Annotated in this window: 331 protein-coding genes, 1 tRNA gene and 4 pseudogenes (2 of these 336 running past the window's edge); 156 read left to right on the forward strand and 180 right to left on the reverse strand. The window is 72.0% G+C overall.

Annotated features, from left to right (window positions below):
• From WME98_RS22525 to WME98_RS22550, 6 genes are all read left to right on the forward strand, one after another.
• A protein-coding gene (locus WME98_RS22525) for a serine/threonine-protein kinase (RefSeq protein WP_437953140.1) crosses the window boundary here: on the forward strand, positions 1-362 show its end. Its footprint begins 1,309 nt before the window's first position; 362 of the gene's 1,671 nt are visible here — the last part of the coding sequence; its start codon lies beyond the left edge, outside the window; its stop codon occupies positions 360-362.
• Between the two features lie 337 nt (positions 363-699).
• Positions 700-2,169, forward strand: coding sequence for an adenylate/guanylate cyclase domain-containing protein (locus tag WME98_RS22530; protein ID WP_437953141.1), 1,470 nt, complete (start codon positions 700-702; stop codon positions 2,167-2,169).
• Between the two features lie 129 nt (positions 2,170-2,298).
• Positions 2,299-3,786 (forward strand): ATP-binding protein, encoded by a 1,488-nt coding sequence (locus WME98_RS22535; RefSeq protein WP_437953142.1) that lies wholly within the window; start codon positions 2,299-2,301, stop codon positions 3,784-3,786.
• A gap of 188 nt (positions 3,787-3,974) precedes the next feature.
• Positions 3,975-6,215: an SLC26A/SulP transporter family protein gene (locus tag WME98_RS22540; protein WP_437953143.1), complete on the forward strand. Its 2,241-nt coding sequence runs from the start codon at positions 3,975-3,977 to the stop codon at positions 6,213-6,215.
• A gap of 222 nt (positions 6,216-6,437) precedes the next feature.
• The gene (locus WME98_RS22545) at positions 6,438-7,406 is read left to right on the forward strand and encodes a polyamine ABC transporter substrate-binding protein (RefSeq protein ID WP_437335047.1); all 969 of its coding nucleotides are present in this window, start codon (positions 6,438-6,440) and stop codon (positions 7,404-7,406) included.
• Positions 7,407-7,712: 306 nt separating this feature from the next.
• Complete coding sequence (locus WME98_RS22550) at positions 7,713-8,297, forward strand: GNAT family N-acetyltransferase (protein WP_437335048.1); 585 nt, start codon at positions 7,713-7,715, stop codon at positions 8,295-8,297.
• A gap of 460 nt (positions 8,298-8,757) precedes the next feature.
• On the opposite strand, the gene WME98_RS22555 is transcribed toward WME98_RS22550, so the two are convergent.
• The 4 genes from WME98_RS22555 to WME98_RS22570 all read right to left on the reverse strand — a co-directional run bounded on the left by WME98_RS22555 (position 8,758) and on the right by WME98_RS22570 (position 15,161).
• Entirely contained in the window at positions 8,758-11,694 is a 2,937-nt protein-coding gene (locus WME98_RS22555; protein ID WP_437953144.1) for a TonB-dependent receptor domain-containing protein, read from the reverse strand.
• A gap of 653 nt (positions 11,695-12,347) precedes the next feature.
• Complete coding sequence (locus tag WME98_RS22560) at positions 12,348-13,175, reverse strand: ABC transporter permease (protein WP_437335050.1); 828 nt, start codon at positions 13,173-13,175, stop codon at positions 12,348-12,350.
• Positions 13,172-14,065, reverse strand: a complete 894-nt coding sequence (locus WME98_RS22565) for an ABC transporter permease (protein ID WP_437953145.1) — start codon at positions 14,063-14,065, stop codon at positions 13,172-13,174. Before WME98_RS22565 ends, WME98_RS22560 begins: the two co-directional genes overlap by 4 nt.
• A complete protein-coding gene (locus tag WME98_RS22570) occupies positions 14,058-15,161 on the reverse strand; it encodes an ABC transporter ATP-binding protein (RefSeq protein ID WP_437954017.1) in 1,104 nt (367 codons plus the stop codon). The genes WME98_RS22565 and WME98_RS22570 overlap by 8 nt, the downstream gene beginning before the upstream one ends.
• A gap of 479 nt (positions 15,162-15,640) precedes the next feature.
• Between WME98_RS22570 and WME98_RS22575 the strand changes: the two genes are divergently transcribed.
• Positions 15,641-19,477, forward strand: a complete 3,837-nt coding sequence (locus WME98_RS22575) for a serine/threonine-protein kinase (RefSeq protein ID WP_437953146.1) — start codon at positions 15,641-15,643, stop codon at positions 19,475-19,477.
• 22 nt (positions 19,478-19,499) lie between these two features.
• On the opposite strand, the gene WME98_RS22580 is transcribed toward WME98_RS22575, so the two are convergent.
• From WME98_RS22580 to WME98_RS22590, 3 genes are all read right to left on the reverse strand, one after another.
• A complete protein-coding gene (locus WME98_RS22580) occupies positions 19,500-19,808 on the reverse strand; it encodes a hypothetical protein (protein WP_020742172.1) in 309 nt (102 codons plus the stop codon).
• 147 nt (positions 19,809-19,955) lie between these two features.
• The gene (gcvPB, locus tag WME98_RS22585) at positions 19,956-21,449 is read right to left on the reverse strand and encodes an aminomethyl-transferring glycine dehydrogenase subunit GcvPB (protein WP_437953147.1); all 1,494 of its coding nucleotides are present in this window, start codon (positions 21,447-21,449) and stop codon (positions 19,956-19,958) included.
• Positions 21,450-21,463: 14 nt separating this feature from the next.
• Positions 21,464-22,072 carry a hypothetical protein gene (locus tag WME98_RS22590; RefSeq protein WP_061622642.1) on the reverse strand — a complete coding sequence of 203 codons (609 nt, stop codon included), beginning with the start codon at positions 22,070-22,072 and terminating at the stop codon, positions 21,464-21,466.
• 257 nt (positions 22,073-22,329) lie between these two features.
• Here WME98_RS22590 and WME98_RS22595 point away from each other — a divergent pair, with 257 nt between their 5' ends.
• Complete coding sequence (locus WME98_RS22595; RefSeq protein WP_437953148.1) at positions 22,330-23,994, forward strand: FG-GAP repeat domain-containing protein; 1,665 nt, start codon at positions 22,330-22,332, stop codon at positions 23,992-23,994.
• A 94-nt stretch (positions 23,995-24,088) separates the two neighbouring features.
• Here the strand turns inward: WME98_RS22595 and hemL are convergent, their stop codons facing one another.
• Positions 24,089-25,405 (reverse strand): glutamate-1-semialdehyde 2,1-aminomutase, encoded by a 1,317-nt coding sequence (gene hemL / locus WME98_RS22600; RefSeq protein ID WP_437953149.1) that lies wholly within the window; start codon positions 25,403-25,405, stop codon positions 24,089-24,091.
• A gap of 401 nt (positions 25,406-25,806) precedes the next feature.
• On the opposite strand from hemL, the gene WME98_RS22605 reads away from it, so the two are divergent.
• Positions 25,807-27,216, forward strand: coding sequence for a serine/threonine-protein kinase (locus WME98_RS22605; protein WP_437953150.1), 1,410 nt, complete (start codon positions 25,807-25,809; stop codon positions 27,214-27,216).
• Positions 27,217-27,245: 29 nt separating this feature from the next.
• On the opposite strand, the gene WME98_RS22610 is transcribed toward WME98_RS22605, so the two are convergent.
• Positions 27,246-27,809: a GNAT family N-acetyltransferase gene (locus tag WME98_RS22610; RefSeq protein WP_437953151.1), complete on the reverse strand. Its 564-nt coding sequence runs from the start codon at positions 27,807-27,809 to the stop codon at positions 27,246-27,248.
• A gap of 107 nt (positions 27,810-27,916) precedes the next feature.
• Here WME98_RS22610 and WME98_RS22615 point away from each other — a divergent pair, with 107 nt between their 5' ends.
• Positions 27,917-28,429, forward strand: coding sequence for a hypothetical protein (locus WME98_RS22615; protein ID WP_437953152.1), 513 nt, complete (start codon positions 27,917-27,919; stop codon positions 28,427-28,429).
• Between the two features lie 29 nt (positions 28,430-28,458).
• Here the strand turns inward: WME98_RS22615 and WME98_RS22620 are convergent, their stop codons facing one another.
• Positions 28,459-29,109, reverse strand: coding sequence for a glutathione S-transferase family protein (locus WME98_RS22620; protein WP_437953153.1), 651 nt, complete (start codon positions 29,107-29,109; stop codon positions 28,459-28,461).
• A gap of 328 nt (positions 29,110-29,437) precedes the next feature.
• On the opposite strand from WME98_RS22620, the gene WME98_RS22625 reads away from it, so the two are divergent.
• The 3 genes from WME98_RS22625 (at position 29,438) to WME98_RS22635 (ending at position 33,513) form a co-directional block, all read left to right on the forward strand.
• On the forward strand, positions 29,438-30,937 hold the full coding sequence (locus WME98_RS22625; protein WP_437953154.1) for a ferritin-like domain-containing protein: 1,500 nt from the start codon (positions 29,438-29,440) through the stop codon (positions 30,935-30,937).
• A gap of 295 nt (positions 30,938-31,232) precedes the next feature.
• Positions 31,233-32,366 carry a PAS domain-containing protein gene (locus tag WME98_RS22630; RefSeq protein WP_437953155.1) on the forward strand — a complete coding sequence of 378 codons (1,134 nt, stop codon included), beginning with the start codon at positions 31,233-31,235 and terminating at the stop codon, positions 32,364-32,366.
• 322 nt (positions 32,367-32,688) lie between these two features.
• Positions 32,689-33,513: a DUF4142 domain-containing protein gene (locus tag WME98_RS22635; protein ID WP_437953156.1), complete on the forward strand. Its 825-nt coding sequence runs from the start codon at positions 32,689-32,691 to the stop codon at positions 33,511-33,513.
• 352 nt (positions 33,514-33,865) lie between these two features.
• Here WME98_RS22635 and WME98_RS22640 read toward each other — a convergent pair.
• Together WME98_RS22640 and WME98_RS22645 are read right to left on the reverse strand one after the other, a co-directional pair.
• Positions 33,866-34,033 (reverse strand): annotated as a pseudogene (locus WME98_RS22640) (hypothetical protein); the annotation flags it as partial.
• A gap of 42 nt (positions 34,034-34,075) precedes the next feature.
• Entirely contained in the window at positions 34,076-35,518 is a 1,443-nt protein-coding gene (locus WME98_RS22645; RefSeq protein ID WP_437953157.1) for an aldehyde dehydrogenase family protein, read from the reverse strand.
• Positions 35,519-35,599: 81 nt separating this feature from the next.
• Here WME98_RS22645 and WME98_RS22650 point away from each other — a divergent pair, with 81 nt between their 5' ends.
• The 13 genes from WME98_RS22650 to WME98_RS22710 all read left to right on the forward strand — a co-directional run bounded on the left by WME98_RS22650 (position 35,600) and on the right by WME98_RS22710 (position 51,549).
• Positions 35,600-37,021, forward strand: coding sequence for an aminotransferase class III-fold pyridoxal phosphate-dependent enzyme (locus WME98_RS22650; RefSeq protein ID WP_020742191.1), 1,422 nt, complete (start codon positions 35,600-35,602; stop codon positions 37,019-37,021).
• On the forward strand, positions 37,018-38,001 hold the full coding sequence (locus WME98_RS22655) for a hypothetical protein (RefSeq protein WP_437953158.1): 984 nt from the start codon (positions 37,018-37,020) through the stop codon (positions 37,999-38,001). Before WME98_RS22650 ends, WME98_RS22655 begins: the two co-directional genes overlap by 4 nt.
• Positions 38,002-38,098: 97 nt before the next feature.
• Positions 38,099-38,542 carry a hypothetical protein gene (locus WME98_RS22660; RefSeq protein ID WP_437953159.1) on the forward strand — a complete coding sequence of 148 codons (444 nt, stop codon included), beginning with the start codon at positions 38,099-38,101 and terminating at the stop codon, positions 38,540-38,542.
• A gap of 502 nt (positions 38,543-39,044) precedes the next feature.
• The gene (locus WME98_RS22665; RefSeq protein WP_437953160.1) at positions 39,045-39,326 is read left to right on the forward strand and encodes a hypothetical protein; all 282 of its coding nucleotides are present in this window, start codon (positions 39,045-39,047) and stop codon (positions 39,324-39,326) included.
• Positions 39,327-39,538: 212 nt separating this feature from the next.
• Positions 39,539-40,429, forward strand: coding sequence for a formate dehydrogenase accessory sulfurtransferase FdhD (locus WME98_RS22670; RefSeq protein WP_437953161.1), 891 nt, complete (start codon positions 39,539-39,541; stop codon positions 40,427-40,429).
• Positions 40,426-42,750: an FdhF/YdeP family oxidoreductase gene (locus WME98_RS22675; RefSeq protein ID WP_437953162.1), complete on the forward strand. Its 2,325-nt coding sequence runs from the start codon at positions 40,426-40,428 to the stop codon at positions 42,748-42,750. The genes WME98_RS22670 and WME98_RS22675 overlap by 4 nt, the downstream gene beginning before the upstream one ends.
• Before the next feature lie 34 nt (positions 42,751-42,784).
• Positions 42,785-44,191: an aminotransferase class III-fold pyridoxal phosphate-dependent enzyme gene (locus WME98_RS22680; RefSeq protein ID WP_437953163.1), complete on the forward strand. Its 1,407-nt coding sequence runs from the start codon at positions 42,785-42,787 to the stop codon at positions 44,189-44,191.
• On the forward strand, positions 44,188-45,147 hold the full coding sequence (locus tag WME98_RS22685; protein WP_437953164.1) for a histone deacetylase family protein: 960 nt from the start codon (positions 44,188-44,190) through the stop codon (positions 45,145-45,147). Before WME98_RS22680 ends, WME98_RS22685 begins: the two co-directional genes overlap by 4 nt.
• A 198-nt stretch (positions 45,148-45,345) precedes the next feature.
• A complete protein-coding gene (locus tag WME98_RS22690; protein WP_437953165.1) occupies positions 45,346-46,356 on the forward strand; it encodes a GAF domain-containing protein in 1,011 nt (336 codons plus the stop codon).
• 44 nt (positions 46,357-46,400) lie between these two features.
• Complete coding sequence (locus WME98_RS22695; protein ID WP_437953166.1) at positions 46,401-49,097, forward strand: type VI secretion system Vgr family protein; 2,697 nt, start codon at positions 46,401-46,403, stop codon at positions 49,095-49,097.
• A 63-nt stretch (positions 49,098-49,160) separates the two neighbouring features.
• Entirely contained in the window at positions 49,161-49,595 is a 435-nt protein-coding gene (locus tag WME98_RS22700; RefSeq protein WP_148314644.1) for a DcrB-related protein, read from the forward strand.
• Between the two features lie 14 nt (positions 49,596-49,609).
• Positions 49,610-51,208, forward strand: a complete 1,599-nt coding sequence (locus WME98_RS22705) for a PAAR domain-containing protein (RefSeq protein ID WP_437953167.1) — start codon at positions 49,610-49,612, stop codon at positions 51,206-51,208.
• Positions 51,209-51,219: 11 nt separating this feature from the next.
• Positions 51,220-51,549, forward strand: a complete 330-nt coding sequence (locus WME98_RS22710) for a hypothetical protein (RefSeq protein WP_061623892.1) — start codon at positions 51,220-51,222, stop codon at positions 51,547-51,549.
• 2 nt (positions 51,550-51,551) lie between these two features.
• Here WME98_RS22710 and WME98_RS22715 read toward each other — a convergent pair whose 3' ends face one another.
• Both WME98_RS22715 and WME98_RS22720 read right to left on the reverse strand, forming a co-directional pair.
• A complete protein-coding gene (locus tag WME98_RS22715) occupies positions 51,552-53,813 on the reverse strand; it encodes a DUF2169 family type VI secretion system accessory protein (protein WP_437953168.1) in 2,262 nt (753 codons plus the stop codon).
• A gap of 41 nt (positions 53,814-53,854) precedes the next feature.
• Positions 53,855-55,090 (reverse strand): hypothetical protein, encoded by a 1,236-nt coding sequence (locus WME98_RS22720; RefSeq protein ID WP_437953169.1) that lies wholly within the window; start codon positions 55,088-55,090, stop codon positions 53,855-53,857.
• A gap of 57 nt (positions 55,091-55,147) precedes the next feature.
• Here WME98_RS22720 and WME98_RS22725 point away from each other — a divergent pair, with 57 nt between their 5' ends.
• From WME98_RS22725 to WME98_RS22740, 4 genes are all read left to right on the forward strand, one after another.
• Positions 55,148-56,500, forward strand: coding sequence for an NAD(P)/FAD-dependent oxidoreductase (locus WME98_RS22725; protein WP_437953170.1), 1,353 nt, complete (start codon positions 55,148-55,150; stop codon positions 56,498-56,500).
• 106 nt (positions 56,501-56,606) lie between these two features.
• Positions 56,607-57,692 (forward strand): serine/threonine-protein kinase, encoded by a 1,086-nt coding sequence (locus WME98_RS22730; RefSeq protein ID WP_437953171.1) that lies wholly within the window; start codon positions 56,607-56,609, stop codon positions 57,690-57,692.
• Between the two features lie 54 nt (positions 57,693-57,746).
• Positions 57,747-59,099: a threonine synthase gene (gene thrC / locus WME98_RS22735; protein WP_061623896.1), complete on the forward strand. Its 1,353-nt coding sequence runs from the start codon at positions 57,747-57,749 to the stop codon at positions 59,097-59,099.
• A gap of 186 nt (positions 59,100-59,285) precedes the next feature.
• Positions 59,286-61,217: a sensor histidine kinase gene (locus WME98_RS22740; RefSeq protein ID WP_437953172.1), complete on the forward strand. Its 1,932-nt coding sequence runs from the start codon at positions 59,286-59,288 to the stop codon at positions 61,215-61,217.
• A 27-nt stretch (positions 61,218-61,244) separates the two neighbouring features.
• Here the strand turns inward: WME98_RS22740 and WME98_RS22745 are convergent, their stop codons facing one another.
• The 20 genes from WME98_RS22745 to WME98_RS22840 form a co-directional block, all read right to left on the reverse strand.
• On the reverse strand, positions 61,245-63,089 hold the full coding sequence (locus WME98_RS22745; RefSeq protein WP_437953173.1) for an STAS domain-containing protein: 1,845 nt from the start codon (positions 63,087-63,089) through the stop codon (positions 61,245-61,247).
• 92 nt (positions 63,090-63,181) lie between these two features.
• Positions 63,182-64,480: a type II secretion system protein GspN gene (gspN, locus tag WME98_RS22750; protein ID WP_437953174.1), complete on the reverse strand. Its 1,299-nt coding sequence runs from the start codon at positions 64,478-64,480 to the stop codon at positions 63,182-63,184.
• Positions 64,477-65,079 carry a hypothetical protein gene (locus tag WME98_RS22755; protein WP_437953175.1) on the reverse strand — a complete coding sequence of 201 codons (603 nt, stop codon included), beginning with the start codon at positions 65,077-65,079 and terminating at the stop codon, positions 64,477-64,479. The genes gspN and WME98_RS22755 overlap by 4 nt, the downstream gene beginning before the upstream one ends.
• The gene (pilM, locus tag WME98_RS22760; RefSeq protein ID WP_437953176.1) at positions 65,076-66,590 is read right to left on the reverse strand and encodes a type IV pilus biogenesis protein PilM; all 1,515 of its coding nucleotides are present in this window, start codon (positions 66,588-66,590) and stop codon (positions 65,076-65,078) included. The genes WME98_RS22755 and pilM overlap by 4 nt, the downstream gene beginning before the upstream one ends.
• 27 nt (positions 66,591-66,617) lie before the next feature.
• On the reverse strand, positions 66,618-68,114 hold the full coding sequence (locus WME98_RS22765) for a general secretion pathway protein GspK (RefSeq protein ID WP_437953177.1): 1,497 nt from the start codon (positions 68,112-68,114) through the stop codon (positions 66,618-66,620).
• A gap of 3 nt (positions 68,115-68,117) precedes the next feature.
• On the reverse strand, positions 68,118-68,837 hold the full coding sequence (locus WME98_RS22770) for a type II secretion system protein GspJ (protein WP_437335097.1): 720 nt from the start codon (positions 68,835-68,837) through the stop codon (positions 68,118-68,120).
• Positions 68,834-69,511 (reverse strand): type IV pilus modification PilV family protein, encoded by a 678-nt coding sequence (locus WME98_RS22775; RefSeq protein ID WP_437953178.1) that lies wholly within the window; start codon positions 69,509-69,511, stop codon positions 68,834-68,836. Before WME98_RS22775 ends, WME98_RS22770 begins: the two co-directional genes overlap by 4 nt.
• Positions 69,511-70,212 carry a pilus assembly FimT family protein gene (locus tag WME98_RS22780; RefSeq protein ID WP_437335099.1) on the reverse strand — a complete coding sequence of 234 codons (702 nt, stop codon included), beginning with the start codon at positions 70,210-70,212 and terminating at the stop codon, positions 69,511-69,513. The genes WME98_RS22775 and WME98_RS22780 overlap by 1 nt, the downstream gene beginning before the upstream one ends.
• Before the next feature lie 22 nt (positions 70,213-70,234).
• A complete protein-coding gene (locus tag WME98_RS22785) occupies positions 70,235-70,651 on the reverse strand; it encodes a prepilin-type N-terminal cleavage/methylation domain-containing protein (RefSeq protein WP_437953179.1) in 417 nt (138 codons plus the stop codon).
• A gap of 35 nt (positions 70,652-70,686) precedes the next feature.
• Entirely contained in the window at positions 70,687-71,100 is a 414-nt protein-coding gene (locus WME98_RS22790) for a type II secretion system protein GspG (protein WP_061622493.1), read from the reverse strand.
• A gap of 8 nt (positions 71,101-71,108) precedes the next feature.
• A complete protein-coding gene (gene gspF / locus WME98_RS22795) occupies positions 71,109-72,335 on the reverse strand; it encodes a type II secretion system inner membrane protein GspF (protein WP_437953180.1) in 1,227 nt (408 codons plus the stop codon).
• Between the two features lie 8 nt (positions 72,336-72,343).
• Entirely contained in the window at positions 72,344-74,122 is a 1,779-nt protein-coding gene (gene gspE, locus WME98_RS22800; protein WP_061622494.1) for a type II secretion system ATPase GspE, read from the reverse strand.
• On the reverse strand, positions 74,119-76,758 hold the full coding sequence (gspD, locus tag WME98_RS22805) for a type II secretion system secretin GspD (protein ID WP_437953181.1): 2,640 nt from the start codon (positions 76,756-76,758) through the stop codon (positions 74,119-74,121). Before gspD ends, gspE begins: the two co-directional genes overlap by 4 nt.
• Positions 76,759-76,811: 53 nt before the next feature.
• Complete coding sequence (locus WME98_RS22810) at positions 76,812-77,111, reverse strand: hypothetical protein (RefSeq protein ID WP_437953182.1); 300 nt, start codon at positions 77,109-77,111, stop codon at positions 76,812-76,814.
• A gap of 42 nt (positions 77,112-77,153) precedes the next feature.
• Positions 77,154-78,128: a type II secretion system protein GspC gene (gene gspC, locus WME98_RS22815; protein ID WP_437953183.1), complete on the reverse strand. Its 975-nt coding sequence runs from the start codon at positions 78,126-78,128 to the stop codon at positions 77,154-77,156.
• A gap of 208 nt (positions 78,129-78,336) precedes the next feature.
• Complete coding sequence (locus WME98_RS22820) at positions 78,337-79,749, reverse strand: sigma-54-dependent transcriptional regulator (RefSeq protein WP_437953184.1); 1,413 nt, start codon at positions 79,747-79,749, stop codon at positions 78,337-78,339.
• A gap of 127 nt (positions 79,750-79,876) precedes the next feature.
• Positions 79,877-80,434 (reverse strand): isochorismatase family protein, encoded by a 558-nt coding sequence (locus WME98_RS22825; protein WP_437335104.1) that lies wholly within the window; start codon positions 80,432-80,434, stop codon positions 79,877-79,879.
• Positions 80,435-80,436: 2 nt separating this feature from the next.
• Positions 80,437-80,880, reverse strand: a complete 444-nt coding sequence (locus tag WME98_RS22830; RefSeq protein ID WP_061625806.1) for a hypothetical protein — start codon at positions 80,878-80,880, stop codon at positions 80,437-80,439.
• Positions 80,880-81,260 carry a (2Fe-2S) ferredoxin domain-containing protein gene (locus WME98_RS22835; RefSeq protein WP_061625805.1) on the reverse strand — a complete coding sequence of 127 codons (381 nt, stop codon included), beginning with the start codon at positions 81,258-81,260 and terminating at the stop codon, positions 80,880-80,882. Before WME98_RS22835 ends, WME98_RS22830 begins: the two co-directional genes overlap by 1 nt.
• 100 nt (positions 81,261-81,360) lie before the next feature.
• On the reverse strand, positions 81,361-81,984 hold the full coding sequence (locus WME98_RS22840) for a hypothetical protein (protein ID WP_437953185.1): 624 nt from the start codon (positions 81,982-81,984) through the stop codon (positions 81,361-81,363).
• Positions 81,985-82,099: 115 nt separating this feature from the next.
• On the opposite strand from WME98_RS22840, the gene WME98_RS22845 reads away from it, so the two are divergent.
• On the forward strand, positions 82,100-82,801 hold the full coding sequence (locus tag WME98_RS22845) for a TetR/AcrR family transcriptional regulator (protein ID WP_437953186.1): 702 nt from the start codon (positions 82,100-82,102) through the stop codon (positions 82,799-82,801).
• A 63-nt stretch (positions 82,802-82,864) separates the two neighbouring features.
• Here the strand turns inward: WME98_RS22845 and hisN are convergent, their stop codons facing one another.
• Positions 82,865-83,662, reverse strand: a complete 798-nt coding sequence (hisN, locus tag WME98_RS22850) for a histidinol-phosphatase (protein WP_437335113.1) — start codon at positions 83,660-83,662, stop codon at positions 82,865-82,867.
• Positions 83,663-83,758: 96 nt separating this feature from the next.
• On the reverse strand, positions 83,759-84,787 hold the full coding sequence (locus WME98_RS22855; RefSeq protein WP_437953187.1) for an alpha/beta hydrolase: 1,029 nt from the start codon (positions 84,785-84,787) through the stop codon (positions 83,759-83,761).
• Positions 84,788-84,938: 151 nt separating this feature from the next.
• Between WME98_RS22855 and WME98_RS22860 the strand changes: the two genes are divergently transcribed.
• Positions 84,939-86,831, forward strand: coding sequence for an AraC family transcriptional regulator ligand-binding domain-containing protein (locus WME98_RS22860; protein ID WP_437953188.1), 1,893 nt, complete (start codon positions 84,939-84,941; stop codon positions 86,829-86,831).
• A 467-nt stretch (positions 86,832-87,298) separates the two neighbouring features.
• Here the strand turns inward: WME98_RS22860 and WME98_RS22865 are convergent, their stop codons facing one another.
• From WME98_RS22865 to WME98_RS22880, 4 genes are all read right to left on the reverse strand, one after another.
• A complete protein-coding gene (locus WME98_RS22865) occupies positions 87,299-89,512 on the reverse strand; it encodes a hypothetical protein (RefSeq protein WP_437953189.1) in 2,214 nt (737 codons plus the stop codon).
• The gene (locus tag WME98_RS22870) at positions 89,509-90,963 is read right to left on the reverse strand and encodes a hypothetical protein (RefSeq protein ID WP_437953190.1); all 1,455 of its coding nucleotides are present in this window, start codon (positions 90,961-90,963) and stop codon (positions 89,509-89,511) included. The genes WME98_RS22865 and WME98_RS22870 overlap by 4 nt, the downstream gene beginning before the upstream one ends.
• Positions 90,964-91,544: 581 nt before the next feature.
• Positions 91,545-92,339: a hypothetical protein gene (locus WME98_RS22875; RefSeq protein WP_437953191.1), complete on the reverse strand. Its 795-nt coding sequence runs from the start codon at positions 92,337-92,339 to the stop codon at positions 91,545-91,547.
• A 202-nt stretch (positions 92,340-92,541) separates the two neighbouring features.
• A complete protein-coding gene (locus WME98_RS22880; protein WP_437953192.1) occupies positions 92,542-93,567 on the reverse strand; it encodes a hypothetical protein in 1,026 nt (341 codons plus the stop codon).
• Between the two features lie 471 nt (positions 93,568-94,038).
• Between WME98_RS22880 and htpG the strand changes: the two genes are divergently transcribed.
• Both htpG and WME98_RS22890 read left to right on the forward strand, forming a co-directional pair.
• Positions 94,039-96,027 (forward strand): molecular chaperone HtpG, encoded by a 1,989-nt coding sequence (htpG, locus tag WME98_RS22885; RefSeq protein WP_437953193.1) that lies wholly within the window; start codon positions 94,039-94,041, stop codon positions 96,025-96,027.
• 70 nt (positions 96,028-96,097) lie between these two features.
• Positions 96,098-97,120 carry a hypothetical protein gene (locus WME98_RS22890; protein ID WP_437953194.1) on the forward strand — a complete coding sequence of 341 codons (1,023 nt, stop codon included), beginning with the start codon at positions 96,098-96,100 and terminating at the stop codon, positions 97,118-97,120.
• A 76-nt stretch (positions 97,121-97,196) separates the two neighbouring features.
• Here WME98_RS22890 and WME98_RS22895 read toward each other — a convergent pair whose 3' ends face one another.
• Positions 97,197-98,057 carry a tetratricopeptide repeat protein gene (locus tag WME98_RS22895; RefSeq protein ID WP_020742257.1) on the reverse strand — a complete coding sequence of 287 codons (861 nt, stop codon included), beginning with the start codon at positions 98,055-98,057 and terminating at the stop codon, positions 97,197-97,199.
• A 185-nt stretch (positions 98,058-98,242) separates the two neighbouring features.
• Here WME98_RS22895 and efp point away from each other — a divergent pair, with 185 nt between their 5' ends.
• The gene (gene efp, locus WME98_RS22900) at positions 98,243-98,806 is read left to right on the forward strand and encodes an elongation factor P (protein ID WP_020742258.1); all 564 of its coding nucleotides are present in this window, start codon (positions 98,243-98,245) and stop codon (positions 98,804-98,806) included.
• A 60-nt stretch (positions 98,807-98,866) separates the two neighbouring features.
• Here the strand turns inward: efp and WME98_RS22905 are convergent, their stop codons facing one another.
• The gene (locus WME98_RS22905; RefSeq protein WP_437953195.1) at positions 98,867-100,828 is read right to left on the reverse strand and encodes a hypothetical protein; all 1,962 of its coding nucleotides are present in this window, start codon (positions 100,826-100,828) and stop codon (positions 98,867-98,869) included.
• A gap of 140 nt (positions 100,829-100,968) precedes the next feature.
• Between WME98_RS22905 and WME98_RS22910 the strand changes: the two genes are divergently transcribed.
• The 3 genes from WME98_RS22910 (at position 100,969) to chrA (ending at position 104,891) form a co-directional block, all read left to right on the forward strand.
• The gene (locus tag WME98_RS22910; protein WP_437953196.1) at positions 100,969-101,163 is read left to right on the forward strand and encodes a DUF5522 domain-containing protein; all 195 of its coding nucleotides are present in this window, start codon (positions 100,969-100,971) and stop codon (positions 101,161-101,163) included.
• A gap of 242 nt (positions 101,164-101,405) precedes the next feature.
• Positions 101,406-103,577: a VWA domain-containing protein gene (locus tag WME98_RS22915; protein WP_437953197.1), complete on the forward strand. Its 2,172-nt coding sequence runs from the start codon at positions 101,406-101,408 to the stop codon at positions 103,575-103,577.
• A gap of 126 nt (positions 103,578-103,703) precedes the next feature.
• Positions 103,704-104,891, forward strand: coding sequence for a chromate efflux transporter (gene chrA, locus WME98_RS22920; RefSeq protein WP_437953198.1), 1,188 nt, complete (start codon positions 103,704-103,706; stop codon positions 104,889-104,891).
• Positions 104,892-105,180: 289 nt separating this feature from the next.
• Here the strand turns inward: chrA and WME98_RS22925 are convergent, their stop codons facing one another.
• From WME98_RS22925 to WME98_RS22935, 3 genes are all read right to left on the reverse strand, one after another.
• On the reverse strand, positions 105,181-106,371 hold the full coding sequence (locus WME98_RS22925) for a glycosyltransferase (protein WP_437953199.1): 1,191 nt from the start codon (positions 106,369-106,371) through the stop codon (positions 105,181-105,183).
• Between the two features lie 237 nt (positions 106,372-106,608).
• Positions 106,609-107,772, reverse strand: coding sequence for an acyl-CoA dehydrogenase family protein (locus WME98_RS22930; protein ID WP_437953200.1), 1,164 nt, complete (start codon positions 107,770-107,772; stop codon positions 106,609-106,611).
• 133 nt (positions 107,773-107,905) lie between these two features.
• Positions 107,906-111,409, reverse strand: a complete 3,504-nt coding sequence (locus WME98_RS22935; RefSeq protein ID WP_437953201.1) for a hypothetical protein — start codon at positions 111,407-111,409, stop codon at positions 107,906-107,908.
• Positions 111,410-111,644: 235 nt separating this feature from the next.
• Here WME98_RS22935 and WME98_RS22940 point away from each other — a divergent pair, with 235 nt between their 5' ends.
• The 8 genes from WME98_RS22940 (at position 111,645) to WME98_RS22975 (ending at position 122,696) form a co-directional block, all read left to right on the forward strand.
• A complete protein-coding gene (locus tag WME98_RS22940; protein WP_437953202.1) occupies positions 111,645-112,409 on the forward strand; it encodes a hypothetical protein in 765 nt (254 codons plus the stop codon).
• Positions 112,410-112,514: 105 nt separating this feature from the next.
• Positions 112,515-113,078: a cytochrome c maturation protein CcmE gene (locus WME98_RS22945; protein WP_061621774.1), complete on the forward strand. Its 564-nt coding sequence runs from the start codon at positions 112,515-112,517 to the stop codon at positions 113,076-113,078.
• Between the two features lie 93 nt (positions 113,079-113,171).
• Positions 113,172-114,398, forward strand: coding sequence for a phospholipase D-like domain-containing protein (locus WME98_RS22950; RefSeq protein WP_437953203.1), 1,227 nt, complete (start codon positions 113,172-113,174; stop codon positions 114,396-114,398).
• A gap of 18 nt (positions 114,399-114,416) precedes the next feature.
• The gene (locus WME98_RS22955; protein ID WP_437953204.1) at positions 114,417-115,190 is read left to right on the forward strand and encodes an endonuclease/exonuclease/phosphatase family protein; all 774 of its coding nucleotides are present in this window, start codon (positions 114,417-114,419) and stop codon (positions 115,188-115,190) included.
• A gap of 185 nt (positions 115,191-115,375) precedes the next feature.
• Entirely contained in the window at positions 115,376-116,017 is a 642-nt protein-coding gene (locus WME98_RS22960; protein WP_061621771.1) for an NAD(P)-dependent oxidoreductase, read from the forward strand.
• A 148-nt stretch (positions 116,018-116,165) separates the two neighbouring features.
• Complete coding sequence (locus WME98_RS22965; protein WP_437953205.1) at positions 116,166-119,633, forward strand: DVUA0089 family protein; 3,468 nt, start codon at positions 116,166-116,168, stop codon at positions 119,631-119,633.
• Positions 119,634-120,359: 726 nt separating this feature from the next.
• Positions 120,360-120,857, forward strand: coding sequence for a hypothetical protein (locus tag WME98_RS22970; RefSeq protein WP_437953206.1), 498 nt, complete (start codon positions 120,360-120,362; stop codon positions 120,855-120,857).
• A 249-nt stretch (positions 120,858-121,106) separates the two neighbouring features.
• A complete protein-coding gene (locus WME98_RS22975; RefSeq protein WP_437953207.1) occupies positions 121,107-122,696 on the forward strand; it encodes an MSCRAMM family protein in 1,590 nt (529 codons plus the stop codon).
• 135 nt (positions 122,697-122,831) lie between these two features.
• Here WME98_RS22975 and WME98_RS22980 read toward each other — a convergent pair whose 3' ends face one another.
• On the reverse strand, positions 122,832-124,310 hold the full coding sequence (locus WME98_RS22980; protein ID WP_437953208.1) for a DUF4215 domain-containing protein: 1,479 nt from the start codon (positions 124,308-124,310) through the stop codon (positions 122,832-122,834).
• A gap of 496 nt (positions 124,311-124,806) precedes the next feature.
• Between WME98_RS22980 and WME98_RS22985 the strand changes: the two genes are divergently transcribed.
• The 8 genes from WME98_RS22985 (at position 124,807) to WME98_RS23020 (ending at position 133,378) form a co-directional block, all read left to right on the forward strand.
• Positions 124,807-126,111: a YkgJ family cysteine cluster protein gene (locus WME98_RS22985; protein WP_437953209.1), complete on the forward strand. Its 1,305-nt coding sequence runs from the start codon at positions 124,807-124,809 to the stop codon at positions 126,109-126,111.
• A 96-nt stretch (positions 126,112-126,207) separates the two neighbouring features.
• The gene (locus WME98_RS22990; RefSeq protein WP_437953210.1) at positions 126,208-127,539 is read left to right on the forward strand and encodes an aspartate kinase; all 1,332 of its coding nucleotides are present in this window, start codon (positions 126,208-126,210) and stop codon (positions 127,537-127,539) included.
• A 138-nt stretch (positions 127,540-127,677) separates the two neighbouring features.
• The gene (locus WME98_RS22995) at positions 127,678-128,484 is read left to right on the forward strand and encodes an HAD family hydrolase (protein ID WP_437953211.1); all 807 of its coding nucleotides are present in this window, start codon (positions 127,678-127,680) and stop codon (positions 128,482-128,484) included.
• 9 nt (positions 128,485-128,493) lie between these two features.
• Positions 128,494-129,630, forward strand: coding sequence for an ABC transporter ATP-binding protein (locus tag WME98_RS23000; protein WP_437953212.1), 1,137 nt, complete (start codon positions 128,494-128,496; stop codon positions 129,628-129,630).
• 88 nt (positions 129,631-129,718) lie between these two features.
• Entirely contained in the window at positions 129,719-131,071 is a 1,353-nt protein-coding gene (locus tag WME98_RS23005; RefSeq protein WP_437953213.1) for an ABC transporter substrate-binding protein, read from the forward strand.
• Positions 131,068-131,949: a carbohydrate ABC transporter permease gene (locus tag WME98_RS23010; RefSeq protein ID WP_437953214.1), complete on the forward strand. Its 882-nt coding sequence runs from the start codon at positions 131,068-131,070 to the stop codon at positions 131,947-131,949. Before WME98_RS23005 ends, WME98_RS23010 begins: the two co-directional genes overlap by 4 nt.
• Positions 131,946-132,800, forward strand: coding sequence for a carbohydrate ABC transporter permease (locus tag WME98_RS23015; RefSeq protein ID WP_061621687.1), 855 nt, complete (start codon positions 131,946-131,948; stop codon positions 132,798-132,800). The genes WME98_RS23010 and WME98_RS23015 overlap by 4 nt, the downstream gene beginning before the upstream one ends.
• 314 nt (positions 132,801-133,114) lie before the next feature.
• The gene (locus WME98_RS23020; protein ID WP_437953215.1) at positions 133,115-133,378 is read left to right on the forward strand and encodes a hypothetical protein; all 264 of its coding nucleotides are present in this window, start codon (positions 133,115-133,117) and stop codon (positions 133,376-133,378) included.
• Between the two features lie 709 nt (positions 133,379-134,087).
• On the opposite strand, the gene WME98_RS23025 is transcribed toward WME98_RS23020, so the two are convergent.
• Positions 134,088-134,378, reverse strand: a complete 291-nt coding sequence (locus tag WME98_RS23025) for a DUF3817 domain-containing protein (protein WP_437953216.1) — start codon at positions 134,376-134,378, stop codon at positions 134,088-134,090.
• Positions 134,375-134,743, reverse strand: a complete 369-nt coding sequence (locus tag WME98_RS23030; RefSeq protein WP_437953217.1) for a hypothetical protein — start codon at positions 134,741-134,743, stop codon at positions 134,375-134,377. The genes WME98_RS23025 and WME98_RS23030 overlap by 4 nt, the downstream gene beginning before the upstream one ends.
• Positions 134,744-135,101: 358 nt before the next feature.
• Between WME98_RS23030 and WME98_RS23035 the strand changes: the two genes are divergently transcribed.
• On the forward strand, positions 135,102-136,058 hold the full coding sequence (locus tag WME98_RS23035; RefSeq protein WP_437953218.1) for a GlxA family transcriptional regulator: 957 nt from the start codon (positions 135,102-135,104) through the stop codon (positions 136,056-136,058).
• Positions 136,059-136,190: 132 nt separating this feature from the next.
• Here WME98_RS23035 and WME98_RS23040 read toward each other — a convergent pair whose 3' ends face one another.
• Positions 136,191-137,264 carry a hypothetical protein gene (locus WME98_RS23040; protein WP_437953219.1) on the reverse strand — a complete coding sequence of 358 codons (1,074 nt, stop codon included), beginning with the start codon at positions 137,262-137,264 and terminating at the stop codon, positions 136,191-136,193.
• 1,057 nt (positions 137,265-138,321) lie between these two features.
• Here WME98_RS23040 and WME98_RS23045 point away from each other — a divergent pair.
• The 6 genes and pseudogenes from WME98_RS23045 (at position 138,322) to WME98_RS23070 (ending at position 145,731) form a co-directional block, all read left to right on the forward strand.
• The gene (locus WME98_RS23045; protein WP_437953220.1) at positions 138,322-140,037 is read left to right on the forward strand and encodes a cytochrome-c peroxidase; all 1,716 of its coding nucleotides are present in this window, start codon (positions 138,322-138,324) and stop codon (positions 140,035-140,037) included.
• A gap of 320 nt (positions 140,038-140,357) precedes the next feature.
• Positions 140,358-140,660: pseudogene (locus tag WME98_RS23050) on the forward strand (hypothetical protein); the annotation flags it as partial.
• Positions 140,661-140,997: 337 nt separating this feature from the next.
• Positions 140,998-141,654 carry a hypothetical protein gene (locus WME98_RS23055; RefSeq protein WP_437953221.1) on the forward strand — a complete coding sequence of 219 codons (657 nt, stop codon included), beginning with the start codon at positions 140,998-141,000 and terminating at the stop codon, positions 141,652-141,654.
• A gap of 282 nt (positions 141,655-141,936) precedes the next feature.
• Positions 141,937-143,715, forward strand: coding sequence for a sensor histidine kinase (locus WME98_RS23060; RefSeq protein ID WP_437953222.1), 1,779 nt, complete (start codon positions 141,937-141,939; stop codon positions 143,713-143,715).
• 246 nt (positions 143,716-143,961) lie between these two features.
• Positions 143,962-144,915 (forward strand): diacylglycerol/lipid kinase family protein, encoded by a 954-nt coding sequence (locus WME98_RS23065; protein WP_437953223.1) that lies wholly within the window; start codon positions 143,962-143,964, stop codon positions 144,913-144,915.
• Between the two features lie 6 nt (positions 144,916-144,921).
• The gene (locus WME98_RS23070) at positions 144,922-145,731 is read left to right on the forward strand and encodes a metallophosphoesterase family protein (protein WP_437953224.1); all 810 of its coding nucleotides are present in this window, start codon (positions 144,922-144,924) and stop codon (positions 145,729-145,731) included.
• A gap of 148 nt (positions 145,732-145,879) precedes the next feature.
• Here the strand turns inward: WME98_RS23070 and xylB are convergent, their stop codons facing one another.
• The 7 genes from xylB to WME98_RS23105 all read right to left on the reverse strand — a co-directional run bounded on the left by xylB (position 145,880) and on the right by WME98_RS23105 (position 152,429).
• Positions 145,880-147,436: a xylulokinase gene (gene xylB, locus WME98_RS23075; protein ID WP_061627510.1), complete on the reverse strand. Its 1,557-nt coding sequence runs from the start codon at positions 147,434-147,436 to the stop codon at positions 145,880-145,882.
• Between the two features lie 92 nt (positions 147,437-147,528).
• Positions 147,529-148,539, reverse strand: coding sequence for a zinc-dependent alcohol dehydrogenase family protein (locus tag WME98_RS23080; RefSeq protein WP_061627511.1), 1,011 nt, complete (start codon positions 148,537-148,539; stop codon positions 147,529-147,531).
• A gap of 152 nt (positions 148,540-148,691) precedes the next feature.
• On the reverse strand, positions 148,692-149,678 hold the full coding sequence (locus WME98_RS23085; protein ID WP_437953225.1) for a hypothetical protein: 987 nt from the start codon (positions 149,676-149,678) through the stop codon (positions 148,692-148,694).
• Positions 149,679-149,876: 198 nt separating this feature from the next.
• Positions 149,877-150,542 carry an LON peptidase substrate-binding domain-containing protein gene (locus WME98_RS23090; protein WP_437937908.1) on the reverse strand — a complete coding sequence of 222 codons (666 nt, stop codon included), beginning with the start codon at positions 150,540-150,542 and terminating at the stop codon, positions 149,877-149,879.
• A gap of 165 nt (positions 150,543-150,707) precedes the next feature.
• Positions 150,708-151,394: an SDR family NAD(P)-dependent oxidoreductase gene (locus WME98_RS23095; RefSeq protein WP_437953226.1), complete on the reverse strand. Its 687-nt coding sequence runs from the start codon at positions 151,392-151,394 to the stop codon at positions 150,708-150,710.
• On the reverse strand, positions 151,391-151,969 hold the full coding sequence (gene folE, locus WME98_RS23100; protein ID WP_437953227.1) for a GTP cyclohydrolase I: 579 nt from the start codon (positions 151,967-151,969) through the stop codon (positions 151,391-151,393). Before folE ends, WME98_RS23095 begins: the two co-directional genes overlap by 4 nt.
• A 10-nt stretch (positions 151,970-151,979) precedes the next feature.
• Positions 151,980-152,429: a DUF2203 domain-containing protein gene (locus WME98_RS23105; protein ID WP_061627515.1), complete on the reverse strand. Its 450-nt coding sequence runs from the start codon at positions 152,427-152,429 to the stop codon at positions 151,980-151,982.
• A gap of 381 nt (positions 152,430-152,810) precedes the next feature.
• Between WME98_RS23105 and WME98_RS23110 the strand changes: the two genes are divergently transcribed.
• The 17 genes from WME98_RS23110 to WME98_RS23190 all read left to right on the forward strand — a co-directional run bounded on the left by WME98_RS23110 (position 152,811) and on the right by WME98_RS23190 (position 181,206).
• On the forward strand, positions 152,811-153,656 hold the full coding sequence (locus WME98_RS23110; protein WP_061624081.1) for an ABC transporter permease: 846 nt from the start codon (positions 152,811-152,813) through the stop codon (positions 153,654-153,656).
• A gap of 59 nt (positions 153,657-153,715) precedes the next feature.
• Complete coding sequence (locus WME98_RS23115; protein WP_437953228.1) at positions 153,716-154,807, forward strand: polyamine ABC transporter substrate-binding protein; 1,092 nt, start codon at positions 153,716-153,718, stop codon at positions 154,805-154,807.
• A 13-nt stretch (positions 154,808-154,820) separates the two neighbouring features.
• A complete protein-coding gene (locus tag WME98_RS23120) occupies positions 154,821-155,699 on the forward strand; it encodes an ABC transporter permease (protein ID WP_020742313.1) in 879 nt (292 codons plus the stop codon).
• Between the two features lie 100 nt (positions 155,700-155,799).
• On the forward strand, positions 155,800-156,885 hold the full coding sequence (locus WME98_RS23125) for an ABC transporter ATP-binding protein (protein WP_437335161.1): 1,086 nt from the start codon (positions 155,800-155,802) through the stop codon (positions 156,883-156,885).
• Between the two features lie 106 nt (positions 156,886-156,991).
• Positions 156,992-158,950 (forward strand): DUF2330 domain-containing protein, encoded by a 1,959-nt coding sequence (locus tag WME98_RS23130; RefSeq protein ID WP_437953229.1) that lies wholly within the window; start codon positions 156,992-156,994, stop codon positions 158,948-158,950.
• 84 nt (positions 158,951-159,034) lie between these two features.
• The gene (locus WME98_RS23135; RefSeq protein WP_437953230.1) at positions 159,035-159,619 is read left to right on the forward strand and encodes a Uma2 family endonuclease; all 585 of its coding nucleotides are present in this window, start codon (positions 159,035-159,037) and stop codon (positions 159,617-159,619) included.
• 25 nt (positions 159,620-159,644) lie between these two features.
• Positions 159,645-160,889: a molybdopterin molybdotransferase MoeA gene (locus WME98_RS23140; RefSeq protein WP_437953231.1), complete on the forward strand. Its 1,245-nt coding sequence runs from the start codon at positions 159,645-159,647 to the stop codon at positions 160,887-160,889.
• Between the two features lie 59 nt (positions 160,890-160,948).
• Positions 160,949-162,502, forward strand: a complete 1,554-nt coding sequence (locus tag WME98_RS23145) for a BNR repeat-containing protein (RefSeq protein WP_437953232.1) — start codon at positions 160,949-160,951, stop codon at positions 162,500-162,502.
• A 215-nt stretch (positions 162,503-162,717) separates the two neighbouring features.
• Positions 162,718-163,683, forward strand: coding sequence for a type II secretion system protein GspC (gspC, locus tag WME98_RS23150; protein WP_437953233.1), 966 nt, complete (start codon positions 162,718-162,720; stop codon positions 163,681-163,683).
• Between the two features lie 166 nt (positions 163,684-163,849).
• Positions 163,850-165,271, forward strand: coding sequence for an SPFH domain-containing protein (locus WME98_RS23155; RefSeq protein WP_437953234.1), 1,422 nt, complete (start codon positions 163,850-163,852; stop codon positions 165,269-165,271).
• 112 nt (positions 165,272-165,383) lie between these two features.
• On the forward strand, positions 165,384-167,690 hold the full coding sequence (locus WME98_RS23160; RefSeq protein ID WP_437953235.1) for a Kelch repeat-containing protein: 2,307 nt from the start codon (positions 165,384-165,386) through the stop codon (positions 167,688-167,690).
• Positions 167,690-170,014, forward strand: coding sequence for a kelch repeat-containing protein (locus WME98_RS23165; protein ID WP_437953236.1), 2,325 nt, complete (start codon positions 167,690-167,692; stop codon positions 170,012-170,014). Before WME98_RS23160 ends, WME98_RS23165 begins: the two co-directional genes overlap by 1 nt.
• Positions 170,011-172,299, forward strand: a complete 2,289-nt coding sequence (locus tag WME98_RS23170; protein ID WP_437953237.1) for a Kelch repeat-containing protein — start codon at positions 170,011-170,013, stop codon at positions 172,297-172,299. Before WME98_RS23165 ends, WME98_RS23170 begins: the two co-directional genes overlap by 4 nt.
• Positions 172,299-176,336 carry a kelch repeat-containing protein gene (locus WME98_RS23175; RefSeq protein ID WP_437953238.1) on the forward strand — a complete coding sequence of 1,346 codons (4,038 nt, stop codon included), beginning with the start codon at positions 172,299-172,301 and terminating at the stop codon, positions 176,334-176,336. Before WME98_RS23170 ends, WME98_RS23175 begins: the two co-directional genes overlap by 1 nt.
• A gap of 208 nt (positions 176,337-176,544) precedes the next feature.
• Positions 176,545-178,182, forward strand: a complete 1,638-nt coding sequence (locus WME98_RS23180) for a serine/threonine-protein kinase (protein ID WP_437953239.1) — start codon at positions 176,545-176,547, stop codon at positions 178,180-178,182.
• Between the two features lie 241 nt (positions 178,183-178,423).
• Positions 178,424-180,271, forward strand: a complete 1,848-nt coding sequence (locus WME98_RS23185) for a vWA domain-containing protein (protein ID WP_437953240.1) — start codon at positions 178,424-178,426, stop codon at positions 180,269-180,271.
• Positions 180,272-180,336: 65 nt separating this feature from the next.
• The gene (locus WME98_RS23190; RefSeq protein WP_437953241.1) at positions 180,337-181,206 is read left to right on the forward strand and encodes a hypothetical protein; all 870 of its coding nucleotides are present in this window, start codon (positions 180,337-180,339) and stop codon (positions 181,204-181,206) included.
• Here the strand turns inward: WME98_RS23190 and WME98_RS23195 are convergent.
• From WME98_RS23195 to WME98_RS23215, 5 genes are all read right to left on the reverse strand, one after another.
• Positions 181,195-181,680 carry an SRPBCC family protein gene (locus WME98_RS23195; RefSeq protein WP_437953242.1) on the reverse strand — a complete coding sequence of 162 codons (486 nt, stop codon included), beginning with the start codon at positions 181,678-181,680 and terminating at the stop codon, positions 181,195-181,197. The genes WME98_RS23190 and WME98_RS23195 overlap by 12 nt on opposite strands.
• Positions 181,677-182,297 carry a TetR/AcrR family transcriptional regulator gene (locus tag WME98_RS23200; protein ID WP_061624763.1) on the reverse strand — a complete coding sequence of 207 codons (621 nt, stop codon included), beginning with the start codon at positions 182,295-182,297 and terminating at the stop codon, positions 181,677-181,679. The genes WME98_RS23195 and WME98_RS23200 overlap by 4 nt, the downstream gene beginning before the upstream one ends.
• Before the next feature lie 87 nt (positions 182,298-182,384).
• Positions 182,385-183,545, reverse strand: coding sequence for an epoxide hydrolase family protein (locus WME98_RS23205; RefSeq protein ID WP_437953243.1), 1,161 nt, complete (start codon positions 183,543-183,545; stop codon positions 182,385-182,387).
• Positions 183,546-183,665: 120 nt separating this feature from the next.
• A complete protein-coding gene (locus tag WME98_RS23210) occupies positions 183,666-184,355 on the reverse strand; it encodes a helix-turn-helix domain-containing protein (RefSeq protein ID WP_437953244.1) in 690 nt (229 codons plus the stop codon).
• Between the two features lie 110 nt (positions 184,356-184,465).
• On the reverse strand, positions 184,466-186,025 hold the full coding sequence (locus WME98_RS23215) for a chondroitinase-B domain-containing protein (protein ID WP_437953245.1): 1,560 nt from the start codon (positions 186,023-186,025) through the stop codon (positions 184,466-184,468).
• A gap of 190 nt (positions 186,026-186,215) precedes the next feature.
• Here WME98_RS23215 and WME98_RS23220 point away from each other — a divergent pair, with 190 nt between their 5' ends.
• Positions 186,216-187,124 carry an NAD(P)-dependent alcohol dehydrogenase gene (locus WME98_RS23220; protein WP_437953246.1) on the forward strand — a complete coding sequence of 303 codons (909 nt, stop codon included), beginning with the start codon at positions 186,216-186,218 and terminating at the stop codon, positions 187,122-187,124.
• Positions 187,125-187,231: 107 nt separating this feature from the next.
• Positions 187,232-187,723, forward strand: a complete 492-nt coding sequence (locus tag WME98_RS23225; protein WP_437953247.1) for an N-acetyltransferase family protein — start codon at positions 187,232-187,234, stop codon at positions 187,721-187,723.
• A gap of 78 nt (positions 187,724-187,801) precedes the next feature.
• On the opposite strand, the gene WME98_RS23230 is transcribed toward WME98_RS23225, so the two are convergent.
• Positions 187,802-189,067 carry a CapA family protein gene (locus WME98_RS23230; RefSeq protein WP_437953248.1) on the reverse strand — a complete coding sequence of 422 codons (1,266 nt, stop codon included), beginning with the start codon at positions 189,065-189,067 and terminating at the stop codon, positions 187,802-187,804.
• A gap of 324 nt (positions 189,068-189,391) precedes the next feature.
• Here WME98_RS23230 and mobA point away from each other — a divergent pair, with 324 nt between their 5' ends.
• Positions 189,392-190,087, forward strand: a complete 696-nt coding sequence (gene mobA, locus WME98_RS23235) for a molybdenum cofactor guanylyltransferase (protein ID WP_437954018.1) — start codon at positions 189,392-189,394, stop codon at positions 190,085-190,087.
• A 43-nt stretch (positions 190,088-190,130) separates the two neighbouring features.
• Here the strand turns inward: mobA and WME98_RS23240 are convergent, their stop codons facing one another.
• From WME98_RS23240 to WME98_RS23255, 4 genes are read right to left on the reverse strand one after another with little or no spacing between them, the layout of a single operon-like run.
• Positions 190,131-191,129: an MBL fold metallo-hydrolase gene (locus tag WME98_RS23240; RefSeq protein ID WP_437953249.1), complete on the reverse strand. Its 999-nt coding sequence runs from the start codon at positions 191,127-191,129 to the stop codon at positions 190,131-190,133.
• An 8-nt stretch (positions 191,130-191,137) separates the two neighbouring features.
• Positions 191,138-191,776: a hypothetical protein gene (locus WME98_RS23245; protein WP_437953250.1), complete on the reverse strand. Its 639-nt coding sequence runs from the start codon at positions 191,774-191,776 to the stop codon at positions 191,138-191,140.
• 7 nt (positions 191,777-191,783) lie between these two features.
• Positions 191,784-192,887 (reverse strand): serine/threonine-protein kinase, encoded by a 1,104-nt coding sequence (locus WME98_RS23250; protein WP_437953251.1) that lies wholly within the window; start codon positions 192,885-192,887, stop codon positions 191,784-191,786.
• Positions 192,888-192,945: 58 nt separating this feature from the next.
• On the reverse strand, positions 192,946-195,027 hold the full coding sequence (locus WME98_RS23255; protein WP_437953252.1) for a serine/threonine-protein kinase: 2,082 nt from the start codon (positions 195,025-195,027) through the stop codon (positions 192,946-192,948).
• A gap of 441 nt (positions 195,028-195,468) precedes the next feature.
• Between WME98_RS23255 and WME98_RS23260 the strand changes: the two genes are divergently transcribed.
• Positions 195,469-196,710 carry a sugar phosphate isomerase/epimerase family protein gene (locus tag WME98_RS23260; RefSeq protein WP_437953253.1) on the forward strand — a complete coding sequence of 414 codons (1,242 nt, stop codon included), beginning with the start codon at positions 195,469-195,471 and terminating at the stop codon, positions 196,708-196,710.
• Between the two features lie 160 nt (positions 196,711-196,870).
• On the forward strand, positions 196,871-198,013 hold the full coding sequence (locus WME98_RS23265) for a Gfo/Idh/MocA family protein (RefSeq protein ID WP_437317179.1): 1,143 nt from the start codon (positions 196,871-196,873) through the stop codon (positions 198,011-198,013).
• Positions 198,014-198,151: 138 nt separating this feature from the next.
• On the opposite strand, the gene WME98_RS23270 is transcribed toward WME98_RS23265, so the two are convergent.
• The 3 genes from WME98_RS23270 to WME98_RS23280 form a co-directional block, all read right to left on the reverse strand.
• Positions 198,152-200,560 carry a hypothetical protein gene (locus WME98_RS23270; RefSeq protein WP_437953254.1) on the reverse strand — a complete coding sequence of 803 codons (2,409 nt, stop codon included), beginning with the start codon at positions 200,558-200,560 and terminating at the stop codon, positions 198,152-198,154.
• Between the two features lie 278 nt (positions 200,561-200,838).
• A complete protein-coding gene (locus tag WME98_RS23275) occupies positions 200,839-202,299 on the reverse strand; it encodes a serine/threonine-protein kinase (protein ID WP_437953255.1) in 1,461 nt (486 codons plus the stop codon).
• 163 nt (positions 202,300-202,462) lie between these two features.
• Positions 202,463-208,078 (reverse strand): cellulose synthase, encoded by a 5,616-nt coding sequence (locus WME98_RS23280; protein ID WP_437953256.1) that lies wholly within the window; start codon positions 208,076-208,078, stop codon positions 202,463-202,465.
• Here WME98_RS23280 and WME98_RS23285 point away from each other — a divergent pair.
• The gene (locus tag WME98_RS23285) at positions 208,038-208,997 is read left to right on the forward strand and encodes a hypothetical protein (protein ID WP_437953257.1); all 960 of its coding nucleotides are present in this window, start codon (positions 208,038-208,040) and stop codon (positions 208,995-208,997) included. The two genes, WME98_RS23280 and WME98_RS23285, sit on opposite strands and share 41 nt — an antisense overlap.
• 217 nt (positions 208,998-209,214) lie before the next feature.
• On the opposite strand, the gene WME98_RS23290 is transcribed toward WME98_RS23285, so the two are convergent.
• On the reverse strand, positions 209,215-210,792 hold the full coding sequence (locus tag WME98_RS23290; RefSeq protein WP_437953258.1) for a hypothetical protein: 1,578 nt from the start codon (positions 210,790-210,792) through the stop codon (positions 209,215-209,217).
• A 326-nt stretch (positions 210,793-211,118) separates the two neighbouring features.
• On the opposite strand from WME98_RS23290, the gene WME98_RS23295 reads away from it, so the two are divergent.
• From WME98_RS23295 to WME98_RS23310, 4 genes are all read left to right on the forward strand, one after another.
• A complete protein-coding gene (locus tag WME98_RS23295; RefSeq protein WP_437953259.1) occupies positions 211,119-212,018 on the forward strand; it encodes a penicillin-insensitive murein endopeptidase in 900 nt (299 codons plus the stop codon).
• A complete protein-coding gene (locus tag WME98_RS23300) occupies positions 212,015-212,962 on the forward strand; it encodes a DNA-methyltransferase (RefSeq protein WP_437953260.1) in 948 nt (315 codons plus the stop codon). The genes WME98_RS23295 and WME98_RS23300 overlap by 4 nt, the downstream gene beginning before the upstream one ends.
• 143 nt (positions 212,963-213,105) lie before the next feature.
• Entirely contained in the window at positions 213,106-213,567 is a 462-nt protein-coding gene (locus WME98_RS23305) for a hypothetical protein (protein WP_437937946.1), read from the forward strand.
• Positions 213,564-214,181, forward strand: coding sequence for a hypothetical protein (locus tag WME98_RS23310; protein WP_437953261.1), 618 nt, complete (start codon positions 213,564-213,566; stop codon positions 214,179-214,181). The genes WME98_RS23305 and WME98_RS23310 overlap by 4 nt, the downstream gene beginning before the upstream one ends.
• Before the next feature lie 43 nt (positions 214,182-214,224).
• Here WME98_RS23310 and WME98_RS23315 read toward each other — a convergent pair whose 3' ends face one another.
• From WME98_RS23315 to WME98_RS23365, 11 genes are all read right to left on the reverse strand, one after another.
• Positions 214,225-216,516 carry a tetratricopeptide repeat protein gene (locus WME98_RS23315; protein ID WP_437953262.1) on the reverse strand — a complete coding sequence of 764 codons (2,292 nt, stop codon included), beginning with the start codon at positions 216,514-216,516 and terminating at the stop codon, positions 214,225-214,227.
• A complete protein-coding gene (locus tag WME98_RS23320) occupies positions 216,441-217,811 on the reverse strand; it encodes a hypothetical protein (protein WP_437953263.1) in 1,371 nt (456 codons plus the stop codon). Before WME98_RS23320 ends, WME98_RS23315 begins: the two co-directional genes overlap by 76 nt.
• A 643-nt stretch (positions 217,812-218,454) precedes the next feature.
• Complete coding sequence (locus WME98_RS23325; RefSeq protein ID WP_437953264.1) at positions 218,455-219,060, reverse strand: L-threonylcarbamoyladenylate synthase; 606 nt, start codon at positions 219,058-219,060, stop codon at positions 218,455-218,457.
• Between the two features lie 195 nt (positions 219,061-219,255).
• Positions 219,256-220,224, reverse strand: a complete 969-nt coding sequence (gene atpG / locus WME98_RS23330) for an ATP synthase F1 subunit gamma (RefSeq protein ID WP_437953265.1) — start codon at positions 220,222-220,224, stop codon at positions 219,256-219,258.
• A gap of 6 nt (positions 220,225-220,230) precedes the next feature.
• A complete protein-coding gene (gene atpA, locus WME98_RS23335; RefSeq protein ID WP_437953266.1) occupies positions 220,231-222,123 on the reverse strand; it encodes a F0F1 ATP synthase subunit alpha in 1,893 nt (630 codons plus the stop codon).
• 116 nt (positions 222,124-222,239) lie between these two features.
• Positions 222,240-222,782: an ATP synthase F1 subunit delta gene (gene atpH, locus WME98_RS23340; protein ID WP_061625195.1), complete on the reverse strand. Its 543-nt coding sequence runs from the start codon at positions 222,780-222,782 to the stop codon at positions 222,240-222,242.
• Positions 222,779-223,801, reverse strand: a complete 1,023-nt coding sequence (locus WME98_RS23345; RefSeq protein WP_437953267.1) for a F0F1 ATP synthase subunit B family protein — start codon at positions 223,799-223,801, stop codon at positions 222,779-222,781. Before WME98_RS23345 ends, atpH begins: the two co-directional genes overlap by 4 nt.
• On the reverse strand, positions 223,798-224,280 hold the full coding sequence (locus tag WME98_RS23350) for an ATP synthase F0 subunit B (protein ID WP_236644363.1): 483 nt from the start codon (positions 224,278-224,280) through the stop codon (positions 223,798-223,800). The genes WME98_RS23345 and WME98_RS23350 overlap by 4 nt, the downstream gene beginning before the upstream one ends.
• Positions 224,281-224,530: 250 nt before the next feature.
• Complete coding sequence (locus WME98_RS23355; protein ID WP_437953268.1) at positions 224,531-225,994, reverse strand: hypothetical protein; 1,464 nt, start codon at positions 225,992-225,994, stop codon at positions 224,531-224,533.
• Positions 225,995-226,003: 9 nt separating this feature from the next.
• Positions 226,004-226,558, reverse strand: coding sequence for a tRNA isopentenyl-2-thiomethyl-A-37 hydroxylase MiaE (gene miaE, locus WME98_RS23360; protein ID WP_437953269.1), 555 nt, complete (start codon positions 226,556-226,558; stop codon positions 226,004-226,006).
• 171 nt (positions 226,559-226,729) lie between these two features.
• Positions 226,730-227,755, reverse strand: coding sequence for a hypothetical protein (locus WME98_RS23365; protein ID WP_437953270.1), 1,026 nt, complete (start codon positions 227,753-227,755; stop codon positions 226,730-226,732).
• A gap of 888 nt (positions 227,756-228,643) precedes the next feature.
• Here WME98_RS23365 and dnaA point away from each other — a divergent pair.
• Positions 228,644-230,059 (forward strand): chromosomal replication initiator protein DnaA, encoded by a 1,416-nt coding sequence (gene dnaA / locus WME98_RS23370; protein WP_020464715.1) that lies wholly within the window; start codon positions 228,644-228,646, stop codon positions 230,057-230,059.
• Between the two features lie 106 nt (positions 230,060-230,165).
• Here the strand turns inward: dnaA and WME98_RS23375 are convergent, their stop codons facing one another.
• The 3 genes from WME98_RS23375 to grpE form a co-directional block, all read right to left on the reverse strand.
• The gene (locus WME98_RS23375; RefSeq protein ID WP_437953272.1) at positions 230,166-234,089 is read right to left on the reverse strand and encodes a serine/threonine-protein kinase; all 3,924 of its coding nucleotides are present in this window, start codon (positions 234,087-234,089) and stop codon (positions 230,166-230,168) included.
• 120 nt (positions 234,090-234,209) lie between these two features.
• Positions 234,210-236,072: a molecular chaperone DnaK gene (dnaK, locus tag WME98_RS23380; protein ID WP_437953273.1), complete on the reverse strand. Its 1,863-nt coding sequence runs from the start codon at positions 236,070-236,072 to the stop codon at positions 234,210-234,212.
• A gap of 183 nt (positions 236,073-236,255) precedes the next feature.
• A complete protein-coding gene (gene grpE / locus WME98_RS23385; RefSeq protein WP_020464718.1) occupies positions 236,256-236,840 on the reverse strand; it encodes a nucleotide exchange factor GrpE in 585 nt (194 codons plus the stop codon).
• Between the two features lie 304 nt (positions 236,841-237,144).
• On the opposite strand from grpE, the gene WME98_RS23390 reads away from it, so the two are divergent.
• Together WME98_RS23390 and WME98_RS23395 are read left to right on the forward strand one after the other, a co-directional pair.
• Positions 237,145-238,407, forward strand: a complete 1,263-nt coding sequence (locus tag WME98_RS23390; protein ID WP_437953275.1) for an aspartate aminotransferase family protein — start codon at positions 237,145-237,147, stop codon at positions 238,405-238,407.
• Between the two features lies 1 nt (position 238,408).
• The gene (locus WME98_RS23395; protein WP_437953276.1) at positions 238,409-240,835 is read left to right on the forward strand and encodes an HAD-IC family P-type ATPase; all 2,427 of its coding nucleotides are present in this window, start codon (positions 238,409-238,411) and stop codon (positions 240,833-240,835) included.
• A 31-nt stretch (positions 240,836-240,866) separates the two neighbouring features.
• Here WME98_RS23395 and WME98_RS23400 read toward each other — a convergent pair whose 3' ends face one another.
• The 3 genes from WME98_RS23400 to WME98_RS23410 form a co-directional block, all read right to left on the reverse strand.
• Positions 240,867-241,379, reverse strand: coding sequence for a Fur family transcriptional regulator (locus tag WME98_RS23400; RefSeq protein ID WP_437335206.1), 513 nt, complete (start codon positions 241,377-241,379; stop codon positions 240,867-240,869).
• 101 nt (positions 241,380-241,480) lie between these two features.
• Complete coding sequence (locus tag WME98_RS23405) at positions 241,481-242,551, reverse strand: hypothetical protein (protein WP_437335207.1); 1,071 nt, start codon at positions 242,549-242,551, stop codon at positions 241,481-241,483.
• Between the two features lie 70 nt (positions 242,552-242,621).
• Positions 242,622-243,416 carry an extensin family protein gene (locus tag WME98_RS23410; RefSeq protein WP_437953277.1) on the reverse strand — a complete coding sequence of 265 codons (795 nt, stop codon included), beginning with the start codon at positions 243,414-243,416 and terminating at the stop codon, positions 242,622-242,624.
• 370 nt (positions 243,417-243,786) lie between these two features.
• Between WME98_RS23410 and hrcA the strand changes: the two genes are divergently transcribed.
• Positions 243,787-244,830 (forward strand): heat-inducible transcriptional repressor HrcA, encoded by a 1,044-nt coding sequence (gene hrcA, locus WME98_RS23415; protein ID WP_437335209.1) that lies wholly within the window; start codon positions 243,787-243,789, stop codon positions 244,828-244,830.
• Here hrcA and WME98_RS23420 read toward each other — a convergent pair.
• The gene (locus tag WME98_RS23420) at positions 244,823-245,782 is read right to left on the reverse strand and encodes an RluA family pseudouridine synthase (protein ID WP_437953278.1); all 960 of its coding nucleotides are present in this window, start codon (positions 245,780-245,782) and stop codon (positions 244,823-244,825) included. The genes hrcA and WME98_RS23420 overlap by 8 nt on opposite strands.
• Positions 245,783-246,098: 316 nt before the next feature.
• On the opposite strand from WME98_RS23420, the gene WME98_RS23425 reads away from it, so the two are divergent.
• Both WME98_RS23425 and WME98_RS23430 read left to right on the forward strand, forming a co-directional pair.
• A complete protein-coding gene (locus WME98_RS23425; RefSeq protein WP_437953279.1) occupies positions 246,099-246,974 on the forward strand; it encodes a response regulator transcription factor in 876 nt (291 codons plus the stop codon).
• 224 nt (positions 246,975-247,198) lie between these two features.
• Positions 247,199-250,204, forward strand: coding sequence for an ArnT family glycosyltransferase (locus WME98_RS23430; protein WP_437953280.1), 3,006 nt, complete (start codon positions 247,199-247,201; stop codon positions 250,202-250,204).
• Between the two features lie 337 nt (positions 250,205-250,541).
• On the opposite strand, the gene cobA is transcribed toward WME98_RS23430, so the two are convergent.
• Positions 250,542-252,233 (reverse strand): uroporphyrinogen-III C-methyltransferase, encoded by a 1,692-nt coding sequence (gene cobA / locus WME98_RS23435; protein ID WP_437953281.1) that lies wholly within the window; start codon positions 252,231-252,233, stop codon positions 250,542-250,544.
• A gap of 110 nt (positions 252,234-252,343) precedes the next feature.
• On the opposite strand from cobA, the gene WME98_RS23440 reads away from it, so the two are divergent.
• The 3 genes from WME98_RS23440 (at position 252,344) to WME98_RS23450 (ending at position 254,441) form a co-directional block, all read left to right on the forward strand.
• Positions 252,344-252,727, forward strand: a complete 384-nt coding sequence (locus WME98_RS23440) for a DUF4339 domain-containing protein (protein WP_437953282.1) — start codon at positions 252,344-252,346, stop codon at positions 252,725-252,727.
• Positions 252,728-252,905: 178 nt separating this feature from the next.
• On the forward strand, positions 252,906-253,889 hold the full coding sequence (gene hemB / locus WME98_RS23445; RefSeq protein WP_061624961.1) for a porphobilinogen synthase: 984 nt from the start codon (positions 252,906-252,908) through the stop codon (positions 253,887-253,889).
• Between the two features lie 3 nt (positions 253,890-253,892).
• Positions 253,893-254,441 (forward strand): hypothetical protein, encoded by a 549-nt coding sequence (locus WME98_RS23450; protein ID WP_437953283.1) that lies wholly within the window; start codon positions 253,893-253,895, stop codon positions 254,439-254,441.
• Here WME98_RS23450 and WME98_RS23455 read toward each other — a convergent pair.
• Genes WME98_RS23455 through WME98_RS23465 form a run of 3 tightly spaced genes read right to left on the reverse strand, consistent with a single transcriptional unit; the run spans position 254,438 to position 259,619 of the window.
• On the reverse strand, positions 254,438-256,357 hold the full coding sequence (locus tag WME98_RS23455) for an ABC transporter ATP-binding protein (protein WP_437953284.1): 1,920 nt from the start codon (positions 256,355-256,357) through the stop codon (positions 254,438-254,440). The two genes, WME98_RS23450 and WME98_RS23455, sit on opposite strands and share 4 nt — an antisense overlap.
• A 29-nt stretch (positions 256,358-256,386) precedes the next feature.
• Complete coding sequence (locus tag WME98_RS23460) at positions 256,387-258,183, reverse strand: ABC transporter ATP-binding protein (protein ID WP_437953285.1); 1,797 nt, start codon at positions 258,181-258,183, stop codon at positions 256,387-256,389.
• 26 nt (positions 258,184-258,209) lie between these two features.
• Positions 258,210-259,619 (reverse strand): hypothetical protein, encoded by a 1,410-nt coding sequence (locus WME98_RS23465; RefSeq protein WP_437953286.1) that lies wholly within the window; start codon positions 259,617-259,619, stop codon positions 258,210-258,212.
• Positions 259,620-260,008: 389 nt separating this feature from the next.
• Here WME98_RS23465 and WME98_RS23470 point away from each other — a divergent pair, with 389 nt between their 5' ends.
• Positions 260,009-260,620, forward strand: a complete 612-nt coding sequence (locus WME98_RS23470; RefSeq protein ID WP_437953287.1) for a zinc-ribbon domain containing protein — start codon at positions 260,009-260,011, stop codon at positions 260,618-260,620.
• An 84-nt stretch (positions 260,621-260,704) separates the two neighbouring features.
• On the opposite strand, the gene WME98_RS23475 is transcribed toward WME98_RS23470, so the two are convergent.
• The 3 genes from WME98_RS23475 to WME98_RS23485 form a co-directional block, all read right to left on the reverse strand.
• The gene (locus WME98_RS23475) at positions 260,705-262,600 is read right to left on the reverse strand and encodes a serine/threonine-protein kinase (protein WP_437953288.1); all 1,896 of its coding nucleotides are present in this window, start codon (positions 262,598-262,600) and stop codon (positions 260,705-260,707) included.
• A 181-nt stretch (positions 262,601-262,781) separates the two neighbouring features.
• On the reverse strand, positions 262,782-263,624 hold the full coding sequence (locus tag WME98_RS23480; protein WP_437953289.1) for an HAD hydrolase family protein: 843 nt from the start codon (positions 263,622-263,624) through the stop codon (positions 262,782-262,784).
• Between the two features lie 10 nt (positions 263,625-263,634).
• Positions 263,635-264,834 carry a class I SAM-dependent rRNA methyltransferase gene (locus WME98_RS23485; protein ID WP_187345835.1) on the reverse strand — a complete coding sequence of 400 codons (1,200 nt, stop codon included), beginning with the start codon at positions 264,832-264,834 and terminating at the stop codon, positions 263,635-263,637.
• A gap of 234 nt (positions 264,835-265,068) precedes the next feature.
• Between WME98_RS23485 and WME98_RS23490 the strand changes: the two genes are divergently transcribed.
• Complete coding sequence (locus WME98_RS23490) at positions 265,069-266,004, forward strand: hypothetical protein (RefSeq protein ID WP_437335221.1); 936 nt, start codon at positions 265,069-265,071, stop codon at positions 266,002-266,004.
• Positions 266,005-266,242: 238 nt separating this feature from the next.
• Positions 266,243-268,012 (forward strand): apolipoprotein N-acyltransferase, encoded by a 1,770-nt coding sequence (lnt, locus tag WME98_RS23495; protein WP_437953290.1) that lies wholly within the window; start codon positions 266,243-266,245, stop codon positions 268,010-268,012.
• On the opposite strand, the gene WME98_RS23500 is transcribed toward lnt, so the two are convergent.
• The 5 genes from WME98_RS23500 to WME98_RS23520 all read right to left on the reverse strand — a co-directional run bounded on the left by WME98_RS23500 (position 267,999) and on the right by WME98_RS23520 (position 273,250).
• On the reverse strand, positions 267,999-268,307 hold the full coding sequence (locus WME98_RS23500; protein ID WP_020464737.1) for an HU family DNA-binding protein: 309 nt from the start codon (positions 268,305-268,307) through the stop codon (positions 267,999-268,001). The genes lnt and WME98_RS23500 overlap by 14 nt on opposite strands.
• Positions 268,308-268,371: 64 nt before the next feature.
• Complete coding sequence (gene ybeY / locus WME98_RS23505) at positions 268,372-268,911, reverse strand: rRNA maturation RNase YbeY (RefSeq protein WP_437953291.1); 540 nt, start codon at positions 268,909-268,911, stop codon at positions 268,372-268,374.
• Positions 268,912-268,988: 77 nt separating this feature from the next.
• A complete protein-coding gene (gene fsa / locus WME98_RS23510; RefSeq protein WP_437953292.1) occupies positions 268,989-269,639 on the reverse strand; it encodes a fructose-6-phosphate aldolase in 651 nt (216 codons plus the stop codon).
• Positions 269,640-269,811: 172 nt separating this feature from the next.
• A complete protein-coding gene (gene secA, locus WME98_RS23515) occupies positions 269,812-272,847 on the reverse strand; it encodes a preprotein translocase subunit SecA (protein WP_437953293.1) in 3,036 nt (1,011 codons plus the stop codon).
• A 318-nt stretch (positions 272,848-273,165) separates the two neighbouring features.
• Positions 273,166-273,250: transfer RNA gene (locus WME98_RS23520), tRNA-Leu, on the reverse strand.
• 547 nt (positions 273,251-273,797) lie between these two features.
• On the opposite strand from WME98_RS23520, the gene WME98_RS23525 reads away from it, so the two are divergent.
• Positions 273,798-274,436: a response regulator gene (locus tag WME98_RS23525; RefSeq protein ID WP_437953294.1), complete on the forward strand. Its 639-nt coding sequence runs from the start codon at positions 273,798-273,800 to the stop codon at positions 274,434-274,436.
• Here the strand turns inward: WME98_RS23525 and WME98_RS23530 are convergent.
• Complete coding sequence (locus WME98_RS23530; protein ID WP_437953295.1) at positions 274,390-275,139, reverse strand: Crp/Fnr family transcriptional regulator; 750 nt, start codon at positions 275,137-275,139, stop codon at positions 274,390-274,392. The genes WME98_RS23525 and WME98_RS23530 overlap by 47 nt on opposite strands.
• Positions 275,140-275,484: 345 nt before the next feature.
• On the opposite strand from WME98_RS23530, the gene rpoN reads away from it, so the two are divergent.
• The 3 genes from rpoN (at position 275,485) to WME98_RS23545 (ending at position 279,161) form a co-directional block, all read left to right on the forward strand.
• Complete coding sequence (rpoN, locus tag WME98_RS23535; protein WP_061628984.1) at positions 275,485-277,005, forward strand: RNA polymerase factor sigma-54; 1,521 nt, start codon at positions 275,485-275,487, stop codon at positions 277,003-277,005.
• Between the two features lie 58 nt (positions 277,006-277,063).
• Complete coding sequence (locus WME98_RS23540) at positions 277,064-278,056, forward strand: hypothetical protein (protein ID WP_437953296.1); 993 nt, start codon at positions 277,064-277,066, stop codon at positions 278,054-278,056.
• A 106-nt stretch (positions 278,057-278,162) separates the two neighbouring features.
• Positions 278,163-279,161, forward strand: a complete 999-nt coding sequence (locus tag WME98_RS23545; protein WP_061628982.1) for a hypothetical protein — start codon at positions 278,163-278,165, stop codon at positions 279,159-279,161.
• 30 nt (positions 279,162-279,191) lie between these two features.
• Here WME98_RS23545 and WME98_RS23550 read toward each other — a convergent pair whose 3' ends face one another.
• Both WME98_RS23550 and pgeF read right to left on the reverse strand, forming a co-directional pair.
• On the reverse strand, positions 279,192-280,454 hold the full coding sequence (locus tag WME98_RS23550; protein WP_020464746.1) for a bifunctional nucleoside/nucleotide kinase/histidine phosphatase family protein: 1,263 nt from the start codon (positions 280,452-280,454) through the stop codon (positions 279,192-279,194).
• A 9-nt stretch (positions 280,455-280,463) separates the two neighbouring features.
• Positions 280,464-281,288: a peptidoglycan editing factor PgeF gene (gene pgeF, locus WME98_RS23555; RefSeq protein ID WP_437953297.1), complete on the reverse strand. Its 825-nt coding sequence runs from the start codon at positions 281,286-281,288 to the stop codon at positions 280,464-280,466.
• A gap of 74 nt (positions 281,289-281,362) precedes the next feature.
• On the opposite strand from pgeF, the gene WME98_RS23560 reads away from it, so the two are divergent.
• The gene (locus WME98_RS23560) at positions 281,363-282,556 is read left to right on the forward strand and encodes a serine/threonine-protein kinase (RefSeq protein WP_437953298.1); all 1,194 of its coding nucleotides are present in this window, start codon (positions 281,363-281,365) and stop codon (positions 282,554-282,556) included.
• A 378-nt stretch (positions 282,557-282,934) separates the two neighbouring features.
• The gene (locus WME98_RS23565; RefSeq protein ID WP_437953299.1) at positions 282,935-285,562 is read left to right on the forward strand and encodes a penicillin-binding protein 1A; all 2,628 of its coding nucleotides are present in this window, start codon (positions 282,935-282,937) and stop codon (positions 285,560-285,562) included.
• 54 nt (positions 285,563-285,616) lie between these two features.
• Here the strand turns inward: WME98_RS23565 and WME98_RS23570 are convergent, their stop codons facing one another.
• From WME98_RS23570 to WME98_RS23625, 12 genes are all read right to left on the reverse strand, one after another.
• Complete coding sequence (locus WME98_RS23570) at positions 285,617-286,939, reverse strand: alkaline phosphatase PhoX (protein ID WP_437953300.1); 1,323 nt, start codon at positions 286,937-286,939, stop codon at positions 285,617-285,619.
• Positions 286,940-286,948: 9 nt separating this feature from the next.
• On the reverse strand, positions 286,949-287,803 hold the full coding sequence (locus WME98_RS23575; protein WP_437953302.1) for a hypothetical protein: 855 nt from the start codon (positions 287,801-287,803) through the stop codon (positions 286,949-286,951).
• Between the two features lie 229 nt (positions 287,804-288,032).
• Positions 288,033-289,214, reverse strand: coding sequence for a zinc-dependent alcohol dehydrogenase (locus tag WME98_RS23580; RefSeq protein ID WP_437953303.1), 1,182 nt, complete (start codon positions 289,212-289,214; stop codon positions 288,033-288,035).
• 4 nt (positions 289,215-289,218) lie between these two features.
• Positions 289,219-290,037, reverse strand: a complete 819-nt coding sequence (locus tag WME98_RS23585; RefSeq protein WP_437953304.1) for an SRPBCC family protein — start codon at positions 290,035-290,037, stop codon at positions 289,219-289,221.
• A gap of 73 nt (positions 290,038-290,110) precedes the next feature.
• Positions 290,111-291,124 carry a tetratricopeptide repeat protein gene (locus WME98_RS23590; protein WP_437953305.1) on the reverse strand — a complete coding sequence of 338 codons (1,014 nt, stop codon included), beginning with the start codon at positions 291,122-291,124 and terminating at the stop codon, positions 290,111-290,113.
• Positions 291,111-292,499 (reverse strand): serine/threonine-protein kinase, encoded by a 1,389-nt coding sequence (locus WME98_RS23595; RefSeq protein WP_437953306.1) that lies wholly within the window; start codon positions 292,497-292,499, stop codon positions 291,111-291,113. The genes WME98_RS23590 and WME98_RS23595 overlap by 14 nt, the downstream gene beginning before the upstream one ends.
• A gap of 106 nt (positions 292,500-292,605) precedes the next feature.
• Complete coding sequence (locus WME98_RS23600; protein ID WP_437953307.1) at positions 292,606-293,598, reverse strand: M14 family metallopeptidase; 993 nt, start codon at positions 293,596-293,598, stop codon at positions 292,606-292,608.
• Positions 293,599-293,729: 131 nt separating this feature from the next.
• A complete protein-coding gene (speB, locus tag WME98_RS23605; RefSeq protein ID WP_437953308.1) occupies positions 293,730-294,698 on the reverse strand; it encodes an agmatinase in 969 nt (322 codons plus the stop codon).
• A gap of 8 nt (positions 294,699-294,706) precedes the next feature.
• The gene (locus WME98_RS23610; RefSeq protein ID WP_437953309.1) at positions 294,707-295,486 is read right to left on the reverse strand and encodes a lysophospholipid acyltransferase family protein; all 780 of its coding nucleotides are present in this window, start codon (positions 295,484-295,486) and stop codon (positions 294,707-294,709) included.
• A gap of 14 nt (positions 295,487-295,500) precedes the next feature.
• Positions 295,501-296,058 (reverse strand): GNAT family N-acetyltransferase, encoded by a 558-nt coding sequence (locus WME98_RS23615; RefSeq protein WP_437953310.1) that lies wholly within the window; start codon positions 296,056-296,058, stop codon positions 295,501-295,503.
• Between the two features lie 164 nt (positions 296,059-296,222).
• Complete coding sequence (locus tag WME98_RS23620; RefSeq protein ID WP_437953311.1) at positions 296,223-297,203, reverse strand: SDR family oxidoreductase; 981 nt, start codon at positions 297,201-297,203, stop codon at positions 296,223-296,225.
• Between the two features lie 164 nt (positions 297,204-297,367).
• Positions 297,368-299,629, reverse strand: coding sequence for a DUF2169 family type VI secretion system accessory protein (locus tag WME98_RS23625; RefSeq protein ID WP_437953313.1), 2,262 nt, complete (start codon positions 299,627-299,629; stop codon positions 297,368-297,370).
• 461 nt (positions 299,630-300,090) lie between these two features.
• Between WME98_RS23625 and WME98_RS23630 the strand changes: the two genes are divergently transcribed.
• The 7 genes from WME98_RS23630 (at position 300,091) to WME98_RS23660 (ending at position 312,750) form a co-directional block, all read left to right on the forward strand.
• Positions 300,091-302,337: a type VI secretion system Vgr family protein gene (locus WME98_RS23630; protein WP_437953314.1), complete on the forward strand. Its 2,247-nt coding sequence runs from the start codon at positions 300,091-300,093 to the stop codon at positions 302,335-302,337.
• 23 nt (positions 302,338-302,360) lie between these two features.
• Positions 302,361-303,389 (forward strand): DUF2169 family type VI secretion system accessory protein, encoded by a 1,029-nt coding sequence (locus WME98_RS23635; protein ID WP_437953315.1) that lies wholly within the window; start codon positions 302,361-302,363, stop codon positions 303,387-303,389.
• Positions 303,376-307,998 (forward strand): PAAR-like domain-containing protein, encoded by a 4,623-nt coding sequence (locus tag WME98_RS23640; protein ID WP_437953316.1) that lies wholly within the window; start codon positions 303,376-303,378, stop codon positions 307,996-307,998. Before WME98_RS23635 ends, WME98_RS23640 begins: the two co-directional genes overlap by 14 nt.
• Positions 307,995-308,423, forward strand: a complete 429-nt coding sequence (locus WME98_RS23645; protein WP_437953317.1) for a hypothetical protein — start codon at positions 307,995-307,997, stop codon at positions 308,421-308,423. Before WME98_RS23640 ends, WME98_RS23645 begins: the two co-directional genes overlap by 4 nt.
• Positions 308,424-308,725: 302 nt before the next feature.
• Positions 308,726-309,796, forward strand: a complete 1,071-nt coding sequence (locus WME98_RS23650; protein WP_437953318.1) for a formylglycine-generating enzyme family protein — start codon at positions 308,726-308,728, stop codon at positions 309,794-309,796.
• A 221-nt stretch (positions 309,797-310,017) separates the two neighbouring features.
• On the forward strand, positions 310,018-311,556 hold the full coding sequence (locus WME98_RS23655; protein WP_437953319.1) for a protein kinase domain-containing protein: 1,539 nt from the start codon (positions 310,018-310,020) through the stop codon (positions 311,554-311,556).
• Between the two features lie 189 nt (positions 311,557-311,745).
• A complete protein-coding gene (locus WME98_RS23660; protein WP_437953320.1) occupies positions 311,746-312,750 on the forward strand; it encodes a hypothetical protein in 1,005 nt (334 codons plus the stop codon).
• A gap of 34 nt (positions 312,751-312,784) precedes the next feature.
• On the opposite strand, the gene fadJ is transcribed toward WME98_RS23660, so the two are convergent.
• The 6 genes from fadJ to WME98_RS23690 all read right to left on the reverse strand — a co-directional run bounded on the left by fadJ (position 312,785) and on the right by WME98_RS23690 (position 322,538).
• Positions 312,785-315,013 carry a fatty acid oxidation complex subunit alpha FadJ gene (fadJ, locus tag WME98_RS23665; protein WP_437953321.1) on the reverse strand — a complete coding sequence of 743 codons (2,229 nt, stop codon included), beginning with the start codon at positions 315,011-315,013 and terminating at the stop codon, positions 312,785-312,787.
• Entirely contained in the window at positions 315,010-316,320 is a 1,311-nt protein-coding gene (gene fadI / locus WME98_RS23670; protein ID WP_061625164.1) for an acetyl-CoA C-acyltransferase FadI, read from the reverse strand. Before fadI ends, fadJ begins: the two co-directional genes overlap by 4 nt.
• 522 nt (positions 316,321-316,842) lie before the next feature.
• On the reverse strand, positions 316,843-318,786 hold the full coding sequence (locus tag WME98_RS23675; RefSeq protein WP_437953322.1) for a CBS domain-containing protein: 1,944 nt from the start codon (positions 318,784-318,786) through the stop codon (positions 316,843-316,845).
• A 115-nt stretch (positions 318,787-318,901) separates the two neighbouring features.
• Positions 318,902-319,795: a hypothetical protein gene (locus WME98_RS23680; protein ID WP_061625162.1), complete on the reverse strand. Its 894-nt coding sequence runs from the start codon at positions 319,793-319,795 to the stop codon at positions 318,902-318,904.
• 44 nt (positions 319,796-319,839) lie between these two features.
• Entirely contained in the window at positions 319,840-320,667 is an 828-nt protein-coding gene (locus WME98_RS23685; protein WP_437953323.1) for a hypothetical protein, read from the reverse strand.
• A 170-nt stretch (positions 320,668-320,837) separates the two neighbouring features.
• Positions 320,838-322,538 carry a hypothetical protein gene (locus WME98_RS23690; RefSeq protein ID WP_437953324.1) on the reverse strand — a complete coding sequence of 567 codons (1,701 nt, stop codon included), beginning with the start codon at positions 322,536-322,538 and terminating at the stop codon, positions 320,838-320,840.
• An 80-nt stretch (positions 322,539-322,618) separates the two neighbouring features.
• Here WME98_RS23690 and WME98_RS23695 point away from each other — a divergent pair, with 80 nt between their 5' ends.
• Together WME98_RS23695 and WME98_RS23700 are read left to right on the forward strand one after the other, a co-directional pair.
• The gene (locus tag WME98_RS23695) at positions 322,619-323,938 is read left to right on the forward strand and encodes a hypothetical protein (protein ID WP_437953325.1); all 1,320 of its coding nucleotides are present in this window, start codon (positions 322,619-322,621) and stop codon (positions 323,936-323,938) included.
• Positions 323,939-323,979: 41 nt separating this feature from the next.
• Positions 323,980-327,891 (forward strand): DUF4215 domain-containing protein, encoded by a 3,912-nt coding sequence (locus WME98_RS23700; RefSeq protein WP_437953326.1) that lies wholly within the window; start codon positions 323,980-323,982, stop codon positions 327,889-327,891.
• A 205-nt stretch (positions 327,892-328,096) separates the two neighbouring features.
• Here WME98_RS23700 and WME98_RS23705 read toward each other — a convergent pair whose 3' ends face one another.
• From WME98_RS23705 to WME98_RS23730, 6 genes are all read right to left on the reverse strand, one after another.
• Positions 328,097-328,819: a hypothetical protein gene (locus WME98_RS23705; RefSeq protein WP_437953327.1), complete on the reverse strand. Its 723-nt coding sequence runs from the start codon at positions 328,817-328,819 to the stop codon at positions 328,097-328,099.
• Between the two features lie 543 nt (positions 328,820-329,362).
• Entirely contained in the window at positions 329,363-331,009 is a 1,647-nt protein-coding gene (locus WME98_RS23710) for an SBBP repeat-containing protein (RefSeq protein ID WP_437953328.1), read from the reverse strand.
• The gene (locus tag WME98_RS23715) at positions 331,009-331,995 is read right to left on the reverse strand and encodes a tetratricopeptide repeat protein (protein WP_437953329.1); all 987 of its coding nucleotides are present in this window, start codon (positions 331,993-331,995) and stop codon (positions 331,009-331,011) included. Before WME98_RS23715 ends, WME98_RS23710 begins: the two co-directional genes overlap by 1 nt.
• A gap of 8 nt (positions 331,996-332,003) precedes the next feature.
• Positions 332,004-333,686 (reverse strand): serine/threonine-protein kinase, encoded by a 1,683-nt coding sequence (locus tag WME98_RS23720; RefSeq protein WP_437953330.1) that lies wholly within the window; start codon positions 333,684-333,686, stop codon positions 332,004-332,006.
• Between the two features lie 275 nt (positions 333,687-333,961).
• The gene (locus WME98_RS23725) at positions 333,962-335,317 is read right to left on the reverse strand and encodes a cyclic nucleotide-binding domain-containing protein (protein ID WP_437953331.1); all 1,356 of its coding nucleotides are present in this window, start codon (positions 335,315-335,317) and stop codon (positions 333,962-333,964) included.
• A gap of 143 nt (positions 335,318-335,460) precedes the next feature.
• Positions 335,461-336,135 carry a dienelactone hydrolase family protein gene (locus WME98_RS23730; protein WP_437953332.1) on the reverse strand — a complete coding sequence of 225 codons (675 nt, stop codon included), beginning with the start codon at positions 336,133-336,135 and terminating at the stop codon, positions 335,461-335,463.
• Positions 336,136-336,366: 231 nt separating this feature from the next.
• Between WME98_RS23730 and WME98_RS23735 the strand changes: the two genes are divergently transcribed.
• A complete protein-coding gene (locus tag WME98_RS23735) occupies positions 336,367-337,107 on the forward strand; it encodes a hypothetical protein (RefSeq protein ID WP_437953333.1) in 741 nt (246 codons plus the stop codon).
• Between the two features lie 33 nt (positions 337,108-337,140).
• Here the strand turns inward: WME98_RS23735 and WME98_RS23740 are convergent, their stop codons facing one another.
• The 4 genes from WME98_RS23740 to WME98_RS23755 form a co-directional block, all read right to left on the reverse strand.
• Entirely contained in the window at positions 337,141-337,974 is an 834-nt protein-coding gene (locus WME98_RS23740) for a hypothetical protein (protein WP_437953334.1), read from the reverse strand.
• 164 nt (positions 337,975-338,138) lie between these two features.
• The gene (locus tag WME98_RS23745; RefSeq protein WP_437335265.1) at positions 338,139-339,323 is read right to left on the reverse strand and encodes a PLP-dependent aminotransferase family protein; all 1,185 of its coding nucleotides are present in this window, start codon (positions 339,321-339,323) and stop codon (positions 338,139-338,141) included.
• A gap of 372 nt (positions 339,324-339,695) precedes the next feature.
• A complete protein-coding gene (locus WME98_RS23750; protein WP_437953335.1) occupies positions 339,696-340,646 on the reverse strand; it encodes a cellulose binding domain-containing protein in 951 nt (316 codons plus the stop codon).
• A gap of 443 nt (positions 340,647-341,089) precedes the next feature.
• Positions 341,090-341,893 carry a nucleotidyltransferase domain-containing protein gene (locus WME98_RS23755; RefSeq protein WP_061629859.1) on the reverse strand — a complete coding sequence of 268 codons (804 nt, stop codon included), beginning with the start codon at positions 341,891-341,893 and terminating at the stop codon, positions 341,090-341,092.
• 298 nt (positions 341,894-342,191) lie between these two features.
• On the opposite strand from WME98_RS23755, the pseudogene WME98_RS23760 reads away from it, so the two are divergent.
• Positions 342,192-342,734: pseudogene (locus WME98_RS23760) on the forward strand (substrate-binding domain-containing protein); the annotation flags it as partial.
• A gap of 293 nt (positions 342,735-343,027) precedes the next feature.
• Here WME98_RS23760 and WME98_RS23765 read toward each other — a convergent pair.
• Positions 343,028-343,492: an SRPBCC family protein gene (locus WME98_RS23765; RefSeq protein WP_437953336.1), complete on the reverse strand. Its 465-nt coding sequence runs from the start codon at positions 343,490-343,492 to the stop codon at positions 343,028-343,030.
• Between the two features lie 688 nt (positions 343,493-344,180).
• Here WME98_RS23765 and WME98_RS23770 point away from each other — a divergent pair.
• Positions 344,181-345,806, forward strand: a complete 1,626-nt coding sequence (locus tag WME98_RS23770; protein ID WP_437953337.1) for an FAD-dependent monooxygenase — start codon at positions 344,181-344,183, stop codon at positions 345,804-345,806.
• A gap of 178 nt (positions 345,807-345,984) precedes the next feature.
• Entirely contained in the window at positions 345,985-346,620 is a 636-nt protein-coding gene (locus WME98_RS23775) for a TetR/AcrR family transcriptional regulator (RefSeq protein WP_437335268.1), read from the forward strand.
• A 43-nt stretch (positions 346,621-346,663) separates the two neighbouring features.
• Here the strand turns inward: WME98_RS23775 and WME98_RS23780 are convergent, their stop codons facing one another.
• The 3 genes from WME98_RS23780 to WME98_RS23790 form a co-directional block, all read right to left on the reverse strand.
• Positions 346,664-347,530, reverse strand: coding sequence for an Hsp33 family molecular chaperone HslO (locus tag WME98_RS23780; RefSeq protein ID WP_061629864.1), 867 nt, complete (start codon positions 347,528-347,530; stop codon positions 346,664-346,666).
• Positions 347,531-348,152: 622 nt separating this feature from the next.
• The gene (locus WME98_RS23785) at positions 348,153-352,418 is read right to left on the reverse strand and encodes a hypothetical protein (RefSeq protein ID WP_437953338.1); all 4,266 of its coding nucleotides are present in this window, start codon (positions 352,416-352,418) and stop codon (positions 348,153-348,155) included.
• Positions 352,419-352,432: 14 nt separating this feature from the next.
• Positions 352,433-354,259, reverse strand: coding sequence for an OmpA family protein (locus WME98_RS23790; protein ID WP_437335270.1), 1,827 nt, complete (start codon positions 354,257-354,259; stop codon positions 352,433-352,435).
• A gap of 366 nt (positions 354,260-354,625) precedes the next feature.
• Between WME98_RS23790 and WME98_RS23795 the strand changes: the two genes are divergently transcribed.
• On the forward strand, positions 354,626-355,234 hold the full coding sequence (locus tag WME98_RS23795) for a superoxide dismutase (RefSeq protein WP_061626602.1): 609 nt from the start codon (positions 354,626-354,628) through the stop codon (positions 355,232-355,234).
• Positions 355,235-355,559: 325 nt separating this feature from the next.
• Complete coding sequence (locus WME98_RS23800) at positions 355,560-356,333, forward strand: GNAT family N-acetyltransferase (RefSeq protein WP_437953339.1); 774 nt, start codon at positions 355,560-355,562, stop codon at positions 356,331-356,333.
• Between the two features lie 88 nt (positions 356,334-356,421).
• Here WME98_RS23800 and WME98_RS23805 read toward each other — a convergent pair whose 3' ends face one another.
• Positions 356,422-357,762 (reverse strand): acetylglutamate kinase, encoded by a 1,341-nt coding sequence (locus WME98_RS23805; RefSeq protein ID WP_437335272.1) that lies wholly within the window; start codon positions 357,760-357,762, stop codon positions 356,422-356,424.
• Between the two features lie 5 nt (positions 357,763-357,767).
• Positions 357,768-358,769: an N-acetylornithine carbamoyltransferase gene (locus tag WME98_RS23810; RefSeq protein WP_437953340.1), complete on the reverse strand. Its 1,002-nt coding sequence runs from the start codon at positions 358,767-358,769 to the stop codon at positions 357,768-357,770.
• A 590-nt stretch (positions 358,770-359,359) separates the two neighbouring features.
• Here WME98_RS23810 and WME98_RS23815 point away from each other — a divergent pair.
• On the forward strand, positions 359,360-359,677 hold the full coding sequence (locus WME98_RS23815; protein ID WP_437953341.1) for a hypothetical protein: 318 nt from the start codon (positions 359,360-359,362) through the stop codon (positions 359,675-359,677).
• Between the two features lie 52 nt (positions 359,678-359,729).
• On the opposite strand, the gene WME98_RS23820 is transcribed toward WME98_RS23815, so the two are convergent.
• The 4 genes from WME98_RS23820 to WME98_RS23835 form a co-directional block, all read right to left on the reverse strand.
• Positions 359,730-360,578, reverse strand: coding sequence for a GNAT family N-acetyltransferase (locus tag WME98_RS23820; protein ID WP_437953342.1), 849 nt, complete (start codon positions 360,576-360,578; stop codon positions 359,730-359,732).
• Positions 360,575-361,318: a hypothetical protein gene (locus tag WME98_RS23825; protein WP_437953343.1), complete on the reverse strand. Its 744-nt coding sequence runs from the start codon at positions 361,316-361,318 to the stop codon at positions 360,575-360,577. Before WME98_RS23825 ends, WME98_RS23820 begins: the two co-directional genes overlap by 4 nt.
• A gap of 146 nt (positions 361,319-361,464) precedes the next feature.
• The gene (locus WME98_RS23830; RefSeq protein ID WP_437953344.1) at positions 361,465-362,019 is read right to left on the reverse strand and encodes a hypothetical protein; all 555 of its coding nucleotides are present in this window, start codon (positions 362,017-362,019) and stop codon (positions 361,465-361,467) included.
• A 188-nt stretch (positions 362,020-362,207) separates the two neighbouring features.
• Entirely contained in the window at positions 362,208-362,591 is a 384-nt protein-coding gene (locus WME98_RS23835; protein WP_437953345.1) for a hypothetical protein, read from the reverse strand.
• Between the two features lie 365 nt (positions 362,592-362,956).
• On the opposite strand from WME98_RS23835, the gene WME98_RS23840 reads away from it, so the two are divergent.
• The 3 genes from WME98_RS23840 to WME98_RS23850 all read left to right on the forward strand — a co-directional run bounded on the left by WME98_RS23840 (position 362,957) and on the right by WME98_RS23850 (position 365,897).
• Positions 362,957-363,778 carry an IS630 family transposase gene (locus WME98_RS23840; protein ID WP_437948501.1) on the forward strand — a complete coding sequence of 274 codons (822 nt, stop codon included), beginning with the start codon at positions 362,957-362,959 and terminating at the stop codon, positions 363,776-363,778.
• 158 nt (positions 363,779-363,936) lie between these two features.
• The gene (locus tag WME98_RS23845; protein WP_437945512.1) at positions 363,937-364,482 is read left to right on the forward strand and encodes a hypothetical protein; all 546 of its coding nucleotides are present in this window, start codon (positions 363,937-363,939) and stop codon (positions 364,480-364,482) included.
• Positions 364,483-364,601: 119 nt separating this feature from the next.
• Positions 364,602-365,897 (forward strand): hypothetical protein, encoded by a 1,296-nt coding sequence (locus tag WME98_RS23850; RefSeq protein WP_437945511.1) that lies wholly within the window; start codon positions 364,602-364,604, stop codon positions 365,895-365,897.
• A 109-nt stretch (positions 365,898-366,006) separates the two neighbouring features.
• On the opposite strand, the gene WME98_RS23855 is transcribed toward WME98_RS23850, so the two are convergent.
• The 4 genes from WME98_RS23855 to WME98_RS23870 form a co-directional block, all read right to left on the reverse strand.
• Positions 366,007-367,218 carry an MBL fold metallo-hydrolase gene (locus WME98_RS23855; protein ID WP_437953346.1) on the reverse strand — a complete coding sequence of 404 codons (1,212 nt, stop codon included), beginning with the start codon at positions 367,216-367,218 and terminating at the stop codon, positions 366,007-366,009.
• A 74-nt stretch (positions 367,219-367,292) separates the two neighbouring features.
• A complete protein-coding gene (locus WME98_RS23860) occupies positions 367,293-367,661 on the reverse strand; it encodes a hypothetical protein (protein ID WP_437953347.1) in 369 nt (122 codons plus the stop codon).
• Between the two features lie 128 nt (positions 367,662-367,789).
• Positions 367,790-368,797, reverse strand: coding sequence for a hypothetical protein (locus WME98_RS23865; protein WP_437953348.1), 1,008 nt, complete (start codon positions 368,795-368,797; stop codon positions 367,790-367,792).
• Positions 368,798-368,841: 44 nt separating this feature from the next.
• Entirely contained in the window at positions 368,842-370,845 is a 2,004-nt protein-coding gene (locus WME98_RS23870) for a hypothetical protein (protein ID WP_437953349.1), read from the reverse strand.
• 90 nt (positions 370,846-370,935) lie between these two features.
• On the opposite strand from WME98_RS23870, the gene WME98_RS23875 reads away from it, so the two are divergent.
• The 3 genes from WME98_RS23875 to WME98_RS23885 are packed head-to-tail and all read left to right on the forward strand — an operon-like array spanning position 370,936 to position 374,338.
• The gene (locus tag WME98_RS23875) at positions 370,936-372,195 is read left to right on the forward strand and encodes a GTPase-associated system all-helical protein GASH (RefSeq protein WP_437953350.1); all 1,260 of its coding nucleotides are present in this window, start codon (positions 370,936-370,938) and stop codon (positions 372,193-372,195) included.
• Positions 372,196-372,224: 29 nt separating this feature from the next.
• Positions 372,225-373,322: a TRAFAC clade GTPase domain-containing protein gene (locus WME98_RS23880; protein WP_437953351.1), complete on the forward strand. Its 1,098-nt coding sequence runs from the start codon at positions 372,225-372,227 to the stop codon at positions 373,320-373,322.
• Positions 373,319-374,338 carry a hypothetical protein gene (locus WME98_RS23885; protein ID WP_437953352.1) on the forward strand — a complete coding sequence of 340 codons (1,020 nt, stop codon included), beginning with the start codon at positions 373,319-373,321 and terminating at the stop codon, positions 374,336-374,338. The genes WME98_RS23880 and WME98_RS23885 overlap by 4 nt, the downstream gene beginning before the upstream one ends.
• Here the strand turns inward: WME98_RS23885 and WME98_RS23890 are convergent.
• Positions 374,329-376,935 (reverse strand): hypothetical protein, encoded by a 2,607-nt coding sequence (locus WME98_RS23890; RefSeq protein ID WP_437953353.1) that lies wholly within the window; start codon positions 376,933-376,935, stop codon positions 374,329-374,331. The two genes, WME98_RS23885 and WME98_RS23890, sit on opposite strands and share 10 nt — an antisense overlap.
• 542 nt (positions 376,936-377,477) lie before the next feature.
• Between WME98_RS23890 and WME98_RS23895 the strand changes: the two genes are divergently transcribed.
• Positions 377,478-378,173, forward strand: coding sequence for a hypothetical protein (locus WME98_RS23895; protein ID WP_061624944.1), 696 nt, complete (start codon positions 377,478-377,480; stop codon positions 378,171-378,173).
• Positions 378,174-378,540: 367 nt separating this feature from the next.
• Here the strand turns inward: WME98_RS23895 and WME98_RS23900 are convergent, their stop codons facing one another.
• Entirely contained in the window at positions 378,541-382,278 is a 3,738-nt protein-coding gene (locus WME98_RS23900) for a UvrD-helicase domain-containing protein (protein ID WP_437953354.1), read from the reverse strand.
• A gap of 400 nt (positions 382,279-382,678) precedes the next feature.
• Between WME98_RS23900 and WME98_RS23905 the strand changes: the two genes are divergently transcribed.
• From WME98_RS23905 to WME98_RS23920, 4 genes are read left to right on the forward strand one after another with little or no spacing between them, the layout of a single operon-like run.
• Positions 382,679-383,638, forward strand: a complete 960-nt coding sequence (locus WME98_RS23905) for a UbiA family prenyltransferase (RefSeq protein WP_437953355.1) — start codon at positions 382,679-382,681, stop codon at positions 383,636-383,638.
• Complete coding sequence (locus WME98_RS23910; RefSeq protein WP_437953357.1) at positions 383,635-384,378, forward strand: ferrochelatase; 744 nt, start codon at positions 383,635-383,637, stop codon at positions 384,376-384,378. Before WME98_RS23905 ends, WME98_RS23910 begins: the two co-directional genes overlap by 4 nt.
• Positions 384,375-385,283 (forward strand): prenyltransferase, encoded by a 909-nt coding sequence (locus tag WME98_RS23915; RefSeq protein ID WP_437335282.1) that lies wholly within the window; start codon positions 384,375-384,377, stop codon positions 385,281-385,283. The genes WME98_RS23910 and WME98_RS23915 overlap by 4 nt, the downstream gene beginning before the upstream one ends.
• A gap of 16 nt (positions 385,284-385,299) precedes the next feature.
• On the forward strand, positions 385,300-386,193 hold the full coding sequence (locus tag WME98_RS23920) for a lycopene cyclase domain-containing protein (protein ID WP_437953358.1): 894 nt from the start codon (positions 385,300-385,302) through the stop codon (positions 386,191-386,193).
• Positions 386,194-386,226: 33 nt separating this feature from the next.
• Here WME98_RS23920 and WME98_RS23925 read toward each other — a convergent pair whose 3' ends face one another.
• The 4 genes from WME98_RS23925 to leuC form a co-directional block, all read right to left on the reverse strand.
• Positions 386,227-387,165 (reverse strand): fibro-slime domain-containing protein, encoded by a 939-nt coding sequence (locus WME98_RS23925; RefSeq protein WP_437953359.1) that lies wholly within the window; start codon positions 387,163-387,165, stop codon positions 386,227-386,229.
• Between the two features lie 85 nt (positions 387,166-387,250).
• Entirely contained in the window at positions 387,251-388,495 is a 1,245-nt protein-coding gene (locus WME98_RS23930) for a hypothetical protein (protein ID WP_437953360.1), read from the reverse strand.
• Positions 388,496-389,388: 893 nt separating this feature from the next.
• Complete coding sequence (gene leuD / locus WME98_RS23935) at positions 389,389-390,006, reverse strand: 3-isopropylmalate dehydratase small subunit (protein WP_020464811.1); 618 nt, start codon at positions 390,004-390,006, stop codon at positions 389,389-389,391.
• A gap of 27 nt (positions 390,007-390,033) precedes the next feature.
• Positions 390,034-391,443 carry a 3-isopropylmalate dehydratase large subunit gene (gene leuC / locus WME98_RS23940; RefSeq protein ID WP_061628751.1) on the reverse strand — a complete coding sequence of 470 codons (1,410 nt, stop codon included), beginning with the start codon at positions 391,441-391,443 and terminating at the stop codon, positions 390,034-390,036.
• A 210-nt stretch (positions 391,444-391,653) separates the two neighbouring features.
• On the opposite strand from leuC, the gene WME98_RS23945 reads away from it, so the two are divergent.
• Positions 391,654-392,568, forward strand: a complete 915-nt coding sequence (locus tag WME98_RS23945) for a LysR family transcriptional regulator (RefSeq protein WP_437953361.1) — start codon at positions 391,654-391,656, stop codon at positions 392,566-392,568.
• A 102-nt stretch (positions 392,569-392,670) separates the two neighbouring features.
• On the opposite strand, the gene WME98_RS23950 is transcribed toward WME98_RS23945, so the two are convergent.
• Positions 392,671-394,215, reverse strand: a complete 1,545-nt coding sequence (locus WME98_RS23950) for an IMP dehydrogenase (protein ID WP_437953362.1) — start codon at positions 394,213-394,215, stop codon at positions 392,671-392,673.
• A gap of 201 nt (positions 394,216-394,416) precedes the next feature.
• Positions 394,417-395,382, reverse strand: coding sequence for an AraC family transcriptional regulator (locus tag WME98_RS23955; RefSeq protein ID WP_437335288.1), 966 nt, complete (start codon positions 395,380-395,382; stop codon positions 394,417-394,419).
• 404 nt (positions 395,383-395,786) lie between these two features.
• Here WME98_RS23955 and WME98_RS23960 point away from each other — a divergent pair, with 404 nt between their 5' ends.
• On the forward strand, positions 395,787-396,707 hold the full coding sequence (locus WME98_RS23960) for a transposase (RefSeq protein ID WP_437335532.1): 921 nt from the start codon (positions 395,787-395,789) through the stop codon (positions 396,705-396,707).
• 563 nt (positions 396,708-397,270) lie between these two features.
• On the opposite strand, the gene WME98_RS23965 is transcribed toward WME98_RS23960, so the two are convergent.
• The 3 genes from WME98_RS23965 to WME98_RS23975 form a co-directional block, all read right to left on the reverse strand.
• The gene (locus tag WME98_RS23965; RefSeq protein WP_437953363.1) at positions 397,271-398,392 is read right to left on the reverse strand and encodes a DUF4185 domain-containing protein; all 1,122 of its coding nucleotides are present in this window, start codon (positions 398,390-398,392) and stop codon (positions 397,271-397,273) included.
• Between the two features lie 395 nt (positions 398,393-398,787).
• The gene (locus WME98_RS23970) at positions 398,788-399,126 is read right to left on the reverse strand and encodes a four-helix bundle copper-binding protein (protein WP_044985409.1); all 339 of its coding nucleotides are present in this window, start codon (positions 399,124-399,126) and stop codon (positions 398,788-398,790) included.
• Positions 399,127-399,524: 398 nt separating this feature from the next.
• The gene (locus tag WME98_RS23975; protein ID WP_020464819.1) at positions 399,525-400,181 is read right to left on the reverse strand and encodes a ferritin-like domain-containing protein; all 657 of its coding nucleotides are present in this window, start codon (positions 400,179-400,181) and stop codon (positions 399,525-399,527) included.
• Between the two features lie 79 nt (positions 400,182-400,260).
• Here WME98_RS23975 and WME98_RS23980 point away from each other — a divergent pair, with 79 nt between their 5' ends.
• The 3 genes from WME98_RS23980 to WME98_RS23990 all read left to right on the forward strand — a co-directional run bounded on the left by WME98_RS23980 (position 400,261) and on the right by WME98_RS23990 (position 402,857).
• Positions 400,261-401,244: a hypothetical protein gene (locus WME98_RS23980; RefSeq protein ID WP_437953364.1), complete on the forward strand. Its 984-nt coding sequence runs from the start codon at positions 400,261-400,263 to the stop codon at positions 401,242-401,244.
• Positions 401,245-401,423: 179 nt separating this feature from the next.
• Complete coding sequence (locus WME98_RS23985) at positions 401,424-402,251, forward strand: MOSC domain-containing protein (protein ID WP_437953365.1); 828 nt, start codon at positions 401,424-401,426, stop codon at positions 402,249-402,251.
• A 129-nt stretch (positions 402,252-402,380) separates the two neighbouring features.
• The gene (locus tag WME98_RS23990) at positions 402,381-402,857 is read left to right on the forward strand and encodes a DUF2059 domain-containing protein (RefSeq protein WP_437953366.1); all 477 of its coding nucleotides are present in this window, start codon (positions 402,381-402,383) and stop codon (positions 402,855-402,857) included.
• 30 nt (positions 402,858-402,887) lie between these two features.
• Here WME98_RS23990 and WME98_RS23995 read toward each other — a convergent pair whose 3' ends face one another.
• The 5 genes from WME98_RS23995 to WME98_RS24015 form a co-directional block, all read right to left on the reverse strand.
• Positions 402,888-403,748: an alpha/beta fold hydrolase gene (locus WME98_RS23995; RefSeq protein ID WP_437953367.1), complete on the reverse strand. Its 861-nt coding sequence runs from the start codon at positions 403,746-403,748 to the stop codon at positions 402,888-402,890.
• A gap of 146 nt (positions 403,749-403,894) precedes the next feature.
• Positions 403,895-404,707 carry a dienelactone hydrolase family protein gene (locus tag WME98_RS24000; protein ID WP_437953368.1) on the reverse strand — a complete coding sequence of 271 codons (813 nt, stop codon included), beginning with the start codon at positions 404,705-404,707 and terminating at the stop codon, positions 403,895-403,897.
• Positions 404,708-405,105: 398 nt separating this feature from the next.
• Positions 405,106-405,963 carry a dienelactone hydrolase family protein gene (locus WME98_RS24005; RefSeq protein ID WP_437953369.1) on the reverse strand — a complete coding sequence of 286 codons (858 nt, stop codon included), beginning with the start codon at positions 405,961-405,963 and terminating at the stop codon, positions 405,106-405,108.
• Complete coding sequence (locus WME98_RS24010) at positions 405,960-406,943, reverse strand: TauD/TfdA dioxygenase family protein (RefSeq protein WP_437953370.1); 984 nt, start codon at positions 406,941-406,943, stop codon at positions 405,960-405,962. Before WME98_RS24010 ends, WME98_RS24005 begins: the two co-directional genes overlap by 4 nt.
• Before the next feature lie 222 nt (positions 406,944-407,165).
• Positions 407,166-409,712 (reverse strand): tetratricopeptide repeat protein, encoded by a 2,547-nt coding sequence (locus WME98_RS24015; protein WP_437953371.1) that lies wholly within the window; start codon positions 409,710-409,712, stop codon positions 407,166-407,168.
• Between the two features lie 168 nt (positions 409,713-409,880).
• On the opposite strand from WME98_RS24015, the gene WME98_RS24020 reads away from it, so the two are divergent.
• From WME98_RS24020 to WME98_RS24040, 5 genes are all read left to right on the forward strand, one after another.
• The gene (locus tag WME98_RS24020) at positions 409,881-414,056 is read left to right on the forward strand and encodes a YwqJ-related putative deaminase (protein WP_437953372.1); all 4,176 of its coding nucleotides are present in this window, start codon (positions 409,881-409,883) and stop codon (positions 414,054-414,056) included.
• On the forward strand, positions 414,053-415,348 hold the full coding sequence (locus WME98_RS24025) for a hypothetical protein (protein ID WP_437953373.1): 1,296 nt from the start codon (positions 414,053-414,055) through the stop codon (positions 415,346-415,348). The genes WME98_RS24020 and WME98_RS24025 overlap by 4 nt, the downstream gene beginning before the upstream one ends.
• 105 nt (positions 415,349-415,453) lie before the next feature.
• A complete protein-coding gene (locus WME98_RS24030; protein WP_437953374.1) occupies positions 415,454-416,731 on the forward strand; it encodes a hypothetical protein in 1,278 nt (425 codons plus the stop codon).
• 231 nt (positions 416,732-416,962) lie between these two features.
• Complete coding sequence (locus WME98_RS24035) at positions 416,963-418,624, forward strand: amidase (RefSeq protein ID WP_437953375.1); 1,662 nt, start codon at positions 416,963-416,965, stop codon at positions 418,622-418,624.
• 69 nt (positions 418,625-418,693) lie between these two features.
• Positions 418,694-419,389, forward strand: a complete 696-nt coding sequence (locus tag WME98_RS24040; protein ID WP_437953376.1) for an acetoacetate decarboxylase family protein — start codon at positions 418,694-418,696, stop codon at positions 419,387-419,389.
• A 258-nt stretch (positions 419,390-419,647) separates the two neighbouring features.
• On the opposite strand, the gene WME98_RS24045 is transcribed toward WME98_RS24040, so the two are convergent.
• The 5 genes from WME98_RS24045 to WME98_RS24065 form a co-directional block, all read right to left on the reverse strand.
• Positions 419,648-420,508, reverse strand: a complete 861-nt coding sequence (locus WME98_RS24045; RefSeq protein ID WP_437953377.1) for a class I SAM-dependent methyltransferase — start codon at positions 420,506-420,508, stop codon at positions 419,648-419,650.
• A 188-nt stretch (positions 420,509-420,696) separates the two neighbouring features.
• A complete protein-coding gene (locus WME98_RS24050; protein ID WP_437953378.1) occupies positions 420,697-421,833 on the reverse strand; it encodes a hypothetical protein in 1,137 nt (378 codons plus the stop codon).
• Positions 421,834-422,148: 315 nt separating this feature from the next.
• The gene (locus WME98_RS24055; RefSeq protein WP_061625426.1) at positions 422,149-422,562 is read right to left on the reverse strand and encodes a PilZ domain-containing protein; all 414 of its coding nucleotides are present in this window, start codon (positions 422,560-422,562) and stop codon (positions 422,149-422,151) included.
• Positions 422,563-422,663: 101 nt separating this feature from the next.
• Positions 422,664-426,779, reverse strand: coding sequence for a DUF3344 domain-containing protein (locus WME98_RS24060; RefSeq protein WP_437953379.1), 4,116 nt, complete (start codon positions 426,777-426,779; stop codon positions 422,664-422,666).
• Positions 426,776-428,629: an OmpA family protein gene (locus tag WME98_RS24065; RefSeq protein ID WP_437953380.1), complete on the reverse strand. Its 1,854-nt coding sequence runs from the start codon at positions 428,627-428,629 to the stop codon at positions 426,776-426,778. Before WME98_RS24065 ends, WME98_RS24060 begins: the two co-directional genes overlap by 4 nt.
• Positions 428,630-429,481: 852 nt before the next feature.
• Here WME98_RS24065 and WME98_RS24070 point away from each other — a divergent pair.
• From WME98_RS24070 to WME98_RS24090, 5 genes are all read left to right on the forward strand, one after another.
• Complete coding sequence (locus tag WME98_RS24070; RefSeq protein WP_437953381.1) at positions 429,482-429,604, forward strand: hypothetical protein; 123 nt, start codon at positions 429,482-429,484, stop codon at positions 429,602-429,604.
• A 230-nt stretch (positions 429,605-429,834) separates the two neighbouring features.
• Entirely contained in the window at positions 429,835-430,866 is a 1,032-nt protein-coding gene (locus tag WME98_RS24075; RefSeq protein ID WP_437953382.1) for an alpha/beta hydrolase family esterase, read from the forward strand.
• Positions 430,867-430,914: 48 nt separating this feature from the next.
• Entirely contained in the window at positions 430,915-432,165 is a 1,251-nt protein-coding gene (locus WME98_RS24080) for a DUF3237 domain-containing protein (RefSeq protein ID WP_437953383.1), read from the forward strand.
• Between the two features lie 694 nt (positions 432,166-432,859).
• The gene (locus WME98_RS24085) at positions 432,860-433,885 is read left to right on the forward strand and encodes a hypothetical protein (protein WP_437953384.1); all 1,026 of its coding nucleotides are present in this window, start codon (positions 432,860-432,862) and stop codon (positions 433,883-433,885) included.
• A 65-nt stretch (positions 433,886-433,950) separates the two neighbouring features.
• Positions 433,951-435,531: a hypothetical protein gene (locus tag WME98_RS24090; protein WP_437953385.1), complete on the forward strand. Its 1,581-nt coding sequence runs from the start codon at positions 433,951-433,953 to the stop codon at positions 435,529-435,531.
• A 31-nt stretch (positions 435,532-435,562) separates the two neighbouring features.
• On the opposite strand, the gene WME98_RS24095 is transcribed toward WME98_RS24090, so the two are convergent.
• Positions 435,563-437,395: a tetratricopeptide repeat protein gene (locus WME98_RS24095; RefSeq protein ID WP_437953386.1), complete on the reverse strand. Its 1,833-nt coding sequence runs from the start codon at positions 437,393-437,395 to the stop codon at positions 435,563-435,565.
• Positions 437,396-437,675: 280 nt separating this feature from the next.
• Between WME98_RS24095 and WME98_RS24100 the strand changes: the two genes are divergently transcribed.
• Entirely contained in the window at positions 437,676-438,890 is a 1,215-nt protein-coding gene (locus tag WME98_RS24100; RefSeq protein ID WP_437953387.1) for a cytochrome P450, read from the forward strand.
• 64 nt (positions 438,891-438,954) lie between these two features.
• Here WME98_RS24100 and WME98_RS24105 read toward each other — a convergent pair whose 3' ends face one another.
• From WME98_RS24105 to WME98_RS24125, 5 genes are all read right to left on the reverse strand, one after another.
• Positions 438,955-439,239: a hypothetical protein gene (locus tag WME98_RS24105; protein WP_437953388.1), complete on the reverse strand. Its 285-nt coding sequence runs from the start codon at positions 439,237-439,239 to the stop codon at positions 438,955-438,957.
• 78 nt (positions 439,240-439,317) lie between these two features.
• Positions 439,318-440,259: a hypothetical protein gene (locus tag WME98_RS24110; protein ID WP_437953389.1), complete on the reverse strand. Its 942-nt coding sequence runs from the start codon at positions 440,257-440,259 to the stop codon at positions 439,318-439,320.
• Positions 440,260-440,643: 384 nt separating this feature from the next.
• Positions 440,644-441,078, reverse strand: coding sequence for a JAB domain-containing protein (locus tag WME98_RS24115; protein WP_437954019.1), 435 nt, complete (start codon positions 441,076-441,078; stop codon positions 440,644-440,646).
• Positions 441,079-441,084: 6 nt separating this feature from the next.
• Positions 441,085-441,999, reverse strand: coding sequence for a hypothetical protein (locus WME98_RS24120; RefSeq protein ID WP_437953390.1), 915 nt, complete (start codon positions 441,997-441,999; stop codon positions 441,085-441,087).
• Between the two features lie 385 nt (positions 442,000-442,384).
• Positions 442,385-443,008 carry a JAB domain-containing protein gene (locus WME98_RS24125; protein WP_437953391.1) on the reverse strand — a complete coding sequence of 208 codons (624 nt, stop codon included), beginning with the start codon at positions 443,006-443,008 and terminating at the stop codon, positions 442,385-442,387.
• Between the two features lie 202 nt (positions 443,009-443,210).
• Here WME98_RS24125 and WME98_RS24130 point away from each other — a divergent pair, with 202 nt between their 5' ends.
• Together WME98_RS24130 and WME98_RS24135 are read left to right on the forward strand one after the other, a co-directional pair.
• On the forward strand, positions 443,211-443,417 hold the full coding sequence (locus WME98_RS24130; protein WP_437953392.1) for a hypothetical protein: 207 nt from the start codon (positions 443,211-443,213) through the stop codon (positions 443,415-443,417).
• Between the two features lie 479 nt (positions 443,418-443,896).
• A complete protein-coding gene (locus WME98_RS24135) occupies positions 443,897-444,754 on the forward strand; it encodes a hypothetical protein (RefSeq protein ID WP_437953394.1) in 858 nt (285 codons plus the stop codon).
• On the opposite strand, the gene WME98_RS24140 is transcribed toward WME98_RS24135, so the two are convergent.
• The 4 genes and pseudogenes from WME98_RS24140 to WME98_RS24155 all read right to left on the reverse strand — a co-directional run bounded on the left by WME98_RS24140 (position 444,649) and on the right by WME98_RS24155 (position 450,958).
• Positions 444,649-446,550: a tyrosine-type recombinase/integrase gene (locus WME98_RS24140; RefSeq protein ID WP_437953395.1), complete on the reverse strand. Its 1,902-nt coding sequence runs from the start codon at positions 446,548-446,550 to the stop codon at positions 444,649-444,651. The genes WME98_RS24135 and WME98_RS24140 overlap by 106 nt on opposite strands.
• A 71-nt stretch (positions 446,551-446,621) precedes the next feature.
• Complete coding sequence (locus WME98_RS24145; protein ID WP_437953396.1) at positions 446,622-447,149, reverse strand: hypothetical protein; 528 nt, start codon at positions 447,147-447,149, stop codon at positions 446,622-446,624.
• Between the two features lie 561 nt (positions 447,150-447,710).
• Positions 447,711-448,079: a hypothetical protein gene (locus tag WME98_RS24150; protein ID WP_437953397.1), complete on the reverse strand. Its 369-nt coding sequence runs from the start codon at positions 448,077-448,079 to the stop codon at positions 447,711-447,713.
• 1,929 nt (positions 448,080-450,008) lie between these two features.
• Positions 450,009-450,958: pseudogene (locus WME98_RS24155) on the reverse strand (integron integrase).
• A gap of 401 nt (positions 450,959-451,359) precedes the next feature.
• On the opposite strand from WME98_RS24155, the gene WME98_RS24160 reads away from it, so the two are divergent.
• Positions 451,360-452,814, forward strand: coding sequence for an ATP-dependent nuclease (locus WME98_RS24160; protein ID WP_437953398.1), 1,455 nt, complete (start codon positions 451,360-451,362; stop codon positions 452,812-452,814).
• Between the two features lie 131 nt (positions 452,815-452,945).
• The gene (locus WME98_RS24165; RefSeq protein WP_437953399.1) at positions 452,946-453,860 is read left to right on the forward strand and encodes a hypothetical protein; all 915 of its coding nucleotides are present in this window, start codon (positions 452,946-452,948) and stop codon (positions 453,858-453,860) included.
• 756 nt (positions 453,861-454,616) lie between these two features.
• On the opposite strand, the gene WME98_RS24170 is transcribed toward WME98_RS24165, so the two are convergent.
• Together WME98_RS24170 and WME98_RS24175 are read right to left on the reverse strand one after the other, a co-directional pair.
• Positions 454,617-454,973 (reverse strand): hypothetical protein, encoded by a 357-nt coding sequence (locus WME98_RS24170; RefSeq protein ID WP_437953400.1) that lies wholly within the window; start codon positions 454,971-454,973, stop codon positions 454,617-454,619.
• Positions 454,974-454,987: 14 nt separating this feature from the next.
• Entirely contained in the window at positions 454,988-455,167 is a 180-nt protein-coding gene (locus WME98_RS24175) for a hypothetical protein (protein WP_437953401.1), read from the reverse strand.
• Positions 455,168-456,306: 1,139 nt separating this feature from the next.
• Here WME98_RS24175 and WME98_RS24180 point away from each other — a divergent pair.
• From WME98_RS24180 to WME98_RS24190, 3 genes are read left to right on the forward strand one after another with little or no spacing between them, the layout of a single operon-like run.
• Positions 456,307-456,846, forward strand: coding sequence for a hypothetical protein (locus WME98_RS24180; protein WP_437953402.1), 540 nt, complete (start codon positions 456,307-456,309; stop codon positions 456,844-456,846).
• Positions 456,843-457,601: a hypothetical protein gene (locus WME98_RS24185; RefSeq protein WP_437953403.1), complete on the forward strand. Its 759-nt coding sequence runs from the start codon at positions 456,843-456,845 to the stop codon at positions 457,599-457,601. The genes WME98_RS24180 and WME98_RS24185 overlap by 4 nt, the downstream gene beginning before the upstream one ends.
• The gene (locus WME98_RS24190) at positions 457,598-458,320 is read left to right on the forward strand and encodes a hypothetical protein (RefSeq protein WP_437953404.1); all 723 of its coding nucleotides are present in this window, start codon (positions 457,598-457,600) and stop codon (positions 458,318-458,320) included. The genes WME98_RS24185 and WME98_RS24190 overlap by 4 nt, the downstream gene beginning before the upstream one ends.
• Before the next feature lie 165 nt (positions 458,321-458,485).
• Here the strand turns inward: WME98_RS24190 and WME98_RS24195 are convergent, their stop codons facing one another.
• Positions 458,486-460,048 carry a hypothetical protein gene (locus WME98_RS24195; RefSeq protein WP_437953406.1) on the reverse strand — a complete coding sequence of 521 codons (1,563 nt, stop codon included), beginning with the start codon at positions 460,046-460,048 and terminating at the stop codon, positions 458,486-458,488.
• A 37-nt stretch (positions 460,049-460,085) separates the two neighbouring features.
• A protein-coding gene (locus tag WME98_RS24200) for a hypothetical protein (RefSeq protein WP_437953407.1) crosses the window boundary here: on the reverse strand, positions 460,086-461,373 show its 3' portion. 161 nt of this gene lie beyond the right edge of the window; only the last 1,288 of its 1,449 coding nucleotides appear in the window; its start codon lies off the right edge, out of view; its stop codon occupies positions 460,086-460,088.

Consider the following 461,373-nt stretch of genomic DNA (forward strand, 5'->3'; position numbering starts at 1 on the left):
TGCCGTCCGGCGCCGAGGTCCTCGAAGACGGCAAGCCCCTCGGGACCACGCCGCTCCAGCTCTCGATCTCGAACAGCTCGGTGCGCGCCAACCCCCGCCGGCTGACCGTCCGGCAGGAGGGGTACGAGCCGTACTCGATCGTCCAGGGCCCGTCGGATCAGTCGGTTCGCCTGGTCGCCACGCTCACGAAGCGCGCGGCCGCGCCGACGAGCTCGCCGGCCGCGCCCACCCCGCCGCCCCCCATCGCCCCGGCGCCGCGGCCCTACTCCGGGCGGCCCGCCGCGAGGCCCACGCCGACGCCCGACGCGCCGCCCCCTGCTGCTCCGTCTCCCCGGCCGCTGGACATTCAAATCGAGCGATGACCCGAAAGCGCCCCGCACGCCTGCTCGTCGTCTCCCCGTCTGTCCTCGCCGCGCGACCGCTTCGGGCGGATGTCCCAGCCGACGCGGAGGCGCCAAATTCCAGGCTCTCCGCGGCCGGGCGCCGCCCGCGAGGCGCCGGTGTGCTGCGCTCTGCGGAACGGGCGCACGCTCGTCGCGCCGGCACCGCGCAGGTAGGCAGCAGCCGCAGCGTCGTCGCCGTCGATCGAAGATCCCGGTATTCATCTGTTCCCGCCGGCAGTAGACTCCAGGCTCTGCGTCCCGCAGACGCGCTTCCCAGGCCGATTCCAAGCGGGATCCGTTGCTGAGGAGCAAGGAAATGAACCCGCTCGTCCCCGACTTCATCATCCAGCAAGACGCTCTCGGCAACACCGAGGGCAGCTTCACGGGGGCGGTGTTGATGATCGACATCCCCGGCTTCACCGAGCTCACGGAGAAGCTGATGCAGCACGGGCGCGCGGGCGCGGAGACGCTCGCGGGCACGCTCCGGTACTACTTCGACCCGCTCATCGCCGCGGTCCACCACGCCGGAGGCTTCATCACGAACTTCGCGGGCGACGCGTTCACGGCGCTGTTCCAGGACACGCCCGACCGCAAGGTCGCCGAGTACGTGCTCGGCGCGGCGCTCTCGATGCGCGACCTCTTCGCCGAGCACCCCGAGCGCGACACGCCGTTCGGCAGCTTCCCGTTCTCGTTCCGGATGGGGCTCGCGTGGGGCTCGGTCGAGTGGGGCATCGTCCGCATCTCCCCGGAGCGCGCGTACTACCACTTCCACGGGCAGGCGCTCGCCGCGTGCGTCGCGATCGAGCGGCAGGCGCAGAAGGGGGACATCCTCCTCGACCGCGCGCTCTGCGATCGCATCCCGCCCGCGAGCGCGAAGTACCACGGCGAGGGCGTCTACAAGCTCGGCGACGTGCCCGCGCCCCGGCTGCCGCAGGTCCCGCGCAACCCGCCGCGCGGCGACGGCGCCGCGTTCGTGGCGAGGGGCGTCGCGGACATGCCGCCGGAGGGCGAGTTCCGCAACGTCACGAGCGTCTTCCTCTCGTTCGAGCAGATCCCGAGCTTCGCCGAGCTCACGCGCCTCCTGCACGAGCTCTCGGAGCTCTACGGCGGCACCTTCACCGGCATCGACGCGGGCGATCTCGGCATCGCCGCGCTGATCCACTTCGGCGCGCCGATCACGCACGAGAACGACAACGATCGCGCGCTCGACTTCGCCCTCGAGCTGAAGAAGCGCGGCCTCCGGCAGATGCGCCTCCGCGCGGGGATCACGCGCGACGTCCGCTACGCCGGCTTCAACGGCGGCACCGAGCGGCACGAGTTCGCGTGCATCGGCCGCGCGACGAACCTCGCCGCGCGCCTCGTCGCGAAGGCCCCCTGGTCGGCGATCTGGGCCGACGAGCAGGTCTTCCGTGCCGGCGAGACGAGCTACCAGTGGACGACGGAGAACATCTTCCGGTTCAAGGGCTTCGACCTGCCCATCCTCGTCTACTCGCTCGAGCGCCGCCGCATCTCGGTCCAGAAGGAGTTCTACGACCTCGGCCTCATCGGGCGCGAGGCGGAGATCGAGCAGCTCGCGCGCTACGTCGGGCCGATCTTCGAGGGCAAGCCGGCCGGGATCATCTACATCGACGGCGAGCCGGGGCTCGGGAAGAGCTACCTCGTGCAGCGCTTCCGCCACCGGTGCGAGGAGCACCAGAGCGACCGGCCCTTCCTGTGGATCGACGCGCGCTGCGACCAGACGCTCCAGAGCTCGCTGAACGCGTTCGAGTTCGCGCTGAAGGAGTAATTCTGGGAGTCCTCCGCGCTCGGCAAGGAAGAGAAGCTCACGAACTTCGACGACGCGTTCGAGTACCTCCTCGAGCGGCTGCCCGAGAGCCAGAGCGCGCTGAAGCGCGAGCTCGACCGCGCGCGCTCGGTGTTCGCCGCGCTCATCGGCATCCGCTGGGAGGACTCGCCGTACGAGCGCCTGCACCCGAAGCTCCGGTACACGAGCACGCTCTCGGCGCTGTCCTTCGTCTTCCTCGCCGAGGCGTCGCTCCAGCCGGTGATCCTGCACCTCGAGGACGCGCACTGGGCCGACGAGGACTCGCTCGAGGCGGTGCGCGTGATCGCGCGCGCGTGCCGGGGGCTGCCCATCGCGATCATCTGCACGACGCGGCGCAAGGACGACGGCACGCCGGTGCGCATCCCGCTCGACCCGGGGATCTCCGAGAAGGTGATCGAGCTGAAGCCGCTGCCGCGCGAGCAGCTGCTCGCGCTCGCGGTCCCGTTCTTCGGCGGCCCGATGCCGGACATGCTCGCGACGCTCCTCTGCGAGACCGCGGGCGGCAACCCGTTCTTCGCGCAGGAGATCCTCGCCTACTGGCTCGAGGACGGGCGCTACGGCTCGAGCTCGAGCTCCATCTCGATCTCGAACACGTTCATGCCGCCGAAGAACGTGAACAGCCTGCTCATCTCGCGGCTCGACCGGCTCGACGCGAAGGTGAAGCAGACGATCGTCGCCGCGGCGGTCCTCGGGCGCGAGTTCGACCTGCGCGTGCTCGCGCTGATGCTCCCCGACGCCTCCGTGCTCGAGGAGCACGTGCGCATCGGCGAGGCGCAGTGCATCTGGTCGCAGATGACGGAGCGGCGCTTCCAGTTCAGCAACGCGCTCCTCCGCAACGCGGCGTACGAGATGCAGTCGCGCGCGCGCCTGCAGGAGCTCCACCGGCTCGCCGCCGAGGCGATCGAGAGCCTGTACGGCGACGACCTCGAGGACCAGCTCGTGGCGCTCGGCCGGCACTGGCGCCGCGCGGGCAAGGTCGATCACGCGCGCCGCTACTTCCTCGCGGGCGCCCGCAAGGCGGCGGCGCGCTACGCCCACGAGGAGGCGACGCGCCTCTACCGCGTCTACTTCAAGCTCTCGCCGGAGCCGACGCCCGAGAGCGTCGTCGTGCGCTACGAGTTCGCCCGAGACGTCCTCGAGGCGCGGGGCCGGTACCAGGAGGCGCGGCAGGAGCACATCCGCGTGCTCACCGACGCGCAGAAGCTCGGCGATCGCGCGTCCGAGTCGCTCGGCTTCCTCGGCCTCGGCCGCACGCACTGGGCGATGCAGCAGCCGGACGACGCGCGCACGTACTGGGAGGAGGGGCTGCGCGCCGCGCGTGAGGCGGGCAACCTCCCGGCCGAGGGGCTCACGCTCGCGAGCCTCGGGATGGCCTACGCCGTCCAGGGCCGGTACGACGCCGCCCGCACGCTCTACTCGCGCGCGATCGCCATCGAGCGGCAGATCGGCAACCGGCGCGAGGAGGCGAGGCTCCTCGCGGAGTTCGCGAAGCTGCACCGGCTGAGCGGCCACCTCGGCGAGGCCGAGGCCCTGCAGGAGCAGGCCGCGGCGATCGAGCGTGAGCTGGGCGCCTCTTGAGCCGGGGCGGGGGGCCACGGCGCCCCCCGCCCGCCACGCCGCCACCATCGTCGTCGCGACCCTCGCTGCCGCATACCTGCCCGGCTGCAGAATCGCTATGCTCGGCTCGCCTGCGGGTCGACGCTAGCGCCCCTCGAGCCTAGCGCGGCGCGGATTTCGCCACATCGTCCGAGAGGTCTCTCAAGAGCATGACACAGCAGGAAGCAGGGGACGTTGCGGAGCCGGCGCGTGAGGAGCAGCGCGGGTCGGCGAAGCGGCTCAAGCTGGTCCAGGCGGCCCTGGCCGCCGCGGTCTCGGGGACGCTGGTCGTCACCTTCGACATCTCGCTGGCGGCGCTCGTGTTCACGCACGACTTCGCGGACCGGCTGTCGAAGGGGATCGGCATCTTCCTTGTCAGCTCCGTGATCGTCGGGGTGATCGTCGCCCTCCTCAGCTCCTTCCGCCCCGTCATCGCCGCGCCGCAGGAGGACGCCGCCGTCATCTTCGCCTCGATGGCCTCGGCCATCGCGGCCGGCGTCCACAAGGTCGACCCGAACGCCGACGCGTTCCCGACGGTGATCGTCGCGATCGCGCTCACGTCGGTCGTCGCCGGCGGCTTCTTCCTGCTGCTCGGCATCCTCCGCCTCGGGGTGCTGGTCCGCTTCATCCCCTACCCGGTGGCCGGCGGCTTCCTCGCCGGCGCCGGCTGGCTGCTCGTCCAGGGGTCGCTCTCGGTCATGTCCGGCAAGCCGGCCACGCTGCCGATGCTGCCGGAGCTGTTCGCGAGCTCGCTCGACAAGGTCCTCACCGGCCTCCTGTTCGGCCTGCTGCTCGTGGCGCTCCTCCGGCGCTACACGAACCTCTTGCTCCTGCCGATCCTGCTCGTCGGGTCGACCGGCGTCTTCTACCTCATGCTCACCCTCGCCGGCTCGAGCGTGACGCAGGCGTTCGCGGACGGGTGGCTCCTCGGGCCGTTCCCGCGCGAGGGGCTCTGGCCGCCGGTCGAGGTCTCGGATCTCCAGAAGGTGAACTGGCCCGTCCTGTTCGACAGCGGCGGCAACATGGTGGCGGTGACCGTCATGGCGGCCATCACCGTGCTCCTGAGCGCGTCCGGCGTGGAGCTCGCCACCGAGCAGGAGATCGACCTCGATCGGGAGCTCAGGGCCACCGGCGTCGCGAACATCGTCGGGAGCATGTTCGGGTGCGTCGTCGGGTACATGTCGATGCCCGAGTCGTCGATGAACTTCAAGACCGGCGCGAACACCCGGCTCGCCGGCCTCTTCGCGGCGTCGGTCAGCGCGCTCGTGCTGATCATCGGCGCCGACGCGATCAGCTATTACCCGCGCCCGGTGCTCGGGGGGCTCATCGCGTACCTCGGCTTCCACTTCCTGATCAACACGCTGTACGAGGGCTATTTCCGGCTGCGCCGGACCGAGTACCTCGTCGTGGTGGTCATCCTCCTCGTCGTCGCGGTCTGGGGCTTCCTCCTCGGCGTGGCCGTGGGGCTCGGCGTCTCGCTCATCCTGTTCGCGCTCAGCTACAGCCGCATCGAGGTTATCCGCAACGCCATCTCCGGCGTGCACCTCCGCAGCAACGTGGCCCGCAGCGACGGCGAGGAGATGACGCTGATGGAGCGCGCCAAGCAGCTGTACATCCTCCAGCTCCAGGGCTATGTGTTCTTCGGTACGGCTTACAACCTCCTCACCAGCGCTCAGCAGCGCATCCAGAGCACGGACGCGGAGATTCGGTACCTGCTCCTCGACTTCCGGCACGTCAACGGGCTCGACTCCTCGGCCATCGCCAGCTTCCTCCGGCTCCGCCGCCTCGCGAAGGCGAACGGCGTGAGGCTCATCCTCACCGAGGTCCCGGCGGACATCAGGAACCACCTCGAGCGCGGCGAGGTCGTGATCGAGAACGACGACGTGTGCCGGATCTACCCGGATCTGGACCGCGGCCTGGAGGCGTGTGAGAACGAGATCATCCAGGAGGCGCCCCCGAGCATGCTGCCGCCGCCCATGCTCTTCTACGACCTCCAGGACGTCTTCAACGGCAGGGAAGATATGCTGCGCTTCCTGGGCTACCTGGAGCGCGTCGAGGCCCCGGCGGGGTTCGACCTGTTCCGGCAGGGCGACGTCTCCAAGGACCTCTACCTCATCGAGAGCGGTGAGCTGACGGCGTGGCTCGAGATCGACGGGAAGAAGATCAAGCGGCTCCGCACCATGGGGCCGGGCTCCGTGGTCGGCGAGTCCGGGCTGTACATGGGCGAGAAGCGTTCTGCGACCGTGACCGCGAGCCGCCAGGCCACGCTCTACAGGCTCTCGGAGGAGGCGCTGCGGCGGCTCACCGACGAGGCGCCCGAGCTGGCGGCCGCGTTCCACCACTTCGTGGTCACGCTGCTCGCGCGACGAATCGTCCACTCGACTGGTCCTGTCAAATCATTGTTCAACTAGTGCGAAGAACGTCCAGTCATGCCGCGTCCCCGCGAGATGCCTTGAACAAGAAGGAGAAAGGACGGACTAATGCAATACCGACGTAGACCCCTGGTGCTTGCTTCGCTGCTGCTGGGGGTCCTTTCGCTTATGGCTTGCGGCAAGAAGGAGTCCCCGGCTCCGGGGCAGGGGCCGGCCGCCGGCGCCAAACCAGCCGCGCCCGCCGAAACAGGCGAGCTGAACTTGCTGATCTTCCCAGATTACATCGACGAGAAGATCATCAAGGAGTTCGAGGCACAGACCAAGGCACAGGTGCGCCTGACCCGGTACGACTCCACCGAGGAGATGGAGAGCAAGCTGGCGTACGCGGGCGCCGACAGCCAGTACGACGTCGTGATCATGGCCAGCCAGATCCTGCCCAGGATGGTGCGGCGCGGCCTGGTCAGGGCGCTGGATCACGCGCAGATCCCGAACCTCAAGAACCTCGAGTCGCGGTTCGCCGGGCCCGGGTTCGACGACGGCAACAAGCACGGCGTGCCGTACCAATGGGGCACCGTCGGCATCGTCTACAACAAGAAGAAGCTGCCCAACCTCGACCCGTCCTGGTCGGTGCTGCTCGATCCGCAGAAGCTGGCGGGGACGTTCGTGCTGCTCGACGAGCAGCGGGACATGCTCGGCTCGGTGCTCAAGTACAAGGGGTACTCGAGCAACACCACGAACGCCAACGAGATCCGGGAGGCCGGGCGCGTCCTCAAGGAAGTGAAGAAGCAGCCGAAGTGCCTCGGCTTCAAGGGCGGCGTGGGCGCCATGGAGGACGTCAGGGCGGGCTCCGTCGACATGGCGGTCGTCTGGAACGGCGACGCGCAGAAGCAGATCGAGCAGGACAAGGAGCGCCTCGCGTTCGTGATCCCCAAGGAAGGCTCGGTCATCTGGGTCGACGTGATGACGATCGCGGCGAAGGCGCCTCACCCCGAGCTGGCCCACAAGTTCATCAATCACGTGCTCACGCCGGAGGGCGGCGCGCAGCTCTCGATGTACACGAAGTACGCGACGCCCAACGCCGCGGCGCAAGGGAAGCTGCCCGACGCCGATCGCACGAACACGCTCATCTACCCGACGAAGGAGGTGGCGGATCGCCTGGAGCACCACCGCGATCTCGGCGAGGCGGCGAAGGTGTTTGACGAGGTCTGGACGGAAGTGAAGTCACAGTGACGCCATCGTGGCGTCACCATCGATGGTGGCGCGGCGCGCGACCGCGGGCTCAGGGAGGCACCTCTGCCCACGTCGGCGGACACGCACCTGCCGTGAAGTCGCCTGTCTGACCCTGCGTGGCCGGCGGCGCGCTGGCTCTCCCCTGGACACTCCCGATGTGAGGCGGAGCGCGACCTCGTGTGAGGCGCGATGCGCGGCGCGTCAGCACGCGCGGCGGACACAATCCGCTCGCGCGCACGCCAGATTGCTGCGCGGAGCGCCGCGGAACGATGATAGGCTGGGCGTTATACCTGGGAGAAGCCCCTGATGAGTAGCCCTCTCGACCTTCCGTTCGCCGTTCATCCTCGACTCGAGACAGAGCGCCTGATCCTGCGTGAGATCGTGGAATCCGACGCGGAAGCCCTGTTCTCCGTCTGCTCCGACGATGAATGGTTGAGGCTGTGGGGCGCTCCCGTCCACAAGACGGTCGCCGACACAAGGAAGATGATCGGCATGCTCAAGCGCGCGCACCAGGAGGGGTCGCAGCTGCGATGGGGCATCAGCGTCCGGGGGTCGGACCACCTGATCGGCGCCGCCGGGTTCTTCCGCTTCCTGACGCCGCACTACCGCGCCGAGATCACGTACGAGCAGGCGAAGACGGCCAGCGGCAAGGGGTACATGACGGAGGCGCTGCGCGCGGTCGTGCGGTTCGGGTTCGAGCAGCTCGATCTGCACACGATCGAGGCGGGCATCGACCCCGAGCACGGCCCGTCGCTCCGGGTCGCGGAGCGGGTCGGCTTCCAGCGCGAAGGGTACCTCCGGGAGAACTACTTCTTCCAGGGGAAGTTCTACGACACGATCCTGTGTACGATGTTCAGCCCCAAGCCGGCGCAGCGGCCGTACAACAAGTGACGGGGCTCTCGCGGGTCTCGTAGGCTTCCAGGTCGTCCCGAGCTGTCCGGCCCCCGTAGCGGGCGGTCGTCGCGCGGGGCGGGGGATGGGCTGAGCTCGCCTGGGGCGTCCTGTCCCTGTCGTGCGCCGCACGACGGAGACAGGACGCCACTCGGGCTCAAACATCAGCCCATCTCCCACCTCGCGCGACGACCCCCCCGCCCGGGGGCCTTCGTTTGTCCATGAATCGAGGCGCTTCAGCGCCGGAACGCATCGACGAGCGTGAGGCCGCCTGACGGTGCGCGCCGCGTGACGGAGCGCGCCGCCTGACGGTGGGTGTCATTGGGCGGCGGCCGCCTGACGGTGCGTGCCACCTGGCGGCGGACCGCTGGACGAGCTCGGGGGGACAAAAGGACAGCGCCCCTCCGCCGAACGGGGAGGGGCGCTCTGCGACGCTGGCAGCCGCCAGCGCCGGCGCTGCTCAGAGGCTCATGTTGAGCGAGGCGAGGAACGTACGGCCGCTCTGCGGGAACTTCGCGATGGTGTACTGCGCGGCCGTGGGCGCCGTCCAGCGCCAGTCGCCGACGTTGTAGACGCCGACGTTGTACCGGAGGTTGCCGACGTCCAGCTGCCCGGAGACGACGATGTCCCAGATCACGGCCGGCTCGGTCTTGGTCTGAGGAGGAAGCGCGGGATCCTCCTTGATATTGCGGTCGTACCGCGGCGCCTCGACCGTCAAGCGCGATGCCAGGACGACCGCCTTGCCGAAGAGCGGGGCCGCGCCGCGGGCCGACGCCATGTGCTCCGGCGAGTTCGGGACGTTGCGGCGCTCGTTCGCGTCGCCCTTCTCGAGGTACCGCGCCTTCGCATAGGAGTACGAGAGCGACGCCATCCACCCCTGGCGCCACTCGCGGCGCAGCTCGGCCTCGCCACCGACGACCAAGATCGGAACATCGGTGTTGTTGTAGTCGGTCGGGTCGTCTACGGTGTTGCTCCCCTCCTGGAAGATCAGGTTGCTCAGGTGGTTCACGTACCCCGCGCCGAGCGCCGAGACGGTGGAGGAGAGCCGGTGGGTGAACTCGACCTCGCCCGACCAGACGTTCTCGGGCTCGAGATCCGGCGAGGGCCTGTAGGTCACGTGCGGAGTGTCATTCGCCACCAGCGGATTCGGAGGAAGAGCGTACCCGTAGAACAGCTCCTGGATGGAGGGCGCGCGGAACGCGCGGCCGCCGGTGATCTTCAGGTTGCCCTGCTCGTACGGCTTGACGATGAGCGCGATCCTGGGGCTCGGGACGGGCGTCGCGTCCTCCAGCGTCGAGTAGTAATCGAAGCGGGAGCCAGCCGAGATGCGGAGCCGCTCCGACGGCGTGATGTCGACGAGCGCATACGCCGCGAAGATCCGGTAAGGGTGCTTGTCGAGAGCGGTCGTATCAATTTGCTTCGCAGGATCGTCGCTCAGCGGGAGGTAGACGAAGTTATAGCAACCGGTGGGCGTGCCGTCGCAGGCCGTGTCGACGCCCTGCTGCGCGGCGGTGAAGTGCAGCTGCGCCTCGGCGCCCGCGGTGATCTTCAGCTGCTGGATCGGGCTGAACTCGACCCGTTGCTCCGCGAGCAACCAGACGTCGTCGAACTTCTCCTTGTCATAGACCTCGCTCATGCCCGGCGCGGCAAACGGCGCGTAGTACGAGAGCTTGTCTCTGAACTGGTACATGTTGATGCTCGCGCGGGTCAGCGTCGCGAGCTTGTCCCCGAAGCGCGGCGAGAGCGAGAGCTCGAGGAACCCACGGGTGTCCTTGTAATAGGTCTTGTCGACGCCGAGCTGCGTCGTCGCGACGCCGTTGGGGACCGTCTTGTCGCGAGAGTTCAGGTACCACTGCGCCGAGAACGATTTCAGCCAGAGCCGCCCCTGGAAGGTCCCCACGGTGAACTTGTCGTCGTCCCGGGAGTGACCGTCGAACTTGTAACGAAGCGGGTCGTCCGGGGGCATGGGGTCTCCCGGCCTCTCAGGCTGCGGCCGAGGATCACTGGAGGTGAAGTGATCCTGGTAGCCATCGAAGAAGTAATCCCGCCCGAGGCTCCGCGCGGCGCCGACGGACGCCCAGACGCCCGAGTCGCGACCGAGCGGCAGCTGGAACGACGCGCGCCCGCGGACCAGCGAGTTGTCGGCCGTGCCCACGCCGAAGCCCACGCTGCTCGCCGTCGGGCGGCCCTTGGTCACGATGTTGACGACGCCGGAGAACGCGCCCGTACCGTAGAGCACCGAGCCGGGGCCCCTCACGATCTCGATCCGCTCCACGTCCTCCAGGTCCGTCCGGGCGAGGTAGTCGAAGTACGACAGGTTGACCCAGCTGTCGTTCATCGAGTGGCCGTTGAGCAGCGTCAGCATGCGGTTGCCGAAGTCGCCCGGCAGGTTGATGCCGCGGATGCCCGCGAAGGTGTACACGCCGTCGTACGTCGTGTAGACGCCGCGCACGCCCCGGAGCGCCTCGGCGACGGTCGGATAACCCATCGCGCGGAGCTCCTGCCCCGGGATGATGGTGACCGAGCCGGGGGCGTCCTCGACGGCCTCCGTCGAACGAGACGCGGCCTCGACCTCCTCGAGCTGCCGGAGCGAGATGTCGATGCGGGTCTGCTGGCTCGCCACGACGGTCGCGACCTGCTCCACCGGGCGGAAGCCGCGGAGCGAGACGCGCACGCGGCGCTGGCCGCTCTGCACGTTGAGCACCGCCGGCGTGAAGCCCATCGGCTTGCCGTCGACCTCGACGAGCGCGTCGCGCTCGTCCGCGTTGACCACCAGGCTGCCCGTGAGCGGGTTCAGGCGGTAGCGCGCGGTCACCGTGCTCGCGGCCGCGACGTTCACGTCCTGCTCCGACGGCTGATACCCCTCCTGCGAGAGGTACAGGCGGTGCCGGCCCGGAGGCAGCGTGAGGTCGCACGGCGCGGTGCACGCCGGCGGGCCGCTCGCGTCGTTGACGCGCACCGTCGTGCCCGCCGTCTCGCCCACCACGCGCACCGTCCCGATGATGCGCTTCAGCTTGACCTCGACGTTCGTCTGCTCGCCGAGCTTCGCCTCGACGTTCTCGACCTCCGCCGGCTCGTAGCCCTCGAGATCGACGATGATCTTGTGCTTCGTGTTGGGCGGGAAGCCGAGGAGGCGCGGCGTGTTGCCGCGGCCGCCGAGATCACGGCGGTTGATGTACACCGTCGCTCCCGGCGGGTCCGTCGTCACCTTGATGACGGCGACGTTCGGGCGTATGCGCGCGAGCGCCTCCTCGATGGCGGGCCGGCGCGCCGCGTTGGGCTCCTGCTCGAGCGCCTGAACGTAGTAGCGGAACGCGTCCGGGTACTCCCCGAGCGCCTCGTACGTTCGTGCGATGTTGAAGATGACGTTGCGGTTCGGCACGAGCCGGTTCGACACCAGGAAGTGCTCCAGGGCGCTCCGGTAATCGGCTTTGGCGTAACGCTCCGTGGCGATCCTGAAGTGTAGATCGGCCTCATCGGCCAGATCGTCCGCCCAGGCAGGCCGACCGGAGAATGTGAGGAGTGAAACGAGTATGAGTAGGAGTGCGGAACGACGAAAGCTCATCTTTCGATCTCGATTCCCAGCGGTCGTAGTGGAGCGCAAGGCGCCGTCCGCCGGGGCCCAGCAGTCACGCTGAGACACGGCGAGCTTCGGACGAACAGCCGCATTGCCGGGTCAGCTTACCGTAAGCCGTGAGCCGATCCAACCTGTTCGCACAAGCGGCGGACGCCCCCACGTCCACGTCGCCGCCGCTGTGTAGGCGCTTCTGCGCGGGCCGCGTGACAGCGTGAGCGGGCCGCGGTCGAGCCCAGCGCGCGGAGCTCGCCGCGCGCGCGGATCTCGCCGGAACCGCTCGCGCTCCCGCGCGCCGGGAGGCAAGCGCCCGAGCTCGGGCTCGCTCGCGCGCCGCGCCGCGCCCGAGCCGAGCCGCAGCGCGCCGGCTCGCGCCGCCGCACATCCATAAGCGATCGTGAGGCGCCGGCGCTCGCGCGGCGCGGGCCCTCAGCGGTGGAGCGACTCGAGCTCGGCCGTGGAGCGGGGGCGACCGCTCAATCGTTCCGCCAGCGGGTCAGCCGCTCCAGCACCATGATGAACACGATCACCCCGAACACGAGGATCGTCGAGATCGCGAACAGGTCCGTCCGCATCCCCCGCACCTGAGAGTGATAGACGAAGAGCGGGAGCGTGACCGAGCGGGGGCCGGACGTGAAGAAGCTGATCACGAAGTCGTTGAGCGACATCGTGAACGCGAGCATCGCGCCCCCCACGATGGCCGGCCAGAGGAGGGGGAGCGTGACCCGCCGGAAATGGATCCAGGACGAGGCGTAGAGATCCATCGCGGCCTCGCTCAGCGTCGGTCCGATGGAGATGAGGCGGCTGCGGACGATGAGCGTGACGAACGCGATCTCGAACGTCACGTGGCCGATGATCATCGTCGTCATGCCCAGGTCGAACCAGTCCACCACCCGGCGGAGCAGGTTGAACGCCATGACCAGCACCGCCGCGAAGGTGATGTCCGGCGCGACCGCCGGGATGTCCACGATCGACTCGAGCAGCCGGCTCACGGAGCTCGTCCACGGAAAGCGCATCCCGAGCGCGAGCAGCGTCCCGAGGACGGTCGAGACGAGCGTGGAGGCGCCGCCGAGCAGCAGGGTATTCACGGCCACCTCGCGGATCTCCCGGGCGCGCCGGCTGGTCTCGGGATCGGCGAAGAGATCGACGTACCAGCGCACCGAGAAGCCCGTCCAGACCAGGCCCCGCTCCGCGGCGTTGAACGAGTACATGGCCACCGCGAGCAGCGGCACGTAGAGCAGCCCGAAGCCGAGGAAGGCGGCGACCGTCGTCAGCGCGCGCCAGGGACCGCGATCGCTGTTCACAAGATCTCCACGGAGCGCCCGTTGCGGCGATACAGGGAGACGCCGCCCAGGGTCATGACGATGAGCAGGAGGCTCAGCGCCGCGCCATAGGGGATGTTCCGGCCGGGGCCGAACTGGTGCTGGATCAGGTTGCCTATCAGCCAGTGCTTCGCGCCGCCGAGCATGTCGCTCACCACGAAGACGCTCATCGCGGGGACGAACGTCAGGATCACGGCGACGCTGAGGCCGGGGAGGGTCTGGGGCAAGATCGCGGCGAAGAAGACGCGGAGCCGCGAGGCGTAGAGGTCCTGCGCCGCCTCGACGAGCGACCAGTCGAGGCGGTCGATGCTCGTGTAGAGGGGGACCACCGCGAACGGCAGCGAGGCCGCGACGAGGCCGAGCGAGACCGCGACCCAGCTCGGGTAGATGTCGCGGCCGGGGTCGACCCAGCCGAGCGACGCGGCGAGCTTGGCGGGGGGCAGCTGCGCCGAGAGGAGGAGCTTCCAGCTGAACGTGCGGATGACGAGGTTCGTGCAGAGCGGGACGAAGACGAGCGCCAGCCAGAAGAACCGCCGGCGCTGCGAGCCGCGGGCGATGAAGAAGCCCATCGGATATGCGAGGAGCACGGAGGCGCTCGTGGCGACCAGCGCGAGGACGATGCTCCGGATGAGGATGCGCGCGTTCTCGCCCGACGCGGAGCCGAAGATGCGCGCGAACGACTCGAGCGTCAGCTCCCAGATCAGCGCGCCGTCGGCGTCGCGCTTCACGAACGACACGACGAGGAGGGCGAGGCTCGGCAGGAGGAGGAACACGGACAGCCACGAGACGCCGCCCGCGATGAGCATGAAGCCTCGCGCGAGCAGCCGCCGCCGCGTCGTCAGCTGGCCATACCAGACCGTCGGCTCAGTCACTGAGCACCTCGAGCCGCTCGGCGGGGAGGGCGAGCCAGACGGACGAGCCGGGCTTGAGCATTGAGCGGGGGCTGAGCTGCACGCGCAGCGGCCCGGGCTCGATGATGAGCTCGACGTGGTCGCCGCGGTAGAAGCTCTCGCGCACCACGCCGCGCACGCCGTTCTCCGGCGGCTCGCTGTCGCAGAGCTCGATCCACTCGGGGTGGATCGCGAGCGTGCCGAACTCCCACTGAGGCGTGGTCTGGACCCTCAGCGCGCCCACCGTCGTGAAGACGAGCGTGGCGCCGACGCGCTGCGCCGAGATGAGGTTGGCCGCGCCGAAGAACTCGGCGGCGAAGCGGCTCTGCGGCCGCTCGTAGACCTCGGCCGTCGCGCCCTGCTGCTCGATGCGGCCCTTGTTCATCAGCACGATGCGGTCCGAGACGGTCATCGCCTCGTCCTGATCGTGAGTGACGAGCACGAACGTCTTCCCGAGCGCGCGCTGGAGGCGGCGCAGGTCGAGCTGGACCTCGGCGCGCAGCTTCGCGTCGAGGGCCGACATCGGCTCGTCGAGCAGCAGCACCTCAGGCTCGTTGACGACCGCGCGCGCGAGCGCGACTCGCTGCTTCTGACCGCCCGAGATCTGGTGCGGATACCGCTCCGCGAGATCATCGAGCTTGAGCATCGAGAGGCTCGAGCGCACGCGCTCGCGCACCTCGGGATCAGGGATGCTGCGCGACCTCAGGCCGAAGGCCACGTTCTCGAACACGGTGAGATGCGGGAACAGGGCATAGTTCTGGAACACCGTGTTCACCGGCCTGCGGTTCGCCGGCAGGTGGTCAACCGCCCTACCCGCGAGGAGGATGCGCCCCCGATCGGAGCGATCGAGCCCCGCGATGATGCGGAGCAGCGTGGTCTTTCCGCAGCCGGACGGCCCGAGCAGCGTGACGAACTCGCCGGCCTCCGCCTTGAACGACACGTCGTTCAGTATCTGTGTCTTCCCGAAGCTCTTGCTGACATTCTCTACAACGAGGCTGCATCCCGGGTTGCTCTCGGCCGCGCTCTCGCTCGGGGGCCTCGTGATGCGCCGCGCCGACGACGAGAAGAAGTCTCTCAACCTCTGGATCACCCCAGCAAACCCTTTGCGCGTGGCGCTCTCGGAACCGCTTCCGAAGCCTCGGAGCGTACTACGCAGACCATGATGCCCTCCCGTTGTCAACTGGGTGCGCGCCGGGCTGACCGGCTGAGCGGCGCGCCCCGGACCGGGTTCTTTTCGCTCGCAGGCCGGGTACGCTACCGCCCTTCCCCTGGGCGTGCCACCTTTCTGCCGATCCTGCTCGCTGCGTGACGCGCGCGTCACGCAGGCCGGACGCGCGCCGCGCAGGGCCTGCGCCACCGCGCGGGCCCGGCGCGCGCCGCGCGGCTCCTGCGCCCTCGCCGCGCCGCCCGCGCGCTGCTGGCGCGCGCATCCTGCGCGCTCCCCGCCCGCGTCCCGCGCGCTTCCCACCCGCGTCCCGCGCGCATCCTCCGCGCTTCCAACGCGCTCCCAACGCGCAGCTTGCCACCGCTCGGCGCCGGTGATTTCTTGGTCCACGCATGGGCCTGAGGAACGCGAGACCCGAGTTCGGAGGCACGCGTCGCTTCCAGGTCGTTCGCGTCGTGGGCGTCGGCGGGATGGGGGTTGTCTACGAGGCCTTCGACCGCGAGCGGAAGGGGCGCGTCGCGCTCAAGATCCTCCGCAATCTGAGCGCCGAGGCGCGCCTCCGGTTCAAGAACGAGTTCCGTTCGCTGCAGGACATCCAGCACCCGAACCTGGTCAGCCTCGGCGAGCTCCACGAGGAAGAGGGGCAGCTCTTCTTCACGATGGAGCTCATCCGGGGCGTCGACTTCGTGGTGCACGTGCGGCTCCACGAGGAAGGCGACGGCGGGCCGCGGGGCGAGCCCGCGGGCGGCGGGCGGCGCTCCACCCTGCCGTCGATCCCCCTCTGGCACGGGCAAGGCCCCGCGCCCGAGCAACTGCCCCGCATCAAGCGCCCCTTCCACGAGGCCCGCCTCCGCTCGGCGGTGGCCCAGCTCGCCCAGGGGCTCGCGGCGGTGCACGCGGCCTACAAGGTCCACCGCGACATCAAGCCTTCCAACGTGCTCGTCACCGCCGAAGAGCGGGTGGTCCTCCTCGACTTCGGCTTCGTCGCCGACGCGAGCGGCCCGGGGCGCGAGCAGGCCGTGGTCGGGACGCTCCACTACATGGCGCCCGAGCAGGCCGAGGGGAAGTCGGCCGGGCCCGAGGCCGACATCTACAGCGCGGGCGTCATGCTCTACCTCGCCCTGACCGGCGTCTATCCGTTCCAGACGGCGCCCAAGGCGACGATGGACATGATGCGGCGGGCCGAGCCGCCGCCGCCGAGCCGGCTCGTCGAGGACATGCCGGCGGACATCGACGAGCTCTGCGTGGACATGCTCCGCATCGACCCGGCCGCCCGCCCGACCGCGCGCGACGTGCTGCGGCGGCTCCGGGTGCAGGAGCTCATCGAGGAGCCGCCGGTCCTCTCGCAGCGCATCGGCTTCGTCGGCCGGCACAGCGAGCTCGCCGCGCTCGAGGGCGCGTTCGCCGAGGCGCGGATGGGCCGCTCCGTCACGCGGTTCCTCGAGGGCGAGTCGGGCGTCGGCAAGAGCGCGCTCCTGCGCCGGTTCCTCGAGCGCATCGACAAGGACGCGCTCGTCCTGGCCGGGCGCTGCTACGAGCGCGAGGCGGTCCCCTACAAGGCGGTGGACGAGCTCATCGACGCGCTGAGCCGGCACCTCGTGCGCCGCCCGCCCGAGGAGGTCAAGGCGCTCCTGCCGCCCAACGCGGGCCTGCTCGGCACGGTGTTCCCGGTGCTCCGCACGGTCCCCGCCATCACCGAGGCGCGCGCGCGGCGCAAGGCGATCGACCCGCCCGAGATCCGCGCCCTCGTCTTCGCCGCGCTGCGGGAGCTGCTCGGCCGGCTCGCGGCCGAGCGGCCGCTCGTGCTCGCGATCGACGATCTCCAGTGGGCCGACGCCGACAGCGTCGCGCTGCTCTCGGAGGTGATGCGCCCGTGGACCGAGGCCGATCTCAGCGCCGCGGCCAGGCCGGGCTCGTTCGCCGGCCTCGACGGGCCCGCGTGCGCGGGCGCGCCGCCCGTCGTCGATCCCGCGCGCCCGCGCGCGATGATGCTCGTCGCGGCGGTGCGGACCGCCTCCGAGACGGCGCCGCCGGTCTCGCGGCAGCTCGGGGTGCCGGTCGACGCGCTCGGGCACATCATCCTCCACCGCCTGTCGCTCGCGGAGGCGCAGGAGCTCTGCGCGCTCCTGCTTCGGGGCGCGCCGGCCGGCCGGCCGCTCAGCATCGAGGCGATCGCGCAGGAGGCCGGCGGCCACCCGTTGTTCATCGACGCCCTGCTGCGCCACCGGATGGCGCAGGACAACGACGGCGGCCCGGTGCGCCTCGACGACGTCCTCTGGGCGCGGATCAGCCGGCTGGACCCGCGGGCGCGCCAGCTGCTCGAGCTCGTCGTCTGCGCCGGCGCGCCGGTGCTGACGTCGGTGGCCGCGCACGCCATGGCGGCGGATTTCGCGGAGCTCACGCGGGTGCTCTCGGTGCTGCGCGCGGCGAACCTCCTGCGGACCGGCGGCTCGGGGCAGGACGAGTTCGTCGAGCCGTTTCACAACCGCATCCGGGAGACGGTCACGACCCGGCTCGACGAGGAGACGGCGCGCAGCTGGCACGGTCGGCTCGCGCTGGCGCTGGAGGCCTCGGGGCGCGCGGAGCTCGAGGCGCTGGCCGAGCACTGGCGCGCCGCCGGCGACTCCGAGCGCGCCGCCGGCTACGCGGTGCGCGCGGGCGAGCAGGCCGAGGCCGCGTTCGCGTTCGACCACGCGGCGCGCCTCTACCGGATGGCGATCGATCTCCACCTGCCCGGCGGGGCGGAGCGGCGGGTCGTGCTCGCCAAGCTCGGCGACGCGCTGAGCAGCGCCGGCCGCGGCGCCAAGGCCGCGGAGGCGTACATGGCCGCGAGCGACGGCGCCCCCGAGGCCGAGGCGATCGATCTCGGGCGCCGCGCCGCCGAGAACCTCCTCCGCGCCGGCTACGTCGACGCCGGCATGGCGGGCCTGCGCTCGGTGCTCGGCGCGGTGGGCATGCAGGTGCCGAAGACGCCGGAGCTCGCGGTCGCGTCGCTGCTGCTGCGGCGCGCGCAGGTCCGCCTGCGCGGGCTGAATTTCGTCGAGCGGCCGGCCGACGAGGTCGCGCCGGAGGACCTCATGCGCATCGACGTCTGCTGGTCGGCCGCGATGGGGCTCGCGATCGTCGATCCCACGCGCGGCGCCGACTTCCAGGCGCGCAACCTGCTGCTCTCGCTCAAGGCGGGGGAGCCTTACCGCGTGACCCGCGCCCTCGCCTTCGAGGCGACCTACCTCGCGATCGACGGCGGCCCGTCCGTCTCCCGCGTGACCGACCTGCTCTCGACGGCGAGCGCGATCGCGTCGCGCATCGGCCGGCCTCACGCGCTCGGCCTCGTCGGCTTCGTCAGCGGCGTCACGTCCACGCTGTTCGGCCGCTGGCACCAGGGCGTGGCGGATCTCGATCGGGCGGACGTCATCTTTCGCGAGCGTTGCACCGGCGTTACGTGGGAGCGGAGCTGGGCGCACACGTTCTCGGTCTGGGCGCTCTGGTATGGCGGCGAGACGCGCGAGTTCATGCGTCGGGTCCCGATGTACCTGCAGGCGGCCGACGAGCGCGGCGACCGTTACCTCGCCACGAGCCTGCGCTCTTCGCAGAGCAACGCCTACTGGCTCGTGCAGGACGACCCCGACGCCGCGCAGCGCCAGGCGCAGGACGCGATCCGGAGCTGGTCCAAGGCGGGCTTCCAGCTGCAGAGCTATTTCGACCTCGTCGCCCGCGCGCACATCGGCCTGTACCGGGGCGACGGCGAGGCCACGCACCGCCTCTTCGCCGAGCAGCGGGCGGGCCTCGAGAGCTCGCTGGTCCTGCGCATCCAGGCCGTGCGCATCATCATCACCCACCTCCGGGCCTGCGCCGCGCTGGCCGCCGCCGCCGCCGTCACGCCGGCCGAGGCGGAGCCGCTCTACGAGGAGGCGACGCGCGCCGCCCGCAAGATCGAGGCCGAGCACATGCCCTGGGCCGACCCGTTCGCCGCGGCGGTGCGCGCCGCGGTCGCGGCCGCCCGAGGCGAGGCGGAGCCGGCGGCGCAGCAGCTCGCCGAGGCCGTGCGCGGCTTCGAGGCCGCCGGCATGGCCCTCTACGCCGCGGCGGCGCGCCGCCGCCACGGCGAGCTGCTCCAGGGCGACGAGGGCCGCGCCGCCGTCGTCGCCGCGAACGGCTGGATGCAGGAGCAGGGCATCGTGAGCCCCGACCGCATGACGAGCATGCTCATCCCGGGCTTCGCCAGATAGCCCTGGGACAGGCGCTCGCCCGTCAGGGCTTCACGCGGAGGACGGCCGTGCCCTTCTGCTTCCCGTAGAGCTGCTTGATCTCGATCTTGTACTCGCCCGGGGACGACGCGCTGAACTCGACCGGCGACGCGCTCTGCGGCTTGCCCGTGGGCAGGTCGCGCAGCACGCGCTCGATGATGATCTTCCCCGAGGGGGAGCGGATCTTGATGTTGAACGGCGGCGTCGCCTCGTCGTAGGCGCGGAACACCAGGCGCACGGTGTCTCCAACCGAGACCGGGGTGGTCTGGCTGATCGTCTCGATGTCGCCCTCGTTCTCAACGGTATCGGCCACGCGTCGCTCGTCCCGTGAGGTACCGCACCACGGACCCTCGGCGCTCATTGTAGACGCGACCGGCGCAGATTCGCGAATTTGGAGCGCTTGTCCGCCCGGCGCCGCCCGCCGGAGGCGGCCGCGCGCCGGCCGCCTCCTCCGGGAGGGTCACGTCCTCGACCACCGCAGGCGCGGCTGGCGCGCGGCCCGGGCCTCGTCGAGGCGGCCCACCACCGTCCCGTGCGGGGCCTGCTTCACGACGTCCGGCGTCTCCTGCGCCTCCTTGAGGATGCTCAGCATCGCGGCCGCGAACTCGTCGAGGGTCTCGCGCGTCTCGGTCTCGGTCGGCTCGATCATCAGGGCGCCCGGCACGACCAGCGGGAAGTAGACCGTGGGCGCGTGGAAGCCGTAGTCGAGCAGCCGCTTCGCGATGTCGAGGGTCTTGACCCCGGTCTCCTTCTCGATCTGGCTGTCGGAGAGCACCACCTCGTGCATGCACGGCTGCGGCACCGGCGCGAGGTAGTGGTCCTTCAGCTTGGCCCAGAGGTAGCGCGCGTTCAGCACGGCCAGGCTGCTCGCCGCCGTGAGCCCCTCGCCGCCCATCTCCCGGATGTACGTGTACGCGCGGATGAACATCCCGAAGTTGCCGGTGAAGGCCCGGAGCCGCCCGACGCTCTGGGGCCGATCGCGGTCCCACGCGAGCCCGTCGCCGCGCCGCACGAGGACGGGCGAGGGCTGGAACGGCTCCAGGTGCTTCTTGAAGCAGACCGGCCCGGAGCCGGGGCCGCCGCCGCCGTGCGGCGTCGTGAACGTCTTGTGCAGGTTGATGTGGATGACGTCCATCCCGACGTCGCCCGGCCGCGCGTGCCCCATGATGGCGTTCGTGTTCGCGCCGTCGCCGTAGACGAGCCCCCCCTTGTCGTGGATGAGCTTGATGATCGCCGGCAGGTGCGTCTCGTACGCCCCGAGGGTGTTCGGGTTCGTGATCATCAGCCCGCAGACGTCGCCGTCCGACCCCTCGCGCTCGATCGCGGCGAGGACCTGCTCGGGGTGGGTGATGCCGTCGGCGGTCTTCTCGATCCTGACGGCGACCAGCCCGTTGAGCGCGCAGCTCGCCGGGTTCGTGCCGTGGGCGCTCTCCGGGATGAAGACCTTCCGCGGCGAGCGCCCCTTCGACTCGTGGAACGCCCGCATCATCATCAGCCCCGCGAGCTCGCCCTGCGCGCCCGCCGACGGCTGCAGCGAGCAGCCGTCCATCCCGCTGACCTCGCAGAGCGCCTCCTGCAGGCGCCACATCACCTCGAGCGAGCCCTGGCTGAGCTCGTCGGGCGTCATCGGGTGCAGCTTCGCGAAGCCCGGGATCCGCGCGGCCCACTCGTTGATCTTCGGGTTGTACTTCATCGTGCACGACCCGAGCGGGTACATCTGCCCGTCGATGCAGAAGTTCCACTGCGAGAGCCGGACGAAGTGCCGGAAGGCCTCCGGCTCGCTCACCTCCGGCAGGCCGGCCGGCTCCTTGCGCGCGAGCGCGCCGTAGTGCGCGCCGGGATCGACGTCGGGCACGTCGAGCGGGGGGAGCGACGCGCCGGTCCTGCCCGGCGTGCCTCGCTCGAAGATGGGGGGTTCGCGGAACTGAATGCCTCGCGGCTGCGGCTGGGTCATCGGGGGCTGTTATGTCAGAGGCCGGGGGGCTCGGCAGGTGCTTCTTCGGAGGGGGAGGCGGGCGGCTCGGGCTTCCCGGACTCCTGGTTGTCGCTGTCCCAGTCGCCGCCGCCGATGTCGGAGCTGTCGGAGCCCCCGATCGACTGCAGGTCCGGCATCATGTTGCGCTGCTTGACCGCTTCCCAGGGCTCGCCGACCTCATCCTTGTTGCGGCCGATCTGGCCCACGATCTTGTCGTCGACGTTCTCGCCCTCCGGCCGCGTGTACTTGAAGTACCCCCGGCCTTCCTTGGTCGAGTTGGGCCCGATGGCGCCGATGACGCGCTCGGTCCACGTGAACTTGATGAGGTCGCCCGCCACCGACCCGTGCAGCTCGCCCCACCGATCCTTGACGGGCCGGAGCCAGCGGCCCTCGATGGAGTCGGAGTTCGGGTCCCGCACGAGGTGCAGGTACCCGTAGAGCTCGCTGTAATAGACGCCCGTCCAGTCGCCTCCTTCGGGCATGTCCCCGGCCTCCACCTTGGCCGTCTTCGGCGCGGGGTTCGAGCTGCAGCCCAGCGCCGTCGTCCCCAGCAGCAGGGCACAGGCGGCGCCGGCAATCCAAAGCCGTCGCGATACGTTCATGGCGGCGGAGCCTAGCACAGCACCTACCCGCACCCATACCGGCAACCCGCAGGTCCACCAGCGCGCGCCACGTCGGGGACATGCAGCCTACCTCCCCTCCTGAAGGAGGAGCGTAACGCACCGTTCAGCGCATCCGCGACCGCGTCAATTTTCCGCTTCACCTCTTCTTCGGCCGCGAAGCGCTGGTAAGCTTCCAGGCCATGATGAAGTCCTTTGTCTGCAACCGAGGTTTTGTAATTCCCGGTAGAATCGCTCTCTTGACCAGCGTCCTCGCTCTTGCCGCCTGCGAGGGCCAGCTCGGCAACGTCGACGGCACCCTCCCCGACGACGACGGCGGCGGCAGCAGCGGCTCCTGGAGCCACCCCCGCCCGGTGCCCGGGGGCTCCAAGCCGCTGCCGGCGGTCGCGTCGTGCGCGCCGGCCGGCAGCGGCTCCGCCGACGTCGCGGAGCCGGAGCTCCTCCTCCAGCTCTCCGACGACGACGAGAGCGCGTGGCTCGGGTCGCCGGCGGTCGCCGATCTGGACGGCGACGGCGAGAACGAGATCCTGGTGACGCACAACGGCAACATCGTCGCCTGGGGGCCCGACGGCGCCCAGAAGTGGCGGTTCGACGAGTCGCGGGCGCACGGCCGCATCTGGGCGAGCCCGCTCGTCGCCGATTTCCGCGGCGACGCGCAGCTCGAGGTGGTCATCGCGGCGCGCACCCGGATCTACATGCTCGACGCGAGCGGCCGGGTGGTGGACGGCTGGCCCGTCGTCTGGAACGACGAGATCCGCGCCCTCGCCGCCGGCGACGTCGACGGCGACGGCCAGCTCGACGTCGTGGCCGCGAGCACCGACAGGACCCCCGACGTCCTGATGGCGTTCCACGCGAGCGGGGCGCCGGTCGCCGGCTTCCCGCCGATCGCGAGCAACACGATCGGGTGCGACGCCCGCCGCAGCGACGACGCCGAGTGCTGGATCGTGGGCGTCTACGACCAGAACCTGGCCATCGGCGACCTCGACGGAGACGGCGCCCAGGACATCGTCTCGCCGATGGACAACTCCTATGCGGGCTTCTACCACGGCACGGGGGAGGCCTTCGACGCGAATCCCATGTTCAAGGGCCGCCCGAAGACGCCGGGCGTGCGGTACATGCACGACCTCGCGCTCGCGCAGCAGGGCTTCGGCGACAGCAGGGACCTGCAGGCCTATTTCAAGAACTCGGCCCCTGCGATCGCGGACGTGGACGGCGACGGCGCGCCGGAGGTCATCATGCTCGCGGCGGCCGAGGACGTCGACATGTCGGACCAGTCCCAGGGCGTCGGCCTGTGGGTGGTCCGCAACGACGCGAGCCGCATCCCGGGCTGGGAGAGCCCGTTCTACGCGCCGGACTACCTGTCCGGCGGCGAGGACCTCGGCGGCAACATCGTGGCGGCGACGCAGCAGGTGACCGTCGCCGACCTCAACGCGACGCACCCCGGCCCCGAGATGATCTTCGCGGGCCTCGACGGGCGGATCCACGCGGTCTACGCCGACAAGAGCGAGTACTGGGACGTCGAGTACACGGACGACACGCAGGTGCTCACGGGCGGCGTCGTGGTCGGGGACCTCTCGGGCGACGGCATCCCCGAGGTCGTGTTCAACACCTACTCGACCGAGGAGAACAGGAGCCACCTCTTCATCCTCAACGCGGGCGGTAAGCTCCTCCACAAGATCCCGCTGCCGCGGCTCGGCGCGATGCCCGTGCCCACGCTCGCCGACGTGAACGGCGACGGCACGATCGAGATCGTCGTGTCGCTCCGCGAGATCGGCTGGATCGACGGGCAGACCCCGGAGCCGAACACGTACGTGTACACGGTGCCGCGGTCGTCGACGAACTGCCTGCTCTGGCCGACCGCCCGCGGCAACCTCTATAGAAACGGCTGGGTGCGCGCGGACTGACTGACGCGCGCCGCGGGGCCCGCCCGCGCGGGCGCTCGCGGGAGGGGCCGATCGCTGCGGCGGCCGGCCCCTCGCCGTTCCGGCCCGCCCGGCCTCAGGCCGCGAGCGCCTCGCGGCAGGCGGCGACGGTCCGCTCGACGTCCTCCTCGGTGTGCGCGCCGCTCAGGAACGCCGCCTCGTACTGCGACGGGGGCCAGTAGACGCCGCGCGCGAGCATGCCCGCGTGGAAGGCGCTGAAGCGCTTCGTGTCGGAGGTCGCGGCGTCGGCCCAGGAGCGGACCGGGCCCTTCGTGAAGAACAGCGTGATCATCGAGCCGACCCGCTGGACGCACGCGGTCGCGCCGGCGCCCTCGGCGGCGGCCCTGAGGCCCTGCTCGAGCGACGCGCCGAGCTGCTCGAGCCGCGCGTAGAGCTCGGGCGTGAGGCGCTCGAGCGTCGCGAGCCCGGCGCTGACCGCCAGCGGGTTGCCGCTGAGCGTGCCGGCCTGGTACACGGGGCCGAGCGGCGAGACGACGCGCATCACGTCGGCGCGGCCGCCGTAGGCCGCCAGGGGCATGCCGCCGCCGACGATCTTGCCGAGCGTGGTCAGGTCGGGCCGGAGGCCGAAGCGCTCCTGCGCGCCGCCGCGGGCGAGGCGGCAGCCGGTCATCACCTCGTCGAAGATCGAGAGCGCGCCGTGCTTGCGGCAGAGGTCGATCACGAGGGCGAGGAAGCCGGGCTCCGGCGGGACGCAGCCCATGTTGCCGACCACGGGCTCGAGGATGACCGCGGCGATGTCGCCGCCGCGCGCCGCGAAGGCGGCCTCGAGGGCGGCCGGGTCGTTGTAGGGCAGGGAGAGGGTGGCGCGGGCGACGCTCTCGGGGACGCCGGCGGAGTCGGGCGCGCCGAAGGTGGCGAGCCCGCTGCCCGCCTTGACGAGCAGGTGGTCGGCGTGGCCGTGGTAACAGCCCTCGAACTTGATGATGGCGTCGCGGCCGGTGAAGCCGCGCGCGACGCGGATGGCGCTCATCGTGGCCTCGGTGCCGCTGGAGACGCAGCGCAGCATGTCGATGCTCGGGTAGAGCTCGCGGATCTTCTCGGCGAAGCGGACCTCGAGCTCGGTCGGGGCGCCGAACGAGAGGCCGCCGAGGGCCGCCTCGCGGACGGCCTCCACCACGGCGGGGTTCGCGTGGCCGAGGATGGCCGGCCCCCAGGAGCCGACGTAGTCGATGTACTCGGCGCCGTCGGCGTCGAACAGCCGCGCTCCCTGCGCGCGGGCGATGAAGAGGGGGTCGCCGCCGACGGCGCGGAAGGCCCGCACCGGGCTGTTCACGCCGCCGGGCAGGACGGCGGCGGCGCGGTCGAACAGGGCTTTGGAGGCGGGGGCTCGGCCCCCGCGGGCAGGCGGGGGGGCGCTCTTCTCGTTCGTCATCGTGCTCCGGGCCATAGCAGGGGCAGGGCGGGGGAGCGACGCGGATCGAGGCCGCCGGGCGCGGGCGAGTCTGCCGGGCGCGGGGGCGTCGCGGGCGCCGGGCGCGCGGCGTCGCGGCGCGTCGGACGCGCGGTGCGGGGCCGGAGGAGGGACGGCGCGACGGTCCGGGGGTGCCGCGGGCGGCCTTCGATCCACACGATCCTTTGCGGCGCGGTCGCGCTTGGCTATGGTGAGCGCCTGGAGAGAGGGGGCCGCGACCCGCGGCCCGAGCTGCTCCTGGGGACCGCGGGCGCGGCTCCCCGAGCACAAGCGTCTGGTGAGCCATGCGGATCTCCGAGGACCCCGCTCCGGGGCAGCGTCTCGGGCGATATGAGCTTCTGCGCCTCATCGGCGAGGGCGGGATGGCCCAGGTCTGGGCCGCGCGCATGGAGGGCTCCCGCGGCTTCCACAAGGTCGTCGCGCTGAAGACGCTCATCCCGGCGCTCGCGCGCGATCCGCAGTTCCAGCGCATGTTCCTCGACGAGGCGAACCTCGCCGCGAAGATCCATCACCGCAACGTGGTCGAGATCCTCGACCTCGGCGACACCGACGGCGTGCTCTTCCTCGTGATGGAGTGGATCGACGGGCAGACGATGCAGCGGCTGCTCCGGCCGGGCCTGCGCCCGATGCCGATCTCCCCGGCGATGGCGGCGCGCGTCGTGGCCGACGCGGCGCACGGGCTGCACGCGGCGCACGAGCTCCACGACGAGCGCGGGGTGCCGCTCGGCATCGTGCACCGGGACGTCTGCCCGCAGAACATCCTCATCGATCGCGACGGCACGGTGAAGGTGGCCGATTTCGGGATCGTGAAGGCGTTCGAGCGGCTGGGCGACACGACGCAGACCGGCGAGATCAAGGGCAAGGGCGAGTACATGTCGCCCGAGCAGGCGCAGGGGCACCCGGTCGACCGTCGCTCGGACATCTTCTCGCTCGGCGTGGTGCTCTTCGAGGCGGTGACGGGCGCGCTCCCGTTCCAGGTGCTGCACGACCTCGTGCTGCCGCAGACCGGGTCGTCGGAGCCGCCGCGGCCCACGCTGATCGCGCCGCAGTGCCCGCGGGATCTCGAGGAGATCATCCTGAAGGCGCTCGCGCGCGACCCGGACCAGCGCTTCCAGACGGCGGGCGAGATGGCGAGCGCGCTGGAGGACTTCCTGATGCGCAGGTCGGGCGTGATCACGACCGCGCACGTGGCGGAGCTCCTGATGGCGCGCTGCGGGGACAAGCTCGAGGAGGAGCGGCAGCGGATCGCGGACGCGATCGTCCCGCAGCAGCGCCCCGGGTGGCGGCCGAAGCCGGGGGCGACGCTGAGCGTCGGGCCGCCGTCGGAGGGCCGCTCGCGGAACGCGCGCACGGCGCCGCGGCGGGGGATCGGCGGGCTGATGCGCGCGGGCAGCGACGCGCTGCGCCCGGTGGCGCTGCCGTGGCTCGTGGCGTCGGTCTCGACGGGCGTCGCGGTGGCGTCGCTCATGTTCGTCGCGCTGAGCCGGCCGAGGGATCAGCGGCCCATCGTGGATCCGATCGCGGTGCAGACCCAGCCGAGCGCCGCGGTGGTGAAGCTGAACGGCGTGGTGCTCGGCGTGGGCAGCCAGGTCATCGCCCGGCCGAAGCCGGGGGTGTCGCTCGTGGTGGAGGCGCGGTCGAGCGACGGCGTCTCGCAGACGGTGGAGATCACGTCGGAGTCGCCCGCGCGGATCCAGATCAACCTGGACCCGAAGGGCGAGCCCGGGGCCGCGGCGCCGCCGGGCAGCGGGCGCGCGCCGGCGGCGAGGTAGCCGCGGGGGCGGAGGCCGGCGGGCGCGGGTCACGTCGGGGCGTCCGCGAGCTCGCCGCGCAGCAGGCCGTAGAGCGCGGTGTCGGTGTACCGCCCGTCATAGTACCAGTTCTGGCGCTGCCGCCCCTCGAGCGCGAAGCCGAGGCGCTCGAGCACGCGCGCGGAGGCGCGGTTGTCCGGATCGATCTGCGCCTCGACGCGGTGGAGCTCCATGGACTCGAAGCCGAAGCGGATCACGGCGCGCAGCGCCTCGGTCATGATCCCCCGGTTCCAGAACGCGGGCAGGAGCTCGTAGCCGATCTCCGCCGAGCGATGGGGCTTATTCCAGCGCCAGAAGCCTCCCGTGCCGACGAGCTCTCCGCCCTCTTTGAGGGTGATGCCCCAGCGGATCGAGGTGTTCTCTCGGACGCCGGCCATGAGGGTGGCGATGCGCCGCTCCGAGTCCGCGAGCGAGCCGTCCGGCCCGCGGCCGGCGTAGCGCACCACCTCCGGATCCGACTGGATGCGGAAGATGCGCTCGACGTCGCTGGGCGTGATCGCGCGGAGCGTCAGGCGCGGCGTCGTGAGGACGGGGAACGGATCGAACGTCGTCATCGGCCGATGGCATCAGCGGAGGTCTCGGGGCGTCAAGCGCGGGGCACGGGCCGAGCGGCCTTGACGTCGCCGTGCGCACGGCCGACACCGCTCGGGGAGGACTTCGCATGGCGCCGCTCGAGGAACTGGGTGCGGAGCCGCTCGCCGCGCTCGAGGAGGCGGAGGGCGCCGGCGGCGAGCGCGGGGTGGAGGGCGCTGGGGCGCCGGGGCGTCGGGTCCGCTTTGCGCGCGGGGTGTCCGAGCTGCCCGGCGATCTGCCGGTGGTGGTGCTCCACGAGGACGCGATCCTGCGCTGGCGGCCCACGCCGAGGCGGCCGGACGGCGCGCCCGCGCGGCTCTCCGACGTGGCGGTGGGCGCGGCGATCGCGGTCGAGCACGGCGGCATCTGGGACGAGGGGCTCGTCCTCGGCCGCGTCGTGCGCCCCGCGCGCGCGGGCGGCTTCCGGGTCGACGGCGACGTGGAGCTCTATCCGTCCATCGCCGAAGCCGAGCGGGCGCACGGCCCGCTCGAGCCGGGAGAGCCGCGGGAGCTGCCGGCGGGCGACGGAGATCCGGCGTTCGAGCTGGGCGAGCCGATCGGGCGGGACGCGCGCGGGATCGGCCGCAGGGCGAGGCGCTAGCCGCCGGCGCGCCGCGCCTGTCGCGTCGCTCAACCGAGGTCGCTGACCGCGTCGCCGCCCGCCTCGGCCCAGCTGTCGCGGCTGCGCAGCCGCTCGCGGTAGGCGATCACCTTCGGCCAGCGCCCGGCGTCGTCGAGGTGCGATCCGCGGAGCAGCGAGAGGGCGGCGCCCACGGAGCAGTCCGCGAGCGACATCGAGCTCTTGAGCAGGTACTGGTCCTCGAGCTCCGCCTCGAGCAGATCGAGCGAGCGCGTCGCCTCGTCGCTGGCCCGCTTGACGACCGCCTCGGCGAGGGCGGGGAGGCCCGTCTTCGGCGCGACGACGTTGGTCCACCAGATCGCGCTGCAGTGCGGGGTCAGGTGCGCGCTGTCGAAGAACAGCCACTGGAGCGCCCTGGCCTCGGACGTCGCCACGTCGGGCCAGCGCGTCGTCCCGTGCGTGCGGCCGAGGTAGGCGATGATGGCGTTCGACTCCCGGAGCGCGAGCGGGCCGTCCTCGAGGACGGGCACCTTCCGGTGCGGGTTCAGCCGGGCGAACGCCTCGGCGCGCTGCTCGCCGCGGAACAGGTCGATCTCGACCGGTTCGTAGGCGAGCCCGAGCTCGGCGAGGGCGAGGCGCACCTTGAGCGCGTTGGGCGAGTGGCGGAACGTGTAGAGGCGCATGCCGGCGCAGTAGCGCATGAGGCCGGAGGGCGCGAGCGATTCGCAGCGGAGGCCGAGGAGAGGAGACGAGCGCCGCGAGGATGCCAATCTCGTTCTCGGTTGAAGTCATGCGATGTGAGTCCAGCGGTCATGCCGCGCCGGCGGTCCTCAGGGCGGTTGGCTGCTGATGTCCGGAACGAAGCATCCACGCTTGAGTCCCGGAGTCGTGGTGCAAACGCGCTTGGCGTCCACCGCTCTCTGCTGTTTCTCCGATTCGTGTTCTCTTTGCCGCTGTAACCGCCTTGCCGGCGCATACCGAGCCGACGCGCTGGCCGTGGGACACCCGTCTCTCTGCTACCCTCGCGGGATGGACCGCCACCGCTCGCTCCGCATGACCCTCCTCCTCGCCGCCGGCGCCGCCGGCTGCTCCAGCGCGAAGAGCCGCGACATCGCGGTCGTCACGCTCGCCGAGCCGCAGGCCACGGCCGACGACGCCGGCGCCGCGGACGACCCGGCGGCGCCCGCGCCCCGGCCGCAGCGCAGCGCGGGCTGGATGCAGGAAGCGGACGGCACCGTCCACCGCGCGTCGACGGTCCGCTGCGACGCGACCATCGCGCAGCGCGCGTGCGCCGGCACCGAGCGATCGTTTCAATGCAGGACCGACGCCGACTGCACGCAGGGGCCGCGCGGCAAATGCGTGAGCTCCTTCGGGCAGATTGGCCCCTATTGCGGCTGCGAGTACGCCTGCGAGACCGACGCCGAGTGCGGCCCGTCCGAGGTGTGCGTGTGCAAGGGGACTGGCGCGCTCCGAGAGGAGCACTCCGTCTGCGCGAAGGCCCTCTGCGCGGTCGACGCGGATTGCCCTGGCAGCACCTGCGGCCTGTCGGCGTACTTCAACGGGTGCTGGGAGCAGGTCACGCTCGCCTGCAGGACCAAGGACGACGCTTGCCAGAGCGACGCCGACTGCGCGTCCGACGCGAACCCGGGGGTCGCCTGCGTCGTCCCCGACATCGAGGGCGAGAGCGCGCGCTGGGAGTGCGCCGGGATCTCCTGCGCCATCGGCCGCCCCCTCGTCGTCGAGGGAGCGCCGCGCGCCGCGCAGCGCGCCGCGCGCGACGACTGGCGCGCGCCCGCGGCGCCCACGGAGCTCGACGTCGCGTCCCTCCCGCCCGAGGTGCGCGAGCGCGCGGCGGCGCACTACGCCGCCGTCGCCGCGCTCGAGCACGCGTCGATCGCGAGCTTCGCCCGCTTCTCCTTGCAGCTCCTCGCGCTCGGCGCGCCGGCCGCCCTCGTCGGCGAGGCGCACCGCGCCGCGCTCGACGAGCTGGAGCACGCGCGCCTCGCCTACGACATCGCCTCGCGCCTCGCGGGCCGGGCGATCGGCCCGGGGCCGCTGCTCGAGGCGGCCACGGCGCCCGTCGGCGCGGGCGTCGCGGAGGTGGTGGAGGCGCTCGTCGAGGAGGGCTGCGTCGGCGAGACGCTGGGCGCCGCCGAGGGCCGGGAGCTCTCGCGGATCGCCGCGGACCCGGCGCTCGCGGCCGCGCTCGCGCGCATCGCCGCCGACGAGGAGCGGCACGCGGCGCTGTCGTGGAGGGCGCTCTCGTGGATGCTCGCGGCGTTCGGCGAGCCGGCGCGCGCCGCCGCGGAGCGGGCGTTCTCCCGCGCCGCCGCGCGGTTCGCGGTCGACCCGGCGCCGGGGCTCCTCGCGCACGAGGCGCTCGGCCTGCTCCCGGCGCACGCGCTCGGGGCGCTGCGCCGCGAGGTGCTCGCCGAGGTCGTCGCCCCCTGCCGCGCGGCGCTCCCGGGGCTGTCGCGCGACAACGCTCCTGCCGCCCCGTCGAGCTCGCCGCGGGGCGCCTCGATCTGACGGACGCCGAGCGCGCGCGCCGCCGCGACGGGAGCTCCGATGACGCGCGCCGCGGGGCGACATCATGAGTCGCCTGACAGCGCTGTCGCCGGAGCGGCGATGTCGCAGCCGCGACGGCAGAATGGAGCGCGCACCGGCGAGCAGGCGTGCGCGTCGGCCGGGCGAACGCGCTTCTCAAGCGAGACGGGCCTCTGCTACAACGCGACCTCGTCGCTCGCGTGCGCTGGGAGGGAACGTGGCGGACCAGGGATCATCCAAGGATTCACTTCAAGCATTCTTCGCTTCCTGCCCGGACATGCTGTTCGTCGCGGGACGGGACGGCATCCTGCAGCAGGTCAGCGGAGCGCTGCGGCGCACCCTGGGTCCGGCGGCCGCGCCGGGGGCGGCGCTCGCCTCGCTCGTCGACGAGGCCGATCGGGGGCCGCTCGCGGCGGCCTGGTCGCGGCTGCAGCAGAGCGCGGAGCCGCTCCGGCTCGCCCTGCGCTTCCGCGACGCGCGCGGCGCCGAGCAGGCCCTGACGTGCAGCGCGACCCGGTCGCCCGACGGCGACGCGATCTACGGCTCGCTCCAGGGCGCGCCCGCGCCGGAGGCGAGCCGCTCGCTCAAGGAGCGCATCCTGGATCAGGTGATCGCTCACCTTCCCATCGCGCTCTGGGCGGTCGATCGCGAGGGCAGGTTCGGCTACCAGGAGGGCAGGGCGCTCGAGAAGCTCTGCCTCACGCCACGCCAGTGCGAAGGCGTGAGCCTCTTCGAGGCGCAGGAGGGGAGCGAGCTCGTCGGCGAGGTGAAGCGCGCGCTCGCCGGGGAGCCGATCCACACCTGCGATGAGGTGCAGGGCGCTCACTGGGACAGCTGGATCGTCCCGCTCCGCGGAGGCGACGGCGAGATCGAGGGGGCGGTCGGGGTGGCGCTCGACATCTCGCCGGCGAAGTCTGCCGAGGAGGAGCTCCGCTCGCGGCTGCGGCAGATCGAGAAGCAGCAGGAGGTGATCCGCAATCTCTCGACGCCGATCATCGAGGTGTGGAGCGGGGTGCTCACCCTGCCGATGGTCGGCATCGTGGACAGCGTGCGGACCGCGGACGTGATGGACAGCGTGCTCCAGCGCATCGTCGAGCAGCAGGCGCGCTTCGCCATCCTGGACCTCACCGGCGTCGAGATGGTCGACACGCGGGTGGCGAGCCACCTGATCGAGCTCGTGACGGCGATCCGGCTCCTCGGCGCGGAGGGTATCGTGGCCGGCATCAAGCCGAACGTGGCCCAGACGATGGTCGCGCTCGGGCTCGATCTCTCGCAGATCGTCACGCAGCGGAACCTGCGGGCTGCCCTCAGCTACTGCATCCGCAAGATGAACCCGCCGCAACTCACGCCCTCCCCGAGCCCCGCTCTGGCGAGCGCCAAGCAGAGCTCCGCGACCGCGGAACGCGGTTAGAGCCCGCTGTGCGTGCCGGGGTCACCCATTCGGTGGGTTCGGCATCATGTGGGATGAGCGAGGCGATCCTCGAAACGGCCTTCTAAAGCAGATTCGCCACGGCCGTAGCAAGTTGCCACAGTGCGGGCGGCCACGTTCCCGAGGATTTCGGGGAAAAGCGTGCTGTCGTCTTGTGCACCGATCTTGCACACGGGCCGGCACCTGAACACACCTGAGGAGGTCCTTACCTATGGTCGTATCGCGCAACGTTCTCGTCTTGACGGTCGGTCTTGCTCTCGGCGCCGGTTGCTCCAACCAGCCTGCGGCAAGCGACCCGAGCACGGTGAACGCACCGCCGCCGCCGGCCCCGACCCCGGCTCCGACCACGCCGCCGGAGACGGCGCCGGCCCCTCCGCCGAGCGCCGACGCGCAGGCGGGGACGACGCAGCCGGACGCCACCACGAGCACGACGCCGAGCGCGCCCGCCGAGGCGCCGCTCACCGACGAGCAGATCGTCGCCGTGCTCGACGCCGCGAACAAGAAGGAGATCGACGAGGCGCAGGTCGCGCAGACCAAGGCCAAGAACAAGGACGTGAAGGCCTACGCCAGGGTCATCGTCCAGCACCACAACGACGCGAAGGCGAAGCAGGCCAAGCTGGTCAAGAAGCTCGGCATCGCGGCGGCCGAGTCGGACAAGAGCAAGCAGCTCGCCACCGAGACGCAGCAGGCGGTCGATCAGCTGAAGGCCCTCCAGGACGCCGACTTCGATCAGCAGTTCGTGCAGCTCATGGTCAAGGACCACCAGACGACGCTCGACCTCATCGACCGTCGCATCCTGCAGGACGCGAAGAACGCCGATCTGAAGGCGATGCTCGAGAAGGATCTCCGGCCGACGATCGAGAAGCACCTGAAGGACGCGGAGGCGCTCGCGCAGAAGCTCGGCCCAGCGGGGGCCACGGGCGCGGCGACCGGCGCGACGGGCGCTGGCTCCCAGGGGGCCGCGAGCGGCGGCCAGCACGCCGCCGGCGCGCAGTCGGGGCACCAGGCCGGTCAGACCGGCGTGACGGCGGGGAGCCCGGGCGGCCAGGGCGGCGTGCAGCCGCCGGCGGCGACCCCGGCCGCCGGCGCCGGCGCGGGCACGAAGGGGGCCTCGCCGGGGATGAAGTAGTCCCCCGCGGCCCACGGCATCGCGAAGGCGGGCGCGCGGTCGATCGCGCGCCCGGGGTGGCGATGCAGAGACGCGCGCAGCTGGTCCTGGGACCGGCTGCGCGCGTCGCCGTTTCTGTGGCACCGGGTCAGAACAGCCTTGAGGTCGAATCGTATCGTCTCCCGTCTCCCGTCTCCCGTCTTCCGTCTTCCGTCTCCCGTCTCCCGTCTCCCGTCTCCCGTCTCCCGTCTCCCGTCTCCCGTCTCCCGTCTCCCGTCTCCCGTCTCCCGTCTCCCGTCTCCCGTCTCCCGTCTCCCGTGCGCGTCCTTCGTGCGCGTGCGCGTGCGCGATTCTTCGGAATTAGCGCGCACGCGCACGCGCACGAAGAGGGGAGAGGGAAGACGGAAGAGGGGAGAGGGAAGACGGAAGAGGGGAGAGGGAAGACGGAAGAGGGGAGAGGGAAGACGGAAGAGGGGAGAGGGAAGACGGAAGAGGGGAGAGGGAAGACGGAAGAGGGGAGAGGGAAGACGGAAGAGGGCAGCAGGCAGAAGGAAGGCAGCTTCAACCCATTATCGCCCTAGGCTCAGCCCAGCGCCACCCACACCGACTTGAGCTGCGTGAGCTCGTCCAGCACCGCCCGCCCGTTCTCCCGCCCGAAGCCCGACTGCTTGTATCCGCCGTACGGGCTCGCCGCGTCGAACCGGTTGTACGTGTTGATCCAGATCGTCCCCGCCGCGAGCCGCGCCGCCAGCGCGTGCGCCTTGCCCACGTCGCGCGTCCAGATGCCCGCCGCCAGGCCGAACTCGGTCGCGTTCGCGACGCGCGCCGCCTCCTCCACGTCGTCGAAGGGGATGACCGCCAGCACCGGGCCGAAGATCTCCTCGCGGGCGATGGCCATCGACGGAGACACCGCCGAGAACACCGTCGGCTCCACGAAGAACCCCGGCCCCTCGCGGCGCCCGCCGGTCTCGCGGCGCGCCCCCTCGGCCGCGCCCCGATCGATGTAGCCGAGCACCTTCGTGAAGTGCGCCTCGGAGACGAGGGGGCCCAGCTGCGTCGACGGATCGAGCGGATCGCCCGGCACGAGCCGGCGCGCGCCGCTCGTGACCGTCTCCAGCACGCGATCGTGCACCGACCGCTCCACGAGGAGCCGGCTCCCCGCCGTGCAGAGCTCGCCCTGGTTGTAGAAGATCGCCGTCACCGCCGCCTTCGCCGCGCTCTCCACGTCCGCGTCCGCGAAGACGATGTTCGGGCTCTTGCCGCCGAGCTCCAGCGACAGCTTCTTCAGCGTGCCCGCCGCCGCGCGCATGATCGTCCGGCCCGTCTCCGTGCCGCCCGTGAACGAGATCTTCGCGACACCCGGGTGCTCCACGAGCGCCGCGCCCGCCTCCTCGCCGTGCCCCGTGACCACGTTGACGACGCCCGGCGGCACCCCCGCCTCCGCGAGGATGCGCGCGAGCTCCAGCGTCGTCAGGCTCGCCTCCTCCGGCGGCTTGACGACCACCGTGTTGCCCACCGCGAGCGCCGGCGCCACCTTCCGCGCCGCGAGCAGCAGCGGGAAATTCCACGGGATGATCGCGCCGATGACGCCGAGCGGCTCGCGCACCGTGTAGTTCAGGAACGGCCCCCGCACCGGGATCGTCTCGCCGCCGAGCTTCGTCGCCCACCCGGAGAAATAGAAGAACGTGTCCGCCGTCCGCGGCACGTCGATCGTCCGCGCCGCCGTGATCGGCTTGCCCGTGTCCACGGCCTCGAGGCGCGCGAGCTCCTCGCACCGCGCGAGGATCAGCTCCCCAGCCTTCCACAGGATGCGCGCGCGCTCGTTCGGATCCATCGCCGCCCAGCGCGGAAACGCCGCGCGCGCGGACGTCACGGCGGCGTCGACGTCCTCCCGTCGGCCGCGGGCGAGCCGCGCGAGCGAGCCGCCGGTCGCGGGGTTGGCGGTCTCGAACGTCTCGCCGGAGAGGGCGTCCCTGTCGGCGTTGTCGATCCAGAGCTTCTTCACGGTCTCGCGCGTCTCGGGCATGCTCTCGTCGTAAACCCGCGCACCCGGGCGCGGCAAGCGGCGATGACACGGGCCCTGCCGTGCGGGATACTCGTCCTGCCCATGGACCTCTCCGACCGCCCCACGCTGCCGTCCGTCCCTCCGCGAAGAGTCGTCACCGAGCTGCCGGGGCCGAAGGCGCGCGCCTACATGGCGCGCGGCGGCTTCGACATGCAGTCGCGCTACCGCGCCGTCGTGATGGACGACACCGCGAGCCGGGGGTGCTCGCTCGTCGACGTGGACGGCAACGTGTTCCTCGACCTGTTCGCGAACTTCGCGCTCGGGGCGCTCGGCTACAACCACCCCGCGCTCGTCGAGGCGGCCCACGGCGAGGCGTTCATCCGCGCCGTCGCGAACCCGACGTCGACGCCGTTCGTGACGACGCCGGCGTGGTTCGAGTTCGTGGAGGCGCTCGAGCAGCGGTACGCCCCGCGCGGCATGGCGCGCGTCTTCTGCGTGGACGCGGGGGGCGAAGGCGTCGAGTCGGCGCTCAAGGCGGCGTTCATCCGGCACGGCGAGCGCCGCCGGGAGGCCGCCGGGCTGCCGAAGAACCCGCTGGAGCTGCCGGAGGAGCAGCAGCAGCGCATCCTCGACAACGCGGGGACCGACGCCGTCGTCGTGTCATTCGCCGGCGCGTTCCACGGCCGCGGCCTCGGGCCGATGTCCGCGACGCACTCCAAGGTCATCCACAAGGCCGACCTGCCCGCGTTCCCCTGGCCCACGGCGCCCTTCCCCGCGAGCCGCTTCCCGCTCGCGCGCTTCGCTGACCAGAACGACCGCGCCGAGGTCGAGGCGCTCGCCGCCCTGGAGCGGATCCTCGACGCGCACCAGGGCAGGGTGGCGGCCGTGATCGTCGAGCCCGTGCAGTCCGAGGGCGGCGACCGGCACGCGAGCCCGGTCTTCTTCCGCCGCGCGCAGGAGCTCGCCGGCAAGGCGGGCGCGGCGTTCATCCTGGACGAGGTGCAGACGGGCCTCGGGATCAGCGGCACGCTGTGGGCGCACGAGCAGCTCGACCTGCCGCGCCCGCCCGACCTGATGTGCTTCGGCAAGAAGATGCAGATGGGCGGGTTCTTCGCGACGTCGGCGTACGACGTCGCGCAGTTCGGGCGCATGTACCAGACGCGCAACGGCGACCGCGCGCGGGCCGCGGTCGCGCTGGCGACGCTCCGCGCGATCGAGGCCGAGCAGCTGCTCGCCAACGTGCGCGCGACCGGCCGCCACTTCCTCGCGCGGCTCGAGGAGCTCTGCGAGCGCTACCCCGCGCTCGCGACCGAGCCGCGCGGCCGCGGCTTCCTGCTCGCGTTCGACCTGCCGACGACCGCGGCGCGCGACGACTTCCTCGCGCGCGCGCTCCGCCGCGGGGTGTTCGCGAGCTACACGGGGACGCGATCGGTGCGGCTCCGCCCGCACCTCATCACGACGACCGCGGACGTCGACGAGGCGGCCTCGGTGTTCGACGCCGTGCTGCGCGAGATGGCCGGATGATCGTCGACCCGCGCGACGTGCGCCCGGGGGAGGGGCCGGAGAAGGTCGCGCGGGCGCTCGCGCGGTTCTCCGTGGTCGAGGCGCAGGACGACGCGGCGTTCGACGAGGGCTACCGCGCGCTCGACGAGGTCTTCGGGCCGAAGGGCGAGCTCGAGCGCCGCGAGGTGCTCGCGGCGTGGTTCGCCGGGCAGCACACGGACCCGGCGGCGCCGATCGAGGCGAGGTACCACATGCTGCTCGCGCGCAGCGTGGACGACGGGCGCCTCGCCGGCGTGCGCGACGGCTACGTCACGCTCGACCGCGCCGCGCGGCGCTGCGTGATGCTGCTCTCGCACGCCCTCGTCCTGCCGGCGTACCGCCGCTCCGGCCTCGCCGCCCTGCTGCGCGCGGCGCCCGTCGCGCTCGCGCGCCGCGCGCTCGAAGGCGCGGGGCTCGGCGGCGGCGGCGCGGAGGTGATGCTCGCCGCCGAGATGGAGGCCGTCGACCCGGACGACCGCGACACGGTGGTGCGGCTCATCGCCTACGGCCGCGCCGGGTTCGCGATCGTCCCGCCGGCGGTGCTCCCGTACGCGCAGCCCGACTTCCGCGACCTCGCGGCGCTCGGCGTGGCGCCGGTGCCGCTGCCGCTGCTCGCGGTGGTGCGCCAGGTCGGCGAGGAGGGGCGCGACGACATCCCGCGCGCCCGGGCCGCGTCGTTCCTGCGCCACTACCAGGCCGTCCACGCCGCCGAGGTGAGCCAGGGCGAGCTCGCGCCGATCCGCGAGAACGCGCTCGCGCGGCTCGCGGCGTTCCCGGGCGAGCGCGTGCCGCTGATCCGGATCCCGCGCGATAAGGCCGAGATCGCCGGCTTCGCGCCGGTGCTCCGGAGCGCGGTGATGCCGCTGTTCCCGCCGGCGTGGCGCGGCAAGGCGCCGCTCGACGCGCCGGACCGGGAGCTCGAGCGGCTCGTCGCCGCGTGGGCCGGCGGTGGAGAGCGCTAGCGCGGGCGGCGCCGGCGCCGCAACGAGCGTTCGACGAGCGCCCTCTCTCAGCCGCGGTGTTCTTGATGGGACAGCGCCATCATGCTAACTGCCTGAAATGGCCCGCACCTTCATCGCATCCGACCCGCGCTCCGGCAAGCACGAGGCGTTGATCGAGGTGCGACCCGACCTGCTCGACGGGGCGGCTCCTGCCGACATCGAACGGTTCAAGTGCCGGCTCTACGAGCGTCACATTCACGCGGGCATGCTCATCACGCCCAGGACCGCGCATCTTATTTCTGACTCGTTTACATCCGTTGAGTTTTCCAGCGAGTCGTACGACGTCAAGGTACTACCGACTGGCAAGCTGTTCAGTCGAGTCGATAATGGCGTCGAGCATGGCGAAGGGCTCTACGTTCAGGTCAGGCGGTGGCTCGAGGCGGTGGGGCGCTCATGGTGGAGCTCTGTGCCGGACGAGGCGCTTTCGATGATGCTCCCCGCCATGATCGGGCTCGCCGAGGCCGACCTCGAGGAGTACGAGGATTTGTCTGACGCAGCGTGACGACGTTTCATGAGCACGTTCTTCGTGTACCTGGAGACAAATGGCTAATTTCGTTCATTTTGCCGCACCACCAGTGGAGGGGCGAAGCCCGCTCTCTCCTTGAGGCGGCAGAGCAGGGCGAGTGCCAGTTGCGCATCCCAGTCGCCGCATTTCTCGAGGCGCGACATGTGGTTCAGAGGGAGACGGAGGATCATGCCAGGGCGGTGAAGGCCGTGTCCGAAGGTCTATCCGCGGCCGCACGGAACCTGAAAAATCCTGCGCTCCTTGCCGTCGCCAGAGAGGTCGTCAGCGCCGAGTCCTCCTATCACCTTCCCGACCCGCAGCGGGAGCTGGAGAATCTGAGCGCCAGGTGTAAGCGCTTCATGATTCACCATCCGCAAGAGGAGCAAGCGGCAATGGATGCGCTCCTCCCCAGCGTGGGAATGCGGGGAACCGACGTCGTCGATCTCCACATCATCAGCGCCATCCCGATCGTGATCTCAATCGCGTGCCAGAGGCAGCCGTGCTTTCCACAAACTCGAAAGAGTTCGATGTCGCTGGCACAACCAGCAAGCTGCCGCGCGACGTGTACTCCAAGCGGCGACTCGTCTATCTGTCCAAATTCAACCTCGCTGGCGCGAAGGCGCTGTGGAAGCGTGATGATGAGCGAGGGTGGCCAACGCCGCAGCCAACGAGCCCCGACCCGCGGCGGAGGGAAGTCCAGAAGCTTCTCTCTGGACTGGATGACAGCCAGATTGATCCCTTGCTCGAGCAGCTTCGCAAGCTCGTCTCGCCGCCGCCCTGATGGCGACCCGCAGCGCCTTGAGGATAGCGAGACGATGAGCCCCATCGTCCGCATGGGGACGTCTCGACCCCTCAGCTAGGATCAGGGGAGTCGCCCGCCGTTGCATTTCAGCCGGAACGTCGCCCCAAGGGCCGGCACCGAGCGAGCGCGGCTTCGCGGGGGTCTGCTCGACCGGGCGCGGCGCGGTAGTATGGAGCGCGGAACGACCCCGCATGCCGTCCACCACGACCCCCGTTTCCATCCGCAGGATCACCGACGAGGGCGCCTCGGACGTCGAGGACCAGCTTGCCGTCGAGGCGCCGCTCGAGATCGTCGTCGTCGCGCGCGCCGCGCACGCCGCGCACGTCGACAGCGCGCGCCCCCCGGCCTTGCAGGAGCGCGCCCCGCGCCGGCTCGGGATCACGATGCGCACGCCCGGCAACGACCGCGAGCTCGCGATAGGGCTCCTGTTCGCCGAGGGGATCATCTCCCGCGCGGCCGACGTTGTCGGCGTCGACGAGCTCTTCGGCCCCTCGGGCGACCTCGTGCGCGTCGCGCTCGCCGAGGGCGTGACCGTCGATCTCGGGCGCAGCGAGCGCGCGCTCGCGGTCGCGAACGCGAGCTGCGGCGTCTGCGGCAAGGCGTCGATCGACGTCGCGTCGTGCGCGCCGCCCGCGCCGCTCGCGCGGGGCGTCCCGCGGATCGCGCCGGGCGTCGTGCACGGGCTCGCCGCGCGGCTCCGCGGCGCGCAGCCGGTGTTCGGGCGGACCGGGGGGTTGCACGCGGCGGCCCTCTTCGACGCGGGCGGCACCCTCGCCGACCTTCGCGAGGACGTCGGGCGCCACAACGCGGTCGACAAGCTGATCGGCGCCGCGCTGCTCGCCGGGCGGCTGCCCGACCCGGGCGCGGTGCTCATGGTCAGCGGGCGCGCCGGGTTCGAGCTCGTGCAGAAGGCGCTGCGGGCCTCGATCCCGGTGATGGTCGCGGTGGGCGCGCCGTCGAGCCTGGCCGCCGAGCTCGCGGCGGCGCACGGGATGACGCTCGTCGGCTTCGCGCGCGACGGGCGGTTCAACGTCTACGCGGGCCGGGAGCGCATCGCGGCCCTTTCGGAGGCGGCGTCGTGACGGCGCGGGACGCGCTGCGCGACGTGCAGGCCGAGCCGCCGCTCGAGGCCGAGGCGCCCCGGCTCGGCGAGCGCAGCGCGGCGGCCGGCGGGCTCGCGGCGGTCGGGGCGACGCTGCAGCACGCGGTCTCCGAGATGGGGGTCGCGCGCGCCGTGCGCACGCTCCTGCACGTGAACCAGGGCGAGGGCTTCGATTGCCCCGGCTGCGCGTGGCCCGAGCCCGAGGAGAGCCGCTCGGCCGCCGAGTTTTGTGAGAACGGCGCGAAGGCGGTCGCCGAGGAGGCGACGCTCCGGCGGGTCACGCCGGAGTTCTTCCGCAAGCACAGCGTCGAGGAGCTCTCGCGGCAGTCGGACCACTGGCTCGGCAAGCAGGGGCGGCTCGTCCACCCGATGCTGCTCGACGAGGGCGCGTCGCACTACCGCCCGGTGTCGTGGGACGAGGCGATCGAGCTCGTCGCCGCGTCGCTGCGCGCCCTCCGCTCGCCGGACGAGGCGGTCTTCTACACGTCGGGGCGCACGAGCAACGAGGCGGCGTTCCTCTACCAGCTCTTCGTGCGCGAGTACGGGACGAACAACCTGCCCGACTGCTCGAACATGTGCCACGAGTCGAGCGGCGTGGGCCTGCGCGAGGCCATCGGGGTGGGCAAGGGGACCGTCTCCCTCCACGATTTCGAGCGGGCCGACGCGATCTTCATCGTCGGGCAGAACCCGGGGACGAACCACCCGCGCATGCTCTCGACGCTGCGCGAGGCGCGGCTGCGCGGGTGCGAGATCGTGACCGTGAACCCGCTCCCCGAGGTGGGCAACGAGCGCTTCCAGCACCCGCAGCACCCGCTCGATCTCGTCGGCGCGGGGGTGCCGCTCTCGACGCTGTTCCTCCAGGTGCGCATCAACGGCGACGTCGCGCTCTTCACCGGCATCATCAAGGAGATGCTCGAGGAGGAGGAGCGGCGGCCGGGCGCCGTGCTCGATCGCGCGTTCATCGAGCGCCACACCCACGGCTTCGAGGCGTTCGCGGCCGCCGTGCGCGCCGCGCCGTGGGACGACATCGTGGAGCAGAGCGGGATCCCGCGCGACCGGATCCGGGCGGCGGCCGAGGTCGCGATGCGGTCCGAGCGCACGATCGCGTGCTGGGCCATGGGCATCACGCAGCACCAGAACGGCGTGGCCAACGTGCAGCAGGTGATGAACTTCCTGCTCCTGCGCGGCAACGTCGGGCGGCCCGGCGCGGGCCCGTGCCCGGTGCGCGGGCACAGCAACGTGCAGGGCGACCGGACGATGGGGATCTGGGAGCGGCCGCCGGCCGAGCTGCTCGACCGGATCGAGGAGAACTTCGGCTTCTCGCCGCCGCGCCGCCACGGCCTCGACACCGTCGCCGCGATCGCCGCGATGGCCGAGGGGCGCGCGCGCGTCTTCTTCGCGCTGGGCGGCAACTTCCTCTCGGCGACGCCGGACACGGCCTTCACCGCCCGCGCCCTCGCCCGGTGCGACCTCACGGCGCACGTGTCGACCAAGCTGAACCGGGCGCACCTCGTGACGGGCCGGCGCGCGCTCATCCTGCCCTGCCTCGGGCGCACCGAGCGCGACGTGCAGGCGCGCGGGCCGCAGTTCGTGACCGTCGAGAACTCGATGGGCGTCGTCTCGAGCTCGCGCGGCAACCTCCCGCCCGCCTCGGAGCTCTTGCGGAGCGAGGTGGCGATCGTGGCGGGGCTCGCCCGCGCGACGCTGGGCGCGCGCTCGCGCGTGCCGTGGGAGGCGCTCACGGCCGATTACGATCGGATCCGCGACCTCATCGAGCGCACCATCGACGGGTTCGACGACTTCAACGTGAGGGTCAAGGACCCGCGCGGCTTCGCCCTGCCGAACGCCGCGGCGCGGCGCGAGTTCCGCACCGCCACCGGCAAGGCGAACTTCCTGGTCCACCCGCTCCCGCGGCACGAGCTCGAGCCGGGCGAGCTCTTGATGATGACGATCCGCAGCCACGACCAGTACAACACGACCATCTACGGGCTCGACGACCGCTACCGCGGCGTTCGCGGCGGGCGCCGCGTCGTGTTCATGAACGCCGAGGACGCGGCCGAGCGCGGGCTCGCGCAGGGGGACCTCGTCGACATCACGAGCCGCTTCTCCGACGGCGAGCGCGCGGCGCGCGCGTTCCGCGTCGTGCTCTACACGATCCCCCGCGGCAACGTGGCGGCCTATTTCCCCGAGGCCAACGTGCTCGTGCCGCTCGGCAGCATCGCCGACAAGAGCAACACCCCCGCGTCGAAATCGATCGTGGTGCGCGTCCGGCGGGCCGTCGCGAGCGACGGATCCGCGTGACGCTCCGCCGCGCCCTTTGCATTGGAGTCCGACCATGAACGCACCGCCCAGCATCTCTCCGCCCATCCCCGGTGAGCCCGAGCGCGCTTCCATGCGCACCGCCGTCCCGGGGCCCGCGTCCGAGGCGCTCCGCGCCCGCCACCATCGCTACCAGGACGCGCGGCCGATCCACCTCTATCAGGACGCGCGGAAGAGCCTGGGCAACTACATGGTCGACGTGGACGGCAACGTCCTGCTCGACGTCTACGGCCACATCGCCGCCGTGCCCATCGGCTATAACCACCCGGATCTGCTCGCCGCGTGGCGCGACGGCCGCTTCGACTGGTGCGCCGGCTACCGCTCGGCGCTCGGGGTCGCGCCCGCGCCCGAGTGGGTCGACATCGTCGAGAAGACGCTGATGCGCGTCGCGCCGAAGGGGCACTCGCACGTGTTCACCTTCACCACGGGCGCGGAGGCGGTGGAGAACGCGCTCAAGGCCGCGTTCATCCGGCTCGCCCGGCGCCGGCGCGGCGGCGCGCAGCCGAGCGACGCCGACCTCGCCGCCTGCATGCTCAACCGGCAGCCCGGCGTGAACGCCTTCAAGGTGATCTCCTTCGAGGGCGGGTTCCACGGCCGCAGCATGGGCGCCCTCTCGGCGACGCGGAGCAAGCCGATCCACAAGCTCGACATCCCGGCGTTCGACTGGCCCGTCGTGCCGTTCCCCGCGGTCCAGTTCCCCGAGGCGGCCCACGCCGAGCAGAACCGCGCCGCCGAGGCGCGCTCGCTCGAGGCGGTCAAGGCGGCGATCGACGCGCACCCGGACGAGGTCGCCGCGGTCATCGTCGAGCCGATCCAGGGCGAGGGCGGCGATCGCCACGCGAGCCCGGCGTTCTTCCAGGCGCTCCGCCGCCTCACCGCGGAGCGCGGCGTCGCGCTCATCATCGACGAGGTGCAGACCTGCGGCGGCGGGACCGGCGCGCTGTGGGCGCACGAGGCGTGGGACCTGCCCGAGCCGCCGGACATGGTGACGTTCTCCAAGAAGATGCAGCTCGGCGGCTTCTACTGCTGCGAGGAGCTCGCGCCGATCGAGCCGCTGCGCATCTTCAACACCTGGCTCGGCGATCCGCTCCGCGGCGCGCAGCTCGAGGTGATCCTCGAGGTCATCGAGCGCGACCGGCTCCTCGAGAACACGCGGGCGACGGGCCAGCGCCTGGTCGCCGGGCTCGAGGACCTCTGCGTCCGGTACCCGGGGGTGCTCTCGGGCGCCCGGGGCAGCGGCACCTTCGCAGCGGTCGACTTCCCCCACGCCGCCCGCCGCGACGCGGCGCTCACCGCGCTGCGGAACCGCGGCCTGGAGGTGGGCGGCTCGGGCGAGCGCACGCTCCGCTTCCGGCCGGCGCTCGTCTTCGCCCCGCGCCACGTCGCCGAGGCGCTCGATCTGCTCGAGTCGGTCTGCAAGTGACCGGTGCCTCGCCTCCGATCCGGGTGTTCCACTCGCCGCGCTATTTCGCGGACATCGGCGAGCACGTCATGCCGATGCGCAAGTTCGCCCTGGTGCGCGAGGCGATCGAGCGGAGCGGCCTCTGCGCGCGGGTTGAAGAGCCCGAGCCGGTCGGCGACGAGGACCTGCTCCGCGTCCACACGCCCGAGTACGTCCGGGCGATCGCGACCGGCGAGCCCCGGGCGCTGGCCGAGTCGCAGAAGTTCCCGTGGTCGCCGGCGCTCGCCGGGGCGGTGCGCTTCACGAACGGCGGCTGCGTCGCCGCGGCCTTCGCGGCGCTCGAGGACGGCATCGCGGGCAACCTCGCGAGCGGCTTTCACCACGCGCACGCCGATCACGGCCAGGGCTTCTGCACCTTCAACGGCCTCGTCGTCGCGATGGAGCGCGCGCGCGCCGAGGGGCGCATCCGCCGCGCCCTGGTGGTCGACATGGACCTCCATTACGGCAACGGCACCGCGTCGCTGCTCGCGTCGCGGCCGTGGGCGTTCCAGCTCTCCATCTACGGCAACTGGTACAAGCAGAACCGGGCGTACCGGGACGTCGATGCCGAGCGCGCGCCGGACACGGAGAACGGCTGGTCGGTCCCGGTGCCGGGCGGGAGCGGCGGCGCCGCCTATCTCGAGATCCTGGAGCGGCACCTCGGCCCCGCGATCGACCGCGCCGCGCCCGACCTGATCCTGTACCAGGCCGGCGCGGACCCGTACCGCGAGGACCCGTATTCGCCGCTCGACCTGACGCACGACGACCTCCGCGCGCGCGACGAGGTCGTGTTCCGGGCCGCGCTCGAGCGCCGCATCCCGATCGCGTGGGTCCTCGCGGGCGGCTACACGCCCGACGTGAGCCGGGTGGTCGACGTGCACCTCGGCACGTTCGCCGCGGCGGTGCGGGCGAGGGAGGCGCAGGCGGCTCGGGGATGACGTCTGCGGGGTCGGGCTCCTGTGCTCGGAAGCTCAGCTCAGCCCATAAGCCCTATCCGTAGCTCTGCCGAGCCGCTGGCGCCGCGCGCGCTCCCGGCAAATCCGCGCCGCGCAGGTGAATGCTCCCGCGCCCCGGGTTCCGCGGGGCGCGACGCAGTGCAGCGCCGGGGCGGCAGTCTTTGCTGGTAGACTTTCGCCATGGCCGACCTCAACGACCCCGTCCGCCTGGCCGAGCTGCACGGCGCCATGCTGCGCACGGACGCGGACGCCATCCTCGACGCCTGCGTGACGCGGGCCGCCAGGCTCGCGCGCGCGCCGATCGCGTTCGTGAGCCTCGTCGTCCGCCACATCCAGCTCCTGCGCGCCCACCACGGGCTGCCCCTGGAGCTCGCCGTGAGCTGCGCGACCTCGCGGAGCAACTCCTTCTGCCAGCTCGTCGTGCGCGACGAGGCGCCGCTCCTCGTCGAGGACGCGCTGCGGGACGAGCGCGTGCCGAAGGAGCTCGTCGAGCACTACGGCATCCGCGCCTACGCCGGGGTGCCGGTGCGCGTGCGCGGGCACGCGATCGGCTCGCTGTGCGTTCTCGACGTCGTGCCCCGCCGCTTCGACCCGCGCACCATCGACGGGCTCGATCAGCTCGCCATCGAGGTCGCCGGCCGCCTCTCCGACCTCGTCGAGCGCGACGCGCCGGTCGGCAGCGCCGACGTGCAGGAGCGCCTCGTCCGCATCGAGCAGGCCACGCGCGTGCTGGAGCGCGCGCTCCTGTCCCTCGCCCCGGTCATCGCCGCGGCGCAGAACGCGGCGGGGGTGCGGCCGCAGGCGCCCGTCGACGCGATGCACGCGACCCCCTCGGCGCTCGTGACGATCGCCAGCCTGCGCGCGGCCGTCGGGTGCTGGCGCGACATGGGCTCCGTGGCGGACGAGCTCTGCGACGAGGCCGCGGCCGTCGCGAGCTCCGCCCCCGCGGCGTCCGGGCTCGTCGCGGCGGCCCGGGCGCTCGCGCGCGGCATGGCCGAGGTGGGACCGCTCGTCCGCCTCGCCGAGGGCGTGCTCGAGGGGACGCTCGAGGAGACCGCCGCCGAACGGGGGAGGTCGCTCGTGCTGCGCGGCGCGATCGACGCCCACGAGGCCGCCTGCGCGGCCGTGAACGAGATCCGCGCGGGCGCCCTGCGCGCGCGCGCGGCGACGGGCAGCGGGGCGGCGCCGTGATCTAGATCGCGCCGAGCGCATGCTCTACGCTCGGCATTCCGTCCATGTCGCGCCTCTCGCTCTCGTTCGCGTCCAAGGAAGAATCGCTCTCGGTGCGACGGTTCTCGGTCCGGGAGCAGATCTCGTCGCTCTTCGAGGTGTCGATACTGGCCGTCTCCGAGATCGAGGATCTCGATCTCGACAGCCTCGTGGGCAAGGCCGCCGCCTTCAAGGCCGAGTCGGCCGTCCTGCATTCGGCCGTTCCCGCCCGCGTCTGGGCCGGGCTCTGCGCCCAGGTGGAGCAGGTGCAGGTCGAGCCGACGGGGCTCTCCACCTACCGGCTGCGCATCGTGCCTTTGCTGTTCCGGGCGACGCTCCGGCGCAACAGCCGCATTTTCCAGCACATGACGATCCCCGAGATCGTGCTCCAGGTGCTCAAGGAGTGGGAGATCGAGCCGGAGGTGGCGCTGGGCGCGAAGTACCCCGCCCATGAATACCGCGTGCAGTACGGCGAGACCGATTACGCGTTCATCTGCCGGCTGCTCGAGGAGGCGGGCATCTCCTTTTACTTCTCGCACCGCGCGGACGGCGGCCGCATGGGCGCCGAGCTCACCCGCCTCGTCCTGAGCGACGCCCCGCAGCGGCGGGAGCCGCGCCCCGGCGCTCCCATCGCCTACGTCGACAACCCGAACCAGTCGTCCGGGCGCGAGTACGTGAGCGAGCTCGTCGTGAGCCACGAGGTGCGGCCCGGCCACGTCACCCTCCGCGACTTCGATTTCAGGTCGAGGCCCGATGTTCAGCTCTTCGCCGAGGCGCGGGAGGGGCTCGAGGAGGAGCTCCGCTACGAGCAGTACCACTACGTGCCAGGGGCGTTCGTGGTCGAGCCGGGCAAGGGCGGCGACACGCCGGTCGCCGACGACAGGGGCGTCGCGCGGGTCGACATCAAGGAGGCGGAGGCGCTCGCGGCGAGGAGCCTCGAGGGCGAGCGGGGCGGCCGGCGCGCCGTCCGGTACCGCACCAACGCCCTCGACCTGTGCCCCGGCGTCGTCCTGTCGCTCGGCGGGCACCCCCGCAAGGAGCTCGCCCCGGACCAGGCGCTGCTCGTCGTCGCGTCCACCTTCGAGGGCGATCACAGCGGCGAGTGGACCATGACCGGCGAGGCCGTGTTCGCGCAGCAGCCCTACCGCCCCGCGCGGCGGACGCCGAAGCCGCGGGTCGTGGGCGTGCAGAGCGCGATCGTGGTCGGCCCTCCGGGCGAGGAGATCCACACCGACGAGTTCGGGCGCGTGCGCGCGCAGTTCCACTGGGACCGCGAGGGGCGGTTCAGCGACGCGAGCTCGTGCTGGATCCGCGTCAGCCAGGGCTGGGCCGGGAGCCGCTACGGGCTCGTGGCCATCCCCCGCGTCGGGCAGGAGGTCCTCGTCGATTTCTTCGACGGCGACCCCGACCGGCCGGTGATCGTGGGCCGCGTCTTCAACAGCACCACGCGCGTGCCGTACACGCTGCCCGCCGAGAAGACCAAGAGCGGCTGGAAGAGCGACTCCTCCCCGGGCTCGGGCGGGTTCAACGAGCTCTCCTTCGACGACGCCGCGGGGCGCGAGCTCATCCACGTCCAGGCGCAGCGCGACTACACCGAGATCATCAAGCGGGATCAGCGCTCGACCGTGCTCTCGAACCGCTCGGCCAGCGTGACCGGCGCCGACGCCGTCACCGTCGGGGGGAGCCAGAGCGTCAACGTCGTCAAGAGCCAGAGCCACACGATCGGCGAGCAGCAGATCAACCACATCGGCGAGGGCCGCACGTCGATCGTGCGCACCTCCGACGCGGTCGACGCCGGCGACAGCCAGAGCGTCACGGTCGGCGACGGCGTCGGGTACACGATCAACAGGGACAAGACCGTCCAGATCACGAACGGCGTCGCGTCGATCAAGATCACGCCGGAGGGCATCTTCATCGACGCGCAGGGCAAGCTCGAGATCTCGGCGGGCGGGTTGCTCAAGCTGTCCGGCGCGGAGGTGCAGATCGACGGCGGGCCGAACGTGCTCATCAACACCACGTCCGCGAAGGCGCCCGCGGTGGCGACCATCGGCAAGGCCAGGGCGCCGAGCGCGCCGGGGCGGCCGGGCGGCGGCGGCGAGACGAGCGCGCCGGCCGAGGTGATGCGCGGCGGCGGCGCCGTCGAGGCGCCGGGGGGCATCGAGGACGTCGAGGTGGAGGGCGCGGCGCTGCGGCTCGACCGCGCCGTCGCCTCGCCGCCGCTCACCCCGGCCGCGGCCCCGGCGTCGCTGCAGATCGGGCCCGCCGCCGGCGCGGCGATCCAGGAGGCGGTGCGCGCGCCCTCCGCGTCGCTCGCCGCGCTGGTGGCGGCGGGGGGCGGCGCCCTGGAGCTCTTCCGGCTCGCAAAGGGGGAGAGCCTCGCCTCGCTGCCGTCGACGCTGGACGTGCTCGGTCCGGTGCTCACGGCGCCGCTGCCGGCGCTCGGCGGCCTGAGCGCGGGCGACCTCGGGACGCTCGTGAACGCGGGCAGCGCGGCCGGCATCTTCCACGTCGGCGGGGCGGGCGGGCAGGTGGCGCAGTTCCTGGCGCTGCGGACCGCGGCGGCGCCGCGGTCGGTGAACGGCGCGGCGGTGAAGACCGCGGCGCAGGCGACCGAGGCCTCGGGCGTGCCCGCGGAGCGGGCGTACGCAGGGGCGCTGTCGGCGCAGGGCGTGGCCCTCTACCGGGGCGACCTCCAGGGCGGCTTCGCCAAGGTGGAGCCGTGACGCCCGGGGCCGGCTGGATGTCGGAGAGCGAGCGCTGCGCCTCGCAGCGTGGAGACGGAGACGATGCCGCGTTATGACCACACCGACGTGTCCTTCGACGTGCCGCGCGACTGGGAGGACCGCTCGGTGGTGGTCTTCGCCGCGCCGGCGAAGCCCGGCCAGGGGATGATCTCCAACCTGGTCATGACGCGGGACACGCTGGCCGCGGGCGAGGACATCCGCGGTTACGGCGACCGGCAGCTCGTCGAGATGGCCCAGCGGCTCGACGGCTTCCAGCTCTACGCGCGGCAGGAGATCACGCTCGGCGGGCAGCCGGCCGTGGAGATCCGGTTCGCGTGGAGGGGACAGAGCGGGCCGATCGAGCAGCGGCTCGTGTTCGTCGGGGGGCGCAAGCCGACGGTGCTCAGCTTCACCGCGACCATGCCGAAGAGCGAGGCCGCGCGGCTGAACCCGGTGTTCGATCGCATCCTCGCGAGCGTGAAGCTGGGCCAGGGCTGAGGGGCTGCGAGGCCGTGAGCGCCCTCGAAGCGGCCCGGATGGGCGATGAGATCGGCCACTCGTCCGCGTGGGCCGGCCTCATCGCGGGGGCGTGCGTCGGGCTCGCGATCGGCGGGGCGATCCTGTTCTCCGTGGTCACCGGCGGCGCCGGGGCGGTCCTCATCGGCGCGGCGGTCGCCGGCGGCGTCGGGCTCGGCGCCGGCGGCGCGCTGGCCGGCGCCGAGATCGGCAAGATGTTCGAGGGGTCCCCGTGCGGGGAGATCGCGACGGGATCGCCGGACACGCGCATCGAGGGGCGCGCCGCCGCGCGCGCGGAGCTCGACGTCCTCGAGCACGGCGGCAAGAAGGTGGCGCAGGGCAGCGCCACGGTCTTCGTCAACGGGAAGCACCTGGGCCGCAGGACCGAGAAGGCCCAGTGCGGCGGCGTCGTCAGCCAGGCGGCCGTCTACACGTTCATCGGCGGCGAGACGCTGACGCTCGTGCCCGTCGAGGAGGAGGTGCCGTCGTGGCTCCTCACGACCCTGCGATGGACCGCGCTGATCGCGGGCGGGGCGGCGCTCGTGCTGACGGGGGTGGGCGCCGGCGTCGTCGTCGCGGGGCTGGGGCTCGCCGGCTCGCTGGCCGGCGCGTTCGTCGGCGCGCACGTGGGCGAGGCGGTGGGCGGCCTCTTTGGCGAGCGCGCCGCGCGCGTCGGCGAGATCCTCGGCGAGTTCGGCGGCGGCCTCCTCGGGGGCATCGGCGCCGCGAAGCTCGGCGAGCGGTTCGGGTGGATCCGCCCGCCGGCCGCGGAGGAGGTCCCGCTCGGGCGGAAGGGGCCGCCGAGCCCGGAGGAGGTGGCCCGGGCGCGCGCCTGGACCGACGAGCAGATGGCCGCGGGGCCCGCGGCCGATCCCGCGGCGGCCGCCAAGCTCGATGCGAGGATCGCGGAGAACCGCGCGGCCTACGAGCGGGTGCAGCGCGGCGAGCTGGAGCACCCGAACACGACCCCCGAGCGGCTCAAGATGGCTGTCGAGGGCGACGCCGACGGCCAGCGCGTCCCGCTCACGTACAAGGATCGCGCGCAGTTCGACAGGCTGCAGTCGGACATCCGGAACGTCTTCGAGTCGGAGGGCATCACGGACGCGACCGTGAAGCAGCTCGGCTCGGCCACGGACGGGTTCAAGGGCAACCCGGACAAGCCCTTCGGGTTCTGGTCGCCCAAGTCGGACACCGATTTCGCGATCCACAGCGATCAGGCGCTGGTCCAGGCGCAGCAGGCGGGCGCGCCGTACAACGCCAAATACGGCATCTTCAAGAACGGCGAGGCGCCGAGCGCGCTGAACCCGGAGGGGAAGCCGGGGCTTTCGAACACGTCGCTCGGGAGCAAGCTCAACGCGCTGGCAGAGCGGTGGAACGTGGAGATCTACGGTGAGCCCAACCCGAGCAACGGCGGCTTCGACTTCAAGCTCAACGGCCCGCGCGAGCCGAACGGCGACTTCCCGACGATCTATCGAGGCCCCGATGCGGTCGGCGCGGCGCCCCCCGCCGCGCCGCAGGCGCCGGCCGGCAGCGCCGGGACGGCCGGCGCGGGCGGGGCGGGCGTCTCGACCGATCCGCGGGACGGCGGCCGCTGAGGAGAGGTGATATGGGCAAGACGGCAAGCACGACGCTCGCGTGGTCCTTCAAGAGCGAGCTCTCCCAGGACGAGATGCTCCGGCGGCTCGACGAGCGGTGGCCTTCGGTGTGGGCGATCTCGGACAGCCACCATCACGGCGACTACGTCGCCGGCAAGCTCACGCCGGAGGCGGCGGCGCGCATCTACGAGGACGGCCCCAGGTTCGTTGTGCACCTGCGCTTCGCCTCGGCGGGCGGCGACGTGAAGCGGCAGCTCCTCGAGGCGCAGCAGCGGCTCATCGTCGAGGTGCTCCCGCTCGTCGGCGCGAGCGACGTCTGGCCGACGGAGCCGCTCGACTGACCTCAGTCCGACGTGCGCGCGGGCCGCAGCTCGTCCGCGGTGAAGACCCTCCCGAGCGCGACCGCCTTGAGCGCGTAGCGGCTCGGCTCGAGCTGATCCTGCCGGAGGTGCGCCTCCGCGAGGACGCGCACCTTCAGGCTCGTCATCAGGGGCAGCCGGTGCTCCAGGGCCTTCGGCAGGTAGAGCGGCAGCGCGCCCTGCCCGCCCGCCGCGAGCAGCGCGCGGATCCACGCATCGCCGAGCACCTTGCGGGTCTGGTAGCGCCGCTGCTCGAGCAAGAGCCGCTCGGTGTGCGCCTCGATCTGGCCCGCCGGCAGCGAGCGGCTCGACTGGGCGAGGAGCTCCTTCAGCTGCTGGTTCAGCCGGTCCACGACGCCGGTCGAGCTCTGGAGGTACGGCGACTTGAGCAGCTCCCCGATGGAGTCGAGGGCGTCCTTCAGCTGCTTGTCGGGGCCCGCGAGCGGCGCGACCACGGCGACGGTGGCCTTGAGCGCCTCGACCTCGTCGAACGGGAACCGCGCCTCGCCGGTCACGAGCACGAGCGGCGGCGTGAACCGCCGCCTGTCGCCGATCGACGCGAGGAGCGCCTGCGGCACGCCGCCCGGCTCGATCGGCGACCCGTCGGTGAGCACGCCGAGGACGTCGTGGCGGTCCTTGGCCGCGTCGTCGGCCGGCAGGTCGTAACGCGGGTCGAGCTCCTCGAAGTCGAGCTCGAGGATCAGGTCGCTCCACCGAGCGCGGACGCGCGGCAGCGCGGCGGGGTCGAACCAGAGCAGCTCGACGATGTCGTCGGCCGCGGGCCTCGGCGGCGACGCCCTGACCCTCGACGGGCGGTCGTCCTCGGCCGGGGCGGGCAGCGAGGCGCGGGCCGCGCTCTCGGCCGCCCCGAACTTCTGGCCCACCGTCATCGCCGGCGGCGCGTCGTTGGTTCCCCAGAGGCCTCGGCTCCCGGCGGGCGCCAAGGCGGGGGGCGGCGGCGCCAAGGCCGGGGGCGGCGGCGTCGCCGGCGCCTGATCGAGGAGGCCGGCCGGCGGAGACGGCGCGGACCACCGCGCCGGCGGCGCCGCCATGAGCGCCCCGAGGTCGCCGTGGGCCGCGGGCGCGCGGAACGGGAGCCCGCCGCTCGGGGGGCTCGAGTGGGGCGCGCTGTCGGCCCCGCGCTCCTCCGTTTTCCAGGGCAGCACCGGAGCGTGCTCGGAGCGGAGCCCGGGGAGCTGCGTCTGCGACGTGCTCGGGGGGCGCGGCGCGACGTGCCCGGAGCTCGGCGGCACGGACCTCTCGGCCTCGCCGCGCGCGGTCTGCGGCGGCTCCAGGCTCACCACCACGCGCCCCTGCTCCTCCGGGTGCTCCAGCGCGATCTGCGCGCGCCAGGTCAGGGAGCAGCGCCCCCGCGCGGTGTCGACCCAGAGCGTGTCGCAGCGCAGGGGCACCGGGCGAGCGCCGCCTCGCCGGCCCTCGAGGGTCGCCGTCGGGCGGAGGCCGGGCAGCTGGGTGACGAGGCGCGGGTGCTCGGGGTGGAGGTTCTCGAGCACGAGGCGCTCGTCCTCGCGCAGCGACGGGAGCTGCTGATCGGGCGGGGCGATGTTGAAATAGCCGGGGTCGAACCCGGCGGGCAGCGGCTTGCGGCTCCAGTCGCGGTGCGACCAGCCGGCCGCGTGGCGGCCGAGCTTCTCGACGCGCGACGGCCACGTCGGGGCGATCGGACCGAAGCCCGTGGGCTCGATCGCCTTGCCCGGATCGGAGACGAGCAGCCCCGGCGGCTGGAGGTTGGGCACGGCGATCTGCCCGTAGGCGTTCCGCGCGCCGGCGCTCACCCCGGCCGGATTCCACGAGCCCGGCCCTCCGGCCGCGCGCTCGTAGACCAGCGGCATCTGCGCGAACGGCGGGCCCTCGTGGAGCGTCCCGTCCTGGGAGAAGATGCGGTCGCACCACACCTCGATCGACTTGTCCAGGTCGCCCACGGCGAGCCTGGCGACCAGCGAGCGCGCCGGCGCCTTGCCCGGCGCGTACGCGAAGCCGACGAGCACGACGTCGGCGCGCGGCTTCGCGGGCGCGAGATCGCTCGCCGACTGCAGGCTCCTCGACGGCGCGTCGTCCCACGCCGCGTCGTGGGGGGTCGGCGCCTCCTGGTCGGGGGCGAGCGGCGACTCGCCGGGCCGGAGCAGGAACGTCGCCTTGCAGACGACGGTGAGCACCCAGGAGCCCGCGGAGGGTTGCCAGAGGATCGACGCGACGGGGACGGGCGCGGCGGCGAATACGTTCATGGGGGAGGGGGAGTCTCCGGGGCGCGCTCGCGCCCGCTGGTTCACTGCGGCGTCGCGGCCCCGGGCGGCGCCGGCAGCTCGCGGGTGATCTCGCCCGCGTCGGCGCTCTCGGACGGGGGCGGCTCCGACCCCGGCGAGAGCGGCGTGCCCTCCCAGGTCGCGCTCTTGTCCCGGCTCCCGTAGACGTACGGCGGGCGCGCCTCCAGCTCCCGCGCGATGCGGGCGAGCTCCTCGTCGAGGTAGCGCGGGTTCGCGGCCAGCCGCTCGCGGATGCCGCTGTTCAGGTAGCCGCGGATGTCGGGGCTCTCCGGGTAGTACTTCGTGAACACGTTGTACCGGAAGAGCGGCTTCAGCCGGTGCACGTCCTTCGGCCCGCTCGGCAGCGGCAGGAGCTCGACGAAGCTCTTCCGCTTCGCCCGCTCCTCCAGCCGGTCGAGCACGAGCTGGAGGCTGTTCTCGAGCAGGTGCGGCGCGCAGTGATCCGCGAAATCGTCGTAGAGCAGCCGCATGAGCGCCCGCGCCTCGTCGATCGGCAGCTGCGCCTGCCGCTCGCGGCCCATGCGCCGGACGAGGACCATGAACGGAGAGGGCTGGTTGCCCGTCGCCCGGATCTCCTCGGGATCGCGGAAGTCGGGCTGGCGGTAGGGGAAATGGCGCGGGTTGATCGCGTCGAACCCGCCGCGGCCGTAGAACAGGATGCGCTGCCACGACAGGCGCTCTTCGGGGGTGAAGTACTCGACCTCGGCCGCGAGATCGAGGTTCATCCCGAAGTACTTGCCCGGGGCCGAGGGCGCGGGGAGCATGATCTTCCCCATCGCGTGGAGGTCGGCGAGGTACTGCATGGCGAGCTCGACCGGGGCGATGCGCAGCCAGTACGACAGCACCGTCCCCCGCGCCTCGGGGATCATGAAGATGTGGGCGAGGTAGATGACGCAGAGATCCGGCGCGTACGCCGGATTGACGAGCACGGTCCCGTCGCGCACGCCGCGCACCTTTCCGTCCGCGTCTCGCGCCACGAGCAGGAAGTAGCGCATGTATGTGCCCGACGGCTCGGGCGTGAACGGGTCGTCCCGCAGGAACGCGTGGATCGCCTCCTTGCGCTCCATCTCTCCATGAGGCCCGAAGCAGTCCCAGAGGATCTGATACGCCGTGTCGAAGTCCGGGTCGGAAGGGTCCTCGATCGACCAGATCTGGTATTTGCGGGTTTCGCGCTCGATCATCTCCACCACGTCCTGGTGGAAGAGATCCTTCATGCAGAGCCGGACACGTCGCTTCAAGCAGGGCTCCTGGGGTCCATGGTGCCAGACGGAGCGTTCCTCTGATAGATAATCATCGTGACCCACGCAGCTCTCGTCGACACGCGCACGCAGATCGATTCCGCTCGCTCCGTGTGGAGCGAGGCGGGGCCGGTCTATGAGCCCGCCCCGCCGCTCCGCGGGGACGCGGTGGCCGACGTGGCCATCGTCGGGGGCGGGTTCACCGGCGTCTCCACGGCATACCATCTAATCCGCAGATTTCCGAGCCTCCGCGTCATGATCCTCGAGGCGCGTCACCTCGCCAACGGCGCGAGCGGGCGCAACGGCGGGATGATGCTGAACTGGATTAACGGGGTGAGCTACCGCGAACCGGAGCTCACGCGCCGCGTCTACGAGGCGACGCGCGCGGGCATCGACGGCATCGTCGGGATGATCCAGGAGCACAATCTCCCGGTGCGCTACCGGCGCGACGGCTGCATGGAGGTCCTCACCGACGCGCGCCGGGCCGAGGCGGCGCACGCGCGGGCGGAGCAGCTCGCCGGGTGGGGCATTCCGCTACAGTACCTGGACGGCGCGGCGCTCGCGAAGCGGCTCGGCGTCCACGGGGCGGCCGGGGCTGTGCTGGACGCGACCGAGGGGCAGCTCAACGGGGTCGACCTGCTGCGCGGCCTGCGCCCGCTGCTCCTCGGGTGGGGGGTCGCCCTCCACGAGGACACACCGGTGCTCCGGATCCAGGAGGGGCGCACGATCGAGCTGACCACGCCGGGCGGGGTCGTCCGGGCGTCGGCCATCGTGCTCGCCACGAACGGCTACACGCCGCGGCTCGGCTACTTCAAGACCGGCATCTTCCCGCTGCACTCGCACGTGATCGCGACCGAGCCGCTCGACGTCGAGGCGCGCGCCGCGCTCGGCTGGGGGCAGGTCGCCGGCTTCAGCGACGACCACGACAGGATCGCGTACGCCAGCATGACCCCCGCCGGCGAGCTCGTGTTCGGCGGGGGCAGCAACGCGGCGTACGCCTACCTCTACGGGAACCGGACCTCCTACCCCGGCTCCCCCGACTCGGCCGGGAAGGCGTTCGAGGCGATCCGGCGCCGGCTGGTCGGCTACTTCCCCGCGGCCGAGCGGGTCCGGATCGCGCACCGCTGGACGGGCACGCTCGGCATCACGATGAGCCGGATCTGCAGCATGGGGGTGCGCGGCGAGCACCGGAACGTGTACTACGCGCTCGGCTACAGCGGCCACGGCGTGACGCTCGGCAACCTCGCGGGCCGCGTGCTCTGCGACATCTACGCGGGCGACGACGCGCGGTGGCGGGACCTGCCCTTCTACATGTACCCGCTCGGGGGGGTCCCGCCCGAGCCGATCCGCTGGCTCGGCTATCACGCCTACACCAAGCTGACGGGGCGCTCGCCGCGCAAGGCGGCGTGAGCGCGGCGCCCGCGCGGCGCACGCGCAGGCGCGGGGCGCGCCGCGCCAGGCGCGCGCGCGGAGCGCTTGCGTGGCCGGAGCGCGGGGCGCTATTCGAAGCGGGGCCATGTTCTGCGCGCGCTGCCACCGGGAGTACGACGCGGGCCATCGCTTCTGCCCCTACGACGGCGCGGAGCTCGCCGAGGCGCGGCGCGTCGACCTGTTCCGGTACAAGCCGACCCGGCTGCGGGGGACGATCCTCGGGGAGCGCTACGAGGTGCGCGGCTATCTCGGCAAGGGCGCGATGGCGCGCGTCTACCTCGCGATCGAGATCGAGACCGGGCAGCCGGTCGCGATCAAGGTCCTGGAGGCGTTCGCGGCCCGGGCGGAGCGGACGCGCGAGCGGTTCGTGCGCGAGGCGCAGAGCGCCGCGAAGATCGGGCACCCGAACATCGTCAAGGTGCTCGACGCCGGCACGCGCGCCGCCGACGGCGCGCCGTACATCGTCATGGAGTACCTCTTCGGCGAGTCGCTCGGCGACTGGCTACGGCGCGAGCGCCGCATGGAGGCGGACCTCGCCGTCCCGGTGCTCTCCCAGGCCGCGTCCGGGCTCGCCGCCGCGCACCGGGTCGGCATCATCCACCGCGACGTGAAGCCCGACAACCTCTACCTCGTCGGCGCGCAGGGCGACCCGTACGCGGTCAAGGTGCTCGATTTCGGCCTGGCGAAGATCCAGGACGCCGATCACATCACGGCGACCGGCACCGCGGTGGGCACGCTCGAGTACATGGCGCCCGAGCAGGTCGTGAGCGACAGGCCCGACGCCCGCACCGACGTCTACGGGCTCGGGGTCGTCATGTTCCGGACCTTCACCGGCGAGCTCCCGTTCCCGCGCTCGGAGCAGTCCGAGCTCCTCGCCCGGCAGCTCGTGACCCCGCCGCCCCGCCCCTCGGAGAAGCGGAAGAGCATCGACCCGCAGCTCGAGTCCGTGATCCTGAAGGCGATCCGCAAGCGCCCGGAGAACCGCTATCCCTCGATGGAGGCGTTCCTGGAGGACCTCGAGCGCCTCGCGGGCGAGCGGGACGGGCCGCTCTCGGCGGACGAGCCGCTCCCCGAGCCGGACGACGTCTACGTCCCGCAGGGATCGTTTGCCAGGAACGCGGCGATCTACTTCTATAGGCGGCTCGGCATGGAAGCCCCACGCTTCGACTGAACCGAACACCACCTCCCGCGGGCGCTTCCCGCCACCCAGGAGATCCGTATTGCCATGGCCTACTCTGCTGCATTCCGATGTCTGACCGGCTGTCCCGGCAGCTACCCGCTGACGCAGCCCCTCTACCGTTGCCCGACCTGCGGCGGCCTGCTCGACGTCGCGCACGACATCGACGCGCTCCGCGACCGGAGCCCCGCGACGTGGATGAAGCTCTTCGACGAGCGCTACAAGCGCACGGTGTGGCCCTACGGCTCCGGGGTCTGGGGCAAGCGGGAGTGGGTCGCGCCCCAGGTCCCGGACGAGGCCATCGTGTCGATGGATGAGGGCGGCACGAACCTCTTCTGGGCGGACCGCTACGGCCGCTCGCTCGGGCTCGACGACGTCTGGGTGAAGCTCTGCGGCAACAGCCATACGGGGTCGTTCAAGGACCTCGGGATGACGGTGCTCGTCTCGGTGGTGAACAAGGCGATCCGCGAGGGCCTCGAGGTGCGCGCGATCGCCTGCGCGTCGACGGGGGACACGTCGGCCTCGCTCGCGGCGTACGGCGCGGCGGCCGGCCTGCCCGTGGTCGTGCTGCTGCCGCGGGGCAAGGTGTCGATGGCGCAGCTGGTGCAGCCGATCGCGTCGGGGGCCCTGGTGCTCTCGCTCGACACGGACTTCGACGGCTGCATGGCCATCGTGCAGCGGCTCTCGGCCGACGGCGTGGTCTACCTGGCGAACTCGATGAACGCGCTGCGCCTCGAGGGCCAGAAGACCGTGGCCATCGAGATCGTGCAGCAGTTCGACTGGACCTTGCCCGACTGGGTCGTCCTGCCGAGCGGCAACCTGGGCAACGCCTACGCGCTCTACGCCGGCTTCAAGATGCTGAAGGACCTCGGCCTGACGACGCGCTTCCCGCGCCTGTGCGTGGCGCAGTCGGCGCGTGCCAACCCGCTCTACCGGGCGTGGGCCGAGGGGCGCAGCGAGGTCGTGCCGATGAAGGCGGGCGAGACGCTGGCGAGCGCGATCCAGATCGGCAACCCGGTGAGCGCGCCGCGGGCGATGATGGCGCTCCAGGCGATGAACGGGGTCGCGGAGGAGGTGACCGAGGACGAGCTCTGCGACGCGGCGGCGCGCGCCGACCGGACCGGGATGTACACCTGCCCGCACACGGCGGTCGCCCTCGCCGCGCTGGAGAAGCTCGTGAAGAAGGGCCTCGTCGAGAAGCGCCAGCGGGTCGTCGTGGTCTCGACCGCGAACGGCCTCAAGTTCACGGAGTTCAAGGTGAAATACCACGAGCGCGCGCTCCCGGACGTGACGAGCCGGCTCGCCAACCCGCCGGTCGAGCTGCCGCCCGACTACGACCGCGTCCTCGCCGCGCTGGACAAACACGCGAAACACACCGCGCAGACCGGCAAGAAGGGTTGACCGGCGCCGGCCCGCGGAGGCGCTGAGCCGCCGCGGCGTGCGAGGATCGGCGCGCCCGCCGATCGGGGGGCGGCGGGGGCTGGACTGGAGGCTGGACGGAGGGCTGGCGGGCCCGCGCGGGACAGCGGCGCGGGCGCGCCTTGACGCGCTCGATCCCCCCGGCATCCTCGTCCGGCAGAGGCCTCCGTGGACATCCGCCACCGCACGCTGCTCTCGTTCGCCCCGCTCCTGACGGTGGCGGTCGCGCTGGCGGTCTTCCTCCCCCTGGTCAACGCGACGCTCTCGCGGATCTCCGCGCAGCAGCTCGCTCTCCTCGGCGATCTCGTCGACCTGCAGGACATGGAGCTCGCGGTGATCGCCCAGCGCGAGACCGTCGGCGAGGCGCTGCGCGGGCTCGACGTCTCGCCGTACACGACCGATGACGCGTCCCGCCGGGACCAGACGCTCGTCCATTTCAACCGCGCGCGGGGCGAGCGGGGCTCGCCGCAAGAGCGGCTGTGGCAGCACCTCGGCGCGGTGTACGCGGAGCTCGACGCGCAGCACGCGGCGATCTTCGACGCGATGCAGGAGGGCGACGCGGCGCGGGCGACGTCGGTGTTCTACGGCGAGGCCCAGGAGCTGACCTTCGTGCTCCTCTCGAGCGCGCGGGCGGGCCAGGCGCAGCACAAGGAGGCGCTGAGCGAGCTCGAGGCGAGGGGCCGCACGCTCAAGCAGCGCGCCCTGATCGGGCTCGCCGCGGGCGTGGGCGGCAGCATCCTCCTGGCGCTGACCTTCGGCTGGCTCCTGAGCCGCGAGATCGTGCGCCCCATCGAGCGCCTCGCCGCGGACGCCGCGCGCTACGCCTCGGGCGACGTCTCCGGGGAGCTCAGCCCCGCCGGAAAGATAAAGCAGATCAAGCGCTTGCGAGACGCCTTCCAGCACCTGCTCGGCGTCACCCTGGCGCGGCAGGACCGGCTCCAGCAGGCGTACGCGGACGTCTCGGACCGGGCGGCCCGCGAGCAGCAGCTCCGGGAGACGGTGCAGGCCCTCAACGAGGATCTGGAGCGCGCCAAGGGCGAGCTGGAGCGGCGCGTGGCGGAGCGGACCGCGGAGCTGCTCGTGGCCAACGAGCGGCTCCAGGTCGAGCTCGCCGAGCGCGGCCGCGCGGAGGCGGCGCTGAAGGCGAGCGAGGAGCAGCTCAGGCAGCTGAACGAGGCGCTGGAGCAGCGGGTCGTCGAGCGGACGGCGGAGCTCGCGGCGGCCCAGCGCCAGGTCCTCGACACGGCGAGGCGCGCCGGCATGGCGGAGATCGCCACGAACGTGGTGCACAACATCGGCAACGTGCTGAACACCGTCAACGTGTCCGCCAAGCTCATCGGGGAGGAGCTCGGCGGCCTCAAGCTGGAGAAGCTCGAGCGGGCGGCGCAGCTCCTTGCGAGCCACCGGGAGGACCCCGGGCGGTTCCTCACCGAGGACGAGCGCGGGCGGCACCTCATCGCCTACCTGGAGGCGCTGTCCGCCGCGCTGGAGGGCGATCGGCGGCGCATCCTGCGCTACGTGGACCAGCTCGAAAAGAGCGTCGACCACATCAAGGACATCGTCCGGACGCAGCAGACCTACGCCGGCACCACCGCGGTGGTCGAGCCGGTGCAGCTCTCGGAGCTCCTGGAGGACGCCCTCCGGATGAACGACGCGGCGCTCTCGCGCCCGCACCTCAAGGTCGTGCGAGAGCTCGCGTGCCCGCGCCCGGTCTACGTCGACAAGCACAAGCTCTTGCAGATCCTGATGAACCTCATCAGCAACGCGAAGCACGCGATGGACGAGCTGCCCGGCAGGGAGCACGAGCTCACGCTGCGGGTCGAGGCGCGCGGGGCGGGCAGGGACGGCGCGGTGCGGATCTGCGTGCAGGACACGGGGGTGGGCATCGCGAAGGAGCACCTGACGCGGATCTTCTCCCACGGGTTCACGACGCGCAGCGGCGGCCACGGCTTCGGGCTGCACAGCTGCGCGCTCGCCGCCGAGGAGATGAGCGGGGTGCTGTCGGTGACGAGCGACGGCGCGGGGCGCGGGGCCACCTTCACGCTCGAGCTCCCGGTGCGGATCGGGGGCGCCGCCGCCGAGCGCGCGGCGGGGCCGTGAGCGGCCGGCGTCGCGCGGCCGCCGCCGCTACCCGCGCCGCCGCGCGCGGCGCCGCCTCGGCCTGCCGCGGGCGCCCGCGGACGTCATCGCCTCGGCGATGCCGTTCTGCAGGGTGTTGTGCGTGACGATCCCGCTCAGGTCGACGCCGAGCTCGACGAGCGTCGTGGCCACGTCGGGGCTCAGGCCCGTGATGATCACCTCCGAGCCGAGCAGGCGCACCGCGGTGGCGGCGCTCAGGAGCTCGTCGGCGCACTGGCCGTCGATCTGCGGCACCCCGGTGATGTCGAGGATCGCGACGCGCGCGCGGCGGGACGCGACGCCGCGGACCAGCGTCTCCTGCACGCGGCGCGCCCGCTGCGCGTCGAGGGCGCCGACGAGCGGCATCACGACGATGTCGTCGCTGATGGGGATGAGCGGGGTCGACAGGGCCGCGAGCATCTCGTTCTGCGCCCGCAGCGCCTCCTCGCGGGCGCGCCGCGCCTCGGTCTCCGCCGCCGCGCGCTTGCGCTCGGTGACGTCCCGCACGATCACGACCGCCTCGGCGCGGTCGCTGCCGGCGATCCGGACCTCGTAGTCGCGCGTGCCCTCGCGGACCTGCTCCTGGTACTCGAAGACGTGCGTCGCCTCGTCGGCGAGCGCCCGGCCGACGAGCCCGGTGATCTGCTCCGCCACGCCGGCGGGGAACACGTCGGCGACGTGCCGGTGCAGGAAGTCCTCGGCGCGGAGCGACGGCCTCGACTCCCGGGACGCCTTGAAGTCGAGGCAGATGCCGTCGCTGCCGAGCCGGAGGATCGTGTCGGGGATGGCGTAGAGCAGCGCGCGGTTGTTCGCCTCGCTCCGGCGCAGGGCGGCCTCGACGCGCTTGCTGCCGATGAAGTGGCCGGCCTTGGCGGCGATCGCGAGCAGCACGTCGAGCAGCCCCGGGTCGGGCTCGCGCGGCTCGGCGTCCATGAGCTCCAGCACGGCCGCGACCTGCGCGTCGGCGCGGACCGCGATGGGGAGCTCGACCGCGAAGCGGAGGCCGGCGCCGCGCGCCGCCCGCGCGCGCGGGTCGTCCTCGACCGCGTCGAGGTCGCAGAACCAGGTCGGCTCCCCCTGGGCGAGCGCGCGGCCGGGCAGCCCCGCGTCGAGGGCGAGCTGCGCGCCCCGGGTCGCCGCCTCGAGCGCGGCGGCGTCGTCGGGCGCGGCGCTCCACGTGTGCTCGCAGCGCAGGCCGCCGCTCTCGCCGTCGCCGAGCCAGAGGGCGGCGAACCGGAAGCCGAGCGTCTCCCCGAGCGCGCCGAGGAGCGCGAGGATGCCCTCGGACAGCGTCGTCGACTCGACGAGGATCCTCGTCACCGTGTACTGCGCCGACACCTTGTGGTTCGCCTCGGACAGGGCGCGGCGCTGGTTCCACTTCTCGGTGAGCGCGTAGGCCATCTGCCGGACCTCGTTCGGGTCGAACGGCTTGGCGAGGATGAGCAGGTTGTCGGTGTTCCCGAACCGGGTGGCGATCTCCTCCCAGGAGTAATCCGAGTACGCCGAGCAGATGACCGCCTGGATGGCGCCGTCCTCCTGCCAGATGCGCGAGAGCGTCTCGATGCCGTCCCACCCCGGCGGCATGCGCACGTCGACGAAGGCGAGGGCGTACGGCGCGCCGCGCTGCCGCGCCTCGCGGACCTTCTCCAGCCCCTCGGCGCCCTGGGTCGCGGTCGTGAGCTCGAACCTCACCGGCCGCCGGCCGGGCGGCTCGCGGAACAGCGCCGACTCGAGGCGGTCGAAGGTCGACGCCTCCGCGTCGGACCGGAGGATCCTGCGGAAATCCTCGTGGATGGCCTCGTTGTCGTCGATCAGCAGAATGCGCCGGTTCTGCTGACACCTGGGGTCCCGCATGGCCTCGTCCTCGGAGCGTGAATCCAGGTCCTACCCGTCCCTGGAGCGTGAGGTCCAGGTCCTACTCGCCCCTGGCGCGTGAGGTCCAGGCCCTATTCCGGCGGTGGCGGATCGCCCTCGGCCGGCGGAGCGGGCGTCGGCCGCGCCCGCGGCTCGGGCGACTCGTCCTCGGTGGACGGCGGCGGCGGCATCGGCGGGGGCATCGCCGGCGGCGGGCTCCCCTGCTCCTCGCTGTCCCGCGCCGGGGCCTCCGAGGGGCCGAGGGGCAGGTTGACGCCGCCGGGCTTCCTCGTGGTCGCGGCCGAGCTCGGCGCGTCGGCCTTGCCGCGGCCCCGCGCCGCGGGCGAGTCGGCGGCGTGCGGATCGAACCGCGGCCGCTTCAGCACGCCGTGGACGTGCCAGCCGTAGAAGCCGTCCGAGCGCTTCGACCGCTTCATCTTGGGCTGCTGCATCTCGATCAGCCCGGGCACGTTCGACCCCGGCGCGCCGAGCAGCGACTTGGTGAGGTCGTTCTTCGACCGGTAGGCGTCGGTGAACTTGAAGCGCACGTAGAGGTCCGCCGTGGAGTTGTTCCACGGCTCGCGCATGGTGACCTTGCCGTCGCCGTCGAGCTCGAGGTCCTGGCCGTTCGCGGACATCTTCGTGACCTTGAGGACGCCGTCCTTCGCCTCGGCCGACAGGACGAGCTCGCCCAGCTTGGCCTCGGGCAGCGCGATGAGCCCCTGGATCTTCGTCTTGCCGTCGCCGACCGAGACCTCCTTGGCCGAGACCTCGAGCGCGCCGCTCGCCTTGTTGAACTTGCCGTCGGGCGCGCTGAGATCGAGGTTCGCGCTCAGCGTGCCGGCGATCGGCAGGCCGAGGATGTCCCCGAGCGGCCCCACCTGCGCGAGCTCCACGTCCGAGACCTCGACGTGCACGTCGCCGCCCGACTTGCCCATCGGGACCACGCCCTCGACCTCCCCGCCGAACACGCTCGCCCAGAACGAGACCCGCATCCGCCCGATCAGGAGGGGCAGGACCTTCACCCGGGCGTGCGCCTCCTCGATCTCGATGACGCTCGGCTTCGGCGCGCTGTCCTTGGCGGCGTCGCCCGAGGTGGAGGTGAAGGCGGCGGCGCCGGTCGGCCTGCCCGAGCCGGGCTCGTTCGGCGGCAGGATGAGCCGCACGCCCTTCATCTCCACGCCCGTGAACCAGTACGCGTCGAGCTCGTCGATCTCGAGGCGCTGCGGCGGGCCGGAGCCCCGCTTCTGCTGCGCGCGATCGAACTCGGCGATCAGACGGTCCTTGAGCCGGTCGTACGGGAACGTGAGATAGCCGAAGAGGCCCAGGCAGAAGAGGTAAAAGAGCGGGTAGGCCGCCCACTTCGCGATCTTGACGAGCCGCGCCTTCATGGCTCTTGCTCCTCCTGCTCGTCGGCGGCCGGCGGCGCGGACGGCGCGGGGCTCGCCGGCTGGGGGTCGCCCTTCCGGTCGAACGCGGAGACGCCGAGCTCCACCTCGTACGAGTCCGGCTCGCCGGCGCGCGGCTTGATGTTCAGCTTCGTCACCGCGACCGGGTGGCCCGAGGTCTCGATGCGCTCGAGCATCTTGGCGAGGCCGAGCATCCCGATCCTGTGCATCTTCACCACCGTGACCCGCTCGGTGTACTTCTTGCCGTGCGGGACGTCGGGGCGATCCTGCGACTCGGCCGCGGTGAGCCCCTGCTGCTTCGCCGCGTCCTCGATGAAGCCGGCGAGGGCCGGCGCCGGCCGCGCGTAGCGCGCGAGCAGCGCGTCCTTCTGCGCCTTCCGCTCGCTGACCTTCCCCGAGGCCTCGTAGATCTGCTGGAGCAGGTCGCGGATCTCATGGTTGTCGGCGCGCCTGCCGGAGGCGATGCTCGCGAGCCCGATCGGCACGGCCAGGAACACGAGCACCCCCAGGAATCCGACGAGGAGGGTGAGGAGCCGGCGCTCGCGCGGCTCCAGCTTGTCGAGTCGCTCGCGGAGCGTCATCGCGATCCCTCTGGCTTCTCCGGCGCGCCCGCCGAGGCGCTGTCCGCCGCGTCGGCGCCGGTCTTCTTCTTCTTCTTGTCCTCGCACTTGAGATCCAGCTCGAGGACGTACTTGTGCTTGCCCTCCGTGAACTGGCTCGTCCGCCCGACCTTCACGTCGCGGAAGCAGCGGTGTTCCTTCATGTGATCCGCGATGATCTGCGCATCCGACACCGACGGGACGACGCCCTGGAGGGTCACGTGCCCGCGGTTCACGTCGAGCTCGAGCACGTCGTGGGTGATCTCCTTCGGCACGGCCTTCGAGAGCTGCACCATGACGTCGAAGGCGTCGACGCGGGGCATCGGGTCCTCGTCGGCCGCGCCGGGGCCCTGGTCGAGCAGCTCGCGGGCCCTCACCGGGTCGCTCGTCTCCTCGCCGAGCACGTCGTGCGAGGCGGTCGCGAGCGAGGCGAGCAGGAGCTCCCGCTCGGCGCTCAGGGTGCGCAGCTCCGCGACGATGGAGAACCCGAAGCTCAGCGCGATGACGGTGCCGAGGCCGGCGAGGATCGGGATCTTCTCGCGCAGGAACGGGTAGCTGCGCTCGGCCTCGAGCGCGCCCTTCCTCAGGTTGAACCCCTTGGTCTTCGGCGTCAGCCCGAGCGCCAGCCCAAGCGCCTTGGCGAAGCGGGGCAGCGCCGCGGCCTGCTCCGGCGTGAGCCCTTCGACCCGAGGGGCCGGCAGCGGCAGGATCGTGAGGCCGAGCTGGGTGGACAGGAACACCTCGGCGCCCTGCGCGCTCGCGCCGCCGCCGACGAGGTACATCCCGGCGAGCGGCTCGCCGCCGAGGTTGCGCCACGCCGCGAGCGTCTGGCGGAGCTCGCGCGCGAGCGCCGGCGCCGTGCCGGGGAGCCCGGCCGTCCCCCGCGACAGCGTCCGGGCGAAGACCGGCTCCCCGGCGGAGAGGATCACGATCTCGGACGTGAGGTGGTCGAGGTCGAGCAGCGCGATCGGCACGCTCGCGCCGGCGGGCGACGGCGAGGCGAGCTCCGGCATCACGGCCTCGAGGTTGGCGAGCGCCACCGCGCCGAGCGCGACGCGCTCCGGCTCGAAGCCGAGCGCCTCCTTCACGACGGTGATGCGCTCGCGCACGTCGTCGGCGCGCGCGATGGCGGCGAAGACCGGCAGCGTCTCGACGCTGGGCGGCCGCTTGAGCAGGCGGTAGTCGAAGACCGCGTCCTCCATCTCGAACGGCACCGTGGCCTCGAGCTCGAAGCCGAGGACGTTCTCGACCTCCTTCTGCGCGGCCGCGGGCAGGTCGAGGCGGCGGTAGAACGACTTCTCCCCGGAGATCGCGATCGCGGCGGCGTCGGGGCGGAGGAGCCCCACCGCGGCGCGGATCGCCTCGGCCTCGGAGACCGCGTCCGTGATGGGCGCCTCGCCGAGGGCCTCGACGAAGACCTTCCTGTACGAGGTGCGGATGAGCGCCGTCCGCACCACGGATTTCCCAGCATCTATCCCGAGCAGCCTGTGCATTTCCGCGCTTCTTCCCGGAGGGGTGTCCTATTCGATGCGATAGTAGATGATCGTCCCGGCGGGGTTCGACCGTACCTGTTGTTCGTACGATTCCGGCGTCGGGGGGGCGCCGGTCGAGCCGCCGTTCCGCGGGTTGGGGTTGCCCCCACCGCCAGCGGGATCCTTGTTCGGATCGGTATCGGTGATCTTCGTCGCCCCGGTGAGATCGACCACCGCGTGGATGCGCACGCGCGTCTCACGCTTGTTCCCCGGGACGACGCCGTCGGCATAGATGCTCAGGAAGTTGCTCCTGTTGCCGAGGGCCTTCGTGGCGTTCGGCTTGAACTTCACCGCTTCGACGCCCATCGCCTTGAGCTGCTGGCCGAGCATCGCCCCGAGCGTATTGCCGGCCTTCTGGGTCATGGCGTCGACGAAATCCTTGGGGGTGGGGAAGAGGATGCCCCCGGTCATGCTCTGCACGAGCGACGCCACGGTCAGGAACGCCGTCTGCTGGTTCACGTCGGTGCAGAGCGGCGTCGCCGCGACGTCCACGAAGTCGGCGCCGCAGGTGAGCGTGAGGAGCATCTGCGCGTTCGCCGACGTCACGTTCACCTTCTGCTTCCGGTTGCCCCAGACGGTCAGCACCCGCTTGTCCGGGTTGTTCGGGTCCGGATCGACGAACGTCGCCCAGAAGTCGTCGCCCATGCCCCGGATCAGCCGCAGCTCCTCGAACGAGTCGAGGGGGGCGTTCTTGCGCACGTAGGGGAGGCCGACCGTCTGGTAGAAGCTGTCCTCGGCGCCGGTGGAGCTCGGGGCGTTCGGCGACGTGTCGCAGACGAACGTCTGGTCGCCGGGGTCGGCCCAGTCGACGAGCGCGCTGCAGATGGTCGCGCGATCCGAGAACTGGCCGTCGCCGTCGCGCTCCTCGAAGAGCGCGTTGTACTGCGGGGGGCTCATCAGGCTGATGAGCTGCGCCCCCACGGCGAGCTGATCCGCGATGCCGCCCACGTCGTCGGCGGCGCGGTTGATGTTGATCTTCGAGTCCTCGTCGACGATCTTGAGCTCGAAGCGGCCGCCGCCGGTGAGCCCGAGGTTCTTGCCCGCCGCCGCGCTGCCTGCAGCCTCGTCGGGCGGCGCCGCGCCCGGCTCGGTGAGCTGCGCGTTGAACGGGCCGAGGAACATGTCGGTGAACTTCCAGACCGGCACCTGGAAATTCCCCTTGAGGCCGATGATCGCGAGCATCGGCCCGATCGTCTGGCTGACGCTGGGCTCGGAGGCGATGAGCATCCGCGACAGGTTCACGGCGCTCCGCGCGTAGTACTCGGCCCGGAGCGCGTCGCGATCGGCGAGCGCCGCCGAGAGCTCGGTGGAGGTCTCCTCCTGGAGCTCGGTCAGGAACACGGTGAGCACCGTGATCGCGCCGAGCACCATGACCAGCGCCACGCCCCGCCGGTCGCGCCGCCTCCGGAGGCGGCGGCGCGCGCGCCCGCCCGGCGGGGTGGGGGCCGCGCGCTCCTCGGCGTGGGGGCTCTCCGGGTGGCTCATGGCTCAGTTGGCCCCGAAGGCGATGGGGACCTGCATGGCGATGGGCACCTTCGTCTCGAACTTGATGGGCTCCCCGCCCGGCCCGCCGTTCAGGACCAGCGTCACCCACACCTGCGACGGGAGCCGCTCGAACTGCGCCGCCGGTTGCGTCGAGTCCCACGAGTCGACCCACTCCCCGGTGACGGGGTCGAGGTACCGGACATTGAAGCTCTCGATGTCCTCGGCGAGCACGTTGACGACGCCGCCCCGCGTCGGCTCGAGATCGATGAACTTCGCCTCTCGGCGCACGAGATCGAGCTTGTCGCGCTCCGGGTCGCGCGAGCCGAAATAGCCGATCTCGCACTGGTCCGACTCGTGCGCGTTCCTGAGCAGCCTCCGGTGCGCGAACGCGGTGAAATCGACGCGATCCGCGGGCGACGAGTCCTCCCCGGTGAAGGCCGTGAGCCGCACCGCGATGTTCTTGTCGGCCGGCTGGTGCCGGGACAGAAAGGCCGCCTGGAGCTCGCGCGAGATGCGGGCGATCGCCCCGCGGCCCTGGTGGTAGCGGTCGCTGATGCGCGAGATGCCCGCGCGCGACCGGCTCATGCCGTCGAACGCGCCGTAGATGAGCGTCCCGATGATCGCCAGGATGGCGACCGAGACGAGGACCTCGAGGAGGGTCACCCCGCCCGCGCGCCGGCGGCGCCTGCGGAGCGAGCTCGCCGTCCGCGCCGTCGCGGTCATTGCCCGCCTCCCTGGCCCGTGCCGCCGCCCGCGCCGGTGTCCTCGGGCTGGCCCATCTGCGGCACCGTGACCCACTGCACGAGCTCGAGCGCGTGCTCCTGCGCCCCTTGCTGCCACGTCAGCCGGACCGTCACCCGCCGCGCGCTCGCCTCGAAGATCGGCTGGAGCGTCGGCGCGAGCATGTCGATGAACGGCTGCAGGAGCCCCGCGATCCCGCCGGCGGGCTCGCCGCCCCCCGCGCCGCCGGGCGCGCCGACCAGCGACTGCGCGAGGTCGTCGAGGCTGCCGCTCGGGGCGGCGGAGCCGCTCGACTCGGCCGGCTTGGTGAGCTGGCCGAGCCCCTCGAGGTTGGTGTCGAGATCGAGATCGCCGTACTTGGGCTCGGGCATCTCCGGCTTCTCGATGCGCCAGGAGCACTTGATGGAGGTCGACTCGTCGCCCTCGCAGCACGGCCCGTTGTCGGCCTCGTCGAGCATCGGCAGGCCGTCCCGGGCGAGCCGCTCCTCGATCTCGGTCATCTTGCAGCGCGCGAGCCCGTTCGCGAGGCTGATGTTCCGCGCGTGCGCCGCCGCCGAGAAGGCGCCGGCCTGGGCGGAGAGGATCGCGGTGAGCCCGAGGCCGAGGATGGCCACCGCCACCATGATCTCGAGCAGGGTGAAGCCGCGGGCGCGCATCAGAACCCCGTGTCCTCGCGCTCCGACTCCTCGGCGTCGTCGCGCGGCCGCGGCATGCTCACCTTGCCCCGCCGGATCTCGGTCTTGCCGGTGAGCGGCGAGACGAGCACCGTCATCACGGAGTCCTCGGTCTCCTCGCCGCCGAGCGAGAGCTGGATGGCCGCCCGCTCGGTCTGGCCGCCGGGCCAGAAGTAGAGGTAGGCGCGCCCCTCGGTCGCGGCCTCGTCCTGGTGCCCGGTCTCCACCTGGAGGAAGCGGACGCCGCTCGAGAGCTCCTTGCCGGGCTTCTCGCTCGACGGGTCGAAGCCGAACGCCTTCGCCGGCTGGAACGACGGGCGCGGCGCGCGCGGCCCCTTCAGGATCGCCTCGGCCTCCGCCACCGCCGCCTTCTCGGCCTCGGTCGCCGCGGCGGCGCCGCCGGTCCGGTCGTTCCTCTCGACGACGAGCTCGCCCGTGGACTCCTCGAGCACGATCATCCGCTCCTCGAAGTCGAAGACGAGCCGCATCGGCTTCGACTTCGCGTTGGCGTGGGCGTAGGCGACCCGCACGGCGCCCGCGAGCAGCGCCGCGCTCCGCTTCAGCCGGGCGCTCGTGACCGCGCCCATGCCGAGGACCACCGAGCCGCTGATGAGCGCGATCACCGTGACGGCGATCAGCACCTCGACCAGCGTGACTCCCCTCGTGCGCAGGCGGCGTGTCATGGGCGCTCCCTCCGCGTCGGCGTCACATCTCCGCGATCTTGTTGATCTCGGACTGCCTCATGTTGTCCCGGATGTCGTCCGGGGTGTTCTCCTTCTTGTCCTTGCCGAGCGAGTAGACGCGGATCTCGCTCTCCTCGCACTTGATCCGGTACGGCTGGCCCCAGGGGTCGTCCGTCTTGTTGGCGTCGATCTGCTTCGCGCTCACCAGCGCTTGCAGGGTCGGGCAGCCCTCGCCGCCCCCGCCGAGGTTCTGGTACTGATCCGCCGCGGTCTTGATGACCGACGCGCCGGTGTAGGCGCTCCTGACCTTCGCGGCCTCGAGCTTCGGCCACAGCACGAGCGTGGCGCCGCCGGCGATGATCGCCATGATCGTCACCACGATCAGGACCTCGACCAGGGTCACGCCCCGCGAGAGTCCCCGGCCCAACCTTCGAATCATCTTCGCCCTGTTCGCCCTGTTCGTCTCCATGTCCCTCACTCCACCCTGTCAAGCCCGCCGATTTCGCCGTCCGGACCGTCGCTCATCAGATCGTATCCCTCCGGGTCCCTCCTGCCAGGGCAGGTGAGCCGGAGCGGCCTCCCCCAGGCGTCGACCGGATCGATCGCGAGGTATCCCTCGCGCTTCAGCTCTTCCAGCGATGCCGGGCACCGCCGCTCGTGGTCGGCGCGGTACAGCGTGATGGCCCCGTGGACGACGGACAACGTGGCGCGCGTCGATCGAATTCCCACGAGCCGCCGCTCGCGCGCGCCGAGCAGCAGGAGCAGGACCGCCATCCCGAGGCCGGCCGCAAACGGCCGCACGCGCGCCATGCCGCTCCTGCGGAAGAGCCCGCCGCCGCGCTCCCACGGGAAGAAGATCGTGCTCTCTCGCTGCCTCCTGCGCCCCATGGAGCCCCCTACCCGACGAAGTTCGACATCTGCATGAGCGGCATGAGGATGGATATCGCGATGAACGCGACCGTGCCGCCCATGATGACGATCATGAGCGGCTCGAGCAGGCTCGTGAGCACCTGGACGCGGGTCTCGACCTCGGAGTCGTACGCGTTGGCGACGTTCTCGAGCATCGCCTCGAGCTGCCCGCTCCGCTCGCCGATGGCGATCATGTGGATGACGATGGGCGGGAACCGGCCGCTGCGCTTCAGCGGATCGGCGATGCTCTGGCCCTCGCGGATCGACCCGATCGCGTCGGCGATGACCTTCTCCAGGGCGGCGTTGCCGAGCACGCTGCGCACGATGTCCATGGCGCTGAGGAGCGCGACGCCCGACGAGAGCAGGGTCGCGAGGGTCCGCGCGAAGCGCGCGATGGAGAGCATCTGGATGAGCTTGCCGAAGATCGGCGCGCCCAGCACGAACGTGTCCCAGCGGAGGCGCCCCTTCGGCGTGCGCAGCCAGCGGCGGAAGCCGTACACCGCGCCGACCAGCATGACGATCACGAGCCACCAATAGCTCGCGGCGAACTCCGAGGTGCCGATGAGCGCCGAGGTGTACCAGGGCAGCGTCTGGTCCATCGACGAGAAGATGTCCTTCACGTTCGGCACGACCGCGATCATGAGGACCGAGATGAGCCCGATGCCGATGATCGCCATGAGCGCCGGGTAGGCGAGGGCCGCGGTCACCTTGCCCACGAGCTTCGCCTGGTTTTCCATGAAGACGGTCAGGCGGAGCAGCACGCCCTCGAGCGTGCCGGACGCCTCGCCGGCGCGCACCATGCTGACGTAGAGCGGCGGGAAGACCGTGGGGTGCCCCTCCAGCGCCTTCGCGAAGCTCGTGCCCTCGCGCACCTGCTCGCGCACCTGCGTGAGGGTCCGCTTCAGCGACTCCTTCTCGACCTGCTCGATGAGCGCGTTGAGCGACTCGAACAGCGGGATGCCGGCGCCGATGAGCGTCGCGAGCTGGCGGGTCATCATGGCGACCTCGGACGTCGAGGGGCGGCCCGCGAACGCGAAGAGCTTGAGATCCCGCTTCGCCTTCGCCTTCGCGGCCTGCTCCTCGGTCGCGCCGGTGAGCATGATGCCGTCCTTGCGCAGGGCGGCCCGCAGGGCCTTCGCGTTCTCCGCGTCGCGGACCCCTTTGACCGGCTTGCCGGTGCCGACGAGGATGCCTTTGTATTCGAATACCGCCACGGCCTTCCCTACTCGTCGACGATGACGTCTTCCTGCGTCGCCGCGAGGACCTCCTCGACGGTGGTGATGCCCAGGAGCACCTTTCGTGCCCCGTCGTCGCGGAGCGTATCCATCCCCTGCGAGATGGCGACCCGCTTGATGGTCTGCGCGTCCGCGCTCTTCAGGATGAGCGGGCCCACCGCGTCGTCGATGACCATCAGCTCGTAGATGCCCCGCCGGCCGACGAAGCCCTTCTGGTTGCAGGCGTCGCAGCCGCCCGGTTTGTAGAACACGGCCCGGTCGATGTCCTGCCCGATGTAGTCGTATTTCTGCCCGTGCACGCTGTAGCGGTTCGACAGCTTCCGCCGCGCCTTCCAGGCGAGCCGGTCCTGGTCGAGGCCGAGCTGCTGGAGCTCGTAGTCCGACGGGCGGTAGGGGACCTTGCACGCCGAGCAGAGCAGGCGCACGAGGCGCTGGGCGAGGATGCCGATCACGCTGCTCCGCACGAGGAACGGCTCGATCTCCATCTCGACGAGGCGCGTCACGGCGCCGGCCGCGTCGTTCGTGTGGATGGTCGAGAGCACGAGGTGGCCGGTCAGCGACGCGTGGATGGCGATCTCGGCCGTCTCCTTGTCGCGGATCTCGCCGACCATGATGACGTCCGGATCCTGGCGGAGGAAGGCGCGGAGCGCCGAGGCGAAAGTGAGCCCGATCCCGGGGTGGACGTGGATCTGATGGATGCCGCCGATCTCGTACTCGACCGGGTCCTCGGCGGTGAGGATGTTCCGGCTCGGCTCGTTGATCCGGTTGAGGCAGGCGTAGAGCGTCGTCGTCTTGCCGCTGCCGGTCGGGCCGGTGACGAGGATGATGCCGTCCGGCCGCTGGATGAGCCCGTCCATGAGGGCGTACTCGCGCGGCGCGAAGCCGAGGTCGTCGAGCCCGAGCAGGACCGACGCCTTGTGCAGGATGCGCATCACGATCCGCTCGAAGCCGCGGCTCGTCGGCACCGTCGAGACGCGGATGTCGACGCTCTTGCCCGCGATCTTCAGGGTGATGCGGCCGTCCTGGGGGAGCCGCTTCTCGGCGATGTTGAGCGACGCCATGATCTTCACGCGGGCGATGATCGGCGCCATGAACTGCTTCGAGGCGCGCTTCGCGACGTAGAGCTCGCCGTCGATCCGGTAGCGGACGACGACGTCGCGCTCCTCGGGCTCGATGTGGATGTCGCTCGCCCGCTCGCGGACCGCCTGCGCGAAGAGGCCGTTGACCCAGGCGATGATCGGGGCGTCGTCGTCCGAGTCGATGATGTCGACGAGGTTGTCCTCCTCGAGCGCCTGGTCGCCCTCGAGCTTCGTGCCGCCGTCCTCCTTGCGCTCCCAGATGCGGTTGATCGCGTTCAGCACCGCGTCGCTCGTGGCGACCGCGATCTCGACCGGCTTGCCGAACAGCGCCCGCACGTCGTCGATCGCGGTCGTGTCGAGGGGGTCGGCGACCGCGCAGTAGACGACCCCGTCGTGCTCGGAGAGCGGCAGGATCTTGTGCTGCTTGGCGTACGTGATCGGCACCCGGCTCGCGAGCTCGAGCGGCACCGCGTCGATGTCGATGCGCGGGAGGAGGCCGACCTCGCACTCCTCCGCGAGCGCCCTCGCGATGCTCGCCTCGTCGGCGATGTTGGACGAGACGAGCAGGTCCGCGAGCGGCTGACCGCGCTCGCGGACCGTGTCGAAGAGCGGCACGAGCCGCTCCGCGGAGACGACGCCCCGCCGCACCAGGATCTCGCCGAGGTACTGCTGCTGCTGCATGCTCATTCGACGCGCTCCATCTGCCGTCCGCCGGGCGGGCGTCGCACGGGGCGCGGCGGCGGCGGCGCTCCGTTCTGCGGCGGGGGCATGTCGCCGTCCATCTCGACCATACCAGGGGCCATCGGCCCTGCGGCCGCGCCGGCCTTGCCGCCGAACGTCGGCAGCCCGACCGGCTCGACCGGCGTGTGATCCTGCGGCCTCCTCGGCCGCGCCTCCTCCTCGAGGCGCGCCCGCTCCTCCTCGGTCAGGATCGACTGCCGGATGTCCTCGACGAGCCCGTTCGCCCGGCTGAAGTCGCGCGGCGGCTCCCAGGCGGCGCTGTCGCTGAAGACGAAGTAGCGGTCGATGAACTCCTGCCGCTCCTGCATCTTGCGCTCGAAGATCGCCCGGAGGTCCTCCTGGTCGCGGATGACGTACGGCGTCAGGACGAGCAGGAGGTTCGTCTTCGCCACCTCCTTGACCCGCTGCCGGAACAGGAACCCGAGCACCGGGATGTCGCCGAGCACCGGGATCTTGGTCTCCCGGGTCTGCATCGAGTCGCGCACGAGGCCGCCGATCACCACGGTCTGCTGATCCCGGACCACGAGGGTCGTGCTCGCGGTGCGCTTGTTGATGGGGATCGCGCCGAGCGCCCCGAGCGGCGCGCCGGCGTCCGAGATCTCCTCCGTGAGCTCCAGCCGCACCTGGTCCGAGTCGTTGACGTGGGGGATGACCTTGATCTTCGTGCCGACGTCCTGGCGCGCGGCCTGGCCGCCGAGGCCGCCGAGCAGGCCGCCGAGGCCCCCGAGGCCGCCGAGCGCGCCCGCGGCCCCCGCCGCGCCGCCCGCCAGGCTGGCGAGCTGGTTGAGCCCGCCGCCGCCCACGTTGGTCTGGAGCGGGATGTTCTGGCCGATCGAGATCTCGGCCGCCACGTTGTCGGTCGCGAGGATGTGCGGCGTCGCGAGGATGTTGGAGTCGCCGTCCTGCGCCAGCGCGTGGAGGACGATGCCGAACGCGGGGATCGACAGGCCCGTCCCGAAGATGTTGCTCGAGCCCGGGATCTCGGCGCCGCGGACGCCCAGCGCGAGCGCGCCGAGCTCGGTCGGCAGGCCGCCGACCGAGGGCACGACGTTGTTCCCGCCGTAGATGATGCCCTGGCCGTTGGCGGCGTCGAACGGCGCGCCGGCGTGGTAGCCGATGCCGAAATTGAGCGAGCGCTTGACGTCCACGTCCATGATCACGGCCTCGATGAACACCTGCCGCCGGGGCTCGTCGAGCTGGTCGATCACGGTGCGCAGCTGGGCGTAATCGTGGGGCGACGAGGTGATGAGGAGCTTGTTGCTCGCCTCGTCGCAGGTGACCTTGACCTGGCCCTCGAAGATGTCGTCGGTCGAGCCGGGCACCGGGGGGGCGTTGCGCGCCGCGCCCCTGCCGCCCACGGCCGCGCCGCCGCCGCCGCCGGCGCTCCCGCCGAGGACCTGGTTCAGCGTCGCGGACAGCTCCTTGCAGCCGGCGTGCTGGAGCGAGAGCACGTGGACCTGCCCCTCGCCCGTCTGCGGCACGTCGAGGCGCTTCAGGATGCCGAGGACGCGCAGGTAGTCCGGCTCGCTGGCGGTGATGATGAGCGAGTTGGTCCTGTCGTCCGCGATGATGCGCGCGCCGGTGCCGCCGCCGCCGGGGGCGCCGCCCCTGCCGGGCCTGCCCCCGCCGCCGCCGGCCCTGGGGTCGACGATCTCGTTCAGCTTCGTCGCGACCTCCGCGGCGGAGCCGTAGTGAACCGGCTGCACCCACAGCTGATCGCCGGCGCCGCCGACGTCGATCTCCTCGACGATCCGGAGCATGCGCTGGATGTTCGTGCCCGTGTCCGTGATGATGAGCAGGTTGCCGGGCGGGTAGACGGTGACGTCGCCGTCCTTCGACTTGAACTTGGTCAGGACGCCGCCCGCCTCGTTGGCGTCGATATGGGACAGCCGGTACATGCGGGTGACGAACCGGTCCTCCGCGGGCACGGGCGCGGCCGTCCCGAACACGGGGGTCGTCTCCGACACCGCGCCGGGCGTCTCCACGATCTTGAGGAAGCGGCCGTGGGGGATGACGGTGAGGTCGTTCGACGCGAGGATCGACAGGAACGCGCTGTACGCCTCGGCGACCGTCACCTTCTCCGGCGCGTACACCGTGGCCTTGATCTGCCGGAGCTTGCCGCCGTAGATGAACCGCCGCCCGGTGATGTTGCTGATCGCCTTCACCAGCTCGGGCAGGTCGGCCTCGTCGAGGTTGAAGCTGACCTTGTAGCCGCCGGGCTTCGGCTTGAACTCGATCTCCTGGACCCCCTGCTTGACCGCGGCGAGCGGGTCGTCGCCGGTGTCGCCCGGCGCTGCGCCCGGCGCCCCCGGCGCGCCTGCCCCGGGCGCGCCTGGCGCGCCTGCCCCGGGCGCGCCCGCGCCCGGCGCGGCTGCGCCCCCGGCGGCCGGCGTCCCCGAGGGGACCCCGGGGCGACCGGGCGCCGGCGCGCCCTGGCCCGGGGTGCGCAGCACGGGGGCGTTGCGGTTCGCGGGCTGCGCTGCGGCCGGCGGGGCCGCCGCGGCGAACACGAGCGCCGCCACCGGCGCGGCGAGGAGCCTCCTCCGGAGGCAGCAGGATCGCTCGAGGGTCGTCATCACCATCAGTCGACTCGATATTCTCTGCGTTGGTTTTGGGGTGGGGGAGGCGGCGCCGCTCAGTCGGCGCTCGGCGCGCTCTCGCGCTCGGCCGGCGAGGGGGGCCGCGGCCGCTTCGAGCGGGATGTCCTGCCCAGGGCGGTCTTGCTCGCCCCGGCGGTGGCCTCGCCTTCGGCCTCGTCCGCCGCGTCCGCGGCGCCTTCGGCGCCGTGGGGCGGCAGGACGGTCTTGGCGACCGACACGAGGAGCAGGCTCATGACCCCGACGAACGTGAGTGAGCCGAGGACGAACGTGCCGACGTACATCAGCGTTCGCCGCAGCAGGCTCCCCTCGTCCAGTCTACCTATCCATCGCGCCATGCCACTACCCTGCTTTCATCCCTGGAATTCAGTCCGCAGCGCTCACTTGATGTTGAAGTCGATGTTCATCGGCTTGCCCTTGCGGTTGATGCTCACCGTGAGCCGGTCCGCCGTCCGGAGCCGCGCATAGGCCTCGAGGGCCTTCTGCGGATCGCTCATCTCAAACCCGTTGATGCTGGACAGCCGGTCTCCGTTCTCCAGGCCGAGCGTCCCGAGCAGCGAGTCCGGTCGAATCCCGAAGAGACGGATGCCGACCACCTTGTCGCCCTCCTTCTCGGGGACGATGCGCGCGGAGCGCATCAGCTCGCCCTGGTTCTCGAGGATCTGGTCGACGGCGCTGCGCTCCACGTTGAACTCCGTCTCGCTCACCCGCTGGATCTTCGAGGCGATCTCGGGCGGGACCTTCTTGCCGCCGCGGGCGGTCGACTTCGACGTGCTCGTCGGCGCGGGCGTCACGGGCGTCGGCGCCGCGGCGGCGCGCGCGACGGCCTTGCTGCCGCCCACGATGGCCTGGCACCGCGAGCTGCCGGACGTCAGCCAGACCCGGTCCCACCCCACGTAGTAAACGGTCTGCCCGCTGATCTCATCCCCCTGCCGCCGCAAGATCGCCTTGCCGTCCGAGCCGGCCATCGCCGCGAACGACCACGCGGGATCGTCGGCCTGCGTGATGAGCAGCACGCGGGCGCCGTCGCACGACGGATCCTCGTACGGATCCTTGTTGCTCATCTCCTGCTGCACGCTCGGGATCTCGACCGGCTTGCCGTCGAGCGGCCCCGTCACCGAGTCGAACGGGTTGCGCGAGAGGATCGGCCCGGCGTGCGTCGCGTGGTCCGTGCTCGCGGTCGACCCGAACGACGCGGGGCGCGGCGGCGCGGCCACCGGCGCCGGCGGCGCGTCGATCGCGACGCTCGAGGCCACGAGCTGACCCATGCCCGACGCCTGGAAATAGGCGGCGAGCGCGATCAGCGCGCCCAGCACCCAGGGGAAATACCGCTTCAGGATCGCGTCGATGCCCATGCGCCCGTGCTCCTCTAAGCGAGTTTCGTGCCAGGGGTCAATCGCTGGCCGTTCCCCCGCCTTTTCTCGGAAATACGGAAGCTGCCCCGCCAAGGTGACGCACCCGAGGCGCGCGGGGCGGCCTCCTTTGCCAAAGTGACAAATGGATTTTCGCCGGGGGTGCCGGCGCGCCGGGGCGCGCCGTGTCCGCCGGACGGCGCGCGCGCGATCACTCCAGCTCGCCGAGCTTTCGGTAGATCGTGCGGGTCGAGATGCCGAGCAGCTGCGCGGCCACGGATTTGTCCCCGCGCGCGTGGCGGAGCGTCTCGCGGATGAGCCTGCGCTCGACCTCGTCGAGGGGGGTGCCGACCGAGAACGTGAGCGAGCTCGGCTCGGCGGGGGCGGCCTCGCGGATGAAGTCGGGCAGGTCGTCGACCGAGAGCTGGTCGCCGCGGCAGAGCACCACGGCGCGCTCGATCACGTTCTCGAGCTCGCGGACGTTGCCCGGCCAGGTGTAGTCGGTCAGGCGCGCCAGCACGTCGCGCGGCGCCTCCAGGCGGGGGCGGTTGTTCTTCGTGCAGTAGACGCCGAGGAAGTGGTCGACGAGGAGCGGGATGTCCTCGCGCCGGGTCCGGAGCGGGGGCGCGGTGATCGCGATCACGTTGAGCCGGTAGAACAGGTCCTCGCGGAAGCGCCCCGCCGCGACCTCGGCGCGGAGGTCCTTGTTGGTGGCCGCGACGAGGCGCACGTCGGCGCGGACCGTGTCGCCGCCGACGGGCTCGTACTCGCCCTCCTGCAGCACGCGGAGGAGCTTCACCTGCACGGCCGGCGAGAGCTCGCCGATCTCGTCGAGGAACAGCGTGCCGCCGGCCGCCTTGGCGAAGCGGCCGTCGCGCTTCGCGAGGGCGCCGGTGAACGCCCCGCGCTCGTGGCCGAACAGCTCGGCCTCGAGGATGGTCTCCGGGATGGCCGCGCAGTTGACCGCGACGAACGGCCCGCGCGAGCGCGCGCTGCGCTCGTGGATGAAGCGCGCGAGCAGCTCCTTGCCGGTGCCGCTCTCGCCGAGCACGAGCACCGTTGCGCTCGAGGGCGCCGCCTGGGTCGCGATGTCGAGCACGCGGCGGAGCGTCGGGCTCGAGCCGACGATCTCGCGCTTCGTGAGCAGCTTGATCTCCTGCCGCAGCGACCGGTTCTCGGCGACGAGCGACTGGCGCTCGGCGGCCTTGCGGACGCTCTTGATGATCGTCATCCGCTTGAGCGGCTTCTCCACGAAGTCGTAGGCGCCCTCGCGCATGGCCTGGACCGCGGTCTCGACGGTCCCGTACGCGGTCATCATCACGACCTCGGTGTCGGGCGCGAGCTGCTTGAGCGCGCGGAGCAGCTCGAGCCCGCTGACCCCCGGCATCATGAGGTCGGTGAGCACCACCTCGACGCGGCGGCTGCGCACGATCTCGAGCGCCGCCTTCGCGCTGTCCGCCGTGATGACGCGCATGCCGTCGCGCTGGAAGATCTTCTCGATCGAGGCGACGTTCGACGGCTCGTCGTCGACCACGAGGACCGTCGGCGCGCCGGGCGGCGGCGCGCCGCCGGCGGGCGGCGGCGCGCTCGGGGGGGCTCCGACTTGTGCCAGATCGTCAGCCATGCGTCACTGTGTCACGAACGTCAGCGGCGTGTCCAGAAGAGCACGGGTCTGACAAAGTCCGAGCCGGCGGCTGCCAAACTGACACGGCGACCTAGGCGCCGCGCGGCCCGCGGAGATCGCGGCGATCTCAGCGGATGAGCTTCGACAGGTGCTTGAAGTCGTCCGTCCCGGCGACCTTGAGCCAGTCGAAGACGACGGTCTCGGCGGTGGTGATGGTGGCGCCTGCGGCGCGGCAGAGGTCGAGGCCGGCGAGCCGGTGGTCGTCGCGGCGCGAGGCGACGCCGTCGAGCGGCACGTGGACCGCGACGCCGCGCGCGGCGAGCTCGCGGACGGTCTGGAAGACGCAGACGTGCGCCTCCATGCCGACGACGATGGCGGTGCGGGGCGCGCGCTCGCCGAAGGCGCGCTCGAACTCGAGCGCGTCGCAGGCGGAGAACTCCATCTTGGGGATGACCGGCGCGCCCGCCTGGGCGAGCTTCTCGGCGAGGGGCGCGACGGTGCGCCCGAGCCCCGCGGGGTACTGCTCGGTCGCGAGGACGTGCGCGCCGAGCCGCCGCGCCGCCTCGATCAGCAGGGTGGCCGCGCGGGTCAGCGCGGCCATCTGGGGCGCCGGCATCGCGGCCGCGAGCTTCTCCTGCACGTCGACGACGATGACCGCGCTCGCGCTGGGCTCGAGCCTTCGCATGGCTACCTCGCGGTCCGGAAGCTCTTGAGGAACCGGAGCAGGTCGCTCCGCAGGTCGAAGCGGAGGAGCGCCTCGCCGATCACGGCGCCGCCCTCGCCGACGAGCACGCCGGGCAGGACGGTCATCGACGCCAGCAGATCGCTCGGGCGCACGGTCTTGCGGCCGGCGAACGCGCAGCGGCGGCCGTCGTTCGCGGTGAACTCGAAGGAGTAGGGGAGGGTGCCGGTGCGCGCGAGGTCGAGGCCGAGGCGCCCGGAGAGGTAGCGGTGATCGGCGAACCCCTCGGCGTCGATCTCGCCCTCGATCTCGACCTCGGGCTTGCGCAGGAAGGCGAGGAGGCCGCGCGAGCGCGCGCGGATGGTGAACGACATGGGCCGCTCGTCGGCGGGGGACTCGACCAGGTGGAAGCTCCCGGCCATGGTCTCGCAGAACTCGAAGCCGCGCATCACGCCTCCGGCGGGCGGCGGGGCGGCGCCGGCAGCGGCGGGCCGGCCGTGGCCTCGGTGAAGTCCTCGGGCGGGAGCACGAGCCGCTCGACGCGGCGGCCCTCGGCGAGGGCGTCGACGATCTCGGGGACGTCCGCGGGGGTCACGCGCCCGTAGAAGTAGCCGTCCGGCTCGACGGCGATGACGGGGCCGGCCCAGCAGACGTCGATGCAGCTCGCGGTGCAGGCGCGCGCCTCGGTCTTGGCGAGGCCGCGCTCGGCGAGGGCCGCCTTGAGCTGCGCGTGGATCCCCTCGGCGCCGCGCTGGGCGCAGGAGCCCTTGGGGACCCCGTCCGGGCGGCGGTTGACGCAGACGAAGAGGTAGCGCTTTCGCTGGGGCACGGGGCGGATCCTCGTGCGTGGCGGGCTCCGGGTCAAGCTGGCGGGGCGGAGGGGCGCGCGTCGCGGCCGGCGGAGGCTGCCGGCGCGCCCGATCTGTCCCTCAGGCCTCGACGCCCGCGGCGCGCCGCGCGCGGTGCCGGCGCAGCGCGAGGCTCACGAGCCCGATCGGCGTCACGACCAGCACGAGCGGGAGCCCCGCGACGCCCACCACGAGCCCCCCTAGGGTCGCGAGCGCCAGCCAGAGCGCGTCGCTCACCGTCGGGCCGGACGAAGGCGCGTCCGCGCGCATCTCCCGGCGGAGATCGCCGACGGTCCGATCGAGCAGCGCCTCGAACGGCCGTCCATACAGGCTCTCGCTGCGGCGGCCGCGGAGGAACGCGCGCACCGTCCGGCGCGGGGCCGAGAGCAGCCCGGCGAAGAGGCCGCCCAGGTTGAGCTGCCACGCCGCGACGAAGTCCTTGCAGCCGGCGCCGAGCTCCCAGGCCGAGATCTCGAACTCGCCGATCGTGTTCGTGTCGTAGCCCGTGAGCACGTGGTGCAGGTCGTGGTACCGCACCGCGCGCACGCGCGCCGGGGTGTTCGGGAACGGCACGGGCAGGGGGCCGAGCTTGAAGTCGACCCACGCGTCCCCGTACCCGCCGTCCGCGCCGAACCCGTTCACCTCGAAGTAGATCGCCCGCGCCTCCCGCATCGTGAGGCCCTCGTCGTAATGCACCAGCGCCATGGCACCACCCTCCGTTGGTGAGTACAGTCAATGACCATGGTCATTCTTTGGGCCAGCCCTGTCAAGTCCACCCGGCTTGACTCGTAACGGCGCGCGGCAGCACAGTGCGCAAACGATGAGCAGGGTCAGTCGTCAAGGTGCGGCGAGGCGCCGGAAGGGAGCCGCGTCGCCCGCGGCGTCGGACGCGCCGCCGTCCCCGGACGCGCCGGCGCGCGAGCGCGGCGGCCGCGCCCAGCAGAAGCTCGACACCCGCCGCCGCATCCGGGACGCGGCGTGGGCGCTCTTCACCGAGCTCGGGTACGACGGCACGACGACCAAGGCGGTGGCGGAGCGCGCGGAGGTCGCGGCGGGGACGGTGTTCGTCCACGCGCGCGACAAGGCCGACCTGCTCATGATGGTGATGCACGACCGGCTCGCGGCCGCGGTCGACGCGGCGTTCGAGACGCTGCCGCGCAAAGACCCCCTGCTCCCCCAGCTGCTCCACGTGTTCCAGCAGCTGTTCGCGATGTACGGCGAGCAGCCGCTCGTGTCGCAGGCGTTCGTGAAGGCCTTTCCCGGCGCGTCGGGCCCGAACGGCGAGCGGCTGAACGCCCTCACCTTCGCGTTCCTGCACCGCATCGCGGGCCTCGTGCGCGACGCCCAGGCGCGCGGCGAGGTCGACGGCGACATCGACCCGCTCGCCGCCGCGCACAACATCTTCGCCCTCTACTTCGCGGCGCTCCTGTCCTGGCTCAGCGGCTTCGCCACGCTCGGCGCGGCGCTCGATCCGGTGCTGAAAAACTCCCTCGCCCTCCAGTACCGGGGGCTCCGGGCGTGACGCCTGCGCCGGGCGCGCCTCCCCGGCCCCGCCCTCGCCGGCCGTCCCCGAGGCGCGCCGGCGTCAGCGCGCCTCGCGCTCGGCGAGGCCGGCGCGGAGCGCGGCGAGCACCTCGGCGTGGGCGCGCGGATCGCCGGCGGCCACCACGTCGCCGGCGCTGGCGGCGTCGAGCGGGCGACCCTCCCAGTCCGTCATGAGCCCGCCGGCGCCGGCGATCACGGGGACGAGCGCCGCGAAATCGTGGAGCTTGAGCCCGTGCTCGACGACCACGTCGATGCTGCCGCTCGCCACGAGCCCGTACTGGTAGCAGTCGCCGCCGTAGCTCAGCAGCTTGGCCCGCGACGCGACCGCGCCGAAGGCGCGCGCCGCCGCCGGCGGGAAGTACTGCGGGCCCGTGGTGGAGAGGCGCGCCAGCGAGAGCCCCGCGCAGGCGCGGACGCGCGCCGGGCTGCCGTTCCAGAGCGTCGGCCGGCCCAGGGCGCCGACCCAGCGATCGCCGAGGACGGGCTGGTCGATGACGCCGAGCACCGGCCTCCCCCGGTGCAGCAGGGCGATCAGCGTGCCGAAGAGCGGCTTGCCCGTGATGAACGCCTTCGTGCCGTCGATGGGATCGAGCACCCACACGTGCTCCGCCCCCTCGTTCTCGCGGCCGAGCTCCTCCCCCACGATCCCGTGCCCCGGCGCGCGCGCCGCGAGCAGCTCCCGGATCGCCGCCTCGGCCTCGCGGTCCGCGATCGTGACCGGGCTCGCGTCGGCCTTGTCGTCGGCCTCGATGCCCTTGCGGAAATACCGCCGGATCACCGCGCCGCTCGCGTCCGCCAGCCGCTCGGCCAGATCGACAAGGTCTTGGGAAGGCGTCATCGTCTCCGTCCTCCTCGAGGTCCCCGCGGAGCGCGCCCCGAGGGCCCGATCCAGTACGCGCTGCGCGCGCGCACCGCAACGGGCGCGGAGCGCGGCTCAGGCCCGCCGCGCGGTCGCCGCCTCGCCCGGGCGGCGGGGCGGCGCCGGCGGATGCGGCGCGCGCGCGGGCTCGGACAGGCGCGCCCGCAGGTACGCCCCCAGGGTCTCCGCGCCCCGGGCGCCTTCCGGGTGGACCTCGGCCAGGACCGGCCCGTTGTGCGGCATGTCCCGCAGCACGTCGAGCGTCACGTCGACGCCCGCCTCGCGGGCGCGCCGCGCGAGCTCGAGGCCCTCGTCCCGGAGGCGCTCGGCGTCGCCGACCTGGACGAACAGCGGGCCCAGGCCGTCGAGGCGCGCGCGCAGGGGGGACAGCCGGGGGTCCTCGAGCGGGATTGCGCCGGCGAAGTCGCGCGCCTGGCGCGCGAGCCCGTCCCGGGTGCCGTAGTCGGTGGGGTCGTTCTCGCGGGTCGAGGCGCTGCTCGCGGTGAGATCGAGCCAGGGGGAGATGAGCGCGGCGCAGCGCGCCTGCTCGCCGCGATCGCGCAGCGCGAGCTGGGCGACGAGCGCGAGGTTGCCGCCGGCGGAGTCGCCGGCCAGCGCGATTTCGCCCGGCGCGTGGCCCCGCTCGACGAGCGCGCCGAAGGCGGCGAGCGCGTCCTCGAGCTGGGCGGGATACCGATGCTCCGGCGCCAGCCGATACTCGATCCCCACGACGCGTGCGCCGCTCGAGAGCGCGAGCCGCGCCATGAGATCCGCGTGGGTCTTCGTGGATCCGAACAGGTACGAGCCCCCGTGGAGATAGAGCACGACGCCTCGAGCCATCGCGCCTGGCGGCTCGAACCACACGGCGGGCACGCCCCCCAGGACGTCGGCCGTGCGTTCGACGCGGCGGACGGCCTTGTCGGGAGACAAGCGCGCGTCCAGATCGGCCCGGACCTTCGGATACGGCCAGTCGAGCATGTCGATGAAGTCGCGGCGGAACGCGCGGACCACCCATTCGAAGCCGAAGCCCCAGGTCGGCCGGGCGGGGCCGCGGCGGGCGCGCTCGACGGCCGTCTCCACGAATGCGAGACTGAAAATCTTCATGAGACGCAGCACCATGGCGAGGAACCTAGCCCAGGGCCCCTCCGGGCGCGGCGGCCGGACACGCCACATCGCGCGGCCTCGCGCGCCATCCCGGTCGCCCCATGAACGCGCCATCCCGGTCGCCCCATGAACGCGCCATCCCGGTCGCCCCATGAAGCCGCGCGGTAGCGGCGGCGCCGGCATCTCGGGCGCCATGGCCCTGCGCCTCGTGCGGTTCTTCGCGGACCGCGCGCTCGACACGGCGCCGCTCCTCGACGTGCTCGGCGCCACCGAGGGCGAGCTCCGGCGTCCTGCCTGCCGCGTCCCGTACGCCGCGCTCGACCGGGCCATCGAGGCCGCGGCCTCGCGCGTCGGGGCGGCGGGCCTCGGGGCCGCGCTGGCGCGCGTGCGGGACGAGGAGACGTACGGCGTCGCCGCGCTCCTGCTGCTCGCGGGGCCCTCGTTCCGCGACGGGCTCGCCCGCGCCGTCGCCTACCAGCGCGTGTGGGGCGACGGCGAGCGCTTCGCCCTGAGCGCGCTCCGCGGCGGGCTCGCCGTTCGCTTCGAGCATCCCGGGCGGAGCGCCCTGGCGCGCGCGGTGCTGGCCGAGTGCGCGCTCGTGGAGATCGTCGACGCGGTGCGGCTGCTCACCGGCAGGCCCGCGGAGGGCCACGCCGCGCGGCTCCGGCACGGCCGGCTCGGCCCCGATGACGCGCTGTGCGCGGCGCTCGGCGTCGCGCCGGCGTACGGCTGCGCCGAGAGCGCGCTCGCCCTGCCGGCGGAGGTGGCCGGGCGCCCGGTCGCGGCGCCGCCGGAGCTCCTGGTGCGCGCGCTCGAGCGGATCGCCCTCACGGCCGTCGCCGCGCTCCCCGCCTCCGCGTCGCTCGCCGACCGCATCGCCTCGATGCTGCGCGCCGAGCTCGACGTCGCCGCCCCGCGGCTCGAGAGCGTGGCGCGGCGGCTCCACATGAGCGCCCGCACGCTGCAGCGAAGGCTGCAGCGCGAGGGCACGAGCTTTCACGATCTCGTCGACCGCGAGCGCCGCGCGCGCGCCGTCGACCTGATCGACCGCGGGCGAGCGCCAAGGAGGCGGCGCTGCTCGTCGGCTTCGCCGAGCCGGGCAGCCTCGCGCGCGCCCGCAAGCGCTGGAGCGCAGGCGCGCGCGGGGCGTGAGCGGCGTCGTCCGGCGGCGCTGCTTCCGCGGATCGCCGCGGGGGATGGGATACGCCATCAAGAGGCTCAGCCACACGACAGGAACTTCGGATCGGCCAGCGTCTCGAACGGGATCGCGAAGCGCTCGTTTGCGGGCTCCACCTCCCGGCCGTTCTGCGAGAGCGGATGCCCACCCCCGGCCCGTGCTCGGCGCTCCGCGCCTGCGCGCGGTCCGCCCCTCCCAAATCGCGCGCTCCGCGCGCTCAGGGAGGGGGGCGTTGCCCAGCATTTCCAGGTGCGGAACCTGCAAGGGAGAGTGGGCGGGCGCCCCGCGTCACGACGTGATGCCCAGCAAGAAGAGGGCGTCGGCCCAGAGCGGCCACAGCGTGCGGTACGGGTGGGTCGCCAGCATTACACCGCCGCTCGGGAGACGACGGACGTGGTAGGGGGCGTGTTGCTCGAGAAACCGGACGTGTTTGCGCGTGGTGAGGTCCACGTCGTGCACGGGCGCGCCCTCTGCGATCATCTTCATGATCTCGCGGGCGTAGGGCTCCACGGCGCGCCAATCGTCGTCCGGGAGCGCCGACGCCTCAAGCGCGTCGAGAAGCACTGCCGGTGCAGTATCAATGGCCTGCAGAACCGCTTCCCGCGATACCTCAGCGCCGCCTTTGATCGCGATGCGCGCCCCGTGCGGAGCAGCGTCGACGCGCGCATGCAGCGCGTCCATCGACAACCCTGCGGCGCGTTCCACCTTGTCGTCGTCGTGCAGGTGCACCCACGAGAGAGCAAGATCACGCACGACGTCCGTGGCCGTCGCGTGGTAGGTCGCGCCGATTTCGATCGGGGCGCCCCAGTGCCCGAGCTTCGTACATCCTCCGGTCGTTACGCGTCTGCTCGCGCCCGGCGCACATAGGCGGAGCAGGAGATCCTCCACGTCCTCCTGGACAACGAGTGACGCCATGGCCGCCTCAACCTCGATCGATCTCGCGCTGGCGAGCAATCCGACGGGCAGGTGAAGCGGGAGCAGTTCCTCCTTGTCGAATGGCGACATGCCGAGAGGACCTGAGGCGCCGCGGCGGAGCTGCCCGTCGCCGCAGCAGTGGCTGCTGAAGCCCAGCGCACGTCCGGAGCGTAGCGTCACGCCGAAAGACGCCCAAGCGTACGCTTCCGTGCCGAACTGGGCATGCAGCGTCGCAGCGACTTCATCGACAGGAATCTCATCGCGCCATGTCGAGAATATCGACAGGCTACCGCAGCTCCGCCGCGGGTGAATGAGAGCCGACAGCGCCGCTGCAAATGCGTCGATTCTGTCCGACTCGTCACACCACGCGAAGAATGAAGGGGTTGATTCCCTCAAAACCCGCTGACCGCTTGGCTCGCTCATATCTCGATGATCCTGACAAAATGCTTGAAGCCCTCTCCGGAAATCTGAACGGTCTGGCCTGTGGCCTTGTCGAATAAATATCCGTTCTTGATGATCTTGTTGTGATCGTCGAAGGCCACGCCCTTCTTGATGATTATCTCGACTCTTGCGACGTCGCCGGCGAGTCCCTTCTCTTTCAGCGCCTTCAGGCCGTTCGTCAACTGCTTGATCGCTTCCTGGACGTGCGTCCCACTTTTTGCCTCGCTCACTGCGAGCTTATTCCATCTGGTTACCGTCACGAAATCGGGCGCCTTCGCGGCATCGCTGTAGGCAGGAGCGTTCCTCGGGATACCCAGCACCGTGCGCACTCCGTCATCGCCAACGCCGATCAGCGCCCGCCCATCGTCCAGAAGGAGCTTGGCCGCCTTCCTCTCGAAGGGGTCGATCAGCTTGGTGGTGACCGCCCCGCGCAGCGTCTTGTACGATGTACGCCGCGATGCGCGCAGAGCTGTCGCAAGCTCCTCGCCCATCTGCGCGATCTCCTCGGCGACCCGGATCGCTTCCGGCGTCATCCCGCCGGCGCGGCCGACCGCGCGCCACATCGGTCCGACCGCCCCGAGCCCGAACCCCACCCCCGAGAAGATCCGCTCCTCGTCACTGAGCTCCTGCCCCGACGGCAAGCAGAACGCCTTGCCCGTCACCGCCTCGCACAGGTCGAGCGCCGGCCCCACCACCGGCACGAACCCCACCCCGATGCGCGTCGTCGCGTGCACCAGCGTCTGCATCACCCCCGCGTACGCCTCGGCGCCTTCCCCGACCGTCGACATCGCCCCCGCGAACGCGCTGATCGTCTGATAGAGCTGCGTCTGCTCCAGATCGAGCGCCTCCCCGGTCCACAGGTTGAGGCTGTCTTTCAACTGGTCCGCGAGCGCGTCGAACCGCGGCTTCAGCACCGTGTCCACCTGCGCCCGCAGGTCCGCCGGCACCGGCGAGTCCACGAACCAGTCCGACGCATCCATGAACCGCCGCACGTACGCCGTGATCCGGTTCTGCGCCTTCAGGAACGCGTTCGTCTCCGCCAGCGACACCCCCATCCGGTCGCGCAGCGCGATCTCCAGCGCCGCGCTGTTGTCTCGCCACGCCCGCACGTTCGCCACGAAGTCCGCCCGCGCGACCACGACCCCGCCGCTCACGTCCGCCTCCAGCGCCGCGATCACTGCGTCCGCGTACGCCGCGTACGGGTCCCTCCCCTCCTCGAACGCCTCGTCCACCTCCGCGATGTCCGGCACCTCCACCCACGGCACCTCGCTCTCCCCGAGCGCGTAGTTCCACGGGTCGTCCGGATTCCACCCCTCGGCGCGCGCGTCCTGCGTCGCCAGGTCCGCCACCTCATCGGCCTGCGCGCCGAACTCGTCGAGCAGCCGTGCGAGCTCGCTCTCCAGATCGCTGACGCTCTTCTTCAGGTCGTCGACGAGCTGCTCCATCGCCGCCCGCGTCTCCGCGTCGACAACGTCCCTGTACCGGTCGAGGATCGCGTCGAGGTCGGTCCGCGAGATCTCGTCCAGCGGCCGGCTCACCAGGTCGTGCAGCTCCGTGTCGAGCTGCCGCAAGAGGTCCATCCGCGCCCGGAGGTCCGCGACCCTCGCTGCGTTGCGGAGGAGCTCCGCCATCAGCCGGGCGACCCTGACCTCCAGCTCCGCGATGTCGCGCGCGAGGTCCGGGTTGATCTCCGAAAGGCTCAGGTCGACCTCAGTGCTGCCTTCGAAGCCAGTCCCATCGCGGCGGAGATTGAAGAGCGGTTTGTGGAGCCCGAGCGGCTCCGACACGAGGTGCACCACCTCGTGCGACTGGGTACACCAGTCGTTGCCGTTCACGGTGTGGACCACGAAGTGAAACTCGTTTCTGCCCGTGCGCAGCAGCACCGAGTCGAACTCCGCCTCGAGCGTGTTGCTCCGCGAGCCGTCGTCGTAGGTCTGCAGCGCGCCCGGAACCCCGTAGGTGGGCAGCGGCGTCTGGTTCACCTCGAACATGGCGTTGCCCTCCGTCGTCAGCACGGGGATCCCGCACGACTCGACGTCATGGTGGCTGCTCCACAGCACGGTGTACGGCGTGCGCGTGCCGGCCCACGCCAGCGACGGCGCCAGCATCGCCAGCACCGTCGTGAGCGCGATGAGCTTCTGGAACACCGCGGCGCAGAAGCCGCGCCGCGCGACGTCCTTCGAGCCTCTCATGTCCCCTCCGCGCCGCGCACCGCGGCGTCATACGCGATCGCCGCGCCCTTCACGTCGCCCGCGTCGAGCCTCGCCTGCACCGCGTCGAGCGCTGCCGCGGCCATCCCCTTCTCCCGCAGCGCCGCGAGGCCCGCTGCGATCTTCCGCGGCAGGCCGGTCCTGAGCTCCGCCTCCGCAGCGTCGAGCTGCCCGCGGAGCGCCGCGCACCCGGCCTCGCGCCACGACGCCCCTGCCGCCTCGCAGAGCGGCCGCATCTGCACGAGCGCCACGAGCACCCCGCACCGCTCGGCGAGCAGCGGCAGCCCGAGCTTCTCGCTGACCGGCGGCGCCGCCGACAGCGCCGCCACCCGCGCGCGCGCCCCCTCACCGAACACCTCGGACGCCCTCTCGATCCGCGACCGCGCGATCGCCTCGCGCGCCCCTTCGTCCCCCTCCAGCACACCGAGCGCCTGCCGGCGCAGCGCGATGCCGCCGAGCAGCGCCGTCGCCGTCGCGTCGCTCCGGGCGACGCGCCGCTGCGCGTAGCCCAGCATGGCGCTCAGCGAGCGCAGCGCCCCCGAGGCCATGTCCGGCACGACCGCGCCACGGGTCGCGAGTACCTCCTTGTGCGGCGCGATCGCCTCCTCGAACCAGACCGCGAGCGCCTGGAGCTCCGCCGACAGCGTCATGATCTCCGCGGCGAGCTCGTTGGGCGCCCGGCTCGCCTCGCGCGCCGCCGCGAGCACCGCCTCCGCCGCGCCGTCGAGTCCGTCGATGCCCGACCGCGACGCCTGCTCCGAGAGCGCCGCGTACGCCGCCGTCTCCGCCGCCTCGGTCGCGCGGTACGCGGCGAACCGCGCCGCGACGCCCGCGTACCGGGATTGCAGCGGCGCGGCGTCGCTCCGGGCCTGCTCGAAGCTCGCCTGCGCGACCGCCATCGCCTGCTTGTCGGCCGCGAGCGCGGCCACGAGCGGCTCCTCCTTGGCGCTCGCCTTGTCGGTCATCGCCTGCCGGAAGTTGTCGGCCGCGCGGACCGGCTCCTCCTCCAAGATCGCCTCCTGGCGCTGCCTGGACTTCAAGAGCAGCCCGAGGAGCCTGCCGTGCAGGGTCGCCCGGAGCGACTCGGCGTTCTTCTCCTCGTCGCGCACATAGGCCACCGCCCGATCGATCTGATCGAACCAGGCCCGGAGCGCCGCCGCGTTCGCGGCGAGATCGTCGAGCATCGCGCCGCTCGGCTCGACCGCCCACATCTGGATCGGCAGCTCCCCGTCCTCCTCGGCCTCGCGCCACGCCCTGCCCGGGCCCTCGCGCGCGTCCACGCAGTGCTCGACGACGCTGGTGTTCGATTGCGCGCAGAACCGGCCGGGCGCGTGTTCCTCGCGCTCCCACAAGCACCCGCACGCCGTCGCGCCGAGCGCCAGGGCAGCTACGGCCGCCACGAGGATCGCCTTCCGCCTCGTGTTCCTTTTCATCCTCATTGCCTCCACCCCGCGATCTTTCTCGCCGCGCACGCTCGCCTGCTCGCGCCGGCAGAAGCAAGCGCCCACACCAAGGCGGTAGGACATTGCTCGGCCGAGGCGCCCGACCCGAGCGCCATTCCGTCCGCTCGACACGCGGGCCATCGCTGGACGGGAAGGCCGTCGCCTCGCGGGAGCAGTCCTGGTGGGTCCGACGGGAGACCTCGATGACGCCAGGGCCACCGACCATTGGAGCGCAGGGGACGTACCGGGTGTGGCGCTCGACGCAGCAGCCGCTCCGCAGGCGACGAGCGCAGGGCGAGACGCCGCCGGAGCCGCTCCGCGGGCGACGAGCGCAGGGCGAGACGCCGCCGGAGCCGCTCCGCGGGCGACGAGCCCAGGGCGAGACGGCGCCGGAGCCGCCGGAAAGGCGAGGTCCGGCCGCGCCGGAGCTGCCGAGCGCTTCGGAAGGGCTTCGCCCGCGGCGACGGCCGAGGGGAACGGCTCGGACCGCGGCTCGCCGCGGGATCATCGCGTTTCCCGGCCGTGGCAGCGCGATTTCGGGCGTGAGGGCCGCTCTCAGGCGCGGCCGGCGGTCAGCCGCCTTCGAGCGGCAGCGGAGATTCGGGCGAGGCGGGCTCCTCAAGGGGCAGCGCTTCGTCCTCCTCGGCCGCGGTCCGGCCGGGCCTGCGGCCTGACGGGCGCACCCTGGCGGCGAGATCCTCGAGGCCGGCGAACGTGAAGCTCGCGGCGAGCAGCGCGGCGCCCTGGCCGAAGCTCTTGTCGCTCTTGCGCATGGCATTCTGCTTCGCGCGCAGCGTCGCCTCCTTCTCGCGCTCCTCGGTCGCGACCTTCGCGAGCGCCTTCTTCAGCGCCGGCAGCTCGGCCGCGATCTCGTCGGCGAGCGCGGCGCGATCGAGCTTCATCGACGCGCGCCTCGGCTTCGGAAGCTTGATCTCCGCGTCCCGCAGGGCGCCCACGACCCGCTCGCCGGTCGTGACGAGCACGGAGGGGTCCTCGGGAACGGCCCCGTCCAGCCGCAGCTTGCGCAGGCCCGCCGGCCCGAACGCCGCGTCGACGGCGGCGCGCCCGTCGACGAGCACCGAGCGCAGCCGGGCGGCCGCCTCGTCGCGCGCCTCGCGGGGCGCGGCGTCGTCGGCGAGCTCGCGCTCGTGCGCGTCGTCGGCCGCCACGAGCGCGGCCGTGTCCGCGGCGAGCCGGCGCGCGACGAGGCGCACGAGCAACGCCATGTCGGGCATCTTCTCGCCGGACCTCAGGCAGGGCGCGAGCTCCGCCGCCATCCCCTTCGCGATCTCGTCGGCGTGCGTCTCGGCCGACGCGGCCACGGCGCGGCTGGACTTGTCCCTGTCGGTCACCAATTTCGACGCCATGCACCCCTCCTTCTCAGGGAACGCGGCCGCAACGGCCGCAACATGGCCCGGCAGGCTCGTCGATGCGCGAGCGCATCGCAAGACGCCGGCACGTTCACCGCGGGCCGGCAGCGCCGCTTCCACGCGCGGCAGCGCCGCTTCCACGCGCGGCAGCGCCGCTTTCACGCCCGGCAGCGCCGCTTCCACGCCCGGCGGCGCCGCGTCAGCGCCGCTTCCGCGGATCGCCCCGGAGGATCGGATACGCCATCAGGAGGCTCAGCCACACGACAATGAACTTCGGATCGGCCAGCGTCTCGAGCGGGATCTCGAAGCGCTCGTTCGTGGGCTCCACCTTGCGCTGCTGCGCCTGCGCCGTCGCGGGAGCGACGACCTCGGGCAGCCGCCTCCCGCCCATCTCGACGCTCGTGCCGACCGCCCCGGGCAGCGTCGGCAGCAGGGCGCCCTCGGCCGCCAGCGCCTGCTCCTCGGGCGTCCGCCGCGTCGCGAGATCCGGATCGACGATCACCGCCGCCGGCTCGAGCGCCTCCGAGCCCTCGCCGCCGCGAGGCTCCGCCGTCGCGACCCGCGCGTCCTGCTCCGGATCCTCCGGGCGGTCCACCGGGGCGTAGCGCGGCGCGACCTCGCCGGGCCTGCGGGCGCGGAGCTCGACCGTCACCCGGGTCGGGAGGTACACGCGCCGCACCTCCTCGGCCGGGACCACGGTGTCCTTGACCGACGCGGGCACCCCGGCGAGCTCGGGCACCTTCGCGCGCGCGGCGTCGATCGCCGCCTGCTCCGCGTCGATCGCCGCCTTGCAGCCCGGGAGGGACGGATCGAAGTCGAGCCCGACGGCGCTGGCGCCCCCCTTCCTCGCGTCCGGGTTGGCCGTGCACTCCCGGAGCACGCGCTCCGCGACGGCGTCGTCCTCCCGGTGCAGGACCGCGAGCGCGAGCTCCTTGCGATCGTCGATGCCGTTCGCGACCTCCGGCCGGGCGACGAAGCGGTAGCGCACGCGGAGCGCGAGGTTGCGCTGCCCCGCGGCGTCGACGACGGTCACGGCCTCCTTGAGGAAGCTGTCCGTGGTCGCGCCCTGGACCTCGCGCCGGCTCACCATCACCCGGGACCGCCGCAGCCCGGTGAACACCGAGCGCGTCTGCGCCCGCACGCGCTCGAGGATCTTGAAATCGCTCGTGTCGGTCGGGACGTAGACGTAGCCCTCGAACTGGAGCAGAGCGGGCGGACGCTTCATGTCCTCGTTGCCCGCCGCCTTGCCCCGATCGCCGCACCCCGCGAGCGCCAGCACCCCGATTACCGGGAGAACACGGACTACTGCACGGAGAAGTGCTACCACAACGGATCTCCCCGACGGCGAGGGTGCAACCCGGGTGAATCTAGCGCCGCCGCCCTCCTGACGAAACCCTTACCCTCCGGAAAAACCGAGCGAGGATGCAGGGATCGCGGGCCCGGCGACCTGAACGTGAGGACCCGGCCCGCGGCGTCCGACCTCGGGTCAGGTGTCGACCCGTGAACGCACCCGTGAACGCGTGAGCCCCCACCCTGGCAGCGCGCGTCGCCGCGGGTGAGCCACCCTGGCGCCGCGCATCGCCGCGGGAGGGCGGCGCGTCGAGCGCGGCGATCGCCCCGCGGCGCGGCCCGCGCGTCGCTCTGCTGCGCGGCGGGGGATTGCCCTTTCGAAAATCGGATCCATTTGGTCGCCGAGATGAACACGGAAAGCCAGAACCCCGAAACCAGCGGCGCCGCGCCCTCTGCCGAGCCTTCAGGCGCGGCGCCGGGCCAGCCGCCCGCGTCGACCGCGTCCGAGGAGGCCAAGGCCGCCGGCGCGGTCGAGCTCCCCTTCCAGGCCGAGGTGCAGCAGGTCCTCGCGCTGGTCATCAACTCGCTCTACGCGAACCAGGAGGTCTTCCTGCGCGAGCTCATCTCGAACGCGTCGGACGCCCTCGACAAGGCCCGCTTCCTGGCCCTCACGCGCGAAGGGGCCGCCGAGCAGGTCGGCGAGCCCGCGATCCTCATCACGCTCGACGACGCGGCCCGGACCCTCACCATCGAGGACAACGGCGTCGGGATGACCCGCGACGAGGTGGTGCAGAACCTCGGCACCATCGCCCGCTCGGGGTCGCTGGAGTTCCTGAGGGCCAACGCCGAGGCCGCGATGAAGCAGAAGGACGGCGGCAAGCTCCAGCTCATCGGCCAGTTCGGCGTCGGCTTCTACGCCGCGTTCATGGTCGCCTCGCGCGTCGACGTGCAGACCCGCTCGATGCTGCCCGGCGCCGAGCCCGTCCTGTGGCGCTCGTCCGGCGCCGGCTCCTTCACCGTGGCGCCGGGCGACCGCGAGCACCCCGGCACGAAGATCGTCCTCCACCTCAAGGACGACGCGCGCGAGTACACGAAGGCGTGGCGGATCAAGGAGATCATCCGCAAGTACTCCGATTTCGTCCATTTCCCCATCAAGGTGAACGACGAGGTCGCGAACCGCTCGGCCGCGCTCTGGACGCTGCCGAAGTCGCAGATCACCGAGGAGCAGCACGCGGAGTTCTTCCGGCACGTGACCGGCGGCTACGAGGGGGAGAAGCCGCTGCTCACGGTGCACCTGTCGATCGACGCGCCGGTGCAGTTCCACGCCCTGCTCTACGTGCCCGAGAAGGCGCCGCCGGACATGTTCCACAAGGACCGCAGGGCGGTGCGCCTCTACGCGAAGCGGGTCCTCATCGTCGAGGAGTGCGACAAGCTCACGCCGATGTACCTGCGCTTCCTGCGCGGCGTCGTCGACTCCGAGGATCTGTCGCTGAACGTCTCGCGCGAGATGCTCCAGGAGAACCGCACGCTCTCGCAGATCGAGCAGCAGATCGTCAAGCAGGTGCTCAAGTCGCTGAAGGACCTCTCCGAGTCGGATCCCGAGCGCTACGCGACCTTCTGGAGGGAGTTCGGCCGGGTCGTCAAGGAAGGGGTCACGAACGACTGGAAGAACAAGGACGCGATCGCCGAGCTCTGCCGCTTCGAGTCGATGAACACGGAGGCGGGCAAGCTCATCTCGCTCCGCGACTACGTGGAGAAGATGCCGGAGCAGCAGAAGGAGATCTATTACGTGACCGGCCTCGGCCGCCGCGCGGTGGAGCAGAGCCCGCACCTCGAGGCGTTCCGCAAGCGCGGCTACGACGTGCTGTTCCTCGTGGATCCGGTCGACGAGTGGCTGGTGAAGGCGCTGAACGAGTTCGACAAGCGCCGCCTCAAGAGCGTGACGCACGGCGACGTCGACCTCGGCAGCGAGCCGGAGAAGAAGGACCAGCCCGAGGAGGCCGTGGACGCCGCCGTGGCGGCGGTCAAGGCGGCGCTCGGCGACCGGGTGAAGGACGTGCGCGTCTCGCGCCGCCTCACCGACAGCGCGAGCTGCCTCGTCGCGGCCGAGGGCGACCCAGGGGCGAACCTCGAGCGGATCATGAAGCTCATCGACCAGAGCACCGAGGAGTCCAAGCGGATCCTGGAGCTCAACCCGAGCCACCCGGTGGTGAAGAACCTCAACATCCTCGCGGGGCGCGAGCCCGGCTCGGAGCGGGTGAAGCAGTGGTCCGAGCTCCTCCTCGACCAGGCCCTCCTCGTCGAGGGCGTGGTGCAGGAGCCGGCGCAGCTCGTCCGGCGCATCCAGGACCTGCTCGCGCAAGTCAGCTCCGCCGCGGTCAGCAACCAGGCCTGAGCGGCGGTTTGTTGGCCCGGATCGGGGGCCTGCGGTACGCGCGGAGGCGGCATCGGACGAGGTCGCCAGGATGTCCCGCTTCGCAGCACCCCCGCTCAGCCGTCGGACCTTTCTCCATGCGCTCGGCGCCGCGGGCGGCGCCGTCGCCGCGCCGGGGCTCTTCCGGCCGGCGCCGGCGCTCGCCGGGGGCGCCTCGAAGGTCAGGCGCGTCGACGACTCGGACATCGGCGTGACGCTGAAGCTCGAGCTGTCGCACGCGCCGTTCCCCTGCGCCGGCGCCCCGTACCGGGACGCGACGGTGCTGGTCTTCGTGCCGGACCATTACCGCGCGCCGGAGAGCGGCGAGCTCGACCTGGTGATCCACTTCCACGGTCACGTCACGACCGCGGAGCGGGCCATCGCGGCGCACAAGCTCCGCGAGCAGCTCCACGAGAGCAAGCAGAACGCGGTGCTCGTCGTGCCGCAGGGCGCGGTGAACGCCGCCGAGTCGCCCCCGGGCCAGCTGGGGCAGCAGGGCGGCCTCCGGCGGCTGTGCGGCGAGCTCGCGGCGGTGCTCGCGGGCCCCGCGGCGCGGCGGGCGCTCGGCGACCGCGCCGTCCCGCGCAAGGCGAAGCTCGGGAGGCTCTGCCTGTCGGCGCACTCGGGCGGCTACCGCGTCGCGGCCGCGTGCCTCCGCCACGGCGGCTGCGAGGTGAGCGAGGTGTACCTGTTCGACGCCCTCTACGGGGAGGTCGACGCGTTCCGCGACTGGGTGCTCGAGCGGAAGGACAGGTCGGGGCGGGACCGGCACAAGCTCATCAGCCACTTCGTCGCGGGCGACCCGCGGCGGCTCAACCTCGAGCTCGAGCGCGCCCTCGAGGCGAAGGGCGTCGCCTGCCTCCACGAGCGCCGCCCGGGCGAGCTCACGCGCAAGCAGCTCGTGGACGGCCGCGCGATCTTCATCGAGGCCCCGCTCGCGCACAGCGCGGTGACCTTCCAGCAGAACGCGTTCCGCGACTGCCTGTTCGCGTCGGGCCTCCGCCGCTCGCTCCGATCCAGCTGGTTCGAGGACAAGGACGAGCCGCGGAAGATCGACGTGCGCCCCCCGTCCTGAGGCGCGCCGCCCACGCTGCGCCGCGCGTTGCCGCGCGGCGCAGCACGTCGCCGCGCGCGCCGCTCGCCGACGCGCGTCAGTGCCGGAGCGAGACGTCGGCCAGCGCGAGGCGCGCGTCGTTGATGTAGGCGCTGTCCGGGAAGCGGCGGATGAACGACCGCAGCGTCGTCTTCGCGTCGTTCCAGGCCTGGATGTCGAGGAGGCACTCGGCGAGGAGGAAGGTCGCGTCGTCCATGACCTCGCGGTCGGGCGACGCCTCGGAGAGCGTCATGAGCAGCGGGATCGCGTCGCGCTGGCGGTTCAGCCTGCGGTAGGCGCGCGCCAGGTTGAGGCGGGCCGACGGGGTGTGCGACGCCGTCTCCTTCTGGCGGATCGCGTCCTCGAAGGCGACCGCGGCCTCGTGCCAGCGGCCCGTCCGCATGTGATCGAGGCCCGTCTGGTACGATTTGATCGACAGCTCCGAGCGCGCCTTGTCGACCGAGTCCGTGAAGAAGGCGAGCTCGGCGCGGGTGAGCGGCGCCTTGCGCAGCGCCTCGAACCCCTCGATCACCTCCTGCCGCCGCTCGGCACGGATGAGCTCGTAGAACGCCGCGGCGTCGCTCTCGGCTTTGGCCCGCGCGTCGCTCCGCTGCTGCATCTCCTTGAGATCCGCCTCGTGCTTCGCGATGCGGTCCCGGGCGCCCTTCGTCTCGGCCTGGACGGCGTCGACGCGCGCGTCCCAGGCGAGCTTGACGACGCCGATGACCACGATCACGAAGAGGAGGTTCGCGCTCGCGCTGTTCCAGAAGGCGCGCCGCTCGTACGCCATCTGGCGCTTGGAGATGCTCTTCAGGTCCGCGGCGAGGGCGTTCGTGAGGTTGTTCGTCTTGATGATGAGCCCACGGGATTCCACGATCTCACGCTTGATCTCCCGGAGCTCGTCGTCGAAGTCGTGCATTTTCAAGTCCTGAAACCGCGCCCTGTGCAGGAGGCCGCGCTCGTGCTAAGGGGGCCGCGACGCGGGCCCCCGAACCGCGCCCGGGAGGCCGCTAACGCGGACTCGCGGGCCGCGCAAGGGGGACGCTGACGCGGATCCCCGGCCTCGCCGACAGGCCGCCCTTACGCTACCAGGAAGCTCTGCCCATGGACACAAGCGACATCCGAAAAGGCCTCAAGATGATGGTCGACGGCCAGCCCTACTCGGTCATCGACTTCCAGTTCGTCAAGCCGGGAAAGGGGCAGGCCTTCACCCGCGTCAAGATCCGGAACATGGCGACCGGCGCGGTGCTCGAGCGCACGTACAAATCCGGCGAGAAGCTGGAGCCCGCGGACGTGGAAGAGCGCAGCCTCCAGTACATTTATCCCGAGGGCACGGACTACGTGTTCATGGACCCGGCGACCGGCGAGCAGCTCACGGTGCCCGGCGAGAAGATCGGCGACGATTCCCAGTGGCTGAGCGACGGGATGTCGATCGACGTGACCCTGTTCAACGGGCAGCCGATCGGCGTCAGCATGCCCCCGCACGTGGTGCTCCAGATCGTGAGCAGCGAGCCGGGCGTGAAGGGCGACACGGCGAGCGGCGCCACGAAGCCCGCCACGGTGTCGACCGGCGCGACCGTCAACGTCCCGCTCTTCGTGAAGGAGGGCGAGTGGATCAAGATCGACACGACCGACGGCAAGTACCTGGAGCGCGTCAACAAGGGCTGAGCCCCGGTTGACCCCCTGGCCTCGGCCGCGGGGGTGACCCCCGGGCCTCGGCCGCGGGGGTCACTTCGCCTCGAAGATCACCGCCGCCGCGCCGACGACGCACGCGACGCGCGCCCCCCCGTTGGCCGGCGCGCACGCCGTCGCCTGCGCGAGGTCGCCACCCGACCAGAGGCGCGCGGCGCCGCCCGCGGTCGCCACGAGCAGCCCGCCGGCGGCGGGGACCGCGAGCGTCGCGCCGTCCGGCGACCGCGCCGCGCCCCGCGGGGCGGGCGTGGCGAGCGGGAACGACAGCGCGGACGCGGTCGGCGCGGCGGCGCGCAGGTCGATCGAGACGAGCGCGGCGCCGAGGGCGATGTCGAAGCCGCCCTCGGACGCAGCGAGCGGAGAGAACGGCAGCCGCTCGGTCCCGGCGCAGCGCTCGGGCGCGGCCGCGCCCGGCCGGGCGCGGGGCCCCTGGCCGCGGAGCAGCGGGAGCGGGACCTCCATCTCGCCGACGGCCTCGGGCGAGCTGCGGAAGAGCGCGAGCAGCGTGGGCGCGTCGCAGCGCCGCTCGACGGCGACGAGCTCCGCGGGCCCGGCGTGGACGGCGGCGGGCCAGGGGGGGATGTCCGTCGCCGCCTCGGTCGACGCCGGCGCCGCCGCGGGGTCGACGCGGACGACGCCCTGCGCGGTGCGGACGAGCAGCGCGCCGCTCGCCTCGAACGCGAGCGGGCCGAAGGCGCCGGGCCGGGTCGGCTGGGGGGCCGCGGCGGTGCGGTACACGGCGGTCGCGGTGGCCGGCGGGGCGAGCTTCGCGAGCAGCTTGCCCTCGTCCTTGCCGCGCGCCTCGGCGCCGCCGCGGTCGAGCGCCGCGACGGCCGCGAGCGGCGCCCCGCGCGTCGACGCCGCGACCGCCTCGGCGTGATCGATCGCCGCCGCGAGCCCCGGCTCTCCGCACCGCACCGGGCCCGCGCCCGTCCAGACGAGGGCCTCGCCGGCGCGCGTGGCGTCGCGGCCGGCGACCGCGCCGCCGCCGCCCGCGGCGTCGGCGCAGAGGGCGGCGTGGAGCCGGCGCAGCCGCTGGGCGGAGGCGGCCACGGCCGGCGCGGTGGCCTTGCCGCGCGCGTCGCGGAGCAGGGCGGCGGCGAGCGCGCGCAGCGTCTCGCCGGGCTGGGCCGCGTCGCGCGACAGGCCCGCGGGGCGATCGAGGAAGACCAGCGGGGCGCCGAGGCCGGCGGCGGCGGCGCCCGCCGGCGCCGGGAACGGGCGCAGCGCGCCGGCGAGGCCGACGGAGACGACGAGGTCGTCGCGGCCGTCGGCGTCGCGGTCGGCGACCTCGAGGGCGGCGGAGAGCGCCTCGTCGGGCGGCGGCGTGCGGAGGCGGAGCTCCAGGGCGAGCTCCGGCGCCGCGCCCGCGCCCGCGGCGGGGCCGGGGAGGCGGATCACGGCGATCCAGCGCGTGGCGCCCGCGCCGGCGGCGCGCTGCTGATCGGGGCACTGCGGCGCGAAATCGAGGGCGAGCGTCGCGGGGCCGATCTGGCTGAGGCCCACGCGCGGGGTGCACCCCTGCGCGGCGAGATCGCCGGGGAGGGCGGCGAGCGTGCGCGGCGCCTGCGGCCGCGCGGCGGGCGCGAGCAGGAGCTCGCCGCGCAGGCCGTCGGGCGCCCGCGCCCACGCGACGAGATCGCGCGCGCCGTCGCCGTCGATGTCGAGCAGGAGGCCGGTCTCGAAGGTGCGCCCGGTCGGCGCGGCGGCCACGGCGCCGCCGTCGAGGGGCCACCGCTTGCCGCCTTCGGGCGCCGGGACGCTCGGCACGGCCGCGAACCGGGGCGCGGCGGCGTCCGGAGCGTCGGCGTCGGCGTCGGGGCCCGCGTCCGGCGCGCCGGGGGCGACGGCGCTCAGCGGGGGCGGGGAGCCGGAGGGCGCCGCCGAGCCGAGCGTGTAGGGGGTGTAGGGCTTGGAGCTCGGGCAGCCGTCGCAGCCGGTCGCGGCGAGGAGCGGGAGCAGGGCGCGGAGGAGCTTCGGGCAGGATCGATCGGGCATCGCGAGCGGACCCGCCCGAGCACCGGCGCGCGGCGGGCGGGGCAGGCGTAGCACGGGCGGCGGGCGGGCGTCGCGGCCCCGCCGCGCCCCGGGGCCGGATGGCGCCGGTGCGCGTTTCGGAGTAGCTTGATCGAGGGCAGATGCGCGGGCCGAAACCTCCTAAGGCCATCGAAGGCGAAGACTATTACCTCGAGGGCGGCCGGGTGGTTTTCACAGCGGAGTATCACCTGAAGCGGGGATACTGCTGCAACTCGAAATGTCGTCATTGCCCTTACCGTGAGAGCGCGCCGGCGGAGTCGGTAACCATCACGGTACCTCGCGTGAAACTTCCCTGAAGCGATCGAGCGCCCGCGGCGGAAGACAGCGAAGGAGCCCGCGGCGTTCCGTTGTCGGCGCATGAGGCGACGGGCGGCCGCTGCTGTGCCGCCGATCGCGGTGGCCAGTGCGCCGCAGTCCCCTGGGCTGTCGATGGGGTCGGGCGCTCGCGCGCGCGATCACGCGATGGCGCGATGGAATGCCGGTTGTCCGGGTTGTGCGGAGCGTCTAGGATTTCGCACCCACTCGCGCAGGAGTTCCTATGCGTCGTAGTTTTCGTCCTCTGCTCTACTGCCTTTTGCTCTCCGTGCCGGTCGGATGCACCGCGGCGTCGAACGACAAGGCCCCGCAGCCGCAGCCGCCGGTCGATAATGTGCCGGCGATCGAGGACACGGATAAGGACGGCATCAGCGACGCGGACGAGGGGCGCGACGAGGAGATCGACACGGACAGCGACGGCGTGCCCGATTTCGAGGACGCCGACTCCGACGGCGACGGGCTGCCCGACAAGCTCGAGGGCGCCATCCCCGCAGGGCAAACCGCGCTTCCCGACAGCGACGGCGACGGCGTGCCGGATTTCCGCGACGAGGACTCCGACGGCAACGGGATCCCCGACGAAGAGGAGGGCGACGGCGACCGCGACGACGACGGCACGGCCGATTACGCGGACCTCGACGACGACGCCGACGGCCTCTTCGACAGGGACGAGCTGGGGCCGGACCCGCTCGACCCGGTGAACACCGACGGCGACAGATGGCCTGATTTCCGCGACACCGACTCCGACAACGACGGCATCCTCGATCGGTTCGAGCGAGAGATCGACGCCGACAGCGACAGGATCCCGGCGTTCCGCGATCTCGACTCGGACGGCGACTGCCGGCCCGACGCGGCCGAGCGGGGCGAGGGCGAGATCACGAAGCCGCCCATCGACAGCGACAACGACGGCGCGGGCGATTTCCTCGATCTGGACAGCGACAACGACGGGTTGCTCGACAAGCTCGAGGACGTCAACTGCGACGGCGTGCTCGATCCGCTCGAGTCCAGCACCGCGAGCGAGGACACGGACGAGGACGGCGTGAGCGACCTCATCGAGGTGTCCGCCGGCACGAACCCGAACGACGACCTGGACAACCCGCAGGCCAACGGGGACTTCGTGTTCATCGTGCCCTACCGGGACGATCCGAGCCCGGCGCAGGATACGCTCGACTTCTCGACCAACATCTCGCAGGCCGACGTGGTGTTCGCGATGGACACCACGGGATCGATGAGCGGCTCCATCAGGAACCTGCAGGGCGCGCTCCAGGACATGATCGATGTGCTCGCCGAGGAGATCCCGAGCATCGGTATCGGGGTGACCCACTACAAGGACTTCCCGACCGATCCGTACGGCGGCTCCGCCGACCAGCCGTTCTACCTGGAGCACCGGGTGATGAGCGTGCTCACGCCGGAGGGGCGGGAGTCGGTGCAGGAAGCGGTGGACGAGCTCTCGGCCTCGGGCGGCAACGACGAGCCGGAGAGCGGCTGGGAGGCGCTCTTCCAGATCGCCAGCGGGCGGGGCACGGACGAGGGACGCTCGAGCGTGCCGGCGTTCGACCCGGCGACCGCGCCGCCGGGCGAGATCCCGCCGGGCGAGTCGGTCGGCACGATCGGCGGCGTGGGCTTCCGCACCGGCTCGCTGCCCATCGTGGTGATGATCACCGACGTGCCGAGCCACAACGGGACGATTCCGGGGTACGGCTACTCGAGGATCGAGTCCCCGAACTACCAGCAGGCGCTGAGCGCGGTGACCGGCTTGGGCGGCCGCCTCATCGGCATGGTGGCGACGTCCAACGGGAGCGAGGCGAAGGCCGATCTGACGGCCGGCGCGCTGGCGACGGGCTCGGTGGTTCCGCCGACGGCGTGGGGGCCTGAGGGCATGCGCCCGCCGAGCTGCGCGGTCGGCCAGTGCTGCACCGGCGAGAACGGCAGGGGCGTGGCGGCGGCGAACGGCAAGTGCCCGCTCGTGTTCCAGACCTCCAGCAGCGGCACCGGCCTGAACCTGGCCGTCGTGCAGGCGATCAAGGTGCTCACGACCTACGTCACGCTCGACATCTCGGCGGCGGCGGAGGACGACGAGACCGACACGGTCGACGCCGTGAGCGCGTTCATCGACAGGATCATCGCGAACAACCTGGCGCCGGAGCCCTGCACCTCCGGCCTCAGGGTCGTGGACAAGAACCGCGACAGCGTCGCGGACACGTTCGCCAACGTGTTCCCGGGGCCGACGGTCTGCTTCGACGTGCTCCCGAAGATCAACGTCTCGGTGCCCCCGACGACGGAGCCGCAGGTCTTCACGGCGAACATCGTCGTCACCGGCGACGGCGTGACCACGCTGAGCACCCGCAAGATCTTCTTCCTCGTCCCGCCGGAGATCCCGGACCTCCCCATCGAATGAAGGGCGAGCGGGCGCCCGCCGGCGGGCGCCCGGAGCCGCGGAGGGGGGCTGCCCCGGCGGCGGCTCCCTCGAGCCCTTTGGCGGCCTTTCCTGGGCCCGTTTCTGGTAATACACGGCCGCACGGTCATGGGCGAAAGCTCGATCAGCGGGGGGGGCCCGGCGCCCGGCGAGGCCCGGGGCGCGGCGCTCTGGGAGCTCGCGCGGCTCTTCTTCCGGCTGGGCGCCACGGCGTTCGGCGGCCCTGCGGCCCACGTCGCGATGATGGAGGACGAGGTGGTCCGCCGGCGCGGCTGGATGACGCGCGAGGACTTCCTCGATCTCTACGGTGCGACGAACCTGATCCCGGGACCCAGCTCGACCGAGCTCGCGATCCACATCGGGCACCGCCGGGCCGGGTGGGCGGGGCTGCTCGTGGCCGGGGCGTGCTTCATCGTTCCGGCGGCGCTCATCACGCTCGGCTTTGCGTGGGGGTATGTCCGGTTCGGCGCCGTGCCGGAGATGTCGGCGCTCCTCTACGGGGTGAAGCCGGTGATCATCGCGGTGGTGGTCCAGGCGCTCTGGGGTCTCGGCCGCGCCGGCCTGCGCTCGAAGCTCTCGGCGGGCCTCGCGGCGCTCTGCGCGGGCGCGAGCCTGCTCGGCGTCCACGAGCTCGCGCTCCTGGCCGGCGCCGGCGCGCTCGCGGTGGCGTTCCGGCTCGCGGCCGGGCGCCCTCGGGGCTCGTCGCCCGGCGTGGCGGGCCTCGTCGTCCCGCTCGCCGGCGGCGCCGCGACGGCCGCGGCCGCGGGGGTGCCGTTCGGGCTCCTGCCGCTGTTCCTGTTCTTTCTCAAGGTGGGTTCGGTCCTCTTCGGGAGCGGCTATGTGCTCCTCGCGTTTCTTCGCGCGGATCTCGTCGAGCGATACGGCTGGATGACCGAGGCGCAGCTGCTCGACGCGGTGGCGGTCGGCCAGGTGACGCCCGGCCCCGTCTTCACGACGGCGACGTTCATCGGGTATTTCCTGGGCGGTGGCCCGGGCGCCCTGGTCGCCACGCTGGGCATCTTCCTCCCGGCGTTCTTCTTCGTCGCGCTGAGCGGCCCGCTGATCCCCCGCGTCCGCCGCTCCGCCGTGGCCTCGGCCTTCCTGGACGGCGTGAACGCGGCGTCGCTCGCGCTGATGGCGGTCGTCTCCTACCGCCTCGCCCGCGCCGCCGTGGTCGACTGGCTCACCGGCACCCTGGCCGTCGTCGCAGCGCTCCTGCTCGTCCGATACCGCGTGAGCTCGCTCTGGCTCATCGTGGCTGGCGCCGCCGTCGGCGTTCTGTCCGTGCACCTCTAGAGCGGTTTTCGATCGGGGTTCGCGCAGACGTATTTCGTCTCTCGTCTTCCATGCTCGTCTTCCGTCTCCCGTGCTCGTCTCCCGTCTCCCGTCTCCCGTCTCCCGTCTCCCGTGCTCCTCTTCGTGCGCGTGCGCGTGCGCGATCCCTGGAATCAACGCGCACGCGCACGCGCACGAAGGACGCGCACGGAAGACGGGAGACGGGAGACGGAAGAGGGGAGACGGAAGAGGGGAGACGGAAGAGGGGAGACGGAAGAGGGGAGACGGAAGAACGCGTGTGTCCCGCGCCTCACCGCGCCGGCGATCGCACCGAAGCCGGCTCCTCTGCGGCCACCAGCTCCGACCCGGCCCCGATGTAGAAGGCGTTCCCCCGCCAGGCGACCCGCCGGTTGGAATAGGCGTTCAGCCAGCAGAAGAACCAGCACAGCGTCCGCAGCGGCTCCGCCAGGACCAGCGCCAGGTTGGAGCGCGCCGGCCGCAGCGCCCTCAGGGCCAGGAACGTCCCCAGGCTCTGCAGCGCCCAGGCGAACAGCCAGACATCCAGGGCGAGGCGCGTCGGGCTGAGCAGCAATGTCAGCCAGGCGATGAGCAGCGGCGCGTTGAACGGCTCCACCGCGAAGCAGCGCGGGACGAGCGCGCGCCGCATCTTCGCCCAGCGGGTGTGCCGATCCAGCGTGCGCATCAGCGAGCAGCTGGTGTTGCGGTTCTCGATCGGATCCAGGCAGAGATCGACCACGAACCCGCGCGCGCTGAAGCGCTGCCCGAGCACGTCGTCCTCTGCCAGCACGCTGGCCACGCTCTCGAACCCGCCGACCCGCTCGAGATCGGCACGCCGCATCGCCATCGACTTGCCCACGCTGATCGACCGCCCCGCGAGCTCCGCGGCGGCGACGATCCCGGGCGCGATGAACGCCCCGAGCTGCGCGTTCTCGACCACCGCGCCGAGCGTGCGCTCCCCCGTGCCCGCGACGAGGCTCGAGACGAGCCCCACGCCGGGCCGCATCAAGCGCGACAGGAGCGCGCGGAGGTAGTCCGGGCGAACACGCACGTTCGCGTCCGAGATGACGAGGACGCTGCCCTCCGCCCTGCGCGTGAGCTCGAGGAGCTGCGCCACCTTCGGGTTCAACGCCTCGCCCGGGTCCGTCACGCAGAGCCGCGCCTTCACCTCGGGGTGCGCCTCGATGAAGGCCTGGATCACCGGCACCGCCGGGTCCTCGCGCGAGGCGACGCCGAAGACGAGCTCGTAACAGGGGTAATCGAGGCGGGCGAAGGAGTCGAGGTTGCTGGCGAGCTCGTCATCGACGCCCGCGACAGGCTTGAGGATGCTGACGACCGGTGTCGCCGCGAGCGGCCGCGGCGCGCCGCGCGCCGCTTCGAGGCGGTGCCGGGCGATCCTCAAGAGGAACGAGGCCTGGAGCGTCACATAGATGGTAGATGACAGCGCCGTCGGCGCGACCGTCGCCAGAGCTCCCCAATCCATGGATGGCGATGCTGGACGAGGCGCGTGGCGTCTCGATGGCCGGACCGCAAATCCAGCGCTGCCTTTTCGCGACCAGGGCGTGACAGGAGCTCATCGCCCCCGCGCCGCCTGGCAGCGACTCGCCACGATACGCCCCGACCGCCGCCGGCGACATCGCCCTTCGCCCGGGGGATCCGTCTCCGACGCACGCGCGCCGGCGCCGGGCGAGCGGGGCCGCGCGACGTGCGGCGTGCGGTGTCAGGTGATGCGGCCGATCAGCTCTCGCGTGATGTTCTTTTGATGGGACTCGAGCGTGCCGCCGCCGATCTCGAGCAGCTTGGCGTCCCGGAAGAACCGCTCCACCTTGTACTCGGTGCAGTACCCCCAGCCGCCGAGCACCTGCATGGCGTTGTCGGCCACCTCCTTGCCCACCGGCGCCGCGAAGAGCTTCGCCGCGTCCGTCCCGAGGCGGTTTCTCCGGTCGGGGCTGACGTTGCGCGCCACCGAGTAGATGAGGGCGCGCGCCGCCTCGGTCTTGGCGTAGCTCTCCGCGATGTAGCGCTGGATCTGCCCGTGCTCGGCGATCGGCTTGCCGAAGCTCCTCCGCTCTCCGGCGTACTGGATCATGATGTCCAGACAGCGATCCGCGATTCCGAGGCTCATGGCAGCCAGGGTGAGGCGCTCGAGCTCCAGGTTCCTCATCATGTTGCGGATCCCGCCGCCCTCCTGCCCGAGGACGTTCCGGGCGGGCACGACGCAGTCGTCGAAGATGAGCTCGCTCATCGTGCTGGCGCGCATCCCCATCTTCGGCGTCTTCTCGTCGGTCGAGAACCCGGGGAACCCGCGCTCCACCACGAAGGTCGTGATCCTGCCCTCGATGGTCGCATAGACCAGGAAAATCTGGGCCTCGGGGGCGTTCGTGATGAGCGCCTTGCGCCCCTTCAGGATGTACCGATCCCCGTCGCGCCGGGCGAACGTCTTCATGCCGAGCACGTCTGTCCCGCTCGTGGGCTCGGTCATGCCCATCGCGCCGATCCACTCGCCGGAGAGCACCTTCGGCAGGTACCGCGCGCGCTGCTCGTCGCTCCCGGCGTGGAAGAAGTTGTTCACGAACAGCATCGCGTGGGCGAGATACGCGAGCGTGAACCCGGGATCGCTCTTCGCGAGCTCGTGGTGGACGATCACGGCGGCGACCGCGTCCATGCCCGCGCCCCCGTACTCGGAGGGCACGGTCACGCCGAGCAGGCCGAGCTCGCCCAGCCGCTGCATCAGGGGGACGTTGAGGCTGGCGCTCCGGTCGTGCTCGTCGGCCTGCGGCTCGACGACCTCACGGGCGAAATCCCGCACCATCTGCCGCAGCATCCGGTGCTCTTCCGTCGGGTTTTCCAGGTCGTTTTCCATGGCGGAGGATGACGCGCTCATCACCGCCGAACGTAGCACGCGGGAGCGCGCGACCGCGACGGCGTGGCACGCGATTCGCTTCGTCCTCGGGCGAACCGTCTCGAAAGGGCCGTGTATGAAACGCTGGACCGACGTGGTGCTCTGGAGCGTGGTGCTAGTGTCGCTGCTGATGTGGCTGCTCGGCGTGCTCGGCGTGCTGCCCGAGGACGGCTGGCTCAACGTGCTCCTCGTGATCTCCGCCGCTTTCGCCGTCACCGGGATGCTCCGGCAGATGCCCGCTCGGCCCCACCGCTGAGCCGGCGGGCGCCGCCTCGGGCGACTCCGTCTCTGTCGCCGCCGCCGCGGGGCCGTCCTGGCAGCAGCGGACGCCGGTCGAGTAATCGAGGTAGCTCCTCGGGTGGGCCGTGATCAGCGCCTCGCAGCCCGCCCGGGTCGAGCGCGCGTAGAAGCCGCCGGCGAAGGCGCCGCCCGGCTCGTTCACCCACTCATCGAGGTTGCCCACGAGGTCGTAGACCGCGTCGCTGCCCCAGCGGCTCCGGCACCGGGGGCTCCCGCCCGTCTCGCGGAGCAGGGGCTCTCGGGCGCTGCGCACGCGGTTGAGCCGGGGATCCAGGTGGCCCATCGACGCGTTGCCGTGAAGCAGGGCGGCGGGGTGCGCCGGCCGGAAGACATTGCACGCGCCCTCCTCGAACGTGTCGCCGTACGGGTACAGGGTGTCGTCCTCGCCGCGGCACGCCGTGACGAACTCGTCGACCGAGCAGAGCCGCTTGCCCGCGGCCGCGCAGGCGCTCTCGGCGACGAGCCCGGTCACGTAGCCGCTCGGCCGCACCCCGAACCTGGAGCGGGCCAGCGCGGCGGTCGCCCGGCCGCGCTGCCAGCCAGGGAGCAGCGGCAGCGGGAAGGCGCGGGCGTGGACGTCGCCGATCCGCCGCCGGCCGGTCGACCACTCGGCGAGCGTGATCTCGAGGAGGTTCGGGGTCGACGGGTAGTCGGGCGAGAGCGCCTGCCCGGTGGCGCCGTCGACGAGCATCCCCTCGAAGCGATCGATGCAGAAGCGCCCGCCCGCGATCGCGACCATGTCCGAGGGGCACGCGGGCGCGGCCGGCAGCGCGGGGGCGGGCGCCTCCGCCGGCGCCACCGCGGCCGGGCGCGCCGCCGCGACCGCGGTCGCCGGCAGCGCGGGGCGCGCGACGCCCGCCTCGGCCTGCGCGTCGAGCCCGCGCGCCGCGCTCCCGAACCACCGCAGGCTGCCGTCGGCCGCCCAGACGACGTCGCCCACCACGCAGGCGCCGGGGGCCGCGAGCTCCGGGACGGTCACGAAGGCGCCCGGCGAGGGCGCCGGGACCGCGCGCCGCGCCGGCTGGCCGTCGACGCAGAGCGCGCCGGTGTCGTCCGTGGGCCACGGCTGCGACGCGAGCTCCGCGCCGTCGTCGTCCAGCCAGACCACGTGGCTCCGGGCCGCGTCGCTGAGCAGCGCGCCTCCCTCGGGCAGGGCGACGAGCCGCACCGTGAGGTCGCCCTCGGCGAGCGGCAGCGACGTCTCGCGCGCGGGGCCGGGCCGGCCGAGCGCGTCGATCGAGAGCGCAACGACCTTGCGCGGATCGGCGGCGCTCACGCCGGCGACGAGGGCCCCGCCGCCCCGGCGCTCGCACGCGTCGAAGCCCGCGCGCACCGGCGACGCGATCGCCACGGCGGGCGCCGCCGGGCCCGCCGCGGCCGCGTGGGGCGCGCGGGGGTCGACGCGCGCGAGCGCGGCCTGCGCGCCCGGCGCGGTGAGCGCGCCCGAGGCGTCGACCCCGGTGATCTGGAGCCGGTCGCCGAGCACCTCGAGGAAGAGCCCCCGCTCGCTGCCGCCGACGAGCGCCGCGCCGCCCTCGTGGGCGCGCCCCCGCAGCGCGGGCACCACGAGCGGCTCGGGCGCGATCCGCACCACGTCGGTCCTCGCGAGCCACCAGGACGCCCCGATGCGCGCGGCGCGCCGCCGGTCGGCGGGGCGCTCCGGCTCGTCGATCGGCGCGCCCGGCGCGCCCCCGGGCGGCGCGGCGCCGAGGCCCGCCGGCGCGGCCGACGCGGAGATCAGGCCGCGCGCGTCGAGCCGGTGGAGCTGCCCCGCGGCGAAGGCGAGGCCCTCGCCGTCCGCCGCGAACGCGCCCCACGCGAGGCGCGCGCGCCGCGCCGGGAACGGGTCCGGCTCGCGGCGCGGCTGCCCGTCGGCGCGCGAGGCCGAGAAGAGCTCGCCGGCGACCGTCTGGAAGTAGGCGCGATCCCCCGCCCACACGGCGAGCCCCGGATCGTACGCCGGCTGCCCCGCGGCGCGGCGGGCGCCGCTCGCGGCGATGCGCTCGAGCGCGCCGATCTCGGCCGGCGCGAGCGGCGTCGGGTCCGCGAGGCGCGCCGGATCCACGGCGCAGACCGCCCTGGGAGCGGCGCCGGCCGGGAGCCGCTGGAGCGAGGGCGCGACGCGCGTCGCCTGGCAGGCCCCGTTGCGGCCGGTGACGTCGACGGCCACCGCGCCCGCGCTCGCCGTCGCGAGGCGCGGATCCAGGTGGCCGCGCAGCGCGCCGTAGTCGAGATCCCCCTCGGCCACGACCGCGCGCCGGCTCGCGTCGAGCTTGCCGTCCTCGCCGAGCGACGCGAAGGCGATCTGCGCGCTCCCGAGCCATGACGTGCTCGTCTTCTTCGCGCTCGCCGCGTAATAGAGGAGGTCGATCGCGCCGGGCCTCCCGGCGGCGTCGATGAGCCCCATGCCGTCGAGGGGCGGCCGGAACCGCAGCCCGGTGGGGGACGACGCGGCCGCGATCCCCTCGGCCGGCGAGAACCAGCGGATCCGCACCTCGACCTCGGGCAGCGGATCCGGCCGCTTCGGCTGGGGCGCCGCGCGCGGGGCCTTCCTCGGGCGGCCTTCGCGCCCGCGATCCGCGCCGCGCTTCTTCTTGTCGGCCGGGGCGCCGCGTCCGCCGGACGCCTTGTCGGGCCGCCTCGCCGCGGGCGCCTTGCGGGCGGGCGCCTTGCGGGCGGGCTTCGCCGCGGCGGCGCGCTCGCGCGCCGCGCGCTGCGCCTTCGCGGCCACGTCGCGCTTCGCGGGATCGGCGATCTCGAGCTCGAGCAGCGCGACGCGCTCGCCCACGGCCGCCGCCGCGTGCGCGCGGCCCCTCGCGCACGCGCGGGACGCGGCCGAGTCCTCGCCGGGGAGGAACGCCGTCGCGCAGATCTCGCCGTCCTGCGAGGTGAGCAGCGTCGTGCTCCCGCTGGGCGAGGAGAGAGCGCCGGCGAGGTCCTCGTCGACGAGCAGGAGCGGCGGTCCGAGCTCGCCGGTCGCGGCGTTGAGCCGTCTGACCCAGCCGAACCGGTCCGACGACGTCTTGGAGAGGAACACCACCGAGCGGCCGTCGAGCGACGGCTCGACGGTGAACGCGAGCGGCTCGAGCTGCGGCGCGCCGAGCGGGGTGCGCCCGGGTTGCGCCGCGGCGTCGGCCGCCTCCGCGGCGTCGGCCAGCGGCGCCGGGGCGGCGGCCGGCCCGCGGGCGGGGGCGCGCGCCGCCGTGCCGGCGGGCGCGGGCGCCGCCGTCATCGGGCGGCCGGAGCAAGCGCCCGCGCCGCAGGCGAACGGCACGAGCAGGGCAGCGAGGAGGGAGAGGGGCGATCGGGGACGTCGCATGCTTCGCGCGCTCGGCCCCGCTCGCGGCGCGGCCGGGAGGGGGCGGCGGCCGAGCCTAGCGCAGATGGGCCGGCGATCGTCGCCAGAGGGCGCACGCGCCGCGCGCCGTGGGCTGCGCGCACGCCGGAGCGTGCACCGCGGTGCCGCTCTGTACGGGCCGCGATCGTCGCGGGGCGCGCGCCCGCGGGCACGGCGGCTGCAGCCCGGCAGGGCGGAGAAAAGCCAGGAGGCCTCCATGAACGCGTCGATTCACCGCATGCACGTAACTCTGGGCGCCGCCGCGCTCCTCGCGCTCGTCTCCTCCGGGTGCGGCGGCGAGCGGCGGCCGGCCCAGCCGATCGGCAGGACGCCGACGTTCGAGTCCGAGATGCCCTACGCAGCCGACAGGCAGCCGCCGGGCGCCGGGCACGGGCACGCGCCGCCGCCGTCGGACTCGAGCGAGTTCGGGCGGAGCCCCGCGGAGCAGGGCCGGATGGGCCAGGGCGCGCCGGGCGAGCGGCAGGGCCAGGGCGCACCGGGCGGCCGGATGGGCCAGGGCGCGCCGGGCGAGCGACAGGGCCAGGGCGCGCCGGGCGAGCGGCAGGGCCAGGGCGCGCCGGGCGAGCGGCAGGGCCAGGGCGCGCCGGGCGACCGCGAGGAGCGCGAGCTCTGCGACGAGATCTCCGCGTCGACGAGCGTCAGCGCGCAGGACATCCCGGGCGGCGTGCAGATCGTGCTGACGCCGGTCCCCGGCGCCACCGCGACGTCGCTCGAGCGGCTCGCTCGCCGGCTCGACGCGCACCTCGCCGCGCTCGACCAGGAGGAGCAGCCGCCGCCGGGGGACGGCGAGGCGCGCTGCCGCCTGTTCGACATGGCCCGGGCGGGCGCGCGCGGCAGGGTCGTCGAGGCGGCGGACGGGCTCCGCGTGCTCTTCACGACCGACGACACCGCGAGCGTCTCGACGCTCCGCGAGCAGGCGCGCCGGTTCGTGCAGTACGCTCGCGAGGGACAAGTCCGGTAGGGCTGTCCGAACCCTGGGGCGCCTTCGAGGCGGCGCACGGGGGCGTGCAGGTGGCGCTCGACCGGCCGTGGAGCGCGGGCTAGCCTGTGCCTGAAGGGTTCCACGATGAGCAAGAAGCTGGATGAAGAGTTGGCCCAGGCGCTGTCTCTCGTAGAGCAGCAGGACACGCCCGCGGTGGTGAAGCCGGCCGCGGCGAGCCCGCCGACCAAGCGCCCGTCGCGCAGCCTTGGCCTGCTAGCGACGCTGCTCGTCATGGTCGGCGCGCTCGTCGCGCTGTTCCTCGTCGGCTTCAAGGAAGCGGCCGTCTACGCGACGCCGGTCGATCAGCTGCTCGCCTCCAAGGAGAAGCTCGCCGGCCGCAAGGTCCGCGTCGAGGGCGAGCTCGTGCCCGGCACGCTGGCCAAGCGCGACACCCCCTGCGAGTACCGCTTCGAGATCCACGGCACGCAGGCGTCGCTGCCCGTGCGCTACGCCCAGTGCGTCATCCCCGACACCTTCCGCGACGTGAAGGGCGGCGGCGTCCAGGTGACCGTCGAGGGCACGCTCAAGCAGGACGGCAACTTCGAGGCGAGCCTCGTGATGGCCAAGTGCACCTCGAAGTACGATCCCAACACGCACGAGATGAAGGGCGGCGCCGAGGCCGGCGAGGGCCCGCTCTCCCTCAAGTGAGCGAGCGCGCCCGCCCGCGGCGCCCGCGCGCGGCGCATCGCCGGCGGGTCGGGTAGCGCTCGCCTTCTCCCCTGCATCCTCCACACTCCGCCGATGATCTCCCGTGACCGCCGGTTGCTGAGCCCCGTCGGCGACGGACGCAGCTCGCCCGTGCCGGGCGAACCGCCCTCGGACCGCGCCGGCGCGTCGAAGCCCGTCGGCCCCATCCTGACGGCGCAGCACGCGCTCACCCTCCTGCCGGGCATGGAGGCGGTGCTGGGCTCGATCTTCCGCGACGTCGAGCGCGCCGAGCGGCGCGTCGACATCGAGACGTACATCTACCGCGACGACCTGCTCGGGAGCTCGTTCGCGGACGTCATGGGGCGGGCCGCGGCGCGCGGCGTGCGCGCGCGGCTCCTCTACGATCCGCTCGGCTCGCACGAGACCGACGCCCCGTTCTTCGACGAGCTCCGGCGCCGCAACATCGAGGTCCGCGCCTATCGCCCGATGGCGTCCAGCCTCGGCCGCGGCGGGCTCCTGCCGCGGGATCACTCGCGCGTCATCGTGATCGACGAGCTCGCTTACACCGGCGGCGCCGCGTGGGGAGACGAGTGGCTCCCCACGCGGCGCGGCGGCAAGGGGTGGCACGACGTCTGTATGCGCCTCGAGGGCCCCTGCGTCGAAGACTTCGCCTTCCTCTTCGAGCAGCGCTGGCGCGAGGCCGACGGCGGCTCCGAGGGGCTGCGCGACTACGCGACCGGGCGCAAGTACCCGGATCTCGAGCTCGTCGCGGACACGCCGGACGACAACGCGCGGGTCTACGGCCGCTACCGCGCGGCGATCCGGCGGGCGAGGGAGCGCGTCTGGATCGAGAACGCCTATTTCTTCCCGCCCGCCGGGATGCTCAAGGATCTCGTCGACGCGGCCTCGCGCGGCGTCGACGTCCAGATCATCCTCCCCGGCGAGACCGATCTGCCCATCATCCAGCGCGCCGCGCGCGCCGAGCACGCCGCGTGGCTCGATCGGGGCTTCAAGCTCTTCGAGTACCAGCGGGACGTCATGCACTCGAAATTCGCGCTCATCGACGACGACTGGTGCACGATAGGCACGTTCAACGCGAACCCGAGCAGCCTGAGCGCCGTCAACGAGGTGAATCTCTTCGTGTTCGAGCCGGCGTTCGTCGCGCAGGTGGCGGACCTGTTCTCGAGGGACAGGGCGGCCTCGCGGCCGGTGACCCGGGGCACGCTCGCGGAGCGGTCGCTCCAGGCCAAGGCCGCGGACTGGCTCGCTCACGGGGCCTTGAGCCTCCTCGACAAGCTGGTTAAGACATCCCCGGACTGACGCCCGAGGAGGAGGCATTTGAGCCAGGATCGCGACCTCGTCATCTTGACCCAGAACATCTGGGGGGGAGTCGCCCTCTGGGAGCGGCGCCGGGCGATGCTGGCCCGGCTCATCGGCGATCTGCGCCCCTGCATCATCGGGCTCCAGGAGGTGCACGCGCAGGGCGCGAGCGGCGACCTCGGCCAGGCCGGCGAGCTCTCGCGGCTCGTCGGCGGATACCGGGCCTGGTTCGCGCCGGGGCGGGTCGCCGCGGGCGGCGAGTGCGAGGGGGTCGCGCTGCTCTGCCGGGACGACATCGAGGTGCTCGATCACTCCGTGGAGGCGCTCACGCTCGACCGCGACGACCCGTTCGAGCGCGACAGCCAGCGCGTCGTCCTGCGCGCCGCGATCCGGCGCGCGGGCGCGGTGATCGACGTGCTCGTCACGCACCTCTCGCTGTCGAAGCGCGCGCGGGCGCGCACCGTGCGCGAGCTCGTGAGCTTCGCCGCGCGCGAGCGCGAGAAGTCGAAGAGCCTCGGCGCCGTGCTGATGGGCGACTTCAACGCGCTCCCGAGCGAGGAGGCGGTCTGTTACCTCCAGGCGAGCGCCGGAGAGGGCTCCTGGCTCGACGCCTGGTCGCAGACGCACCCCGGCAAGACCGGCGGCACCTGGCCGGCGGGCCTCCCGCTGCGCCGCATCGACTATGTCTTCGTCCAGCCGGGGGAGGGGTGGACGATCACGCGCTGCGAGCGGGCGCCGTTCTCCGGCTCGGATCACCACGGCGTGGTCGTGGGGCTGCGGCTCGGCGCCTGACGGGCGGAGCGCCGCGCGCCCGGACGATCCCCCGGCGGCGCTCGACGGATGAGGCCGGCGTCCCGCCCAGGGCGGCGCGCGCCTCGCTCCACAGCGCAGAGCGAGATTCGGGGCATGCGTAAGGAGCGTAAGGATGAATCGCGCGTATTGAACCCGCCGCGGCAGACCGGGTAGGCTGGCGGTTCATGAGCAGACTGCTGATCTTGGGGGCGACTGGGGGCACGGGCGCCGCGTTGGTCCGTCAGGCCCTGGAAGCTGGCCACGAGGTCTCCGCATTCGCGCGGACGCCGGCCAGCATCCCTGTCCCGCACCACGAGCGGCTGCGCGCGCTCCGGGGCGACATCATGGATGCCGAGCAGGTGTCGCGCGCCGTGTCCGGCCACGACGCGGTCCTCTCCGCCGTCGGGTCGCGCGGCCTGGGCCCGACGCGCGTCTACTCCGAGGGCGTCGCCAACGTCCTCCGCGCGATGAAGGAGCACCGCGTCCGCCGCCTGATCGCGGTCACCTCGGCGGGCGTCGGCGACGATCAGCAGAGCGCGCTGTGGTTCCGCGTCCTCGTGAAGCCGCTGCTCCGCAACCGGTATTCCGACATGCAGCGCATGGAAGAGGCCGTCCGCCAGAGCGATGTGGCCTGGACCGTCGTGCGCCCGCCCAAGCTCACGGACGGACGGCTCACCAAGGATTACCGCGCCAGCGTCGATCACCTGCCGATGGGCGGTTACTTCTTTGCTGGTCCCACCATCTCTCGCGAGGACGTCGCGCATTTCATGCTCTCCCAGATCGACAGCGACGAATACCTGCGCAAGACGGTCGTCGTGACGTACTGAGGCTCGGCGCGCGCGCTGTCCCTTGACGCAACGGTGGGGCTTGGGTCTGCTGCCGGCCACGCCGCCGCGGCGAGCCTGCGGCGCTCCTAACGTGATGGTCGCGCTCGCCATGATGTCCGCGACCGCGCCCAGCCGAGGCCCGAGCTCCATGATGTTTTATCGCAGGACCGCGCTCCCGTTGTTTCTCGGTCTGGGGGCTCCGGCCCTGATCGGGTGTGAGCTGCTCGTCGCCGTCGACCGCAGCAAGATCGATGCGCCCGCGGCCGGCAGCGGCGGCGAGGCCGGCGGCGGCGGCGAGGCCGGCGAAAGCGGCGAGGCGGGCAGCGGCGGCGGGGGCGGCGCGCCAGGCGCGGTGTGCGGCGACGGGGCCGTCGGCGCGCCCGCCGAGGCGTGCGACGATGGGAATCGGACGGCCGGCGACGGGTGCGATCCGGGCTGCGCGATCGAGCCCGGGTTCGCCTGCGCCGGGTCGCCGAGCGCGTGCACCGCGGGGTGCGGCGACGGCGCGCTGGGCGGCGCGGAGACGTGCGATGACGGCGGCGACGAGGACGGCGATTGCTGCTCGCGCGCCTGTCAGGTGGAGCCCGGGTGCGAGGTCGAGCCGAACGACGGCTTCGCGTCCGCCAATGACGCCTTCGCCATCGCGCCGGACGGCCGCATCCGCGCGTTCATCGATCCCGAAGGGGATGTGGACATGTTCTCGGTGACCGTCCCCGACGGCGCGCTCGGGCGCCTCGAGGCGGAGACGCGCGACGGCCCGCTGGGCACGACGTGCAGCTCGCTCGGCGTCGACACCTACCTGACGATCGTCGACGGCAGGCTCGAGACGATCGCGGACCACGACGACATCGATGAAGACAACTACTGCTCTCACCTCGTGCTGGAGAAGCTGAGTCCCGGCGAATACCTCGTCAGCGTGCAGATCTCCCCTGCTGCGGAGCCCGCGACCTTCGACTACACGCTCTCGCTCACGCTGGACACCTCGGTGTGCGGCGACGGCGCGCTCGAGGGCCCGGAGCTCTGCGACGACGGGAACACGGTCGGCGGCGACGGCTGCAGCGCCGCGTGCGAGCTGGACACCCCGCGCCCCGAGGTCGAGCCGAACGACACCGCGGCGGAGGCCGACGCGCGCGCCGCGCTCCGGCCGAACGCGCTCGTCTCGGGGGCGATCGCGCCGCTCGGCGACGTCGATGTCTTCGCCTTCGAGGTGCCGAGCGTCGCGGAGATCCTGCTCGCCACGTTCAGCCCAGGGAGCCTGAGCGCGTGCGTCCAGGGGGTCGACACCTTCCTTCGGCTGCTCGACGTGGACGGCGCGACGGTGCTGGCGAGCGACGACGACAGCGGCCCCGAGGCCTGCTCGCTCATCGACGCGAGCGTCGCCCCGTGGGCGACCCAGCTCCAGCCGGGCACGTATTACGTCGCTGTCGAGGAGTTCTCCAACGACGCCACGATCCCCGGCTACAACCTCCTTGTCGTGTTCACCGCGCTCTGCGGCGACGGCGTGGTCGAGGGGGCGGAGGCGTGCGACGGCGGCGAGGGGTGCTCCGCGGCGTGCGCGCGCATCCAGGTGTGCGGCGACGGCGTGGTCGACGGCGCCGAGACGTGCGACGACGGCGACACCGAGAGCGGAGACGGCTGCAGCGCCGCGTGCGAGCTCGAGGGGACGCTCCCGGAGGTCGAGCCGAACGACGCGCCGGACCAGGCGACCGCGGGGCAGGCGACCGCGACGGGCGCGCTGTTCACCGCCTCGATCGATCCGCCGGGCGAGATCGACTATTTCGCCGTCGAGGTCCCCGGCGTGGCCGACCTCGATCTGGAGACGTTCGACGCGAGCGGCCCGCGCTCGTGCCGCGACGTCGACACGGTGATGCAGCTCCTCTCGCCGGAGGGCGCCGTGATGGCGGAGGACGACGACGGCGGCGAGGGCGCGTGCTCGCGCATCCAGGCCGCCATCCCCGCGCCGGGCACGTATCTCGTGCGCGTCGAGGACTACGGCAGCGGCTATGTCGGCGGATACACGCTGCGCGCGCGGACGACGGCCGTCTGCGGCGACGGCCGCGTCGAGGGCCTGGAGGAGTGCGACGGCGGCCCCGCGTGCGGGCCTGCGTGCCAGCGCGTCCCCGTGTGCGGCGACGGCCTCATCGACGCTCCCGAGGTCTGCGACGACGGCAATACCGACGGCGGGGACGGCTGCGACGCCGCGTGCCGGCTCGAGGGGGCGACGGCCGAGATCGAGCCCAACGCGACGCCCGCCGAGGCCGACGCCAACGGCGCCGTGGCGCCGGGAGCGCTCGTGTCCGGCGCGATCGAGCCGGAGGGCGACGTCGATCTCTTCGCCTTGCAACTCACCACCATCTCCGACCTCCGGCTCGAGACCTTCGACTCGAGCGGCCCCGACCGCTGCGCCGGCGTCGACACCGCCCTCGCGCTCCTCGCGGCGGACGGCGCGACCGTGCTCGCGTCCGACGACGACGGCGGCGTGGGCGCCTGCTCGCTCATCGACTCGACGAGCCCGGGCGGCGCCGCGGCGCGCCGCCTCTCGCCGGGGACGTACTATGTCAGTGTCCGCGGCTTCCCCGAGCTGCCCGGGGCGCGCTACACGCTGCGCGTCTCGCTCGACGCCTCGTGCGGCAACGGCGTGACGGAGGGCACGGAGGAGTGCGACGGCGGCGCGCTCTGCGATCCGCGCTGCGAGCGGGTCGCGGTCTGCGGCGACGGCCTCCGCGACGCGCCGGAGGGGTGCGACGACGGCAACGTCGCGGGCGGGGACGGGTGCAGCGCCGCCTGCCAGCTCGAGGCGGTGACCGCGGAGATCGAGCCGAACGACACCCCCGAAGAAGCGCGGGCGAGCGATCTCGTGATCGCGGGCGACGCGCTCGTCGCGGCGAGCCTCGCCGCGGGCGACAGGGATGTCTTTCCCATGAGATTGCCTGTCGCCTCGGTCGTGCGCCTCGAGGTCTTCGACGGCACCGCCGCGGGGTGCGCGGGGGACATCGCCACGACGCTCCGCGTGCGGGACGCCGAGGGGGCGCCCGTCGCGACCGACGAGGGGCTCTCCGACGCCGAGGTCGCGGGCGGCATCGGCGGCTGCTCGGCGCTCGTCCTGGCGCTGCCCGCCGGTGACTACGATATCGAGGCGGCGTCGCGGGACGGCGGCGCGGCGATCCCGCTCTACCTCCTCCAGGCGAAGATCCTCGAGCCCGCCGGCGCCGAGGCCGAGCCGAACGGCACCATCGCCGAGGCGAACGGGCCGATCGGCTCCGACGTCTTCATCGCCGGCGCGCGGACGAGCGACGACTTCGATTTCTACGCCGTGGATCTCCCGGAGGGCCGCTCGATCCGCGCGGAGATCGTCGAGGGCGGCGCGGAGACGTGCGAGTCGCTCGAGATCGACAGCCGGCTGTCGCTGCTCGACGCCGAGGGCGCGCTCATCGCGGACGACGACGACGGCGGCCGGGGGCGCTGCTCGCTCCTCGACGGCACCGGGGACACCCCGCGCCACCCCGGCGCGCACGCGCTCCCGGCGGGAACGTACTTCCTCCGCGTCCGCGCCGCGTCGGGCGCGTCGGGCTCCGCGGCCCTCTTCGAGTACCGGCTGGCCGTCACCCTCCGCTGACGCGCGGCGCCCCCGCGCGTCCGGGGTCGCTGCGCCCACGTCCCGCCGAGACGCGGCGCGCCCGCTCCGGGCGCCGCCGGGGGGCCGGGACGAACCCGGCCCGCCGTGGCGACTCGATGTCTCGATATCCCATCATCGCGAGACTGCCGCGCTCCGTCGCGCCGCGCCGCCGTGTGGCTCCGCGGTGCTCAGCGGCGTCACATGAGGGGTCAGGACCCACAAGCATCCTCGGGAGTCGCTCGTGAGCGTTCGCGCGCATTCCGCGTGTTCCTTCCTCGCGCGCCCGCGCGCGCCCGCCGTCACACGCGGCCTGGACCGCTCTTCGCAGCGCCGCCGCACAGCGCCTCTCGCGGCGCAGGTGCGAGATACTTCGGCTGGATGTGGGAGCCCATGGGGTGCGTTCGAGGCAGAGGGCATGAGAGCATAGTCGAGGAGTGCCGGTATTCTCCCTGGTTCTATCTCCGTCGTGTTTTCGAGCGGAAGACTGCCAGTCAAAAGTGCTTGCGCGAACGCGCGGGGAGAATAGTCTCCTGTTGTTCGCTTCATGACCTCGGGGCGGGTTCCTCCGGGAGCGTGGCCATGACGGGCCGACGACGACGCGCGTCGCGCCCGCCGGGCCACGGATCCCCTGGCGCAGGCCCCGGGGCATGAATCCCTTGGGTGACGATCTGGATAGGTATCTGCATCAAACTTCACCACAGATTCGATTCCTCGGAGGTATTTCTCATGAAGAAGATTGCTCGTTGGGCGCTCGCTTTCGCTGCGGTGATGTCGGTCTCTGGCAGCGCCATGGCCATCAATCAGGCTTGCGGTTACGATGTCGTGCTCAAGAACGGGCTGCGGTCGATCCCTGCCGGTAAGTTCGCTTGCGGCCTGGCCGAGCAGAGCGGGGATTTGTGGAGAGACGAGTGCGTCTACGCGTGCAAGTGGGGCGTCATGGCGGCCCCGGGCGCCGCCGTGAGCGCCACCTCCGTCATGCGCCAGGCGACGACGCTCGGGAATTTCGACTGCGACATGATCTCCTATCAGTTCACGGACTCGGACATCTGCATGGACACCTTCGGCCCGAACTACGGCATCGACACGAAGTGGCAGAAGTCGGTCCTGGCCAGCTTCATCGCCATCGAGGACGGCTACAACGGCGTGATGAAGTCGGTGTTGCGGTACCACTCGCCGCTGTCGTTCGCCCTGACCGGCACGTTCACGCCGAGTGGTGGCTGCTGATGCCGGTGCGTCGCTGAGACCGGTCTCCATCGGGCTCTGAAGCGACGCCCAGCGCTCGACCGATCGGCGAGGGTCTCCCCGCAGAAAGCCCTCAGTAACGGCCCCGGGCAGGACGGGGAGGCGTTCGTCGATCGCGTCGTGCGGAGCGAGGAGGGGACGCCGGCAGCCGCCGGCGGCCCCTTCTCTTTCTCCGCCTCCATCGAGCGTCCGGCGCAGAGCTCTAGCCAAGTCAACTTGTCTGGAGGAACAATGATGCAACCGAGTACGTCGCAACGGCCCCCGTCGCGCCGGCGCCTGTGGATCGCCGTCGGACTTCTCCTGGCTGCCCTCGCCGGCGTGGCCCTCTTCCTCGCCCTCCGTCCGGCGGACGAGCCGACCGGCGGCGCGAAGGCCCCGGCCGCCGCCGCGGACAAGCGGGCTCGCTATCGCAACAGGGCGGTCCTCCGCGGCAGCGCGCCCGCGGCGCAGCCGGAGGCGCGGCCCACGATCAGCGGCCTTGTCTACGGGAGCGACGGGAACACCATCGCGGGCGCGACCGTCGTCGCGTCGACGTTCGAGGTCGCCGGCAACGTGCTCTCGACGGCGGGCTCGGTGAAGAGCGACGAGCGCGGGCGGTTCGAGCTAGGGCTCCCGGACGGCACCTATCAGCTGAACGCGAGCGCCGAGGGGTACGGGACCACGTCGACCACGGCGCACCCCGGCGAGGCGGTGAGCCTCGTGCTGTCGAGGAGCGGCGTCATCGAGGGGCGCGTGCTGGACGAGCGGGGCGAGCCCGTGCGGCGCTTCGCGCTCGACGTCCTCTCGGCCGTGACCGCGGAGACCCCGGCGACGCCGCCTCTGTTCTCGCGCACGTTCGACAGCCCGGACGGCTCGTTCCGCATCGATCAGCTGCCCTCCTGGCAGTTCACCCTCAGGGCGACCGCGGCGGGGTTCGCGCCCACGTTCTCTCCGATGATCGCCGTGGCAGCCGGGGACGTCGAGAAGATGGATTTGACCCTCTCCCAGGGGTGTATTCTGACCGGGCGCGCGGTGGACCCGTCCGGCGCTCCGCTGCCGGGCGTGTACGTCGACGCCGAGTCGCTGATCGCCGTGGGCGAGATGAGCCCCGTCGCCATGGAGGCCGCCGCCCAGGCGCAGACCGAGGACGACGGCTCGTTCAGCTTGCCGCACGTGCCGAAGGGCACGGTCGTCGTCCGCGGCTATGACGGGAGCAACGCCGTGAGCTCGATGGAGATCGAGGTCTCGAGCTGCGACGGCCTCCCGCCGGTGAAGCTCGTGATGTCGCCCGGCGGCAGCCTCTCCGGCGTGGCGCGCGACGCCGACGGCAAGCCCATCGCCGGCGCCCGGATCACGCTGGCGCACCGGCCGATCGGCTTCGTGAACACGGTGAGCGACGCCCAGGGCCGCTTCGAGTTCGATCAGGTCCCGTCCGGCGCGCTCCGCGTGATCATGCAGCGCGGCGAGCAGGTGATGATGGCGGGCGTCGAGATCGCGGAGGGGAAGACAACGCAGCAGGACATCGCCTTTCCGCCCCAGGGCACAGGGGAGATCCGCGGCCGCGTCACCGTGGGTGGCAAGCCGCTCCCGGGGGCTCGCCTCGTGCTGGCCACCTCCGTGGGGGACGAGGGCGCCATCGGCATGTATTACCCTGTCACGGCGGAGGACGGCTCGTACCGCGCGTCCGGGCTCCCGCCCGGCCCCTACATCCTGAACGTCGAGTCGACGAGCACCGGGGCCGGCCTGCGGGTGAGGCCGGGCGAGGTCGCGACGATGGATCTCCAGGTCGTCGACCCGCCGAGCATGAAGGGCAAGGAGGCCGTGCTCCCGCCGCCCCAGTGACTTCGGCGCCGGCGGCGCTCCCCGGCTGTCCGGAGGCCGAGCCTCCCGGACGGCCGGTTCGCGTTTGTGGCGGCGGCGCGCGCCGACCGCGCGCGCCGCCGCGAGATCGAGGCGGCGGCGCCGCTCAGCTCCAGGTCACTCCGCCGGCGCGATCGTCAGCGTGAAAGGCCCGACGTCGCCAGGTCCGTAGCTGTCGACGAAGATGTCGATCGGCGTGTCGGCGGTCACCGCCACCGTGATCGACTCGGGGAACTCGGCGTCGATCGGATCGTCCGCGCACGCGAGCTCGCTGTCCCGGTCAGCGCATTCGGTCCGCGCGTAGAGGACGATATCGGTGCCGACATCCGGCGTGGCGGTGATCGTCACATCGCCGCTCGCCGAAGGGGTGTACCGATACACGACCTCCCCACCGGCGCCCCCGCACGACCCCGTGAAGCCCTGCGTGCCGTCGGACGAGTCCCCCGTCACCTCCGGCTCCGTGAGCGCCACGGCGTCCGCGCACAGGACCTCCGCGTTCACCACGCACGTGTTCTTGCACGCGTCGTCGTCCACGGTATTGCCGTCGTCGCACTCCTCCGTGCCGACGATCTCTCCATCGCCGCAGATTTGCTCCACGAAGGTCACGTCGAGCTCGTACGAAGCGTCCGCCTCGCTCAGCGCCTCGATGTAGATGAAGTAGCTCTCGCCGGCCTCGACGGGGAGCTCCACGGGGGGGTCGCCCGGCGCGAACGCCTGGAGGCAGCCGAGCAGCGTGGCCGCATCATCGCAGCTGGTCCGGACGTACCAGTCGAACAGGCCCTCCGGATCGTCCGAGTACGCGCCGAACCGGACCACGCCCTTCGCCGGCGCGACGAACTGGAACACCTTCTCCTTGAGGCCCGAGCCGGCGGGGTACGTGCCGAAGATGTCCGAGCAGATCGCGCCGAACGCGTCGCTGCCGTCCTCCGTCGTGCCGGAGAACGTCCCTCCCTCGGACACGTCGGTCGCCCCCGTGCACGCCGCGGTGATGCGGTCGGAGCACGCCCGCTGCGCGGAGCAGTCGAGCTCCTCGCAGTCCTGCAGGGCGTCGCCGTCGTCGTCTTTGCCGTTGTCGCAGGTCTCGCCCTTCGCGACGCAGAACCCGGAGTCGTCGTCGCAGGAGCCCTGGCACTGCTCGTCGGCGTCGCAGCCGCCGACGCACATCTGCCAGCCTGCCCCGTCCACGTCGACGCAGGCCTGCGCCACGCCCCCGCAGTCGTCCGCCGATGCACAGGACTTGAGGCAGAGCGAGTAGCTGCCCTGGGGAAGACACTCGGAGCCCTCCTCGCAGGGCAGCAGCTCCTCGTCGCAGAGCGAAGAGCAGTAGCCGCCCGCCCAGCCGAACGACTCCTCGGTCAAGCAGAGCCCGCCGAGACACTCCTCGTTGGCCGTGCAGGCCTCGCCGTCCGCCTTCGCCTCCGGGGCGCCCTCGCCGTCGCCGCCCTGGCCGCCCTCGCCCTGGCCGCCGTCGCCGCCCTCGCCGCCCTGGCCGCCGTCGCCGCCCTGGCCGCCATCACCGCCTTCGCCACCCGTGCCGGACGTGGTCCCTTGCGGGCTCGGGTCGTCGTCGCCGCAGGCGGCAAGCGACAGGCACATCGCTGCAACCGCTGACAGGGGAAGAGCAAGTCGCATCTTGTTTCTCCTTAGTAGGGGGTACAGCGCTCGTAGCACGGAATACGCCAGTACGTGCCACATCAGGAGAAAAACACAGCAATAGCTGTAATTGTTACGTCCTTGGTAGAATACGTTGGTAAGAAAATGGTCCTTACAATCGTGCAACGCTGAGATTGTGGCGTTTCAGAATCGAAACCTGGCGAGGATGTCCCCGACGCACTGCCGCAATTCTTGGCCGGTTCTAGGGATCCTCCGGATGGCATGGTCGGTGCTTCATGGGAGGCCAGCGCCGCCGGCGCGGCCTTCGCCCCCCTGAGGCCCCGGCGGCGCTGTATTTTTGTCCGTTGCCTTCCCGGCCGGTGCGTTCTGCCACGCCTGCGCGCCACGGCTCACGTCGCCCGGCAGGCCGGGACGGTGACGCAAGGCGCGGCCGGGGATCGGGCGCGGACCGCCGTCGCGTTGTATCGTCGGCCGCCCCATGGCGACGAAGACGAAGCACGCCTCTGCGGCGAAGAAGCTCCCGAAGCTTCCGGCGGAGAAGCTCTCCTCTCCCCCGGATCAGAAGTTCGCGTGCCGCGACTGCCCAGCTCGCTGCTGCAGGCTGCCCTGGAACATCCGCTTCAGCAGCGACGAGGCCAAGCGCTACCTCGAGGAGCCGTGGGTGCGGGAGCGGGCCGGGGAGGAGGGGGCGCTCGTCATCGCGCGCGGCGTCCTGCCGATGCGGGAGAAGGACCGCCGGCTCCAGTGCGTCTTCCTCGACGACGACCTGCTCTGCAGCATGCAGAAGCAATTTGGCCACGAGTACATCCCCAGGTCGTGCCAGGCGTTCCCGTTCGGGTTCGTGCGCGACGAGAAGGACGTCGTCGTCGCGCAGCTGTCCCATCTCTGCCCGTCCATCCGCGACAACTACGGCGAGCCCGTGGACCGGCAGCTCAAGGACAAGCTCCAGCAGCGAGGCGACACCGAGCGGATGTCGAAGGCGCTCGCCACGCTGGGCGGCGTCATCCTCGCCCAGCCGCAGTACCTGCGCGCGGCGGCGCACTGGGACGCCGAGCTCGCGACCGACGCCTCGCCGGCGGCGACCCTGGCGCGGCTCTACGACTGGACGACCGCCTTCGAGCGCGCCCTCCCCCCGGGCGCCGAGCGCGCCGCGGACGTCTCCATCGACGCCGCCCTCGCGCTCGCCGGCGCCGAGGCGCCCGCGCCGCTCGAGCCCCGCAAAAAGCCCTCGTTCTACGCCCGGGTGCTGTTCGCCTATCTCCTCGGCAACCTCTGTTATCCGTCGCGGGTCCGGGAGGCCCACCGCGTCGGAAAGGCCTCGTGGACGGAGCTCCACGCGCTGCGCAGCTTCGGCAACAAGGCCGCCTGGATGCTCGGCCGCGGCACCGTCGATATGCTGTTCATCCCCAAGCCGTTCAAGCTGCAGCGGGTGAGGACGGTCGACCGCTTCCTCGCCGGGGACGAGGGGGCCCTCGTCAAGGACTACCTGCGCCTCGTGCTCCAGCGCCGGCACATCTTCTCGGCGCCCCGGCACCTCCTGGCCGCGGTCCTCGACCTGTCGCTCGCCACCGTCATCATCTCTCGCTTCGCCCGCTGCCGCGCCGCGGCGGACGGCCGGGTCAAGGTCTCCCCGGAGGACGTGCGGGAGGGCATCAGCGTGGCCGAGCTCGTCCTCCTGAGCCACGCGGCCCTGTCCGAGCAGGGCAAGCTCATGAAGAACCTGCGCTGGCTCCTGCTGACGAAGCGCGAGAGCTTCCGGGCCCTCCTGGCGACCGAGGCGTAGCCCGGCGCGTCAGACGTGCGGTGGGGCTCGCCTAACCGCCGGTCCTGACTATCCTTCCGCGCCCACCGGGCCGGCAGGCCCATGGAGGCACGCGCAATGATCGTCATGAAGTTCGGCGGCAGCTCGGTCGAGAGCCGCGCGCAGATCGAGAAGGTCCTTCACATCGTCCGGGCCCGTCTGGACCGCCGCCCCGTCGTCGTGAGCTCCGCCCACAAGGGCATGACCGACGCGCTGATCAACGCCGCCAAGCTCGCCGCCACCGGCAAGTACGACCCCTCCATCCCGTTGAGCAAGCAGCGCGCCGTCGCCGAGGCGCTCGGCTGCGCGCCCGAGCTCCTCGCGCCCTTCTACGAGGAGATCGCGGACCTTTTGCGCGGCATCAGCCTCGTCAAGGAGCTCAGCCCGCGGAGCCTCGATTACATCGCGAGCTTCGGGGAGCGCATGGCCGTGCGCTGCATCGCGGACTTCTTCGCGCGGAGCGGCGTAGAGGCCCGCGCTTACGACGTCTGGGACCTCGGCTTCATCACCGACTCGAGCTTCGGCCGCGCGCGTCCGCTGCCCGGCTTCGACGCCCGCGTGAAGGCCATGTTCGCCGAGCGCGTCCCCGAGGGCGTCGTCCCGATCGTCACCGGCTTCGTCGGCCGCAACGAGGCCGGCGAGATCACGACCGTCGGCCGCAACGGGAGCGACCTCACGGCCACGCTGCTCGCCGCGGGCCTCGGCGCCGAGGAGGCGCAGATCTGGAGCGACACCGACGGCGTGATGACCGCCGACCCGAGCGTCGTGAAGACGGCCCGGAACATCCCCACGATGCGCTTCGACGAGGCCGCCGAGCTCGCGTTCTTCGGCTCCCGCGTCCTGCACCCCTCCACGCTCCTGCCCGCCATGGAGAAGGGCATCCCGGTGCGGGTGCTCAACACGAACCGGCCGGATCACCCCGGCACCGTCATCGACTTCAACACCGAGGCCGGGTCCCCGGCCGTGACCAGCATCGCGTACCGCGAGCGGCAGGTCGTGCTCAAGATCAGCTCGAGCCGGATGTTCGGCGAGGTCGGCTTCCTCGCGCAGGTCCTCGCCGTGCTGGCCCGGCACGAGGTCGTGATCGACGTGATCACCACGTCCGAGGTGTCGGTCTCGATGACCACCGACGACCTCGGGAAGCTCAGCGGCGCGCTGCCCGAGCTCGAGGGGTTCGGCGCCTGCGAGGTGCTGCCCAACCGGACGACGCTGGTCGTGGTCGGCAAGGGCCTGCCCAAGCAGAAGGGCGTCGCCGCGCAGGTGCTCGAGGCGATGGCCGAGGCCGGCGTCAACGTCGAGATGCTGAGCTACGCCATGGGCAGCATCAACCTGTCGATGGTCATCGAGGACGCGAGCGTCGCGGCCGCGGTCGGGGTGCTGCACCGCTCCCTCTTCGAGAAGGCGCGGTGAAGGCTCACCACGGCCGGCCGCCGGCCGCGTGACATCGGCCGCCGGCCGCGTGACAGGACGTTGACAGGCGTGACGCGACGCGCGCGCCGCAGTAGGCGTAGCCCTCGGCCGGACCCGGCGTCCGGCCTCGGGGAGACCATGACAGCGGCACACCAGGGCGGCAGCGCGGCGCCCATCCCTCGCCAGAGCACGAGCGACATCCTGCGGCGGATCGAGGCCGCGCACGCCGCCTTCGGTCCGGGCGCCGCCCTCGCGTTCGACGCGGACGGCACCCTCTGGGAGGGCGACGTCGGCTTCGACCTGTTCGAGGCGTTCCTCGCCGGCCGCTGCGCGCGGCCCGAGGCCGAGGCGGCGCTGCGGCGCGAGGCCGAGGCGTTCGGCGTCGCCGCGGAGGGCGGCGCGCACGAGATCGCGAGCGCGCTCTACGCGGCGTTCGCCGCCGAGCGCTACCCGGAGGACCGGGCCTTCGCGATGATGGCCTGGGCCTTCGCCGGGTGGCGCGAGGACGAGCTCGCCGCCCTGATCGACCGCGTGCTCGAGGAGAAGGGCCACGCGGGGCGGATCCGGCCGGCGCTCTTGCCGATCCTCGACTGGGCGCGGTCGCGCGGCGTCGCGGTCTATGTCGTCTCCGCCTCCCCGCGCGCCGTGATCGAGCGCGCGGTCCGTCGGCTCGGCATCGCCCCCGAGCGGATCGCGGCGATGACCCCGGCCGTCCGCGAGGGCCGGCTCGCCGCGGAGCTCGCCGCGCCCCCGACCTACGGCGACGGCAAGACCCGCGCGCTCGAGCGCCTGTTCCCCGAGCTCGCCGTGCTTGCGGCGTTCGGCGACAGCGCGTACGACGCCGCCCTGCTGAGGACGGCCCGGGTGCCCGTCGCGGTCGCGCCGAGCCCGAAGCTGCTCGCGGTCGCGGGCTCGATCCCGGGGCTCGTCCTGCTCGACACCTGAGCTGCCGCCATGGCCAACCTCTCGCTCCGCGGCCTCCTCCGACGCTTCCCGGGCGCCGAGCGCCCCGCCCTCGCCGGCCTGGACCTCGAGGTCGAGGACGGCGAGCTGCTCGTCCTCGTCGGGCCCTCCGGCTGCGGCAAATCCACGGCGCTCCGGCTGATCGCGGGCCTCGACAGCCCCGACGGCGGCACGGTCTCGATCGGCGGGCGCGACGTCAGCCGCGTCGCGCCCGAGGACCGCGACGTCGCCATGGTCTTCCAGGGCTACGCCCTGTACCCGCACATGACCGCGCGCGACATCATGGGCTTCCCGCTCCGGATGCGCGGGGTCGCGAAGGCGGAGCGGGCGCGCCGCGTGGAGGAGGCGGCGGCGCTGCTCGGCATCGGCCACCTGCTCGATCGCCGCCCCGGCGAGCTCTCGGGCGGCGAGCGCCAGCGCGTGGCCATGGGCCGCGCGATCGTGCGCGCGCCCGCGGCGTTCCTCTTCGACGAGCCGCTCTCGAACCTCGACGCCGCGCTGCGCGCCGAGCTCCGGGTCGAGCTCGCGGCGCTCGTGCGCCGCCTCGGCACGACGTCGGTCTACGTGACCCACGACCAGATCGAGGCCATGACCATGGGCGACCGCATCGCCGTGCTGCGCGCCGGCGAGCTCCAGCAGGTCGGCCCGCCGCGCGCCATCTACGAGGCGCCGGCGAACACGTTCGTGGCCGGCTTCCTGGGCACGCCGGCGATCAACCTGGTCCCGCTCGAGCGCGATGGCGATCGGTACGCGAGCGCGGCGCTCTCGCTGCCCGCGCCGCCGGGGGTGGCGCTCCCGGACCGGGTCATCGCGGGCGTGCGGCCCGAGCATCTGCGCGTCGCGCCGGGGGCGCAGGGCGACGCGGGGGCGTGGGGCGACGCCGGGGCCGTGGGCGACGGGGCGCGGGGCGAGGTGGAGGTCGAGGCGCGCGTCGTGGTCGCCGAGCCGCTCGGCGCCGAGACGTTCCTGTACCTCGAGGCCGGCGGCGCGCGGCTGCGCGCGCGGGCGCACGGCTTCGCGACGCCCGCGCCGGGGGAGGCGGTGCGCGCGCGGCTCGACCCGGGCGCCGTGCTCTGGTTCGACGCGGGCTCCGGCGCGCGGATCGCCCCGCCGGGGGGCGCGTCATGAGCGGAGGGGGCGGCGCGGTGCGCGGAGCGGTGCGCGCCCGGCGCGGAGGGGTCGGCGTCATGCGCGGGGCGCGCGGGGAGGCCGCGCCGTGAGCGGGCGCGCGCGCGGCGCGGCGCGGTCCTGGGCGAGCGCCGCCTGCTCGCGGCGCGACGCGATCCGGGCGCTCGCCGCGTCGATCGCCGCGGCCGCGGCCGGCGCGACCGGCTGCGCGCGGCGCGCGCCGGACGGGCGCATCGAGGCGTCGCTGTGGTTCGCCTACGGCGGCAAGAACCGCGAGGTGCTCCTGTCGCTCGTCGACAAGTTCCACCGCGAGCAGGGGCGCTACCGCATCGACGCGGTGTACCAGGGCGACTACTTCGAGGCGCTCGCCAAGCTGCGGACCGCGCTCGCGGCGCGCGCGGCGCCCGCGCTGACGCACGTGGTCGGCGAGGTGGTGCCCTACCTGGCCGAGGCGGGCGTGCTCGAGCCGCTCGAGCGGTTCCTCGGCGCGCCCGGCGCCGGGGACGGCGGCCTCGACGTCGTCGAGGCGCTCGGCCAGGCGGGCACGTTCGTCGGCGGGGGCGAGCGCCCGCTCGTGTGCCTGCCGTTCAACCGCTCGACGCCGATCGCCTACTACAACCGCGACGTGTTCCGCGAGCTCGGGCTGTCGCCGCCGTCGACCTGGGACGAGCTCCGCCAGACCGCGGCGCGGCTCGTCGTGCGCGACGGGGGCGGGACGCGGCGCTGGGGCTTCGAGTGCCCGATCGACTGGTGGTTCTGGGCGGCGCTCGTGGGGCAGGCGGGCGGCGAGCTCCTCGGCCCGGACGGCGCGCCGGCGTTCGGCGGCGAGGCGGGCGTGCGCGCGCTCCGGTTCTGGCAGGCGCTCGTGCACGAGGACCGCACGATGAAGCCGCCGCCGGGGCGCGACTACAACGCCTGGCAGGTGACCAACACCGACTTCCTCTCGGGCCGGGTCGCGATGATCTGGACCTCGACCGCGTTCCTCCGGTACCTGGAGGACAACGCGGGCCAGACGGGCGCGGGGAGGTTCGAGGTCGGCGCCGCCCCTCTGCCGCGCGACGTGCGCGCCTCGGTGCCCACCGGCGGGACGATGTTCGTGATGCCGCGGGGCGCGGCGCCGGCGGCGCAGGAGGCGGCGTTCGCGTTCCTGCGCTGGATGATGGAGCCGGCGCAGGCGAACGCGTGGGCGACGCGCACGGGCTACATGCCCGTCTCGCGGCGCGGCCTCGCGGCGCTCGCGCGGGACGGCTACTACGCCGCGCACCCGAACGATCGCGTCGCCGTGGACCAGCTCGCGCACGCCGCGCCCTGGCCCTGGTCGCCGGACCTGTTCCGCGTCCAGCGCGAGGCGGTGCAGCCCCGGCTCGAAGAGGCGGTGCTCGCCCCGCGCGACGCCGCCGAGACCCTCTCCGAGGCCGTCCGCGCGGCGCGCGAGCGATGAAGCCCAAGCACCCCCTCTCTCCGTACCTGCTCCTCCTGCCGACCGCGGCCTTCCTCGGCGTGTTCTTCCTGGTCCCGCTCCTGCTCGCGGCGAAGAACAGCTTCTACGCGTGGGATCTGCTCACGCCGCCGCGGTACGTCGGGCTGCGGAACTACGAGGTGCTCGCCGAGAGCGGCGAGCTCGCCGGCGCGCTCCTCCGCACGCTCGGCTACAGCGCCGTCGTGGTGACGCTCTCCGGCTCCCTCGGGCTCGCGCTGGCGGTGGCGCTCGATCGGCCGGGGCCGGTCTACGCCTTCGTGCGGGGCGCGGTGTTCAGCGCCTATGTCGTGTCGTGGGTCGCGGTGGCGCTCCTCTGGATGTGGATCCTCGACGCCGAGGGCATCTTCTCGGCGGCGCTCCGCGGGCTCGGCCTCCCGGCGATGAGCTGGCTCGGCGATCCCCGGTCGGCGCTGCTCGCGCTGGCCGCGGTGAGCGTCTGGAAGATCACGGGGTATGCGATGGTCATCTTCCTGGCGGGCCTGCAGGACATCCCCCGCGCGCTGCACGAGGCGGCGGCGCTCGACGGCGCCGGCCCGTGGCGGCGGTTCCGCCACGTGACGTGGCCGCTGCTCCGCCCGAGCGCCGCGTTCGTGGCGACGACGAGCCTCATCCTCTCCTTCCAGGCGTTCGACGTGATCCGCGTGATGACGCAGGGCGGTCCGGTCAAATCGACGACCCTCTTCGTCTACGCCATCTACGAGCACGTCTTCGTGAACCTGCGGGTCGGCCGGGCGAGCGCGATGATCGTGGTCTTCTTCGGGTTCTTGCTCCTCTTGACGGTCCTGCAGCTCTGGGCGCTCCGCGCGGGCGTGCCGCGCGCGGGGAGGCGGCCGTCGTGACGGCGGGGCGCGGCGGCGGCGCGGGCGCGGGGCTCTTCAGCGCGCGCGCGCGCCGGCTCGTCTCGGATCTCGTGCTCCTCGCGGTGGCCGTCGTGTGGCTCGGGCCGTACGTGTGGATGACGATCACCTCGCTGAAGACCCTGCCCGAGATCACCCGCGCTCCCGCGTACCCGTTGCCGCAGGCCATCCAGCTCGGCGCGTACCGCGAGGTGCTCCAGGCGGTGCCGGTGATGCGGTATTTCGCCAACACCGTGTTCATGGCGACGGCCATCGCGCTCTTGCAGATCGCCCTGGCGCTCCCGGCCGGCTATGCCCTCGCGAAGCTCAGGTTCGTCGGGCGGGGCGCCGCGTTCGTCCTCGTGCTCTCGTGCCTGCTCATCCCGGCGCAGGTGACGTTCGTGCCGGTCTTCACGATGCTCGGCGCGGCCGGCCTCGTGAACACGTTCGCGGCGTTGATCCTCCCCTTCGGGGTCAGCGCGCTCGGGACGTTCCTCGTGCGCCAGGCGCTGCTCTCGGTGCCTGACGAGATCATCGAGGCGGCCAGGATGGATGGGGCGGGCGAGCTCAGGATCGTCTACCTGATCCTCGGCCCGATGCTCCGGCCGACGCTCTCGGCGCTGTTCCTGTTCAGCTTCGTCTTTCACTACAACGATTACTTCTGGCCGCTCGTCATGACGACGGACGATCGGGTGCGCACGTTGCCGCTCGCGATCGCCCTCCTGCGGGAGCAGGGGACGGGGGTCCGCTGGCACCTCGTGATGGCCGGCAACGTGATCCTGAGCCTGCCCGTGCTCCTCGTGTTCGCGGCCGCGCAGCGGCAGCTCCTGCGCGCGGTGACGGCGCGGGTCTGAGCGGGTCGGGCGCCCCGGCCGGGCCTGCGCTGGAGGCAGCCGGGCCGCCGGAAGCGCGGTTTGGCCGGCCGGCGTGTGCACCGGCGTGGCAGTGAGCGCGGGCGCGATCGCGCCCGCCAGCCACGTTGGTGCGGCGGCCGTGCGCCTCGCCGGGCTGGCGATCGCCGCGAATCGCGGCGGGCCGGGCGCCGGATCGAGGGGAGAGCTCTGCGCGGTTTGTTCTCGTCCGGGCGCCCTCGTTTCTGGCCCGGTCGTCGCACCGGCTCGCGGCGGCAAGCGCAGCGCCGGCCCGGCGCCGCGGAAGGAGATCCACGATGACGACGACCGAACCCATGATGCAGAAGGAAGAGGGCAAGATCACCACGAAGATCGAGGAGCGGACTGGCAGGGTTCCGTCCGGCGCCTATCTCGGGCTGGCGATCGGCTCGATGCTGATCTCGGCCGGCTGCATGCTGGCCGGCAAGAGGCAGGCCGCGAACTTCATCGGCCAGTGGGTGCCTTCGCTGCTCGTGATCGGCCTGTACAACAAGCTGGTCAAGATCGAGCACGAGATGGGGTTCGGCGGCGCCTACCGCTGACGGCGGCCTGCGGCGGGCGGGGGACGGCGGCGAGCTCGCCCCCGGGCTCGTCGTCGGCGACGTGCCCGAGCTCGGGCCAGGGGGAAGCGAGTGCCGTCACGCTCCTGGCCGGATGACGACGGGTCGCCCCACCGATGACGACGGGCTCTGGCCGGATGACGACGGGTCGCCCCGCCGATGACGATGGGCTCCGGCCGGATGCCGATGGGCTCCGGCCGGATGACGACGGGTCGCCCCACCGATGCCGATGGGCTCCGGCCGGATGCCGATGGGCTCCGGCCGGATGACGACGGCTCGCCCCACCGATGCCGATGGGCTCCGGCCGGATGACGACGGCTCGCCCCACCGATGCCGATGGGCTCCGGCCGGATGACGACGGCTCGCCCCACCGATGCCGATGGGCTCCGGCCGGATGACGACGGCTCGCCCCACCGATGCCGATGGGCTCCGGCCGGATGCCGATGGGCTCTGGCCCCGGCGCGGCGGCGAGCAGCCCTCGCCGCCGCGGTCGCCGTCCCCCTTCCATAGTTCCGCCCGCCCGAAGTCGGCCAGGGATCCGGAGAGAGAGTTCAACGCCAAGGCGCAAAGACGCAAAGACGCAAAAAAGGTTTGTAGTTTTGCGCCTTTGCGCCTTTGCGCCTTGGCGTTTATTTCTCTATCGATCGCGAGGCAGATCCCTGGCGAGAGTGCTGCCCCGCGGTACTAGGCACTAGGCCCGGTCTCCGACGCGCAGGATCCGGTCCGCGACGACGAACCCGAACGGGACGACGGACAGCGCGACCACGCGGAGCACGGCCCGGCCGGACAGCGCGCGCTCGAGCGCCGCCCGGAAGGCGGCGGAGAGCATCGCCAGGAAGAGCACGCCGTGCACGCTCCCGGCGATGCGCACCGCGACGGGGTAGCCGAGCGCGTATTTGAGGGGCATTGCCACGAGCAGCAATATCAGGAGAGACGCTCCCTCGACGATGCTCGCGATCCGGAGGGTCCGGCGCTCGTTCATGGCCGCACCTGCGCCCAGGTCGGCTTGACCACCATCAACGCCACGACGCAGACCACGGGCAGCGCGGACCCAAGGAACGCAGAGAGGTCCCTTCGCTCTCGGCTGACGCAGTAGACCAGCGCGGCATTGCCGACGAGCGACAGGAGCAGCGCGCCCGCGACCCAGAGCTCGAACAGCGGCCAGCCGTTCAGGACGAGGAGCGCGTATCCAGACAGCCACGTCGCCAGCAGGCTGGGCGACGCGACGCGGTGCACGGCGCGCTTCCTCGCGGCTGGATCGTCGCACAGGAAAGCGCCGGCAGCGCCGCCGGCGTACCCCATGACGCTCAGGAACTTGAGCACGAGAATGCATCGATACGCGATCATCGGTACGCCTCCCGCCGGAGGTCCCTGCTCCAGTGTTCAAGCATCGTAAGCAGCTCGGGGTCCAGCATCTCCGTGGCACGTGGCGGCGTCCGGGACTGACGTCCGGGACTCCACGCGGACGCCAGTCTGGAGGACGGTCGCCCTCTGCGCGAGCGGCAAAAACGACAATGATCGCCAGGATCTGGCCAGCGTCGTGTCCTGTGAGCGCGAGAACACCGCCGCATTGCGAGGTCGTGGGGCCACCCCGTCGCGGGGTCATGGGCCCAGGGGGAGACGATGCAGCTGCGATCCGGCAAGGATTGCTGCCGTCGCGGCCGCTGCGGTTGTCGGGGAAAGAGGAGCGCGCCATGATGGCGCCATGCATCGGGTGGTGATCGTCGCGCTGGACGGGGTGGTCGCCTTCGATCTCTCGACGCCGATCGAGGTGTTCGAGCGCGTACGCCTCGCGAGCGGGCGCCCGGGGTACCAGGTGCAGGTCTGCGGCGTGCAACGCGATATCGACGCCGGGCGCTTCCGGATGCGGGTCCGGCAGGGGCTGTCGGCCCTGCGCAAGGCCGACACCGTCATCCTTCCGGGCATCGCGGACATCGCTCGGCAGGTCCCGGAGCCTCTGATCCGCGCCGTCCGACGAGCCGCCAAGGAGGGAGCGCGCGTCGCTTCGATCTGCAGCGGCGCGTTCCTGCTCGCCGCGACGGGGCTGCTCGACGGCAAGCGGGCGACCACGCACTGGCTCGCCGCCGGGGAGCTCGCAAGGCGCTTTCCGCGGGTGTCCGTGGACCCCAGCGTCCTCTATGTCGACGAGGGGAAGGTGCTGACGTCGGCCGGAGCGGCCGCCGCGCTCGATCTATGCCTGCACATCGTGCGGCGCGACTACGGGGCAGCCGTGGCCGCCACGGCGGCGCGCCTGTCCGTCATGCCGCTGGAGCGCGACGGCGGGCAAGCGCAGTTCATCGAGCAGGCGCCCGCTCCGACGGAGCATGTCTCGTTGAGCCGGGTGCTGGAGTGGCTGGAAGAGCACCTGCATGACGACCTCTCCCTCGGCGACATCGCGCGGCGAGCGGCGATGAGCGTCCGCTCTCTGAGCCGCCACTTCAAGGAGCAGACGGGCACGACGCCGCTCCAGTGGCTGCTCAAGGCGCGCGTCCGCCGGGCGCAGGCGCTGCTGGAGACGACGCCCCTCTCCATCGAGCGGGTCGCGTCCAGCGCCGGGTTCGGCTCGGTCGCGGCGTTCCGGCAGCACTTCCACCGGGTGGCCGGGATCAGCCCGCAAGGCTACCGCCGCGCGTTCCAGAGCCGTCCTCGGCACGCCAGCTGATCTCGACCGCGCCGGATTGTTCCCGGCAGGGGAGCTCGCAGCCCTCGCGGCCGCGATCGATCCCGCCCTCCTCGTCCCCCTTCTCCATGCTGCTCGTGCGCGCTGGCGCCTCACAGGCGCCCGCGTTGCGCCTCACCGTCGAGCGAGCCGGCCATCGTCGAGCAGCACCCAAGGGGCAGAAGCCGAGTACGCCTCGGTCCCGGCGATGGGCAGGCTCGGCGCATCCGTGAGCTCGTCGAGCCCCTCGTCTCGGAGTCGCTCTCCGCGCTCGGTGAGGCGATACACCGTCGAGAGCAGCGGGTAGCCAGCGTTGGGCGGCTTGGGGCCAGGAGCGCGCTCCACAGCGGCGCTCACGTCGTGCTTTGCCCATTGTGCGAGACGGTCTCCCAAAAACAGGTCTCCGGTACAGGACATCAGATCTCTCAAGTACAGCCCAAGCTGCGATTTGTTGCAGATCACCTTCACCGGAGTCTGCCATTCCTCTACGGACAGAATGGTCAGGAGGAGGTCGTCGTACCGGCTGAGGCGCAGGGCACCTCCGGCGGTCTTCCGTGGAAAGAAGCACGAGAGGAGCGCCCACAGCGAAGCGAGCTCTGGAAAGCCTTCGACACCAGAGATGCAGCTTTCGACGAACGACAAGGGGTTCTCATCGGCGTAGCTCTCCCAGAGCCGAACGGCACGTTCGTAACGTTCCACCGGCCAGGGGCGCGCCTTGCCGAGGCGGTCCAGAAGAACCTCGTCGGGGTGGTGGGCTACCGATCCGGTGCAGTCGAAAGGCGGGATCCTCGGTGGCTCGGGAAACCTTTTCATCGTACCGTGGACACGCTCGAACTCGACGATGAGGACGTCATTGCTCCGGATTCCCAGGCTTCGCAAGTAGCTGCAGGTTCTCCAGAGATTCACTCGATCGTCGAGGCTCTCCGTCGTCCACATGACAACGGGCGGCTCCCAGCGTAGATCGGGTGAATAGAGCTGATCCCACTTTTCTCCATCATCGCCTCTGTCCGAGCATTCTTCGCATGAAGAAGACCAATCCTCACGCGTCCGGACATGCTCTGCGGCGCCCGGGCGACAAGGTCCGATGATAAGATGCTCGTGCGCACGTACGATGTTGGTCGCCCCGAGCTGCACCAGGCGCTCCGCGGCTGGCGTGTCGAAGGTGACGTGCGTCGCATCCAAAAGTGTCACGGGGGGCGTCATGCTCATTTGAATCCGCACTGAAAGCAGAGCTCATAGGTGTAGGGCTTGTCTTGCTGACATTCGTCGCGGCAAATCTCGCAGTAGGTATAGCCATGACTGTTTCTGCGCGTACAACGTCCGCCAATGTCTTGGCATTTTTCGTACATGTCGGTACAGTCGTGGACTGGCGTGCATCCCGCCATCGCAAGTGATGCGTTGCCTACTGCTTCCTCGCCTCCGTCGCCATCGCCTTCGTCGTTATTCGGGTAATCTCCCGCCCCTACGGATTCTGTCGGGTATCCAGCACCCACGCCTCCGGACTGTGTTGTCTCGCATGTATAAGCAGGCAATTCGCACGCCGACGCGAGCACTATCGCGAGCCCGCCGCATGGCATGATCGCGCTCACCTTCGCTGTCGCTCGGTGTCCCATGCCTTCCTCCCCCCTTTCCGGATGCGCACCGATCTCCCGGAGGACGAGCGGCGTCAACAGGCGGTCTAGCTCGCGTTCCGTCCCCGCGGTCCGCGCACCCTGTCTCTCGCGCACCAGCCCCACAGCTTCGTCTCCGGGGGCGATTGCCCGCGCCTCTACCAGAGAGCCGCCGCTCCTCACCGCCACCGCCTGCCCGGTCGTGAGACCAGGTCGGTATCTCCGCTACCTCACAGACCGGGTGCCACGGGATAGAGGCGCCAGGGCGACGCGAAGGAGCGCCGGGGCACTCCCGAGGCTCCTCCCGCGGCGCGCTCCTCTCCGCCCACGGCGAAGGACGATCCCGCACGCAGCCCCGCCGGTCGGCCCGCGCTCCCCGCGGCCCAGCGCGCGCCCCCCTTCTCACCCCGCCTGAGAACGCTCCTTCCCGCTCCGGCTCCCGCTCCGGCCTCCCACGCCGCTCGGCGCGCGCCGCGCCCGGCGATGACCGCCGTCCAAATCTCGACATCTCCCTGGAATCCTTCTTGCTGAGCTCGCGCGCGCGGCGAACGGAGGACCTCATGCGTCAGCGACTTTCTCGTTCTCTTGTCCTGGTAGGGCTCTTCTCGACGAGCGTTTTCTCGTCGCTCCTCGCGGCCTGCGGGCCAGAGGACCCCATGCCGACGCCCGGCTTCGGCGTCGACGGGTCTGATCCGCGGATCACGGTAACGGAGGTCCCGCCGCCGGCCATCAGCGGCGGAACGCTGCTCATCGCCGCCGACGGACGCACGGCGGTCGCGGCGGACCCCGACCGCGATCGCGTCTGGATCGTGGATCTCGACGGCGGCGAGCCGGCGTCGGTCGCGCTCGCGCGCGGGGACGAGCCCGGGCGCCTCGTCGAAGACGCGAACGGCCAGGTCCACGTGGCGCTCCGGCGCGCCGGCGCCGTGGCGACCGTCGACATCGCGTCGCGATCGATCGTCGAGCGCCGAGAGGTCTGCCGCGCGCCCCGCGGGGTCGCCTTCGACGCATCGCGCGACGCCATCTACGTCGCCTGCGCCGGCGGCGAGCTCGTGACGCTCCCCGCCGCCGGCGGCCCCGCCGTCCGGAAGATCCGACCCGCCCCCGACCTGCGCGACGTCGTGGTCGAGGGCGACCGGCTGCTCGTCAGCCGCTTCAAGTCCGCCGAGACCCTCGTCGTGGGCCCCGAGGGCGAGGTGCTCTCGCGCCGCGCGCTCCCCGCATTCCGCTCCAGCGGGTTCAGCACCTCGGATTACGCACCTTCCGTGGCCTGGCGCATGGTGCCGCGCGCCGAGGGCGGCGCGCTGATGGTGCATCAGCGTGCGATGGCGTCGCAGGTCACCCTCAGCCCGGGCGGCTATTACCAGGCAGGCGATTGCGATGGGAACATCGTGCACGGCGCGATCAGCCGGATCGACCCGGCGGATACTCCCGACACGGCGGCTTCCCCGCCGCCCGCGGCGGCGATCCCGAGCGTCTCGCTGCCGGTCGACATCGCGGTATCGCCCGACGGCGCGCGCGTGGCCGTGGTCGGGGCCGGCAACGACGTGGTCGTGACCGCGGCCACCGGCGACCTGGCGCGCGACTCCGTGTCCTCCAACTGCAACCCCGAGGTCACCTCGCGGCCGGTGGATGGGCAGCCGGTCGCCGTGGCGTTCACCGCCCGCGGCGCCGTCGTCGTGCAGCTGCGCGAGCCGGCCGCCCTGGTCGTGCTCGACGGGCCCATCATCGCGCTTCCGGGCGAGAGCGCCAGAGACACCGGCCACGACATGTTCCATCGCCCGCCGAACGGCTTCAGCGCCGTCGCGTGCGCGTCGTGCCACCCCGAGGGGCACGAGGACGGACACACGTGGAACTTCGACCCCGTGGGCCTGCGCCGGACGCAGACCGTGGGCGGCGGCATCCTGCAGACGGCGCCCCTCCACTGGAGCGGCGATATGCCGGATCTCTCCGGCCTGATGGGAGAGGTGTTCGTCTCCCGCATGGGCGGCCCCAAGCCCGGCCCCCGGCGGCTCGACCTGATGGCCCGCTATATCGACAGCCTGCCCGCCTTCCCGGCGTCGCCGCCCGAGGACGAGGCCGCGGTCACGCGCGGCGCGGCGCTCTTCCACGACAAGAAGGTGGCCTGCGCCGACTGCCACAGTGGCCCGATGCTCACCAACAACCGGAACGAGGATGTCGGGACCGGTGAGCTCTTGCAGGTGCCCTCGCTCATCGGCATCTCCGGGCGCGCGCCGTTCATGCACGACGGCTGCGCGGCGACGCTCCGCGATCGCTTCGATCCCGCCTGCGGCGGCCGCGATCACGGCGACGTCTCCGGTCTGACCTCCGCGCAGCTCGACGATCTCGTCGCCTACCTCGAGTCCCTCTGAGCCCTCGCCCCGCCGCGCTCCCCGCGCGGCGCGATTGAGGCGTTCCTCATCACCCGGGGCCGATTGCCACGATCGCGCCCCGCCGCCGTCCGGCCGGCGCGGCGCTAGCTCCACAATAGACGGGAAATCCGGACCTGCGTCAGGGGACGTCGCGGCGCTCGCGGACGGCACAGCGGTTGCTCCTCGATCGACGCAGACACCGCGGTTCGATGGATCCGGGCCACAGGCACGGTCTTGTCTTCTTCTCACGACAGGGCGCGCCGGGCTTCCAGCGGAGAAGCGGACCCGCGCGGCGGCGCGAGCTCGCCAAGGAGGACACCATGCCGAGAGGCGACAAGTCGAGCTACACGAACAAACAGAAGCGGCAGGCCGAGCACATCGAGGAAGGGTACGAGAAGCGCGGCTTATCGGAGGGCGAGGCCGAGCGGCGGGCCTGGGCGACCGTCAATAAGATGACCGGCGGAGGGAAGAAGTCGGGCTCGGGGGTGGGCAAACCGGTGAACAAGGAGCCGGCGAAGAAGGGGGGCCGCAAGGGCGGCGCCGCCTCGAAGGCGCGGCCGGCCTCGGCGCGGAGCGCGGCGGCGAAGAAGGCGGCCGCGACCCGCAAGCGGAACGCCGCGGCCGGCGCCGGCCAGGGAGGGGCCGCGAAGAAGGCGGCGCCGAAGAGCGCGGGGTCGAGCGCGCGCAAGAGCGCGGGGTCGAGCGCGCGCAAGAGCGCGGGGTCGAGCGCGCGCAAGAGCGCGGGGTCGAGCGCGCGCAAGAGCGCGGGGTCGAGCGCGCGCAAGAGCGCGGGGTCGAGCGCGCGCAAGAGCGCCGGGTCGAGCGCGCGCAAGAGCGCGGGGTCGAGCGCGCGCAAGAGCAGCGCATCGCGCAAGACGACCTCGCGGCGGACCGGGACAGGAGCACGGCGCGCCGCGAGCGGATCCTGACCTCGGCGCGAGGAGGGGAGAGGGGACGACCATGCACGAACTTCAGGGCAACGGGGCGCCGGACGGCGAGGGCCGCGCGGCGAGGGACGAGTCCGGGCCGCAGGAAGAGAGCCCGAAGGGGCGTGCGTTCCTCGCGAACCTCGTGCGGGAGCTGTTCCAGACGGAGCACTCGGCGAAGGCACACTCGTTGGTAGAGGCGGAGCGCCTCGGCGATGTGCCGCCGGCGCACGCCATGCGGGCGGTCTCGGCTCATGCGGAGGCCGTGCTGTCGGAGCTCCCGTCGCTCTTCGCCGAGCGCGGGCTGCCCGTCAGCGCCGGCGGGAGCGCGGTGGGCCACATCTTCTCGGCGCTGCGCGATCACCTCGCCGATCACCTGCTGAACGCCGAGAAGTCCTACCGCGGCACGCTCCTCGGGATGCGCCACGGCATCGACCTCGTCGAGCTGATCCAGTACGTCGCCACGGCGGAGGGCGACACGCACCTCGCGGCGTGGTGCGCGCGCTGGCTCTCGGCGCGCAGACCCCTCGTCGAGGCGGCCGCCGGCGAGCTCGCGTGGTTCGCGGCGCGCCCGGCGCGCGCCACCCGCGCGGCGAAGGACAGTGTCGTCGCCCACCTCCTCCAGGGCCTCGTCAACGGCGCCGAGCTCGCGGCGCAGCGGCTCCGTCGCCTCGCCGCGCTCGCCGGTTGACGCCCGACGGCCGCGCGCCGACACAGCCCGGCGCAGGGCGAGCCGGCGCGCATCGTCGAGGAGGAGAGGCAGCGTGGAGCGGGGGATTGCGACGTGGGGCACGCCGTTCGAGCTCCTGAAGAGCCACGGGCCCCACGTCGCGAGCGCGTTGCTCATCGCGATCGTTGGCTGGCGCCCGCCCGCGCCGGCGCCCCGGCGCACGGCGTGGGTGCTGTCTTTGCACACGCGTTTGCACACGAGCGCTACGCTCGGGCGAGGACAGGCCCAGGTTCCACGAGGTCCATGGAGAACACGCATTTGAAGAGCGGGAGTGGGGAGCACGCCGAGCCGGTCTCGTCTCCGGGCGAGGGCGCGACGGCAGAGCCCGCGGCGGCGCCGCGCGGCGCAGCGAGGGCGGCGCCGCTCGACCACGAGCGCCACGCGCTGCACGAGCCGTCCGCGGACTGCGCGCTGATCGACGCCTTCTTCCAGGCGACGACCGCCGGGCTCGGCGTGATCGACCGCGAGCTCCGCGTGGTGCGGCTCAATCAGGCGCTGGCGGACATCAACGGGATCCCCCTCGAGGCGCACCTCGGCAGGACCGTCCCCGAGCTGCTCCCGGAGATGAGCGACGCGATCGTCGCCCACCTCCGGCGCGTCCTGGAGACCGGGGCGGCCTTCACCGGCGAGGTGACGGGGCGGACGCGGGCCTCGGACCTGCCGCGCTCCTGGCTGGTCAATTACGCGCCCGTGCGGGCGAAGGACGAGGGCGTCATCGGCGTGGGGGTCGTCGTGCTCGACATCACCGAGCGCAAGCGGACCGAGGACCGGCTCCAGGAAGAGGGGGAGACGCTGGAGGTGCTCAACCTCACGGGCAAACAGCTCGCGGCCGAGCTCGATCTGGAGAAGCTCGTGCAGGCGGTGACGGACGCGGCCACGCGGCTGAGCGGCGCGCAGTTCGGCGCATTCTTCTACAACGTCACGAACGCCGAGGGGAAGAGCTACATGCTCTACACCATCTCGGGCGTGCCGCGAGAGCACTTCTCCGCGTTCCCGATGCCGCGCAACACGGATGTGTTCGCGCCCACCTTCAACGGAGAGGGCGTGGTGCGCCTCGATGACGTCACGCAGGACCGGCGCTACGGGAACAACGCTCCTTACCACGGCATGCCGAAAGGCCATCTGCCGGTGGTCAGCTACCTGGCCGTGCCGGTGGTCTCTCGGTCCGGGAGCGTCATCGGCGGGCTGTTCTTCGGGCACCCGGCGCGGGGCGTCTTCACCGAGCGGGCGGAGAAGCTGGTGGTCGGCCTCGCGGCTCAGGCCGCCATCGCGATGGACAACGCGCACCTGTTCCGGCGGGCGCAGCAGCTCATCCAGGCCCTCGAGCAGAGCAACAAGGAGCTCGATCGCTTCGCCTACGTGGCGAGCCACGATCTGAAGGCGCCGCTCCGCGCCATCGCGAACCTGTCGCAGTGGATCGAGGACGACCTCATGGACAAGGCGTCGCCGGAGACGCGCCAGCACATGGTCCTGCTCCGCTCGCGCGTGGTCCGGCTCGAGGCGCTCATCGAGGGCATCCTGCGCTACTCGCGCGCTGGACGCGTGCGCGACAAGCCCGAGAGCGTGGAGGTCCGGAAGCTCCTCGACGACGTGCTCGCGCTGCTCACCGTCCCCGAGGGCGCGTCGATCGAGATCGCGGCGGGCATGCCGACGCTCCTCGCGGAGCGGGTTCCGCTCGAGCAGGTGTTTCTGAACCTGATCGGCAATGCGTTGAAGTATGCCGATCGCCCCGACCCGCGCGTCGAGGTGCGGGGGCGGGAGCTGGGCGAGCTCTGGGAGTTCTCGGTGAAGGACAACGGGCCGGGGATCGCCCCGCAGTACCACCAGAAGGTCTGGGAGATCTTCCAGACCCTGAATCCGCGCGACAACGTCGAGGGGACGGGCATCGGGCTCTCGATCGTCCAGAAGATCGTGCTCAGCAAGGGAGGCCGGGCGTGGGTCGAGTCGGAGAAGGGCGCCGGCGCCACGTTCTTCTTCACCTGGCCGCGGAGCGAGCCGGACGTCGGGGGCGGCGTGCGCTGAGCAGGGTCGGCCGCGGCGCGCCGCCGCGCGGGCCGCGGAGGCGAGCGTGGCGATCCGCCACGCTCCGCGCCGGGTGAGGCACGCCGCTGGCGGCGCGGCCGGCCGGAGGCGCCGGCGCGACGGGCCGGAGGTCGGGCGCGCGGATTGCTTCACCAGGAGGAGCGCTCTGCGCGATCCGTTTCATCGAGGAGCGGTGAGCGCGAGCCCTGGCCTCTTGCTGGAAGCTCGACGGTAATGCATCGATCCGTGGCAGTCCTGTTGAATTGCTCTTCCCGATCGAACCGCGCGGCGGAGCAGCGCGCGCGGCTCGGGGAGCTCCTGAAGGAGACCGGCTTTGACGCAGATCTGCTGTGCGCCGAGAAGACCCGGCACATGGGGGAGCTCGCCCGCTACGCGGCGCGGGAGCCCTACGATCTCGTCGTGGCGGCCGGCGGCGATGGCACGGTGAACACGGTCGCCGCGGCGGTCGCCGGCACGGACAAGACGCTGGGGGTGCTGCCGCTCGGGACGGTGAACCATTTCGCCAAGTACCTCGGTGTTCCGCTGACCCTCGAGGGGGCCGTGCGCACGCTGGTCGAGGGGCGGCGCGCCCGGGTCGATGTGGGCGAGGTCAACGGGCGTGTGTTCGTGAACAACTCGACCCTGGGCATCTATCCCGGCATCGTGCGCGACCGCGAGGCGCTCCGGAAGCGAAGCGGGCTGAACAAGTGGGTCGCCCTCGCGCTGGCGACCGTCTCGGGCATCCGGCGGCACGAGCGCGTCCGACTCCGGCTCTTCCTGGACGGGCAGGAGCTCCAGCTGGACACGCCGTTCGTGTTCGTCGCGAACAACGATTTCAAGCTCGGCGACGTCGACCTCGCCCGGCAGCGGCCGCCGGGCTCGGGCGAGCTCGGGGTGTGCGTCGCGCACGCGGAGAGCCGGCTCTCCAGCGTCCGGCTCATCGCCAGCGCCCTCGCCGGCCGCATCCAGGATGCGAGCGATTTCAGCGTTTTGCGCACGACGGAGCTGCGGGTGGAGGCGCCGGGGCGCCGCCGCCTCCACGTGGCCGCGGACGGCGAGGTCCTGAAGATGAAGTCGCCGCTCTGCTATCGCACGCGGCCTGAGGCGCTTCGCGTCATCGTGCCCCTGTCGTCCCAGATCAGCGCGGGCTCACGACGGCGGGAGGGCTCGACGGCTCACGTCGCCGCGCTGGGAGGATGATTCATCATGCGCACGCTCGTGCACCTGTCGGATCTGCACTTCGGCCGCGTCGACAAGGCCATCCTCCGCCCGTTGATTGACAGGATCTGGCGGATCGAGCCGAGCGTCGTCGTGATCTCGGGCGACCTGACCCAGAGGGCGCGGAGCGCCGAGTTCGCCGAGGCGCGCGCCTTCCTCGACGCGCTGCCCGCGCCGCAGATCGTGGTGCCCGGCAACCACGATGTCCCGCTCTACAACCTGTTCGACCGGTTCCTTCGACCGCTCGACAAGTACCGGCGCCACATCACGGACGACCTCTCGCCGTTCCACCTCGACGCGGAGCTCGCCGTGCTCGGCATCAACACCGCGCGATCGCTGACCATCAAGGACGGGCGCATCAACGCGCGGCAGATCGAGGGGATCAAGGCGAGGATGTGCGAGCTCGGGCCCGAGATCACGAAGATCGTGGTCACGCATCACCCGTTCGATCTACCCGAGAACTCGCCGCACGCGATCGTGGGGCGCGCGCGGCAGGCGATGGCGGCGATCGCGGCCTGCGGGGTCGACATCATCCTGTCGGGTCACCTGCACCTGAGCCACACGGGGCACTCCGCGGAGCGCTTCGAGGCCGGCGGGCACTCGTCGCTCATCATCCAGGCCGGCACGGCGACGTCGACGCGCGGGCGCGGGGAGCAGAACGCGTTCAACGTGATCCGGATCAGCGGGCACAAGATCGATATCGAGCGGAACTTCTGGGAGGCGGAGAGCGGTATTTTCAGGATCGCCGGCGCGGAGCATTTCGAGGAGACGGCGCGGGGGTGGGTGCGGGCGGCGTGAGACGGGTCGAACGAGGACGAGAGGACGAACCACAGAGGCATAGAGGGCACAGAGGCGAGAAAGAGAGATGAGGCGATGCCTCGTTCTTCCTCTCTCCTCTGTGCCCTCCGTGCCCTCTGTGGCTCAAACTCTCTATCTCAGGTCCGCATCACGCCAGCTTCCCGAGCTCCCGGAACCGCCCCTTCAGGTCGCTGTAGAGCCCGCGGTACACCGCGTGGATCTCCCGGTACCGCGCCGAGCGCGCCTGATCCGGCGCGACCCGCGAGACGACATGGACGAACGCGTCCGCCGCCTCCTCGACCGACGAGAACAGCCCAGCGCCCGCCGCGCCGAGCAGCGCCGCGCCGTAGGCCGGGCCCTCCGTCGACGTCGTGATCGCCACCGGGGCCTCGAACACGTCGGCCATCAGCTGCCGCCAGAACGCGCTGCGCGCGCCGCCGCCGGTCAGCCGGATCTCGTCGATCGAGACCGCCGCCGCGCCGTTCGCCTGCCCCACGCCGCGCATCAGGTCCAGCGAGTCCGCCAGCCCGAACGTGATGCCCTCCAGCACCGCGCGCGAGAGGTCGGCCTTCGTCGTCCGGGCGCTCAGCCCCACGAACGCGCCGCGCGCCGCCGCGTCGTTGTGCGGCGTCCGCTCGCCCATCAGGTACGGCAGGAAGACCACGCCGCCCGCGCCGGGGCGCGCCGTCGACGCGGTGTCCGAGATGATCTCGTACGGATCGACCTTGCGGATCTCCGCCGCCATGCGCTCCCCGTCGCCGAGGACGTCGCGGTACCAGCGGAGCGCGCCGCCGGCGGCGAGCATCACCCCCATCAGGTAGAAGCGCCCCGGGACCGCGTGGCAGAAGCTGTGCAGCCGCATCTCGGGCTCCACGACCCAGGTGTCGGTGTGCGCCAGGATCACGCCGCTCGTGCCGACCGACGCCATCGCCCGGCCTGGGCGCACGATGCCGAGCCCCACCGCGCCCGCCGCGTTGTCCGCCGCGCCCCGCACGACCAGCGTGCCCGCCGGCAGCCCCGTGGCCGCCGCGACCTCGGGCGTGAGCTTGCCGAGCGGCGCGTTCGACGGCGCCGACTTCGGGAACACCGCGCGCGGCACCCCGACCGCGTCGAGGAGCTCGGCGCTGAAGGCGCGATCCCCCGGCGAGAACGCCAGCGTGCCGCTCGCGTCGCTGTCGTCGGTCCCGAGCTCGCCCGTGAGCTTGAGCCCCACGTAATCCTTCGGCATCAGCACCGCGCGCACGCGCGCGAACGCCTCGGGCTCGTGCTGCCGCAGCCAGAGCAGCTTCGGCAGCGTGAACCCCTCGAGCGCGCGGTTGCCGACCAGGCGCGCGAGGCCCGCGTCGCCGACCTTCGGGTTCGCGTGGATCGCCTGGCACTCGGCCGTGGTGCGCGTGTCGCACCACAGGATCGCCGGCCGGATGACGGCCTGCGCCTCGTCCAGCAACACCGCCGAGTGCATCTGCCCCGTCAGCCCGATAGCGCGCACCTCGTCCCGGCGCGGGCCGAGGGCGCGGGCGAGCTCGCCGAGGGCGCTCAGCGCCGCCGCGGCGAAGTCCTCGGGCTCCTGCTCGGCCCACCCGGCGTGCGGCGTGGAGAGCGGGTATTCGCGGTGCGCCGACGCGACCGCCGCGCCGCGCTCCGTTTCGACTGCGATGGCCTTGAGGCCGCTGGTCCCGACGTCGATTCCGATCACGATGGCCATGAAGAGCGTCCTTTTCCTTGGAAGAGAAGGTGAGCGGCTGGAACTTTGAAGAGAAGGTGAGCGGCTGGAAACTCTGAAGAGAAGGTGAGCGGCTAGAACACGACCTGGAGCTTCATGGGCGCGGTGCCCTTCTTCATCATCTCCAGCCCGCGCGGGAGCTCCTCGACGGGCATCGCCTCGGACAGGAGCCGCTTCACGTCGACGGCCCCGCGCTCCATCAGCTTGAATGCCCGGTCGTACGTCCTCCTGATCGCGAAGCTGCCGATGATCTCGAGATCGCGCCGGTAGATCTCGAACGGCGAGACCTCGACCTTGTCCTCGGGACCACACACGCCGAACACGAGGTACCGGCCGCCGTTCTTCACGTACTGGAGCGCGTCGCCGAGGACCCGCGCGATGCCCGTCGCGTCGATCACGACGTCGAAGCCGTAGGGCGCGATCTTCTTGAGCTTCGCCGGGAGCGCGTTGTCGGCGACGACCACCTCGGTCGCGCCGTGCTGGCGCGCCAGATCGAGCTTCGACTCGACGAGGTCGACCACGGTGACCGCGGCCGCGCCGTTCGCGCGGCTCGCCTGGAGGTGGAGCTGGCCGATCGGGCCGGCGCCGAGGACCAGGACCTCCGAGCCGATCTCGATGCGCGCGCGATCCTGGCCGAAGACGACGCACGCGAGCGGCTCGCAGAACGCCGCCTCGCCGAACGAGACGCGCTCGAAGCGATAACAGTTCTTCGCCGGGACCCGGACGAGCTCGGCGAAGCCGCCGTCGCGGGTCACGCCCACCGCGTTCCACCGAAGGCAGTGGTTCTGCCGGTTGATCATGCAGAAATGGCACTCTTCGCAGGTCACCGTCGGGTCGACCATGACCCGGTCGCCGGGCCGGAGGCCCTCGACCTCGTCGCCCACGGCGGCCACCTCGCCGGCGAGCTCGTGCCCCGGGATCAGCGGGAAGGTCGGGAAGAAATCGCCCTCCCAGATGTGCACGTCGGTCCCGCAGATGCCGCACGCCTTCGCGCGGACGAGCACGTCGCGCGGGCCGATCTGCGGCGGCGCGACGTCGTTGCGTACGGCGATCTTCTTCACGGCTTCGAGAACGGCTGCCTTCATACGAGACCCTCCTCGGGGCATCGCAGGGGCAGCGCGGCCGCTTCCTGCGAAGCCCTCCTCGTTGGGGTCGCATAGGCGGGCCGCGGCCGGGCGTCGAGGGCCGTCGAGCCGCGCCCCGCGCGGCGACGCGCGGGGCGGGCTGACGCGGGACGTCAGGACTTCGCGGAGACCTTGGGCGGAGAGATCGTGCGCCAGAGGAAGGCGTAGACGTCCATCAGGTCGCGCGGGGCGAGGCCGCGCTCGCGCAGCCGCCGCTCGAGCTCGCGCGCGAGCGCTTGCATCCGGCCGTAGCCCTCGGCGCCCGGCACGCGATCGTAGGCGAGATCGAAGCCGAGCACGGACGCCTGCTTCTCGAAGAACGAGGGCTTCACGAAGACGTGCTCCTCCGGGTAGACGAGCGCGCTCAGGATCGTCGCGAGCGGCCAGGTGGCGACCTTGGCCGCGGCGAGCACGCCGGCGAGCCGGTCGAAGCGCGCGGCGTAGTCGCCCGCGCCGTAGAGCACGTCGACGACCGCCTCGGCGTAGGCGCGGTGGTGCTCGGCCGGCATCTTGTTGAACGGGATGAGGTCGCCGAGCGGGTGCAGGAGGCCGGTCGCGGCCTTGTGGACCTTGGCGATCCGCTCCATGAAATCGGCGAGGTTGCCCGCCGCGAGCAGCGCCTCGAGCTCGCCCTTGCCGAGGAGCGCGCGCGCGGTCTCGATGGCGCCCTGCTTGAAGGCCTTGCTCTTCTTCTTCCCGCCCTCGGCCGCGACGGCCCCGGCGGCGCCGCGCTCCTCGGCGATGAAGTGCGGGCCCCCGAACCCGCCCTCGAACTGCGACTCGAAGCTCGCGACCTGCTCGTCGAAGCTCGTGAGCGGCGGCGCGACCACGCGCGCGCGCTGCTTCTTGGCGGCGGCCGACGGCCGGTCACGGAGACCGCGGATCCTGGCCTCGAGCGCGCTCGCCTCGTCGTCGCCGAGCTGCACCGGCTCGAGCTTGGACCAGAAAGCCTTGGCGATGGAATGATTGAGGCCGTCCTCGAAATCGTAGAAGCGCTTTTCGTCGCGCTCCTCGACGAGGTATCCGAGTCCCCACTGGGGACACCCCGGGTGCTTGACGATGATCGGGGCCGAAGGTTCCGTTGAACGAGAGGTCGCCATAGGCGGCGCAGCCTACTCGATCTTGGGACGGCCGCACCCGCTCCAGCCCCGCTCCGGCGCCGCTTCTGGACCCGTGTTCAGGTGCGCCGCGCGGTCGGCGCGCAATCGAGCCCATCCGCCCGGCGCGGCGCGCGGCGTCAGCGGGCGTCGCGCCGAGGGGTCGTCGGCGTCGCGCGCCGCCGATGCGAGCGCGAGGCGCTAGTTGACGTCGCGCGCCGCCGAGGCCAGCGCGAGCTGCTGGAGCGCGAGCGCCTCGGTCACGCGGCGCACCCGCGCGACGACGTCGAGGGTCTCCAGCACGGCCTGCCGCTCCCGCGCGTCGAGGATCAGGTGATGGGCGCAGAGGTCGGCGACGAGCGAGGTGGCCGCGTCGCGCGGCAGCCGAAATTCGAAATTGCTGTCGCGCTCGCGGACGAGCGAGGCGAACGAGGCCGCGGTGGAGATGAGCGCGGCGTGGTCCTGCGCCGAGATCTCGCCGGGCTGGTCCTCGAGGACGGTCGCCGCGGCCGTGCGGTACGGCGGCACGAACGGGCGCTCCGCCAGGCGGACGCGGGCGCGGCCCCGCAGCACGATGTTGTAGCGGCCCCCCGGCAGCTCGGCGTGATCGATGATCTCGCCCGCGCCCGCCACCCCCGCGATGGCCGGGTGGCCGTGCGCGTCGATCGGGTGGGGGTCCGTGATGAGCACGACCGAGAGGATGCGGTGCGTCTCGAGCGCGTCGCGCACGAGCGCCCGATAGCGCGGCTCGAAGATGTGGAGCGGCAGGAGGGCGCCGGGGAACAGCACCGTCTGCGGCAGCGGGAACAGCGGGAGCTCGGGCAAGGCCGCGTTGAGATCGCCCGGTCGCGGAGGCGTCGTTTCCACGAGCCTCAGGGTAGCACGCGGGGGGGTCGGGTGTGGCGGCGCCACGTACATCGAGCGCGGCACCATTCCTGATCCGCAGCGCGTGCCTGGCCGCGCGCTGCGCGCCTGGCCCCGCGCAGCGCACACCTGGCCGCGCGCGGCGCGCCGGCCGCCCTGCCGGCCTCGTCAGCCGAACATCTCGAGCGCCGAGCCGGTCACGGCGTCGGGGGCGTCGAGCGCGGCGTACACGATGAGCTGCGCCACCTCGTCGGCGCTCATCTGCGGGGGGAAGCCGCTGCCGGCGAGCATGTCGGTGTCGACCGAGCCGGGGAGCACGGCGATGGACTGGAGCCCCGTCCCGCGCAGCTCCTCGGCCAGGCTCTTCGAGAAGCCGACGAGGCCCCACTTGGAGGCGGCGTACGAGGCGTTGCCCGGGGACGCGATGGTCGAGGAGATGCTGCCGACGTGGACGAGCCGGCCGCGGCCGTGCGCCAGCATGGCCGGGAGGAAGGCGCGCGCGACGAGGTAGGGGCCGCGCAGGTTGACGGCGATCACCTCGTCCCAGGCGGCGGGGGAGGTCTCGTGGACCCGCGTCCCGCGGCGCACGATGCCCGCGTTGTTCACGACGACGCGGGGCGCGCCGAGCCACGCCACGACCTCGGCGGCGGCGCGCGCGACCTGCTCCTCGGAGGCGACGTCGCAGGGGACGGCCAGCGCGGAGACGTCGAGCCGGCGGACCTCGTCGGTCACCTCGTCGAGGCGCGGGCTCGGCCGGCCGAGCAGCGCGACGGACAGGCCGCGGCGCGCGAGCACGAGCGCCGTCGCACGGCCGATGCCGCGGCTCGGCCCCGTGACGACCGCGACGCCGCTCACCGCCTGCCCCCGGAGAGCGCGGCGGCGAAGGCGAGATCGCGCTCCGGGCCCGGCTCGGCGAACACCCCGGCGACCGCCACGGTCTCGATGACCGCGCCGGCCTTACGCTCGCCGCGGGCGATGAGGCACGTGTGGGTCAGCGTGAGCTTGCACAGGGCGCCGCGGGCGCCGAGCTCGCCGACGAGCAGGTCGACGAGCTGCCCGCCGATGCGCTCCTGCAAGGTCAGCCGCCGCGCCAGCGCGTCGAGCACGTGCGCGATCGTGCCGATGCCGGCGACCCGCGCCCCCGGCAGGTAGGCGACCACCCCGGCGCCGTGTCCCGGCAAGAGGTGGTGCGGGCACATCGTCGTCACCGAGAGATCGCGGGCGACGACGAGGCCGCGCTCGAAGGGGCCCGTCTCCATCGCGCCCTCGCGGAGCACCGCGGCCGCGTCGATGGCCTCGCCCTCGATCAGGTCGTCCGCCCACGCGTCGGCGACGCGCTCGCCCGTGCCGGCGAGCTCCCCCTCGACGTCGCGCCCGAGGGCGCGGAGGAACTCCTCGATCGCCCGTGCCGCTCTCTGTCGATCGATCACCGGGGCCCCGTCAGTTGAGCAGCTGCCGGCGCTTGGCCGCGGTGATCGGCTTTCGCCCGGCGTAGCCGGCCTCGAGCCCGTGGTAGTGCTCGACGGCCTGCTCGCCGTAGCGCCAGCACAGCCAGACGAGGGCGCCGTCGAGGCGCCCGTAGAAGTCGCAGAGCCCGATGCGCTGGTCCTTCACGACCACGCCGAGCTCCTCGACCTCCTGCCACCCCGACTCGTACGCGGCGATCTTCTCCGAGAGCTCGCGCTCGCGGGCGCGCGCCAGCTCGCTGCCGCCGCGCGCCAGCTCGAGGAGCTGATCGGGCGTCGCCGCCGGGCTCTCGACGGCCTTCACGAGCGCCTGCCAGCAGCGCTCGATATCGCTCGCCAGGGCGAGCTGCCGGCCGATCAGCGACGATAGCCGGGGGACGAGCGCGTTCGCCTCTTCGATCGTCCAGATGCGGGGAGTGCTCACGGGACCTCACCTGAAGGGCGGCGCGACAACCCGGTCATGCAGGGCCGGTAAGCGGAGGAGAGTGCGGTGTCAAGGGCTTCTCCGGAAGGATCCGCCGCGGCCGGGCGCGGGGCGCCTTCGTTGAGGATGAGCCACGCGGGCTCGGCGGCAGCCGGGGGCCTCGCCTGGCCGCGCGCCCGCGCCGCCCGCGCCGCCCGCGCCGACCCGGGCGCCGGCGGGCCCGCGGCCGCGCGCGAGCGCCCTCGCGCCGCGAAGCATGTCAGCCAGCGTGGTCGCGTCGCCGTGCGCCGTGTCGGCCTCACCACACGGCAACGGGTTGCAACCGGCGTTCCGCAAGCGATAAGCTCGCGCGGCGATCGTGGTAGATCGCTAGGCCGCCGCATGCGACTCCGGACGATATCGGGCATCAAGCTGTCGAATCTGCTCCTCTGCGGCTGGAGCGGGCTCGTCCTCGTTTACCTCTATCTGCCGATCCTGCTCCTCGTCGCCTACTCGTTCAACGACTCGCGGATGAGCGTGGTGTGGGAGGGGTTCACGTTCAAGTGGTATCGGCAGCTCTTTGACGAGCTCGTCGCCCACATGAGCGACGAGCGCCGGTCGCCGCTCATCGAGTCGATGAGCAACAGCGTGATCGTCGCCGCGATCACCACGGCGTTCTCGGTCGTCCTCGGCACGGCGGGCGCCTTCCTGCTCTACCGGTACAGGTTCCCCGCGCTCCGGTCGATCAGCACGCTGATCTTCATCCCCATGATCATCCCGGAGATCATCATGGGGATCAGCCTGCTCATCTTCTTCAAGACGGTGGAGCTCGAGCTCGGCTTCACGACGGTCATCATCTCGCACATCACCTTCTGTTTCCCCTTCGTGCTCATCGCGGTCCAGGCGCGGCTCGCGGGGCTCGATCCGTCGCTCGAGGAGGCCGCGCTGGACCTCGGGGCGACGCCGCTCAAGGCGTTCTTCCTGGTCATGGTGCCTTACCTTCTGCCCGCGATCGTCTCCGGTGCGCTGATGTCGTTCACGCTGTCGATGGACGAGCTCATCGTCACTTATTTCACGCGCGGGCCCAAGTCCGAGACCTTGCCGATCAAGGTGTTCGGCATGGCGAAGGTCGGTCTGAACCCGATGCTGAACACGATCTCGACCGTGTTCATCGTCGCGACCGCGATGCTCGTCGTGGTCGCCGAGTCGCTGAAGGGCACCGCGAGGCGGCCCCCCGACGAGAGCTGAAGGGGACCGACGCGCGGCGCGAGCGCCTGCGCCGGCGCAGGCAAGACAAGGAAAAGTCAATGAAACGCATCTCAGCGCTCCTGATCCTGGTGTTCGTGCCCCTCGTGGCCCTGCTCGGCTGTGGGAAGAAGGAGAGCCCGGCGCCCCAGGCGGCCGCCTCGGGCAGCGGCCCCGCGCCCGAGCCGAAGGCCGGCGGCGAGCTCAACCTCTTCGGGTGGTCCGAGTACGTCCCGCAGGAGATCCTGGACGGCTTCACGAAGGAGACGGGGATCAAGGTCAACTACGAGACCTACGCCTCGAACGAGGAGATGCTGTCGAAGCTCCTCGCCGGGGGCACCCGGTACGATCTCATCCAGCCCTCGGAGTACGCGATCGAGGCGCTCATCAAGCAGAAGAAGCTCCAGCCGCTCGATCACGCCCGCGTCCCGAACCTGAAGAACATCGCGCCCGCGTTCAGGAACCAGCCCCACGACCCGGAGCTCAAGTACACGGTCCCGTGGATGGGCACGACCGTCGGCATCGTCGTCAACACCGCGAAGGTGAAGGAGCCCATCAAGGGCTACAAGGACGTGTTCCAGCCGAAGCACAAGGGGCGCATCGTGGCCCTGAACGACAACCGCGAGATGGTCTCCTGGGTGATGGTGACGATGGGGATGAACCCGAACGACGTGACCCCGGAGAACCTCGCGAAGGTCAAGCCGACCCTGGCGGAGTGGATCAAGCTCGTGAAGGTGTTCGACTCCGACAGCCCGAAGACGGCGCTGCTCAACGGCGACGTGGACATCGGCGTCGTCTGGAGCGGGGAGGCGGCCCTGCTCTACCAGGAGGACAAGAACAAGTTCCAGTTCGTCCTGCCGGTCGAGGGGACGCACAAGGCGATCGACAGCCTGGCCATCCCCGACGACGCGCGGAACAAGATCGGCGCGGAGATGTTCATGAATTACATCCTCCGCCCGGAGGTCAGCAAGCTCATCTCGGACAAGTTCCCCTACACGAACCCGAACACGGAGGCGCGCGCGCTGCTCACGCCGGAGCAGCTCGCGAACCCGGCGAGCTACCCGCCCCTCGCCGGGATGGAGACCTTCCACGACATCGGGAAGGCGGCGGCGGACATCGACAAGCTGGTGACGGACCTCAAGGCGTCGCAGTGAGCGGCGGGGCGTCATGAACACGGCCACCGGGCAGGTCGTCGAGCTCCAGGGCCCCCAGCGCAAGCCGGGCGTCCGCGGGTGGCTGCTGCTCGCCCCGCTCTTGCTCTGGCTCCTCGCCTTCGTCGTGGCGCCCACCGCGATCATGCTCGTCTACAGCTTCTGCGAGCGGGACGAGCTCGGGCAGGTGGTCTTCGAGCTCTCGCTGTCGAGCTACGCGCGCGTCCTCGACGCGACCTACCTCAAGATCCTGGTCAATTCGATCAAGTACGCCGCCATCACCACGGCGATCTGCCTCGTCGCGGGCTATCCGGTGGCGTACTTCATCGGGCGGGCTCGGGAGGGCATCCGGAACAAGCTGCTCATGCTGGTGATGGTGCCGTTCTGGACCAGCTTTCTCATCCGGACGTATGCGTGGATGTCGATCCTCAAGTCGGAGGGGCTCCTCAACGGGCTCCTGCTCTACCTGCGGATCATCTCGGCGCCGCTCGACATCATGTACACGCCGACGGCGGTGGTCATCGGCCTCGTGTATTCGTACCTGCCGTTCATGATCCTGCCGATCTACGGGAGCGTCGAGAAGCTCGACAACGCGCTCATCGAGGCGGCGTTCGATCTCGGCGCGGGGCCGGTGTCCGCCTTCTCGCACGTCATCGTCCCGCTGACGCGGCCGGGGATCCTCGCGGGGGTCCTGCTCGTGTTCATCCCGGCGCTCGGGATGTTCGCGATCACCGATCTCATGGGCGGGTCGCGGGTGCCGATGATCGGCAACGTCATCCAGAACCAGTTCGGTCAGGCGCGCGACTGGCCGTTCGGCGCCGCGCTCGGGATGACGCTGCTCCTCTTGTTCTCGCTGTTCTTCCTGCTCGGGATGCGCAAGGAGCAGGACCGGTGACGCGGCGCCGCGCCCCTCCGCCGCCGCGCGTCCCGCTCTCCCCGCTCCCTCTCTCCCCTCTATCTCTCCCCCTCTGCTCCCGGCCCCCCAAGGTAAATTGATGGACGTCATGGTCGAGCTCCGCGCGGTCACCAAGCGATTCGGCAGCTTTCAAGCGGTGAGCGAGGTCGATCTCCAGATCCAGGCGGGCGAGTTCATCACCCTCCTCGGCCCCTCGGGGTGCGGCAAGACGACGCTCCTCCGGATGATCTCGGGGTTCGAGACGCCGACGAGCGGCGCCGTCCTGCTCGCGGGGAAGGACGTCACGCACGATCCGCCCTACCGGCGCGACGTGAACCAGGTGTTCCAGAGCTACGCGCTGTTCCCTCACATGACCGTGCAGGAGAACATCAGCTTCGGCCTGCGGATGAAGAAGGTCCCGAAGCCGGAGATCGCCGAGCGGGTCCGCGCCGCGGTCGCGATGGTGTCGCTCGAAGGCATGGAGCAGCGCAAGCCGTCGCAGCTCTCCGGCGGGCAGCGGCAGCGGGTCGCGCTCGCGCGCGCCATCGTCTGCCGGCCGAAGGTCCTGCTCCTCGACGAGCCGCTGTCCGCGCTCGACGCGAAGCTCCGGCACGCCATGCAGGTCGAGCTCAAGGAGCTCCAGAAGAAGCTCGGGATCACCTTCGTGTTCGTGACCCACGACCAGGAAGAGGCGCTCACCATGAGCGACCGCATCGCCGTGATCAACAAGGGCCGGATCGAGCAGCTCGGCGACGCGTCGCAGATCTACCACCGGCCGAAGACCACGTTCGTCGCGAACTTCATCGGCCAGGCCAACATCCTCCGGGCGGCCGTCCTCTCGCGGAGCGGCGAGCGCGCGCGGGTCCGGCTCGCCGGCGGGATCGAGCTCCTCGTCAACGCCGAGCACCTCGCGGGCGGGGCCGAGAGCGCGCTCATCTCGATCCGGCCCGAGAAGATCGCGCTCCGCAAGGAACGGCACGGCGATCTGGAGAACTGCTTCGACGCGCACGTCGAGGACGAGCTGTTCAAGGGCGCCACCGACCAGCTGCGCCTCCGGACCGGCTCCGGCCTCGAGCTCACGGCCGTGGTGGCCAACGAGAGCTCCGTCCAGGCCGCGCTGCACGTCGGCGACAGGGTGTTCTGCCACCTTCACCCCGACGACATCGTCATCGTCCACGAGGGGTGAGCCGCTGCAGGCCCGTCGGTGTGGTGACGGAGCGTCGTGAACCGCGGTTCTCATCCGGACGCGGCAGCGTGGAAGTCGGGCTCGAAGGCCGCGTAGGATCGAGGGCATGCTGCTTGCCAATCGGCCTCGCATGCCCCGACGGTCGCTTGCGCTTGTCGTTCCTGCTGCGGTCCTCTTCTCTTTTTCTGCCGACGCCCTCGCCGCGGGGGCGTGGCTGCCCGGCGCCGGACAGGCGTCGGTCGAGCAGCGCGTCGCCGTCGCGGCGGGGCCGGAGCGCACGACGCTCTGGACGAGCCTGCGGTTCGACGGCGCGCGCGGGCCGGTGGCCGTCGTCGTGCCGGTGCCGCCGCTCGCGGCGCTCGACGCGAGCTCGGACGCGTGGTTCGAGGCGCTCGAGGCGGCGACCGCGCCGCGCGTGCTCCCGCCCGAGGGCGCCGCCCCCTACTGCCCGGGGGACGAGGGCCCGCCGGGCCCGTTCGAGACCGTCGGGCAGCTCGCGCACGAGCCGACGCTCGAGCCGATCGAGGTGGCGGTGCTCGAGGACGCGGGCGCGGTCGCGCGCTGGGCCGAGTCGGCGGGGCTCGCGCTCTCCTCCGAGACGGCCGCGCAGCTCGGCGCGCTGCAGGGGATGCGCTTCGCGGCGGCGCGCTTCGAGGCGCCCGGCGGGCCCGCGGTGACGCGGACGCTGCGCGTCGTCGCGGGCGGCGGGGAGCCGCGCCTGCCGCTGTCGCTGGCCAGGGCGGGCGCGAGCGACGTGCGCGTGACCGCGTGGCTCCTCGGCGACGGCCGGGGCGCGCTGACGGGCGCGACGCCGGTGACGCTGCCGCCGGCCTCGCTGAGCTGGGACGCGGGCGCGCAGCGCAGCGATTACGAGGCGCTGCGCGCCGAGGCCCTCGGCCAGGCGGGGCTCGACGGGGCGCTCGTCGAGGCCGCGGGGCACGAGGCGCTGAGCCGGCGCATCGCCCTCGGCAGCGACAGCGTGGACAGCGTGGTCGCGGCCTATTTCGCGCGCGCGGGCGCGTACGGCGACGCCGGCGACGGCCCGGGGGCGTGCGCCGCCGTGGCCGCGGCCGCGCTGGAGTCGGGCCTCGCGGTCGCCGCGAGCTGCCCGCGCGCCGCGCTCGGCGTGGTCGACGGCGCGCTCGACTGCGCGGAGTCGCCCCGCAGGGACGAGACGGATCCCGACCTCCTGCGGTGCGGCCCGATCGCCGACGATCTCGCGGTCGGACTCTCCGGGCTCGCGCCGTCGTCGGTGTGGCTCACCCGCGTGGCGCTGCGGCTCGCGGCCGGGCAGTCCGGCGCGGACTGGCCGCTGACGTTCGGGGCCGGCGCGTCCGTCTCGCCGGTCGCGAGGGCCGGCGCCGTGCGCCTGGACGCGTGCTCCACCGAGACCGGCGGCGGCGGCGCGGGCGGCGATCCCGGCGGATCGTCGGGCGTGGGCGGGCCCGGGGGCCTCGGCGGCGGGCCGAGCGCGGGCGCGTCGAGCACGACCGGCGGGCCGTCGGGCGTGGATGACCCGGATGACTACTACGACGACGAGCCGGCCGCGGACATGGGCTGCGGCTGCGCCGGCACCGCCGATACGGTCGTCGTGGACGACCCCGAGCCGCAGGACGAGGACGAATATTACGCGGGGGAGTACGAGGACGACGGCTGCAGCGGGGACACGAGCGAGACGGGATCCGAGGACGAGTACTACGCGGAGGACGACGGCTGCAGCGGCGATACGAGCGAGACGGGGTCCGAGGACGAGTACTACGCGGAGGACGACGGCTGCAGCGGGGACACGAGCGACGAGTCCGAGGATGAGTATTACGCGGAGGACGACGGCTGCAGCGGAGACACGAGCGACGAGTCCGAGGACGAGTATTACGCGGAAGACGACGGCTGCAGCGGGGGCTCCGACGACTCCGCCGAGTCGGAGGACTGCTCGATCGCGGGCGAGCGGCAGCCGGGCGCCCGGAAGAAGCGGGGGCCGAAGCTGTCGGTCATGGCGCTCGGGGTGTTCGCGCTGATCGCGCCGCTCCGGCGCGCGAGCCGGCCGCGGAGGGGCGGCCGGCGGTAGGGATCGGGCGGGCCGCGCCGCGGCGGGCGCGGGCGGCACCGGAGGGGGGCTTCCCGTGCCATACTCCCGCGGGAGGCCACGAACGTGAACGCACCCGCCCGCAAGCTCTCCTTCACCTACGCCGAGTACCTCGAGCAGGAGCGGGCGAGCCCGACCAAGCACGAGTACCTCGGCGGCGAGATCTTCGACATGGCCGGCGGCACGCCGGAGCACGCGCGGCTCGCGGCGCGGGTGACCGTGGCGCTCGGCGCGCAGCTGGCGCGGCGCCCCTGTGACGTGTTCTCGTCCGACCTCCGCGTGCGCGTCCTCGCGACGGGCCTCGCGACGTACCCGGACGTGAGCGTCGTCTGCGGCAAGCTGGCGCACGATCCCGAGGACGAGCACGCGGTCGTCAACCCGCTGGTGCTCGTCGAGGTGCTGTCGGACTCCACCGAGGCGTACGATCGGGGGGAGAAGTTCGCGCACTACCGCCGCATCCCCTCGCTCAAGGAGTACGTCCTCGTCTCGCAGGCGCACCCGCGGATCGAGGTCTTCCGGCGCAACGAGGACGACTCGTGGACGCTCTACGAGGCCGGGCCCGGCGAGCGCGCGAGGCTCGCGTCGATCGACGGCGTGCTCGACGTCGACGAGGTCTATCGCGGCGCGCTCGAGACCTCCGCCGCCGGCTGAGGGGCCGACGGTCCACGGAGCCCCGATGCGCGACGTCCGGATGCGAGGTTTCCGCGAGCAGACGACGGTCGAGCGGGCGCTCGAGGTGCTCGGGCAGCGGATCCGGCGGCTCGGCGACGAGCCGGTGCCGATCGCCCGGGCGGCGGGGCGGGTCACGGCCGAGCGCGTGCTCGCCCGGGCGAGCGTGCCGCACTTCGCGCGCGCGGCCATGGACGGGTACGCGCTCGCCGGCGAGGCGACCTCCGGCGCGGCCGCCGGCGCGCCGGTCGAGCTCGCGCTCGTGGGCGCGTCGTTCCCCGGGCGGCCTCACGCGGGGGCGATCCGCCTGGGCGAGGCCGTGCGGATCACGACCGGCGCCCCGGTGCCCGAGGGGGCGGACGCGGTGCTCATGGCGGAGCACGCGGAGGAGGCCGCGGGCCCGGCCGGGGCGGCGGTGCTGCGGGTGCGCGCGCCGGTGCCGGCGGGCAAGCACGTCGCGTCGATCGGCGAGGACGTGATCGAGGGCGCGGAGGTCGTGCCGGCCGGGCGCCGGCTGCGGCCGCAGGACGTCGGCGTGCTCGCGTCGACCGGGGTCGCCGAGGTGCGCGCGGTGCGGCGGCCGTCGGTGCGGATCCTGATCACGGGCGACGAGCTCCTGCCGCCGGGGAGCGCGCCGAGCGGGGCGTGCATCGTGGACGCGAACAGCCTGGTGCTGTCGGCGCTCGCGCGCCGCGACGGCGTCGAGGACGTGGAGGTCGCGTATGTCCCCGACCGGCGCGAGGCGGTCCGGAGCGCCCTCGCGGCGGCAGGCGAGGACGTGGTGCTGGTCTCCGGCGGGTCGTCGGTCGGCTCGGAGGACCATGCGCCGCTCGTGCTCGCGGAGCTCGGCGAGGTGGCGGTCCACGGCGTCGCGATGCGCCCGGCGAAGCCCGCGGGGTTCGGGTTTCTGGCGGGTGAGCGGCCGGTGTTCCTGCTGCCGGGAAACCCGGTGTCGTGCCTGTGCGCCTACGAGTTCTTCGCGGGCCCCTCGATCCGCGCCCTGGGCGGCCTGCCGCGCGCGTGGCCGCACCGGCGGCGGCGGTGCGTGGTGGCGCGCGAGATCGCCTCGCTGCCGGGGCGCGTCGATTACGTGCGGGTGCGCGTCGAGGGAGACCGGGTGTTTCCGATCGCGACGAGCGGCGCGTCGATCCTGTCGTCGACCACGCGCGCGGACGGCGTGGTCATCGTGCGCGCCGAGGACGCGGCGGTGGGAGAGGGCGCCGAGGTCGAGGTGCTGCTCTACGACGCGTGAGGCGAGGCGGGGCCGCGCTTGGTGCCGCCGCGGAACGGCAGTACCCTCCGCCAACACCCATGATCCTTCGCTTTCCCTCCTCCCTCCTGCTCGTCCTCGTCTCGGCGGGTTGCCTGGCGAGCTGCGGCGACGGCGAGCGCGATTCGACCCCCGGAGGCTCCGCCTCAGGCGGGGGCGCGGGCGGAGGCGGCGCGAACCTCGGCGGCGGCGGGACAGGAGCGACCAGCCCCGAAGCCACCGGCGCGGGCGGCGGCGCGACCGCGAGCGGCGCGACCGCGAGCGGCGCGACCTCCGGCGGCGGCGGCGCGGAGGCCGTCGCGCCCGGGATCGTCAAGCACGCCGAGGGCAAGCTCGCCGAGTCGGGCCTCACCGTGGTGTCGTACGGTGGTTACCTCAACGGCGAATCCTTCCAGCAAGACGCGATCGTCTCGTTCGGCGGTTATCAATACACGGCCTTCTGGAACACCAATCGCAATGTCGTCCTCGCGCGACGGCAGCTGCCGGCCCGCCCGGGCGGCGCCGCCGGGGAATGGCAGAAGTTCGACTTCAAGGACTACCGGCTCAGCGCCGACGACGCCCACAACACCATCTCTCTCGGGATCGCGCCCGGCGACGGCACGCTCCACCTCGCCTTCGATCACCACGGCAGCACGCTCCACTACCGCCGCTCGGTCACCGGCCTCTTGACCGACCCGGAGGGCACCGCCTGGGCCGCCGCGAGCTTCGGCGCCGTCTCGAGCGCGCTCGTCGGCTCGACCGCCGTGACCCTCGTCACCTACCCGCGGTTCGTCACCGAGCCCGGCGGCGACAAGCTCCTCTTGAGCGCCCGGATCGGCGAGAGCGGCAGCGGCGACGAGCACCTGTGGGAGTACGACACGACGGCGCACGCCTGGAGCGCGCTCGGCGAGTACATCGAGGGCACGGACGCCAGCATGAACGCCTACCTGCATGGGCTCGCGTACACGCGCGGCGGCGCGCGCCTCCACGCGGCCTGGTGCTGGCGGGACACGCCGAACGCGACCACGAACCACGATCTCCTCTACGTCTACAGCGACGATCACGGGCGCACCTGGCACAACAACGCAGGGGAAAAGGTCGCGACCACCGGCGCCGCCTTCGTCACCCGGAGCACGGCGGGCCTGTCCGTGTGGGCCATCGGCCAGAACCGAGGGCTCATCAACCAGGAGCACATGACCGTCGACGAGAGCGGCCGGGTCCACGTGCTGCTCTCGCACCTGCCCGACGCCGAGGCCGACGACGCGAATTTCACGAACGCACGGGCGCGCAGCGAGTTCTTCCATTACGTCCGGGATCCGGAGGGAACCTGGACGCGCCACGGCCTCGGCCTGCGCGCGATCGAGAACTTCCGGGGAAAGCTCGCGATCTCCTCCACCGAGAACGTCTACGCGATCCTCCCTGATCTGCGCATCGCCGGCGCCTCGCCGAGCGACGGCTATGCGACCTGGACGCTCCTCGACGCCTCCGACGCGGGCCGATTCTTCTCCGATCCCCTGATCGACGCCGCCCGCCTCGAGGCCTCGGACGAGCTCACCGTGTACTATCCCGAACGGGGATCCGTGAATATCTGGGGCCTCGAGTACTCCCTGAAGTGAGCCGCGCGAACAGCGCTCCTCCCCGCTGAGCGCGCGCCTGTCCGGGCCAGATCCCGCCCGCGCCGCGGCGATGACCCGCGCGCGGGCACGCTCGGTGCTCGCCCTGACGCGCGGTCTTGCCGGTGGCGAGGGCGTGCACTGCCGCGACCTCCGCGGCGGCAAGGGACACGCGCGCCGCGAGCCCCGGCGCGCTCCCGCCACGAGGAGCGTTACCAATGAGCCCCGACGCGTTCGTCAAGCGCGGATTCGCATTCATCGTGGGAGGCATGGTCGCGGTCTCCGCGTATTATCAGGCCTCCGGGGTCGCTCAGCTCATCGCCCATCAGATCGCGCGGGACGGCGCCCCTCCCGCCCTCCCGGAGCGAGCGCCCGCCCCGGCGCCGCCCGCCGACGACCGCGCGACGAGCGCGGCGCCCATCCTGGAGCGCAATCCGTTCGACTCCACGACAGGGCCGCTCGTGCCTCGGCCGAGCGCGGCGACCGCCGGCCAGGCGGATCTCTCTCAGCGCGATCCCTACCTCGCGCCGCCGTGCGATACGGGCCGCGTCGTGCTCATCGCGGTGTCCGAGGACCCGGAATGGTCGTTCGCCGCCGTCGAGGCGGAAGGCGGACGCACGGCCCTCGGGCGGCGCGGGGGGGAGATCGGCGGCCGGAAGGTCGAGCACATCGCCTGGGATCGGGTGTGGATGACGTCGGGCGGCGCGCGCTGCCAGATGCAGCTCGGCAAGAAGAGCGACAATGGCGGCAAGAAGGCGGCCGAGCCGCAGCCCAGGGCGCCGGATCCGCCCCGCGCGACCCCGTCGCGCGCGTCCGGCAGGAGCGACGTCCCGCCCGAGATCGCCTCGCGCATGAAGCGCGTGAGCGACACCGAGATCGACATCGATCGATCGGCCGCCGAGAAGATCTTCGAGCAGCCCGAGATCGTGACGACCACCTCGGCGGCGATCCCGGAGATGCGGGACAACCAGGTGGTCGGGCTGAAGATGATGATCAAGCCGGGCTCGGTGCTCGAGTCGCTCGGGCTGCAGAGCGGCGATCTCGTGAAATCGATCAACAGCATCGACCTCACCGACCCGCAGAAGGCGATGATGGCCTACACGCGCATGCGCTCCGACAAGAGCCTGTCCGTCGTCGTCGAGCGCGACGGCCGCCCGGTGAGGCTCAGGGTCAACATCCGCTGACGCGAGCCGCCCCCGCGGCCGCGACGGGCCGCGGCGCTCCATTCTGGAGCGGCGCGCGCTCCATCGCGGATCGCGGCGGCGCGCGAGGCGGCGGCGCAGCGCCCCATTTCCCCTATCTCCCGTCTGGCTCGGTTCCTGCGAAGCCCGTCCTCACGAGGGAGAGGCCATGACGCACATCGATCGACGCAGGGTCATCACGAGCGACGAGGGCAGCGCGGGCGCCATCGTCCACGCGGGCGACCGCGGGGCCGGGGCGGCCGGCCGCGAGCGATACGAGCAGGGCTGGCGCGCCGGCAAGCCGGCCGAAGATCCGGAGAAGCTCAAGAGGTGGGGGCGCATCAGCGCGAAGCCGAGCGAGTACCTGATTCACATGCGGCGAGGCCACCTGCGGCCCACCTCGGGACAGGGCGCCTCGTGCTTCAAGCTGCCCGGCGACAGCGTCGCGGTCGTGCCGACCACGATCCAGAAGCTCCAGTTCACGGCCGACCAGGTCACCCTCGAGAAGGTGGGCGTGGAGGTCACGGGGCTCGCCGTCTATCGCATCGCGGACCCGCTCGTCGCCTTCCGGATGCTGAACTTCTCGTTCCCGGAGCGCGCGCAGGAGAAGCTCGAGGCGCTGCTCGTCGACATGTTCGCGGGCGCCGCGCGCCGGCTGATCGCGAACCTGTCGGTCGAGGAGTGCCTGACGCGGCGGAAAGAAGGGATCGCCGGAGAGCTGATGCGGGAGATCGTGCCGGTCGTCTCGGGGCGCGGCAGCGCCGACGACACGACCGACAAGGGGTGGGGCGTCCTCGTCGACTCCATCGAGATCCAGGACGTGCGCATCCTCTCGCCGGCGGTCTTCGGCAACCTGCAGGCGCGCTACCGAAAGGAGCAGGAGCGGATGGCCCGCGAGGCGTCGCTGCTCACCGAGCGCGCCGTCCAGCAGGGCGAGGCCGAGGCGCAGCGGGCGATCGAGCTGACGAAGCTCGCCGCCGAGGTCGAGCTGCGCACGCGCCGCCAGGAGACCAGCGAGAAGGCGCGCCTCGAGGAGATCGCCTCCGAGGCGCGGATCGAGGAGGCGCGCCTCGCGCACGAGCAGCAGATCGCGGCGCGCTCGGCGCGGGCCGAGATCGAGAAGACCGCGCTCGAGGCGGAGGCCGCGGCCGCGCGCCACGCGGCGGAGATGGCCGCGGGCGCCCACGAGATCGACCTGCTCCGGCAGCGCGCGGCGATCGCGGACGCGCGGCGGCTCGCGGCCGAGGCCGAGCTCGCCATCGCCGAGATCGAGGCGAGGAAGGCGCGGCTCGCGCAGGAGCTCGAGCTCGGGCGCGCGCGGGCGCTCCGCGAGATCGAGAACGCCGTGTCCCCGGAGATCATCCGGCTGACGGTGGCGCAGCAGATGCCGGCGCTCGCGGCCGCGTTCCAGCAGCGGATGGGCGAGGTGCACGTCACGGCGGTCGACGGGGCGAACCCGTTCGGATACATCGCGGCCGCCGTGGAGGGGGTGATGGGGCTGGCCCGCGCGGCGGGGCTCGAGGGGCCCCCGGCGCGGGCGCAGAAGGCGGAGCCGCCCGCGGAGGGCGCGCGCGGCGACGGCCGGCCTTGAGGCTCGCCGCGGCGACGCGAGCGCGCACGACGCCGTCGCAGCGGGAGGCTAGGCGGGCCGCGGCAAGGCTGCTCTACTCGGCGCGGCGAGACGCGACGTGCCAGCACCATCCTTGACATCGAGGCGATCGCTCCCGACGCCGTCACCCCTGCTCGCGGCCGCGCTGCTCCTCGGCGGCTGCGGCGCGGAGCCGGAGGACACGTCCGCCGCGGCGCTGCGCCTGCGCTTCCCGGAGCACGCGGACGTCGTGCTGTCGGCGCGCGAGGCGTTCGCCCCGGCGGCGGACGGGTTCCGGCTGGCGGCGACCGAGCCCGGCGGGGCCTGGATGCGGGCTGCGCGGCCGGAGGTGGAGCTGCCCCGCGACGGGAGCGGCGCGATCCGGTTCCGCCTCGCGGACGGCGGCGAGATCCGGGTGAGGGAGCTCGGCGCCGAGGGCGAGGGCGCGATGGCGGAGCGCGCGGTGAGCTACCGGCGCGCGGGTGGGACGTCGTTCTGGACGGCGACCGACGGGGGCGTGGAGGAGTGGCTGCTGCTCGAGGCGGGGGTCGCGCGCGCGGGCGAGGTGGTGGCGGCGTGGGCGGTGGAGGGGGCGCTGCTGCGCGAGCGCGGCGCGGCGGTGGAGCTCGTGGACGAGGCGCGCGGCGCGCCGGTGCTGCGCGTGACGGCGCCGCGCGCGTACGCGGCCTCGGGGCGGCCCGTGGCGGTGGCGCTGCGGGCGCGGGGGGCGCGCGTCGAGCTGTCGATTGATGCGGGCGACGCGGGCGACGCGGGCGGCGAGGCGGTGCTCGTCGATCCGGTCTGGGAGCCGGCGGGGCGAAGAATCGTCGAGGTCAGGCGAGATCACACCGCGACGCTGCTGTCGCAGAGCGGCAAGGTCCTTGTGGCGGGCGGTCTCGCCCGGCTCGAAGCTCTCGCCAGCGCGGAGCTGTACGACCCGGCAGACGACACCTGGAGCCCCGTGAGCCAGACGATGCTCGTAGCACGCTACAATCACACCGCGACGTGGCTGGAGAGCGGCGAGGTCCTCGTGCTCGGGGGGCAGCGCGACAACATCAACGCCCCCGCGGTGGAGCCCGTCGACACCGTGGAGCTGTACGATCCCGAGACCGACACCTGGACGCCGAGAGCATCCATGGCCACGTCGCGGGCTTATCACACCGCGACGCTGCTGCCGGATGGCGAGGTCCTCGTGACGGGCGGAATGGCGGGAATCCGCACCCTTTCCAGCGCGGAGCTGTACGACCCGAGGACCGACACGTGGACCTCCGCGGCGCCGATGAACGACGCTCGCCTGGAACACGGCGCGGCGCTCTTGCGGCCGAGCGGCAAGGTCCTCGTGGCGGGAGGATGGGGATTCAGCGGCGAGCTCGGGAGCGCGGAGCTGTACGACCCGGAGACCGACACCTGGACGACCACGGGGGCGCTGCCCGGAAGCGGTTGGTTCCCCGTCGTCATGGCGCCGCTGCCGAGCGGCGAGGTCCTGGCCGTGGGCACGCTTCGAGCGGCGCGGTACGATCCGACAGCCGGCACCTGGTCCGCCACGGGCCCGATGTTCGGGCTGCGCCAGTCGCCCAGCGCGACGACGTTGCACAACGGCATGGTCCTGGTCGCGGGTGAGCCCTACGCCGCCAGGGGCGGCGGGGCCCTCAGGAGCGTGGAGCTGTACGACCCGACCGACGACACCTGGAGGCAGACGGCGCCCACGAACGGTTCGCACAGCTATCACTCCGCGACACGGCTGCTGAGCGGCGATGTGCTGCTGGTCGGCGATTCCGAGTACGCAGAGCGGTATTCGATCGTCGGACTCCGGTGTGCGTCGGACGCCGAGTGCGGGCTCGCCGCCTGCGTCGATGGCGTTTGCTGCGAATCGCGGTGCTCCGAGCCCTGTCACTCGTGCGCCATGCCCCCGTCGCTCGGCCGCTGCGTGCTCCAGCCGAAGGGCTTGGATGCTCGCGGCGAATGCGCGCGCGAGGGCTGCGATGGATCGTGCGATGGGCTCGGCGCCTGCTTCGCCGTGCCCAAGGACGGCATGTGCGCCCCGGCGCAGTGCCGCGACGAGACGCACAGCATGGCGCAGGTCCTCTGCCCTGCCGATGGAGCCAGCTGCGCGGGCGCGAGCAGCGATGGCCGGGAGGTCGTGGATTGCGCGCCGTACGATTGCGATCAGGTCAGCGGCACCTGCAAGGTCGAGTGCACCTCGTGGCAGGACTGCGCGCCGGGCCATGCATGCGACTTCTCCGGGCGCTGCGTGCCCGCTCCGCCCGCCGAGATCCGGGGGTGTAGCGCCGGGCCAGCCCTCGCGGCGGCGAGCGCCTCCAGGGCCGGCCTCGGCGCCGCGTTCCTTGCGCTCCTCGCCGTCGCGCAGCGGAGCGCCTCGGTCTTCCGGGGCCGATTCACACGACGGCGGAGGGACTCCTGATGTCACCGCGCGGCTGCCTCAGCCGCGTCCAGCCGCGCTTCACCGCGCTGCTCTGGGCCGCCGCATGGCTCTCCGGCTGCAGCGGCGAGGTGGATCCGCCTGCGTCCGCCGCGGCCCTGCGCCGCCAGTTCCCGGACCAGTCCGCGGCCGTGCTCGAGGCGCGCGAGGCGTTCGTCGGCGACGGGGAGGGGTTTCATCTGGGCTCGGCCGAGGTGAGCGGGAGACCCTCGCGGCCGCACGTGGTGCTGCCTCGCGAGGGCAGCGATCCGATCCGGATCCGCACGCCGGCAGGAGTCGAGGTGCGGGTGCGAGAGCTCGGGGCCGCGGGGGAGGGCATGGCGGTGGAGCAGGCCGTGGCCTACCGGCGGAGCGGGGGGACGTCGTTCTGGTCGGCGACCGAGCGCGGCGTGGAGGAGTGGCTGCTGCTCGACGAGGGCGTGGCGCGCGGCGGCGAGGCGGTGGCGGCGTGGGAGGTGGAGGGCGCGACGCTGCGCGAGCGCGGCGAGGCGGTAGAGCTCGTCGAGGAGGGGAGGGGGACGGCGGTGCTGCGGGTCTCGGCGCCGCGGGCCCACGCGCTCTCGGGGCGGCCTGTGGCCATGGCGCTCAGGGCGCGGGGCTCGCGCATCGAGCTCACGGTGGACGCGGGCGGCGAGGCGGTGCTCGTGGACCCGGCGTGGGTGCTGACCCACGGCGCGATGAACGTCGCGCGGAAAGGTCATACCGCGACGCTGTTGCCGAGCGGCTTCGTCCTCGTGGCGGGCGGCTTCGAGGACGACCTTCTCGACGGGACGGTCGTCACGTTCGACAGCGCGGAGCTGTACGACCCGGCGGCCGACTCCTGGAGCCTCACGGGGAGCATGAAGCACGCGCGCGCCTGGCACACGGCGACGCTGCTCTCGAGCGGCGAGGTCCTCGTGACGGGTGGTGTGCTGAGGAATCTCCAAGAGTTTGACCTCATGCTCGAGACCGCGGAGCTGTATCATCCGGAGACGGGCACATGGACCGACGCGGCGCCGATGCATCTCGACCGCGTCGGTCACACGGCGACGCTGCTCCGGAGCGGTAAGGTCCTCGTGGCGGGCGGGGGCCAGAACGCCTTCTTCACCGACAGCGTGGAGCTGTACGACCCCGCGTCCGACCGGTGGGAGCTCATGGCTCCGATGGACGACCCGCGCGCTGGGCACAAGGCGACGCTGCTCTCGAACGGCGAGGTCCTCGTGGCGGGCGGATCTTACGTTCCCGGCGCGTACGCCACGGCGCAGCTGTACGACCCCGAGACCGATCGGTGGGAGTTCACGAAGGAGCCGATGAACCACGCGCGCAGCGGTATCACGATGACGTCGCTGCCGAATGGAGAGGTCCTCGTGGCGGGCGGCTGGCTCGCGAGCGCGGAGCGATACGATCCGGGGACCGGGCGCTGGACGCTGACGAGCCCGATGAACCGCCGGCGGGGGGGCTTCACCGCATCGCTGCTACCCGACGGCATGGTCCTCTTCGCGGGCGGATTGACCGACAACTCTTTCTACCTGAGCAGCGCGGAGCGGTACGACCCGGCAGCCAATACCTGGGCCTTCACGACCTCCATGAGCTCCCCGCGCGTCGGGCACACCGCCACGGTGTTGTCGAGCGGCGAGGTGCTGGTGGCAGGGGGGAATTACTCTGACTACGCGCTCGCCGAGACCGAGCGGTTCGGTCTGGCCCGGGGGGAGGCGTGCACCGCGACGACCGCTTGCTTGTCCCCCGATATCTGCGTCGACGGCACCTGCTGTGACGTGCCGTGTCCCTGCGGCACTTGCGGCGCCCCGGGGACCGAGGGGCGCTGCGGCGAGGCAGGCAGCCCGGAGAAGGCCGGCTCGATCTGCGCGCCGTCCAGGTGCGAAGGCGACCTCAACACCTTCGCGGCGGTGCGGTGCACGACGGCGTCCTCGGCGTGCCCCGAGCAGGTGAGCGTGCCCTGCGTCGCCTACCGATGCGATCCGCAGAGCGGCACCTGCAGGCAGAGCTGCGCCTCGATCGACGACTGCTTGTCGGGCTACGTCTGCAACCTGCGCGGCCACTGCGTCCCGGCGCCGCCGGCGCCGGAGGCCGCGTCCGGCTGCAGCGCCGGGCCGGGCCGGGCCGCCCCCGTCGCGGCGTGCGCCGCCGGCGCGCTGCTCCTCGCGCTCGGCGTCGCGCGCCGTCGGCGACGCCGCGCCGGAAGGCCCGCCGCGACGACGGCTCGAGCGCGCATGACGCTGTCGCAGCCGGAGGCTAGGCGGGCCGGGGCAACGCTGCTCTACTCGGCGCCACGAGACGCGCCGTGCCGGCAACACCCGCTTCCTTGAGACGATCGCTTCCGACGCCGTCACCCCTGCTCGCGGCCGCGCTGCTCGTCGGCGGCTGCGGGGCAGAGCCCGACGACATCGCGGCGGCCGCCGGGCTGCGACGGCGCTTTCCGGCGCATGCGGACGCCGTGCTGTCGGCGCGCGAGGCGTTCACCCCGGCGGCGGACGGGTTCCGGCTGGCGGCGGCCGAGCCCGGCGGGACGTGGGCGCGGGCGGCGCGGCCGGAGGTGGAGCTGCCCCGCGACGGGAGCGGCGCGATCCGGTTCCGGTTCGCGGACGGCGGCGAGATCCGGGTGAGGGAGCTCGGCGCCGAGGGCGAGGGCGCGATGGCGGAGCGCGCGGTGAGCTACCGGCGCGCGGGTGGGACGTCGTTCTGGTCCGCGACCGAGCGCGGCGTGGAGGAGTGGCTGCTGCTCGAGGAGGGCGTCGCGCGCGGGGGCGAGGTGGTGGCGGCGTGGGAGGTGGAAGGGGCGCTGCTGCGCGAGCGCGGCGCGGCGGTGGAGCTCCTGGACGAGCGGAGCGCGGCGCCTCTGCTGCGCGTGACGGCGCCGCGCGCCTATGCGGCCACGGGGCGGCGCATGACCGTGGCGCTCCGGGTGCGGGGGGCGCGCATCGAGCTGTCGATCGACGCGGGCGACGCGGGCGACGCGGGCGAGGCGGCGCTCGTGGATCCCGCGTGGGAGCCGGCGGGGCGCAGCAACATCGCGCTCAGGCGAGATCACACCGCGACGCTGTTGCAGAGCGGCAACGTCCTTGTGGCGGGCGGTAGCGACTGGCCCGAGGCTTTCGCCGACGCGGAGCTGTACGACCCGACAGACGACACCTGGAGCCTCGTGGGCCAGATGTGCGCAGGGCGCTACCGTCACACCGCGACGCTGCTGAAGAGCGGCGAGGTCCTCGTGCTCGGGGGGAACTACGACGACGTTAACGGGGCCGTGCCCGTCGACGCCGTGGAGCTGTACGATCCCGAGACCGACACCTGGACGCCGAGAGCATCCATGGCCACGTCACGGGCTGAGCACACCGCGACGCTGCTGGAGAGCGGCGAGGTCCTCGCGGCGGGCGGAGCGGCGGGAATCCGTACTCTCTCCAGCGTGGAGCTGTACGACCCGAGGACCAACGCGTGGACCTCCGCGGCACCGATGAACGACGCTCGCGAAGGCCACGCTGCGGTGCTCTTGGGGCCGAGCGGCAAGGTCCTCGTGGCGGGAGGATGGGGGACCATCGGTCGGCTCAGGAGCGCGGAGCTGTACGACCCGGAGACCGGCACCTGGACGACCACGGGGGCGCTGCCCGGAAGCGGTTGGTTCCCCGTCGTCATGGCTCCGCTGCCGAGCGGCGAGGTCCTGGCCGTGGGCACGCGGGGAGCGGCGCGGTACGATCCGGCAGCCGGCACCTGGTCCCCCACGGGCCCGATGGTCGGACGGCGCCCCTCGCCCAGCGCGACGGCGTTGCTGAACGGCATGGTCCTGGTCGCGGGTGAGCCCTCCTCCTCGGACAGCGCGTCCTACAGGAGCGTGGAGCTGTACGACCCGGAGACCGACGCCTGGACCGAGACGGCGCCCACGAACGGTTTGCACAACGACCACTCCGCGACACGGCTGCCGAGCGGCGATGTGCTGCTGGTCGGCGAATCCGTGTACCCAGAGCGGTATTCGATCGTCGGACTCCGGTGTGCGTTGGACGCCGAGTGCGGGCGCGGCGCCTGCGTCGACGGCGTCTGCTGCGAGTCGCGGTGCTCCGAGCCCTGTCACTCGTGCGCCATGCCCTCGTCGCTGGGCCGCTGCGTGCTCCAGCCGAAGGGCTCGGATGCTCGCGGCGACTGTGCGCGCGAGGGCTGCGATGGATCGTGCGACGGGCTCGGCGCCTGCTTCGCCGTGCCCAAGGACGGCGTGTGCGCCCCGGCGCAGTGCCGCGACGAGACGCACAGCGTGGCGCAGGTCCTCTGCCCCGCCGATGGAGCCAGCTGCGCGGGCGCGAGCAGCGATGGCCGGGAGGTCGTGGATTGCGCGCCGTACGATTGCGATCAGGTCAGCGGCACCTGCAAGGTCGACGAATGCAGCTCGTGGCAGGACTGCGCGCCGGGCCATGTATGCGACTTCTCCCGCCATTGCGTGCTCCCTCCGCCCGCCGCGAGCCCGGGTTGTAGCGCCGGGCCGGCCACCGCGGCGGCGAGCGCCTCCAGGGCCGGCCTCGGCGCCGCGCTCCTTGCGCTCCTCGCCGCCGCGCAGCGGAGCGCCTCGGTCTTCCGGGGCCGATTCCCACGGCGGCGGGGAGGCTCCTGATGTCCCCGTTCGGCTCCCTCAGGTGCGTTCTGCCGCGCCTCACCCTGGTGCTCTGGGCCGCCGCGTGTCTCTCCGGCTGCAGCGGCGAGGTGGATCCGCCTGCGTCCGCCGCGGCCCTGCGCCGCCAGTTCCCGGACCAGTCCGCGGCCGTGCTCGAGGCGCGCGAGGCGTTCGTCGGCGACGGGGAGGGGTTTCATCTGGGCTCGGCCGAGGTGAGCGGGAGACCCTCGCGGCCGCACGTGGTGCTGCCTCGCGAGGGCAGCGAGCCGATCCGGTTCCGCACGGCGGCCGGGGTCGAGGTGCGGGTGCGAGAGCTCGGGGCCGCGGGGGAGGGCATGGCGGTGGAGCAGGCCGTGGCCTACCGGCGGAGCGGGGGGACGTCGTTCTGGTCGGCGACCGAGCACGGCGTGGAGGAGTGGCTGCTGCTCGACGAGGGCGTGGCGCGCGGCGGCGAGGCGGTGGCGGCGTGGGAGGTGGAGGGCGCGACGCTGCGCGAGCGCGGCGAGGCGGTGGAGCTCGTCGAGGAGGGGAGGGGGACGGCGGTGCTGCGGGTCTCGGCGCCGCGGGCCCACGCGCTCTCGGGGCGGCCTGTGGCCATGGCGCTCAGGGCGCGGGGCTCGCGCATCGAGCTCACGGTGGACGCGGGCGGCGAGGCGGTGCTCGTGGACCCGGCGTGGGTGCTGACCCACGGCGCGATGAACGTCGCGCGGAAAGGTCCTACCGCGACGCTGTTGCGGAGCGGCCTCGTCCTCATGGCGGGCGGCTTCGACGACGGCGCTGTCGACGCGGCGATCGTCACGTTCGACAGCGCGGAGCTGTACGACCCGGCGGCCGACGCCTGGAGCTTCACGGGGAGCATGAAGCACGCGCGCGCAGGGCATACGGCGACGCTGCTCTCGAGCGGTGAGGTCCTCGTGACGGGTGGTGTGCTGGTGAATGTCCAAGAGGCTGACGTCGTGCTCGAGACCGCGGAGCTGTATCATCCGGAGACGGGCACATGGACCGACGCGGCGCCGATGCATCTCGACCGCGTCGATCACACGGCGACGCTGCTCCCGACCGGTAAGGTCCTCGTGACCGGCGGGGGCCAGAACGCCTTCTTCATGGACAGCGTGGAGCTGTACGACCCCGCGTCCGACCGGTGGGAGCTCATGGCTCCGATGGGCGACCCGCGCGCTGGGCACGAGGCGACGCTGCTCTCGAACGGCAAGGTCCTCGTGGCGGGCGGATCTTACGTTCCCGGCCCGCACGCCACGGCGGAGCTGTACGACCCCGAGGCCGATCGGTGGGAGTTCACGAAGCCGATGAACCACGCGCGCGGCGGTATCACGATGACGTCGCTGCCGAATGGAGAGGTCCTGGTGGCGGGCGGCTGGATCGCGAGCGCGGAGCGATACGACCCGGAGGTCGGGAGCTGGACGCTGACGAGCCCGATGAGCCGCAGGCGGGTGAGCTACACCGCATCGCTGCTACCCGACGGCACGGTCCTCTTCGCGGGCGGAGTGAACGACAGCGCGTTCTACCTGAGCAGCGTGGAGCGGTACGACCCGGCGACAGATACCTGGACCGTCACGACCTCCATGAGCTCCCCGCGCGTCGGGCACACCGCCACGGTGTTGTCGAGCGGCGAGGTGCTGGTGGCAGGGGGGAGCTCCTCTGGCATCGCGCTCGCCGAGACGGAGCGGTTCGGCCTGGCCCGGGGGGAGGCGTGCACCTCCACGGCCGCTTGCTTGTCCCCCGATATCTGCGTCGACGGCACCTGCTGTGACGTGCCGTGTCCCTGCGGCACCTGCGGCGCCCCGGGGACCGAGGGGCGCTGCGGTGAGGCAGGCAGCCCGGAGAAGGCCGGCTCGATCTGCGCGCCGTCCAGGTGCGCCGACGAGCTCAACACCTTCGCGGCGGTGCGGTGCACGACGGCGTCCTCGGCGTGCCCCGCGCAGGTGAGCGTGCCCTGCGTCGCCTACCGATGCGATCCGCAGAGCGGCGCCTGCAGGCAGAGCTGCGCCTCGATCGACGACTGCGTGTCGGGTTACGCCTGCAACCTGCGCGGCCACTGCGTCCCGGCGCCGCCGGCGCCGGAGGCCGCGTCCGGCTGCAGCGCCGGGCCGGGCCGGGCCGCCCCCGTCGCGGCGTGCGCGGCCGGCGCGCTGCTCCTCGCGCTCGGCGTCGCGCGCCGCCGTCGACGCCGCGCCGCCAGCGCTCTCGGCACGCTCGTCGCGCTCGCCGCCGCCTTCGGCGCGCAGGCCGCCGCGCTCGCCCAGCCGGCCGCGGCTCCGGCCTCCCCCGCGCCGCCTGCGGCCTCGCCGCCCGCCGCCGCGGCTCCGGCGCCGCCGCCCGCCGCGGCTCCGGCGTCGCCGCCCGCCGCCGCGCCGCCCTCGGTCGCCGTCGAGCCGCCGCCCGCCGCGGATCCCGTCGCCGAGGCGCGCGCCCACTTCGAGCGCGGCCTCGATCTGTATCGCCAGGGCGCCTGGGAGGCCGCGCTCGCCGAGTTCCTCGCCTCGCGGCAGGACTATCCGACCTGGAGCGCCACCTCGAGCGCGGCGCTGTGCCTCCAGCAGCTCCGCCGCTACGACGAGGCGCTCGCGCTCTTCGAGACCCTGCTCGGCGACTTCGCGCAGCGGCTGCCGCCGGAGACCAGGAACGCCGCGCAGCAGGCCGTCGTGCGCCTGCGCGGGCTGGTCGGCACCGTCGACGTCGCCGACGCCGAGATCGGCGCCTCGATCATGGTCGACGGCCAGCGCCGCGGCGACTACCCGCTGCCCGCGCCGCTGCGCGTCGGCGCGGGCAGCCACGTGATCCGCGTCTACAAGGACGGCTTCGAGCCGTTCGAGACCCGCGTCGACGTCGCCGGAGGGCAGGTGGTCCGCATCCTGTCGCGCCTCCAGAAGCTCGTCGAGTCGGGGCGCCTGCGCGTCATCGAGCGGAACGGCAAGGCGCTCGACGTGCTCGTCGACGGCTACACCGTCGGCAAGACGCCGTGGGAGGGGCCGCTCTCGCCCGGCCATCACACGGTGGTGCTGCGCGGCTCGGGCGACCTCGGGACCATGCCCGCCTCCGTGATCATCCGGCTCAAGCAGACGACGCCCCTCGCCCTCTTCGCCGAGGAGCTGAGCGCGACGCTCCGGATCGAGCCCACGCCGGTGTGCGCGAGCGTCACCGTCGACGGCGTGGCGCTCGGCAGCGGCATCTGGGAGGGGCGCCTGAGCCCCGGCCGGCACCGGATCGAGGTCGCCGCGGGCGGCTTCGTCACCGCGCAGCGCGAGGCGGTCCTCGCCCGCGGCGCGCGCACGGTCGTCTCCGTGCCGCTCGAGCGCGTGCGGCTCGGGCGCCCTCCGGGGCGGTTCCTCGTCGAGCTCGACGCGGGCCCGGCGTTCCTGCCGTCGTTCGGCGGCGCCGCCGCGGTCCAGTGCACGGGATCGTGCTCGATGGGCGTCGGCGCAGGCGGCCTCGGCGCGATCCACGCCGGCTACGAGCTCTGGTCCGGCTTCGGCTTCGGCGTGACGACCGGCTACCTCCAGGTGCACCAGACGGTGGCCGCCCGGCGCATGTCGCTGCAGATCCAGGACAGCCTGCCGGACAGCTCCGGCGCGGCCGACGACGCCCTCGTGCTCCGCGGCTTCCTGGCGGGCGGCTGGGCCGGCCTGTCGCTCGGCGACCGCCACCGCTTCTCGGTCCGGCTCGGCGCCGGCGCCCTGCTCGGCACCGTGCGCGACGAGCGCACCGGCACGTTCACCTCCGCCAGCGCCATGGAATTCCACCTCGATCCCACGGTGGCGCAGGACCCTGCCAGGTTCTTCGTGATGACGCCGGAGATGCGCGGGGGCCTGCGCTTCGGGGATCACCTCGCGGTGACGGCCGGCCTCGCGGCGGCGGTCCTGGTCCGGCTGAAGGAGCCCGTGTGGACGAACCCCCCGGAGGGCGCCTACGGCCGGATCGACCTCGATCGCGGGTACTTTGCCAGGTTCGAGCAAGAGTCGCTCGCCGGCACGGTGATGGTCGTGATCGCGCCCAAGATCGGGATGCGCTACACGTTCTGACGTGGCGTGGGGGGGCCGGTCTGGCTGGCCCGACCCGTACTGTGGGAGCGCAACAATCCGGCGTGGCAGCACGGATGCCCTGGGCTCGCGGGTCGAGGTAGCATCGCGATTGAGGCCCCGCCTACATCTTCTAGAGTAAAGCTTTCTTGTGGACGGCAAGACCTTGAGCGGACGGTACACCCTGGTCCGCCTCCTCGGCCGAGGAGGGATGGGGGCTGTCTACGAGGCCGACGACGCGGAGCAGGGGTGCCGCGTGGCCGTGAAGGTCATGAACGGCGAGATCGTCCACAGCCGATCTGCGCTGGAGCGGTTCGAGCGCGAGGCGAGGGCCGCGAGCGCCATCCAGACCGAGCACATCGTCCGCGTGCTCGACACGGGCGTGGACCGCGAGACCGGCTCGCCGTTCCTGGTGATGGAGCTGCTCCGCGGCGAAGATCTCGCGCAGCTCCTCTCGCGCCTCGGCCCGCTGCCCCCGCGGGTCGCGCTCCGGATCGTGGCGCAGGCCTGCGTCGGCCTGCAGAAGGCGCACGAGGCCGGCGTCGTACACCGCGACATCAAGCCCGCCAACCTGTTCCTCGCCCAGCGCGAGGGGGGCGCCGGGCTCATCGTGAAGCTGCTCGATTTCGGCATCGCCAAGATCAAGCCGGCCCACGAGCCGCGCCGGGACACGACGGGGCTCACCCGGTCCGGGAGCATGCTCGGGACGCCCCGCTACATGTCCCCGGAGCAGGCGCGGGGCATCAAGGACATCGATCACCGGACCGACATCTGGGCGCTCGGGATCGTCCTTTACCACGCGCTCGCGGGGCGCACGCCGACCGAGGACGTCGAGGCCTTCGGCGATCTCATCGCCACCCTGGTCGCCGACCTCCCGGCGCCGGTCCAGGACTTCGCGCCGTGGGTCGCGCCCGAGATCGCCGCGGTCGTCGACGGCGCGCTCCAGTACCAGCCCGTCGCCCGGTACCCGTACGCCTCGGTGATGCTCGACGCGATCAGGCCGCTCCTCGGGAACGACCCGCTCTCGCTCGACGAGGGCATGCTGGTCCCGCTCTCGCCGTCGGAGCGCCAGACCGCGGCGCCGAGGCTCGAGGTCCGGGCGAGCCCGCGCGTGCACCGCCGGGGCAGCGTCGCGGGCGCGGCGGCGGGGAGCGCCGCGAAGCGCTGGCGCGACCAGTCGACCGACTGCGCGACGGTGCCCGCGCTCGAGGCGGACGAGACGCCGCGGGTGAGCGAGGAGGCGCGGGCGCCGCAGCGCCCCCGGAGCAAGGCGCACGTGGCCCTCGCCGCGTTGCTCGTGGCGGGCCTCGGCTGGGGCGTGACGCACCGCGCGCGCGCCCCGGCGGGCGCGGCGATGACCGGCATGCACCTCGTCTCCCGCGGGCTCTCGAGGGCGCTCCCCACCGTCCAGTGGGCGGCGCCCCCGGCGGCCGTGCAGGCGCCCGTCCAGCACCGGGTCGAGCTGGCGATCGTCCCCGCGGACGCCTCGGTCGAGGTCGACGGGGTGCCCGCGCCCCTGAAGGACGGCACCGTCGAGCTCACGGGCGCGCTCGGGAGCAGCCACAAGGTGCGCGTCTTCAAGGGCAGCTCCGAGATCGAGCGCGAGGTCGCCATCACCGAGGCGGGCTCGCTCCCCCCGAAGCTGCAGCTGCCGCTGCCCCGGAAGCGCGCTCCGGAGAGGCGGCCCCGGCCCGCGGCGGCGAGCGCGGTCCCTGCCGTCGCCCCCGCCGACGCGTCGAGCGCGGCGCCCTCCAGGGGTGCGGGCGCCGCGCCGGCGGGCGCGCCGAGCGCCGCGCCCACCGCCCCGCTCGCGCACGACCCGCTCATGCCCCCGCGCTTCATCGAGTAGCCACCGCCCTCGTCCGGCCGGGCCGCGTGCCTGCGGCCCTGCGGCGCCCCAGACCGGCGGCGGCGCGCGTCGCCGCGGCGGGCGCCTGCGCGATCGGGCGAACCTCGTTCGCCCGGCGTTGTCTGCCCCGGAGCTCCTCGCCGCCCCCGCGCCGGCGCCGCGAACGGCGGCGTGACACAACGGATGCGGCGCTGGCCCGCCTGACCGAGCACCCGCTCGGTCCGCGGGGAGGGAGAAGAGCATGGGCGAACTCGGGATGGTGTGGGCAAGGCGCGCGCTCCTCGGCGGCGCGCTGCTGCTGGGGCTCTCGTCGGGAGGGCTCGCGTGCAGCAACAGGGGGGTATCCGAGTCGACGGCGTCATCGACGGTGTCTCCGGCGTCGGCGTCGGGGGAGATCGCGGACGTGTCGCTCGGGGCGCCGGCGGTCGGGGCCAAGCGCGAGGCGGCGCCCTCGACCGCCGCGCCGGGGGACGGCGCGGGGGTCCGGAAGGGGCGCGCGGGCACCGGCGGCCTGCCGGCGCCCGCCGCCGCGCCCCCCGTCGCCGCGGCGGTCGAGGGCGCGGCCCGGGGCGCGGCCCCCGAGGCGGCCCTCGACCCGAACGGCCGCTTCGCCACCACGTACCGCCCCGGCGGCGGCCACCTCGCGGCGTTCGAGTCGGCCGTCGCGCGCGGCATCGTCCCGGCCGGCGAGCGCGAGCTCGTGAGCGACGTCGGCGCCCGGTACGCGCCCGCGATCGACGTCCCGAAGGGCGTGACCCTCGCCCTGCGCACCGACCTCGAGCGGGCGAAGGTCCCGCCGGGCGGCGGCCCGGTGCACGTGCGCGTCGCGCTCCGCTCCACGGCGCAGGCGCCCGCGGCGCGGCCGCACCTGTCGGTGCACCTCGTGCTCGACGTGAGCGGCTCGATGAGCGGCGAGCCGATGGCGCGGGCGCGCGACGCGGCGCAGGCGCTCGTCGACAGGCTCGACGCGAGCGACGATTTCTCGCTGGTCACCTTCTCGAGCGACGCCGCGGTGAGGATCCCCGACGGCCCCGTCGGGCCCCGGCGAGCGGCGATCAAGGCCGCGATCGCGGGCATCGCCGAGGGCGGCGGCACCAACATCGGCCGCGGCCTGGAGCTCGGCTACGCGCAGGCCGCCCAGCCGGGCATCCCCGACGGCGCCGTGCGGGTCGTGCTGCTGCTCTCCGACGGGCGCGCGAACGCCGGGATCATGAGCTCGGAGCGGCTCTCGAGGCTCGCGCTCGACGCGTTCCAGGCCGGCGTCCAGACGAGCACGTTCGGGCTCGGCGCCGACTACGACGGCGCGCTGATGAGCGGCATCGCGAGCGACGGGGCCGGCGGGTACTACTACCTGCGCGATCCGGATCAGATCGCCCCGGCGCTCGCGACGGAGCTCGACAAGCGGCTCGATCCGGTGGCGACCGCGGTCGAGCTCCGGGTGCGGCTGAAGCCGGACGTGAAGCTGCTCCAGGTCTACGGCTCGCGCCGGCTGAGCGACGCCGAGGCGGCGCGCGTGCGGGCGATCGAGGTGGCGGCGGACGCGCAGGCGGCGCGGCGCGATCGCATCGCGAGGGACCGCGAGGACGACGCCGAGGGCGGGATGCGGTTCTTCATCCCGGCGTTCTCGCGCGACGACGGCCACGCGCTGCTCTTCAAGCTCGGCCTCCCCGCCGGCGCGGAGGCGCGGACCGTCGCGTCCATCGAGCTCAAGTACAAGGACCGGGTGACGAAGAAGAACGTCGTCGACGAGGCGCCGCTCAAGGTCGCGTACGCGACCGGCGACGCCGACAGCGCCGCGAGCGTCGACCTGTCGGTCGGCAAGACGGTCCAGGGCTTCGCCGCCGGCGAGACGCTGGCCGAGGCCGCCCGGCAGATCGCGCTCGGCGATCGCGCCCGCGCCGTCGCGCTGCTCTCCGAGCGGGAGGGCATCCTGCGCGCCGCGGCCGGCGCGCTCGGCGAGCCGCTGTTCCTGAAGGACGCGGACCGCCTCGCGCGCCTCCGCGGCCACGCGGGCGCCGCGGACGGCCTGGGCGACCCGCTCGTGCTCGCGATGCTCCTCGAGACCGCCTCGCGGTCGCACCTCCGCTGAGGGCGCATGACCATGGCCATGATGCCCCGAGCGCGGCGAGCCGCCGGCACCTCCGAGGCGCGGACATGACGCAGACCTTCCCTCTCCGGCGCGATCGCGCGGCGCAGCACGTCGACGTGCCGCCGGGCGGCGAGATCGTCCTTCGCGGCAAGCTCGTGTGCTCGACCGACGCGTCGGTCGTCGACGCGGCGACGACGACGTGGCCCGCGGGGGCGCCTGGCGGCGCCTCGGTGGACAGCGGCGGGCTCGTCGATTTCGCGCAGGGCGGCTTCCACGTGACGAGCCGCGACCCGGTGGCGCACGAGGTCCACGCCATCGCGACCGGCGACCCGGCGCCCGCGTGCGCGCTCGCGGGCGTCGAGGCCCCGTGCCTGCCGCTCCGGCTCCTGCCGCTCGCGCGCGCGCGGCTCCAGACGGCGCAGGAGCTGACCAGCTGCCTGCAGGGGGGCATCACCGTCGAGGTGCCGGACGCCGTGATCCCGCCCGTCGCGCCCGCGGCCGTTCCCTATGTGCAGGGCGCGGCCGTGCTGGTCGGTCTTGGCGCGCTCGCCGCGGTCGGGTGGGCGGTGCAGCGCCGGCGCGCCCGCTCGCCGCTCGGCCAGCTGATCGGGCTCGCGAACCGCACGCGGGCCAAGCTGAAGGCGGCCGATCCGGTCGTGGCCGCGCCGCTCCTGCCCGCCGTGGACGCCGCGCTGGGCGCGCTGAAGCGGCGGCGCGTGGACGCCGCCTCGGCCGAGGGCCAGCGGGTCGCGGAGGTGCTGCGGCGGGTGGAGATGCGCCTCGACGCGTCGGCCCTGGAGGCGCGCGCCGACCGGGAGCAGCAGGCGGCGGACGAGATGGTCCGCGAGATCGAGAGCGCGCTCGAAGCGGTCGACGAGGTGGGGGGCGCGCGGCGGGAGGCGGGCGTTAGGCGCGCCGGGGGCTCATCCGGGTGAGCTGGCCGACGGCTCGCGCTCCAGGTTCTCGCGCAGCTTACGCAATCCGTCGCGCGCTCGGCCGCGCATCACGGGGCGCAGGAGCGGGACCACGAGCCAGCGAAACCACCACCGCTGATTGCGGCTGACCATGCGCCACTCGACGCGCGTCGAGCCGTCGGAGAGCGCCGCGAAGCCCACGCTCATGCGGGGCAAGAGGAAGCCCTCGCCTTCGGTCAGCAGACGCTCCCCGACGCGCGCCTCCTTCACCTCGATGTCGATCGTGCCGGTGCGCCCGAAGGGCATGCGCACGGTCTCCCGGTAGCGCTTGCCGACCTGCCCGTGCTCCAGCGTGTCGAGCTCGCGCATGGCTGCGACGCCCGGGAACCAACCCGGGAAGTTCTCCAGGTTGGACACGTACGCGAACGTTTCGTGCAGGGGCCGGCCGATCTCCACCGAACCCTGCGCCAAGAGCTCCGGCTGCGCGCCGCTCACGAGCGCCTCCTCGGTGCCGTCTTGATCTCCATCGGCCTGAGCAGGCTCTGCTCCACGCTCCGGCGCATCGCGCGGACGTAGCGCGGCCGGGACCAACTCCGCTCCTCGATGAGCTCCTGCCAGTTCCCGATCGACAGGAGGGTGGCCAAGAAGTCCGCCGCATCCGACGCCGACCATTCGTCGGCCAGCGCGCCTTCGGCCTGAAGCCGCGCCACGAAGCCCGCGCAGACGCCCGTGAAACCGCGCATGCGGTCGCGCCACGCGAGCTCCGCGTCCTCGTCCGTGGCCCGCGCCGCCTGCATGGCCCGCGCCACGTCGGTGATGTGGGCGACGTAGCCCGCCCACGCACCGATGAACTCGGAGAGGATCGCGCGCGCGTCGGGGAGGCGCTCGCACTTTCGGACCAGGTCGGCGAACCCATGCACCTCGTCGACGTGACGCACCAGCGCGACCAAGAGCTGGGTCCTGGTCTCGAAGTGCAGATAGACCGCTTGGCGCGACACCCCGGCTGCCGACGCGATCTCCGCCATCGAGACGCCGCGGCGCCCCGGCTCGGTCACCAGCCGGCGCGCGGCCTCGAGGATCACGGCGCGGGTCTCCCCGTCCTTGCTTGACACGGTGTCAACTTGAGGCACAGTTTACACTGTGTCAAGTTCGACGGGCGCGCCGGCGTCACGGTGCGCGCGGGCGACGGGCCACCGGCCCTAGGACAGCGAACCGAAGAACTCCCGCACATCGACGGTCAGGGCCATGGGCGTCTCCGTCGCCAGGAAATGCCCGCCGCGCTCCAGCTCGGTCCAGCGCACGATGTGGTGATCGCGCTCGGCCAGCCGGCGCACCGCCACGTCCTGCGTCAGCGACACGGCCACGGCCATGGGCACGGTGCCGCGCGGCTTGGGCGCCCAGGCGGATGGGTCGTTGAAGGCTTCATAATACAGGTTGGCCGAGGTGCCGCTGGTGCCGGTGAACCAGTACAGGCTCACGTTGTCCAGCAGCGCGTCCAGGCCCACCGCATCCTCCGGCAGCGCGGCCGCGGGATCGGTCCATTCCTTGAACTTCTCGACGATCCAGGCCAGCTGGCCCACCGGCGAATCGTGCAGCCCGTAGCTGAGCGTCTGCGGCCGCGTGCCCTGGATGTGCGCGAAGCCCATCATCCGGTCGCGGAAGCTCTGCAGCCGCTCCAGGCGCTGCTGCTCCGAGGCCGTCAGGCCTTCCAGCTCGGTGGGGTCGCCGGAGGGAAACGTCACCAGCGCATTGCAGTGCAGGCCTCTGACATGCTCGCTGTCGACGCGGCCCAGCTCCACCGCGATGAACGCGCCCACGTCGCCGCCTTGCACGCCGTAGCGTGTGTAGCCCAGGCGCTGCATCAGCGCCGCCAACGCACGGGCGCAGCGGCCGTGGTTCCAGCCGGCGTCGGCCAGCGGCATCGAGAACCCGTGACCCGGGATCGACGGGATCACCAGGTGGAAAGCCCGCGAGGGGTCGCCGCCGTGGCGGCGCGGATCGGACAGCGCGTCCACCACGCGGTCGAACTCGGCAAAGCTGCCGGGCCAGCCGTGCAGCAACAACAGGGGCTGCGCGTCCGGCTCGGGCGAGCGCAGGTGCACGAAGTGGATCGTCTGGCCATCGATCCTGGTGGTGAACTGCGGGCGGCTGTTCAGGTGGGCCTCGCAGCGTCGCCAGTCGTACTTGTGCTGCCAGTGCGCGGCCAGCCGCTGCAGGTAGGCCACCGGCACGCCCCTCACCCAGTCGCCGCCCGGCAGTTGCGCCGGCCAGCGCGTGCGCGCCAGGCGTTCGCGCAGGTCGTCGATGTCGGCTTGCGGAATGGCGATGCGGAAGGGGTGGATCTCGGCGTCGCGGTGCATGGGGCTCCTCGGGTTGGTCGAACTCGCCGGTGCGAGCCGGCGGAGCCACCGTATCCACCGGGGTGGGCCCGGTCTTGGAAGAATACGACAGGCGCAGGCCGCGACGGACCGTCTCGGCCCTCAGCGCCTGGGCCCGGGCCGGGCCGCGGCCCGCGCCACTTCGCCGGGCGTCCGACCCATGATCCGCTTCAGCGAATTGCCCAGGTGCGCCTGGTCGGCGTAGCCGCAGGCGGCGGCCACGTCGGCCGGCGCATCGCCATGCATCAGCTGCTGCAGCGCCGCCTGCGCACGGTGGATCTGTGACAGCTGCTTCGCCGTGAGGCCGGTGGCGCTCAGGAACCGGCGCTGCACCGAGCGCAGGCTGGTGCCGGCGGGATCGCCTTGCAGCACGCGGAACACCACCGGGTCCGCCACCAGCAGGCCGGCCCCGATGAGGCGTGCCACGAGATCGTCGGCGTTCTCGAAGTCGGGCACCTCGAAGGCTCGCGGCCCCAGCAGGAACGAGCGCGGGTTCGGAAGCGGGCGCAGCACGCCCTGGTCCAGCATGCCCATCGCCGGCACCCCCGGCATGAACACGCCTGGCCGGAAGGCGATGCTCAGGTATTCGTCGCCGATCTCGTAGCCCAGCGTCACCGGGTGCGTGATCAGACCGGTATGCAGCACCTGCAGCCGGCCGCGGCGCTTCATGAACACCAGGTCCCAGCAGCCGTCGGGCAGGGACTGGTCCTGCGTGTCGTCGCCATAGGCGACGCGCGTGATCCGCTGCACCAGCGCATGGTCGCTGCCGCGGATGGAGCGCGTGGTCCTCATGGGCAGCTTCCCTTCGTCATGCTGCGCAGTATGGCCGGCCCGCGCCGCAAGGGGAATTCCCACGCCGGGCGGGGGCGGACGGCTCGGCCCGACCCCAGCAGTAACGCCACCTACCTGGCGTCGCTCCGCGATGAGGAGGCCTGTCGTCGCCGGAGGGCGAACGCGGCGAGGACCGCCGTCAGGAGGCCAAGGGTGTCATCCCCGCCGACGCCCGCGACGCGGCAGCCGCAGCCCTCGCCGTCGCTGGAGGCGTCGTCACCCCCGCCGGCGGCGCCGGTGCCGCCGCCCGCGCCGCCTGTGCCGCCCGCCTCACCCCCGCCCGCGGCTCCGGTGCCGCTGCCCATCCCACCCGCGGCTCCGGTGCCGCTGCCCATCCCGCCCGAGCCGGTGGTGCCGCCGCCCGCGCCCCCTTCGCCGGAGGGCCCCGGCGGTGGCACCGTCGCGCAGTCGCCGAGCGAATGTTCGAGCGCGCCGAGCGTGAAGCCCCCGCTGCCCGGCCGCCCGCGCGCGCAGTAGTCGTCGGTCACCGCGGCCTCGGCGGGCGCTTCGCCGACGAGCGACGCCACATCCCCTTTGATATGAAGGTCGCCGAGACCTGGATTTTCGTACCACGTTTGAAACGTCGCGAGCCCTACCTCGGCCAGGTTGTCACTCTCCTGATGCGTGGCCCCGTCGCGGTCGCGGATCTTGCCCGTGAGCACGTTGCCGCGCGCGACGCCGCTGGTCGTCGCGAAGCGGAAGTCGATCCCGCTCGTCGCGATCAGCGTATTGAAATGAAGCCGCGTGTCCGTCGCGCGGTTCAAGTAGATCCCGACGTCCGAGCAGCTCGCGATGATGTTGTTTCGCATGGTGCCGCCGGTGTGCTCGATCTCGCAGGGCACGTTGGGGTCGTAGGCCGGGGCGCAGTACTGCGCGCCCGTGCCGCCGCCGCCGAACGACAGCCCGATGCGCACACCGTCCGGCGAGCCGGCGGTCGTGCAGACGACGAGGTTGCGCTCGAAGAGCCCGTCCGAGCCGCCGCTCTTCATGAACGCGGCGTAGCTGACAGCGTCGCCGCCGTCTTTCTGGAAGTCGTGCAGGTAGCTGTCGCGCACGCGCCAGCGCTTGCCGCCGTCGATGTTGATCTTGGTGACGGGATTGCTGGTCCTGCGCGGGTGGGTGTCGAACAGCTCCGATCGCTCGATCAGCCCGTCGTCGGGGGCCGTCCAGACGCCGTCCACCTGCGCGGCGTTGATTTTGAGCTGGGCGTTGAAGTCCCGCACCTTCGAGCGGCGGAGGGCGAAGCGGCTCGCGGCGCCGACGACGTGGAAGGCATGCTCGCAGTCCGAGTCGTCGGCGCAGACGCCGCGGATGTCGAGGTCTTCGAAGTGCCAGTTCGGGCCGCTGACCTTGAAGCCTTCGAGGCCCGACAGCTCGAGGATCGCGCCGAGCGGCTCGGCGGCGCGCACGACGATCGGCGCGGCCTCGGTGCCTGCGGCCGCGCAGGAGACGCCGTCGAAGGCGTAGGTGCCCGAGGCGAGGACGATCTCGTCGCCGGCCTTGGCTGCGCCGATCGCGGCGACGAGCTCGTCGGTGGTGCTGACCGGCACGACGGCCGCCGCGGCGGGGGCGGCGAGGAGGAGGGAGGTGAGCAGGGCGAGCGGAGCGATGGGCGCGCGGCGTAGCGTCATGGCTGTCAGAATGCGCCGGTGCGCTCGTCGCCTCCAGCAAAAGATGGGTGATCCCCATCTCCCGGCGGAGATGGCCAGGCCGAATGGTCCCGACGACATGGACATGTTCAGCCAATCCCGGTATGGCTGAACCATGAGAGCCGCCCGACGGGAACGGTACGGCACGCCTTCCGTCATTCGGATCGAAGACGTGGCAGTGCCCACGCCGGCCGATGGCGAGATGGTGGTTCGGGTCCACGCGGCGACGGTGAGCCGCACCGACTGTGCCTTGCTCTCGGCCAGCCCGTTCATCCTGCGGTTCATGACCGGCCTCCGCAGGCCCAGGAGCAAGGCGCTCGGCACCGATTTCGCGGGGCGGGTGGAGGCGATCGGCTCGCGCGTGCGCGGCTTTGCGGTCGGCGACGACGTCTGGGGAATCAACGATCTCGGGGCCGGGTCTCATGCGGAGTACCTCGTCATCTCCGCAGACGACTCGGTCGCGCGCATGCCCAGCGGCCTGAGCTTCGAAGAGGCCGCAGCCTCCATCGAGGGCGCCTGGTATGCTTGCAGCATCACCCAGCGAGCGGCCCTCGAGAAGGATAGCCGCGTGCTGATCAACGGGGCCACCGGGGCGATCGGATCCGCGCTTCTGCAGATCTGCGTTCACCTGGGCGCCTCCGTGACCGCGGTGGGGAACACCAAGAACCTGGAGCTGTTGAGGTCGCTCGGGGCGGCCCGGGTCATCGACTACGAACAAGAAGACTTCACCCGGGACGACCAGGTCTATGACTACGTGTTCGACGCGGTCGGAAAGAGCACGTTCGGCGCCTGCAAACGCCTGTTGACGCCCCGGGGCGTGTACGTCTCCTCGGAGCCCGGACCTGGGTGGCAGAATCCATTCCTGGCGCTCCTCACGCCCGCGCTCGGCCGACAGCGGGTCGTGTTCCCGATACCCATCGACCGAAAGGTGTTTCTCGAGGTGATGGGCCGGCTCGTTACGGAGGGGCGTTTCCGGCCCGTCATCGACCGAACCGTCTCCCTGGATGCGGTTCAGGAGGCTTACGCCTACGCCGCGTCTGGGCAGAAGACGGGCAGCGTCGTGCTGAAGCTCGCGGAGTAAGATGCCTGTGCGCGCGGGCCGCGCCCGCTCCGCTTGGCATGGTCGCGTGCAGGTTGAAGCTTCACGGCCGCCATGCTTGGACATGGCGCCGAATCGGAGAACATCCAATGCCTGATCTCCACTTCCGCCATGCCCGCCCCGAGGACGCGGCCCGCCTCCAGGCCATCCGTCGCGCCGCCTTTGCGCCCGTGTTCGCGTCGTTCCGCGCGATCCTCGGCGACGAGATCTACGAGCTGGCGCAGCGGCGGACGGACGAAGCGCAGGAAGGGCTGCTGACGTCGCTGATGGCGGCCGGCTCGGGCTGGGAGGTGTACGTGGCGCAATCCGGCGACGAGGTCGCCGGCTTCGTGGCGGTCCAGCTCAATCCGGAGACGCTCGTCGGCGAGATCGGCCTCAACGCCGTCGACCCCGCGCAGGCCGGCAAGGGCATCGGCACGGCGATGTACGATTTCGCGGTGGCGCACATGAAGCAGGCAGGGATGCGGGTCGCCACCGTCGGCACCGGCGGCGACCCGAGCCACGCCCCGGCGCGACGCGCGTACCGGAAGGCGGGGTTCGACGTCGAGATCTCCAGCGTGTGGATGTGCCGCAAGCTCTGAGCTGGCCCGCACCCCGTCCGCTGCGCGACAGGACCGCGGTCGCCGCGCGCGCGGGCCGGCCAACGGTGAGGGCGTCGCTCAGCGGATCGGCCCGGCGACCTTCGGCGGCGAGGCGGGGGCGGTCTCCGCGGCGGGCTCGAGCCGCGCGCAGCCGCCGTCGTCGAAGGGGCCGATCGCCGGCTCCCCCTTGACGAACGCCGAGACGCGGCGCATCCGCTCGGCGAACGCGGCCTCCGTCTCGGCGCGCCGCGGGTCGGCCGCGAGCGGGACCGTCCCGAGGCCCTCGCTGCGCACGGGGCAGATCTCGGCGAGCGGCGGCGCGCCGCGCCGCAGGCGCAGGCGCGCGAGCATCCCGAGCTCGACCGCGGGGCCGGTCCGCTTCACCTTCATGATGAAGTTGCCGAGGCTGTAGAAGATGGGCCGGCCGCGGCGGAGCTCGATGCCCTGGAGCACGTGCGGGTGATGGCCGAGGAAGGCGTCGGCGCCGGCGTCGATGGCCGCGGCCGCGAGCGCGCGCGCCGGGGGCAGCGGGGTGTCCAGGTACTCGGTGCCGCCGTGGTAGCTCACCACGACGGCGTCGACGCCGGGCTGCTTGCGCGCGGCGCGCACCGCGGCGGCGAGCCCGTCCCGCTCCGCGGCCGCGACGAACGCCCGCGCCGGGTGCTCCCAGAGCGAGCCCTGGTTCCAGATGCCGGTCACGGCGAGCACCGCGACGCGGAAGCCGCGGCGCTCGATGACGACCGGCGCGTAGGCCCTCTGCCGCGTCCGGCCGGCGCCCACGTAGGCGACGCCCGCGCGCTCCAGGTGGTCGAGCGTCTCGAGGAACGCCTTCTTGCCGTAATCCCACATGTGGTTGTTCGCGAGCGACACCACGCTGATGCCGGCGCGCGCGAGCGCGTCCGCGCCGGCCGGCGGGCCCGTGAACACGAGCGGCTGGAGCCGGTGCTGGGTCTCCCCGCCCTGGTCGCTGAGCTGGTTCTCGAGGTTGACGAAGCGCACGTCGGCGGAGGCGAACAGCGCCGCGACGGGGGCGAACGGATCGTGCGCCGGATTGCGGAGCAGCTCCTGGCCGAGCGCCTTGCCGAGGCAGACGTCGCCGCCCGCGACGAGCGTGATCGCGTCGGCCGGCGCGGCGGAGGCGGCCGGCGCGGCGGCGGCGGCCGGCGCGCCGGCCGCCGGCGCGGCCGAGGCGGCGGGCGTATCGCGAGGCGCCGCGGCGTCGCGGGGCGCGACCGCCGCGACGGCGGGCGGCGGGGCGAGACCGGCGCCCACGTTCGCGGGCCGCTCGCAGCCGATGTGCGCGGCCGCGGCGCACATCGCGAGGAAGAAAGGGGCGGAGCGCATCTCGAGCGGCTTCTCGGCGCGCATTATCCACGGGCGCGCGGCCGCGCCCAACAATCCGGGCGCGCGGACCTCCCCGGGCAGGGGATGCCCAGCCCGGCGAAACCGAGGCGCAGCCATCGGGTCGCCGCCGCGCAGTGCTCAAAATTGAACATGAAGGCGGGAAGGCGGGAAGAAAGATCAATGATCTTCCTGCCTTCCCGCCTTCATGGGAACTCTCTCCGGGCAAATTCGAGCACTCCCCGCCGCCGTCGCCGCCGTCGCGCGCGCCGCGGCGATCCCGGTGGCCGGCGCCCGCGGGCGCGCCATGCTGCGGCCGAGGTGACCATGCAGCGGGAGCAGCTCCTCGTGGCGCAGGGCGCCGAGCCCGGCGCGGCGGGCCGCGTGGCCGGGCTGGCGGGCGTGGTGCTGTGCGGCGGGCAGAGCCGCCGGATGGGGCGCCCCAAGGCGTGGCTGCCGTTCGGGGGCGAGGCGCTCCTCCAGCGGGTCGTGCGGCGCCTCGGCGAGGCGGCCTGGCCCATCGCGGTGGTCGCGGCGCCGGGGCAGGCGCTGCCGCCGCTGCCGGACGGGGTGCTGCTCGTGCGCGATCCGGTGGAGGGCCGCGGGCCGATGCAGGGCATCGCGGCCGGGCTCGACGCGGTCGCGCCGCTCGCCGAGCGGGCGGTGGTCACCTCGACCGACGCGCCCTTCCTGCACCCCGCCTTCGTGCGGCGCCTCGCGGAGCTCCAGGCAGGCGGCCATGCCATCGCCATGCCGCAGGCGGACGGGCGCCATCACCCGCTCGCCGCGGTGTACGCCTGCGCGGTGCGCGCCGAGGCGGCGGCCCTGCTCACGGAGGACCAGCTGCGGCTGACCGCCCTGCTCGCGCGGGCGCGCACGCTGGTCGCCGGGCCGGAGCTGCTGCTCGAGGATCCCGCGCTCCGCGCCGCCGATCCGGAGCTGCGTTCGCTGCGCAACGTGAACACACCCGAGGAGTATGCGGCGGCCCTGCGCGAGCTCTCCGGCGCAGACGCTGCGGGGTGACGCGCGCGCCTCCGCCCGGGCGCCGCGGGCGCCGCCGAGCCGGCTATCTCCGCTGCGGCGCCGGGGCGCTCGCCCCCGCCGCGTCGCCGGGATCGCCCCTCGCGATCAGGACCCGCTGCTCGCCGTGCCTGGGCACGATCACCCGATCCGGCCCGAGCCCGCGCGCCGCCATGACGCACCGGAGCTCGCGGGGCGCCTGGCCGAACGTGTCGGTGCTGTTGATGAAGGTGTCGAAATGGATGGCCATCATCCGCCGCGCCCCGAGGTCGAAAAAGGCCTGGACCGCCTCCGCCGGGTCGACGTGCTTGGGCTCCATGAAATCGCGCGGCCCCACCGGCGCGATCGGGATGAGGGCCAGATCGATGGCGGGGAACCGGGCGCGCGTGTCGACGAAGAGATCGCGATCATAGGCGGTATCGCCGCCGAAATAGACCGTGATCCCGTGGTACTCGACGACATAGCCCGTGAAGCTCTCGGTCATCCAGTCCCGGTCGAGCCCGTAGCGATAACCGGAGTGCCGCACCGGGACCGCGGTGATCTTCAGATCGCCCTGCCGCCATGTCGTCCAGGTCGGGACCTCGACCGAATCGAAGCGGTAATCGGGCACGTAGACGAGCCCGCCCCGGGGCACGAGCAGCGTCCGGACCTTCGGCTCGATCTGGGACAGCGATCCCAGTGAGAGGTGGTCGAAGTGCATGTGCGAGATGAGGACGGCGTCGACGGGCGGCAGGTCCTCCGGATCGAGCCCCGGCTCGACGAGCCGTTTCACGATGAGCCCCACGGTGTCCGTGAAGACAGGGTCGGTCAGGATGAGCTTGTCGTCGATCTGGACGAGCGCGGTCGCGTGGCCGACCCAGAGGACGGCGAGCCGCGCCTCGGGGCGGTAAGGCGCGCGCACCTTGTCCGGCGCCGGCCGCGGGCTGTCGAACAGGACCCCCATGTTGCCCGCGAGGATGCGCGCGGGCACGCACGAGAGGCCCGCGAGCGCGAGGAGCGCCGCGGCGAGCAGGCGAGCGGGCGTCGAGGAGGGGCGCGGAGCCATGCGCGGCGTCAGAAATAACGGATGCTGAGCGTGATCGTGGTCGATCGCAAGGCGGCTGTCGGCGTGGTCGTCACCTGGGCGCCCAGGGCGCCGAAGAGGGTATAGATCCCCGCCTCGTACGCGGCGCCCAGCCGCTCGCGCGCGTAGATCGCCGAGCCGCCGAGCGAGCAGGACAGGTAATCCCCCCGGTGAAGGAGCGGGAAATAGGCGCGGACGCCGCCCCGGAAGATCCAGCGCTCTCCGAACGCGCCCGGACGGGCGATGTACTCGGGAGAGCCGAAGAGCTCGAGCGAGCCGGCGTGGCGCGTGAGCGGCTCAACGACGAACGCGCGCCACGGCGAGAGCTTGCGGTTCATCCCGAACGAGTAAAGAAGCGGGGTCACCTGCCAGCGGACCCCGAAATGCGCCTCGCCGGAGCCGATCCACAGCTCGGGGCTCGGCACGAGCTGGACGAGGAGCCAGGGCACGGTGAGGCGGATATCGGGCTCCGTGGCGCCGGCCTCGCGCGGGCCCTCCGGCGCCGCGCCCGCGGCGGCCTGGCGCGGGCCTTCCGGCGCCGCGCCCGCGGCGAGCGGCCCGCCGAGGAGGGCGGCGCAGGCGGCCAGCGCGGGGGCGCGGCGTCGTGCGGAGCGGCGCGATCGGGGCATGTCGCGGCTACGGCGCTGCGCCGTACACCCCGCCGAGCTGCTTGTACAGGAACCGCGCCGCGTGCTCTCCATACGGCGTCTGCGCGGCGTACACGTCGGGCGAGGCGATCGGCGCGTCCGCCGCGAGCGCGCCCGGCCGGCCGAGCCGGCCGAGATCCTCGACGAGCGCCTCCATCGAGGCATACCGGTTCTCCGGCCGCTTGCGCAGGCATTTCAGGATCACCGCCTCGAGCGACCTCGCCGTCGGGCTCGCGCCCAGGTTGGGCGGCGGGGGCGGCGTCATGAGCTGATTGGCCAGCACCATGGCCTCCTCCATGGCCGGCGAGAGCACCGGGGAGGAGCCCCGCGTGACGCTGAAGGGGAGCCGGCCGGAGAACATCCGGTACATGAGCACGCCAAAGCCGTAGACGTCCGTGCGCGCGTCGGGCGGGTCGCTGATGGTCTGTTCCGGCGCCATGTACTCCAGGGTACCGACGGTCACCCCGGCCTGGGTGAGCCCCGAGTGCTCGTACAGCTTGGCGAACCCGAAGTCGACGACCTTGGCCGCCCAGGCGTCGCCCTTCTCGCCCACGAGGAACACGTTGGCAGGCTTCACGTCGCGGTGGACGATCCCCGCGCGGTGCGCCGCGCCGAGGCCCGCGGCGGCCTGCAGGAGGATGGGGAGGCCGGCCTCCGGCGACAGCCGCTTCTCGCGCAGGAGCAGCGAGCTCAGCGACTCTCCGAAGAGGAACTCCATCACGAGGTACGGAGACCCCTCGTGAAGGCCGATGTCGAGGACCTCGACGATGTTCGGGTGCGCCACCGTGGCCGCGGCCTTGGCCTCGAGGAGGAACCGCGCCTTCACCTTGGGCTCGCGGCGCAACCTCGGCTCCAGGAGCTTCAGCGCGACCGGCGCGCCGCCCTGCGTGTCCTCGGCCAGGAACACCTGCGCCATGCCGCCGCTGCCGATCAGCCCCCGCACCCGGTACCGATCGGCGACGACGGTGCCCACGTGCTCGGTGGGCTTCGCCCGGATCCGCCGGATGTCGAGGCTCTGGACCAGCCTCTCCCCGTCGTGCGGGCAGAAGCGGTGGTCGTCCGCGTACCGCCGGTGGCAGCGAGGGCACAGCATGGAGGTCCCGTTCCGGGCATAGCCCCACCGCGGCCCTCTTTGCAAGGCCCCACCTCCGCTACGACGCGCGCGGCGCCGCCGACGGGAGCTTCGCCGCGGGCTCGTTGATCCGGACCGTGTCGACGCAGCCGAAGTCGTCCAGATCGTGGGTGACGCCCGAGATGCGCCAGCCCCGGCAGCGCCGGGGCAGCCCGTCGAGCCGATCGACGAACGAGCTCACCCACGCCTCGACGCTGTCCGGGCGCTCGGCGGGCGAGAGCGCGAGCGCCCTGGCGAACGCGTCGTCGACCTCCGGCGGCGTCCCCGGGAGGAGCGACGAGACCGGCGGCGGGACGTCGCGCGCGAGGCTCGACAGGACCGTGGAGATCTCCTCTCCGCCGGCGACGCGCCGCCCGGTGAGCGCCTGATAGGCGACGGACGCGAAGGAGTAGATATCGCAGCGCGCGTCCACCGGCCTGCCGCTCGCCTGCTCGGGCGCCATGTAGAGCGGCGTCCCCAGGAACATGCCCGTCGACGTCGCGAAGGCGTCGGCGGACATCTCCTTGGCGATGCCGAAATCGAGGATCTTCACGCGGAAGCCGCCCGGAGACGTCGACGGCACCAGGTGGATGTTCTCCGGCTTCACGTCGCGGTGCACGAGCCCCGCCGCGTGCGCGGCCGCGAGCGCCGACGCCCCCTCGCGCAGCAGGAGCGCGACCTGAGGCGGCGTCCCGGGCCCGTTGTGCCGCATGGCGTGCGCCAGATTGCAGCCGTCCAGCCACTCCATCACGATGTAGCGCGAGCCGTCCTCGAGCTCGCCCGAGTCGTACACCTCGACGACCGACGGGTGCTGGATGCGCGCGACGAGGCGCGCCTCCCGCTCGAAGCGCGCGCGCACGTCGTCGTTGTGGAAGTGCTCTGTCCGGATGGCCTTGATGGCGACCTTGCGCCCGAGCCGCTCGTCGTGGGCCTGGAACACGCGGCCCATACCGCCTTCCGCGACGACCCGGGTCAGGCGATATCGCCCCGCGACGCGGTAAGGGAACGGCCGCGGCATGGTCAGCGGGGCGCCGTCGTCGCTGCACTGCTGCGCGTTCTGGTCGTAGCAGCGGTGGCAGCTCGGGCACATGTGCAGGACGTCGATCCCGCGGCCCACCATGTCCTCGAGGGTCGCCCTCCGCCGCTCCGCCGCGCTGGCGAGCTCCTTGCGCAGGCGCGACAGCTCGAGCGCGCTGCCGAGGTGGTGAGCGAACGAGTCGACGAGGCGCCTCGTCGTGTCGCTCCACACGGCCCTGCTCCCGACGACGACCAGGGCGCCGTGGACGTCGCCCGACAGGCCGACGACGGGGACCACGACGTCCGACGACCTCGGGAGCAAGCGCCTCGCGAGCGCGGCGCTCCGGAGCGCCTCGGCCGGCGGGGCCTCGGTCGCGGTCTCGGTGAGGCTGACCATCCGCTGCTCCTCGGCCTTCCACACCGCGACCTCGCGCGCCCCGATGGCCTGCGCGACCTGCGCCGCGGCGGCGGACGACCACGTCGCCACGTCGTCGAGCGCCTGCGCCGAGGAGGCGACGAGCTCCGCGAGCTTGTCCTGCTCCTCCGCGAGCTGGCGCGCGAAGTACTGCACCGCGGCGTAGGCGATGGCCGACACCGTGAGGATGTTCATCGCGAAGAAGCAGGCGATGAGGGCCGGGGGCGTGGGCGGCGCGTGCGCCGCGAGCAGCGGATCCACGGCGCCGGCGAGCACCACGAGGAGCGCGTAGGCGGTGAACCACGGGATGGACGCGCGCGACCCGTGAAACAGCAAGAAGGTCAGCGGCGCGAGGAGCGCCCACAGGACGACGCCGCTCGAGGCGACGAACCCGCCCCGGCTCGCGTGCATGAGGAACGGCAGCACGAAGATGAGCAGCGCCTGGCGGAAGCGGAAGCCCGAGAACGCCTTGGTCCGGGCGAAATGGACAAGGCTGAGGACCGTGCAAACCACGTAGCCGAGCGGGATCGCCCCCGAGCGGACATCCCCGCTCGCCGCATAGGCGATCGCCCAGACGGGGCACGCGCCCGCCTTGAGCGCGGCCGTGACCGTGAGGATCACCTTGTGCTGGCGCAGCCCCGGATCGTCCCCCGGCTGCAGCCCGATCCGCGCGACCGCCTCCGAAAACATCGTTCTGAGCGAGTGTACGACATCGTCCCCGAGGGGCGTCGAGCAATCGGACCCACACGCGCGAGGGGGTTGAATACACCCAAATTGGAATGTTCCTCTTCCTGAAGGGACCGTTCCGGCTGAAGTGGGCCGCCCTCTCGCGTGGGCCGCGGCGGCGATCGAGCGGTGCATCGAGTCCTACGCGACTGGCCTCGACCCGTGTCTGCGGGTCGCTCGTGTCGCCGGCGATGACGCCTACGCGAAGGCGTTCGCGGGTGCCTATGGCGGGCCTCCCGGCGAGGAGTCCTTGCGCCAGGCCATCGCCAGCTTCGTCCGTTCGATCGTCAGCGGGGCTTCCCTTGGGGCGCTCTGGCCGGATAGCTATAGATCCCCAACCGCGATCACGGGCAACCGCTACCTTGGGCTCCGGGGCAGCGGAGCCCGCAGAAGGAGGATCCTACCATGGCCGTCAGAGCGTTCGAGCCCAAGTTCATGAAGATGAGCGTCCTCACCGCCGCCCTCCAGGAGCTGACTCCCCGGGAGGCGCGGGACGCGGACCCGGACCGGGCCATCGAGGACTGGCTGCAGTTTGCCCGCGAGCTGGACGTGGAGAACATCCAGCTCTCCGCGGCCCTGCACCCGACCGAGAGCGACGTGCCCGCCGAGGCCATGCTGGACCCGGTGGCCAACACCCTCGACCTGCGCAAGCCCCTCGACAGGAAGCGCGCGGACCGCGTGCTCGCCGCCATGAAGGAGGCGCGCATCGGCATCACCGACGTCGCCTACTTCGACAACCTGCTCACCGACGATGACGCCAACCGGAAGAAGAAGCACGACTTCATGGTCAAAGCCATGGACGCGGCGGTCCTCCTGGGCGCGAGGGCGGTGTGTGGCTTCGTGGGCCGGAACATCAAGCTCAGCATGGACCAGAACCTGGTCATGTTCGAGAAGGAGTTCGTCCCGCTCCTCAAGGCGGCCAAGGACCGCGGCTTGCAGTACCGGGTGGAGCAGTGTCCCATGCCCGGCTGGAACACCACCGATCTCTGGGTCAACAACATCGCACACGTGCCCGGGGCCTGGATCGCCCTCCACCGGATCGCCGAGAAGCACGGGGTGGGGGACCAGCTCCGCATCCACTACGATCCTTCCCACGCCGTCCTCATGGGGCAGGACACCCGCTCCGTCTTCCAGTACCTCAAGGACGCAGGTTACGCCTTCCTCATCGCCGGCTTCCACGTGAAGGGCCAGGTGATCGATGCCAAGGGCGTGGCGGCCTGGGGCTACCAGGGCCAGGTGATGCAGCGCGGCGACTGGAAGCAGGGCGAGGTCTCCGGCGACGCGTCCGACCTCCTCAACGCCTGGAAGAAGCAGGTGGCCTACAGCATGCACGAGCTGCCGGGCACGGCCAGGCACGACCCGCTCGGCTACCTCCAGAACCGCACCGTGGACTGGCTCGACCACCAGCTGGCCGCCCGCGAGCTGCTCGAGCTCGACGTCGCCAACACCCCCCTCGTGGTCGAGCACGAGTTCCCGCCGGCGCGCGTACAGGACAAGGAGAAGCTGAAGCCCATCCTCAAGGGCTCCCTCGCGTTCACGCGCAAGATCGACGAGGCCGCGGCCTGCATGTTCGCGCTGCAGAACGAGGTCATGCCGGCCCAGGGCATCCCGGTGCAGGGCTTCGGGCGGCAGGCGTACAGGACTTGAAGATTCGCCGGGAGCTGCCGGCCCTCGGTCCTCAGAGATAGTTTCTCGGGACGCAGTCGTTCATTCCTGGTGGAAGAGCGGCCCGCGAGGCCACGGCGAAGAGCCGAGCACCAAGGACGAAGAACCCTCGAAGAATCGAAACCAAGGAAAGGTCCTTCCCATGTCCGACATCACCAAGCGACGTCTCCGGGCCGGCATCGTCGGCGGCGGCGCCGGGGCGTTCATCGGCTCGGTGCACCGCATCGCGGCCCAGCTCGACAGCCAGGCCCTCGTGGTGGCCGGCGCCATGTCCTCCGACCCGGCCAGGGCCAAGGCCAGCGCCGAGGCGTGGTACCTCGATCGCTCTTACGACGACTTCCGCACGATGGCGGTGGAGGAGGCCAAGCACCCCCACGGCATCGATTTCGTCATCATCGCCACGCCCAACCACATGCACTTCCCCGTGGCCAAGGCCTTCCTCGAGGCCGGCGTCCACGTGGTGTGCGACAAGCCCCTCGCCTACAACCTGGAGGAGGCCCAGGAACTCGCCACGCTCGTGGAGAAGAGCAAGCTCGTCTTCGGCCTCACCCACAATTACACCGGCTATCCCGCCGTGCGGCAGGCGCGCGAGATGGTCCAAAAGGGCGAGATCGGCGAGATCCGCAAGGTGCTCGTGGAGTACATCCAGGACTGGCTGATGGACCCCATCGAGCAGACCGGCCAGAAGCAGGCGGCCTGGCGCACGGACCCGGCCCGCTCCGGCGTCTCCAACTGCGTGGGCGATATCGGCACCCACGGCGAGAACCTGCTGGAATACATCACCGGGCTCAAGATCACGTCCCTGTGCGCCGATCTCACCTCCTTCGTCCCGGGCCGCACCCTCGACGACGACGCCAACATGCTGCTGCGCCTCGAGAACGGCGGCAAGGGAGTCCTCACCTGCTCTCAGGTGGCCTGCGGCGAGGAGAACAACCTGAACATCCGCATTTACGGCACCAAGGCGGGCCTGGAATGGCACCAGCAGAACCCGAACTACCTCGTCGTGAAGCCGAAGGGCAAGGGATGGGAGACCTGGGGACGCGGCCAGGGCTACATGGGCGAAGCCGCCAAGGAGTGCACCCGCACGCCCTCGGGCCATCCCGAGGGCTACCTGGAGGCCTTCGCGACGATCTACAAGAACGTCTGCGCAGACATCCGCCGGGCGAAGTCCGGGCAGGCGCCCCAGGGCGGCTATCCCACGGTCCACGACGGCGTCCGGGGTATCCAGTTCGTCGTCAAGGCGGTGGAGAGCTCCAGGAAGGGCGCGATCTGGGTTGATCTGTAGACGGAAATACCCCGGTGGGCACCGCCCCAGCGAGGATTTTCTCGATCGCTCCCTTCGCTCCCGCCCGGGAGCTCGGCTGTCCGACCTTCACCGAGCGCCGCTCGACGAGGTGGCGCCCGGGGTCATTCCACGCCTCCCTCAGCCCACTGGCCGCTCCCCCGCCTCCAGATCGAGCTCCGCCAGCCTCCCCACGAGCGGATCGTCCGTGCCGAGCTGCTCGAACGTCACCGGATCGCTCTTCTCGAGCGCCGCCAGGAGCTGGCCCAGCCCGCGCCGCGAACCGTAGTAGTTCGACATCTCGTGATCCTCGTCGGTGATGCAGGCGCGCACCGCGCTGCGGGAGACCTCCGGGAGCCGCAGCGCCTTGAGCGCCATCGACCACAGGCCGTCGATGAAGTTCTGATCCGCGGGGAACTCCAGGAGACCGGCCATCGTGAGGAGCATGGCGCAGCGCTGGCCCCGGGGCGTCGACAGCGCCTCTCCGCCCGAGAGGTAGCCGAGATCGAAGGCGCGGCGCATCGCGTCGGCCGCGCAGAGCAGGCGCTTCAGCTCCTGGGCCGCGTGGCTCAGGTGGCTGTGGAACATGACCTCGACCGAGAGGCCGCCGAGCGCGTCCTTGGTCTCCTGATAGCGGGTGACCGCCGGGAGCCGCCCGAGATCCTGCTGCGCGGCCTTGCCGGTGGGCACGTCGTGCGGCGGCTCGCGGTGGCTGTAAAAGCCGCCGGACTGGAAGACATAATAGAGCTCGCTGTGGCCCGCGAGCCCGGCCCAGATGTCCGAGTACTGCGCCACGCGGTTGATGCTGCCCGCCGCCCAGTTGAGGCCCGCCGCGGCGTCTCCGCTGATCTGCGACGCGCTCACCCCCGGGTCGCGCGGCGTCATCGACGCACCGATGTCCTCGGCGATCTCGGTGAGCTGGAAGTCGAGGAAGCCGTCGTAATAATCGGCGCGCCCGTCCCGGTTCACGTCGGAGTAGCGGGCGACGACGAGCGGGTGCGAGGGCCCGACGAACTGCGAGAACCCGGGGACCTGCGCCTGCGGATGGTGCCACTGCGCCTGCCGGATGCGCGCGTCGAGCTCGGCGTGCGACGCGCGCTCGCTCATCCCGCGCAGCGCGGCGACGAAGCAATCGACCCCCTCGGAGGAGCTGACCGCCCCGTCCGACCCGACCCGGAAATACGTCGAGTCCCACGATGAATAGATGTCCGCGTCAGGGAACATCTGGGAGATGGCAAAGCGCGTGGTGAGCCCCGCGCATTGCGAGTTCATCATCAGCTTGTAGCCCTCCTGCCGCACCTTCACCGCGGCCGCGCGGAGATCGAAGGCGCCGAGCTGGGCGTGCCGGTTGATGAGCAGCCCGATGAAGAACTTCATCCCCATCTCGAGGTTCTCGTCGCGCGGCATGGCCGTGCGGGCAAAGACGCGGATGGGCTCGCCGGCGGGCGTCTTGAAGGGGGCTTCGAAGGCGCGGTAAGGGCTCCAGCCGCTCGGCGGCGGGGGCGCCTCGGGCGGGAGCGGGATCTGCTTGAAGCCGTATTTCGACACGAGGATGCGGCACTCGCCCTCGTGGAACTCCGAGGCGCTGCAGATGGCGAAGCTCCACGGGCCCGTGAGCTCGTCGTAGGGCGGCGCCTCGCGGAGCAGCCCGCGGACGAGCCCCCGCGCGCGCTCCTGCTGGGCCGCCGTGAGCGCCGGGGCGCGCAGCTGGAGCAGGTGAATCGCGTGGGCGCGCAGCGCCGGCCGGGCCGTCTCGTCGCCCGCCTCCTTCTCGATCAGCGCGAAGATCTCCTCGGCGGCGCGCTCGGCGACCGGCGCGAAGCCGCGGTCGTCCAGCGACGTCGCGATGAGGTGCGACAGGACGGTCGCCGCCGCCGAGCGCAGGGTCGCGGCCCCGACCGGATCGCGCTTCGCCTCCTCGCCGCCCACGGCCGCCACCTCGATCGCCGCCCGCGCCTGATCGAGCAGCGCCATGCCCCGGCCCGCCGAGAGCCGCTCCTTGCGCACCGGCTCCTCCGGATGGAACGCGCTCGGCGGGAAGAGCTGGGTGAAGGTGCTCGTCCGCCGCGACGAGATCCACCGGGCGGCGGTGACGAGGGCGTCCCGGGCGGCGGCCCCGTCGGGGCCGAGGGCCGGGCTCGTGCTGAACGCCCCGACGGGCAGGAGCCAGAGCGGCGCGGCGCCCTCGCGCCCGGCGGTCAGATCGAGCGGGGCCGCCTGCGACGCCACGCCCGGATCCGGCACGACCTCGACCGTCGAGACCGACACGGCCTGGAGCCGCCGGCGCACCGGCGTGCGCCCCGGGAAGATCACGAGCACCGCATGGCCCTCGCGCTCCCGCAGCGCCGTGAGGCTCTCGGCGGGCACCGGCGCCTGGAGCGAGATGGCATAGTCGTTGTCGCTCGTCGCCGCCGCCAGCAGGTGAATGCCCGGCGTGGATTTGCGCTCTTCGAACGCGGACGACGCGGCCGGTCCGACGGCGTCCACCGTGCCAGGCAGGTCGACGATCCCGCGGGGGGAACGGATCCGGACGATGACTTCGGTAGGCATGCCTCTCTCCTAAGAAGGTGAGAGAGCGTCGCCCTGTTCAGGAGCGCGGCGCAACAGGAATCCGACCCTGCCCGAACGCCGTCTCAACGCGTCACGACAGCAGTCAGGACGAGCCGTACGCGCGCGATTCGGGTGTTTCCTTTAAGGCATCTCCGGCTGATCCGTAGTTGGCTTGCGCACCTCGGCGCGCGGCGGCGCGTCCGTGCCGCTCGGCGCGCCCGCGGTAGTGCTCAAATTTGCCCGGAGAGAGTTCACATGAAGGCGGGAAGGCAGGAAGATCATTGGTCTTTTCTTCCCGCCTTCCCGCCTTCATGTTCAGTTTTGAGCACTGCCGCGCCCGCGGCCGGCGCGACGAGGCGCGGCGCGTCCTCGGCCCGGGAGGTCGAACAGCGCAGCAGCGACAGGCCTGCTCCTGCGGCGATGAGCACGCCGGCGGCGAGCAGCTTGAGCCCCGCGCTCTTCGCGGCGCGCGCCCTCGCCGGCGAGGCGGCCGCGCTCGCGCCGGCGAGGGCGGCGTCGCCGGCCGCAGGCGGCGCGGAGGGCGACGCGCCGCCGTGCGCCTCCAGGGCGACCGCCGCGGCGCGGCGCGCGGACATCGGAGCGCTCGACGGCGGCGCCGGCAGGAGGCTGCCCGCGCGCAGCGTCGCGGTCGACGCCTCCCCGTCCAGCTCGGCGGCGCCGGCCGAGAGCGCGTCGCTGTTGCGGGCGCTCGGGGCGAGCGCGTCGCCCTCGGGCTCCCTCGGCGCCGCGGGGGGGCCGAAGGGGCGGAGCGCGACGCCCGCGTAGCGCGCGAGCAGCGCGCCGACCTCGCGGAGATCCGCGGGGCGCTGCGCGCGGTCCGGGCGCAGCATGCGATCGATCATCGCCGCGACGTCGGCGGGCAGCGCGGGCGCGATCTCCCCGATCGGCCGGATCGCGCCGGTCAGGATCCGCTTCAGCACCTTGCCCATGTTCTCGGCCTCGGTGGGCCGGACCGAGGTGAGGCACTCGTAGAGGATGACGCCGAGCGACCAGAGGTCGGCGCGGTGATCGACGTCGTGCTCGCCGAGGATCTGCTCGGGCGACATGTAATACGGGGTTCCGAGCATCTCGCCGGTCCCGGTGCGCCCCGAGGTCCAGCCGGTCACGCCGTGCGCCGTCGTGAGCTTGGCGATGCCGAAGTCGAGCACCCTGACCCGAGCGCCCGCGTCGTCGTCCGGGACGCAGGGCGCCGGCGCGACGCTGCAGCTCTCGTCGGCGGCGCCGGCGCCGGGGTCGGCCTCGGGCGCGCCCGGCGGCGCGGCCACGTCGGGGGCGAGCAGGAAGATGTTGTCGGGCTTGAGATCGCGGTGGACGATGCCCAGGGCGTGCGCGGCGCCGACCGCCGAGATGACCGGCAGCAGGATGCGCGACAGCTCGGGGAGGGGGATCTGCGACTCGCGCACGAGCCTGTCGCGGAGCGACTCCCCCTCGAGCAGGTCCATCACGAGGAGCGGGGTCCCGTTGTCGAGCTCCAGCACGTCGTGGATGGACGGCACGCTCGGGTGATCGACCGCGGCGGCCACGCGCGCTTCCCGGAGCAGGCGCCGGCGGGTCGAGGCGTCCTCCGTCGCGCCGGGACGCAGCAGCTTCAACGCGACACGCTCGCCGCTCGCGAGGTGGGTGGCGGCCCAGATGACCCCCATGCCTCCCTCGGCCAGCTGGCGATCGACCCGATAGCGACTCGCCACCAGGGCGCCCGGGACCAGGTTGTTGGTCACGCGGAGACAGGATACCACGCGCCGCCCGCGCGGCCGGCGCCGCGCGCCTCGGACGCGATAACGCCGCTCACGTCGGACAAATACGCGAGAGACGCAGCGGGCTTGTTCGAGAGGGGCGCAGCGCCCGTGTGCGCCGCTGTCGTCGGAGATGAGGTGGTGAGGTCTAGACGGCCGGCCACACCGAGCCCGCGCGGCGGCGCTCGGCGTAAGCCTCGGCCGAGAGCGCGTAGCGCAGGAGCTCGTTCGCGACCGGGTGCTGCAGGAGCAGGCGCGGCTCCTCGGTCGAGCGGGCGATGTCGCGATCGTAGCGGCGGAGATAGTCGATCGCGGCGAGCGCGTCGCCGGAGAGCAGGTAACCGATGCGGTACTCGCTCCGGCGCAGGCCGATGACGAACGCGCGCGCGTCGTAGGACACGTTGACGGTCGACGCGACCTCCTCGAGCATCTTGCGCTGCCGGCGGCCGATCGCCCGCTGCACGCCGGGGAGCATCTGCTGGGTGGCGTGCTCGCGCGCGGGCGAGACGGCGCCCGAGCCGAAGCCGGGGTCGATCGTGCGGAGCGACGCGAGCAGCAGGCCGTCGGTGGCCTCGGCCGGGATCTCGTCGAGGAACGTGAAGCCGACCGCGACCCGCGCGAACAGGCGCGCGAGCGCGAAGGTCTGCTCCAGCTCCGGCAGCTCGGTGAACGACGTCGGCGCGACGATGGCGGGGGGATCGCCCGGGAAGACGCGGGCGGCGCCCTGCCACGACGGGACGAGGTAGAGCTCGAACGCCTCGATGCCGAGCGCGCGGCCGACCCGCTCGGCGAGCTGCCGCGTCGGGTGGTTGTCGCGCGGGCTGACCCGCTCGCGCGAGCTGATGCCGAGGTTGCTCAGCTCGAAGCGGATCGCCTTGGCGGCGATCGGCGCGATCGCGAGCGCCACGTCGATCCACGGGCTCCGGGCCTCCGGCAGGAGCAGCCGGCCGATCTCGGGGCCGGCGAACGCCCCGGCGTACGGCGCCTCCGAGGGGACGCGCCTGCCCCTGAGCCGGGCCATGCGGTCGGGCGACACCTCGCCGAGGCAGGCGCGCACCTCCTCCACGGTGACCCGCTCCTCGGCGCGCCCGTCCTTGGCGAGCGCGGCCTCGAGCGCGGCGAGCGCGGGGCCGAGATCCGGGAGCCGGGTCAAGACCTCCGCGTCGGACGTGAGGACGTCCCGCAGCACCTGGACCGCCTCCGTGTTGCGCCCCGCGGCCTCGAGGCCGCGGCCGAGGGCGGTGCGCGACTCCGGCGGGGCGCCCGGGAGGGCGACCGCCTGCTGGAGGTGCGCGAGCCCGTCGCGCGGCCGGATGAGCAGGGTCGACTCGAGCAGGCCGAGCGTCGTCAGCCAGCGCGGATCGGGCGAGACCCGGCGGGCGCCGGCGAGCTCGATCAGCTGCGCGAGCGCCTTGGCGTACGCCGCCGCGCCCTCGCTCGTGTCGACGCGGTAGAGGCGGGCGAGCGCCGTCCACCCGCGCGTGTCGCTGCTCGGCGAGCTCACGATCGCCTCGCAGAGCGTGCGGACCATGCCCGCGTTGTCGCCGGCGTCGCGGTAGGCGTCGGCGAGGCGCAGGGCGGCCTCGACGCGCGCGCCCGGGTCGGTCGAGAGCTCGACGAGGCGCCCGAGCGCGCGCAGCGCGAGCGCGTGATCGCCGCGCGCGACGCCGAGCTTGTGCAGCCGCTCCAGCGCGGGCCGGTTCTGCGCGTCGATCGACAGGACCGCCTGGAGCGCGTCCTGGGCGAGCGCCGGGTTCGCGAGCGGCCCCTCGTACAGATCGGCGATCAGGAACTGCGCCGCGATCTTCGTCTCGGCGTCGGCCGCCGCGCCCACGGCGCGCTTCAGGGCGTCGCGCGCCTCCAGCCAGACGCGCTGCGCGGTGAGCAGCCGGGCGAGGAGGAGCTGCGCCGACGCGTCGTTCGGGATCGTCGCGATGACGCGCCGGACGGCCGCGATGCCCACGCCCGGGTCGATCGCGCCCGGGCGCCCGTGGTGCTGCAGCACCGACCGGGCGATCTCGGTGCCGAGCAGCGAGATCGCCTCGCGGCTCGTGGCCTTGCCGAGCGCCTCGCCGAGGCGGTCGGTGAGCCGCTGGGGGTCGCCCGCGAGCCGCTGGGCCAGCGCGCGCGCCGCGGCGACGCAGCCCGGGTCCGCGCGGAGCGCGCTCTCGTACAGCTCGAGCGCGCGCGCGGCGCCCTCGGGGGACGTCTCCTCGGCGGTGAGCTCCGCCGCGCGCACGAGGTGCATCGCCCGCGCGGGCTCGCCGAGGACGAGCTCGGCGAGCGCGAGCTGCGCGGCGATGACGCTCGCGCGATCGCCGAGGCGCTGCGCGAGCCGGTCGAGCCCGCGGGCCGCGAGGAGGCTCTCCGGCCAGAGCGCGAGGGCGCTCTGGAAGCCGGCGAGCGCGGCGCGCGCGGCGGCGGGGTCCGCGTCGGCCTGCGCCTCCGCGAGGAGCGCCTCCTCGATGAAGTAGAGCGCGCGGGCGGTGGGATCGGCGGTCAGCTCCCGGCTGTCGCGGATGGCGCTGGCGAAGAGGGCCTCGACCCGCGCCCCGGCCGGATCGGACGGGCCGTTCTTGCCGGCGATGCGGAGGATCGACAGGTGCGCGGCCGCGTCGCGCGGCGCCTCCTTGACGATGCGCGCGAGCGCCTCGAGCGCGGCGCCCGGCCCGAGCTGCTCCTCGAGCGACGCGAGCTCCCAGAGCGCGCCGCCGCGCGCCGACGCGGAGGTGAACACCTCGGCCTCGGCGCGGAGGACGGTCGCGAGCGACGTCGGCGCCTCGAGCAGCCGGTAGAGCTGCTCCAGCATGCGGAGCGCGGGGACGTGGTTCGGCACGACGGCGACGAGCCCCTCCAGGATCTCGATGGCCTGGCGCGGGCTGTTCTCCGCGAGGACCAGCGCGAGGGAGATCCGGAGCGCGTGATCGACGAGCGCCGGCGGCTTGCGCTCGAGCCAGCGCGCGTAGAGCCCCGCGAGCTCGCTCGCGATCATGGAGTGGGACATCCCCGGCAGGCTGGGCGCGCGCGCGCCGGTCGTCGGCCGGTGCGCGGCGGGCGCGCCGATGCCCACGCCGAAGCCGGCGCCCCCGGCGCGCACGTAGATGCGCTCCATGGCGTCGAGGATCGCCGGATCGGGCTGGCTCCCGGCGAGCGCGGCGTCGGCGCGGGCGAGCAGGCGCAGCGCGTCCTGATCGCGGCCGAGCGCGAGCTCCTGCACCTCGGCCGCCTGGAAGAGCAGCCGGGCGTGGTCGTCGGGCCGCTGCGCCTCGTCGGCGAGCGAGCTCAGCACCTCGACGAGCTTCTCGTAGTTGCCGGTCTCGCGGAGGAGCCGCGCGATCTCGATCCGGGGCAGCGGGTGCGACGGCCGCTTCCGCGCCGCCTCCCGGTACGACTCGACGGCGCTGTGCGGCCGCTTGAGGCGCCGCTCGTCGAGCGACGCGACCTCGATCCAGAGGCTGAACGCCGCGTCTGCCGCGGGGTCGCGCTGGATGAGCTTGACCAGCGCGCGCCGCGCCTCCTCGTACCGGCCGGCGCGCTCGTCGAGGCGGAAGCGCGCGCGGAGCGCGTCCGGATCGGCCGGATCGATCGCGAGCGCGCGGTCGACGAGCGACGAGGCCCGATCGCGGTCGCCGAGCTTGAGCTCGGTGACCTCGGCGGCGCGCAGGAGGAGCCGGCGCTGCTGGACCGGGCTGCCCGTGAGGTTGGCCTCGGCGCAGAGCGCCCGCGCGAGCCGCTGCGCGTCGCCCGCGCGCATGGCGTTGCGCTGCAGCGCGAGGATCGCGGCGCGCCGCTCCGGGTCGATCTCGAGGATCTTCTCGATCTCCTCGATGGCGCGGGCGGGCTGGGCGAGCTCGTCCTCCCAGATGGAGACGAGCTTCTCGAGCAGCCCGATCTTGCGCGCGGGGTCGTCCGTCGCGCTGGCGGCCTGCGTGTAGAGGTCGAGCCGCGCCTGCACGCCGCGCGGATCCTCCTCGACGGCGAGCGGATCCGGCGCGAGCAGCGCCGAGAGCGCGTCGAAGACGGAGCCGTTGCCCGGGTCGATCGCCCACGCGGCGCGCAGGATGGCGAGCGCCTCGTCGCGCCGCTTCAGGTGGTGCTCGGAGATGTCGGCGGCGCGGAGGAGCGCCGCGACGCGGACGTGCGTGGGCCGGTCCGCGTTGGCGACGGCGGTCCACACCTCGACGCGCTCGGCGTGGTGGCCGAGGCGCTGGAGGGCGCGGTCGAGCCGCTCCCGCGTCGAGCTGTCCTCGGGGTCGAGCGCGAGCGCGCGCGTCGCGTGGAGGGCGGCCTGCTCCGCGTTGCCGAGGGTGTCGTAGAGCTCCGCGAGGCGGACGTGCTCGTGGACGATCGCCTCGTTGTCGGTGAGGAGCGCGAGCTCCTTCTGGCGCACGCTGGCGGCGAGCTCGAGCGCGCCGCTCGCCTCGAGCAGGCGGATCAGCTCGCTGACCACGCGCCGCGCCGTCGGCGAGCCGGACGGGGCCCGCAAGGAGGCGCGCGTCAGGAGGGGCACCGCGTCGGCGGGGGAGCGGATCTTGTCGATGAGCAGCCGCGCCGCCGTGTAGAGCAGCCGCGACGCGCGCTCGTCGTCGCGCTCGTGCTCGGCCTCCATGGAGAGCGCGCTGACGAGGCCGACGATGCCGTCGTGGTGCACGAGGTGGCGGCGGAGCGCCTCCCGCACGGGGCCGGGCCCGGGATCGAATGCGATCGCGCCCTCGAGGGACGCGAGGGCGAGCTCCGGTTTGTGGAGCTTCCGATCGAGGACGGCGGCGCGCTCGACGTGGACCCAGGCGGTGAGCTGGGCGTCGCCGTCCGGCCGCCCGCGCCCGGGGGCGTAGGCTTCGGCGAGGCGATCGAGGTGCGCCGCGAGGTCCTTTCCGGCCTGCTCGGAGCCGCGCGCGCTCTCGCGGCGGAGGGCGATCTCCAGCCCGCGCAGCGACGCGGCGTGGAGCGGGACGAGCCGCAGCGCCTCGGTGAAGGCGTCGCAGCTCTCCGACGTGCGACCGAGCGCCTGGAGCAGGCGCGCCCGCTCGGCGAGGAGGTCGGCCCGGAGGGCGTCGGTGTCCGCGACGCGGAGCTTGTCCTCGACGACCTCGAGCGCGAAGGCGAGCTCGGTGCGCGCGTTGAGCAGGCGATGGACGCGCGAGACCGCGGGCTCGAGCGTGCGGGACAGCTGCCGCGCCTGCTCGTAGGAGCGGCGCGCGGCGGCGGTGTCCCTGAGCACCCGCTCCTCGTGGATGCCGAGCTCCACGAGGGCGCGCGCCGCGCCGACCGGATCGCTGGCCTTGAGCCGCTCGGCGCGCTGCTGGAGCTCCGCGACGGGGTCCGGCGCGGCGATGTGCGCGGCCTGAGGGCTCTGCGGGGCCGGCGTGGGCGCGCTCGCGGCCGAGCGCGGCGTCGCGGGGGCCGGCGGGCTGGCGGCCGAGCGCGCCGTCGCCGGAGACGGCTGGACGGGCGGGGCGGGGGGCGTGGGCGCGGCGGCCGGCGCGGACGCAGTCGCGGGCGGGATGGCCTGCGCGGGCGGGGCGGCCGGCGCGAACGCGGCGGCTGGAGCGGACGCAGCGGGGGGCGCGGCCGGCGCGGCCGGCGCGGACGCAGCCGACGGCGCGGACGCAGCCGACGGCGCGGCCGGCGCGGCCGGCGCGGGTGCAGCCGGGGGCGCCGGCGCGGCGGCCGAGTCGGGCGCGGGCTCGAGCACCGCGATCGGCTCGATCGACTCGACCGAGATGGGCGTCGGCGACGAGCTCGGCTCGACCGAGATGGGCATCGGCGTCGCGGTCGGGTCGACCGAGATGGGCATCGGCGTCGTGCTCGCGTCGAAGTTGACGGTCGCCGGCGACGTCTGGGTGGGCGCGCCCGGCTGCGAGCCCGGCGCCGGTTTGCCGGGGGGGCGGTTCGGGCTCGGCGGCCGCTGGCCCGGGACGCGCGGCACGCGGGCCGGCGGCGGCACGTCGCCGCGCGGCGCGGGCGGCGGAGCGCCGGTCCGGGTGGAGCCCGGCGCCGACGCCGGCGCCTTGGGGGCGCTGCTCGGCAGCGGCGGCGGTGGCCTCGACGGCGGCGCCAGCGGCGGCGGCAGCGGCCCGGTCGCGACGCTGCCGTCCTTGCGGCGGATCAGCGGCGGCGGCCGGCTCGGTACGGGCGGGGGCGCGCTCGGGACCGGCGTCCGGTTCGGTCCCGGCGGCGGCACGCTCGGCGGCGGCAGCGGGTTCGGCGGCGGCAGCGCGCCCGCGCCCGCGTTCGGCAGCGGGCTCGCGGTCGCGGGCGCGCTGGCGTTCGGCAGCGGGGTCGCCGTCGCCGGCGCGCTGGCGCTCGGCAGCGGGGTCGCCGTCGCGGGAGCGCTGGCGTTCGGCAGCGGCGTCGCCGTCGCGGGCGCGCTGGCGTTCGGCAGCGGCGTCGCCGTCGCGGGCGCGCTGGCGTTCGGCAGCGGGGTCGCCGTCGCGGGCGCGTTCGCGCTCGGCAGCGGCGTCGCCGTCGCGGGCGCGCTGGCGTTCGGCAGCGGCGTCGCCGTCGCGGGCGCGCTGGCGTTCGGCAGCGGCGTCGCCGTTGCCGGCGCGCTCGCGCCCGGCGACGGCTCACCGCCCGGCGGCGCGTTCGCGTTCGGCAGCGCGCCGAGCTTCGGCGTGCCTGTGCCGACGAGCAGCGTCTTCGCGCCGGACAAAGGTTGCGCGCTCGCGCGCGTCATTTGAGCGTTGTCGGCGTTGGCTTCCCAGCCAGCTTGGTCCGGCATTCCGGGCAAGCTGGGCAAGCCAGGCCGGCGCGACGCTCCCTCTTGCGGATCGTCCCCGTGGGCCACCGTCGCGGATGCTACACATCCGCGCGCCCTCAATCCACAGTCCAGGTGCCTGCGCGAGCCGCGCGCGCTCCTCTTTCGAGCGCCGGCGCGCTCCCCGATCCGGCGCGGGTTTACTTGTTGGATGGGGCTGTCAAGCCGCAGCGCAGCAGGCCGAGCTTCATCGCCTTTCCGGCCGGGTGCGCCACGAGCAGCGCCTCCTGGGAGGCCGCGATGGGCTCGCCGCGCCCGAGCGCCGGCTCCGCGTGCAGCCCGCCGGCGAGCTCGCCCCGCGCGGTGAGCGCCGCGAGCTGCGTCGGCCCCGAGGCGTTCGCGATCGCGAGCCACGCGGCGGCGCCGTCGCCCTGCCCCCGGACGCCGGGGAGGAGCGCCGGGACCCCGGCGCCCACGCCCAGCGCCGCCTCCGGCGGGGCGTCCTGCTCGCGATCGCCGCCGACGAGCACGCGCGGCTCGCTGGCGCCGCCGAGCCGCGCCAGCACGGCGCTGATGCGCCCGCCGATCGAGCCGCTCGGGGTGTCGTCGTCGCGGAAGGCCAGGAGGAGGCCGTCGTCGCCGGCGAGCGTCAGGTCGTACGCGAGCACGTGCCCGTCCTTGGGCGTGATCGCGCGCGGCGTGGACGTGAGCGCGCCGGCCTCGTCGAGCGGCACCACCTCGAGCCACTGGTGGGTGATCGTCTCGCCCGCCGCCTCGGTGTCCTCGTTGCCGTCGGTCGGCTTCTCCGCGGCCTTTCGCGCCGGCTCCTCGGCGCGCGCGACGTACGCGAGCCAGTAGCCGCCGGGCCGGCCGATCACGCGCGGCATCTCGGCGTCGGTGCTCGGCTGCGAGACGGGGCGGGCCGAGGTGACCGAGCGCAGCGTGCCCACGTCGGCGGAGGCGAGCATGATCCGCGACCGCTTGCCGTCGCGGGTCACGTCGTCCCAGACGATGACCGCGCGCTCGCCGGACGCCGCGATGTCGAGCGCGAGCGACTCGTCGCGCCCCTCGGCGAGCTCGGCCCCCCAGGTGACGTGCTCCCCTTCGATCCTGGCGACCTTGATGGCGCGCCCGCCGGCGTTCGGCTCGAGCATCGCGGCGAGGATCGCGCTGCCCGCGCCGGTGACGACCGGCGGATCCATGTCGCCGCGCGATCGCGCGAGCCGGACGAGCTTCCCCTGCGCGCCGTCGGCCGACAGCGTGGCCACCATCGCGACGGTCCCGCCCTCCGCCTCCCGCTGCGCGCCCACGGCGAACCCGCCGGAGAACGTCGTCCCGCGGCCGACCTCGACGGCGAACGGCGCGAGGTCCTCGGCGCCCTCCGCCTCGCCGCCCCCCGCGCCGTCGGGCGCGCGCGGGGCCGGCGGCGCGTCGCCGATGACGAACGGCGCCGCGCCCGCGGCCGCGCAGCGCGGCGAAGGCGGCTGCGGCGCCGCCGCGGGGTCGGCCGGATCGCTCGCCGCGGGCGCCGCGGCGCTCGCGCCGGGCCTCGCGGCGGCGTCGCTCGCGGCGGGATCCGGGGTGGAGCAGGCGCGCCACACGACGAGGCCACCGACGACGAGCGCGACGGCGAGCGCCCCTTTCCAGGCGACGCCCTCGGGCTCTTCCTCCGCGTCCGGCCGCCGATCCCCCGTCGGCGTGGGCGGGCGTCGATCCTGCGTGGGCGGGCGTCGATCCGCGCTCGTGTTCCCCTGGGGGGCGCGGTGGTTGGGCTCCATGGGCGGTGGGTGTTAGCGCTGATCGCGGCGTGAGGGCAGGGGGCGCGCGCCGGACCGGCGCCGCCCCTGCTGCGGCGCGCGCCGGACCGGCGCCGCCCCTGCTGCGGCGCGGGTCCGGCGCCGCCCCTGCTGCGGCGCGGGACCGGCGCCGCCCCTGCTGCCGGCCCGGAGTGCGCGGGCGCGGCGGGCGGGGCCGCGTCCTCGAGAACTTTCCCTCCGGCGCCGGCGAGGGTATCGCGGCAGGAGCGACGCCGGGGCGTCGCCGCGGGCCGCAAGCGCGGGCCGGCGCGGCGGGGGCCGGCGGCGCGCCCGATCGTCGTCTCGTCATGCGAAGCCGTGCCCTCCTCACCCTGTTCCTGCTGGCGCTCGTCGCGCTCTCTTGCGCGGCCTGCGTCGGCGCGTCTCCCACGCCGCTCGCCCCTGCGCTCCGCGGCTCCATCGGCGTGCCGCACCACGGCGTCATCACCGACGCCGTCGAGCTCCCGAGGCAGGGCGAGGGCTACCGGCTGCTCCGCAGCAACGGCGTCCGGTGGGGGACGGCCGGGCTGGTCGCCGCCGTCCAGCGCGCCGCCGCCGAGGTGGCGCGGGCGCGGCCGGGCGGCGAGCCGCTCCTCGTCGGCGATCTCTCCGCGCGCTACGGCGGCGCCGCCCGCGGGCACCGGTCGCACCGCACCGGGCGCGACGCGGACCTCTTGCTGTACGCGCTCACCCCGGACGGCCGCCCGGTGCGCTCGCCTGGCTTCATCGACTTCGGGCCGGACGGGCTCGCGCGGATCGCCGGCGGCGCGGCTCCCGGGTCATCCGGCGCGGACGAGTACGTCCGCCTCGACGTCGAGCGCGAGTGGCTGCTCGTGAAGTCGCTCGTCCGCTCGCCCGACGCGCACGTCCAGTGGCTCTTCGTGGCCCGCTGGCTCGAGGCGCTGATCATCGAGTACGCCCGCGCGCTCGGCGAGGACCCGGAGCTCGTCTGGGTCGCCGAGAGCGTGCTGCTCCAGCCGGGCGACAGCACGGCGCACGCCGATCACCTCCACCTCCGCGTCGCGTGCACGCCGGACGCGTTCCTCTCCGGCTGTCTCGGCGGCGGCCCGTACTGGCCGTGGCTGCCTGCGGTCCCGCAGCTCGTCCCGCCGCCGGACGTCGACCTCGCCGCCGCGATCCTCGACGACCTCCTGCCCGGGGGCGCCGCTGCGGGCTCCCGCGTGGCCGCCCCCGACAGCGCGCTGTGAGCCACCTCCTCGCCCTGGGCGACGCGGCCGACGTCTGCGCGGCGCTCCCTGCCGACGTGCGGTTCGATCTCGTCTACCTCGACCCTCCCTTCGGCGTCGGCACGACGATGGCTGCGCGGGCGGCGCGCGGGCAGGCGCGCGGGCGTCGCCGGCCGGAGAGCGGCCCGGACGCCTACGACGATCGCGCCGGCGCCGAGGCGCTCGTCGCGACGCTCGCCCCGCGCCTCGAGGCCATCCGCGATCGCATGTCCGAGGGCGCGACGCTCTACTTGCACCTCGATCACCGCGCGGTCCACGACGCGAAGGTCGCGTGCGATCGCCTCTTCGGCCGCGGCGCGTTCCTCGGCGAGATCATCTGGGCGCCGGGCAACGGCGGCCGTGGCGCGCGCGGGTTCTCGGTCACGCACCAGACGATCCTCCTCTATGCCCGCGCGGCGAGCGAGCGCGGCCAGGTGGTCTACAACGCCGCGGATCCAATGCTCCGCGAGCCGTTCGCCGAGACGAGCCTCGCGATGCATTTCAAGCACCGCGACGAGGACGGCCGGCTCTACCGCGAGCGGGTCCTCGGCGGGAAGGCGTACCGGTACTATGCCGACGAGGGTCGCCGGCTCGGGAGCGTGTGGACCGACATCCCCGGGATGGTCGCCAACACCCCGCTGCGCCGCGAGGGCACCGGCTACCCCACGCAGAAGCCGGAGCGGCTCCTGGAGCGCATCGTCCGCGCATCGTCCGCGCCTGGCGCGACGGTCGCGGACCTCATGTGCGGCAGCGGCACCACGCTCGTCGCGGCGGCGCGGCTCGGCCGCCGCTTCGTCGGCGGCGACCGCAGCCAGCTCGCGTTCGCGACGGCGCGCGAGCGGCTCGACCGGGAGGGGATCGCGTACAGCCTGCTCGAGGTGCCCGGCGAGCGGGCGGCCGAGTCGACCGGGATCGAGGACACATGACGTGGGCGCGCGACCGGGACGCCGCTGTTGGCTCGGCGACGGGGTGGAATGTCGCGCCCCGGGGAGAACGATCCGTGGACCGTCGCGATCGGCTCTCCGTGCGCTCGGGCGGTGGGCTGACCGCCGCGTGCTAGGCTCCGCGCATGGTCGCTACGGCACCCAGGGCGCAGGTCGACGAGTTCAGTGTCCGGGTGTTCGACGCCCAAGGCGCACCGATCATCGCCGGCGAGATCAAGAGCAGGCCGCAGGATCGACGGAGGGAGATCCAAGAGCTCCGGGAGCTGGCGCGCGCCGCAGGCTTCCACTACGCGCTCTTCGTGGATCTGAAGTCCGCCCAGCTCTTCGATCTCTCCGAGGCGCCGGATGCGCCGCCGATCCTCGAGCTGCCGACCCGCGCGCTCCTGGACGCCTATGCCTCCGGCATCGGAGAAGAAAAGGTTCTAGGACAGTACCTTCAGAGGATCGTCGACACCTGGTTCCGGAACCTCTTGTTCCCGATCCCCGACTATCCGAGGCCGCCCGGCGTAGAGCGCCTGCGCGAGCTCGGTCTCCTCTCGCGCATCGACGGGGGGGAGGCCCGTGTTGCGCTCGGAGATTACTTTTGATCCTCTACGTCGAGACGCACTGGATTTTGAGCTGTGTACAGGCCGAGGAGTGGGAGGCTACCGACCTCTTGCGCTTGCGTCCGGATCACGCGGCGCTCTCGGTCTACCTTCCGGCTTTCTGCATCGCCGAAGCGATCGCGCGGTTCCGGACCATCGAGCGAAGCGCCAACGAGTTCCGGGACCAGCAGCTCAAGAAGCGGCGGCATGACGTCAGGTCGATACAGCACGGCGAGGCGAAGCGACTCATCGCCGCGCTCGAGAACGCCATCGAGGAGCAGGATCGCCTCATCGGCGTGCTGTCCTATGAGTTTGACCACTTCATCGAGGCCATCTTCGCCTCCGACGTCGCGCTGATCCCGGAGAACCACGACGCCGTCAAGCGTGCCCACGGGTATGTGAGATCGCTCGACATGTCCCGCGGAGACGCGATCGTCCTCGGTACGATCGTCGAGCACGCCGCCCGGCAAAGCGAGCCGAGGAAGGCGTTCGTGAGCGGCAACTCGAAGGATTTCGGTCCGCGAACCGCTGCGTGCAGGGAGCTCGAAGGGCAAGGCATCCGGGGCTTCTCGCGCGTGAGCGATGCCCTCGGCTGGTTGTTCAAGGGCGGCGAGTAACCAGCGCCGCGTCCCCCAAGTCCGTCCCTGGTTCATCGCGCCATCACGCGCGCGGCGCGTTGCGTGCTTTCCGCGTGCCATGGGCGTCCTCGACGGCGTGGGGCTCCGCGGCGTCGGCCTGGCCGACCGCGCGCGGAAGCCGCCTCCCCATGTCGCGCGTCAACGGATGATCGGACCCGAGCTGAGCGCGCAGCGTCTCGTAGGCTCGACGGTGCAGCGCGATCCCGCGCTCCGTTTCGCCCAAGGCGAGGAGCACGGAGCCCAGGTTCCCCTCCATGGCGGCCACCTCGGGATGCTCGGCGGTCCCGTGAACGCGCTCGAGCAACGGGACCGCGCGCTCGAGCGCCTCGCGTGCCCCAGCGAGGTTGCCCTGGGACAGGAGCACCATGGACAGCGACGCGAGCGAGGCGCTGATGTCCTTCGGAGTGTCCGCCCCCTCGACGTTCGTCCTGATGCGCAGCTCTCGCTCCAGCAGCTGATGCGCGTTCGACAGGTCGCCTTGCGCGAAGAGGACCCGGGCGAGCAGGTGGAGCGAGTCGGCGATGCCGGGGTGCTCCTCCGTCCCGTAAACCCGCAGCTGGATGTCCAGCGCCCGCTCCAGGAGCTCGCGCGCTCCCTGCGAATCCGACTGCGCGAGGAGGACGCGCGCGAGGTCGCGCAGCGAGGCGGCGATGCGCGGGTGCCAGTGTCCGTGGGCCTTCGTCTCGATACGGAGCGCCCGCTCCAGGAGCTCGCGTGCGCGCGCCGCCTCGCCCTGCGCGAAGAGGACGCGGGCGAGGTCGCGCAGCGAGGCGGCGACGCGCGGGTGCTCCTCGGTCCCGTGCATGCTCACGAGGAGCGACGATGCCTGCTCCAGGTGCTCGCGCGCGCCGGTCAGATCACCGGCGGCGACGCGCATCTGGGCCAGCCAGCGAAGCATGTTCGCGTCTCCTGCGAGGGGCTCGCGCTCGTCCAGGATCGTCAGCGCGTCTTCGAGCTGCGGGCGGGCTCCCGAGAGGGCCATCGACTGGATCACGCCGGCCAGCTCGTCCATCAGCGCGCCGTGCTCCTCGATCTCGCGCTTCTCGGCAGGTTGGTACTGGGCGACGGTTCCGCGCAGGATCTCGCGGGCTCTGCCCAGCTGCCCTCCTTCGCCCAGCGCCACACCCAGCATGCGAGCGGCATCGACGCTGCCGCGGTCCTCTGCCAGCGCGCGCTGTGCCCAGTGAACGGCCACGAGCGGATCCCCCGACGCGATGGCGCCGCGAGCGGCATCGATCCAGCGGCGCTCGGAGACGAGCTCCTCGCATGGGAAATGGAGATCCCGGCGAGGTGCGATGTTCGTGCGCAGCAGGAACGTCCCCGGTCCTCCCGCCGGCGAGACTCCATGCGCGCTGCAGAGCGGCCACAGCCGCTTCACGGGATCACCTGCTGCGCGCGCGACGTCGTCGAGCCGCGCCTGCGGGAGCCCCGCCTTGAGCAGCCGGAAGGTCGTCGCGACCGCGTCGCGCTCCAGATCCAGCAGCGCCGCGAGCCGTCCGGCGCTCTCGGCCCCCGCGGCCTCGAGCTCCTGGATCGCCTGCGCGAGCGGCATCCGACGCGAGTCCACCTCCAGCAGGCCGATCCCGCCGGTGCCGGGCGCCACAGCGCGACCGCGCGCCACGACCCGTTCGGTCACGAGCGGCGCTCGCCGCCCAGCCTCCACGAGCGCCCAGCACAGGCGGCGCAGCTCGAAGAAGCTGTCGACCTCGCATGCCTCGATCCAGGCGTCGCCCGCCGCCCGGATCGCCTCGACCAGCGCCGCATAGGGCGCCGCCGCGGACACGCGCACCCGCGTGCTCGAAGGCAGCGCCGCCGCGAACGCCTCGTCGAGATCTCCTTCTTCCCAGAACATCCCCCAGCCCCGCTCGTCCGCCGCCCGGATCGCCCAGACCGCCGGCGGCCACGGCCCTCGCGGACACTCCAGCCGATGGGAGATCCAGTGGAAGAAATCGGGCGCTCTCCTCGCCAGCGCCGCCGACGTCGCCGCGTCGCTGAACAGGATCACCCTGAGCGCCCGCTCCGCCAGGATCGGCCGTTCCAGGTTCAGCCACCCCGCCTGCGCCGCGTCCGGCACGAGCACGACCGCTGCCCCCTTCGGAGCGCGGGCGAGCTGCGTCGCGTCCGCGTGCACCAGGAGCTCCGGCTCCTCCGCCGCGAGGGCCCGCACGAGCGACCCGAGCCGCTCGGGCCGCGCCCCGTCGACGAGGACGAGGACGCCCGCCTCGCCCAGCCGCAGGATCAGGCGGAGCCGCTCGTGGAGCGCGCGGTCGGCCGGAGCAGGTGCATCGTCAGGAGCGGGTGGGGGTAATACCATTCGGACTCGTTCGGGTAAGGCAGGAGGTGGCCGTACGTGAGGAGCTCCCGCGCCCTTCCGTCGGAGGGGATGCGGTGCCGCGAGTTCGCCATCACCGCCTCGAGCACCTCAATATGGCCTTCATCGAGCCCGGTCTCCAGCAGCCGGCGCATGCTGTCGAGCACCGCGTCGACGAGCGCCGGCGTCGCGCTCGGCGCGTCATCGAGCCACGCCTGCTCGGCGAGCGCCCGGATCAGCTTCACGAAATCGCGCGCCCTGCCGCCGGAGTAGTAGGCGAGCCGCTCCAGCTCCTGCCGAGGAACGAGATCCGGCGCGCCCAGGTCGGCGGTGCGCCGCGCGTAGAGCTCGCAGAAGAAATCGAGCCCAGGCCCGCGCTGCGTCGGATCGCGGTGATCCATGACCGGCTCGTTGACGAGCGGCAGGATCAGGTTGAAGCGCGGGATCGCGCTCGCCACGGGGCTCGATCGCAGCGCGAACGGGCCGCTCACGACCACGCGGCACTCGAGCTGCGCGATCATCTCCGACTCGATGAACAGCGCCTCCGCCCGATCGAGCTCGACGATCCGGTCCAGCCCGTCGATGAGCAGCAGGATCCGCATCGCCTTCGATTGCACGTGTCCGATGAGGACGTTGACGGCCTGGAGCAGCGTCTGCATCTCGGCGTCCTGATCGCGCCTCCGCCGTGCCGCCTGGCCGATGGGCAGGTTCCACTTGAGCGCGCCGGACGCGGCCTCGAGCACCTTGAGCCCGACCGCTCCTGCGGCCGCGGCGGGCGCGCCGAGCAGCGGCAGGCCTGCCGAGGCCAGCACGACCATCGCCTTCGCCAGCGCGCCCGCGTCCACGACGGCCTGCGCTCCGGGCGTCTCGGTCGCGCGCGCGACCTTCTCCCAGGCGGCCGAGAGGTCGGCGACGTACGAGGGGGGGATGGGGTAGGGGAGGAGCTCGCTGGCCGCCCGGACCAGGGCCAGGCCCGCGAGGAACACGACCTCCCAGGCGCCCACGTTGCGCAGGGCCTGCTCGTCGCCGACGACCTCGGCGAAATGCCGGTGCAGGTCGAGCACGATGACGAAGTCCTGGCCGCTGCGCGCCTCGGCGATGCGGAGGAGCTCGGTCGACTTCCCGGTGCCGGTCGTGCCGGTGACGAGCGCCCGCGTGTCTCCGAACGGCATGGCCACGCGCTGGACGATCCGGTTCGCGGGGCTCCGCACCCGCTCGGCCCGCCACGCCGGGTTGTCCGCCGGACGGAAGGGGTCGAATCGCTTGTAGAGGGTCTCCCAGATAGCCCGGCGCGACACGGCTCGACCTTAGCAGAGCCGCCTTCGGAGCACCTGCGCTGCTCCGGTGCGCCCGACGGCTCGCTCAGGCCGCACGGCTCCCGCGCGACGGGAGCGGTGCGCAGCGCCTCGTCTCTTTGGACGCAACCTCGCCCTTGGGCGCCCGGCAACGCCGCACGGACCGCGCCGGATGCAGCCACGCCCTTGAAAGGCCCCGCCCAGAGGCGCAGCGGCCTCCTTCAAGGCTTGAAATGGCCAACTCGGCCGCCCAGTGACCCATCTCAAGGCTTGAAATGGCCAGCTCGGCCGCCCAGTGACCCATCTCAAGGCTTGAAATGGCCAACTCGGCCGCCCAGTGACCCATCTCAAGGCTTGAAATGGCCAACTCGCCCACCGAGAAGCCCGTTTCAACGCTTGCATCAAGGTTTGCAGCCGCCCTGCCCGGCTTCCCCGTAGACCGCAGGCCCCCTGGGAGGGAGGCGTTCGCGCGGCACGGCGCGGGGGATGGGCCGATGTCTGAGCCTGGAACCTCATCCGTCCGGCGCTCGCGCCGGACGGATGAGGTTCCAGGCGAGTTCGGCGGGGCCCCCGCGCCGTGCCGCGCGAACGCCTCCCTCCCAGGGGGCCGATCCGCTCGGATCCCCGCGCGCCCCCAGGCTCCGCCTCAGACGAGCTCGTCCGTCGGCCCCGCCCCCTCGCGGACGATCTGCACGTCGCCCTGGCTCAGGTCGATCACCGTGGTCGGCACCGACCCGCCGGTCCCGGCGTCCAGCACGAGCGCGAGCCCCGGGAACCGATCGTCGATCTCGCCCGGATCGATGATCGGGTCCTCGCCCGGGGGCGCCGCGGTGGTGCTGATGAGCGGCCGCCCGAGCGCGCGGACCAGCGCGAGCGCCACCGGGTGGTTCGGCACCCGGATGCCGACCGTCTTCTGCTTGAGGTGCACGTACTTCGGCACCTCGCGCGTCGCGGGCAGGATGAACGTGTACGGCCCCGGCAGGTAGCGCTTGAGGAGCCGGTACGCCTGGTTCTCGACGATCGCGTAGCGCGCGATGTCGCTCAGATCGGGGCAGATGAACGCGAGGTTCTTGTTCTGCCGCATCCCCTTGATCTGGTACACGCGCTCGATCGCCTGCTTGTTCATCAGGTCGCACCCGAGCCCGTACACGGTGTCGGTCGGGTAGCCGATGACCTCCCCCTTGTTCAGCAGGTCGACTGCGCGCGCGATCTTGCGCGGCTCCGGATGATCGGGGTTGATGGGCTGGAGCACGGGACCGACACCATGGGGTCGCCCGGGCGGTTCGGCCAGTGCTGGCCGCGAGGAGCGACCAGCGCTGCCGGGCCGACGAGCGGTTGCTGAGACGGAAGAGGGCGGGGCGACGCCCCGAGAGACCAGCCGGCCGCAGGCCGGCGACGGCCGCGAGGCAGCCGTCCCGGGCCCGGCAGGCCCGGCGGACGCGCGGCGCTACTCCTTGAGCGCCTCGCTGCCGCCGATGATCTCCATGAGCTCCTTGGTGATCGCCGCCTGACGCGCCTTGTTGTACTCGAGCGTCAGGGTGTCGATCATCTCCTTGGCGTTCTTGTTCGCGGCGTCCATCGCCGTGAGCTTCGCGCCGAGCTCGCTGGCCATCGACTCGTAGAGCGCGCGCAGGATCGAGATGTCCACGTACATCGGGACGAGCCGCTCCAGGAGCGCGCCCTTGTCCGGCTCGTAGAGGAACTCCGCGGCCGCCCCGGGCGAGGCGTGATCGCCCGCGTCCGCCTGCTCCTGCGCCGCCCCGCCGGCAGGCAGGAGCTTTTCGACGACGACGGTCTGCGTGATCGCGCTCTTGAACTCGTTGTAAACGAGGTAGATCGCGTCGATCTCGCCCTTGTTGAACGGGGCGAGGATCTTCGCGCCGACCGCCTGCGCCGTCTCCAGGCTGAGCTTGTCCCAGACGCCGGGCAGGTACTCGAGGATGGGCGCGTTGCGGCGGTTGAAGTAGTCGCGCCCCTTGCGGCCGATGATCGCGAGCTGGACCTCCTGGCCGGCCTCGGTCCGGCTCTTCCACTCGCGCTCGGCGCGCTTGTTGATGTTCGTGTTGAAGGCGCCGCAGAGCCCGCGATCGCTCGTCAGCACGAGGAGCAGCACGCGCCGCTCCGGGCGGGTCACGAGCAGCGGATGCGCCGCCCCCTCCCGCCCGGCGAGCGCGCCCGCCTCGCCTTCCGCCCCGGTCCCCGCCGCCGCGGCCGCTTCCGCCGCGGAGGCCGCGACCGCATCGCGCGTGATCTGCCAGAGCACCTCCTGCACCTTCACGGCGTAGGGCCGGAGCTCGGTGATGCGCTGCTGCGCCTTGTTGAGCTTGGCGCCCGCGACCATCTTCATGGCGCGGGTGATCTTCTGCGTCGACTTGACGCTCGAGATCCGCTTGCGAATGGCCTTGAGGCTGGGCACGGCTGCCTACTTTTCCTTGGCCTTCGAGGCGCTCTTCCCGTTCTTCGACTTCGCCTTGGGCGCCGGCGCCTCCTCGTCCTCGTCGCCCGCGGCCTCCGCGGCGGCCCCGGTCGAGGCGCCGCGCGCGTCCACCACGAACCGCTTCTTGTAGGCCTCGATCGCCTTCGTCATCCGGGACTTGAGGTCGTCGTCGAGCGCCTTCTTCTCCCGGATGTCCGCGAAGATCTGCGGGTGCTTGCCCTCGACGAACTTGTAGAGCTCGTCCTCGAAGCGCGCGAGCGAGCTCACCGGCAGGTCGTCGAGCAGCCCCTGCGTGCCGGCGTAGATGATGAGGATCTGCTTCTCGACGGCGAGCGGCACGTACTGGCCCTGCTTCAGGATCTCGGTGAGGCGCGCGCCGCGCTCGAGCTGCGCGCGCGTCTTCGCGTCGAGGTCCGAGGCGAACTGCGAGAACGCCGCCATGGCGCGGTACTGCGCGAGGTCGAGGCGGAGCGTGCCGGCGATCGACTTCATCGCCTTGATCTGCGCGTTGCCGCCGACCCGGCTGACCGAGATGCCGACGTTGATGGCCGGGCGGACGCCGGAGTAGAAGAGGTCGGCCTCGAGGAAGATCTGCCCGTCCGTGATGCTGATGACGTTCGTCGGGATGTACGCCGACACGTCGCCGGCCTGCGTCTCGATGACCGGCAGCGCCGTGAGCGAGCCGCCCGACTTCGGATCGCGGACGATCTCGTAGTCGCTCGCCTTCGCCTTGTCCGAGAGCTGCTGCTCGAGCTTCTTGATCTCGTCCTTCTTCTCTTCCTTGCGCGCTTGCTCGAGCTTCTCGAAGAGGGCCGCGTCGACCGTCTTCCAGAGCGAGTCCTTCGCCGAGTGCATCCCGTGCGCCCCGACGTGGGACTTGCCGTCGACGCCGCGGTACGCCGGGTCGCCGCCCTCGATCTTCGTGCCCTTCGTGACGACGTAGAAGATGTCGGCCATCTTCGCCGCGCGCTCGAGGAGCCGGGAGTGGAGGTAGAAGACGTCGCCCGGGTACGCCTCGCGGCCCGGCGGGCGGCGGAGCAGGAGCGAGAGCTGGCGGTACGCGACCGCCTGCTTCGACAGGTCGTCGTAGATGCACAGCGCGTGGCGCCCGGTGTCGCGGAAGTACTCGCCGATGGTCACGCCCGTGTACGGCGCGATGAACTGGAGCGGCGCGGTCTCGCTCGCCGTCGCGGCGACGATGATCGTGTACTCGAGCGCGCCGTGCGCATCGAGCTTGTCCACGACCTGGCGCACCGTCGACAGCTTCTGGCCGATCGCGACGTAGACGCAGATGACGCCCTTGCCCTTCTGGTTGATGATCGCGTCGACCGCGACGGCGGTCTTGCCGACCTGCCGGTCGCCGATGATGAGCTCGCGCTGGCCGCGGCCGACCGGGATCATCGCGTCGATCGCCTTGATGCCGGTCTGCATCGGCTCGGTGACCGGCTGGCGCTGGATGATGCCGGGCGCCTTCACCTCGACGCGGCGGCGCTCCTTCGCCTCGATCGGCCCCTTGCCGTCGATCGGCATGCCGAGCGCGTTGACGACGCGCCCGAGGGTCGCCTCGCCGACGGGCACCTCCATGATGCGCCCGGTGCGCTTCACGGCGTCGCCCTCCTTGATGACGCTCGTATCGCCGAAGATGGCGGCGCCCACGTTGTCCTGCTCGAGGTTCAGCACGAGCCCCATCAGGCTGGCGCCCTCCGAGCCGGTGAACTCAACGAGCTCGCCGGCCATGGCGCGGCTCAGGCCGTGCACGCGGGCGATGCCGTCGCCCACCGTGAGCACGGTGCCCGTCTCGGTGACCTGGGCGGCCTTGTCGATGTTCTGGATTTGCTTCTTGATGATCTGAGAGATCTCTTCGGCGCGGAGCTGCATGCGGAGTCCTCTGTCCGGAGACGCTTGGGCTTCGGAGTCAACGTCGTCAAGGTCAAGGGGTCGGCGAACGCCGAGCCCCGACCTCGTGGGAAACAGGGGTGCGTGTTCGCGTCCCCTCAGGTTCGGAGCAGGTTGTCACGGAACGCCGACAGCCGGGTCCGGAGGCTGCCGTCGATCACCTGATCGTCGATCTGGGTGACCACGCCCGCGATGAGCGAGGGATCCTGCTTGTGGGTGATCGAGATCTTCCGGCCCGTCGCCCTCTCGAGCTCGGCCCGGAGGCGGTCGAGGTAATCGCTGGTCAGCGGGCCCGCGCTCGTGACCACGGCCCGGGCGACGTTCTGCTCCTGGTCGACGAGCAGCGCGAGCTGCCGGGAGATCTCGGGCAGCGCCGCGAGCCGCCGCCTGCGCGCGAGCAGCAGCAGCGTGTTCTTGGTCACCTCCGAGAAGCCGGCGCGGGCGCCGATCTCGCGGAGCAGCTCCTCGCGCTGCGCCTCGGGGATGAGCGGGTTGTCGAGGACCAGGCGGAGCTCCTCGCTCGCCCCGTAGGTCGCGCTGGCGTCCCCGATCTCCCTGGCGAGGGCCGCGAGGGTGCCGGTTTCCTTGCCGATCTCGAAGATCGCGCGCCCGTAGCGTCGGGCGACGGCCTCGTAGCTCATATCGCTGCTCCGGTGGTCTGGGCCCCGCGGCGGGTCGCGCCGGCGGAGACGGCCGCGGGGATGGCCTTCAGGTACTCTTCGTTGGCCCGATCGAGGTCCTCCCGGCCGACGCGCTGCCGGAGCAGCTCCTCGGCCGCGGCCACGGCGCTCTGCACCGCCTCCTGGAGGAGCAGGACGCGCGCCGCCTTGAGCTCCTGCTCGATGCGGAACTCGGCGTCGCGCCGCATCCGGACGCGGCGCTGCTCCGCCTCGGCGAGCACGTGGGCCTTCTCGCGCTCGGCCTGCGCCGCGTGCTCGGCCTTGAGCTCCGCGAGCGTCTCCTCGAGCCGCGTGAGCTTGTCCTCGTACTCGTCGAGCCGCGTCTCGGCCTCCTCCTTGAGGCGCGAGGCGTTGTCGAGCTCCTGCGTGATCGTCTGCTTGCGCTTCTTCAGCGCCTCGGCGATCGGCTTCCGCCCGAAGCGGTAGATGATGAACGCGAGGAGGCTGACGTTGAGGACCGAGGCGAGGAACGGCGGCGGCTCGTTCTTCGGATCGCAGGGGTTCTGCTCGTTGTGGTAGCGCCAGAGCAGCGCGTTGATGCCGCCCTTCGCGGCCGCCTCGTTGTTCACGCCGATGAGGCCGTGCCACCAGTTGACGTGGGGCGGCGGATCGGTCGGGCCGTGGCCGGGGCAGTGCTCCTCGCCGTGCGAGGCGTGCTCCGTGGTCTCCGGCGGCGCGGTGCGCGCGCGCTGCATGCCCGGCTGCGGCCGGAGCCCGTGGCCCGGGACGAGCGGGCGCCCGCCCGGGCCGAGCGGCCGGCCGGGCTGCGCCTCGCGCGGGCGGGGCGTCGGCTGGGCCGCGCCGGGCTGGGCCGCGCCGGGCTGCGCCGGCTGCGCGCCGACGGGCGGGTGCCCGGGCGGCAGCCCGGGCTGGGCGGCGGGCTGCGGCTGCGCGGCCGGCTGCTGCGCGAGCGCCGTGCCCGCGGTGAGCGCCGCGGCCAGGCCGAGCGCGAGCGATGAGCGGCGGAGCGTCTTCTTCACTGGCGCACCTCGCGGCCGAGCATGCTGGCGGCGATCTCCGCCGCGAGCGCGGGCTGGGCGGCGGCGAGCTCGCCCCGCATGCGGGCGACCTCGGCCGCGATCTTCGCCTTGCCGTCCTCGAGGATGCGCGCCGTCTCGGCGCGGGCCTCGGCCATGATCTGCGCCTCGATCTTCGCGGTCTCGGCGCGGAGCCGCTCGCGCTCGACCCCGGCCTCGCGCCGGACCTTCTCGATCTCGGCCTCGTAGCGGGTGAGCAGCTCGCCCGCGCGCTCGTCCATCTCGCGCGCCTCCCGCTTGGCGCCGTCGGTGCGCCGCTCGCGCTCCTCGAAGACGCGGAGCAGCGGATCGAACAGCAGCGGCTTGAGCACGACGACGAACGTCGAGAACAGGACGACCTGCGCCAGGAACGTCAGATCGAAGTCGACGGAGATGGCGCTGGCGCCGGACGCGAGGAGAGGGTGCATTGCGTTCGGATTCACGGGTGCTTGTTCGGCGACGAGGGCGGCGCAGCGGGAGCTGCTCGCCGCGCGCCCCGGAGGGGGGCGATTTCGCGAGCCGGCACCTAGCACGTGTCAGTCAAAGCTGGAAGGGCTCTCGGCAGGGCCGCCGGGCCCGCCTCTTCGCGGCGCGCAGCGCTTGCGCGCCGCTCGCGTTCGCCGCTCGATGCGCCCGCTCGTCGGCGCGATCGGGCCGCTCCGAGCGCGCGTTTTTTGCGCGTTGGACCGGACGCTAGAGGCTCGCGAGCGCGCGTACGAGCTCGCCGAGGCCCGCCTCGAGATCGGCTTCGCTCGCGCGCCGCGACGCCGTCGACCTCGGCGCGCCGTCGTCGTCGCGGAGGGCCTCGGCCGCGCGCGGGTTGCGGAACCAGTCCTCGTCGAAGCGCTCGATCAGATCGCGGCGATCGCGCGCGGCGAGGACCGCACCGGCGAGGCGGGCGGCCGCGCCGGGATCGAGCGCCGGCAGGACCCCGGCGAGCGCTCCCGGGATCGGCGCGCCGAGCGCGCGCGCGGTCACCTCCTCGAAGCGATCCCTGCGGTCCCGCGCGCCCCGGAGCAGCACGTGCCCGCCTCCGTCCTGGCCGGAGCGGAACACGAGCGCCACAGTCGCGGCGTCGAGGCGGAGCGAGAGGAGGAGGCTCCGCGCGGTCGCGCGCGCCTGATCGAGCGCGCGGCCCCGGCCGAGCCCGAGCGCGCGGGCGCAGAAGACGGGATCGGCGACGAGGCCGCCGAACAGCGCGGCGCGGCGCGCCTCGCGGAGATCGAACGGCGCGCGGGCGAGCGCGAACGGCCCGCGCCCCGACGCTCGCGCGAGCGCCGCGCCGAAGCGGGCGAGCGCGCGCGCGAACGAGGCGGCGCCGAGCGGGCGCGGCAGCGGCCCGAGATCGATCGCGAGGCCCTCGGTGAGCTTCGTCGCGCGGAACAGCTCCTCGATCCACCGCGGGCCGAGCCGCGCCGGCCACCCCGACGCCGCGTCGCGGCCGACGGCGCGCCCGAGCGCGCCGTACCAGGTCGGCGCGCGCTCCATCATCGACTCGGTCCGGCGCAGCAGCGCCTCGGCGGCGGCGATCGCGGCGTCCGGGGGGTCGCAGGGGATCTCGATGGCGCGCAGGCCCTCCTCCGCGAGCAGCCGCGCCGCCTCGTGCCGCCGCTCGACGAGGATGCGCGCGGCGTCGGCGACCGCGCCGGATCCGCGGGCGAGCACCTCCGCGAAGGTCTGCCGTCCGGCGTCGGTCGGATCGGCGAGCAGCCGGAGCCGCGCCTCGCGCGGCGACACCCGCGCCGGCTCGGGCAGGTCGATCGTGAGCGACGCCGCGTGCCAGGCGGCGGCGAGCCGGACGCGGTCGGGCCAGACGACCCGCTCCAGCGTGAGCGTGTAGACCCAGTCGGCGAGCGGGGCCGCGAGGCCGGTCGGGTCCGGCGCGGCGGCCGCCGTCGGGCTCGCGAGCCCGAGCTCCGCGCCGAGGCCGGGGGTCTTGCCGGTGAGCTCGAGGTAGGTCGACCGCGCGCTGGCGCGCCGGAACGGCTCGAGCGGGTTCTCGAGCCGGGCCCGCGCCTCGGCGGCGCTCGGGCCGCCCTCGTCCTCGGCGGGCGGGGCCGTACCGCGCCGGGTGATGTCGCCGAGCGCCGCGCGGAGCGCGCGCGCCCCTCGAGCGACGTCCCGATCGAGGCGGAGCAGATCGATCTCCATGCGCATCTACCCCCGTTACCCGTGCACCGCGGGTGCCGTCCCGAGCCGCCCGGCGATCTCGCCCTCGGCGCGCGCGAGCTCGGCCAGCCGCGCCCGCGTCGCGACCTCGTCGCCGGCGACCTCGACGGCGAGATCGACGAGGGTCCGGTAGTGCCGCGCCTCGGACGCGAAGAGCTCCTCGTAGAGCGGCGCGAGCTCGTGCGCGCGCGCGGCGAGCCCGTCGGCGAGCAGGCGGAAGCGCTCGCAGGAGCGGGCCTCGATGAGGGCGCCGACGAGCAGCCGATCGACCAGGGCGGCCTTCGCGTTGCGCGCGCAGGTGGTGGAGGCCGCCTTGCGCAGCTCGCTCGCGTAGACGTCGGTCTCCGGCTTGCCGAGCGCGAGGCCGCGCTGCTCGATCACGTCGAGCAGCGCGCGGAAGTGCCGGAGCTCCTCCTCGGCGAGGTCGACGAGCGCGCGCGCGAGGCGCGGCATCGACGGCCAGCGCGCGGCGAGGGACAGCGCGTTCGACGCCGCCTTCATCTCGCAGTGGGCGTGGTCGGTCAGGAGCGCCGGCAGGTCGGCGAGCGCCACGTCAGCCCAGCGTGGATCGGTCGGTAGGGTCAGGCACAGCACGCAGGGCCGACCTAGAGCAGGCGCGGCGCGGCGAGAAGGGGGAGGCGGGCGTCGGCGGCGGCCAGCCGTCGCGCCCCGGCGCGGCGCCCGCCGTCGCGCCCGCGGCGGCGCCCTCGCGACGGAGGCGGGCTACAGGCCCTCGGACTGCGCGCGGGTCAGCCCGCTCGACTCGAGGTGGTACGAGAGCCCGACCACGAACGTGGTGGGTCCTCCGCTGGCGAGCGCCCGCCGCACGGTGCCCTCGATGGCGAACTGGGTGCCCACGTAGCCGGCGCCGAGCGACAGCGCGTGCTGGCCCGCGCCCTGGTCGAAGCGGTAGCCGGCGCGGAGCGGGAAGCGATCGGCCACGAGGTACTCGCCGCCCGCCATGAGGCGGTACGAGGTCTCGCGGTAGGAGTGGAGGTCGGCGAGCCCGTCGACCTCGATCGAGAAGTCGTTGGTGCCGAACCCGACGCCGCCGCCGACGGTCGTGGGGAGCAGCCCGTGGTCCGGGAAGGTGAGGTTCTGCCCGACGGCGGCGATGTAGAGGTTGTCGGTCGCCTTGACGGTGAGCGCGGCGTCGAACGTGAACGCGTTGACGAAGGAGTGGCGCCCCACCGGGACGCTCTCGGCCTCGCCGGCCGCGTTCGTCCTCACGACGGCGTCGTCCTTGTCGCGCAGGCCGCCGGAGACCGGGCCGGCGTCGAGCCACCGCCCGCCGAGGGTGCCGTCCTGCGTGATCTTGGCGTAGCGGCCGGTGACCCCGACGAAGATGCGATCGGTGATCGGGTAGGCGAGGGCCGCCCGCGCGTCGAGGTAGGAGCGCCTGAGCCCGCCCTCGCCCATGTCGACGTAGCCCCCGACGAAGGAGAGCGCGCCCGCGAGGTTCCCCGTGACCGAGTCGACGACGACGCCGCCGTAGGCGTGGCGTTCGGCCTCCGGGCTGCCCTGGAAGAGCGCCTGGAGGTGGTAGACGCGGGTCTCCACCATGGCGGACGGGTTCAGGAAGATGGCCGACGTCCCGTTCCCGAGGGCGCGCAGCGCGCCGCCGAGGGCCGCGGCGCGGGGCGTCTCGTTCTCTCCGTAGGCGTAGGCGAGCTGCGGCGGCAGCTCCTCGGCCGCCGCCGGCCCCGCGGCCGCCGCCAGCGCGAGCGCGCCTGCAGCGGAGAAGGCCATGGCCCGCGCGGCGGTCGTCGACGCCGCCCGGCGCGACGGCCGCTGCGCCAGGAGGGCCCCCCTTGTCAACCGGATCCCCGACCGCATCGCTTCGCCATACCTCAGACCGAGGCCCTGGGGACAAATTCTCGGCCCCCCGAGAACGCCTCGCGCCGGTCGGTCTGTGCTGGACGACCTCCGCGTTCCCAAAAAAGCTGGAAAATCAGCTACCTTTCGCCTCTTGACGACGAGATGAGCGGGTTTTGCTCTGCAATCGTGAGCGCGTCGTGAAAATCACCGACCCGCGTCGGGAGTTTTGGCGCCTGGTGTCCGGAGGGCAGAGCGCGGGGGCCGCGAAGCCGTTTTCGCAGTGCGCCAGGGACTGAAATTAAGCCAATGAAGTTCGATACTTGAGTCAGGTTTCGCAGTTGGGCATAGACGCCCGGACTCACCCGGTGCTACCTCGGATTCGTCCTCGGGGCGGTCCTGCGCCGCACCGGGTCCTCCAAAGGGTGGCCCCGAAAGGGGCGCTGCGGGCTACCGAGCTCTGTGAGGCGGTATGGGGGACGGCTGTGCCGATCTGTCTTCCAATGCAATGGACCTCGACGCGACGGTTGCACCCCCACCTCGATCGGTGTGCTCGGCGGATGCCGAGCCGAGCGCCGGTGCAGTGGGGCCGTACCATCCCCCCGCATTCCATGGAGGCATGCGGACGGTTTCCCGAGGGCGAAGCGGACGTGGGCGGACTGTTGAAAAGTCGACACGCCGTTCGATTACATTCAGAATAACACAGTGATCTCCAGAAGTTAGAGGCGAGTCCTCGCTGGGAGACCTGTGGATAAGTTGGGGGCGACGGTTTCTTCGGTCGCCTCCGAAACCTATTTTCGTGGAGCGGACTTCAGAGCAGCGATGACGATTCCGAAACACGAGCCGCGCGAAGTCTTCGATCGGGCGATCGAGCATACGCGGACGCTTTCCCCCGCGACTTTCGACCAGTGGTTCGGGGGAGTTCAGTTCGATGATCTGACCGACGGCGTCCTCACGCTGCGCGTCCAGAACGAGTTCGTCCTCGAGTGGGTCAGGGACAACTTCCTGCCGGCGCTGACGGACAAGATCCGAGAGCTCACCGGCTGGTCGGTCCAGGTGGCGTGGACGATCGATCAGAACCTCGACTCGCCGATCGCCCAGCGCGTGGAGCTCACCCCGGTGCGTCCGCGGGCGCTCGTGGTGCGCCCGACGAGCGCGGCGCCGGCGCCGGCGCCGCGCCCCGAGCCGTCGCTCCGGCGCGTCCCGTCGATGCCGGACGACCTCAACCCGAAGCACACCTTCGCGAGCTTCGTCGTCGGCCCGTCGAACCAGCTGGCGCACGCGGCCGCGATCGCGGCGGCGGGCGGCGGGGGCCGCCGGTACAACCCGCTCTTCATCTGCGGCGGCACGGGGCTCGGCAAGACGCACCTCATGCACGCGATCGCGCACCGCGTCTTCGAGGGCAGGCCGGAGGCGCGCATCATCTACGTCTCGGCCGAGAAGTTCACGAACGACTTCATCACGGCCATCCAGCACCACCGCATGGACGAGTTCCGCGCGCGGTACCGGTCGAGCTGCGACGTGCTGCTGGTCGACGACATCCAGTTCCTGGCCGGGCGCGAGCAGACGCAGGAGGAGTTCTTCCACACCTTCAACGCGCTCCACACGCTCGACCGGCAGATCGTGGTGACGAGCGACAAGTACCCCCAGAACCTCGAGCGCATGGAAGAGCGCCTCGTCTCGCGGTTCTCCTGGGGGCTCGTCGCCGACATCCAGGTGCCGGAGCTGGAGACGCGCGTCGCGATCGTCCGGAACAAGGCGGCGCTCGAGGGCATCGCGCTCACCGACGACGTCGCGCTCTACCTCGCGCAGATGGTCCGCTCCAACGTCCGTGAGCTCGAGGGCACGCTGATCCGGCTGGCGGCCAAGAGCTCGCTCACGGGCCGCCCCGTGGACCTCCCGTTCGCGCGCGCCGAGATCACGGCCACGTCGCCGCCGCGGGCGCAGATGATGAGCGTCGAGGACATCCAGCGCGCGGTGTGCCACCACTTCCACCTGCGCTCGATCGACCTCACGTCGAAGGACCGCCACAAGAGCGTGGCCTTCGCGCGCCACGTCGCGATGTACCTCTGCAAGCAGCGGCTGAAGTGCAGCTTCCCGGAGATCGGGCGGGCCTTCGGCAACCGCGATCACACGACCGTGATGAGCGCCGTCCGCAAGATCGAGGCGCAGCGGGACTCCGATCCGCAGGTCCGCGCCCACCTCGAGGCGCTCGAGAAGAAGCTCGCCGACGAGTGAGCCGCGCGCGCCGCGCGGCGGGGCTCCCGCCCAGGGCGGCCATCCCCGCGGCGCGGTCGGCGCCGCGGGGGCGCGCCGTCGCGGCGGCGGTCAGCGCCGCGGGCGATCAGCGCTCGGACAGCGCGGCGCGCGCGTCGTCGGCGACGAGCTTGTTGCCGTAGGCGGAGGCGAGCTCGAGCACCTCCGCGAGCTCGCGCCGCGCCTCGTCGACCTGGCCCCGCTGCTTCAGGAGCGCGCCGAGCAGGTACCGGCTCTCCAGCGCGTCCGTCCGGTAGGAGCGCGCCTCGGCGTAGCGCGCGAGCTCGCGCAGCAGATCGCCGGCGGAGGCCGCGCCGTTCAGGCCGTCGAGGTAGGCGAGGTGCGCGCGGTTGATCGCGGCGAGGCGCTCGTGGCCGCTCTCCTCGGCGAGCTCCCTCGACTCGGCGAACGACGCGTAGGCGCGCGGTAGATCGCCGAGCCGCCGGCTCGCGTCGCCGAGGTTGTGCAGCGCGGCGGCGGTCTCGAAGCGCAGGCCCGCCGACCGGGCGAGGTCGACAGCCCGGGCCGAGCTCTTCACCGCCGCGGCGAAATCGCGGAGGAAGAAATGCACGAGGACGCGCTGCTTCTCGCGCTCGCTCGCCGCCGCGAGGTCGCCCGGATGGCCGAGCGCCTCCGCCCGGTCGAGCGCGCGGAGCGCCGCCTCGAGGTCGCCCGTCGCCGCGCGGGTCTGGGAGATGGCGAGCAAGAGCCGCTCGTCGTCGATGTCGCCCATCGCCTCGAGCTGCTCGACCGCGCGGACCGCGCGGGTGAAATCGCCCGTCCTCACGCCGATCTCCGTCTCGCACGCGATCGCCTTCCGGCGGAGGTCCTCGCGGTCGCCGGCGAGGGCGTACGCCTCCTCCAGGCGCGCGTACGCGTCGGAGAAGAGGTCCACCGCGCCGAGCGCGCGCGCCACGTCGACGCGCGCCGAGAGCTTCTGCTCCGGGGCGCCGGCCTCGTCGATGCGCCGGAGCGCGCGGGCCGCGATGTCGCCGAGATCGGGCGCGGAGCGCACGCGCACCACGACGTCCGCGAGCGCGCGGAGCCACGCGGCGAGCTCCGCCGGCGGGCGGTTGGCGTGGTCGCCGAGGTCGAGCGCCTGGAAGATGAGCCGGAGCGCGGGGTCGAGCTGGCTCGCGCGGATCTTGTGGAGCGCCGCCCGCGCATAGAACGTCGCGGCGCGGTCGCGGTCGCCGGCCTGGTAGAAGTGCTGCCCGATGCGCTCGGCGTGCTCGGCGCTGTCCTCGCCGACGACCGCGACGTACGCCGCCGCCGCCGCGGCGTGCAGCTCCCGGCGCACCTCTGGCGGGATCGCGTCGAGGACGATCTCGCCGTGCATGGGCGACGCGAAGCCCGCCTGCGCGGGGCCCTTGAGCCGCAGGAGATCGCGGGTCGCGAGCCCGGAGATCGCGCGGTTCACGAGCGAGAGCTTCTGCTGGAGCAGCGCCGCGAGGACCTCGGTCGGCACCGGATCGCCGAGGATCGCCGCGGCCTGGAGCACGGCGCGGTCGCTCGGGTCGAGCCGCCGCACCCGGGTGGCGATGAGCGTGCGCAGCGAGCGCGGCACCGCCGACGCGCCGTCGAGCCGGGCCTTCACGGCGCCGCTCACGACGGTGAGCGCGCCGGAGTCGCTGAGCTCCTTGATGAGCTCCTCGAGGAAGAGCGGGTGGCCGCCGGCGCGCTCGCGGCAGAAGCCGACCACGTCGGGCGGCAGGAACGTCGCGCCGATGCGCGCCGACATGAGGCGCGCGCTGTCGCTGTCCGAGAGCTCCCCGACCCGGATCCGATAGAAGTGGGGGTGCGCCTCGAGCAGCGGCGGCGGGTCGCTGCGCGTCGCCAGGATCAGCACGGCGCGGAGCCCGCCGGCGCGGCCGGCCGTGGCGAGGAGGGTCTCGGCGGTGAGCTGGTCCATCGCCTGCGCGTCGTCCCAGGCGAAGCAGTGGAGCCGATCCTCGCAGAGGCTCTGCACCATCCGAGGGAACGCCGTGCGCAGGATCGCGGTCGTCCCCTGCGGCGCCCGCGGGTCGACGAGCGCCGCGCCGAGCTGGCCGAGCACGGCCGCGGACTCGTCCTCGCGCAGGCCGAGCGCGCGCAGCCGCGGCAGCACGGCGCGGATGCGCTCCTCGTCGTCGCCCTCCTGGATGCCGCAGAGCACCTGCAGCATCGCGGTGAGGCCGCTCCACGGGACGTCGGCGCCGTTGTGCGGGCACGACGCGACGTAGACGCCGACGTTGTAGTCGCCCTTCGAGAGCCGCCGCTCCATCTCGGCGAGCAGCCGCGTCTTGCCGATGCCGCGCTCGCCCTGGATGACCGCGATCTGCGCGCGCTTCCTCGTGCCGGCGGCGAGGATGTCCCCGAGCTGCTTGAGCTCGTCGCGGCGGCCGACGAAGCGCCCGTACGCGCCGTCCGGGGGCTCCGCCGAGGTGACCACGCGCCCCCCCTCGGGCGCGGTCCGGCCCGCGCCGGGCAGCTCCTCGGTCGTGAAGGCGTTGCGGAGGACGCGCCAGGTGAGGTGTGACACGGCGACCTGGGACTCGGTCGCGCGGGCGAGCGCCTGGGCCGAGGCGATGAGCGAGGTGAGGCGCTCGTCGCGGATCGGGGCGCCGGCGCCGTCGACGAGGATGCGGGCGAGGTGGATGCCGGCCGAGACCGCCGCGCCCCCGCCGCGCGAGCGGAGGATGACGAGGGCGGCGCGCACCGCGGCCTCGGTGTCGCGGCCGTCGGCGTCGCCGAGCCCGAAGACGGCGACGAGCTGCGACGCCTCCTGCTCGAGCAGCAGCGCGCCGTAGCGCGCCAGCACCTCGCGCGCCCGCGCGATGCGCTTCGCCGCGTCGGCCTCGGGCCCCGTGAAGATGAGCACGAGCGCCGTGACCTCGCGCCGCTCGCCGAGGCCGCGCGCGGCCGGGCTGCTGTCGGCCTTCTCGAGCAGCTGGAGGAGCCCCGACGCCGTGATGCGGCTGCGCGTGCTCGTCGTGTGCGGCACCTCGACCGGCGTGCGGTCGTTGGCGCCGAGCGGCTCCTCCTCGAGCGCGGCGCTCGCCTCGCGCTCGGCGCCCGCCTTCTCCTCGTGGAAGGGCTCGAGGAACTCGGCGAGGTCGTTCGCCCCGAACCGCTCGCCGGTCGCGTAGAAGAAGCCGAGGAGCGCCTCGTGCAGCCGCCCGGCGTCGGGGAACCGATCCTCGACGTTCTTCGCGAGCATCGTGCTCACGATGTCGACGAGCGGCCTCGGCACGTCGGGGCGCACGAGCGCGAGCGGCGGGTACTCGCTCGCCTGCAGCCGCCGCATGACCTCGAACGCCGTCGGCGCCGCGAACGGGTTCGAGCCGGCGATCATCTCGTAGAGCACCGTCCCGAGCGAGAAGAGGTCGCTCCTGCCGTCGATGGCGCCGGCGCGCGACTGCTCGGGGCTCATGTAGGCGAGCTTCCCGCGGATCCTGCCGGCGCGCTTCTCGCCGACCTCCTCCTCGGTCATCGACTGCGTCGCCTTGGCGATGCCGAAGTCGGTGACCTTCACCTCTCCCTCCCAGGAGAGCAGGATGTTCTGGGGCGAGATGTCGCGGTGGACGATGCCGAGGGGGCGCGACTGCTCGTCGCGCCGCCTATGGGCGTGGTCGAGCGCCTTGGCGATCTCGGCGGTCATGAAGACGGCCATGGCGAGGGGGATCGGCCGCTTCGACCTCCGGCAGCGGGCGAGCAGCGTCGCCAGGTCGAGCCCGGGGACGTACTCCATCGCGATGAAGTAGCTCGTCGGATCGCCGTTCGGGTGGTCGACGCGGCCGAGGTCGAACACCTGCACGATGTTGGCGTGCGAGAGGCGGACGGCGAGCTTCGCCTCGTGCACGAACATGTCGACGAAGCGCCCCTGCTCGGCGAGCTTGGGGAGGATGCGCTTGATGACGAGGACCTTCTCGAACCCCTCGACGCCGAAGCTCTTGGCCTTGAAGACCTCGGCCATGCCGCCTTCGCCGAGGCGCTCGAGCAAGCGATAGCGTCCGAAGGTCTCGTTCAGCATCGTCGCGTCGAAGCCCCGCGCAGCCCTGCGCCTAGAGCGCGCGCGGCGCGCCGGAGGGGACGGCCTCGGCGCGGCGCGCGCGCCGGCGCTCGCTCGCCGGCCCCGCCGCCAGGCCGCGCGTCACGTCTCGACCGCCTTGTTCGCGCCGGCGTCATCGTCCCCTCCATACATCGACTCCGCGATCCGGAACGCCGCCCCCTCGAGGCGCGCGTACGCCGCCCGGAGCGCGTCGAGATCGCCGCCGCCGTCGAGCAGCTTGCGCAGCGCGGAGCACTCGGCCTGGACCTCGCCGAGGAGCTCGGCGTCGAGCAGATCGCTGTAGCCGTCGAGGGCCTGCTCGGTCGTGTAGACGAGGGTCTCGGCCTGGTTGCGGAGCTCGGCGAGCTCGCGCCGGAGCGCGTCGGTCTGCTTGAACCGCTCGCCCTCCGAGACGAGCCGGTCGACCTCGTCCGGCGTGAGGCCGCTCGTCGGGGTCACCCGGACCTCCTGCACCCTCCCCGTCCCGAGATCGCGCGCCTCGACGCGGACGATCCCGTTCTCGTCGATGCGGAAGGTGACCTGGATCTTGGGCAGCCCGCGGGGCGCGGGCGGGATGCCGGTGAGCTCGAAGCGGGCGAGGCTCCGGCAGTCGGCGGCCATCTCGCGCTCGCCCTGGAGCACGTGCACGGGGACGAAGCTCTGGTTGTCGACGCTCGTCGTGAAGATCTCGCTCCGCTCGGTCGGGATCGTGGTGTTCCGCGGGATGAGCTTGAACATCACGCCGCCGCCGGTCTCGACGCCGAGCGACAGCGGCGTCACGTCGAGGAGCAGCACCTCGTCGACGTGCCCCGAGAGCGCGGCGCCCTGCAGCGCCGCCCCGACCGCGACGACCTCGTCGGGGTTCACGCCCTTGTTCGGCTCCCGGCCGAAGAACTCGCGCACCGCGGCCTGCACGGCGGGCATCCGCGTCATGCCGCCGACGAGGACCACCGTGTTGACGGCGGAGACGGGGAGCTTGGCGTCCCCGAGCGTCGCCCGGCAGACGTCGATGGTCCGCCGGATGAGGCTCTCGCAGAGCATCTCGAGCTCGTTGCGCCGCATCGACCGCTCGAGGTGGAGCGGCCCGCCGCCGGGGCCGACGGCGATGAAGGGGATGTTGATCTCGGTCTCGAGCGACGACGAGAGCTCGTGCTTCGCCTTCTCCGCCGCCTCCTTGAGCCGCTGCAGCGCCATGCGGTCGCGGCGCAGATCGATCCGGTGCTTGGCCTCGAAGTCGTCGGCGAGCAGGTCGATGATCCGCTGGTCGAAATCCTCGCCGCCGAGGTGCGTGTCGCCGCCGGTCGCCTTGACGCTGAAGACCCCGCTCGCGATCTCGAGGATCGAGATGTCGAACGTCCCGCCGCCGAGGTCGTAGACCGCGATCGTCTCGGCCTTCACCTTGTCGAGGCCGTAGGCGAGCGCCGCGGCGGTCGGCTCGTTGATGATCCGGCGCACCTCGAGCCCGGCGATCCGCCCCGCGTCCTTCGTCGCCTGCCGCTGCGCGTCGTCGAAGTAGGCCGGGACGGTCACCACCGCTTCGGTCACCGGCTCGCCGAGGAACCGCTCGGCGACCTGCTTCATCTGGCCGAGGATCATCGCCGAGATCTCGGGGGGCGAGTAGCTGCGCCCCTTGACCTCGACCCAGGCGTCGCTGTTCGGCGCCTCGACGATCTTGTAGGGGGCGAGCAGGATCTGCTTGCTGACCTCGGGCGCGCTGAACTTGCGGCCCATCAGCCGCTTCACCGCGTAGATGGTGTTCTGCGGGTTCGTGACCGCCTGGCGCCGCGCCACCTGCCCGACCAGGCGCTCACCGCTCGCGGGGAAGCCGACCACGGAGGGGGTCGTGCGCGCGCCTTCGGCGTTCGGGATCACCCGCACGTCGTTGGCCGAGGCGACCCCTGCCCCTTCGACGACCGCCACGCACGAGTTCGTCGTCCCGAGATCGATGCCGATCACCTTCCCCATATGCGGCGAAAGATACTACAGGCCTGAATGCTCGCTGGGTGGGGAGACGACCGTGGCGCCCGCGATATTTGGGGAGATCGTGCGGCGAGGTGGCGGGGCACAGCAGAGTGGGCCACCGCCACGATGCGCATGAGGCAGGCGATGTGCGCCGGAGGGAGCCGGCGCGCGGAGCGGCGGTGAAGCTCAGTTCGCCGCGGGGGCGGCCTCGCCGGGCGGGCCCTTCGAGACGACGACCATCGCCGCGCGGATCAGGTAGTCGCCCAGCATGTATCCCGGCTGGACCTCCGCGATGACGACGCCGGCCGGGTGCTCGGTCGACTCGATCTGCTGGATGGCCTCGTGCACGCTGGGATCGAAGGGCTTGCCGACGGCGGCGATGCGCTTGATGCCCGTGCGATCGAGCGTGTCGACGAACTGCTTGGCCACGATGCGCACGCCCTCGGCGACCGACTTCACGTCGGGCGCGCTCTCCGCGTGGGTGGCGGCGCGCTCGAGGTTGTCGAAGACCGGGAGCAGGTCCTTCAGGATCGACTCGCGCCCGCGGCGCTGCGCCTCTTCGACCTCGCGCCGGGAGCGCTTCCGGAAGTTGTCGAAATCGGCGGCGGTGCGCAGCAGCTGCTCGCGCAACCGCGCGGCCTCGGCCTGCGCTTCGCCGAGCTTGTCTTCGGGGGTGGGGGCTCGCTGCTCCGCCGGCTCTGCGCGTTCCGCCTGCGCCTCCGCCGTCTCCCCGGTGTTCTGGCTCGACCCATTTTGTTCCGAATCGCTCATAGGACGGCCGGCACTATAACCAGCCGCGATCCGCTGGCAATCGCCAGGCCGAAGGTCGGTCCGCGGCGGGCGAGCGCCGGCGCCGCCGGAGGGCCGCGCCTCACCGGACCGGCCAGAGGCGCTTCGGGACCGGCCCCGGGCGCCTCGGGGCCGGCCGCGGGCGCTCGCGGGCGCTCGCTCCGGACGCGCTCCGGACGCGCTCCGGACGCGCTCCGGACGCACGTTTTGCCCGGGTCGCAGCAATCCGCGGCCGGCGTGCATCCACCGTTTGCTCCGACCCCCTGCCCGGCGTTAGATCGGCCCCATGAGCATCGCCCCCAGCCCCGCCGGCGGACCAGCCCCGGCGAACGCCTCGACGCCCGCCAGCTCGCCGCTCCTCGCGGCGCAGAAGCACCTCCTCGGCAACTACCGCCAGCCCGCGTTCGTCCTCGACCGCGGCCGGGGGTGCGAGCTCTTCGACACGGATGGGCGCAGGTACCTCGACATGTGCGCGGGGGTGGCGGTGGCCTCGCTCGGACACGCGCACCCGCGGCTCGTGGCGACCATCGCCGAGCAGGCGGGCCGGCTCATGCACGTCTCCAACTATTTCTTCAACGCGGAGAACCTCCGCCTCGCCGAGGAGCTCTGCGCGAAGACCGGCTTCGACCGCGCCTTCTTCTGCAACTCGGGCGCGGAGGCGAACGAGGCGATGCTCAAGCTGGCACGCCGCCACTTCTTCAACCGGGGCGAGACCGAGCGCTACCGGATCATCGCGTTCGAGAACGCCTTCCACGGCCGCACCCTCGGCGCGGTCGCCCTGACCGGGACGCCGAAGTACCGCGAGGGCTTCGGCCCCTCGCTCGCGGGCGTCACCCACGTGCCCTACGGGGACGTGGCCGCGGTGCGCGCCGCCATGGGCCCGGACGTCGCGGGGATCCTCGTGGAGCCGGTGCAGGGGGAGGGCGGCGTCCTGCCGGCCCCTGCCGGGTTCCTCGCCGAGCTGCGGCGCATCGCGGACGAGCACGGCGCCCTGCTGCTCCTCGACGAGGTGCAGACCGGCATCGGGCGCACGGGGCACTGGCTCGGGGCGACGTACGACGGTGTCCAGGGCGACGCGGCGGCGCTCGCGAAGGGGCTCGGCGGCGGCTTCCCCATCGGCGCGCTGGTGCTGCGGGAGCGGCTCAACGGCGCGCTGCCCCCGGGATCGCACGGCTCGACCTACGGCGGCAACGCGCTCGCCTCCGCCGCGGCGCGCACGGTGCTCGCGGTCGTCGAGGAAGAGAAGCTCTGCGAGGCCGCCCAGAAGCGCGGCGAGCAGCTCGGCCGCGGCCTCGCCGCGATCGCCGCGCGGCTCCCGGGCGTGTGCGCCGGCGAGCGCGGGCGCGGCCTGCTCCGCGGGCTCATCCTCGCGCCGGGCGTCGACGCGCGCGCCGCGCTCGGCCGCGCGCGCGACCGGGGCGTGCTGCTCACGATCGCGGGCAGCAACGTGCTCCGGTTCACGCCGCCCCTCATCGTGAGCGAGGCGCAGATCGACGAGGCCCTGGCGGAGGTCGAGGCCGCGCTCGCCGAGACGCCGGCTGCGGGTTGAGGTGGCCGCCTCGCGCGCAGCCGGGCCCGCCGTCGCGCCCCTCCCGTGCTCGGGCTGCAGCAAGCTGATCGATCCGCTCCGCGCGGGGCACGTCGCGATCTTCGATCAGCGCTTCCATTACTTCTGCAACGCCCGGTGCCGCCACGTCTTCCTCGGCGAGGCCTCGCCGGCGCCGGGCGACGCCCGGCCGGCCGGCCCCGCCGCGCACGGCGCGCCGTCCCTCGGCGCCCCCGCGCGCGGGATCTCGCCGGTCGCGCCGCCGGTGGCCGCCGGACCGCACGCCTCCGCGCCGCGCGCCGAGCCCGCGCGGGCGGGCGCGGACGACGGCGCCGCGCGCCTCGCCGAGCTCGACGCGCCGATCGTCGACGCGTTCCCGCCCGTGTCGCTCGACGAGCGGCTCCCGGACCTGCCCGTCCTCGACGACGACCGCGCGCTGCTCGAGCCCATCGGGAACACCATCCTGAGCGAGGAGCCGCAGCGCTACGAGGCGGTCGAGGCGCGGGACATCGGCGCGCTCCTGCTCGTGCTCGCGATCATCGCGGGGACGCTCGCGGTCGCGCTCACGCTCGCCGGCGACGCGAAGCTCGTCATCGGCGCGCGCATCGTGCTCGCCACGGTGAGCGCGGGGATGCTCCTCGGCCGCGCCGCCACGACCGCGCGCGACGCCACGGATCCGCACCCGGCGCCGATGCTCGCCCCCGTCCTCGGCGGGCTCGTGGCCGCGGTCTGGGCCCTCTTCGGCGACGATCGCGCGCTGGCGGCCGAGGCCGCCTCGCTCGCGGGCGTCATCGCCACCGCCAGCGCGATCAGCGCGTGGCTCATCGAGAGCGCCCGCCACCGCGTGTTCGCGGAGCGGGGCTGGATCGCGTCCGTGCTCTCCACGCCGGCGCGCCGGCCGCCGGGCGCGTGGGCGCCGAGCCCGGCGCCCGCCGACCGAGCCCTGCCGCGCGGCGACGACGGCGCGGCCGAGGGCGAGCTCTACGAGCTGCGGCCGGGCGAGAGCGCCCAGGTCGACGCGGGGGACGTCGTCCCCGTCGATCTCGTGGTCACGGGCGGCGACGTCGAGGTGCTCCCCTGGATCGGCGCGACCACGCCGGCGCGCCGCCGCGACGGCGACCCGGTCATCGCCGGGGCCACCGTGGTCCGGGGTCGCCTCGTCGGCGCGTGCACCTTCTCCGGCGGCGATCGCGCGGTCGCGCGCGTGCTGCTCGACGCCCGCCGGCGCGCGGACGCCCTCGCGCCCATCGCGCAGGCCTCCCGCGCCCTGACCGAGCGCTGGGCGATCGGCGCCGCGGTGATCGGCGCGCTCTCCGCCTTCGTCGCCGGCCGGACGCCCGTCGAGATCGCGATGACCGCGGCCGCCGTGCTCGCCGCGCTCGCCACGGCGATCACGGCCTCCATCGCCTCGGTGCACGTCGCGCGGGGCATCCTGCTCGGGCTCCGCCGGGGCATCGTCTACAAGAGCGCCGACGCCTGGGATCGCGCGGGCAAGGTCTCGGTCGCCGTGTTCTGCGCCCGCGGCACGCTGCTGCTCGGCGAGCCCGAGCTCGCGGAGCTGGAGGCGACCGGGCAGAAGCTCACGCCGGGCGACGTGCTCGCGCTCGCGGCCGGGGCCGAGCGCACCGAGGAGCACCCGGTCGCCACGGCGATCGTGCGCGCCGCCCGCGCCCGCGGCCTGCGGCCCGACGGGGTGCGCAACCCCAACTTCCACCCGGGCCTCGGCGTGACGGCCGTCACCTCGTCCGGCGAGGAGCTCTGCGTCGGCAACCGCGCGCTCATGCTCGAGCAGCGGATCTCGATCGCCGCGGCCGAGAGCCGCGTCGCCGAGCTCGAGGCGCTGGGGCGCACGGTGGTCCTCGTCGCGGTGGGCGCGCGGCTCGTCGGCCTCATCGGCCTGCAGGACGGGCTGCGCCCCGGGGCGCGGGCCGCCATCCAGCACCTGCTCGACGCGCAGGTCGAGCCCGTGCTGATGTCGGGCGACGCGCGCGAGACGTGCGAGGCGATCGGCCGCTCGCTCGACATCGACCACATCCGCCCCGAGGTGCTCCCCGCGGATCGCGGCGCCGAGGTGCGGCGCCTGATCGACGCGGGCACGAGCGTCGCCGTCCTCGGCCACGCGGGCGTCGACGACGCCGCGCTCGGCGCCGCGGACGTCTCCGTGGCCCTCGGCGCTGCCGGCGCTGCCCCCGCCGACTTCTCCGTCGTCCTCGCCTCGGACGACGTCCGCGACGCCGCGCTCTCCCTCGCGCTCGCGCACCGCACGCGCCTCGAGGCGCGCGTCGGGCTCGCGCTGAGCGTCGCCCCGGCGCTCGTCGGCGCCGCGGTGATCTCCGCGTTCGTGCTCCCGCCGGCCTACGCCCCCATCGCCTCGCTGCTCGGCGGCGTCATGGCCGTCGTCCACGCCCGCGCGCTCGACGCGAAGAGCTGAGCGCGCGCCGCCGACGGCGCCGCGCCTCGGGCTACGAGACGCCGGACGCCGCGTCCTTGGAGTCGCGGCAGTCCAGGCAGACGCCGTACATCTCGTGCTTGTGCCAGGTCACCTCGAAGCCGTACTTCGCGGCGATCTCTTCCTGGAGCGCCTCGATGCGCGGCTCCTCGAACTCGATGATCTTCCCGCAGCTCACGCAGATGAGGTGGTCGTGGTGCGCGCTGGCGTCGTCGGCCAGCTCGTAACGGCTGAGGCCGTCGCCGAACCGGCGCTCGGAGGCCACGCCGCACTCCGCGAGCAGCTTGAGCGTCCGGTACACCGTCGCGTACCCGATGCCGCGGTCGTGCGCGCGCACTTCCGTGAGCAGGTCCTCGATGGTCATGTGCGGCGCGCCCGAGAAGAACGTGTCGACGATCAGCCGGCGCTGCGCCGTCGACCTCAGCCCCTTCTTGGCCATGTACGCCTGGAGGCGGGCGCGCAGCCGGTCGAGGGCAACTTTGTCGACGTGGGTCACGTTGTCCCCCTCTCTCGCAACGACGGCCATGACGAGTTTATCCCGTTCGCGGCGAACCGCGTCAAGGCCGGCGACCGCGCCTGCTCGACGTGACCCGCCCGTTGCCGCCGTTCCCCGTCGCTATGCGCTCGTCACTCGCCGACCTGCGCCATGTAGCTGACCTGCGCGGCCGAGCCTCCCAGGGGGCTCAGCAGCGTGACGGGCGGCGCCACGAGCCCGGCCGCCGCCGTGTTGTCGATGACGACGTAGTAGAGGCCCGGGCGCAGCTTGTAGCGGCGCGTCTCGACGATCCCGGGCTGCAGCGGGCCGCCCGCCTGCACCGGGCCGGGCGGGGGGCCGAGCGGCTTGCCGGTCTGGTACGCCTCGCGCCACGCGTCGCCCGTCAGCTTGTCGACGATCATGATGTCCACCGGCGCGCCCTGCACGCTCACCTTGAGGTAGAGCGCCTGGTCCACGTCGGCGACCTCGAACGGCCCGAGGTAGTCGCGCTGGTGCGCGTGCACCTCGACGACCTCGTTCGCGAACGTGTACCGCTCGTCGTCCTCCACCTCGAACGGGTGGTGCGGCCGCTGCGGCGGCATGAGGATCCCCAGCGTGAAGTCCTTCCCGGTCTCCTCGTTGTAGAGGACGGTGAACCCGCGGGTCATCTCGCCCGCGACGAGCTGGTTGCCGATCAGGTTGGCGATCCCGCCGAACGGCGCGACGTTCGCCATCACGTCGATGACGGGGTTCTCGACGTAGCCGAGCTGGAAGCTCGGGCCTTGCACGATCCGGTTCAGCCGGCCCCACACGTAGATGTCGTCGCCCGCGATCTGGAAGTCGGGCCGGTACTCGACGGAGGTGGTGAGGGAGAAGCCGACCCGCTTGGCCGGCTGCATGTAGCCGTACCCGGTGCCGGCGATGTGCACGGTGACCGTCTGGGCGGAGTCGTTGACGTCGTACGAGCACTGCATCGGGAAGAACCGCCCGATGCTCGACGATCGGTCCTGGAGGCGCAGCGAGACGCCGCTCTTCAGCATCTCGGGGCAGATCTTGCTGGCGCCGAAGTTCGAGAACAGAAACCAGCGGAGGCCGGGGCTCGCGTTCACGGGGCCGCTGACGCAGGGGCAGCCGACGAACGTGAACGACAGCGCGACGGCGGCGAGCGTCAGCGCCGCCGATGCGGCGGAGGCGCGGGGGCGCGGGGAGCTTCGTGCGGGCACGCGGGGTAACATAGCGGGTCGACCTCGGGGCGAGAGCGGGTTTGCGCCCGGGAGGGCCGCCCCTCCCGGATCAGCGCACGAGACGCCATTGGACGCCGGGGGTCACCTCCAGATGCAGGTGGTTTTTGTGCGCCCGGTCGTAGTTGGGCGTGAGGATCGACGTGAAGATGTGCTGATCCGCGGCCTCGCACACGATGGAGCGCAGCTCGCGCGCCGCCGCGTCCGCGGGCGGGCCGCCGCTCGCGCCCTTGCCGGCCGCCCTGGGGCGCCCGGTCGCCTTGGCGCCCTCGCCGCACACCGGCGCGCCGCGCCTGCCGACGAAGTCGCGCTCGACGTCGAGCCACTCCTCCGCGAACCCGTCGCCGGCGCGCTCCTTGACGAACCTGTAAGGATCGATGGCGAGCCCGCCCGGGTGCCTCGTGGCCAGCTTGCCCTCGGGCCACACCTTCGACGGAGGGCGCCAGGCCGAGAACATCAGCACCTCGACGACGTCGTGCACGCGCAGGATCCGGCTGAAGTCCGAGAGCGCGAGCGCGAGGCGGCAGTCGAAGACGTCGTACGGGTTGTCCGCGCGCTGGTGAGCCGGCAGCGCCGTCCGGTAGAGGACCCCGCCCACCCCCTGCATCAGCCGCACCGGCGCGAGCACGCCCGGCGCGCGCGGCACCGGCTCGAACGCGATCTTCCGCCGCGCGAGCGCCGCGCGGCACTGCTCCGCGCTCATGGCCGCGTAGCGCGCCGACGGGCGCTTGGCCCAGTCCTGGTCGAACCGCACCTTCGGCTTGCCCTGCGCGCTCGGCGCGGCGGCGAGCGGGCCGAGCGCGAGGGCGAGGGCGGCGGCGGCAGCGGCGTGGCGTAAGGACGGCATCGTTGGCAGGGACGGCCTCCGGCGCGGCGTGGTGCCCGCTGGAGCTGAAGAAATGAAGAAGGAGGAAGGCCGGAGGGCCGGAGGGCCGGAGGGCCGGAGGGCCGGAGGGCCGGAGACGGAGCGCCGGAGGGCCAGCCACCGGCAGCGGCGATGCTGGACCCTCGGGCGCGGCGGTCGCGTCCATCCTACCGTGCCATTTGACCGGGCCGCGCGATCGCCTCAAAATAGGTCTCATGCGCATCCGTGGGCCCAGCGCCCGCACGCGCGTCTTGACGTATGGGAGCGAAGGTCCGGCCCGCATGGCTTCCCGGTCCGGGCGGTCCCTGGTCCAGGTAGCCACAGCGGCGCGCACCCGCCGCCTGCAGTCGACATGGGAGATGTTTCCAATCGCGCTCGAAAGATCCTTTTCGCCGCGGTCACCGAGTTCATCGCGACGGGCGACCCCGTAGGCAGCAGGACGCTCGCGCGCAAGTACGGGCTGGATCTCTCGGCTGCCTCGATCCGCAACGTGCTCGCCGACCTCGAGGAGGCCGGCTACCTCCACCAGCCGCACACCTCCGCGGGCCGGATCCCGACCGACCGCGCGCTCCGGTTGTTCATCGACGCGCTCGTGGAGATCCGGTCGCTCTCCCCCGAGCAGCAGGCCGAGCTCAGCGCCAGGTTCGCCGAGATCTACACCGTGGCGAGCGACCCGCTCCGCGAGACGGGGCGCTACCTGTCGGAGCTGTCGGGCGCCGCGGCGGTCGTCGCGGCGCCGCGGGCGGAGATCCGCGCCCTCGGCCAGCTGCGCTTCATCCCGACGAAGCCCGGGCAGCTGCTCGCGGTGCTCGTCTTCGCCGACGGCTCGGTCGAGAACCGCTTCATCTCGATCGACGAGGCGATCAACGAAGGGGAGCTCACCCGGATCCACAACCTGCTCGCCGACGTCATCGAGGGGCGCACGCTGGGCGAGATCCGGGATCTCTTCGCCCGCCGCCTCGCCGACGAGCGCCTCCAGATCGACGCGCTGAGGCGCCGCGCCTTCGAGCTCGGCAGCAAGGCGACGGCCGACGTGACGCGGCGGAGCGAGGTGGTCATCGAGGGGCAGAACCGCCTCATCGATCTGCCCGAGTACGCCGACGTCGACCGGCTCAGGAAGCTGATGAAGGCGCTCGAGGAGCGCGAGGAGCTCGTCGATCTGCTCGACCGCACGCTCGCCGCGGGCGCGGGCGAGGTCACCGTCTTCGTGGGCAGCGAGGCGGGCGACCTCGGCGGCGGCCAGCTCAGCCTCGTCGCCGCGCCGTACATGGAGAACGGGCGCGTCGCCGGCACCGTGGGCGTGCTCGGCCCGACGCGGATGGACTACGCGAAGGTGATGCCGCTCGTCGACGCGACCGCCGCGGCGATGAGCGAGGCGCGCGGCAAGGTCAGGTAGCGTCCTTCGGGCGCCGCTCGCGGAGCCGCTCGAGCACCTCGTCGAAGTCGGGGGGCGGCGGCGCCTGGAAGCGCATCGGCCGGCCGTCGGCGGGGTGGTCGAAGCCGAGCTCGACGGCGTGGAGCATCAGCCGCGGGGCGGGGATCTTCGGCCCGCGGTAGTCCCGCACGTAGACCGCCTCGCCGACGAGCGGGTGCCCGGCCTCGGCGAGGTGGATGCGGATCTGGTGCGTGCGCCCCGTCTCGAGGCGGCAGGCGACCAGCGTCGCGGCCGCGGCGCCGGCCCCCTCCTCGGGCCCGCGGAGCGCCTCGATCGGCTCGACGTGCGTCACCGCGAGCTGCCCCTCGCGCCGGCCGTCTCTGGCCGAGCCGCGCAGCCCGTCGCCCCGATCCTCGACGAGGTAGCTGCGGTACGTGCCGCGCGCGACGGCGCCGTGCGCGACCGCCAGGTACTGCCGGTGCATCGCGCGGACGCGGAGCTGCTGGGCGAGGTGCTTCTTCGCGGCGAGCGTCCGCGCGAAGACGAGCAGCCCGCTCGTCCCCTTGTCGAGGCGCTGCACCACGCCGAGCGGCGCCCGCCCGCGCAGGCGGTCGCGCCGGGCCAGCACCTCCCGCACCAGCGCGTCGAGCGTCGCGGCCTGCTCCGCGGGGTCCTCGTCGCCGTAGGGGATGGTGCTCACCCCGGCGGGCTTGTTCACCACCACGACGCTCGCGTCCGCGTAGACCACGAGCTCGCCCTCGAGCTTGCGCCGCCGCACCGTCTCGGGCCGCGGCGCGTGCAGGCGGACCTCGATCTGCTCCCCGCTGAGCACCCGCCGCCGGGCGCTCGTCGCCACCGCGCTCCCGACGAGCACCTTGCCGGTCTCGATCAGCCGGCGCGCGTCGGACCACGAGACCGACGAGAGCGCCCGGACGGCCCCGTCGAGCGGCCGCCGGTCCAGCGCGGCCGGCACGGTCCAGCGGCCATCCTGCGGGGGGCGCACCGGGGCGGCCGGGCCTTCGTCGATCGGATCGGCGGCGTCGCGGGGGTGGGGGCGGGGATGGGGGCGGGGGGTCGGGGCGGCGGGGCGGCGCGGGCGCATGAGGGGTCGTGGGGGGCGCCTCGGCTCCGCCCACAGGCGTGGGACCGGGCTCTACCGGCGCGGAAAACGCACATCCGCGGGGCCCGCGGGGGCGAAATACACCGCGAATGTTGACACATCGCGCGACCGGAGCCGAAGATATCCAGAGCCGTCATCGCTTTCTCGCCATCTGAGAGGAGACCCGTTCGTGGCCAGCACCCTTCTCGCCGTAGACGACAGCGTGACCATGCGCAAAGTGCTCGAAATCACCTTTGCGGGTCAGGATTTCCGCGTCGTGACGGCGAGCAGCGCCGACGCTGCGCTGCAGAAGCTCAAGAGCGATAAACCCGACCTGGTGATCGCCGACGTCACGCTCGAGCCGAAGAACGGCTACGAGCTGTGCAAGGCGATCAAGCAGGCCTCACCGGCGACGCCCGTCCTGATCCTGTCGTCCAAGCAGAACCCGTTCGATCCCGCGAAGGGCTCGAGCGCGCAAGCCGACGACCACATGGACAAGCCGTTCGACACCCAGCAGATGATCGACAAGGTCAAGAAGCTGCTGGCGTCGCGCGGCGAGGCGAAGCCGGCCGCCGCCGCGGCCCCCGCCGCTGCGACGCCTGCGCCCGCGCGGGCTCCCGCCGCGGCGCAGCCCGCCGCCGCAGCGCAGCCGGCCGCCGCGGCGCAGCCCGCCGCCGCGGGCGCGAGCCCGCTCCAGCGCGCGAAGACCCTCATCTACACGCCGAACGCGCCCGCCACCACCACCGCTGCGCCGGCCCAGGCCTCGGTCAAGACGGCGCCCGGCGGCGCGGCGAACGTGCCGGTCACGACGACGATGGCCTTCTCGCCGACGCCGGTGTCCGGCGTGCCGAAGACGGCGTCCGGTCCTGCGGCGGTAGCGGCCACCGCCTCCGCGCAGGTGAACGGCCAGATGGCGAGCAAGCTCGAGGGCCTCGGGCTCAGCGCCGAGCAGGTCGAGGCCGTGATGGCGCTGTCCCGCGACGTCGTGGAGCGCGTCGTCTGGGAGGTCGTGCCGGTCCTCGCCGAGACGATCATCAAGGAAGAGATCGCGCGCCTGACGAAGTAGCCGCGCGCCGCGCCGGCCGTCCCGGCGCGGCGCGCGATCCCGGGCGGCGCGCCGCTCATGAGCGGCCGCTCTCGGGTTGAGCCCGTGCAGACCTCGAGGAACGCCCGCGCGCGCATGCGTCCATCGATCGGCGTGCGCTGCGCGAGCGCGCGCGACCGCTGCTTTGCCCGGCGACGCAGAGTTGCTACGTCAGGGCCGCGCCTCGTTCCGCGTTCGGCGCAGCCATGAACGACACGCACGACAAGAGCAGCGGCGCGCCCGCGGACGCCCGCGACGGGACGGCCGCGGCGGAGGAGACGACCGAGGGCGGCGTGGCGCCACGCGCCGCCACGCCGGAGGACGAGACGGCAGCGCGCGACGGCGCCGCCGGCGCGGACGAGACGGCAGCGCGCGACGGCGCGGCCGGCGCGGACGAGACGGCAGCGCGCGACGGTGCGGCCGGCGCGGACGGGGCGGCAGCGCGCGACGGCGTGGCCGGCGCGGACGAGGCGGCAGCGCGCGACGGCGCGGCCGGCGCGGCCGGCGCGGACGAGGCGGCAGCGCGCGACGGCGCGGCCGGCGCGGACGACGCCGCGCCCGACACCGACGAGGTGCGCCTCGTGCCGCAGGGCAACCCGCTCCGCTGGCGCGGCGCTGCCGTGTCCGCCGCGGGCGCCCTGCTCGCGTTCGTCGTGATGGCGCTCGCGCCTCAGCTTCGCTGGGGCGTCCCGCTCGGCGCGCTCGGGATCGCCGTCGCGACGCTCGGCCTGCTCGACCTGCTCGGCACGTTCGACGATCCGCCGGAGCGCGTCGCCGCGCGCGTCGGGATCCGGGATCTGCTCGGCCCGCTCGCCCTGCTCGCTTCCGGGCTCGCCGCGTTCTTCGTCCTCGTCACGCTCAGCGTCGCGGGCTACCTCTCGCCGAGCTCCCTCTCGCGGGGCGGCGCGCCCACGCTGCTCTCGCTGGCGGTGCCCGCCGTCGCCGTCCCTGCCGCCTTCCTCACGGCCGTGATCGGCGCGTTCCGGCTCGGCGAGCGCCTCGGCCCCTGCCGCGCCGACGAGACCGGCGCTCCGCGCCCCCTCCTCCGGCGGCACGGCTTCTGGCTCGTCGCCCTCGTCACGCTGCTCTACCTCCCCATGCTCGGGAGCCACGCGCTCACCGACCCGTGGGAGACGCACTACGGCGAGGTCGCGCGCGAGATCCTCGCCAGGAACGACTGGATCTCCCTCTGGTGGGCGCAGGACGGCTGGTTCTGGTCGAAGCCGGTGCTCGACTTCTGGATGCAGGCGCTCGCCATGGCGGCCTTCGGCGTCCGCTACCGGTCGGGCGAGATGCTCTCGGCCGTGGCCGAGGGACGCACGCCGTGGCCCGAGTGGGCGGTCCGGCTGCCCATCTTCGCGCTGACGCTCATCGCCGTTTACCTCCTCTACAAGGCCGTCTCGCGGATCTTCAGCCGCCGCGCGGGGCTGCTCGCGGGCGTCGTCCTCACCACCATGCCGCAGTGGTTCATGGTCTCCCACCAGACCATGACCGACATGCCCTTCGTCGCGACGATGGCCGCGGCGATGGCGCTCCTCCTGCTCGGCATCCACACCGACGACGCGGAGGAGGCGCGCGTCTACGAGGTCGATCTCGGGGCGCTCAAGGTCGGCCTCTCGCTCTACCACCTCGTGCTCGGGGCGATCGTCGCCTGCGCGCTGCCGCAGCTGCTCTACCTGCTGTCGCGCCACGTCGAGATCCACACGGCGCCCTTCGGCCTGCGCCTCCACGGCGATGTCTTCAGCTCCGGCTCGCCGGGCAACTGCGGGCTCCCCGGCAACGAGGCCTGCCGGTCGGTGCTGCCCGTGCTCCCCGGACTGCAGCCGGCGCTCCAGGCGATCATCTGGGCGCAGACGCTCGGGATCGTCCTGTACGCCAGCTGGGGCGAGCGGCGCGTCCAGCGGCTCCTCTTCCTCGCCGCGTGGTTCTTCGCCGCCCTCTCCACGATGGCCAAGGGGCCGGCCGGCTTCGGGCTCCCGGTGCTCTGCGCCCTCGGCTACGTCGTCGTCTCGCGCCGGTACCGCGACCTGCTCAAGATGGAGATCCCCGTCGGGCTGCTCGTGCTCGCGTGCGTCGCGCTCCCCTGGTTCGTCGCCATGTACGCGCGGCACGGCCAGCCGTTCACCGACCGGCTCCTGTTCCACGACATGTTCAAGCGCGCCTTCACCCACGTGCACGACACGAACGAGGGCGACGACGTGAGCTTCCGCTACTACGTGTGGCAGCTCGGCTACGCGACGTTCCCGTGGACGGGGCTCGTGCCCGCCTCGCTCGTGTGGTGGCTCCGGCGGCGCGAGGGCGGAGCGCCGGACGAGCCCGGCTCGGCCGAGGTCCGGAAGAGCGACGCCTCGGTGTTCCTGGCGATGTGGTTCCTCTTCGGCTTCGCGCTCTTCTCGCTGATGCTGACGAAGTTCCACCACTACATCCTGCCGGCCGTCCCGCCGGCGGCGATGCTCACGGGGATCCTGCTCGACGACATGCTGCGCCTGGAGGCCCGCGCGGGCGCGCTGGGCTCGGGCGCGGCCTCCGCGCCGGCGCCGCCTTCGCGCGCGCTGGCGACGGTCGTCTACGAGCGCGCGATGCTCGGCGCCGTCGCGATCGGCGCCGCGCTCCTCGTCTTCTTCGTCGGGCGGGATCTCGCGATGGCGCGCGAGGGGCAGCCGAGCCAGGCCAGGCTGCTGCACCTGTTCACGTACAACTACAAGCGCCCTTGGCCGCAGTCGCTCGACTTCTCCGCGACCCTGTGGGCCTTCACCGCCGCGGCGGCCCTCCTGTGCTTGCTGCTGGTGGTCGCGCGCCTCCGCCGCCTCGCCCTCTACGCGCTCGCCTCGCTCGCGATCGCGTTCACGGCGTGGGGGCTCGACGTGTACTTCGTGCGGACGTCGCCCCACTGGGGCCAGCGCGAGACCTTGCTCGCCTACGCGCGCGCGAGCCAGGAGATCCCAGGGCCGCTCGTCGCCTACCAGATGAACTGGAAGGGCGAGAACTTCTATGCCGGCAACAAGCTGGCCGCCTTCGTCTCGAGCGGAAAGAAGTTTCAGGACTACATCAACGAGCAGAAGAAGAAGGGCGTGAAGACCTTCTACTTCGTCACCGAGCACGGGCGCATCAACTCCCTGTCGAACGAGCTAGGCAGCCCCCGCATCTTCGAGCGGCTCACGACCATCGAGCTCAACAACAAGTTCCTCGTCGTCCGCGCGACCTTCGAGTGACCGAACAGCGACCGAAGGTCTTTATCTCACCACCGCTGTCCGGATGTGAGGCTGTACGCCCGCTCCCATCCGCGGAACGCGGTTGTCGATTGACGACAGCACGCGGACGTCGCGAATCCCTTGCAGCTATGTCCATGCGGTAACGCAAGGGCGCAAGACAGGTCCTGCCCGGACGCTCTAAGTGCCCGAATTCACTCCAGGAAGGCGCGGGCACGCCTCCTGCTCTCTCCGGACCCGAGCGTCGCGGCGGAGACCTTCCCCCCCCCCAGGTCCGCCGCGGCGCTCTTTCTTTGCGCCGTCGAGCGCGGAGCTCGCCGCACGCCGTGCGATCGGCTCCTCAGTCGGCGGCGCTCGTCGGTGCAGCTTGCAACGCAGCGAAATATCGATCCAGCGCGTCCAGGAGACCTGCTGTGGTGCTCACCTCCGCGGTCACGCCGACCCGGAGCCCCCGCTTCTCGGCGGTCGCGGTCGTGATCGGGCCGATGCTCGCCAGGAGCACGCGCTCGAGGCGCGCCGCGGCGCCCTCGCCGAGGAGATCGCACAGGCTGTCGACGGTGCTGCTCGACGTGAGCAGCACGACGTCGATCTCGCCCGCCGAGAGCGCCCGGAGCAGCTGCTCGCGGCGATCGCTCGAGGCGGGGCGGGTCTCGTAGACGGGCACGACGTCCACCTCGCAGCCGGCGGCGCGGAGCCGCTCGGGGAGCACCTCGCGGGCGACGAGCGCGCGCGCGAGCAGGACGCGGACCGGGGAGCGCGCCGCCCTGCGCTCGGCCAGCGCGGGATCGGCGAGGATGGCCTCCGCGAGCTCCTCGCCGCGGAACTCCTTCGGGACGATGTCGGCGCGGACGCCGCGCGCGGCGAGCGCGGCGGCCGTCCCGACCCCGATCGCGGCGAGGCGGGCCGAGCCGAAGGCGCGCGCGTCGAGGCCGAGCCGATCCAGCTCCTCGAAGAAGCGCGAGACCCCGTTCTCGCTCGTGAACACGACGGCGTGGTACCCGGAGAGCCCGCGGACCGCCGCGGTGACGCGCGCAGGGTCGGGCGGCGGGTGGATCTCGATGGTCGCGAGCTCCACCGCCTCGCCGCCGCGGAGGCGGATGAGCCGCGACGTCGAGCGCGCCTGGTGCCGCGGGCGGGTCACGAGCACGCGCTTGCCGAACAGCGGCTTCCGGTCGAACCAGCGCAGCGCGTCCCTGAGGCCGGTGACGGCGCCGACGACGATGACCGCGGGGCTCTGGAGCCCCGCCTCCCGGGCACGGCGGGGCAGCGCGTCGAGGCGGCTCGAGACGACGCGCTGGTCGGCCCGCGTGCCCCACTGGATGGCCGCCGCCGGCGTCGCAGGATCGCGACGACCCGGCCCCATCAGCCCCGCGACCACCGCGTCGAGGGCCTGCATGCCCATCAGGACGCAGATGGTCCCGCGGACCGAGGCGAGCTCGCTCCAGTCGAACCCCTTGCCCGCCCGGGTGACGCCGCTGACGATCATCACGCTGGAGGCGATGTGCCGGTGCGTCAGCGAGATGCCGGCGTAGGCCGTCGCGCCGAGCGGAGAGCAGACGCCCGGCACCACCTCGAACGGCACCCCGGCCCGCGCGAGCGCCTCCGCTTCCTCCGAGCCGCGCCCGAAGAGGAACGGATCGCCGCCCTTCAGGCGGACGACGCTGCGGCCCGCGAGCCCGAGCGCGACCAGCTCCGCGTCGATCTCCGCCTGCTTCGCGTCCTTCACGACCCGATCGCCCCCGCGCTTGCCGACCGAGCGCACCTCGGCGCCCTCCCGCACGCCGTCCAGGAGCGCCGGGTGGACCAGCTCGTCGTGCAGCACGACGTCGGCCGTGGCGAGGAGCTCCGCGCCGCGCAGCGTGAAGAGCCCCGGGTCGCCCGGGCCCGCGCCGACCAGGTACACGACGCCCGGCCTGGCAGCGCCCGGCCCCCCGCCCGCGGCCCGCGGCGCCGCCGCGCCGTGACCCTCGTCGGAGGGGTCGTCGCGCCTTGGAAGCGCCGTCAAACTCCCGTCGTTCTGTCGTTCACTCATGGCAGACGTTGATTGTCATAGCGAATCTGCAGTGATGTTGACTCGGTGCGTTAAGGGGATAGAATCGCACCGGCTCGATTCAACATCCGGCGGTTTCTGGAGTCCATTCAATGAGATCTGTGAAACTGTCCCAGGAGCTGCGGAGCTCGGAGCGCGGCTTTACGGACCGATGGTACGTCACCAACGGGGAGCGATCGGTCGGCCCGGTCAGGCTCGACCAGCTCGCGCGCGGCATCGAGAACGGAGTCGTCCCGCTCGATAGCTTCATCCGCAATGAAGCATGGACCGTGTGGTGCCCGCTGTCCGACATTGCAATGGTCACGGTCGCCGCCACGGAGACGCCTGCAGAACAGCCGGACGAGGCCTTGGCGCTGGACGCGGACGACGACGATACGGTGCCGCTGTCGTCCCAGCAGACGCCCTCTCCGGTGACCCCGCCGCGTCCGGCGTCGGCGGCGCGCCAGACCTTGCGCCCTGGAGCGGCCCAGCGTTGAGCCATGTCCGCGCGCGCGGCGGGGCGGGCGCGGCCGGCAGAAGGAAAGTGGAGGGCCGGTCTCATGCGGGCGGTTTCAGGCGAACACTAGCCGATTCCAGCGCTCGGGCGATCCACGGATCGCGCGCGGCGAGACCGGAGCGGTCCCCGCGGGCGAAGGGCTGCTATGCTCCGCCGCCGTGTTCCCCACGAAGCGACCGCGCCGGCTCCGCCGCACGCCCGCCCTCCGCGCCCTGGTGCGGGAGACGTCCCTGAACCCGGGGGATTTCATCCTCCCCCTCTTCTTCAACGAGGCGCTCGACGCGCCGCGCCCGGTCGGGACGATGCCGGGCGTCTCGCAGCTGCCCGTGAGCGCCGCGGCGGCGCAGGCGCGGCTCTGCAAGGAGCACGGCATCGGCGGGACGATCCTGTTCGGGCTGCCGCGCACCAAGGACGCGTCGGGCTCGAGCGCCTACGACCCCGACGGCCCGGTCCCGCGCGCCGTGAAGGCGATGAAGGACGCGGTGCCGGAGCTGCTCGTGATCACCGACGTGTGCGTCGACGAGTACACCGACCACGGCCACTGCGGCCTGCTCCGGCAGGACGCGTCCGGCGCGATGGACGTCGACAACGACGCGACGCTGGAGGTGCTCGCGCGGGCGGCGGTGGTCCACGCCAAGGCGGGGGCCGACGTGGTCGCGCCGAGCGACATGATGGACGGCCGCGTCGCCGCCATCCGGCGCGCGCTCGACGCCGAGTCGCTGACGGGGACGGCGCTCCTCTCCTACGCCGTGAAGTATGCGTCCGGCTTCTACGGGCCGTTCCGCGAGGCGGCGGACTGCGCGCCCAAGTTCGGCGACCGAGCGGGCTACCAGATGGATCCCGGCAACGCGCGCGAGGGCCTGCGCGAGGCGGCGCTCGACGAGGAGGAGGGGGCCGACATGCTCATGGTGAAGCCCGCGCTCGCGTACCTCGACGTCATCGCGCGCGTGCGCGAGGCGACGACGCTGCCGCTCGGCGCCTACAACGTCAGCGGCGAGTACGCGATGATCAAGGCGGCCGCCGAGCGCGGCATGATCGACGAGAAGCGGGCGGTGCTCGAGCTGCTCACGTCGATCCGGCGCGCCGGGGCCGATTTCATCCTCACCTACCACGCGCTGGACGCCGCGCGCTGGCTCGGCTGAGCCATGCGGAGCCAGAAAGCGGGCAGGGGGGCTGCGCGGCGCGCGGGGTGGGCCGCCTGCGCGGTGGGGGCGGCGGCCGCCCTCGCCGCGGGCTGCGCGCCGAGCCGGTGCGACCGGTCCGAGAGCGCGAACCCGCCCGTCGAGTTCACCGAGGCCACGCCGGCGGGGGGCATCTACGAGACGTCGGCGCCGGACGGTGAGCTCCTCTATTTTCCGGGCGGCATGCGGTACGCGCTCAAGCACGGCCTCGGCGCGCGGCCGCGATGGTGGCAGGTGTACCTGTCGTTCGAGAGCGACGGCACGAGGCGCGGCGGCACGCTGGCGCACGCGGCGGGCAACCAGGCCGAGGTGACGTGCGCGGACGACCAGCACCTGATCGTGATGAACGACAGCTGCTCCGAGTACTGGCTGCGGGTGGTCGCCGGAGGCGCGGACGTCGCCGACGAGGGCGCGTCCGGCGCCGACGGAGGCGCGGACGGCGCCGACGAGGGCGCGGCGAGCGCCGCCGGCAAGTGCTACGGCGACGACGATCCGGCGCCCGCCGATCCCTAGGCGTGCGCCGCCGCCTGCCGGGCGAACTGGAGCCGGTACAGCTTGCTGTAGACGCCGCCGGCGGCGAGCAGGTCCTCGTGCGTGCCCTGCTCGACGACGCAGCCCTTGTGGAAGACGACGATGCGATCGACGGCGCGGATCGTCGAGAGGCGGTGCGCGATGATCAGCGCGGTGCGCCCCTCCATGGCGCCCTCGAGCGCGCGCTGCAGGCGCGCCTCGGTGTCGCTGTCGACGTTGGCCGTGGCCTCGTCCAGGATGAGGAGCGGCGGATCGCGGTAGAGGGCGCGGGCGAAGGCGATCAGCTGGCGCTCGCCGGCGCTGAAATTGCTGCCGCGCTCGAGCACCGGGGCGTCGAGGCCGCCCTCGCGGCGCTCGAAGAGATCGAGCGCGCCGATGCGGTTCAGCGCGTTCACCACCTTCGCGCGATCCGGGATCGCGTCGCCGGCCGCGATGTTCGTGAGCACCGTGCCGGGGAACAGGAACACGTCCTGCGGGACGACGGCGAACTTGCGGCGCAGCTCGTCGCGCGCGTACGCGCGGACGTCGCGGCCGAAGACCCGCACGGTGCCCTCCTCCACGTCGTAGAGGCGGAGCAGCAGCGACGCCACGGTGCTCTTGCCGGCGCCGGTCGCGCCGACCAGCGCGACCTTCTCGCCGCTCCTCGCGGCGATCGAGACCTGCCGCAGCACGGGCGCGCCCGGCTTGTAGCCGAACACGACGTTGTCGAGCTCGAACGCGACGCTCTCGTCCGCGGCCATCGCCGCGTCGGTACAGCTTGCCGTGGCCGTCGCGTCCTCGTCCTTGTTGTCGAGCAGCTCGAAGATGCGCTCCGCGCCGGCCATCGCGGACTGCAGCAGCGTGTACCGGGCCGAGAGATCGCGGATCGGGACGAAGAACATGTCGATGTAGGCGACGAAGGCGAACAGCGTCCCGAACGAGATCTCCTCCTTGAAGCTCTTCACGCCCGCGTACCAGAGCACCGCGGCGATGCAGACGCTCGAGACCATCTCGATGGCGGCGTCGAGCGTCGCGTCGAGCACGATGGAGCGGTTGTTCGCGTTGCGGTAGGCGGCGTTGATCTCGTCGAACTCCTCGGCCGAGCGCTCCTCCCTGGCGTAGGCCTGCACGACGGCCATGCCGGAGACCTGCTCGTTGAGGTACGCGTTCATCCGGGCCGTCTTCGCCCGCACCTCCCGGAAGGCGTCGCGGATCCGGCGCCGCGTCCAGTTGACGCCGAGCGCGACGGGCGGCACCGCCGCGAAGGCGAGCAGCGACATGCGCCAGTCGAGCGACACCATCACCACGACGATGACGGCGAGGCGGAGCAGGTCGCCGAACGCGTTGAGCGCGCCCGACGCGAACATCTCGCCGATGGCGTCCACGTCGTTCGTCACCCGCGTGACGAGCCGGCCGACCGGCGTGCGATCGAAGAACCCGAGGCGCCGGGTGTGCAAGAACCCGAAGACGCGCGCGCGCAGGTCGGCCATGGCGCGCGCGCCGGCGAGCTGCATCAGGTAGAGCTGCGGGAACGCGAGCGACTGCTCCGCGAGCATGACGCCCGTGAGCAAGAAGCCGTTGCGCGTGAGGCGATCGAGCCCGCCGGGCGCGTCGAAGGCGTCGAGCGCGTCGCGCATGATGAGCGGGCGGAGCAGCGCCAAGAGGGCGGTGACGATGAGCAGCGAGAGCGAGAGCGCGAGGTGCTTGCCCTGCGGGCGCACGAACGGCCACAGCCGCAGCAGCATGCGCGCGTCGTACGCCTCGCCGAGCTGCGCCTCCTCGTGGAAGCGGCTCAGCACGTCCTCGGTGCGGCTCGCCTTCTTCGCCGCGCGGCCCCTGCTCGCCGAGGACGGCGCCGGCCGCCGCGGGCCCGCGCCCGCCTCTCCAGCGGCCGTGGCGCCGCTCGGTTTCGCCTGCATCGTCGCGCTTTCTCCTGAGCCTGGCTGCGTCACGAGAGCTCCACCGGCCGCGAGGACGGCGTCGCCTCGAGGGTCGCGAGATCCTCTTCGAGTTGCTGCTCCTCGGCGAACGACGCGTACAGCCCGCCAGCGCGGACGAGCTCGTCGTGCGTGCCGCGCTCGATGACCTGGCCCTGCTCCAGCACGATGATCGCGTCGCACCGCCGCGCGGCCGCCACCCGGTGCGTGATCAGGATGACGGTCCGCCGCGCGGCCTGTCGCTCGATCGCCGCGAGGATCGCCTGCTCGGTCTTCGCGTCGACGGCGGAGAGCGGATCGTCGAGGACGAGGACGCTCGGCTCGCGCACGAGCGCGCGCGCGAGCGCGACGCGCTGGCGCTGCCCGCCGGACAGCTGCACGCCCCGCTCGCCGACCACCGTGTCGAAGCCGTCCGGCAGCGAGAGGACCTCGTTCAGCACCTCGGCCTCGGCGGCGGCGGCGCGGATGGTCTCGAGCGCGGCGGGCGAGTCCGGATCGTCCAGCGAGTAGCCGATGTTGCGCGCCACCGTGGTCGAGAAGAGGAACGCGTCCTGCTGCGCGTAGCCGATGCTCGCGCGCACGGTCTCCAGGGGCAGATCGCAGATGTCGACGCCGTCCAGGAACACCGTGCCGCGCGGCGTGGGCATGAGCCGGGCGAGCAGCGTGGCGATGGTGCTCTTGCCCGAGCCCGTGCGCCCCACGATCGCGAGCGAGCCGCCCGCCTCGACGTCGAAGCTCACCCCGTCGACCACCTTCCTCGCGCCGTGGGAGAAGCTCAGCTCCTTGACGGAGATGGCGCCGCGGACGACCTCGGGGGCGGGCGTCGGGCCGCTCACGACCTCGGGGATGGCGTCGAAGATGGCCTTGAGCCGCACGTAGCCGGCGCGGCCGCGCTGGACGATCGCGGCGACGAAGCCGAGGGCGAGCACCGGCCACGTGAGCCGCAGCAGCGCGAGCCAGAAGGAGACGAAGTCCCCCCTCGTCATCTGCTGCTCCAGCACGAGCCGCCCGCCGTACCAGAAGACGATGAGCACGCCGACCGAGCTGATGGCCCCCATGAGCGGCCCCATGGAGCCGCGCAGCTTGGCGAGCGAGAGGCTCCTCTCGAGGTACGCCTGGTTCGTGCTCGAGAACGCGGCCATCTCGGACGCCTCGAGCGCGAACGAACGGACGACCCGGACGCCCGCGAGGCTCGCGAGGACGCGGTCGCTCATGGCGCCGATCGCCTCCTGGTTGTCGCGGGTGCGGATGAAGAGCTTGGTCGAGAACGACCGGGTGACGAGCATCAGCGCCGGCATCGTCAGGAGCGCCGCGAGCGTGAGCCGCTTCGAGATGTTGAGCATCACGTACAGGGCGCTCGCGAACGCGAAGAGCGAGCCGACGACGTTCAGCAGGCCGAAGCCGAGGAGGAGGCGGACCTGCGTCAGGTCGTTCGTCGCCCGGCTCATGATGTCGCCGGTCGGCATCTTGCGGAAGAAGGCCGGCCCGAGCTTGTGCAGGCGCGCGAGCAGGATCGCCCGGAGCTCGTACTCGACGTTGCGGCCCGCCGTGAAGATGGTGACCCGCGAGAACACGCGCATGACCGCGGCGCCCACGCTCACCGCGAGCATGATGAGCGCCGCCCGCGAGGCCTCGCCCGACTGGAGCTGCACGGCGGCGTCGACGGCGTCCTTGACGAGGAAGTCGCGCTTGGCCATGAGCAGCTGCTGCGTCGCGAGCAGCGCCGAGCCGGTCAGGTAGAGCGGGAGCTTGCTGCGGAACTGGGCGCCGAGGCCCACGGGGTAGGTTGAAGGATCGCGCTTGACCATTGAGGGGGAGTGCCGCGCGGCGACGCTCAGCGCGCCTTGCGCGGCGTCGGCGCGAGCGGCTTGCGGTGCGATGTCGAGAGCGCGGGTCGATCCCGCCCGTCGACCACGAGCTCGAGATCGTCGAGCTCGAGCCTGGTCGCGAGCAGGCCGAGGAGGACGCGCGCGCCTCCGCGGCCGTCGAGCTCGCTCACCACGCCGATCTTGTCGCCGAACGGCCCTCGGCGCACGCGGACGCGGCTCCCCTTCTCGAGCGCGCCGCCCTTGGCGGGCTCCGGCGCGGGCTTCGCCGCGGCGTCCGGCTCGCCGGACGGGGCGCGCTGCGCCCGCGGCGCGGGCTCGGCCGGCGGCCTCTGCGGAGCTTCGGCCTTCGCCTGCGGCTCCGCCTCGCCGTGCGGCGCTCGCCGGGCCGGGGCGCCGCCCTCTGCGCCGTGCCTCGACGCGGGCCGCGGCTCTCCTCCGCGACCGGCGCCGCTCGTCGATTTGAACAGCGTCGCCAGGGTCGGCCGGCGGGCGGGGAGGGCGGCCTCGACGCGCTCGTCGCCGCGGGCCCGGGCCTGCTCCATCGATCGCTCGCGCGCCCGGGCCTGCTCGGAGCGCCACCGCTCGTTCTCGGCCTCGAGCTCGGCGTGGGCGCGCGCCCGCTCCTGCTCGATGCCCTCGAGCTTGTGGTCGAGCGCGATGCGATCGTTCTCGCGCGACCACGCGACGAGCCGGTAGATGGGGGCCAGCGCGACGAGCGCGTCCTCGAGCTGCTCGTCGAGGATGTCGGCGTGCTCGATCGCGGTCTCGCGCGGGACCGACCAGCCGATCCAGAGCGGCACCTGACCGTCGGCGGCGCGGCGGAGCATCTCCGTGATCGCGTCGCGCGTGGCCGCGCTGCAGGCCACGCGATCGCCGCCGCCGGCGCCGAAGGAGAACTGCTCCGGGAGCGCGTGGAGCGCGCTCGTGAGCTCGGCCGCGAGCGGCGAGGCCGGCTCGCCGGTCGCCTCCTCGGTCGTCGAGAGGCGGGCCCGGAGGTTGTCGACGTCGACCTTCGCGTCCGGGTGGACGGCGAAGCACACCTGCACCTCGCCCTCCGAGATGCGCAGCGCGAGGAACGCGTGCCGCGTGTAGGGGCTCGGATCGTCGATCGCATCGGAGATCGAGCGGCCGCGATCGAGCAGGCGATCGAGCTCGTCGCGCGCGGCCTGATCGCGCCAGAAGAAGACCCACTGGCAGTCGGCCCGGTGCTTGTTGCGGATCGACGGGTGCTCGTCCGAGCCATGGACGTCGACCGAGATGCCGAGCTCGCTCAGCCGGGCGACGACGCCGCGCGCCCAGGCGAGCGCGCGCTGCTTCACCTCGAGGCGGGGGCGCGAGTAGGCCTTCGAGGTCGCCTTTTCGGCGGCGTACGCGTCGAAGTCACGAGCGGTGAGGTGCAGGGAGGGATGGCTCATTGCTTCGACTGGGTGCGAGGCGCGGCGTGGCGTGGCGTGGCGTGGCGTGGACGGGCGCAGCCCGCGGTCGGTCACGGGAGGGGCTGAGCTCCTCGTGAAAGTCGCGCGGATGGTATCGTGAGGAGCTTCGAAATCAAAGCCTCCACGCCGCGCGATCGATCCCGGCGATGCGTGGAGGCGGCACGCTTGACCGCCATGACAAGCATGTCACCGTAGGCACTCCCGTGCCCCCTCAAGAGGGCGATCCCACCCAGTTCATCGAGATCCCCGCGTAAATTGCGCATCTCCAGCGCAGCGGGGCCGCTCCCGGGCGCTCCCGTCTACCTCAGTCACCCGAGCACCCGAGCCCGTGAGCCTGCGAGGCCCGTCGGCCTGACGAAAGAGGAATCATGGAACAGCATCGAGACGAGCACATTGTCTGCGCGAGCTGCGGCACGTCGTTCCTATTCTCGGCCGCGGAAGCCGCCGTCTACGCCGAACGGCGGCTCGCGGCCCCGCCGAAGCGGTGCCGGACCTGCCGCCGCGCGCGCAAGGACAACCGAGGGGAGCACGAGAGCGCGTCGACCGCCCGCGCGGCGCAGCACCAGCGCCCTGGGCCGGCCCGGAGCGCCGGCGGCGGGTACCGCGGCGCGGCGCGCGGCGACGGTCGGCCTCGGAAGCCCCACTACACGGGCGACGTGAACGAGTACCGCAGCCCGATGCAGGACGCGTACTCGGGGCTCGCGCCCGCGTGGACGGTGCCGAGCCAGTACCCGCGCCGTCCGCGCGGCGGTGCGCCCGCCCGTGACGACGGCAACTACCGCGCGCCGTCGTTCGCCGGCGAGCGACGTGCTCCCGCGCAGGGCCGCGCCGCGGCGCAGCCACCGCGCGCGCCGCGCAACCGTCCGACGTTCTCGATCACCTGCAAGTCGTGCGGCTCCGAGGGCGAGGTCCCGTTCAAGCCGGTCGAGGGCCGCGACGTGTTCTGTCAGGCGTGCTACCGCGCGCGCAAGCCTGCCTGAAGACCCCGCCAGCGCAGCCGCGAGCGCGCAGCAGCCCGGCCTCCCCAGGCCGGGCTCTCTCGGGCGGAGCAGCCCCGCACCTAGCTAGAGGCTGATCTCGCAGGCGAGCTCGGAGGTGAAGCCGAGCTCGCCGAGCGTGATCGTGACCTTCACGCCCCCGCCGGACGCGCGCCGCGCCGTCTCCTCGACCATCCCCACGACCCACAGCCGGAGCGGCAGCGAGGCGGGGTCGAAGTCGCCGATGTGGAGCGTCACCCGCCCGGTCGGCCCGGTGGCCACGCGCCACGAGCCAAACGTGAAGAGCCGCGACCAGATCGAGGTCCCGCGGCGCATGAGCGACGCGATGTCGGTCAGCGGCCGGGCGAACAACGTGCGCACGAGGCTGTGCAGCTCGCCGCCCACGCCGAGCCTCCCGATGTCGCGCCAGCGCTCGAGATCGCGCAGGACGAGCGACGTCGCGAGCTCCATGTAAGCGTCGAGCGCCTCGAGATCGTATCCGACGAGCGCGTTGATCGAGTCGTGCTTGAAGTCGTCGGCGTAGCGGAGCGGCATCTGCGCGACGACCTCGTCGCGCGCGCTCCTCCCGTACTCGTCGACGATGGTGCGGTCGACGCTCCGCAGGACGGGGCCGCGCACCTGGTACTGCCCCCCCGCGAAGCGCGCCGGCAGCGGCCGGACCGGGGTGACGTTGGGCCGCCGCGTGTCGCGCTGCCGGTTGATGAGGGCGCCGAAGTCGGCGCTGCGCACGGTCGGCTCGGACCGGAGGCCGAGGTCGGCGCTGCGCACGGTGGGGAGCGACTCGCCGCGCTGCGAGAGCAGGGTGGGCTCCGAGCCGCGGCTCCGCAGCGCGTTCGAGAGCGTCGCGCCGGGCGCGGGCTTCGCCGGCTCGGACGACGGCCGCATCATGGGCGGCGCCTCGGTGACGCGGCTGCCCGACACGAGCGGCGGCGAGATGCGCATCGGCGGCGCGGGGCTCACGTCGAACGACGTGCCCGCGCGCGAGCGGTCGCGCGAGGACGAGAGCCGATCGCGCTCGTTCTCCGGCGCGTTCCCGAGGCTCAGCGCCATCCGCCGCTGCACGTTGATGAGCCGGCCGAGCGCCGCCGTCCGCCGCGGCGGCTCGGGCGCGACGCGCTCGAGCTCGCGGACAACGTCGCCGGCCGTCTGGAAGCGCTTCGCGGGATCCTTCTGCAAGAGCCGCTGCACGATCGCCTCGAGCCGCGGGTCGACGGTCACGCCCGCCGAGGCGAGCGTCGGCACCTCCGCGTGCACGACGCGGAACGCCGTCGCCACGGCGGTCGGCGCGCGGAACGGCCGCGTGCCCGTGAGCACCTCGTACAGCAGGACGCCCACCGAGAAGAGATCGCTCCGCCCGTCGAGCGGCGACTCCCCCGTGGCCTGCTCCGGCGACAGGTAGTCCGGCGTCCCGAAGACGACGCCCGTGCGCGTCCGCGGCGAGGGGCCGTCGGAGTCGAGCACCTTGGCGATGCCGAAGTCGAGCAGCCGGACGACGGCCGAGCCGCGGCTCGGATCGAAGGCGATGAAGATGTTCTCGGGCTTGAGATCGCGGTGGATGATCCCGGCGCGGTGCGCGGCGTCGAGCGCCTCCAGCACCGGGATCGCGACCCCGACGGCGGCTTCCATGTCGAGGCGGCCGAAGCGCGCGAGCGCCATGCCCAGCGACTCGCCGTCGAGGTGCTCCATCACGATGTACGGACCGAGCTCGCCGACGCCCGCGTCGATCACGTCGACGATGTTCGGGTGGCGGATCCGGTTGACCGCCTGCGCTTCCTGGAAGAACCGGTGCGAGAGCTCCGAGTTGTCCGCCAGCTCGGGGTGGAGGAATTTGATCGCAACGGCGCGACCTGCGAGCACGTGCTCCGCCCGGAACACGTCGCCCATGCCGCCCCCGCCGATGCGCTCCGCGAGGCGGTACTTGTTGTCGACGAGGAGGCCGGGGGTCGGGGGTCGAAACGCCATCTGCTGCCGCTGGCGGGCGAGGGACCAAGGTCATGGTCCCCGAGAACACGCGCCCCTGTAAAGGGTTGGGAGGCACGCCCCTCCCGAAAGCTCGATCCTATTCCTTCGGGTTGCGTCGCGGCTAGGCTACCTGCTCCAGGTGTGGGGCGGATCGCACGCGAGGCCCTTGCGCGCGGGCAGATCACGGTTCAGGTGCATTCTTCCGCAGTTCGGCGATCCGGCCGGCGATCTCCGCGAACCCGCGGCCCATGGGCAGGGAGGCCACGAACCGCGGCGGCACGGAGAGCTTGCCGAGGTGGGCGCGCACGTTGGCTACGCCGAAGGTCAACGCAAATGCAGCGAAGGCGACGCCGTCGTTGCCGCTGTCGCCCACGAAGGCGTAGCGGTACCGCGCGCGGGTCGGATCCTCGCCGAACCGGCTCGAGAGCAGGCGCACGGCGCCCGTCGCCTTGTCGGACGGGTCGCGGGTGAGGTGGAGGTGGACGCTCGAGACGAGCGTCCTCACCCCCCGCTCGCGCAGCTCGGCGCGCATCCTCTGCACGTCCTCCGGCGGGACGCGCCGGTGCTCGCCGATGTCGATGGTGACATCGGTCACCCTCTGGTCGTTGTCGTCTGCGAGCGCCGCCGCGGGAAAACGACGCACCATGTCATCGGCGAGCGCGACGAGCTCGGCCCGACGGGCCCGCCGCGTGCCGCGGTCGAGCGCGTCGAGCGTGACGACGCGGCTCGCGCCGGCGCTCGGGGCGAGCCCTTCTCCGGGGCCGGCCTGCTCGCGGACCAGCGCGACGGCGCCGTTCTCGACGATCGTCGCGTCGATCGGCCATTGCCGCTGGATCACCTCGCCCCATCCGGCGGGCCTGCCGGTGCAGGCGATCAACGCGAGCCCGGTCTCGCGCAGACGGAAGAGCGCGCCGTAGGCGGACTCGGTCAGGGCGCCGTGATCCAGCACGGTGTCGTCGAGGTCGAAGATCACCCCGGCGAGGCCGCGCGCGGCGTCGGGGGTCAGCAGGGAGAGCGGGTCCATCGGGCGATCGTCAGAGCGCGTCGATGCGCGCGATGAGGCTCTTCAGGTAGAGCCCTTCGGGGAAGGCCGCGGGGACGGGGTGGTCGCCCCCCTGGAAATGCCGGTCGAACACCGCCGCCTGCATGCGGGCGTCGCGCGCGCCGAGGGCGAGCACCCGGGTCAGGTCGTCGAGGCTCACGGCGCTGGAGCAGGAGCAGAGCACGACGATGCCGCCGGGCCGCGTGGCGCGGCACGCCCCGGACGCGAGGCGCCGGTAGGCGGTGAGCGCGGCGTCCTTGGAGGCGCGGGTGCCCGCGAGCTTCGGCGGGTCGCAGATGACGAGGTCGAAGCCCCCCTGCCTCGACGCGTTCTGCAGCGCCTTGCGGGCGTCGTCGCGCGTGAACTTGATCCGGTCGAGCAGCCCGTTCTCCCGCGCGCACTCCGCCCCGACCTCGAGCGCCGTCGCGCTCTCGTCGATCGCGAGGACCTCGCTCGCCCCGCCGCGGGCCGCCGCCATGGCGAAGGTGCCGACGAAGCAGAACGCGTCGAGCACGCGCCGGTTGTGGGCGAGCTGCTCCACGCGGGTCCGCAGCGTCCGCTGGTCCAGGTAGAACCCGGTCTTGTGGCCGAGCGCGAGCGGGATCGTGTACCGCAGCCCTCGCTCGACGAACCGCAGCTGATCGAGCCCGAAGTCGCCGCGCACCACGCCGGCGTCGGCGGTGAACCCCTCGAGCTTCGCGAGCGACTCCGGCGTCCTGTCCACGATCGCGCGCGGCGAGAGCGCCGCCTGGAGGGCGTCGAAGATCACGCCCTCGCGGCGCTTGATCCCGATCGTCCCGAGCTGCACGACCGCCGTGTCGCCGAACAGGTCGACGATGAGCCCGGGCAGCCCGTCCCCCTCCGCGTGGATCAGCCGGAAGGCGTCGGTCTCGTGGCCGGGCGCCCGCGCGGGCAGGCCGAGCTCGCGGCGGTGCGCGATGGCGCGCTCGATCCGGTGCCGGAACAGGGCCGCGTCGATCGGCCTGTCCTCGCGCGTGTACATGCGCACCGGGATGGCCGAGCGGGGGGTGTAGAGCCCGCGGCCGAGCACGCTGCCGTACGGGTCGGTGACCACGACCTCGTCGCCGGCGACCGCGCCGCCCTCGATGCGCGCGATCGCCTGAGCGAACACCCAGGGATGCCCCGACCACACCGGCCGAACATGACCCTGCTTCAACGTAACCGTAGGCATGATGAACCCGATTGCTCTCGATGGTGGCGGGGCTGCCGGCGGGGCGGCCGCGCCGTGACGTTTGCCGTGGGAGCTAGTACCCTGCGGGACGGCGCGCGTGTGAACCTTCCGCCACAGCGCGCCGTGGCGGCCGATGCACGCCGGCGTGCTTCATGGCCATGGTGACGACAATCCAGCGAGATGGTCGATGGCATCCCGGTTGCTAACTTCCCTGCACCGAAGAGGAGTCGCCCGATGCGCCGTTGCTTGACCCATGTCCTTGTTGCCGTGGCGATGACCGCGCCGATGAGCGCGCTCGCGCAGGAGAACAACAACTGTCCTCCCGGCGCGTGGTTCTGTGAGGAAGTGGAGCCGCCCGGCGACCCCGCCGCTGAGCCGCCGCCCGCAGCCGCTGCCGAGCCCCCCCCAGCCGAGGCGCTGCCCCCCCCACCGCCGGCCCCACCCCCGCCGCGGGGCAGGCGCGCGACCCGCCCGGCCCCGCCCCCGGTCGTCGTGTACCAGACCTCGCCTTCCGGCCCGCCGCCGCAGGTCATCGTCGTGACGCCCGGGTCCGCTCCCCCGCCACGCGTGATCGTGCGCCGCATGACCCCGCCCGTTCCGCCTCCGCCGCCGAAGCTGCGCTGGCGCCGGCAGTGGGGCGTCAACTTCCGCGTCCAGGGTCTCATGATGGGCCGCGAGCACGGCGGCGCGGAGGAGGCCGGCATGGGCGGCGTCGGGGTCAGCCTGCGGTACCGGCCCGTCCCCGCGTTCGCGCTCGACCTCGGCGCCGACCTCCTCGCGGGCACCGACTACAACGGCTACGAGCGGACGGAAGTGCCGCTCTCGCTGAGCGGGATGCTGTTCGTCAACCCGCGCAGCCGCACGCAGTTCTACTTCATGGGCGGCCTGAACATGTCGCACGCCGAGGTCGAGCGGCCCTGGGGCGAGGCCGCGGCCAGCGGCGACGAGTTCGTTCCGAACACCGAGTACGACTACTTCGGCGCGCACGGCGGCATCGGCCTCGAGTTCCGGCTCTCCCCCCGCCTCGCCCTGAACATCGATGCGCTCGGGTTCGTGCGCAGCCGCACGGACGACGGCGTCGTCCCCGAGTTCAGGGATCCCGAGACCGGACGCACGACCGATACGTCGGGCGGTGGGCTCTTCCGCGGTGGGCTCACCGTTTACTGGTGAGCATATCGCTCCAGGCCCTCCCTGGCGAACGTCGCGAACGGGCCCGAGCGTAGACAGAGCGAGCGGGGACTGCTGCTGGCCCACGAGCGAGCTCGACCGGCGTGTCGAGCCGTGCAGCAGCTCGTTTGACAGGGCCTCGCCTCCTGTCCGCCCTGACCGTGCGAGGCTCGCGGCGGCGTCGATCTCCTCGGGCAGCCGCCGGGCTCCCGGCGGCTCCCGCGCGGTATAACGCCGCATCGTGCCCCAGGCCTCGACCCGACGCGCGCTCCGCGGCTGCGCCCCGCTGCTCCTCTCCGTCGTCGGCGGTGCGACGTTCGCCCTCACGGCCCCCCCTACGGATCTCTATCCCGCCGTCATCGCCGGCCTCGCCCTGCTGGCGGCCGCCGTGCACGACGCCCCGACGTTCTGGCGCGCCTTCGGGCGCGGCGCTGCCTGGGGAACGGCGGCGGGCATCGTGGGCCTGCGCTTCGTGCCGGAGGTCATCCTGCGCTTCACGTCGCTCGGCACGGCGGCCTCGTACCTCGCGCTGATCCTGCTCGCGGCCGCCCAGTCGCTGGTCTGGGCGGTCTGCGGCGGCGTCACGAGCGTGCTCCTCCGGCGCGTGCGCGCCCCGCTCGAGCTCGCCTTCGCGACGGGCGTGTTCGCCGCCGTGGTCCTCCCGACGGTCTTCGGCTGGACGCCGGCGGGCCTCATGAGCCCATGGCCGGCGCTCGTGCAGCTCGCCGACCTCGTCGGCGAGCGCGGCGTCTCGGTCCTGTTCGCCGTGGGGGCCGCCCTGCTCGCCCGCGCGGGCCTCGCCGCGATCGGGGTGGCGCCCGGCGGGCGCCCGCTCGCGCCCGCGCCGGAGCCGCGGTCCGCCCGCCGTCGGCCGCCCCGCGCGATCCTCTCCCCGGCGCTCGCGAGCGCCGCGCTGTTCGGGGGGCTCGCGGCGCACGGCGCGCTCCGGATGGCCGCCGTGGAGCGCGCCAGCGCGGGCCTGCCGACGGCGCGCGTGGCGCTCGTCAACCAGGCCGTGGGGCCTCACGAGCGCTGGCAGCCGAAGAACCACCCGCGGATCCTGCGCTCCTTGCACGAGCTCACGCGGAAGGCCGAGGCCGGCGGCGCCGAGCTCACCCTCTGGCCCGAGGCGGCGTATCCGTACCCGCTCCCGCACAGCGCCCGGCAGGCGCCGCGCGGCGGTCGAGCGATCCTCGGCCCCGGCGTCCGCGGTCCGGTCCTCGCCGGGCTCATCACCCAGGCCCCGCCCGCGAAGGCCGACGACGGCGTGGAGGAACGGAACAGCTACAACTCCGCGACCGTCGTGCTCCCCGACGGGAGCATGCAGCCGACCCAGGACAAGCTGCAGCTGCTCTGGTTCGGCGAGACGGTGCCGGGCGGCGCTTACCTGCCCTGGCTGCGGCGCATCTTCCAGAAGAGCGGCGGGCTCGTCCCGGGCGCGGAGCCGCGCGCGCTCACGCTTCCCCGGGAGCAGGGGCCCGCGCTCCGGATCGGGGTGCTCAACTGCTACGAGGACACGCTCACCGGGGTGGCGCGGCGGATCACCGGCACGCTCGCCCCGAACCTCCTCGTCAACATCACGAACGACGCCTGGTTCACCGGAAGCGCCGAGCCCGAGCTGCACGCCCGGCTCGCGGTCATGCGCGCCGTCGAGCTGCGCCGCGACCTCGTGCGCGCCGTGAACCTCGGTGTCGTGTCGTGGATCGACGCCCGCGGCGTGGTGCGCAGCCGGGACGAGAGCACTGCGCCTGGGGTGACCTTCGCGACCCCGGCGGTCAGGGATACGCCGCTGACGCTCTACACCCGCCTGGGCGACGCCCCGCTGGCGACGCTGCTCGCCCTCGCGATCGTCGCGTGCGCGCTCAGGGCGCGACGCTCCACGGCGAAAGCATCGCCCGGAGCTCCGGACGTCGCCGCGGGGGCGCGCCCAGCCGCTGGACCTCCGGAGCTCGCGTCGCCGGATGCGGCCGCGCAAGCCGCGGCCACCGACGCGCCGCTCAGCCGTCCTTGAGCGCCTTGACGGGCGCCGCGCGGAGCTTGCGGCTCGCCGGCTTGCCCTTGATGGTCATCGGCTGCTTCGTGAACGGATTGATGCCTTCCCGGTCCTGCGTCGCCGGGATCTCCTTCGCCTTGATCTTCACGAGGCCCGGGACCGTGACCTCGCCCGGCCCCTCCGGACCGAGCTCCTTCTTCACCAGCTCGCTGAGCGCATCGAGCACGCTGGCCACGGACTTCTTGTCGAGGTTGGTGGCCTCGGCAAGACCGACGATCATCTGCGCCTTGGTCAGCTTGTTCGAACCGGGCATGTTTCCTCCAAGTCGAAAGGGGGCGTCCGTTTAACAAGCGAGGTTTCGCATCGCAAGGAATAAGTCATTGCGCCCCCGTCTTATTCGGTCTCGCGACGCCGCTGCGAGGCCGGATTCCAGTGGGACTGCTGCCCCGCGACGCCGCGGCGGCCTCGAGCTCCCGGGTCAACGCCGTCATCTCTCGCTCCTCCGCGTCGGTTTTGTGGTCGTAACCGAGCAGGTGGAGCAGGCCGTGCCCGAGCAGCATCGTGATCTCGTCGAGCAGCGGGCGGTCTCGTTCGGCGGCTTGCCGGGCGGCCGTGTCGATCGAGACGATCACGTCGCCGAGCAGGCCGTGCCACGCCGACGGATCCACAGGACCTCGCCGGCCGCGCTTGCGCGACGTCGCGCCGTTCTGCTCCAGCATGGGGAAGGCGAGCACGTCGGTCGGCTTGTCCTTGCGCCGGTACGTGCGGTTCAGCTCGTGGATGGCCTCGTCGTTCACCAGCGCCACGGAGAGCTCCACGCCCTGCAGGGCGAGGTGGGCGAGCATCTTGCTCGCGCGCCGGCGCACGACCGCCGTCGACACCCCCTTGAACGGCCCTCCTTGGGTCGTGATGGACACGACCGCGGGGGCCGCCGGGCGGCTCCCGCGTCGCTTCGTTCCCGGGCTTCCCTTGTCCTTCTCGGCCACGAGGTTCGCTATACCAGCTCCGGGATCTTCTTCGCATCCGCCAAGAACTGCGCGAGGCCGACGTCGGTCAGCGGGTGCTTGGTCAGCTGCTTGATGACCTTGAGCGGCATCGTCGCGGCGTGCGAGCCGATCATGGCGGCCTGCACGAAGTGGACGGGGTGCCGCACGCTCGCGGTGAGCACCTGCGTCGGGAAGCCATAGTTCCTGTAGATCGTCACGACCTGCAGGACCAGGTCCATCCCGTCCCCCGCGGCGTCGTCGACCCGGCCGACGAACGGCGAGATGTACGTGGCCCCAGCCTTGGCCGCGAGCAGCGCCTGGGCAGCCGAGAAGCAGAGGGTGACGTTCGTCCGGATGCCCTCGGCGGCGAAGATCCGCACCGCCTTGAGCCCCTCGTTGATGAGCGGGACCTTGACCACCACGTTCGGGTGGATCTTGGCGAGCTCGCGCCCCTCGCGGAGGATCGCGTCCCGCTCGACCGCCACCACCTCGGCCGAGACGGGGCCGTCGACCACCTCGCAGATCTCGGCGATCACCTGCCTCGTCGGCCTGCCCCCCTTGGCGAGGAGCGACGGGTTCGTGGTCACGCCGTCGATGACCCCCATCGACTGCGCCTCCCTGATTTCCGCGATGTCCCCTGAGTCGATGAACACCTTCATGGTCCTGCCTCCCCGAGCCGACGCGTCGGCCCTCAGGCAGTGTCCATGCTGGGATCAGGCGCCGGAGCAAGGGCCCGGCGCGGGCCCTCGCCGGCGCGCCGCAGGCGCCTTGCGAGCGGGGCGAGCGGGGCGAGCGTGGCGAGCGTGGCGAGCGTGCAGGATATGCGCCGGCTCAGACCGTCGCCTCGTCCTCGGCGCCGTGGCAGGTGTTGAACGGCTTGCCGCTGCCGCAGGGGCACTCCTGCTCCTGCGTGACGGCGGGCTGCGGCAGCGCCGCCGCCGGGTTCGCGCCGATCGGGAGCGACTCGTCGTGCTGCGCGACCGCGTCGAGCAGCGCCGCCGCGTGGCGCTGGCGATCCGCCGCCTCGATCTGCGCCTCTTCCTGCTCGGCGCGCCTGACGTTCACGCTGAAGAGCTTCGTGACCACGTTCGAGGAGACGCGGGCCACCATGTTGACGAACATGTTGTAGCCCTCCTTCTTGTACTCCTGCTTCGGGTCCTTCTGCCCGTAGCCGCGCAGGCCGATGCCGTCGCGGAGGTGGTCCATGTCGGTCAGGTGGTCGACCCAGGCCTTGTCGAGCTCCTCCAGGTAGAGGTGCCGGAAGATGCGGAGCGACAGCTCGACCCCGATCTCCTCCTCGCGCTTCTCGTACGCCTTCTCGGCGCGCTCGTAGAGCTCGCGCGCCAGCGTCTCCTGATCGCCGATGTGCGCGACGTCGTCCGGCAGCTCGACGCCGAAGTGCTCGCGGAAGCCCTGGAAGATGCCGCCCCAGTCCCAGTCCTCGGGCGGCTTGCGCGCCGGGCACGACTCCTCGACCATCGCGCCGATGATCCGGTCCATCAGATCGAGCAGCCGCTCGCGCTGCTCCGTGAGCGCCTGGGGCACGAGCTCGGCGCACTCGTCGTAGATCGCGAGGACCTTGTCGGGGCGCGACTCGAGCTCGACCTTCACGCCCCAGCGCGTGTAGAGCTCGCGCTGCAGGTTCTCGAGCTCGACGAACCGATCCGTCTTCTCGAAGTCCTTCCGCACGATCTCGCGGCGGTTGCCGTCCTCGTCGAGCGGCATCACCGGATCGTTCGCGAACATCCCGAGCAGGTAGCCGACGTCCGGCCGGACCAGCTCCACGATCGACGCGAGCGGCTTGATCGTCCGCTTCTCGCCCGTCGGCTTCCCCTCCTCGTCGAGGATCTCGGGGGAGTAGCGGCCGAGGAGCAGCGACTGGCGCATGTCGTAGATCGTCTTGCGCTGCGCGCTCATCACGTCGTCGTACTCGAGCAGGTTCTTGCGGATGTCGAAGTTGCGCTCCTCGACCTTCTTCTGCGCGTTCTCGACGCTCTTCGTCACCCACGGGTGCTCGATGGGCTCGTCGTCCGGCATGCCCATCCGCTCCATCAGGTTCTTCACCCGATCGCCGGCGAAGATGCGCATGAGGTCGTCCTCGAGGGACAGGTAGAACTTCGACGTGCCGGGGTCGCCCTGGCGGCCGGCGCGGCCGCGCAGCTGGTTGTCGATGCGGCGCGACTCGTGCCGCTCGGTGCCCAGGATGTACAGCCCGCCGAGCTCGCGGATCTCGTTGCCCTCCGCGGTGCACTCCTTCTTGAGCTCCTCGACCAGGGCCTCGAACGCCTCGGGCTCCGCCTCGGGCTGGCGGTTCTGCTCCTTGAACTTGAGCTTCGCGAGCATCTCCGCGTTGCCGCCCAGGATGATGTCCGTCCCGCGCCCGGCCATGTTGGTCGACACCGTGATGGCCCCTTTGCGACCCGCCTGCGCGACCACGTACGCCTCGTTCTCGTGGTGCTTCGCGTTCAGCACGTTGTGCTTCACGCCGCGCTTGGTCAGGATCCGGCTGATCGCGGTGCTCTTCTCGACGCTCGTCGTGCCCACCAGGATCGGCTGGCCGAGCTCGTGCTTCTCGAGGATCTCGTTGATGACCGCCGTGAACTTCTCCTTCTCGGTCTTGTAGACGAGATCCTCATAGTCGACGCGGATCACCGGCTTGTTCGTGGGGATGATGACGACGTCGAGCTTGTACGTGCTGTGGAACTCCGCCGCTTCGGTGTCCGCGGTGCCGGTCATCCCGGAGAGCTTCTTGTACAGCCGGAAGAGGTTCTGGAAGGTGATCGTCGCCATCGTCCGGCTCTCCTCCTGGATCCGGACGTTCTCCTTCGCCTCGACGGCCTGGTGCAGGCCGTCCGACCACCTCCGGCCCGCGAGGACGCGGCCGGTGAACTCGTCGATGATGAGCACCTTGCCGTCGCGCACCATGTAGTTGACGTCGCGCTTGTAGAGCGTGTGCGCGCGCAGGCACTGGTTCAGGATGTGCAGCGTCTCGAGGTTGACCGGGTCATAGAGGTTCGTGCCCTTGAGCACCTTGAGCGCCGCCAACAGCCGCTCCGCCGTCTCGACGCCCTCGTCGGTCAGCGTCACCGAGTGACCCTTCTCGTCGACGGCGAAATGCTCCTCGTTCCGGAGCTGGGGGATGACCTCGTTGATCGTGCGGTACTTGTCGCTCGAGCGCTCGCCCTGGCCGCTGATGATGAGCGGAGTCCGCGCCTCGTCGATGAGGATGGAGTCGACCTCGTCGACGATCGCGTAATGAAGCGGGCGCTGCGCGTACTCGAGCGCCGAGAACTTCATGTTGTCGCGCAGGTAATCGAAGCCGAACTCGTTGTTCTGGCCGTACGTGATGTCGCAGCGGTACGCGTCGCGCTTCTCCGCGTCGCCCTGCTGGTTGACGACCACGCCGGTCGACAGGCCGAGGAAGCCGTAGAGCTTGCCCATCCACTCGGCGTCGCGCCGCGCCAGGTAGTCGTTCACCGTGACGACGTGGACGCCCTTGCCCTCGAGGGCGTTCAGATAGCAGGGGAGCGTCGCGACCAGGGTCTTGCCCTCGCCGGTGCGCATCTCGGCGATGCAGCCGTTGTGGAGCACCATGCCGCCGATGAGCTGCACGTCGTAATGGCGCATCTTGAGCGCGCGCTTCGACGCCTCGCGGCAGACCGCGAACGCCGGGACCAGGATGTCGTCCAGCGTCGCCCCGTTGGAGAGCTTCTCCTTGAACTCCGCGGTCTTCGCCCGAAGCTCGGCGTCCGAGAGCTTCTGCAGCTCCGGCTCCATCCTGCCGATCGCCTCGACCCGCGGTCGCATGCGGCGGATGGCGCGCTCGTGCGAGGTGCCGAAAATCTTCTTCATCGCCCAAGTGAACATCTTTACGTGCCTTGGCTCCGCGGCGGTCAGGTGGGAGGAAAAGGTCCGGCCGAGGAACGCGAACGTAGTCGCGCCGCGGGCGTCGCGCAATTCCGGGACCGCGCGCTCCGTCGACGACGCCGCCGAGGCGAGCCCTCCGCGGCCCGGATGGCGCCAGCCTCCTCCGCCGTCGACGCGCGCTTCCCCCCCGCGCGCCAGCGGACCACGCCCGCGCACCGGCGACCACGCCCGGACCGAGCCGCCCCGGAGAGCCGCCCCCTCTGAAGCGACGGGGCGCGTCGCGCCGCTGGGCGGTCGGGTCGTCCAGGATTCAAGCCATGGTGCACGAGGGGGGACTCGAACCCCCAAGCCTCGCGGCGCCGGAACCTAAAACCGGTGCGTATACCAGTTCCGCCACTCGTGCGCGCGGACGCTTGTGGCACCCTACGCCAGCCTCATCAAGCGGGAAATTCAGTTTGCCGCGGTGCGCCGATCGCGTCAGGGCGCGGTGCACGAGCGGCCCGGACGTTGGCACCCGCACTGGACGCGGAGCCGGGAGCAACGGGCGGATCGGCGGAGCGCGCCGCCCTGGAGGGGCCGCAAACCTGGGCTGGCCCGTGCGCACGAACCGCGCACCGGCGTTCGTGGGCGGGGTAGGCGAGCCGACAGCATGGGGGCGCGCTCGTCGTCGGGGCGGAGGGGCGCCGCGAAGGGAGCGCGAAATGGGCACAGCGGCGGCCCGGGCGCCGGCGAGCCGGCCTCACCGGCGGCGACGCGCGAAAGGGCCGCGTTGACGCCGAGAACCGCGGCCGACGGGGGCCGGGCGGCGCCGCCGCCGCGCCCTCGGCACGTGCGTTGCGAAGACCGGGGCCGTCCGCGGACGCGGATGCTGCCGCCGAGCGGTGGGACGCGCGCGCGTCGCCGTCCCCGTCGATGCGGCGCACTTCGACTGCAAGCCGCAGGGAACCCCGATGACGTACCAACCGAACGTTCTCCTCTTCGATCAGGACCCTGTCCTCCGGAGGGCCACGGCGCTCCTCCTTGGCAACCGCGGCGCCCTCGTCAGCCCGGCCGCGACCCTGGAGGAGGCGATCTCCCTCTCCCGCGAGCGCGTCTACGACGTCGCGCTCATCGATCTCGCCCCCGGGACGAAAGGCGCCCGGGAGATCCTGGGCCGCCTGCGGCGCGAGGGCGCGCTGCCGCGGCGGATCGTCTTCTGCGCCGAGGAGCCGGTCTCGTGCGACGGCGCGGACGACGTGAGCGAGGTCCTGCTCAAGCCGTACGCCTTCGGCCGGCTGCTCAGCACGATCTTCGTCGAGCAGAGCCCCCGGCCGTCGACGAGGTCCGGGGTCTTCCCTCGCCTCCGGCTGGTCCGCGGCGGCCTCGCCGGCCCGGAGCGCGGCGCGCCGGGCGATCGAGGCGCGCGCGCCTCCGACAGAGCCGCGCAGCTCGATACGGCGGCCCGGCCGGCGGAGCCGCGCGAGGGCGCCGTCGCGGGGGCGAGCGGCGCCGCCGTCGTCCGGCTCCAGCGCAGGGCCCGCAGCGGCGCCTCCGGGCGGACGATCAGGTCGACGCGGCGCGCGCCGCGAGGTGCGCGCCATCCCGGATGACGATCCGCCGCCGGTCGAAGGCGATCAGGCCGGCGCGCTTCAGCTTGCCGAGCAGCAGGGTGACCGTCTCGCGGGTGGAGCCGATCAACAGCGCGATGTCGGCGTGCGTGAAGGGGGCCGACACCAGCTGACCCGACGCGTGCGGCCGCCCCCACCGCCGGGCAGCGGCGCGGAGAAAGTCGAGCAGGCGCACCTCCACCGTGCAGAGCAGCAGGGAGCCGAGGCGCGCCTCGGTCTCGAGCTTGCGCGAGACGAGCGCCGCAGCGAGCGCCTCGCGGAGCGCGGCGTCGGCGGCGAGCAGCCGCGTGAGCCCGGAGAGCGGCACCACGAGCCCGCTCCCCTCGTCGAGCACGATCGCGCTCTCGGACGCGACCGGCGCGCCCGCGAGCGCGCTCTCGCCGACGAGGTCGCCGGGCCCGCGGTGGCCCAGCGGGACGAGCCGCCCCTCGGCCGTGCGCTCGACCTTCACGCGGCCCGCCCCGAGCAGGATCAGGTGCCGCGGCGGCGCGCCCTGCTGGCAGAGGCACTGCCGGCGCGGGAGCCGCTCGATCCTGCCGAGATCGAGCAGCGCGCGCCGGCTCGGTGAGGTCAGCTGCGCCAGGGGCGAGCAAGACAGGATCCGCTCCTTCTCGAGATCCTGCGAGGCGTCGTCGCGCACGCCCTCGTTCCCCAGCGCAGGTCCGCGCACCTTCGGCTGTCCCATCGCGGCTTCGCCCAATCTTTCGGGATTTCAAGCCTCCCGATCGGGAGCCGATGGTGCAACGATCCGTTGACGGGGGCCACGCCGAACAGGCCGAGGACAGCGCTCCGCAGAGGGCGGAGAAATCCCGCCATGACGGCGCCTGATAACGCGTTCAGCGGCGCAGGACGCAGGGCCTGCGCTATTTTTTGGTACAGACGTGAAAGCAAGACCCGGGCCGCTGCCCCGTTCGATGCTACGTTGGGGGTGAGGCCACCAATGAAACACTCGATGGCACGAACCTCGCGCAATGCCCCGGCCCCCGTTCGGCGGGTGGCGCAGGCGGCGAACTGAGAGAAGGAGCTCCTCATGGGCATGGAGATGAAGCTCCAGTTCAAGCTGTCCCAGCAGCTTGTGATGACCCCGCAGCTGGTGCAGGCCATCCGGCTGCTGCAGCTCTCGCGGCTCGAGCTGGTCGACGAGATCAGGAAGGAGCTGGACGGCAACCCGGTCCTCGCGGACGACATGACCGACCCGAAGGCGCGGGACGGGGAGAAGGGGGATCAGAGGGGGAGGAACGCCGATCTGCCGACGGAGCAGCGGCTGGAGAACGGCGAGCGGTTCGACCGAGACACCGACATCGCGGCGCGCGAGACGGAAAAGCGGGTCAAGGAGGTGGACTGGGAGCAATTCCTGGAAAACCGCCAGCTGCAGCAGGCGATGCCCGCGCACCGGGGCGGCTTCGAGGAGCTGCCGCCGATCGACCAGAACCTGACGAAGCCGTCGAACCTGCGCGACCACCTGCTCTGGCAGCTCCAGATGAGCGATTTCGTCGAGAACGAGCGGCAGTTCGCCCTGCTCGTCATCGGCAACCTCGACGAGAAGGGGTACCTCGACCTCAAGGGGGGAGAACGTCCGGACGGCACGAAGGGGCCGGATCTGAGCCTCGCCGATCTGGCGCGGGAGGCGGAGCTGCACCCCGAGGACGCCGAGGAGGTGCTGGCGATGATCCAGCGCTTCGACCCGGTCGGGGTCGCGGCGCGCGATCTGTCCGAGTGCCTGCGGGTCCAGGCCGAGGTGCTCGGCTTCGACGAGATCGAGATGGCGATCATCAAGGACCACCTCCACAACGTGGAGCGGCGCAACTTCCCCGCGATCGCGAAGGCGCTGAAGATCTCGCTGGAGGACGTCTACGACGCGGTCCAGGAGATCCAGAAGCTGGAGAGCGTGCCGGCGCGCAATTTCGCCGAGGTCGACGAGAAGACCATCGCCATCACCCCGGACGTGTACGTCATCAAGGACGGCAACCAGTTCGTCGTCACCGACAATGACAAGGGGCTCCAGCGGCTGTACATCAACGAGAACCTCGCCCAGCGGATGCTCAAGGACCCGAAGGCGAAGGAGTTCATCAGCGAGAAGCTCCGGAGCGCGCAGTGGCTGATCCGGGCCATCGAGCAGCGGCGGCGCACGATCATCAAGGTGACCGAGTGCATCGTCGAGAAGCAGCGCGAGTTCCTGGAGCGCGGCGTGGGCTACCTGAAGCCCATGATCCTGCGGGATGTCGCCGAGTCGGTGGGCATGCACGAGTCGACCATCTCCCGCGTGACGTCGAACAAGTACGTGCACACGCCCCAGGGGCTCTTCGAGCTCAAGTACTTCTTCAACTCGTCGATCCACAGGGTGGCTGACGAGGACATCGCCTCGGAGAGCGTCAAGCAGGCGATCAAGAAGATCATCCTGGCCGAGGACAAGTCGAATCCCTACAGCGACCAGGCGATCGTCAAGATCCTCGAGGAGACGGACGGCATCAAGATCGCCCGCCGCACCGTGGCCAAGTACCGCGAGATGCTCGGCATCCTGAGCTCGTCGAAGCGCAAGAAGATGTTCTGAGCGGCGCCGGACGCGCCCGCCCGACCCCCATCCCCGGCCTCTTTGCCGGCCCAACGCCATGCCCGCCGAACCGATCACGGCCGCCCAGCTCTTCGAGCGCACCTTCGCGCCGCACTACCCGCCCGACGCGCTCGCCGACCTCGCGGCCGCGCGCTCCACGGACGCGAACCCGGCCGGAAACCCGTCGATCCTGGCCCAGATCGACCACGCGGCGGAGGTGTTCGCCCGGCTCGCGCCCGGAGCGTTCGGCGCGCCCGACCTCGGGCTCGATTTCTCCGACGCGTCGGTCCACCGGCTGGGCGCGGCGCTGACGCGCGAGCGGCGCGACGCCTGGCTCTCGCCGGCCGAGGGCGCCGCCGGCGCGCGCGGCGCGGGCGGTACGTCGGCCGAGGGCGGGGGCGGGGCGCCGCCCATGCTGGTCACCCTCGTGACGCACGGGGCGCTCTACGTCGGCGCGTGCGTGGCCAGGAACCACGGGGGAAAATGGCAGGTCCGGAGGCCGCTGTGGGAGTCGCTGGTCCGGCTCGAGTCGCGCGCGGGGACCGGCGATCTCGCGATCTTCCAGTGGTGGCTCAAGGCGCTCAGCGACGAGGAGATCGGCCGCGGCAGGCTCGCGGACCGCTACCGCACCCACGTGGAGGTGCCGACCTTCGACGCGGAGCGGCTGCCCGTGATCGCGGCGGGCGACCGGCGGATCCCGAGGCTCGCGAAGGTGCGTTACGACACGCTCTACAAGCACCTCCGCGCGCACCTGCCGGAGCTCAGGTCGGTGGGAGAGGATTTCCCGTCCCCGGAGCGCTTCGAGGAGATGGCCTTCAAGAGCCTGGAGTTCGCGCTGCTCGGGGGCGGGCGGATGCTCCTCATGCACGGGGCGACCGCGGAGGGGGTGCACCTGTTCTGGCTCGACGCGAGCGGGTTCGTGAAATCCGTGTACTACCCGGCCGACAGCTTCCCCGCCCACGTGGTCCAGATCGAGGGCCAGAAGATCCGGGTGATCGTGCCGGTCCGCGGCGAGACCCAGGCGCACGAGATGCTCTGGTGGGGGGCGTAGCCGGCCTCGCCCGCGCGCGCCGAGCGCCGGGCCGGAGCGCGCCGTCAGCCCGGCGCGCTCCGGCCCGGCGCTCGCGCACGGAGCGCGCCAGGAGTAGGCTCGCCCCGTGCTCTCGCCCGACGTCCGCTTCGAGGGGTTCACCGCGACCGACTGGGTCCGCGTGCTGTCGTTGTTCCGGCCCAGACGCACGGGCATCGACGAGCGCGAGGTCGATCGGCCGCGCGGCGGCGTCGTCGCGGTCCGCGCGGGCGGCAGGCTCAGGAAGCTCGTGCACACGGACGCCGGCCGGCTCCGGATCGACGACGCGCAGCGCGCCGCCCGGCTCTCCGCCGAGGAGCTCGCCGCGGGCCACCACGCGAGCTGGGCCGCGGTGATCGAGGCGGGCGCCCTCGAGGCCATCGTGGAGCGGTTCGGGGCGCGGGTGCGGCGCGGCGACGACCTCGTCGCGCAGACGCTCCTCTTGCTGCAGCTCGCGCGCGAGGAGCTCCTCGCCGGGAGGATCGATCTCTGGCCGGCGCGGCTGCGCGGCGTGCCGATGCCGTCGCCGGGCGTCGTGCGGGGCACGCTGGAGTCGCTCGCCGGGGCCGGCAAGACGATGGTGATCGGCCTGTTCGAGGGCGGGGAGCTCTGGACGAGCGTCGCGCTCCGCCGCGACGCGCGCGGGATCAACCTGATCCTCGGGCCGGACGAGGTGCGGGAGGACATGGGGCTGCTCGCCGGCGACTGGCGGCGCGACTACCGGCACCTCTCGCGCGCCATCGAGGAGCGGGCAGGGGAGCTGTCGCTCGGCTGCTTCGCCGAGGCGGAGACGATCCGGAAGCTCGAGGTCGACCCGAGCCCGGGCGCCTGGGCGCGCGCGGTCGCGGTGCGCGACGTGATCCTCGCGCCGGTGCCGGCGGCGCTCGCCATCCCGCTCGGGATCGACGCGGGGCGCGCGGCGCTCAGCGCCCTCCGCGCGATCGCGGAGCGGATCGATCCGATGGGGATCGTGGCGCCCGCGATGCGGGCGGTGCTCGAGCGGGCCGGCACCGACAGCGAGATGGCCGCGATGCTGCCGTTCCACCCGCTGGAGCTGCTCCGCAAGCTCATCAGCCGGGATCGCTGACCCGGCGCGCGCATCGCCGCGCCGGGAGGATCAGGGGTGCGCGGTGCTCGAGTCGCCGCCCTGGACCGCGGGCGCGAGCTGGAAGCGGCGCTCCTCGCACGCGTACGCGGTGGGGGTCAGCTCGATGACGGTGTGCAGCGGGATCGGCAGCGTCGGGCACGAGGGCGCGGGGCGATCCACGAGGTAGGCGTAGAGCGCGCGCAGCACCGCCTGGTGGCCGATCACGAGCACGGGCGAGCGCTGGCGCTCGAGCTGGATGATCAGCGGGTCGAGGCGCTGGATGACGTCCTCGTACGACTCGCCGCGCGGGTATCGGTAGCGGAACTTGTCGGCCGCGCGCGCGTGGAAGACCTCGGGCATCTGCTGGCGGATCTCCTCGTAGGTCATGCCCTCGCAGACGCCCGCGTCGATCTCGTCGAGGGCGCGCCACGCGACGTGGTTCTGCGTCATCGGGCGCGCGGTCTGGATGGTGCGGCGCAGGGTGCTCGTCCAGACGTTGACGTGCTCGTCGCCGGCCCGCTCGCGGATGAAGACGCCGAGGTTCTTCGCGTACTCCTCGCCGCGCGCGCTGAGGTCCGAGTCGCCGCCGAGCAGCCCCTTCTCGTTGAACACGCTCTCGCCGTGGCGGGTCAGCCAGATCGGGTGCGGCGTGAGGTGCATGTTCATCAACAGCGGGACGAGCCGCGCCGGCAGGTAGCCGTGGATGCGGTTCAGCACGACCTGGCGGCCGACGTCGATGATCTTGATGTAGCTCTTCTCGGGCTCGCCGAGCGGCTCGTACGCGCGGGCGTAGTGCGCGATGCGCGCGCGGAAGTCGCGCAGCGCCGCCTCGGGATCGACGCCCTGGTAGTCGGGCGAGCGGAGCTTGGTCTCGCGGACGTTCGTCTCGATGATCGACTCGTCGTTGCAGATCGACTCGATGAAGACGACCGGGAAGCCGTGCGCCTGGCAGCGCTCGGTGACGAGGTTCCGGCGGGCGCGGGTGCTGTTGGTGGCGTCGTAGATCGCCACCTCGCCGCCGGAGCTGAGCCAGCCGATGAGGTCGTCGAGCGCCGTCATCGCCATGCCGAGCAGCGCCTGGCGGCCCTGGCTGTTGTCGGGGTCGAAGAACTGGTGCGGCTGCGCGGTGCCGAGGTGCGCGCGGCGGTAGTTGCCGACGTTGAAGAGCCGCGTGGGGTGGCCGAGCCACGAGAGGTACCGCGCGATCTTGCGGGCGATGGATGTCTTCCCCCGCGCGGGCAGGCCCACCATGGCGAGGACGATCGGCGACGAGTCGCGCGCGAGCGAGACCATGAGAGCGTTCTAGCCGATGACGGTACCGCCGGCGACGATGACGGAGAGCAGCCGGCCGCTCCGCTGTCCGTCGCGCCGGTACGAGAAGAAGCGGGCGGGGTCACACGCGGTGCACCCCCGGACGTCATCGACCGACGTTGCGTCGAGGCCGGACTCGGCGAGCTGGGCCTTGAGGATGCGGCGGACGTCGGCGTGCGGGCGCGCGCCGGGGGCGCCGCGGACGATGGCGGCGTCGCCGGCGCTGGAGCAGGCGGCGAGTTCGGCGGCGACGTCGTCGCCGATCTCGAAGCAGCAGGCCTCGATGTGCGGGCCGATCGCGGCGACGAGATCGGCGCCGGGGCCGGCGAGCGACCTGAGCGCGCGGGCCGCCTCGACCACGACCCGGAGCGCGGTGCCGCGCCAGCCGCTGTGGACCGCGGCGACGGCGCCGCTCCGGCGATCGGCGAGGAGGATCGGGGCGCAGTCGGCGCTGCGGACGCCGCAGCCGACCCCGGGCACGCGCGAGAGGGTCACGTCGCCGACCTCGCGGACGACCTCGTCGCGGTCCTCGTCGCCGGTGAGGACGCGCGCCGCCACGCCGTGGACCTGGCTGAGGTAGTAGAGCCGCGCCGCCGGGATGCCGAGGCGCCGCGCGGCGCGCTCCAGGTTCTCGCGGACGGCGGCGGGGTCGTCGCCGAGCGCGATGGCGAAGCTCAGCGTGTCCCAGGGGGGGGCGCTGACGCCGCCGCGCCGGGTGAAAAAGGCGTGCGAGAAGCCGGCGGCGGCGAGGAGGGGGCTCTCGAGCGCCTCGGCCGCCCCGGGGGCGTCGGTTTTTACGGTCATTTTCGGTGCCACGACGGATCCGATGCGTCCGCTGCTTCGGTCATAGACGATACGGGTGGGTTGCGTGGTATTTTCCGGCTCCACGCATGGCCGCCGGTCCGGACCCGAACATCGGTCGAGATCTGCTCGGGGGGCAGTTCCAGATTCTTCAGAAGATCGGCTCCGGCGGCATGGGGTCGGTCTACAAGGCCGCCCAGCCGGCGATGAACCGGATGGTGGCGGTGAAGATCCTCCACCCCAAGCTCGCGAACCGAAAGGATCTCGTCTCTCGCTTCCGCCGCGAGGCGCGGGCGATGAGCCACCTCACCCACCCGAACACGGTGAAGGTGCTGCTCTACGGCGAGCTCGAGGACGGCTCGCTGTACATCGTGATGGAGTACCTGGAGGGCAAGAACCTGAACCAGGTGGTCCGCAAGGAAGGGCCGCTGCCCGTCGAGCGCGCGATCCCGATCCTGATCCAGGTCTGCGGCGCCCTGCAGGAGGCGCACATCCAGGGGATCGTGCACCGCGATCTCAAGCCCGAGAACATCTTCCTGTCGACCAACGGCGGGCTGAAGGACTACCCGAAGGTGCTCGACTTCGGCCTCGCGAAGGTGACGGAGCGCGAGCTCCGGCCGGGGTCGGTGATGCTCACGCAGGAGGGCATGGTCTTCGGGACGCCGGAGTTCATGTCGCCCGAGCAGGCGCAGGGCAAGGTGCTCGACGCGCGCAGCGACATCTACTCGCTCGCGACCATCCTGTACGAGGTGCTCACGGGCAAGCTGCCGTTCGAGGCGCGGACGCCCATGGAGTACATCCAGCACCACGTGACCCGGAACCCGATCCCGCTCGACGAGCGCGTGCCAGGCAAGCAGTTCCCGCCGGGGCTCGGGGTGGTGCTCGCCAAGGCGCTCGAGAAGCGGCCCGAGGATCGGTTCGAGTCGGCCGCGGAGTTCGCCGACGCGCTCAAGCCGTTCGCGGGCGGCGCGGGCAAGGGCTACACGGCGATGATGCCGAAGAGCGCCAACGCGGTGCTCGAGCAGGCGGCAAAACAGCACGCCGCCGCGCTCCAGGCGAGCAAGTCGCCCGCGCCGTCGCCGTTCAAGTCGCCGGCGAAGACGGTGAAGATGGTCCAGCAGCCGCCGGCGCCCGCCGTGAGGCCGGCGCCCGCGCCCGCGCCGCTCGCCAAGGCGCCGGCCAAGGCGGAGGCCAAGCCGCTGCTCCTCGTCGGCATCGCAGCGGGGTGCCTGATCGCCGGCATCCTGATCACCATCGTGGCGATGCGGCTGTTCCAGGGCTGAGCCCCCGCGGCCGCGCCCTGAAACGAGGCGTGCCACCGCGGGCGTGCTAGCGTCGCCGCTCCGGCGCGCCGGGCGCTCTGGATGCGCATCGCATGCGCCAGCGTTCACGGGGACGACGTCATGGCCTCGGAGCAATCAGGGAACCCAGGGGGAAACGACAACGATCCGGCCAGGAGGGCCGATCCGCCGCGGCGTGCGTCGGAGCCGCCGCGGCGTGCGTCGGAGCCGCCGCGGCAGGTGTCGGAGCCGCCGCGGCAGGTGTCGGAGCCGCAGTGGCGTGCGTCGGAGCCGCCGCGGCAGGTGTCGGAGCCGCAGTGGCGTGCGTCGGAGCCGCCGCGGCGGGCTTCGGAGCCGCCCGCGCGGAGATCCAGCGCGCCGGTGCGAGGGAGCGAACCGCCGCAGCGGATCAGCTCGGCGGCGCGCACGGCGAGCGCGCCGCGCCTCGAGGGCCCGCCGCCGGCGCCGCCGGACGACGCGGCCGGACAGGACCGGGGCGCCAGGATCGCCACCTGGGCGAAGCGCATCGGGATCGCGCTCGCGGCGCTGCTCGTCCTCGCCGCCGCGAGCGTCGTGCTCGTCGTCCGGCACTACGAGGCGGATCTCCCCTCGACCCGCGAGCTCAAGGATTACCGGCCCCCGCAGGTGACGCGCATCCTCGCGCGCGACGGGACGCGCCTCGGCGAGCTCTTCACCGAGCGGCGCACCGTCGTGCGCATCGGCGAGATCCCGAACCAGGTGAAGCTCGCCACGCTCGCCGCCGAGGACGCGGGCTTCTACGAGCACGCGGGGCTGAACTACCTCGGCATGCTCCGCGCCCTCGCGGTGAACCTCCGCTCGACCCAGACCAGGCAGGGGGCGAGCACGATCACGCAGCAGGTCGTGAAGAACGTCCTGCTCACGCCGGACCGGACCTACAAGCGCAAGGCGCGCGAGATCATCCTGGCCCGCAGGATCGAGCAGGAGCTCACGAAGGACGAGATCCTGGAGCTCTACCTCAACAAGATCTACTTCGGCCACGGCCGCTACGGGGTCGAGGAGGCGAGCCGCTACTACTTCGGCAAGAGCGTGCGCGACGTGACGCTCGCCGAGGCGGCGCTGCTCGTCGCCGTCGTGAAGGGGCCGTCGGTGTACTCGCCCCGCGCGAACCTCGAGCGCGCCGTGGCGCGGCGCGACTTCGTGCTCGACCAGATGCACAGGAAGGGCTTCGCGGACGAGGTCCAGGTCGAGCAGGCGAAGCGGGAGCCGGTGGTGCTCGCCATCGAGACCGAGTCGCTCGCCGAGCTCGCGCCCGAGGTCGTCAGCGAGGCGCAGCGCGTGCTGCGCGAGGTCGTCGGGCCCGCCGCGCAGCAGGGCGGATACACGATCACGACCACGATCGATCCGGCGCTGCAGGCGGCGGCGCGCGCGGCCGTCCGCAAGAACCTCGACGCCTACGCGAAGCGGCACAAGCTGTTCGGCCCGCTCGCGCGGACCAAGAAGGAGCCGCCGCCCTTCGAGGGGACGCCGGCCGGCCACAAGGTCTTCCGGGGGGTCGTGACCGGCGCCGACGACGCCCGAGGCACGCTCTCGGTGCGCGTGGGCACGCTGGACGGCACGGTCGCGCTCCGCGGCGCGCAGCGGTACAACCCGAACGGGCTCGCGCCGAGCAAGTTCGCCGACGTCGACAAGGTGGTGCGCGTCAGCCTGATCGGTCCCGCGCCGGAGCCGGTCGTCGAGGCGGCCGCGACGGGGCAGGACGAGGACGAGGACGCCGCCGACGGAGAGGCGAGGCGCGCCGCGCCCGCAGGCAGCCCGGCGAAGCCCGCGGCCCCGGTGCCGCTGCGGCTCGAGCTCGGACCCGAGGGCGCGCTCGTCGCGATCGACGTGCGGACGCGCGAGATCGTCGCCCTGGTCGGCGGCTACGAGGCGGTGCGCGGCGGGCTCGACCGCGCGACGTTCGCGCGGCGGCAGCCGGGGTCGACCTTCAAGGCGTTCGTCTACGGCTACGGGATCCACGCGCGCACGCTGACGCCGTCGACGATCCTCGAGACGAACCCGCAGGCCGTCGCGGGGTACAAGCCGCAGAACCACGACGAGAGCGAGGGGCAGTCGCCCGCGCGGCTGCGCGAGGCGCTGGCGCACAGCGTGAACGTGGCCGCGGTGTCGGCGATGTCGCGCGTCGGCCCCTCGAACGTGGTCGCCTTCGCCGGCGCGCTCGGCATCCAGTCGAAGCTCGGCGCGGACCTGTCGCTCGCGCTCGGCGCCTACGAGGTCACGCCGCGCGAGATGGCCGCCGCGTACGCGAGCATCGCCGCGGGCGGCGTCTACGAGCCGCCGATCCTGATCACGAAGATCGTCGGGCCGGGCGGGGCGGAGATCCCGCTGCCGCCGCGCCCCCCGGCGCGCCGCGTGATGGAGGAGCCGGAGGCGTACGTGCTCACGAGCCTGCTGACGTCCGTCGTGCAGACCGGGACCGCCAAGCAGGCGCGCTCGCTCGGGCGGCCGATCGCCGGCAAGACGGGGACGACGAACCAGTCGAAGGACACGTGGTTCGTCGGCTACTCGACCGACATCGCGTGCGCGGTGTGGACCGGCTACGACGACGCGGCGCCGCTCGGCAAGGGCGAGGCGGGCGCCACGGCGGCGCTGCCGGCGTTCGTGGATTTCATGAAGCAGGCGCACGCGAAGCGCCCGGTGGCCGACTTCCCGGTGCCGAGCGGCGTGGTGCGCGTGAAGATCGATCCGCAGACGGGCCTCCTCGCGCGCGAGGGGCAGGAGGACGCCGTCGAGGAGGTGTTCGTCGCCGGAACGGAGCCGGCCGAGGAGGCGCCAGTCCCCGAGGCGGACGCGGGCGCGGAGGCGGCCGACGCCGGAGCGCCGGAGGAGCTGCAGGGGGTCGTGCCGGCGCCGGGCGAGGGCCCGGCGGAGCCGGGGACGGCAGCGCCGGGGACGGCGCCGGCCGAGTCGGAGCACGCGCCGGAGCCGGGTCCGCTGCCGACCGGCGAGACGGCGCCGCCGCCGTTCTGAGCGGCCGCTCGGGCCGGTCGGCGCTCTGCTCTACCTGGCGCTCTCCCCGGCGCTCTACCCCGGCGCCCCCGCCCGGGTCGGGCTGCCGGCGCCCGCGGCGATCTCGGGGAACGGGCCCGTGACGGCCAGCGTGAGGCCGTCTTCCTGCATGTTCACGAAGAGCGCCTTGCCGTCGGGCGAGAAGCACACGCCGGCGAGCTCGCTCGGGCTCCGCGCGTTGCGCGCGAAGTCGAAGATCTGCCCGTCCCTCGTCACGCCTCGCAGGTAGTTCCCCCGGCTGCCGTCCTCCGCCATGAAGAGCTCTCCCCAGGGGGCGACGGTGATGTTGTCGGGCGCGTCCAGCTCGTCCGTGCTCGTCGCGTGGGCGAGGACCTCGAGCGCGCCGCCGTCCCCGGCAGGGGCCAGCCGGAAGATCTGCCCGGCGCCGGCCGGGCCGCCGATCGTCGCGGAGACGTACACCGCGCCCTGCGCGAGGCAGACGCCCTCCCCGCGCCGGAACAGCGCGGCCCCCTTGGCCTGCGCCTGCTTCCGGACCGTGTCGTCCCGCGGATCGGGGTCGTCGATGTCGACCCACGCGATCTCGCGCGGCTCCCGCAGCGCCCAGCCCGAGGTGTCGGCCTTGCGGGCGCCGACGACGGCGAGCGCCTGCAGCTTGCCCTCGAACGGCGCCGCAGGATCCGCGGGCTTGAAGCGGTAGAAGCAGCCGTCCGCCCGATCCTCGGTCAGGTAAGCGATGTTCGTCGCGGGGTCGACGACCGCCGCCTCGTGGAAGAAGCGGCCGTATCCGGTGAGGCGCTGCGGCGGCGCCACCCTCGATGCGTTCGCCGCGCACACGAAGACATAGCCGTGGCGAGGATCGACGTTCTCTTCGCACGTGAGCCAGCCCCAGGGGCTCGCGCCGCCGGCGCAGTTCCGGTTCGTTCCGGCGAGCACGAGGTTGCTCGAGCGGCGCTCGAGCGTCGCCGCGTCGACCACGAGCCTCGTGACGCCGCCCATGCTCGCCGCGTCGTACGCCTCCGCCGGCGCGCTCTGCCCGGCCCGGTAAGGCCCGATCTTCCGGTCGGCGGGCCCGTTCTCATGATTCCTGAGCAAGATCCACGTGTTGTCCGGCCCAGGAAAGCACCCCATCCCGTCCGGCCGGCCGGGCACCCGGTAGCCGTCGTCCATGTCGCCGCCGGCGCGCTCAAGGATCCGGTAGGCGAAGCCAGCAGGGAGATCGAGGATGCCCGCGGGATCGGGGAGGAGCGGCCCGAACCGGCCGGCCGCGTTCTTCGTCCTCGGCCTCCGCGCGAAGATCAGGGAGAACGGCAGGGCCAGCGCCGCGGCCGCAGCCCCGCCGATGCGCAGGAACGATCGCCTCGGGACGCGTCGCTTCATGACGAGGATCTATGTCGATCGGCCACCGCCCGAAAGCCGTCGGCGGCGAGCGCCGCGAGGCCGCCGCTCGGCCGATGCACGGAAACAATGCCGATCCGCGCGGGTGGACGCCTCGAGGCCGCGACAAGCTCGCCGGCACGGATGCCGCGGCGCCGCGTCACCCCGCTTGGCTTCCGTCGGGAACGGGGCGACCAGGATCTTCGAGGAAACGCGGCCCACGAGCCGCCGCAGGACCTGCTTCGCGCCGATCGCGCCGCCGGCGCCCACCGCGAAGACGAGCGGCGCCGCAGCGCCGCCGGTGACCGCGACGAGGCCCGCCGCGAGCAGCACGCCGGCGCCGGTCGCCACCGCGCCTGTCGAGGCCTCCTGGGCCGCGTGCACCATCGCCTCCTGCCTCGTCATCTCGCCGCGCTGGAAGGCCGTGACCCCCTCGTACGCACCGAAGGCGCCGTCGATGACGAACCCGATCCCGGCCGCCTTGCCGGCGCCCTTCAGGATCTCCCGGCCCGCGGTCTTCATCACCTCGCGGGTCAGCGTCTTGGCCACCGCGGCCGACGCGCCGTCGGTGAGCGCCGCCTGGCCCGCCTGCCGCGCCGCCGCCTGAGCGACGAGCGCCCCCGCCTGCTTCCCGCCGTGATCCACGATGATCTTCGCCGTCGCCTGCGCCCCCACCGAGAGCCCCGGCGCGAACGCGTCCACGACCGCCGTGGTGTTCTCGACCATCGCGCGCCGCAGGCCCTCCCGCGCGCCCTCGTCGAGCAGCCCCTTGCCCGCCGCCGAGAACAGCGCCTCGGCCGCCCCGCGGACGGCGACCGCGCCGCTCCCTGCCACCGAACCAAGGATCTTGTTTCGTCGTGAGCTCATCTCGACCTCGCCGTCTGCGCGCGCCCCCGCCTCATCAAGGGGTAGCGCCCTGGGGCGGAAAGACAAGCTCAGCGCCGCGCGCTCCTTCCGTCGCTACGAGCGAGATCCGTTCCCGGCCGCCCCTGCACAGATGCGCTCGGCCGGCGCCGCGCAGAGGCCGCGCTCGCCGGCCCGCAGGTCCACCGTCGCGGCGCCGATCGCGCCGCCGCCGCGCGACGGCGGCGCCGACTCAGGCGCTCGCCGCCGGCGTGAAGACGGCGCGCACGCAGCCATCCTGCTTCTTCTTGAAGAGCTGGTATCCGCGCGGCCCCTCCTCGAGGCTCATCGGGTGCGTCACGAGGAACGAGGGATCGATCTCGCCGCGCTCGAGGTGCTCGAGCAGGCGCGGGATGTAGCGCTGGCCGTGCTGCTGCCCCATCCGGAAGACCAGGCCCTTGTTCATCGCGGCGCCCATCGGGAACTTGTCGATGTGCCCGCCGTAGACGCCGACGATCGACACCGTGCCGCCCTTGCGGCACGCCATGATCGCCTGGCGCAGCGCGATCGGGCGATCGGTCTCGAGCCGCATCGCCTGCTTGGCGCGGTCGTAGGCGTACTCGAGGCCTCGCCCGTGCGCCTCCATGCCGACCGCGTCGATGCACGCGTCGGGGCCGCGGCCCCCCGTCATGTCGCGGAGCGCCTCGCGGACGTCCACCTCCTCGTAATTGAGCACCTCGGCGCGGCCGCGCTCGCTGGCCAGCCGGAGACGCTCGGGGAGCCGGTCGATGGCGATGACCCGCTCCGCGCCGAGCAGGTACGCGCTGAGGATCGCCATCTGTCCCACGCCGCCGGCCCCCCACACCGCGATCACGTCGCCGGGGCGGATACCGCACATGTCCACGGCCATGTAGCCGGTCGGCAAGGCGTCGGCCGCGAACACCGCGCGGTCGTCCGGGACCGCCTCGGGGACCTGGAAGGCGCCCTGATCGGCGAACGGGACGCGCACGTACTCGGCATGGCTGCCGGCGATGCCGCCAAAGGCGTGGCTATAGCCGAAGATGGCGGCGGTCGTGTCGCCAAAGGCCGCGTCGAGCACGGCGTGGCTCGGGTTCGAGTTGTCGCAGAGCGACCAGAGCGCGTGCTCGCAATAAAAGCAATGCCCGCAGCCGACGATCGAGCAGACGACGACGCGGTCGCCCTTCTTCAGCTTGCTCACGTCCGGGCCGACCTCGACGACCTCGCCGACGAACTCGTGCCCGAGGATGTCCCCCTTCTTCATCGTGGGCACATAGCCGTCGATGAGGTGCAGATCCGAGCCGCATACGGACGACATCCGCACGCGGAGGATGGCGTCGTGCGGGGCGAGGATCCGCGGATCCGGCACCGTCTCGACCCGGAGATCGTTCACCCCGTTCCAGCAGAGAGCGCGCATGGCCTCACCTCCCCAGCACGGCCCCGCCCAGCACGGCCGATCTCCGGCCGCTGGGCTGTCCGTCGATCGTCGGTATCTCCCCCGCCTCCATCAGCTGCTTGAAGTGGCGGAGGTCGTCCCTGAGCTGCTGATCCGGCTCCTCGCCGAAGACCTTCGCGATCGCCCGGCCGAGCGCGCCGGCCGGCGCCTTGTAGTCGAGCGTCACGCGGACCTCGGTGCCGCGGCCGCCCGGCGCCGGGACGAACCGGACCGAGCCCGCGTTCTCGATGTCCGCCGGCTCGCAGGAGCGCCACGCGATGAGCTCGTTCTCCCGGTCCTCGACGATCTCGGCCCGCCACGACACCGAGCCGCCGCCGGGCGCCCTCGCCGCCCACCGCGAGCGGCGATCGTCGATGACCTCGACCTCGGCGAGGTGCTCCATGAAGCGCGGTAAGTTCTCGAAATTGCGCCAGAATCTGTAGAGCTCGTCCGCGGGCTTCGCGACGGTCACGGCGCGCGCGACGCGCGTCGTCGCCGGTGCCAGCCCGCCGAACAGGCGGCCGACGCGCTGGCCGGCGCGCAGGAGCCGCGCGCGGGGTGGAGCGCGATCGTCGGGCGCGCCCGCGGCGCCGCGGCGGCCCGAGACGCCGTGCTGGATCAGCGCCCCGCCCGCGAGCGCGAGGACCAGGCCGGGCACGCTGCGGCGGGCGAGCCCGTACGCCACGAGGGCGCTGCCGCCGATCGTGGAGACCAGGCGCTCCGCCCTGCCCGCTGTTCTGCCCGCCCCGGCCTGGTCGCGCTCGACCAGCGGCGGCACCTCGGAGATCGGTTCGAGCATCGTCATGACACCCCTCCTCGCAACCTGGGCCGCAGCCCGGGTTCGCGGCGAGATCAGGCAAGGCGCGCGCCTGACCCGATCAGAAGCGCACGAGGAGGCGGGAGCCGAGGCCGGCCGGCGACGGCGTGAGGGAGAGCTCCGCCACGGGAGGCTTGCCAGGCGCCGGCGAGGCGGCCTCGGAGGGGCTCAGCAGGAGCAGCGTGACGCCGGCGCCGATGCCGACCAGCCCGACGCCGGCGAAGACGCCCGCGAGCGTCGTGGCGGTCTTCCCCCTGTCGTAGTCCCCCTGCAGCGATCGCGGGCACACGTAGCCCCCGCCGCCGGCTGGGGAGCACCCGTCCTCGACCTTGGACAGCGCGCTGGCGCGCACGGCGAGCGCCACCGCGGTCGCGATCGCGCCCGCGCCGCCCACGCCGAGCGCGATGTAGCCGCCCGTGCGGACGCCGCTGGACGACGGCGGCGCGGGCGCGGCGTCCGGGGGGCGCGCGTCGCGCGCCGGGAGCGGCGCGGGCACGGTGAGCGTCACGTCCCGGCTCGCGCCCGGCGTGAGCTCGACGCGCTCCAGGATCGGCGCGGCGCCGCCGTAGAAGAGCTCGACCGTGTGCGCGCCGAGATCGCGCTCGAGCGCGACGCCGAGGAGCCTCGGATCGAGCGGCTTGCCGTCCAGCACCACCTGCACCGGCGACCGCCCCTCGGCGCCGTGCAGGCGGACGGTCAACGTCCCGACCTTGTTGCCGAGCGCCCGGTACCGGAGCTCGGCGTCCTCGCTCCACCCGGCGTACTTCGCTTCGTTCGACTGGAGCGCGGCGCGCCGGAGATCCCACCAGTCGCGCCGCGCCGAGGCGTAGCGGCCCATCTCCTCCTCGCACTCGGCGATGTTCCGCAGCGCGCCGAGCCCCTCCGGGTAGATCTCCAGCGCGCTCCGGAAGGCGATGACCGCCTGCTCGCACTGGCCGGCGCTCCGCAGCTCGCGCCCGCGCGCGAACAGCGTCTTCGCGTCCTCCTCGGCGCCGATGGCGAGGGCCGGCGCCGGCGCGGCCGCGAGCAAGGCGGCGCCGCACAGCGTGATGAGCTGTCGCTCAAAGGATCTCACTCTTGTCGATCTCCTTGCGGCGCCGGGGAACGGTGGGCGGCGCGGGCTTGGCGGTCGCGGTGGCGCGGGGAGCGCCGCCTTCCGCCCCAGGACGCGGCTGGACCCCGCGCGGCCGCGCGGACGCGGTCGCCGCGGCGGAGGGAGCGGGCTCGCCCGCCGGGGCGACGGCGACCGGCGGCGCCGTCGCGGCGGGCGGCGGGGGCGGCGGCGGGCGCAGCGCGAGCTCCTGGAGCGCGCCGCGCACGCCGGGGGACAGGTGCCGCGCCGCCTCCGGCTCGGCGCGCGGCCCGCCGAGCAGGCGCCACGCGAGCGCGGTGGCGCCCGCGAGCGTGCCCAGGGAGGCGACCGCCACGGCGACGAGCGCCGCCGGCCGCCGCGCCGGCGAGGCCTTCGCGGGCGCGGGCGGCGGCGCCGCGAGCGCGTCGCGGTAGGCCCGGACCATCTCGCGGATCGAGGTGAACCGCCGCGCCGGCTCCTTCGCGAGGGCGCGCGAGAACCAGCCGTCGAGCCCCCGGGGGAGCGACCGCCGGACCTCGGTGGCCGGCTCGAAATCGCGGGTGCTGACCGCCACGATGAGCTCGGCGATGGTGTTGCCCTGGAACGGCGGCCAGTCGGTCAGCACCTCATAGGCGAGGACGCCGAGCGCCCACACGTCGGCCCGCGCGTCGACCGCGAGCGGCGAGGAGAGCTGCTCCGGGCTCATGTAGTTCGGCGAGCCCAGCATGACGTCGGCCTCCGTCTCGCGCGGCCGATCGAGGCCGAGATCGCCGTGCAGCGCCTTGGCGATGCCGAAGTCGGCGACCTTCACCGTGAGCTCCGCGCCGGGATCGTCGAGGATCATCACGTTGGAGGGCTTGAGGTCGCGGTGCACGATGCCCATGTCGTGCGCGACGGTGAGCGCGTCCGCGATCTGATCGAGCATGTCCGCGAAGCGCCGCGGCTCGATCGGCCCCTTCTCGCGCACCTCGGCGAACAGCGTCCGGCCCCGGATGTACTCCATCACGAGATACGGGATGTCGTCGTGCACGCCCGCGTCGTGGACGGCGACGATGTGCCGCGTGCGCGCGCCCAGGCGGGCCGAGATCTGGGCCTCGAACCGGAACCTCTCCAGGACGGTCCGGCTCCGCGTGGGGTCGCCGGTCAGCGAGACGCTGAGGAACTTGATGGCGAGCTCGGTCTTGAGCGTGACGTGGACCGCGAGCCAGACCTCGGCCATGCCCCCGCGCCCGAGCGGCCGGACCAGCCGGTACTTGCCGTCGACGATCTCGTCGGCCTCGTGCTGCCAGATGTCGGACTCGTCCGCGCCGGGCGCGCGCTCCGCCGCGCTCAGGCTGACCCTGACGGTCGTCGGCAGGCGGGGCGAGTCAGCGTCCACACGCGAAGGATAGTGGATGCCGCGTGCGAGACTGGCACTTTTTGTCCGCCGGCGTCCGGCCGGTGTGGGCGGCGGTCAGCCGGTGGCGGCCGCGCGCGCGGGCGCATCACTCGGCGGCGTCGGCGAACAGCTCCGCCGGCGGCTCCTCGAGGCGCGGCGGCGCGTGCGGGGCCGCCCGACCCACGCCGCGGTCGAGCGCGTCGCCGAGGAGCGCTCCCACGCCGGGGACGACGTTCTCGATCGCCGCGTCGGCCTCGAGCGGGTTGAGCCACCAGAACGGATTGAGCAGCCGGCGGAAATCGCGGAACGAGCGCGCGGGGCGGCTGACCTCCACGGTGAAGGCGAGCGTCCCCAGGTTGGCGTCGAGCCAGTCGTCCATGTCGCCGACCGTGGGGTACCAGTGCGCCGCCTGCCGGATCTCGTACGGCTCGCGCGGCAGCGCGCGGCAGAAGGCGTCGCCGAGCGCGCGGTACAGCGAGGCGCGCGGGTTGGGCGCGCCGGTGTGCGCCCAGGGGTAGAGCAGGAGGTTGCCGCAGCTGTGAAAGCCGAGCGCGAGCGCGGGCCGCGTCTCCAGCGCGACGTCGCGCAGCGCGCGCGACTCGGGCTCCGAGAACGCGTGCGGCCCGGTGTAATGCGGCGACCACCGGAGCCGCGACCCCGCGAACGGGTGCAGCGGCCGCGACGCGGACAGCGGCGCGAAATTCCGGTTCAGATCCACGCCGCGGGCATTGCACCGCTGCGACGCCCATCTCTCGTCGCGGAGGCGCTCCAGGTTGTCGGCGAACGCGTCGGGGTTGACCACCGGCATCACGACCAGCCGCGCGTGCGCGGCGATGCTGCCCCGGCCGCCCGAGAGGAGCGACCGGACCGCGTCGAGCAGCGCGAGCCCGCCGATCACCTCGACCCCGTGCATGAGCGACGTCAGCAGGAACGTCGGGCCCAGCGGGTTGCCGAAGTCATACCGCCGTAACGGTCGTCCCTGGGTGGACGTCCCCACCGTCATTTCATGTCCGCCGTGCGCGCGCGCGAGGCGCGCCCAGGCGGCGTCGAGCTGCGGGAGATCGGCGTAACGACCGGAAAGATCGGGCGAGCGTGTCATCCCAGTGTCTCTTATGTGACACCGGAATGGCGATGGGCGCCAGCGGATTGAGGCGCGGCGCGGTGCGGCGGGGCGGCATTTCTCTCGTCGTCTTCGCGTCCGCGTCCGCGCTCGCCGAGATCAGGTGTGCGTCACCCGAGCGGCCGGTTGACCTTCCTCGTCGCGAGCAGGGCGAGGCCCTCGAACAGGAGGTGCGCGCCGAGGTGAAGGGTGATGTCGGCGTGGTCGAGCGCGGGGCACACCTCGACGAGATCCATGCCGACGAGGTTGATCCCCGCGAGGCCGCGGAGCAGCTGGATCGCGTCGCGCGAGGTGAGCCCGCCGGGCACGGGCGTGCCGGTGCCCGGGGCGTAGGCGGGGTCGATGCCGTCGATGTCGAACGAGATGTAGACGGGCGCGTCGCCGGCGGCGGCGCGGATGGCGGCCGCGATCGTGGAGGCGCCGTCCCGGTCGATCCGGTCCATGCCGTACAGGGTCGCCCCGGCGTGCGCCGCGAAGGCGCCCTCCTCCGGGTGGCCCCAGGTCGCGCGGACGCCGATCTGGTGGAGCGCGCCCCGGCCGAGCAGTCCCTCGTCGATGGCGTTGCGGAACGGCGTGCCGTGGTGGAACGGCTCGCCCCACACCTCCGCCGTGCTCGTGTCGAGGTGGGCGTCCACGTGGACGACCGTGACGGGGCCGTGCCGTCGCGCGAGCGCGCGGAGCACCGGGAGCGCGATGGAGTGGTCGCCGCCGACGACGAACGGCACCGCGCCGGCGGCGAGCACCTCGTCGACCGAGGCCTGGACCAGCTCGCGCACGGACTCGGCGTGGAACGGGGGAAACGGCACGTTGCCGCCGTCGAGCACGCGGAGCGCGCGGAACACGTCGACGCCGTGGCCGGGGTGATAGGACTGCACGAGGGCGCTCACGCGGCGCAGCTCGTAGGGCGCGAACCGGGCGCCTGGGCGGTAGGTGACGCTCCCGTCCCACGGGACGCCGAGGAGCACGGCGTCGGCGCCGGCGTAGGCCGACGCGCCGGCTTCCTGGAAGCTCGCGGTCGGGAGGCGGAAGAAGGGAGTCTGCCCGTGCCGCAGGTACGCGGCGGCTCGTTGTTGCGACATGAGATCTCCTAAAGGCTCAAGAGGTCCAGGATCACGGCGCGGGCGCGCTCCGCGAGCTCGGCCGCGCCGCCGTGATCGCCGAGCGGGGGGCCGAAGGTGATGTGAGCGCTCGCCTCGCGGCGGCTGGAGAAGCGGAGATAATGGGGGACGAAGGTGTCGTCGCCCGCCCAGCAGAGCTCCGGGGCATCGTAGGTGATCGCCGCGGGCACGATGGGGACGCCCGCGATCCGGGCGAGGCCGAAGATGCCTTTGCGGAAGGGGAGGACCTCCTCGCCGCGCGTCGTGGAGCCCTCCGGGAAATTCAGCACCGGGACGCCGTGGCAGAGGGCGCGGAGCGCCGACCGGAGCACGCGCGCCCCGCTCGCCGGGCGCTGCCGGTCGACGAGCAGCACGCCGAGATCGCGCGCGCGCTCGCCGATGATCGGCCAGCCGCCGATCTCCTGCTTGGCGATGGCGGTGCAGGGGGTGAGCGAGGCGAGGGCGATCGGGTCGAGGTAGCTGACGTGGTTGGCCACGATCACGAACGGCGGCGCGGGGAGCGCGCCGGTCACGCGGACGCGCAGGGCGTGCATCGCGCAGAGCTCCCCGGCGATCGCGTGCAGGAGGCGCGCCCGCTCGCGGTCGCGCGAGGCGGGCAGCTCGGGCAAGAGGCTGGTCCGGAACACGGTGTCGAGCGCGAGCCCCATCACGCCGGAGACCCGGGTGACGACGGAGAGCGCCTCGGTCCACGGCCAGTCGCTCGCCGCCCCGGGGCGGCGGGCGGCGTCCAGCGGAGCGGTGGTCGTCATGAGGTCCGTCCGCCTCAGGCCACCGCGGCGATGCCGCCGTCCGCCGCGCGCGGCTCCCTCGCCTCGGCGGCGCGATCGACGAGCCCGACCCGCTCGAAGCGGGCCCGGAGCGCCATGAACGCGTCGCGATCGATGCGCGAGATGATGCGCGGGTGTCCGGTGCCGTAGAAGTCGGGGCGGACCTCGATCTCCTTGGCGCCGAGCATGGCGTGGAGCGCCCGCGCGGCGTGGTTGTCCTCCTCGACGGTGAACCAGCACGACTCCGCCCAGCCGAGGATCGACCCGACGAACGCCCGGAGCAGCGTGTGCGTGGCGCGGGAGCCCTGGTACTCGGGCAGGACGGCGAGGGTCGTGCAATAGACCTCCTTGCCGCGCGCGAAGGAGAGCAGGTAGCCCGCGGGCTTGCCCGCGGCCTCGACCATGAAGCAAGAGTCCCTGAAGAAATCGCAGCAAAGACGGATGTAATACCGCCCGAGCTCGCCCTCGCCCGCGCTTCCGAAGAGCGCCGCCTCGAGGTCCATCAGCGTCGAAAAGTCATCGCTTCGGAGCGTGCGCGCCACATAACGGCTCATCGTTGCGCCTCCTTGATTCTCAGTGAATCGTTGTTCGGCGCGCAGCATGCCGGCCGACGGTGGAGAACGCGTCACAGAATCCCCGAGGTTGGGAGGCACGCCGGGGACGACAGCGCGTCAGGACCGATGGGAGATCGCGTACGGAGGGTGCCAGATGGGCGAGCTCACCGTGGCTTGAGGCGCTCGAGCGCCGCGGACGGGATCTCGAGCGCGAGCCGGGCGGCGGCCCTCGCCGTGTCGAGGAGCGCGGCGAGGCGCGAGGCCGCGCGCCACCCGCCGGTCACGCCGGTCCAGCGCTTCATGGGCGAGAAGATGTTGCCGTCGGTGTGCGGCGCGGCGCGATCCAGGAAGGTCGCGCTCGTGATGTACGCCGCCAGCACCCGCTCGGTGAGGCCCGGGAAGGCGGTGTACGCCGCGGCGGTGACGCGGCCGCCGACGCCGACGTGCACCTCGCGCCGCGGCCGCTCGGCGAGGGAGACCATCGCGGCCGCGACCCGCTCGGGGTCGAGGACCGGCTGGATCGGCTGGACGGCGCGGCCGGTGTAGTTGCCGGCGTGCTGGTAGATCGGGGTGTCGACCGCCGCGGGCAAGAGGGAGCAGACGTGGATGTCCGGGGTGCTGACGAGCTCCTGCCTCAGGCAGGACGCGAGGCCGAGGACCCCGAATTTGGCGCTCACGTAGGCGCTCATCGTGGGCCCGCCGAACTTGCCGAGCGCGGAGACGTTGTTGACGAGCACGCCGGCGCCTTGCGCGCGGAAATAGGGCAGCGCGGCCCGCGCCCCGTGCACGTAGCCGAGCAGGTTCGTCTCGATGACCTGGCGGTAGGTCTCGTAGGGCGCCTCGTCGGCGCGCGCGTAGAGGAACACCGCGGCGTTGTTCACCCAGACGTCGATCCTGCCGAACACCTCGACCGCGGCGCGGGCGAGGGCCCTGACGGCGCACTCGTCCCGCACGTCCGTCGGCACGGCGAGCGCCCGCGCCCCGGCGCTGGCGCACTCGGCGGCGACCTCCTCGAGGGCCGACGCGTTCCGCGCGGCGACGACCACCCGCGCCCCGCGCCGCGCGAACGCGAGCGCCGCCGCCCTGCCGATCCCCGACGAAGCCCCGGTGATGACGACCACCGAATCGCGCACGCACTTCCGCATGACTGAACCCCTCCCGCGCGGTCTGTCCCGCACCGGGAGGGGAGCAACCCGCGGGCCACCCTGGCCCGGGGCGCGTCCAGGGATTCCGGGGCCGGCGCGCGGCGCGCGGCGCCGGGAACGCCGCAACGGGACGCGCGCCGCGCCGGGCCGCCCACGCGCGCGGCTCAAAGAGCTCCGCGCCGCGCGACCGAGCAAGCCCGCAGCGCGACACCAGCGCTCTCCTGGTGCTCGGTGCGCATTCCGAGCGCGGCGATCATTCTCACTTGCATTCTTTGGAGACCCGGCAATTCCTTCCCCACCGCCTCAGGCCAGTACACAGGCACCTTCACGTGACCTCCGGTGGAAGAGAGCAGCGCCCGCAATCTCATCTGCCCCATCACCAGCCTTTTCTGGAAATGCCTGTGCTCGAGCAGCGCCCGCTCCGCGTGCGCCTCGATCGTCCTCGCCGGGACCACGCGATTCTGACCCAGCGCCTCGCGCAGCTGCCCCGTCAGCCCCTCCACCACGCTCGTCGCCCCCTGCACCCAGGGCATCTTGAAGACGTCGTGGATCGCCTCCACCGTTTCCTTCAGCTTCTTGTCCGCCATCACGAGCGGGCTCGCCGCGGCCACCAGCGCCTTCAGCGTCTCCACCTCATCGAACGGGAGCTCCAGCTCCCCGGCGACCAGCACGAGCGGCGGCACGAACGCCCCGTCCTCGCCCACGGCCTCCATCATCGCCTGCTCCAGGTCCTCCACCCGCATCGGCTGCCCGCGCGCGAGGATCGCCAGCACGTCCCGGCGATCCTTCGCCGACGGCCGCTTGCCGGGCGGCATGTCGTCGTCGAGCTCCTCGTCGTCGGGCCGCGGCTTCACGTCCGCGAGGATCTCCTTCCACGCCGGGTGTTTCCGGATCCTCGGCATCGCCGCGGGGCTGAACCAGAGCAGATCGACGATCTCACGCCCGCCGCGCCTCGGCGTGAGCGCGGGCGCGGCCGCCGCCGGGGTCGGCTCCGCCGGCGGCGACGCGGGGCTCCTCGGAGCAGGGCGCGAGCCCGCCATGGATTCCACGACGGACTGACCGATGGAAGGCCTCCCGCCCGCCTCCAGCCGGCTCCACGGCCCCGCCGTCGCAGGCCCGGCGATGGGCTCCGCCGGCGGCGGCAGCACCACGAGCGGCGGGGGCGGCGGGCTCACGGCGAGCGGCGCAGGCGGCGGCGCCGGCTCGGCGGTGTGCGGCGGGCGACCACCCGGCCGGAACGGCAACGCGGCGTCCCCCGGCCTCGACGTCGGCGGCGCGGGCGCCTGCCGCGGCTCGCCCCCGCCCTGGAACGGCATCACCGGCGCCACCGCCGCGCTGACCTTGTCCCCCAGCTGGAGCGTCCCCTCCGCGTCCTCTTCCACCCCGCGCTTCTCCGCCGCATCCCTGGCCTCCGGCGGGGACGGCTTCGCCTCGTCGCTGGAGACGCGGCCGCCGGCGTCGCCCTCGAGCGTCACCGCGATGCGCCCCGCCTCGCTCGGATGCCTGAGCCCGATCCTTCCCCGCCAGACCACCGTGCACAGCCCACGATCGGCGTCGATCCACAGCGTGTCCGCGACGAGCGCCACCTCCTCGTGCTCCCCCGTGGCCCGGTGCGCGACCGCCCTCGGCCGGACGCCCGGCAGGTTCGTCACCAGGCGGGCGTGATCGGGGCTCAGGTTCTCGAGGATGATGTGCTCGTTGGGTCGGATCTGCTCCACCTGCTGGTCCAGGGGCGCCGCCAGAAAGTACACGGGATCGAGCCCCTCCGGCAGCGGCCGCTCCTCCCATCCGGGCTGCGGGAACTTCCCGGCCAGATGTCCGAGCCACGATGTTCGCCCTGGCCAGCTCCGCCCGATCGGGGCGAAGCACACCGGCGCGAACGTGTCCGACGGATTGACCACATGCATCCCGGGCGGCTGGAGGTTCGGGAGCGTGACCCTGCCATACATGTCCGGGGGCGCGTCGAACCGCACGCCGACCGGGTTGCTCGTGTCGGGGCCGCCGGCCGCGCGCTCCCAGCAGAGAGGCATCTTGGTGAAGCCCTGTCCTTCGAGGAGCTGGCCGTCTCGCACCCGGAAGGCCCGGTCGCACCACACCTCGATGGACTTGTCGATGTCTCCGACCGCCACGCGGACCATCATCGATCGCATGGGACGCTTGCCCGGCGCGTACGCGTGCCCTACGAGCATCACGTCGGCGCGCGGTTTGTAGGGCACCCTGTCGCTCGGCGCGACGACGCTGCGCGCCGGATCGTCGTTCCAGTGCTTGTCCTCCTCGTTCGGCGCCTGCTGCTCCGCCGCGAGATACGACCTCCCAGGCACGAGCACGAACGTCGCTTTCACGACGACGGTCTGCGCAGCCCTCCCGTCCTGCGACTGCCAGACGAACCCCGACGCCGGCAGCGGGCACAGCGACACCACGTCCATCGGACGCGAGCGTACGAGGATCGACCCGATACTTTAAGACTTGAAATTCTACACGTCGCCCCCTCGTGCGTCGTCCCCCGGAGGGGACGCGAGGGGTGTGGCATCGTGGCCGCAGGGCGCCATTCTCGCTGCCACGCGCGAGGTTCGTTCGTGGAATGGTGTAATTTTGCAGATTTGATGATGTGTTGCTTCCGCCCCGCCATCGTCCACGGAGCGGCGCAATGCGCACACCCTGGCATCGCCTCGCGTCCAACGACCCTCGACGCCGACCCTCTACGCCGAACGGACCGCGCACGGCCATCCAGCGCCGTTCGCCTGCACAGCAGGCCCTGGACAGTACACCAGATCTCGTGAGACGCTCCCCGGCGTATTCCCAGCCATGATTCGACTTGCCTGGTTCGACAGGAGCCTTGGACGCTCGCGAGCAGACGGAGCGGGCCGGAGCGCAGGAGGGCGCGAGGATGACGTTCGTGAAAAGCCATGGTGAGGATCCCTCGCAGGCGACCGCTGGTGGTTCGGTCAAGGGCGTCGGCAAGGCGGCCGGCGCCGCCGCGAGCCGCATCGGCGGGAAGAACCTCGAGGTCGAGGTCGCTTCGGGCGACGCGCTCGACGTGCGCAACTTCTCCGTACAAGAGCGGCTCTCGTCCCTGTTCGAGGTCAACCTGGTCGCGGTCTCGGACAACGCCAGCATCGACTTCGACGCCGTCGTGGGCCAGCCGGCGCGCTTCACGCTGCGCGCGGGCGCGCACGACAGGTCCTGGTCGGGCCTCTGCAACCACCTCGAGCTGGTGCGGGTCGAGCCGGGCGGGCTCTCGACCTACCAGCTCACCGTCGTGCCGACGATGTGGCTCCTCACGCAGCGGAAGAACTACCGCATGTTCCAGCACACCTCCGAGCCGGACATCGCGCTCAAGGTGCTCAAGGAGTGGGGCATCGAGCCCGAGGTGCGGATCGACGGCGGCGCCTACAAGAAGCGGAAATACCGCGTGCAATACGCGGAGTCGGACTTCGCCTTCGTGAGCCGGATGCTCGAGGACGCGGGCATCGCGTACGCCTTCGAGCAGAGCGGGGACGAGACGAAGCTCGTGCTGTCGGACGCGCCGCACGCGAACGTGAAGCGCGGGGCGCCGCTGATGTTCCTGGACGACGCGAGCCTCTCGCGCAGCCACGGCATCTCGTTCGTGACCGACGTACGGATGGGCAAGCGCGTGCGGCCGGGGAAATACACGCTGCGGGACCACGACTATCGCCGGCCGCCGGGCTACAAGCTGGTGGGCAGCGCGTCGGGCGGGCAGGGGCTCGAGGCGAAGCTCGAGCGCTACCAGTACACGCCGGGCGCGTTCCTCTTCGGCACGGATCAGGGGGACGCGACGCCGAGCGCCGACGACAAGGGCAAGGCGCGCACCGACGAGAAGGAGGCGGCGAGCCTGGCGCAGCGGCGGCTCGACGCGAAGCGCGGCAGCGCCAAGGTCTGCACCTTCGAGACGAACGCCCATGACCTCGCGCCAGGGAGCGTGGTGAGCATCGCGGGGCATCCGCACGAGGCGCTCGCCGAGAGCCGGACGCTGCTCGTCGTCGAGTCGTCGATGAGCGGGACCCATCACGGCGAGTGGTCGCATCGGTGCAAGGCGCGGGGGACGGACATCCCCTTCCGGCCGGAGCTCGTGACGCCGAAGCCGAAGGTGAACGGGGTCGAGAGCGCGACCGTGGTGGGGCCGCCCGGGGAGGAGATCCACACGGACGAGTTCGGGCGGGTCCGGGTGCATTTCCACTGGGACCGCGAGAGCCAGATGGACGACAGCAGCTCGTGCTGGATCCACGTGAGCCAGTCGTGGGGAGGCGCCGGGTACGGCGGGGTGACCTTGCCGCGCGTCGGGCAGGAGGTCCTGGTGGACTTCCTGAGCGGGGACCCGGACCGGCCGGTCATCGTGGGACGGGTGTACACGAACCTGCAGAAGGTGCCGTACAAGCTGCCTGACAACAAGACGCAGAGCGGGTGGAGGAGCAACTCCACGGGCGGGACGGGCGGCTACAACGAGATCATGTTCGAGGACGCGGCGGGGAGGGAGCTCGTCAATGTCCAGGCGCAGAAGGACCTGAACAAGCTCGTCAAGAACAACGAGACGGAGACGACGGGCGTCGATCGGACGCGCACGGTCGGGCACGACGAGGCGATCACGGTGGGGAACGACCAGACGATCGCGGTTGGGAACAATCAGACGATCACGGTCGGGAAGGATCGGGCCGCGGCGATCGGCGTCCAGGACTCGACGCTCGTGGGCAAGAAGCACACGGTCACGATCGAGCAACCCGCCGAGCCGCCGCCGAAGATCCCGCCCACCGGGACGGTGATGACGGATCGGTTCATCTCGCAGACGACGGGGCGGTCCACGCTCACGATGAAAGGGCCGGACGTGAGCCTGACGGCCGAGGGGAGCGTGTCGATCAGCGCGGGCGCGAACATCAGCATGAGCGCGGGCGCGAACATCCAGATCACCGCCGGCTCGACGATCCAGACGTCGGCGGGCGTGACGATCGCGAACGCGGCGGGCGTGACGATCACGACCACGGCGGGCGCCGTCGTGGAGGTCAAGGCGGGCCAGCGCGCCACCGTGGACGCCGCGGCGGTGGAGGTCAACGGGGATACGGTCCTGATCGCGGCGTCGGGGGTGGTGGACATCGACGGCGAGTACATCGACCTCAACTGATCCGCCGCTGGACGGGCGCTGCCATGATCGTACGGAACTACACTCGCTTCTGGCCTTTTCACTTCGACAGCATCGATCCGCAGGGGCGCGAGTTCGGCGTGTTCGTGCTGCGCGGTGCCTTCCGCATCGTCCCTGGCGGCGTCGCGCAGCTCGATCCGGAGCAACCGGAGGTGTCCGGAGGGGACGTGTTCCACGGGGACGCGGCCTCGTCGAGCCTGCGCATGGAGGGCGATCTCGCGCCGTTCAAGCAGCGGAGCGACATCCACATCAACGCGACGGCGCACGCGCCGGGGGGCTGGCCCGCGCCGGCGTGGTTCGTCCGCGCGCGCATCGGCAAGGTGGACAAGACGCTCCGCGTGACGGGGCCGCGGCGGTGGGTGCGCGAGGGCGACGAGTACCGCCTCACCGACCCCGAGCCTTGCCGCGAGGTGCCTGTCCGGTACGAGCACGCGTTCGGCGGGACCTTCCAGGACGCGTGGGGGGCCCGCCTCGCGTTCGAGCAGAACCCCGTCGGGAAGGGCTATCTCCCCGAGGGGAAGACGCCGAACGACGTCACGTTCGAGGCGCCGCAGATCGAGTCGCCCGACGACCCCGTCACCGAGCTCGGCCGGATCCACAAGCCGGAGGGGCTCGGCCCGATCCCAGGCGTCTGGCTGCCGCGGCGCGCGTACGCGGGGACCTACGACGAGGCGTGGCAGGCGGAGCGCTGGCCGCACGCGCCGCTCGATTTCGATTACCGGTTCTACAACAGCGCTCATCCGGATCTCGTCTATCCGGGCTATCTCCGCGGCAACGAGGAGATCGTCCTCGAGAACCTGCACCCGGACGGGGCGCTCGAGCTCCGGCTCCCGGGGTACGAGCTCGGGTTGCTGGCGCTGCTCGAGACGGGCTCGCGCGCGGTGGTCCCGATGCTCCTCGACACGCTGATGATCGACGTGCCGGAGGGGCGCCTGTTCATGACGTGGCGCGGCGCGTACAGCAAGAGACGCAGGATTGAGGCGCTCGAGGCGTGCATGGCGGCGCCGGGAGGGACGACTCGTGGCCGAGAATGAAGGGCTCCGCAAGACGGGCAACGCGTGGGTCGTCTGCCTCGAGCCGGATGTCTGCAAGACGCCCATCGGCGACGAGATGAAGCCGGTGCCGTACCAGATCCGCGCCTGCCTGGCCGCCGGCGTGAACGAGGCGAGCACGGTGAAGCTCGGGACGTTCGACACCACGACGATGGCGAGCCGGATCACCACCGTCGAGGGCGATGAGCCGGGGACGGGCGGCGGCGTCAAGAGCGGGGTGAACCTGGGGTACTGCCGGCCGATCTCGCACAGCACGACGGTCCAGGCGCAGGGGAACAACATCATCTATCACACATCGCTGTACGCGATGAACTGCGCGGGCCCGGACGGGCCAGAGAACACGATCGGCAAGGCGGTGTTCATGGCCCACGGGTCGGCGCCCTATGCAGGGCCGCTCGTGGACCTCGACAAGATGCGCGAGGAGGCCGAGAAGAGCTGGTGGGAGAAGGCCTCGGACTGGGTCCACACCGGGCTCGATATCGTCGGCTTCATCCCGGGCCTCGGGGAGATCGCCGACGGGCTCAACGCGGTCATCTACCTCGCGGAGGGCGACTATCTGAACGCGGGCATCTCCGCGGCGGGGATGATCCCGTTCGCGGGCGCGGCGGCCACGGGGGGGAGGCTGGCCGTGAAGGCGGGCAAGGCCGTCGCGGAAGCGGTCGGCAAGGAGGGGGCGCAAGAGGCCGCGCAGCAGCTGGGGAAGCAGGGGGCGGAGCAGCTGGGGAAGCAGGGGGCGGAGCAGGCGGGGAAGCAGGGGGCGGAGCAGGCGGGGAAAGAGGCCGGCGAGAAGGCGGGGAAAGAGGCCGGCGAGAAGGCGGGGAAAGAGGCCGGCGAGAAGGCGGGGAAAGAGGTCGGCGAGAAGGCGGGGAAAGAGGGCGCCGAGAAGGCGGGGAAAGAGGGCGCCGAGAAGGCGGGCAAGAAGGGCGCTGACGACGCCGCCGACGGAGGTGCGAAGAAGCCGAAGAAGAAGGGCAAAGACGGGGTCGTGGTCAAGGGGACCCCCGGCAAGGGAAGCAAAGCGGGGAGCGGGAAACGGAAAGGGGGTAAGCACCGCCGGAGAGGATCGCCGAAGAAAAAACATAAGAAGAAGGAAAAATGCACGACGGTGGGACACCCCGTCAATGTGGCGACGGGCGAGGTCGTCGACGAGGCGACGGATATCTCGTTGCCCGGCGTCATTCCGCTCGTCATCGAACGCCAATATGCATCTTCGCGCTGCGACGACCGAGACGCGGCGCTGGGACCGGGCTGGTCTCACAGCCTCGAGCAGTGGATCGAAGAGGGCGAGGAGACGATCGACCTGCACGATGACGAGGGTCGATGGATCTGCTTCGACAAGGTCGGCGTCGGCGAGGCATCATTCGAGCGCGGCGAGCGGCTCGAGCTCCGCGTCGGCCGCAACGGGAGCTATCGCGTTTATGACCTGGAAAGCCGCATCGCCCGCGTCTTCGCCGGGCCGGGGCGCAAGGCGCTGCTCCGCTCGATCGAGGATGCGAGCGGCAACGCGATCACGCTCGACTACCAGGAGGGATTGCTCTCGCGCGTGGTCGACACGGCCGGGCGCGAGGTCCTCTTCACGTGGGACCGCGGCCGGCTCGTGCGGCTCGATGTGCGCGTCGACGGCCGCGTCGAGCAATGGGTGGAGTACCGGTACTCGAAGGCCCGAAACCTCGCCGCCGTGGTCGACGCGCTCGGGAGCGTCGAGGAGTACGAGTACGACGGCGCAGATCGGATGATCGTCGCCCAGCTCAAGAATGGCGCGCGCTTCCAGTACACCTACGACGATGAGAGCGGGCGCTGCGTGCGGACGTGGGGACCCGACGGCCTGCACGAGGTGGAGCTCTACGCCGACGAGCGGACGCAGACGACGAGGGCGGAGAGCGAGGAGCCGAGGATCTATACATGGGACGACGATGGGCTCGTCACGCGCGAAGAGACGACGACGGGCGTCCTCTTGGGGGAGCGCGAGTACGACGAGGATGACTTCGTCCTCGAGGAGCGCAACGGCGCCGGGGACGCGACGCGCTTCGAGCGCGATGCGCGCGGCAACCTCGTGCGGGTGGTGGATCCGGCGGGCAACGTGACGGCGTGGACGTACGAGGGAGATCTTCCCGTCAAACGGACGGAGCCCGGCGGGCTGGAGACGCTTTATACACACGACGCGCGCGGAAATCTCATCGAGATTCAGTACCCGACGGGCATTACGTACAAGCTATCGTACGACGACCGAGGGCGCCTGTGCTCGATCGAGGGGCCCGAGAGGCCCGTCGTGCGATACGAGTACGACGCCCGGCACAACGTGATCGCCGAGACGGACGCGCGCGGCGCGCGGACCACGTTCGAGTACGACACGCTCGGGCGCCCCGTGTCGATGACGGACGCGCTCGGGAGGGTGACGCGGCTCACGTACGATCAACTGGGAAGACCGATTGAGATCCAGCGTCCGGATGAAACCGTCACGCGACAAGCCTACGACGCGCAGGGCAACGTCGCGCGCGTCACGGATGCCCTCGGGCAAGCGACGGCGATGGAGTATGGCGGCACCGGGGTGCTCTCGCGTGTTACGCAGCCCGATGGGCAGACGTGGTCCTTCCGGTACACGTCCACGGAGCGGCTCCGGGAGATCGAGAACCCGCGTGGAGAGGTGTATGCGTTCACCTATGACGTCGCAGGTCGCATCGTCGAGGAGCTGACGTTTGACGGGCGGGTGCTGAAGTACGGTTATTCGAAGGCCGGAAACCTGGCGCGAATCGACTACCCGGACGGGAGCTTCCGATCGTTCAACCACGACCGGCTGGGCAATGTCGTCTTCGAGCAGTCGACCGACGGGATAGCGACCTATCCGCGCGACACGCTCGGGCGGCTGCTCGCCGCGGTCGTGGAAGAGGGGGAGAGCAAGGTCGTTACGATGTTCGAGCGGGACAAGCTCGGGCGGATCGTGACGGAGCGGCAGGGAGACAAGGCGCTTCGGTTCGAGTACGACGCGCTCGGGCGACGGACGAAGCGGGTGCTGCCGAACGGCGCGACCACGAAATACGTGTACGACGCGCTGGATGCGCTGATCGCCGTGGAGCACGACGGCTACCGGATGGAGATCGAGCGCGACGCGCTCGGACGGGAGGTCTGCCGCTGCTCTCCGGATGAGCAGGTGTCGATCCAGAGCGGCTACGACGCAATGAATCGGCTGATCGAGCAGCGGGTATCGGCGTCGGCGCCCGGGACAGCGGTCACGAAGGACCTGGTCGAGCGGAAGTGGAGCTACGACGCGCTCGGGCGGGTGACGCGGATCGAGGACAGCCGATGGGGCGCGACCACGTACCGGTATGACCGGATCGACCAGCTCCTCGAAGCACAGCGCGGCTCATTGCGCGAGGTGTTCGCGTATGACGCGGCGGGCTCGCTGCGGAGGATGATCGAAGGGCTCGAAGCTCACGCGAGTTCGCGGGAGTGGGAGATTGCCCCGGGGAACATGCTGCGGCAGACGAGCGAGGCCAAGTATACTTACGATAAGCGCGGGCGGCGCGTCGTCAAGCTCGACCTCGGGGCGCGCGCAGGGGGCGCTGAGGGCGCGGCGACCGAGTACACGTGGGACTGTCGCGACCGGCTGCGCGAGGTGCGCCGGCCGGACGGGGCACGGGTGCGCTTTTCGTACGACGCGTTCGGGCGGCGGGTGCGCAAGGAACTCGTGCCAGCCGGAGCCGAGGCGGCGGACGGTACGGTGGAGTTCCTTTGGGATGGGGATGAACTGGCGGCGGATCTGGAGCGGACGCGAGGGGCACGCGTGTTCGTCCATGATCCGGGGACGTTCGTGCCCCTGCTGCACGCGGAGCAGGGGCAGGTGTTCGCGGTGGTGAGCGATCACCTCGGGATGCCGAAGGAGCTCGTTGGGCCGGACGGGCGGGTGGCCTGGTCGGCGGTGCACTCGGCGTGGGGGCGGGTCATCGATGCCTGGAGGGACCCGCCGGCGCAGAACGCGCGTCCGATGGAGAGCCCGTTCCGGCTGCTGGGGCAGTACGCGGACGAGGAGACCGGGTTGTGCTATACGCGGTTTCGGTACTTCGATTCGGAGGTGGGCCGATGGTGCAGTCCGGACCCGCTGGGGCTCGCCGGCGGACGAAACCTGTATTCCTATGCACCAAATGCTCTCGGATGGATCGACCCGCTGGGGCTGAAGTGCGAGGTGTTCGTCAGGTTCGTGTCGGAGGCCGAGGCAAACGCGATTCGGAGTGCTGGCGGCCTCGTGCCAAGAATGCATGGGAGCACACCTTCGAGGGCGGCAAAGTGGATATCCGAAGCAGCGCAACCGCGGAATCCTAGGGATCTGGGCGCCTCGTCGAACTACACTCACCGGGTAGAGTTCAAGATGAAGGAGGGGACGAAGCAGTGGTTGAATGACCCTTCGCGCAAGATCGATTACGAGAGCATGGCGGGGGCAGAGAAGGACAACGCGGATAAAGTCATGGTCAAGTCCAACGAGCCGGGGTCGTATGGCGTTGGCTCCAAGTTGTTGGATGCATTCAACGAGCGTATCGCCCAGGGCGGCATCTCCGTGACCCCCCTCTCGCAGGGCACCGGAAGGAGGAGACGATGATCTCCACTCATCACGAGTTCGTTGATTGTCTGATCGAACTTGCGGACAGGCTGAAAGTCGGCGCGGCTTCGGCCGAAGAGCCTGACGAAGTCGTGAAGAAGTCGTTTTTGAAGTACGCGTCGGAGACGCCGGACAATATGGCGTGCTCGGAGCGGATAGAATATGGCAAGGTGCCAGGTTACGAGGGCGAGCCTGAAGAAGTTTACGGCTTGAAGGTGCGCGGTAAAGACTTCCTGTTGTCCGACGTTATGTGGCAGCTCGAGAGCGTAGAAGGTGCAGAGCTGATCCGATCCAAGCACCCGGAGCTCACGACGGAGGATGCCAAGGCGATCCTTCGTATGTGCACGTTCATCCTATCCAGCCTTGAGGCGAGGGTCTTGAGACCGGAGCTCGACGACGACCGAAACGCTTCGGCGCAATCGTGAAGGCTCGCGGCGCGAGATCGCGTCGTTGCTATAGAGCCAAGGTGAACCTAGCGGAGCGGGAGATCGCTCCGAACGACCTCGATGAGCACATGGAGGGGATCGTCGACGCGGCGCTCGCCGCCGCGCGTGTTCGGGCCCGAACGCGATGAGCGCTGCCGCGATGGGAGAGATGCTCGCAGGGATTTTCCCGCGGTATCCGGAGGCGCGCTGCGGCGAGCCCGTAACCGGCTGGCGCATCACCGCGTGATCCCGGCCATGCGCAGCGGTGGACAGCCTCCGCGCCGCGGCGGTAGAACGAGGACATGGCGAAGGGCAAGCTCGCGGCATGGATGTGGGCGGCGTGGGCTGTCATGACCGGCGGGTGCGGGACGCTCGTGGGGCTGGACGACGGCTATTACCTGCACGAGGGATCGGGCGGCGGGAGCGGTCCCGGAGCATCCAGCGGGAGCGGCACCGGAGCATCCAGCGGGACCGGCGCTGGAGGGGCTTGCACCGGCGGGGGATGCCCCGCTCCGCCGAGCTGCGCCGGGCTGGACGAGACATGCGGCCCGAGGGGCGACGAGAGCTGCTGCGCGACGCTGGAGGTGGCCGGCGGGAGCTTCAAGCGAGACAACGACGAGAGATATTCCGCCAGGGTGAGCGGGTTCTCGCTGGATCGGTTCGAGGTGACGGTGGGGCGGTTTCGCAAGTTCGTGGAGGCCTATCCCGGCAGCAAGCCCCAGGCGGGCGCGGGGAAGCACCCGCGCATCGACAGGAGCGGGTGGGATGACGGCTGGAGTAACAGCTGGCTGCCCGCGAACGCGGCGGCGCTGAAGGAAGCGCTGACGTGCGATTCGACCTTGTCGACATGGACGGACGTGCCCGAAGCGCACGAGCATCTACCGGTGAACTGCCTGACCTGGTACCTGGCGTTCGCGTTCTGCGCGTGGGACGGGGGCCGGCTGCCCACGGAGCTGGAGTGGAACTACGCCGCGGCCGGCGGTGAACAGCAGCGAGAATACCCGTGGTCGGAGCCCCGGGACGCGACCATCGATGAGAGCTACGCGGCGTACGACTGTACCGGAGATGGGTCTCCGGCCAGCGACTGTGCGTTCAGCGATATCCTGCCCGTCGGGGCCCGGCCGAAGGGCGACGGGCGATGGGGGCAGGCGGACCTGGCGGGGAACATGTGGGAGTGGGCCCTGGACTGGCACGCCGATTATCCGGAAGAAGAATGCGAGGATTGCGCCAACATGGCCGCTGCCTCGGGCCGGGTGGTCCGCGGCGGGGCGTTCATCAACGATGCGTCGTACCTGCTCACTTCCTACCGCATCAAGGACGATCCGGCGAACAGCGGCAATGACGCCGGCGTCCGTTGTGCGAGAGACCTGTAGTGGAGAGCGGCGCCGCCGGAGCTCCTCGACGAGCGCGATGTCGGCGCCCCGCCGTCCCGGCGCGCGATCGCCGCGCGCCGGGCCTCACATGCAGCGCGGCGGCGCGGCGCGGCGATGCGTGACGACGGGCATCGAGGGAGACCGCCGTCGCGCTCGGTCGCAGCCGGCCGCCGGCTCCCTGGATCCTTGACGCCGCCAGCCCGGTAAGAGAGCCTCCCGCCGTGTCGGCCACACTCGCGGAGGGGACCGTCTTCGCGCGGCGCTATCGCGTGGTGCGCCTCATCGCTACCGGTGGAATGGGGAGCATCCACGAGGTGGTGCACCTGGAGACGGCGCGCCGCCGGGCCCTCAAGGCCATGCACCCGCACATCTTCGCCGACGAGGAGATGCGCGAGCGCTTCAAGCTCGAGGCCCGCATCGCGGCGGACGTCGAGAGCGAGTACATCGTCGACGTCTTCGACGCGGGCGTCGACGAGGCGACCGGGACGCCCTTCCTGGTCATGGAGCTGCTTCGCGGCGAGGAGCTCGGCCAGCGCCTGAAGCGCGCCGGCCGCCTGCCGCCCGCCGAGGCGATCACCTACCTCCACCAGACGGCGCTCGCGCTCGATCGCACCCACGCCGCATCCATCGTGCACCGCGACCTCAAGCCCGCAAACATCTTCCTGTCGGAGCGGGAGGACGGCTCGGTCCGCGTGAAGCTCCTCGACTTCGGCATCGCGAAGCTCATCGCCGAGAGCACGGCCGCGGCCGGCGCCACGCGCAACCTCGGCACGCCGATCTACATGGCGCCCGAGCAGTTCCAGGTCGGCGCGAGGCTCACGGGGGCCGCGGATATCTATGCTCTGGGCATGATCGCCTATACGCTGCTCGTGGGGGTACCCTACTGGAGGCAAGAGGCGAGGAGCGCCGGCGACATGGTCGCGTTCGCGCTGCTGGCCGTCCGTGGTCCTCAGGAGCCGCCGGTGCAGCGCGCGCGAGCGCAAGGTGTGATGTTGCCGCCGGGCTTCGATGCGTGGTTTGCGCGGGCCACCGCCGTCGTGCCGGCGGCGCGGTTCGGCCGGGCGGTGGAGGCGGTGCAGGCCCTGGGCGAGGTGCTCGGCGTCCCGGTGGGCGGTGACCGGTGGTCGATCTCCGGGACGCCGTCCCGGCCCGGGATGGTCGCCGCCGCCACGGCGATGACCCCGGCGCACGAGGCGGCCGAGCCGGCGACGATCCCGGACCCGGAGCGCGACTCGCGCTCCCACGGGCTGACGCTCGCGAGGACCCAGACCGAGGCGGCGGTGTCGGCCGGGCCGACAAGGGCGGCGAGGCCGATGCGCGGGCCGATCGCCGCCGGACTGGCGGTGCTCGGGCTCGGGGTCCTCGGCGCCGGGAGCTGGCTCCTGCTGGGCGCTCGCGGCGGAGGTGGTCCGGAGGCGGCGGCTCCGGACCCTGTTTCCGAGGCGTCGGCAGCGCCCGGGCCGACCGCGGCAGCGCCCGGAGTGGCCGCGGCAGCGCCCGCGACAGCGTCCGAGCCCAACGCCGCGCCGCCCGAGCCCAGCGCCGCGCCGCCCGGGTCCAGCGCCGCAGCGGTGCCTGCGACCTCGGTGCCGGCCTCCTCGGCCCCCGTCGCGGCCTCCCGCCGCCCGAGCGCACATCCGCCGGCGCCTACCAGCACGTCTGCGCCCTCGAGGTCCAAGGCGCCTCCGGCGTCGTCCGCCAACAAGAAGCCGCCGCCGCGCGAGCCCGCCTCGACCCCCGACCTGTATGGGCGGCATTGATCTGGCGCTCCGCCGCGCCGCCGCCGCGCCGCCCGCGCGCTCCGTGACCGGCCCGATGCGCCCCCGCGAGGCTCGCTGGAGGGGTGATCTTTCATCTCGCCTGCCTGCCCTCCGGCCATCATGCTCCGCGTCGCTCGTCCCCCACAGGGGCCCGTGTCCCGAGCTCCCTTGCCCGCTGAGCGCCAGATCATGACTCGTTGGTTCCGCCGGCCCACGCAGCTCCTCGCCGCCCTCGGCATGCTCTCGCTCTCCGCGCCCGCCGCGGCCCAGGACATCGCGGCCGCCGAGGCGCTCTTCGACCGAGGGCTCGCCGACATGAAGGCAGGTCGCTACGAGACGGGCTGCAAGGCCCTCGCCGAGAGCGAGCGCCTCGACCCTCAGCCGGGCACGCTGTTCACGCTGGCCTCCTGCGAGGCGAGGTGGGGCCGGGTCGCCACCGCGGCGGCGCGCTTCAAGGACTACATGGCGCTGTTCGATCGGATGACGCGGGCCGAGAAGGCCCGGCAAGGCAGGCGGCCGCAGGTCGCGGCCCAGGAGATCGACGCGCTGTCTCGGCGTGTCCCGCGGCTCTCGCTCTCCCTGCCGCCGGGCGCGCCGGCCGGAACGGTCGTGCGGCGCGACGGCCACGAACTGGGCGACGCCTCGCTCGGCGTCGCGTTGCCGGTGGATCCAGGAGAGCACCGGATAGCGATCGAGATGCCGGGAGGGGCTGTCCAGGAACAGCGCATCACGATCGCCGAAGGCGAGTCGAAGGCGCTGGTGCTGGACATCAAGAAAGGAGCGCCGCCGCCGACCTCCGGCGCGCCGGAGGCCCCGGCGGGCCGTCGCACGGCGGCCTACGTCGCGGGCGGGGTCGGCGTCGCGGGGCTCGCGCTGGGCGGGATCGTGGGCGCGCTCGTGCTCGGCAAGAAGGGCGTCATCGACCGGCACTGCGGCAGCGCCATCCAGGCCAGCGACCCGAAGGCCTGCGATGCCACGGGGCTCGACGCCGCGAACAGCGCGAACGCCATGGCTGTGGTGAGCACCCTCGGCTTCGGGGTGGGGCTGGCCGGGCTCGGAGCGGCGGCGGTGCTGCTGTGGACCGAACCGACGCCGGCCGGCGCGGCGACCGGCGCGCGCCCGAGGTGGGTCAGCGCGGGGGTGCTGGAGGCGGGGCCGGCGGGCGCGGTCCTCGGCGCGCGAGGCAGCTTTTGAGTCAGGCCGCCGCCCGCCGCCGCGCCCCGGCGCGTCAGTCGTAGAAGCGCTTGCCCGTCCTCGCCGCCTCGACGAGGGCCGGGGCGGGCGTCCAGCGCTTGCCGAAGCGGCGCTCGTAGATCTCGATGCGGCGGAGCACCTCCGCGGGGCCGAGGGCGTCGACGTAGCGGAACGGACCGCCGCGGAAGGGCGGGAAACCGAGGCCGAAGATGGCGCCGATGTCGCCGTCGCGCGGGCTCCGCAGGACGCCCTCGCCGAGGCAATGCAGCGCCTCGTTCACGAGCTGGAGCGAGCACCGCATCTGGATCTCCTCGACCGCCACGGGCGGCTTGTCCTTCGCCTTCGGCACCGGCAGCCCGAGCACGGCGTACACGCTCTCGTCCGGGTGCTTCCCCTTGCCCTTCTTCTTCGCCGCCGCGCCGTACAGGTACATCCCGCGCTCGTTCTTGCGGCCCTTGCGGTCGTCGGAGACGAGCTTGGCCATCGTGGGCGGCGGGGACATGCGATCGCCGAACGCCTCGATCATGATCGGGCCGATGTGCGCCGCCACGTCGATGCCCACCTCGTCGAGCAGCGCCAGCGGGCCCACCGGCCAGCCCCACGCGACGAGCGCCCGGTCGACCTGCTCGATCGACACCCCCTCGGCCAGGAGCCAGCTCGCCTCGTTCATGTACGGCCCGAGGATCCGGCTCGTGTAGAAGCCGACTCCATCGTTCACCACGATCACCGTCTTGCCCTGCCGCTTGCCGACCGCCACCGCCGTCGCGACCACCTCGGGAGACGTCGCCTCCGTCCGGATGACCTCGAGCAACGGCATCTTGTGCACCGGGCTGAAGTAATGCATCCCGACCACGTTCTCCGGCCGCCTCGACGCGGCCGCGATCCGGGAGATCGGGATCGACGACGTGTTCGACGCGAAGATCACGCCGTCCTTGCCGTTCGCCTCGACGTCCCGCACGACCGCGTGCTTCACCGCGAGATCCTCGAACACCGCCTCGATCACGAGGTCGGCGCTCTTCAGGCCCGAGCTGTCCGTCGTCGTCGTGAGCAGCGCGAGCTTCTGGTCCCGCTCGAGCGGCGTGAGCTGCTTCTTCTTCACCCGGTCGCCGAGGATGTCGGTCACGTACTTGAGCCCGCGGCCGAGCGACGCGTCGTCGCGATCCCGGAGGCGCACGGCGATGCCGGCGTTCAGGCTCACGTAGGCGATGCCCGCGCCCATCAGGCCGGCGCCGACCATCGCGATCTTCTCGACCTTCCTCGGCTGCACCGACGGGTCGTCGACGCCGGTGTCCTTCTTCATCGCGTTCGTCGCGAAGAAGAGCTCCATCAGCCGGTGCGCCGTGCTCGACACGACGAGCTCGCCGAACGCCCGCGCCTCGACCTCCCTCGACGCGTCGAACCCCCGCTCCGCGTAGGTCCGCAGCACCTCGATGATCCGCTCGGGCGCCGGATAGTGCCCGCCGGTCTTCTCGCGCGTCTGCTTCTGGGCCTGCTGGAAGAGCAAGGCCCGGCCGATCGGGTTCTGCTCGAGGGCGGCCCGGGTGAGCGCGGCGGCGTCGAGCTTCGGCCCCTTCTTGCCGGCGCGCGCCGGCCGGAACGGCGGGCCGGCCGCAGCGAGCTTCAGCGCGAGCGCCGCGGCCGTCTCCTTCAGGATGGGCGCGGGGACCACGTCGTCGGCGACGCCGAGCTGCCGCGCCTTGGAGGGGCGCATGTTCTTGCCGGTGAGGCCGTGGTCGAGCGCCGCCTGCAGGCCGGCGCGCTCCGCGAGCCGCTGCAGCCCGTTGATCCCGGGGAGCAGGCCGAGCTGCACCTCGGGCAGGCCGAGCACCGTCTTCTTGTCGTCGCTCAGCACCCGGGCGTGGCAGGCGAGCGCCACCTCGAGGCCGCCGCCGAGCGCGGCGCCGTGGATCGCGGCCACGATCGGCTTGGGCGAGCGCACGAGCCGCAGGACCGCCTCGTGGCCGGCCCGGCACATCGCCTCGGCCTGGGCCGCCGTGGTGACGCTCTTCAGCATGTCGATGTCGGCGCCCGCGATCCAGGTGTCGGCCTTGCCGGACACGAGGATCGCGGCCTTGATGAGCGGGTTGCTCGCGATCTGGCCCATGATCCGCTCGAAATCGCCGGCGAACGTGGGCTTCAGCGTGTTGACCGCCTCGCCCGGGACGTCGTACGTGACGACGGCGACGCCGTCGGGGCGCACCTCGAGGGAGACGGGGCTCTTGGCCGCGGGGGACTGCGTCGCGGCGCTCTCGGTCGTCGTCATGCTGCCTCCAGGACCACGGCGGCGCCGAGGCCGCCCGCGGCGCAGACGGTGAGGAGCGCGTGCTGGCCGCCGCGCTTCTTGAGCTCGCGGAGCGTGGAGAGCACCATGCGCCCCCCGGTGGCCGCGAACGGGTGGCCGAGCGCGATCGAGCCGCCGTTCACGTTGAGCTTCTCGGGGTCGACCTCGCCGACGGCGGCGGACCGGCCGAGCTTGTCCGCGGCGAACGACGGCGACGCGAGCGCCTTCAGGTTCGACGCGACCTGCGCGGCGAAGGCCTCGTGCATGTCGACGAGGTCCATGCGATCCAGCGACAGGCCGGCGCGATCGAGCGCCCGCGGCGCGGCGAGCACCGGGGCCATGAGGAGCTGCCAGCCCGGGTCGACCGCCGCGTAGGCCCACGACTTCACGTACCCGAGCGGCTGGTAGCCGAGCGCCTTGGCCTTGCTCTCGCGCATCAGGAGCAGGGCGCTCGCGCCGTCGGTGAGCGGCGAGGCGTTGCCCGCGGTGATGGTGCCGTGGCGGCGATCGAACGCGGGCGACAGCTTGGCGTAGGCCTCGAGGGTCGAGTCGTCCCGGACCACGTTGTCGCGCTCGACCGGCTTGTCGTACGGCGGGGGGATCACGTGCATGACCTCGGCCGCGTACGTGCCGTCGCGCCAGGCGCGCGCGGCGTTCGTGTGCGAGCGGTGGGCGATGGCGTCCTGCTCGGCGCGCGAGATGCCGTTCTGCTTCGCCATCTTCTCGGCGGCCTCGCCCATCTGCTCGCCCGTGGTCGGCTCGCGCGAGAAGCCCGGGATCGGGGGCACGATGTCCTTCAGCGAGAGGCGGGAGAGGATCTCCAGCCGGGCGCCGAGCGTCTTGGCCTTCTGGAGGTCGGTCAGCGCGGAGGCGAGCTTGCGGGAGACGCCGAGCGGCACGTCGCTCATGCTGTCGGCGCCGCCGACGACGGCGACGTCGTGCTGGCCGGCGAGCATCGCCTCGGCGGCGCTCGTCATGGCCTGGAGCGACGTGGCGCAGGCGCGCGAGACGCTGAAGGCGTCGATGTCCTTGGGCATGCCCGTGCGCAGCACCACCTCGCGCGCGACGTTGAGCCAGTCGAGCGTCGGCACCACCTGGCCGTAGACGACGAGCGTGACGTCGCGCGGGCTCACCTCGCTCCTCTGGAGGAGCTCCTTGACCACCGTGGCGGCCAGATCGACGGTGCGCATCGCCTTGAGCGCCGTCCCCGCCTTGGTGAACGGCGTGCGCAGCCCGGCAACGACCGCCACCCGGTCCTTGCCGCCCTTCCCATTCTTGCCTGAAGCCATGTCGACTCCTCTGCTGCCGGAGGGCCCGCCGCGGGCCCGCCCCGCGCGCCCCGCGCAGCCCCCCCGGATCCCGGCTCGCCGGTTGGAGGGATCCCTTAGGTGCGCTAACGCGGCGTGTCAACCTCGCTCGGTGGAGGCGAGGCGGAGCGCGCGCTCGGCGCGGCGAGGAGGGTGGAAGATCGGTGAAGCGGCCCTGAATGCCAATTGGGCCCACACGGGATCTTCTCCACAGCGTTATCGGCCATGCGGAAGCTCATTCGATTCAGCGCCTTGCTCTGCAGCGCTTCGGCGCTCGCGGGGTGTGCGACATTTGCCAGCGGCTCGGCGCCGGGAGCGCTGCTCCGCGCGGTGTGTCTAGATCGCGGTCGGCCAAAGAAAGACTGAAAAAACAAACACAAAGACCAAAGGTGCAAAGGCGCAAGGGAGAAGAGACGAGAGAGAATTTTTTTTAACTATCTCTTTTTGTCTTTGCGTCTTTTTTTCTTCTTCTTCACCCCCGTCGCGGCAGGCAGCCACGCCCGCTCACGCCTCGCGCAGGAACGCCTCGAGCAGGGTCGCCGATACCTCAAGAAGGTCGCGCTCCGTCACGATGCCGACGAGCCGCTCGCCCGCCACCACGGGCAGGCAGCCGACGCGCTGCTCGCGCATGATCCGCATCGCCTCCAAGGTCGGCGTCTCCGGCGTGATCGTCACGGGATCGGCGTGCATGACGGACGCGACCGTGGGCGGCGCGGACCCGTTCGACGCCGCGGCGCCGCGGGCGACGAGCCGGAGCAGCGCGCGGTGCGAGACGACGCCGACCAGACGGCCCCGCTCGTCCTCGACCGGCACGTGGCGCACGTGCCGCCAGTCCATCACGCTCGCGGCGAAGTCGACGATGTCGGTGGGCCGCACCGTGAAGAGATCGGTCGACATGAACTGGCCCACGGTCCGGTAGCTGTCGCGCAGCAGATCCAGGTCCGCCTCGAGCGCCGCGGGCTCCCAGGTGTGCACCGGGCGGCCAGCCCCGCCGCTCTCGGACTCCTCCTGCTGGCGGGCGAGCATCGCGGCCGAGAGCGCGCGGCACTGCAGCTCCGGGGTGCCCTGCCCGGCCATCGCCGCGAGCGAGCCGAGCGCCCACTGGGCGCCGGTCTGGCCGCGGCGCACGCGCTCCTCGACGACGCCGAGGTAACGGTCGATGTCGGCGGCGTCGATGCCCGCGGCCGCGAGGCCCTCCCGGGCCGCCGGGAGGAGCTCCGTGAGGATGAGCTCCGGCGCGGGGAGGCTCCGCCCCCCGGTCCACGCGAGCTGCGCCTTGAGGCCGTGGCGGGCCGCCGCGAAGAAGTTCGCCTTGGCGTCCTCGAACGGCATCTCCAGGTCGATGCGCGGGAGCCGCTCGGCGAGTCCGGACATGAGGCCGAAGAAGAAGGCGGCGTTCGCGACCTCGTCGAGGAGGGTGGGCCCCGCGGGCAGCGCGCGGCTCTCGATGCGCAGGTGCGCGACGCCGTCCGCGACGCCGTAGCAGGGGCGGTTCCAGCGGTAGACGGTGCCGTTGTGGACGCGCAAGGCCCGGAGATCCGGCGCCTCGCCGCGCGCGAGCGCCGCGAGCGGCGGCTCGCCGGTCTCGGCGGTCATGATCACGCGGAAGCGCGCGATGTCCTCGCGGAAGATCTCGAGCGCGCCCTCGCGCACCCAGCCGTCGCCGAAGTGGACGCGGGGCTTGTGCTGCCGGCCCTCGCGGTCGCTCGGGCGGGTGTCGACCGAGGTCTCGAACAGGGCGATCCGCGTCTCGTGCCAGAGCCGCTGCCCGAGGAGCAACGGCGAGTTGACCGCGGCGGCGAGGACCGGCGCGGTCACCGCCTGCGCCAGGTTGTAGAGCGGCGCGAACTCCCGCGCCCCGACCTGGAGGTGGACCTGGAAGCTCGTGTTGCACGACTCGAGCAGGATGTTGTCGTGGGTCATCTCGAGCTCGTCGAGCCCGTGGATCGACACGCGGAAGTCGCCCTGGCGCAGCTCCCGGAGCGCGCGGTTGAGCTCGTGGTAGCGCGGCACCGGCGTGAGGCTCTCCAGCCGGAGATCGCCGGCGCGCAGCGTGGGGAGGATGCCCGCGAGCAGCACGTCGGCGCCGACGGCGCGCGCGGCCTCGGCGGCCCGGCCGACGACGTCGGCGAGCTCGGCCTCGAGGCGCCGCAGGCAGCCGCCGCCGAACGGCAGGGGGGTGAGGTTCGCCTCGAGGTTGAAGCGGGCGAGCTCGGTCGTGAGCCGGCCGTCGGCGGCCCGCTCGAGCACCTCCAGCGCGACCGGCGCGGGCCGGAGCGCGCGGTCGACCAGGAACATCTCCTGCTCGGCGCCGATCCGGCGCACGCCCGACTCGATGCGATCCTCCTCGAGGAGGCGCTCGAGCGCCGCGACGTCGTCGAGCAACGCCCGCATGAAGGCCTGGAGCTGCTCCTCGTTCGCCCGCTCGGAGACGTGATGCTCGCCCATCGTGATCCACCCGCCCTTTCGCCCGGTCCGCTCCCGCTCCGAAGCCTACGACGGGCGGCGGCGGCGCGCGCGGAGCATTCCCGCGGCGCGCCGGCGGACGTCACGCCGGTGGACGTCAGAACCTGTGGCCGACCGCGAGCCGCAGCGTGGCGACCTTGTCCTCGGCGAGGCCGAACCCGAGCGGCGCGTCGAGCGCCACGAGCAGCCCCGCCCGGCCGTAGAAGCCGGGCTCTGCCGGCGTGTAGCCGACGAACGGCTCCAGCGCGAGCTGCGCCAGGTCCTCGTGCGCGAGCGTCAGCGCGGCCTGGAGCCGGAGCCCGCCGCCAAAGGCGCCCTTGCCGCGCAGCTCGAGCTCGCTCCCCTGCTCGAGCACGAGGTCGACGTCGCCCCCGCTGGTCGGGAAGGCGACCATCACCGCGGTGTCGGCGCGGTAGACGAGCCGCGTGGCGATCTCGGCCTCGACGCCGCCGCGGGCCCGCAGGGGGAAGTGCTCGGGGATGAGCCGGTGCAGATCGGCGTAGGCGCGCGCCGGCAGGGTCGCCTGCAGCGCGGCGCGCGCGTCCGCGTTGGGATCGGTGATGACCGGGATCGAGAGCGCGCCGCCGCCGAAGACGGCGAGCTTCTTGGACATCGTACGCGCGTAGTGGGCGCCGACCGTGGGGTTGCCGAAGAGGAAGCTGCCGGCGCTGCTGCTCTCGTCGACGTCGAGCCGCGACGACCGGAACGTGGCGGAGACGCTGCCGTAGGCGAGCGGGAGCTCCGCATCGAGGAGGAGCCGCTTGCGCCACGCCAGCTGACCGACGAGGGCGAAGCTCAGGCCGAACGTGCTCACCTCGGACTCGACGTCGGCCATCGACCATCCGGCCGACTTGCTCAGGACGTCGAGCTCGAGCGCCGCGCGGGAGCCCTGGGATCGGATCCAGCTGGTATTCTCCGCCGATGCGGCGGTCCGGGCCGCCAGGGCGAGGGAGAGGAGGACGGCGGCGGAGAGCAGCGGTTTCGCGTTCAAGCGGTCCCAGCTGCGATGACTAACACGGTCCGGCTCGCCCGTGATCACCGAACGGCGCGCTCGGCGCCCGCGGCCTCCTCGTCCTCTTCCTCGTCCTCTTCCTCGTCGTCGCTGTCGTCCTCGTCGTCCGCCTCGCTGTCGTCCTCGTCCTCGTCGTCCTCGTCCGCCTCGCTGTCCTCGAAGAGGAGCGAGGGGGCGCCGCCGGCGCCGTGCTCCGCGAAGATCGCGTCGGCGGCCACCACGAGCTCCTGAAGGCGCTCCGCGTCCACAGGGCCGTACACGGCGATCGCCATGACGCGGTCCTGCACGAACAGCCACGCGTCGGGGAAGTCGCGCAGGGCGTCGCGGACGCGCGCCGAGAGCCACCGGCCGATCGACTTCGCCTCCGGCCCCTCGACCAGGAACTGCTCCATGAAATCCGGGTCCTTCTTGAACTGGACGCCGGTGTTGGGGGCGCGCCTGCCGTCGATGATCGGCAGCGGGCACACGGTGAGCCGGGGCGCTGGCTTGGCCAGCTTCGCGACCACCACCTGGTACTCGCTGCCGTTCTTCGCGTCCGGCCCGGCGACCGCGACGTAGGCGAGCTTCGGGACGAGCTCGTAGCGGGAGACGACCGCGCCGCCGCCCGCGTCGTCGAGCATCCGCTCGAGGCTGCCCGGCATCGAGCGCACCGGGCGAGGGCCGTCGATGTCGGCGACCGTCTTCCGGGAGTCGCGCTGCGCCCCGGCCCGGCGCGAGGCCGCCTTCGGGGTCATCAGCACGCGCCAGCGCACGAGCTCGGCGTCGCGCCGCGCCTCGTGGCGGCCGCGCAAGCCGGTCAGGTACCAGACGACGAGCAACGCGAGGGGACCTACGTACCAGAGCCAGGGCATGGGGCGGCGATGCTAGCAAACCTCGCGGAGCCGCGGTGGGGTTGCGCGCATCCGAGGTAGGGGGGCGCGCGTCCGCGGTGGGGATGCGCGCATCCGCGGTGGGGCTGCGCGCATCCGAGGTGGGGGGGCGGGCCTTCGCCGCGGGGACGCACGCCCGCGGGCGGCGGCGCTCAGGGCGCGGCGGCCGCGGGCGGCGGCGCGTCGTCCCGCCGCTCGAAGATGCACCAGTAGCCGTTCTTGCTGTGGCGGATCATCCCGGCCACCTCGTAGATGCCGCGGAAGCGCCGGTCCTTGCGGAGCTTCTCCTGCGCCGGGAACGGGAGCTTGTCGCACGTGTCGGCGCCGCCGACGAACACGAAGTACCGCGGCGACTTGTCGAACACGCGCTGCACGTAGCCGGGGCCCGTCTTGCGCGTGTAGCCGCCCGGGAGCTTGGAGATCACCGGATCGACGAGGCCGAGGAGGTCGAGCACCGGATAGTCGGTCGCGTACCCGATGTACCCGATGTCGCCCACCGCGACCTCGCCGGGCTTGTTGTGCTCCTGGAACCACGCGGCCGTGCCGCCGGCGGCGGTGTCCCAGAACCGCTTGTCGTCGTCGAGGATCCGGAACTGGGCGCGATCGAGCTTGTGCGCCCGGAAGACGCCCAGCGCGACGATGCAGCCGACGGCGAGCGCGCCGGCGCCCGCGGCGAGCGCGATCGCGCCGCGCTCGCGCGACGCCGCGGCGCGGGCCGAGAGCGCGGTGAGCAGCGGCTCGAGCAGCGAGCGGGCGCCGAGGCCGGCGAGGAGGAAGCAGAACGGCTCGAACGGGCTCATGAAGCGGTAGAACGGCATCCAGTCGCCGCCGACGAGGAGCACGTAGCCGCCCACCGCGAGCGCCAGGGCCGCGACGCACAGCGCGTCGCGGTGGCGCGCGACGATCGCCACGCAGAGGCCGAAGAGCGCGAGCAGGAGCACCGGCGAGGTGTGCGCCGCGTACTCCGCGAGGTAGCGCTGCCCGCCGGCGAGCTGGTCGGTGAGGCTCCCGGTCTTGGCGCTCAGCGTGTTCGGCAGCCACGTGCCGTAGTAGCTGTGCCGCCAGAGCATGTGGCACGCGATCGGCGCGGCGAAGACGACCCCGCGGAGGAGGTTCTGCCGCCCGAAGAAGCGCAGGCCGAGGAACAGCATGGGGATGCCGAGGAACATCGGCGCTTCGGGGCGCGTCAGGCCGGCCAGGCCGAAGACGAGGCCCGAGTACGGGAAGCCCGTCCCCCGGTCGCGCTCGCGGAACATCATCTCCGTGCCGGCGAGGACGAGCAGGACGAAGAGCGGCGTCTCCAGGCCGAAGACGGCATATCCGCTCTGCACGATCGAGGTCGCGAACAGCCACGTGGCGATGCACGGGATCGCGCCGTGCGGGCGTAGCCGCGCCGAGAGGAGGTAGATCGCGCCGAGCGAGCCGCAGGCGGCGAGGCCGCCGAGCACCTTGGCGACGACGTCGGGGTCGAGGCCGACCTTGATGAAGGCCGCGAGCAGCACCGTCCAGAGGAAGTTCGTGTACCCCTCGATGCGCTCGCCGGCGTTGTAGACGAGCCCGAGGCCGCGGGCGAAGTTGCGCGCGTAGCGGTAGGAGATGTACGCGTCGTCGATCGTGAACGAGCGCACCCGCACCATGTTCGCGACGAGCACGATCGCCGGCAGCACGAGGCCGAGCGCGAGGTGCAATCGACCGGAGAGCGGCGCGCCGCGCAGCCAGTCGCGCAAGCCCCGGGCAGGCGGCGCGTCGTGCTCGCCTTCGGCCGCGTCGTCCACCTCGCCGCCGGCGTCGCCGCCCGCCGCCGCGTCCCCGACGCGCCCGCGCACCTCTTCGTCCAGTTCCAGGGAAGCCATGTGATGCGTCTCCCTAGCATGGATGGTCCATGAAGGGGTTGTTTCTTGGTCGGGGCGGTCATCCCAGCTATGCTCGAAACATGCGTGCAGTCATTGTCGCTCTTGCCGCCTCCTCCGCGCTTTCCCTCGCGCCGCCCGCGCTGGCCGCGCGGGACATGCCGTGCGCCTTCTATGGAATCGACCCGGGGGCGCCCGTCGACGCAGGAAAGGTGTTCCTCGACGAGGAGCGGGCAGAGCAGGTGGCGCGCGCGGGCGCCGGCGCCGTGCGCGTCGAGTTCCTGCTCGACGGCGCCGAGGCGTGGGACGAGGACAAGCTCGACGAGTACGAGGCCATCATCGACGCCGTGCGCGGCGCCGGCCTCGAGCCGCTCGGGCTGCTGTCCCACCGCACGCTCGCAGAAGGACAGGCACGCTGGAACGACGACCCGGACGGGGACGGCAACAACGCCTATGTGGAGGCGTTCGCCGCGACGGCAGAAGCGCTGATGACGAGGTTCGCCGGGGACGTCGTGCGCTGGGAGATCTGGAGTCAGCCGAACTGCTTCGAAGACCCCGATTACGCGCTCGATCCCGAGAACGCCGGCTGCACCTACATCCTGCCGCGCGTGCTCGCGCAGATCCTCGCCCAGATCCGCATCCGCAACGAGGCGCTCTTCAACGTGGGCGAGCTGTCGCTGATCGCGGGCGGCCTGCTCGCCTCGGACGACGCCGCGGCGCCGTTCTCGGGGGTCGACTACCTGCGCGAGCTCTACGAGCAGCCCGTGCTGGAGGAGCTCGCGCTGCGCTACGGCGAGCGGACCCCGTGGTCGTACCTCGGCCATCAGCTGTTCGTGAGCCAGTTCAGCGAGGTCGACCCGGTGGCGTTCGGCGGCACCCTCGACGAGGTGCGCGAGCTTGCCGAGCAGGCGGGGGACGAGAGCCCGTTCTTCGTGACCGGGATGGCGTGGTCGTCGGCGCTCGTGGGCGAGGAGCTCCAGGCGGCGAACCTGACCACCTCGCTCGAGCTGCTCTCGCAGCGGGACGACGTCGCGGGCGTGGTCTGGGCCAGCTTCCAGGACGCGCCGGGCGCCGAGCGGCTCTACGGCCTGGTCGACGAGGCCGGCGCCGCCAAGGTCGCGTTCGCCGCGCTCCGCGACGAGGCCGCGGGCTGCGAGCCCGAGCAAGGCGGGGGGACCGGGAGCGGCGGGGACGGAAGCGGCTCGAGCAGCGGCGGCGTGAGCGGCGTCCCGTTGCCCGGCACGAGCGGTCAGGGAGGGCGGCCGATCGATGGAAAGCGGCGCGAGAGCTCCTGCAGCTATGCCGCCGGCGCGCCCCAGGGCCGCGGCGCGCTGCCGGATGTGGGCTGGCTCGCGTTGCTCGCGGGACTGGCGATCGCGGCGCGTTCCCGCCGCGTCATCTGAAGTCAATACGGGTGAGCGCGGGCATCGCCTACACTGGCGCCATGCCTCACCGATCGATGCGCGTCGCGCGGCTGATGGCCGTGCTCGTGGGCCTCGTGTTCTGGAACGGCTGCGGGGACGACGACGGAGGCGACACCCCCGCCGGCGTGTGCGGCGACGGCGTGGTCGACGCGGGGGAGGTGTGCGACGACGGCAACACGGCGGAGGGCGACGGCTGTTCGCCGACGTGCCATCCCGAGGAGGCGCCGCGGCCCCGCTGCGGCGACGGCGCGCTCGACGCGGGCGAGGCGTGCGACGACGGCAACGCGCACGGCGGCGACGGCTGCTCGGCGGAGTGCGAGATCGAGGTGCCGCCGCGCTGCGGGGACGGCGTCGTCGATCCGGGCGAGCAGTGCGACGACGGGAACGTCGCGGCCGCCGACGGATGCGAGGTCGACTGCACGAAGTCGAAGCTCCTGGAGATCGCCTGCGGGGAGCTCCCGCCGGTCGCGCACGGGACGTGCGAGGTGGTCCCCGGCGCGGGCGCCACGCTGATCCAGGGCGTCGTGCTCGCCCCGGGCGCGGTGTACCGCGGCGGCCGGGTGCTCGTGGACGAGCGGGGCACGATCGCGTGCGTCGGCTGCGATTGCGAGGCGGCGGGCGCGACGGTGATCACGTGCCCGAGGGGCGTCATCTCCCCTTCGCTGATCAACACGCACGATCACCTCACGTTCACGCAGAACAGCCCGTATACCCCGACGGAGGAGCGCTACGAGCACCGGCACGACTGGCGTACCGGCCGTGACGACCACACGAGGATCGACACGCCGGGCTCGGCCACGCAGGCGCAGATCCGGTGGGGCGAGCTCCGCTTCCTGATGGGCGGCGCGACGTCGATCGTCGGCTCGGGGAGCGCGACCGGGCTCCTCCGGAACCTGGACCGGGGCGATCAGGAAGGCCTGGCGCAGGATTCGGTCCTCTTCGACACCTTCCCGCTCCGCGACTCGAGCGGCCGCGAGCTCGTGAGCGGCTGCGGCTACTCGAACGACATGGTGAGAGGGGAGGACATCGAGGGAGAGGCCGCCTATTGCCCGCACGTGGCCGAGGGGATCGAGGCGTCGGCGCGCAACGAGTTCGTCTGCCTGCAGACGGCGCCGAACGACGTGCTGAAGCCGCAGAGCGCGTACATCCACGGGATCGGCCTCACCGCGCCCGACTACGCGGCCATGGCGGAGAACGGGACGGCGCTCATCTGGTCTCCGCGCTCCAACATCACCCTTTACGGCGACACGGCCGTGGTCACCGCCGCCGCCCGCCTCGGGGTGCAGATCGCCCTCGGCACGGACTGGATCGCGACCGGCTCGATGAACCTCCTGCGCGAGCTCCGGTGCGCGGCGGCGCTCAACGAGGTGTATTACGACGGCTTCTTCACCGACGAGGAGCTGTGGAGGATGGTGACCGGGAGCGCCGCCTCGGTCACGGCCACCGACGAGGTCATCGGCGCGCTGTCGCTCGGGAAGGTCGCGGACATCGCCGTCTTCAACGGCGCGGAGCGCGCCGATCACCGCGCGATCGTCGCCGCCGATCCCGAGGACGTCGTGCTCGTGATGCGCGGCGGGAAGGTCCTTTACGGCGACGCGGCCGTGGTGGCCGCGGTCCGGGGCGCGGAGGCCTGCGACGAGCTCGACGTGTGCGGTGTCGCGAAGCAGGTCTGTCTGCAGGACGAGATCGGGATGGGGCTGGAGCAGCTCGAGCGGGAGGTGGGCGAGATTTACCCGCCCTTCTTCTGCGACGAGCCCGATCGCGAGCCGCTCTGCACCCCGTCGCGCGCGGCGACCGCACCCGTGAACGCCTCGGTGAACGGCTCGACCGTCTACACCGGGCAGCCGACGGACGAGGACCTCGACGGCGACGGCATCGAGAACGGCGCGGACAACTGCCCGAGCGTCTTCAACCCCATCCGGCCACTCGACGACGGGGCGCAGGCCGACGCCGACGGCGACGGCGACGGCGACGCCTGCGACGCGTGCCCGGTCGACGCGGGCAGCACCCTCTGCTCGGCGCCGAACCCGCATGACAGCGACGGCGACGGCGTCGAGAGCGGCGCGGACAACTGCCCGAGCCTCGAGAACCCCGACCAGGCCGACATGGATGGCGACGGCAAGGGCGATCCGTGCGACCTCTGCCCGGCGGATGCGAACTTGGGAGTGCAGGGCTGCCCTGTGTCGATCTACGACATCAAGGACGGCACCGTCGCCGAGGGGATGGTGGTGGCCCTGGAGAACGCGCTCGTGACGGCGAAGCACGCGAGCGGGTTCTTCGTGCAGGTCAAGCCCGGGGACCCGGAGTACGCGGGGCCCGCGTACTCCGGCGTTTACGTCTACAGCCCGGAGAACGCCGTGGTTGCGGGCGATCGCGTGCGGATCGCGAGCGCGGCGGTCACGAACTTCTACGGCCAGATCCAGCTCGGATCCGCCGTTGTCGAGGTGATCGCGTCGCTCGGCGAGGCGGCGCCGGCGCCGGAGCTGGTCGCGCCGGCCGACATCGCCACCCGCGGGCCGCGCGCCGCCGAGCTCGAGGGCGTGCTCGTCGAGGTGGCGGACGTCAGGGTGACCGGGCTCGAGACCATGTACAACGAGTTCTTCGTCACGGGCGATCTGCGCGTGAACGACCTCCTGTACCTGGCCGACCCGTTCCCGGTGGTCGGCGACCGCTTCGCGAGCATCCGCGGCATCCTCGATTACCGGAACGACAACTCGAAGATCGAGCCGCGCAGCGCGGAAGACCTCGTGCCGGGCCCGCCGCGGCTCGCGGCGTTCGGGCCGGCGGCGTCGTTCGTCTACGCGGGGCAGACCGGGGCGCAGACCGTGCCGGCGCCGCTCGAGGTGACGCTCTCCAGGCCGGCGCCGGCCGACATGTTCGTGGCCGTGACCTCGGGCGACCCGGCGGCGCTCGCGGTGGTGGGCGGCGGCGTGACCGTGCCCGCCGGCGCGACGAGCGCCCCCGTGCTGCTCGACGCCGTCGCCGCGGCGGAGGCGGTGACGCTCACCGCGGCCCTCGACGTCGTGAGCCTCACCGCGACGGTGCGCGTCCTCGACCCGGCCGAGGCGCCGGCGCTGGCGGCGCTCGACCCGTCATCGGCCACGGCGGCGCCGGGCGGCACGGCGTCGTTCACCGTGGCGCTCGACATCCCGGCGCCGCCGGACGGCGCGGTCGTGGCGCTCGCGCTCGACCCGCCGGACGCGGGCACCCTGCCGGCGTCGGTCACGATCCCGGCCGGGCAGCAGAGCGCCACGTTCGACTACGTGGACGGCGGCTCGAGCGCCGGCGTCACGGTGACGGCGACGCTCGGGGAGAGCTCGCTCACCGCGACCGTCGAGGTGGTGACGGTGGCGGGAGCGCTCGTGATCAACGAGGTGGATTACGATCAGGAGGACACCGATGGTGCCGAGTTCATCGAGATCTACAACGGCACGGGCGCGCCGGTGGACCTCGCGGGTCACGCGATCGTGTTGATCAACGGCGCGAGAGCGCCTGGCTCCGTGTACGAGACGCTCGACCTGAGCCCTGCCGGGACGCTCGCGGTGGGCCAGTACCTCGTGGTTGGCAGCACGGCGGTGGTCGGCAGCGACACCCAACCGGGGGTGGTGCCGGAGGGCGCGCTGAAGATCGCGTTCTCGGGCGAGCAGAGCAACCGGGTGCAGAACGGAGCGCCGGACGGGATCGCCTTGGTGAACACGACGACGGGCGCCTTGATCGACGCCCTCTCCTACGAGGGGAGCATCACCGCGGTCACGATCGGGGAGGCCAGCGTGAGCCTCGTCGAGGGCGCGCCGCTGCCTGCCTCCGTGGCGGACGTCAACGATGCTCCGGGCTCGCTCTGCCGCCTGCCCGACGGGACGGACACGAACCAGGCCGCCGCCGACTGGGCGTTCTCCGAGACGATCACGCCCGGCGCGGCGAACGTGCCGTGAGCGAGCCTCGGCCGAGGCGCTGCGCTCTCCGGCGCAGCGCGCCTCGGCGGCCGCCATGACCCCGGTTCCGCCGCGCGGCCCGCGCCGCGCGGCCTGCGCCGGTGTCGTCATCCTGTCAGCGGGTCTGGAGGGGGAGGGGCCGCGAGCTTTTGCTCACGGAACAGGCGGCGCGCTGCCGCTCACGGGACAGGCGGCGCGCTGCCGCTCACAGGCAGCCGCAGAGCGGGTCGCCCTGCTTGCACACGCACTTGCCCTTCTTCGCCACCCCCGCGCGGGCGCTTCGCGCGGCTTTGGCCGGCGCCGACCGGCCGCCCTTGACCGCGGCCGCCTTGGGCGAGAGCTTCGACGTCTTCGCGTCGGCCTCGTCTTCCTCGGCCTCGGCCGCAGCCTTCGCTTCCTCCGCGGCCTTGTACGCGGCGAACGCCTTCTGCGCCTTCTCGGCGTCGCTCTTGGCCGTGTCGAGCGCGAGGGTCAGCTCGGAGATCTTCTTGTTGCGCGCCTCGAGCTCCAGGTTGAGCTGCGCGATCCTGTCCTGCTCGGCGATGCGCGCGGCGACCGCCTCGGCCTGGGCCGCCTCGGCCTCCTTCACCTTGCCGGCGAAGGTGGTGACCGCGACCGCAGCCGCGGCCGCGATGATCAGGCCCATGCCGACCGCGAGCCGGCTCCGCCGCTTCTGCCGCACGCCCTGGGCGAGCGCCTCGAGCTCGCGGTCCAGGTCCCCCGAGGAGGACGACATGGGCGGCACGCTGGCCGCCACCGGCGCGATGCTGGGGCTGGCCGCCACCGGCGCGATGCTGGGGCTGACCTGGACCGCCGCGTGGACGCCCGTCCTCGTCCCCTGAGCATGCGTGGCGGGGGTATAGGGCAGCGCCCCTGGTGTGACGGGGGTATAGGGCAGCGACCCCGGCCTCTCTTGAGTGTTGATCATCGCGCGAGACCTCCTCCTCCGTGAGCGGTTCCTCGGCAGGCAAATGTGGTGCCCGGTGCGAGGAGCTCGCCACCGCGCCGCGCGCGCCCCCGGAAAGCGCTCGAATGCGAGCGACGCAGGAGATCTCGAGAGGATCCAGAGGCGGGTCGCGCTCGATCCGGTGGATCAGTTGTTCTGGTACATGGAGCTCTCACCGGACCTCCATGTGTCCCCCTGGTCCACCGGACGTCCTGCCCCGCGCGTCGGACGCTCGTGCTGCTTGCGGGTACGGAGATCCGCCTTTGCTCAACGCAGCGCGAGGAGGCCTCGCGCAAGTGTGATCAACGATCGAGAGATGTCAATGGATGTGTACCGGCGCATCTTCACTGGAATGCCGGTCGGCGCATGCTCAGGGCCACGCCATCACTTCATGGGCGTTCCCGTACGGTTCCCGCGATTCGAGCTTGGCTGCACGAGCATGCGGCGGCGAGCAGACCTCGATCCGCAGGAATGCAGGAAGGGCGCCAGCGGGGGGGCGGAGCGCGCGTCGCCGCGGGGCGGACGTCAGGGCTGCAGCTTCGCGACGAACGCGTCGGGGCCCCCGACGCTCGCCAGCGGGGCTCCCCCGAGATCGATGCTGCCTTCGAAATTGCCCGTCAGCGCGATGACGCCGAGCGCGCCGACCGCGACGTCCGCTGCGCTCTGCGTCATCGAATCGCCGAACGAGATGGCCCAGACCGTCGTGCCGTCCGGTGTGAACTTCGCCAGGAAAGCGTCCCTGTCGCCGCGGGACTCGAGGTGCCGAGAGTCGAGATCGATCGAGCGCGCGAATTCTCCGACCACGACGACGTTGCCCGCCTGGTCCACCGCCACCCCGAGCGCCTTCTGATCCTCCTGATTCCCGAATTGACGGCTCCAGCGAGGCTTGCCCTCGGCGTCGAAGGCAGCGACCACCGCGTCGGCCCCTCCGCGATACTGCGACGTGGATCCATCGATGTTCATCGTTCCGTAGGTATCCCCCGCGACGACGATGCCTCCCTGGGCGTCCACCGCGACCGACACGAACGCCTGCGCCATGTCATCGCCGAAGCTCTTGGCGAAGCGCGGCACCCCGTCCCTGTCGAGCTTGACCAGGAAGGCGTCGTAGCCGCGGGGGCTGACGGGCTTGTCCCCGAAGCTCATGTCCCCCGCGAGGCTGCCGACCAGGACCACGCCGCCATCGGGCGTGGCCGCGGCGTCGAGGACGACCTGTTCGCTCCGATTGCCGAAGTTGACGCTCCAGACGTGGTTCCCCCCCGCGTCGATCTTGGCGACGAAGATGTCCTCTCCGCCGGAGCTGACCAGGTTCTCCACGCCGAACACCGTCGCCCGATCGACAAAACTGCCAGCGACGAAGATGTTGCCCTCGGCGTCCACGGCGAGCCCCTGGACCGTGTCGTCCGCGGAGCCGCTGATGCTATTCATCCAGTCGAGGCCGCCGTTCGCATCGAGCTTCGCCACGAACACGTCGTCTGTGCCGGAGTCGTTGTCGAGCGGCGTCCCGTCGATACGGAGGGTGTTGTCGTGGGTCCCGGCCACGATCACGCCGCCGTCCTTCGTGTACGCCAGGCGGGTGCAGGCATCCGAGCCGTTCCCCCCGAACGCCTTGCCCCAGATCCTGGCCCCGGTCGGGTCGAGCTTGACGACGAAGGCGTCGGTCGAGCCCTGGTCGGTGGCGAAGCCCACGTTCCCGGTGAACCGCCCCGCGACCAGGAGGTTTCCCTCCCTGTCGAAGGCGATGTCATGGCCGTACTGCGCGCCGTTCTCCCCGATCTTGCGGCTCCACTCGAGCTTTCCGGTGCACTTCGGCTCACCGTCGCAGCTCTCGTCCATGGCCTCCGTCGCGCACCCCTCGGCCGTGGGGACCACCTGATCGACGCACACCCCGTCGCGCAGACAGCCGTCCTTGCACTCGCCGACATTCAAGGTGAGGGGGGGGCCGTCATAACAGGACACACAGGGCTGCTCGTCGCCCGTGGAGGCGCTCGTCGTCGCCCCGCCGACGCCGCCGCCCGCGCCGCCGTCGCCGCCCAGGCCGCCCAGGCCGGCCGCCCCGCCGGCGCCGGCCGCGCCGCCGCCGTTCATCGCGATCACGCCCTTGTCGAAGCATCCGCCGAGCGCGCCGGCCACGCCGAGCGCGCCGAAGAGCACCAAGTAGCCGCTGCGTCTCATCAGAACACCCCTGTGATCCCAGCGCCCCACGGCGATATCCACGGACGCACCGCCGCGTCCCTGGGCTTCGCCGCGGCCGGCAGCGTGAGGAGCAGCGCCGCGCCGCCAGCGGCGAGCGCCCCGCCCACGATGAACGCCGGCGCGGGGACGAGGCGCGTGCTGTTGTACGAGCCCAGCTTGTCGCGCGTCTTCGGCGTGTCCGGGCACTCGACCTTCTCGGTGCACCCGAGGTCGATGAGATCGCCGCGCAGGGCGAGGGTCACGCCGAGCGTGACGCCGCCGACGACGAGCGCCGCCGCGCCCGTGCCCAGCGCAGACCAGCCGAGCACGCGCTGCGCGACGCCCTGCGACGCGGGGCCGGCGGGTGCGGGGGCGGGGGGACGGCGGACCTCGGGGAACGCGAGCGCGATCGACGCCTCCTGGCGCTCCGCCAGCGTGACCTCCTGCCGGACGACCCGGCCCGCCCACGCGCCCTCGACGAGGTGCTTGCCGGGATCGACAGGCCGGCTCACCCCCACGAGCGCGGGCGGCATCGGCTTGCCGTCGACGGTGATTTGCACCTCGCGCTCCGGGGCGCCGCGCACCCCGACTGCCAGCTTGGGGATGCGCGGTTTGAGATCGCGATATGCCCTCTCGGCGTCGGCGACGGCCGCCTTGAAGACGTCGCTCGCCGAGGCCTCGAGCGCCGTGCGGCTCACCTGCAGGTAGCGCTCGGAGGCCTCGATGAGGCGACCGAGCTGCTCGAGGCACCGCGCCGCGTACAGGCCGATCGTGGGGGCCTGGATCAGCTCTTCCGCGCGCCCGAGCTTGTCGAGCGCCGCCGCGTACTCGCCCCGGTCGTAGAGCTCGAGGCCCTCCTCCGCGAGCGCCCGGGCAGCGTTGACGGTGGCCGGGTCGACGTCGGCCGCGCGCGCGGGGGGCGCGGCGGCGAGCGCGAGCGCGAACGCGACGGTGGCGGTGCCGAGGGCCCTCAAGCGCGGGTGCATGCGTCTCCTCAGAAGCCGAGGCGGTCGGCCTTGGTCCGCGGCGGGCTGGAGCCCGAGGGGCGCGCCGTGCTGGAGGCCGAGGGCCGCGCCGCGCTGGAGGCCGAGGGCGCGGCCGCGGCCCTGGTCCGCTGCGCGGACGGGGCGGCCTTGCTCGGCCGATCGGGCGCCGACGCGGCCCACGATGCGGCCGCGGCGGGCGCTCGGGAGGCCCGCGCGGGGGCGGCGCTGTCGGCAGCGGCCGGGGGCGCCGCGGCGGCCGTGGCGGCCGTGGCCGAGGGCGCCGCGGCGGCCGCCGCAGTCGCCTCGCGGGAGGGCGCGATCTCGGGCGCTCCGCTGGCCGGAGCTGCCTCCGCCGGCGGCGCGTTCGCCGGAGGAGCGGCCGCCTGCGCCTCGAGCGCGGGCGCCTTCGACGACGCCGCGCCGGACGGCTGCTGGCGCGCCGTCGGGTCGCTGCCCAGCGCGCGCCAGCCTACGAAGAGCGCCACGCCGAGGACCGCAGCCGCGAGGGCGAGCACGAGGGCGGTGACGGGCGCGACGCGGCGAGGCGGCCAGTCGACCTCCGCGCCCTCGTCGACGACCGGCGGCGAGGCCGCGCCGCCGCCCGGCGAGACGGAGACCGGCGGGGCGGACGCCGGCGCGGCGGACGCCGGGGCGGCAGATGCCGGTACGGCGGACGCTGGGGCGGCAGACGCCGGCGCGGGAGATGCCGGCGCGGCGGATGCCGGCGCCGCGTCCGCCGGCGGGACGGAGCTCGGCGCGGCGCCCGCGGCGGCGGGGGCCGGGGCGGGGGCGGAGATCAGCGACGCCCTCCCGGCCTCCTGCGCCTCGCCGCCCGGCAGGAGCGCCTCGCGCAGCGCCTCGACCATCGCCGTCGCCGAGGGGAACCGCGCGCTCGGATCGCGGCTGCACGCGTGCAGGAACCAGTCGTCGAACGCCGGCGGCACGGGCACGCGCGCCACCTTCGAGGGGACGGGGAGCGGGTCACTGCATATCTCGAGGATCATCGCGCCGGGCGCCTCGGCCGTGATCGCCGCCCGGCCGCACACGCACTCGAAGGCGATGACGCCGAGCGCCCACAGGTCCGATCGGTAATCGACGTTCGCGCCCTGCGCCTGCTCAGGGCTCATGTACGGCAGCGTCCCGATGAGCACGCCGGCCTGCGTCCCCAGGCCCTCGCTGCCGTACAGGCGCGTCTTCGCGACGCCGAAATCGAGGACCTTGGCCACCTCGCGGTCGTCGTCGCGGGCGAGGAAGATGTTGTCGGGCTTGAGGTCGCGATGGACGATGCCGGCGTCGTGGGCCTTGCGGACCGCGCGCGCGACGTCGGCGAAGATGCGCGCCGTCTCGGCCGGCGAGAGCGGGCCGACGCGCTGGAGCCGGTGCGCGAGGTCCTCGCCCTCGAGCAGCTCCATCGCGATGAACGGGACGTCGTTGTCGACGCCGTGATCGAGGATCTGCACGACGTGCGGGCTGCGGAGCGCCGCCGCCGCCTGCGCCTCCTGGTAGAAGCGCGCGCGCACCGTCTCGTCCTTCGCGTACAGCGGGCCGAGCATCTTGATCGCGACCGGCGAGCCCAGCGTGAGATCGTCCGCGCGCCAGACGGTGCCCATGCTGCCCGAGCTGAGCGGGCGGATCAGCCGATACCGGCCGACCAGCACCTGTCCCTCCAGCCCGAACGCCTTCGTCGTCATTGTCGCAGGACCTGTCGTGCGCGCGTGGCCTACCCTACGCTGGTAATTGTTCAGTGCTGATCAACAAGAACAACGGATAGACCGGAAGTCTACGGGCCATGGCGCGGAGCGTCAATCGACGCCCGTACCTCGGGCTCGCAGGACGCTGCTAGACCACCGAACAGGTTGAAACGCCGCGCAACAGAGAGTTTGAACCACAGAGGCAGAGAGGGAACAACAACAAAAACTCTGCCCAACCATGGCGCATTTCTTCGTCTCTCGAGCGGTTCGGCGCCCTAGATCAGCACGAAGTCCTCGGCCACGGAGACCTCCTCGGCCATGATGCTCGTGGTCTCCTCGTCGCGCTGGACGGCGAGCTTGTAGAGTTGCGCCAGCACGGCCGGGTGATCCTCGACCAGACCCATGAACTCGGTGGCCGGCAGGTACAGCGCCACGGTGGGGTGGACGGCGATCACGTCGGCGTTCGCCGCGCGGCGGAGGACCATCGCGATCTCGCCGGCGACGTCGCCCGGGCCGAGCGTGGTGAGCACGAGCGGCTCGAGGTGCGCGTCGTCGGCGGTGTCGCGCCGGACCACGGCGACCTCGCCGGAGGCGATGAGGAACAGGCCGGGGGGCCGCTCGTCCTGCACGAGGAGCCGCTCGTTCTTCTCGAATGTGCGGGTGCGGAACCGCTTCACGAACGCGGGGCGGTCGGCGTCGGGGACGACGCGGAGCACGTCGCTCATCCGGACGAGGTTCTCCACCATGCGGTCGCGGCAGTAGGCGGCGAGCTCCAGGCCGACCTCGGGCTCGCGCTGGGCGATCTCGTCGATCGCGTCGCGCTTCACCTCGAGCACGATGGACGGCCGCGTGGCGACGACGCTGCCGGTGCGCGGCGCCCGCGAGAGCAGCGCCATCTCGCCGAACATGGCGCCGTTCGTGAGCCGCGCGAGGACGATCGCCTCGCTGCCGCGCCGGCGCCGGGCCTCGAGCTCGCCGCGCGCGACGAAGTAGGCCTCGCTGCGCGCGGCGCCCTGCTCGATGACGGTCGTCCCCGCCGCCACCCAGATGGGCGTGAACGCGGCGCACAGGGCGCGGAGCGCGTCGCGCCCGACGGACGAGAAGACCGGCTGGGGCGCGATCCCGGGGTGGTCGGTCTGGGCGGCGAGCCTGCGGGTGGCGTCGTGGATGATCTCCGTCGCCTTGTTGAGCAGGAGCGCGCCGGTGAGCACGGACGCGAGCGGCTGGAACGCCTCGGCGGTCGGCAGGGGCGGCGGCGGCGGCGCGCCCTCGCCGAGCCGCGGCGAGTCCCGGCAAAAGGCCTCGGCGATGAGGTCGAGGCCCGGGCCGGGATCGCCGCCGAAGCGCTCGCTCTCGCGCGCGGCGGCCACGGCGAGCGGCAGGTTCTCCAGATCGATCGCGCGGACGACCGCGGTGGCGCACGCCTCGCGCGCGGCCTCGTGCCGGTTCAGCTCGCCGAGGAGGCGGCCGCAGAGGCAGAGCGCGGACGGCATGGTCGGGTCGTGCCGGACCAGCGCCGCGGCCCAACGGAGCGCGGCGTCGCGCTCTCCTGCGAGCGCGAGCGAGAGCGCTCGGTCGATCGGCGACTCCGCTTGGTGGGTCGAACCCGGGAGCACCGGGGGGAGGGCCATGTAGGCGTCTATATCAGGGTTCGTTGCGCGACGGCAAAGAAGGCCGACCCGGTCGCAATGCGGCGGCTCGGCGGTCCGTGTCTGACCAGCGCGGGGCGCGGAGCGCGGCGAGCCGCCTCCGGGGCGGCGCCGGGGCGCAGCGCTCAGCCGAGGTGCTGCTTCAGGAACTCGATGCTCCGCTCCCACGCGATCTTGGCCGCATCGGCGTTGTAGACCTCGGGGCGCGTGTCGTTCGCGAACGCGTGGTCGGCGTCGTAGACGTGGAGCTCCATGGACTGGCCGCGGGCGGTGAGCTCTCTCCGGATCGCCTCGGCGGCGGCGGGCGTCGCCCACCCGTCGCGCGCGGCGAAGTGGGCGAGGATCGGCGCCTTGACGCGCGTGTAGTCGGGCGCGGGGCTCGGGACGCCGTAGAAGGGCACCACGGCCGCGAGCTCCGGGATCGTCGCCGCGGCGGCGAAGCTGAGCGCGCCGCCCATGCAGAACCCGATGACGCCGACCTTGCCGTTCGACCGCTCGTGCGCCGACAGGAAGCGGACCGCGCCGGCGATCTCCTCGAGGGCGCGCGGCTTGTCGAGCTCGGTCATGAGCCGGTTGGCCTCGGCGGCGTCCTTGGTGACCTTGCCGTGGTAGAGGTCGGGCGCGAGGGCGACGAACCCGGCGGCGGCGAGCCGATCGAGCAGCGAGCGGACGTGGTCGTTCAGGCCCCACCACTCCTGGATCAGCACGACGGCGGGCGCCTTGCCGCCCTGCTTCGGCCAGACGATCTCGCCGGTCGCCGAGGACCCATCCTTCACGGGGAACGAAACCTTCTCGGACATGCGACTCCTCCCTTTCAAGGCGGGGCACGGCCTCCGCCGGCCCCAGTGAACGAGCGGGGCACGGCCTCCGCCGCCCCCTCGGGCGCGGCGCAGGATAACCGCGCCTCGCGTAGTGCGCATCGCGCATCGCGCATCGCGAGATGCTGGGCACGCGCTGCACACCGGGCCGGCGGGGAGTAACATGAGCGCGTGGATCCGCTGGCGGAGCGATGGAGGCGGGCCGTCTCTTCCGTGAAAGAGCTCCGGCTGCGGGTCGCGTTCCTGCGGAGCGAGATGCTGCGCGCCGAGCCCGCCGCCGTCGCCCGCGCGCTCGACGACCTGTGCCGCGACGCCGAGCAGGCCGACCCCGCCGCGCGCGACGTGCTCGGCGCCGTCGTGCCGGTCCTCGCGGATCCGGCGCTCTCCGCGCGCGTCGCGCAGCTCCGGGAGCTCGCCGCCTCCCTCGCCCTCCTGTCGCTCTCGCGGCTCTTGCGCCGCAAGGCGGGGCGGCGCGAGGCGCAGCCGGCCTCGCCGGCGCCCGACGAGCGCCAGGTGGCCACCTCGGGCGCGGGCCGCGCGCTCACGCTCGGCGAGCGGCGCGCGCTCGCGCGGCGGCCGACGCGCGCCGCCTTCGACGCCCTGCTGCGGGATCCGCACCCGCTCGTCATCCGCAACCTGCTCGCGAACCCGCGCCTGACCGAGGATGACGTCGTCCGGCTCGCGGCGCGGCGCCCGGCGAGCCCGGAGGTCATGACGGAGATCGCGCGGCACCCCGAGTGGCCCCAGCGCGCGCGGGTGCGCATGGCGATCGTGCAGAACCCGGGCGCGCCGCCGGAGATCGCGGTGCCCATGGTGCGCCTCCTCCTGCGGCCCGAGCTCCTGCAGCTCGCGGCGGCGGCGGACGTGCCCGCGGTCGTCCGCGCCGCGGCGCGGGAGCTGCTCGAGCGCCGTCCGCCCGTCCCGCACAAGCCGGGCGGCGCGCTGGAGCAGTGAGCGGCGCCGCGGCGACGCCGGCCGCGGCGCCGGTCACGGCTCCGGCCCGCCGCGGCGCCCCGCGCGCTCGCGGCGGCGCGCGCGCCACGCCGCGGCCACGGCGAGCGCCGCCGCGAGGCCGGGCAGGGCGCCGCGCGCAGGGCCGGCCGCGTGCGCGCAGGCCGCCGCCGAGGCGCCGTCCCCGGGCCGCGCGGGGCGACCGGGCGCGCAGGTCGCGCCGAGATCGGGCGCCGTCGAGGGCTGGTGGAACGCCACCGCGCGCTCCTCGGGGTCGTCCACGTTGCTGAGCTCCTCGCTCGGCGCGTCGCCGAGCGCGATCCAGAGCCGCACGCGGCGCGCCTCCGGGCTCCACGCGACCAGGTGGTAGCTCCCGGTCTCCGGCACCTCCGTCCGCAGCTCGAGCAGGAGCCAGGAGCGGGCGCCGGTGACGGGCTCGCGGACCACCTCCGGCGCGCGGGCGCTCCCGGTCGAGAAGAGCCGCGCGCCGAGCCCCGCGGGCGCCGCGAAGGGCAGCGCCGCGGCCCGGGGCAGGCCGGGGCCGAGCAGCGCGAGGGAGGGGCGCTCGCGGCGGAGCGCGTCCATCTCCGGCACGCCGAGCTGCACGCGCAGCGTCTCTCCCTGCGTGGCGTCGAGCGTCAGCCATACCGGGCGGCTCGGACATCCAAGCTCCGAATAGACGATGCGAGAAAGGTGGAGCCCGGAGAACTCGAGCGCCTCCTCGGCGCTCGAGTGATCTCCGTAATCGAAGAACATCTCGCGTGCGCGCGCGGGGGGCGCGGACGCGAGCAGGGCCGCCAGCGTGAGGGCCAGGAGGGCGAGGCGCTCGAGGCGCCCGCGGAGCGTCGCGCGGCGGGTCCAGGTGATCATGTCCTCGACGCGATCTCTGGGGCCGAAGATCGGTCTGTCGACGCCGGACGCGCCGCGCCGCGAGGCGGGAAATCGCCCGCCGCGGGGGAGACGCCGGAAAAGCCCGGGAAGGGGAGGACGAGGGCGATGCGCGGCGCTGGCCGCGATCGCGGGCGCGTGCGGCGCTACGCGACCTCGGCCCAGCACCGCGCGAGGCGGCGGATCCCCTCGTCGAGGTCCTCGTCGCGCTCGACGGACGAGAAGCACAGCCGGAGGGCGAACGGGGTCACGGCGCCGTTCGCGCGGAACAGCGACCCCGGATCGAAGGCGACGCCGTGCTCGATGGCGGCGGCCAGGAAGAAGGCCTCGTTCGGCTCGGCGTCGGGCTCGACCCAGATCGCGAAGCCGCCCGCCGGCGGCTCGAACCTCCAGCCGGGCAGGTACCGGCGGAGCGCTTGCTCCATGCGGGCGGCGCGGCGGGCGTAGAACTCGCGCAGGCGCACGAGCCGCTGATCGAAGTCCTCGTTGCGGAGGTAGTCTTCCAGGATCGCCTGCGGCAAGCTGGCCGCCTGCAGATCGGCGGCTTGCTTGAGCTTGAGCACGTCGGCACGGAGCGCGCGCGGGGGCACGAGCCAGCCGACGCGGAGCCCCGGGCACAGCGTCTTCGAGAACGTCCCGACGTGGAACACGCGATCGGGCGCCTCGGCCAGGAGCGGCCGCGGGGCGGGGCCGTCGAAGCAGAGATCCGCGTAGGCGTCGTCCTCGATGACGGGCCGGAGGGTCGACAGGACCTTGGCCCGCTCGCGGGGCGACATCCTGCGGCCGCGCGGGTTCGAGACGGCGGGCATGAGGTAGTGGGCGTCGACGTGGCGCCCGTCGTCGACGACCGTCGCGCCGAGCGCCTGGAACAGCTCGAGCGCCCCGGGGTAGCTCTCGGGGTCGACGCCGATCCTGGCGCCCGGCCCGCGGAGCATCTGCGCGGCGAGCGACACGGCCTGCTGCGCGCCGCTCGTCACGATGACGTCGTCGGCGGCGACGCTGGCGCCGCGCCGCCGCAGCTGCCCGGCGATCCAGGAGCGGAGGTCCTCGTCGCCCTCGGGCCAGCCGTACTGGAGCGCCGGGCAGCTGGGGGTCTGGAGCGCGCGGACGAACGACGCCGCGAGCTTGGTGCGCGGGAACTCCCCCGGCGCCGGCAGCCCGCCCGCGAAGCTGACGAGGCCCGGCGTGCCTGCGGCGCGCCGCTTCAGCGTCTCGAACCGGCCGAGGCCGAGCCGCGGCCCGCTCCGCGGCGGATCTTGCGAGCTCGGGGCCTGCGACGGCCGGATGTGGGATGACGGGGGCGGATGGGGGGCGAGCGCGGTAGCGTCCATAGATTTGAGAGTCCGGACGCTGCTTATTCAAGGATGATGCCGCCAGCGCTGTCCGTCTCCAGACGGAGCAGAAACCCTCGGGGCCCACGGCAGGACGTAATTGCCTGGAAATTTGGTTACATCGCGGCAACGCCGGAGAGGCGAGGGCGCGTTGCTGGGTGTGGCGTGCTCGCGCGGCGTGTCAGGCTGCCACAGCGCAACGACGGGCGTGCAGGGGTGTCCCCGAGACGGACATGGTCTGGAAATACGGCCGTCGTGGTCCGGGCGGCGAGGGATCTGCCAGGAGATCCGTGTCCGGCGCGCCGGGCGAGAGGAGCGCGCTCGCGAGGTGTTTCGCCCGGGCCGGCCGTCGGGGAGGAGGTGTCGTGCTGACTAGGGCTCTACGCCCCAGGCGAGCTCGCCGTCGTGGTAGACGGTGATCTGCATCGAGGGTGTCCAGGCCGTCGTCGCCTCGAAGGAGTAGTCGTCGGTCTGCGTCATGCGGTCGTAGACCTCTCTGTTGTAGATGCGGATCTGCGACTCTCCGGACGTGGCGCCCGCATCGATGTTGCCTGCGGCGGCGCTGAAGCCGAGCTCCAGGTAGTGATCCGCGTCCGTGCCCGACGCCGCGCGGAACGCCCTCGTGACGTTGGCGCACCCGCCGGTGACCCCGGAGAAGTCGCATTCGCTTTTGAGATCCACCATCTCGACGTCGGCCGTGAACCAGTAGCGAATCGTCAGATCGCTGAGCGCGATGCGCTCAGCGCCCGTGTTCCTGATCCGGACCTTGAACGACAGCTGCTGGGCCTCGGCGCCGGTCTCCCTCGCCGCGTACTGCAGCTCGAGCGCCGGCGTGGTCGCCCCGCCGGTGGTGGAGCTCGCGGTGGTGGAGCTCGTGGCGCTGCCGCCGCCGACGCCCGTCGTGGCGCTGGTGGTGCTGCTCGCGGTGGTGCTGACCGAGCTGCTCGCGGTGGCGCTGGTGGTGCTGCTCGCGGTGGTGCTGACCGAGCTGCTCGCGGTGGTGCTCGTCACGCCCTCGCCGCCCTCGCCGCCCGCGCCGCCGGCCCCGCCGATGCCGCCGGCTCCGCCGTCCCCGCCTGCCGAGCTGCTCACCGTCGTGCTCGCGACACCGCCGCCGGAGCCGGACGTGCCGCTCGTCGCGGAGCTGGTCGTGCTGCCCGAGGTCGACACCGAGGCGCCCACGCTGCTCGAGCTGGTCACGCCGATCGAGGTCGAGGTCGGGCTGCCCCCGCCCCCTCCGCCGTCGCCGCCCAGGCTGGAGCCTTCGGCGCACGCCGCGAGCATCAGGAGGGAGGCGGCGGAGAGAGCCCTCGAGTCCCTCAACCAGGAGCGCGATTCTCCGACTCGATGGCTGCAACTGCCCGGCAGGAGCGGCGCTCCTGCCCTCGTTGACATCTTCATCGGAAAACCTCGGCTACAAGCTGCTTCGGACGCCTTCGGGCCGAGCAGCGACGCACACCTTGCCGTCGGTCGCATCTTGAGTACTCCTGCGAGCGCCCAACCATGTCCGAAGGTCGAACGGAAGGAAGTTGAGCTCGGGAGTTTAACCAGATCCCCTGGTCTCCAGCAAGAAGTTTGGGCGCAGGGACAGGGCTACCCCGGTACATTTCTGCTGATGTCGTAGCCGGCTTTGGCGTTTTCGGCGTTTTTGGAGTTTTCGGAGTTTTTCTGTGCACAGATATGCGCACAGGTAGGCGAACAACACGGGCCGATGCCGGGGGAGCCCTCGCGTCCTCGCCGCCTGTGGCCCGGCCCGCGGGGCTGCCTCACGCGTCCTCCAGCGGAGGCGGCGCATGGAGCCAGTTGAGCTCGGAGTCTTCCATGAACCGCGTCTGCCACTGGGCGGGTCTCTCCCAGTCACGAAACGAGAGCACCGCGCCGCAGAAAGCCTCGCCCGTGCGCTTGCCCGGCGCGCCGATGAGCTCGTCGGCGAGGCGCAGGAGATCCGCCGGCTTGTCGGGCGCGTCCGCCACGAAGGCCCTCACCCACTTGTGGTATGGATACAGGATGCGGTTGTGCGCCAGGATCAGCCGGTAGCCGAAGAGCACCGCGCGCGCCGCGGCCCAGGTCAGGAGATAGCGGTTGTCGTGCTGCTCCGCCGACTCGAGATAATACCGCATCGCCTCCAGCTGGGCGATGAAGCCAAGCATCTTGTGCGCGCGCTCGTGCTCGGGATAGGCCGAGATCGCGCGCACCAGGCCGTCGATCTCCGGGAGCCGCGACCAGGCGACCGTCGCGCCCAGGAACGCCGAGCGCGCCGGCTCGCTGCCGCGCTCGCGGGTCTTCTGGAGCAGGTCGAGGCTGACGATCTTGCCGTCGACGTACCCGCCCGGATAGTCCACGAGGCCCTCGTCCGAGGCGACGTAGACGAGCTCGCCGGTCGCGTGACGCCGCCTCTGCTCCTCCTCGGTGACCACCCAGAAGAAATCGATGTCGGACGTCTCCTTCGCCAGCCCCTTCGCCTGGGAGCCCCCGACGATGACGGCCACGGAGCACGGGTCCGCGCTCAGCCGCTCGACGAGGCGCGATACGGTCCGGAGATGGTGAGGTCGATAGTTCGGTTCTCGCATTGGGTCATCCACGCTTTCTTGCCCCGAGGAGCTCGCTCCCGGAGGGCCGTCGCACGGTAGCGCGGCCGCTCGGAGACTTCCCGCTCAGAGGCGCCCGCTCGACGCGCTCGGCGAGACCCGGTTCGGCCTCGCCGAGCGCGGCCCCTCCCCGGGGGCCAGCGGCCATGGACGGCACTCTCCAGTGAGGGTATACGTCGGCCCTGCCGCAGTTTGTGTACATGGGAAAAGTTCATGAAGGCTAAAGGACGCCTCGCAGCAGCAGGCGCAGGCCGAAGCGGCGCTGACGAACGGCGCGAGCGTGCTCGTCCTCGACGCGGTCGACAGCGCGTCGGCGGCCGTCATCGCGAACAAGGCCAAGGCCCAGAAGGTGCCTGTCATCGCCTACGACCGCCTCGTCCCGGGCACGGACGCGATCGATTCCTATGTGTCGTTCGACAACGAGGCGGTGGGCAGGCTCCAGGGCGAGTCGCTGCTGAAGGCGCTCGACAACAAGCCGACGGCCCGCGTGGTGATGATCAACGGCGCGGCGACCGACGACAACGGGCTGACCTTCAAGAAGGGGGCGCACGGCGCGCTCGACGGCAAGGTCCGGGTGGTCAAGGAGTACGACACGCCGGACTGGAGCCCAGACAAGGCGCAGGACCAGATGACCCAGGCCCTCACCGCGCTGAACAACCAGGTGGACGGCGTGTACGCGGCCAACGACGGGACCGCCGGCGGGGCGATCGCCGCGATGAAGGCGGCCGGCATCAAGCCGCTGCCGCCCGTGACGGGCCAGGACGCCGAGCTCGCCGCCGTCCAGCGGATCCTCCTCGGCGAGCAGTACATGACGGTGTACAAGGCCATCAAGCCGCAGGCGGAGGCCGCGGCGGTGATCGCGTACCACCTCGCCACGGGCAAGCCCGTGCCCACGGACATCACCGGCGGCAAGACGGTCAGCAACGGGACGAAGGACGTCCCGTCGGTGCTGCTTGGTCCCGCTGGCGGTCACCAAGGAGAACCTGAAGGACTGGGTGCTCGCGGACGCGTTCTGGACCCAGGAGCAGATCCGCACGGCCCAGTACGCCGAGGCGTGCAAGGCGGCGGGCCTCTAGGTCCGGAGCTCCCCGGCTTGCCGGAGGGGCCGCGGGCGCGTCATGCGGCGGGCTTGGGCTGCGAGGCCTCGAGGCGCGCCTTTTCGGCGAGGAGCAGCTCGGTGAACGCCGCGGTGAACAAGCGCCTGGCGAGCGAGCCGAGGAGGTCGCCGACGAGTGGCAGCGGGACCTCGAAGCGCGATGTCCAGTCGACCTCGGTGCCGTCGCCGCGCGAGGTGAAGCGGAGACGCGAGCCGTGGTGCCGGAGCGGCTGGCTGCTCTCGAGGATGTGGTAGTCGAACGAGGCGGGGCGCTCGAAGGCCGTGATCTCCTCGACGTAGCGGATCCGCTTCCCGACGCGCACCTCGCGGAGGGCGCCGAGGCCGTTGCGCTCGGTGAGCCCCGGCCGGATGAGCGTCGTGCGGGTGCCGTCCCCGGAGCGAAGGAAGCTTTCGTGATCGGCCACCGCGTCGAAGACGCGCTCGATCGGGGCGTGGATGTAGACGTTGACGTGGACCTCTGCCATGCGGCGACCATCGCATGGATCCCGCGGAGCAAGCACGCGGGGAGGGGTGGGGGGAGAGGGGCTAGGGGAGAGGAGAGAGAGCTTGCGGGGCGGTGGATCCGCCCTTGACGGGATTGCTGGGGGGCGAGCGCAACCTGGGTCGGTCGGTAGAGCGCCGGCAGAGCGCAACCTGGGTCGGTCGGGCAGAGCGCAACCTGGGTCGGTCGGCAGCAGGGTGGACGAGCTCGGACGAGCGCAACCTGGGTCGGTCGGGCAGAGCGCAACCTGGGTCGGTCGGCAGAGCGCAACCTGGGTCGGCCGGCAGAGCGCAACCTGGGTCGGTCGGCAGCAGGGTGGACGAGCTCGGACGAGCGCAACCTGGGTCGGTCGGCAGAGCGCAACCTGGGTCGGTCGGGCAGAGCGCAACCTGGGTCGGTCGGCAGCAGGGTGGACGAGCTCGGACGAGCGCAACCTGGGTCGGTCGGCAGAGCGCAACCTGGGTCGGCCGGCAGAGCGCAACCTGGGTCGGTCGGCAGAGCGCAACCTGGGTCGGTCGGCTGCTCGGCTGCCTCAACCTGGGTCGGGCCGCTGCCACCTCAACCTACGTTGTGGTCGGCGCCTTGCGGTCGACATCAGCGACGGTCGCCTTGCCAACCCGCTCGCCCTGCCTTAGTGAGTGAGTACTCACTCACCAAATCGGAGGCGGGTTATGGCGGGAGCACTGGACGCGCTGGTGGTCGGCGGAGGGCCGACCGGGTTGACGATGGCCGGGGAGCTCGCCCGGCGGGGGCTCACGGTGCGGATCGTGGACAGAGCACCGGAGCCGCCCTCGGATCACTCGCGAGCGCTCGCAGTTCAGACACGGACGATGGAGCTCTTCCGCAGGATGGGGATCGTCGATCTCGCCATGGAGCGCGCCGTGCGCGTGGGCGGCATCAACGTCCTCCTCTCCGACGGGCAGCGCGCCCGGCTGCCGATCTTCGACTTCCCGGAGCTGTCCACGCCGATCCCGGGCATCTTCATCCTCCAGCAGTTCGATACCGAGCGCGTCCTGGCTTCCCGACTCTCCGGGCTGGGCGTGACGCTCGAGCGCGGCATCGAGCTCGCCTCCTACACGCAGGACAGCGCCGGCGTCGCGTGCTCGCTCCGCCGAGCCGACGGGAGCAGCGAAGAGGTGCGCGCCAGATGGCTGCTCGGCTGCGACGGCGCGCACAGCGCTGTCCGCAAGGGCGCCGACATCGCCTTCGAGGGCGATACCTACGACGATCACTGCATGCTCGGCGACCTCATCGTCGAGTGGCCGCTGCCCGACGGCGACATCTACATCAGCCCCTCGCGTCGGGGCGTCGCCGCAGCGTTTCCCGTGCCTGGCAGCCACCGGTTCCGGGTCATCCTCATCCGGCCCGAACCTCCGCCGATGCACGGCGCGCAGGTCTCGCTCGAGGAGTTCGAGGCCGCCATGCGCGAGATGATCCCGGTACCCTTCAAGGTCCAGCAGTCGATCGTCCTCTCGCGCTACCGGCTCCACCACCGCGTGGCCGCGCGGCTGCGCAAAGGACGCGTGTTCCTCGCCGGCGACGCGGCGCATATCCACAGCCCAGCCGGCGGGCAGGGCATGAACACCGGAATCCAGGACGCCTACAACCTGGCGTGGAAGCTCGCGGCCGTCGAGCAGGGCCGGATGCCCGCGTGGCTGCTGGACACCTACGAGGTGGAGCGGCTCCCCGTGGCGCGCAAGCTGATCGACTTCACTGACCGACTCTTCGGCCTCATGGCCGGACACGGGCCGGTGGGCCGGACCCTGCGCGCGATCGCGCCGCGCCTCGCGTCCCGCGCCCTCGGCATCTCCGCCGTGCAGCGCCGGATCCTGGGATTCCTCTCGCAGCTCAAGATCCGTTACCGGAAGAGCCCGCTCTCGGTGCAGATCGGGAACCCGCCGGAGCACGGGCCCCGCGCGGGGGATCGCGCGCCGGACGCCGTGGTCCGCAGCGCGGCGGGAGAGCACGTCCACCTCTTCGACCTGATGCGCGACGCCGAGTTCACGCTGCTGTTCTTCACCGGCCCGCAGGCGGACGGAGGGGCGCGCGAGCACGCCCGAAAGCTTGCAGCGCAGCTCGGCAGGCCAGACCTCAAGGTCCTCGTCATCGGCGCGCTCGAGGGCGGAGGCTTCGCAGATCCCGACGGGCACGCCCACGCGGCGTACGGCGTCGCGTCCTCGGCCGCCGTCCTCGTCAGGCCGGACGGCTACGTCGGCGTGCGCAGCGACCCGCTCGACGAGGGCGCGCTCCCGCAGGCCCTCGGCCGGCTCTTCACGCGCAGGGCCGAAGCCGCCTAGATCGCCGGCCGCTCGCGGCGCGCCGGGCGCCAGGGGGACGCGACGAGGCGCGCGCCGCTGGAGCGCGCAGCGCCTCGCGCGCGACGGCGGGCGCCGCTCGCGGTCCGTCCCGCGGCGGCGGCCGAAATCCGTCGGGATCGCGGCCGGGCGGTACTAGAGATGAGCCGAGGGAACGCCGATGAGCCGACGACCGCGCTCGAACGACACCTTGACCGAGGCGCAAAGAAAGATCGTCGAGGCCGCGGTGGCTGCCTTCGCAGAGCATGGCTTCCGCGGGACCGCGACCAGGGACATCGCCCGGCGCGCAGGGGTCGCAGAGGCGACGATCTTCAAGTACTTCCCCACCAAGAGGGATCTCCTCCTCGGGGTGATCGGTCCCGCCATGGAGCAGCTCGTGGGGCCCGCGCTGGCGCGCTCGATGGACCCGCTCTTCAACGCGACGTACCCGACCTTCGAGGCTTTCCTGCGGGCGCTCCTCGCCGAGCGCACCGCGTTCGTGCGCGCGCACCCGCAGCTCGTGCGCATCCTCGCGCAGGAGCTGCCGTTCGACGCCGAGCTGCGGATCGGCATCGCCAGCCGGGTGTACGCGCCGTTCCTCGCGAAGGGGATCGCCCAGATCGAGCACTTCCAGCGCGAGGGGCAGATCGTCGGCTGGCCGCCGGCCCTCGTCCTCCGCTGCATCGCCTCGACGTTCGCGGGGTACATCCTCCACCGCGTGTTCATCGCGCCCGACGCGGCGTGGGACGACGAGGCCGAGATCGAGCGGGTCATCGCCTTCGTGCACCGCGGCCTCTCGCCCGACCAGCCAGCGTGACCTCGCGCGGCCCGGCGCGCCGGACGCGCGCCATGGGCGGCGATCAGCTCGTCGTCAGCAGCGAGCGGAGCTGCGACGGCGACACCTGGTAGTCCTTGCCGCAGTAGTCGCAGCGGATGTCGAGGACCTTCCCGTCCTCGACCATCTCCTCGATGTCGGTCCGCGGCAGGCTCGCCAGCGTCGTCATGACCCGGAGCTCGCTGCAGCGACAGCTGAAGCTGAGCGGTGAGTCGTCGAGCCGCGAGAACGGCATGCCGTAGAGCAGCTCCTCGAGCAGCACGTCCGCCGAGGCGCCCTCATGCGCGAGCACGTCGTCGAGGCGCTCGAAATCCTTGAGCCGCTCGGTCATCACCATGAGCGGGCCGCGCTCGACCTCCGGGAGCAGCTGCACCAGATATCCGCCGGAGGCGCCGACGCCGTCCTCGCCGATCAGCGTGGCCACCGCGATCATCGAGACGACCTGCTCCGACTCCTGCATGTACGTCATCAAGCCGCCGGAGATGCCGCCCTCGGCCGGGACCTCGACGACGCCTTGGTGGAGCATGCCGTTCGGCAGCGTGCGCATGACCTGCAGCAGCGATCCTTCGCCGATCTCCACCGCGCTCTTCTCGGCGGCGCCCTTGCCCAGGTTGACCAGGCCGCGGCTCGTGCCGTCCGGGTGCGAGTCGGCCACGAGGGTCCCGTGGCCGGTCGCGCCCTTGACGATCGCCTGGACGCGCAGGTTCGGCGCCATCGCCTCGCGCACGAGGATGGCGCCGGTGATCAGCTCCCCCAGCCGCTGCGCGGTCGAGCCGGTGGCCGATTGCACCGCGATGGCTCCGCGCACGGTGTCGGTGGTCAGCGCCGTGATGACGCGAAAAGCGCCATCGATCGTGATGGCGCGGACGACGGAATCAGAAGGTCGGAGCAAGATGGACTCTCCCGTGAGGAAATATCGTTAAGCCACGGACGGCAGATGGCAACCCGCGGCGCGTGCGACCCGGGCGGAGGGGTGGCGATCGGCGGACCTGCTGGCCCCGTCGGCAGCCCGCGGATCCGGCGCAACGTGGGTCGGGTCCGCGGGGTGGGGGGGGCGGGTCGGGGCGGCCGCAACCTGGGTCGGGGCGGGCAGCCGCAACCTGGGTCGGGGCGGGGCGGGCAGCCGCAACCTGGGTCGGGGCGGGGCGGGCAGCCGCAACCTGGGTCGGGGCGGGGCGGGCAGCCGCAACCTGGGTCGGGGCGGGCAGCCGCAACCTGGGTCGGGGCGGGGCGGGCAGCCGCAACCTGGGTCGGGGCGGGCAGCCGCAACCTGGGTCGGGGCGGGCAGCCGCAACCTGGGTCGGGGCGGGCAGCCGCAACCTGGGTCGAGGCGGGCAGCCGCAACCCCGGTCGGGTCGGCGGCCGCAACCTGAGCCGGGTAGGCGACCTGGGTCAGGCCAGCTGCTGGCCGCCCGCGTCAGGCCGGCTGGCCGCTGGCCGCCGCAACCTGGGTCGGACCCGCTGGGTCGGATCCGCTCCACCTGCTCCGGGCGGGGGCGCCGTCGTGGAGGGGCTCATCCGCGCCGACGGCGCCGGTGCAGCGCCGCGGCGCAGGTGCCGACCGCGAGCAAGGCCCACGGCACCGAGGGGCTGCCGTGCTCGTCCGCGCCCGCCGTGCAGGCGCAGCCGCCGCCCTGCACCACGATCCCGTCGCCGGGCGGCGCCGTGGGGCACGGACCGATGCTGTCGTCCTCGTTGCGGCAACCCGGGACGCACTGCTTCGTCGCCCCGTCGCACACCATGCCGGCGTCGCAATCGCTGTCCTGCTCGCACGTCATGGGCCGATCGTCCGCAGGATCGTTCGGATCGCGCTCGCCCGCGTCGACCACGCCGTCGTGATCCTCGTCCTCCTCGCCGTCGGTGGCGCCGCCGCCGTCGGTGTCGGCCTTCGTCGGATCCGTCGTCGTGTCCCCGTTGTCGCCGTCGGGCACGCAGGTCGCCGCGTCGGCCTCGGTGTCCTCGTGCGAGCAGTCCTTGCCCAGCTCGGTCCCATCAAAGAGCCCGTCCCCGTCGCTGTCGGGATCGAGCGCGTTGATCTTCCCGTCGTCGTCCGTGTCGGCGCCGGGCTCGCGCTCCTCACCGTCGATCACCCCGTCGTCGTCGCTGTCCGCGTCGTCCGGATCGGTGCCGAGCGCCGTCTCCTCGGCGTTCGAGAGGCCGTCGCCGTCACGGTCGCCGCGGTCATCCCCAGCGTCGTTCGGATCGGTCTCGTCGCTCCCCTCGTCGACCATGCCGTTGTGGTTCTGGTCCTCCTCGCCGTCGCTCGCGCCGCCCCGATCGGTGTCGGGGTCCACGACGCTCGTCGTCGAGGCCCCGCCATCGGCGTCCGGCGTGCACGTCCCGGCGTCGCTGGCGGTGTCTTCGTCCGCGCAGTCCTTCCCCGCCTCGGTGCCGTCGAAGAGCCCATCGCCGTCGCTGTCCGCATCCAGGACGCCCGGCTGCCCGTCGCCGTCGCCGTCGTCGCTGGGGTTCGGCTCGTCGCCGTCGAACAGACCGTCGTCGTCGCTGTCGCGATCTCCCGGGTCCGATCCGAGGTACGCCTCGAGGTCGTCGCCCAGCCCATCGCCGTCGCTGTCGACGTTCTGGTCGTCGTCGTCGCCGTGGCCCGCGGTCGGGTCGGTCTCGCCGGCCTCGATCGCGCCGTTCAGGTTCGCGTCCTCGGAGCCGTCGCTCGCGCCACCCCGATCGCTGTCACGGCGCACCGCCGACGTCCTCGTCGCCCCGCCGTCGGCGTCCGCCGTGCAGTGCCCAGCCTCCGCGTCGGTGCCGAGGCCGTCGCAGGCGAGGCCGAGCTCCGTGCCGTCGAAGAGCCCGTCGTCGTCGCTGTCCACGTCGCGCACGTTGATCAGCCGGTCGCCGTCCGTGTCGTCCGATGGGTTCGGCTCCTGCCCGTCCTGCACGCCGTCGTCGTCCGAGTCCGCGTCGCCAGGATCCGTGCCCAGCGTCTCCTCGAGATCGTCGCTCAGCCCGTCGTCGTCGCTGTCGTCGTTTTCGCTGTCGTCGTCGCCGTGCCCGCGGGTCGGGTTGCTCTCGCCGTTGTCCGCGACCCCGTTCAGGTTCGCGTCCTCGGAGCCATCGCTCACGCCGCCGTCGTCCGTGTCCGCGTCGAGCGGCGACGTCTTCGTGGCGCCGGCGTCCGCGTCCGGGGTGCAACGCCGCGACGGCGCGTCCGTGCCGGCGCCGTCGCAGTCGAGGCCGAGCTCGGTCCCGTCGAAGAGGCCGTCGTTGTCGCTGTCGACGTCGAGCGCGTTGATGAGCCCGTCGCCGTCGTTGTCGTCCGCCGGGTTCGGCTCGAGCCCGTCGCGCACCCCGTCGTCGTCGGAGTCGGCGTCGCTCGGATCGGTGCCCAGCGTCTCCTCGAGATCGTCGCTCAGCCCGTCGTCATCGCTGTCGGTGTTCTGCCGATCGTCGTCCCCGTGGCCGGCCTGAGGCGCGGTCTCGCCCGCGTCGACCGCGCCGTTCAGGTTCGCGTCCTCGGAGCCGTCGGTCACGCCGCCGCGATCGGTGTCCGCGTCGAGCGGCGACGTCTTTGTGGCGCCCGCGTCGCCGTCGGGGGTGCAGTTGCCCGCCGCCGCGTCGGTGCCCGGACCGTCGCAGCCGAGGCCGAGCTCGGTCCCGTCGAAGAGGCCGTCGTTGTCGCTGTCGATGTCGAGCGCGTTGACGAGCCCGTCGCCGTCGTGATCATCCGTCGGGTTCGGCTCATGCCCATCGCGCGCGCCGTCGTCGTCCGAGTCGGCGTCGTTCGGATCGGTGCCGATATGCCCCTCGAGGGCGTCGCCGAGCCCGTCGCCGTCGGTGTCGGCGACCTGCCTGTCGTCCGCGCCGTGCCCCGTCGTGGGGTCCGTCTCGCCCTCGTCGAGCACGCCGTTCAGGTTCGCGTCCTCGGAGCCGTCGAGCGCGCCGCCGTTGTCGGTGTCGGCGTCCAGCGGATCGGTCGTCGTCGCCCCGGCGTCGCCGTCGGGCACGCAGTGCCTCGCGAGCGCGTCCGTCCCCGGGCCGTCGCAGTCCGTCAGCCCCACCTCGGTCCCGTCGAACAGGCCGTCGTTGTCGCTGTCGACGTCCCGCGCGTTGACGAGCCCGTCGCCGTCGGTGTCGCGATCCCAGAGCTCCTCGTCGCCGTCGCTGATCCCGTCGTCGTCGGTGTCGGCGTCGTTCGGGTCCGTGCCGGCGGCGATCTCGTCGCCGTCGCTCAGCCCGTCGCTGTCGCTGTCGACGAGGATCGACGTCGGCGGCGCGCCCGGTTGGTCCGTGCCGTTGCCGTCCGTCGGGTAGTTCTGCGAAGATCCGCCCGCCGGGCTCTGCGCCGCGACGGTCGCCTGGTTCGCGATCTCGCCGTTCGTGCCCGGGTCGATGGTGACGCGGAACCGCACCGTCGTGGTCTCGTCGACGCCGAGCGAGCCGCCCTGGGCCGCACTGGCGTCGCTGCCGAGCCGGATGCGGACCGTCCTCGTGCCGGCGATGTACTCGCCCTCGTCGTCGCCGGCCGCGTCGGTCACGCCGCCCATGTTCGGGCCCGCGGTGATCTCGAGCGAGCCCGGCACGTAGGTGACCCCGGTCGGCAGCGGATCGCTCAGCACGACGTTCGCGGCGCTGTCGTCCCCGGTGTTCGCGACGATGATCGTGTATTCGAGCGTGTCGCCCGGCGCGACGCCGCCGCCGTTGAGGTCCAGGACCGACTTTGTCGACCTGGTCAGATCCGGCAGGCGCGTCGGCACCGACGTGATGAGGCCGCCGAGCAGGTAGCTGTCGTTGCCCAGGACCACCGCCCCGACCTCCGCCGACGTGTCGCCCGGCCTGAGCAAGTTGGACGGGACCTGGACCACGTCGACGTCGATGCCGCTCATGCTCAGCGGCCCGCCGGTGAGCCGCGGCAGATCGCCCACCGCCGACGCCGGCGCGCCGAGGAACGACCGGGAGCTGTTGAAGAAGTCGTTCACCGGGTTCACCGCGTCGAAGAGCCCGGTCCCGTTCCACTCGATGCCGTCGCCGGTCGTGCTGTCGCCGTCGTAGCCGATGACGCCGAGCTTCGCGAGGCCCGCGCCCGAGGGGACGACGAACCCCGAGATCGTCCACTCCACCGCCTCGCCGTCGAACACCATGTCGAGCCCGTCGAAGATGGCGAGGTTGCGGGCGGGCGCGGTGGTCAGCTCGTAGAGCACGACCATCCACCAGCCGGCGAACACGAAGGACTTGTTCACGTCGTTGAGGGCGATCGCGTTGGAGATGCCGCCCAGGCGGTAGGCGCCCGCGCCGCGCGTCCGCACGATCTCGGTGACGTCAGCCACCGCCTGGGCGTGGATGTCGCTGGAGGACACCTCGCCGGAGAGCGTGCCGGTCACGCTGTTGCTGAAGGTGCCGGGCCGATCCAGGGTCACGGTGAGATCGGCCGAGCCCGCGGCGCGGCTCGCCGCCCAGTAGAGATAGGCGTGGGTCACCCGCGCGCCCGTGGGGAGGTTGAGGACCGCGGTGGTTCGGGCCGCCGAGGGGGCTACCGTGGGGCTCGCCTCGGCCTGCCCCGCGAGCGGGCTGTCGGCCCGCCAGTAGACGTCGGGCGCCGTGTCCACGAGCGTCCCCGACGTGCCGCAGTTCTCGGCGACCGAGCCCACCAGGGGCGTGGCCGCGGACGGCCCGCACTCGTGCGCGAGCGTGTTGCCGATGAGGACGAAGTCGCCGCGCTGCGCCACCTGGACCCGGCGCACCGGATCCGCGCCCGCCGTCCCCGAGAGCGCCCCGAGCAGCGCGGCGCCGGTCAGCCCCGTGATTGCCAATCGCTTTGCCATCGACGCCTCCAGCCCTATGGCTGCTTCTTTGCCTTCTCGATGATGTTGAACTGGACGCGCCGGTTCTTCTGGCGCCCCGCCTCGGTCTTGTTGTCCGCGATCGGGACGTCGGGGCCGTAGCCCTTCGCCTGCATGCGCTCGGGCGCGATGCCGCGCTCGACGAGCGCCATCAGCACCGACTCCGCGCGCGCCTGGCTCAGCTTCGTGTTGAACTGGCGCGCTCCGCGGTCGTCCGTGTGGCCCTGGACCTCGATCTTGAGGATCTCCGGATGGTCCTTGAGCACGCCGGCGACCTCCTCGAGCAGCTCGTGGCTGACCGGCCGGATGGTCGCCTTGCCGGTGTCGAACTGCACCTGCTGCAGGATGACGATCTCGGTCTCGGTCACCCGGACCGAGGCCGGGCACCCGTGCTGCTTCGGATCCTCGTTCGGCTTGCCCTTCTCGTTCGGGCAGGCGTCCTGATCGTCGCGGATGCCGTCGCCGTCGGTGTCGCCCGGGCAGCCGTTCGTGGCGGGGTCGGTCGTGGCGATGCCGGGCAGATCCGGGCACGCGTCCGACGGATCGGGGATCTTGTCGCTGTCGCGATCGGGCGGCGGCGGGCAGCCGTGCTGCTTCGGGTCCTCGTTGCTCGGGCCGGCCTGGTCCGGGCACGCGTCGACGTCGTCGGTGATGCCGTCCTTGTCGCGGTCCCCGGGCGGCGGGCAGCCGTTCTTCTTCGGGTCCGGCGAGGCGACGCCGGCCACGGCGGGGCAGGCGTCGACCGCGTCGAGGATGCCGTCGCGATCCGCGTCCTTGGGCGGCGGACACCCGTTCTTTGCGCGGTCCGTGCTCCCCACGCCGGCGACGTCCGGGCACGCGTCGGCGTCGTCGGGGATGCCGTCGCCGTCCCGATCCTTCACGGGCGGCTTCACCTCGGGCGAGTAGGCGACCATGGCCACCGCGCGGAACGAGGGCGTGCCGACGCCGGCGGTGAGGCCGGGGCCCACGCCGAGCCCGGCCTCGAAGTCGCTGGCGAAGCGGTAGCGCCCGCCGAGCAGGGCCTCCAGGTTGGTCGTGCGCGGCTGGACGTCGGAGATCGTGATCGAGCCGGTGATCTCCGGCCCGATCTGCAGCCGCCGCTCGTCGTCGAGCAGCAGGCCGACGCCGGCGCCCCAGTGCACCATCATCCCCTGCTCGACGTTGGCGAACTGCCTGGTCGACCGGAACTCAGGCCCCGCGGCGAGCGACCACACCGCGCGATCCAGGTGGCCGCCGAGGATGAGCTGCGGGCTGCCGCGCACGTCGCCGTCGCCGGAGTACGCCTCGGGGTCGCCGGTCGGCAGCCACACGTAGCCGCCGAGGGCGATCTGGAACGGATCGAAGTAGTCGCCGAAGAGGGTCGCGCGCGCGCCGAGCCGGAGGTCCCCGAGCGCACTCGTGGCCGGCTGCGGGAGCACGGCCCCCGAGGCGACCCCGCCGTCGCCGGACTGGAACGCGAGCGGCAGATCGACGTTCACCGTGAGGCGCTCCCAGAGCGAGAGCGAGGCGCTCAGGTGGAGCAGGAGCTGGCTGCCGACGACCTTGCCGTCGCCGATATCCTCGTTCCCTCGGAGCCTCCGCAACACGAGCGGGTCCTGGGCGTAGTCGCCGAGGATCATGATGTGGGGCGACGCGTCTCCTGCTGCGTAGGCGGACTGGACACCGAACATCCGGTCGCCGGCCGGCGCGGGCTGGAACCTGTCGAGCGCGAAGCCCTCGGGTCTCGCGGGCTCCTGCGCTTCGGCCTGAGCCGCTGCCCCGAGCAGGCACAGCGCCGCCGCGAGCGCGGCCGTCGGATGGGTCCCCTGTGTACGAGCCGGCATGAACGAGGTCGCCTCCTTGCGCGAAGGAACAGCAAGCCCCCGGAGTATCGACCGAAATGCCCGCGGCGTTCAACGTTTCACGAGGTTTTTCCCGGCGAGGCGGGCCATCGGGCCGGCTCGAGGGAGGCGCTGTGCGCGCGGCGGCGCGGGCCTGGTCGCCGCGGTTCCGACGCGCATTCACGGTGCGCCTCGCGCGCCTGTACGGAGTTTCCTGCAAGGGCGGTCGGGTCCGGGGCAGGTCCGCTTGCGTCGTGAGGTCGCGCCGTGGAGCCTCGCACGCCAGGGTTGCTACCGGAGTGCGGCAGCGGTAGAGCGGCGCCCTGACCCCGCGGCACGCGTTGCTTGCGGCACTCGTTAGGAGGCACCATGGCCCGCGAACCGAAGAACTTCGATCATCTCCTCGGCGGCAACGCCAAGGGCTTGAGTGATCTGCAGCTCAAGGCGCATTTCACGCTGTACCAGGGCTACGTGAAGAAGCTCAACGAGATCTGGGAGCAGCTCGGTAAGGCGGATCGCAGCGCGCCGAACTACTCGTACAACGCGTACAGCGAGCTCAAGCGCCGCGAGCCTGTCGCGTTCAACGGCACGGTGCTGCACGAGCTGTACTTCGAGAACATCGGCAACGGCTCGACGCAGCCGAGCGCCCAGTCGAAGCAGCTCATCGAGGCCTCCTTCGGCAGCTTCGACAACTGGCTGGCGGACGCCAAGGCGGCGCTCCTGAGCGCGCACGGCTGGACGGTGCTCGTGTACGACTACCAGGAGAAGAAGCTCTTCAACAACCTCATCCGGACCGAGCACGATGTCGGCCTGTTCGCGAACACGCATATCATGGTCGCGATCGACGCCTGGGAGCACGCGTACTTCGCGGACTACCAGACCAAGAAGGCGGACTACGTGGCCAACGTGCTCTCCGGCCTGAACTGGGACGTGATCAACGCGCGCCTCCAGCAGATCGGCCCGCACACCGCGGCGTAGTCTCGCGGTTACACGGCGGGGGCACGCGCCGCAGTCTCACGGCGGGGGCACGCGCCCCCGCCGCCCCACCGAGCGGAGCTCGGTGGGGCCCCACCACCCCGCGATCCATTAGTGCCGCCTGGGGCGTGCTGCCGCTGCGGGCCTGACGTTGGTCGACGTCTGAGACGAGCGCCCTCGATGGCGTGATGCCTGCCTGAGGTGTGCGCCTTCCCATCCTCCGTACTCGCGCTCACGCCCTCACCAGCCGCGCGCTCCCCGGACGAGCGAGCATCGTGTTCGCCGCGATGTGCCCGCTCCGCGTTCGTCCTGTAGACTGGGCGCGACAATGACCAAGGCCGAGTCGAGCTCCCCCGGCGCCGGGGAGGAGAGCCTCATCTACGTCCGCCGGATCCACCGCCGCGACCTGAACCGAGTTTGGGAATTTCTCAAAAAGGTGTTCCGCGACGTGAACCGGGAAACGGTCGAGTACCAGCGTCCTCGCTCGAAGAAGCGGTTCCTGGAGGTCTACGAAGAGGAAGGCGTCGAGCAGCTCCTCTTCGAGGTCCGCCAGGGCGATGGGCAGGAGATCGTCGGCTACGCGGAGTGCGCGTTCGAGATCACCGGGACCGACAACTGGATGAACGAGCGGTACTTCACGAAGCACGACATGCGCCCGCTCTTCGTCGAGGAGCTCGCGGTCCACCCCGATTACCAGGGTCGCGGCGTCGGCGCCTTCATGCTCGAGCAGCTCGAGCACCTCGCGCGCATCCACGGCTGCACCCACCTCGTGCTGGAGGTGGCCGAGAACAACATCGGCGCCCTCAAGTTCTACCGGAAGCGCAGCTTTTACCGGCTCGACGCCGCGATCTTCATGGCGAAGAAGGTCGCTGTCGACTCGGAGCTCCTGCCGCCCCGGGCGCTCAAGAAGCCGCGCCCTCCGGAGGCGTCCTCCGCGTCCGCCAAGCCGAAGCGCTCGCCGCGGCGAGCGCCGAAGGCGCGCACCGCCGAGAAGCGGACGAGCGCCCCGCCGCCGGCGTCGCTCCCGCCGGACGCTGCGGCCGACCGGGAGCGCGCGCCCCTCGCACGGGCGGGCGCCGACGGCGACGACGACCCGCTGTGAGCCCGGACCGAGGCGCGACCCGCCGCGAGCCCGGGCGCGGCGCGGCGGCGGGAGCGGCGGCGGGCGCGCCGGGCTCGGCGGCGCGGGGTCAGAGCTCGACCGTGCCGTGCTGGCGCAGGGTCGCCGGCAGCGACAGCGCGTGATCGATGCAGGCGCGGATGTCGTCGAAGCTGGACAGGCCGTACCAGAACACCGTCCAGTTCTCGTTGCGGTAGCTGCCCTCGGCCTGCTGGAAATACCAGGGGTTGATCTCGTTGCCGTTCCGGGCGCGCCAGAACAGCTTCGGGTTCTCGTTCTTCATCCGCGTCCAGAGCGAGCCGCCGATCCCCACGCCCTGCGCCTCCGTGGTCACCGCGAACTTGTCGAGGTACGGAGTCAACGGCGCCTTGTCGCCCGAGTCGAGCGTGAGGATCGCCGTCGCCCGGTACGAGTCGGACAGGTAGATGCGGTAGAACGGCTTCTTGTCGAAGTAGTGCTCGTCGAGCTTCCGCTGGAAGCACGCCTCGAGCAGATCGCGCAGCCGGCCGCGATCGATGCCGTCGAGCGTGTCGTGCCGCACGATGCGCTCGCCGCGTCGAACGAGCGTGCCAGAGCCCGTGTGCGTGAACAGCTCCTTCGCCAGGTGATCCGGCGCCGTGATCGACACCGAGGAGGTCGGCGGCAGCCCGTCGAGCAGGAGCTTGATCTCCTGCAGCTTGAGCCGCATGCCCCCGGTCAACCAGGGCTGGGCGATCAGCCCCGCGTAGTCCTCCTCGAGGTTGATGGCCGAGATGATGCGCCCGTGCTCGTCGAGGAGGCCGCCCGCGCTCGTGAGGAAGATCATCTTGAACGGCTGCGTCGCGAGCGCGAGCTCGCGCGCGGCCACGTCGGCGTTGATGTTGACGATCTGCCCGCCCGGCGTCTCGCCGAGGCAGGCGAGGATCGGCAGGTGCCCCGCGCGCAGGCTGGACCTCACCGCGTCGACGTGGACGCGCTCCACCCTGCCGACGAGCCCGAGGCGGCCCTCGTCCATCAGCGACGCCTCGAAGACGCCCGCGGTGATCGGCCGCGTGCGCGTGCCCATCTCCTCGAGCGCCTCGACGAGCCGCAGGTTCTCGCGCAGGAAGACGCGGCGAGCGATCTCCAGGACGCGGGGCGTCGTGACGCGCAGCCCGTTGACGCGCTCGGTCTGGATGCCCGCCTCGGCGAGCGCCCGATCGAGCTGCGGCCCGGCGCCGTGGATCACGATGGGATACAGGCCGACCTGGTTCAGGAACACGAGCGAGGTCGCGAGCGCCTCCAGGTCCTCGTCGAGGATGGCGCCGCCGACCTTGATGACGGCGAACTTCTGCTGATCGACGGCCGCGTACTGCTTCAGGTACTGCTCGACCTCCTTGCGGCTGCCGAGGTTCCTGAGCAGGCGGACGATGACGTCTTGTGTCGAGCCCATCGCGGTCACCACCCGTTGGCCAGCACGTCCATCACGGCCTTCTGAACATGCAACCGATTCTCGGCCTCGTCGATGACCATGGAGGCCGGCGAGTCGATCACCGCGTCCGTGACCTTCACGTTGCGCCGGACCGGCAGGCAGTGGGAGAAGAGCCCACCCGCGGTGAGCGCCATCTTCTGCTCGTCGACGATGAAGTGCTTGTGCCGGTCGCGGATGGGCTTCTCCTGCTCCCAGCGCCCGAAGTAGGGAATCGCGCCCCAGCTCTTCGCGTAGACGACGTGCGCGCCCCGGTAGGCGGACTCGATGTCGTAGGTGATCGAGAGCTTCCGCCCGTTGTCGGCCGCGCTCTTCCTGGCGGCGTCGAGGTAGCGCTCGTCGAGGTGGTACTCCTCGGTGGGGCAGAGGAGGGTGACGTCCATGCCGAGCTTGGAGGCGATGAGGACCGCCGAGTTGGCGACCGCGGTGTTGAGCGGGCGCGGGTGGTACGTCCAGGTGAGCACGAACTTCTTGCCGTCGAGGCGGCCGAGGCGCTCCTTCATGGCGAGCGCGAGGGCGAGCTCCTGGCAAGGGTGGGTGATGGTCTCGAGGTTCACCACCGGCACGGTCGCGTGGCGGGCGAACCCCTGGAGCACCTTGTCCTGGCGATCGTCCTCCCAGCGCTGGAATTTGGGGAACGCGCGCACGCCGATGAGGTCGGCGTAGCGCGAGAGCACGCGAGCGACCTCCTGGATGTGCTCCTCCGGCTCGCCGTCCATCACGGCGCCTTCCTCGAACTCGATGGGCCATGCGCCCCGGCCGGGCTCCAGGACCACGGCGTGTCCGCCGAGCTCCCGGATGCCGACGTCGAAGGAGGTGCGCGTCCGCAGCGAGGGGTTGAAGAACACGAGCGCGATGGTGCGATCCTTGAGGCGCGGCTCGATCGGCCGGCGCTTGAAGCGCTGCGCGCGTTCGAGGAGGCCCTCGATCTCGGCGCGGGTATAGTCCATCGTGGTCAGAAAGTGCCGCATCGAATGCCTCCTCGTTGGATCAGCGCGGAGCGGGCGCTCGCATTGGAGCAATCCTGGCGGCGATGTCAACGATGCGCGCGTGCCGGCGCGGCGCGCTCCGTCGGACGGAGTCGAGCGGCCGCTCCGCGCGCGGCGGCCGCGCTCCCTGGCGCGGCGGCGACCGTGGTCCCCGCGGCGCCAAGCAACGTGGTTCCGGCGGCCCAACCAACGTGGCCCCGCGGCCTCAAGCGACGTGGTCGCCTCGGCTAAGGTGTGATGCGCGCGACGACGTCCTCCGCCCGAGCTGGCGGCGGGGCCCGCCGGCGTCGAGCGTCTCGCTTCGGTCGCCGGGCGCCGGCGTCAGGTGTGGCGCCGCACCGCCCCCGTCGCCAGCAGCGACCGGAGGATGTCAGGATTGCACGCGTCGGTTTCAGGATCGAAAGGGGTACGCAGTCCCCTTAAGGAAAATGCGCGGAAAACCAGGGTGCAGCGCTTGGTCCGCATCCTGCTAAACCTGGAGGCAGAGCGCCCGTGACGGTTTCCCCCCCCCCACCGTCGAATGGGCGCTCTTTTTTTGTGCTTCTGCGGCGGCGTGGCGTGGATGAGGCGACGTGCCGGTGACGCTGGTTGTGATCCTCACGGTGCGCTGCGAGGCGCTCGACGCATTCCGCGCGTATGAGAGGAAGGCCGCGGCCGTGATGGCCCGGTACGGCGGCGCGATCGAGCGAACCGTGGTGACGGCGCCCGACAGCGCTGGGCTGAGCCTGAAGGAGATTCACATCGTCACCTTTCCCGACGAACACGCCTTCTCGGCGTACCGTCGCGACGGCGAGCTCGGAGCGGTGGCGCACCTGCGGGACGCATCGGTCCTTCAGACCGAGATCCTGCGCGGGGAAGAGGGGCCGGACTATCACGCCGTCTCCGGCTGACCCCTCTTGCCGTCGATGACTCGGTGGGACGATCTCGCCGGCCTCGCACCGGTCACGGGGTGAGGTCCTCGACGCGCTCCGCCTGCTCGGGCGGCTCGGCGATGCACGCGGTGGCGACGCGCCGGAATCCGACCCGTTCGTAGACGCGCGCGACATCGTCGTTCTGCGCAGACAGGAACACGGTGCGCATCCCGGCGTCCAGGGCGTGCCGGGCCAGGACCGCGGTGACGGCGGCGGCGAGGCCCCGGCGCCGGGCCGCAGGCAGCGTCCCGACGCCCACGATCTCGGCGACGTCCAGCGCGTGCTGGTAGCTGCCCACGCAGAGCGGCCCGGTGAGCGCGCCGCCGCGGCCCCGGGCAGCGGCGTGCACCATCGTTCCCTCGATCTGCGACGCGTGCCAGGCCGCCGCGAGCCCGGCCGGGAGCGTCGCTGCGGCGGCGTCGCGCTCGGCCGGACCAGCAGGGCCCGCCGCGGTGCTGAGCGCGCCGAAGGCGACGTGCGCGACGGCCTGCACGGCGGCGAGATCCGGATCGTGCGCGGCGACGATCGAGAGCGCGACGTCCTCGGGCAAGGCGGCCGGGATGGGCTCGCCGCGGAGCACGAGCAGCGGGCAGCGGCGGACGTGCAGGCCCGCCGCCTCGGCGGCCGCGTCGAGCCCGGGGGTCGTCTCCAGCACCCACTCGAACGCCTCCGGGATCGAGAGCTGCCGCTGACGCGCGCGCACCGCGGCCACATCCTCGGCCGACACGGCGCCGCGAACGCCGAGGGCGGGGCGGGCATAGTAGGGCCAGCCGTCGCCGCGGCGAATGAAGAGGGTCAGCGGTCCGTGGTCCTCGGCGTCGGCACGACGGCGAGGGACGGCGTCGTAGAACCGCTCGATCTCGGCAAGGAGGGGGCTCATGGGCCGGATGATGCCACCGCGGCTGCCGGGGTGGACGCCTCCGCGGGGCGTTCCTGGAGGCGTCCGTCGGGGCCGCTGGCAGGGCTCGGACTGGCAGCGGGGCAGTCGCTCGGACAGTTGCAGTCGTTCTCCCCCGCGCCGCAGGCGCCGTCGCCGCACTTCGTGCAGAGGTGCGCGCCGAGCCCCATGGTCACGCACTTGCCATCGATGCGCTCCATCAGGGGAATGCGCGCGAGCTCCGGACAGCAGACGGTGAACGATTTGCTGGATGCCATCGCTCCCTCTCCCGAGCAGTGCGTGGCGAGCTCCGCGCACGAGCCATCGGCTTGCTGGACGTAGCCAGGCAGGCAATCGCACTGCGGCTGTCGCGGGCGCAGCACCGGCACCGTGCCGGCCGGACCTCTCGGCCCGAGCTCGACCCCGGTCTCCTCCGGGGATGGCGCCGGCGCGGCGCCGCCCGGGGGCGCCGGTGCGGCGTCGTCCGGGCGCCTCGGCGGTGGGGGAGGGGACGCGATCTTGCCGTCGGGGGTCTGGGATTCGATCGGGATCCAGTCGATGACCTGTCCGCTCGGCGTGACCGTCGTGGCCACGATGTTCCGGCGAGGAGGCCGCGGCGTTCCACCCGGCGCGCAGGGGTTGTCGGCCCCCGCGCGAGGGGGCGCAGCGGGGGCCGGCTCGCCGGCGACGCAGCCCATCACGAGGAGCAGCAGCGGGCAGAGGCGCAGGGCAGGTGCGTTCATGGGGGCATGGACCACGGGAAGCCACTGTATCTTACGGCGCCGCGCCGCTGACCGTCATCCGTCCTGTCAGGTGTAGATGATGTGGGCGGCAGCCTGTTCGACGCCCGCCCGACATCGACCGAGCAGGCTGACGTACGCGCGCTGCATCACTTCGCGGGGGACCGGCGCTCCACGGTCCGGGGCGCCGGCGCGCCCGTGGCGCCAGCGCCCGCATCGGCGCTGCCGGCGCCGGGCGGCATCGGCGCCGGCCGCGCTCCCTGCACGTCGGGAGCGGCGGCCGCCGCCGGCGCAGGCTCGTCCGCTTCCTGCTCGTCGGTTGCGCCGGGGAGCATCTCCACCCCCAGCCCCAGCCCCTGCTCTGCAAGCTTCCCGGCCACGTCTTCGGTGGCGCTGCCGGGCTGCACCTCGAGCACCTTCGGCGCGTGAGCGCCATCGCCCGCGTGCGCCGCGGCGCGCGCAGGATCGCCGAGGGCCGCCGCCTTTCCCGCGCCGAGCAGCGCGTCGTCGCCGAGGGCCGCCGCCTTGCCCGCGCCGCGCAGCGCGTCCCCCGCGGCCGCTGGCGCGGCATGCTCCGCCGCCCCGAGGCCCTTGAGCCCAAGGCGCCCGCAGTCGTCGGCGCCGCGCGCCACCATCATCCCGATGGCCGCAATGGCGGCACCGATGACCCCCAGCTTCTTCCCGCCCTCGTCGCTCGTCCCCATGCCGGCCTCCGCGCCGGCGCGCATCGTACCAGGAACGATCGCCTCCTCGCGGACATCGCCGCTTCTCGACGTCGCTCAGCCGAGGGGCCGCGATGGCTCTCGCTCCGCCGAGGGCGCGCGATGGCTCCTCCGACGTGTCGCCGCCGAGCGCGCGCCTCGACGTCCCCGGGGCAACCCCGGTGAGCGCCTCAGCTGCGAACGATCGAGATCCGGGGATCCGAGAGCAGCCAGAAGTACGTGCCCACCTGAGCCGCGGCGAAGGCGAGCGCCACCGCGAGCCCGATGGGCCCGACCTCCTTGAAGACGTCGCGCCCCACCGCGGCGATCAGCCCGATGCCGATCATGGAATACGACTGAAATCGCTGCACTTTCTGCGCATGCTCGACGAGCGCGTCCCGGGCCAGGTACGGGATCGCGAACCCGAGCGCCACGCCGGGCACGGTGGGCCAGTAGGACTGCGCGTACGCGGTGAGTATCACGGCGCCCGTGAGCGCGAGGGCGAGCGCCACGACGGTGCGCACCACACCCCACTTCCCTGCGTTGGTACGGAATTGCCGCCATCGGTCGAGCATGGCGCCATCCTAGTGGACTGTTCGATAAGTTTTTTAACATATTCCCCGGGGTGGCGTAAGCTTCGGCATGCGAGGACGACCACCCAGGAAGATCGAGCTGTCGCAGGAGGATCGGGCGTACCTGGAGCGGCTGGTGCGCGATGGACGGACCGAGCAACGCGTGGCTCGCCGAGCTCGGGTGCTCTTGGCCATGGCAGACCCGGCGACGGTCGTGGAGGAACTGGCGACGCACGTGGAGCAGAGGCGCGAGAGCATCTGGCACCTCTGCCGTCGGTACGAAAAGGTGGGGGTTCGGGCGGTCGAGGACGCCCCTCGCGAGGGTCGGCCCCGGGCTTTTTCCCCCTCTGCAACGCGTCGGCCTCGAGATGCTCGCCTGTTGTGAGCCCGCAGGGCTCGGGCTGCACATGACGCACTGGTCGACGCGCAGCCTGGCGAAGGTGGCGGCTGAGCGTGGGCTGGTGCCGAAGATCGCGCACTCGACCGTCTCGCTGATCCTGCGTACCGCCGATCTGCAACCCCACCGTTCGCGGTACTGGAAGACGCCCACGATCGATGCCGACTTCGAGAGGAGGGTGACGCGCATCCTGTGGTGCTACGAAAGAGCCTCGGATCTAGCCGCGCGCGGCGAGCTTGTACTTTGCTTCGACGAGAAGCCGAACATCCAGGTGCTCGAACGCCGGCGACCGACGCGCCCCGTGAGGCCCGGCCAGGCCGAGCACCAGGAGTTCGAGTACATCCGGCACGGGACGGTGAACTTCGCCGCGGTCCTCGATGTGCACACGGGCAAGATGCGCGGATGGTGCCCCAACCGGAACGATAGCGAGCACCTGCGCGCGATCCTGCCCGAGTTACTCCACGAGTGCTGCGATGCGCGACGCGTGCACCTGATCTGGGACGGAGCCCCGTCCCACGTCGCACAGGAGACCACCACCCTGCTGCGTACCCTCTACCCGCACGTCCGCGTCCTCGTGACGCCGGCGCACGCCTCGTGGCTCAACCAGGCTGAGTTGCTGCTCCGCGCGTTCAGCGAGCGCTACCTGAAGCGCGGCAGCTGGAACAGCCGCCAGCAGCTCGTCGAGCACCTGGACGCGAGCTGGCGAGAGTACGACCAGCTCTACGCTCACCCGTTCAGGTGGTCCTGGACGCGGCAGAAAATGCACCGCTGGGTTGAGCGGCATGCCGCGTGATTATGTTAAAAAACTTATCGAACAGTCCACTAGCACCAAACGCCCCCGATCCCTTCGGAGCGTTCACCGACGACTTCCGCCTCAACGTATGATCATCGCCCGAGCCTGGCTGCTGCAGGCTTTCGTCGCTGTGGGATGCTCGTCATGGGGAGGGCATCATGACGACGGACACGGCGACGACACAGGCGAGCGAGGCGCCGCAGCAGGCGTGGGTACGCTGGCAGCGCAAGCATGCGGACGTGCTGGAGGGGGCGACACGGTCGGAGCAAGTCCTGCTGGAGGCTGCGGTGCGGTTTGGGGCCGCCATCGCGGCCCAGCCGATCCTGCTGCGCGTCGCAGCCTTTTTCCTCCTGCATGCGGACATGGGGCTGACGGCCGCGCAAGTGGGCGCGGCGGTCGGTCGCACCGACCGGGCCATGCGCACCGTGCGCACGCTCTCGGCCCACCAGATGCTCGAATCGATCTGGTCGGAGCTCGGGCGACACCGGCAACCGCGGCTGCGCCCGGAGCATGCCGGTCCGATCGCCAAGTACCTCGTCGACCATCCACGATGCACTCAGCCCGAGGTGGTCGCGTTCATCCAGCGCGAGCTCGGGATCGACATCGAGCAGCAGACGCTCCGCCGGTTTCTCGACGCCTACGGCCTGTACGTCTTTCGCCCGGAGCACGATCGCGCGGAGGCGCATGTCGCGCGCCCCACCTGATCGGGCGCACCCATTTCGGGGGCGCCTTCCTCCTGCTGCCGGCCGCGCTCGCTCTGAGCCGCGCCGCGGAGCGCACGCTGGCCAGGGCGCTGGGGAGCGCGGACAAGGCGCAGCGCCTCGTGCTGTCGCTGTTCTTCCGCGCGAGCCTGGGCATCGAGCGCATCTTTCACTTCGAGACCCTCGACGATCCGGGCTTTGCGATCCTGTCCGGCGGCAAGAAGGTCATGTCTCGATCCCGCCTTGGCGGGCTCGTGCGCGCGGTGACGACCGAAGGGGTCAAGAGGCTCACGCGCATGACCGAGTCGTGGGGCGCGCTGCGCCACCGCAGGGTGACACTGAGCCTCGACGAGCATGTCGTCGCCCGCTTCACGCGCAAGTTCAAGATCCCGAAGGGCTTCCATACCCTCCGCAACAAGAAGATGCGCGCCGAGAAGCTCTTCTTCCTGCACTGGCCCCAGGCGCGCCGCTTCCTCGGGCTTGTCGTCACCCGCGGCAACGGCAAGCTCATCGAGCGGACCCTCGGCTTCCTCCGCGCGGTGCGTCGGCGCGTCCGGGTCCGTCAGCTTCGCTTGATCATCGACGCGGGCGCCTCCGCCACCAACGAAGGCCTTCGGCGCCTCAATCGCTTCCGCAAGACCGTGTTCTTGATCCGCGCGCCTCGTCGGCCGGGCTATGTCAACGCGTGGAAGCGATTGCCACGAGCGCGGTTCACCCCCTATGAGGAGCCCGGCCGGTACACGGGCGCCAAGCCCAAGAGGATCGAGCTCGCCGAGACGACCACCACGATCCGCGGCATCGCTCGGCCCCTGCGGACCGTGGTCGTGCGCGAGCACGCGATGAAGGGCAAGGACCGCTGGCACGCGCTCTTCGTCTTGCACGACACCACGACGCCGGCCCTGGAGCTGCTGCACGAGTACCGCACTCGCCAGCACCACGAGCAGGGCCACCGCATCGGCGTGCACGACCTCTGGCTCGACACCTCGGCGAGCGGTTATCCCAAGCGCGGTCGGCCCGACCGCCCCGGATTTCGCCAAGGACCGCTCGCGCTCTGCGCCTGGATCGCTGCGCTCGCCTGGGACGCGCTCCGCGCCTTGGGCGACGCCCTGCCCCCCCGCTTCCACTTCGCCCACCCGCGCACGCTGCGGCGCTGGGTCCTGATGCGCGACGCCGACCTGATCCTCACGCCCTCGCACCTGCTCGTCGTGCTGGCCTTCCTGCCGCGTCGAGCCTGGCTCCGCCCGCTGGTCCAACGCTTCAACGCGGCAGAGATCGGCTTGCCGTGGCTCGGCGGGCGCCGCGTCGTGATGGGGTTCGCTGCCAGGGGTCGCACGCCGTCAGACGCACGGCCTGTGCTGCCAAATACCGCGGAAGCGGGTTCTGGCAGCGCGAAGGGCTGTGGGAGCGTTTGGTGCTAGCGCAGCCGCGCCGGGATGTGCATGCCTGGCGCCTGCGCCGGCAGCGCTCGGCTCCAACGCGCGTCACGTTGCCGTCCACGAGGGTGCGCATTCCGAGTGCGTTACTCGTTTATCGGGGCAGCGGTCGTCTCGCCTTTGGCGTAGACGCTTTCACGTCGGGGGCAGCGGCTGACGCGCTCGCTTCATCCGGTGCCAGGTAAACATCGGCCTTACCGGCGAGATAGAAGCGTGTGATGTTGCCGTCGCTGTCGAGCGAGACGGCAACGGCGTTTCGCCGAGCATCGGCAGCATTTGACGGCGCAATTCTCGGCAGAACGCTGTTCTTCGGTTTGAAGCTCTTACGTGTTATCAACCTCATTCCGACGGGATTACACATCGCGCTTGGCCACTGCGGTGGTGACGTGATGGCGACGACCGACGTGCGTGCGAGCGAAAGAATTCGATCCGGGCGAGGAGGATTATCTCCAACGCCATATTTGAACGGCGTCACGATGGCGAGATCCGGGGCCATGGACGTCCACAGCATCTCGTCATGGGCGCCTTCGGACGCATGATGAGCCACGTTGACGATCTGGACCTTGCACTTGATCTGCTGTCTGGCAAGCTGCCACCCCGATTGGGGCCCGCTGCCGCGGAGGAGATCGCCGGCTAGAAGCACTGCGGAGCGACCCCAGCGAAGGAGCAGGGCGCCGCTCGTCAGATTCGGATCGTGCTTGCGTGATACCGTTCCGCTCTCCTCAGCGTCCTTCAGGAGGGCTACTAACTCGTTTCCAGCGTTATCTATGTCTACGTCCGCTGGTCCGCAGGATTCGATGGACAGCTTGTGTCCCTTGACTCGTCGCGTTGATGTGAACAGATTTTTATCCTGTCCGAGATGCTTGAAGCCATTGGGGCACACCTTTTTCGCTCTATCAAAGCGATCGATGACCCGCTTCAGGCCGTTTAACACCTCCGCGTCCGGAGCGCCTCCAGCGCGGGTCAGATCGAGCCATTCCACTAACGCCTTTTCATGGTGCGGGGTAAGGTGGGTGGCCTTCCAAACTCTATTGATCCTACCCTCGTATGCTTCGAGAAGCCTCCCGAGCCCTCGATAGTGATCGGCATGTGGATGGGTGAGGCACACGAATTCGATTTGAAAGCCGCTTGCGTCCGGCTTCTCGGTGGCGAACTTTTCGAGGAGTTCCCGAACCGGGTCGCCCCATCCGTCTGCGGCTCCGCCTTCAGGCTCGCGGCATCCATCTACGATCCCGACCGAACCGTCGGGGAGGCGTATGACAATGGCTTCTCCCTCGCCTGGACCGAAGATGGCAATGCTCAACATACCGGTCGGCATGTGCTCCGGGAGAATCTCCGTGACGATCCCGGGCTCCGGCACCCGGCTCGCGCCGCCTGGCCTCATCCGTCGTCCTTTGCAAGATCAGCGAGCAACGAGCGCAGCCGTGAGCGGTCGTTGGCGTCGAGCGCGCGGGTCTCTGCCTCGACGTGAATCCGCGCTTGGGGGGTATGTGCCTCCGTTGTTGCATCGAGCCAAGTCCAGATCCATAGTAGATCACCCATGGATGGTGTCTTGCCGCCAAGATGCTCATTCACGGATAGCGAGGTCATGCCCTCTCGCCCGTTCGGACGCTCCCACACCGTCACCGTTACCTCATTGTTTTCGCTCACTTCTTCGACTCGGCCGAGGTATGCGGCCACCGATAACGCCGTTCCCTCCACCTTCTCCGGCGGAGGGAACAATGGCCTTTCCGGCTCGTCGAGGCCCACCGGGAAGCGCGCCGGCCGGACAGGCACCTGGCGAACGAGCGACAGCGACGGCTCAGATTCTGGCGCACACGTCTTGGGGTAATGTGGTGGACGGCGCCGGCGGAGCAAGTCCCGATCCGCCATAATTACTAAGACTTCTCCTCGAGTTTCTCAAGCAAGTGACGTAAGACAGGTGGTGATTTTTCCGAGCGGAAAATGGCTTGTAAATCTGCATCTTCCTGCACCCATATGGGCGACGCGACGAGAGGGTTCAGGCTGGCGATCGGCGCAGGAACTACCATACCCCGCGATTCGACCCTATCCGAGCGCTCCCGCAGCGCCTCGAGGAGCAGCTCGCGTCGCTGTTGTTCGTCGCCGCCGACGCGGTTCAGGACCAGGCGGACAACGTCGAGATCCTCCTCGCCGACCAGATCGAGCCAGCGCACTGCGGCACGGATATCTTGGTAGTCTTGGGTGGCAATCAAGAACGCTCTCCAGTCGATGTGCGCCTCCTGTAGCTCTTGCGGCATGAATCCATCCTCGGATAGCGGCGTCTTTGGCTCGTGCGATAGGCGGAACGCAAGATTCAACACGGACCGAGACAGCCCAGGGATCGTGGGAGGTGTATCGAACACGACGAACGTCTCGTCGGTACCAATATGGAGCGCGGTAAGTAGGTACTCGAGCCTGCCTTCGAGGAACGCCGCGTGCTCCTCGTCGTAGATGACGGGCAGCGCCCGAGAAAGATCCCGAGGTAGCGCGCTGCTCGGGAGTACGCGTAGATTTTTCGGGCCGTATTCCAATCGCCAGCAAATGGCTACTGGAGGCACGTCGCGCTCTTCGTCCCAATCGGGAGTCTTAAAGAGAAGATAGTCGTTGAGAAAAGGCACTCCGACTGGGTTGACAGAGTCGGCTAGCGCATCGCCTCGCTCCTCAACGCGGTCGATTGCGTCGCCTCGCTCGTGGAATCCGTCCGGTAGCTGAAGCAGATCGATCGGATCGCGGGGCCCGACACCGGCCCAGCTCGGTGCCTCCAGCGGCAGCACGTCGGCGAGGCTTGTCCCGGTGAGATCCATGTCAATCAGGTACACCTGCGCTTCCGGATGCGTCTCGGCTAGGGCCACCGCTGTCAGCGCCGAGAGCGTGGACTTGCCCACGCCACCCTTGACCGAGTGAAAGGAGTAGCATCGCAGGTGTCGCGTCATCTCTTGAAACCGGCAGCTGCTGGGGGTGGAAGGCCGAGGCGGCGGATCTCGCGACGGAGGCCAAGGTGGTCGTTGAACGGCGGAGCGGTCGCGACCGCGGCGATGCGTGCGAGCAGGGCATCACGGCCAGCGATCTTGGAGGCGGACGCGCGTCGCAGCGCGAAAAGTGCGGCGTTGAGGCGCACCTTCTCGTCGAGAAGGCCGTCCTCCATCAAGGCGAGCAGGTGCTCGATGGCGCGCGCCCAGGTCGCGCCGCGCTCGATCCGCTCGGCAGCGCCGGCGAGGGCATCGATCACGAACGGTCGCCAGAGCGGCTCGGCGTTCATCGCGAGGCTGACGATGACGTCCGTTTCGCTTTCCGAGAGCCCCTCCAGGAGTCCCGTCCCGAACGTGCCGAGCACGTACGCCTCGGCTCGGCACGCGCTTGAGAGCGCGCGAAACACGTCGATGGCGAGGGTGCGTGCTCCGGGACCGAGGTGCTGGCCCTCGCGGTGCACGGCGAAGGCGAGCCACCCGTGGCGAACCGGATCCTTGGCGAAGCGCTCGATCGACTCGCTCTGCGCTGCCTCGCCGATCTGCGCGAGCCAACCGATCCGCAGGTCGGTCATCAGGCGTCGCGCCGCAAGCGGGGGCGCGATCGAGTAATCCTCCGGCCAGCCGAGCGCGTTGTGCCCCGCGATCAGCGCAGCGTCGGCGTCCTCCTCTGCTGGGCGGATAGGGCGCCGTGCGATCTGCTGCAGGGCGTGGACCAGCGGTACGGGCGTGGGCAGCAGCGTGTGATCGTGAGGGCGCTGGTAGTGCGCGAGCACGCCGGCCATGAGGGCGATCTCCGCGACGTTGAGGCCAGCACCATCGAGGGGGAAGCGGGCAGGATGCAGGGCGTCAGCGGCATCGGGTACGGGAAGTGGCGCTGCAGGCAAGCGCGCGCGGAGGTGCGCGGCAAGCACCTCTTCGTCGGCGCCGAAGAACGGGCTGCGACGCAGGCAGCCCTGGAGCCAACGCGCGAGGGCCCACCCGCGCGGCGCGGCATCGCCAGCTGGACCTGCGGCGATGATGCGCGCGGCGTGCTGCAGCGTCAGCACCTCGAGCTGGCGCGGGACGGTCGTACGGGGATCGTCGCCGACCCAGGCGGGCAGCGCAGTGCTGAGCCGGATGGGCAGGTCGTCGCGGAGATCGCGGCGGATGCCGTTGACGGTGTAGAAGGGATCGTCCGCCGCGCTGTTGAGGAGCCATGCGAGCGCGGCACCCCTCAGCCCGAGCGGGCTTCCATCCTCGAGCAGGTGCAGGGCTCGCAGCACCTGTTCGGCCTTATCGCTGGGCTCGGGCTCCCAGTCCTCCAGGTGCGCCCCTGGGACGGCGAGGTGGAGCTCGCGGTAGCCGCGGTGCTCGTCGAGGGGGCTCGCCGCCTTCCCCGGCGTGGGACGCCAACCGGCGGCAGCCTCAAGGCGCGCGAACGAAAGATCCGTAGCACCGAGCGGCTCTCCAGCTGGCATGCTGGTGAGAACGCGGAGATCCTGGACGAGACGGCGACCCGGGCTCTCCAGCCAGAGGCGCGCCAGCTCACGTACATCGGCGCTGTCAAGGCGATTCCAGAGCGCCGCGTCGAGGGCCCACAGGTCCGGGAAGCTCTTGCGCAGGCTGCCGCCGCTGCCCAGCGCCCCGGCGAACGCGGGCAGCGCACGCGCCTCGCCGTCCGGGGCGCCTTCGAGCGTGTAGCCCGCGCGCGGGCGTGAGGGGGGCGGCTCGGGCGGGGCGCACTGCAACGCCTGGAGCAGGCGTCGCAGCTCGGCCGAGGAGCGCCGGCCCTCCGACGGATCAATGGGCGGAGGCTGAGGGTAGAGCTGCGGGTCTTGCTCGGCCTGGGCGATCGTGACGAGCAGCTCGGCGATGCCGGAAGCACCTCCGTCGTCGCGCAGCAGGCCGAGTAGGCGTGCCTCGAGCACGTCGAGCGCGTCGGGGCGGCTGGAGGGAGGCGCGGCGGAGGGGGCGGGGGATTCCATCGGTGGGGCCCGTCAGGTAGATACTACCAGACGGCGGCCGGAAGGGACCGGATCCCAGTGTAGTCCGGGGCCGGAGGAGAGGACCAGTTCATGACGGAGAGCGCAGGGGACATCGGAGAGCGGCTCAGCGAGCTCTGGACGAGCTGGGGCCTGTCGCCGGATGTGGCGCTGGGGGACGTCCAGCAGCGAGCGTTGGGCGCGGTCTCCGCCTGGCTCCAGCAAGGCGAGACAGATCCCGAGGTCGCGATCAGGGCTGTGCAGGTCCTCCTCGCCGATCCGGAGCGACCGGGCTGGAACAAGCGCGCGAGCTGGATCGCGCTGCGTAGGGTGCTGAAGGAAGCGTGGGCGAACGCCGGCACGGGCCAGGATCACCTCTTGTACGGGCAAGCCTTGCTGCTCGCGGCATGGCCGAACGATGCGCTGGCGGGGTGGCTATCGCTGGCGCAGCTGATGGACTCCGCGTGCGACGAGGTGATGCGGGGGAGGGAGCGGCAGAGGGAAGACCTTGCTCGCTGGCGCACACACATCAGATCCCCTAGACACGCCGACGAGCAAGGCGACGGGACTGAAGCCCCGAACTCGGAACCACAGTCCGAGTTTACGGTATACAAAGGGATTTCGCTGACCACGCAGTCTGCCCTCCAGCAGGTGCAGAATTATCAATCAAGTGGTCACTTTCCACACGTTGGACCCCACATCTCGCAGGTGCTCCATGAGCATAATACTGCCTTGAGCACGCTGGATGCCGCCGTAGTACGCACGTCGGAGGAGATCGCTCAGTACGGCCAAGACTTGGCTGCGTACGTCGGCCAGACCGTGCAAGGCGAGATGTGCCGGATGCGTGACGAGAGCACGAGGAGCCGAGCTGAGCTCAATCTGCTCTGGTGGGGCCAGGCCCGTTACTGTCGAGCCTTGAGATCACCTTACCGCCGGCTGAAATCCGGAGATGGGGTGTTGCTCTGGTGGGCAGCGCGCGAAGCCGCGCAACTGTCATGCTCGCTGGAGGTCGAGCCCGCGGCTGCCTATCTCGTGGAGACCCTGCACGCGCTGGGTGAGGATATCTTCGAGAAGAAGCCGCTTTTTCACTGGATGGAGGGGCTCCTTGCCGCACTGCGGGATGCTCGACCTGCGGTGCCGCCTCTCTCTCGGCGTCTGGAACAGCTTGCGAAAGACGACGCACTCGGCCTCCCGGTGACCTGGGTCCGCCTCCAGGCTGCTGCCAACGAACCGCTCACCGGTGCTGCCGGCGCTGTCGGCCTCGACCTCGACGCCGAGATCGACCGCGGCCAGTGGGCCTCGTGGCTCTTCCGGGAAACACTCCTCGACCTTCGCATCGCGGACAGTACATGATGCCTCTCCCGCTCCAGCCGTTGCGCTGCATGCACCCGGATTGTTCTCTGCCCGAAGGCGGCCGCTGCGCCCGGGCTGCCGAGTTCGCGGATCCGCTGGCCGAGTGCCCGGAGCTCGCGCGCGTGGACGCTGGCACCGTGACTCCGCCCTCGCCGGTGCTCCTCAAGCCCGCGATGCCGGCCGTGATCGGCGCAGAAGTCGAAGACGCTGCGCCCTGGAAGGGAAGGCACCTCGATTTTCAGGAGGCAGAGGCCATCGTCCAGCGTTCGCCGGCCCGGCTCATCTCCGTGCTGGGGCCCTACGACGCGGGGAAGACCAGCCTGATGGCCTCGTTCTTTCTCCAGATCGCGAATGGCCAATATGGACTTTTCCCCTACCGTTTTGCTTCCAGCCGAACGCTGTACGGGTTCCAGGACCTCGTCGATCGGGCCAACCGGTGGTCCGGGAAGCAGGGCGAACAGGTAGTAGATCATACGCCCAAGGAGGAATCAAGGGACCCGGGCCGATTCCTCCATCTCGGGCTGCGACCTTCAGACCCGACCGACGACCGGCATCTCGATGTCCTCCTGACGGATGTGGCTGGCGAATGGATCGAGGACTGGACGCGGCGGGTCGATGACGGAGCTCGACGCCGGCTGGCTTTCATGCCTCGAAGCGACGGCTTCCTTGTAGTCGTCGACGCGTCCGCATTGCTCGGTACGTCGGGCGCGAAGATGGACGCTGCCGTGGGGAGGCTCATCCGGCGGATCGTCGCCTCGGCGGGGAACCGCCGAGGCCGCGGCCTCGCGCTCGTGTTCAGCAAGTTCGATCGTATCATCGACCAGATCGAACCGCCGGAAGAGAAAGCCTGCCAACAGCGCGGTGCATGGGGACGTCTCGGGAAACTCACCCCTGCCATCTGGAGCGCGCTCGAGCATGGGTGCAACGCCGGTTTTCTCACCGCGCCCTTCGCGGTGAGCGCGTTCCCAAAGTCCCTGAAGCAAGGACAGCCCGCCGGCGTGCTAGCTCCGTTCTCCTATGTCATGAGGTGGGCCGATCGCCGGGAACGCTGGCCGCGGCTATGCATTCCTATTCGCGACGGGGGAAGCCAGTTCGAGGCGATGCGCCGATGGGATGCTGAATCATGAACACGCGATCCACGGTAGCACTACTAGGCGGCCAAGAGAGCGGCAAGACCACATACCTCGGCGCGATCGTCCGTGCGCTGGAAACGGATAGCCTGTCGAACCTCCGCCTGAGCTCACTCCCCGACGATGCTACAGCGTACGACCGATTGAGCGAACCGCTTCTGGATGGAAAGTACCCGCAACGAACGAAGGCTGAACGGCACGTTCTGGACCTCCCTCTACGGGCGACGCGGGACGGCCGCGTCGAGGAAATCTCGCTTCACATGGGCGATTATGATGGCGAGGAGGTTGAACGCCTGTTCAAGGACCGAATGCAGGGTTTTTCGCCGGAGTGGAGAGCCCGGTCCGGCGCGCGCGGGCTACTGCTCTTCGTTCGCCCCACCGCGATGATGCCGCTCCCACGCTTGCGGGTTGACGAACTCCCCACGGACCGCGAGCGGATGCTCGCACTGAAAGCCAATAAGGAGCAGAAACCGCGAGCGCGCACGCGAAAAAAAGCGGATCCTGAGGCTGCGTTCGGCCCCGGAATCCAGGACCAGAGCCGGCACCCGCGAGTGGCAGCGCCGGACGAGCCCGTGCGGGTCCCCACCGTGCTGGCCGTTGTCGAGTTGCTCCAGTTTCTCCGCCACGAGCGCGGCCTTGCGCCTGGTGAGCGGTCCAGCCGGGGCGAGATGCGCATCGCCCTCCTCGCCTCGGCGTGGGACGCTGTCGATCCAGTGTGGCAGCGGAGTGGGCCTGCGGTGCTCTTCCGCGAGCGCGCGCCGTTGCTCGACGACTTTCTCTGGAGCAACTACCATCCCGAGGATCTCTTGCACTTTGGCCTCTCGTCCACGGCCGGAGACCTGTCCGACAAGCGCTACCGGGAGCAGTACCGCGAAGACCCGCACGGCTTCGTCGTGTGGTCGGACGCCAGCGGCCGTATCCTTCGCACCCGTAATCTCGCGTTGCCCATTGAGTGGGCGCTCTTCGGCGACGAAGCGCTCACCGGCAACGACTTCGAGCTCGTTCATTCGTAGTCGAGCGGCCCGTCGCGCCCGCTGAGCACCTGGGCAATCGGCGCAGTCCACCGCTCCGCGAGCCGGGCATCCTCGGCCAACGCGCCCGGCAGGCTAAAGAGGAGCTCGCGGCCGCGCCAAGTCTTCGCCGCGCGGTGTGCGAGCCGCCGGAACAGCACCTCGTCCTGTCCCATACAGCGAAGGAAGGCCGCTGGCGGCCACCTCTGCTCCAGCCAGCAGTCCAGGAGCCAGTGCCGCCAGCTCTTGGCCAGATCCCAGCTGTACCATCGGAAGCCGCCCAATAGCGCTCGAGGGCCGGGCGCCAGCCGATCGCGTTCGAGGTAGTGGTAGAGCACCGGGAATGTCAGCTCCACGAGCTGGTGCGCCGCCGGGCAGCCGGTCCGCCGGACTGCGGCCAGCACGTGGGCGGCCAGCAGCAGCCAGCCGCGCCGCTCGTGCGGGAGAGCGAGGACGCTGGCCAGGTCCCCTGCCGCGACGGAAAGGCTGTTCGGCCTCGCCTCGACGAGCGGGAGGCCAAGCAGGGCGGGGATCCAGAACATCTGGGCAGACGGCTCGCTGCGCACATAGCCGGCGACCCCTCGTGCAAGGTTGGGGAGGCAGTCGCGATCTGCCGCGTCGACACCGCTCGCGGAGAATAACGCCGTTGGATTCGAGCGCTCTAGGGAGTCCTGGATGGCAGCCAGGCGCAGCCAATCGGATGCATCACGCGATGCCCAGGCATCGTCGGAGAGCTGACGTACCAGTCGCGGAGTGAGGTGGTCGACAAGCCGCTTCGCATCTGGTGAGCTGGCCGCGTCCGTCGCGAGCATCTCGGCGACAGCTGGGCTCAGGAGCTCCTCGTCGCGAAGCTGGGAGGACGGCAGCGCGCTGAGGCACGCCAGCAGGACGCGGGCGCCGTTCGGCGCGCCGCGGCAGCGTTCCAGCACCTCGTGCACCGGAACCCGCAGCTCCTGCGCCGCTTCGGCGCCTCTCGCCCCGGCCCATGCCGCCAGCTGTGGCTCGGCGGTCGCGAGCGCCCAGGCGAGGCGAACCTCCGCGCTGAATCGCGCGAGCACGGGCCGGAGGAGCTCCGGGTCGACCTCCGGTGCCGAGAGCACAAGGCCTGCGGCCTCGCGCATACCGCGCATCGGTTCGTCCTTCGCGAGCCACACCTCGGCGACCAGGAGCGGATCCGCGAGCTGTCGCGCGGCGTTGAGAAGGCTGTCGATGAGCCATGGCCGAACCTCTCCAGGAACAGTCTGGAGTGCTCGGAGAGCGGTGCGCGCTCGGAGAACCTGCGGCAGTGCGGCGAGGACGGTGTGCACGAGGAGAGATTCGCCAGCTTGAGGCGAGGCAAGAAGGACCGCACTGGCGCGGGCCTCGGTCACCTCTCCCGGCGGCATGCCTTCGAAAGCAGATGCGACCGCTTCCAGGATGGCACCGCGAAGACCATGTCCTGGCTCGTATGCTGGCAACATCGCTACTCCGCTCACTGTGTCCGGCGGCGCTGCGAGGAGGCGCCTCCGCACTTCGTTCGCCAGCGTCTCGGCGAGCGCGGACGCAAACCTCGCGTCCGCGCTGGCGAGGGCGCGGACCGCAGGGCGCTCCAGCAGATCCCCGAGCTCCCAAAACGGGCGCGGCGACAGTGGCGCATCGACCTGGCGCTCCAGGAGCGTTTGGAGCGTCGCCTGGACCAGAGGATGCCCGGGCGCCAGCTCAGGCCACAGGCGGTGAAGCAGGTCGGCGCGGGCGCGCGCGGCGGTCAGCCGGGAGCTCGCGGGCCGTTCGAGCTCCAGGAAACGGCGGAAGACCGGAAACTGCGCCTCGTCGAGCAACGGGAGCGCATTCACCGCGCAGAAGCGCGGCATGCTCAGCGTCACCTCGGCTCCGCGTTCCAGGATGGCGAGCACCCAGGCCTGGCGGGACCGCTCTCGGAGCTCTGCGCCGCTGAGATGACCGTCCTGCCACCACGCGGCGCTGCGCACGCGCTCGTGAAAAGCCCCGCGCGCCGCGGGAGGAAGCGCCAGGAAGCCGAAAGGCTGACGGCGGAGGTGCCGCACCTGCAGCGCGAAGGTGCAGAATGAGAAGCGTTCTCGTGCTTCTGGCCAGAGGAGCCCCCAGAGATAACGGACCATATCGTCAGGCCGCCCGTCCTCGACCCAGAGGACAGGCCGGTCGGACTGCCCGAACCAAAGCGCGATGGCCGCGCGTGCACGCTCCGGATCAGGGTCCGGCGGGGTCGCTGCTTCCACCTTGAGATCCGCCGGGATCGCTGCGGTGTAGCTCTCGCGATCTACAGCAAAGTGAGGCCGGCGATGCCAGCGAGTCAGCGCCCATAGGTCGTCGATGCCGTTCAGTCCGTCACGTGGGACAAGCAGGGTGTGCGTCAGCACGGTGCCCGCGCGTACGGCGGCCTTGTCCGGCCAGGTGCATGCGAAGGCGTAGTATCGCCCGCAGGCAAAGCCTGTATGATAGTGATCGAACTCCGTGTCGAGCGGGACGTAGCCGGATAAATCGCTCAAGCGATCCAGCAACGAAAGCTCGGTGTCATCCAGGTCTCCGCCGCTGGCAAGCAGACGGTGCCCATGGTCGTAGCCGTGGAGGGTCTGCGCGATCACCGTGCCTCGAGGTCCGCTCTAGGATCTAGCATCGGACGGGCGTACGCTCGCGTCTAGCTCCGCACCCAGGGGTACCTATGGCAGACGCTGCCGGGTCGCCCGCCAACCGAGCTGACCAGCCGGGCCGGGCGATCCTCTGAACGCTCGGTGCTCGCACCACGCGACCGGCCATCGAGAAGGCCGAGCTTGGCTTCGATGTTCCTCGCTCCCGATGTCGAACCGTCGCCTAGGTCGAGGTTCATCGACTCGGATCGCTGAAACCCTGGCCAGGTTTCGACGTTCGCGACCGCCGCTCGCCGAAACGCTGCCCGGGTTCGCCGTTCCACGCCGCGCTCGACCGCGACCCGGCTCCGTTTCCGCTCGGGTCGCCCCTGAGCTGCGGCTTCCAGCGGTGGTTCAGCCATGCCGCGACGACGAACAGCGCCACATCCGGTGTCCCCGGTCCGCTCGTCGGGAATTTGCTGCTGCTTGCGGTTCGCGCCCTCGTCGTGACAATTCCTGAATCCATCATCCCATAAACCCTTCCGCGAAGGAGCGCTCGCATGGGCAAGACCAACATCGGAGAGAACCGCAGCTATGGCGCCGCCATCCTCGATCGGTTCGGCGACATCGCCGTCCCTGCTGGGGTCAAACCGCACCTCGCGGCGTTCAAACAGGCGCATGCCGAGTACGAGGCGGCAGCGGCGCTCGCCGATGCTGCTCGCGACAGGCGCGACGCCGCGCTCGACGCGGTGGGGGCCGCCGACGACGCGTTCGACGAGAGCGTGGGTACGCTCGCCGACAAGACCGTGGGGGCCGGTCTGGGCAAGCGCCAGAACCCGTTCGCCGGCTATTCCAAGCACTCTCCCAGCCAGCTCACGTCCCTGGCATACGCGGCCGAGCCCAAGGCCGCGCGCGACCTCGTCGCCGCGCTGCTCAAGAAGAAGCCACCGAGCGATGTCGCCAGGGCCGCCGCCAAGCTCGTCAAGGACACCGCGGCGCTCGAGACGGCGCTCTCCAGGCTCACCAAGCCGCAGGCCGCGCTGACAAAGGCGCTCGCCGCCCGTGACGCTCTGCTTCCCGCATGGACCAAGGCGCTCCGGCGGCTGAAGAAGCACGCCGCTGCCGCCTGGGACGAGGATGAGGGGACCTACAGAGCCCTGTTCGCACCGCTGGGAGCCGTGCAGGCGCCGACGAAGCGGCGCGTCAGGGCGAAGCCATCGGCCGAGGCGTCCATCGCAGCCCCAGCTCCGACCTGACGCGCTGCCGTTCGTCATGCGCTGTGCTGCGTTCGGCCCCCGCCAACCAGTCGTCCATGAGCGATGCCACCTCGGCCACAGCGCATCGAGGTCGAACTCCAGCTTCTTGAGGCCCTCCACACGCATCATCCACTCCGCGTCGGGCAGCACCTGCACGTCATGTCCCTAGGGGTCGAGTTCGCCCAGGTCGAAGAAGTGCGCGTCGGGATCCAACAGCCAGTAACAGCGCACCCCGAAGCACGCATACTCGATCGCCTCCGCCAGCCGATCACGCCGCGCATCGTACGGCGCTGTGAGAGAACCCCGATCGCCACCGCCGGGGAAGGATACACCCATGGCGGGTCCGGTGGCATCTGGACGGCGCCCCTCATACCCGGAGCACCACCCCTCTCGCCCGCTCGCCCGTCGCCTCGGCGATCGCCTGCACGTAGAGCCGCACCTGCGCCTCCTGGGCCGCGTGCGCCGTGCCCGCGTCCGAGCCGGTCTTGAAATCGACCACGGTCCAGACGCCCACGTCGCCCACGCTCTCCCGGAACGAGAGATCGACCACGCCCTCGGCGATCGTCCCGTCCTCGAGCCGCAGGAGCAGCGGCGTCTCCCGCTCGCACGCGCCGCGCGCCGCGCTCTCCGCCGCGCGCCGGAGCAGCGGGTGCTCGAGCGCCGCGATCGCCGCCGCGACCGCCGCGTCGACCTCCTCGGCCGGCGCCCCGAGGAGCCGCGCCTGCGCCGCGGCCACCGTCCTCACCTCGTCCTCGCCCGCCCGGAGATCCACCTCGGCGAGCACGGCGTGCACCAGCGTCCCGAACCGCTTGCCGTAGGGCCGGCCCTCGCGCGCGATCGCGGTCTGCTCGAACGAGATCACCGGCAGCGCGTCCGCGCGCGCCGCGCCGGCCGCGCCGCTCCGCTGCTGGGCCGGCCCCGCCGCGCCGGCCGCCGCCGCTGCCGCCGCTTCCGCCGCCGCCTCGTGGCTGATCTGCGTCGCCGTCTTCACGCGGATCGCCGCCACCGCGCCGTCCCGGATCGCCCGTTGCCGCGCCTCCAGCCACACCTCGTACCCGCGCTGCCCGATCTCCCCCGCCGTCGCGCCCGCGTCCGCCGTCGCGCCCGCGCCCACCGCCATCGCGCCCGCGCCCACCGCCGTCGCGCCCGCGCCCGCCGTCGCGCCGGCCCCGCTCGCGTCCGCCTGCAGGATCCGCTGCTGCCGGAGCCCCGCCTCCGGCTCGCGATCCAGGTCGAGCGTGCTCGGATCCCACCACACCACGCGGTGCGACCCCGCCATCGGCGCGTGCTCCCCGGGCGCCACCGCGTCGCGCTCGTCGGCCTCGCACCGCGCCGGGCGCTCCAGCACCGTGTCGGTCCCGAACGGCGGGCAGCCGAGGTCCTCGCAGCGCCGCGCGCTGCGCCGGTCGCGCGGCGCCGGATAGAGCACCGGGTGCAGCACGTCCAGCCAGCCGTCGCTCGAGCCGTCCCCCGGGCGCGCGTCGCCCACCGCCGGCACCACCAGCAGCTCGCGCGCCCGCGTCGCCGCCACGTACGCGAGCCGCACCGCCTCCTCGCGATCGCGCCGCAGCACCTCGTCGCGGCGCTCGACGAGCTCCGCGGGCACGCAGCCCGCGAGCGGCTCCGCCCACAGCCCGAGCTCCGGATCCACGTGACGCGACGGGTGCTGGTGCACCGCCGGCGACGCCGGATCCGCCAGGATCACCACCGGGAACTCGAGCCCCTTGGCCCGGTGCACCGTCATGATCCGCACCCCCTCGGTCCCCTCCTCGACGACCGGCGCCTCCGCGACCTCCCCCCGCTCCGCGTCCGCCTCGAGCCGCTCCACGAACGCCCGGAACGACGTCGCGCCGCCCGCCTCGAACCGCCGCCCGAGATCCATCACCCGCAGCACGTTCGCGAGCGCCTGCTCCCCCGTCGGCCAGATCGCGATGCCAGCGTGCGCGCGCGTCTCGTCGAGCAGCCCGCCGATCGTGTCCGCGATCGGCCGCCGGTTGCGCTCGCGGTGCAGCCGCCCGAGCACCGCGAGCGCCTCCGCGACCTCCGACAGCGGCCGCGATCCGCCCTCGACCGCGAGATCGAGCGCCGCCTCGTCGGGTTGAGCCAGCGGGTGCAGGCGATGGAACCGGTCGCGGTAGAGGAGGAGCACGTCGTCCGTCAGCGCGAACAGCGGCCCGCGCAGCGTCGCGTAGACGCTGAGCTCGTCGTCCGGCCACTCGATCGCGAGCAGCGCGCTCCGCACCGCCATCACCTCCTCGCGATCGTGGAACGACCGCCCGCCCACGAGCACGTGCGGGATCCGCCGCGCCTCGAGCGCCCGCACGTAGGCGCGGGTCGCGTCCTCGCCGAACGTCTGGAACCGCTTGAACAAGAGGCAGATGTGCCGCGCCTCGAGCGGCACCCGCTGGCCCGGGCGCTCGCGCTCGGTCACCGTCCACCGCCGCCCGCCCGCGGCGCCCCGGCCGCCGTGGATGAGGTGGTGGACGAAGGCGCCCACCGCGTCCGGGATCGACTGCCGCACCCGGAAATCGGAGATCTTCCCGAAGTCGCCGTAAGGCCGCGGCACCGGCAGCGCGATCACCGTCGGCTGCCCGACGGGGTCGTCCCGGAACGGCTCGAGCGCGACGTACCGCGCCTGGCTCGCCGCGCCCTCGCCCGATCCCCCCTGCATCAGCGGCGCGAACGCGGCGTTGACGGCCTCCTGGATCGACGGGGCGCTGCGGAAGCTCGTCGACAGGTACAGCACGCTCGCGCCGCACGCGACGAGCCGGGCCTTCGTCGCCTCGTAGAGCGCGACCTCGGCGCGGCGGAAGCGGTAGATCGACTGCTTCGGATCGCCGACGACGAAGAGCTTGCCGGGCACCGGGCGCGCCCGCATCCAGTCGGTCTCTGTCGGGTCGTCCGCCGCGAGCAGGAGCAGGATCTCCGCCTGCAGCGGGTCGGTGTCCTGGAACTCGTCGACGAAGAGGTGCGAGAAGCGGAGGTTCAGCTCCTCGCGCACGGCGCGGCTCGAGCGGAGGAGGTTCCGGGCGCAGAGGAGCAGGTCGAGGAAGTCGAGCTTGCCCGCGCGCGCCTTGAGCGCGTCGTACGCCTCGATCGGAGGCCGGAGCTCGCGCGAGAGGCAGGCCGCGAGGTCGGCGCTCGCGGCCGTGAGCACGGCGTCGAGCTCGACCTTCACCCGGTCGCGCTGCGCGAGCACCTCGGCGCGCGAGAGGTCCCCGCCGAACGCCTTGCCCGAGCCCTTCCAGCGCCACTCCTTCCAGCGCGCGAGCTCGCCGAGCTCGGCCTCGAGCCCGTCGTGATCGCGCCCGCCCGTGACCTCCTCGCGGCGGCGGAGCTCCGCGAGGTACCGGTCGATGTTCCGGAGGCTCTGCGCGAGGTAGTCGCCCTCCCGGTCGGCCTCGGCGCCGAGGTCCGCGAGGGCCGCGAGGCGGTCGAGGAGCTCGTCGATGGCGCGCTCGCGATCGAACGGATCGCGGCGCCAGGGGCGCGTGAAGTCGCGGTGCTCGGCGAGCCGCCACGCCGCGCTCCGGAGCAGGTCGCGCGGGCCCTGCGCGCCGTCGCGCGGGCGCCGGCGGAGGATCCGGCGCACGCCCTCGGGCGGGTCGTTCAGGGTGCGCTGGAACCAGGCGTCGAAGGCCTGGTCGAAGAGCGCCTCGGCCTGGTCCGCGGCGGCGACCTGGAACAGCGGGTCGACGCGCGCCTCGACCGGCCACTCGCGCAGGAGATCCGCGCAGAACGAGTGGATGGTGCCGATGCGCGCCGCCTCGAGGTGCGCGAGCGCCTCGTCGAGCCGCGCGCGCTCCGCCGGGCCGGACGCCGCGTCGCCGCGCGCCCGCTCGATCTCGGCGCGGAGGCGCAGCTTCATCTCGCCGGCCGCCTTCTCCGTGAAGGTCACCGCGACGATGCGATCGAGCGTCCCGCCGCCCTCCTCGGGCGCCTTCCGCAGCACGGCGACGATCCGCGACACGAGCGCGGTCGTCTTGCCGGTGCCCGCGGCCGCCTCGACGACGAGCGTCGTCCGGAGGTCCTCGCGGATGCGGCGGCGGGCGGGCTCGTCCGCGAGCTCCCGCGCGCCGCGCGCCCGGGCCGCGTCGGCGCTCATGGGCGCCCCCGCCGGGGATCCGGGCGCTCGCCGGGGCCGCGCCGGCGGGGCGCGCCGGCCGGGCCCGGGGAGGGGCGGGGCGAGGGGGAGACGACGCGCCGCGCGGCGGCGCCGCCCTCGGACCGGGGAGGTCGCCCATGAAAGCGGGAAAGCATGAAAATCATTGGGCTTTCTTCGTGTCTTCCCGCCTCCGCGCCGCCGCCGCGCGAGGGTCGTGCGGCGAGGCCGCCGGGGCATAAGGTGGCTCAGATCGGCGTGGAAGGAAACGCCGCACGGCGCGCGGCCGACACGCCGCGGCGTTGCCCCGGCGCGCCCGAGCGGCGAGCTTGCCGAGCCCGGGCGATCTCGTGGGGCCCATGAGCGCGCATGTTCTTGTGCTAGCAGCAGAAAGACCTGAGCCATGCGCGTCGAGTCGATGAGCCCTGGAGCGCGGTGGTGGTACGCGCTCAAGCCCGCGAGCTGGCCCAAGGTGCTCGTCCCGGCCGTATGCGGGCAGGCCGTGGGCGCGGCCGTCGCGGGCCGGCTGTCGGCGGGCGCGCTCGCCTTCGGCGCGCTGTGGATGGTCGCGGATGTCGCGTTCGTCGTGTTCCTGAACGACTGGGGCGATCGTGAGGTCGACGCCCTCAAGCGGCGCATGTTCCCGGAGGGCTGCTCGCCGAAGACCATCCCGGACGGCATCCTCCCGGCGCGTGCCCTGCTCCTCGCCGGCCTCGGCGCCGGCGCCGCCGCGCTGCTCGTCGCCTGGGGGGCGGGCGACGCGCTCGATCGCCCGCTGCTGCTCCCGCTGGCCGCGCTGGGCCTGCTCGTCTTCGCCGCGTACACGCTGCCGCCGCTCCGGCTGAACTACCGCGGCGGCGGCGAGCTCCTGGAGATGATCGGCGTGGGCGGCGTGCTCCCCGTGATGCACGCGTATGCCCAGTGCGGCGCGTGGGCGCCGGCGTGGCTCGCGGCGCTCCTGCCGGGCCTGCTCGCGCTCGCGCTGGCGAGCGCCCTGGCCAGCGGGCTCTCCGACGAGCAGAGCGATCGCGCCGGCGGAAAGCGCACCGTGACGGCGCTGTTCGGCAACGCGATCACGCGTCGGGTCACGGAGGCCCTCGCCGGCCTCGGCCCGCTCCTCTGGCTCGCGGCGCCGCTCCTCGCCGCGGGCGCCCCGCCGATCGGGTCGGTCGCGCCGGCGGCGGCCGTCGCACTCTACTTCCGGGCGCGGCTCGTCGGGAAGAGCGCGGGCGCGGTGACGAACGCCTTCGCCGCGCAGGCGGCCTACAAGCTCGAGCTGCACCGCGCGATCTGGTGGGGGACGGTCGTCCTGTCGGCGGGCGTGCTCGCCGCCGGGCTGTGCGCCGGCGGGAGGCCGAGGTGACCGGCGCCCCCGTCGCGTGCGCGATCCCCGCCGAAGCGCGCGACGAGCTCGCGCAGCTCACGCCGCTGCTCGGCGCGCGTGCCTCGGTCGCGCCGGGTCGGCCGAGCGCGCCCGCCCCGGTCGCGCTGGTCGAGCAGATCGTGGGCGGCAGCGAGGACGCCGAGCGCGCGCAGGCCTTCGCCCGCGGGCTCGGCGAGGTGATCCGCGCGATCGTCGACAACTTCCCCGACAACATCTTCTGGGACCTCGATTACCTGGCGTGCTGCCTGTGGCAGGCCGGGAGCGCGCCCGCGATCGGCGACTTCGCGTGCCGCGTGGTGTCGCTCTGCGTGGGCTTCGGCAACAAGTCGAAGCTGCGCTTCCGCTACGCGCACGACTTCCTCTACGGCTACGACTGGGCCCGCTGGGTGACGCGCAAGCCGGACGAGCGGGCGGGCGTCGGGCCGTTCGATCTCGCGTTCTTCGACTACCTCGACGGCCGGCAGAAGGCGCTCGTCGAGCTCGTGGCCAGCAACGATCGCAAGTACTCGCAGCTGAACGGCCGGGAGTACCGCAACCCGTTCAGCTTCATCCGTGAGCCGCGCGAGGAGTCGCAGCTCCATTACCTGCTCGCCCAGGTGGACCTCCTCCCGCTCAAGGCGTGGCGCCTCGACGGCGAGCGCCGCTGGGACCTCCCGTTCACCGACCTGCGCGCCAAACTGGCCGAGCGCCTCGGCCTGTCGCGGGGCGGCGGGCGATGAGCGCCCGGCCGGGGGCGCTCCGGGCCTGGCTCGCGGCGTCGCGGCTCGCCTCGCAGCCGACCATCGCGCTCCCGCTGCTGCTCGGGCAGCTGCTCGGCGCGCGGGCGGCGGGCCGCCCGCTCGATCTCGGGACGCTCGCGGCGGTCCAGCTCTTCGGCCTCCTCGACCAGCTCTTCATCGTCTACGCGAACGATGTCGCGGATCAGGAGACCGACCGCCTCAACCGGACCGCCACGCCGTTCTCGGGCGGCTCGCGCGTGCTGGTGGAGCGGCGCCTCTCGCCCCGCGCGCTCGGCGCCGCGGCTGTGGCTTGCGCCGCGGCGCTCGTGGCCGTTTCGGCGGCGCTCGCCGCGGCGGTCGGCGCGCCGCTCCTCGTGCTCCTCGCGATCGCGGCGCTCGTGCTCCTCTGGGCCTACAGCTATCCGCCGCTCCGCCTCTCGTACCGCGGGGGCGGGGCGCTGCTCCAGATGGTCGGGGTCGGCGTGGTGCTGCCGCTCTACGGGTATCTGGCGCAGGGGGGCGACCTCGGGCGGTTCCCGTTCGCGCTGCTCGCGTGCTTGCTGCCGAGCCACCTCGGCTGCGCGATCGCCACCGCGCTCCCCGACGAGCCGTCGGACCGGGAGAGCGAGAAGCGGACGCTGGCCGTGCGCGTGGGCGGAGAGCGGGCCGCGCTGTGCGTGGCGCTCCTGAACGGGCTCTCGCTGCTGCTCGCGCCGATCGGCCTGGGCGCGGTGGGCCTGCGGCCGGCGCCGGGCCTGCTCGTGCCGGCGGCGGCGACGCTCGTCGTGCTGCTGGCCCGCCCGGCGCCGCCGGGCTCGCGCCTGCTCCTGGTCCGGGTCGCGGCCGCGGGGGCGGCGACGCTGTCGCTGCTGGCCGCAACCGCCGTCGCGCTCGCCGCGCGCTGAGGAGGAGGGCGGGGCGGTGACCCACGAGTTCCTGCTGCTCTCGCTCCTCTTTCTCCTGCCGGGGATCGCCATCTGGGTGGCGCGCCCGGATCTGCGCTCGCTGATGAAGCGCGCGGCGGTCGCCTCGCTGCCGTTCGCGGCGACCGAGCGGCTGTTCTATCCGACGTACTGGACGCCCAAGTTCCTGTTCGACCTGGCCGATCGGGTCGGGTTCGGCGTCGAGGACGTGCTGTTCATCGTCGGGCTCAGCGCGTTCTCCTCCACCGCGTACGCCGTGGCGTTCCGCCGCGCGCTGGTGCCCTGCGCCGCGCCGGGCGCGCCGCGGCGGACCCGACCGGGGTTGGCGGCGGCGGCGCAGGCCCGACCGGGGTTGGCGGCGGCGGCGCAGACCCGACCGGGGTTGGCGGCGGCGCGGACCCGACCGGGGTTGGCGGCCGCGGCGCGGACCCGACCGGGGTTGGCGGCGGCGGCGCAGACCCGACCGGGGTTGCGGGCGGCGGCGCGACCGTGGTTGCGGGCGGCGGCGGGGGTCGCGCTCGCGCTCGCGACGGCCGGGGCGCTCCTCGCGGCCGGGGTGCCCGTCCTCTACGCCGCGGTGGCGGCGATGATCGCGGTCACCGCGGCGCTCGTCGGAGCGCGCCGCGATCTGCTCGTGCCAGGCCTGCTCGGAGCTCTCCTGTCGGCGGCCCTCTACCTCGGCCTGTGCCTCGCCTTCGCGGCGCTCGTGCCCGGCGTGTTCGAGCGCACCTGGCGGCCCAGCGTGCTGCTGCCGGGCCGGACGCTCCTCGGCGTGCCGGTCGACGAGATCCTCTACGGGCTCGGCGCGGGCCTCGCGGCCACGGTGTTCCCGGCGTGGGCCTTCGAGCTCAGGTACGCAAAGGCGCCGAGCCCCGACCGACCAGCGGGCTGACCCGGAGACGCGCCCCTCCGCGCCGCGGGCGGCTCAATCGATGGCTTCGACGCACTCGACGTTGAGCGCGGTCTCCAGCAGGAAGACCGAGGCCACGAAGTTTCGCTCGGCGTAGAAGACCTTGAGCTTGTGGGACGACCCGGGCTTCAGGTGGAGCGCATCGGCCCACGCGTCCAGACGGACGATTCCCCCGTTCACCCCGTCGCTCACGGAGTGCTCGGCCACGATCGTGTCGTCGACGGAAATCCAGACGTCGTCGCTCGATTCGTAGGAGAACGAGCTCCCCTGCGCGTAGATGAACGGCACCTCGAACTCGACGGTGAAGCCGAAGTTGTGCGCGTAACCCTCGTTGCCGAAGCCGCGGCCATCGACGTAATAGAAGCTCCGGTTGCCCAGCTGTCCGCGGCCGTTCCGGATATCGAGGTGGATGATCTGGTGGAGCGTCTTGTTGACGGCCGGATCGTCCTGGAACCACTCGTCGAAGCTGTCGCCCGCGCTGGCGCCTTGCTCGGGCGGGTCCGCGACGACCGGCTTGCCGTTCTGGAGCTCGGTCTCGGGCTCGAATTTCTTCCCGCCGGTGGTCTGAGAAGGACCGAAATCTTGATGTTTTTCGGAGAAGTCGCGCACGGTCATGGGGAAGCTCGCCGTGCAGAGGCTCGCGTCGCGGGGAGGCGGTTTGGCCGAGGCGCTGCCGCCGTCGCCGTCGTCGATGAAGGCGTCGGCACCGGCGCTGCCGCTGCCGCCGTCGTCGTCCTCGGGCGGACCGCCGCCGACGTTCGGCGTCTCGCTGCCGATCTCCTGGTCCGATGGCTCGGGCGTCTCGACGTGCGAGGCATCCTCGTTGCGACGGCCGATGGAGGCGGTCTGGAGGGGGCACCCCGCGAGCGGCAGCGCCGCGCACGAGAGGAGCACCAGGGCCAGGGGCCGTCGAAAGGCCGGGCAGAAAGATGCTTCTGGGTGGGCCAGGGTCATGGAGCCGCCTCCTGCTCCCCTGGATGCGGTCGGGCCTGGTTGCCCTTCGCGAAATCGTACCGGCCGGCGTCATTCGCCCGCCGCGTCACGGCAGCATCAGGACACACTCGGTCCGGCAGACCGGGGGTGAGCCGCCGCCGGCCGGCTCCTCGCAGATGGTCCTCTTGATCGCCTCGGGGGGGCAGATGGAGCCCTCCACGCACGTGGTCCAGCACTCGCCGGGGTACGCGGCATCGTCCATGCCGGTGCCGGTGCTGCCTGCGCCGGAGCAGACCTTCTGCTCGAGGGTGCCCGGCGGGCAGTAGGGCTCCAGCGGGATGCACTCGGTCCGGCAGCCGCCACCGGGGTACGGGCTGGCGCCGCCGCCGTAGCCGGTGCCGCTGCTGCCGCTCGTGCCGGGGAAGCTGTCCTCGCAGACGGTCTGCGGGATGGTGTCCGGCGGGCAGTGGGGCTCCGCGGGCACGCACTCGATGAAACAGCCGCCCCAGGCGCCGCCGCTGCCGTAACCCGTGCCGGCGCTGACGGTCGTCTCGGGGATGCCGTCGTAGCAGATCTCCTGCGCTTGCGTGCCCGGCGGGCAGTAGGGCTCCACGGGCACGCAGTCGGTCCTGCAATCGCCGGGGTCCTCCCAGGCGCCAGCGTCGCCAGCGCCAGCATAGCCGCCGGAGCCGCCGACGCCGACGCTGCTGCTGGCGGCGACGGTGGTGCCACCGCAGACGGTCTGCGCCTGCGTGCCCGGCGGGCAGTAGGGCTCGACGGGCACGCAGTCGGTCCAGCACTCACCGGGAGGCATCGGCATGGCGACGCCGCCGTCCATGCCGCCAGCGCCGCCGACGCCGACGCTGCTGCCGGTCCAGCCTCCGGAGCCGACGGTGGCAGTCGTGGGGGTGACGCCGCCGCTGCACGCGGTCTGCTCGATGGTGCCGGGCGGGCAGAGCGGCTGCGGCGGCACGCAGTCGGTCCAGCACTCATCGGGAGGCATCGGCATGGCGACGCCGCCGTCCATGCCGCCCTGGCCCGCGGAGGTGGTGATGCTGGTGCTGCTGGCGCCGCAAAAGGTCTGCTGGCTCCATCCAGGAGGACAGACTTTATCGGGCACACACTGGTCTTCGCACACATCGCCGATCTCGCACGGGGAACAGACCGTCTCCCAGTGGAAGCCAGGCCCACAGTCGGGCTCGGGCGGCGTCGTTGGCACGTCCGCGGAGCCACAGCCCTGCCCCTTTGCGCCGGTGAGCACCACCAACGAAGAGAGCGCGACGAGCCCCTGGAGCGAGGAGCGAGCGGTCGACGAACGCAAGATAAGAGAAGAGAAGAATGCGAATCGCATGGGGATACTCCGTCCTGCGCGCCTGTGAGAGACACGCGATCAAGGAACGATGGCGCTGCGCCGCGGCATGCGGAGCGCTGCTGCTCCGCGGCTCCTCAGCGCCAGTCCGAGAGCTCGAGGGGGGATAGAGCACTGGACATGCCATGCCCGTTCGGCTGCTCGGTGACACCTCCTGCCGGCCGGAGCGCGGCGTGAGGCGGGGAGTTCTGGGGTTGCGAGAGGGGTGGGCTGGCCTGTGTGTCAACGCCGAGCGCGGTAGGGCCACAGTGTGACGGACGGAGCTGGAAGCGTGCCATCTTGGGCCAGATGCGCCGGCGGGCATTCTGCGGAGCGACCCGACCCAGGTTGCGGTGGCGACCCGGCGAGGCGACCCGACCCCGCGGAGCGACCAGCGACCCGACCCAGGTTGCGGCGACCCGACCCAGGTTGCGGCGGCGACCCGACCCAGGTTGGACGCGGAGCGACCCGACCCAGGTTGCGGCGACCCGACCCAGGTTGCGGAGCGACCCGACCCAGGTTGCGGAGCGACCCGACCCAGGTTGGACGCGGAGCGACCCGACCCAGGTTGGACGCGGAGCGACCCGACCCAGGTTGCGGCGACCCGACCCAGGTTGCGGCGGCGACCCGTGAGGTGCCCGACCCAGGTTGAGGTGCTCGGCGGCAACCTGGCCCAGCGACCCGACCCAGGTTGAGGTGCTCGGCGGCAACCTGGCCCAGCGACCCGACCCAGGTTGAGGTGCTCGGGCCCAGCGACCCGACCCAGGTTGAGGTGCTCGACCCAGGTTGAGGTGCTCGGGTTGAGGTGCCCGCAGGTTGAGGTGCTCGACCTGCTTTCAGCTTGAGGTGCTTTGCCGGCGAGCCGCCAGCGCGGCGGCACCGGTCGAGCGCGCGGGCTACTGCGCGGCGGCGCGCTGCACGTACGGCAGCCGTGCCGCCACCTTCTGGACCTCCTCGGCGCCCTCGAGCAGCTGCGCGATCGGATCCCACGTGCCCCGGAGCAGCGACTCGCGCGCCCCCGGCTTGATGGTGAACGGCACCGCGAGATCGCCCCCCGCCCGCACGACCTGCTCCTGCAGGTCCACCGTGACGAGCGTCGACGGATCGGCGTTCACGCGCGCCGCGAGCGCGGCGCGGTGCTCGCGGCTCACCGACACGCAGGGGATGCCCAGCGTCGTCGAGTTGCCGAAGAAGATCTCGGCGAAGCTCTCAGCGACGACTGCCTTGAACCCCGCCTTGGCGATCGACTGCGGCGCGTGCTCGCGCGACGACCCGCAGCCGAAGTTGCGGTCGGCGATCAGGATCGTGGCCCCCGCGAAGCGCGGGTCGTTCAGCGGGTGCTCCCGCTTCTCGCCGCGCTCGTCGAAGCGCACGTCCCGGAAGAGGTGCTCGCCGATGCCGTCGAAGGTGACGCACTTGAGAAAGCGCGCCGGGATGATGCGGTCCGTATCGATGTCGTCCCCCGGAACATGAACGGCGCGACCGGTGACGGTTTGGATCAAGTCGAGTGCCATGGAAATCTCCCTCGGGTGCGAGCGTCGTCAGATTCCGAACACGTCACGAGCATCCGCGATCTCGCCGCGGACTGCGGCGGCGGCCACCATCACCGGGCTCATGAGCACGGTGCGGCCCGTGGGGCTCCCCTGCCTGCCCTTGAAATTGCGGTTCGACGAGGACGCGCACAGCTCATCGCCGATGAGCTTGTCCGGGTTCATCGCCAGGCACATCGAGCAGCCCGGCTCGCGCCACTCGAAGCCCGCCTCGCGGAAGATCCGATCCAGCCCCTCGGCCTCGGCCGCCCGCGCCACATCCATCGATCCCGGGACCGCCAGCGCGCGCACGTGCGGCGCGACCTTGTGCCCCTTCAGGCGCTGCGCCACCTCCCGGAAATCCGAGAGGCGGCCGTTCGTGCAGCTGCCGATGAACGCCACGTTGATCTTCGTCCCCTCGATCGGCTTGCCCCCCTCGAGCCGCATGTACTCGAGCGCCTCGCGGATCAGCGCCCGCTCGGACTCGTTCGCCACGTCCTCGGCCGCCGGCACCTTCTCCTTCACCGAGATCGCCTGGCCCGGCGTGATGCCCCACGTCACCGTCGGCGCGATCGCGCTCGCGTCGATCCGCACGACATCGTCGTACCGCGCGTCCTCGTCCGACGCGATCGAGCGCCAGTACTCGAGCGCCTCCTCCCACGCCTCGCCCTTCGGGGCGTACGGACGACCCTTGATGTAATCGAACGTCGTCTGGTCCGGGTTGACGTACCCGACCCGGGCGCCGCCCTCGATCGACATGTTGCACAGGGTCATCCGCTCCTCCATCGAGAACCCCTCGATGGTCGAGCCGCCGTACTCGTACGCGTAGCCCGTGCCGCCCGACACGCCGAGCCGGCGGATGATCTCGAGGATGATGTCCTTCGCGTAGACGCCCGGGCCGAGCTTGCCCTCGACCTGGATGCGCCGGACCTTGAGCCGCTGGAGGCTCAGCGTCTGCGTGGCGAGGACGTCGCGCACCTGCGTCGTCCCGATCCCGAACGCGATCGCGCCGAACGCGCCGTGCGTCGACGTGTGCGAGTCGCCGCACGCGATCGTCATGCCAGGCTGGGTCAGGCCGAGCTCGGGGCCGATGATGTGCACGATGCCCTGCCGCCCGGACTCGAGATCGAAGAAGGTGACCCCCTGCTCGGTGCACGCCTTCTTGAGCGCGTCGACCATCCCCTCGGCCAGCGAGTCCTTGAACGGCCGCTTGCGGTTGTCGGTGGGGACGATGTGGTCGAGCGTCGCGAACGTCCGATCGGGCATGCGCACGCGCAGGCCGAGATCGCGGAGCATCCCGAACGCCTGCGGGCTCGTCACCTCGTGGATCAGGTGAAGGCCGATGAAGAGCTGATCCTCGCCGTTCGGCAACGTGCGGACTTTGTGGAGGTCCCAAACCTTGTCATAGAGACTCTTACCCATGATGGCCTCTCGCGGTGCAACTGAACGCGGCTGAAGGGGACGGCGTGCGAAGCGGACCGGCCCGAGCGCCGGGGCGCGCCAGCTGGCTCCAGGGAGGCGGCCGGCGCGCCCCCGATCCGGCGGTCCGGCGTCGGGCGGCGGTAGGACTATGCGGGCCCGCGAGCATTAAGTCGAATGAAACTTTTTTCACGATGGGTTAAGTAACGCTACATGGATGCGTCGCTCCTCCCCGCGCTCGAGGATGTCCTCCTGGTGGCCCGGTCGGGCTCGGTCGCCGAGGCGGCGCGGCGGCTGCACAAGACGCCGTCGGCGATCAGCCAGCAGGTGCGCCGGGTGGAGGAGCACTTCGGGGTGGCGCTGTTCGAGCGCGACGGGCGCGGCGTGCGGCTCAGCCCGGCCGGCGAGGCGGCGCTCGGCGCGATCACGCGCCTGTTCGATCAGGCGGAAGGGGTCTTCGAGCTGCTCTCGGAGCTGGCGGGGGAGCCGTCGACGACGCTGCGCCTCGCGGCGAGCGACTACCTCGGCAAGGGGCTGCTCGTGCCGGTCATCCGGCAGATGCTCGAGCAGCGCGCGCCGGTGCGGTTCGCGATCACGACCGCGAACTCGATCGACGCCGCGCGGTGGGTCGAGCGCGGGGAGGTGGACCTGGGGCTCGCGTCGGCGTCCTCGGCGGGCGGCGATCTCGTGAAGCAGCCGCTGTTCGTGCAGCCGTTCCTCTGGGTGGGGCCGCGGCTCAAGGGCAAGGCGCCGCCGCTGCGCGAGCGGCTCCGGCACGAGCCGCTGCTCCGGCTGGCGCCCGGCAGCGTGGGGCGGCGGCTGCTCGACGCCTACCTGGATCGCGAGCGGATCCGGCCGATCTCGACGATCGACGTGTCGAGCGTGTCGCTCCTCGTCTCGTACGTTTCGGGTGGGCTCGGCGTCGGCCTCGCGCCGGCGCTCGCGCTGACCGAGGTCGCGCGCTCGCGGCTGGACGTCGAGGTCGCCGAGGAGGTCGAGCCGCTGCCCGTCGAGCTGATGATGCGCGAGAACTTCCGACGCAATCCCATCATCGAGCGCTTCATCGAGCGCCTTACGGCCGAGGGGCGTCGCGCGGAGCAGCGGACGCGGGCGCTCCTCCGGGCGTAGCGAGATCGCAGCGCGCGGCGATCGCGCGGCGAGCGTCGCCGCGGCCCGGCCGGGGCACAGCTCGTCCGCCGAGCGCCGCCGGGCTCCGCGACGTTCCGGAGGTCAGGCCTCGCGCGGGCTGCTGCGCGTGTCCTTCAGCATCACGTCGTGGACGCCGCCCTCGTGGATGCTGACCGCCGAGGCGACGGTCAGGCGCGCGCGCATGTACAGGTCGCGCAGCGAGATGGCGCCGCAGTTGCACATCGTCGAGCGCACCTTGGCGAGCGTGACGTCGAGGTTGTCCTTGAGCTTGCCGGCATAGGGAACGTAACTGTCGACCCCCTCCTCGAACTCCAGCTGGTCCTTCTTCTTGCTGGAGTCGCCGTGATCGTAGCGTTGCCAGTTGCGCGCGCGGTTGCTCCCTTCGCCCCAGTACTCCTTCATGAACTGGTTGTTCACGCGGACCTTGCGCCCGGGCGCCTCGTCGAAGCGCGCGAAGTAGCGGCCCATCATCACGAAGTCGGCGCCCATCGCGAGCGCGATCGTGATGTGGTAGTCCTGGCTGATACCGCCGTCGGAGCAGATCGGCACGTAGACGCCGGTGCGCTGGAAGTACTCGTCGCGCGCCTTGGCCACCTCGATCACGGCCGACGCCTGGCCCCGGCCGATCCCCTTCTGCTCGCGCGTGATGCAGATCGAGCCGCCGCCGATGCCGACCTTGACGAAGTCGGCGCCGGACTCGACGAGGTAGAGGAACCCCTCGCGATCGACGACGTTGCCGGCGCCGATGTAGATCGGCTTGCCCTGCGACTTCACGAAGGCGATGGTGTCGCGCTGCCACTCGGAGTAGCCGTCCGACGAGTCGATGCAGAGCACGTCGGCGCCCGCCTCCACCAGCGCCGGCACGCGATCCCGGTAATCGCGCGAGTTGATGCCGGCCCCGACGATCAGCCGCTTCTCGTGGTCGACGTTCTCGAGCGGGTGCGCCTGGTGCGACTCGTAGTCCTTCCGAAACACCAGGTATTGCAGGTGCTGCCGCTCGTCGATGACCGGGAGGGTGTTGAGCTTGTGGCGCCAGATGAGCTCGTTCGCCTCCTGGAGATCGATGCCGACCTTGCCGCAGTGGATCGACTTGAACGGCGTCATGATCTCGCGCACCGGCGTGCTGAGCGGCGTCTTGCCGAGCCGGTAGTCGCGGCTCGTGATGATGCCGACGAACCGACCCGTGGGGGTGCCGTCCTCGGTGATGGCGATGGTGGAGTGGCCCGTGCGATCGGTCAGCGCGAGGACGTCGCCCAGCGTGGCCTCGGGGCGCAGGTTCGAGTCGCTCACGACGAACCCGGCCTTGTAGTTCTTCACGCGCCGCACCATGGCGGCTTCCTCCTCGATGCCCTGCGAGCCGTACACGAACGACAGGCCGCCGCAGCGCGCGAGCGCGATCGCGAGATCGGCGCCCGAGACCGACTGCATCATCGCGCTGGTGATGGGCACGTTGATCGTGAGCGGCGCGAGCTTCGGGTCCGGCGGCCCCGCGCCCCGATCGGCCTTGAACCGGACGACGGGGGCCGTGAGGTCGACGTTCGCAGGGACGCAGTCCTTCGTCGTCAGATTCGGGACGAGCAGGTACTCGCCAAAGGTCCTGCTCGGCTCATCGTAGATGAATGCCATGTCGGCTCGTAGTGCACGCGTTTCGCGCTGTCAAATGCAGCCGGGGCGGGTGCCGGGTGAAAAGTGAGCAAAATCGGTCAGTTATGGGTGCGCGGAGGGGCGGCGGGCCCCGACCGGGCAGGGCCGGCGGCGCCCGCGCCCGGCGCGCGTGGCGCGGCGCAGAGGTCCGGCCAGGAAGCGCCGGGCGTCGGGCGAGCACAGCTAGAGCGGGCGCACGGGCAGGCAGAGCTCGCAGCGGTAGGTGTTGGTCTTGGGATCGTGGAACTCGCCCTGGTAGAGCTCGAAGCAGGGCCGGTGGTCAGGCTGATAGCCGCTCTGCGGGAGCCACTCGGCGAAGAGCCGGTCCCACGCGGCGCCGATCGTGCTCGCCTCGTCGACGAACAGGCTCGCGGCGTACTTCCCGCCGGCGATGTCGGTCACGTTGACCTCGCCGTCCGCCTTGAAGCCGTCCGGGATCACGATCGAGGCGTCGTGGCGGCACTTGGACGGGTCGGTGACCTTGGGGTTGTCGTGCGCGATGCCGAGGCAGATGCGGTCCGGGGTCCACAGATCGCGCGCGCTCGCCCAGCGGACGAGGCGCTGCCAGGCCTCGGCGACGCTCCTTCCGGGGCCGTAGGGGCCGACGCTCCTGACGTAGGCCACGTGGTAGCTCGGCAGCGTCTTCACGGTGACGTTCATGATCTTCTCCTCGTCTTGGCGGGCGTCCGTGCCCGACGAGGCGTCATCCTGGGCGACCGCGCACGCCGCTGCTTTGCCGGGGTTGCGGTCGACTTCACCCGGCTTGCGATCCGCTTGCCGCGCCTTGCGCGCGGCCGCGGCGCCGCCGTTGCGCCAGGCGGAGGCGCTCATGCCGAAGCGCTCCTTGAACGCGCGGGCGAAGGCGCTGGCCGAGCTGAAGCCGTTCTCGAGCGCGATCTCGAGGACGTCGGCGCGCGGCCGCAACGTGAGATGGCTGGCCGCGGTCTCGAGGCGTGTCCGCTGGATGAACTCGCGGAGGTTCTCGCCGGTCATGGACTTGAAGACGCGGTGGAAGTGAAACGGCGAGAACGCCGCCACCGCGGCCAACGTCTCGAGGGAGAGCTCCTCGCCGGGGTGGGCCTGAATGTAGTCGATGACGCGGTTGACCCGCTTCTGGTACTCGGCTCGGCTCCTGTCGCTGGTCGCCACAGGGGGAGGTTACCTGATGGCCGGTTTGAGAAGAACCGCGACCGGACCCAGGTTGAGACCGCGACCGGACCCAGGTTGGGTGCCGACGGCGACCGGACCCAGGTTGGGCGGGTTCGCGACCGGACCCAGGTTGAGACCGGACCCCGCGCGACCGGACCCAGGTTGGGCGACCGGACCCAGGTTGGGCGCGACCGGACCCAGGTTGGGCGACTCGACCCAGGTTGGGGTGGATCACCCAGGTTGGGGTGGATTCAGGTTGGGGGATTCAGGTTGAGGTGGATTCAAGGACTATCCAGGTGGCGGACCACCTGGCGCCCCTGGCGGCGCCACCCCAAGGAGCGAGCCAATGCCTTGAAATCATTCACCCCACCCGCCGGCACGGCGTTTGCCATTGCACGCCAGCCATGAGCCAGCCCCGCGAAATTGCCGCAGGCGCCACCTACCTCATCACCCGTCGCGTCCTGCGCAGGCATCTGCTCTTCCGCCCTGACGCTGCCATCACCCAGCTCTTGGTCTACACCCTCACCGTCTCGACGCGCCGCTTCGGCATCGAGGTCCACGCGCTCTGCGCGATGTCGTCGCACCTGCACCTCGTCGTGACCGATACGATGGGCGTCCTGCCGCGTTTTTTGCAATTCTTCCATCGCATCGTCGCGCTCGGGACCAAGGTGCTCCGCACGTGGGAAGGGCCAGTGTGGGACCACGAGGCTACGAGCGTGGTGCGGCTGCTGACGCGGACGGCGGTGGTGGAGAAGATCGCCTACGTGCTCGCGAATCCTGTGGCCGCCGGCCTGGTCCGACATGCGCGCGAGTGGCCGGGCGCCAAGGTGGATGTGAACGAGCTCGGCTGCGGCGTGCTGCGCGCGACGCGACCCGCGGCATATCTCGATCCGAAAAATCCGCAGTGGCCAGAAGAAGTAACGCTCGCGCTCGCGCTGCCGCCTGTCATCGAACAGGATGGCGGCGACGGCTTTCGCGGCGAGGTCGCCGCCGAGCTGGAGCGACAGGAAGCGCAGGCCCGTGAGGAGGTGGGGCGGCGAGGGCAACACGTCCTTGGCGCGGAGGGCGCCAGCCGGGTGTCCCCCTACGAGCGTGCCACGAGCTTCGAGCCGCTGCGCGGCTGCAGTCCGACGTTTGCGGTCGGCCGCGAGCAGGGTGATGCATGGCGAATCGCTGCTGCCGCCGTGCGCGCGTTTCGTGCGTCGTACCGCGCGGCGCTCGAACGGTGGCGCAGCGGGGTGCGCAGCGCCGTATTCCCCGCGGGGACGTGGTGGATGCGCGCGTTTCACGGGGTCGCCGTGACGGACGCCGTGCTCACGGTGTAGTTGCTGCGCCGGCGGCGCACGGTGAGTCGGTCGGAGAGGCCACCGGGGGCGACACGTCGCCGGAGGGCACGTGCGTCTCAAGATGTCGGAGCGAGGCGACTCAGGACGCAGGTTGTTGCTGGCTCGGCTTGACCGAACAGGAGCGTACCTATGGGTGGCTGGGTCCAATCGCCAGATCGACCCGGATTGGGCCGCTCCGCTAACCGGGGAGCAGCCCGACGCGCGTGGAGTGGCGCGGATGGGGTGGCGCTCGGCCAACCCGGGTCGGGTTCGCTGCTGGCCGTCAACCAGGGCCGGATCGTCTCAGATTTTCCGGGTGGCGGCCCGGTCAGCTGGGTTAGGTCGTCTTGTCGGTCAACCGGGGCCAGGTCGTCTTCTCGGCTAACCCGGGTCAGGTCGTCTCCGAGCCGGGTTAGGTCGTCCCAGTCAACCGGGTTCCGGTCAACCCGGGTCAGGTCGTCCGGTCGGTCAACCCGGGTCAGGTCGTCCGGTCGGTCAACCCGGGTCAGGTCGTCCGGTCAGTCAACCCGGGTCAGATCGTCGGGTCAAGGTCGTCCGGTCCCTCACTCGAGCTCTAGCTCCACGAGTCGGAGCTCTCCTTCCAAGAAACCCGTCTCCCGGAAATAGGTCACGTACTCCACCCGGCCTCCTTCCTGAGCGAGCTCCGCGTGCCCCAGGCCAGCGTACGGCCATGCCTCCGGGGTTGAGGGCGCCTCCGCGGTGAACGCCACCTCACTGTCCGACCACGGGCCCTCCGGCGCCGGGGCCGTCCGCACGGAGATCTCCGACGACATCGGCTCACTGTAGATCGCGACGTACCTGCCGGCGTGCTCGTTCCAGTGCACCGACATCATCGGCGCTCCCGCCATGACCGGCTCCGCCTCGTCATGACCCTCCACCCAGCTGCCGTCCGAGAAGAACCGCCACGCCCCGCGCTCCGTCGCCTGCGCGAGCGGCACGCGCGCGATGAGGCACGGGCACGTGAGCCCCGAGCACGCGCAGGCATATGCATAGAGCAGCCCCTCGCGGACGAGCGCCGCCGCCGTGAACGACGGCTCGTCCGCGCCGAAGATCAGCGTGGGATCCGTGGCGCCCGGGCGCGCCGCCGGACGCACGATCGGCGCGTCGAGGCCCTCCCAAACCGCGATGGACGAGCCCAGCGCGTCGATGTTGAACCCCCCGGCACGCCCCATCAGCTTGCTGTAGAAGACCAGCGCGCGGCCCGTCGCCTCATCGACGACGATCGGCCCCGGCCACAGCGCGTAGCGCGCCCCGCAGTCCTCCTTGCACGTCTCCTCCGCCTGAGGGCCAAAGTGCGCGGCGTTGAACTCGAGCTCCTCCGCCGTGAACGGCAGGAACTCCCCAGGCGCGCCGGCCGCGTCGAGCGGCTCGGTCAGCGACGAGAGCCCGTCCGACGCGTCCATGTCGTCGGTTGAGCAGAAGGTGCTCGATCTCCAGAGCGAGCCGTCCGCCCCCGGCGCCTCCAGGGTCGTATCGCCGAACACCCACACCGAGCGATCACCCCACCGCGCGCTGTACCCGCCGTCCCGCCCTCGAATCGATGGCTCGAACGTCAGCGCGCCCAGGTCGCGCACCGCGCGCACCCGAACCTCGGGCGCGTCCGCGCCGCACCCGACGCACAGGAGTGCGACCCCGGCCGCCCCCGTCGCCCTTCGATAACGCATGCGCGCGAGGATATCACGGCAGCCGAGGGCCGCCGCCACATGCGTCGCGCTCCGCGGCCGGACCGCGCGCGACCGCGAGCGCGACCCGGCCGCCGCGCGCAGAGGCCGCGTGCTCAAGGGATGGGGCGATGAGGAACGACTGGGGCCGCAGGGAGGCCAGGAAGCGATAACGCTGCTCGTCTCAAGGGAAAGACCGCCAGGGCGAAAAGAGCATCCAACAACCTGTTTCGTCGAAGCGCTCCGGTGATCAGAGCCGTAAGTCAATTCAGGTGCAGCACCAAAAAAGTCGATGGTATCCGCTGGCCGCCCTGCTGTTCCCGACAGTGCATCGCGCGAGCGCGCATGCGCCGGAAGGCGCGACCCGCGCGGTCAGAGCGATCCGACGCCCCGTCGCGTCAGATCTGCCGGCACGCAGCGGCGCAGCGGCGGCACTCGTCCGCGCACGTCTTCATCTGCGTGTCACCGGTGAACTTGTCGCAGCTCGCCGCGCACAGGTCGCAGAGGCTCGCGCACACGCTCGTGATCTGGGCGCGCTGCGGCGAGCTGCGCAGGAGGAGCTTCGAGGCCGCTTCGCAGATGTCAGCGCAGTCCTGGAGCAGCCGCACGTGCGTGGCGTCGGCGTGCCCGCCCCCCATCTCGAGGCAGTACTGGCTTGCATGGGTGCAGATCGAGCCACAATCCTGGGTGAACCGAGCCACCTCCCGGAACGATCTGTCCCCCGGAAACCTGCTCATGACAATCCCCCTCGGTCAACTGGGCCGCTCTTCGCCTCGAGGATATCTCGCGACAACGAGGCAACCTTGGTATCCAGAGGTTGAATGGATTGAGAGATCCTCGCACGTCGGGCCATCCCGCATATAGGCCTCGGAGCAGCGACCGACGCGCGCGAGCCCTCGTGTCCCGAACGCGCCGCGCGAACGGCTGGGACGCCCAGGGGGGCGCATGCGAGCGCGCGACCGAACGGCCGCGCCCGCCCTGGTCGCCCGCTCGGCGCGATGGCTGACGCGGCGCCGTTCGAACGACGTCCAGGCGTCGACCGGGAGAGCCTGAGCCCACCCTCGCGTTCGCGAGTTCGCCGCGGGCGGCGAGAGCCCGCGGGGTATCCGCCAGAGCCGCGTCGCGGGCTGGGCCGCTAGCACCCGGGCGCGCGGCAGATCCCCATCTTGATGCGCGCGATCTCCTGGAGCTCCTCGGCGATCTCGAGCGTGCGCATCGCGGCGGCGCGCGCGAGCGCCTGGGCCTCCTCGGTGGTCGCGAGGCGCGCCAGGAGCCGCCGGCCCATCTCGTGGTGATGACCCTCGTCGGGCTGGATGACGTCGCGGTAGAGGCGCGCCGTCTCGGCGTCCCCCTGCGACTCGCAGTACTCGATGAAGGCCTGGTTGTGCACCTTGGCGAGCGCCTCGCGCGTGAACTGGCCCGCTGCGACGCGCTCGACCGTCGAGCCGAGCCCCTTCAGGTACCCGAACATCGGCGTGGGCGGCCCGAACCTGGCCGGGATCGACGCCGGATCGACGCCGAGCGCGCGGAGGCGCTCGGCGATGAGACGGTAATGCCTCGCCTCATCGCCGCACTGGCGAGCGAGGGCGAGCTTCACCTCGACGTCCGTCTCGGTGGTGAGCCAGAGCGCAGCCTCCTCGGTCGCCTCGAGCTCCTTCTTGAGCGCGGTCGCGAGCAGCTCCGGGACGCCGATCCCGCTCCCTGGCTCCGCCGCGCCGGCCGCGGCCCCGATGCGGGCGAGGCGCTCTCCCACCCTGCGGTCGAGCTCGCCCAGGAATTCCTCTGGCTTCATGGGTGGCATGATGGGCGCGCCCCGGGCGGCAGGTCAATAGGCCGCCCTCCCAGGGGCGAGATGGGTGTACCCTCCCTGAATGGCCTGGCGCTTCCTGCCCCCGTGGCTCGATCTCGAGTCGGTCTCGATCTCGTTCGACCTCCCCGCGCGCACCGTCCTGAAGCGCACCGGGATAGCCGCGCTCGCCACCTCGAGCGCCACGGCGCTGCGCCTGACGCTCGCGCCGACGCTCGTGCGCGTCGCCTTCGAGCCCTACCTCGTCATCGACCTGCCGCCGCCGCTCGGCGACATGGGGTTGCAGCAAGTCGAGTACGACTTCCGCACAGGCGTCATGACGCCCAACGTGTTCTACACGGGAGGGCTCGTCCGGGTCGGGAAGGACTCGGCCGAGGACGAGGCCCGCGCCTTCATGCGCGGACTCGTCACCTCGACGCCCATGGCCATACCCCCGTACGACCCGACGAGCGATCCCGATCTCGTCGTGACCGTGCGTCAGGTGCTCCTGAACCTGGAGTCCGACGGCGGCGGCCCCGCTGTCCGCGGCGCCCGCGTGTCCGCGCGGCTGACGCTGCGCGAGGCGCTCGCGGGCGCGGTGGGCTCGGACGGGTTCCGCATCCCGGCGGGCGCCACCATCGCGGCCAGCGTCGACGTCGAGGGCACCCGGCAGGAGATCGAGACGGCGCCGCGCGTGCAGCGCATCGAGGTCGACTGCTCCTCGGCGGTGCTGCTCAAGCGCGGCGTCGAGCAGGCCGACCTCCGTCGCTTCGTCGTGAGCCGCGGCGGGGAGATCGCCGTCGAGCGGGTCGAGCCGCTCGGCGCGGCCGGTCAGGCCGCGGGCGTCGAGTCGCTCGTGCGCCTGTTCAGCGCCCTGGCCGCGGGCGGCGGCGTCGCGTTCGACCCGAAGCACCTCGGGCCCAGCGCCGTCGAAGGGCTCGTCAAGGAAGAGATCGCGCGCGCCCTGCGCCCGGCGCTCGTCGACTGGGTGCGGCAGAACGCCGAGATCATCGTGGGGATGGACCTGCGGCAGGTGCTCGGGATCCCGGAGGACGGCGGCGTGGCGTGAGGGGGAGCGGCGGAGGGAGCCGCTCCCGACGCGCGGTCGCCGCGGAGGGGGCCCGTGAAAGCGCCGCCGAGGCTGCGCCGGCCGAGCGACGCCGCCGTCCGAGGAGGGCGTCGCCCGCCGGCGCGGGGGCGCGCGACGCCCGAGCCCTCGGCGGAGCCGAGGAGTGTTATAAGTCCTGAATGCGCCTCTCCGCCATCCACATCTATCCCGTCAAAGGCTGCCGTGGCCTCGCGCTCGACGCGGCGGCCGTCGACGAGCTCGGCCTCGTCGGCGACCGGCGGTTCATGATCATCGACCCCGAGGGCAAGCCCCTCACGCAGCGCCCGCTGCCGCGCATGGCGCTCATCGAGACGCAGCTCTCCGAGGGCGAGCTCACGCTCGGCGCCGCCGGCCGCTCGCCGATCTCCGTGCCGCGCGCGTCGCAGGCGGCGCAAGGCGCGCGCCTGCTCACCGTCGAGGTCTGGAGCAGCACCGGCCTCCTGGCCGAGGACTGCGGCGACGAGGCCGCCGCGTGGCTCAGCGACTTCCTGGATCACCCGGCGCGGCTCGTCCGGGCCGGCGAGGCGTTCCGGCGGCCCGTCCTCAAGGATCCGGTGGCGCGCCCGGAAGATGTGGTGTCGTTCGCCGACGAGTTCCCGTTGCTGGTGATCTCGGAGGCCTCCCTCGCCGACCTGAACGCTCACCTCGAGGACCGGGGCGCCGCGGCGTTGCCGATGGATCGCTTCCGTCCCAGCCTCGTCGTGAGCGGCTGCGCCGCCTTCGACGAGGATCGGTGGGGCCGCGTCCGCATCGGCGAGCTCGTGCTCCGCGCCGGCGGCCCGTGCGGCCGATGCGTCGTCACCACCACCGATCAGCTCACCGCGGAGCGCGGCCCGGAGCCGCTCCGCACGCTCGCCACGTACCGGCGCGATCCGCAGAAGCCCGGCGACGTGAATTTCGGTCAGAACTACATCCACGAGACGAAGTCCGGCGCCTTGCGGGTGGGGGACGAGGTGACGATCGTATGACGGGGAGCGTGGGCCGCTCGCGCGGCTCGCGCGCGCCCGCACCACGGGCGCCCGGCGGCTCGAGCGACGGGAGGCGGCGGGCTCGCCGGGGCGACGCGGACCGCGGCGCGTCCGTGATAGACATGGATCATGAGAAAGCACGCGTCGCGTTCCTGGATCGTCTCGCTCGCCTTCGTGACCCTGTTCTCCCTCGTGTCGCTCGGCGACGCCCACGCCGGTGAGGCCGAGAAGAAGCTCGCCCTGGAGCTCACGCACCTCGTCATGCCGAGGGAGGTCTACAACGCCCTCATCGATCAGCTGATGACCAACATGGGGGCGTCGATGCAGCAAGCGGGCGCGAAGATCTCGGCCAAGGACACCGGCAAGCTGAAGGCGGTCGTCGCCGAGGTCCTGCCGTACGACGAGCTGGTCCAGTGGAATGTCGACATCTACGCGGGGAAGTTCACCGCCGATGAGCTGAAGGAGCTCATCAAGTTCTACGGCACGCCGGTCGGCAAGAAGGCCGCGAAGCTCCTCCCCGAGATCAGCGGGGAGGTGGGAAAGAAGGTCGGGTCGGTCATCATGCAGCGGATGCCCGCGGCGATGAAGAAGGCTGGGATCCAGTAGCGCGCGCCGCGCTCGGCGTCATCGACCGTGCTACCGCCTGTAGACCAGGAAGCCAGCGATGGCGTCGAGCAGCGCCCGCGGCTCGTCGGCGCGCACCGAGTGGCCGCTGCGCTCGAAGATACGTAGATCGGCGCCCGGGATGAGGCGCGCGATCTCCTCCGACAGATCGGGCGGGCAGATCCAGTCGTGCCGGCCGGCGATGACGAGGGTAGGGACCTTGATCTCGGGGAGGCGCGGCGTGAAGTCGAATGTCCGCATGAACCGCTCCAGAGCCACGTTCCACGCCTCGACGTTGTAGATGGCGCGCGCGCTGGCCTCGGCCGCCTTCGGCGGGTCGAACGTGGTCGAGTAGAGCGGCCCCATGATCCGGAGGAACTCGGCGAACTGCTCGTCGCTCTCGAGCTTGCCGGCCCAGAGGCGCTCGCATGCGTCCCTCTGCTGGTCGGTGCCGCGGCTCGCCACGATCTGTTTCGATCGGTCGATGAGGCGGTGGCTGGCCGCCGTGGCCACGAGGATGAGATGCGAGATGTGCTGCTGGTACCGGAGCGCATAGGCCATGGCCACCATGCCGCCATAGGAGGTGCCCATCACCACGATGCGATCGAGGCCGAGGTGCTGGCGGAGCGCCTCCATGTCCTCGACGTTGTTCTCGAGGGTATATGTCTCCTTCGGGCCGCGCGCCGAGCGCCCCTGGCCGCGGTGATCGAAGTAGACGAGCTGCGCCCGGTCGGAGAGCGGGGTCATCCCGCCCTTGTGCGAGGAGTGATCGGCGCCCGGCCCGCCGTGCACGACGAACATCACCGGCCGTTCGCGCATCTCGGGGCCGTCGGGGACGAGGCCCATTCCCTCGACGTCGAAGTAGATCTCGGTGTCTCGGACCTTCGCGCGCACGGCGTCAGGGTAGCCGATCGGCGGCGCGCCGGGGGCGCGGGGACGTCGGAGCGAGGGAGCTCGGGTGCGTGCGGAGGAACAGCGGAGGCGCAGCGTGGTGCCGGGGCAGCAGCGGGCGCCGAGGCGCGGTCGCGTCTGGCGCGCGGTCAGGCGACGCCGTGTCGGGTCAGCCAGTCGAGCTGGCGCTCCCAGCCGTCGGCGGCGGCGTCGGGACGGTAGCTCGGGCGGTAGTCGGCGTAGAAGGCGTGCGGGGCGTCGGGGTAGACGTGGATGTCGGAGCGCGCGGCGCCGGGCGCGCCGCCGGCTTCTGGGGCCGCACGGAGCGCTTGCTGCAGCTCGGTGACCGTCGACAGGGGAATGCCCTGATCCTGGCCGGCATAGAGGCCGAGGACGGGGACTTGCAGCGCGCTCACCACGTCGATCGGGTGCTTCGGCTGCGCCTCGGTCCGGTCGCCGGTGAGGCGTCCGTACCAGGCGACCGCTGCCTTGAGCGCGGGGTTGTGCGCGGCGTAGAGCCACGTGATGCGCCCGCCCCAGCAGAAGCCCACCGCGGCGGCCTTGGTGGCGTCGGCCTGGCCGGAGGCGCGGGCGAAGGCGATGCTGGCGTCGAGGTCGGCGAGCACCTGCTGGTCGGGCACGCGGCCGGCCAGCGCCCGGAGCTCGTCGATGGTGCTGAGGCGGCTCGGGTCGCCCTGGCGGACGAACAGATCCGGGGCGAGGGCGTAGTAGCCGCGCTTCGCGAAGCGGCGGACGACGTCGCGGATGTGCTCGTGGACGCCGAAGATTTCCTGGACGACGAGCACCAGCGGGAACGGCCCGCCGGAGGCGGGGTGGGCGCGGTAGCCGGGGAGGTCGCCGGCCGGCGCGGGGACGGTGACGGCGCCGGCGATGAGGCCGGCGTCGTCGGTGCGGATGGGGCTCGGAGCGTTGCTCTCGGCGATGGGCGTGGAGGCGGTCATGGCCTGGGCCTGAGCAGCGGCCGTGCCAGAGGTGGGAGCGACCGACCCAGGTTGAGGTGACCGACCCAGGTTGAGGTGACCGAGCCGGGTTGAGGTGACCGACCCAGGTTGAGGTGACCGACCCAGGTTGAGGTGACCGACCCAGGTTGAGGAGCGGCCGACCCGGGTTGAGGAGCAGCGACCGACCCAGGTTGAGGTAGCCGACCCAGGTTGAGGTAGCGGACCCAGGTTGAGGTAGCCGACCCAGGTTGAGGTAGCCGAGGTAGCCGACCCAGGTTGAGGTAGCCGACCCAGGTTGAGGTAGCCGAGGTAGCCGACCCAGGTTGAGGTAGCTAGCTAACCGAGACAGCCGCCCTACGTCCGAGGCGGCATATCCTCGCGGCCGCGCTCCTGTGCAGCTACCCCGCTGCCCGGACGCCCTCGCCGGCGACCGCATACGGCCGCAGCTGCGCGGCGACGCCGCCGCCGATACGCTCGGCGAAGAACTCCCGCGTGCGCCGCCACGAGAGCTGCGCCGCATCGGCGTGGTACGCCGGCCGCGTCTCGTTGAAGAACCCGTGCCGCGTCCCCGGATACACGAACGAGATCAGCTCCCGCCCCGCAGCCCGGAACGCCTCCTGCACCGCGCGCGCCTTCGGCGTGATCGCCGGATCCTCCTCCGCATAATGCACTTGCAGCGGAAAGCGCACGCTCGTCACCTGGTCCAGCGGCGGCGCCTGCCCGTAGAAGACCGCGCCCGCCGCGAGCTCCACGCCCGCAACCGCGAGCTGTCCCACCAGCCCTCCGCCCAGCGAAAAGCCGACCGCCGCGATGCCCCCCGGGCGCACGTCGAACCGCCCAGCCAGGTGCGCCGCCGCCGCCCTGGCGTCAGGCAGGTACGTCGACGTATCGCGGTCGCTGAACCAGGCGAACACCGCCTTCAGCCGCTCCTGCTCGTCCGCCGGCAGCCGCGCGACCACCTCGTCGCGGTCCGGAGCGCGCAGCAGCCCGACGCCGCGGGCCACCTCCGCCTCGGTGAAGGTCCGGTGAACCACGTCGTGCGAGTACAGGTTCGGCGCGAACGCGAGGTAACCCTCCTGCGCGAAGCGCCTCGCCAGCTCGACCGTGTGGGCGGTGAGCCCCAGCCCCTCGTGGAGGATCAGCACCGCCGGCGCCGGCGCGCGCCCGGCCGACGACGGGCGGACCTGCACCGCCTCGACCGGCCCGTGGGGACCCCGGAACGACGTCCTCTCGACGCCCGCGCTCGCGGCGGTCACGCCTGCACCTCCGCCTCGGGCGCCTTCTCCTTTCGGACGGGCTTCAGCTTGCTCGGGGGCCGCGTGCCGAACGGCTCGCCGGCCACGAGCTCGGAGCGCACCCCGTCGACCCCGACCGGGATGTCCCCGGTCAGCGTCACGCGGTAGAGCACGCGCTCGACGTCGAGGTGCCCGAGGTCCTGCGGGCCGAGGTGCGCGGTGGCCCGGTTGTCCCAGAACGCGACGCTGCCCGGCTCCCACCGGAACCGCACGGTGTACGCCGGGCGGCTGATCTGCTCGAAGAGCAGGTCGAGGATCGCGCTGCTCTCGCGCGGCGACAGGCCGACGATGTGGCTGGTGAACCCGGGGCTGACGAACAGCGCTCGCTCGCCGGTCTCGGGGTGGACGCGCACCACGGGGTGGATCGAGATGAGCGGGTTCTCCCGCACCTTGCGCAGGTACGGGCTGTCCTGGTCCTGCGGGGCGAACCTCAGCCCGAAGCGGTGCTCGGCGCGCAGGCCGTCGACGAGCGCGCGCAGCGGCGCGGACAGCCCCTCGTAGGCCGCAACGAGGTTGGTCCAGGTCGTGTCGCCGCCGTAGGGCGGCAGGATGTGCGCCCGCAGGATTGACGCCGCCGGCGGGTTCACGGCCGCGGTGACGTCGGTGTGCCAGCGGTTCTCATAGCTGAAGCGCTTGCCGTAGCGGCGATCGTAGCGGCGGCTGTCGATGGCGAGGATCTCCGGGTGCTCGTCGAACGGCTCGTCCTCGTGCGGGTGCGCGTAGGTCACCTCGCCGAAGCGAGCGGCGAAGGCGATCTGCTCGGCGTGGCCGAGCGGCTGGTCCCGGAAGAAGACGACCTTCCACTTCAGCAGCGCCGCGCGGATGGCCGCCACGGACTCGTCAGACAGCGGCCTGGAGATGTCGACGCCGTGGATCTCGGCGCCGATGTGCCCTGCGAGCGGCTTCACCTGGATGGATGAATCGGATGGTCTCTGGCTCATGGGTTTCCTCCGCGTGGTCCCCCCCGTCGCGGTTACGGGGGTCGGGTATGCGTGCGCCGTGCCAGAGGGAGCGAGCCGCGGCGTACGCGCCTGGAGACGGCGAGGCGAGGGCACGCACCGAGCGCGCAGCGTGAACGTGAGGACGCGCGACGCGGATGGCGGCTTCACGCAGACCATCGCGCCTCCCGCTCGCGTCCTCACGCTGCGGCGACCGCGTCCCCCTCACCGTGCGCTGCGGCCCAACCTCGCGCGAAGACGATTCACGTGAGCCTCATGTTGCTGCAGGGCCGTGTGGCCGATCGACCGGAGATACTCCACGTAATTGCGCATTGCACCGGCGGCTCGAGGGATGTTGCCCAGCGCCTCATACACGATCCCCATGTTCCAGCTCGACGCAGCTTCCGCCTCCCGATCGCCGATCTCACAGGCGATCGCCATCTGTCGGTCGTAATGCTCGATGGCCAGCAGGGGATCCCCGAGGCCGGCATGGGCGTTCCCCAGGATGCCGAGCGCCTCCGCCTCGCCCGAGCGGTCGCCGAGCGCTCGGAACACGCGCAGCGCTCGCTCGCACAGCGCGACAGCCTCGTCGAGCTCGCCGCGCAACACGTACATGCTGCCGAGGCCCGAGAGCGCGTTGCCCTCGCCGCGGCGGTCGCCGAGTTCCCGGGTGACGGCCAGCTGCCGCTCGTAAAACGAGATGGCAGGCTGCGTGTCGTCGAGCGCCGCGTGGGCGCCCCCGAGGCTGCTCAGCGCGCTGGCTTCTCCCCTCCGGTCGCCGATGTCGACGAAGATCCTCAGCGCTCGCCAGTGCAGCCGGATCGCCTCGCGCGCCTCGCCCAGGCGCGCGTACGCGTTGCCCAGGTTGCAGAGCATCTCGCCTTCACCGCGTCGATCCCCGATCTGCACCAGGATCGAGAGCGCCTGCTCGCTCAGCGCAATGGTCCTTCGCAGGTCGCCGATCTCGACATAGGCGCTTCCGAGCAGGCCGAGGTGATAGGCTTCCTCCGCGCGTAGCCCGAGTCGTCGGGCCGCTTCGGCGCCCGCCGTATGCCAGCGGATCCGCTCTGCAGGCAGCTGCCGGAGAGCCAGGCAGCGCCTGCCTGCGAGCGGAAGCTCGGCGCAGAGCCTCGCCGACGCATCGTCCTGTGCGGCACGGCTCGAAGCCCACTCCTGCGCCGCGTTGACGTTGCCCCATTCGCGTTCGAACAGGGCGAGGCCGCGCATCATCGACTCTCCACCTCGCTCGTACAGGCTGTCCGCCTCCCTGAGGACGAGGAGGAAATGCTCGGCGAAGCGCGCCTCCACCGCCCCGCGATCCCCGGCGTCGAGGCGCGATCGCGCGTACTCGCGGGCGAGGTCGTGCATCCGGTAGCGCGCTGTCGCCTCGTCCCACTCCAGGAGGCTCCGCCTGACGAGCTCGCTCGTGAGGTCGACGGCGGCGCCTTCGTCCAGCCCGCCCACCCGCGCGGCGGCGGTCGCCTCGAAGCTCCCCGAGAAGACCCCGAGACGTGGCCAGAGAGCCCGCGCCGGGTCCTCCAGCAGCTCCACGCTGGACGCCAGCACGGCCGTCACGAGCTGCTGTCTCTCCTGGGTGAGGCGCAGCCGCTCAATGTACCTGGCCGTCGGCAGCGCCACCTGGTCCGCGAGGGTGGCGGCCGCTGTGCGCAGGGCCAGCGGGAGGTACCCACACAGCGCGGCGAGCTCCGCGGCTGCGGCTTCGTCGATGCGTGGCGCGACGCCGCGGACGAGGGCGATGGCGTCCGCGGGATCCAGACAGCCGAGGCGCTGCGCGCAGAGGCCGGCGAGCGTGAAGTGCTGCCGGGACGTCATGATCAGGAGGCAACCGGGAGGCGGGAGCAGCGGCTCGATTTGCTCGCGGCCGCGCGCGTCGTCGAGCAGGAGCAGCGCGCGCTTGTCCTGCAGGATCGAACGGTACAGCGTCCCGAGCTCGTCCTCGTTTTCCGGCAGCTTCGCCTCGGGCTCGAACGCGCGGACGACCCGGGCCATCACGGCCGCTGCAGCGAGCGGCTCACGGCTCGCGCCGCGCAGATCGATCTCGATCTGCGCATCGGGGTAGTCGGGGGCGAGCGCTTGAGCGAGCTTCAGGGCGAGCGCCGTCTTCCCGACGCCGCCCTGGCCGGTCAGAGAGACGAGGGTGGCCCCGCCCGGGCCGAGCTTCGCGCGGAGCCGCGCGAGCTCCTCGGCGCGCCCTGTGAAGTCGCCGGGGGGCGCGCGGAGCTGGTGGAGGGCGGTTCGGTGCGTCGTGATCTTGTGTCGAGCGCTCGGCGCCTGTCCGTGCCTGCGGTGTCGAGCGTCTGCGCGCTCCTCCACCGCAAGCCGAATGCCGCGCGCCACGTCGGCCCACGCCTCGCTCTGGTTCGGCCAGCTCGTCACCGGTCGTCCGTCGCTCGGCAGCGGCTTCAGCCTGCCGAACGGCGCGAGATCCCAGTCGCATGCTTCGACCAGGACGGGGATCACCTGAGCGTTCGCGGCGTCGTGACGCGAGAGCGCCTGCTCCATCTCGTTCCAGTACAGGTCGGCGGCGAGGTAATCGACGCTGACGAGGAGCACGATGATCTCGGCGGCCTCCAGCCGGCCGACGGTCTGCCGGACCTTGTCCTCGCCGGCTCCGACGTGCCCCTGGTGCCACGGGCGAATTGTCCCATGGCGCTGCAGGACGGCGAGGCGCCTCTCGAGCTCGTCCCGGTGGCGGGCGTCGGTGGGCGCGTACGAGATGAAGACGTCGACTGGCGTGGACTTCGCGACCACGGGCGTGAGCGTAGCAGGACCGGCACGAACGGAGCTGCCGTTCCGCCTCCGAGAAGCTGTTTCGAGGGCGCTGAGCTGCCCCGAGCCCCTGTGTCGCCGCCCTTTCCGAGCATCATTCCTCCTGCCTCAGGGTATTGACACCGTGGCTGCTTACGCGACCATCGCCTCATGGCGCGCACGGCACCGGTCCCCAACATCCCCGCCATCCCCGGAATGAACCCCGGTGTCTTCATCATGGGCGGCGGCGCCGGGGGCGGAGGCCCTGGCGGGCGCGGCGGCAACGGACGTGGGGGAGATCAGGGCGCAGGGGGCAAGAACGGCGGCAACGGCGCCGAGGGCGGCGGCCGCAACGCGGGTAGCTGCGGCCAGGGCAGCGGCGGCGGCTGCCCCAACCCGGCGCACGGGGGCGGCGGAGGAACGCAGGCCGGACACCCCATCGATCCGGTCACGGGCCGCGTCTACACCCTCGCAGTCACCGACATGGCGTTGCCGGGAGCGTTTCCGCTCGTGATCGAGCGCGCCTACAGCTCCGCGCAGCGCGACTTCGACTACGGACTCGGCCACGGCTGGAACCACTCGCTCGGCTGGCGCGTCATCGAGCTCCGGCGCCGCCGGGTGCGCGTCGTCACGGCCACCGCGCTCGCGTGCGAGGGCCGCTGCCCAGACGAGGGCGAGACCGTGAAGCTCCCGATCGGGCTGCTGACGCGAACGCGCGAAGGCTACTTCCTCAAGGCCGACGACGGGATCACGCGGGTCTTCGAGGACGGCTTCGCCATCGACAACGAATTCCGCCTCAGCGCGCTCCTGGATCGCAACGGCAACCAGGCCCGGCTCTTCTACGAGAACGGGACCGGTCCGCTCCAGTTCGTGAACGACAGCGTGGGCCGGCTGCTCCGCGTGCGCCGGCACCGCGACGGCCGCATCGCCGCGTTCGAGGTGAAGAACGCGTCCGCGAGGGGCGCCTGGACGTCCTTTCGCACGTACGAATACGACGAGCGCGGAGATCTCGTGGCCGCGCGCGACGCCCTAGGCCACGCGATGACCTTCGCGTACGACGCTGACCACCGGCTCGTGCTGGAGCGCTGGCCCACGGGCCTCGAGGTTCACTACCGCTACGACAACCACGGTCGCTGCGTGGAGACGTGGTGCAACGATCCGAACGAGCGCGCGCTCTTGGCCGAGGGCGTGCCCGAGGTGCTCGCGGACGGCAGCCGCGCGAAGGGATTCCTGCATGCGAAGGTCGAGTACGGTGCGGGCGAGAACAACGTCATCACGTCGCGCGCGCTGCGGAGGGTCGAGGTCAACGCCTTCGGCAAGGCGGACCGGATCGTCTGGGCTGGGCAGGTGCACGACAACGCGTTCGACGAGTCGGGCGAGCTCGTGGGATACCGCGACGGACTCGGGCGCGCGTGGAGGATGGGCGAAGCCGACGGCGTGTACCGCGTGGTCGACCCGCTGGGGCGGGCGACGGAGTACGTGTATGACGATCGCGGCAACGTCGTGACCACGCGCGGCCCCGACGGCTTCGAGACGCAGCACGCGCGCGATCCGAACGGCAACCTGATCTACCTCTCGGACGCGATGGGGCTGGTCGCGAGCTTCCGCTATGACGAGCGCGGCTGCTTGATCCACGCCGAGACCGAAGGCGGCGGCAAGACGTCGATGAAGTACGACGCGCTCTGCAACCGCGTCGAAATCGTCGAGCCGGACGGCGGCACGCGCGCGCTGCGCTACGACTTCCTCGGGCGGCTCGTGGAGATGCGGGACGAGAAGGGCGAGGTCCACCGGTGGATCTACGACGCGATGGGGCGCGTGGTGGAGCATCGCTCGCCGCTCGGCGCCCGCACGTTCATGAGCTACGACGAGGCCGGCCGCTTCAACGGCGAGCGCGACGCGGACGGCCGCTGGTTCCGGCTGGTCTACGCGGGCCTCCGCGAGGTGATCGCGGTCGAGCGGAGCGACGGCTCGCGCGTGTCGTACGCCTACGACCGGGAGCTCGACATGGTGCGCATCGTCAACGAGGAGGGAGACGTGCACACCATCGAGCGGGATCTCGAGGGGCGGATCCGCTCCGAGCGCACCTTCGACGGCCGCACGCTGCGGTACAGGAACGACCAGGCTGGGCGGCTGTCGAGGATCACCTTCGACGACGGCGAGTTCGTCGAGCTCACCTACGACGAGCTCGATCGGGTCATCGGCCGCGCCTTCTCCGACGAGACGTTCCACAAGCTCGAGTACAACGAACGCGGGCGCGTCCTGCTCTTCGAGACGGAGGCGGTCCGCACGCAGTACACGTACGACGCGCGAGGGCGTTGCACCCGCGAGGACACGGAGCTGGTGAGCGATCCATCGTCCGCGACGTCCATCCGGCACCTCTACGACGCCGGGCTGAACCGCACGGCGATGAGCGTGACCGGCGACTTCTCGATCGCCACGCCGCGCGACGCCGCGGGGCGGTGCTCCGCGCTCTTCTTCTCGGATGCCAGCGGCGCGCATCAGCCGATCGCGGCGTTCGCGTACGACCCGGCGGGCGCCGAGGCGGGGCGCCTCTTCGCGGGCGGGGGCGGGCTCGAGGTCACGAGGGACGCGCACGGCAACGTCGTCCGCTCGGCCGTCGTCGGCCGTGGCGTCGCCGCCGCCGTCCGCCCGGGTGAGCCCGCGTGGGTCGGGAAGCTCGGGGGCCCGGAGACCCTGCGGTTCGACTACCGGTGGTCGCCCGCGAGCGAGCTCCTGGTGCTCGCGGATCGCGATCGCGGGGCGCAGTCGTTCGCATACGACGCGCGCGGCCGCATCGCGCAGAAACGGCACGAGCGGCGGGCCGGGACCGAGGACTACGTGCTCTCGCCGCGCGGCGACGTCCGCTGGATCGACGGCCGCGCGCAGTCCCACGTGGGCGGCGGTCGGCTCGTGACCGCGAACGGCGCGACGCTCACGTACGACCCGCGCGGCCGGCTCGTGAAGAAGGTGGAGGGCGCCGCGGTGACCACCTACGCATGGACCATGCTCGGCCTGCTCTCGGGCGTGACGTTGCCCGACGGCACCCGGGTCGAGGTCGTGTACGACGGGTTCGCGCGGCGCCTGGAGAAGCGCGTCGTGCGGCGCGACGCGGCGCTCGTGAGGCACCGCTACCGCTGGGACGGCGAGGACCTCCTGGAAGAGACGGTGGAGCGCGCGGCGAGCACCCTCGGCGCGGCCGCGCCGTTCACGCCGCCCGGCGCGGCCGCGTCGTTCACGTTGGTAGAGCGTCGGCGCTACGCGTACGCGCCGGGTTCGCCGGCGCCGATCGCGCAGGCGATCGATACCGAGGCCGGCCCGGGCGCGTGGAAGTACCTCGTGCACCGTGACGGGGCGCCTGTTCCGCTCGCGCTCGTCGATGCCGACGGGACCGTCGACCAGGTCTTCGAGACCGGAGCGTACGGCCGGGTCATCGCGGGCGACGCGACCGCCACGCTGAGCCGCTTCCCGGGGCACTGGTACGAGCCGGAGACGGGGCTCCACTACAACCGGTGGCGGTACTTCGATCCAGAGAGCGCGACGTACCTGAGCCCCGAGCCGCTGGGGCTCGAGGGAGGGCTCGAAGCGTACGGGTATGTGAACGGGCGGCCGCTCGCGTTGGTCGACCTCGATGGTTTGATGGGCTCCACCCTCAGCACCCGGCGCCTCCCCCGATCTCAAGGAGGTGGCACACGAGACTTCACGGGGCAGTCAGCCAGCGAGCGCAACGCGGGCGGCAGGGGGCCGCTGTACGATCTCCACCCGGCAGTCGCCGCCGCGCTCCCCCAGGACTCCGGGCGCGGCCAGGGCAGGGATCCGTCTTGGTGTTCCGAGCCCCATGCTATCAGCAATTATCTCCACGACTACGAGGATCGAAACGGCGTGAGATGCGATCCGGGCACACCCGAAGGCCAGCGGCATCTCCGCCGCGCCTTGCGCCGCATGGGGCCGATCGGAAGCACCGATGTCAATGGAACCGCGTGCGCGCCGTGCCCGAATTGCTCGCAGACGCTGGCTCGCCTGCACGCCCTGGCGGGTACGGGCCAGCAGCCCGAGACGATTCCCGCGTCGCCCCCTAGAGGCGGACCGCCCCTCAACTTCCGGCCTGCCGGCGCGGGCGCACCGCTTGACCGGGCGCGACAACAGGCCACCCACGGGAACACGGCGCCCCTGGGCGACGCGCGCCGGGCGAACACGGCGCGGTACCGACAGCAGCTCGAAGCGGATCGGGCGGCAGGGCGGAACAATCACTCGGATTCGGAGATTGAGCGCCGCGCCAATCGCGTGGCCGGAATGACTCCGGGCGTCTTCGGAGGTACCGGCCAGAACAACGACTGGGGCCCGACGTGAAGACTCGATTCAGCCATCCCCTCCTCGGTACAATCGAGAAGGGCATGTTCAACCCCGAGCTTCGATCCATCTGCGGAACCAAACAGCTCACGGCGTCCATCTCCCAGTTGAACGAGGTGGCGGAGAGGCTCGAGCGGTGGCGTGCCCCGGGGTTCGAACTGCGGGCCCGCGTCCATCTCGGCACCTTCGAGCCGGAGACGGGGCCGATCGCTGCGCTCGACAAGACGAACGCTCTCGTCAATGGTGTTGCTCGCCGGGTGGGCCAGTCGAGTCGCCAGTCTCGCCTGCACGGCTTCGTGTGGCACGTCTGCGACGGCGTGCTCGCCCTGCGCGACGACGTGTTCTTGCGAGTGCTGGGGCCCACGGCGAGCAGCCTGCGGCCCTGGCTTGAAGAGTGCGCAGCGCTGCGTTTACAATGCGTCTTTCCGGTGGTTCGAGCCGCCGGAGCGTCGCTTGTCGCTCCCCAGTCTGACTGGATCGAGTTTCGCGACGATTACGTCGACGCGACAGGGCGTGCCGCGCTGGACAACGATGCCGTGCACCTCGATCTCCCGCTCGAAGAAGCGAACGAAAGGTTTCGACAGGGCGTGATCGGATTCCTCTGCGCAACGGTGGATCCAGCGTCAAAGACGCTTCCGCTGTCGCCTCGCGCGAGAGCGGCGGCGTCGCGCTGGCTCTGCCGGCTGCACGATCCCGGTGACCCTTCGCGGCTCGCCTCATGGGTGCTGGAGAACGGCGGCAGCGAGGCACTCGCCAAGACGGCCGCAGACGCGGAGCGCTCGTTCGGCGGTTTGCGCAGCGTCGACCGGGTCCAGCGCTTCGGGGGCATCCAGATGCTCGATCGAGCCCTCGCCGAAGGAAGCGTGGCGGAGTGGCCACTTCAGCAGACGCCGGACGGATCCGCGATCCTGGTGAGCGTACGAGATATCGACAACCCCGACACCCTCGCGTGCATGACGGAGGACGGCAGGATGTGGGCCTATGGGTTCGGCTGGGACGAGTGGGAGCGAACGAGCGACTCCGCGCGCGTGTTCGTCACCCGCGTCGCGCTGTGGGGACACCCCAAAGAAGTGCCGATTCATGTCTCGCGGTCGTCGCACGGTCGTGCGCTCGCCCAGGCGCTCGGCTTGGACGAGGTTGAAGAGGCCACCGACTCCACCGGCACCTTGTACGCCGGCGACGCGGCGCTGGTGTTCGAGCGGAGGCTGTCCGAGGGGCGCGCCGTGACATGGCTGCGCGAGCTGCGCCCCGAGGCGGTGGTCGCCTGGAACGAGCTCATCTCCCTTGCCTGAAGTACCGTGCATGCTTCCCGGCCGGTCCCTGCACGGGACGGGCTCGGTAGCGGGGCTCAATCCAGGGGTCTTCGACAACTCGTCCGGAACTTGGGGACCCCGTTCATGAGCATCGCAATGCGCGACGATCTGCCGAGCGCCCCGGGGATCGAGGATCTGGGGCCTCTGGGCTCGCTCGCGCCGCTCGCGGGGGCGGTGGTGCGCATTCCACGCTCCGGAAACCCGTTCGAGCCACGAGCTCCGCTGCCTGCCGACGATCCTGCCGCCCTCCGCGAGGCGGCGCGGCTGGTCGGCGAAGGGCTCGTCCTCCGCCAGCGTCACAACCACGGAGCGCAGGCCGCGCTCCTGACCGGGTGGGTCGAGGGGGCGCTGGGGCCGCCGCGCGTGGCTCGCGCGATCGGGCCTTCGGAGCAGCTGCTCTGGTTCGACGGCGCGATCGTCCTGCTGCTGGCCGACGCCTTGACCGTGGCGTGCGCGACCGCCGAGCGGCTCCGGGCGTTGCTCGCACATCCTCTGCCGTCCGGGCTCTCGCCCGCGCCGGCCAGGTACTCCTACGGCCCGGTCGCCGGCCTTCCGCAGCCCGGAGCGCCGCTCGGGTCGTTAGACTCCATGGACCGATACTTCCCGGAGGCGTTCGCGCTTCGCGAGGCGGAGGGCGGCTGCTGGGTTCGCGGGGTGCTCCAGGGCGCTTTCGAGACGCAGTTCCAGGTGAAGCCCGGCGGGTGCATCGCCACGGCTCCGCGTCACCCCGATCGGTTTGCGCGGGCCAGCTCGTTCGGCGAGTGGCAGCCGGGGTTGCGGGAGCAGGATGGCCTACGCGCCCAGCTCGAGAGATTCCGGGCATCGGAGGCGCTCACGAACGCGGTGCTCGCCGTGGACGAGCTCGTGGGCGGGTTCCGCGGGCAGCGGGGGATTTCGATCCTCGCCCCGTGGGCGGCGAGCGTGATCCGTGAACGGACCGCGTCCGGCATCTGGTCTGCGCCGGTTCACCCGTACAACGGAGCCTGGTTCGTCGGCTGGATCGAGAACACGTCTGTGCGCACGGGCATCTACGTGGACGAGACGGGTGGGGTGTGGGCCTCGTGGCAGGAGCCAGACGACGACGAGGTGCAAATGCGTCTGGTGGGCACGAGCGTCGATCGATGGTTCGAACGCCAGATTTACCTCCTCGAGAACGGCTATGCGTCGGAGGCCACGTGCCAATCGGAGGAGGCGTTGCCGTCCGGGCTCAATCTCCGCGAAGACCTCTCCGACGCCGCTGCGCAGGTCTTCGTGGACGGGGATGCCGTGTGGCTCGTGGAGGAGTGCGGCATTCAGCGGATGTCCCGCCGCGTGCCCAGCGTTTCGGACGTGCTGGCGATCGCAGGACGCTTCGGGGGATGACCTCAGACATCTCGGACCTGCCGGACGGCCGGAGCCCACGACGTCCCCCTCGCATCTGGGTGGGCGTGTCGCCACGAGCAGCGCCGAACCAGCCCGCCGCCGCGCCCCCGCCGCCGCACCCCCGCCGCCGCACCCCCGCCGCCGCGCCCCCGCGCGCCCACGGCGCGATCTCGACGCGCACCGCGATCGCGGCCCGCCGCGCGACGGGGTCCGTCGAGTAAGCTGCGCCGCATGAAGGTACCCCGACTCACGGGCCGCGCGCTCACCGCAGCGCGCCTCGCGGCCGAGGCGCCCGGATCGTCCGCCGCGCTCCGGAAGGTGCTGAAGCGCACCCTGGGCATCGACCGCCTTGCGTCGCTCCCGGAAGCATGGCGCGACGAGATCCCCGCGCAGGCCCGGCCGATCCAGGCCGCGGCGCCGCGGCGCTGGGGCGACGCCGCGCTCGGCGCGCTCCCGCGCCGCGACTGGCCCAGGACCTCGCTCGCCTACGCGGCGGCCTACCGCCAGGGCGCCGCCGACCCGCGCCGCGTGGTCGAGCGCGCCCTGTCCGAGATCGACGCGCTCGCCGCGCAGCGCCCGTGCATGAACATCGCCGTCGCCGCCGCGCGCGAGGCGGCGCTCCGCGACGCCGACGCGGCGGCCGCGCGCCACGCCGCCCGCCGGGCGCGCGGCCCGCTCGACGGCGTGCCCTTCCTCGTCAAGGACGAGTTCGACGTCGAGGGCCTCGCGACCACGCTCGGCTCGCGCTGCGGCCCGCTCGCGCCCGCGCCGCGCGACGCCGCCGTCGTCGCCCGGCTCCGCCAGGCGGGCGCCGTGCTCCTCTGCAAGACGGTGCTGACCGAGTGGGGGATGTCGCCGCTCGGCAACAACGTCCACCAGCGCATGCCCCACAACCCGCACCACAGCGAGCGCGCGGCCGGCGGCTCCTCCACCGGCTCCGCCGTGGGCGTCGCGCTCGGGCTCGCGCCGCTCGCGGCCGGCGGCGACGGCGGCGGCTCGATCCGGACGCCCGCCGCGCTGAACGGCGTCTTCGGCCTCAAGCCCACCTTCGGCCGCGTGAGCCGCGCCGGCGACGGCTTCAAGGGCTCGGTCGCCCACGCCGGCCCGATCGCCTGCAGCGCGGCCGACCTCGCCCTCTTCCTCGACGCCGTCGCGAGCGAGCCCGACCCCGACGACGACCTCACCGCGTGGGCGCCCCCGCCGCCGCCCGGCGGCTTCGGCGCGCTCCTCGGCGCCGGCGTGCGCGGCCTGCGCATCGGGGTGGACGAGGCGGAGTGGCGCGACGCCAGCGTCCCGATCGCGAGCGCGTGCCGGGGCGCGCTGCGCGCGCTCGAGCGCGAGGGGGCCGTCCTCGTGGACGTGCAGATCCCGATCGCCCGGTACGCGGCGCAGATCGGCTACCTCGTCATCGGCCCCGAGTCGCTCGAGGCCCACCAGCGCGCCTTTCGGGAGCAGCGCGACCTCATCAGCGAGGACCTGCGCGTCACCTTCAGCGTGCTCTCGGGCGTCACCGAGCGCGAGCGGCGCGACGCCGCGCGGCTCCGCGCGGGGCTGCGGCGCGAGGTGGCGCGGGCCCTCGCCGGCGTCGACGTGCTCGCGCTCCCGACGACCGCGATCACCGCGCCCCGCTACCAGGAGGCCGAGGAGGGGCGCGCCTTCCTCGATCCCGCGGCCCTCGACGGGGTGTGCCGCTTCGCCTTCCTCGCCAACCTCACCGGCCTCCCCGCCGGCACCGCGCCCGTCGGCATCGACGCCGAGCGCCTGCCCATCGGCCTGCAGATCATCGGCGACGCCTGGGACGAGGCGGCGGTCCTCGCCGTCCTCGCCCACCTCGAGCGGTCCGAGCTCGCCGTCGCCCCGCGGCCCCCGGGAGGCATCGACCTGCTCGGGTAGCGGCACCGCCGACGCTGCTCGACCGTGATAGAGTGTCGCCTCGTTCCATCGAGTCCACGGAGATCCGGAATGGGTCAGAGCGCCGGAAGTCATCCTCCTGACGTCAAGAGTGCTCCGGCGCCGTGGACGCTGACCGGCGACGCCTACATCGCGATGCTCGAGCTCCCGGAGCGCCTGCTCCGGGAGCGGTGCTTCATCCCGGAGGCGCTCCGCCCGCGCTTCGAGGGGCGCTACAGCCTGCTCATGGCGCTCGACTACACGTCGTCGAACGTGGGGCCTTATCGCGAGCTCCTGTTCATCCCCGGGCGCTACCGCACGCGCCGCGGCCTGCGCTGGTCGATCAGCAAGATCTACGTCAGCTCGTGGGAGAGCGTGGTGAGCGGCCAGGTCAACTGGGGTATCCCGAAGGAGCGCGCCGACTTCGATCTCGCGCGCGAGGCCGACGGCGCCGAGCGGCTCCGGGCGTCGCAGGGGGGCGACGTCTTCGCCGACGTGCGCTTCGCGGCCGCGGGCCCGAGCCTGCCCGCGTCGAGCGCGCTCGTGCCCGCGCGCCTCCGCGGGCTCGTGCACCACCGGGACGGGCACGATTACTTCTGCACGCCGACCGCGTCCGGGCGCGTCCGCCGCGCGCGCCTGCTCGACGCGCGCGTCGATCCGGCGCGCATGCCGCCCATCGACGCCGGGCGGGTCGTGTTCGCCGTCCGCCTCTCCGGCTTCCGGGCCGAGTTCCCGGCGGCCGACGTCGAGCTCCCCGACGCTGCCTGAGCCCGAGGGCGCGCGACGTTCGCGCCCGGCGCGGCGCGCTCAGCGCCCCGGCGCGGCGCCCACCTCGGCGGGGTAGTGGTCAACTTTGCCCAGAGAGAGTCCACATGAAGGCGGGAAGGCGGGAAGACCATTAAGGTTTTCTTCCCGCCTTCCCGCCTTCATGTTCAATTTTGACCACTACTCGGCCCCGGCAGCGAGATAGTCACCTCAAAACAGGATGTTGGATGCAAGGAGGGGAGTGTCCGCCTCGCCCCGCCGTCACTCCGCGGCTGCCGTCACGACCCACACGGCGCTGCCCATGCGCACGCCCTCGGGGCCCGCGTGGGGCGCGATGGCCTCGCGCAGGTCGGCGCGCACGCGCTCGACGAGCTCCGGCGTGGCGTTCGCCTCGCGCAGCGCGGCGGACGCCGGACCCATCTTCAGGAGGAAATCGACGGTCTCGTCGAGCGATCTCCCGCCTGCGACCGAGAGCTCCTGGTCGATCGGCTCGCAATGCACCCGGACGAACCCCGCGCGCGAGAGGACGTCGACGACGCGCGCCGCGTCGGCGAGCGCGAACGGGCCGGGCGCGTGCGGATCGGGCTGCGGCAGCGGGAGGTGCCGGCCCACGGTCAGGGTCGGCACCAACAGCCAGGGGTTCTCCTGGAGCGGTCGCCAGCAGACGAACGCGAGCCGCGCGCCGCGCCGCAGCGCCTTCCGGAGGTTCGCGAAGGCCGCCGCGGGGTCGGCGAAGAACATCACCCCGAAGCGCGAGTAGAGGACATCGAACGGACCGGGCAGCACCGCGGTCTGCGCGTCCGCGTTCTCGAAGGCCACGTTCGCGGCGCCCGCTGCCTGCGCCGCCGCGCGCGCCCTGTCCAGCATCGGCGCCGAGACGTCCACGCCGAGCACGGCGCCCGAGGGGCCGACGCGACGGCCCAGCTCGAGCGTCGTATCGCCGATGCCGCAGCCGACGTCGAGGACGCGCTCGCCCGCGGCGATCCCGGCGCGATCCATGGCGAGGGCGCCGAGCGGCCGGATCTGCGCCGAGATGACGTCGTGGAGGGCCACCCACTTCGGCCCGCCGACCTCGTTCCAGTACTGGATCTGATCGGCGTTCGGCCCGGAGACCGTGATCATCGCTCGAGCTCCTTTCGATGCGCGCGCGGCGGCTTTGCCGGCGGCCGCCGAGAGGTACCTCCGATCTCGGTCAAATTCCACACCGCCACGGTTGCGGCTCCGCCGATTGGCCGCCGCGCTCCGGGCCAGGTGTGGCTGCATGGATGCAGGGATGAGCGCCGCGCGCTCTGGCCGGGCGGGGCGCGCGCTCAGCGGCCGAGGGCGAGGAGGAGCTTCAGAGAGCCCAGGATCTCTTCGTTGGTCAGAGCGCAGTGGCCATAGCGGTGGACCGGGAGAGGGACCACGACGCCGCGGTCCGAGGTGTCGACCTTGAGCAGGTAGAGCGGCTCGTGCCAGTAGGGGACGATCGGGTCCAGGGTGGTGTGGAGCGTCACCAGCGGGAGCGACACATCGCCGGTGGTCTCGTGCTCGGCGACGCTCCGGAGCGCGCGCGCCGAGGCGGCGAAGCGCTCGACCCGCAGGTTGAGCAAGAGATCGTCGTGCGAGCCGAAGTAGAGGCGCCCGCGGTTGTCGTAGGGGTTTCCCCCGAGCTGCTCGACCGCGTCGTTCGTGGCGAAGATGTTGAACTGGAGCACGCTCACGATGGTCGTCGCGATGGTCTCCGGGGCGTCGGGGTCGAAGGCCGCCTTCGCGGTGCGGACGAGCTGCCTGGCCGCGCTCGGGTTCGCGGCGATGGCGGCCTGCACCTTGGGCAGGTAGACGGTGAACCAGCCGGCGATCACCTCCGGGGGAATCTGGATGGCGCTGCCGGGGAGCACGCCGGGAAAGAAATAATCGAAGAGGGCCCGGAAATCGCCGAAGTAGTTGAGCTGCTCCCGGAAGCTGCCGATGGGCCCGCACATGGCCAGCCCGCCGCTGTACAGCTCCGGATACCGCTCGAGCGAGAGCGTCGTGACGAGGCCGCCTTCGGAGACGCCGAACAGGTACGTGTGCGCCGGAGCCGCCCTCGCGCGGAACGCCGCGACGAGCTGCCGGACGTCCTCGACCCCCGGGAGGATCGCGAGCCCGTTCCGCCGATAGCTCGTCGTCGCGAAGGCGAAACCGCGGCTCAGCGCGGCCTCCTGCGGGTTGAACCCCTCGGGGAACGAGAAGCTGTAGAAGTCGAGGGGCTGGAGAGGGGAGACATACCCGTGCGCCCACACGAGGAGGTCGCCGTTCCATCCGCGACGGGGAATGCAGAGGCGGATGCGCGCGCCGCTCGGGAGGACCTCGTCGGTGCAGCCCTCGGGCGCCGGCCCCAGCACCTGCGCCTCGGCCGGGGCGGCGACGGCGCAGAGCAGCGCCGCCGCCGCGATCGCTCGCGCGAATCGAAGGAACGTTTGCATGGTCGACTCCGTTGCTGCGCCGCGCGGCGGTGAGGCTCGCGCGGCGGTGTGCGGATGCTCGCCTGTTGCGCGATGACCAGGGTAGCTGTTGTCTCCAGCGAGTCAATGCTCGCGCGCGCGCTCACGCCAAAGATGGCTTATCGTTCCTGCCGCGAATTTGTGTGGTGAACGCTCGCGCCGGCCGTCGTGGGCGCAGGAAGACAGGTTGTGTGGCGAACGGGCGTGCGAGGCGCCTGTCGACGCGAGGGGCGATGTCGCCGCGCGCAGGCGGCCGTCTCGCGAGGGGCGATGTCGGCCCGCTCGCCTGCGCGCCGATCAGCTGAGCGCGATCATCGCGGCCGTCGCCGCGTAATCGACGCGCTGCGCGCGGTACGGGTAGGTCGGCGGGAAGCGCTCGAGCGCCGCGCGGAGGCGACGGCTCGACGCGCTGTCGAGCGGATCGAAGCGCAGGCCCACGGCGCGGCCCGGGTCGCCCTCGCGCCGGCCGTGCAGGGTGCGCGCGATCGTCGCCGTCGCGTCGATCCAGACGTCCGTGTCCGGGAGCCGGAACGAGACGATCACCGGCTCGCCCGTGAGCGCGCGGGCGCTCGTCAGCACGAGCATGCCGTCGACGGACAGGTCGATCGCCCGGGTCCCGAGCAGCCGGAAGCCCCGCTCGCGCACGGCATGGCACTCCACGATCGCAGCGCGGCGCGTGACGCGGCGCTCGCTGGCGAGCAGCATCTCCATGGTGGTTCTCCTCGGCGCGGTACGCTACGGAGGAGCGCTACAGGTGGGCAAAAAAACTACATGAGAGGGCCCCGCGCCGCGGCGGGGCCCTCTCGCGTTCGCTAGCGACCCGTGCGGCGCCGGCGCAGGGCGAGGCCGGCGAGGGCGGCGAGCATGGGCAGGAGCGCTCCCGCGCTCCGGGCGTTGCCCGCGGGGCCGGGCCGCGCGGTGCAGAGGCCGTTGCCCTCGGCGAAGATGCCGGTCGGATCGTTCGCCTCGGCGGGCCCGCAGGTGCCCGGCGCGCTGTCGGTCGAGCTGCACACCTCGCCGGACGGGCAGCTGTTGCCGTCGGCGCCGCGGCAGCCGTCCACGCAGGCATGATCCACGCAGATCGACCCGCTCGTCGGGCCGCCGCAGTCGCTGTCCTGCCTGCACGCGTCGGTCTGATCGTCGTCGCCGTCGTTGGGATCGGTCTCGCCCGCGTCGATCGCGCCGTTGTGGTTCGCGTCCTCGTCGCCGTCCTTCACCCCGCCGTCGTCCGTGTCCGCGTCGAGCGGGTTCGTGGTCGTCGTCGGGTCGGCGTCCGGGATGCAGGTCCCCGCTTCCGGGTCGGTCGCCGCGTCGGCGCAGTCGTGCCCGAGCTCGGTGCCGTCGAACAGCCCGTCGTTGTCGCTGTCGGGGTCGAGCGCGTTGATCAGCCCGTCGCCGTCGTGGTCGTCGCTGAAGTTCGGCTCGTCGCCGTCGAGCACGCCGTCGTCGTCGCTGTCCGCGTCGTTCGGATCGGTGCCGATCTCCTCCTCGAGCGCGTCGCTCAGCCCGTCGCCGTCGGTGTCCGCCGGCATGCCGTCGTCGTCGCCGTTGTTGGGATCGGTCTCGCCCTCGTCGATGGCGCCGTTGAGGTTCACGTCCTCCTGGCCGTCGGGCACGCCGCCGTCGTCCGTGTCCGCGTCGAGCGGGTCGGTCTTCGTCGCGCCGTTGTCCGCGTCAGGGCGGCAGTGGCCCGCGTCGGCGTTCGTGCCCTCGTGGTCGCAGCCCAGCCCGAGCTCGGTGCCGTCGAACAGCCCGTCGTTGTCGCTGTCCACGTCGAGCACGTTGATGAGCCCGTCGCCGTCGGTGTCCTCACCGGGGCGCGGCTCCTGCCCGTCGGGCACGCCGTCGTCGTCGCTGTCGGCGTCGTCCGGATCGCTCCCGATCATCTCCTCCACCGCGTCGGGCAGCCCGTCGCCGTCGCGATCGTCCGCCACGGGGTCGTCGTCGCCGTTGTTCGGATCGGTCTCGCCCTCGTCGATGGCGCCGTTGTGGTTCGCGTCCTCCACGCCGTCGGGCACGCCGCCGTCGTCCGTGTCCCGATCGAGCGGGTGCGTCTTCGTCTCCGGGTCGGCGTCCGCGATGCAGCTCTCCGCCTCGGGATCGGTGGCCTCGAGGCCGCAGGGCAGGCCGAGCTCGGTGCCGTCGAACAGCCCGTCGCCGTCGCTGTCGGGGTCGAGCGCGTTGATGAGCCCGTCGCCGTCGTGATCGTCGCGGAAGTTCGGCTCGTCGCCGTCGATCACGCCGTCGTCGTCGCTGTCCGCGTCGTTCGGGTCGGTGCCGATCTCGGTCTCGAGCGCGTCGCTCAGCCCGTCGCCGTCGGTGTCGACCATCGGCAGGTCGTCGCCGCCGTCGTTCGGGTCGGTCTCATCCGCGTCGATCACGCCGTTGCGGTCGATGTCCTCGTTGCCGTCGGTCACGCCGCCGTCGTCGGTGTCCGCGTCGAGCGGCGAGGTCTTGGTCGCCCCCTCGTCCGCGTCGGCGATGCAGTGGCCCGCTTCCGTGTTGGTGGCCGGGTTGTCGCAGCCCAGCCCGAGCTCGGTGCCGTCGAACAGCCCGTCGTTGTCGCTGTCGACGTCGAGCGCGTTGATGAGGCCGTCGCCGTCCGTGTCGTCGCTGAAGTTCGGCTCGTCGCCGTCGATCACGCCGTCGTCGTCGCTGTCGGCGTCGTTCGGATCGGTCCCGATCGTCTCCTCCAGCGCGTCGCTCAGCCCGTCGCCGTCGGAGTCCACCGGCGGGGTCGCGTCGTCCTCGCCGCTGTTCGGATCGGTCTCGCCCTCGTCGATGACGCCGTCGAGGTCGACGTCCTCGTTCCCGTCGGACACGCCGCCGTCGTCGCTGTCGGCGTCGAGCGGGTCGGTCTTGGTCGCCCCCTCGTCCCCGTCGGCGCGGCAGTGGCCCGCGGCCGCGTTGGTGGCCGGGTTGTCGCAGGGCAGGCCGAGCTCGGTGCCGTCGAACAGCCCGTCGTTGTCGCTGTCCGGGTCGAGCGCGTTGATGAGGCCGTCGCCGTCGGTGTCCTCGTTCCAGCGCGGCTCCTGCCCGTCGGGCACGCCGTCGTCATCGCTGTCGGCGTCGTTCGGGTCGGTGCCGCCCTCGAGCTCGTCGGGATCCTCGATCCCGTCGTTGTCCGAGTCGCAGCCGTTGTTGAACACGCCGTCGCAGTCGTTGTCGATCGAATCGCCGCAGACCTCGGCGCCCGTGGGCTCGCAGACGCAGGTGTTGCCCTCATCGCACGTCGGGGTGAGCGGCCCGCAGTTGGCGTCGGTGAGGCACTCGACGCACGTGTTGGGCGTCCCCGTCGTCTCGCAGTACGGCGTCGGCGCGGCGCACTGCGCGTTCGTCTCGCACTCGTCGATGACGCTCTCGGTCGGCGGCACGCCGTCGGTCGGCCCGTTGCCGTCGGTCGGCGTCTCCTCGGCCGGCGCGCCCTGCTGCCCGGCCGCGCTGACGATCGCTTGGTTGCGGATGAGGCCCGAGGCGCCGGCGTCGACCCTCACCTGGAAGGTGACCGTCGATGACCCGGTGGCGGCGGGGAGCGAGCCTCCCACCGTCGCGTTCGCGCCGGTGCCGAGCCGCACGCGGACCGTGCGCGTCGCGGCGTCGTACTCGCCCTGGTCGTCGCCGGTCGCGTCCGTCTTCACGCCCATGTTGGCGCCCGCCGTGACCGAGAGCGACCCCGGCACGTACGTCACGCCCTCGGGCAGCGGATCGGTCATCACGGTGTTGACCGACGCGTCGTTGCCGGTGTTGACGACCTGGATCGTGTACTGGATCAGGTCGCCCGGGAGCAGCAGCCCGCCGTTCACGTCGACGGCCGACTTCGTGGAGGACGTGAAGTCCGGCTTGAAGGTCGAGATCGACGTGACGAAGCCGGCGAGGAAGTACAGGTCCATGGTGCTCGACGCCTCGATGGGCGCCGAGGTCAGGCCCGGGGTCACCATATCCCTGATGTTGAAGACGTCGATGTCCATGCCGGCCATGGTCCCGGGGGTCCCCGCCAGCTGGGGGAGGTCGCCCTCGTTCGACACCGGCACACCGAAGTAGGACCGCGTGCCATTGAAGAAGTTGTCGACGGGGTTCTGATCGTTGGCGAGCGCCACCCCGTTGAAGCGGAACGCGTCTCCGGGGATGGACTGGTCCCCCTCGAACGTGACCATGCCGATCTTCGCGTCATAGCCCGCGTTCGGCACCACGAACCCCGACAAGGTGGCGGTCGTGTTCGTCCCGCTGGCCACCGTGTCGAGCCCGTCGAAGAGCGCGAGGTTGCGCGGCGGCTCGGAGGCGAGCTCGTAGAACACGACAAGCCACCACCCGGCGAAGTGGTTGTCGAAGAGGTTGTTCGTGAAGCTCGCGGTGTTGACGCCGCTCACCCGGTACGCGCCGGACCCGTGCGCCTGCACGATCGAGGTGATGTCCGCGACCGACTGGTAGTAGAGGCGATTCGAGCTGACTCTGTCGACGCTGTCATCGGCCGTCACCTCCTCGGAGAAGCCGCTCGCGCCGGGCCGCTCCAGGGTGATGGCCTCGTCCGCGGTCCCGGCGCCCGCGACGGGCCCGAGGTGCGCGGACCAGTACAGGTACGCGTGGGTAACCGTCGCGCCGGCCGGCACCTGGAGCACCGCCGTGGTGCGCGCCTGGGCGGCGGTGATGCTGCTGCTCGCCTCCGCACCGCCCTCCGCGGGCGAGTCGGCGCGCCAGAAGATGTCGGGCGCGCTGTCGCCGGTGTTGCTCCCGCACGGGCCGACGTCGCCCAGCACGGGCGGCTCGATGCCGTCGCCGCCGCACTCGTAGCCGAGCGTGTTCCCGATCAGGACGAAGTCGCCCCGCTGATCGACCTGCACGCGCAGCGCGGGCGCGGCGTGCGCGGCGCCGCTCTGCCCACCCATCCAGGCGAGCCCGACAAGACCACCTATGAAATAACGTCGCTTCACGGCGCCTCCTGCTGCTGCTTCGGCTTCTTCTCGAGGATCTTGAACTGCACGCGGCGGTTCTTCTGGCGTCCCTCTTCGGTGTCGTTCTCCGCGATCGGGACGTCAGGCCCGTAGCCCTTCGACGCGAGCCGCTCGGCCTCGATGCCGCGCTGGACCAGCGCCTTCGTGACCGACTCGGCCCTCGCCTGGCTGAGCCGGATATTGTACGCGCGTCCGCCGCGCGGGTCTGTGTGCCCCTGCACCTCGATCTTGGTGATCTCCGGGTGCTCCTTCAGCACACCCGCGACCTCGTCGAGGAGCTCGTCGCTCGCCTTCTTGATGGTCGCCTTGCCGGTGTCGAACTGCACCTGCTGCAGGATGACGATCTCCTGCTCGGTGACGCGCACCGCCACGGGGCAGCCGTTCTTCGCCGGATCCGGGTCGGGCTTGCCCCTCTCGTCGGGGCAGGCGTCCTTGTCGTCGCGCACCGTGTCGCCGTCGCGATCGCCGGGGCAGCCGTTCGTCGCCGGATCCGAGGTGCGGAGCCCGGGGATATCGGGGCAGGCGTCCTCCGCGTCGATCACGCCGTCGCCGTCCTTGTCGGGCGGCGGCGGGCAGCCGTGCTTCTTCGGGTCCTCGTTGCTCGGGCCGGCCTGGTCCGGGCACGCGTCGACGTCGTCGGTGATGCCGTCCTTGTCGCGGTCCCCGGGCGGCGGGCAGCCGTGCTTCTTCGGGTCGTCGTTCGCGATGCCGGGCGTGTCCGGGCACGCGTCGACGCGGTCGAGGATGCCGTCCTCGTCGCGGTCCGACGGCGGGCAGCCGTTCTTCTTGGGATCGGGGTCGCCGACGCCGGGCACGTCCGGGCAGGCGTCCTTCTCGTTGACGATGCCGTCCTTGTCGCGGTCGGGGTCCTCGCGCCGCACCTCGGGCGAGTACGCGAGCATCGCGACCGCGCGGAAGTCCGGGGTGCCGATGCCCGACGTGAAGCCGGGGCCGGCCGCGACGCCGATCTCGAAGTCGCGGACCGCCGGCGCGAAGCGGTAGCGCAGGCCGAGCAGCGCCTCGACGTTCGTGTTGCGCGCCTCCGGCTCCTCCAGCACGGTCGACACCGTCACCTCGGGCCCGATCTGGAGCTGCTCCTCGGGCAGCAGCAGCAGGCCGACGCCCGCGCCGCCGTTGAACATCAGGCCCTGCCGCACCTGCGCGAACGTCTGCGCCGGGCGCAGATCGACGCCGGCCGCGGCCGACCAGACGAAGCCCGGGATCCGGCCGCCGGCGATGAGCTGCGGCATGCCGCGCACCGAGTCCTCGCCCACGAACGAGCCTTCGCCGCCGCCGGTCGGGAACCAGACGTAGCCGCCGACGGCGAGCTGGAACGGGTCGAAGTAGTCGCCGAGCAGGCGCAGGCGCAGCCCGACCCGGAGATCGCCGAGCTGCGCGCCGCTCGGCGAGGCGAACGAGAGCCCCTCGGCCGCCGGGCTATCGCCCTCCTGCAGCACGGCGAGCGGCACGTCGACGTTGATGTGCAGCCGGTCCCAGAGCGACAGCGAGCCGTTCAGGTGCAGGAACAGCTGGTGCCCCACGATGGCGCCGAGGTGGTCTTCGGTGCCCACGCGCGTGAGCACGAGCGGGTTGTGGGCGTAGTCGCCGAGCAGGGCGAGGTGGAGCGTGGGGCTGCCGTCCTGGCGCGGCGAGGCCGCGTACGGCGACGCCACGCTGAACATCCGGTCGCCGGCTGGCGCTGGGTTGAAGCGGTCGAGCGCGAGGCCGCGCGCCGGTCCCGCCTCCTGAGCGGACGCTGGCGCGGCCCACGCCGCCGCCGCTAGGGCGGCGGCGCCGCAGATCCATCGAGGGGGGAAATGGACTCTCATGCGCAGGATCACCTATGGGGGCGTGGGGCGAGCGGCCGTCGACTGCACCGGCGCGCAGGCACGTTGGGGGAAACACCGCGTCCTCGACGTGGAGGAGCGGCCAGCTGCCTCGAATCCCGGGCCGTCTTATATTCTCCGCCGGCCGTCATCGGTGGACTTTTCGATGGGCGGCCGGCCGAATTCGCATCGGCCTCGACAGGTCGGCTCCTGCTGCGACCCGGGCTTCGCAGCGATGTCGCTGCCGGGCCTATGCAAGCGTTGTGCACGCCTCGCCGCGCGCGCGGCGCCGGCGAGTCCGCGCGCGCGGCGCCGGCGAGCTCTGGCGACTCTGGGCCTCATGGCGGCTCGGCGGCGGGGCGATAGAGGTCTACAGACATCAGCGCTGCGGCCCACGCGCATCGGGGGGCGCCGTGCAGCCACGCGTCATCCGGTCGCGCAGTCGCCCGCACTGGCGCCCGCACTGGCACCGATGCTTGGCGGCGTGACGGGCTCGAGGGGGCGGCGCGCCGGCGCTGGCGTGCTTTTCTCACGGTCGCGGCGGCCTCCGTGCTACGCCGCGTTCGTGGAGCCGCACCCATCTCGCCAGCCGGCGGAGCGCCCCACGGCGCCTCCCGACGAGCCACGCCTCGGCAAGCTCCGCTCCGGTCACGCCGTGCACCGGTCACGCCGTGCACCGGCGCTATGCGCTGTTCCACGCGGGGCGTGGCGCGCTGCTCCTGTCGTTCACGAGCATCTTCGGCGCATTCATCGCCGGCTGGCAAGGCTTTTGGGGGTCGCTCCGGTTCGGACTGGCGGGCTCTACCGTGCTCGCGGCCCCGGCGCCGCGCCACCCGGGCCTGCGGATCGCGCTCCGTGTTCCCCTGGCGGCCGGTGCGCCTCGACCGCGTCCCGCACCCGACCGTGTTTGCCAGGCTGGTGGTCGAGCGCGCCCCGCGCGTGGAGCGCGACGAGGTCTGGGCGGCGTGGACCGGGTGAGGGGGCGACAGGCGGGAGAGATCGGCGTCGCGCGCTGGGCGGTGCGCGTTCGAAGGCGACGCTCGCGCGGATCGTCCAGTCCACCCGTGTCGGCGTGACGTTCCGCATCGGCGCATAGGCGGGTATGCCTATGCCTCGCGCCAGAGCGCTCGGGTACGACGTCGTTGCGGTCACCCGCACCGGGTGGCGCGGCGACGGACGGTGATCTCGGGACAGGGAGGCGAGGGCGAATGGAAACGCTTCGAAATTGGGGCGCGATCGCTCCAGGGCTCGTCGCGCTCGCGGCGCTGGCCTGCTCCACCAGCCAAGGAGATGGGACGACCGACGGCGGCGGCAGCGCTGGAGGGCTCACCGGGCCTGGCGCGAGCGGCTCCGGCACGGGTGGCTCGTCGGCGACGGTCGGCTCGTCGGCGACGGTCGGCTCGTCGGCGACGGTCGGCTCGTCGGCGGGGGTTGGCGGCAGCGGCGGGCGCCCGGGCTCGGGGGAAGCTGGCGCGGGCGGCTCTGGCTCGGGCGGTTCCGGGGGCGAGACGCAGAGCGCCGGTTGCGGCAGCGCGACGGCGCCGGCGAGCGGCCGCTTCAGCATCGATGTCGGGGGCACGACGCGCGAGTACATCCTCGCCGTACCGGACGGCTACGATGCGAACCGTGCTTACCGGCTGATCTTCGCCTGGCATCCCCGCGGCGGCTCGGCCGAGCAGGTCGCGACCGGGTTCGGCGGCGGCTACTACGGCCTCCAGAGCCGCGCCGCCGGCTCGGCGATCTTCGTCTCGCCCGAGGGCATCGACCAGGGCTGGGCGAACACGGGGGGCCGCGACATCGCGTTCCTCCGCGCCATGCTCGACCGCCTCCGCGGCGAGCTCTGCATCGACGAGAGCCGGATCTTTTCGACGGGGTTCAGCTACGGCGGCATGATGTCCTACGCGATCGGCTGCGCGATGGGCGACGTCTTCCGCGCCATCGCCCCCATGTCCGGCGCGCTCTACAGCGGCTGCGACGACGGCGACCACCCTGTGGCCATGTGGGGCGCCCACGGCGACGCCGACAACGTGGTTCCGCTCGACAATGGTCGGACCGCTCGCGATGTCTTCCTCGAGCGAAACGGCTGCGGTTCGCAGACCACGCCGGTCGACCCGAGCCCCTGCGTCAGCTACGAGGGCTGCGACGCGGGCTACCCCGTCGTCTGGTGTGAGTTCAGCGGCGGCCACGCCATGCCGAGCAATTCCGGTGAGTCGATCTGGCGCTTCTTTTCGCAGTTCTGAGCCAGAGCTCGCCCGGATGACATGCCCTTGCCTGGATAGGTGGATCCGATGATGAAGATCGGGAATGTATCGATAAACCTCTTGCTGATTGGAGTCCTTGGCATCTGCTCTGGCGGGTGTGGTTCGTCCGGCGAGGATGGCAGCGCAGGAACGACGAGCAGCGGCTCTGGCGGGGCGGCGCCGAGCGGTCCTGGTGGAACGACGGGCACCGGTGACGGCGCCGGCGCGGGCGGCGCGGGCGGCGGAGTCGCCGGGACCGGTGGAGCCATGGAGACCGCCGGCAGCGGCGGCACCGGCGGGACGGTCGGCAGCGGCAACGGCGGCGGCGGCGGCGGCGGCGTCGACGAGGCGACGATCGTCCCCGATCCTTCGTGGACCTGCGGTATGCCCGGCGGCATTCCGCTCCCCACGCGCGGCGAGCTCGTCTTTCGGGCGACGCTCCAGCTCGGCGAGATCCACGATGTCGGGACCACCCAGTTCGGGCGCCGCCGCCTCCTCGACGTGAAGGGCGGCACGCTCGAGGGCGACAAGATCCAGGCCACGTTCCTCACGGGCGGCATGGACCTCGAGCTCACGCTGTCGAACGGATCCGTCGAGCTCGAGGAGATCAACATCCTGAGGGCGAGCGACGGCACCCTCATCTATCTGCGGAGCTGCGGCGTCGCCGCCGCCGGCGATTCGGTGGTCCGGGTCGTCCCGGACTTCGAGGTGGCGCAGTCGAGCTCGCTCGCGTGGCTCAACACCGGGAAGTTCGCGGGCACGCGCGTCGTCGACGCCGAGGCGGGCACGCTCCAGCTCGACGTTTACGACATCTCCAAGGTGGCCGCCGCAGAGCCGAAGATCCAGCTCAAGGATCCCGAGGGTGTCCCCCATCAATCGTGGGAGTGCTCGACGGCGACCGGCGCGAGGGGCTCGAGCGTGTTCACCGAGTCCGTCACGCTCGGCTCTTCCATCTCCGTCGGCGCGAGCAAGCGCGGCACGCGCAACATCATTCCCATCACCGGGGGCACCGTCACCGGTGGCATGCTGCTCAGCGGCCTCTCGGGCTCGGTGCTCCCCGGAGGCGCGGACTACCAGCTCATCGGAGCGAGCACGGTCCTGGACGCCAGGTACGCGCTGTCGTCGAGTGACGGCGAGGTCATCGTGGTGAGGAACTGTGGACCGTTCGGCGCGCTCGTGCCGGTCTTCGAGACGCGCGCGGACGGCCCTTACGCGATCCTCAACACGAAGTCGTATGTGAGCTCCGATCCCGGCGGGGCGGCGGGTGGGGTGAGCCTCACCTTCTACGAACGCAAATAGAACAGCAGGCCGGCGACGCCGGCCGGAACTGCTCGGGCTGGGCCGGCGGGGCGCGATCGCGCGGCCGGCTTCTCGTGGCGGGGGCGGGCGAGGCGCGAGGTGCCTGCCGGCGCAATGCTCTCGCCGGTGGAGATTTACGACCCGACGAGCGATGCCTGGACGGCCGCGGCGCCGCTGCCGATACCCCTCCACGCCCTCGATGCATGCGGGGAGGAAGGGGATGTCTCCCCGTCTCCCCGTGACGAGGGCTGCCAGCGCACCACCGCAAGATATCGCGCAATGCCGCAAGATATCGCGCGCCAGCGCAACGGCTGGCACGCTGCCGTCAGCGTACAAATCTAACGACGGTTCCTTTGGGCGCCTCCCGATCGCACATATTCCGCGGAATATCCGGAGCTGCGTCGCGCGGACTGTCTGATGGAATACCCATTGCCCATGCTTGGGTGCGGTACCTGATCAGGCGAGAGGCTCGAAAAGCCCGATGGCAGAGCTCTACCGCTTGCGCTGTGAGAGCTTAGCGAAGGCCCGATGCTCGCTGCGGTCCGTTCGACTGCTCAGGCCGAGGGTATCCATGTCACGTGGTTGCTCCTCCATGTTCGCCGCTCGGCGGCAGAGGATATCTCGCCGCCGAAGTATGCGATGCCATCGATAGTCCACCAGACACGAAGGGAAGCGTTTGATGACAACACTCCGTATGATCGCAATGTCGGGCGCGCTCGGCCTCATGGCCCTCGCCAGCGCCTGTGGCTCCGCGGAAGAGCCGGCCGCGGACGGCGCCGAGCCCGCGCCCGTCGCCCGCGGCCTCAGCATCGTCGAGATGGATGAGCCGGCCGGAAAGCTCGTGCTGAAGTTCGAGAAGGACGGTCGCGCGATCACCTACGACATGCGCCTCGGCCCGAAGATGGACACGCCTCCGACCGCCGAGGAGCTCGCGGCGAACCCCGAGCTCCCGACCTACCAGGTTGACGCTCAGGTCCTCGACGCGAAAGGGCAGCCGTTCCACATGCAGATGGGCGGAGACTCCTTCATCGACGTGAGCTGGGCGATGCCGCATGTGGAGAACTTCGATGAGGCGGGTCGCCTCAAGGACATTCGTCTCATGCGCGACGCGATCGGCGCGTTCCGCGCGCTGAAGCTGCCGGAGGGCCTCGCGGAGCTCCGCCTCACGGGCATCCAAATCGGCCTCGGCGTCGAGGAAGTTCCCGAGAAGCCGGGCCTCGAGGTCCCCGTGAAGGCGCAGCCGGTGATCGGCGAGGGCGCCCTCGCTCCGCAGGGGGATCTGGCGAGCGGAGGGTCCTCCGTCGTGAAATGGGATTATCAGATCCGGAACAAGAGCATTGCGCTCGGGCTCGGCGACCACACCGCGGTCCTCCTCCGCGGCTGGTCCTCGTCGACCTCGGTGGTCTTCACCGCGGTCAGCTGCAACCACGGCGCCTGCGCCGACGCGTCGTCCATGAGCACGCACTGCACGATGAGCGGCTTCCTGACCGACGACGGCACGCACACCCGCTGGTTCTACGCCGAGCCCTCCACCACCCTCAGCCAGCGGAGCGGCGGCTGCTCGACGGACTACAGCTGGTCCAGCGGGTCGAACAAGCACAATTGCAACGACGACGCCGAGCTCCAGCGGAACGCGATCGTCACCGACTCGACGCAGTCCACGACGGGCGGCTCTTGCGGCACGAGCGGGTTCCACAACTCGTCGCCGAGCTGCATCTGATCGAGGCTGATCCGGAGCCGGCCTGCCTCGCGAGGGGCGGGCCGCCCTCCCTCCGGACGACCGCCATGCCACCCCGCATCCCATTCCTCGTCCTGCGCGGCCGCGGCCGCGGCGCCGCGCTCGCGGGGACCGCGCTTGCGGTCGGCTGCGCGCTCCTCTTCGCCGCGCGTCTGCCCGAGCCGCTCGGCCCGGACCAGGGGCTCTTCGCGTGCTTCGGCCGCTGGGTGCCGCACGGCTTCCTGCCGTACCGCGACCTGTTCGACAGCAAGCCGCCCCTCTTCCTCTACTGGTTTTCGCTGCTCGCGCTCGTTCCGGACGAGCTCCCCCGCGCGCTCTGGTGGCTCGAGGGGGCGTGGCTCGCCGCGACGCTCGCCTTCACCTTCACCTGCGCCTCGCGGGCGTGGGGCCGCGCCGCGGGCGTCGCGTCGGCCGCGCTGCTCTTCGCCGGCCTGTGGGCGCCGGGGTTCGGCGGATTCTGGGCTCGCGCGCAGGCGGAGGAGATCCTCGCGCTCCCGATGCTCGGGTCGGCATGGCTCGCGCTGCGCGCCGTGGGGCGCGAGCGGCTCGCCTTCTCCGCCGGCCTCCTCGCCGGCGTCTGCGGCGTCATGAAGGTCCCTTCGCTCGCGATCTCGGTCGCATGGTCGCTCGTCTTCGCGCTGGAGGACCGCGGCCCCGGCGTGCTCCGGCGGATCGCGTGGCTCCTCGCTGGCGTGGCGGTCCCCTGGGCCCTCGCCTTCGCGTGGTTCGGCGCGCATGGCGAGGTGCGGCGCTTCGTCGACGCGGTCTTCACGTACCAGGTCGCCTACGCGGCGCTGATCGCGCTGCCCTTGCCCTCCGTCCTCACGGGGTTCGCGGCGAGGATCGCCGACGCGGCCGCCCTCCCGCTCGCCGCGGCGGTCGTGGGGCTCTTCGTGCTCTTCCGCCGGCGCGCGCGCGAGGCGTCGTGGCTCGCGGCGTGGCTCGGCCTGACCTCCGCCGCGGTCATCGCGCAGCGGCAGCTCGCGGGGTACCACCACCTGCTCGTGATGCCTCCCCTCGCGCTCGCGGGCGGGTATGGCGTCGCCGCCGCCCTCCGAGCGGCGCGCCGCGGCGGGCGAGCCCGCGTGGCGTCGCTCGTCGCGCTCGCCGCGATGACCCTGCTCGCGCTGCGGAGCGGCGCCGCGTGGGCCGCGGCGTACGCGCCCGGCGCGGCCCACCTCGCGGGCCGGATCAGCCGCGCCAGCTACCTGCGGAAGATCCAGGCCGGCCCCTACGCGACCGTGATCGAGGAGGAGGTCGCGCGCGTCATCCGCGAGCGAACGCGCCCGGAGCAAGGCATCCTGGTATGGGCGTGGTCTCCCGGGATCTACGCCCTGGCCGACCGGCGCCCGACGACGCGCTATGCGTTCCACAAGCTGTTGCTCACCGAGGCGCCGTTCTCGATGCAGATCGCCGGCCTCGAGGAGCGGCGCGCGGAGCTCGTCCGGCGGGTCGCGATCGATCCTCCCGCCTACGTCGTCGTCGCCCACGGCGACGACGACGCGTTCGAGCCCATCGATTCGCAGCGCTCCTTGATGCGGTTCGCCGAGCTGCGCGAGCTCCTGGCCCGCGAGTACGTCGTCGAGCGGCAGATCGGCCGGATGACCCTGCACCGGCGGAGACCTTGACCCGCGGGGGACGCCCGAAGCGCGCGCGCCCTCACCGCGAGAGCGCGTCGAAGGCCGCCCAGAACGCCGGGTCGGCGAGCGTCGCGCGCCGCGCGCGCGCGAGCTCCCTCGCCCGGGAGCGCGCGTAGCCCGGGTTCGCCGCGAACGCGGACCGCAACGCGCGGAGCGCGGCCTCGCGATCGCCGTCGTCGAGGTGCAGCGCGGCGAGCTCCAGGTGCTCGATCGCGTACTCGGCCGGCGCGCGCTTGCCCGCGGCGACGTTCGCCTCGAGCGCGCGGATGGCGCCGGCCCGATCGCCCGCGCGGACGCGCGCATCGGCTGCCATCCGGCCCGGCCGCAGGTCCGACGGATCGCATGCGGTGGCGCGCTCCCAGGCGTCGGCCGCCTCGACGGGTCGGCCGAGCGCGTCGAGCGCGCTGCCGAGCTCGAACCACGGCCGCGGGTCATCCGGGTCCGCCTGCGACGCACGACGGAAGTGCGAGATCGCCACATCCGGGGCGCCGAGCCGGCGCTGCGCGAGGCCACGGTAGAGCTCTCGCTCGGCGGCGAACGTCATCGTCGCCTCGCGGGCGGGGAGCGCGCAGGCGATGGCGAGGGTGACGACCGCCGCGATCAGGGCCGCGCGCGCCTGCGGCGCGGCGCGCGCGATCGTGGCGACGCCGGCGGCCGCGAAGATCGCGAGGACCGGCACGCACGGGACGCGGTAGCGGGCCGACGCGAAGAAGAACGCGTAGACCGCTGCCTGCGAGCCGATGAAGGCGAGGGGCAGGGCGCGTCGCGAACGGTCGCGGACGCTCGTCGCGATCCCCACGAGCGCGAGCGGGACGAGCGCGCCGTCGGGCCACCCGGTCGCGCGCGGGCCGACGAGCACGCGGAGCACGCGCGACTCGGCTCGCACGGCGTAGAGATCGGTGTCGCGCGGGATCTCGACGGCGTGGAAGAAGAGCCAGAGTTTTCGCGCGTAGAGGCCGAGCGCGTCGAGCGGGTGGGCTGCCCAGAACGCCAGCCCGCGGCGGAAGAACCACGAGGACGCCGCGCCCGGCTCGGAGATCCGGGCCGCTCGCAACGGCTCCTGCGTGAGCTCGGTCCAGCGCGGGCCGGGGCGGATCGCGAGGGTCTCGAAGTATCGCTCGTTGTTGCCGACGAAGAAGTTCAGGCCGCCGTTCGTCGAGACGAGGATGAGCTCGCCCGAGCGCAGGGTGTTGTACGCCGCGACCGGGAGGATGGGCACGAGCACCGCCGCGACGAAGACCCACGGGACGGCGCGGCGCTCGCGGATGCGTGCGAGCACGAGCGCCGCGATCGCCGCGAATGGGAGGATGACCGGTGTGAAGAGGGCGGAGAGCCCGAGCAGGACGCCCGCCGCGGCCGCGCGCGCGATGCTCCTCGGCGCGCCGTGGAGCAGGACGAGCGCCGCGAGGTCGAGGCCCCCGGCCCATGTCGCCGGGAGGAGCTCCCCGCCGGCGAACACGAGCAGCCCGTGCAGCGCGACGACCGCAGCTGCAGCGATCGCGACCGGCGCGCGCAGGTCGAAGATGCGCCGCGCGAGGAGCCAGACCAGCGCGCACGCGGCCGTCCCGGCGAGCGCCTGGAGCAGCCTGGGCGCGAGGAGCCCGCCCCCAGCGACGCGGAAGGTTGCCGCGAGCACGAAGAGGATCCCCGGCGGCTGCCAGAAGGGGCGGCCGTCGTCGGGGAGCCCGCTCAGGCGCTGCCGCGCCTCGTCGACGTAGCGCCCTTCGTCGAGCGGCGGGTTCTCGAAGAGGACGTCCCCGCGTAGCTCGTCGAGGTAGAGGAGCCGCACGACGAGCGCGACGGCCAGAACGGCGCCGAGCGCCACGCGCTCCCGGCGGCTCACGCCGGTCACGCGCGCCCCATGGGTCGAGCTCGGCGGCGCTCCGGAGGGCGGGACGGCGCCGCAGGACCATGCGGCTGCGCTGGCGGGTCCGCCGGGCCTGCGGCGCGCAGGGGCTGGCTGCGCGGGTGACCGTTCAACGAGAGCATGGGAGGGCGGCGCGAGCGGCGCGTCAACCCGTCGCCATGTCCGCGGGCTCGGCTCGACGCGAGCGGCCCCTGGCGGCATACCCTGGCATCGTCTCTCGGCGGGCGGCAGCTCCCGGCGGCTCTACACGACGGAGGTCCTGGCGATGAACTTGTTTCCGGACGAGATACGGCGCGATCCCTACCCCTTGTACGAGCAGATGCGGAGCAGCTCTCCCGCGCTCCACATCGCCCCGTTCGATCTCTGGATGATCTTCGATTACGAGGGTGTGAAGCGGGCGCTGACCGACCACGACGCGTTCAGCTCCGCCGTGACGCCCCCGACCGGCAAGGCCCCGGAGTGGATCGTCTTCTCCGACCCGCCGCGCCACACGAAGCTCCGCGGGATCGTCCAGCGGGCCTTCACGCCGCGATCCATCGCGGGCCTCGAGCCGCGCATCCGGGAGCTGTCGCGCGAGCTCCTGGACCAGCGGATCGAGCACGGGACGATGGACCTCGCGGCGGACTATGCGGGCCCGCTGCCCACGATGGTGATCGCCGAGATGATCGGCATTCCCGCCGAGGACCGGGCGCGCTTCATGCGCTGGAGCGAGGCGATCGTGAACCTCAGCCACACCCTCTCGGGGGGCGAGGAGGCGGCCAGGGTCGTGAGCGAGCACGCCGCGGTCAAGGAGGAGATGAAGGCCTATGTCGCGGACCTGCTCGACGCGCGCCGGAGGGCGCCGGAGGACGACCTCTTGACCCGGCTCGTCGAGGCCGAGGTGGACGGCGAGCGGCTGAACGAGGACGAGCTCCTGAACTTCTTCCAGTTCCTCCTCGCGGCGGGCACCGAGACGACCACGAACCTGATCGACAACGCGATCCTGTGCTTGCTCGAGAGCCCGTCGGAGCTGGCGCGCGTCCGGGCGGCGCCCGATCTCGTGCCCTCTGCGATCGAGGAGGTCCTGCGCCATCGCTCGCCGCTCCAGATGGTGTTCCGCGAGACGAGGCGCGCGATCGAGGTGCATGGCCAGACGATCCCGGCCGGGAAGCTGGTGTTGCCCGTGATCGGCTCCGCGAACCGGGATCCTAAGCAATTCCGCGACCCTGGCCGGTTCGACGTCGCGCGCGATCCCAACCCGCACGTCGGGTTCGGGCATGGCATCCACTTCTGCATCGGGGCGTCGCTGGCGCGCCTGGAGGCCCGGATCGCGCTGCCGGATCTCCTCACGCGGCTGAGGGGCCTGGAGCTGGCGAGCAAGGAGCCGTGGGAGCCGCGCAAGGCGCTCATCGTGCACGGCCCGGCGCGCCTGCCGGTCCGCTTTGAGCCGGGGAGGCGCGCCGGGGGGCGCGCGGCGGGGGCGCACGCGGCCAGTCCATGATGCCGCCACGTCGACAGGCGCGGAGGCGCTTCGGCACGGCCGCGACGGCGTAGGCCGGCAGGGCTCAGCTCAGCCCGTCGAGCACCTCGGCGAGCGACGCTGCGACGATGGCTCGTTCAAGCCACCGTTCCAGCGTCTCCGGATCCTTCTCGGCCAGGATGCGCTCCCGCGCGACGTCCGGTACAGCGATGCCGCGAACCCGGAGCGCGGTCAGAACGGCACGCGCCGCCTCCTCGGCACGCCCTTCGTTAAGGCCTTCGTTGCGGCCTTCCCTGTGGCCTTCCGTTCGCGCCTCGGCCCGAAGCTTCTGCTCGTACTCTTTGACCCACGCCCGGATTTCTGCGCTCACCTCGTCCTCCTTGTCGATCGCCGGCTCCTGGGTGCGCCGGCCGACCTCGATGGCGGCGAGCAGCCGCAGCAGCGTCGTTCAGCTCAACCCGTCGAGCACCTCGGCGAGCGACGCTGCGACGATGGCTCGTTCAAGCCACCGTTCCAGCGCCTCCGGATCCTTCTCGGCCAGGATGCGCTCCCGCGCGACGTCCGGTACAGCGATGCCGCGAACCCGGAGCGCGGTCAGAACGGCACGCGCCGCCTCCTCGGCACGCCCTTCGTTGCGGCCTTCGTTGCGCCCTTCGTTAAGGCCTTCGTTGCGGCCTTCCCTGTGGCCTTCCGTTCGCGCCTCGGCCCGAAGCTTCTGCTCGTACTCTTTGACCCACGCCCGGATTTCTGCGCTCACCTCGTCCTCCTCGTCGATCGCCGGCTCCTCGGTTCCGAGCCGGAAGTGTATCAGCAGCGGCGTGGCGATGCCCTTCTCCCAGGCATCGTCCGGCAGCGCCGCGAGATCGGCCAGCGCCTCGCGCAGGACGCGGCCTGAGCCGAGCAGCCGGAGCATCAGCGTCGCGCGCGTCCGGGGCAGCTCCGCGAGCACCACCACGCGCGTCACGAGGCCGGGCACGGCGTGGTAGACGCCTGGTTGCGCCGGCTCGCAGCGGTAGGCGTCAAGCACCGTCTCCGGACGGCCCGGGCTGATGACGACCAGCGCAGGGAACGCCACCGGCGACTGCGTCGGCGCGTCGGCGTCCTCGTCCGGCACGACGGCACCGGCAGCGACGCGGGCGCGGCGTTCGAGCTCGTGATGCCACGTGAGCTGCTTGCGCAGGCACCGCCGGACCTGACGGAGGCTCGGCGTACCGTGGAACGGCTCGAACAGGCTTGGCTCCGCGGCGAGCTCTCCGAGCAGGCCCATCCTGGCGCGCTCGGCGTCGCGCGCTGGATCAGGCACGCTGTAGACATCGATCTTCTGGGTCGCCGCCAGGACCTCGACCTCGGTCTCCGCCGCCGAGACGAGGCTGAGCCCGTCGCGCAGCAAGCTCTTCGCGAACTGGTCAGAGCGGTTGTGCATCGGGGAACGACCCTAATCCATTATCGCGTCATGGGCCATCTCGAATCGATGAGAAGGCGCGAGCTGAGGCATCGTCGCGCCGCCGCGCATCGAACGACAAGCGCTTACGGGCATGGGGCGCCAGTCGTGTGAAAATCGTTGTCGATCGCTTTTTTTTAGCGGCGTGGGGAACGAGCGAGTCGCCGGACCGGGGGCAAGGCAGAGAGACTGCAGGGGTACGCGCGCCCGACCGCTGCCATGACATCAACTACCGTGATGGGGTGGCGTTGGCAGCGGTAAGAAGGTATCCGCAACGGCGGCGGCCGACCTTGGTTGGCGTCGCGCAGGACCGGCGGCAGGTCCGGGCCGGCGTCAGCGGCGGAGCACGGAGGAGAAGCGCCCGGCGGGCGTGACGATGACGTGATCGGCGAGGGGCACGCCGATGAGGTGCGCGGCGTGCTCGACGGCGTTGGTCAGCTCGACGTCCTCGTCCGTGGGCTTGGGATCGCCGCTCGGATGGTTGTGGCAGAGCACGAACGAGGCGGCGGCCATCTCGAGGGCGGCGCGCAGCACGTCGGTCTGCTGGACGACGGTGGCGGTGAGGCCGCCGCGCGAGAGCATGCGGACGCCGCGCACGCCGCGGTGGACGTCGAGCGCGTCCATCCAGAGCTCCTCGTGGACGAGCGGTGCGAGCGTGGGCTCGAAGAAGCGGGCGATGTCGCGCGGCGAGCGCAGGCGCCTCGGGCGGCGGGAGCGCGCGGCGTGGGCGCGCCGGCCGAGCTCGAGGGCGGCGAGCAGGCGCAGCAGCGTCGCTCAGCTCAGCCCGTCGAGCACCTCGGCGAGTGACGCTGCGACGATGGCCCGCTCAAGCCACCGTTCCAGCGTCTCCGGATCCTTCTCGACCAGGATGCGCTCCCGCGCGACGTCCGGCACGGCGATGCCGCGAACCCGGAGCGCGGTCAGCACGGCACGCGCCGCCTCCTCGGCGCGCGCCTCGGCTCGCGCCTCGGCCCGAAGCTTCCGCTCGTACTCCTCGACCCACGCCCGGATCTCTGCGCTCACCTCGTCCTCCTTGTCGATCGCCGGCTCCTCGGTTCCGAGCCGGAAGTGTATCAGCAGCGGCGTGGCGATGCTCTTCTCCCAGGCATCGTCCGGCAGCGCCGCGAGATCGGCCAGCGCGTCGCGCAGGACGCGGCCTGAGCCGAGCAGCCGGAGCATCAGCGTCGCGCGCGTCCGGGGCAGCTCCGCGAGCACCACCACCCGTGTCACGAGGCCGGGCACGGCGTGGTAGACGCCTGGTTGCGCCCGCTCGCAGCGGTAGGCGTCAAGCACGGTCTCGGGTCGCCCCGGGCTGATGACGACCAGCGCAGGGAACGCCACCGGAGGCTGCGTCGGCGCGTCGGCGTCCTCGTCCGGCACGACGGCGCCGGCAGCGGCGCGGGCGCGGCGTTCGAGCTCGTGATGCCACGTGAGCTGCTTGCGCAGACACCGCCGGACCTGATGGAGGCTCGGCGTACCGTGGAACGGCTCGAACAGGCTTGGCTCCGCGGCGAGCTCTCCGAGCAGGCCCATCCTGGCGCGCTCGGCGTCGCGCGCTGGATCAGGCACGCTGTAGACATCGATCTTCTGGGTCGCCGCCAGGACCTCGACCTCGGTCTCCGCCGCCGAGACGAGGCTCAACCCGTCGCGCAGCATGTTCTTCGCGAACTGGTCAGAGCGGTTGTGCATCGGGGGACGATGCTAATCCATCATCGCGTCATGTGCCATCTCGAATCGACGAGAAGATGAGAATGGAGGCGCCGTCGCGTCGCACTGTGGACAATCGAGCTGCACTGCATCGAAACATCGAACGGCAACCGATTGCCGACATGAGGAGCCAATCGTCTAGGAATCGTGTCGGTCGCGTGAGAATTACGGCGGTATGGAAGGAGTGAGCGGTATGCCAAGCCGGGGCCAGGCACCGCGACTGCGGGGCCATGTGCGACCCACCGATGCCGTGGACGTCAGTTATCGTGATGCAGTGACTTTGCTATCGGTAAGGAGATCTTCGCAACGGCGGCGGCGCCGACCTCGGTTGGCGTCGCGCAGGACCGGCGGCAGGTCCGGGCCGGTGTCAGCGACGGAGCACGGAGGAGAAGCGCCCGGCGGGGGTGACGATGACGTGATCGGCGAGCGGTACGCCGACGATGTGGGCGGCGTGCTCGACGGCCTTGGTCAGGTCGACGTCCTCGTAGGTGGGCTTGGGGTCGCCGCTCGGGTGGTTGTGGCAGAGCACGAACGAGGCGGCGGCCATCTCGAGGGCGGCGCGCAGCAGGTCGGTCTGCTGGACGACGGTGGCGGTGAGGCCGCCGCGCGAGAGCATGCGGACGCCGCGCACGCCGCGGTGGACGTCGAGCGCGGCCATCCAGAGCTCCTCGTGGACGAGCGGTGCGAGCGTGGGCTCGAAGAAGCGGGCGATGTCGCGCGGCGAGCGCAGGCGCCTCGGGCGGCGGGAGCGCGCTGCGTGGACGCGCCGGCCGAGCTCGAGGGCGGCGAGCAGGCGCTGGGCGTCGTGGAGGCCGAGCTCGGTGCGCTGCGCGATGGCGTGGGGCGAGAGGCGCCCGAGCTCGTGCAGGCCGAGCAGGCGCGAGGCTGCGCCGGGGATGCCGAGCACCAGGTCGACGAGCGTGGTCTCCGGGGCGGTGAGCACGTCGACGAGCGGGACGGCGGTGGGGAGGCTGTCGACCGCGTCGCTCATGGCGCCCCCGTGGCGGTGTCGATGGGCGGCGGCGCGAGGACCGCGGGGATGTCGGCGAGCGCGGTCGTGGAGGCGCGCTGCGCGGCGCGGCTCATCGCGGCCACCTCCGGGAGCGGGTGAGAGCGCGAGCGAAGAGGCGGCGCGCGAGGCGGAGGCGGGTGGCGACCGTGGGGCGGGGGAGCGAGAGGGAGGCGGCGATCTCGTGCGACGTGACGCCGGTGGCGGCGAGCGCCAGGATCTCGCGCAGCTCGGGGCGGAGACGGTGGAAGGCGCGCAGGAGGCCGCGCGCGACGAGGCGGGCCTCGGGAGAGGGGGCGGCGAGCGTGGAGAGGCGGTGAGGATCGAGCGGGGGCGCCTCGTGCCGGCGGTAGGCTTCTATGGCACTATCCAGACTCCAGACTTCCTCTGAAGAAGTCATGAGCAGCGCGAAGGTTGGTGAGCCTACCGGGTCGCGACGCAGCGCACACGCTCGGACGCCTTACCGAGAAAACGCGCGCCCCGCGGGCGCCGGAGCTCCCGGGCGCCGCGTGGCGGCCTTTTGCCGTGACGCGCGGCCGAGCGCTCCCGCTCGAGCGCGCTCATGGTCTTCGGCGCCGAACGGGCCGAGCTCGCGATCTGAATGTCGCCAGCGGCGACCACGCACGCTCGCCTCCTTACCCAATTCTTGCGCAACGCCGCAATCCATTGCGGTTCATGACAGGCGGTTGCGCTCACCTGGTCGCCGTCCTCATCCCCTGCACCAACACATCACCGTATCTCGCGCCGGCACATCTGTTGCCGTGCTGCCTCCCCGCAATGAAACCATGGCATGTCGCCACCGCGGCAGGCCAGATCCATATGACATCACAGGAGGTTTACCCCGTGAGTGAATCCCCGATGTTTTCGACCATGGCCCTCCCCCCGGATCTCGTCGCGGACGACGTGATCGGTCTCCGCGATCAGATGAGCGCGCGCATCGCGGCGGTGCTCCGGCCCAAGGGCGGCAAGCGCAAGGAGGCGGACGCGCCGCTGCCCAAGGGGCTCGAGCCCCTCGCGGCGCTGCCGCCGCACATCGACAGGCCGTGGAGGCGCTTCGACGCGGCCGCGACGGAGCTTCAGGGCTTCCGCGGCCTGCGGGCGAGCGCGCAGGCCGACGAGCGCCACATGGCGGCGAGCGAGGCCGAGCGGAGCGCGGCGAACACCGACAGCGACGACCGGTGGCGCGCGTTCGAGCAGTGGAACGCGGGCGCCGCCGGGCTCTCCGACGATGGGCAGACGCCGGCGCCGTCCGAGGCGCGCTGGCTCTACGCGCAGCTCTTCCCGGCGCCCGAGGGGCTCCGCTTCATCACGCGCCGGCCCCGGGTCCAGTGGGCCGCGATGGTGCAGCGGATGAAGACGCTGGAGGAGGAGCGCGCGCAGGCGGTGATCGAGGGGTTCGGCGGGACCCGGCATCACCGGCAGCTCGTCGCCGCCCACGCGCGCTTCGGCGAGGCGTACGGCTTCACGAACGTGGTCCTCGCCAAGGAGGGAACGCCGACCGATGGCCGGCCGCAGTGGAGCGCCGCCCGAGATGCGCTGCGGAGCCTGATCCAGAAGATCGAGAGCCACGCCGATCCGGAGATCCCGGGGAGCGAGGCGCTGGCCGCGTTTCTGTTGGCGCCCTACGTCGAGATGGTCGACGATCTCGCGAGGACCCGTCGAAGAGCCCCCGCCAGGAAGCCCGAAGCCGTCCCGGCGCCCCCGCCCGAGGCGGGCGGGACGCCGTGAACCCATCCGGGTGACCTGGCTCGTCCACGCGGGAGATGGGTGGCACCCGTCTCCCGGTGGACGTGCCTCCAAGACTTCCCTGGTGCCGCGAAGCGATCGGCGTGAAGGTCAATGATTTCAATAGGTTCGGGGCGAGGCTCGACCGCGGTAGCCTCCGGTGTGGCCCAACGCGGGCCCAACCGGCCGCTTTCGGGCGCTTCAAGGTCCGCCTCGAGGGGCCCGGCAACGTCGCACGCGGCCGGCGGCTGGCTGGGCAGCGCAGAGGCGGCTTCGTTCGCCGCTCGTGCTTCCGGTGCTGCGCCCACGGGGCCGCCTGCCCCTACCGAGCCTTCGTCGCCTCGCAGTTCCGGGATCGCCTCATCCAAGGGGGCAAAGTCGCTCAAGCCGAGCTCCGCGACCTTGCGAGCGGCGCGCTTGTAGTGGTGGATCTGGCCGCTCGACCTATGCCCGGTTCGGTCGGAGATCCACGTCTCCGTGCGGCCGTTCGCGAGCTTGATCGTGATGAAGGTGGCACGCGTATCGTGCAGGCGGATGTTCAGCCTCGAATCCGTGGTCTCGAACAGCTCAGGCCGAGTAATTCCCGCGCGTCGAAGGTGGTCTCTGAAGCGCGCCGCCCCGTTCTGCCCCGGCAAAGAGTTGCTGCCCCACTTTCCTACGAAGACGCGTACCTTGTCAGGGCAGACCTCGCGCCACTTCCGGAGCGCGCGCACCACGTCGGGTGAGAGCGCCCAAGCCCGGGGATCGTCGGTCTTGTTCTCGTCGAGAACCACTGCGCCGCGCTCGAGATCTACGTCCGACCATTCCAGCTGTCCGGCCTCTTCGGCTCGCATTCCCTCGCGGATGAGGAAGCCGTAATAGATCCGGAAGCATAAGGGGACCGACGTACTCTCCATGAGGAGCTGATCCTCGTCAGGGTACAAGTATCCTTTTGCTTTGTCGGCGTCTGCCTTAGGGGCCCAGCCGCGTGGCAAGGGGTTACTGCCAATGACGCGCGCCGGATATGCAGCCAGCGCCAGGATGCGGTGAATGAAACCTGCAATATTTCGACGCGATCCAGTCCCCAGATGCCTTGGCAGCAGGGACATCGCACGGTCCGCATGGTCGAGAGTGAGGCGCGCGAGAGGAACAGGGCCGAGTACGTCGAGAAGATATTTTAGCTTTCCTCGATAAAGATCCGGGCGACGAATCACCTTTACATGATCCGGATACTGCTCGGCCAGCTTTCCCGAAACAACCCGCTCAGCGAACTCGGCGAAGGTGGTTTCCCCGGAGGCGCGGGCGCGCGCTTCGCCCCTGCACAGGTGGTCGATCGCGAGCCGGACGTCACGGAGCGCGGTTCCCTCGCGCGCGGCAGCCTGCTCCAGCAGCGGCAGGCCGAGCACGATCTGACCGGCGGCGAGCAGTCGCCCTGCAAGCTCGGACAGGACCTCTAGCCTCGCGTTGGCTTCTTGCTCCGTGCGGCACGTCGGCAAGCTGAACGTGGGTCGACCGGCCTCGCCGAGGCTGAGGCGTGCGGTCCACGTCTTGCCGCGCAGCCGGACGGAGCCGGAGCCGTTGGCGCGCTTCTCTCCTGCGGACCTGCCGGCGCTACGGACGGTCGGCTTCGGGTGCTCCGTCGAGCTGACCGAGCCCGGCGGGCTCGCGTCGGGCGCGGCAGGCTCCGCTGGCAGCGAGGGGTGGCTACCGGAGCGGCGCGAACGTGTACGCCGGTCGGTCGACGTGGATGCGGGAACGGACGATGAAGGGAGGGCAGGCGAGCGCTTGGCACGCGCCCGCCGCTGGGATACGTCGGTCATGGATCGGTCTCCGGTGACTCGGGGGTCGATCAAGGGCCCGTCCGGTGTTGCAAGCGCCGAGCGGGCCCGCTCTACTTCGGCGGCAGCCTACCATGGCGTGCGCCTTCGGGAGGGACGCTCGCGCGGCCCGTACGCGTAGCTGCGACAGGTTCGAGGCCGGCGGCGGCCAGCACAGCGGCAACCCGCGTGCGCTCATCCGCCTCCGCGGTACGACGCGAGGCCGGCTCACCGGCCAGCGCGCGCAGGTACGCCACGAATGCCTCGCGCTCGACCAGACGCAGCTTGCCGAGCTTCGTGACCGGCAGGCGAAAGCCCGGCGCACGGAGCGTGTCGAGGAAGACGCGCGCCGGGATGCCGGTGACTGCCTCGACGTTCTTCTGCGAGAGCATCTCCGGCTGCGGCGCCGTGATCGTCAGCCCATCCAGCGGGATCGCGAGCGTTGCGGTTGCCGTCGCCGTCGCAGGCTGGTCGATCACCTTCGGGCTGGACCATCCGCCGGTGGGCGTCTCCAGGCTCTCTCTGTCGATGGCGCGCGTGCCGTTACCAGCTTGACGAAGAGCAAGCGGTGCCGATACACGCGCGAGAGCCGCTCGTGTCATGCCATACCTCCATCCGTGTTGGGTTCGTGCGCAACCGTGAGCGACGCTTCTGGAAGGAGCACGAAACGGTAATTCTGTGTCGCTGGTAATCCGACACGGATTACCCGGAGACCTGCCTGGGGAAAACACCCTGTCGCATCGCGTGGTTGGGTGTTCTGGAAAGCCCTGCCGAGGGGCCGAAAGTGGGGGCTGCGAAGGGCTCGATTTGGTAATTTCGCGCGCTCCGGCGACGCCGCGCGTGGAGGCGACGTAGAGCCACCCATCGGGCCTTGTCCACCCCGGGCGAGCACGACGCCGTCGCAGAGATCGAGGCGGACGTCGGCGAACGTTGCGCCGTCGGCCTCGTCCATCGGGCCGGGCGCGGCGCCATACCGGCGCCGTGACAGCGCTCCTTGACGCACTTGGAGCTGCACGACGTCGCCCATGCGCCAGCGTCGCCTGCTCCCTGAATTAGGATCGGCGAGCGGGCGCGATAGGCACGCATGGGAGAGGTACGCGGCCAAAGTCCAACGCGACGCCGCTTCATGTGCTTGACTGGCGCGCTTCCCGCCGGGCAGCGCTTCACCGCAGACGAGCATGCCGATCACCCGGACGTGGGCTTGAGACCGCGGACGTCCCACGCTCCGCCGCCTCCCACGCGGCTCGTATGCTGCTTGCAAGTTTTCCTTCCCCCTCCATCGGCGGTCCCATTCGCTTAAGCGCCTCCAGGCGCACAGCCTCCAGCCTTGACCGGCGCGGCGCCGTCGCCCGGCGCTTCTCCACGAGCTCACCGAGCACCTGCGCCGCGCGCTCCCACTGCTCCGCCGCACCCGGCGCGTGCGCGATTCTTCGCACGGCGTTCCAGGGCGCCTCAAGCTGATCGCAGAGGTTGCCGATCTCGGGGTGCAGCCGCGCGATCGCGCGCAGGTGGCACCGGGTCTGCTTGTTCATCTGGAAACACTCTTCCAGGACGTGGCTCGGCGCGCGGACAACTCCGCACGCGAGCTCGTACCAGCGCCGCGAGCTCATGCGTCTACAAAAGCACCGAACCACGAACCTGCCAGAGCGAAGCCTTCATTTTCCGTTCAGATTTAAAGAGCGTTAAAGCACAGTACCAGAGTCGGCTCCAGCGAGGGCGACGGCATTAAAGTCTGATGTAGCGTGCGACCAAGAGGACGCCGGCTCTCACGTGGCACCGCGACCTGACTGGCATTCGCAGGGGCCCGATCACGTGACCTCGGTGTGCGCGGTGACCCCTCCGGCGATCCCACGGCCCGGCCGTCGAGCGGGGCCAGCCCTCCCGGCGCCGTGTCCGCGGGCGGCGCGTACGTCCACCTGGACGAGCTCCGCCTGCCGCCAGCCTCCCGTCTGGACGAGCTCCGCGGCCCAGTGCGCCGAGTTCGCGCCCCGCCGCGTGCTCGCCTCCAGGCTCCAGCCCCAGGCCGCCCCGACGTCCGCCAGGACGAGTTCGCGCCGCGCCGCTCGGGCCGGCCCGCGGTCGTGCCCGCCGCGCGCCGCCCTGTCGCATGCGACAAGACGGAGGTCGGCGGCTCGCCGGAGACGCTCAGCCGACCCCGGGCAGAATTACCAAATCGACCCCTTCGCGCCCCCTAAAATCGGCCCCTCGGGCGCTCCCTCGAAACGGCCTAACTGTGCGTCACCAGAGCGGGTTCCCCGCCTGACTAGATCCCGGTAACTCGCGACGAGATACCGGGTCGTCAGAATTACCATTCGGGCCTCCTCACGGGTTCTCGTTCAGGCTCCGCCCCGAACCCGAAACACCGCAACAACGGAGGTTCGGATGTGGCAGGAGCAGCCGCCAACGCCGAAGCGCGCCTCGCCCGGCCCCGTGCCACCTCGCGCGGAGCGGACATCCGCGCCGGGGGGCGCCGCCGTACCCTTCAGTCCGCAAACGTTCTCCTCACCGCCGCTCGCAGCAGCACCCGCCGGGCCCGCCGTGATGCCCGCGGCTTGCTGCGCGGTGGCCGCTGTTGCCGGCGACGTCGTGATCACGGACTTCGGCATCTCCGTCCGCCACCTCGACAGGCTTCTCGGCGGCCTGCTGCTCGCGACCTCGCCGCGCATCGACTGGCCAAGCTCATCCGTCGAACCTTCGGGCTCGACGCCCTCCGTTGCGCGCGTTGCGCCGGCCGCCCGCGCCTTCCCGCCGCCATCACCGAGAAGGCGACCGCCAGGAAGATCCTGGAACACCTCGGCCTGCCCGCCGATCCGACCTCGCCGCGATCCCGGACCCGCGACCCGGACGACCCGGCCCCCTGGATGGACGGCGCCGCCGAGTAGCGAGCCGCCACGAGACCGCCGACGGTCACCCGACCACACGCCGGGACGAGGCGAACGTGTGGGCATGTGGCACGCCGGCGCCCCCGGTTGGACGAGCTCAATCTGGGCGGCGCGTACAGTAGAGTGGTAACCGCTGAGCCCAACGGGGCACGCTTACCTGCTAAAATTACTCGTTTTTTCTGGATGGCACGACCACGTCGTGGTTGTGGCGTTAGGTTAACTGGATGAGCGGGGCAAATTTCCTCTTCACTTCGGGCGCCCTATCCGCTCCACTTGGCTCATCGTGGGCGCGTACCTTGCTGCCGCTTCGGACGCCGTCACGCGTGGTGGAGAGCTCGGCAAGCTGCAGCAACCTGAACAGCCCCGCCCCTGATCGGCCGGGTCGTTGCAGGGGCACCTCTTCGCTTCGGAGGGGGGAGGGCCCGCGCGCGCCGTCGTCCGGTGTAGAGACCGCACCGTCCTCCGCTGGTGTCCTTGACAAGGTGGGGCAGCCGTCGGATACGCTAACTTCCCACGATGCGTGGGGGCGGTACGAGAGGAAGGTGTCGGGGTTCAAGGCGATCCACGCGGAAGCGGCGGTCACCGGTCGAGAGGGCTGATCACGCCGAGAGGGCCGCGGTCGACGACGTGGGTGAGGATCATCGTGGTCCGCACATCCTTGTGGGCGAGCAATGGCCGAATCGTCCGGATGTCGGTGCCCGTCTCGAGCAGGTGGGTCGCGAAGCTGTGGCGGCGGGTATGGCATGTCGCGCGCTTGGTGAGCCCCGACGCGCGTCCGGCATCGTGCACGGCCCTTTGCACCGCCGATTCGTGCAGGTCGTAGAGGACCTGTCGACCGGTCGCTGGATCGGTGCAAGGGCGAGAGGCGGGGAAGAGGTACTGCCAGGCGAGGCTCGTGGCTGCTCCTGGCATCTTCGCACGCAGAGCGTGGGGCAGGTCGACCTCGCCGCGGCCAGCCGCGAGTTCCTTCTCGTGCCGTCGCGCCACGGTGTCGAGCCGGGCCTGCAGCTCGTCGCGCGCCCGAGCGGGGAGCAAGGCCGGCCGGTCGTGCGGTCCTTTCCCGCGGCGCACCATGATTTGCCGTCGATCGAGATCGACATCTTTGACGCGAATCGAAAGCGCTTCGAGGAGGAGGAGGCCGCTTCCGTAGAGGAGCTCGCCGATGAGTCGAAAAGGTGGGATCAGGTGCTCGAGCAAGGTGGGAGCGCACTGTCGCGAGAGGACCGTGGGGAGGTGCTCCGGCCGGCGGGCACGTTCGAGCGCTTCAAACCGGGGTATATGCAGGTCGAGGACCCGTTTGTAAAGGAAGAGGAGCGCGCACAGCGCTTGTTTCGCGTGGACGCCGCGCTGCGGCGCGCGACCGCAAGATCGTTGAGAAAGATCGTGACCTCTTCCGCGCCCATCTGCCGTGGGTGCTTGCCGTGATGGAAGCAGATAAATGCCCGGATCCAGTGGACATACGCCTCTTCGGTACGCGGAGAGTAATGCAGGCGTCGGATGGTGGCGCGTACGGCTTCGATGAGGGTCATGGGGATGGTTCTGAGTGGTTGGGGCCGGTTCGTCGGACCCGCACTGCCCTTAATCGGCGCAGGGCGGGCGCCAGTTGCGGCGGCCGGCGGATACCTCGGCCGCACAGCAGTCGCCCGAGGCGATCAATACAGGCGCGCATCTTGCTTCGCGGTACGCCGTCCGAAGCCCATCAACGTCGATACGTAGTTATGCAGCGGCGGCCTATCTCCGGAGATGCGAAGATAGCTTGCGGAAGATCGCGAGTTGTCCTCGGGAATACGAAGATTTGTCACGAGGTGCCGCGGCTCATCCGTGCGAATACGTTGATCGGGCACCACGGTTCGCAGCCTACATACAAGAGCGCGAAGGTATGTCGCGCAGCACAACTGATTGCGACGTTAAGCGCCTAAGGAGAAGCATCATGGATGCCAGCGAGATAACACGAATCCGAGATCAGTTTCAGGGCGGACTCTGGCCACAGTTCCTCGAACGCGTGGAAATCAAAGGCCTCCGTGGCTGGAAAGGGCAATCAGTTCACTTCAAGTTTCCCGTTGTCGCCATCGTCGGTGAGAACGGGTCAGGCAAGAGCACCGTCCTCAAGGTCGCGGCTAGCGCGTACGATCCGAAAGCCAAGGAGAACGCATACTACCCGTCCGCCTTCTTCCTCGAGACGCACTGGGACAAGATCCAAGGTGTTGACCTTGGTTTTCAGCTTCGGACCGGGGATCAAAGCCAGACGTTCAACATACGCAAGCCTACGGAGCGCTGGAGCTTTCCAGATAAGCGCTATGCGCGAAACGTCTTCTGGTTTGACGTCGCGCGTACGCTACCGCTCGATGGCACGGCCGGCTATGCCAAGGTCGCGCGCCTTGCAGCAGGAGAGATCGCTACTGAAGATCTCAGTGAAGAGTACCGGCAAAGGCTTTCGTATGTGCTAGGACGTTCGTACTCCAACGCGAGATTCGCGAAACCCGACGTCAATGAGAAGCGTGTGGTTGGACTGTTGAAGCGCGACTTTGGTGAGATTTCCCAATTCCACCAAGGAGCTGGCGAGGACACGACGCTTGACCTGCTTCAGGCTCTCCAAGAGGTCCCCAATAACTCACTTGTGATAATCGACGAGGTGGAAGCTTCGCTTCATCCTCGGGCGCAGCGCCGTCTCGTGAAGTTCATCTTGGAGTTCTGTCGGTTGAAGCGCACTCAGGTAATCCTGTCGACACACAGTCCCTACGTCCTCGAGGAACTCCCTCCCGAAGCCCGTGTGCTACTGGTCCCGACGCCGGACGGTCCCGACGTACTCTATGGGATCAGCCCCGAATTCGCCCTCACAAGACTGGACGAGCTTGTTCACCCGGAAGCCTACGTCTACGTCGAAGACCGTACTGCAGAGGCATGGCTTCGCGAGATCATTGCACAGCATCCTGAGGGCGCCTCGTTGCTCGCAAGGATAAGGATCTCGCCCGTCGGGCCCGCAAATGTCGTCCGGATGATGGGTGGACTTGCGCAGGCCCGCAAGCTCCCTCACAAGGCGATCGCAGTCGTAGATGGGGATACAGACGCGAACTTGGGTTGCATCAAATTGCCTGGCGAACACGCACCAGAGAAAGTCGTCTTTGGCGGACTCAAGGAAAAATCTTGGTCTCGACTCCATGAACGTTTTGGCATTGGCGCCGGCGATCTTCACACCTATCTAGATGACGCGCTGCTCAATCCGGACTTTCACCGATGGCCAGCTCTGGTTGGGGACCGCGTCGTGAAGAGCTCAGTCAGCGTCTGGGAGACGGTAGCGACGGAGTGGTGTCGGGTTTGCCTCAGCCCAACAGATCGCGATCGCATCGTGGATTCAATCAGAACGCTTCTTGGAGCAAGCGCCTGACTTGGCGTTGCACCCGACGATCTCCGTCGGTCGCGCTTCGCGCTCCCTCTAGCGCTTGCGGGTGAACGCCGATACGTTGAGCAGAGGAGCGTCAGTCAGTTACATGAGGTGTAGGAACGTAAGGTAATCTTATGCGAACGACGCGTCTTCCTGCATCCAAGAGGCTGGCCATCAAAATCCTCGCTGCACGTAAAGGCAGGCAAACGCTCTCCGACTCCGTGGCATTCTTGTTGGCGAAACGAAGCGCGATGGCAACGTTCGCGGGGATCAGCAGCTTTGTCTTGGCGGAAGGCCCCGAACGTATCCCCGGCCACTCGGGTTGTGAACACCACATGCTCGCACTTCGCTCGCATCTCGCGCGCGAACTGTGGTCGAGGCAGCTCTATATCGGGGTCAGTGTACTCGATGATCTGCTTTTTGACTCGGTCGCCCACGACACTACGACAAATCCTGTACTCCGCGTTCTTGAGATTATCCGCGACGAAGGCCTCCATCACCCCGGCATGGTCGTCTTCCCGATCCATTCATTCGGGATGCTTAGCGCCGGCTTCGTACAGTGGCTCACGGGAGCGCGGCTGGAATACATATCCAGCGACTTCGGCATTGCTATTTCGCCGCAGACGAACGACATGACTAAGACGCTCGAGTTCCTGGAAAGGGTTCGGGCACGTTTCGGTATCAAGAAGCCCATCAACGAGGAACTCATATACCACTGGTACCGCAGCCGCTCTACCCGCTGGATGGCATCGAACCCGCTGCTGGTGGTGAAAGCGCAGTCGTTTCCAGGCGGGTATTACGAGAATCAAGTACTCCTGGTATCAAAGCTTCGCGCCTGCGCCGCCACCGTCTCGATGCTCGCGTGCCTGCAGCCCCGGCAGGACCTGATAAGGCGCCGGGCAAGCGACTTTTTAGCTCCGCGAGCGTCAACAATTTCCAAACTCTTGACTTCAAACACTACTTGGTACTGTTCAACGCGCCCTCCAAGCGGAAGCTGGCTGGGGACTGTGTGCCAATGCACCTGCGCGGTCCGGCCCTTGCCGAAGTGAGTGACCTCGGCGTTGAACTGGATCCTCGGTTTTGGACCCGCCGAAGCGCGATGGCCGTCCGAATCCATAAGAGCGTTTCACATGTACACGATGGCTACATTCGCCACTCAATGAAGCGGTCCGAGAACACTGAGAAGGCCAAAATCTACAGAAAGCTCTTCGAGGCACTGGTATTCTTTCGTAGGTCTTTTCAGAAGACCGACAACAATTGGGGAGCGATCGTAAGCCTTGCAATTGCCTTTGAAATGTGCCTTACGGATACCTACGCTGGTGGCGTTCATGCTAGGGTAGTGCGGCGAACTGGGTTACTGCTTCGGGGGGTTCGCGGCGTTCGTGCGTACCGACAAACGGTGCAAGATCTCTACTCGGCGCGGAGCAAGGTCGTCCACGCGGGAGACACCGATGTAGGAGTGGATCTTGAACACGCACGCCGGGCGTTCGTCACCATGTTTGTTGCCCTCGTCGAGCGCCTGCCTCGCCTGAAGGCACGTAGCGCAACCCCTATCAAAGATCTAACCGGAGACAGCGACGACCAGTGATTGATGCAGCGCGTTATAAATGCCAATCTGGGCGGCGCGTGCAGTAGATTGGTAACCGCTGAGCCCAACGGGACACGCTTGCCTGCTAAAATTGCTCGGTTTTTTCTGGATAGCACGACCACGTCGTGGTTATGCGACTATGTCAACTGGCGCAGCGAGGTAAGCGCGCTCAGGAAGGTTGGAGGAGCCGGTCAAGAGGACGGAAGGACGCGACGCATCACGCTGTGGTGCTCGCCAGGCGATGGGAGAGGCGGATCGCGCGATCGGCGGGGTCCCCGTCTTCACGGGCCGGCGTTGGGTCAAAACGGAATCTCGTCGTCAGCGGCGCCGTCGGGGGAGATCGTGTCAGGTCGGCGCTGTAGATCTTGATGGCGTTGTGCACCGCGCGAACGGGGTCGATGATGTGGTGGGCGGCGCGTGTGCGGGGTGGAGGCCGAGGTTCGGTACCACTCTCCGGGGGCGCGTAGAGCTCGGGGTGCATGGCGAGGAGAACCTGGACGAGGAAGAGGAGCGTCGCGTCGGTGAGCGCGAGGGGCTCGGCGACGGGCAAGGACACCGCGGGGGAGCGGAGCATGGCGTGCATCTCCTTCAGCGCTTGCGCGGCTTGGGCTTGGGAGACTGGCCAAAGACATCGAGGTAGAGCTTCTGGTCGAGGCGCGGCAGCTCGCGGTCCGCGGCGACGGTGAGCAGCTCGTCGGCGAGGTTCATCATCACGCGGTAGTTGCCGGCGGCGTGATCGGGGAGCGTGGCATTGAGCTCGGTGGTCATGAGGCTCGGGTTGCCGGCAGCCTTGAGCTGATGATCGATGCACGCGAGCAGCTCATTGCGGGAGGCATAGCTGGGGACGAGACGCCGACGGATACGGGAGCCGAGGGGCAGTAGCTCGGCCGAGCGGAGGCGCTCGAGCAGACGGGCGTCGCCGGCGTGCGAGGGCGGTGCACGGGCAGGCCGAGCGCGGTTGCCGCGGAGCCTGTGACGCAGAAGAGCGGCCGCAAGCGGGGCACCGCGGCGGATGGCGCAGAAGCCTCGCCGCCTCGCCAACGCCGGCGAGCGGTGCCCGCGGCCAGCGCGACGTCGCTGGAGGCGAGCGGCGGCGCCGAACAGGCGCCGAAGCGCTCAGGCAGCCAACGTGCTCGGCGCCGCCCAGGTCCACGGGCAGGCAGCGAGCCGCTGCCTGCCAGTCGCCACCCACGGAAGCGACGCCGAGAGAGGCGCCACGGTCGGCGCGGCGCGTGCAAGGCGTCCTCCGCACTCCCGCCCCGAACAACACCAAGAGCAGCAGGATCTCGTCGTGACGCGTCTGCGGCGCCCGGGGAAGACGCATGGCCGCCTCAGTACCGAAGGTCACGGCGACCCGCGGGCCGCTCTCGTCGGTCCTCGCCTCGCCGTCGACTGCCGGTAGCGGTCGTCCCGCCGACGGTCGTCCCGCCGACGGTCGACATCGAGCCCGCGGCGGTCGCTTCGCTCGTTGCGCCCCTGGGCTTGGCGGTCCCATCGCGGTGGTCCCGCGACCGGTTCGGCCGGCGGCTCCACAGCACACTCAGGCGCATGGGCGACGTCGTCCAACTCAGAGCGCGACCGCCGGCGCGCTGTCGACCGCGGCGGCCTGCCCAGGGCGTCGCGGCGGGTCGTGCTCGCTCGTGGCGCTGCCACACGGGCGACGTCGTGCAGCCAGGGCGCACGGCTGTCCGTGCGCTCTCACGGCTATGTGGACATACCGCCGGTGCCAGCAGCTTGACGAATAATGGCGCCGCCGACATCTGCGCAGTGGGCCACGCTCTGGACGGTACCACTCATGTCCATTGTGACGCTCTCCTCTAGGTTGCGTTAGACGCCCAATCCTGTCATCAGAAGAATTGGTTGCATCGCCACGTTTTCCCGGCGGTGCCAAAGGGGGGAAGTAACCGATGAGAACGGAATGCCGACGGGTCGCATCGGCGGCGGTGTTCGCTCTCGTGCTCGGTGTCGCTTCGACGCAGGCAGAGGCGTCAGAGCTGAGCGCCGGTGTAAGCCTCGGCTGGATCCAGGCTGGCACCGCCCCGCGCCTCGCGGTGGGCCCGCATGCCGGAATATCGTGGCACATCAAGAAAAACCTCCTGTTGAAGCTTCACGATCTGTGCAGCCTCGTGCCTCCGATCCAGGTAGGCGGGGCCGGTGTTTACAATCACACCTCCGTTTCCCTTGGTTATCGTTGGGAGGATGGTGATGTTGGTGCGGGCCCATCGGTTGCGATCTACCTCATGCCGGCCTGCGGAGACACCTTGTGTGGACAGGTTGCCGGGGTGGCAGTGGGCGGACACGCGCAGGCCAGCGCGTACGTTATGGGGCCGCTGGGCATATCGGCGAGCGCCAATGTGGACTGGATCGGCGGAAGAAGTCTTGTGTTGCCAGGTTACGCATCCGTCGTTGTCGTTGCCGGCCCCGCGATTCGATGGAGTGCCAGATGAGCTCAAGAAGAAGCCTACTTTTCATAGCAGCCATCGCGATCTGGGCATTGGCGGCATGCAACTGGACGGTGGGAGACTGCTACCCTCGCGAGGAATGGACCTCGGGAGCAGGTGCGGGTCCAGGTTCGGAGCCAACCCCGGTATTCAGCTCCAGCGCATCCGGTGACTTCGGAGATGCGCCATCGGGAGAGCGGCGAGGCGACAGTGAGCAGGAGATCCAGTGCAACAAGACGGATAGCTCAGAAGAAGAGGATGAAGAAGAGCGCCCGAGAGACAGCTCGGAGAGCACGATAAATAGCACATGTTCAGGTTCCGGTGACACCACCGGAGACGGCCAGACTTATGTGTTCTGTAGCGATGCCTGTAGTTCGAAGTGCCCGCCGGCCGGGGTCAACGGCTTCTCACCAACTATCTTCAAATTCGTCACGACGATCCCCGACGACGGAACAGGCGAATCGGGCGGCTGGCAACAGGCCTCCGTTCGTCTGAAGGTCAAGCGGTGGGTCGAGGTGTATCCGGAGTTCTGGGAGTGTCCGCAGATGACGTTTGGAATGCCACTGCGGAACGCGGCCCAGGGCCATATCCCAGCGGATGAGGCCGCGCGCATCAGCGCCGACGTGGCGACCAAAGCTTCGCGTAAAGTCATGAGGGCAAACCTCACTATTCCGCAAGGGATCTACTGCGTCAGGTTGAAGGATGAGATGGACGTCAGCCTCCGCAAGCGTGTAGCTGGATCCAGAGTCACACAGCCATGAAGCACGCGATCGAGGAATTGTTCAGCGTCGTATACCGCTACTACCCTCGGCGGGTTCCATACGAGGATCCTGGCCGCGTGCAAACAGAAGAGGATCGGCGGCTGGTGGACGCCCGTCGTCGAGCCGGCGCCGATTGCGAGAGGTGGCTTGGCATGTTGCGGCGCCTACGTGAACAGTTTCCCGAGAACAAGATCGATAATCTATCAGCCCATCTCCTGACGGGAAGTCACGACGCCTGTTATTCTGGCTCGCTCTATCTTCCGAAGACCACCGGCGAACACCGGCATACAATTGAATTGAGAGTGAGTTTTTTGGTTCCTTATTACATCGTCTACAGCTCGCGCCTCGTTGAGGATCGCGAGGAGATCGAGAGGGAGAAAACGCTCCGCGCGACGCCGCCTCGCGCCGTCACGATCTTCGTACATGATACGGCCTATGTCCTACCCGCCTGGGTTGGCAAGCTGATCAGGCTGATCAAGCCCGAGCTTGTTGAGCCACCTTCCGTGGAGGACGAACCCACGCGGCAGGTCATCTGCTTCGATCCATCGCCCGATGAGCAGCCGTACGCTGCGGGGATCGCCGAAGAGATCGAAGCGACATGGGGATACGAGCGCATGCCGCGGGAGATCGGCGCCGTGGTCGTGCCGGACGTGGCGACCAATCTACGACGTTTGGGAGAGGCCAGGTTATACGACTGCCTGTTTTCAGACGCGCGATAAGGCGGTGATGCTCTCAACCTCGACGCTCACGACACCCCAGACGATCTGGCAGGGCCGGAAGCGCAGCGGACCGGGCTCGAACCGTTCAGAGCGGGCCGAGCCCGCCGACGTGACCCTCACCTTCGCGCCCGGTCTTATCGAGCCGGATAGCTCGCTGGGGAAGCTTCAATCCAGTTCTTCGGGGAAGCGCAGCGTCTCGACGGCGATGCCGTCCTCCCCCGTGATCTCCTCGCCAGACCATTCCCAGCTCGTACCGCCTTGGCCCGGCAGCCCGATCTCGAAGGTGACGTTCTCCAGCGTGAGCTGGTCCTCGTCGAGGTAGGCGATGCCGATGGAGTCGCCGCCGCGCCCGGGACCGCCGTAGCCGCCGTCGCCTCCGAGGCCGCCGCTGCCACCCTCGCAGGACCACGTGCCGTCCCCCACGGCGCCACCTGGAGCGCCTCGGCCGCCTTTGCCGCCTTCCTCCGGCTCCCCGCCGTCGCCGCCTGGGCCCCCGTCGCCGATGCTGATGACGCTGTCGCGCACCCTCACCTTGGCGTGGAGCGCCACAATCGCGATGCTCGGGTAGCCGTTCTCGCCCCCTCGGCCGCCCCGCCCCCCGCAGCCGCCCGCGCCTCCGGAGCCGCCGCCGGCGCCCCCCTTGGTGGCGACGCCGCACACCGCAAGCCCACCGCGACGCCCGCCGCCCCCGCCACCGCCTTGGCCCGGCATTCCCCGGGCGCCGTCGCCGGCCCAGTCGGCGCGCCATCCGGTCTCATCGATCCGCCCGCGGCCCTTGCCCGCTGCGCCGGCGGTGCCCCACATACCGCTTTCCCCGGGGGCGCCACTGCTGCAACCACCGTCTGTCCGGTTGCCTCGCCCTCCTTCCCCATTGTGGTTGGGGTTGGGCTCGGGTACGGGCTCGCCGTCCTCCCCATCTCCAGCGCCGTCGGCGAGCCCGTCGCCTCCCTTGCCACCGACGCTCGGGAGCCCTCCCTCGCAGGAGTTCACCGCCCGAAGTCCACCCGGGACCGTCGCCGCGGAGCACGCGTCTCCCCCATACTGGCCGTCCGGCCCCGACGCTGCCCGGCCCGGCCATTTCTCCCCGTCGCGGCCCCCCGGTCCCGAGTAGGCTTCGATCGTGCTCCCGATGATCTCCACCGCGGCGCCCGACCGAACGATGATCCCGATATGCGTCGGGCTGCGGACGTACATGTGATCGATGATCGAGACCCCGTCCGCAGCCCCCGTGTCGCCTTCCCGCGCCGGCTCGATGGTCAGGGGGATGTCCCCGACGGGGCCAACGATCTTGGCCGTGCCGTACACCGGATCTGAAATCTCGGGCGGCCGTTCCCATTCCAAGAAGTTGAAGCCTCCATGAAGATCCACCCCGGAGGGCAGCGTGATGGACTCCACGAAGGCGTTGCGGGTGAGGAACACCCGACCTCGCCCGGTGCGCGCCAGCTCGATCGCGTGCGGCAGGGTAGTCACCGGCCTGTCCTTCGTGCCGGGGTTCGCGTCGTCACCGCCGAGAACCGGATCGTTGACGAACACGCCACAGCCGTCCATCGCTCGCCCCGCGGCGAGATGCTCCAGGCAGACCGACTCGGGGATCGGATCACCTGCACACGTCGATGGACTGCCGCACGGCGGCGCGCCATCAGGGTCGTTCACCCCCGGCGTCGTACCGCAACCGGCTGCGGCGAGCGGCAGAAGAGAGACCAAGAGGATCGCGGAACTCAGGCGCATCGGCATCCCTCGCTGGCAGCGTCTCGCGAAGCGCGAGTCAACGGGGCGGCTCGCTTGCCGCACCGAAACGATAGAGCTCCCCCCACGGGCCGTCCGCGCCTTTGCCCGCCTGGTCCTTCTGGCCGGCGTTCCCCGCGGAGCCGCCTTGGCCGGCGCCTGCGGCAACAATGTTGGTTCCGGGTCGAATGGCGAAGTTAGGCACCACGTAGGCGATGCCGACCGACGCGCCGCCGAGCCCGCCGCCGGCATCACCGCCGCGACCGCCGTTGCCTCCGTCGCCTCCACGGCACGCGTCCCACATGTCGCCTCCAGTATAACCGACGCCGCCGTGGGCGCCGCGCCGCCCGACGCCGCCCCGTTGGCCCGTTCCGCCGACCCCGCCTTGGCCGCCCTTGCCCGTAAGCACGTCGGTGTTCGCGACGGTCAGGTCCGTGCCCTCGAGCGCGACGATACCGATGCTCGCGCCGCCATAGCCGCCGCCCTTGCCTCCCTTGCCGCCGCAACCCCCGCTTCCCCCCGAGCCGCCGGCCGCGCCACTCTGGGGGAGACCTACGGGGCACGCAAACATGGGCCCGCGCGACTTGCTGCCGCCACCGCCGCCGCCGCCGTAGCCGACGCCGCCCTTTTTGCCGTCCTCACCATGGACACCGATCCATCCATCGTCGCTGAGGATGCCTGGGCCAATGGCGCCACCCGCGCGACCGGCGTCGGCGCCGTCTGCGCCATCGTTCCCGTCCTTGCATCTCCTGGCGTCCGCGCCGGCCCCTCCGCGGCCATCGCGCTCCGAAATCTCCGCGGGCGCCGGCTCTCCCGGGGCGCCATCGCCGCCGGCCTCGAGTCCGCCGTCACCGCCGTAGCCGCCCGTCGACTCGATGCCGTCGTCGCACACGGTGACCACCGGAAGGGCGCCCATGGCGGCATCTGCGGTGCAGGCGGATGCGCCATGGTTCCCCTCCACGCCATCCGTCGCCCGCACGCTGGGCGCATCCCCGCCCGGCTCCCCGTCCTTGCCGTCGCCCGCGACGATCACGCTGTCCTGCACGTTCGCCCTGGCGCCCGTGCTCAGAATCACCGCGATCGACGACTTGCCATCGGGCGCCGAGGCGGCCGCCGCGACAACGCGCACGCCGGAGATCAACGACGCCGTGTCGTCCCCCGCGAGCTCTGTATCCTCCGCCCCGAGGACCCGCAGCGGGATCCCCCCAGGCGGAGCGATGATCGTCCGGTGATCCGGCCCGCCGAATGCCCCCTCATACGACCAATCCCCGCCGTCACACAGACGGCCGCCCCAGAGGTCGACCCCCGAGGGCAGCGTGATCGTCTCC

Source organism: Sorangium sp. So ce296 (assembly GCF_051529605.1).
GTDB lineage: Bacteria > Myxococcota_A > Polyangia > Polyangiales > Polyangiaceae > Sorangium > Sorangium cellulosum_D.

Excerpts from the sequence above, each read along its gene's own strand:
- grpE (WP_020464718.1), bottom strand. The coding sequence starts at position 236,840 with ATGAGCGATTCGGAACAAAATGGGTCGAGCCAGAACACCGGGGAGACG.
- WME98_RS22530 (WP_437953141.1), top strand. The coding sequence starts at position 700 with ATGAACCCGCTCGTCCCCGACTTCATCATCCAGCAAGACGCTCTCGGC.
- WME98_RS24140 (WP_437953395.1), bottom strand. The coding sequence starts at position 446,550 with ATGACCGACGTATCCCAGCGGCGGGCGCGTGCCAAGCGCTCGCCTGCC.
- WME98_RS23475 (WP_437953288.1), bottom strand. The coding sequence starts at position 262,600 with ATGGCGTTTCGACCCCCGACCCCCGGCCTCCTCGTCGACAACAAGTAC.
- fadI (WP_061625164.1), bottom strand. The coding sequence starts at position 316,320 with ATGGCTTCAGGCAAGAATGGGAAGGGCGGCAAGGACCGGGTGGCGGTC.
- WME98_RS22575 (WP_437953146.1), top strand. The coding sequence starts at position 15,641 with ATGGGCCTGAGGAACGCGAGACCCGAGTTCGGAGGCACGCGTCGCTTC.
- WME98_RS23045 (WP_437953220.1), top strand. The coding sequence starts at position 138,322 with ATGCCGACGCCCGGCTTCGGCGTCGACGGGTCTGATCCGCGGATCACG.
- WME98_RS22590 (WP_061622642.1), bottom strand. The coding sequence starts at position 22,072 with ATGAACGTATCGCGACGGCTTTGGATTGCCGGCGCCGCCTGTGCCCTG.
- WME98_RS23900 (WP_437953354.1), bottom strand. The coding sequence starts at position 382,278 with ATGAGCGCCGACGCGGCCCGGGCGCGCGGCGCGCGGGAGCTCGCGGAC.
- WME98_RS22780 (WP_437335099.1), bottom strand. The coding sequence starts at position 70,212 with ATGACACGCCGCCTGCGCACGAGGGGAGTCACGCTGGTCGAGGTGCTG.
- WME98_RS22710 (WP_061623892.1), top strand. The coding sequence starts at position 51,220 with ATGGGCAAGACGGCAAGCACGACGCTCGCGTGGTCCTTCAAGAGCGAG.
- thrC (WP_061623896.1), top strand. The coding sequence starts at position 57,747 with ATGGCCTACTCTGCTGCATTCCGATGTCTGACCGGCTGTCCCGGCAGC.
- gspE (WP_061622494.1), bottom strand. The coding sequence starts at position 74,122 with ATGAGCATGCAGCAGCAGCAGTACCTCGGCGAGATCCTGGTGCGGCGG.
- WME98_RS23530 (WP_437953295.1), bottom strand. The coding sequence starts at position 275,139 with ATGGGACAGCCGAAGGTGCGCGGACCTGCGCTGGGGAACGAGGGCGTG.
- WME98_RS23845 (WP_437945512.1), top strand. The coding sequence starts at position 363,937 with ATGACGACGGACACGGCGACGACACAGGCGAGCGAGGCGCCGCAGCAG.
- WME98_RS23210 (WP_437953244.1), bottom strand. The coding sequence starts at position 184,355 with ATGAGGACCACGCGCTCCATCCGCGGCAGCGACCATGCGCTGGTGCAG.
- atpH (WP_061625195.1), bottom strand. The coding sequence starts at position 222,782 with ATGAGCTACGAGGCCGTCGCCCGACGCTACGGGCGCGCGATCTTCGAG.
- WME98_RS22550 (WP_437335048.1), top strand. The coding sequence starts at position 7,713 with ATGAGTAGCCCTCTCGACCTTCCGTTCGCCGTTCATCCTCGACTCGAG.
- WME98_RS22905 (WP_437953195.1), bottom strand. The coding sequence starts at position 100,828 with ATGCCCGATCGATCCTGCCCGAAGCTCCTCCGCGCCCTGCTCCCGCTC.
- WME98_RS23390 (WP_437953275.1), top strand. The coding sequence starts at position 237,145 with ATGAGCATCGCCCCCAGCCCCGCCGGCGGACCAGCCCCGGCGAACGCC.
- WME98_RS23740 (WP_437953334.1), bottom strand. The coding sequence starts at position 337,974 with ATGATCACCTGGACCCGCCGCGCGACGCTCCGCGGGCGCCTCGAGCGC.
- WME98_RS22870 (WP_437953190.1), bottom strand. The coding sequence starts at position 90,963 with ATGAAAAGGAACACGAGGCGGAAGGCGATCCTCGTGGCGGCCGTAGCT.
- WME98_RS23035 (WP_437953218.1), top strand. The coding sequence starts at position 135,102 with ATGCATCGGGTGGTGATCGTCGCGCTGGACGGGGTGGTCGCCTTCGAT.
- WME98_RS23305 (WP_437937946.1), top strand. The coding sequence starts at position 213,106 with ATGGTCGCTACGGCACCCAGGGCGCAGGTCGACGAGTTCAGTGTCCGG.
- WME98_RS23490 (WP_437335221.1), top strand. The coding sequence starts at position 265,069 with ATGCGCCGTTGCTTGACCCATGTCCTTGTTGCCGTGGCGATGACCGCG.
- WME98_RS23230 (WP_437953248.1), bottom strand. The coding sequence starts at position 189,067 with ATGCGCTCCGCCCCTTTCTTCCTCGCGATGTGCGCCGCGGCCGCGCAC.
- WME98_RS23810 (WP_437953340.1), bottom strand. The coding sequence starts at position 358,769 with ATGCGGCACTTTCTGACCACGATGGACTATACCCGCGCCGAGATCGAG.
- WME98_RS22700 (WP_148314644.1), top strand. The coding sequence starts at position 49,161 with ATGCCGCGTTATGACCACACCGACGTGTCCTTCGACGTGCCGCGCGAC.
- WME98_RS24035 (WP_437953375.1), top strand. The coding sequence starts at position 416,963 with ATGAAGGTACCCCGACTCACGGGCCGCGCGCTCACCGCAGCGCGCCTC.
- WME98_RS22785 (WP_437953179.1), bottom strand. The coding sequence starts at position 70,651 with ATGATTCGAAGGTTGGGCCGGGGACTCTCGCGGGGCGTGACCCTGGTC.
- gspN (WP_437953174.1), bottom strand. The coding sequence starts at position 64,480 with ATGAAGGCGCGGCTCGTCAAGATCGCGAAGTGGGCGGCCTACCCGCTC.
- WME98_RS23155 (WP_437953234.1), top strand. The coding sequence starts at position 163,850 with ATGACGCACATCGATCGACGCAGGGTCATCACGAGCGACGAGGGCAGC.
- WME98_RS22995 (WP_437953211.1), top strand. The coding sequence starts at position 127,678 with ATGACAGCGGCACACCAGGGCGGCAGCGCGGCGCCCATCCCTCGCCAG.
- WME98_RS24050 (WP_437953378.1), bottom strand. The coding sequence starts at position 421,833 with ATGCAAACGTTCCTTCGATTCGCGCGAGCGATCGCGGCGGCGGCGCTG.
- WME98_RS24100 (WP_437953387.1), top strand. The coding sequence starts at position 437,676 with ATGAACTTGTTTCCGGACGAGATACGGCGCGATCCCTACCCCTTGTAC.
- WME98_RS22630 (WP_437953155.1), top strand. The coding sequence starts at position 31,233 with ATGCTGTTCGTCGCGGGACGGGACGGCATCCTGCAGCAGGTCAGCGGA.
- WME98_RS23625 (WP_437953313.1), bottom strand. The coding sequence starts at position 299,629 with ATGGACGTGGTGTCGCTGTGCCCGCTGCCGGCGTCGGGGTTCGTCTGG.
- WME98_RS23120 (WP_020742313.1), top strand. The coding sequence starts at position 154,821 with ATGAACACGGCCACCGGGCAGGTCGTCGAGCTCCAGGGCCCCCAGCGC.
- WME98_RS23355 (WP_437953268.1), bottom strand. The coding sequence starts at position 225,994 with ATGCGCATGGAGATCGATCTGCTCCGCCTCGATCGGGACGTCGCTCGA.
- WME98_RS23915 (WP_437335282.1), top strand. The coding sequence starts at position 384,375 with ATGAGCGCCCGGCCGGGGGCGCTCCGGGCCTGGCTCGCGGCGTCGCGG.
- WME98_RS23295 (WP_437953259.1), top strand. The coding sequence starts at position 211,119 with ATGCGAAGCCGTGCCCTCCTCACCCTGTTCCTGCTGGCGCTCGTCGCG.
- WME98_RS24195 (WP_437953406.1), bottom strand. The coding sequence starts at position 460,048 with ATGCGCCTGAGTTCCGCGATCCTCTTGGTCTCTCTTCTGCCGCTCGCC.
- WME98_RS23025 (WP_437953216.1), bottom strand. The coding sequence starts at position 134,378 with ATGAACGAGCGCCGGACCCTCCGGATCGCGAGCATCGTCGAGGGAGCG.
- WME98_RS22790 (WP_061622493.1), bottom strand. The coding sequence starts at position 71,100 with ATGGGGCGCAGGAGGCAGCGAGAGAGCACGATCTTCTTCCCGTGGGAG.
- WME98_RS23080 (WP_061627511.1), bottom strand. The coding sequence starts at position 148,539 with ATGAAGGCAGCCGTTCTCGAAGCCGTGAAGAAGATCGCCGTACGCAAC.
- WME98_RS22755 (WP_437953175.1), bottom strand. The coding sequence starts at position 65,079 with ATGACGCTCCGCGAGCGACTCGACAAGCTGGAGCCGCGCGAGCGCCGG.
- WME98_RS24085 (WP_437953384.1), top strand. The coding sequence starts at position 432,860 with ATGATCGCAATGTCGGGCGCGCTCGGCCTCATGGCCCTCGCCAGCGCC.
- WME98_RS22650 (WP_020742191.1), top strand. The coding sequence starts at position 35,600 with ATGGACCTCTCCGACCGCCCCACGCTGCCGTCCGTCCCTCCGCGAAGA.
- WME98_RS23450 (WP_437953283.1), top strand. The coding sequence starts at position 253,893 with ATGCGGAGCCAGAAAGCGGGCAGGGGGGCTGCGCGGCGCGCGGGGTGG.
- WME98_RS23800 (WP_437953339.1), top strand. The coding sequence starts at position 355,560 with ATGACCAAGGCCGAGTCGAGCTCCCCCGGCGCCGGGGAGGAGAGCCTC.
- WME98_RS23615 (WP_437953310.1), bottom strand. The coding sequence starts at position 296,058 with ATGAGCCGTTATGTGGCGCGCACGCTCCGAAGCGATGACTTTTCGACG.
- WME98_RS23645 (WP_437953317.1), top strand. The coding sequence starts at position 307,995 with ATGATCTCCACTCATCACGAGTTCGTTGATTGTCTGATCGAACTTGCG.
- gspC (WP_437953183.1), bottom strand. The coding sequence starts at position 78,128 with ATGGGCATCGACGCGATCCTGAAGCGGTATTTCCCCTGGGTGCTGGGC.
- WME98_RS23480 (WP_437953289.1), bottom strand. The coding sequence starts at position 263,624 with ATGGACCCGCTCTCCCTGCTGACCCCCGACGCCGCGCGCGGCCTCGCC.
- hemL (WP_437953149.1), bottom strand. The coding sequence starts at position 25,405 with ATGACGAACGAGAAGAGCGCCCCCCCGCCTGCCCGCGGGGGCCGAGCC.
- WME98_RS22985 (WP_437953209.1), top strand. The coding sequence starts at position 124,807 with ATGGCGACGAAGACGAAGCACGCCTCTGCGGCGAAGAAGCTCCCGAAG.
- atpA (WP_437953266.1), bottom strand. The coding sequence starts at position 222,123 with ATGCAGCTCCGCGCCGAAGAGATCTCTCAGATCATCAAGAAGCAAATC.
- WME98_RS24080 (WP_437953383.1), top strand. The coding sequence starts at position 430,915 with ATGATGAAGATCGGGAATGTATCGATAAACCTCTTGCTGATTGGAGTC.
- WME98_RS23925 (WP_437953359.1), bottom strand. The coding sequence starts at position 387,165 with ATGACCCTGGCCCACCCAGAAGCATCTTTCTGCCCGGCCTTTCGACGG.
- WME98_RS23715 (WP_437953329.1), bottom strand. The coding sequence starts at position 331,995 with ATGCACCCGCGCTTGAGGGCCCTCGGCACCGCCACCGTCGCGTTCGCG.
- WME98_RS22625 (WP_437953154.1), top strand. The coding sequence starts at position 29,438 with ATGGACCGCCACCGCTCGCTCCGCATGACCCTCCTCCTCGCCGCCGGC.
- WME98_RS23725 (WP_437953331.1), bottom strand. The coding sequence starts at position 335,317 with ATGGCCCTCCCCCCGGTGCTCCCGGGTTCGACCCACCAAGCGGAGTCG.
- WME98_RS23240 (WP_437953249.1), bottom strand. The coding sequence starts at position 191,129 with ATGGCTCCGCGCCCCTCCTCGACGCCCGCTCGCCTGCTCGCCGCGGCG.
- xylB (WP_061627510.1), bottom strand. The coding sequence starts at position 147,436 with ATGGCCATCGTGATCGGAATCGACGTCGGGACCAGCGGCCTCAAGGCC.
- WME98_RS23245 (WP_437953250.1), bottom strand. The coding sequence starts at position 191,776 with ATGCCCCGATCGCGCCGCTCCGCACGACGCCGCGCCCCCGCGCTGGCC.
- WME98_RS23140 (WP_437953231.1), top strand. The coding sequence starts at position 159,645 with ATGCGCGACGTCCGGATGCGAGGTTTCCGCGAGCAGACGACGGTCGAG.
- WME98_RS23255 (WP_437953252.1), bottom strand. The coding sequence starts at position 195,027 with ATGTTTTCGGAGGCGGTCGCGCGGATCGGGCTGCAGCCGGGGGACGAT.
- WME98_RS24190 (WP_437953404.1), top strand. The coding sequence starts at position 457,598 with ATGAAGCACGCGATCGAGGAATTGTTCAGCGTCGTATACCGCTACTAC.
- WME98_RS23060 (WP_437953222.1), top strand. The coding sequence starts at position 141,937 with ATGGAGAACACGCATTTGAAGAGCGGGAGTGGGGAGCACGCCGAGCCG.
- WME98_RS23770 (WP_437953337.1), top strand. The coding sequence starts at position 344,181 with ATGGCGGGAGCACTGGACGCGCTGGTGGTCGGCGGAGGGCCGACCGGG.
- WME98_RS22645 (WP_437953157.1), bottom strand. The coding sequence starts at position 35,518 with ATGCCCGAGACGCGCGAGACCGTGAAGAAGCTCTGGATCGACAACGCC.
- WME98_RS22855 (WP_437953187.1), bottom strand. The coding sequence starts at position 84,787 with ATGAAGATTTTCAGTCTCGCATTCGTGGAGACGGCCGTCGAGCGCGCC.
- htpG (WP_437953193.1), top strand. The coding sequence starts at position 94,039 with ATGAACACGGAAAGCCAGAACCCCGAAACCAGCGGCGCCGCGCCCTCT.
- WME98_RS23720 (WP_437953330.1), bottom strand. The coding sequence starts at position 333,686 with ATGACGACGAAGGCGTTCGGGCTGGAGGGACAGGTGCTGGTCGGCCGG.
- WME98_RS22895 (WP_020742257.1), bottom strand. The coding sequence starts at position 98,057 with ATGCACGACTTCGACGACGAGCTCCGGGAGATCAAGCGTGAGATCGTG.
- WME98_RS24120 (WP_437953390.1), bottom strand. The coding sequence starts at position 441,999 with ATGCACAACCGCTCTGACCAGTTCGCGAAGAACATGCTGCGCGACGGG.
- WME98_RS23710 (WP_437953328.1), bottom strand. The coding sequence starts at position 331,009 with ATGAGACGCAGCGGCTACTTGGTGCTCTTCGGCGCGCTCGGCGTGGCC.
- WME98_RS23985 (WP_437953365.1), top strand. The coding sequence starts at position 401,424 with ATGCGCCTCTCCGCCATCCACATCTATCCCGTCAAAGGCTGCCGTGGC.
- WME98_RS22715 (WP_437953168.1), bottom strand. The coding sequence starts at position 53,813 with ATGAACGTATTCGCCGCCGCGCCCGTCCCCGTCGCGTCGATCCTCTGG.
- WME98_RS23460 (WP_437953285.1), bottom strand. The coding sequence starts at position 258,183 with ATGGTCAAGCGCGATCCTTCAACCTACCCCGTGGGCCTCGGCGCCCAG.
- WME98_RS23290 (WP_437953258.1), bottom strand. The coding sequence starts at position 210,792 with ATGGAGCCCAACCACCGCGCCCCCCAGGGGAACACGAGCGCGGATCGA.
- WME98_RS23635 (WP_437953315.1), top strand. The coding sequence starts at position 302,361 with ATGATCGTACGGAACTACACTCGCTTCTGGCCTTTTCACTTCGACAGC.
- WME98_RS23700 (WP_437953326.1), top strand. The coding sequence starts at position 323,980 with ATGCCTCACCGATCGATGCGCGTCGCGCGGCTGATGGCCGTGCTCGTG.
- WME98_RS23550 (WP_020464746.1), bottom strand. The coding sequence starts at position 280,454 with ATGGTCTCGCTCGCGCGCGACTCGTCGCCGATCGTCCTCGCCATGGTG.
- WME98_RS24150 (WP_437953397.1), bottom strand. The coding sequence starts at position 448,079 with ATGAACAAGCAGACCCGGTGCCACCTGCGCGCGATCGCGCGGCTGCAC.
- WME98_RS23600 (WP_437953307.1), bottom strand. The coding sequence starts at position 293,598 with ATGACACGCTCGCCCGATCTTTCCGGTCGTTACGCCGATCTCCCGCAG.
- WME98_RS24135 (WP_437953394.1), top strand. The coding sequence starts at position 443,897 with ATGGCCCTCCCCCCGGATCTCGTCGCGGACGACGTGATCGGTCTCCGC.
- WME98_RS23525 (WP_437953294.1), top strand. The coding sequence starts at position 273,798 with ATGACGTACCAACCGAACGTTCTCCTCTTCGATCAGGACCCTGTCCTC.
- WME98_RS23145 (WP_437953232.1), top strand. The coding sequence starts at position 160,949 with ATGATCCTTCGCTTTCCCTCCTCCCTCCTGCTCGTCCTCGTCTCGGCG.
- WME98_RS22820 (WP_437953184.1), bottom strand. The coding sequence starts at position 79,749 with ATGGCTGACGATCTGGCACAAGTCGGAGCCCCCCCGAGCGCGCCGCCG.
- WME98_RS22930 (WP_437953200.1), bottom strand. The coding sequence starts at position 107,772 with ATGAGCGCGTCATCCTCCGCCATGGAAAACGACCTGGAAAACCCGACG.
- WME98_RS23260 (WP_437953253.1), top strand. The coding sequence starts at position 195,469 with ATGGCCGTCAGAGCGTTCGAGCCCAAGTTCATGAAGATGAGCGTCCTC.
- WME98_RS23285 (WP_437953257.1), top strand. The coding sequence starts at position 208,038 with ATGGGCGTCGGCGACGAGCTCGGCTCGACCGAGATGGGCATCGGCGTC.
- WME98_RS23730 (WP_437953332.1), bottom strand. The coding sequence starts at position 336,135 with ATGTCCGAGAAGGTTTCGTTCCCCGTGAAGGATGGGTCCTCGGCGACC.
- WME98_RS23115 (WP_437953228.1), top strand. The coding sequence starts at position 153,716 with ATGAAACGCATCTCAGCGCTCCTGATCCTGGTGTTCGTGCCCCTCGTG.
- WME98_RS24045 (WP_437953377.1), bottom strand. The coding sequence starts at position 420,508 with ATGATCACGGTCTCCGGGCCGAACGCCGATCAGATCCAGTACTGGAAC.
- WME98_RS23960 (WP_437335532.1), top strand. The coding sequence starts at position 395,787 with ATGAGCCAGCCCCGCGAAATTGCCGCAGGCGCCACCTACCTCATCACC.
- WME98_RS24125 (WP_437953391.1), bottom strand. The coding sequence starts at position 443,008 with ATGAGCGACGCGGTCGACAGCCTCCCCACCGCCGTCCCGCTCGTCGAC.
- WME98_RS22540 (WP_437953143.1), top strand. The coding sequence starts at position 3,975 with ATGACACAGCAGGAAGCAGGGGACGTTGCGGAGCCGGCGCGTGAGGAG.
- WME98_RS22940 (WP_437953202.1), top strand. The coding sequence starts at position 111,645 with ATGAACGCGTCGATTCACCGCATGCACGTAACTCTGGGCGCCGCCGCG.
- WME98_RS23870 (WP_437953349.1), bottom strand. The coding sequence starts at position 370,845 with ATGGAATCCCCCGCCCCCTCCGCCGCGCCTCCCTCCAGCCGCCCCGAC.
- WME98_RS23950 (WP_437953362.1), bottom strand. The coding sequence starts at position 394,215 with ATGGCATTCATCTACGATGAGCCGAGCAGGACCTTTGGCGAGTACCTG.
- fadJ (WP_437953321.1), bottom strand. The coding sequence starts at position 315,013 with ATGACGACGACCGAGAGCGCCGCGACGCAGTCCCCCGCGGCCAAGAGC.
- WME98_RS24020 (WP_437953372.1), top strand. The coding sequence starts at position 409,881 with ATGGCGCGCACGGCACCGGTCCCCAACATCCCCGCCATCCCCGGAATG.
- WME98_RS22615 (WP_437953152.1), top strand. The coding sequence starts at position 27,917 with ATGGCGCCGCTCGAGGAACTGGGTGCGGAGCCGCTCGCCGCGCTCGAG.
- WME98_RS22975 (WP_437953207.1), top strand. The coding sequence starts at position 121,107 with ATGATGCAACCGAGTACGTCGCAACGGCCCCCGTCGCGCCGGCGCCTG.
- WME98_RS23040 (WP_437953219.1), bottom strand. The coding sequence starts at position 137,264 with ATGAGCATGACGCCCCCCGTGACACTTTTGGATGCGACGCACGTCACC.
- mobA (WP_437954018.1), top strand. The coding sequence starts at position 189,392 with ATGCAGCGGGAGCAGCTCCTCGTGGCGCAGGGCGCCGAGCCCGGCGCG.
- WME98_RS22875 (WP_437953191.1), bottom strand. The coding sequence starts at position 92,339 with ATGGCGTCGAAATTGGTGACCGACAGGGACAAGTCCAGCCGCGCCGTG.
- WME98_RS22745 (WP_437953173.1), bottom strand. The coding sequence starts at position 63,089 with ATGCGGGACCCCAGGTGTCAGCAGAACCGGCGCATTCTGCTGATCGAC.
- WME98_RS22655 (WP_437953158.1), top strand. The coding sequence starts at position 37,018 with ATGATCGTCGACCCGCGCGACGTGCGCCCGGGGGAGGGGCCGGAGAAG.
- WME98_RS22925 (WP_437953199.1), bottom strand. The coding sequence starts at position 106,371 with ATGGATTGGGGAGCTCTGGCGACGGTCGCGCCGACGGCGCTGTCATCT.
- WME98_RS23000 (WP_437953212.1), top strand. The coding sequence starts at position 128,494 with ATGGCCAACCTCTCGCTCCGCGGCCTCCTCCGACGCTTCCCGGGCGCC.
- speB (WP_437953308.1), bottom strand. The coding sequence starts at position 294,698 with ATGTCGCAACAACGAGCCGCCGCGTACCTGCGGCACGGGCAGACTCCC.
- WME98_RS23465 (WP_437953286.1), bottom strand. The coding sequence starts at position 259,619 with ATGAGCCATCCCTCCCTGCACCTCACCGCTCGTGACTTCGACGCGTAC.
- WME98_RS22880 (WP_437953192.1), bottom strand. The coding sequence starts at position 93,567 with ATGAAGCGTCCGCCCGCTCTGCTCCAGTTCGAGGGCTACGTCTACGTC.
- WME98_RS23650 (WP_437953318.1), top strand. The coding sequence starts at position 308,726 with ATGGCGAAGGGCAAGCTCGCGGCATGGATGTGGGCGGCGTGGGCTGTC.
- WME98_RS23010 (WP_437953214.1), top strand. The coding sequence starts at position 131,068 with ATGAAGCCCAAGCACCCCCTCTCTCCGTACCTGCTCCTCCTGCCGACC.
- WME98_RS24185 (WP_437953403.1), top strand. The coding sequence starts at position 456,843 with ATGAGCTCAAGAAGAAGCCTACTTTTCATAGCAGCCATCGCGATCTGG.
- WME98_RS23785 (WP_437953338.1), bottom strand. The coding sequence starts at position 352,418 with ATGGCAAAGCGATTGGCAATCACGGGGCTGACCGGCGCCGCGCTGCTC.
- WME98_RS22970 (WP_437953206.1), top strand. The coding sequence starts at position 120,360 with ATGAAGAAGATTGCTCGTTGGGCGCTCGCTTTCGCTGCGGTGATGTCG.
- WME98_RS23875 (WP_437953350.1), top strand. The coding sequence starts at position 370,936 with ATGACGGAGAGCGCAGGGGACATCGGAGAGCGGCTCAGCGAGCTCTGG.
- WME98_RS24075 (WP_437953382.1), top strand. The coding sequence starts at position 429,835 with ATGGAAACGCTTCGAAATTGGGGCGCGATCGCTCCAGGGCTCGTCGCG.
- WME98_RS23755 (WP_061629859.1), bottom strand. The coding sequence starts at position 341,893 with ATGCGAGAACCGAACTATCGACCTCACCATCTCCGGACCGTATCGCGC.
- WME98_RS23030 (WP_437953217.1), bottom strand. The coding sequence starts at position 134,743 with ATGATCGCGTATCGATGCATTCTCGTGCTCAAGTTCCTGAGCGTCATG.
- WME98_RS24165 (WP_437953399.1), top strand. The coding sequence starts at position 452,946 with ATGCGAACGACGCGTCTTCCTGCATCCAAGAGGCTGGCCATCAAAATC.
- WME98_RS24170 (WP_437953400.1), bottom strand. The coding sequence starts at position 454,973 with ATGCTCCGCTCCCCCGCGGTGTCCTTGCCCGTCGCCGAGCCCCTCGCG.
- WME98_RS23990 (WP_437953366.1), top strand. The coding sequence starts at position 402,381 with ATGAGAAAGCACGCGTCGCGTTCCTGGATCGTCTCGCTCGCCTTCGTG.
- WME98_RS22935 (WP_437953201.1), bottom strand. The coding sequence starts at position 111,409 with ATGCGACGTCCCCGATCGCCCCTCTCCCTCCTCGCTGCCCTGCTCGTG.
- WME98_RS23620 (WP_437953311.1), bottom strand. The coding sequence starts at position 297,203 with ATGCGGAAGTGCGTGCGCGATTCGGTGGTCGTCATCACCGGGGCTTCG.
- hisN (WP_437335113.1), bottom strand. The coding sequence starts at position 83,662 with ATGACGCCTTCCCAAGACCTTGTCGATCTGGCCGAGCGGCTGGCGGAC.
- WME98_RS24055 (WP_061625426.1), bottom strand. The coding sequence starts at position 422,562 with ATGGAGATGCTGCTCGCCAGCGAGCGCCGCGTCACGCGCCGCGCTGCG.
- WME98_RS23185 (WP_437953240.1), top strand. The coding sequence starts at position 178,424 with ATGGGCGAACTCGGGATGGTGTGGGCAAGGCGCGCGCTCCTCGGCGGC.
- WME98_RS23175 (WP_437953238.1), top strand. The coding sequence starts at position 172,299 with ATGTCCCCGTTCGGCTCCCTCAGGTGCGTTCTGCCGCGCCTCACCCTG.
- WME98_RS23695 (WP_437953325.1), top strand. The coding sequence starts at position 322,619 with ATGCGTGCAGTCATTGTCGCTCTTGCCGCCTCCTCCGCGCTTTCCCTC.
- WME98_RS23805 (WP_437335272.1), bottom strand. The coding sequence starts at position 357,762 with ATGGGCTCGACACAAGACGTCATCGTCCGCCTGCTCAGGAACCTCGGC.
- WME98_RS23070 (WP_437953224.1), top strand. The coding sequence starts at position 144,922 with ATGCGCACGCTCGTGCACCTGTCGGATCTGCACTTCGGCCGCGTCGAC.
- WME98_RS22765 (WP_437953177.1), bottom strand. The coding sequence starts at position 68,114 with ATGAGCCACCCGGAGAGCCCCCACGCCGAGGAGCGCGCGGCCCCCACC.
- WME98_RS23685 (WP_437953323.1), bottom strand. The coding sequence starts at position 320,667 with ATGCCCTGGCTCTGGTACGTAGGTCCCCTCGCGTTGCTCGTCGTCTGG.
- WME98_RS23945 (WP_437953361.1), top strand. The coding sequence starts at position 391,654 with ATGGATGCGTCGCTCCTCCCCGCGCTCGAGGATGTCCTCCTGGTGGCC.
- WME98_RS22825 (WP_437335104.1), bottom strand. The coding sequence starts at position 80,434 with ATGCGAAGGCTCGAGCCCAGCGCGAGCGCGGTCATCGTCGTCGACGTG.
- leuC (WP_061628751.1), bottom strand. The coding sequence starts at position 391,443 with ATGGGTAAGAGTCTCTATGACAAGGTTTGGGACCTCCACAAAGTCCGC.
- WME98_RS23840 (WP_437948501.1), top strand. The coding sequence starts at position 362,957 with ATGCTCGCCTGTTGTGAGCCCGCAGGGCTCGGGCTGCACATGACGCAC.
- WME98_RS22845 (WP_437953186.1), top strand. The coding sequence starts at position 82,100 with ATGAGCAGGGTCAGTCGTCAAGGTGCGGCGAGGCGCCGGAAGGGAGCC.
- WME98_RS23585 (WP_437953304.1), bottom strand. The coding sequence starts at position 290,037 with ATGACGATGCTCGAACCGATCTCCGAGGTGCCGCCGCTGGTCGAGCGC.
- WME98_RS23580 (WP_437953303.1), bottom strand. The coding sequence starts at position 289,214 with ATGCGCGCTCTCTGCTGGAACGGGGTGAACGATCTCCGGGTCGAGACG.
- gcvPB (WP_437953147.1), bottom strand. The coding sequence starts at position 21,449 with ATGACCCAGCCGCAGCCGCGAGGCATTCAGTTCCGCGAACCCCCCATC.
- rpoN (WP_061628984.1), top strand. The coding sequence starts at position 275,485 with ATGGGCATGGAGATGAAGCTCCAGTTCAAGCTGTCCCAGCAGCTTGTG.
- WME98_RS22690 (WP_437953165.1), top strand. The coding sequence starts at position 45,346 with ATGGCCGACCTCAACGACCCCGTCCGCCTGGCCGAGCTGCACGGCGCC.
- WME98_RS23440 (WP_437953282.1), top strand. The coding sequence starts at position 252,344 with ATGAGATCTGTGAAACTGTCCCAGGAGCTGCGGAGCTCGGAGCGCGGC.
- WME98_RS23430 (WP_437953280.1), top strand. The coding sequence starts at position 247,199 with ATGAACGACACGCACGACAAGAGCAGCGGCGCGCCCGCGGACGCCCGC.
- pilM (WP_437953176.1), bottom strand. The coding sequence starts at position 66,590 with ATGCACAGGCTGCTCGGGATAGATGCTGGGAAATCCGTGGTGCGGACG.
- gspD (WP_437953181.1), bottom strand. The coding sequence starts at position 76,758 with ATGGTGATGACGACCCTCGAGCGATCCTGCTGCCTCCGGAGGAGGCTC.
- WME98_RS23485 (WP_187345835.1), bottom strand. The coding sequence starts at position 264,834 with ATGCCTACGGTTACGTTGAAGCAGGGTCATGTTCGGCCGGTGTGGTCG.
- WME98_RS23660 (WP_437953320.1), top strand. The coding sequence starts at position 311,746 with ATGACTCGTTGGTTCCGCCGGCCCACGCAGCTCCTCGCCGCCCTCGGC.
- WME98_RS22840 (WP_437953185.1), bottom strand. The coding sequence starts at position 81,984 with ATGGCGCTGGTGCATTACGACGAGGGCCTCACGATGCGGGAGGCGCGG.
- WME98_RS23905 (WP_437953355.1), top strand. The coding sequence starts at position 382,679 with ATGCGCGTCGAGTCGATGAGCCCTGGAGCGCGGTGGTGGTACGCGCTC.
- WME98_RS22695 (WP_437953166.1), top strand. The coding sequence starts at position 46,401 with ATGTCGCGCCTCTCGCTCTCGTTCGCGTCCAAGGAAGAATCGCTCTCG.
- WME98_RS23540 (WP_437953296.1), top strand. The coding sequence starts at position 277,064 with ATGCCCGCCGAACCGATCACGGCCGCCCAGCTCTTCGAGCGCACCTTC.
- fsa (WP_437953292.1), bottom strand. The coding sequence starts at position 269,639 with ATGAAGGTGTTCATCGACTCAGGGGACATCGCGGAAATCAGGGAGGCG.
- WME98_RS22610 (WP_437953151.1), bottom strand. The coding sequence starts at position 27,809 with ATGACGACGTTCGATCCGTTCCCCGTCCTCACGACGCCGCGCCTGACG.
- WME98_RS23895 (WP_061624944.1), top strand. The coding sequence starts at position 377,478 with ATGGGCAAGACCAACATCGGAGAGAACCGCAGCTATGGCGCCGCCATC.
- WME98_RS22620 (WP_437953153.1), bottom strand. The coding sequence starts at position 29,109 with ATGCGCTACTGCGCCGGCATGCGCCTCTACACGTTCCGCCACTCGCCC.
- WME98_RS23225 (WP_437953247.1), top strand. The coding sequence starts at position 187,232 with ATGCCTGATCTCCACTTCCGCCATGCCCGCCCCGAGGACGCGGCCCGC.
- WME98_RS22890 (WP_437953194.1), top strand. The coding sequence starts at position 96,098 with ATGTCCCGCTTCGCAGCACCCCCGCTCAGCCGTCGGACCTTTCTCCAT.
- WME98_RS22810 (WP_437953182.1), bottom strand. The coding sequence starts at position 77,111 with ATGGCGCGATGGATAGGTAGACTGGACGAGGGGAGCCTGCTGCGGCGA.
- WME98_RS22865 (WP_437953189.1), bottom strand. The coding sequence starts at position 89,512 with ATGAGAGGCTCGAAGGACGTCGCGCGGCGCGGCTTCTGCGCCGCGGTG.
- WME98_RS23125 (WP_437335161.1), top strand. The coding sequence starts at position 155,800 with ATGGACGTCATGGTCGAGCTCCGCGCGGTCACCAAGCGATTCGGCAGC.
- WME98_RS23690 (WP_437953324.1), bottom strand. The coding sequence starts at position 322,538 with ATGGCTTCCCTGGAACTGGACGAAGAGGTGCGCGGGCGCGTCGGGGAC.
- WME98_RS22945 (WP_061621774.1), top strand. The coding sequence starts at position 112,515 with ATGAGCAAGAAGCTGGATGAAGAGTTGGCCCAGGCGCTGTCTCTCGTA.
- leuD (WP_020464811.1), bottom strand. The coding sequence starts at position 390,006 with ATGGCACTCGACTTGATCCAAACCGTCACCGGTCGCGCCGTTCATGTT.
- WME98_RS22915 (WP_437953197.1), top strand. The coding sequence starts at position 101,406 with ATGCGTCGTAGTTTTCGTCCTCTGCTCTACTGCCTTTTGCTCTCCGTG.
- WME98_RS23130 (WP_437953229.1), top strand. The coding sequence starts at position 156,992 with ATGCTGCTTGCCAATCGGCCTCGCATGCCCCGACGGTCGCTTGCGCTT.
- WME98_RS22770 (WP_437335097.1), bottom strand. The coding sequence starts at position 68,837 with ATGACCGCGACGGCGCGGACGGCGAGCTCGCTCCGCAGGCGCCGCCGG.
- WME98_RS23165 (WP_437953236.1), top strand. The coding sequence starts at position 167,690 with ATGTCACCGCGCGGCTGCCTCAGCCGCGTCCAGCCGCGCTTCACCGCG.
- WME98_RS23265 (WP_437317179.1), top strand. The coding sequence starts at position 196,871 with ATGTCCGACATCACCAAGCGACGTCTCCGGGCCGGCATCGTCGGCGGC.
- dnaK (WP_437953273.1), bottom strand. The coding sequence starts at position 236,072 with ATGGGGAAGGTGATCGGCATCGATCTCGGGACGACGAACTCGTGCGTG.
- hrcA (WP_437335209.1), top strand. The coding sequence starts at position 243,787 with ATGGGAGATGTTTCCAATCGCGCTCGAAAGATCCTTTTCGCCGCGGTC.
- WME98_RS23190 (WP_437953241.1), top strand. The coding sequence starts at position 180,337 with ATGACGCAGACCTTCCCTCTCCGGCGCGATCGCGCGGCGCAGCACGTC.
- WME98_RS23410 (WP_437953277.1), bottom strand. The coding sequence starts at position 243,416 with ATGCCGTCCTTACGCCACGCCGCTGCCGCCGCCGCCCTCGCCCTCGCG.
- WME98_RS23880 (WP_437953351.1), top strand. The coding sequence starts at position 372,225 with ATGCACCCGGATTGTTCTCTGCCCGAAGGCGGCCGCTGCGCCCGGGCT.
- WME98_RS23055 (WP_437953221.1), top strand. The coding sequence starts at position 140,998 with ATGCACGAACTTCAGGGCAACGGGGCGCCGGACGGCGAGGGCCGCGCG.
- dnaA (WP_020464715.1), top strand. The coding sequence starts at position 228,644 with ATGACGATTCCGAAACACGAGCCGCGCGAAGTCTTCGATCGGGCGATC.
- WME98_RS22980 (WP_437953208.1), bottom strand. The coding sequence starts at position 124,310 with ATGTGCCTGTCGCTTGCCGCCTGCGGCGACGACGACCCGAGCCCGCAA.
- WME98_RS23400 (WP_437335206.1), bottom strand. The coding sequence starts at position 241,379 with ATGGCCGTCGTTGCGAGAGAGGGGGACAACGTGACCCACGTCGACAAA.
- WME98_RS23570 (WP_437953300.1), bottom strand. The coding sequence starts at position 286,939 with ATGAAGCGACGCGTCCCGAGGCGATCGTTCCTGCGCATCGGCGGGGCT.
- WME98_RS22960 (WP_061621771.1), top strand. The coding sequence starts at position 115,376 with ATGAGCAGACTGCTGATCTTGGGGGCGACTGGGGGCACGGGCGCCGCG.
- WME98_RS23575 (WP_437953302.1), bottom strand. The coding sequence starts at position 287,803 with ATGAGCTCACGACGAAACAAGATCCTTGGTTCGGTGGCAGGGAGCGGC.
- WME98_RS23205 (WP_437953243.1), bottom strand. The coding sequence starts at position 183,545 with ATGCACCGCGACGCCGAGATCCACCCCTTCCGCATCGCCATTCCGCAA.
- WME98_RS23110 (WP_061624081.1), top strand. The coding sequence starts at position 152,811 with ATGCGACTCCGGACGATATCGGGCATCAAGCTGTCGAATCTGCTCCTC.
- chrA (WP_437953198.1), top strand. The coding sequence starts at position 103,704 with ATGGGCGAAAGCTCGATCAGCGGGGGGGGCCCGGCGCCCGGCGAGGCC.
- WME98_RS24040 (WP_437953376.1), top strand. The coding sequence starts at position 418,694 with ATGGGTCAGAGCGCCGGAAGTCATCCTCCTGACGTCAAGAGTGCTCCG.
- WME98_RS23180 (WP_437953239.1), top strand. The coding sequence starts at position 176,545 with ATGGGGGCTGTCTACGAGGCCGACGACGCGGAGCAGGGGTGCCGCGTG.
- WME98_RS24030 (WP_437953374.1), top strand. The coding sequence starts at position 415,454 with ATGAGCATCGCAATGCGCGACGATCTGCCGAGCGCCCCGGGGATCGAG.
- WME98_RS23250 (WP_437953251.1), bottom strand. The coding sequence starts at position 192,887 with ATGCTGTGCCCTCGCTGCCACCGGCGGTACGCGGACGACCACCGCTTC.
- WME98_RS22830 (WP_061625806.1), bottom strand. The coding sequence starts at position 80,880 with ATGCGCGGCTTCGAGTTCTGCGAGACCATGGCCGGGAGCTTCCACCTG.
- secA (WP_437953293.1), bottom strand. The coding sequence starts at position 272,847 with ATGTTCACTTGGGCGATGAAGAAGATTTTCGGCACCTCGCACGAGCGC.
- WME98_RS23610 (WP_437953309.1), bottom strand. The coding sequence starts at position 295,486 with ATGACGACCACCGCTCCGCTGGACGCCGCCCGCCGCCCCGGGGCGGCG.
- WME98_RS23825 (WP_437953343.1), bottom strand. The coding sequence starts at position 361,318 with ATGAACGCACCTGCCCTGCGCCTCTGCCCGCTGCTGCTCCTCGTGATG.
- WME98_RS23630 (WP_437953314.1), top strand. The coding sequence starts at position 300,091 with ATGACGTTCGTGAAAAGCCATGGTGAGGATCCCTCGCAGGCGACCGCT.
- WME98_RS22660 (WP_437953159.1), top strand. The coding sequence starts at position 38,099 with ATGGCCCGCACCTTCATCGCATCCGACCCGCGCTCCGGCAAGCACGAG.
- WME98_RS23560 (WP_437953298.1), top strand. The coding sequence starts at position 281,363 with ATGGCCGCCGGTCCGGACCCGAACATCGGTCGAGATCTGCTCGGGGGG.
- WME98_RS23215 (WP_437953245.1), bottom strand. The coding sequence starts at position 186,025 with ATGACGCTACGCCGCGCGCCCATCGCTCCGCTCGCCCTGCTCACCTCC.
- WME98_RS24010 (WP_437953370.1), bottom strand. The coding sequence starts at position 406,943 with ATGAGCCAGAGACCATCCGATTCATCCATCCAGGTGAAGCCGCTCGCA.
- WME98_RS22730 (WP_437953171.1), top strand. The coding sequence starts at position 56,607 with ATGTTCTGCGCGCGCTGCCACCGGGAGTACGACGCGGGCCATCGCTTC.
- WME98_RS23085 (WP_437953225.1), bottom strand. The coding sequence starts at position 149,678 with ATGGCGACCTCTCGTTCAACGGAACCTTCGGCCCCGATCATCGTCAAG.
- WME98_RS24090 (WP_437953385.1), top strand. The coding sequence starts at position 433,951 with ATGCCACCCCGCATCCCATTCCTCGTCCTGCGCGGCCGCGGCCGCGGC.
- WME98_RS24000 (WP_437953368.1), bottom strand. The coding sequence starts at position 404,707 with ATGACCGCCTCCACGCCCATCGCCGAGAGCAACGCTCCGAGCCCCATC.
- WME98_RS23980 (WP_437953364.1), top strand. The coding sequence starts at position 400,261 with ATGGCCTGGCGCTTCCTGCCCCCGTGGCTCGATCTCGAGTCGGTCTCG.
- WME98_RS24145 (WP_437953396.1), bottom strand. The coding sequence starts at position 447,149 with ATGACACGAGCGGCTCTCGCGCGTGTATCGGCACCGCTTGCTCTTCGT.
- WME98_RS24065 (WP_437953380.1), bottom strand. The coding sequence starts at position 428,629 with ATGAGAGTCCATTTCCCCCCTCGATGGATCTGCGGCGCCGCCGCCCTA.
- WME98_RS23965 (WP_437953363.1), bottom strand. The coding sequence starts at position 398,392 with ATGCGTTATCGAAGGGCGACGGGGGCGGCCGGGGTCGCACTCCTGTGC.
- WME98_RS22950 (WP_437953203.1), top strand. The coding sequence starts at position 113,172 with ATGATCTCCCGTGACCGCCGGTTGCTGAGCCCCGTCGGCGACGGACGC.
- WME98_RS23835 (WP_437953345.1), bottom strand. The coding sequence starts at position 362,591 with ATGCTCGACCGATGGCGGCAATTCCGTACCAACGCAGGGAAGTGGGGT.
- WME98_RS23970 (WP_044985409.1), bottom strand. The coding sequence starts at position 399,126 with ATGAGCAGGTTTCCGGGGGACAGATCGTTCCGGGAGGTGGCTCGGTTC.
- WME98_RS23885 (WP_437953352.1), top strand. The coding sequence starts at position 373,319 with ATGAACACGCGATCCACGGTAGCACTACTAGGCGGCCAAGAGAGCGGC.
- WME98_RS23315 (WP_437953262.1), bottom strand. The coding sequence starts at position 216,516 with ATGGTATTACCCCCACCCGCTCCTGACGATGCACCTGCTCCGGCCGAC.
- WME98_RS22910 (WP_437953196.1), top strand. The coding sequence starts at position 100,969 with ATGCGCGGGCCGAAACCTCCTAAGGCCATCGAAGGCGAAGACTATTAC.
- efp (WP_020742258.1), top strand. The coding sequence starts at position 98,243 with ATGGACACAAGCGACATCCGAAAAGGCCTCAAGATGATGGTCGACGGC.
- WME98_RS22990 (WP_437953210.1), top strand. The coding sequence starts at position 126,208 with ATGATCGTCATGAAGTTCGGCGGCAGCTCGGTCGAGAGCCGCGCGCAG.
- WME98_RS24175 (WP_437953401.1), bottom strand. The coding sequence starts at position 455,167 with ATGACCACCGAGCTCAATGCCACGCTCCCCGATCACGCCGCCGGCAAC.
- WME98_RS22670 (WP_437953161.1), top strand. The coding sequence starts at position 39,539 with ATGCCGTCCACCACGACCCCCGTTTCCATCCGCAGGATCACCGACGAG.
- WME98_RS23675 (WP_437953322.1), bottom strand. The coding sequence starts at position 318,786 with ATGGGCGAGCATCACGTCTCCGAGCGGGCGAACGAGGAGCAGCTCCAG.
- WME98_RS23470 (WP_437953287.1), top strand. The coding sequence starts at position 260,009 with ATGGAACAGCATCGAGACGAGCACATTGTCTGCGCGAGCTGCGGCACG.
- WME98_RS23930 (WP_437953360.1), bottom strand. The coding sequence starts at position 388,495 with ATGCGATTCGCATTCTTCTCTTCTCTTATCTTGCGTTCGTCGACCGCT.
- WME98_RS24180 (WP_437953402.1), top strand. The coding sequence starts at position 456,307 with ATGAGAACGGAATGCCGACGGGTCGCATCGGCGGCGGTGTTCGCTCTC.
- WME98_RS22775 (WP_437953178.1), bottom strand. The coding sequence starts at position 69,511 with ATGCGCGCCCGCGGCTTCACCCTGCTCGAGATCATGGTGGCGGTGGCC.
- WME98_RS23820 (WP_437953342.1), bottom strand. The coding sequence starts at position 360,578 with ATGAGCCCCCTCCTTGCCGAGATCGAGCGGTTCTACGACGCCGTCCCT.
- WME98_RS23975 (WP_020464819.1), bottom strand. The coding sequence starts at position 400,181 with ATGAAGCCAGAGGAATTCCTGGGCGAGCTCGACCGCAGGGTGGGAGAG.
- WME98_RS22680 (WP_437953163.1), top strand. The coding sequence starts at position 42,785 with ATGAACGCACCGCCCAGCATCTCTCCGCCCATCCCCGGTGAGCCCGAG.
- WME98_RS23270 (WP_437953254.1), bottom strand. The coding sequence starts at position 200,560 with ATGCCTACCGAAGTCATCGTCCGGATCCGTTCCCCCCGCGGGATCGTC.
- WME98_RS22860 (WP_437953188.1), top strand. The coding sequence starts at position 84,939 with ATGAAGCCGCGCGGTAGCGGCGGCGCCGGCATCTCGGGCGCCATGGCC.
- WME98_RS23855 (WP_437953346.1), bottom strand. The coding sequence starts at position 367,218 with ATGTTGAGCATTGCCATCTTCGGTCCAGGCGAGGGAGAAGCCATTGTC.
- WME98_RS22605 (WP_437953150.1), top strand. The coding sequence starts at position 25,807 with ATGGCCCAGGTCTGGGCCGCGCGCATGGAGGGCTCCCGCGGCTTCCAC.
- WME98_RS23790 (WP_437335270.1), bottom strand. The coding sequence starts at position 354,259 with ATGCCGGCTCGTACACAGGGGACCCATCCGACGGCCGCGCTCGCGGCG.
- cobA (WP_437953281.1), bottom strand. The coding sequence starts at position 252,233 with ATGAGTGAACGACAGAACGACGGGAGTTTGACGGCGCTTCCAAGGCGC.
- WME98_RS23705 (WP_437953327.1), bottom strand. The coding sequence starts at position 328,819 with ATGATCAACACTCAAGAGAGGCCGGGGTCGCTGCCCTATACCCCCGTC.
- WME98_RS23765 (WP_437953336.1), bottom strand. The coding sequence starts at position 343,492 with ATGGCAGAGGTCCACGTCAACGTCTACATCCACGCCCCGATCGAGCGC.
- WME98_RS22965 (WP_437953205.1), top strand. The coding sequence starts at position 116,166 with ATGATGTTTTATCGCAGGACCGCGCTCCCGTTGTTTCTCGGTCTGGGG.
- WME98_RS23745 (WP_437335265.1), bottom strand. The coding sequence starts at position 339,323 with ATGGACGCTACCGCGCTCGCCCCCCATCCGCCCCCGTCATCCCACATC.
- WME98_RS23455 (WP_437953284.1), bottom strand. The coding sequence starts at position 256,357 with ATGCAGGCGAAACCGAGCGGCGCCACGGCCGCTGGAGAGGCGGGCGCG.
- WME98_RS23375 (WP_437953272.1), bottom strand. The coding sequence starts at position 234,089 with ATGCTGAACGAGACCTTCGGACGCTATCGCTTGCTCGAGCGCCTCGGC.
- WME98_RS23500 (WP_020464737.1), bottom strand. The coding sequence starts at position 268,307 with ATGCCCGGTTCGAACAAGCTGACCAAGGCGCAGATGATCGTCGGTCTT.
- gspC (WP_437953233.1), top strand. The coding sequence starts at position 162,718 with ATGAGCCCCGACGCGTTCGTCAAGCGCGGATTCGCATTCATCGTGGGA.
- WME98_RS23365 (WP_437953270.1), bottom strand. The coding sequence starts at position 227,755 with ATGGCCTTCTCCGCTGCAGGCGCGCTCGCGCTGGCGGCGGCCGCGGGG.
- WME98_RS23795 (WP_061626602.1), top strand. The coding sequence starts at position 354,626 with ATGGCCCGCGAACCGAAGAACTTCGATCATCTCCTCGGCGGCAACGCC.
- WME98_RS24160 (WP_437953398.1), top strand. The coding sequence starts at position 451,360 with ATGGATGCCAGCGAGATAACACGAATCCGAGATCAGTTTCAGGGCGGA.
- WME98_RS23775 (WP_437335268.1), top strand. The coding sequence starts at position 345,985 with ATGAGCCGACGACCGCGCTCGAACGACACCTTGACCGAGGCGCAAAGA.
- WME98_RS23020 (WP_437953215.1), top strand. The coding sequence starts at position 133,115 with ATGACGACGACCGAACCCATGATGCAGAAGGAAGAGGGCAAGATCACC.
- WME98_RS23280 (WP_437953256.1), bottom strand. The coding sequence starts at position 208,078 with ATGCCCATCTCGGTCGAGCCGAGCTCGTCGCCGACGCCCATCTCGGTC.
- WME98_RS23830 (WP_437953344.1), bottom strand. The coding sequence starts at position 362,019 with ATGGGGACGAGCGACGAGGGCGGGAAGAAGCTGGGGGTCATCGGTGCC.